At 60.3% G+C, this 457,786-nt stretch carries 412 protein-coding genes, 1 other RNA gene, 8 pseudogenes and 1 riboswitch (2 of these 422 only partly in view); of the genes and pseudogenes, 230 read left to right on the top strand and 191 right to left on the bottom strand.

Annotated features, from left to right (window positions below; all coding sequences use genetic code 11):
- The 4 genes from ptsP to ACLH0J_RS29680 form a co-directional block, all read left to right on the top strand.
- A protein-coding gene (ptsP, locus tag ACLH0J_RS29695; protein ID WP_411390231.1) for a phosphoenolpyruvate--protein phosphotransferase crosses the window boundary here: on the top strand, positions 1–1,554 show its 3' portion. 1,305 nt of this gene lie to the left of the window's left edge; 1,554 of the gene's 2,859 nt are visible here — the last part of the coding sequence; its start codon lies beyond the left edge, outside the window; the stop codon is at positions 1,552–1,554.
- Complete coding sequence (pfkB, locus tag ACLH0J_RS29690; protein WP_411390230.1) at positions 1,555–2,496, top strand: 1-phosphofructokinase; 942 nt, start codon at positions 1,555–1,557, stop codon at positions 2,494–2,496.
- Positions 2,497–2,507: 11 nt separating this feature from the next.
- Positions 2,508–4,220, top strand: a complete 1,713-nt coding sequence (locus tag ACLH0J_RS29685; RefSeq protein WP_411390229.1) for a PTS fructose-like transporter subunit IIB — start codon at positions 2,508–2,510, stop codon at positions 4,218–4,220.
- Positions 4,221–4,443: 223 nt separating this feature from the next.
- Positions 4,444–4,716: a hypothetical protein gene (locus tag ACLH0J_RS29680; protein ID WP_411390228.1), complete on the top strand. Its 273-nt coding sequence runs from the start codon at positions 4,444–4,446 to the stop codon at positions 4,714–4,716.
- A 3-nt stretch (positions 4,717–4,719) separates the two neighbouring features.
- Here the strand turns inward: ACLH0J_RS29680 and ACLH0J_RS29675 are convergent, their stop codons facing one another.
- From ACLH0J_RS29675 to ACLH0J_RS29665, 3 genes are all read right to left on the bottom strand, one after another.
- The gene (locus ACLH0J_RS29675; protein ID WP_411390227.1) at positions 4,720–5,094 is read right to left on the bottom strand and encodes an endonuclease domain-containing protein; all 375 of its coding nucleotides are present in this window, start codon (positions 5,092–5,094) and stop codon (positions 4,720–4,722) included.
- Positions 5,095–5,324: 230 nt separating this feature from the next.
- A complete protein-coding gene (locus ACLH0J_RS29670; protein WP_411390226.1) occupies positions 5,325–7,850 on the bottom strand; it encodes a PepSY domain-containing protein in 2,526 nt (841 codons plus the stop codon).
- 136 nt (positions 7,851–7,986) lie between these two features.
- Positions 7,987–10,272, bottom strand: coding sequence for a TonB-dependent receptor (locus ACLH0J_RS29665; protein ID WP_411390225.1), 2,286 nt, complete (start codon positions 10,270–10,272; stop codon positions 7,987–7,989).
- A gap of 205 nt (positions 10,273–10,477) precedes the next feature.
- Between ACLH0J_RS29665 and ACLH0J_RS29660 the strand changes: the two genes are divergently transcribed.
- Positions 10,478–11,158, top strand: a complete 681-nt coding sequence (locus ACLH0J_RS29660; protein ID WP_411390224.1) for a Fe2+-dependent dioxygenase — start codon at positions 10,478–10,480, stop codon at positions 11,156–11,158.
- Between the two features lie 2 nt (positions 11,159–11,160).
- Entirely contained in the window at positions 11,161–11,913 is a 753-nt protein-coding gene (locus ACLH0J_RS29655) for a tetratricopeptide repeat protein (protein ID WP_411390223.1), read from the top strand.
- A 31-nt stretch (positions 11,914–11,944) separates the two neighbouring features.
- Here the strand turns inward: ACLH0J_RS29655 and ACLH0J_RS29650 are convergent, their stop codons facing one another.
- The 5 genes from ACLH0J_RS29650 to ACLH0J_RS29630 all read right to left on the bottom strand — a co-directional run bounded on the left by ACLH0J_RS29650 (position 11,945) and on the right by ACLH0J_RS29630 (position 16,974).
- Entirely contained in the window at positions 11,945–13,108 is a 1,164-nt protein-coding gene (locus tag ACLH0J_RS29650) for a type III PLP-dependent enzyme (RefSeq protein WP_010565552.1), read from the bottom strand.
- Between the two features lie 416 nt (positions 13,109–13,524).
- Positions 13,525–14,682, bottom strand: a complete 1,158-nt coding sequence (locus ACLH0J_RS29645; RefSeq protein ID WP_411390222.1) for a betaine/proline/choline family ABC transporter ATP-binding protein — start codon at positions 14,680–14,682, stop codon at positions 13,525–13,527.
- Positions 14,679–15,332 (bottom strand): ABC transporter permease, encoded by a 654-nt coding sequence (locus tag ACLH0J_RS29640; RefSeq protein WP_411390221.1) that lies wholly within the window; start codon positions 15,330–15,332, stop codon positions 14,679–14,681. Before ACLH0J_RS29640 ends, ACLH0J_RS29645 begins: the two co-directional genes overlap by 4 nt.
- Positions 15,333–15,343: 11 nt before the next feature.
- The gene (locus tag ACLH0J_RS29635) at positions 15,344–16,237 is read right to left on the bottom strand and encodes a glycine betaine ABC transporter substrate-binding protein (RefSeq protein ID WP_411390220.1); all 894 of its coding nucleotides are present in this window, start codon (positions 16,235–16,237) and stop codon (positions 15,344–15,346) included.
- Positions 16,238–16,257: 20 nt separating this feature from the next.
- Positions 16,258–16,974 (bottom strand): ABC transporter permease, encoded by a 717-nt coding sequence (locus tag ACLH0J_RS29630; protein ID WP_411390219.1) that lies wholly within the window; start codon positions 16,972–16,974, stop codon positions 16,258–16,260.
- Positions 16,975–17,304: 330 nt separating this feature from the next.
- Between ACLH0J_RS29630 and ACLH0J_RS29625 the strand changes: the two genes are divergently transcribed.
- The gene (locus tag ACLH0J_RS29625; RefSeq protein ID WP_411390218.1) at positions 17,305–18,888 is read left to right on the top strand and encodes a peptide chain release factor 3; all 1,584 of its coding nucleotides are present in this window, start codon (positions 17,305–17,307) and stop codon (positions 18,886–18,888) included.
- A gap of 227 nt (positions 18,889–19,115) precedes the next feature.
- Entirely contained in the window at positions 19,116–19,544 is a 429-nt protein-coding gene (locus ACLH0J_RS29620) for a hypothetical protein (RefSeq protein WP_411390217.1), read from the top strand.
- 96 nt (positions 19,545–19,640) lie between these two features.
- On the opposite strand, the gene ACLH0J_RS29615 is transcribed toward ACLH0J_RS29620, so the two are convergent.
- The 13 genes from ACLH0J_RS29615 to ACLH0J_RS29555 form a co-directional block, all read right to left on the bottom strand.
- The gene (locus ACLH0J_RS29615) at positions 19,641–19,934 is read right to left on the bottom strand and encodes a hypothetical protein (protein ID WP_411392921.1); all 294 of its coding nucleotides are present in this window, start codon (positions 19,932–19,934) and stop codon (positions 19,641–19,643) included.
- 19 nt (positions 19,935–19,953) lie between these two features.
- Complete coding sequence (locus ACLH0J_RS29610) at positions 19,954–20,925, bottom strand: peptide ABC transporter ATP-binding protein (protein WP_010565544.1); 972 nt, start codon at positions 20,923–20,925, stop codon at positions 19,954–19,956.
- Complete coding sequence (locus tag ACLH0J_RS29605) at positions 20,925–21,893, bottom strand: ABC transporter ATP-binding protein (protein ID WP_411390216.1); 969 nt, start codon at positions 21,891–21,893, stop codon at positions 20,925–20,927. Before ACLH0J_RS29605 ends, ACLH0J_RS29610 begins: the two co-directional genes overlap by 1 nt.
- A gap of 10 nt (positions 21,894–21,903) precedes the next feature.
- Positions 21,904–22,815: an ABC transporter permease subunit gene (locus ACLH0J_RS29600; protein WP_026139829.1), complete on the bottom strand. Its 912-nt coding sequence runs from the start codon at positions 22,813–22,815 to the stop codon at positions 21,904–21,906.
- A 10-nt stretch (positions 22,816–22,825) separates the two neighbouring features.
- Complete coding sequence (locus tag ACLH0J_RS29595) at positions 22,826–23,836, bottom strand: ABC transporter permease subunit (protein ID WP_010565541.1); 1,011 nt, start codon at positions 23,834–23,836, stop codon at positions 22,826–22,828.
- A gap of 77 nt (positions 23,837–23,913) precedes the next feature.
- The gene (locus ACLH0J_RS29590) at positions 23,914–25,512 is read right to left on the bottom strand and encodes an ABC transporter substrate-binding protein (RefSeq protein ID WP_411390215.1); all 1,599 of its coding nucleotides are present in this window, start codon (positions 25,510–25,512) and stop codon (positions 23,914–23,916) included.
- Positions 25,513–25,592: 80 nt separating this feature from the next.
- Entirely contained in the window at positions 25,593–26,987 is a 1,395-nt protein-coding gene (locus tag ACLH0J_RS29585; protein WP_411390214.1) for an OprD family outer membrane porin, read from the bottom strand.
- 172 nt (positions 26,988–27,159) lie between these two features.
- Positions 27,160–28,764 (bottom strand): ABC transporter substrate-binding protein, encoded by a 1,605-nt coding sequence (locus ACLH0J_RS29580; protein WP_411390213.1) that lies wholly within the window; start codon positions 28,762–28,764, stop codon positions 27,160–27,162.
- Positions 28,765–29,068: 304 nt separating this feature from the next.
- Positions 29,069–30,697, bottom strand: a complete 1,629-nt coding sequence (locus ACLH0J_RS29575) for an ABC transporter substrate-binding protein (protein WP_411390212.1) — start codon at positions 30,695–30,697, stop codon at positions 29,069–29,071.
- A 258-nt stretch (positions 30,698–30,955) separates the two neighbouring features.
- Positions 30,956–32,557, bottom strand: coding sequence for an ABC transporter substrate-binding protein (locus ACLH0J_RS29570; RefSeq protein ID WP_411390211.1), 1,602 nt, complete (start codon positions 32,555–32,557; stop codon positions 30,956–30,958).
- On the bottom strand, positions 32,539–32,775 hold the full coding sequence (locus ACLH0J_RS29565) for a hypothetical protein (protein WP_411390210.1): 237 nt from the start codon (positions 32,773–32,775) through the stop codon (positions 32,539–32,541). Before ACLH0J_RS29565 ends, ACLH0J_RS29570 begins: the two co-directional genes overlap by 19 nt.
- 119 nt (positions 32,776–32,894) lie before the next feature.
- Complete coding sequence (locus tag ACLH0J_RS29560) at positions 32,895–36,191, bottom strand: dermonecrotic toxin domain-containing protein (RefSeq protein WP_411390209.1); 3,297 nt, start codon at positions 36,189–36,191, stop codon at positions 32,895–32,897.
- 194 nt (positions 36,192–36,385) lie between these two features.
- A complete protein-coding gene (locus tag ACLH0J_RS29555) occupies positions 36,386–37,096 on the bottom strand; it encodes an SIMPL domain-containing protein (RefSeq protein ID WP_411390208.1) in 711 nt (236 codons plus the stop codon).
- 204 nt (positions 37,097–37,300) lie between these two features.
- Between ACLH0J_RS29555 and ACLH0J_RS29550 the strand changes: the two genes are divergently transcribed.
- The 3 genes from ACLH0J_RS29550 (at position 37,301) to ACLH0J_RS29540 (ending at position 40,937) form a co-directional block, all read left to right on the top strand.
- Positions 37,301–38,563 carry an ATP-binding protein gene (locus ACLH0J_RS29550; RefSeq protein WP_411390207.1) on the top strand — a complete coding sequence of 421 codons (1,263 nt, stop codon included), beginning with the start codon at positions 37,301–37,303 and terminating at the stop codon, positions 38,561–38,563.
- Positions 38,556–39,116, top strand: a complete 561-nt coding sequence (locus ACLH0J_RS29545; protein WP_411390206.1) for a response regulator transcription factor — start codon at positions 38,556–38,558, stop codon at positions 39,114–39,116. Before ACLH0J_RS29550 ends, ACLH0J_RS29545 begins: the two co-directional genes overlap by 8 nt.
- A 99-nt stretch (positions 39,117–39,215) precedes the next feature.
- Positions 39,216–40,937, top strand: a complete 1,722-nt coding sequence (locus ACLH0J_RS29540; protein WP_411390205.1) for an ABC transporter ATP-binding protein/permease — start codon at positions 39,216–39,218, stop codon at positions 40,935–40,937.
- Between the two features lie 92 nt (positions 40,938–41,029).
- Here ACLH0J_RS29540 and ACLH0J_RS29535 read toward each other — a convergent pair whose 3' ends face one another.
- Positions 41,030–41,467, bottom strand: a complete 438-nt coding sequence (locus ACLH0J_RS29535; RefSeq protein WP_411390204.1) for a YhcB family protein — start codon at positions 41,465–41,467, stop codon at positions 41,030–41,032.
- A 147-nt stretch (positions 41,468–41,614) separates the two neighbouring features.
- Between ACLH0J_RS29535 and ACLH0J_RS29530 the strand changes: the two genes are divergently transcribed.
- The 3 genes from ACLH0J_RS29530 to zapE all read left to right on the top strand — a co-directional run bounded on the left by ACLH0J_RS29530 (position 41,615) and on the right by zapE (position 44,798).
- The gene (locus tag ACLH0J_RS29530; protein ID WP_411390203.1) at positions 41,615–42,244 is read left to right on the top strand and encodes an alpha/beta hydrolase; all 630 of its coding nucleotides are present in this window, start codon (positions 41,615–41,617) and stop codon (positions 42,242–42,244) included.
- Between the two features lie 24 nt (positions 42,245–42,268).
- Positions 42,269–43,624 carry a tryptophan--tRNA ligase gene (locus tag ACLH0J_RS29525; RefSeq protein ID WP_411390202.1) on the top strand — a complete coding sequence of 452 codons (1,356 nt, stop codon included), beginning with the start codon at positions 42,269–42,271 and terminating at the stop codon, positions 43,622–43,624.
- Positions 43,625–43,703: 79 nt separating this feature from the next.
- Positions 43,704–44,798: a cell division protein ZapE gene (zapE, locus tag ACLH0J_RS29520; RefSeq protein WP_411390201.1), complete on the top strand. Its 1,095-nt coding sequence runs from the start codon at positions 43,704–43,706 to the stop codon at positions 44,796–44,798.
- A 47-nt stretch (positions 44,799–44,845) separates the two neighbouring features.
- Here the strand turns inward: zapE and ACLH0J_RS29515 are convergent, their stop codons facing one another.
- On the bottom strand, positions 44,846–45,766 hold the full coding sequence (locus ACLH0J_RS29515; RefSeq protein ID WP_411392910.1) for a GlxA family transcriptional regulator: 921 nt from the start codon (positions 45,764–45,766) through the stop codon (positions 44,846–44,848).
- Between the two features lie 220 nt (positions 45,767–45,986).
- Here ACLH0J_RS29515 and ACLH0J_RS29510 point away from each other — a divergent pair, with 220 nt between their 5' ends.
- Positions 45,987–47,123, top strand: a complete 1,137-nt coding sequence (locus ACLH0J_RS29510) for an acyl-CoA dehydrogenase family protein (RefSeq protein WP_411390200.1) — start codon at positions 45,987–45,989, stop codon at positions 47,121–47,123.
- Positions 47,124–47,236: 113 nt separating this feature from the next.
- Here the strand turns inward: ACLH0J_RS29510 and ACLH0J_RS29505 are convergent, their stop codons facing one another.
- Entirely contained in the window at positions 47,237–48,277 is a 1,041-nt protein-coding gene (locus ACLH0J_RS29505) for an NADP(H)-dependent aldo-keto reductase (protein WP_411390199.1), read from the bottom strand.
- 248 nt (positions 48,278–48,525) lie between these two features.
- On the opposite strand from ACLH0J_RS29505, the gene rplM reads away from it, so the two are divergent.
- From rplM to ACLH0J_RS29465, 8 genes are all read left to right on the top strand, one after another.
- Positions 48,526–48,954, top strand: coding sequence for a 50S ribosomal protein L13 (rplM, locus tag ACLH0J_RS29500; protein WP_010568039.1), 429 nt, complete (start codon positions 48,526–48,528; stop codon positions 48,952–48,954).
- A 14-nt stretch (positions 48,955–48,968) separates the two neighbouring features.
- On the top strand, positions 48,969–49,361 hold the full coding sequence (gene rpsI, locus ACLH0J_RS29495) for a 30S ribosomal protein S9 (protein WP_003171743.1): 393 nt from the start codon (positions 48,969–48,971) through the stop codon (positions 49,359–49,361).
- Between the two features lie 266 nt (positions 49,362–49,627).
- Positions 49,628–50,221, top strand: coding sequence for a ubiquinol-cytochrome c reductase iron-sulfur subunit (gene petA, locus ACLH0J_RS29490; protein ID WP_024073429.1), 594 nt, complete (start codon positions 49,628–49,630; stop codon positions 50,219–50,221).
- The gene (locus ACLH0J_RS29485; protein WP_003171746.1) at positions 50,221–51,432 is read left to right on the top strand and encodes a cytochrome b; all 1,212 of its coding nucleotides are present in this window, start codon (positions 50,221–50,223) and stop codon (positions 51,430–51,432) included. Before petA ends, ACLH0J_RS29485 begins: the two co-directional genes overlap by 1 nt.
- Positions 51,432–52,211, top strand: a complete 780-nt coding sequence (locus ACLH0J_RS29480; protein ID WP_411390198.1) for a cytochrome c1 — start codon at positions 51,432–51,434, stop codon at positions 52,209–52,211. The genes ACLH0J_RS29485 and ACLH0J_RS29480 overlap by 1 nt, the downstream gene beginning before the upstream one ends.
- Positions 52,212–52,360: 149 nt before the next feature.
- Complete coding sequence (locus ACLH0J_RS29475) at positions 52,361–52,978, top strand: glutathione S-transferase N-terminal domain-containing protein (RefSeq protein WP_276196512.1); 618 nt, start codon at positions 52,361–52,363, stop codon at positions 52,976–52,978.
- A 17-nt stretch (positions 52,979–52,995) separates the two neighbouring features.
- The gene (locus ACLH0J_RS29470) at positions 52,996–53,415 is read left to right on the top strand and encodes a ClpXP protease specificity-enhancing factor (protein WP_411390197.1); all 420 of its coding nucleotides are present in this window, start codon (positions 52,996–52,998) and stop codon (positions 53,413–53,415) included.
- A 157-nt stretch (positions 53,416–53,572) separates the two neighbouring features.
- Complete coding sequence (locus ACLH0J_RS29465; RefSeq protein WP_411388398.1) at positions 53,573–54,778, top strand: ISL3 family transposase; 1,206 nt, start codon at positions 53,573–53,575, stop codon at positions 54,776–54,778.
- Positions 54,779–54,793: 15 nt separating this feature from the next.
- Here ACLH0J_RS29465 and ACLH0J_RS29460 read toward each other — a convergent pair whose 3' ends face one another.
- Positions 54,794–56,383 carry a glucan 1,4-alpha-maltotetraohydrolase domain-containing protein gene (locus ACLH0J_RS29460; RefSeq protein ID WP_411390196.1) on the bottom strand — a complete coding sequence of 530 codons (1,590 nt, stop codon included), beginning with the start codon at positions 56,381–56,383 and terminating at the stop codon, positions 54,794–54,796.
- A 264-nt stretch (positions 56,384–56,647) separates the two neighbouring features.
- Here ACLH0J_RS29460 and ACLH0J_RS29455 point away from each other — a divergent pair, with 264 nt between their 5' ends.
- Positions 56,648–57,397, top strand: a complete 750-nt coding sequence (locus ACLH0J_RS29455) for a FadR/GntR family transcriptional regulator (protein ID WP_411390195.1) — start codon at positions 56,648–56,650, stop codon at positions 57,395–57,397.
- A gap of 7 nt (positions 57,398–57,404) precedes the next feature.
- Here the strand turns inward: ACLH0J_RS29455 and ACLH0J_RS29450 are convergent, their stop codons facing one another.
- Positions 57,405–57,767, bottom strand: coding sequence for a hypothetical protein (locus ACLH0J_RS29450; protein ID WP_411390194.1), 363 nt, complete (start codon positions 57,765–57,767; stop codon positions 57,405–57,407).
- A gap of 314 nt (positions 57,768–58,081) precedes the next feature.
- Here ACLH0J_RS29450 and kdgD point away from each other — a divergent pair, with 314 nt between their 5' ends.
- The 5 genes from kdgD to ACLH0J_RS29425 all read left to right on the top strand — a co-directional run bounded on the left by kdgD (position 58,082) and on the right by ACLH0J_RS29425 (position 64,642).
- Positions 58,082–58,993 (top strand): 5-dehydro-4-deoxyglucarate dehydratase, encoded by a 912-nt coding sequence (gene kdgD / locus ACLH0J_RS29445; protein WP_411390193.1) that lies wholly within the window; start codon positions 58,082–58,084, stop codon positions 58,991–58,993.
- Positions 58,994–59,047: 54 nt separating this feature from the next.
- Positions 59,048–60,493 (top strand): aldehyde dehydrogenase family protein, encoded by a 1,446-nt coding sequence (locus ACLH0J_RS29440; protein WP_411390192.1) that lies wholly within the window; start codon positions 59,048–59,050, stop codon positions 60,491–60,493.
- Between the two features lie 127 nt (positions 60,494–60,620).
- Complete coding sequence (locus ACLH0J_RS29435; RefSeq protein WP_411390191.1) at positions 60,621–61,985, top strand: MFS transporter; 1,365 nt, start codon at positions 60,621–60,623, stop codon at positions 61,983–61,985.
- Positions 61,986–61,996: 11 nt separating this feature from the next.
- The gene (gene garD, locus ACLH0J_RS29430) at positions 61,997–63,550 is read left to right on the top strand and encodes a galactarate dehydratase (protein WP_411390190.1); all 1,554 of its coding nucleotides are present in this window, start codon (positions 61,997–61,999) and stop codon (positions 63,548–63,550) included.
- A 150-nt stretch (positions 63,551–63,700) separates the two neighbouring features.
- A complete protein-coding gene (locus tag ACLH0J_RS29425; RefSeq protein WP_411390189.1) occupies positions 63,701–64,642 on the top strand; it encodes an AEC family transporter in 942 nt (313 codons plus the stop codon).
- Here the strand turns inward: ACLH0J_RS29425 and ACLH0J_RS29420 are convergent.
- The 6 genes from ACLH0J_RS29420 to gatC form a co-directional block, all read right to left on the bottom strand.
- Positions 64,639–65,019 carry a carboxymuconolactone decarboxylase family protein gene (locus ACLH0J_RS29420; RefSeq protein WP_010567672.1) on the bottom strand — a complete coding sequence of 127 codons (381 nt, stop codon included), beginning with the start codon at positions 65,017–65,019 and terminating at the stop codon, positions 64,639–64,641. The two genes, ACLH0J_RS29425 and ACLH0J_RS29420, sit on opposite strands and share 4 nt — an antisense overlap.
- Positions 65,016–66,062 (bottom strand): calcium/sodium antiporter, encoded by a 1,047-nt coding sequence (locus ACLH0J_RS29415; RefSeq protein ID WP_411392909.1) that lies wholly within the window; start codon positions 66,060–66,062, stop codon positions 65,016–65,018. The genes ACLH0J_RS29420 and ACLH0J_RS29415 overlap by 4 nt, the downstream gene beginning before the upstream one ends.
- 70 nt (positions 66,063–66,132) lie before the next feature.
- Positions 66,133–66,504 carry a septal ring lytic transglycosylase RlpA family protein gene (locus ACLH0J_RS29410; protein ID WP_411390188.1) on the bottom strand — a complete coding sequence of 124 codons (372 nt, stop codon included), beginning with the start codon at positions 66,502–66,504 and terminating at the stop codon, positions 66,133–66,135.
- 157 nt (positions 66,505–66,661) lie between these two features.
- Positions 66,662–68,107 carry an Asp-tRNA(Asn)/Glu-tRNA(Gln) amidotransferase subunit GatB gene (gene gatB, locus ACLH0J_RS29405; protein ID WP_411390187.1) on the bottom strand — a complete coding sequence of 482 codons (1,446 nt, stop codon included), beginning with the start codon at positions 68,105–68,107 and terminating at the stop codon, positions 66,662–66,664.
- A 10-nt stretch (positions 68,108–68,117) separates the two neighbouring features.
- Complete coding sequence (gene gatA / locus ACLH0J_RS29400) at positions 68,118–69,569, bottom strand: Asp-tRNA(Asn)/Glu-tRNA(Gln) amidotransferase subunit GatA (protein ID WP_411390186.1); 1,452 nt, start codon at positions 69,567–69,569, stop codon at positions 68,118–68,120.
- A 17-nt stretch (positions 69,570–69,586) separates the two neighbouring features.
- Positions 69,587–69,874, bottom strand: coding sequence for an Asp-tRNA(Asn)/Glu-tRNA(Gln) amidotransferase subunit GatC (gatC, locus tag ACLH0J_RS29395; protein ID WP_010567677.1), 288 nt, complete (start codon positions 69,872–69,874; stop codon positions 69,587–69,589).
- 210 nt (positions 69,875–70,084) lie between these two features.
- Between gatC and mreB the strand changes: the two genes are divergently transcribed.
- From mreB to tldD, 8 genes are all read left to right on the top strand, one after another.
- A complete protein-coding gene (gene mreB / locus ACLH0J_RS29390) occupies positions 70,085–71,122 on the top strand; it encodes a rod shape-determining protein MreB (RefSeq protein WP_002555108.1) in 1,038 nt (345 codons plus the stop codon).
- A gap of 140 nt (positions 71,123–71,262) precedes the next feature.
- Positions 71,263–72,360, top strand: coding sequence for a rod shape-determining protein MreC (gene mreC, locus ACLH0J_RS29385; protein ID WP_411392908.1), 1,098 nt, complete (start codon positions 71,263–71,265; stop codon positions 72,358–72,360).
- Positions 72,360–72,848 (top strand): rod shape-determining protein MreD, encoded by a 489-nt coding sequence (mreD, locus tag ACLH0J_RS29380; RefSeq protein WP_411390185.1) that lies wholly within the window; start codon positions 72,360–72,362, stop codon positions 72,846–72,848. The genes mreC and mreD overlap by 1 nt, the downstream gene beginning before the upstream one ends.
- A gap of 51 nt (positions 72,849–72,899) precedes the next feature.
- On the top strand, positions 72,900–73,496 hold the full coding sequence (locus ACLH0J_RS29375) for a Maf family protein (RefSeq protein ID WP_411390184.1): 597 nt from the start codon (positions 72,900–72,902) through the stop codon (positions 73,494–73,496).
- A gap of 70 nt (positions 73,497–73,566) precedes the next feature.
- Positions 73,567–75,024: a ribonuclease G gene (rng, locus tag ACLH0J_RS29370; protein WP_010213134.1), complete on the top strand. Its 1,458-nt coding sequence runs from the start codon at positions 73,567–73,569 to the stop codon at positions 75,022–75,024.
- Positions 75,025–75,099: 75 nt separating this feature from the next.
- Positions 75,100–78,915 (top strand): YhdP family protein, encoded by a 3,816-nt coding sequence (locus ACLH0J_RS29365; RefSeq protein ID WP_411390183.1) that lies wholly within the window; start codon positions 75,100–75,102, stop codon positions 78,913–78,915.
- 48 nt (positions 78,916–78,963) lie between these two features.
- Positions 78,964–79,812 (top strand): carbon-nitrogen hydrolase family protein, encoded by an 849-nt coding sequence (locus ACLH0J_RS29360; RefSeq protein WP_411390182.1) that lies wholly within the window; start codon positions 78,964–78,966, stop codon positions 79,810–79,812.
- Between the two features lie 16 nt (positions 79,813–79,828).
- Positions 79,829–81,271 carry a metalloprotease TldD gene (gene tldD / locus ACLH0J_RS29355; RefSeq protein ID WP_321142639.1) on the top strand — a complete coding sequence of 481 codons (1,443 nt, stop codon included), beginning with the start codon at positions 79,829–79,831 and terminating at the stop codon, positions 81,269–81,271.
- Between the two features lie 45 nt (positions 81,272–81,316).
- Here tldD and yjgA read toward each other — a convergent pair whose 3' ends face one another.
- Entirely contained in the window at positions 81,317–81,838 is a 522-nt protein-coding gene (gene yjgA / locus ACLH0J_RS29350; RefSeq protein ID WP_010567685.1) for a ribosome biogenesis factor YjgA, read from the bottom strand.
- 108 nt (positions 81,839–81,946) lie between these two features.
- Here yjgA and pmbA point away from each other — a divergent pair, with 108 nt between their 5' ends.
- The 6 genes from pmbA to ACLH0J_RS29320 all read left to right on the top strand — a co-directional run bounded on the left by pmbA (position 81,947) and on the right by ACLH0J_RS29320 (position 87,202).
- Positions 81,947–83,293: a metalloprotease PmbA gene (pmbA, locus tag ACLH0J_RS29345; protein ID WP_411390181.1), complete on the top strand. Its 1,347-nt coding sequence runs from the start codon at positions 81,947–81,949 to the stop codon at positions 83,291–83,293.
- 148 nt (positions 83,294–83,441) lie between these two features.
- A complete protein-coding gene (locus ACLH0J_RS29340; RefSeq protein ID WP_411390180.1) occupies positions 83,442–83,837 on the top strand; it encodes a FagA protein in 396 nt (131 codons plus the stop codon).
- Positions 83,830–85,206 (top strand): class II fumarate hydratase, encoded by a 1,377-nt coding sequence (locus tag ACLH0J_RS29335; RefSeq protein WP_411390179.1) that lies wholly within the window; start codon positions 83,830–83,832, stop codon positions 85,204–85,206. Before ACLH0J_RS29340 ends, ACLH0J_RS29335 begins: the two co-directional genes overlap by 8 nt.
- Before the next feature lie 27 nt (positions 85,207–85,233).
- Positions 85,234–85,662: a hypothetical protein gene (locus ACLH0J_RS29330; RefSeq protein ID WP_411390178.1), complete on the top strand. Its 429-nt coding sequence runs from the start codon at positions 85,234–85,236 to the stop codon at positions 85,660–85,662.
- A gap of 1 nt (position 85,663) precedes the next feature.
- Positions 85,664–86,275 carry a superoxide dismutase gene (locus tag ACLH0J_RS29325; RefSeq protein ID WP_411390177.1) on the top strand — a complete coding sequence of 204 codons (612 nt, stop codon included), beginning with the start codon at positions 85,664–85,666 and terminating at the stop codon, positions 86,273–86,275.
- 33 nt (positions 86,276–86,308) lie between these two features.
- Positions 86,309–87,202 carry a ZIP family metal transporter gene (locus tag ACLH0J_RS29320; RefSeq protein ID WP_411390176.1) on the top strand — a complete coding sequence of 298 codons (894 nt, stop codon included), beginning with the start codon at positions 86,309–86,311 and terminating at the stop codon, positions 87,200–87,202.
- Positions 87,203–87,236: 34 nt separating this feature from the next.
- Here the strand turns inward: ACLH0J_RS29320 and ACLH0J_RS29315 are convergent, their stop codons facing one another.
- The 10 genes from ACLH0J_RS29315 to ACLH0J_RS29270 form a co-directional block, all read right to left on the bottom strand.
- A complete protein-coding gene (locus ACLH0J_RS29315; protein WP_411390175.1) occupies positions 87,237–87,509 on the bottom strand; it encodes an HPr family phosphocarrier protein in 273 nt (90 codons plus the stop codon).
- A 15-nt stretch (positions 87,510–87,524) separates the two neighbouring features.
- Complete coding sequence (rapZ, locus tag ACLH0J_RS29310) at positions 87,525–88,382, bottom strand: RNase adapter RapZ (protein WP_411390174.1); 858 nt, start codon at positions 88,380–88,382, stop codon at positions 87,525–87,527.
- Between the two features lie 2 nt (positions 88,383–88,384).
- A complete protein-coding gene (ptsN, locus tag ACLH0J_RS29305) occupies positions 88,385–88,849 on the bottom strand; it encodes a PTS IIA-like nitrogen regulatory protein PtsN (RefSeq protein WP_411390173.1) in 465 nt (154 codons plus the stop codon).
- A gap of 10 nt (positions 88,850–88,859) precedes the next feature.
- Positions 88,860–89,165, bottom strand: coding sequence for a ribosome hibernation-promoting factor, HPF/YfiA family (gene hpf, locus ACLH0J_RS29300; protein ID WP_003171804.1), 306 nt, complete (start codon positions 89,163–89,165; stop codon positions 88,860–88,862).
- 75 nt (positions 89,166–89,240) lie between these two features.
- Complete coding sequence (locus ACLH0J_RS29295) at positions 89,241–90,734, bottom strand: RNA polymerase factor sigma-54 (RefSeq protein WP_078835131.1); 1,494 nt, start codon at positions 90,732–90,734, stop codon at positions 89,241–89,243.
- Between the two features lie 185 nt (positions 90,735–90,919).
- Positions 90,920–91,645 carry an LPS export ABC transporter ATP-binding protein gene (lptB, locus tag ACLH0J_RS29290; RefSeq protein ID WP_049709979.1) on the bottom strand — a complete coding sequence of 242 codons (726 nt, stop codon included), beginning with the start codon at positions 91,643–91,645 and terminating at the stop codon, positions 90,920–90,922.
- A complete protein-coding gene (lptA, locus tag ACLH0J_RS29285) occupies positions 91,645–92,178 on the bottom strand; it encodes a lipopolysaccharide transport periplasmic protein LptA (protein WP_411390172.1) in 534 nt (177 codons plus the stop codon). The genes lptB and lptA overlap by 1 nt, the downstream gene beginning before the upstream one ends.
- On the bottom strand, positions 92,165–92,737 hold the full coding sequence (gene lptC / locus ACLH0J_RS29280; RefSeq protein ID WP_411390171.1) for an LPS export ABC transporter periplasmic protein LptC: 573 nt from the start codon (positions 92,735–92,737) through the stop codon (positions 92,165–92,167). The genes lptA and lptC overlap by 14 nt, the downstream gene beginning before the upstream one ends.
- Before the next feature lie 8 nt (positions 92,738–92,745).
- Positions 92,746–93,270, bottom strand: coding sequence for a KdsC family phosphatase (locus ACLH0J_RS29275; RefSeq protein WP_124403096.1), 525 nt, complete (start codon positions 93,268–93,270; stop codon positions 92,746–92,748).
- On the bottom strand, positions 93,271–94,245 hold the full coding sequence (locus ACLH0J_RS29270) for a KpsF/GutQ family sugar-phosphate isomerase (protein ID WP_411390170.1): 975 nt from the start codon (positions 94,243–94,245) through the stop codon (positions 93,271–93,273).
- A 310-nt stretch (positions 94,246–94,555) separates the two neighbouring features.
- On the opposite strand from ACLH0J_RS29270, the gene ACLH0J_RS29265 reads away from it, so the two are divergent.
- From ACLH0J_RS29265 to hisC, 10 genes are all read left to right on the top strand, one after another.
- A complete protein-coding gene (locus ACLH0J_RS29265) occupies positions 94,556–95,365 on the top strand; it encodes an ATP-binding cassette domain-containing protein (protein WP_010567697.1) in 810 nt (269 codons plus the stop codon).
- Positions 95,365–96,162 carry a lipid asymmetry maintenance ABC transporter permease subunit MlaE gene (mlaE, locus tag ACLH0J_RS29260; protein ID WP_411390169.1) on the top strand — a complete coding sequence of 266 codons (798 nt, stop codon included), beginning with the start codon at positions 95,365–95,367 and terminating at the stop codon, positions 96,160–96,162. The genes ACLH0J_RS29265 and mlaE overlap by 1 nt, the downstream gene beginning before the upstream one ends.
- Positions 96,162–96,629, top strand: coding sequence for an outer membrane lipid asymmetry maintenance protein MlaD (gene mlaD / locus ACLH0J_RS29255; protein ID WP_017845975.1), 468 nt, complete (start codon positions 96,162–96,164; stop codon positions 96,627–96,629). Before mlaE ends, mlaD begins: the two co-directional genes overlap by 1 nt.
- 11 nt (positions 96,630–96,640) lie before the next feature.
- Positions 96,641–97,288: a phospholipid-binding protein MlaC gene (locus tag ACLH0J_RS29250; RefSeq protein WP_411390168.1), complete on the top strand. Its 648-nt coding sequence runs from the start codon at positions 96,641–96,643 to the stop codon at positions 97,286–97,288.
- Positions 97,285–97,590 carry a lipid asymmetry maintenance protein MlaB gene (locus tag ACLH0J_RS29245; RefSeq protein ID WP_411390167.1) on the top strand — a complete coding sequence of 102 codons (306 nt, stop codon included), beginning with the start codon at positions 97,285–97,287 and terminating at the stop codon, positions 97,588–97,590. Before ACLH0J_RS29250 ends, ACLH0J_RS29245 begins: the two co-directional genes overlap by 4 nt.
- A 114-nt stretch (positions 97,591–97,704) precedes the next feature.
- Positions 97,705–97,944: a BolA family protein gene (locus ACLH0J_RS29240; protein WP_010567702.1), complete on the top strand. Its 240-nt coding sequence runs from the start codon at positions 97,705–97,707 to the stop codon at positions 97,942–97,944.
- A gap of 23 nt (positions 97,945–97,967) precedes the next feature.
- Positions 97,968–99,233: a UDP-N-acetylglucosamine 1-carboxyvinyltransferase gene (murA, locus tag ACLH0J_RS29235; protein ID WP_411390166.1), complete on the top strand. Its 1,266-nt coding sequence runs from the start codon at positions 97,968–97,970 to the stop codon at positions 99,231–99,233.
- Between the two features lie 172 nt (positions 99,234–99,405).
- Entirely contained in the window at positions 99,406–100,041 is a 636-nt protein-coding gene (gene hisG / locus ACLH0J_RS29230; RefSeq protein ID WP_003171824.1) for an ATP phosphoribosyltransferase, read from the top strand.
- Between the two features lie 127 nt (positions 100,042–100,168).
- Entirely contained in the window at positions 100,169–101,494 is a 1,326-nt protein-coding gene (hisD, locus tag ACLH0J_RS29225; protein WP_411390165.1) for a histidinol dehydrogenase, read from the top strand.
- A gap of 1 nt (position 101,495) precedes the next feature.
- Positions 101,496–102,548: a histidinol-phosphate transaminase gene (hisC, locus tag ACLH0J_RS29220; protein ID WP_411390164.1), complete on the top strand. Its 1,053-nt coding sequence runs from the start codon at positions 101,496–101,498 to the stop codon at positions 102,546–102,548.
- Between the two features lie 47 nt (positions 102,549–102,595).
- On the opposite strand, the gene ACLH0J_RS29215 is transcribed toward hisC, so the two are convergent.
- A complete protein-coding gene (locus ACLH0J_RS29215) occupies positions 102,596–103,870 on the bottom strand; it encodes a uracil-xanthine permease family protein (RefSeq protein ID WP_411390163.1) in 1,275 nt (424 codons plus the stop codon).
- A gap of 2 nt (positions 103,871–103,872) precedes the next feature.
- On the bottom strand, positions 103,873–104,511 hold the full coding sequence (upp, locus tag ACLH0J_RS29210; protein ID WP_411390162.1) for a uracil phosphoribosyltransferase: 639 nt from the start codon (positions 104,509–104,511) through the stop codon (positions 103,873–103,875).
- A gap of 163 nt (positions 104,512–104,674) precedes the next feature.
- Here upp and ACLH0J_RS29205 point away from each other — a divergent pair, with 163 nt between their 5' ends.
- From ACLH0J_RS29205 to ACLH0J_RS29190, 4 genes are all read left to right on the top strand, one after another.
- Entirely contained in the window at positions 104,675–105,232 is a 558-nt protein-coding gene (locus tag ACLH0J_RS29205; protein ID WP_411390161.1) for a hypoxanthine-guanine phosphoribosyltransferase, read from the top strand.
- 3 nt (positions 105,233–105,235) lie between these two features.
- Complete coding sequence (locus tag ACLH0J_RS29200; protein ID WP_411390160.1) at positions 105,236–105,703, top strand: WbuC family cupin fold metalloprotein; 468 nt, start codon at positions 105,236–105,238, stop codon at positions 105,701–105,703.
- Positions 105,704–105,738: 35 nt separating this feature from the next.
- Complete coding sequence (locus ACLH0J_RS29195) at positions 105,739–106,224, top strand: hypothetical protein (protein ID WP_411390159.1); 486 nt, start codon at positions 105,739–105,741, stop codon at positions 106,222–106,224.
- A 107-nt stretch (positions 106,225–106,331) separates the two neighbouring features.
- Entirely contained in the window at positions 106,332–106,619 is a 288-nt protein-coding gene (locus ACLH0J_RS29190) for a PA4642 family protein (RefSeq protein ID WP_411390158.1), read from the top strand.
- 78 nt (positions 106,620–106,697) lie between these two features.
- Here the strand turns inward: ACLH0J_RS29190 and mqo are convergent, their stop codons facing one another.
- Both mqo and ACLH0J_RS29180 read right to left on the bottom strand, forming a co-directional pair.
- Entirely contained in the window at positions 106,698–108,206 is a 1,509-nt protein-coding gene (gene mqo / locus ACLH0J_RS29185; protein WP_411390157.1) for a malate dehydrogenase (quinone), read from the bottom strand.
- Positions 108,207–108,933: 727 nt separating this feature from the next.
- Complete coding sequence (locus ACLH0J_RS29180; protein WP_411390156.1) at positions 108,934–109,167, bottom strand: hypothetical protein; 234 nt, start codon at positions 109,165–109,167, stop codon at positions 108,934–108,936.
- Between the two features lie 194 nt (positions 109,168–109,361).
- On the opposite strand from ACLH0J_RS29180, the gene ACLH0J_RS29175 reads away from it, so the two are divergent.
- Positions 109,362–109,946 carry a YajG family lipoprotein gene (locus ACLH0J_RS29175; protein WP_411390155.1) on the top strand — a complete coding sequence of 195 codons (585 nt, stop codon included), beginning with the start codon at positions 109,362–109,364 and terminating at the stop codon, positions 109,944–109,946.
- A 56-nt stretch (positions 109,947–110,002) separates the two neighbouring features.
- On the opposite strand, the gene ACLH0J_RS29170 is transcribed toward ACLH0J_RS29175, so the two are convergent.
- Positions 110,003–110,212: a hypothetical protein gene (locus ACLH0J_RS29170; protein WP_010565721.1), complete on the bottom strand. Its 210-nt coding sequence runs from the start codon at positions 110,210–110,212 to the stop codon at positions 110,003–110,005.
- Between the two features lie 183 nt (positions 110,213–110,395).
- Between ACLH0J_RS29170 and ACLH0J_RS29165 the strand changes: the two genes are divergently transcribed.
- The gene (locus tag ACLH0J_RS29165; protein WP_411390154.1) at positions 110,396–110,653 is read left to right on the top strand and encodes a hypothetical protein; all 258 of its coding nucleotides are present in this window, start codon (positions 110,396–110,398) and stop codon (positions 110,651–110,653) included.
- A gap of 3 nt (positions 110,654–110,656) precedes the next feature.
- Here the strand turns inward: ACLH0J_RS29165 and ACLH0J_RS29160 are convergent, their stop codons facing one another.
- Positions 110,657–111,820 carry a 1-acyl-sn-glycerol-3-phosphate acyltransferase gene (locus ACLH0J_RS29160; protein ID WP_411390153.1) on the bottom strand — a complete coding sequence of 388 codons (1,164 nt, stop codon included), beginning with the start codon at positions 111,818–111,820 and terminating at the stop codon, positions 110,657–110,659.
- Between the two features lie 133 nt (positions 111,821–111,953).
- Here ACLH0J_RS29160 and ACLH0J_RS29155 point away from each other — a divergent pair, with 133 nt between their 5' ends.
- From ACLH0J_RS29155 to ACLH0J_RS29145, 3 genes are read left to right on the top strand one after another with little or no spacing between them, the layout of a single operon-like run.
- A complete protein-coding gene (locus ACLH0J_RS29155; protein WP_411390152.1) occupies positions 111,954–112,136 on the top strand; it encodes a CPXCG motif-containing cysteine-rich protein in 183 nt (60 codons plus the stop codon).
- A gap of 11 nt (positions 112,137–112,147) precedes the next feature.
- A complete protein-coding gene (locus ACLH0J_RS29150) occupies positions 112,148–112,408 on the top strand; it encodes a putative signal transducing protein (RefSeq protein ID WP_411390151.1) in 261 nt (86 codons plus the stop codon).
- 36 nt (positions 112,409–112,444) lie between these two features.
- Entirely contained in the window at positions 112,445–113,065 is a 621-nt protein-coding gene (locus tag ACLH0J_RS29145) for an SOS response-associated peptidase (RefSeq protein ID WP_411390150.1), read from the top strand.
- On the opposite strand, the gene ACLH0J_RS29140 is transcribed toward ACLH0J_RS29145, so the two are convergent.
- Together ACLH0J_RS29140 and ACLH0J_RS29135 are read right to left on the bottom strand one after the other, a co-directional pair.
- Positions 113,062–113,805 (bottom strand): methyl-accepting chemotaxis protein, encoded by a 744-nt coding sequence (locus tag ACLH0J_RS29140; RefSeq protein ID WP_411392907.1) that lies wholly within the window; start codon positions 113,803–113,805, stop codon positions 113,062–113,064. The two genes, ACLH0J_RS29145 and ACLH0J_RS29140, sit on opposite strands and share 4 nt — an antisense overlap.
- Positions 113,806–113,919: 114 nt before the next feature.
- Positions 113,920–114,120: pseudogene (locus ACLH0J_RS29135) on the bottom strand (HAMP domain-containing protein); the annotation flags it as partial.
- 1,311 nt (positions 114,121–115,431) lie between these two features.
- Between ACLH0J_RS29135 and ACLH0J_RS29130 the strand changes: the two are divergent.
- Positions 115,432–116,250 carry a M48 family metalloprotease gene (locus ACLH0J_RS29130; RefSeq protein ID WP_411390149.1) on the top strand — a complete coding sequence of 273 codons (819 nt, stop codon included), beginning with the start codon at positions 115,432–115,434 and terminating at the stop codon, positions 116,248–116,250.
- A gap of 70 nt (positions 116,251–116,320) precedes the next feature.
- Here ACLH0J_RS29130 and ACLH0J_RS29125 read toward each other — a convergent pair whose 3' ends face one another.
- From ACLH0J_RS29125 to ACLH0J_RS29115, 3 genes are all read right to left on the bottom strand, one after another.
- A complete protein-coding gene (locus tag ACLH0J_RS29125; RefSeq protein ID WP_010565713.1) occupies positions 116,321–116,905 on the bottom strand; it encodes a TMEM165/GDT1 family protein in 585 nt (194 codons plus the stop codon).
- A gap of 89 nt (positions 116,906–116,994) precedes the next feature.
- Positions 116,995–117,114, bottom strand: a riboswitch (yybP-ykoY riboswitch).
- A 51-nt stretch (positions 117,115–117,165) separates the two neighbouring features.
- Positions 117,166–118,164: a methyltransferase gene (locus ACLH0J_RS29120; protein ID WP_411390148.1), complete on the bottom strand. Its 999-nt coding sequence runs from the start codon at positions 118,162–118,164 to the stop codon at positions 117,166–117,168.
- A gap of 30 nt (positions 118,165–118,194) precedes the next feature.
- Positions 118,195–119,160 (bottom strand): 2-hydroxyacid dehydrogenase, encoded by a 966-nt coding sequence (locus ACLH0J_RS29115; RefSeq protein WP_411390147.1) that lies wholly within the window; start codon positions 119,158–119,160, stop codon positions 118,195–118,197.
- Between the two features lie 84 nt (positions 119,161–119,244).
- Here ACLH0J_RS29115 and ACLH0J_RS29110 point away from each other — a divergent pair, with 84 nt between their 5' ends.
- On the top strand, positions 119,245–119,877 hold the full coding sequence (locus tag ACLH0J_RS29110; protein WP_411390146.1) for a LysE family translocator: 633 nt from the start codon (positions 119,245–119,247) through the stop codon (positions 119,875–119,877).
- Between the two features lie 144 nt (positions 119,878–120,021).
- Here ACLH0J_RS29110 and ACLH0J_RS29105 read toward each other — a convergent pair whose 3' ends face one another.
- Together ACLH0J_RS29105 and ACLH0J_RS29100 are read right to left on the bottom strand one after the other, a co-directional pair.
- On the bottom strand, positions 120,022–120,651 hold the full coding sequence (locus ACLH0J_RS29105) for a hypothetical protein (protein WP_411390145.1): 630 nt from the start codon (positions 120,649–120,651) through the stop codon (positions 120,022–120,024).
- Positions 120,651–121,805 carry a DUF2515 family protein gene (locus ACLH0J_RS29100; protein WP_411390144.1) on the bottom strand — a complete coding sequence of 385 codons (1,155 nt, stop codon included), beginning with the start codon at positions 121,803–121,805 and terminating at the stop codon, positions 120,651–120,653. The genes ACLH0J_RS29105 and ACLH0J_RS29100 overlap by 1 nt, the downstream gene beginning before the upstream one ends.
- A gap of 366 nt (positions 121,806–122,171) precedes the next feature.
- Between ACLH0J_RS29100 and ACLH0J_RS29095 the strand changes: the two genes are divergently transcribed.
- From ACLH0J_RS29095 to ACLH0J_RS29070, 6 genes are all read left to right on the top strand, one after another.
- The gene (locus ACLH0J_RS29095) at positions 122,172–123,854 is read left to right on the top strand and encodes a fatty acid--CoA ligase (protein WP_411390143.1); all 1,683 of its coding nucleotides are present in this window, start codon (positions 122,172–122,174) and stop codon (positions 123,852–123,854) included.
- Positions 123,855–124,184: 330 nt separating this feature from the next.
- Positions 124,185–126,047 carry a DUF1302 domain-containing protein gene (locus ACLH0J_RS29090; RefSeq protein ID WP_411390142.1) on the top strand — a complete coding sequence of 621 codons (1,863 nt, stop codon included), beginning with the start codon at positions 124,185–124,187 and terminating at the stop codon, positions 126,045–126,047.
- A gap of 29 nt (positions 126,048–126,076) precedes the next feature.
- Positions 126,077–127,441, top strand: a complete 1,365-nt coding sequence (locus ACLH0J_RS29085) for a DUF1329 domain-containing protein (RefSeq protein WP_411390141.1) — start codon at positions 126,077–126,079, stop codon at positions 127,439–127,441.
- A 225-nt stretch (positions 127,442–127,666) separates the two neighbouring features.
- Positions 127,667–130,396, top strand: coding sequence for a LuxR C-terminal-related transcriptional regulator (locus ACLH0J_RS29080; RefSeq protein ID WP_411390140.1), 2,730 nt, complete (start codon positions 127,667–127,669; stop codon positions 130,394–130,396).
- 114 nt (positions 130,397–130,510) lie between these two features.
- Entirely contained in the window at positions 130,511–131,155 is a 645-nt protein-coding gene (locus ACLH0J_RS29075) for an MBL fold metallo-hydrolase (RefSeq protein ID WP_411390139.1), read from the top strand.
- Between the two features lie 215 nt (positions 131,156–131,370).
- Entirely contained in the window at positions 131,371–132,144 is a 774-nt protein-coding gene (locus ACLH0J_RS29070; protein ID WP_042947014.1) for an OmpA family protein, read from the top strand.
- 68 nt (positions 132,145–132,212) lie between these two features.
- On the opposite strand, the gene ACLH0J_RS29065 is transcribed toward ACLH0J_RS29070, so the two are convergent.
- The 4 genes from ACLH0J_RS29065 to ACLH0J_RS29050 all read right to left on the bottom strand — a co-directional run bounded on the left by ACLH0J_RS29065 (position 132,213) and on the right by ACLH0J_RS29050 (position 135,659).
- Positions 132,213–132,794: a BON domain-containing protein gene (locus ACLH0J_RS29065; RefSeq protein ID WP_411390138.1), complete on the bottom strand. Its 582-nt coding sequence runs from the start codon at positions 132,792–132,794 to the stop codon at positions 132,213–132,215.
- The gene (locus tag ACLH0J_RS29060; RefSeq protein WP_007904374.1) at positions 132,791–133,384 is read right to left on the bottom strand and encodes a phosphoheptose isomerase; all 594 of its coding nucleotides are present in this window, start codon (positions 133,382–133,384) and stop codon (positions 132,791–132,793) included. Before ACLH0J_RS29060 ends, ACLH0J_RS29065 begins: the two co-directional genes overlap by 4 nt.
- Before the next feature lie 92 nt (positions 133,385–133,476).
- Positions 133,477–133,848 carry a YraN family protein gene (locus tag ACLH0J_RS29055; RefSeq protein ID WP_411390137.1) on the bottom strand — a complete coding sequence of 124 codons (372 nt, stop codon included), beginning with the start codon at positions 133,846–133,848 and terminating at the stop codon, positions 133,477–133,479.
- Positions 133,848–135,659: a penicillin-binding protein activator gene (locus ACLH0J_RS29050; protein ID WP_411390136.1), complete on the bottom strand. Its 1,812-nt coding sequence runs from the start codon at positions 135,657–135,659 to the stop codon at positions 133,848–133,850. Before ACLH0J_RS29050 ends, ACLH0J_RS29055 begins: the two co-directional genes overlap by 1 nt.
- A 176-nt stretch (positions 135,660–135,835) precedes the next feature.
- Here ACLH0J_RS29050 and rsmI point away from each other — a divergent pair, with 176 nt between their 5' ends.
- The 18 genes from rsmI to lpxC all read left to right on the top strand — a co-directional run bounded on the left by rsmI (position 135,836) and on the right by lpxC (position 155,373).
- Complete coding sequence (gene rsmI / locus ACLH0J_RS29045) at positions 135,836–136,741, top strand: 16S rRNA (cytidine(1402)-2'-O)-methyltransferase (protein WP_411390135.1); 906 nt, start codon at positions 135,836–135,838, stop codon at positions 136,739–136,741.
- 96 nt (positions 136,742–136,837) lie between these two features.
- Positions 136,838–137,191: RNase P RNA component class A (gene rnpB / locus ACLH0J_RS29040), an RNA gene on the top strand.
- Positions 137,192–137,545: 354 nt separating this feature from the next.
- A complete protein-coding gene (mraZ, locus tag ACLH0J_RS29035) occupies positions 137,546–138,001 on the top strand; it encodes a division/cell wall cluster transcriptional repressor MraZ (RefSeq protein WP_411390134.1) in 456 nt (151 codons plus the stop codon).
- The gene (gene rsmH / locus ACLH0J_RS29030; protein ID WP_065900808.1) at positions 137,998–138,945 is read left to right on the top strand and encodes a 16S rRNA (cytosine(1402)-N(4))-methyltransferase RsmH; all 948 of its coding nucleotides are present in this window, start codon (positions 137,998–138,000) and stop codon (positions 138,943–138,945) included. Before mraZ ends, rsmH begins: the two co-directional genes overlap by 4 nt.
- Positions 138,942–139,235, top strand: a complete 294-nt coding sequence (gene ftsL / locus ACLH0J_RS29025; protein WP_411390133.1) for a cell division protein FtsL — start codon at positions 138,942–138,944, stop codon at positions 139,233–139,235. Before rsmH ends, ftsL begins: the two co-directional genes overlap by 4 nt.
- Entirely contained in the window at positions 139,235–140,977 is a 1,743-nt protein-coding gene (locus ACLH0J_RS29020) for a peptidoglycan D,D-transpeptidase FtsI family protein (RefSeq protein ID WP_411392906.1), read from the top strand. The genes ftsL and ACLH0J_RS29020 overlap by 1 nt, the downstream gene beginning before the upstream one ends.
- Positions 140,977–142,440: a UDP-N-acetylmuramoyl-L-alanyl-D-glutamate--2,6-diaminopimelate ligase gene (locus ACLH0J_RS29015; RefSeq protein WP_411390132.1), complete on the top strand. Its 1,464-nt coding sequence runs from the start codon at positions 140,977–140,979 to the stop codon at positions 142,438–142,440. The genes ACLH0J_RS29020 and ACLH0J_RS29015 overlap by 1 nt, the downstream gene beginning before the upstream one ends.
- Positions 142,433–143,803: a UDP-N-acetylmuramoyl-tripeptide--D-alanyl-D-alanine ligase gene (locus ACLH0J_RS29010; RefSeq protein WP_411390131.1), complete on the top strand. Its 1,371-nt coding sequence runs from the start codon at positions 142,433–142,435 to the stop codon at positions 143,801–143,803. The genes ACLH0J_RS29015 and ACLH0J_RS29010 overlap by 8 nt, the downstream gene beginning before the upstream one ends.
- Positions 143,803–144,885: a phospho-N-acetylmuramoyl-pentapeptide-transferase gene (gene mraY, locus ACLH0J_RS29005; protein ID WP_411390130.1), complete on the top strand. Its 1,083-nt coding sequence runs from the start codon at positions 143,803–143,805 to the stop codon at positions 144,883–144,885. Before ACLH0J_RS29010 ends, mraY begins: the two co-directional genes overlap by 1 nt.
- Positions 144,886–144,891: 6 nt before the next feature.
- Positions 144,892–146,238, top strand: a complete 1,347-nt coding sequence (gene murD / locus ACLH0J_RS29000) for a UDP-N-acetylmuramoyl-L-alanine--D-glutamate ligase (protein WP_411390129.1) — start codon at positions 144,892–144,894, stop codon at positions 146,236–146,238.
- Entirely contained in the window at positions 146,235–147,458 is a 1,224-nt protein-coding gene (gene ftsW, locus ACLH0J_RS28995; RefSeq protein ID WP_411390128.1) for a putative lipid II flippase FtsW, read from the top strand. Before murD ends, ftsW begins: the two co-directional genes overlap by 4 nt.
- Complete coding sequence (murG, locus tag ACLH0J_RS28990; RefSeq protein WP_411390127.1) at positions 147,448–148,518, top strand: undecaprenyldiphospho-muramoylpentapeptide beta-N-acetylglucosaminyltransferase; 1,071 nt, start codon at positions 147,448–147,450, stop codon at positions 148,516–148,518. The genes ftsW and murG overlap by 11 nt, the downstream gene beginning before the upstream one ends.
- Positions 148,511–149,971: a UDP-N-acetylmuramate--L-alanine ligase gene (gene murC, locus ACLH0J_RS28985; RefSeq protein ID WP_411390126.1), complete on the top strand. Its 1,461-nt coding sequence runs from the start codon at positions 148,511–148,513 to the stop codon at positions 149,969–149,971. The genes murG and murC overlap by 8 nt, the downstream gene beginning before the upstream one ends.
- On the top strand, positions 149,968–150,924 hold the full coding sequence (locus ACLH0J_RS28980; RefSeq protein ID WP_411390125.1) for a D-alanine--D-alanine ligase: 957 nt from the start codon (positions 149,968–149,970) through the stop codon (positions 150,922–150,924). The genes murC and ACLH0J_RS28980 overlap by 4 nt, the downstream gene beginning before the upstream one ends.
- A gap of 4 nt (positions 150,925–150,928) precedes the next feature.
- Complete coding sequence (locus ACLH0J_RS28975) at positions 150,929–151,798, top strand: cell division protein FtsQ/DivIB (protein ID WP_411390124.1); 870 nt, start codon at positions 150,929–150,931, stop codon at positions 151,796–151,798.
- Between the two features lie 15 nt (positions 151,799–151,813).
- Positions 151,814–153,076, top strand: coding sequence for a cell division protein FtsA (gene ftsA, locus ACLH0J_RS28970; RefSeq protein WP_411390123.1), 1,263 nt, complete (start codon positions 151,814–151,816; stop codon positions 153,074–153,076).
- Positions 153,077–153,155: 79 nt separating this feature from the next.
- Positions 153,156–154,349, top strand: a complete 1,194-nt coding sequence (gene ftsZ, locus ACLH0J_RS28965) for a cell division protein FtsZ (protein ID WP_411390122.1) — start codon at positions 153,156–153,158, stop codon at positions 154,347–154,349.
- Positions 154,350–154,461: 112 nt separating this feature from the next.
- Complete coding sequence (gene lpxC, locus ACLH0J_RS28960) at positions 154,462–155,373, top strand: UDP-3-O-acyl-N-acetylglucosamine deacetylase (protein WP_010565673.1); 912 nt, start codon at positions 154,462–154,464, stop codon at positions 155,371–155,373.
- 1 nt (position 155,374) lies between these two features.
- Here the strand turns inward: lpxC and ACLH0J_RS28955 are convergent, their stop codons facing one another.
- The 7 genes from ACLH0J_RS28955 to ACLH0J_RS28925 all read right to left on the bottom strand — a co-directional run bounded on the left by ACLH0J_RS28955 (position 155,375) and on the right by ACLH0J_RS28925 (position 165,047).
- The gene (locus tag ACLH0J_RS28955; protein WP_411390121.1) at positions 155,375–155,506 is read right to left on the bottom strand and encodes a hypothetical protein; all 132 of its coding nucleotides are present in this window, start codon (positions 155,504–155,506) and stop codon (positions 155,375–155,377) included.
- Positions 155,507–155,540: 34 nt separating this feature from the next.
- A complete protein-coding gene (locus tag ACLH0J_RS28950; RefSeq protein ID WP_411390120.1) occupies positions 155,541–157,037 on the bottom strand; it encodes a sensor domain-containing diguanylate cyclase in 1,497 nt (498 codons plus the stop codon).
- A gap of 86 nt (positions 157,038–157,123) precedes the next feature.
- Entirely contained in the window at positions 157,124–158,446 is a 1,323-nt protein-coding gene (locus ACLH0J_RS28945; RefSeq protein WP_411390119.1) for an OprD family porin, read from the bottom strand.
- A gap of 301 nt (positions 158,447–158,747) precedes the next feature.
- Complete coding sequence (locus tag ACLH0J_RS28940) at positions 158,748–160,112, bottom strand: heavy metal sensor histidine kinase (RefSeq protein ID WP_411390118.1); 1,365 nt, start codon at positions 160,110–160,112, stop codon at positions 158,748–158,750.
- On the bottom strand, positions 160,102–160,779 hold the full coding sequence (locus ACLH0J_RS28935; RefSeq protein ID WP_411390117.1) for a heavy metal response regulator transcription factor: 678 nt from the start codon (positions 160,777–160,779) through the stop codon (positions 160,102–160,104). Before ACLH0J_RS28935 ends, ACLH0J_RS28940 begins: the two co-directional genes overlap by 11 nt.
- A gap of 9 nt (positions 160,780–160,788) precedes the next feature.
- A complete protein-coding gene (locus ACLH0J_RS28930) occupies positions 160,789–163,884 on the bottom strand; it encodes a multidrug efflux RND transporter permease subunit (RefSeq protein ID WP_411390116.1) in 3,096 nt (1,031 codons plus the stop codon).
- The gene (locus tag ACLH0J_RS28925; RefSeq protein WP_411390115.1) at positions 163,881–165,047 is read right to left on the bottom strand and encodes an efflux RND transporter periplasmic adaptor subunit; all 1,167 of its coding nucleotides are present in this window, start codon (positions 165,045–165,047) and stop codon (positions 163,881–163,883) included. Before ACLH0J_RS28925 ends, ACLH0J_RS28930 begins: the two co-directional genes overlap by 4 nt.
- A gap of 214 nt (positions 165,048–165,261) precedes the next feature.
- On the opposite strand from ACLH0J_RS28925, the gene ACLH0J_RS28920 reads away from it, so the two are divergent.
- Together ACLH0J_RS28920 and ACLH0J_RS28915 are read left to right on the top strand one after the other, a co-directional pair.
- On the top strand, positions 165,262–165,495 hold the full coding sequence (locus tag ACLH0J_RS28920; protein WP_010565667.1) for a hypothetical protein: 234 nt from the start codon (positions 165,262–165,264) through the stop codon (positions 165,493–165,495).
- 170 nt (positions 165,496–165,665) lie between these two features.
- Positions 165,666–166,436, top strand: coding sequence for a transporter substrate-binding domain-containing protein (locus ACLH0J_RS28915; RefSeq protein ID WP_411390114.1), 771 nt, complete (start codon positions 165,666–165,668; stop codon positions 166,434–166,436).
- A gap of 44 nt (positions 166,437–166,480) precedes the next feature.
- Here the strand turns inward: ACLH0J_RS28915 and ACLH0J_RS28910 are convergent, their stop codons facing one another.
- The 4 genes from ACLH0J_RS28910 to ACLH0J_RS28895 all read right to left on the bottom strand — a co-directional run bounded on the left by ACLH0J_RS28910 (position 166,481) and on the right by ACLH0J_RS28895 (position 170,096).
- Positions 166,481–166,963: a GNAT family N-acetyltransferase gene (locus ACLH0J_RS28910; RefSeq protein WP_411390113.1), complete on the bottom strand. Its 483-nt coding sequence runs from the start codon at positions 166,961–166,963 to the stop codon at positions 166,481–166,483.
- A gap of 3 nt (positions 166,964–166,966) precedes the next feature.
- Positions 166,967–167,869, bottom strand: coding sequence for a chemotaxis protein CheV (locus ACLH0J_RS28905; protein WP_411390112.1), 903 nt, complete (start codon positions 167,867–167,869; stop codon positions 166,967–166,969).
- A 132-nt stretch (positions 167,870–168,001) separates the two neighbouring features.
- Complete coding sequence (locus tag ACLH0J_RS28900) at positions 168,002–168,976, bottom strand: 2-hydroxyacid dehydrogenase (RefSeq protein ID WP_411390111.1); 975 nt, start codon at positions 168,974–168,976, stop codon at positions 168,002–168,004.
- Between the two features lie 151 nt (positions 168,977–169,127).
- On the bottom strand, positions 169,128–170,096 hold the full coding sequence (locus ACLH0J_RS28895) for a LysR family transcriptional regulator (RefSeq protein ID WP_411390110.1): 969 nt from the start codon (positions 170,094–170,096) through the stop codon (positions 169,128–169,130).
- Positions 170,097–170,277: 181 nt separating this feature from the next.
- On the opposite strand from ACLH0J_RS28895, the gene ACLH0J_RS28890 reads away from it, so the two are divergent.
- The 4 genes and pseudogenes from ACLH0J_RS28890 to ACLH0J_RS28875 all read left to right on the top strand — a co-directional run bounded on the left by ACLH0J_RS28890 (position 170,278) and on the right by ACLH0J_RS28875 (position 175,037).
- Positions 170,278–171,789 (top strand): efflux transporter outer membrane subunit, encoded by a 1,512-nt coding sequence (locus ACLH0J_RS28890; protein WP_411390109.1) that lies wholly within the window; start codon positions 170,278–170,280, stop codon positions 171,787–171,789.
- Between the two features lie 10 nt (positions 171,790–171,799).
- A pseudogene (locus tag ACLH0J_RS28885) lies at positions 171,800–173,976 on the top strand (FUSC family protein).
- A complete protein-coding gene (locus ACLH0J_RS28880; RefSeq protein ID WP_010565658.1) occupies positions 173,966–174,166 on the top strand; it encodes a DUF1656 domain-containing protein in 201 nt (66 codons plus the stop codon). Before ACLH0J_RS28885 ends, ACLH0J_RS28880 begins: the two are co-directional and overlap by 11 nt.
- 10 nt (positions 174,167–174,176) lie before the next feature.
- Complete coding sequence (locus ACLH0J_RS28875; RefSeq protein ID WP_411390108.1) at positions 174,177–175,037, top strand: efflux RND transporter periplasmic adaptor subunit; 861 nt, start codon at positions 174,177–174,179, stop codon at positions 175,035–175,037.
- Between the two features lie 110 nt (positions 175,038–175,147).
- On the opposite strand, the gene ACLH0J_RS28870 is transcribed toward ACLH0J_RS28875, so the two are convergent.
- From ACLH0J_RS28870 to yaaA, 15 genes are all read right to left on the bottom strand, one after another.
- The gene (locus ACLH0J_RS28870) at positions 175,148–175,960 is read right to left on the bottom strand and encodes an SDR family oxidoreductase (RefSeq protein WP_411390107.1); all 813 of its coding nucleotides are present in this window, start codon (positions 175,958–175,960) and stop codon (positions 175,148–175,150) included.
- A 14-nt stretch (positions 175,961–175,974) separates the two neighbouring features.
- Positions 175,975–176,439, bottom strand: a complete 465-nt coding sequence (locus ACLH0J_RS28865) for a multidrug transporter (protein WP_411390106.1) — start codon at positions 176,437–176,439, stop codon at positions 175,975–175,977.
- Positions 176,440–176,701: 262 nt separating this feature from the next.
- The gene (locus ACLH0J_RS28860; protein WP_411390105.1) at positions 176,702–178,153 is read right to left on the bottom strand and encodes a mannose-1-phosphate guanylyltransferase/mannose-6-phosphate isomerase; all 1,452 of its coding nucleotides are present in this window, start codon (positions 178,151–178,153) and stop codon (positions 176,702–176,704) included.
- 122 nt (positions 178,154–178,275) lie between these two features.
- A complete protein-coding gene (locus ACLH0J_RS28855; protein ID WP_411390104.1) occupies positions 178,276–178,929 on the bottom strand; it encodes an alginate O-acetyltransferase AlgF in 654 nt (217 codons plus the stop codon).
- Between the two features lie 16 nt (positions 178,930–178,945).
- The gene (locus ACLH0J_RS28850; protein WP_411390103.1) at positions 178,946–180,121 is read right to left on the bottom strand and encodes an alginate O-acetyltransferase; all 1,176 of its coding nucleotides are present in this window, start codon (positions 180,119–180,121) and stop codon (positions 178,946–178,948) included.
- A gap of 11 nt (positions 180,122–180,132) precedes the next feature.
- Positions 180,133–181,665 (bottom strand): MBOAT family O-acyltransferase, encoded by a 1,533-nt coding sequence (locus ACLH0J_RS28845; protein WP_411390102.1) that lies wholly within the window; start codon positions 181,663–181,665, stop codon positions 180,133–180,135.
- A 214-nt stretch (positions 181,666–181,879) separates the two neighbouring features.
- Positions 181,880–182,989, bottom strand: coding sequence for a mannuronate-specific alginate lyase (locus ACLH0J_RS28840; RefSeq protein WP_411390101.1), 1,110 nt, complete (start codon positions 182,987–182,989; stop codon positions 181,880–181,882).
- Positions 182,990–182,997: 8 nt separating this feature from the next.
- Positions 182,998–184,446, bottom strand: a complete 1,449-nt coding sequence (locus ACLH0J_RS28835; protein WP_411390100.1) for an alginate O-acetyltransferase — start codon at positions 184,444–184,446, stop codon at positions 182,998–183,000.
- Between the two features lie 11 nt (positions 184,447–184,457).
- Positions 184,458–186,026, bottom strand: a complete 1,569-nt coding sequence (gene algG / locus ACLH0J_RS28830) for a mannuronan 5-epimerase AlgG (protein WP_411390099.1) — start codon at positions 186,024–186,026, stop codon at positions 184,458–184,460.
- Positions 186,026–187,513 carry an alginate export family protein gene (locus ACLH0J_RS28825; protein WP_411390098.1) on the bottom strand — a complete coding sequence of 496 codons (1,488 nt, stop codon included), beginning with the start codon at positions 187,511–187,513 and terminating at the stop codon, positions 186,026–186,028. Before ACLH0J_RS28825 ends, algG begins: the two co-directional genes overlap by 1 nt.
- On the bottom strand, positions 187,510–188,889 hold the full coding sequence (gene algK / locus ACLH0J_RS28820) for an alginate biosynthesis TPR repeat lipoprotein AlgK (RefSeq protein WP_411390097.1): 1,380 nt from the start codon (positions 188,887–188,889) through the stop codon (positions 187,510–187,512). The genes ACLH0J_RS28825 and algK overlap by 4 nt, the downstream gene beginning before the upstream one ends.
- Positions 188,890–189,088: 199 nt before the next feature.
- Positions 189,089–190,255 (bottom strand): PilZ domain-containing protein, encoded by a 1,167-nt coding sequence (locus ACLH0J_RS28815; protein WP_411390096.1) that lies wholly within the window; start codon positions 190,253–190,255, stop codon positions 189,089–189,091.
- A gap of 36 nt (positions 190,256–190,291) precedes the next feature.
- Positions 190,292–191,773, bottom strand: a complete 1,482-nt coding sequence (gene alg8 / locus ACLH0J_RS28810; RefSeq protein WP_411390095.1) for a mannuronan synthase — start codon at positions 191,771–191,773, stop codon at positions 190,292–190,294.
- An 83-nt stretch (positions 191,774–191,856) separates the two neighbouring features.
- Positions 191,857–193,173: a nucleotide sugar dehydrogenase gene (locus tag ACLH0J_RS28805; protein WP_411390094.1), complete on the bottom strand. Its 1,317-nt coding sequence runs from the start codon at positions 193,171–193,173 to the stop codon at positions 191,857–191,859.
- Positions 193,174–194,073: 900 nt separating this feature from the next.
- Complete coding sequence (yaaA, locus tag ACLH0J_RS28800) at positions 194,074–194,853, bottom strand: peroxide stress protein YaaA (protein WP_411390093.1); 780 nt, start codon at positions 194,851–194,853, stop codon at positions 194,074–194,076.
- Between the two features lie 330 nt (positions 194,854–195,183).
- On the opposite strand from yaaA, the gene tssI reads away from it, so the two are divergent.
- From tssI to moaE, 10 genes are all read left to right on the top strand, one after another.
- Positions 195,184–197,523 carry a type VI secretion system tip protein TssI/VgrG gene (gene tssI / locus ACLH0J_RS28795; RefSeq protein ID WP_411390092.1) on the top strand — a complete coding sequence of 780 codons (2,340 nt, stop codon included), beginning with the start codon at positions 195,184–195,186 and terminating at the stop codon, positions 197,521–197,523.
- On the top strand, positions 197,520–199,334 hold the full coding sequence (locus ACLH0J_RS28790) for a hypothetical protein (RefSeq protein ID WP_411390091.1): 1,815 nt from the start codon (positions 197,520–197,522) through the stop codon (positions 199,332–199,334). Before tssI ends, ACLH0J_RS28790 begins: the two co-directional genes overlap by 4 nt.
- Positions 199,335–199,373: 39 nt before the next feature.
- Entirely contained in the window at positions 199,374–200,285 is a 912-nt protein-coding gene (locus ACLH0J_RS28785) for a tetratricopeptide repeat protein (protein WP_411390090.1), read from the top strand.
- Between the two features lie 107 nt (positions 200,286–200,392).
- The gene (locus tag ACLH0J_RS28780; protein WP_411392905.1) at positions 200,393–201,229 is read left to right on the top strand and encodes a tetratricopeptide repeat protein; all 837 of its coding nucleotides are present in this window, start codon (positions 200,393–200,395) and stop codon (positions 201,227–201,229) included.
- Positions 201,226–201,606 carry a hypothetical protein gene (locus tag ACLH0J_RS28775; RefSeq protein WP_411390089.1) on the top strand — a complete coding sequence of 127 codons (381 nt, stop codon included), beginning with the start codon at positions 201,226–201,228 and terminating at the stop codon, positions 201,604–201,606. The genes ACLH0J_RS28780 and ACLH0J_RS28775 overlap by 4 nt, the downstream gene beginning before the upstream one ends.
- Positions 201,607–201,647: 41 nt before the next feature.
- Positions 201,648–202,772 carry a polysaccharide deacetylase family protein gene (locus ACLH0J_RS28770; protein ID WP_411390088.1) on the top strand — a complete coding sequence of 375 codons (1,125 nt, stop codon included), beginning with the start codon at positions 201,648–201,650 and terminating at the stop codon, positions 202,770–202,772.
- 348 nt (positions 202,773–203,120) lie between these two features.
- Complete coding sequence (locus tag ACLH0J_RS28765) at positions 203,121–204,515, top strand: PhoH family protein (RefSeq protein ID WP_010564012.1); 1,395 nt, start codon at positions 203,121–203,123, stop codon at positions 204,513–204,515.
- A gap of 147 nt (positions 204,516–204,662) precedes the next feature.
- Complete coding sequence (gene moaC, locus ACLH0J_RS28760) at positions 204,663–205,136, top strand: cyclic pyranopterin monophosphate synthase MoaC (RefSeq protein WP_411390087.1); 474 nt, start codon at positions 204,663–204,665, stop codon at positions 205,134–205,136.
- Complete coding sequence (gene moaD, locus ACLH0J_RS28755; RefSeq protein ID WP_411390086.1) at positions 205,133–205,375, top strand: molybdopterin converting factor subunit 1; 243 nt, start codon at positions 205,133–205,135, stop codon at positions 205,373–205,375. The genes moaC and moaD overlap by 4 nt, the downstream gene beginning before the upstream one ends.
- Before the next feature lie 2 nt (positions 205,376–205,377).
- A complete protein-coding gene (gene moaE, locus ACLH0J_RS28750) occupies positions 205,378–205,827 on the top strand; it encodes a molybdopterin synthase catalytic subunit MoaE (RefSeq protein WP_411390085.1) in 450 nt (149 codons plus the stop codon).
- A 110-nt stretch (positions 205,828–205,937) separates the two neighbouring features.
- Here moaE and rhlB read toward each other — a convergent pair whose 3' ends face one another.
- Both rhlB and ACLH0J_RS28740 read right to left on the bottom strand, forming a co-directional pair.
- Complete coding sequence (gene rhlB, locus ACLH0J_RS28745; RefSeq protein ID WP_411390084.1) at positions 205,938–207,413, bottom strand: ATP-dependent RNA helicase RhlB; 1,476 nt, start codon at positions 207,411–207,413, stop codon at positions 205,938–205,940.
- Positions 207,414–207,509: 96 nt separating this feature from the next.
- On the bottom strand, positions 207,510–208,166 hold the full coding sequence (locus ACLH0J_RS28740) for an alpha/beta hydrolase (RefSeq protein ID WP_411390083.1): 657 nt from the start codon (positions 208,164–208,166) through the stop codon (positions 207,510–207,512).
- A 345-nt stretch (positions 208,167–208,511) separates the two neighbouring features.
- Between ACLH0J_RS28740 and ACLH0J_RS28735 the strand changes: the two genes are divergently transcribed.
- The 6 genes from ACLH0J_RS28735 (at position 208,512) to ACLH0J_RS28710 (ending at position 214,759) form a co-directional block, all read left to right on the top strand.
- The gene (locus ACLH0J_RS28735; RefSeq protein ID WP_253393484.1) at positions 208,512–209,543 is read left to right on the top strand and encodes an amino acid ABC transporter substrate-binding protein; all 1,032 of its coding nucleotides are present in this window, start codon (positions 208,512–208,514) and stop codon (positions 209,541–209,543) included.
- 72 nt (positions 209,544–209,615) lie between these two features.
- Positions 209,616–210,797 carry an amino acid ABC transporter permease gene (locus ACLH0J_RS28730; protein WP_411390082.1) on the top strand — a complete coding sequence of 394 codons (1,182 nt, stop codon included), beginning with the start codon at positions 209,616–209,618 and terminating at the stop codon, positions 210,795–210,797.
- A 10-nt stretch (positions 210,798–210,807) separates the two neighbouring features.
- Positions 210,808–211,905 carry an amino acid ABC transporter permease gene (locus tag ACLH0J_RS28725; RefSeq protein ID WP_411390081.1) on the top strand — a complete coding sequence of 366 codons (1,098 nt, stop codon included), beginning with the start codon at positions 210,808–210,810 and terminating at the stop codon, positions 211,903–211,905.
- 11 nt (positions 211,906–211,916) lie between these two features.
- Entirely contained in the window at positions 211,917–212,681 is a 765-nt protein-coding gene (locus ACLH0J_RS28720; RefSeq protein ID WP_003171943.1) for an amino acid ABC transporter ATP-binding protein, read from the top strand.
- A gap of 163 nt (positions 212,682–212,844) precedes the next feature.
- Complete coding sequence (locus ACLH0J_RS28715) at positions 212,845–213,504, top strand: FadR/GntR family transcriptional regulator (RefSeq protein WP_411390080.1); 660 nt, start codon at positions 212,845–212,847, stop codon at positions 213,502–213,504.
- Positions 213,494–214,759: a CynX/NimT family MFS transporter gene (locus ACLH0J_RS28710; protein WP_411390079.1), complete on the top strand. Its 1,266-nt coding sequence runs from the start codon at positions 213,494–213,496 to the stop codon at positions 214,757–214,759. The genes ACLH0J_RS28715 and ACLH0J_RS28710 overlap by 11 nt, the downstream gene beginning before the upstream one ends.
- Here ACLH0J_RS28710 and ACLH0J_RS28705 read toward each other — a convergent pair.
- From ACLH0J_RS28705 to ACLH0J_RS28670, 8 genes are all read right to left on the bottom strand, one after another.
- The gene (locus ACLH0J_RS28705; protein ID WP_411390078.1) at positions 214,756–215,406 is read right to left on the bottom strand and encodes a DUF1120 domain-containing protein; all 651 of its coding nucleotides are present in this window, start codon (positions 215,404–215,406) and stop codon (positions 214,756–214,758) included. The two genes, ACLH0J_RS28710 and ACLH0J_RS28705, sit on opposite strands and share 4 nt — an antisense overlap.
- 16 nt (positions 215,407–215,422) lie before the next feature.
- Positions 215,423–216,568 carry a DUF1120 domain-containing protein gene (locus tag ACLH0J_RS28700; RefSeq protein WP_411390077.1) on the bottom strand — a complete coding sequence of 382 codons (1,146 nt, stop codon included), beginning with the start codon at positions 216,566–216,568 and terminating at the stop codon, positions 215,423–215,425.
- Between the two features lie 3 nt (positions 216,569–216,571).
- On the bottom strand, positions 216,572–219,010 hold the full coding sequence (locus ACLH0J_RS28695) for a fimbria/pilus outer membrane usher protein (protein ID WP_411390076.1): 2,439 nt from the start codon (positions 219,008–219,010) through the stop codon (positions 216,572–216,574).
- Positions 219,011–219,098: 88 nt separating this feature from the next.
- Positions 219,099–219,797 (bottom strand): fimbria/pilus chaperone family protein, encoded by a 699-nt coding sequence (locus ACLH0J_RS28690; RefSeq protein WP_411390075.1) that lies wholly within the window; start codon positions 219,795–219,797, stop codon positions 219,099–219,101.
- Positions 219,798–219,826: 29 nt separating this feature from the next.
- Positions 219,827–220,450, bottom strand: coding sequence for a DUF1120 domain-containing protein (locus tag ACLH0J_RS28685; protein WP_411390074.1), 624 nt, complete (start codon positions 220,448–220,450; stop codon positions 219,827–219,829).
- 71 nt (positions 220,451–220,521) lie between these two features.
- Positions 220,522–221,142 (bottom strand): DUF1120 domain-containing protein, encoded by a 621-nt coding sequence (locus tag ACLH0J_RS28680; protein ID WP_411390073.1) that lies wholly within the window; start codon positions 221,140–221,142, stop codon positions 220,522–220,524.
- A 30-nt stretch (positions 221,143–221,172) separates the two neighbouring features.
- Positions 221,173–221,787, bottom strand: coding sequence for a DUF1120 domain-containing protein (locus ACLH0J_RS28675; protein WP_411390072.1), 615 nt, complete (start codon positions 221,785–221,787; stop codon positions 221,173–221,175).
- 37 nt (positions 221,788–221,824) lie between these two features.
- Positions 221,825–222,442: a DUF1120 domain-containing protein gene (locus ACLH0J_RS28670; RefSeq protein ID WP_411390071.1), complete on the bottom strand. Its 618-nt coding sequence runs from the start codon at positions 222,440–222,442 to the stop codon at positions 221,825–221,827.
- A gap of 404 nt (positions 222,443–222,846) precedes the next feature.
- Between ACLH0J_RS28670 and ACLH0J_RS28665 the strand changes: the two genes are divergently transcribed.
- From ACLH0J_RS28665 to dacB, 6 genes are all read left to right on the top strand, one after another.
- Complete coding sequence (locus ACLH0J_RS28665) at positions 222,847–223,272, top strand: Hpt domain-containing protein (protein ID WP_411390070.1); 426 nt, start codon at positions 222,847–222,849, stop codon at positions 223,270–223,272.
- A 196-nt stretch (positions 223,273–223,468) separates the two neighbouring features.
- A complete protein-coding gene (locus ACLH0J_RS28660; RefSeq protein ID WP_411390069.1) occupies positions 223,469–224,104 on the top strand; it encodes a response regulator in 636 nt (211 codons plus the stop codon).
- Positions 224,105–224,201: 97 nt separating this feature from the next.
- Complete coding sequence (locus tag ACLH0J_RS28655) at positions 224,202–224,672, top strand: nuclear transport factor 2 family protein (RefSeq protein ID WP_411390068.1); 471 nt, start codon at positions 224,202–224,204, stop codon at positions 224,670–224,672.
- A gap of 37 nt (positions 224,673–224,709) precedes the next feature.
- The gene (locus ACLH0J_RS28650) at positions 224,710–224,985 is read left to right on the top strand and encodes a GIY-YIG nuclease family protein (protein WP_411390067.1); all 276 of its coding nucleotides are present in this window, start codon (positions 224,710–224,712) and stop codon (positions 224,983–224,985) included.
- Between the two features lie 75 nt (positions 224,986–225,060).
- Complete coding sequence (locus ACLH0J_RS28645; RefSeq protein WP_411390066.1) at positions 225,061–225,996, top strand: glutathione S-transferase family protein; 936 nt, start codon at positions 225,061–225,063, stop codon at positions 225,994–225,996.
- Positions 225,997–226,151: 155 nt separating this feature from the next.
- Complete coding sequence (gene dacB, locus ACLH0J_RS28640; protein WP_411390065.1) at positions 226,152–227,609, top strand: D-alanyl-D-alanine carboxypeptidase/D-alanyl-D-alanine-endopeptidase; 1,458 nt, start codon at positions 226,152–226,154, stop codon at positions 227,607–227,609.
- A 1-nt stretch (position 227,610) separates the two neighbouring features.
- On the opposite strand, the gene ACLH0J_RS28635 is transcribed toward dacB, so the two are convergent.
- A complete protein-coding gene (locus ACLH0J_RS28635) occupies positions 227,611–228,390 on the bottom strand; it encodes an IclR family transcriptional regulator (RefSeq protein ID WP_411390064.1) in 780 nt (259 codons plus the stop codon).
- Between the two features lie 120 nt (positions 228,391–228,510).
- On the opposite strand from ACLH0J_RS28635, the gene hmgA reads away from it, so the two are divergent.
- Genes hmgA through maiA form a run of 3 tightly spaced genes read left to right on the top strand, consistent with a single transcriptional unit; the run spans position 228,511 to position 231,750 of the window.
- Positions 228,511–229,794, top strand: a complete 1,284-nt coding sequence (gene hmgA, locus ACLH0J_RS28630) for a homogentisate 1,2-dioxygenase (protein WP_411390063.1) — start codon at positions 228,511–228,513, stop codon at positions 229,792–229,794.
- Positions 229,795–229,797: 3 nt separating this feature from the next.
- Positions 229,798–231,084, top strand: a complete 1,287-nt coding sequence (gene fahA / locus ACLH0J_RS28625) for a fumarylacetoacetase (RefSeq protein WP_411390062.1) — start codon at positions 229,798–229,800, stop codon at positions 231,082–231,084.
- Positions 231,085–231,096: 12 nt separating this feature from the next.
- Complete coding sequence (gene maiA / locus ACLH0J_RS28620; protein ID WP_411390061.1) at positions 231,097–231,750, top strand: maleylacetoacetate isomerase; 654 nt, start codon at positions 231,097–231,099, stop codon at positions 231,748–231,750.
- Positions 231,751–231,756: 6 nt separating this feature from the next.
- On the opposite strand, the gene ACLH0J_RS28615 is transcribed toward maiA, so the two are convergent.
- Positions 231,757–232,560 carry a SirB1 family protein gene (locus ACLH0J_RS28615; protein WP_411390060.1) on the bottom strand — a complete coding sequence of 268 codons (804 nt, stop codon included), beginning with the start codon at positions 232,558–232,560 and terminating at the stop codon, positions 231,757–231,759.
- Between the two features lie 186 nt (positions 232,561–232,746).
- On the opposite strand from ACLH0J_RS28615, the gene ACLH0J_RS28610 reads away from it, so the two are divergent.
- Positions 232,747–233,766, top strand: coding sequence for a Leu/Phe/Val dehydrogenase (locus ACLH0J_RS28610; RefSeq protein ID WP_411390059.1), 1,020 nt, complete (start codon positions 232,747–232,749; stop codon positions 233,764–233,766).
- A gap of 53 nt (positions 233,767–233,819) precedes the next feature.
- Here ACLH0J_RS28610 and ACLH0J_RS28605 read toward each other — a convergent pair whose 3' ends face one another.
- Positions 233,820–234,029, bottom strand: coding sequence for a YebG family protein (locus ACLH0J_RS28605; RefSeq protein WP_017734297.1), 210 nt, complete (start codon positions 234,027–234,029; stop codon positions 233,820–233,822).
- 439 nt (positions 234,030–234,468) lie between these two features.
- On the opposite strand from ACLH0J_RS28605, the gene ACLH0J_RS28600 reads away from it, so the two are divergent.
- From ACLH0J_RS28600 to ACLH0J_RS28585, 4 genes are read left to right on the top strand one after another with little or no spacing between them, the layout of a single operon-like run.
- On the top strand, positions 234,469–235,707 hold the full coding sequence (locus ACLH0J_RS28600) for a site-specific integrase (RefSeq protein WP_069553525.1): 1,239 nt from the start codon (positions 234,469–234,471) through the stop codon (positions 235,705–235,707).
- A gap of 3 nt (positions 235,708–235,710) precedes the next feature.
- A complete protein-coding gene (locus ACLH0J_RS28595; protein WP_080761392.1) occupies positions 235,711–237,183 on the top strand; it encodes a site-specific integrase in 1,473 nt (490 codons plus the stop codon).
- Complete coding sequence (locus ACLH0J_RS28590) at positions 237,180–239,342, top strand: hypothetical protein (protein ID WP_115147434.1); 2,163 nt, start codon at positions 237,180–237,182, stop codon at positions 239,340–239,342. Before ACLH0J_RS28595 ends, ACLH0J_RS28590 begins: the two co-directional genes overlap by 4 nt.
- 15 nt (positions 239,343–239,357) lie before the next feature.
- Complete coding sequence (locus ACLH0J_RS28585; protein ID WP_125923840.1) at positions 239,358–239,804, top strand: hypothetical protein; 447 nt, start codon at positions 239,358–239,360, stop codon at positions 239,802–239,804.
- Positions 239,805–240,092: 288 nt separating this feature from the next.
- On the opposite strand, the gene ACLH0J_RS28580 is transcribed toward ACLH0J_RS28585, so the two are convergent.
- Together ACLH0J_RS28580 and ACLH0J_RS28575 are read right to left on the bottom strand one after the other, a co-directional pair.
- Positions 240,093–240,767, bottom strand: coding sequence for a heavy metal response regulator transcription factor (locus ACLH0J_RS28580; RefSeq protein WP_034137066.1), 675 nt, complete (start codon positions 240,765–240,767; stop codon positions 240,093–240,095).
- Between the two features lie 488 nt (positions 240,768–241,255).
- Positions 241,256–242,599, bottom strand: a complete 1,344-nt coding sequence (locus ACLH0J_RS28575; protein WP_034137067.1) for an OprD family porin — start codon at positions 242,597–242,599, stop codon at positions 241,256–241,258.
- 405 nt (positions 242,600–243,004) lie between these two features.
- On the opposite strand from ACLH0J_RS28575, the gene ACLH0J_RS28570 reads away from it, so the two are divergent.
- The 5 genes from ACLH0J_RS28570 (at position 243,005) to ACLH0J_RS28550 (ending at position 251,431) form a co-directional block, all read left to right on the top strand.
- Positions 243,005–244,276 carry a TolC family protein gene (locus tag ACLH0J_RS28570; RefSeq protein ID WP_411390058.1) on the top strand — a complete coding sequence of 424 codons (1,272 nt, stop codon included), beginning with the start codon at positions 243,005–243,007 and terminating at the stop codon, positions 244,274–244,276.
- 66 nt (positions 244,277–244,342) lie between these two features.
- Positions 244,343–245,593, top strand: a complete 1,251-nt coding sequence (locus ACLH0J_RS28565) for an efflux RND transporter periplasmic adaptor subunit (protein ID WP_034137069.1) — start codon at positions 244,343–244,345, stop codon at positions 245,591–245,593.
- 24 nt (positions 245,594–245,617) lie between these two features.
- Complete coding sequence (locus ACLH0J_RS28560) at positions 245,618–248,779, top strand: CusA/CzcA family heavy metal efflux RND transporter (protein WP_034137070.1); 3,162 nt, start codon at positions 245,618–245,620, stop codon at positions 248,777–248,779.
- Positions 248,780–248,938: 159 nt separating this feature from the next.
- Positions 248,939–249,262: a DUF2790 domain-containing protein gene (locus ACLH0J_RS28555; protein WP_034137071.1), complete on the top strand. Its 324-nt coding sequence runs from the start codon at positions 248,939–248,941 to the stop codon at positions 249,260–249,262.
- A 171-nt stretch (positions 249,263–249,433) separates the two neighbouring features.
- Positions 249,434–251,431 (top strand): heavy metal translocating P-type ATPase, encoded by a 1,998-nt coding sequence (locus tag ACLH0J_RS28550; RefSeq protein ID WP_034137072.1) that lies wholly within the window; start codon positions 249,434–249,436, stop codon positions 251,429–251,431.
- Between the two features lie 76 nt (positions 251,432–251,507).
- On the opposite strand, the gene ACLH0J_RS28545 is transcribed toward ACLH0J_RS28550, so the two are convergent.
- The 3 genes from ACLH0J_RS28545 to ACLH0J_RS28535 form a co-directional block, all read right to left on the bottom strand.
- The gene (locus tag ACLH0J_RS28545) at positions 251,508–252,815 is read right to left on the bottom strand and encodes an OprO/OprP family phosphate-selective porin (protein ID WP_034137073.1); all 1,308 of its coding nucleotides are present in this window, start codon (positions 252,813–252,815) and stop codon (positions 251,508–251,510) included.
- 209 nt (positions 252,816–253,024) lie between these two features.
- Positions 253,025–253,933, bottom strand: coding sequence for a LysR substrate-binding domain-containing protein (locus ACLH0J_RS28540; protein ID WP_411392904.1), 909 nt, complete (start codon positions 253,931–253,933; stop codon positions 253,025–253,027).
- Between the two features lie 121 nt (positions 253,934–254,054).
- Positions 254,055–255,035, bottom strand: a complete 981-nt coding sequence (locus ACLH0J_RS28535; protein ID WP_014819555.1) for an IS5-like element ISPst5 family transposase — start codon at positions 255,033–255,035, stop codon at positions 254,055–254,057.
- A 412-nt stretch (positions 255,036–255,447) separates the two neighbouring features.
- Between ACLH0J_RS28535 and ACLH0J_RS28530 the strand changes: the two genes are divergently transcribed.
- From ACLH0J_RS28530 to ACLH0J_RS28520, 3 genes are read left to right on the top strand one after another with little or no spacing between them, the layout of a single operon-like run.
- Positions 255,448–255,867, top strand: a complete 420-nt coding sequence (locus tag ACLH0J_RS28530) for a GtrA family protein (RefSeq protein ID WP_080889212.1) — start codon at positions 255,448–255,450, stop codon at positions 255,865–255,867.
- Entirely contained in the window at positions 255,833–256,816 is a 984-nt protein-coding gene (locus tag ACLH0J_RS28525) for a glycosyltransferase family 2 protein (RefSeq protein WP_059395180.1), read from the top strand. The genes ACLH0J_RS28530 and ACLH0J_RS28525 overlap by 35 nt, the downstream gene beginning before the upstream one ends.
- The gene (locus tag ACLH0J_RS28520) at positions 256,810–258,264 is read left to right on the top strand and encodes an ArnT family glycosyltransferase (RefSeq protein ID WP_059395179.1); all 1,455 of its coding nucleotides are present in this window, start codon (positions 256,810–256,812) and stop codon (positions 258,262–258,264) included. The genes ACLH0J_RS28525 and ACLH0J_RS28520 overlap by 7 nt, the downstream gene beginning before the upstream one ends.
- A gap of 82 nt (positions 258,265–258,346) precedes the next feature.
- On the opposite strand, the gene ACLH0J_RS28515 is transcribed toward ACLH0J_RS28520, so the two are convergent.
- The gene (locus ACLH0J_RS28515; protein WP_115147432.1) at positions 258,347–258,568 is read right to left on the bottom strand and encodes a hypothetical protein; all 222 of its coding nucleotides are present in this window, start codon (positions 258,566–258,568) and stop codon (positions 258,347–258,349) included.
- A 263-nt stretch (positions 258,569–258,831) separates the two neighbouring features.
- Here ACLH0J_RS28515 and ACLH0J_RS28510 point away from each other — a divergent pair, with 263 nt between their 5' ends.
- Positions 258,832–259,419, top strand: coding sequence for a hypothetical protein (locus ACLH0J_RS28510; RefSeq protein WP_059395177.1), 588 nt, complete (start codon positions 258,832–258,834; stop codon positions 259,417–259,419).
- Positions 259,420–259,473: 54 nt separating this feature from the next.
- On the opposite strand, the gene ACLH0J_RS28505 is transcribed toward ACLH0J_RS28510, so the two are convergent.
- Both ACLH0J_RS28505 and ACLH0J_RS28500 read right to left on the bottom strand, forming a co-directional pair.
- On the bottom strand, positions 259,474–260,892 hold the full coding sequence (locus ACLH0J_RS28505) for a heavy metal sensor histidine kinase (RefSeq protein WP_034138162.1): 1,419 nt from the start codon (positions 260,890–260,892) through the stop codon (positions 259,474–259,476).
- Positions 260,889–261,563, bottom strand: a complete 675-nt coding sequence (locus ACLH0J_RS28500; protein WP_034138161.1) for a heavy metal response regulator transcription factor — start codon at positions 261,561–261,563, stop codon at positions 260,889–260,891. Before ACLH0J_RS28500 ends, ACLH0J_RS28505 begins: the two co-directional genes overlap by 4 nt.
- A gap of 689 nt (positions 261,564–262,252) precedes the next feature.
- On the opposite strand from ACLH0J_RS28500, the gene ACLH0J_RS28495 reads away from it, so the two are divergent.
- On the top strand, positions 262,253–262,579 hold the full coding sequence (locus tag ACLH0J_RS28495) for a DUF2790 domain-containing protein (RefSeq protein WP_034138160.1): 327 nt from the start codon (positions 262,253–262,255) through the stop codon (positions 262,577–262,579).
- Positions 262,580–262,612: 33 nt separating this feature from the next.
- On the opposite strand, the gene ACLH0J_RS28490 is transcribed toward ACLH0J_RS28495, so the two are convergent.
- From ACLH0J_RS28490 to ACLH0J_RS28480, 3 genes are all read right to left on the bottom strand, one after another.
- Positions 262,613–262,963, bottom strand: coding sequence for a DUF3147 family protein (locus ACLH0J_RS28490; protein WP_034138159.1), 351 nt, complete (start codon positions 262,961–262,963; stop codon positions 262,613–262,615).
- A 162-nt stretch (positions 262,964–263,125) separates the two neighbouring features.
- Positions 263,126–264,031 carry a cation diffusion facilitator family transporter gene (locus ACLH0J_RS28485; RefSeq protein ID WP_034138158.1) on the bottom strand — a complete coding sequence of 302 codons (906 nt, stop codon included), beginning with the start codon at positions 264,029–264,031 and terminating at the stop codon, positions 263,126–263,128.
- Positions 264,032–264,086: 55 nt separating this feature from the next.
- Positions 264,087–264,425, bottom strand: a complete 339-nt coding sequence (locus tag ACLH0J_RS28480) for a zinc ribbon domain-containing protein (RefSeq protein ID WP_080761431.1) — start codon at positions 264,423–264,425, stop codon at positions 264,087–264,089.
- A 490-nt stretch (positions 264,426–264,915) separates the two neighbouring features.
- Here ACLH0J_RS28480 and ACLH0J_RS28475 point away from each other — a divergent pair, with 490 nt between their 5' ends.
- Positions 264,916–266,613: a phosphoethanolamine transferase gene (locus ACLH0J_RS28475; protein WP_034138157.1), complete on the top strand. Its 1,698-nt coding sequence runs from the start codon at positions 264,916–264,918 to the stop codon at positions 266,611–266,613.
- 507 nt (positions 266,614–267,120) lie between these two features.
- Here the strand turns inward: ACLH0J_RS28475 and ACLH0J_RS28470 are convergent.
- Positions 267,121–268,557, bottom strand: a complete 1,437-nt coding sequence (locus ACLH0J_RS28470) for an IS1182 family transposase (protein WP_411390057.1) — start codon at positions 268,555–268,557, stop codon at positions 267,121–267,123.
- 80 nt (positions 268,558–268,637) lie between these two features.
- Complete coding sequence (locus ACLH0J_RS28465; protein WP_411390056.1) at positions 268,638–268,811, bottom strand: AbrB/MazE/SpoVT family DNA-binding domain-containing protein; 174 nt, start codon at positions 268,809–268,811, stop codon at positions 268,638–268,640.
- 37 nt (positions 268,812–268,848) lie between these two features.
- Here ACLH0J_RS28465 and ACLH0J_RS28460 point away from each other — a divergent pair.
- A protein-coding gene (locus tag ACLH0J_RS28460; protein WP_411390055.1) for an IS3 family transposase occupies positions 268,849–269,999 on the top strand; the annotation gives its coding sequence in 2 pieces (ribosomal slippage) (positions 268,849–269,083 and positions 269,083–269,999; 1,152 coding nt in all).
- Positions 270,000–270,503: 504 nt separating this feature from the next.
- Here the strand turns inward: ACLH0J_RS28460 and ACLH0J_RS28455 are convergent.
- A complete protein-coding gene (locus tag ACLH0J_RS28455) occupies positions 270,504–270,770 on the bottom strand; it encodes an antitoxin Xre/MbcA/ParS toxin-binding domain-containing protein (RefSeq protein WP_080761430.1) in 267 nt (88 codons plus the stop codon).
- A gap of 322 nt (positions 270,771–271,092) precedes the next feature.
- On the bottom strand, positions 271,093–271,380 hold the full coding sequence (locus ACLH0J_RS28450; protein ID WP_059395176.1) for a helix-turn-helix domain-containing protein: 288 nt from the start codon (positions 271,378–271,380) through the stop codon (positions 271,093–271,095).
- A gap of 85 nt (positions 271,381–271,465) precedes the next feature.
- On the opposite strand from ACLH0J_RS28450, the gene ACLH0J_RS28445 reads away from it, so the two are divergent.
- Positions 271,466–271,918: a hypothetical protein gene (locus ACLH0J_RS28445; protein WP_115146305.1), complete on the top strand. Its 453-nt coding sequence runs from the start codon at positions 271,466–271,468 to the stop codon at positions 271,916–271,918.
- Between the two features lie 334 nt (positions 271,919–272,252).
- On the opposite strand, the gene ACLH0J_RS28440 is transcribed toward ACLH0J_RS28445, so the two are convergent.
- Entirely contained in the window at positions 272,253–273,029 is a 777-nt protein-coding gene (locus tag ACLH0J_RS28440) for a hypothetical protein (protein WP_092233637.1), read from the bottom strand.
- 48 nt (positions 273,030–273,077) lie between these two features.
- On the opposite strand from ACLH0J_RS28440, the gene ACLH0J_RS28435 reads away from it, so the two are divergent.
- A complete protein-coding gene (locus tag ACLH0J_RS28435; protein ID WP_411390054.1) occupies positions 273,078–273,995 on the top strand; it encodes a hypothetical protein in 918 nt (305 codons plus the stop codon).
- 133 nt (positions 273,996–274,128) lie between these two features.
- Here the strand turns inward: ACLH0J_RS28435 and ACLH0J_RS28430 are convergent, their stop codons facing one another.
- The gene (locus ACLH0J_RS28430; protein WP_034137100.1) at positions 274,129–274,395 is read right to left on the bottom strand and encodes a YebG family protein; all 267 of its coding nucleotides are present in this window, start codon (positions 274,393–274,395) and stop codon (positions 274,129–274,131) included.
- Positions 274,396–275,000: 605 nt separating this feature from the next.
- Between ACLH0J_RS28430 and ACLH0J_RS28425 the strand changes: the two genes are divergently transcribed.
- Positions 275,001–275,489, top strand: a complete 489-nt coding sequence (locus ACLH0J_RS28425) for a phosphate-starvation-inducible protein PsiE (RefSeq protein WP_411390053.1) — start codon at positions 275,001–275,003, stop codon at positions 275,487–275,489.
- Here the strand turns inward: ACLH0J_RS28425 and ACLH0J_RS28420 are convergent.
- Positions 275,486–275,803, bottom strand: coding sequence for a DUF3509 domain-containing protein (locus ACLH0J_RS28420; protein WP_411390052.1), 318 nt, complete (start codon positions 275,801–275,803; stop codon positions 275,486–275,488). The two genes, ACLH0J_RS28425 and ACLH0J_RS28420, sit on opposite strands and share 4 nt — an antisense overlap.
- Before the next feature lie 568 nt (positions 275,804–276,371).
- Between ACLH0J_RS28420 and ACLH0J_RS28415 the strand changes: the two genes are divergently transcribed.
- The 3 genes and pseudogenes from ACLH0J_RS28415 to ACLH0J_RS28405 all read left to right on the top strand — a co-directional run bounded on the left by ACLH0J_RS28415 (position 276,372) and on the right by ACLH0J_RS28405 (position 278,297).
- Entirely contained in the window at positions 276,372–276,782 is a 411-nt protein-coding gene (locus ACLH0J_RS28415) for an HPF/RaiA family ribosome-associated protein (RefSeq protein ID WP_411390051.1), read from the top strand.
- Between the two features lie 348 nt (positions 276,783–277,130).
- Positions 277,131–277,521, top strand: a pseudogene (locus tag ACLH0J_RS28410) (hypothetical protein); the annotation flags it as partial.
- 2 nt (positions 277,522–277,523) lie between these two features.
- Positions 277,524–278,297, top strand: coding sequence for a hypothetical protein (locus ACLH0J_RS28405; RefSeq protein ID WP_411392920.1), 774 nt, complete (start codon positions 277,524–277,526; stop codon positions 278,295–278,297).
- A gap of 228 nt (positions 278,298–278,525) precedes the next feature.
- On the opposite strand, the gene ACLH0J_RS28400 is transcribed toward ACLH0J_RS28405, so the two are convergent.
- The gene (locus ACLH0J_RS28400; RefSeq protein ID WP_411390050.1) at positions 278,526–280,046 is read right to left on the bottom strand and encodes an MFS transporter; all 1,521 of its coding nucleotides are present in this window, start codon (positions 280,044–280,046) and stop codon (positions 278,526–278,528) included.
- A 106-nt stretch (positions 280,047–280,152) separates the two neighbouring features.
- Between ACLH0J_RS28400 and ACLH0J_RS28395 the strand changes: the two genes are divergently transcribed.
- From ACLH0J_RS28395 to ACLH0J_RS28380, 4 genes are all read left to right on the top strand, one after another.
- A complete protein-coding gene (locus tag ACLH0J_RS28395; protein ID WP_411392903.1) occupies positions 280,153–281,064 on the top strand; it encodes a LysR family transcriptional regulator in 912 nt (303 codons plus the stop codon).
- Positions 281,065–281,158: 94 nt separating this feature from the next.
- Positions 281,159–281,461 (top strand): DUF3649 domain-containing protein, encoded by a 303-nt coding sequence (locus ACLH0J_RS28390; RefSeq protein ID WP_411390049.1) that lies wholly within the window; start codon positions 281,159–281,161, stop codon positions 281,459–281,461.
- Positions 281,458–283,026, top strand: coding sequence for a PepSY-associated TM helix domain-containing protein (locus ACLH0J_RS28385; protein WP_411390048.1), 1,569 nt, complete (start codon positions 281,458–281,460; stop codon positions 283,024–283,026). Before ACLH0J_RS28390 ends, ACLH0J_RS28385 begins: the two co-directional genes overlap by 4 nt.
- A complete protein-coding gene (locus ACLH0J_RS28380) occupies positions 283,027–283,353 on the top strand; it encodes a DUF3325 domain-containing protein (RefSeq protein WP_411390047.1) in 327 nt (108 codons plus the stop codon).
- A gap of 21 nt (positions 283,354–283,374) precedes the next feature.
- On the opposite strand, the gene ACLH0J_RS28375 is transcribed toward ACLH0J_RS28380, so the two are convergent.
- Together ACLH0J_RS28375 and yejK are read right to left on the bottom strand one after the other, a co-directional pair.
- The gene (locus ACLH0J_RS28375; protein WP_411390046.1) at positions 283,375–283,725 is read right to left on the bottom strand and encodes a glutaredoxin family protein; all 351 of its coding nucleotides are present in this window, start codon (positions 283,723–283,725) and stop codon (positions 283,375–283,377) included.
- Positions 283,725–284,729, bottom strand: a complete 1,005-nt coding sequence (yejK, locus tag ACLH0J_RS28370; protein ID WP_411390045.1) for a nucleoid-associated protein YejK — start codon at positions 284,727–284,729, stop codon at positions 283,725–283,727. The genes ACLH0J_RS28375 and yejK overlap by 1 nt, the downstream gene beginning before the upstream one ends.
- Before the next feature lie 397 nt (positions 284,730–285,126).
- Between yejK and ACLH0J_RS28365 the strand changes: the two genes are divergently transcribed.
- On the top strand, positions 285,127–285,408 hold the full coding sequence (locus tag ACLH0J_RS28365; RefSeq protein WP_003188840.1) for an HU family DNA-binding protein: 282 nt from the start codon (positions 285,127–285,129) through the stop codon (positions 285,406–285,408).
- Positions 285,409–285,504: 96 nt separating this feature from the next.
- Here the strand turns inward: ACLH0J_RS28365 and rlmF are convergent, their stop codons facing one another.
- A complete protein-coding gene (rlmF, locus tag ACLH0J_RS28360) occupies positions 285,505–286,527 on the bottom strand; it encodes a 23S rRNA (adenine(1618)-N(6))-methyltransferase RlmF (protein WP_411390044.1) in 1,023 nt (340 codons plus the stop codon).
- A 112-nt stretch (positions 286,528–286,639) separates the two neighbouring features.
- Positions 286,640–289,486 carry a valine--tRNA ligase gene (locus ACLH0J_RS28355; protein ID WP_411390043.1) on the bottom strand — a complete coding sequence of 949 codons (2,847 nt, stop codon included), beginning with the start codon at positions 289,484–289,486 and terminating at the stop codon, positions 286,640–286,642.
- A 293-nt stretch (positions 289,487–289,779) separates the two neighbouring features.
- Here ACLH0J_RS28355 and ACLH0J_RS28350 point away from each other — a divergent pair.
- Positions 289,780–290,007, top strand: a pseudogene (locus tag ACLH0J_RS28350) (protease modulator HflK); the annotation flags it as partial.
- 21 nt (positions 290,008–290,028) lie between these two features.
- Here ACLH0J_RS28350 and ACLH0J_RS28345 read toward each other — a convergent pair.
- The 3 genes from ACLH0J_RS28345 to ACLH0J_RS28335 all read right to left on the bottom strand — a co-directional run bounded on the left by ACLH0J_RS28345 (position 290,029) and on the right by ACLH0J_RS28335 (position 292,495).
- Positions 290,029–290,409, bottom strand: a complete 381-nt coding sequence (locus tag ACLH0J_RS28345; RefSeq protein WP_411390042.1) for a DNA polymerase III subunit chi — start codon at positions 290,407–290,409, stop codon at positions 290,029–290,031.
- Between the two features lie 7 nt (positions 290,410–290,416).
- Complete coding sequence (locus ACLH0J_RS28340) at positions 290,417–290,845, bottom strand: DNA polymerase III subunit chi (protein ID WP_411390041.1); 429 nt, start codon at positions 290,843–290,845, stop codon at positions 290,417–290,419.
- A gap of 159 nt (positions 290,846–291,004) precedes the next feature.
- Positions 291,005–292,495, bottom strand: coding sequence for a leucyl aminopeptidase (locus tag ACLH0J_RS28335; protein ID WP_411390040.1), 1,491 nt, complete (start codon positions 292,493–292,495; stop codon positions 291,005–291,007).
- Positions 292,496–292,779: 284 nt separating this feature from the next.
- Between ACLH0J_RS28335 and lptF the strand changes: the two genes are divergently transcribed.
- The 10 genes from lptF (at position 292,780) to tadA (ending at position 303,157) form a co-directional block, all read left to right on the top strand.
- Entirely contained in the window at positions 292,780–293,898 is a 1,119-nt protein-coding gene (lptF, locus tag ACLH0J_RS28330; protein WP_411390039.1) for an LPS export ABC transporter permease LptF, read from the top strand.
- Complete coding sequence (gene lptG / locus ACLH0J_RS28325; protein ID WP_411390038.1) at positions 293,891–294,970, top strand: LPS export ABC transporter permease LptG; 1,080 nt, start codon at positions 293,891–293,893, stop codon at positions 294,968–294,970. Before lptF ends, lptG begins: the two co-directional genes overlap by 8 nt.
- A 151-nt stretch (positions 294,971–295,121) precedes the next feature.
- Positions 295,122–296,921, top strand: a complete 1,800-nt coding sequence (gene lepA / locus ACLH0J_RS28320) for a translation elongation factor 4 (RefSeq protein WP_411390037.1) — start codon at positions 295,122–295,124, stop codon at positions 296,919–296,921.
- Between the two features lie 5 nt (positions 296,922–296,926).
- The gene (gene lepB / locus ACLH0J_RS28315) at positions 296,927–297,781 is read left to right on the top strand and encodes a signal peptidase I (protein ID WP_078835500.1); all 855 of its coding nucleotides are present in this window, start codon (positions 296,927–296,929) and stop codon (positions 297,779–297,781) included.
- Positions 297,782–297,931: 150 nt separating this feature from the next.
- A complete protein-coding gene (gene rnc / locus ACLH0J_RS28310; RefSeq protein WP_046384585.1) occupies positions 297,932–298,621 on the top strand; it encodes a ribonuclease III in 690 nt (229 codons plus the stop codon).
- A complete protein-coding gene (gene era, locus ACLH0J_RS28305) occupies positions 298,614–299,516 on the top strand; it encodes a GTPase Era (RefSeq protein WP_029297473.1) in 903 nt (300 codons plus the stop codon). Before rnc ends, era begins: the two co-directional genes overlap by 8 nt.
- A 143-nt stretch (positions 299,517–299,659) precedes the next feature.
- Positions 299,660–300,349, top strand: coding sequence for a DNA repair protein RecO (recO, locus tag ACLH0J_RS28300; RefSeq protein WP_048720312.1), 690 nt, complete (start codon positions 299,660–299,662; stop codon positions 300,347–300,349).
- A gap of 51 nt (positions 300,350–300,400) precedes the next feature.
- Positions 300,401–301,144 (top strand): pyridoxine 5'-phosphate synthase, encoded by a 744-nt coding sequence (pdxJ, locus tag ACLH0J_RS28295; protein ID WP_411390036.1) that lies wholly within the window; start codon positions 300,401–300,403, stop codon positions 301,142–301,144.
- A 133-nt stretch (positions 301,145–301,277) separates the two neighbouring features.
- Positions 301,278–302,660, top strand: a complete 1,383-nt coding sequence (locus ACLH0J_RS28290) for a multicopper oxidase family protein (protein ID WP_411390035.1) — start codon at positions 301,278–301,280, stop codon at positions 302,658–302,660.
- Positions 302,660–303,157 carry a tRNA adenosine(34) deaminase TadA gene (tadA, locus tag ACLH0J_RS28285; RefSeq protein ID WP_411390034.1) on the top strand — a complete coding sequence of 166 codons (498 nt, stop codon included), beginning with the start codon at positions 302,660–302,662 and terminating at the stop codon, positions 303,155–303,157. The genes ACLH0J_RS28290 and tadA overlap by 1 nt, the downstream gene beginning before the upstream one ends.
- Before the next feature lie 145 nt (positions 303,158–303,302).
- On the opposite strand, the gene cmoB is transcribed toward tadA, so the two are convergent.
- From cmoB to lon, 5 genes are all read right to left on the bottom strand, one after another.
- Positions 303,303–304,259, bottom strand: a complete 957-nt coding sequence (cmoB, locus tag ACLH0J_RS28280) for a tRNA 5-methoxyuridine(34)/uridine 5-oxyacetic acid(34) synthase CmoB (RefSeq protein WP_411390033.1) — start codon at positions 304,257–304,259, stop codon at positions 303,303–303,305.
- A complete protein-coding gene (gene cmoA / locus ACLH0J_RS28275; protein WP_411390032.1) occupies positions 304,256–304,999 on the bottom strand; it encodes a carboxy-S-adenosyl-L-methionine synthase CmoA in 744 nt (247 codons plus the stop codon). The genes cmoB and cmoA overlap by 4 nt, the downstream gene beginning before the upstream one ends.
- Positions 305,000–305,035: 36 nt before the next feature.
- Positions 305,036–305,692, bottom strand: coding sequence for a lysoplasmalogenase (locus tag ACLH0J_RS28270; protein WP_411390031.1), 657 nt, complete (start codon positions 305,690–305,692; stop codon positions 305,036–305,038).
- A gap of 1 nt (position 305,693) precedes the next feature.
- Entirely contained in the window at positions 305,694–306,083 is a 390-nt protein-coding gene (locus tag ACLH0J_RS28265) for a protease inhibitor I42 family protein (protein ID WP_411390030.1), read from the bottom strand.
- A 189-nt stretch (positions 306,084–306,272) separates the two neighbouring features.
- Positions 306,273–308,693, bottom strand: coding sequence for an endopeptidase La (gene lon, locus ACLH0J_RS28260; RefSeq protein WP_411390029.1), 2,421 nt, complete (start codon positions 308,691–308,693; stop codon positions 306,273–306,275).
- A 500-nt stretch (positions 308,694–309,193) separates the two neighbouring features.
- On the opposite strand from lon, the gene ACLH0J_RS28255 reads away from it, so the two are divergent.
- The gene (locus ACLH0J_RS28255) at positions 309,194–311,530 is read left to right on the top strand and encodes an EAL domain-containing protein (protein WP_411390028.1); all 2,337 of its coding nucleotides are present in this window, start codon (positions 309,194–309,196) and stop codon (positions 311,528–311,530) included.
- Positions 311,531–311,608: 78 nt separating this feature from the next.
- On the opposite strand, the gene ACLH0J_RS28250 is transcribed toward ACLH0J_RS28255, so the two are convergent.
- Both ACLH0J_RS28250 and ACLH0J_RS28245 read right to left on the bottom strand, forming a co-directional pair.
- Positions 311,609–314,020 carry a glucose/quinate/shikimate family membrane-bound PQQ-dependent dehydrogenase gene (locus ACLH0J_RS28250; protein WP_411390027.1) on the bottom strand — a complete coding sequence of 804 codons (2,412 nt, stop codon included), beginning with the start codon at positions 314,018–314,020 and terminating at the stop codon, positions 311,609–311,611.
- Between the two features lie 417 nt (positions 314,021–314,437).
- Complete coding sequence (locus tag ACLH0J_RS28245; RefSeq protein ID WP_411390026.1) at positions 314,438–316,456, bottom strand: TonB-dependent receptor; 2,019 nt, start codon at positions 316,454–316,456, stop codon at positions 314,438–314,440.
- A 150-nt stretch (positions 316,457–316,606) separates the two neighbouring features.
- Here ACLH0J_RS28245 and ACLH0J_RS28240 point away from each other — a divergent pair, with 150 nt between their 5' ends.
- Positions 316,607–316,840, top strand: a complete 234-nt coding sequence (locus ACLH0J_RS28240) for a VF530 family DNA-binding protein (protein WP_012722427.1) — start codon at positions 316,607–316,609, stop codon at positions 316,838–316,840.
- Positions 316,841–316,845: 5 nt separating this feature from the next.
- A complete protein-coding gene (locus tag ACLH0J_RS28235) occupies positions 316,846–317,472 on the top strand; it encodes a Pr6Pr family membrane protein (protein WP_411390025.1) in 627 nt (208 codons plus the stop codon).
- 31 nt (positions 317,473–317,503) lie between these two features.
- On the opposite strand, the gene ACLH0J_RS28230 is transcribed toward ACLH0J_RS28235, so the two are convergent.
- Both ACLH0J_RS28230 and ACLH0J_RS28225 read right to left on the bottom strand, forming a co-directional pair.
- Positions 317,504–318,271: a siderophore-interacting protein gene (locus ACLH0J_RS28230; protein ID WP_411390024.1), complete on the bottom strand. Its 768-nt coding sequence runs from the start codon at positions 318,269–318,271 to the stop codon at positions 317,504–317,506.
- Complete coding sequence (locus tag ACLH0J_RS28225; RefSeq protein WP_411390023.1) at positions 318,268–318,816, bottom strand: PadR family transcriptional regulator; 549 nt, start codon at positions 318,814–318,816, stop codon at positions 318,268–318,270. Before ACLH0J_RS28225 ends, ACLH0J_RS28230 begins: the two co-directional genes overlap by 4 nt.
- Positions 318,817–319,314: 498 nt before the next feature.
- Between ACLH0J_RS28225 and ACLH0J_RS28220 the strand changes: the two genes are divergently transcribed.
- The 5 genes from ACLH0J_RS28220 to ACLH0J_RS28200 all read left to right on the top strand — a co-directional run bounded on the left by ACLH0J_RS28220 (position 319,315) and on the right by ACLH0J_RS28200 (position 325,015).
- Positions 319,315–319,815 (top strand): CS1 type fimbrial major subunit, encoded by a 501-nt coding sequence (locus ACLH0J_RS28220; protein WP_411390022.1) that lies wholly within the window; start codon positions 319,315–319,317, stop codon positions 319,813–319,815.
- 119 nt (positions 319,816–319,934) lie between these two features.
- Positions 319,935–322,454, top strand: a complete 2,520-nt coding sequence (locus ACLH0J_RS28215) for a TcfC E-set like domain-containing protein (protein WP_411390021.1) — start codon at positions 319,935–319,937, stop codon at positions 322,452–322,454.
- A gap of 23 nt (positions 322,455–322,477) precedes the next feature.
- Entirely contained in the window at positions 322,478–323,704 is a 1,227-nt protein-coding gene (locus ACLH0J_RS28210) for a hypothetical protein (RefSeq protein WP_411390020.1), read from the top strand.
- Between the two features lie 61 nt (positions 323,705–323,765).
- Positions 323,766–324,527 carry a molecular chaperone gene (locus tag ACLH0J_RS28205; RefSeq protein ID WP_411390019.1) on the top strand — a complete coding sequence of 254 codons (762 nt, stop codon included), beginning with the start codon at positions 323,766–323,768 and terminating at the stop codon, positions 324,525–324,527.
- Positions 324,528–324,532: 5 nt separating this feature from the next.
- Positions 324,533–325,015, top strand: coding sequence for a CS1 type fimbrial major subunit (locus tag ACLH0J_RS28200; protein ID WP_411390018.1), 483 nt, complete (start codon positions 324,533–324,535; stop codon positions 325,013–325,015).
- A 7-nt stretch (positions 325,016–325,022) separates the two neighbouring features.
- Here ACLH0J_RS28200 and ACLH0J_RS28195 read toward each other — a convergent pair whose 3' ends face one another.
- Positions 325,023–330,008, bottom strand: coding sequence for an NEL-type E3 ubiquitin ligase domain-containing protein (locus ACLH0J_RS28195; RefSeq protein WP_411390017.1), 4,986 nt, complete (start codon positions 330,006–330,008; stop codon positions 325,023–325,025).
- Between the two features lie 98 nt (positions 330,009–330,106).
- Complete coding sequence (locus tag ACLH0J_RS28190; RefSeq protein WP_411390016.1) at positions 330,107–333,229, bottom strand: transglycosylase domain-containing protein; 3,123 nt, start codon at positions 333,227–333,229, stop codon at positions 330,107–330,109.
- A 401-nt stretch (positions 333,230–333,630) separates the two neighbouring features.
- Here ACLH0J_RS28190 and ACLH0J_RS28185 point away from each other — a divergent pair, with 401 nt between their 5' ends.
- Positions 333,631–335,046 (top strand): amino acid permease, encoded by a 1,416-nt coding sequence (locus ACLH0J_RS28185; protein ID WP_411390015.1) that lies wholly within the window; start codon positions 333,631–333,633, stop codon positions 335,044–335,046.
- A gap of 43 nt (positions 335,047–335,089) precedes the next feature.
- Here the strand turns inward: ACLH0J_RS28185 and ACLH0J_RS28180 are convergent, their stop codons facing one another.
- A complete protein-coding gene (locus ACLH0J_RS28180) occupies positions 335,090–341,587 on the bottom strand; it encodes an NEL-type E3 ubiquitin ligase domain-containing protein (protein ID WP_411390014.1) in 6,498 nt (2,165 codons plus the stop codon).
- 70 nt (positions 341,588–341,657) lie between these two features.
- A complete protein-coding gene (locus tag ACLH0J_RS28175) occupies positions 341,658–342,791 on the bottom strand; it encodes an OpgC domain-containing protein (protein WP_411390013.1) in 1,134 nt (377 codons plus the stop codon).
- 223 nt (positions 342,792–343,014) lie between these two features.
- Here ACLH0J_RS28175 and ACLH0J_RS28170 point away from each other — a divergent pair, with 223 nt between their 5' ends.
- The 5 genes from ACLH0J_RS28170 (at position 343,015) to ACLH0J_RS28150 (ending at position 347,551) form a co-directional block, all read left to right on the top strand.
- Positions 343,015–343,389 carry a GtrA family protein gene (locus ACLH0J_RS28170; RefSeq protein ID WP_411390012.1) on the top strand — a complete coding sequence of 125 codons (375 nt, stop codon included), beginning with the start codon at positions 343,015–343,017 and terminating at the stop codon, positions 343,387–343,389.
- On the top strand, positions 343,386–344,354 hold the full coding sequence (locus ACLH0J_RS28165) for a glycosyltransferase family 2 protein (protein WP_411390011.1): 969 nt from the start codon (positions 343,386–343,388) through the stop codon (positions 344,352–344,354). Before ACLH0J_RS28170 ends, ACLH0J_RS28165 begins: the two co-directional genes overlap by 4 nt.
- Entirely contained in the window at positions 344,326–345,030 is a 705-nt protein-coding gene (locus ACLH0J_RS28160; RefSeq protein WP_411390010.1) for a glucosyltransferase domain-containing protein, read from the top strand. The genes ACLH0J_RS28165 and ACLH0J_RS28160 overlap by 29 nt, the downstream gene beginning before the upstream one ends.
- Positions 344,964–345,863: a hypothetical protein gene (locus tag ACLH0J_RS28155; RefSeq protein ID WP_411390009.1), complete on the top strand. Its 900-nt coding sequence runs from the start codon at positions 344,964–344,966 to the stop codon at positions 345,861–345,863. The genes ACLH0J_RS28160 and ACLH0J_RS28155 overlap by 67 nt, the downstream gene beginning before the upstream one ends.
- Positions 345,864–345,955: 92 nt before the next feature.
- The gene (locus ACLH0J_RS28150) at positions 345,956–347,551 is read left to right on the top strand and encodes a glycosyltransferase family 39 protein (RefSeq protein WP_411390008.1); all 1,596 of its coding nucleotides are present in this window, start codon (positions 345,956–345,958) and stop codon (positions 347,549–347,551) included.
- A gap of 47 nt (positions 347,552–347,598) precedes the next feature.
- Here the strand turns inward: ACLH0J_RS28150 and ACLH0J_RS28145 are convergent, their stop codons facing one another.
- The 5 genes from ACLH0J_RS28145 to ACLH0J_RS28125 form a co-directional block, all read right to left on the bottom strand.
- On the bottom strand, positions 347,599–349,218 hold the full coding sequence (locus ACLH0J_RS28145) for an FMN-binding glutamate synthase family protein (protein ID WP_411390007.1): 1,620 nt from the start codon (positions 349,216–349,218) through the stop codon (positions 347,599–347,601).
- 186 nt (positions 349,219–349,404) lie between these two features.
- On the bottom strand, positions 349,405–350,808 hold the full coding sequence (locus ACLH0J_RS28140; protein WP_411390006.1) for an ATP-binding protein: 1,404 nt from the start codon (positions 350,806–350,808) through the stop codon (positions 349,405–349,407).
- Positions 350,805–352,619, bottom strand: a complete 1,815-nt coding sequence (locus tag ACLH0J_RS28135) for a DAHL domain-containing protein (RefSeq protein ID WP_411390005.1) — start codon at positions 352,617–352,619, stop codon at positions 350,805–350,807. The genes ACLH0J_RS28140 and ACLH0J_RS28135 overlap by 4 nt, the downstream gene beginning before the upstream one ends.
- A 10-nt stretch (positions 352,620–352,629) precedes the next feature.
- Entirely contained in the window at positions 352,630–353,616 is a 987-nt protein-coding gene (locus tag ACLH0J_RS28130; RefSeq protein WP_411390004.1) for a cytochrome-c peroxidase, read from the bottom strand.
- Positions 353,617–353,638: 22 nt separating this feature from the next.
- Positions 353,639–355,513, bottom strand: a complete 1,875-nt coding sequence (locus ACLH0J_RS28125) for a putative bifunctional diguanylate cyclase/phosphodiesterase (RefSeq protein ID WP_411392902.1) — start codon at positions 355,511–355,513, stop codon at positions 353,639–353,641.
- A gap of 255 nt (positions 355,514–355,768) precedes the next feature.
- On the opposite strand from ACLH0J_RS28125, the gene ACLH0J_RS28120 reads away from it, so the two are divergent.
- The 3 genes from ACLH0J_RS28120 to ACLH0J_RS28110 are packed head-to-tail and all read left to right on the top strand — an operon-like array spanning position 355,769 to position 358,089.
- Positions 355,769–357,115 (top strand): HD domain-containing phosphohydrolase, encoded by a 1,347-nt coding sequence (locus ACLH0J_RS28120; RefSeq protein WP_411390003.1) that lies wholly within the window; start codon positions 355,769–355,771, stop codon positions 357,113–357,115.
- Between the two features lie 48 nt (positions 357,116–357,163).
- The gene (locus ACLH0J_RS28115; protein WP_411390002.1) at positions 357,164–357,577 is read left to right on the top strand and encodes an NUDIX hydrolase; all 414 of its coding nucleotides are present in this window, start codon (positions 357,164–357,166) and stop codon (positions 357,575–357,577) included.
- Positions 357,578–357,582: 5 nt separating this feature from the next.
- Complete coding sequence (locus ACLH0J_RS28110; RefSeq protein ID WP_411390001.1) at positions 357,583–358,089, top strand: N-acetyltransferase family protein; 507 nt, start codon at positions 357,583–357,585, stop codon at positions 358,087–358,089.
- A gap of 45 nt (positions 358,090–358,134) precedes the next feature.
- Here the strand turns inward: ACLH0J_RS28110 and metR are convergent, their stop codons facing one another.
- Positions 358,135–359,052 carry a transcriptional regulator MetR gene (gene metR, locus ACLH0J_RS28105; RefSeq protein ID WP_010564106.1) on the bottom strand — a complete coding sequence of 306 codons (918 nt, stop codon included), beginning with the start codon at positions 359,050–359,052 and terminating at the stop codon, positions 358,135–358,137.
- 182 nt (positions 359,053–359,234) lie between these two features.
- Between metR and ACLH0J_RS28100 the strand changes: the two genes are divergently transcribed.
- From ACLH0J_RS28100 to ACLH0J_RS28080, 5 genes are all read left to right on the top strand, one after another.
- Positions 359,235–360,254: an alpha/beta fold hydrolase gene (locus ACLH0J_RS28100; protein ID WP_411390000.1), complete on the top strand. Its 1,020-nt coding sequence runs from the start codon at positions 359,235–359,237 to the stop codon at positions 360,252–360,254.
- A gap of 54 nt (positions 360,255–360,308) precedes the next feature.
- A complete protein-coding gene (locus tag ACLH0J_RS28095; RefSeq protein ID WP_411389999.1) occupies positions 360,309–360,962 on the top strand; it encodes a DsbA family oxidoreductase in 654 nt (217 codons plus the stop codon).
- Positions 360,963–361,171: 209 nt separating this feature from the next.
- Entirely contained in the window at positions 361,172–362,092 is a 921-nt protein-coding gene (locus ACLH0J_RS28090; RefSeq protein WP_411389998.1) for an arginase, read from the top strand.
- Positions 362,089–362,469, top strand: a complete 381-nt coding sequence (locus ACLH0J_RS28085) for a transporter (RefSeq protein ID WP_411389997.1) — start codon at positions 362,089–362,091, stop codon at positions 362,467–362,469. The genes ACLH0J_RS28090 and ACLH0J_RS28085 overlap by 4 nt, the downstream gene beginning before the upstream one ends.
- Positions 362,466–362,870 carry an EamA family transporter gene (locus ACLH0J_RS28080; protein WP_411389996.1) on the top strand — a complete coding sequence of 135 codons (405 nt, stop codon included), beginning with the start codon at positions 362,466–362,468 and terminating at the stop codon, positions 362,868–362,870. Before ACLH0J_RS28085 ends, ACLH0J_RS28080 begins: the two co-directional genes overlap by 4 nt.
- Before the next feature lie 26 nt (positions 362,871–362,896).
- On the opposite strand, the gene ACLH0J_RS28075 is transcribed toward ACLH0J_RS28080, so the two are convergent.
- Both ACLH0J_RS28075 and ACLH0J_RS28070 read right to left on the bottom strand, forming a co-directional pair.
- Positions 362,897–363,763, bottom strand: a complete 867-nt coding sequence (locus ACLH0J_RS28075) for a fatty acid desaturase (protein WP_411389995.1) — start codon at positions 363,761–363,763, stop codon at positions 362,897–362,899.
- 55 nt (positions 363,764–363,818) lie between these two features.
- A complete protein-coding gene (locus ACLH0J_RS28070; RefSeq protein ID WP_411389994.1) occupies positions 363,819–364,589 on the bottom strand; it encodes a MipA/OmpV family protein in 771 nt (256 codons plus the stop codon).
- A gap of 226 nt (positions 364,590–364,815) precedes the next feature.
- Here ACLH0J_RS28070 and ACLH0J_RS28065 point away from each other — a divergent pair, with 226 nt between their 5' ends.
- The 6 genes from ACLH0J_RS28065 (at position 364,816) to ACLH0J_RS28040 (ending at position 372,157) form a co-directional block, all read left to right on the top strand.
- Positions 364,816–365,517, top strand: a complete 702-nt coding sequence (locus ACLH0J_RS28065; RefSeq protein ID WP_411389993.1) for an HAD-IB family phosphatase — start codon at positions 364,816–364,818, stop codon at positions 365,515–365,517.
- Entirely contained in the window at positions 365,510–366,904 is a 1,395-nt protein-coding gene (locus ACLH0J_RS28060) for an aspartate aminotransferase family protein (protein WP_010564115.1), read from the top strand. The genes ACLH0J_RS28065 and ACLH0J_RS28060 overlap by 8 nt, the downstream gene beginning before the upstream one ends.
- On the top strand, positions 366,901–367,776 hold the full coding sequence (locus ACLH0J_RS28055) for an alpha/beta hydrolase (protein WP_411389992.1): 876 nt from the start codon (positions 366,901–366,903) through the stop codon (positions 367,774–367,776). The genes ACLH0J_RS28060 and ACLH0J_RS28055 overlap by 4 nt, the downstream gene beginning before the upstream one ends.
- Positions 367,777–367,876: 100 nt before the next feature.
- On the top strand, positions 367,877–369,004 hold the full coding sequence (locus ACLH0J_RS28050; protein WP_411389991.1) for a GNAT family N-acetyltransferase: 1,128 nt from the start codon (positions 367,877–367,879) through the stop codon (positions 369,002–369,004).
- Complete coding sequence (locus ACLH0J_RS28045; RefSeq protein ID WP_411389990.1) at positions 369,001–370,770, top strand: ATP-binding protein; 1,770 nt, start codon at positions 369,001–369,003, stop codon at positions 370,768–370,770. Before ACLH0J_RS28050 ends, ACLH0J_RS28045 begins: the two co-directional genes overlap by 4 nt.
- Positions 370,760–372,157 (top strand): sigma-54-dependent transcriptional regulator, encoded by a 1,398-nt coding sequence (locus ACLH0J_RS28040; RefSeq protein ID WP_411389989.1) that lies wholly within the window; start codon positions 370,760–370,762, stop codon positions 372,155–372,157. The genes ACLH0J_RS28045 and ACLH0J_RS28040 overlap by 11 nt, the downstream gene beginning before the upstream one ends.
- A 34-nt stretch (positions 372,158–372,191) precedes the next feature.
- Here the strand turns inward: ACLH0J_RS28040 and ACLH0J_RS28035 are convergent, their stop codons facing one another.
- The 13 genes and pseudogenes from ACLH0J_RS28035 to ACLH0J_RS27975 form a co-directional block, all read right to left on the bottom strand.
- Positions 372,192–372,530 carry a GlpM family protein gene (locus ACLH0J_RS28035; protein WP_411389988.1) on the bottom strand — a complete coding sequence of 113 codons (339 nt, stop codon included), beginning with the start codon at positions 372,528–372,530 and terminating at the stop codon, positions 372,192–372,194.
- 10 nt (positions 372,531–372,540) lie between these two features.
- Complete coding sequence (locus tag ACLH0J_RS28030; RefSeq protein ID WP_411389987.1) at positions 372,541–373,881, bottom strand: sigma-54-dependent transcriptional regulator; 1,341 nt, start codon at positions 373,879–373,881, stop codon at positions 372,541–372,543.
- Positions 373,878–375,779, bottom strand: a complete 1,902-nt coding sequence (locus tag ACLH0J_RS28025; protein ID WP_411389986.1) for an ATP-binding protein — start codon at positions 375,777–375,779, stop codon at positions 373,878–373,880. Before ACLH0J_RS28025 ends, ACLH0J_RS28030 begins: the two co-directional genes overlap by 4 nt.
- 159 nt (positions 375,780–375,938) lie before the next feature.
- Positions 375,939–376,673, bottom strand: coding sequence for an amino acid ABC transporter ATP-binding protein (locus ACLH0J_RS28020; RefSeq protein ID WP_411389985.1), 735 nt, complete (start codon positions 376,671–376,673; stop codon positions 375,939–375,941).
- Complete coding sequence (locus ACLH0J_RS28015; protein ID WP_411389984.1) at positions 376,670–377,341, bottom strand: amino acid ABC transporter permease; 672 nt, start codon at positions 377,339–377,341, stop codon at positions 376,670–376,672. The genes ACLH0J_RS28020 and ACLH0J_RS28015 overlap by 4 nt, the downstream gene beginning before the upstream one ends.
- Complete coding sequence (locus tag ACLH0J_RS28010) at positions 377,341–378,087, bottom strand: amino acid ABC transporter permease (RefSeq protein WP_411389983.1); 747 nt, start codon at positions 378,085–378,087, stop codon at positions 377,341–377,343. The genes ACLH0J_RS28015 and ACLH0J_RS28010 overlap by 1 nt, the downstream gene beginning before the upstream one ends.
- A gap of 194 nt (positions 378,088–378,281) precedes the next feature.
- Complete coding sequence (locus tag ACLH0J_RS28005; RefSeq protein WP_411389982.1) at positions 378,282–379,208, bottom strand: glutamate/aspartate ABC transporter substrate-binding protein; 927 nt, start codon at positions 379,206–379,208, stop codon at positions 378,282–378,284.
- A 312-nt stretch (positions 379,209–379,520) separates the two neighbouring features.
- Positions 379,521–381,059 (bottom strand): glycerol-3-phosphate dehydrogenase, encoded by a 1,539-nt coding sequence (gene glpD, locus ACLH0J_RS28000; RefSeq protein WP_411389981.1) that lies wholly within the window; start codon positions 381,057–381,059, stop codon positions 379,521–379,523.
- A gap of 188 nt (positions 381,060–381,247) precedes the next feature.
- Positions 381,248–382,003 (bottom strand): DeoR/GlpR family transcriptional regulator, encoded by a 756-nt coding sequence (locus ACLH0J_RS27995; RefSeq protein ID WP_411389980.1) that lies wholly within the window; start codon positions 382,001–382,003, stop codon positions 381,248–381,250.
- 95 nt (positions 382,004–382,098) lie between these two features.
- A complete protein-coding gene (glpK, locus tag ACLH0J_RS27990; RefSeq protein ID WP_411389979.1) occupies positions 382,099–383,604 on the bottom strand; it encodes a glycerol kinase GlpK in 1,506 nt (501 codons plus the stop codon).
- Between the two features lie 76 nt (positions 383,605–383,680).
- Positions 383,681–384,130: pseudogene (locus ACLH0J_RS27985) on the bottom strand (MIP/aquaporin family protein); the annotation flags it as partial.
- Between the two features lie 24 nt (positions 384,131–384,154).
- A protein-coding gene (locus ACLH0J_RS27980; protein WP_411389081.1) for an IS3 family transposase occupies positions 384,155–385,377 on the bottom strand; the annotation gives its coding sequence in 2 pieces (ribosomal slippage) (positions 384,155–385,026 and positions 385,026–385,377; 1,224 coding nt in all).
- A 42-nt stretch (positions 385,378–385,419) separates the two neighbouring features.
- Positions 385,420–385,851 (bottom strand): annotated as a pseudogene (locus ACLH0J_RS27975) (MIP/aquaporin family protein); the annotation flags it as partial.
- Positions 385,852–386,177: 326 nt separating this feature from the next.
- Here ACLH0J_RS27975 and ybaK point away from each other — a divergent pair.
- Positions 386,178–386,648, top strand: coding sequence for a Cys-tRNA(Pro) deacylase (ybaK, locus tag ACLH0J_RS27970; protein WP_411389978.1), 471 nt, complete (start codon positions 386,178–386,180; stop codon positions 386,646–386,648).
- A 7-nt stretch (positions 386,649–386,655) separates the two neighbouring features.
- Here the strand turns inward: ybaK and ACLH0J_RS27965 are convergent, their stop codons facing one another.
- Both ACLH0J_RS27965 and argF read right to left on the bottom strand, forming a co-directional pair.
- A complete protein-coding gene (locus tag ACLH0J_RS27965) occupies positions 386,656–387,762 on the bottom strand; it encodes an ABC transporter ATP-binding protein (protein ID WP_411389977.1) in 1,107 nt (368 codons plus the stop codon).
- Positions 387,759–388,679 carry an ornithine carbamoyltransferase gene (gene argF, locus ACLH0J_RS27960; RefSeq protein WP_411389976.1) on the bottom strand — a complete coding sequence of 307 codons (921 nt, stop codon included), beginning with the start codon at positions 388,677–388,679 and terminating at the stop codon, positions 387,759–387,761. The genes ACLH0J_RS27965 and argF overlap by 4 nt, the downstream gene beginning before the upstream one ends.
- A gap of 433 nt (positions 388,680–389,112) precedes the next feature.
- Here argF and ACLH0J_RS27955 point away from each other — a divergent pair, with 433 nt between their 5' ends.
- Together ACLH0J_RS27955 and grxD are read left to right on the top strand one after the other, a co-directional pair.
- Positions 389,113–391,221 carry a molybdopterin oxidoreductase family protein gene (locus ACLH0J_RS27955; protein ID WP_411389975.1) on the top strand — a complete coding sequence of 703 codons (2,109 nt, stop codon included), beginning with the start codon at positions 389,113–389,115 and terminating at the stop codon, positions 391,219–391,221.
- A gap of 86 nt (positions 391,222–391,307) precedes the next feature.
- Positions 391,308–391,646, top strand: coding sequence for a Grx4 family monothiol glutaredoxin (gene grxD, locus ACLH0J_RS27950; protein ID WP_010564135.1), 339 nt, complete (start codon positions 391,308–391,310; stop codon positions 391,644–391,646).
- Positions 391,647–391,739: 93 nt separating this feature from the next.
- On the opposite strand, the gene bfr is transcribed toward grxD, so the two are convergent.
- Positions 391,740–392,210 (bottom strand): bacterioferritin, encoded by a 471-nt coding sequence (gene bfr / locus ACLH0J_RS27945; protein ID WP_010564136.1) that lies wholly within the window; start codon positions 392,208–392,210, stop codon positions 391,740–391,742.
- Between the two features lie 200 nt (positions 392,211–392,410).
- Positions 392,411–392,629 (bottom strand): bacterioferritin-associated ferredoxin, encoded by a 219-nt coding sequence (locus ACLH0J_RS27940; RefSeq protein ID WP_411389974.1) that lies wholly within the window; start codon positions 392,627–392,629, stop codon positions 392,411–392,413.
- Between the two features lie 244 nt (positions 392,630–392,873).
- Between ACLH0J_RS27940 and ACLH0J_RS27935 the strand changes: the two genes are divergently transcribed.
- Together ACLH0J_RS27935 and ACLH0J_RS27930 are read left to right on the top strand one after the other, a co-directional pair.
- Complete coding sequence (locus tag ACLH0J_RS27935) at positions 392,874–393,476, top strand: peroxiredoxin (protein ID WP_411389973.1); 603 nt, start codon at positions 392,874–392,876, stop codon at positions 393,474–393,476.
- Between the two features lie 119 nt (positions 393,477–393,595).
- A pseudogene (locus tag ACLH0J_RS27930) lies at positions 393,596–394,624 on the top strand (IS110 family transposase).
- 279 nt (positions 394,625–394,903) lie between these two features.
- On the opposite strand, the gene rnt reads toward ACLH0J_RS27930, so the two are convergent.
- Together rnt and pyrC are read right to left on the bottom strand one after the other, a co-directional pair.
- Complete coding sequence (gene rnt / locus ACLH0J_RS27925) at positions 394,904–395,575, bottom strand: ribonuclease T (RefSeq protein ID WP_010564138.1); 672 nt, start codon at positions 395,573–395,575, stop codon at positions 394,904–394,906.
- On the bottom strand, positions 395,572–396,618 hold the full coding sequence (gene pyrC, locus ACLH0J_RS27920; RefSeq protein ID WP_411389972.1) for a dihydroorotase: 1,047 nt from the start codon (positions 396,616–396,618) through the stop codon (positions 395,572–395,574). The genes rnt and pyrC overlap by 4 nt, the downstream gene beginning before the upstream one ends.
- A 156-nt stretch (positions 396,619–396,774) precedes the next feature.
- On the opposite strand from pyrC, the gene ACLH0J_RS27915 reads away from it, so the two are divergent.
- The 3 genes from ACLH0J_RS27915 (at position 396,775) to ACLH0J_RS27905 (ending at position 400,276) form a co-directional block, all read left to right on the top strand.
- On the top strand, positions 396,775–397,683 hold the full coding sequence (locus ACLH0J_RS27915; protein WP_411389971.1) for a flagellar protein MotY: 909 nt from the start codon (positions 396,775–396,777) through the stop codon (positions 397,681–397,683).
- A gap of 129 nt (positions 397,684–397,812) precedes the next feature.
- On the top strand, positions 397,813–399,030 hold the full coding sequence (locus ACLH0J_RS27910; protein WP_411389970.1) for an argininosuccinate synthase: 1,218 nt from the start codon (positions 397,813–397,815) through the stop codon (positions 399,028–399,030).
- A gap of 613 nt (positions 399,031–399,643) precedes the next feature.
- On the top strand, positions 399,644–400,276 hold the full coding sequence (locus ACLH0J_RS27905; protein ID WP_010564142.1) for a response regulator transcription factor: 633 nt from the start codon (positions 399,644–399,646) through the stop codon (positions 400,274–400,276).
- A gap of 85 nt (positions 400,277–400,361) precedes the next feature.
- On the opposite strand, the gene ACLH0J_RS27900 is transcribed toward ACLH0J_RS27905, so the two are convergent.
- The 8 genes and pseudogenes from ACLH0J_RS27900 to metG form a co-directional block, all read right to left on the bottom strand.
- Positions 400,362–400,544 (bottom strand): PA3496 family putative envelope integrity protein, encoded by a 183-nt coding sequence (locus ACLH0J_RS27900; RefSeq protein ID WP_411389969.1) that lies wholly within the window; start codon positions 400,542–400,544, stop codon positions 400,362–400,364.
- Between the two features lie 107 nt (positions 400,545–400,651).
- Positions 400,652–401,290, bottom strand: a complete 639-nt coding sequence (nth, locus tag ACLH0J_RS27895; protein WP_411389968.1) for an endonuclease III — start codon at positions 401,288–401,290, stop codon at positions 400,652–400,654.
- Positions 401,291–401,315: 25 nt separating this feature from the next.
- Entirely contained in the window at positions 401,316–401,810 is a 495-nt protein-coding gene (locus ACLH0J_RS27890; RefSeq protein ID WP_411389967.1) for an Rnf-Nqr domain containing protein, read from the bottom strand.
- Positions 401,803–402,372 (bottom strand): RnfABCDGE type electron transport complex subunit G, encoded by a 570-nt coding sequence (locus tag ACLH0J_RS27885; RefSeq protein ID WP_411389966.1) that lies wholly within the window; start codon positions 402,370–402,372, stop codon positions 401,803–401,805. Before ACLH0J_RS27885 ends, ACLH0J_RS27890 begins: the two co-directional genes overlap by 8 nt.
- Positions 402,369–403,328, bottom strand: a complete 960-nt coding sequence (locus tag ACLH0J_RS27880) for an RnfABCDGE type electron transport complex subunit D (protein WP_411389965.1) — start codon at positions 403,326–403,328, stop codon at positions 402,369–402,371. The genes ACLH0J_RS27885 and ACLH0J_RS27880 overlap by 4 nt, the downstream gene beginning before the upstream one ends.
- Positions 403,329–404,085: 757 nt before the next feature.
- Positions 404,086–404,457, bottom strand: a pseudogene (rsxB, locus tag ACLH0J_RS27875) (electron transport complex subunit RsxB); the annotation flags it as partial.
- Positions 404,458–404,474: 17 nt separating this feature from the next.
- Positions 404,475–405,047, bottom strand: coding sequence for an Rnf-Nqr domain containing protein (locus ACLH0J_RS27870; protein ID WP_411389964.1), 573 nt, complete (start codon positions 405,045–405,047; stop codon positions 404,475–404,477).
- Between the two features lie 103 nt (positions 405,048–405,150).
- Positions 405,151–407,202: a methionine--tRNA ligase gene (metG, locus tag ACLH0J_RS27865; protein WP_411389963.1), complete on the bottom strand. Its 2,052-nt coding sequence runs from the start codon at positions 407,200–407,202 to the stop codon at positions 405,151–405,153.
- Between the two features lie 172 nt (positions 407,203–407,374).
- Between metG and apbC the strand changes: the two genes are divergently transcribed.
- Positions 407,375–408,469: an iron-sulfur cluster carrier protein ApbC gene (apbC, locus tag ACLH0J_RS27860; RefSeq protein ID WP_411389962.1), complete on the top strand. Its 1,095-nt coding sequence runs from the start codon at positions 407,375–407,377 to the stop codon at positions 408,467–408,469.
- A gap of 497 nt (positions 408,470–408,966) precedes the next feature.
- Here apbC and fdxA read toward each other — a convergent pair whose 3' ends face one another.
- Positions 408,967–409,290: a ferredoxin FdxA gene (fdxA, locus tag ACLH0J_RS27855; protein WP_411389961.1), complete on the bottom strand. Its 324-nt coding sequence runs from the start codon at positions 409,288–409,290 to the stop codon at positions 408,967–408,969.
- Between the two features lie 142 nt (positions 409,291–409,432).
- Positions 409,433–412,024: a DNA mismatch repair protein MutS gene (gene mutS / locus ACLH0J_RS27850; protein ID WP_411389960.1), complete on the bottom strand. Its 2,592-nt coding sequence runs from the start codon at positions 412,022–412,024 to the stop codon at positions 409,433–409,435.
- A gap of 199 nt (positions 412,025–412,223) precedes the next feature.
- On the opposite strand from mutS, the gene ACLH0J_RS27845 reads away from it, so the two are divergent.
- From ACLH0J_RS27845 to recX, 22 genes are all read left to right on the top strand, one after another.
- Positions 412,224–412,958, top strand: a complete 735-nt coding sequence (locus ACLH0J_RS27845) for a helix-turn-helix transcriptional regulator (protein WP_411389959.1) — start codon at positions 412,224–412,226, stop codon at positions 412,956–412,958.
- A 597-nt stretch (positions 412,959–413,555) separates the two neighbouring features.
- Positions 413,556–413,900 (top strand): phage holin family protein, encoded by a 345-nt coding sequence (locus tag ACLH0J_RS27840; RefSeq protein WP_411389958.1) that lies wholly within the window; start codon positions 413,556–413,558, stop codon positions 413,898–413,900.
- Positions 413,901–413,921: 21 nt separating this feature from the next.
- A complete protein-coding gene (locus ACLH0J_RS27835) occupies positions 413,922–414,437 on the top strand; it encodes a hypothetical protein (protein WP_411389957.1) in 516 nt (171 codons plus the stop codon).
- A gap of 3 nt (positions 414,438–414,440) precedes the next feature.
- The gene (locus tag ACLH0J_RS27830; protein ID WP_411389956.1) at positions 414,441–415,052 is read left to right on the top strand and encodes a phage baseplate assembly protein V; all 612 of its coding nucleotides are present in this window, start codon (positions 414,441–414,443) and stop codon (positions 415,050–415,052) included.
- Between the two features lie 9 nt (positions 415,053–415,061).
- Positions 415,062–415,394 carry a phage baseplate protein gene (locus tag ACLH0J_RS27825; RefSeq protein ID WP_321142776.1) on the top strand — a complete coding sequence of 111 codons (333 nt, stop codon included), beginning with the start codon at positions 415,062–415,064 and terminating at the stop codon, positions 415,392–415,394.
- On the top strand, positions 415,391–416,386 hold the full coding sequence (locus tag ACLH0J_RS27820) for a baseplate J/gp47 family protein (protein WP_411389955.1): 996 nt from the start codon (positions 415,391–415,393) through the stop codon (positions 416,384–416,386). The genes ACLH0J_RS27825 and ACLH0J_RS27820 overlap by 4 nt, the downstream gene beginning before the upstream one ends.
- Complete coding sequence (locus ACLH0J_RS27815; protein WP_411389954.1) at positions 416,383–417,012, top strand: phage tail protein I; 630 nt, start codon at positions 416,383–416,385, stop codon at positions 417,010–417,012. Before ACLH0J_RS27820 ends, ACLH0J_RS27815 begins: the two co-directional genes overlap by 4 nt.
- Positions 417,013–418,443 (top strand): phage tail protein, encoded by a 1,431-nt coding sequence (locus ACLH0J_RS27810; RefSeq protein ID WP_411389953.1) that lies wholly within the window; start codon positions 417,013–417,015, stop codon positions 418,441–418,443. It begins immediately after the preceding gene.
- An 11-nt stretch (positions 418,444–418,454) separates the two neighbouring features.
- A complete protein-coding gene (locus ACLH0J_RS27805) occupies positions 418,455–418,880 on the top strand; it encodes a phage tail assembly chaperone (RefSeq protein ID WP_411389952.1) in 426 nt (141 codons plus the stop codon).
- Positions 418,881–418,972: 92 nt separating this feature from the next.
- Positions 418,973–419,164 (top strand): hypothetical protein, encoded by a 192-nt coding sequence (locus ACLH0J_RS27800; protein WP_078833459.1) that lies wholly within the window; start codon positions 418,973–418,975, stop codon positions 419,162–419,164.
- A gap of 2 nt (positions 419,165–419,166) precedes the next feature.
- On the top strand, positions 419,167–420,333 hold the full coding sequence (locus tag ACLH0J_RS27795; RefSeq protein ID WP_411389951.1) for a phage tail protein: 1,167 nt from the start codon (positions 419,167–419,169) through the stop codon (positions 420,331–420,333).
- On the top strand, positions 420,333–420,839 hold the full coding sequence (locus ACLH0J_RS27790) for a phage major tail tube protein (RefSeq protein ID WP_411389950.1): 507 nt from the start codon (positions 420,333–420,335) through the stop codon (positions 420,837–420,839). The genes ACLH0J_RS27795 and ACLH0J_RS27790 overlap by 1 nt, the downstream gene beginning before the upstream one ends.
- A 50-nt stretch (positions 420,840–420,889) precedes the next feature.
- Positions 420,890–421,462: a phage tail assembly protein gene (locus ACLH0J_RS27785; protein ID WP_411389949.1), complete on the top strand. Its 573-nt coding sequence runs from the start codon at positions 420,890–420,892 to the stop codon at positions 421,460–421,462.
- Positions 421,459–421,584, top strand: a complete 126-nt coding sequence (locus ACLH0J_RS27780; protein WP_010212704.1) for a hypothetical protein — start codon at positions 421,459–421,461, stop codon at positions 421,582–421,584. Before ACLH0J_RS27785 ends, ACLH0J_RS27780 begins: the two co-directional genes overlap by 4 nt.
- A gap of 6 nt (positions 421,585–421,590) precedes the next feature.
- Positions 421,591–422,667, top strand: coding sequence for a hypothetical protein (locus tag ACLH0J_RS27775; RefSeq protein WP_411389948.1), 1,077 nt, complete (start codon positions 421,591–421,593; stop codon positions 422,665–422,667).
- A complete protein-coding gene (locus ACLH0J_RS27770; protein WP_411389947.1) occupies positions 422,667–423,050 on the top strand; it encodes a phage tail protein in 384 nt (127 codons plus the stop codon). The genes ACLH0J_RS27775 and ACLH0J_RS27770 overlap by 1 nt, the downstream gene beginning before the upstream one ends.
- Positions 423,043–423,255, top strand: coding sequence for a tail protein X (locus ACLH0J_RS27765; protein ID WP_411389946.1), 213 nt, complete (start codon positions 423,043–423,045; stop codon positions 423,253–423,255). Before ACLH0J_RS27770 ends, ACLH0J_RS27765 begins: the two co-directional genes overlap by 8 nt.
- Before the next feature lie 9 nt (positions 423,256–423,264).
- Positions 423,265–424,275, top strand: coding sequence for a phage late control D family protein (locus tag ACLH0J_RS27760; protein WP_411389945.1), 1,011 nt, complete (start codon positions 423,265–423,267; stop codon positions 424,273–424,275).
- A 23-nt stretch (positions 424,276–424,298) separates the two neighbouring features.
- Entirely contained in the window at positions 424,299–424,856 is a 558-nt protein-coding gene (locus tag ACLH0J_RS27755; protein WP_411389944.1) for a glycoside hydrolase family 19 protein, read from the top strand.
- A 142-nt stretch (positions 424,857–424,998) separates the two neighbouring features.
- Positions 424,999–425,499 (top strand): CinA family protein, encoded by a 501-nt coding sequence (locus tag ACLH0J_RS27750; protein WP_411389943.1) that lies wholly within the window; start codon positions 424,999–425,001, stop codon positions 425,497–425,499.
- An 83-nt stretch (positions 425,500–425,582) separates the two neighbouring features.
- The gene (recA, locus tag ACLH0J_RS27745) at positions 425,583–426,641 is read left to right on the top strand and encodes a recombinase RecA (protein ID WP_003172169.1); all 1,059 of its coding nucleotides are present in this window, start codon (positions 425,583–425,585) and stop codon (positions 426,639–426,641) included.
- Between the two features lie 8 nt (positions 426,642–426,649).
- Positions 426,650–427,117 (top strand): recombination regulator RecX, encoded by a 468-nt coding sequence (gene recX / locus ACLH0J_RS27740; protein ID WP_411389942.1) that lies wholly within the window; start codon positions 426,650–426,652, stop codon positions 427,115–427,117.
- Positions 427,118–427,181: 64 nt separating this feature from the next.
- Here the strand turns inward: recX and ACLH0J_RS27735 are convergent, their stop codons facing one another.
- Both ACLH0J_RS27735 and ACLH0J_RS27730 read right to left on the bottom strand, forming a co-directional pair.
- Positions 427,182–428,294: a TIGR00730 family Rossman fold protein gene (locus ACLH0J_RS27735; RefSeq protein ID WP_411389941.1), complete on the bottom strand. Its 1,113-nt coding sequence runs from the start codon at positions 428,292–428,294 to the stop codon at positions 427,182–427,184.
- 377 nt (positions 428,295–428,671) lie between these two features.
- Complete coding sequence (locus ACLH0J_RS27730; RefSeq protein ID WP_308583034.1) at positions 428,672–429,112, bottom strand: PA3611 family quorum-sensing-regulated virulence factor; 441 nt, start codon at positions 429,110–429,112, stop codon at positions 428,672–428,674.
- Between the two features lie 177 nt (positions 429,113–429,289).
- Between ACLH0J_RS27730 and ACLH0J_RS27725 the strand changes: the two genes are divergently transcribed.
- The 3 genes from ACLH0J_RS27725 to ACLH0J_RS27715 all read left to right on the top strand — a co-directional run bounded on the left by ACLH0J_RS27725 (position 429,290) and on the right by ACLH0J_RS27715 (position 431,352).
- Positions 429,290–430,009 carry a tRNA-uridine aminocarboxypropyltransferase gene (locus ACLH0J_RS27725; protein WP_411389940.1) on the top strand — a complete coding sequence of 240 codons (720 nt, stop codon included), beginning with the start codon at positions 429,290–429,292 and terminating at the stop codon, positions 430,007–430,009.
- Positions 430,010–430,263: 254 nt separating this feature from the next.
- Entirely contained in the window at positions 430,264–430,914 is a 651-nt protein-coding gene (gene erdR, locus ACLH0J_RS27720; RefSeq protein WP_411389939.1) for a response regulator transcription factor ErdR, read from the top strand.
- Between the two features lie 75 nt (positions 430,915–430,989).
- Positions 430,990–431,352 carry a diacylglycerol kinase gene (locus tag ACLH0J_RS27715; protein ID WP_247402908.1) on the top strand — a complete coding sequence of 121 codons (363 nt, stop codon included), beginning with the start codon at positions 430,990–430,992 and terminating at the stop codon, positions 431,350–431,352.
- 3 nt (positions 431,353–431,355) lie between these two features.
- Here ACLH0J_RS27715 and ACLH0J_RS27710 read toward each other — a convergent pair whose 3' ends face one another.
- Positions 431,356–432,282: a LysR family transcriptional regulator gene (locus ACLH0J_RS27710; RefSeq protein ID WP_411389938.1), complete on the bottom strand. Its 927-nt coding sequence runs from the start codon at positions 432,280–432,282 to the stop codon at positions 431,356–431,358.
- 124 nt (positions 432,283–432,406) lie between these two features.
- On the opposite strand from ACLH0J_RS27710, the gene fpr reads away from it, so the two are divergent.
- Positions 432,407–433,186 carry a ferredoxin-NADP reductase gene (gene fpr / locus ACLH0J_RS27705; RefSeq protein WP_411389937.1) on the top strand — a complete coding sequence of 260 codons (780 nt, stop codon included), beginning with the start codon at positions 432,407–432,409 and terminating at the stop codon, positions 433,184–433,186.
- A 117-nt stretch (positions 433,187–433,303) separates the two neighbouring features.
- Here fpr and tsaA read toward each other — a convergent pair whose 3' ends face one another.
- The 5 genes from tsaA to rimO all read right to left on the bottom strand — a co-directional run bounded on the left by tsaA (position 433,304) and on the right by rimO (position 437,240).
- The gene (gene tsaA, locus ACLH0J_RS27700) at positions 433,304–433,999 is read right to left on the bottom strand and encodes a tRNA (N6-threonylcarbamoyladenosine(37)-N6)-methyltransferase TrmO (protein ID WP_411389936.1); all 696 of its coding nucleotides are present in this window, start codon (positions 433,997–433,999) and stop codon (positions 433,304–433,306) included.
- Between the two features lie 3 nt (positions 434,000–434,002).
- Entirely contained in the window at positions 434,003–434,464 is a 462-nt protein-coding gene (locus ACLH0J_RS27695) for a DUF1456 family protein (protein WP_010563458.1), read from the bottom strand.
- Between the two features lie 68 nt (positions 434,465–434,532).
- Positions 434,533–435,243 carry an rRNA pseudouridine synthase gene (locus tag ACLH0J_RS27690; protein WP_411389935.1) on the bottom strand — a complete coding sequence of 237 codons (711 nt, stop codon included), beginning with the start codon at positions 435,241–435,243 and terminating at the stop codon, positions 434,533–434,535.
- 71 nt (positions 435,244–435,314) lie between these two features.
- Entirely contained in the window at positions 435,315–435,788 is a 474-nt protein-coding gene (locus ACLH0J_RS27685) for a GNAT family N-acetyltransferase (protein WP_411389934.1), read from the bottom strand.
- Positions 435,789–435,899: 111 nt separating this feature from the next.
- Positions 435,900–437,240 (bottom strand): 30S ribosomal protein S12 methylthiotransferase RimO, encoded by a 1,341-nt coding sequence (gene rimO, locus ACLH0J_RS27680; protein ID WP_411389933.1) that lies wholly within the window; start codon positions 437,238–437,240, stop codon positions 435,900–435,902.
- Between the two features lie 291 nt (positions 437,241–437,531).
- Between rimO and ACLH0J_RS27675 the strand changes: the two genes are divergently transcribed.
- From ACLH0J_RS27675 to ACLH0J_RS27665, 3 genes are all read left to right on the top strand, one after another.
- Complete coding sequence (locus tag ACLH0J_RS27675) at positions 437,532–439,433, top strand: potassium transporter Kup (RefSeq protein ID WP_411389932.1); 1,902 nt, start codon at positions 437,532–437,534, stop codon at positions 439,431–439,433.
- Positions 439,434–439,657: 224 nt separating this feature from the next.
- Positions 439,658–440,764 (top strand): NADH:flavin oxidoreductase/NADH oxidase, encoded by a 1,107-nt coding sequence (locus ACLH0J_RS27670; RefSeq protein ID WP_411389931.1) that lies wholly within the window; start codon positions 439,658–439,660, stop codon positions 440,762–440,764.
- 270 nt (positions 440,765–441,034) lie between these two features.
- The gene (locus tag ACLH0J_RS27665; protein WP_411389930.1) at positions 441,035–441,220 is read left to right on the top strand and encodes a hypothetical protein; all 186 of its coding nucleotides are present in this window, start codon (positions 441,035–441,037) and stop codon (positions 441,218–441,220) included.
- Positions 441,221–441,302: 82 nt separating this feature from the next.
- Here the strand turns inward: ACLH0J_RS27665 and ACLH0J_RS27660 are convergent, their stop codons facing one another.
- The 8 genes from ACLH0J_RS27660 to ACLH0J_RS27625 all read right to left on the bottom strand — a co-directional run bounded on the left by ACLH0J_RS27660 (position 441,303) and on the right by ACLH0J_RS27625 (position 451,389).
- Positions 441,303–442,928 (bottom strand): glucan biosynthesis protein D, encoded by a 1,626-nt coding sequence (locus ACLH0J_RS27660; RefSeq protein ID WP_411389929.1) that lies wholly within the window; start codon positions 442,926–442,928, stop codon positions 441,303–441,305.
- 358 nt (positions 442,929–443,286) lie between these two features.
- Positions 443,287–444,711, bottom strand: a complete 1,425-nt coding sequence (locus ACLH0J_RS27655) for a gamma-aminobutyraldehyde dehydrogenase (protein WP_411389928.1) — start codon at positions 444,709–444,711, stop codon at positions 443,287–443,289.
- Between the two features lie 59 nt (positions 444,712–444,770).
- Positions 444,771–445,580, bottom strand: coding sequence for an ABC transporter permease (locus ACLH0J_RS27650; RefSeq protein ID WP_010563467.1), 810 nt, complete (start codon positions 445,578–445,580; stop codon positions 444,771–444,773).
- On the bottom strand, positions 445,570–446,499 hold the full coding sequence (locus ACLH0J_RS27645) for an ABC transporter permease (RefSeq protein ID WP_090408657.1): 930 nt from the start codon (positions 446,497–446,499) through the stop codon (positions 445,570–445,572). The genes ACLH0J_RS27650 and ACLH0J_RS27645 overlap by 11 nt, the downstream gene beginning before the upstream one ends.
- Position 446,500: 1 nt before the next feature.
- On the bottom strand, positions 446,501–447,535 hold the full coding sequence (locus ACLH0J_RS27640) for an ABC transporter ATP-binding protein (RefSeq protein ID WP_411389927.1): 1,035 nt from the start codon (positions 447,533–447,535) through the stop codon (positions 446,501–446,503).
- Positions 447,536–447,663: 128 nt separating this feature from the next.
- Positions 447,664–448,815 (bottom strand): putative ABC transporter substrate-binding protein YdcS, encoded by a 1,152-nt coding sequence (ydcS, locus tag ACLH0J_RS27635; RefSeq protein ID WP_411389926.1) that lies wholly within the window; start codon positions 448,813–448,815, stop codon positions 447,664–447,666.
- Between the two features lie 71 nt (positions 448,816–448,886).
- Complete coding sequence (locus ACLH0J_RS27630) at positions 448,887–450,344, bottom strand: gamma-aminobutyraldehyde dehydrogenase (RefSeq protein ID WP_411389925.1); 1,458 nt, start codon at positions 450,342–450,344, stop codon at positions 448,887–448,889.
- Between the two features lie 133 nt (positions 450,345–450,477).
- Entirely contained in the window at positions 450,478–451,389 is a 912-nt protein-coding gene (locus ACLH0J_RS27625; RefSeq protein WP_411389924.1) for a LysR family transcriptional regulator, read from the bottom strand.
- A 168-nt stretch (positions 451,390–451,557) separates the two neighbouring features.
- On the opposite strand from ACLH0J_RS27625, the gene ACLH0J_RS27620 reads away from it, so the two are divergent.
- The 6 genes from ACLH0J_RS27620 to ACLH0J_RS27595 all read left to right on the top strand — a co-directional run.
- The gene (locus tag ACLH0J_RS27620; protein ID WP_411389923.1) at positions 451,558–452,265 is read left to right on the top strand and encodes a tellurite resistance TerB family protein; all 708 of its coding nucleotides are present in this window, start codon (positions 451,558–451,560) and stop codon (positions 452,263–452,265) included.
- A gap of 214 nt (positions 452,266–452,479) precedes the next feature.
- Positions 452,480–454,102, top strand: a complete 1,623-nt coding sequence (locus tag ACLH0J_RS27615; protein ID WP_411389922.1) for a methyl-accepting chemotaxis protein — start codon at positions 452,480–452,482, stop codon at positions 454,100–454,102.
- Positions 454,102–454,614, top strand: a complete 513-nt coding sequence (locus ACLH0J_RS27610; RefSeq protein WP_411389921.1) for a chemotaxis protein CheW — start codon at positions 454,102–454,104, stop codon at positions 454,612–454,614. The genes ACLH0J_RS27615 and ACLH0J_RS27610 overlap by 1 nt, the downstream gene beginning before the upstream one ends.
- Positions 454,611–455,870, top strand: coding sequence for a CheR family methyltransferase (locus ACLH0J_RS27605; RefSeq protein WP_411389920.1), 1,260 nt, complete (start codon positions 454,611–454,613; stop codon positions 455,868–455,870). Before ACLH0J_RS27610 ends, ACLH0J_RS27605 begins: the two co-directional genes overlap by 4 nt.
- Entirely contained in the window at positions 455,867–456,565 is a 699-nt protein-coding gene (locus tag ACLH0J_RS27600; RefSeq protein WP_411389919.1) for a chemotaxis protein CheW, read from the top strand. The genes ACLH0J_RS27605 and ACLH0J_RS27600 overlap by 4 nt, the downstream gene beginning before the upstream one ends.
- Positions 456,562–457,786: the 5' portion of a hybrid sensor histidine kinase/response regulator gene (locus ACLH0J_RS27595; protein ID WP_411389918.1), read on the top strand. Its footprint extends 1,049 nt past the window's final position; only the first 1,225 of its 2,274 coding nucleotides appear in the window; the start codon lies at positions 456,562–456,564; the stop codon falls past the right edge of the window. The genes ACLH0J_RS27600 and ACLH0J_RS27595 overlap by 4 nt, the downstream gene beginning before the upstream one ends.

The following is a 457,786-nucleotide window of genomic DNA, read 5'->3' as shown; positions in this document are numbered from 1 at the left end:
CGCCAGCGCCTGCAGGACGCCTTGGCGGATGTGCGTCGCGACATCCAGGGCCTGATCGAACGCAGCCAGGCCAAGGCGATCCGCGAGATTTTCATCACCCACCAGGAAATGCTCGACGACCCGGAACTCAGCGACGAAGTCGACACGCGCCTCAAGCAGGGCGAAAGCGCGCAAGCGGCGTGGATGAGCGTGATCGAAGCCGCCGCCAAGCAGCAGGAGTCGCTGCAGGACGCCTTGCTCGCCGAGCGCGCCGCGGACCTGCGTGACGTCGGCCGTCGGGTGCTGGCGCAACTGTGCGGCATCGAAACCGCTGCGGAGCCCAGCGAGCCCTACATTCTGGTGATGGACGAAGTCGGCCCGTCGGACGTCGCGCGCCTGGACCCGGCGCGTGTCGCCGGCATCCTCACCGCCCGTGGCGGCGCCACGGCCCACAGCGCCATCGTCGCCCGTGCCCTCGGCATTCCCGCGCTGGTCGGCGCCGGTGCGTCAGTGTTGCTGCTGGCCGCCGGCACGCCGCTGTTGCTCGATGGCCAACGCGGCCGCCTGCATGTGGACGCCGACGCCGCCACGCTGCAACGCGCTACCGTCGAGCGCGATACCCGTGAACAGCGCCTGCAAGTCGCCTCGGCCCAGCGCCATCAGCCCGCAGTGACCCGTGACGGTCACGCTGTGGAAGTGTTCGCCAACATCGGCGAAAGCGCCGGTGTGGCCAGCGCGGTGGAGCAGGGCGCCGAAGGCATCGGTTTGCTGCGTACCGAGCTGATTTTCATGGCCCATCCGCAAGCGCCGGACGAAGCCACCCAGGAAGCCGAATACCGGCGCGTGCTCGACGGCCTCGACGGTCGCCCGCTGGTGGTGCGCACCCTCGATGTGGGCGGCGATAAACCGCTGCCGTATTGGCCGATCGCCAAGGAGGAAAACCCCTTCCTCGGCGTGCGCGGCATTCGTCTGACCTTGCAACGCCCGCAGATCATGGAGGCGCAATTGCGCGCGCTGCTGCGCTCGGCGGACAACCGCCCGCTGCGCATCATGTTCCCGATGGTTGGCAGCGTCGACGAGTGGCGCGCGGCCCGCGATATGACCGAGCGCCTGCGCCTGGAAATCCCGGTGGCGGACCTGCAACTGGGGATCATGATCGAAGTGCCCTCCGCCGCGTTGCTCGCGCCGGTGCTGGCCAAGGAAGTCGATTTCTTCAGTGTCGGCACCAACGATTTGACCCAGTACACCCTGGCCATCGACCGTGGCCACCCGACGCTGTCGGCCCAGGCCGATGGCCTGCACCCGGCGGTCCTGCAACTGATCGACATCACCGTGCGCGCCGCCCATGCCCATGGCAAATGGGTCGGCGTGTGCGGCGAACTGGCGGCCGATCCGCTGGCGGTGCCGGTGCTGATCGGCCTGGGGGTGGACGAGTTGAGTGTGTCGGCCCGCAGCATTCCTGAAGTCAAGGCGCGGGTACGTGAATTCAGTCTGAGCGAGGCCCAGGGCCTGGCGCAAAAAGCACTGGCGGTGGGCTCGCCCGCCGAAGTGCGTGCCCTCGTGGAGGCCGTGTAGATGGCAAGGATTCTGACCCTGACGCTGAACCCGGCGTTGGACCTGACGGTACGCCTGGCCCACTTGGAGCCGGGTGAAGTCAATCGCAGCGAAGCCCTGCTCAGCCATGCTGCCGGCAAGGGCGTGAACGTGGCGCAGGTGCTCGCCGACCTGGGCCACCAACTGACCGTGAGCGGCTTTCTCGGGGAAGACAATCCCCAGGCCTTCGAGGCGTTGTTCGCACAACGGGGCTTCACCGACGCGTTCATCCGCGTGCCCGGCGAAACCCGCAGCAACATCAAGATCGCTGAGCAGGACGGCCGGGTCACCGACATCAATGCGCCGGGCCCGATGGTCAGTGCACAGGCGCAGCAAGCGCTGCTCGACCGGTTGGCGTCGATTGCGCCCGGCCATGACGCGGTCGTCGTCGCCGGCAGCTTGCCCCGTGGCGTCAGCCCGCAGTGGTTGCAGGGCCTGCTGGAACACTTGAAAAGCCTCGGTCTGAAAATCGCCCTGGACACCAGCGGCGAGGCCCTGCGCGCCGGTCTGAACGCCGGCCCGTGGCTGATCAAACCCAACACCGAAGAACTCGCCGAGGTCCTCGATTGCGCGGTGGATTCGCCCGCGCAACAGGCCCGGGCGGCCGAGCGTTTGCACGCCCAGGGCGTGGAGCATGTGGTGGTCTCCCAGGGGGCCGAAGGCGTGAACTGGTTCAGTCCGGGCACGGCGCTGCATGCGACGCCGCCGAAGGTCCGCGTGGCCAGCACCGTGGGCGCCGGCGACTCGTTGCTGGCCGGCATGCTGCACGGTCTGCTGCGCTTCGATGTCCCCGCCACCACCTTGCGCCGTGCCACGGCGATTGCGGCGATGGCGGTGACCCAGATCGGATTCGGCATCAGCGATGACGCGCAGCTTGAGTCTTTGCAGAGCGGCGTCCACGTGCGCCCGCTGACAGAACAATAAGAGGGATTGTGATGAAGTTAGCCATTGTTACTGCCTGCCCGAACGGCATGGTCACCAGTGTGCTGTGCGCCCGCTTGTTGGACGCCGCCGCGCAACGCCAGGGCTGGAGCACCAGCGTCGAAGTGGTCGACGTGCAGCGCCCGGAGCGCCAGTTGTCCCAGGCGACCCTCGATGACGCCGAATGGGTGTTGCTGGTCAGCAGCACCGCTGTGGATATGCAGCGGTTTGTCGGCAAGCGCGTGTTCCAGAGCACCCCGGCCCAGGCGCTGGCGGACGTCGAAGCGGTATTGCGCCGTGGTGCCCAGGAGGCCGAAGTCTACGTGGCGACCGAAGCGGCGGCCAAACAGGCACCACGGATTGTCGCAATCACCGCCTGCCCCACCGGCGTGGCCCACACCTTCATGGCCGCCGAAGCCTTGCAGCAGACGGCCAAGCGCCTGGGCTATGACTTGCAGGTCGAGACCCAAGGCTCGGTCGGCGCGCGCACGCCATTGAGTCCGCAGGCGATTGCCGATGCCGACGTGGTGCTGCTGGCGGCCGACATCGAAGTCGCCACCGAGCGATTCGCCGGCAAGAAGATCTACCGCTGCGGCACCGGCATTGCCCTCAAGCAATCCGAAGCGACCCTCAACAAAGCCTTGGCCGAAGGCGCGATAGAAAGCGCGGCCAGCGGTGCGGTGGCGAAAAAAGAAAAAACCGGCGTCTACAAACACTTGCTCACCGGCGTGTCGTTCATGTTGCCGATGGTGGTGGCAGGCGGGCTGTTGATCGCCTTGTCCTTCGTGTTCGGCATTCATGCGTTCGAGCAGGAAGGCACCCTGGCGGCGGCGCTGAAAACCGTCGGCGACCGCGCCTTCATGCTGATGGTGCCGTTGCTGGCGGGCTATATCGCTTACTCGATTGCCGACCGTCCCGGCATTGCCCCGGGCATGATCGGCGGGCTGTTGGCGGGCACGTTGGGCGCGGGGTTTATCGGCGGCATCTTCGCCGGTTTCCTCGCCGGCTACTGCGTCAAGCTGATCACCCGCGCGGTGAAGTTGCCGCAAAGCCTGGAGGCGCTCAAGCCGATTCTGATTATTCCGTTGCTGGCGAGCCTGTTCACGGGCCTGGCGATGATCTACCTGGTGGGCCCGCCGGTGGCGCGCATGCTCACCGGGTTGACCGACTTCCTCAGCACCATGGGCACCACCAATGCGGTGCTGCTGGGCATCCTGCTGGGCGGCATGATGTGCGTCGATCTCGGCGGGCCGATCAACAAGGCAGCGTATGCGTTTTCCGTCGGCCTGCTGGCGGCGCAGAGCGGTGCACCGATGGCCGCGACCATGGCCGCCGGCATGGTGCCGCCGATCGGGATGGGCATCGCCACGTTCCTGGCGCGGCGCAAGTTCGCCCAGACCGAACGCGAGGCCGGCAAGGCGGCGATGATCCTGGGGCTGTGCTTTATCTCCGAAGGCGCGATCCCGTTCGCCGCCAAGGACCCGCTGCGGGTGATCCCGGCGAGCATTGCCGGCGGCGCGTTGACCGGTGCCTTGTCGATGTACTTCGGTTGCAAACTCGCGGCGCCCCACGGCGGCCTGTTCGTGCTGGTGATCCCCAATGCGATGAACCATGCGCTGCTGTACTTGCTGGCGATTGTCGCCGGTAGCGTGCTGACGGGCGTGGTGTATGCGCTGATCAAACGTCCGGAGACGATCGAACTGGCGGTCAGCCCGGCGACCGCCTGATCCGTGGCTGTGGTTTTTCGTCGGATTGGAACAACCGAGCGGTGAATGCCGCAGAAATGGAGTGACGGTTCTTTAGCCTGGTATTCCCGCTCGGCAAATACGCAAAAAAGCACCCCTGGCGTCTGCCTACCATAAGGCCTGCGATACCCATCGCACCACGACGCCAGGAGCCTGCCATGCCCAATCCCCTCAAACACTCACTCTTGCATTCGCGACCGACCGCGTGCTTGAGGCCGGCCACCGGCATTCCAAAGCCGTGGGGATCTTTGCGACCTCTGTCGAACAGGCCTGCCATTTCCGTGAACAGGGCGTGAGCTTTATCGCACTGCACTCCGATACCGGCTGGCTGGCCAAGGGCACCGTCGCCACTGACATGCCGGCCTTCAGTGAGTTTGCCAGGCCGCATATCAATGGCTTTCCGGGGGTAAAGGACGTGTACACGGCGTTTGTCGTCAACGAGGTCAAGGCGGTCAACATGATGGCTGGGTTGAGCTGATGCTCATCCTGCGGGATCGGGATGGGGTGTCACCGCACGCAGGATTTGTTCGAGCACGGCGTCCATCTGCGCCAGGACGTCCAGGTTGCTGAAGCGCAGTACCCGTATGCCTTGTTGGTTCAGGTACTGGGTTCTGCGCTGATCATGGGCGATGTGTCGAGGGTCGTAGTGTTGGCCGCCGTCGAGCTCGATCGCGAGTGATTGCTCGACGCAGTAGAAGTCGAGGATGTAAGGCGCAAATGGGAACTGACGGCGAAACTTGAGGCCGGCGATTTGCCGGGCGCGCAGTTTTTGCCAGAGGCGTTGTTCGCAGTCGGTCTGGTTGGTGCGCAGGTACCTGGCGAATTGGCGTTGGTGGTGGGTGGGGCGGGTGGGCATGCTTCACGGTCCTTGTGAAGTGGGGGGAGAGTGGAGTGTAGTTGGGGATTGGGGCCTGGGGTGAGGTGTATTGAGGTATTCAGCGACTTGAAATACCGAGTCGATTTTGGATTCCCGGCAGAACGATCAGGTCGATGCCTCTCCCGAACATCCCCCAATCGGCCCCCTCTCCCCTCTGGGGAGAGGGCTGGGGTGAGGGGCCGATTTAAAGCCGAACCCCAACCCCACGGTCAATACACATCCCGACGATAACGACCCTGTTCAATCAACCGTTCCACCGCTGCATTCCCCAGAATATCCACCAGCGCCTGATCCACCCCCGCTGCCATCCCCTGCAAACTCCCGCACACATAAATCGCTGCACCGTCCGCCAGCCATTTACGCAACACGTCCGCCGATTCGCGCAGGCGATCCTGTACGTAGATCTTCTCCTCCTGGTCCCGGGAAAACGCCAGGTCCAGCAGCGCCAGGTCACCACTGGCCAACCAGCCTTGCAGCTCGTCCTGGCACAGGTAGTCGTGGGCGATCGTGCGTTCGCCGAACAACAACCAATTGCGCTGCAGGCCATCGGCGATGCGTGCTTTGAGCAGGCTGCGCAAACCAGCGAGGCCGGTGCCGTTGCCCAGTAGGATCAGCGGCACCGGCGCGTCCGGCAGGTGGAAGCCGCTGTTGCGGCGCAGGCGCAGGCTGATTGCCGAGCCGATGGTGGCGTGTTCGGTGAGCCAGCCCGAGCCCAGGCCCAGGCCGCCGTCCGGGTGGCGTTCCTGGCGCACGATCAGTTCGAGCATGCCGTCGCTGGTGATCGAGGCGATGGAGTATTCGCGCATGCCCACGGGCGCCAGTGCGTTCACCAACGCCTGGGCGTGCAGGCCCACCAGGTGAGCGCGATTGGCCGGCAGTTGGCGCGTCGCCAGGGCTTGGTTGAGGGTTTGAGCCAAGCCGTCGATGTGCACGTCTTCGTTGCCGGCCAGGCCCAGGCCAGCGAGGAACTGTTCGATGGCCCAGGGGCTGTTGCGCGGCAGGATTTCCACCAGGTCGCCGGCTTGCCAGCGCTGTGGCGATGCCGACGTGAGACCCAGCAGATACACAGCCGAGCCGCTGCTGCCACGGTTGAGCAGGGTGCGCTGGCTCAGTGTCCAGTTTTCATACTGGGCGGTCGGCCAGGCCGCCGCCGGTGCGTGGCCGGTCAGTTGCCCCAGCTGTTGTTGCCAGTGCAGCAGGGCGGCGGTGTCGCCGCTGTCCACTTCCACCGGCGCGAACAATGGGTTGCCGCCCTGGTTGGTCAGCCAGAAATGCAGGCGACGGGCAAACCCGCAGAAGTGTTCGTACTGACGATCACCCAGGGCCAGTACCGAGTAGTTCAAGCCCTTGAGGGACACGTTCTGGCCCAGTACACCGCGCTCAAAACCCCGGGCGCTGTCAGGGGCTTCGCCGTCGCCGAAGGTGCTGACGACAAACAATGCATTTTCCGACTGGCGCAGGTCGTCCTGACTGACGCTGCCCAAGGGCTGCACCTTCACCGGCAGGCCGGCCGCCTGCAGTTGCCCGGCGGTCTGCCAGGCCAGTTGTTCGGCAAAACCGCTCTGGCTGGCAAAACCGATCAGCCAGGCCGGCGCGTCACTGTGGTGGGCGCTGAGACTCTTGCGGGCATCGCGGATCTGACGTTTTTTGCGGCGACGGTCGAGGTACAGCAGCCAGCCAGTGATGAAGAACAGCGGCATGAGCAGCGAGCTGACGGTGAGGATAATGCGCCCCGCCAGGCCGAAGTAACTGCCGGTGTGCAGCGCATAAATGCTGGTCAGTAACTGCGAGCCAAGGCGCTTGTCGGCATATCGGTCATGGGATTTGACCGCGCCGGTGGCCGGGTCCAGGTCGATCTGGTTCAGCGCGCGGTCGTGGGGCGAGTCTTTGAGCAGGTAGTAGACGGTTGCCGGTTGGCCGGCCACGGCCGGCATGCGGATGTTGTAGGCACTCAAGCCCGCGCCGGCGTTGCTGTAGATGCTGCTCCAGATCGCGTCATAGTTGGCCACCGGCGCCGGGCCTGCGGGCGGCGGGCCGCGTTTGCGCATCCGTTCATTTTGTGGTGCGTCGGACAGCAGTTTGGTCAGGCCCTGGCTGTACCAGTCGTAGGACCAGGACAACCCGGTCAGCGCCGCCAGCAGATAGGCCAACAGGCACCAGGTGCCGAACACCGAGTGCAGGTCCCAGTTGAAGCTGCGGCCCTTTTTGCGCCAGTCCAGCGTCAGCCAGGCACGCCAGCTCGCCACTTGGCGCGGCCAGCGCAGGTACAACCCGGAGAGGCAGAAAAACACCAGGATCAGCGTGCAGGCACCGGTGATGTTGCGCCCGGTTTCGCCGATGGCCAGGAAGCGGTGCAGTTGCAGGAGAAACCCGAACACGTCCTGACCGACGGCATCGCCCATGTAGTCGCCGGTGTAGGGATCGAAGTAGCGCATCTGGCCACGTCGCTCGCCCGGTGGCGGGGTGAAGAACACGCGCGCGGCGTTGCCGCTGTCGCTTTCCACCCACAGCATCGACACGCCCTTGCCTTCGGTGGCTTCGAGTTTTTTCACCAGTTCGGCGGGAGGCAACACACCGGCTTCGCGTTTTTCCACGCTGAGCACTGTCGGGTTGAGGGCCCGCAGGATTTCGTCCTGAAACGACACCGCCGCCCCGGTGATCCCCATCAAGGCCAGCACCAGCCCGGCAGTGATGCCGAAGAACCAGTGCAACTGGAACAGGGTTTTCTTCAACACGTCTGACCGCCTCGTCTATCTGAATATGTAGGGCACGGCGCGCATTATGCCGTGGCTTGTCGAGAAACATTCTGTTTTACACGCAAAAGCCCCACGCATTTGATGCGTGGGGCTTTTGGCTGCCAGGAGCCGCTGTTTAGAAGTGGAAACTGGTGGTCAACAATGCCGTGCGCCCGGCCGCCTGGTTGGCGAAGTGCGTCGAGAAGGCCTTGTCGTAGTAAGTCTTGTCCGTCAGGTTCTGCACGTTCAATTGCAGGTCGACGTTCTTGGTCAGCTTGTAGCTGGCCATGGCGTCGTAGCGGGTGTAGGACGGCACGTAAACCAGATTGCCGGCATCGCCGTAAACGTCGTCGACGTAGAACGCACCGCCACCGATGGTGAGCTTGGGGGTGATGGCGTAGGTGGTCCACAGGCTGAAGGTATTCTTCGGCGTGTTCGGCATCTGGTTGCCCTTGTTTGAACCTGCGCTGACGACACCGTTACGACCATTGAGACCGGCGCTGACCAGTTCGCTGTCGAGGTAGCTGTAGCCGGCGAATACTTGCCATTGCTCGGTGATCTTGCCGCTGGCGGACAATTCCAGACCGTCGACCCGGGATTCGCCGGCGTTCTCGTAGGTCAGGGCGTCCACCAGGATGCGGGTGTTTTTCTTTTCGGTACGGAATACCGCGGCCGTCAGGGACAGGCGGTCGTGGAACAGGTCCCACTTGGTGCCCAGTTCGTAGTTGACGGTTTCTTCCGGTTGCAGGTCGCTGGTGGCGGCACCGGCGGACAGTGGGTTGCCGTCCGAGCCTTCGCCGACCAGGCCGCCGGCAGGTGTTGCCGAGGTGGCGTAAGAGGCATAGATGCTGCCGTTTTCCACAGGCTTCCAGACCAGGCCGGCCTGCCAGTTGAAGAACTGGCTGTCTTCCTTGATCTTGGTGCGCCCGGTGGTGGCGTTGGTGTTGGCCACGGTGTCGAAGGTGTCGTAGCGCAGGCCGACGTTCAGCAGCCATTTCGGATCCAGTTCGATGGTGTCGAACACATACGCCGCGCGGCTAGTGGCCTTGGTGTTGGTGCCGTTGTAGTTGCGCGCGATGCTGCCGGTCCAGGCGTCGTCCGGGTTCGGGTTGCTCAGCGAGGTGCACTGGCCGCCCAGGCTGCCTTTGGCCACGGTGCACGTCGGGTTGGTGTTGGGGCTGATGGTATAGCTGCTCACACGGGTTTCTTCGCCGGTGAATTCCAGGCCGGTGGAGTAGGTATTCTTGAAGCCCAGCGCATGGAAGCTGCCAAACAGATCGGTCTGGTTGGTGGTGGTCGTGGTGGTGGACACCCGGCTGTTGGCGCGGCGCCATACGGTGCCGTATTTGTTGACGTTGAGTTTGCTGTCGTCCGGCTGGGTCAGGATGTAGTCCTGGCCGGTGCTGCCATGACGCAGGGTGTTTTTCAGCGTCATGGTGTCGCTCAGGTCGTGCTCGATGGACATCGTGCTGATGTCGGCGCGGGTCTTGCGGAAGTCGCGGTCCTTCAAACCGTAGAAGTTAGTGCTGTCGCCGCCGTCGTTGGGTTTGTCATGCACGTGGGCGGCGGCGGTCGATGAACCGTAGCCATAGGGAATCCCCGAGTCCGGCAGGTCGTCGCTTTCCAGGTGGTAGTAGCTGAGATTGACGCGGGTCGGCGTGCCCAGGCCGAAGGTCAGCGACGGCGCCACGCCCCAACGGTCGTAGTTGACCGCGTCGCGGCCGGCGACGTTTTGTTCGTGGCTCATCAGGTTAAGGCGGAACGCGGCGCTGTCGTCGAGGAACTGACGGTTGACGTCGAGCACGTAGCGACGGGTCTGGTCGGAGCCATAGGTGAAGCCGCCGTTGGTGAAGTCCCGTGCTTGCGGGGTCTTGCTCACCAGGTTGAGGCTGCCGCCGGCCGAGCCGCGACCGCCGAACGAGGAGTTCGGGCCCTTGCTGACTTCGATCGACTCAATGTCAAAGATCTCACGGCTCTGGCCGCCGGTGTCGCGCACGCCGTCCAGGTAGGTGTCGCCCTGGGCGTCAAAGCCACGGATGAACGGGCGGTCGCCCTGGGGGTTGCCGCCTTCACCGGCGCCGAAGGTAATGCCCGGTACGGTGCGCAAGGCATCCTGCAGCGACGTGGCGGCGGTATCTTTGAGCACTTGTTGCGGCACTACGGTGACTGAGCGCGGGGTGTCCACCAGCGGTGCGGTGTATTTCTGCGAGGAGGCTTTTTCCACCTGGTAGGACGTGCTGTCCTGTTCTTCCCCGGTGATGTTGGTGGCGCCCAGGGAGATGCTGTTGCGCTGGCCTTTCTGCTCGGTGTCTTCGGCCGCTTGCGCCAGATGGGCGACAGAGCTGGCGCCGAGGGCAACGCCAATGGCTGACGCCAGCAGGCGTGGTGAACTGGCAGGTATTTTTGCAGTGGTGCGCGACATGACGTGTCCTTTCCCCAAGGATGTGAGGCCGCGGAATATAGGGCGAACAAGACTTTCTATCAATTGCGATACATTGCTATTCGTACTTAATTTACATTCTTTACACTTTTCGTTTACGGTTTTTACGCGCTCGTTCGTCCTTACGTTTTACAGAGTGGATAAGAATCAATACCATTGACGTCTTTCTGACCTCAGGTATCGCCCCATGTTGCTGCACATTCCCGGCCTGTTCTCTCGTGAGGAAGTGCAGCGCATCCGCCAAGCCCTGGAACACGCCGATTGGGCCGACGGAAAAATCACCGCCGGCCACCAGTCCGCCAAGGCCAAACACAACCTGCAACTGCCCGAAGGCCATCCGCTGGCCAAGGAAATCGGTGCGGCGATGCTTGAGCGCTTGTGGCAACACCCGCTGTTTATGTCAGCGGCGTTACCGCACAAAGTCTTTCCACCGCTGCTCAACTGCTACACCGCCGGTGGCAGCTTCGACTTTCATATCGACAACGCCGTGCGCCAGCCCAAAGGCAGCCACGAGCGTGTGCGCACCGATCTATCCTCCACCCTGTTCTTCAGCGACCCGGAGGACTACGACGGCGGCGAACTGGAAATCCAGGACACCTTCGGCCTGCAGCGCGTCAAGTTGCCCGCCGGCGACATGGTGCTGTACCCCGGTTCGAGCCTGCACAAAGTCAACGCCGTGACCCGTGGCGCGCGTTATGCCTCGTTCTTCTGGATTCAAAGCCTGGTGCGCGAAGACAGTCAGCGCACCCTGCTGTTCGAGATGGACGGCGCGATCCGACAATTGACGGCGGATGTCCCCGACCACCCGGCGCTGATCCAGCTCACCGGCACCTATCACAACCTGTTGCGGCGCTGGGTCGAGGTCTGAGCATGGGCTTTTTATTGCGCCGCGAAGAAGTGCTCAACGTCGAGCAGCTACAGAGCATGCTCGATGACTCACCGGTGCGCGCGGCCCAGGCGATCCTGATGGCGGCCAAGGCGGGCATGGTGGACGCCCAGGCCTTGCTCGGGCAGATCCTGCTGGACGGGCGCGGCATCCAGCGCGATGAGGCGCTGGCCTTGCGCTGGTTCCAGATCGCGGTGCAGGGCGGGCACTTGATGGCGCGCAATATGCTCGGGCGTTGTCGGGAACATGGCTGGGGCTGCGTCGCCGATGAAGCGGCGGCGGCGCGGGAATACCGTATGGCCGCCGAAGCCGGGTTGGATTGGGGGCAATACAACTACGCCAACCTGCTGGCCACCGGTCGCGGTGTGGTTGAGGACCAAGCGCACGCGCTGAGGTGTTATCGCCAGGCGGCGGAGCAGGGCCACGCCAAGTCGATGAATCTGTTGGGGCGCTATCTGGAAGAGGGCAGGTATTGCCCGAAGGATCCGGACGCTGCCGTGGCGTGGTATCGACGCTCAGCCGAAGCCGGGGATTTTCGCGGGCAGTTCAGTTACGCGGCGGTGCTGGCCGATAGCGGTCAGATCGAGGCGGCGCTGGCGTGGTTGCGCAAGGCGCTGGCAGGCGGGAATCTGAAGTTTTTGCGGGTGGCGCACAAGGCGTTGGCGGCGGCGAATGATCCGCAGATTCGAGCGATGGCCGAGGCCTACCAGCAGCGTGCCGCGCAACTGAACCCATAGGAGCCGGTAAGCCGGCTCCTATGGGGGACGATCAGATGTAGTACGACTTCAACGGCGGAAAGCCATTGAACTCAACCGCGCTGTAGCTGGTGGTGTAGGCACCGGTCGACAACCAGTACAACCGATCACCGATGGCCAGGTTCAGCGGCAGGCCGTACTTGTAGTTTTCGTACATGATGTCGGCGCTGTCGCAGGTAGGACCGGCGATGACCACTTCTTCCATCTCGCCTTTCTTCTCGGTCCAGATCGGGAACTTGATGGCTTCGTCCATGGTTTCGATCAGACCGGAGAACTTACCCACATCCGTGTACACCCAACGCTCGACGGCGGTACGGGATTTACGTGCCACCAGCACCACTTCGCTGACCAGGATGCCGGCGTTGGCGATCAGCGAACGGCCTGGCTCCAGGATGATTTCCGGCAGGTCGTCGCCGAAATCTTCCTTGAGGAAGCGGATGATTTCCTGGGCATAGGTTTCCAGGCTGTTGGTGCGGGTGATGTAGTTGGCCGGGAAGCCGCCGCCCATGTTGATCAGCTTGAGGTGGATGCCGTCTTCTTCCTTCAGGCGTTCGAAGATCACTTTGACCTTGGCGATCGCAGCGTCCCACACGCTGATGTCGCGCTGTTGCGAGCCGACGTGGAACGAGATGCCGTACGGCACCAGGCCCAGGTCACGGGCGAGGATCAGCAGGTCCATGGCCATGTCGGTCTGGCAGCCGAATTTGCGCGACAGAGGCCAGTCAGCCGTGGTCGAGCCTTCGGTGAGGATACGCACGTAGATTTTCGAACCCGGCGCGGCCTTGGCGATGTTGCGCAGGTCGGCTTCGGAGTCGGTGGAGAACAGGCGCACGCCCTTCTCGTAGAAGTAGCGGATGTCCCTGGATTTCTTGATGGTGTTGCCGTAGCTGATACGGTCGGCGCTGACGCCGCGGGCCATGACCTTGTCCAGCTCGTAGATCGAGGCGATGTCGAAGCTCGAACCCTTGTCTTTCAACAGGTCGATGATCTCGACGGCGGGGTTGGCCTTGACCGCGTAATACACCTTGGCGAATTCGAAACCGGCGCGCAGGTCATCGTAGGCCTGGCTGATCATCGCGGTGTCGATCACCACGAACGGGGTTTCCTGTTTGTCGGCGAACGCCTTCATTTTGTCAAAAGTGGCGCGCGCGAAATAATCTTCGACGTTGATCGACATGCTGGGAACTCCTAAGGGCAAACTGATTTGATCAATGGGTGCAAATGAACGTCCTCCGTATCCCCACTTTGGTTCGCCTACTTCCCAAGGCATGTCGCCGAAAGCAAAAAGGCCATGGGCGCTATCGCTACCCTTGGCCTTGCTGTCTCGTCGTCAGTACTTGAGCCGGATGGATCGTTTCCAGCATGGACGTTCGGCGCGAACTTTAGGACGTGAGGGGCCATAGATCAACTAAAAATGTCGCGTTTTTGCACGCGTTCGTCGCGGGACCCATTCCAGCTACTTATGTAACCGACCGGTGTGACGGATTGATGTTCCCCGCAGCGGGAAAATTGCAGGTATTTCCCTGACCCGCCAGAGGCCAAATGTGGGAGGGAGCAAGCCCCCTCCCACATTTCTGCCCGTTTTGTGTCAGGTCAGGCCAACGCGGTCTCGGCAGGCGAAACGATGCTGGTCTTGCCCCCACGGGATTTACCGGAACTCAGGTACTCGGCAATCGACTCCTGGGTCACTTCCCCGAGGAAAACCCGCTCGGCATCCATCACCGGCAACCAGGAGCGGTTGAACTCGTACATGCGCGACAGCAGGATGCGCAAGTGCTCGTCATACGCCGCCGTGGCGTTGAACTCGCGCAGGTACTGGCCGCACGTACCGGTCTGACGGTGCAGGTCGCGACGGCGTACATAACCCAGCGCCTTGTTCTCGGCGCAGGTGACCACCACATAGCGGCGGTCCAGTTCGTCCATCAGTTCCAGGGCATCGGCCACCGGGGTTTCCGGGCTCACCGACGGGGCGTTGTCCGCCGCGTCTTCGGCCTTCACCAACAGCAGGCGCTTGAGGGTGCTGTCCTGGCCCACGAAGTTGCTGACGAACTCGTCGGCCGGGTGCGCCAGCAGGGTGTCCGGGTGGTCGATCTGCAGCAGCTTGCCGGCGCGGAAGATAGCGATCTTGTCGCCCAGCTTGATGGCTTCGTCGATGTCGTGGCTGACCATGATCACGGTCTTGTTCAGCGCGCGTTGCATCTCGAAGAACTCGTTCTGGATCATCTCGCGGTTGATCGGGTCGACGGCGCCGAACGGCTCATCCATCAGCAGCAACGGCGCATCCGCCGCCAGCGCTCGGATCACGCCGATGCGCTGTTGCTGGCCACCGGACAATTCACGCGGGTAGCGATGCAGGTACTGCTTGGGCTCGAGCTTGATCATGCTCATCAACTCGCGGGCGCGGTCGTGGCATTTCTGCTTGTCCCAGCCCAGCAACTTGGGCACCACCACGATGTTTTCCTCGATGGTCATGTTCGGGAACAGGCCGATCTGCTGGATCACGTAGCCGATGTTGCGACGCAGGGTCACTTCGTCGAGGTCGGTGGTGTCTTCGCCGTTGATGAGGATCTTGCCCGAGGTGGGCTTGATCAGGCGGTTGATCATTTTCAGCGTGGTGCTCTTGCCGCAACCCGAGGGGCCGAGGAATACGCAAATCTCGCCTTCATTGACGGTCAGGCTTACATCGTTGACGGCGGTCACAGTCTTGCCGTTGCTTTGGAAGGTCTTGGACAGGTGTTGAAGTTCGATCATTTGAGCAATCCTTTTGGAGTCAGCGAGCGTTGCAGCCATTGCAGAAGCAGGTCGGCGAAGATGGCCAGGAGACTGACCAGTACGGCGCCGACGATCAGCATCGACATGTCGCTGCGGCTGATGGAAGCCAGAATCAGTACACCCAGGCCGCCGGCGCCGATGGTGGCGGCGATGGTCATCACGCCGATATTCATCACCACGGCGGTGCGCACCCCGGCGAGGATCACCGGTACGGCAATCGGCAGTTCGACCATGCGCAGGCGCTGGCCGAAGGTCATGCCGATGCCTTTGGCGGCCTCGCGAATGCCCGGTTCGACGCCGGTCAGGGCCAGGTAGGTGTTACGCATGATCGGCAGCAGGGAGTAGAGAAACACGGCGGTGATCGCCGGCATCGGCCCCAAGCCCTGGCCGAACTTGGAGTAGAACGGCAGCAGCAGGCCGAACAGGGCGATGGACGGCACGGTCAGCAGCACCGTGGCGCTGGCTTGCAGCGGGCCGGCCAGGCTCGGGAAACGGGTCATCAGCACGCCGAGGGGCACGCCGACGACAATCGCGAGGATCACGGCGATGCCGACCAGGGTGATGTGCTGCCCGGTCAGGTGCAGGACTTGGGCCCAATCAAGATGGGAAAAGGCGTTTAAAAATTCCATGTCTTCTCCTCTTAGTTGAGTGGATGTTGGCGCAGGAAATCGGCGGCAACAGCAGACGGGCTTTCATGGTCGACGTCGACCCGCGCGTTCAACTGGCGCATGGTTGCGTCATCGAACAGGGCGGCCAGCGGCTTCAGATCGGCGGCCAGTTCAGGATGGGCGTCGAGATAAACCTGACGCACCACCGGCGCGGCGGTGTAGTCCGGGAAGTAGTGCTTGTCGTCTTCGAGTAGCTTCAATTTGAAGGCATTCAGGCGCCCGTCGGTGGTGTACACCAGACCGGCAAACACCTGGCCGTTACGCAGCGCGGTGTAGACCAGGCCGGCGTCCATCTGCCGGGTGTTTTTGCGGGTCAGGTTCATGTCGTAGAGCTTGACCATGCCGCCCATGCCATCGGAACGGTTGGCAAATTCGGTGTCCAGGGCCACCAGGCGCGTGGCCTTGGTTTTTTCCGCGAGGGCTTGGGTCAGATCGCTGATCGTGTTGATCTGCGGGAATTCCTGGGCCACGTTCTCAGGCAATGCCAGCGCGTAGGTGTTGCTGAATTTCGACGGCGACAGCCAGACCAGGCCTTTTTTCGCGTCGAGTTCTTTCACCCGGGCGTAGGACTGTTCGCTGTCGAGCTTCTCGTCCACGTGGTTGTAGGCCACCAGCGACACGCCGGTGTATTCCCAGATCAGGTCCAGTTGCCCGCTTTCCTGGGCACTGCGCGCCAGGTTGCTGCCCAGGCCGCCGGTCACGCGGGTGTCGTAACCCTTGGTGCGCAGGTACTGGGAGGTGATTTCGGCGAGCAGGGTCTGTTCGGTGAACACCCGGGCGCCGATGCGGATCACCGGTTTTTCAGCGGCTTGCGCAATCCCTGCACACAGCAGGATGCAGCTCAATATCAATGTCAGTTTTTTCATGTGAATTCCTTTGCCGAGCCTTAAGACGCACGCACTCCGCGTTCCAGCCAGAGGCGGCTGCCCATGGTCACCAGACCGTCGAGCAGCAGGGCCAGCAACGCGGTACACGCGGCGCCGAGCAGCAATTGCGGCTGATTGTTCAGGGCGATGCCGGGGAAGATCAGGCTGCCCAGGCTGTTGGCACCGATCAGGAACGCCAGCGGTGCGGTGCCGACGTTGATCGCCAGGGCCACGCGCACACCGCCGATGATGATCGGCACGGCGTTCGGCAACTCGACGCGAAACAGCACCTGGCGCGGGGTCATGCCGATGCCGGTGGCGGCTTCTTTCAGCGAGCCCTGGACGTTTTTCAGGCCTTCGTAGGTGTTGCGCACGATGGGCAGCAATGACGCGAGGAACAGCGCGAAGATCGCCGGACCGCTGCCGATACCCAGCACGCCGAGGGCGATGGCCAGTACGGCCAGGGGAGGGACGGTGTTGCCGATGTTGAAAATCTGCATGAAGCGTTCGGCGCGCCCGACCATGTTCGGTCGGCTGAGCAGGATGCCGGCGGGAAGGCCCACAATCAGGGCGGCCAGCATGGAGACGAGGACGAGAATCAGGTGAGCTTGCAGGTAAAACAACAAATCGTCGCGGTACAGTTCGATCGTGTTGATGCCAATCCAGTGGACCAGCAGGGCCAGGAGAGCGACGACAACCGCTCCTCCTATCAGCCCTTTGCCATAGCGAATAGCCACAGGCGGACTCCTTTATTTCAGTCGGCGGGCACATTCCCGAGCGGCAATGCCATTCCTGGCTGTCGGCGAATGTGGTCGCGAAAAGCAGCTTGCCAATGCCGGCAAAAGCGGCATGAGGTCAAGCCATGAGCGCAGCCTCGTCAGGCTAACTTGCTGATTTTTCAGCCCCTGTTACGAGTGCGGTAGCAGGGGAGTGGACGTCTCGACCTTTTAAAAGGTTCCATACTTGGCAGCATTTAGCCACCCCCAATGGGGTGAACGGTGGTCCGCCACGCCCGGTTTGCGCTATACTCGCCGCCCTTTTTTGACTCACCTGCCAGGCGATTTCCCATGACCCACCAGGCCGCCGAAGTCGCGAAACGCCGCACTTTCGCCATTATTTCCCACCCCGATGCCGGTAAAACCACCATCACCGAGAAGCTCTTGCTGATGGGCAAGGCAATCGCAGTGGCCGGCACGGTGAAATCCCGCAAATCCGACCGCCATGCCACCTCCGACTGGATGGAAATGGAAAAACAACGGGGTATTTCCATTACCACGTCGGTCATGCAGTTCCCGTATCGCGATCACATGATCAACCTGCTCGACACCCCGGGCCACGAAGACTTCTCCGAAGACACCTACCGCACCCTCACCGCAGTGGACTCGGCCTTGATGGTCCTCGACGGCGGTAAGGGCGTCGAGCCGCGCACCATCGCGTTGATGGACGTCTGCCGTCTGCGCGACACACCGATCGTCAGCTTTATCAACAAACTCGACCGCGACATCCGCGACCCGATCGAACTGCTCGATGAAATCGAAGCGGTGCTGAAGATCAAGGCTGCGCCGATCACCTGGCCGATCGGCTGCTACCGCGACTTCAAGGGCGTGTACCACCTGGCCGACGACTACATCATTGTCTACACCGCCGGCCACGGTCACGAACGCACCGATGTGAAAATCATCGAGAAGCTCGACTCCGACGAAGCCCGCGCCCACCTGGGCGACGAGTACGACCGCTTCGTCGACCAACTGGAACTGGTGCAGGGCGCCTGCCACGAGTTCAACCAGCAGGAATTCCTCGACGGCCAACTGACCCCGGTGTTCTTCGGTACCGCGCTGGGCAACTTCGGTGTCGACCACGTGCTTGACGCCGTGGTGAACTGGGCGCCGCCGCCCCTGGCCCGCGTGGCCAACGAGCGCACCGTGGAGCCGGTGGAAGAGAAATTCTCGGGCTTCGTGTTCAAGATCCAGGCGAACATGGACCCCAAACACCGCGACCGTATCGCCTTCATGCGCATCTGCTCCGGCCGCTACGAAAAAGGCATGAAGATGCGCCACGTGCGCACCGGCAAGGACGTACGCATCGGCGACGCCCTCACGTTCTTCTCCTCCGAGCGTGAACAACTCGAAGAAGCCTACGCCGGCGACATCATCGGCCTGCACAACCACGGCACCATCCAGATCGGCGACACCTTCACCGAAGGCGAAACCCTGGGCTTCACCGGCATCCCGCACTTCGCCCCGGAACTGTTCCGCCGCGTACGCCTGCGCGACCCGCTCAAATCCAAGCAATTACGCCAAGGCCTGCAACAACTGGCGGAAGAGGGCGCCACCCAGGTGTTCTTCCCCGAGCGCAGCAACGACATCATCCTCGGCGCCGTCGGTGTGCTGCAGTTCGATGTGGTCGCCAGCCGCTTGAAAGAGGAATACAAGGTCGAATGCTCCTACGAGCCGATCACCGTGTACTCCGCGCGTTGGATCGATTGCAGCGATAAGAAGAAGTTGGAAGAGTTCTCCAACAAAGCCGTGGAAAACCTTGCGATCGACGGCGGCGGTCACCTGACCTACCTGGCGCCGACCCGGGTCAATCTGGCGCTGATGGAAGAGCGCTGGCCGGATGTGAAATTCCGGGCGACGCGTGAGCACCACTGATAAAGAGAGTGTTTGGCGCGCTATCTACGGCTTATACCCTTTAACCCCCGCAGGTTTAAACATCTGCGGGGGTTTGCTATATCTGGTATTTGAAATAGTTCTGACAGGCCGGTAATTCAACAGCGTTACTGTCAGGTTTGACAGTAGACGCTCTATGGCAATCCTCCTATTTTCCTCAGGGTGAGGGTTCGCCCTCGTGAATGAATCATGAGCGGGAGGACGGGATCATGTCGGATAAGTCGAGCTTGGGCGTTGGTCAGTTGATATTTACGGATAATGGACAGCGTTTTGAAACGGGTGGCGGCAATATGTATAACGCTGAAAACTACATTATATTGGTTGGGGGAGCGGGTAGTGTAAGTGACGGTGGGAGTATTCAGTTGTGGTTTTATAATGCTCCGGAGTTGTGGAAGCTCAACATGCCTTTGGATTCAAGTTGGAAGGCCGAATTTATTCCGCGGTCAGATCCGGGTCATACATGGACAGCCAATGCGGGAACTATTAGTGCGGTGGTGAGCCAGAGTGGTGCACTTGCAATCGTCTCATTCAAGTTCACTGCGCGATATTCTGGTTTGCCTTTTACTCACGAAATAGAAGGCTTTTGGCATTGCAAAGGGTTTAACGCTCTGACAAAGGACTCTGTATTCAAGGAGTGAGACACAGGCTGCGTAGAGTGGGTACTGATTGAACAAGACTGAAGAAAGGGCGAAACCTCAAGGTTTCGCCCTTTCTTGTCATACGGTGACTGACGACTAGAGTGTATTTGGCCCCACTCGCAGCTGTTTCAAGGAAAGCTCGGCACCCACCCGTACGGTTTCAACCTGTGCAATAACGGCATCTTTCACACTCGCTTCACCAACGTCAGTCAGTTCTTGATTCTTGATATCTGGGTCGTAGCTTTGAGGGCGCAGCGAACCTGGGTCGTTCATCGACTCATAGAGGTATTCGCTGCCCAGGGTCAGTACTTGCTCAGTGCCGAAGTTCAGGGGGGGATTGCCAACTGAGCAGGCCGTTGACGTCCTTGTTGCGCACGCCTTCGCGGGCAAGCCCGCTCCTACACAGGCTTCAGGCCACGAATTGCTCCGCGTAGTGACAAGCCACCTGGCGATTATCCAGCGCCCGCAACAGCGGCTCTTCAGTGCTGCACCGCTCGGTGGCATACGGACAACGCTTGTGGAACGCACAACCCGGCGGCGGGTTCAGCGGGTTGGGCAGTTCGCCGACGATCTTGATCTTCGGCTTGGACGGGTCCGGGTGAATGGTCGGAGTGGCCGACAGCAGCGCCTGGGTATACGGGTGCAGCGGGCGCGCGTAGATGTCGGCCTTGGGGCCCATTTCCACCGGGCGACCGAGGTACATCACCATCACGTCATCGGCAACGTGTTGCACCACCGCCAGGTTGTGGGAAATGAACACGTAGGCGGTGTTGAATTCCTGCTGCAAATCCATGAACAGGTTGAGCACCTGGGCCTGTATCGACACGTCCAGCGCCGAGGTCGGTTCATCCGCCACCAGCACTTTGGGTTGCAGCATCATCGCCCGGGCCAAGGCGATGCGCTGGCGCTGGCCGCCGGAGAACATGTGCGGGTAGCGCTGATAATGCTCAGGGCGCAGGCCCACCTGTTTCATCATCGCCTGGACCTTTTCGCGGCGTTCGGCGGCGGACAGGTTGGTGTTGATCAGCAGCGGTTCGCCGAGTTGATCGCCGACTTTCTGCCGCGGGTTCAACGACGCATACGGGCTCTGGAACACCATCTGCACGTCTTTGCGCAATTGCTTGCGCTGGGCCTTGTCGGCGCCGGCGACTTCCTGACCGGCGATTTTCAACGAGCCCGACGACGGCTCTTCAATCAGCGTCAGCGCACGGGCCAGGGTGGATTTGCCACAGCCTGACTCGCCCACGACGGCGAGGGTCTTGCCGGCTTCCAGCTCGAAGGACACGCCATTGAGGGCGCGTACGGTGGCGTTGCCTTTGAACAGGCCACGGGACACTTCGTAGTGACGGGTCAGGTCGCGGGCGGTAAGAACGACGGCCATTACGCCACCTCCTGGTTCAAAGGGTAGAAGCAGCGCGCGAGGCTGTTGGATTTGGGATCAAGACCCGGGCGGGTCTGGCGGCAGCTGTCCTGCACATAGGGGCAACGCGGCGACAACAGGCAACCCTGCGGGCGGTCGTAACGGCCGGGTACGATGCCGGGCAGCGTGGCCAGGCGCGCGGCACCGAGGCTGTGCTCGGGGATCGCCTTGAGCAGCGCTTCGCTGTAGGGGTGGGCCGGGATATCGAACAGTTGTGGCACCTGGCCGACCTCCACGGCCTGTCCGGCGTACATCACGCACACGCGCTGGGCGGTTTCCGCGACGACGGCGAGGTCGTGGGTGATCAGCACCAGGCCCATGTTCTGCTCTTTCTGCAGGGCCAGCAGCAGGTCCATGATCTGCGCCTGGATGGTCACGTCCAATGCGGTGGTCGGCTCATCCGCGATCAGCAGCTTCGGCTCGCCGGCAATCGCCATGGCGATGGCCACGCGCTGGCTCATGCCGCCGGACAGTTGGTGCGGGTAGGCCGTCATTCGGCTGGCAGCGCCGGGGATCTCGACTTTTTCCAACAGTTCGATCGCGCGTTTACGTGCTTGCTTGCCGGACATCTTCAGGTGCAGGCGCAGCACTTCTTCGATCTGGAAACCCACGGTGTAGCTGGGGTTCAGCGCGGTCATCGGGTCCTGGAACACCATCGCCAGGTCTTTGCCGACGATCTGCCGACGCTGGCGATTGCTCAGCTTGAGCATGTCCTTGCCGTCGAAGTTCAGGGCGTCGGCGGTGACGATGCCGGGGTGCTCGATCAGGCCCATCAGCGCCATCATGGTCACGGATTTACCCGAGCCCGACTCGCCCACGATCGCCAGGACTTCGCCTTTGTCGACGCTAATGTCGAGGCCATCGACCACCGGCACGGCGGTCTTGTCGCCGAAGCGCACGTTGAGATTCTTGATTTCTAACAGTGACATGGGAATCTCCTCAGGCGGCGTTCTTGAGTTTCGGGTCCAGCGCATCGCGCAGGCCGTCACCCATCAAGTTGATTGCCAGCACGCTGAGCAAAATGGTCAGACCCGGTAGGCTCACGACCCACCAGGCGCGTTCGATGTAGTCACGGGCCGATGCCAGCATGGTGCCCCACTCCGGCGTCGGCGGTTGTACGCCCAGGCCGAGGAAGCCCAGGGCGGCGGCATCGAGGATCGCCGAAGAGAAACTCAAGGTGGCCTGGACGATCAGCGGTGCCATGCAGTTGGGCAGCACGGTGATGAACATCAGGCGCGGCAAGCCGGCACCGGCCAGGCGCGCGGCAGTCACGTAGTCACGGTTCAGTTCGCCCATCACCGCAGCGCGGGTCAGGCGCACGTAGGACGGCAGCGACACGATGGCGATGGCAATCACGGTGTTGATCAGGCCAGGGCCGAGGATTGCGACAATGGCAACCGCCAGCAGCAGCGAGGGCAGGGCCAGCATGATGTCCATCAGACGCATGATGGTCGGGCCGAGCAGGCGCGGGAAGAAGCCGGCGAACAGACCGAGCAGGATGCCCGGAATCAGTGACATCACCACCGACGACAAACCGATCAGCAGCGACAGGCGCGAGCCCTGGATCAAACGCGAGAGCAAGTCACGACCGAGTTCGTCGGTGCCGAGCAGGAACTGGATCTGCCCGCCTTCCAGCCATGACGGCGGGGTCAGCAGGAAGTCGCGGTATTGCTCGCTGGGGTTATGCGGCGCCACCCAGGGGGCGAAGAGCGCGCAGAACACGATCAGCAACATGAACAGCAGGCCGGCGACCGCGCCTTTGTTCTTGGAGAAGGCTTGCCAGAATTCTTTGTACGGAGACGGGTACAGCAGGCTTTGATCGACTGCTGACACTGGAGTAGGTGTGGTCATGGTCATGATCTCAGCGCTGGTGACGGATGCGTGGGTTGGCGAAGCCGTAGAGGATATCCACCACGAAGTTCACCAGGATCACCAGGCAGGCGATCAGCAAAATGCCGTTTTGCACCACCGGGTAATCCCGTGCGCCAATGGCTTCGATCAGCCATTTGCCGATGCCGGGCCACGAGAAGATGGTTTCGGTCAATACCGCACCGGCGAGCAAGGTGCCGACTTGCAGGCCGACCACGGTGAGGACCGGGATCAGCGCATTGCGCAGGCCGTGGACGAAGACTACGCGCGCCGGCGACAGGCCTTTGGCCTTGGCGGTGCGGATGTAGTCCTCGCGCAGCACTTCGAGCATCGACGAACGGGTCATCCGCGCAATCACCGCCAGCGGGATGGTGCCGAGCACGATGGCCGGCAGGATCAGGTGATGCAGGGCGTCGAAGAATGCATCCGGCTCGTCGGCCAGCAGCGTGTCGATCAGCATGAAGCCGGTGCGCGGCTCGATGTCGTAGAGCAGGTCGATCCGCCCGGACACCGGGGTCCAGCCCAGGCTCACCGAGAAGAACATGATCAGGATCAGGCCCCACCAGAAGATCGGCATCGAATAGCCCGCGAGGGAGATGCCCATGACCCCGTGGTCGAACAGCGATCCTCGCTTCAAGGCCGCGATCACCCCCGCCAACAGGCCCAGGATCCCGGCGAACAACAGGGCGGCCATGGACAGCTCCAATGTCGCCGGGAAGAGCGCGGTGAACTCGGTCCACACGCTGGTGCGCGTACGCAGGGATTCGCCAAGATCGCCGTGGGCGAGCTTGCCCACATAGTCCAGGTATTGGGCGTACAGCGGCTTGTTAAGGCCAAGGCGTTCCATTGCCTGTGCATGCATCTCGGGGTCGACGCGCCGTTCGCCCATCATGACTTCGACGGGGTCGCCGGGAATCATGCGAATCAACGCAAACGTCAGCAACGTGATGCCGAAGAAGGTGGGGATCAATAACCCCAATCGGCGGGCAATAAAACTAAACATCTTGTGGTGTACCTCAATCAGCCGGTTAGGCAGGTCCGGTGCCGTCAATGTCGACGGCGCCGAGCGTTTTTTCTTATTTACTTCACCTGGGTGGTGGCGAAGTTATTGGTCGTCAGCGGGCTTTGGGTATAACCCTCGACGTTTTTGCGCATGGCGGTGAACATTTTCGGGTATGCCATGGGAATCCACGGTTGATCCTCGGCGAAAACGTCCTGTGCTTGTTCATAGAGTGCAGCGCGCTGGGTGGGTTCAGCGATGGCGCGTGCCTTGTCGATCAAATCCTGAAATGCCTTGTTGCACCAGCGGGCGTAGTTTTCGCCGTTTTTCGCCGCGTCGCAACTCAGGTTCGGCGTGAGGAAGTTATCCGGGTCGCCGTTATCGCCGGCCCAGCCCGCCGACACCATATCGTGCTCGCCGGCTTTGGCGCGCTTGAGCATCTCGCCCCATTCCATGACCTTGATATTCACCTTCAGGCCGATCTGCGCCAGATCCGCCTGCAGGCGCTGGGCGCCGAGCATCGGGTTGGGGTTGGTCTGGCCGCCGCCGTTGCGAGTGAACAGGGTGAACTCAGTGCCTTCCGGTACGCCGGCTTCCTTGAGCAGGGCGCGGGCTTTGTCCAGGTCACGCGGCGGGTTGGTCAGCTTGTGGTTGAAACCCAGCAACGTCGGTGGATACGGGCCGGTGCCGACCACGGCATTGCCTTTGCCGTACAGGGCCTCAGTGTAGCCGGCCTTGTCGAACGCGATGTTGATCGCGTGACGCACCCGCGCGTCGCTCATGTACTTGCGGGTGGTGTTCATGGCGGTGTAGCTGGTGATCATGGCCGCCAGTTCATCGACTTTCAGGTTCGGGTCTTTCTTGATGCTCGGGATGTCGTCCGGCTTGGGGTACAGCGCGATCTGGCACTCATTGGCCTTGAGCTTCTGCAGGCGCACGTTGTTGTCGGTGGTGATCGCCAGGATCAGCGGGTCGGCCGGCGGCTTGCCACGGAAGTAGTCCGGGTTGGCCTTGAAACGCACCTGGGCGTCCTTGGCGTAGCGGGTGAAGATGAACGGGCCGGTGCCGATGGGCTTGGCGTTGAGGTCATCGGTCTTGCCGGACTTGAGCAACTGGTCGGCGTATTCGGCTGAGTGAATCGACGAAAACGCCATGGCCAGGTCGGCCAGGAACGGTGCTTCCGGACGGGTCAGGGTGAAGACCACGGTGTGCTCGTCGGTCTTTTCGACGCTCTTGAGCAGTTCCTTGAAGCCCATGCTTTCAAAGTATGGGTAGCCCACGTTGGACTTGGCGTGCCACGGGTGTTTCGGGTCCAACTGGCGCTGGAAGCTCCACAACACGTCGTCGGCATTCAGGTTGCGCGTGGGTTTGAAGTAGTCGGTGGTGTGGAACTTGATGTCGTCACGCAGGTGGAAGGCGTAGGTCAGGCCGTCGGCGCTGATTTCCGGCAGGGCCTTGGCCAGTGCAGGCACCACTTCGGTGGTGCCGGGCTTGAAGTCCACCAGGCGGTTGAACAGGGTTTCTGCGGCGGCGTCGGCGGTGACGGCGGTGGTGTACAGCACCGGGTCGAAACCCTCCGGGCTGGCTTCGGTGCAGACCACCAGCGGTTTGGCCGAAATGCCGACGGCTACGCTCAGCAGCGTGGCAGCTATGGCGGCTTGTAGCGGGAGCATTTTCATTCGGAGCCCTCTGCAATCGATGCAGCCAGACAAGCGTAGACGGCGGGCTCGCCCCGAGCCCGCCGTCTACCTGGCGCTGGTTAAAGAATGTTGAACGGAATGGTGGTGACCAGGCGGAACTCTTTGATGCTGCCATCGGCCTGGAACTGGCTGGCGCGGTGCTCAACATAGGTTGCACGAATGGCGGTGGCCTTGAGTGGGCCGCTCTGGATCGCGTAAGAGGCGCCTACACCGTATTCCTGGTGTTTTTCGCCATCTTGTTTCTGGATGCCGTCGTAGGCGAACTTGGCCCGACCCCCGTTGCCGGTGTAGTGGGTGCCGTCGATGCCCCAGCCGCGCGCCGAGTACACGTTGAACTTCAGGCCTGGCACGCCGTATTCGGCCATGTTGATGCCGTAGGCGATCTGGAAGGACTTCTCGTTCGGGCCGTTGAAGTCCGAGGTCAGGGAGTTGGCCAGGTAGATGCCGTTGGTTTCGTGCAGGTAGTCGAAGTACTCGTTACCGTTCACTTGCTGGTACGCGAACGTCAGGCTATGCGCCTGGTGAGCCAGGCCCAGGGACAGGGAGTAGGTATCGTTGTCGATTTTCCCCATCTCTTTTTTGCCTTCATCCACGGTTTTGTAATAGTTGAAACCGGTGGTCAGGGCCAGTTGCTGGCTGTCGCCCAATTCGTGGGTCGCGCCGAAGTAGTACTGGTTCCAGAAGTCTTTGACGTTGGCGGCAAAAAGGCTGGTTTTCAGGCTTTTGAGCGGCTGGTAGTTCAAGCCCAGGGTGGACACTTTGTCGGTCTCTGCGCCATTGCCGTATTCGCTACGGAATTTCGACAGGCTCTGTTCGGTACGTGGCGAAACACGGTCAAAAATACCGCCCTGGAACGACAGGTTGCTGAACTCTTCGCTGTTGAAACTCACCCCTTCAAAGCTCGAAGGCAACGCACGGTTGCCAATGGTATCGACGATGCCGCTGCTGAAGTTCTGGCGGCCGGCGGTCAGGGTCGTGTTGGCCACGCGGAACTGCACGTTGGCCAGGCCCAGTTTGCTCCACTGGTCGACGGCATCCCCGTTGGAGTCGGCCAGGGTACGGTTGGAACCGCCTTTGATATCACGCTTGCTGCGGTCCAGGACCAGTGCGTTGTAGACCGCCAATTCGGTCTTGACGCCCACGGTGCCCTGGGTGAAGCCCGAGCTGGCATTGATGATGGTGCCCTGTACCCAGTTGGTGCGGTTGCGGTCGGTACGGGTTTCACCATGCTTCTGGTATTCGAAGGTACCCCCACGGTACTTGCTTTCATGGGAGTACCAGTTACGTGTGGTGCCGCCCAGGCTGAAATCTTCGATAAAGCCCTTGGCCTCGCTTTGGGCGCTGGTGCCGGCCAATGTGGTGGGGACGAAGTCCTGGCTGGCGGGTTCAGCGTAGGCGGTGGCCGTGATGCTGCTGATGGCCAGGGCCAGTAGCGCTTTGCTGCTCAGTTTCATGAGTGAAGCTCCTTTGGTTCTCTTTTTTTTATGCCGGTCTTTTTAGGTGAACCGGCTATTGGGGTGTAACTCATTCAAGGCATTGCAAACGTTTGCTGTAGGAAAAATCCCAATAAAAGGCTGCGCGTTTGCAGCAAGGTGGCGAGCCACCCTGCGCAATCCGGTTATTTTCTTATGGGTTGATACTGACGCCCGAGAACACGTTGCGGCCGAAGGGGCTGACTTTGAAGCCTTCGACTTTGGCGCTTAACGGCTGGTTGACCGTCGAGTGGGCGACGGGCGTGATCGGCACTTGCTGCTTGAGCAATTGCTGCGCCTGTCGGTATAGAACCGTCCTTTGTTCACGGTCGGTGACGACCTTGGCTTGCTTGATCAGCTTGTCGTACGCGGGGTCACACCACATGGAGTAGTTGTTCCCGCCGATGGCATCGCAGCTATAGAGGGTGCCCAGCCAGTTGTCCGGGTCACCGTTGTCGCCGGTCCAGCCGATCAGGCTGATATCGTGCTCACCGTTCTTGGTTCGCTTGATGTATTCGCCCCACTCGTAGCTGACGATCTTGACTTTGAGGCCGATCTTGGCCCAATCGCTTTGCAGCATCTCGGCCATCAGCTTGGCGTTAGGGTTGTACGGCCGTTGCACCGGCATCGCCCACAGGGTGATTTCGGTGCCTTCCTTCACGCCGGCGGCCTTGAGCAGGGCCTTGGCTTTTTCCGGGTCGTAGGCGGCGTCTTTGATGCTGTCGTCGTAGGACCACTGCGTCGGCGGCATGGCGTTGACCGCCAGTTGCCCGGCGCCCTGGTACACGGCATTGAGGATGCTCTGCTTGTTCACCGCCATGTCCAGCGCCTGGCGCACTTCGAGCTGGTCGAACGGCTTGTGGCGCACGTTGTAGGCGATATAGCCGAGGTTGAAACCGGGCTTGGTCAGCAGTTGCAGGTTCGGGTCGGCCTTGAGGGCGTCGACGTCCGCCGGGCGTGGATGCAGGGTCACCTGGCATTCGCCGGCCTTGAGTTTTTGCACGCGCACCGACGCGTCGGTGTTGATGGCGAAAATCAACTGGTCCAGCTGGACCTTGCTCGGGTCCCAGTACTGTTTGTTCGCCACATAACGGATCTGCGAGTCTTTCTGGTAGCGCTGGAACACAAAGGGACCAGTGCCGATCGGCTTCTGGTTGATGTCGCTGGGCTTGCCGGCCTTGAGCAACTGCTCGGCGTACTCGGCCGAGAGGATCGAGGCGAAGCTCATGGCGATGTTTTGCACGAACGCGGCGTCGACTGCGTTCAGGGTCATCACCACGGTGTACGCATCGGTTTTGGCGACCTTGGCAATGTTCTTGTTCAGGCTCATCCCGTTGAAGTACGGAAACTCGGTGGGGTAGGCCTTACGAAACGGGTGGTCGGGGTCAAGCATGCGGTTGAAGGTGAACAGCACGTCGTCGGCGTTGAAGTCCCGCGTCGGCTTGAATTCCTTGTTGCTGTGGAATTTCACCCCTTCCCGCAGGTGGAAGGTGTAGGTCAGGCCGTCATCGGAAATATCCCACTTAGTGGCCAGCCCCGGTACCACGTTGGTCTCGCCTTTTTCAAACTCAACCAGGCGGTTGTACAGCGGCTCGGCCGCGTCGTTGTCGGTGGCGGTGGTGTATTGCGCGGTGTCAAAGCCTGCCGGGCTGCCTTCGGAGCAGAACACCAGGCTCTTCTTTTCGGCGGCCTGGCCCATCGTGGCCAGAGCCAGCAGGCTGGTACCAAAAATGGCGGATAGAACGGTGGTATGGCGCATGACGATCCCGATCCTTGTTTGTAATTGTTATCAGCAAGCAATCAGCCTGGCGTTCAGCCAGGCAGACATCACTGATCCCACACACAGCAAGTGACTTTCCCCGATAGGAGCTTCTGCTGTCCTACGACGGTATGGGCCGTGGACTTCACAGTAAAGGCGTCAAATCGGACTGACCTTGTAGGCAAAGGAGCTACGTTTCGCAGTTCATTGCTGTAGGAAGCAGCGACAGCGAGCGTGGTCTATTTCCTACGGTTCAGACGGATGCAATAACGGCGACGTGATGACACGTCGCAGTCAGTGATCCTTACTTGCCGCTTACGCTCACGCCGTAGAAGGAGTTCAAGCCAAATGGGCTGATCTTGAAGTCCTGTACGGTGTTGCGCATGGGTTGATACACCGTCGAGTGCGCGATAGGTGTCATCGGGACTGCATCTTTGAGGATATGTTGCGCCTGCTTGTACAGCTCGGTGCGTTTGGCGACATCCGAGGTGGCCTTGGCTTCTTTCACGATGCCGTCGAATTTCTTGTCGCACCACTTGGAGAAGTTGTTACCCGACAGCGAGTCGCAGCCGAACAGCACGTTCAGCCAGTTGTCCGGGTCACCATTGTCGCCGCTCCAGCCAATGATCATGGCCTGGTTCTCGCCGCCCTTGGAGCGCTTGATGTACTCGCCCCATTCGTAGCTGGTGATTTTTACGTTGAGACCGATCTTCTTCCAGTCGTTTTGCAGCATCTCAGCCATCAGCTTGGCGTTCGGGTTGTACGGACGCTGAACCGGCATGGCCCACAGCACGATCTCGGTGCCTTCCTTGACGCCCGCTTCCTTGAGCAGCGCCTTGGCCTTCTCGGGATCGAACTTGGCGTCCTTGATGGTGGTGTCATACGACCATTGGGTCGGCGGCATGGCGTTGACGGCCAGTTGGCCGGCGCCCTGGTACACGGAGTCGATGATCTGCTGCTTGTTCACCGACATGTCCAGTGCCTGACGCACGCGCAGGTCAGCCAATGGGTTTGGCTGGTCGCTGCCCTTGACCTTGTCCATGACGTTGTAGGCGATGTAGCCCAGGTTGAATCCGGCCTGGTTCGGCAGTTTCAGATCCTTGTCGGCTTCCAGCGCCTTGAGGTCGGCCGGACGCGGGAACAGGGTGATCTGGCATTCGTTTTTCTTGAGCTTCTGGATACGCACCGACGGGTCGGTGGTGATGGCGAAGATCAGGTTGTCGATCTTCACGTCGGCCGGGTTCCAGTAGTCCTTGTTGCCGGTGTAACGAATGTTCGAGTCTTTCTGGTAGCTCTTGAACACGAACGGGCCGGTGCCGATCGGCTTCTGGTTGATGTCTTGCGGCATGCCGTTTTTCAGCAGTTGGGCGGCGTATTCGGCGGACTGGATCGACGCGAAGCTCATGGCCAGGTTCTGGATGAAGGCCGCGTCCACGGTGCCAAGGGTGAACTTGACGGTGTGGTCATCGACTTTCTCGATGTGCTTGATGTTGGTGTCCATCCCCATGTCCGTGAAGTACGGGAACTCGGTGGGGTAGGCTTTGCGGAATGGGTCGTCCTTGTTGATCATGCGGTTGAACGTGAACAGCACGTCATCGGCATTGAAGGTACGGGTCGGCTTGAAGTACGGGGTGGTGTGGAACTTGACGCCATCGCGCAGGTGGAAGGTATACGTCAGGCCATCCGCGGACACGTCCCAACGAGTAGCCAGCCCAGGAACAACGGCAGTGCCGCCACGTTCGAACTGGGTCAGACGATTGAACATGGTTTCGGCCGAAGCATCGAAGTCTGTTCCGGTGGTGTACTGGCCGGGATCGAAGCCCGCGGGGCTCCCTTCGGAGCAGAACACCAGGTTAGTCGCCGCTTGGGCGAATGGGGCGGCGGCCAAAAGGCCAGCGCTCACTAATAGCGGAAGGACTGCGTGTTTAAGCATGTGGGCCTCATGATTTGTTGTCATTTTTGGTAGTGAGGGCGACCTCGTGAGTCGGCCTGCGGATACTTATGCAGGCGCCATACCCATTGCAAGATGCTGAACCGTTGCAAGGCTTAAAGAGTGGTACGAACGTACAAGAATGTCGCAATTATGAAACTTTCGACACAAATGTGCCTGTTTAGAGGGTTTTTCCGGTGCGCCGGGCGCACTTAAAAGGCCCAACCAAGGCATTTTGTGCGCTTGGTTGGGGCGTTTTTGTTACTTATCTAGACTCACACCGTAGAACGGCGTCAGCCCGAAGGGGCTGATTTTGAAGTTCTGCACTTCTTTGCGCAGGGGCTGGAAAACCGTCGAATTCGCAATAGGCGTTATAGGTACTTGTTCCTTAAGGATTTTTTGTGCCTGTTGATACCACTTGATGCGCTGTTCGCGGTCGTTGCTGACCTTGGCCTGCTGCACCAGCTTGTCGTAGGCCGGGTTACACCATTTGGCGTAGTTGCTGCCCTTGACCGCAGCACAACTGTAGAGCACGCCCAGCCAGTTATCCGGGTCGCCGTTGTCGCCGGTCCAGCCATAAATCATTGCGTCGTGCTCGCCGTTTTTAGCGCGCTTGATGTATTCGCCCCATTCATAGCTGACGATGTTGGCCTTGATGCCGACCTTTTCCCAATCCTGCTGGATCATTTGCGCTGACATGCGCGCATTCGGGTTGGAGGCACGCTGGACGGTCATGGCCCACAGGTTGATGGTCGTACCCGGTGCAACCCCTGCTTCTTTTAGTAGCGCCCGCGCCTTGGCCGGGTCATGGGGGGCGTCCTTGATGCTTGGGTCATAAGACCACTGCGCCGGTGGCAGGGCGTTCTGCGCCAATTGTCCGGCGCTTTGGTACACGGCCTTGATGATCGCCGGCTTGTCGATGGCCATGTCCAGGGCCTGGCGTACCTTGAGTTGGTCCAGCGGCGGATGGGTCACGTTGTAGGCGAGAAAGCCCAGGTTGAAACCGGCTTGTTGCAGCACGTGCAGGTTGGGGTCCTGTTTCATCACCTCGATATCCGCCGGGCGCGGATAGCCGCTGACCTGGCATTCGCCGGCCTTGAGTTTCTGCAGGCGCGCCGCGGCGTCCGGGGTGATCGCGAACACCAGGTTGTCGAGCTTCACATCCTCGGGCTTCCAATACTGTTTATTGGCGACGTAGCGAATCTGCGCGTCTTTCTGGTAGCGCTTGAACACGAACGGCCCGGTGCCGATCGGCTTCTGGTTGATGTCCGAGGCAGTGCCCTGCTTCAACAGTTGCGCGGCGTACTCGGCGGACTGTATCGAAGCGAAGCTCATGGCCAGGTTTTGCACGAATGCCGAATCGATGTTGTTCAGGTTGAAACGCACCGTGTGTTCGTCGAGCTTGTCCAGGCCCTTGATCGTGGTGTTCAAGCCCATGTCGGTGAAGTACGGCGACTCGGACGGGTAGGCCTTGCGGAACGGGCTGTCGGCATCCAGCAGGCGATTGAAGGTGAACAGCACATCATCGGCATTGAAGTCGCGGGTCGGGGTGAAGAAATCGGTGGTGTGGAACTTGACGCCATCGCGCAGGTGGAAGGTATACGTCAGGCCATCCGGGGACACCTCCCAGCTTGTCGCCAGCCCCGGTTCGACCTCGGTGCCGCCGCGCTTGAACTGGGTCAGGCGGTTGAACACGGTTTCGGCGGAGGCATCGAAATCGGTGCCGCTGGTGTACTGGCTGGGATCGAAGCCGGCGGGGCTGGCTTCGGAGCAGTAGACCAGGGTGCTGGCGGCGTGAGCCATCGGCATAAAGGCCAACAGACCGGCGACGAGGAGCAGCGGTTTTAAGGCGATTCTTTCCATGGAGACCCCTGAAGTGGCAGGCAATAGCGCGGCTCGAACAAAAAACGATGATAACCGAGGTTATCGCTGCTGCCGATGCGCGGCATGACAACCCGATTTTCCTGCGCACCGAGGACCACCATAACGCTGCCTTTGGCGGCGTTTTGTCTTGATTGAGTCAGTTCGAGACGGCAGTTGCTGATCCAGACCTGCGTGCCCGAATCTCCGAAGTGGCCCATCAAGGCTCCATAGCCCCGCCACCATTGACCTGAACGGCGGTCACCTCGGTGACTGCCGTTTCCATTTGGTTTGTGGGGGATCAGATAGGGTCAATCAGCGTCTGCGCCGGTTCAGGCGCTTACACCGCGGAGGGCGTCGACACCTCTATCTTGGTTGGGGCAGAGGGGTCGATGCTGTAGCCGCCACTGTCCAGTTCGTTGCTCTGACGAATGGTGAAGGTCCGGCTGCTGACAATATCCAGGTCCCTGACGTTGATCAGGCCGTCATCCGTGATCTGGCGCAGTTGCCATTGGGTCGTGGCCTTGACCGTATGGACGCCAGCGTCGGGGTCATATGTGATGACGAAGTTCTTCTCCCCGGCGTTCACGGCATACCCATCCTTGAGGGCCGGTGGCGACAACTCCACGAGCGCCGGGAACGAACTGCCCTGGTGAGCGACTTCGGAGATACGCGCTCGCAGTGCTGGATCGGGAATGGCTTTTTCGAGGGCGCCGACCCTGTGCTTGACGGTGTCCTCGAACGTGTCACCGCGATAGTCGAGCTTGGTGCGCACCTCTTCACCGGCTTGTTTGGTGACCACGCTGTAGCGTTCGCGATTGAGGTCAGGTGCAAAGCTGGAGGAGTAGTCATCGGTGGAAAAGGTGGTCGGTTGGGCCTTTTCCCCCTCGGAGACACTGAACGCGCCGTCATCGACTTGCCACGACGTGACGAGTTTGCGCCGCACGGTCGGGCCATCCTGATAAAGGGTGTTGTTGAAGACATAGTCGGTGCCTTCCTTGAGGTTCAGGTAGTCGTCGAACTTCTCCGCGCCCTCGGTGCGCGACCCGTCGGCGTGGAGAAAGCGTTGCGAGATCCGGCGTGAACCGTGTGGTTCGCTTTCGGGCGTCGGTGACTCGGAGCGTTGCCAGGGCCACTTCAACCCGCCATCGGCCGTGGCGCGCACCCATTCACCCTTGCCGTCGGCGTGTACCGTCATCACTGGCTTGCCGGTGTCGCGGTCGATGATCTGCACATAATTGTTGCTCAGTTTGAAATCGCCCTTGATCTCATACACCTGGCGAACCCCGGTGGCGTCGGTGTAGCGGATAAACCACTTATCCATGTTGGTGGCAGCATCTTTCACCTGGTACATGCCCTTCGCATTGCGGGTGGCATTTTCGATGAGTTGCTCACCGTTCGGCACTGCGTATTGGCTGATAGTGCTCGCCTGGCTGGGCTGCAGGCGGTTGATGACGCGCCCCGTGCGCGGGCTTTCGATGCGAGGCGCCTCGGCGGGGTTGGGGGCCACCGAGGTTTCTCCTGGCGGGGCGAACGGGTCTTCGACCGCGCCGCTGGCGCCAGCCGAAAACAAGGTGTTCATCAATCCGTCGAAGGCCTTGGAGGCACCGTCGTTACGTTCGGCGAGCGTATCGCCGGATGCCTGTTTTTCCGCTCCCAGCGCCAGTTCGGTCAGGCCGGTGACGGCGGCGGCGGCGGCAACGGGCGCGGCAATCGGTGCCAGTTTGGTCAGCAGGCCTGCCGCGACGGTGATGTCGTTCAGCCAGGTGTCGCGCGTCACCTCGCTGTTGGACTTAATCATGACGTCGGCGTCGCTGGTCATGCGCTCTTTGCTGGCGGAGGTCATGGCCGAGAAAACATCCCCCTTGATATGCGAATCCCTGCCATCGAACGTCGGATCTTTGAGTTTTCCCGAGGCAAGTTTGTCGGCAATCGTGTCCAGGCCTTCCGTTTTGGTGCCCACATTCGAAAACCACAGAATGGGCATGAACACTTTGGTCAAGCGCTCGAGGGTACCCGGCTCATGGTCCTGACGGCTGATCAGCGGGAAGTGCGCGAGCAGCGCCTCGCGCTTCTTGGGGTCTTTGGTTTGCTCGATCACCCATTGGTCGAGCTTTTCCAGGGAATCGAACCGTAGAAATGCCGGCTCCGCGCCCGGCATGTAGAGCACCTGCTGGCCACCGTCAGCCGCACTGAAACGCACCATGTCGTTGGACAGGAACCCCTTGATATTGAACGCGTGCGCCTGGACGTTGCCCTCTGGCGGGGCGCTGGCCTTGAGCTGTTCGACGCTGAGCGGTGCATTTTCATTCAGTGGAAGATTGGCCGCCGCGCCCATGACCAGACGGTAGTCTTCACGGCTGAAGCGATGCTCGGGGGCTTGCAGGGCCCTTTCGGCAGGGGACGCGGCTTGCGCGGCCTGCATTTGCTTGCGTGCCTGATAGACGAACTCACCTTTGACCGCTGTCTGGTAGTTATCACCGCGGTCCTTCCAAAAGCTGTCGATTTGTTGGGTCATGTGCGCCTGGAAATCGGTTTTCCAGCTGGCATGCATCAGCGCGGAGGGCGCCAGGGGGAATTGGTTACGGGCGCCGTACCCTCCCGTTTTACTCTGCCCTGGGCCGTCCCTATAGATGCCGGCTTCGGAGTCGAGGTTGCCCGGGACCCAATCGTTTTCGGAGAAGTTCTTCAGCAGCGCATCGGGCAGGCGCAGGGATGAGGTCGGCTCTTCGTTCCGATGTTCCCAGCCGGTGGCGGTCGAAGCACTTTGCGAGCCATTGAAGCGGTTCAGGTAAAGGGTATCGGCGTCCACCTGCTTGCCGGTCAATTTGAAGATGAGGGACTGCGCCCACAGTTTCGCTTGTGCGCGTACGTTCGGCAGGTTGTCGGCCACATCCACCGCCAGGTGTTTGTAGGCCAAGGCCTGGGGCGCCTGGGTGTAGAACCGCTCGGCGTCGAGGTTCAGTTGTTGCAGGGCCTGGGCCGAGCGACTGCTGGCCGGGCGCGCGCGATCGTCCGCTGGGATCGCGTCGAAGGCTTTTTGGCTGTCCAGGCGCCGGATTTGCGCGCGGGCTTCGGCCAGCGACGATGGCAGCGCTTCACCGTGAAAGTTGGCGACTACGCGCGCGCTGACGTAGTTGTCTTTGTCATTGAAGTGCACTTGCAAGCGGTCAAGATTGCCCGGCGCAATCACTTTGGCTGCCGCCAGCAGGGGCTTGCTGATTTGCCCCCAGCCCGAGCGGTCCGACAGGGTGAGGGTTTTTTTCTTACCCTGGACATCGGCGGTCAGGTTGCCTGTCCGTGGGTCGAGTGTCAGCGTGGCCTGGTCGATGCGCTGTTCGTGCATCCAGGCTTGAACGACCGGTTGGCTCAATTGGATGCGATACAGGTCAAGCCATTGGCCCAAGGTGCTCTGGGCGGGGACCTTGACCAGCCCGGGGTTTTTGCCCAAGGCTTTGTGTTGCACCGCTGCCACGTAAGCATTAAGCAACTCGGTTTCATGGGGCGAAGTCGTTACATCGGCTGCGGTTTTTGGCACCTGTGCGTTGGGCGATTCGGTGCGCGTGACCGGCGGGGTTGGGCGGTCGCTGGGAGGTTGAATCAGGGGAGAAGGGGCTTTACTGAGAGATACGGACATGATTTCAGTTCTCGTGGGGTAAATAGATACCGCCACAGCACTCCCTGTTAGCTGCAGCTCTATTTGTGTATCGAAAACTGGTGTGTTGATTCCAACGAATATGCTGCTGGATATGAAGCGATCGGCTCATCAGACACACAAAAAAAAGGCGCAAACCCCTTGGGCGTGCGCCTTGTCGACGTCGAGCAGGTGGGTTACTGCAGGACTTCGATCACCCCGTCGGCACTCATGCTCACCTGGCTGGTGCCGGCTTCCACTTCCGGTGTCGGCGCTGAATCCATCATGGCAGCCTTCATCATCATTGCGCCACGTGCATACGGTTGTGGGTAGCCATTGGTGTTGAAGTTCAAGTTGACGATCTTGTAACCCTTGCCGCCCAGCGCCTCGGTGGCCAGTTGGGCGCGGGCCTTGAACGCGGCGACCGCGTCCTTGAGCAGCGCATCTTCGCTGGCCTTGCGCGTGGTGTCGGCGATGGCGAAGTCCATGTTTTCCATTTTCAGGGTAGTAAGCAGCTCGCCGGTGAGTTTGGACAGCGCCGGGAAGTCCGCACTTTCCAGGCGCAGTTCGGCGCGTTCGCGCCAGCCGGTGATCTTCTGGTTCTTGGTGTCGTAGATCGGGTAGCTGTTGCGGCTGCCCTGGCGCAGGGTCACGCCCTGGGCTTCGCGGGCCTGGGCCAGGGCCTGGTTCATCGTGGTGGTGATTTCGGCGGCGAGCTTGGCCGGGTCGGCATTCTGCGACTCGGTGTAGAGCGTCACGATCATCTTGTCGCGGGCCACTTCCTGGCTGGCCTCGGCGCGCAGGGAAATCTGGTTGTAATGCAGCTCATCGGCCGCCAGTGCCGGAAGGCTGGCCAGGGTGCTGGCGCTGAGGGTGAGAAAGGTTGCAGTGCGAATGAAACGAGACATGGGAGCTCCTTGAGGTGTTCGTATCGGTATGACTGTAGACGGTGGCTTCGGGTTCTTCGGGTTTACACATTCTCTACACATTGACCGGCTGCCGACGAGCGGTGGTTTTTCCGGCCTGCGTCAAAGAGCCACACGCCCAATGCCCGAGGCGTCGCTTCGTTTATACTCCTGCCGATCCGCCTGCAGCGCTCACCGGGAGAGCTCATGCTCGCCGCCGTAAAACTGACTTCCGCCACCCGCCAGAACCTCTGGCGCCTGACGTTCATCCGCACCCTGGTACTGGCCGCCCAGGCTGGCTCCGTCGGGCTCGCCTATTGGTTCGACCTGTTGCCGCTGCCCTGGCTGCAACTGTCCGTGACCCTCGGCTTTTCCATCGTGCTGTGTGTGTTCACCGCGATCCGGTTGCGCACCACGTGGCCGGTGACCGAGCTGGAATACGCCCTGCAATTGGCCTGTGACCTGATTATCCACAGTGTGTTGCTGTATTTTTCCGGCGGCTCCACGAACCCGTTCGTCTCGTATTACCTGGTGCCGCTGACCATCGCCGCAGTGACCTTGCCCTGGCGCTATTCGGTGGTGCTGTCGGGCATCGCCCTGACCCTCTACACCTTGCTGCTCGCGCAGTTCTACCCGTTGCAAACGTTCCCGATCGCCCGGGAAAACCTGCAGATCTACGGGATGTGGCTGAGTTTTGCCTTGTCCGCCGCCGTGATCACCTTTTTTGCCGCGCGCATGGCCGAAGAACTGCGCCGCCAAGAAGAACTGCGCGCCATCCGCCGCGAAGAAGGCCTGCGTGACCAGCAACTGCTGGCCGTCGCCACCCAGGCCGCCGGTGCGGCCCACGAGTTGGGCACGCCGCTGGCGACCATGAGCGTCCTGCTCAACGAAATGACCCAGGACCATCACGACCCGGCGCTGCAAGAAGATCTCGGCGTGCTGCGCGAACAGGTCAAGCAGTGCAAGCAAACCCTGCAGCAACTGGTGCGTGCCGCCGAAGCCAATCGCCGCCTGGCGGTGGAGATGCAGGATGTGACCCAGTGGCTCGACGAAGCCCTGAACCGCTGGCACCTGATGCGCCCCGAAGTCAGTTACCGCTTCCACCTCTTGGGTCAGGGCAGCGTGCCGCGCATGGCGCCGCCGCCGGACTTGACCCAGGCCTTGCTCAACCTGCTGAACAACGCTGCCGACGCCTGCCCTGAAGGCCTGGAAGTGCGGTTGGACTGGGATGTGGAAAACCTGACCATCAGCATTCGCGACCACGGCGCAGGTGTGCCACTGGCTATTGCCGAGCAGATCGGTAAACCTTTCTTTACCACCAAGGGCAAAGGCTTCGGCCTCGGCCTGTTTTTGAGCAAGGCCAGCGTGACCCGCGCGGGCGGCTCAGTGAAGCTCTATAGTCATGAGGAAGGCGGCACGCTCACCGAGCTGCGCCTGCCCCGTGTCGCACGAGGAGATATCGATGAGTGACGAGATCCAAGTCGAAGGCGAAGAACTGCCGCACCTGCTGCTGGTAGATGACGACGCTACCTTTACCCGCGTGATGGCACGCGCCATGAGCCGTCGCGGTTTTCGCGTCAGCACCGCAGGTTCCGCCGAGGAAGGCCTGGCCATCGCCCAGGACGACCTGCCGGACTACGCCGCGCTCGACCTGAAAATGGACGGCGACTCCGGCCTGGTGCTGCTGCCCAAACTGCTGGAACTCGACCCGGAAATGCGCGTGGTGATCCTCACCGGTTACTCCAGCATCGCCACGGCCGTCGAGGCCATCAAGCGCGGCGCCTGCAACTACCTGTGCAAGCCGGCAGACGCCGACGACGTGCTGGCGGCCTTGCTCTCCGAGCACGCCGACCTCGACACCCTGGTGCCGGAAAACCCGATGTCGGTGGACCGTCTGCAGTGGGAACACATCCAGCGTGTACTCACCGAACACGAAGGCAATATCTCCGCCACTGCCCGCGCGCTCGGCATGCACCGCCGCACCTTGCAACGCAAGCTGCAGAAGCGCCCTGTACGCCGCTGAACGAAGTCTGAACAATCCGCTTCAGGCCATACGGAGTCCTGAACCGATCGACTATGATCGGTTCAAACGCCTGTCATTTTTTCCTACCGAGCCTGAACGATGAATCAGAACGCTGAGTATTCCGCGGTCAACGACGCGGTGCGTGGGCAATTTTTCCGCCGAACATGGGCGATGATCACGCCATATTGGCACAGTGAAGAGAAGGGCAAGGCCTGGGTGTTGCTGGCCGCAGTGATCGGGCTTTCGCTGTTCAGCGTGGCGATTTCGGTGTGGATCAACCACTGGTACAAAGACTTCTACAACGCCCTGGAGAAAAAGGACACGGCCGCCTTCTGGCAACTGATCGGCTATTTCGGCGGTATCGCCACGGTGGCCATTCTCGGCGCGGTGTACCGTTTGTATCTGACCCAGATGCTGACCATCCGCTGGCGGGCCTGGCTCACCGAGAAGCACTTCGCGCGCTGGCTGGCCGACAAGAACTACTACCAACTGGAGCAGGGCGGTTACACCGATAACCCGGACCAGCGGATCTCCGAAGACCTCAACAACTTCACCACCAGCACCTTGAGCCTCGGGCTTGGGCTGTTGCGCAACGTGGTCAGTCTGGTGTCGTTCTCGATCATTCTGTGGGGCGTGTCGGGCAGTATCGAAGTGTTCGGCATCACCATCCCCGGCTACATGTTCTGGTGCGCGCTGCTGTATGCCGCCGTGGGCAGTTGGCTGACGCACCTGATCGGCCGGCGCCTGATCGGCTTGAACAACCAGCAGCAACGCTTCGAGGCAGACCTGCGTTTCTCCATGGTGCGCGTGCGCGAGAATGCCGAGAGCATCGCCCTGTACAACGGCGAACCGAATGAGAACCAGCGCTTGAGCGCACGATTCGGCAAGGTCTGGCACAACTTCTGGGACATCATGAAAGTGTCCAAGCGCCTGACCTTCTTCACCGCCGGCTACAGCCAGATCGCGATCATCTTCCCGTTCATCGTCGCCGCGCCGCGCTACTTCACCGGCAAGATCCAACTGGGCGAGCTGATGCAAATCAACTCGGCGTTCGGCAATGTGCAAGAGAACTTCAGCTGGTTTATCAACGCGTATTCGGAGCTGGCCAGTTGGCGCGCCACCAGCGATCGTTTGCTGAGCTTCCACCAGGCGATGAGTGAAAACGAGCAGCGCTCGCCGGCCATCGATGTGCGCCCCGAAGGTGAGCGTCTGGCGGTGCAGAACCTGGGCATGGACCTGGCTGACGGTCGCCACCTGTTGACCGGCGCCAACATGACCGTAGAACCGGGCCAGCGCCTGATGCTCAGCGGCCGCTCCGGCAGCGGTAAAAGCACCTTGCTGCGCGCCATGGGCCACTTGTGGCCGGCGGGGCATGGCAGCATTCGTCTGCCGGCGGCGCGTTACCTGTTCCTGCCGCAGAAGCCTTACCTGCCGATCGGGACACTGAAAGACGTGTTGAGTTATCCACAGGACGACAGCGTTTATCCGGCGCAACGTTATGCACAGGTCCTGGAAACGTGCCGCTTGCCCCATCTGGTCGCGCGCCTGGACGAAGCCAATCACTGGCAACGCATGCTCTCGCCAGGTGAGCAACAGCGGCTGGCCTTTGCCCGTGCGTTGTTGTTCGCGCCGCAATGGCTGTACATGGACGAAGCCACTTCGGCCATGGATGAAGAAGATGAGGCGACGCTGTACCAGGCGTTGATTGATGAATTGCCGGGCCTGAGCATCGTCAGCGTCGGCCATCGCAGCAGCCTCAAGCGCTTCCATGGACGACATGTGCGGATCGAAGGCGGCCAGCTACTGGAGCAGGCTGTTTAACCGCTGTGGCAAGCCCGCTCGCCACCTCATGCGCATAAAAAAGCCCGGCTGATCGATGATCAGCCGGGCTTTTTTAGTGCTTTTGGAAGGATTTACTTCTTCAAGCCGTAATGCTCGTCCAGCATGCCTGGGGCGTTCGGCGTCTTTGGCGCGTAGTCCCGTGGCGGCTCCTGGTTTTCCCGTGGCGGGGTCAAGCGCTCCCGTGGGGTTTGCGGAGCATCGGAATGCAGCGCGGCCAGCAGGCGCTGGCGGGTTATGTCGTCGAGGGCCAGGCGGTTGGCGCCATCGGCGAGGTGATCCTGTACTTCCTGGTAGCTCTGGGTGAGCTTCTTGACCAGGGTCGCGGTGCTGTTGAAGTGGGTAACAACCTCGTTCTGATAATTGTCAAAACGTTCCTGAATGTCATCCAACTGACGCTGCGTGCGGTTAGGCGCGGCATTTGGCAGCAGGCGGGCAACCAGGAATCCAATGGCGACACCGGCAACCAGGGCGAGAGTCGGCAACAACCAAACTAAGAGCGAGTGTTCCACGAGTCCTTCCTCTATAAACGGCTTTGCTTTACGTTAACGGCTCGGACCTGCGCTGTATACCGCGATTAAGCTCGCAATGATGCCATGCACAGACTTTTAGCTAGACGAGTCGACCCTTTGAGAGGTCACGGAGTTCATTCCTTGCTCATGCGTGAAACCCCCGTTTTGATCGATGGCCCCGTGGGCCAATTGGAAGCCCTGTACCTGGGGCAGCCCGAGCCACGTGGCCTGGCGCTGATCTGCCATCCCAACCCGGTACAGGGTGGGACCATGCTCAATAAAGTTGTTTCGACCCTGCAACGCACCGCCCGCGATGCCGGTTTGATTACGTTGCGATTCAATTACCGTGGCGTCGGCGCCAGCGCCGGTACCCACGACATGGCCAGCGGCGAAGTGGACGATGCCGAAGCAGCCGCCACCTGGCTGCGGGAAAAACACCCGGACTTGCCGATCACCTTGTTCGGTTTTTCCTTCGGTGGCTTTGTCGCTGCCAGCCTCGGCGGCCGTCTGGAAGCCAAGGGTGAAAAGCTTGCGCACCTGTTCATGGTCGCCCCGGCGGTCATGCGCCTGCGCGATACGGACGCGCTGCCCCAGGGCTGCCCGTTGACCCTGATCCAGCCGGAAACCGACGAAGTGGTCGACCCCCAAGCCGTCTACAACTGGTCCGCCGCCCTGAAACGCCCCCATGAGCTGCTGAAAGTGGCAGAATGCGGACACTTTTTTCATGGCAAGCTGACCGATCTGAAGGATCTGGTACTGCCGCGCCTCTCGAATTGACAGCAGTCTGACAAGCGATTACCCATGACGACTCGTACCCGTATCCTCACCGGCATCACCACCACCGGCACGCCGCACCTGGGCAACTACGCCGGTGCGATCCGCCCGGCGATCCTCGCCAGTCAGGACGCCAATGCCGACTCTTTCTACTTCCTGGCCGACTACCACGCCCTGATCAAATGCGATGACCCGCAGCGCATCCAGCGCTCGCGTATGGAAATCGCCGCGACCTGGCTGGCCGGTGGCCTGGATGTGAACCGCGTGACGTTCTATCGCCAGTCGGACATCCCGGAGATCCCCGAGCTGACCTGGCTGCTGACATGCGTCGCCGCCAAGGGCCTGCTCAACCGCGCCCACGCCTACAAAGCGTCGGTGGACAAGAACGTGGAAAACGGCGAAGACCCGGATGCGGGCATCACCATGGGCCTGTACAGCTATCCGGTGCTGATGGCGGCGGACATCCTGATGTTCAACGCGCACAAGGTGCCGGTGGGGCGCGATCAGATCCAGCACGTGGAAATGGCCCGCGACATCGGCCAGCGCTTCAACCACCTGTTCGGCAACGGTAAAGAATTCTTCACCATGCCCGAGGCGCTGATCGAAGAAAGCGTCGCCACCTTGCCGGGCCTGGACGGCCGCAAGATGTCCAAGAGCTACGACAACACCATCCCGTTGTTCACTAGCGCCAAGGACATGAAAGACGCGATCTCGCGCATCGTCACCGACTCCCGCGCCCCCGGCGAAGCCAAGGACCCGGACAACTCGCACCTGTTCACCCTGTACCAGGCGTTTGCCAGCAAGGCCCAGGAAGCGGAGTTCCGCGCCGAGTTGCTGCAAGGCTTGGGCTGGGGCGAGGCGAAGAACCGTCTGTTCCAGCTATTGGACGGCCAGTTGGGTGAGGCGCGCGAGCGTTATCACCAATTGATGTCGCGCCCGGCGGACATGGAAGACCTGCTGCTGATCGGCGCCCAAAAAGCCCGCGCCGTGGCCGCACCGTTCCTCTCCGAGTTGCGTGAGGCAGTGGGCCTGCGTTCGTTCGTCAACCAGGCTACGGCGCCGGTCAGCGCCAAGAAAAAGACCGCGAAAGCTGCGCGTTTTGTGAGCTTTCGCGAAGACGACGGCAGCTTCCGCTTCCGCCTGCTGGCGGCCGATGGCGAGCAACTGCTGCTGTCGCGCAACTTTGCCGATGGCAAAGCGGCGGGCGCCGTGACCAAGCGATTGCAAAGCGGTGACGCGTTGGACGTGCGCACTGAGGCCCTGAGCTTCAGCGTATGGCTGGACGACGCCGCAGTGGCCGACAGTGCCGAGTTCGCCGACAGCGCGTCGCGTGATGCCGCCATTGAGGCTCTGCGCGTTGCGCTGACCCCCCTCGAGGATTAACCCGACCAAGGGTTGATTGCCATTATCCAGGGCCGTCGTTACAGTGACGGCCCGTTTTTGTTGCCTTGCTAACGAAATTATGACGCCCCTAGAACGATATCAAGCTGATCTGAAACGCCCTGAATTCTTCCATGATGCGGCCCAGGAAACGGCGGTGCGTCATTTGCAGCGCCTGTACGAAGACTTGGTTGCGGCCTCGCAAAGCAAGCCAGGGATGCTCGGCAAGCTGTTTGGCAAGAAAGACCGCACATCGGTCAAAGGCCTGTACTTCTGGGGCGGCGTCGGCCGCGGTAAAACCTATCTGGTCGACACCTTCTTCGAAGCGCTGCCGTTCAAGGAAAAGGTCCGCACGCACTTCCACCGCTTCATGAAGCGTGTGCACGAAGAAATGAAGACCTTGCCGGGCGAGAAAAACCCGCTGACCATCATTGCCAAGCGCTTCGCCGCAGAAGCGCGGGTGATCTGCTTCGATGAGTTCTTCGTTTCCGACATCACCGACGCCATGATCCTCGGCACTCTGATGGAAGAGCTGTTCAAGAACGGCGTGACCCTGGTCGCCACTTCGAACATCGTGCCCGACGGCTTGTACAAGGACGGCCTGCAACGCGCGCGTTTCCTGCCCGCCATTGCGCTGATCAAGCAGAACACCGAAATCGTCAACGTCGACAGCGGCGTCGATTACCGGCTGCGTCACCTGGAGCAGGCGGAGTTGTTCCACTATCCGCTCAACGACGTGGCGCAAGAAAGCCTGCGCAAGAGCTTTCGCGCGCTCACGCCGGAATGCACCCAGGCGGTGGAAAACGACAAGTTGATCATCGAAAACCGCGAAATCATCGCGCTGCGTACCTGCGATGACGTGGCCTGGTTCGACTTCCGCGAACTGTGCGACGGCCCGCGCAGCCAGAACGACTACATCGAACTGGGCAAGATCTTCCACGCGGTGATCTTGAGCGGCGTGGAGCAGATGAGCGTTTCCACCGACGACATCGCGCGCCGTTTCATCAACATGGTCGACGAATTCTACGACCGTAACGTCAAGTTGATCATTTCGGCGGAAGTCGAACTCAAGGACCTCTACACCGGCGGGCGCCTGAACTTCGAATTCCAGCGCACCCTGAGCCGCTTGCTGGAAATGCAATCCCACGAGTTCCTGTCGCGGGCGCACAAGCCTTAAGCACGACGCAGTAAAAAGTGTGGGAGGGGGCTTGCTCCCACATTTGCTTATGCGGCTTGCTGGAATTGCTGGCGGTACTGGTTCGGTGACAGCTCGGTGTGTTGCCTGAACAACCGCGCAAAGAAGCTCGCGTCGTCGTAACCCACCTCATAACTGATGGTCTTGATGCTCTTGCGGCTGCCCGAGAGCAGGCCTTTTGCCGTCTCGATGCGCAAGCGCTGCAGGTAATGCAGCGGCTTGTCGCCGGTGGCGGTCTGGAAGCGGCGCATGAAGTTGCGGATGCTCATGCCGTGCTCCCGGGCCACGTCTTCGAAGCGGAACTTGTCGGCAAAGTGTTCTTCGAGCCAGTGCTGGATCTGCAGGATGATCACATCCTGGTGCAGCTTCTGGCCGCCAAAACCGATGCGTCCGGGTGAATAATTGCGCTGCACTTCGTAGAGAATATCGCGGGCCACTGCCTGGGCGATGTTGGCGCCGCAGAAGCGTTCGATCAGATAGATGTAGAGGTCGCACGCCGAAGTGGTGCCGCCGGCGCAATACAGGTTGTCGGCGTCGGTGAGGTGCTTGTCCTGGTTGAGCTGAACCTTGGGGAAGCGCTCGCTGAAGGTATTGAAGAAGCGCCAGTAGGTGGTCGCCTCCTTGCCATCGAGCAAGCCGGCCTCGGCCAGCCAGAACACACCGGTGGCTTCGCCGCAGAGTACGGCGCCACGCGCGTGTTGTTCGCGCAGCCATGGCAGTACCTGCGGGTAGCGCGTGCACAGGGCGTCGAAGTCATCCCAGAAGGCCGGTAGCACGATGATGTCGGCGTCTTCCAGGCCGCCGTCCACCGGCATGATCACATCACTGAAGCTGCGCACCGATTGCCCGTCGGGGCTGACCAGGCGCGTTTCGAACGCCGGGGTCAGGCCCAGGCCTTGCTGTTTGCCGTAACGCAGGCTGGCGAGGTGAAAGAAATCCTTGGCTTGCATGAGGGTGGAAGCGAATACCCGATCAATGGCCAAAATGCTGACGCGCCGCAAGGGCGTGGAGATTTGGTTAGACATAATTTCATTTATTCTTATAGGGGAAAGTGGTCACCAGACGGCTGGATCGTCTTATTTTTTGTCGCATGTGTCCAGTGTCCCGTGACGCCTTCGCGGCATAGGCTCTGTGGTTTGTCTTTGTCCGACAATCCACGCAGGTGACGCCATGATTCCCAGAACCTTGTTCAGCCCGGAGCACGAGCTCTTCCGCGAGAGCGTGCGCACTTTCCTTGAAAAAGACGCCGTCCCGTTCCATGGGCAATGGGAGAAGCAGGGCTATATCGACCGTGGGTTGTGGAACAAGGCGGGCGAGGCGGGGATGCTGTGCTCCCATCTGCCGGAGGAATACGGCGGCCTGGGCGCGGACTTTCTCTACAGTGCGGTGGTGATCGAGGAAATCAGCCGCCTGGGATTGACCGGCATCGGCTTCTCACTGCATTCGGACATTGTCGCGCCGTACATCCTGCATTACGGCAGTGAAGCGCTGAAACACAAGTACTTGCCCCAGTTGATCTCCGGCGAACGTGTCACGGCCATCGCGATGACCGAGCCGGGTGCCGGGTCCGACCTGCAAGGGGTCAAGACCACAGCGGTGCTGGACGGCGATGAGTATGTGATCAACGGCTCCAAGACCTTCATCACCAATGGCTTTCTCGCCGACCTGGTGATCGTGGTGGCCAAGACCGACCCCAAGGCCGGCGCGAAGGGCACCAGCCTGTTTCTGGTGGAGGCCGACACACCGGGCTTCGACAAGGGCAAGCGCCTGGAGAAGGTCGGCATGAAGGCCCAGGACACCTCGGAGCTGTTCTTCCAGGACGTGCGGGTACCCAAGGAAAACCTATTAGGCCAGGCGGGCATGGGCTTTGCCTACTTGATGCAGGAGCTGCCCCAGGAACGCTTGACCGTGGCGATTGGCGCGCTGGCGTCAGCCGAAGCCGCACTGCAATGGACCCTCGACTACACCCGCGAACGCAAAGCCTTTGGCAAGGCGATCGCCGACTTCCAGAACACCCGCTTCAAGCTGGCGGAGATGGCCACCGAGATTCAGATCGGGCGTGTGTTCGTCGATAAATGCATGGCGCTGCACCTGGAGGGCAAGCTCGATGTGCCCACGGCGGCGATGGCCAAATACTGGGCCACGGACCTGCAATGCAAGGTGCTCGATGAGTGCGTGCAGTTGCACGGCGGCTACGGTTTCATGTGGGAATACCCGATCGCCCGCGCCTGGGCGGATGCGCGGGTGCAGCGGATTTATGCGGGGACCAATGAGATCATGAAGGAGATTATTGCGCGGGCGCTTTGAGGGTGTGGTGTCGCTGAGGGCCCCATCGGCAGCAAGCTCCCTCCCACATTTTGATTTGTGAATACATTCAAATGTGGGGGGGGGCTTGCTCCCGATGGCGGGCTAAAGGTTAATCACGGCGCTGGATTCGGATGATCCTTCTGAATAGCCTCAATCCCTTCCAACACCTCTTTGGACAGTTTCAGCGTGGCGCTGGCAATGTTGCTGTCCAGTTGCTCCAGCGTCGTTGCCCCAATGATATTGCTGGTCACGAACGGTTGTTGCGTCACGAACGCCAGGGCCATTTGTGCCGGATCCAGGCCATGCTCCCGCGCCAGGGCCACGTAACGGCTGCATGCCGCTTCCGACTGCGGGTTGAAGTAACGACTGAAACGGCTGTACAGGCTCAGGCGACCTTTGGCAGGACGCGCGCCGTTTTCGTATTTGCCGCTGAGCATGCCAAACGCCAGGGGCGAGTAGGCCAGCAGGCCGCATTGCTCGCGGATGGCGACTTCTGCCAGTCCCACTTCGAAGCTGCGGTTGAGCAGGTTGTAGGGGTTCTGGATCGACACCGCACGCGGCCAGCCACGGGCTTCGGCCAGGGCCAGGAACTTCATGGCGCCCCATGGGGTTTCGTTGGACAGGCCGATATGGCGGATCTTGCCGGCCTTGACCTGTTCGTCCAGGACTTCGAGGGTTTCCTCGAACGGGGTGAGGTTGTCTTCGTCCTTGTGCTTGTAGCTCAGTTGGCCGAAGAAGTTGGTGCTGCGCTCTGGCCAGTGCAGTTGATAGAGGTCGATCCAGTCGGTCTGCAGGCGCTTGAGGCTGGCATCCAGCGCTTCGACGATGTGCTTGCGGTTGTGGCGCAGGTGACCGTCGCGGATATAGTCAATGGTGTTGCCGGGGCCGGCGATCTTGCTGGCGAGCACCCAGTCGGCCCGATCGCCGCGGCTCTTGAAGTAATGACCGATGTAACGCTCGGTGGTGGCGTAGGTATCGGCCTTGGGCGGTACCGGGTACATTTCCGCCGTGTCGAGGAAGTTGATCCCCGCGGCCTTGGCCCGTTCGATCTGGGCGAAGGCCTCTGCCTCGCTGTTCTGCTCACCCCAGGTCATGGTGCCCAAGGCTATCGCGCTCACGTTCAGATCGGTGCGGCCCAGCTGTCGATAATCCATCGGGTACTCCTTCGGGGAAAACAATCATAAAAGCAGGTTGAATTTTTTTTCGCAATCTGCATAATTGCCCACCTCTTTCTGCAGTGGAAGTGATGCGCCGCCTGCCGAAGAATCTTGCCGTTGAACGGACGCGCTGACCCGAGCCCCCGATAGCGTCTGTATCCGGCTGCCTTTGACTTGTCAAAGTACGCACTATTCAGTAAGATCCGCCGTCTAATTTACAGGGCGGCCCCTGAGGCTATTAAAGAATGACAACTTTTACTGCAAAACCGGAAACAGTTCAGCGCGACTGGTTTGTCGTCGACGCCGCTGGTCAGACTCTGGGTCGTCTGGCCACTGAAGTCGCCAGCCGTCTGCGTGGCAAGCACAAGCCTGAATACACCCCTCACGTTGACACCGGTGACTACATCGTGATCATCAACGCTGAGCAGGTACGTGTTACCGGCAACAAAGCGCAAGACAAAATGTACTACCGTCACTCCGGTTTCCCAGGCGGCATCAAGTCTTCCAATTTCGAAGGTCTGATCGCCAAGAAGCCTGAGGCCCCGATTGAAATCGCGGTTAAAGGCATGCTGCCGAAGGGCCCACTGGGTCGCGATATGTTTCGCAAGCTGAAAGTCTATGCGGGCGCTGCTCACCCTCATGCTGCTCAGCAGCCCCAAGAACTGAAGTTTTAACGGAATAGTTCATTATGTCGGCGACTCAAAATTACGGCACTGGCCGTCGCAAAACCGCAACCGCACGCGTTTTCCTGCGTCCGGGTACTGGTAACATCTCGATCAACAATCGCACCCTGGACAATTTCTTCGGCCGCGAAACTGCCCGCATGGTAGTTCGTCAGCCGCTGGAACTGACCGAGACTGTTGAAAAGTTCGACATCTACGTCACTGTTATCGGTGGCGGTGTAAGTGGTCAAGCTGGCGCAATCCGCCACGGTATCACTCGCGCTCTGATGCAGTACGACGAAACCCTGCGTGGCGCTCTGCGCAAAGCTGGCTTCGTGACTCGCGATGCCCGTGAAGTTGAACGTAAGAAAGTCGGTCTGCGTAAAGCGCGTAAGCGTCCGCAGTACTCGAAGCGTTAATTCGCTTTACGTTCCACAAAAACGCCCAGCCTCCTCACGGAGCTGGGCGTTTTTTATTGCCTGCAATTTATGCATTAATTTGAGCGTGACAACTTGCCACATCCGTAGACCCCCTATACTACAGGGCCTGGAGGCGGAGGCCCGGGCAATTCCCTTGTCATACGTGGGGCTTTTCATTACCATTCGGCAAAATTTTTATAAGTTCAGATTTAATACTTAGTAGACGCCTGATTTAACAGGCCAAAAAGCTGATGGGAGAGGACTGAATGAGCAATGACGGCGTGAATGCAGGCCGGCGTCGCTTCTTGGTAGCAGCCACATCCGTTGTGGGTGCTGCAGGAGCGGTGGGGGCTGCGGTCCCGTTCGTGGGGTCATGGTTTCCCAGTGCCAAGGCGAAAGCCGCAGGTGCACCGGTGAAGGTGAATATCAGCAAGATCGAGCCAGGCCAGCAGATGATTGCTGAGTGGCGCGGGCAGCCGGTGTTCATTGTTCGTCGTACAGAGGAAATCCTGGGAAATCTGAAAAAGATCGAAGGCCAGTTGTCTGACCCCAAATCTGAGAAATCCGACCAACCCGCTTACGCCAAGAATGAAGTGCGCTCGATCAAGCCAGAGATTCTGCTGCTGGTCGGGCTGTGTACCCACCTGGGATGCTCACCTACTTTCCGCCCTGAAGTGGCGCCGGTCGACTTGGGCAAAGATTGGGTCGGCGGCTATTTCTGCCCCTGTCACGGTTCGCACTACGACCTGGCCGGACGCGTCTACAAGTCGCAACCTGCTCCACTGAACCTACCCGTGCCTCCGCATAACTACGAATCTAACGACATCATTGTCATTGGCCTCGACAAGGAGAACGCGTAATGAGTAAGTTCATGGATTGGGTAGATGCGCGCTTCCCCGCCACCAAAATGTGGGAAGACCATCTCAGCAAGTATTACGCGCCAAAAAACTTCAACTTCTTCTACTTCTTCGGCTCCCTGGCACTGCTGGTGCTGGTCAACCAGATCGTCACCGGCGTCTGGCTGACCATGAGCTACACCCCTTCGGCGGAGGAGGCATTCGCTTCCGTCGAATACATCATGCGTGACGTCGAGTACGGCTCGATCCTGCGTCTGCTGCACTCCACCGGCGCTTCGGCGTTCTTCATCGTGGTTTATCTGCACATGTTCCGTGGTCTGCTCTACGGTTCGTACCAGAAGCCCCGTGAGCTGGTGTGGGTCTTCGGCATGCTGATCTACCTGGCGCTGATGGCCGAAGCCTTCATGGGTTACCTGCTGCCGTGGGGCCAGATGTCGTACTGGGGGGCGCAGGTGATCATCTCGCTGTTCGGCGCGATCCCAGTGATCGGCAACGACCTGACCCAGTGGATCCGTGGTGACTACCTGATCTCCGGTATCACCCTGAACCGCTTCTTCGCCCTGCACGTAGTGGCCCTGCCCATCGTGATCCTCGGTCTGGTGGTGCTGCACATCCTGGCGCTGCACGAAGTGGGTTCCAACAACCCCGATGGCGTGGACATCAAGAAGCACAAGGACGAGAACGGCATCCCGCTGGATGGCATTCCGTTCCACCCGTACTACACCGTGAAAGACATTGTCGGTGTCGTCGTGTTCCTGTTCGTGTTCTGCTCGATCGTGTTCTTTTTCCCGGAGATGGGTGGCTATTTCCTGGAGAAGCCTAACTTCGAACAGGCCAACGCCTTCAAGACACCTGAGCACATCGCACCGGTCTGGTACTTCACACCGTTCTACGCGATCTTGCGGGCGATCCCCGACAAGCTCATGGGCGTCATCGCCATGGGCGCGGCCATCGCGGTACTGTTCGTGTTGCCTTGGCTCGATCGAAGCCCGGTCAAGTCCATGCGCTACAAGGGCTGGCTGAGCAAAATCTGGTTGTGGGTGTTCTGCATTGCATTCGTGATCCTGGGCGTTCTGGGCGTATTGGCGCCGACTCCTGAGCGTACGCTGCTGTCGCAGGTCTGCACCTTCCTGTACTTCGCCTACTTCATTCTGATGCCGTTCTACACCCGGCTAGAGAAGACCAAACCGGTTCCGGAAAGGGTGACTGGCTGATGAAAAAATTATTTGTTGCATTGATGCTTGCGGCGCTGCCGCTCCTGTCCTTCGCTGCCGAACACGGCGGTCCGGAGTTGGAAAAAGTCGATATCGACGTATCGGACAAGGCTGCCCTGCAAGATGGCGCACGTACGTTCGTCAACTACTGCATGGGTTGCCACAGTGCCAAGTTCCAGCGTTATGAACGCGTGGCCGATGACCTTGGCATTCCGCATGAAGTGATGCTCGACAAGCTGGTGTTCACCGGCGCCAAGATTGGCGACCACATGAGCATCGGCATGCAACCGGCCGACGCCAAGGTTTGGTTCGGCGCCGCACCGCCCGACCTGACCCTGGTGGCGCGTGTTCGCGGTACCGACTGGCTCTACGGCTACCTGAAGTCTTTCTACGCCGATCCGACACGCCCATGGGGTGTGAACAACCGAGTGTTCCCGAACGTCGGTATGCCTAACGTTCTGGCCGGACTGCAAGGCAAGCAAGTGGTAGGATGCAAGCAGATTCAGGTCGTTGAAGACGGCAAGAAGCAATACGATCCGTTGACCGGCACGCCTCTGACTCATGAAGCATGCGATCAACTGAAGATAGACACCCCCGGTGCGCTGACTGGCGAGCAGTTTGACGAGAAGGTCAAGAATCTCGTGACCTTCCTGGCCTACTCGGCCAACCCGGTCAAACTCCAGCACCAGCGCATTGGTACATATGTGTTGCTGTACCTGGCCTTCTTCTTCGTATTCGCTTATCTGCTCAAACGCGAATACTGGAAGGATGTGCATTGATCCAACCGTAAGCAATTGCTGTTAATCTTGCGCGCCCAGCGGCATCTCTGAATACGTAGCGACCGGGTAGAACCTGCCGTTACAGAGATGCTCACTGGGCGCGCTCGTTTTTGAGCTTTCCATAATTTCAACAAGCGAGGAGGACCGCCATGGGCGTGACCAATCGGTTGGCCTGTTACTCCGACCCCGCCGACCACTATTCCCACCGAGTACGCATCGTGCTCGCAGAGAAGGGTGTCAGCGCCGAGATCATCAGTGTGGAGGTGGGTCGTCACCCGCCGAAGCTGATCGAAGTGAACCCTTACGGCAGCTTGCCCACCCTGGTCGATCGTGACCTGGCGTTGTGGGAGTCAACCGTGGTGATGGAATATCTGGATGAGCGTTACCCGCATCCGCCTTTACTGCCGGTATACCCGGTGGCGCGTGCCAACAGCCGCCTGCTGATCCATCGGATTCAGCGCGACTGGTGCGGGCTGGTGGATTTGATTCTGGATTCGCGCAGCAAAGAGGCGGCCCGTGTCGTGGCGCGCAAGGAATTGCGCGAGAGCCTGACGGGTGTTTCGCCACTGTTCGCCGATAAGCCTTTTTTCCTCAGCGAGGAACAAAGCCTGGTGGATTGCTGCCTATTGCCCATACTCTGGCGCTTGCCGATTATGGGCATTGAACTGCCGCGGCCGGCCAAGCCGCTGCTTGATTACATGGAGCGCCAGTTTGCGCGTGAGGCTTTCCAGACGAGTCTGTCCGGTGTCGAACGCGATATGCGCTAAGGCTTAAGGAGCCGCTGATGAACTCCAGTCGACCCTACCTGGTCCGTGCGCTCTATGAGTGGATTGTGGACAACGATTGCACCCCGCACATGCTGGTCAATTCCGAGTTTCCTGCGGTTCAGGTACCGCAGGGTTTTGCCAGTGACGGACAGATTGTGCTGAACGTATCACCCAGCGCCGTGCGCCACCTGCACATGGACAACGAAGCTGTCAGCTTCGAAGGGCGTTTCGGCGGTGTGCCGCATACGCTGTACGTGCCGATTGGTGCCATCCTCGGGATCTATGCCCGGGAAAATGGCCAAGGCATGGTGTTCGATCTGGAGTCGCCTTTCGAGGATGACGAAGCGATCGAGGGTGAAGACGGCGATGATGTGCCACCACCGGATTCCGAGCCGCCTCGCCCAAGCGGTCGGCCGAGTTTGAAAGTGGTGAAGTGACACTATGTAGGTCCTCGGACATACATTGAAAAATGCCTCGGTCTCGCCGGGGCATTTTTTTGGTTCTTCACGGAATCCCGGGAAACACAGAAACAAGAACGCCGATTTGATTAATGATGTTCGTGCGAGCAAACACATCTAACAAACCGGCGTTCTTATGCGCGATATTAATACTTTCCTTCCTTTTTGGGAGGGCTTTTCTGTCGTCACGATCAAGCCTGATGGTGACGCCCTCCAGATCGATCTGACACCCCACGCCACCCGATTCCCTTCCTGTGGCGGGTGCCAAAAACCCTGTTCAACCACGCATGAGTATTGCGAGCGAGTCATTCGTGATTTGCCCATTCTCGGTCGTGCGGTGCGCCTGAGCGTTTTGCTCCGACGCGTTGGTTGCCGCGACTGCGGTAAACGCATGGAGGCCGTCAGTTGGCTGGATCGCTATGCCCGTATGACGCGGCGTCTGGCAGAGGCGGTCATTCAAGCCTGTGAACGCCTTCCCACGCTGCATGTGGCGCAGATGTTTGGGCTGCATTGGGACACCGTTCGGTTGCTGGAGCGTCGTGCCTTGCAAGCGGCATTGAGCGATCTGCCGAAGGCGCAACCACGGCGTCTGGTGATGGACGAGTTCGCCCTGTTCAAGGGCCATCGTTACGCCAGTGTGGTGCTGGATGCGGATACACGACGAGTGCTGTGGGTCGGCGAAGGCCGCAGCCGGGCGGCGGTCAGGCCGTTTTTCGAAGAGCTGGGGCCAGAGGGATGCGCCCGAATCGAAGCGGTGGCAATGGACATGAACACTGCTTTTGACCTGGAGGTTCGTCAGCACTGTCCCAACGCGCGAGTGGTCTACGACCTCTTCCATGTGGTGGCCAAGTATGGCCGAGAGGTGATTGATCGGGTTCGCGTCGACGAAGCCAATCGACTGCGTCATGACAAGCCGGCCCGACAGGTCATCAAGCAGGCGCGTTGGCTGCTCCTGCGCAACCCGCAGAACCTGAAAACACCGGAGCAACAGGTCCGCCTGGAGGATCTGCTGGCGGCCAACCACGCGTTGATGAAGGTCTATTTGATGAAGACTGAACTCAAAACGCTTTGGACGCCTAGCACCGCTTGGGGTTGGCGATCGGCCTGGAAGCAATGGCTGCGCCATGCGCATGAAAGCGAAATACCGGCACTGATCCAGTTCGCCAAACGGCTAAAGAGTTACTGGCGGGGCATCGTCAGCCGGGTTCGCTGGCCGATGCACACCGGTCAGTTGGAAGGAATAAATAATCGAATAAAGGTCATCAAACGGATGGCGTACGGTTACCGGGATAGCGAATTCTTTTTCATGAAAATCAAGAGCGTCTTTCCCGGTAATCCGTGAAGAACCATTTTTTTGTCAAAAACGGCCCACGGATTCGCTGGCTGCCCCCGTAACGAAGCGGTTGTTGGGATCAGCCTGCCAATAGACCTCGTTGATGTTGCTGAGGTTGCGAATCAGGCATTTCCACTCGACGCTCTGCTGCGTGGGCCAGACAACGGAGCCGCTCCAGCGATTCGATGTGCCGGGTTGCAGGGCGATGGCGTGGGCGGGGTCCCAGGCGCCCAGTTCCAGGGGCGAACCCACCGCATACACGGCTTGCCCAGGACTTGGTTGCGCATTGTCGCAGTGCAGCGTGGTGGTCGTGTCGGCTAGGGCCTGGCTGGCTTGCCAGACGCGGATGCGCTGGCCGTCCGCGAGCAGAACGGGGGTAAAGCCATCTGGCGCCTTGTTGAGGTCAGAGTCCAGGGCGAGCAACAAACGCTTGCGACTGCCATTGGTGGCGGCCACCAAGCCGGAATAGTGACCCTGGAAGCTGATGGGCGAGTCGGCGCGGATGCCGGCGTCCTTGCGTAGGCTGATCAGCGTGCGGATCAGGTCGCCACGGCCCCAGTCATACATGTCAGGCCAATAGACGGTCGGCGTACCGGGGCTGAGCAAAATATAGGTGTAGGCGATATCGCGCATCGGATCGGACAACGGCCAGTGGTGTTGTCCGCCGTATTGCCCGGGCGAATAGCCGGTGTCGTGATTGTCGACAAATGTCACGGCCACCTGTCGCCATGCCGCGTCGGGATTGCCATTCAGGCCATGACGCCATTCGGCCACGTTGCCGTTTTGCAGGCGTTCCTTGAGGGCGAAATCGAACACTGCGCAGTGGGAGCGGTCCGACCAGTCCTTGAGGGCATCCTGCCAACTGGCCTTATTGCGCCAGTCGGTGGCGGGATATTCGTTGGGGCTCTTCCACAGTTCACCGACGCAGAACGCCTGGTCGCCAAAGTTTTTCATCCAGATATCGACACGTTCCGGCGCGTAGCCGCGCACAAAATCGAAGCGCAAGCCTTTGGTGCCATAGTTGTCCCGCAGATTCCTGAACTCTTGCATGAAGCGCGACGAGACTTCGGCATTGCCTGTATTAAGGTCGGCTGAACCGCTCATGAATGCGTCACCGTGATCACAGTCGGAGGGGGTTGTGCAGTCATCTCGCCACAGCTTGAGGCTCCTGGGGAAACGGACCTGTTTGCCCGCGAGCTTGTCGTTCATATGATTGGGTACCACGTCGTAAACGGCCTGCACCCCAGCATTTGTCAGGGCGGTAACCGCCTGTTTGAGCTGGCCGTCGCTGCCATACTGGCTATTTTTATCGAAATCATTCCAGAAATAGCCTTCGCCACCGCCGGACGTTCCCGTGGTCGGATCGCTCCAACTGGATTGATCGGTCCAGGCCGGTGGCAGCCAGATTTTGGTGAAGCCATCCTTGCCGATGGTAGGGGCCATCTGCGTTAGCACCTCGTACCACTTTTGCGGGGTGTTGCGGCTGGAGTTCCAGTGGAAACCCTGCAACAAGATGTCTTCGCCACCACCATTGCGCACGCTTGGCGGTGCTGCGGGTACGGTGCTTGCCAGGAGCCACGCTGCGGCTGCGCACATCAGAATTGGGATTTTCATGTTCGTCACCTGTGTGCCGGTACAGGTGTCACTGTGAAAGCTATCCAACGGGCTGTCTGCTGTGAAAAGTAACAGCTCAAAGAGACTGTTTAGGCGCAATCCTCGTTGTGGAAATAGCCAAGGGTTATGTGCGAGGTGTCACTGGCAATCCTGACGATCCGGGTGAAATTCATCGGGATGCAGATGAAAGTGCTTCCGAACGGTGATCGTACAACCGCCATGAGCTATGATGCCCCCTCAGTTCACCGAGAAAGATGACCCCACATGGAAAACGCCAACACCGCCCCTCGTCTTCCCCGCAAGCGTCGCAGTCTTGCCCAGGAATTGGTCACGGTGTTGTCCGAGCAGATCCGCGATGGCCAGCTCAAGCGTGGCGATAAGCTGCCTACCGAATCGGCGATCATGGACGCCCATGGCGTCAGCCGCACGGTGGTGCGCGAGGCCATCTCGCGCCTGCAGGCGGCGGGGCAGGTGGAAACCCGTCACGGTATCGGCACCTTTGTGCTGGACACCCCAAGCCCCAGTGGCTTCCGCATCGACCCGGCCACGGTCGTGACCTTGCGCGATGTGCTGGCAATCCTTGAGTTGCGGATCAGCCTTGAAGTGGAATCCGCTGGTCTGGCTGCGTTACGCCGTAGCGATGCGCAACTGGCGGCCATGCGCGCGGCGCTCGATGCGTTGAATGAAAGCGCGGCGCACGCCGGCGATGCGGTGGCGTCGGATTTCGCGTTCCACCTGGAAATCGCGCTGTCCACCGGCAACCGCTACTTCACCGACATCATGACTCACCTGGGCACCAGCATCATTCCTCGCACCCGCCTGAATTCGGCGCGCCTGGCCCATGACGACCAACATCACTACATGAGTCGCCTGAGTCGCGAGCACGAAGAGATTTATGAGGCGATCGCCCGCCAGGATTCCGATGCGGCGCGGGCGGCCATGCGCCTGCACCTGACCAACAGTCGCGAACGGCTGCGCCATGCCCATGAAGAGGCAGAGGCGCAGCGCGGTTGAGTCCGTTTCACGGCAGGACTTTTATCTCTAATGGCGCCGAGTACGAGTCTCCCGATTCGGAGCGTACGAGGTAGCGGATGGATATCGCCCTGTTGGCGTAGTCCTTGAGGTCGTCCGAGGTCAGGGCGAGCGTGAGATTGGATAATTTCACAACGTCGTCCTGGTCTTCGTCAAACCTGCCTGCCAGCACTTTGTGCCCCTTGAGGTCCGGCGATTCCGGATCCGATCCGACAATGAGGCTTACCTCGGCGCTGGCCGGAATGTCATTTGGGTCAGGGATAGAAAACTCGAATCGTGTGTTTCCCTTGAGGCTCACCTCGGCAGCGCTCGAAGAGGCGGAGCCGACAAGGCGCGGGGCTTCATAAGACATGATCATGTGCTCCTCTGCGTCGAAGTCAGGGCGTCTGGCTTCTACGCGGCGTTATCCCCCTCCTTGACGTCTGACGTAACTGTCAGAAATCACAGTTGCGACGAATGGCCTTCAGACCATCTGTTTTATAGACCGTCAAATCGAGCGTAGAAGAGCGACGTCCTTCGTCCCAGGCACATCTTTCAACCGAGACGAACAGGACGGACGATGAATTGCAGTTGACGAATCTTTTTATAGTTGTACGATGACGTATGACATCAGCAAAACCAACAACAACCTCTCCATAGAAAGTCTTCGCCCAGGGTGTTCGAATAATGAATCCACAAGAACTGAAGTCCATCCTCTCCCACGGTCTGCTGTCTTTCCCGGTGACCGATTTCAACGCCCAGGGTGACTTCCACCAGGCGGGCTATATCAAGCGCCTGGAATGGCTCGCCCCTTACGGCGCCACTGCGTTGTTCGCCGCCGGCGGTACCGGTGAGTTTTTCTCCCTCGCCGCGAGCGAATATTCCCAGGTGGTGAAGACCGCCGTTGATACCTGCGCCAACAGCGTGCCGATCCTCGCCGGCGTTGGCGGTTCGACCCGCCAGGCTATTGAGTACGCCCAGGAAGCCGAGCGCCTCGGTGCCAAAGGCTTGCTGCTGCTGCCGCACTACCTCACCGAAGCCAGCCAGGACGGGGTTGCCGCCCACGTTGAGGCGGTGTGCAAATCGGTGAAAATCGGTGTGGTGGTCTACAACCGCAACGTCTGCCGCCTGACGGCGCCCCTGCTGGAACGCCTGGCCGAACGCTGCCCGAACCTGATCGGCTACAAAGATGGCCTGGGCGATATCGAGTTGATGGTGTCGATCCGCCGTCGTCTCGGTGATCGTTTCAGCTACCTCGGCGGCCTGCCGACGGCAGAGGTTTACGCCGCTGCCTACAAGGCCCTGGGCGTGCCGGTGTACTCCTCGGCGGTGTTCAACTTCATCCCGAAGACGGCGATGGATTTCTACCACGCCATTGCCAGGGACGATCACGCCACCGTCGGCAAGATCATCGACGATTTCTTCCTGCCGTACCTGGACATCCGTAACCGCAAGGCCGGCTATGCCGTGAGCATCGTCAAGGCGGGTGCAAAAATCGTCGGCCACGACGCAGGCCCAGTGCGCACCCCGCTGACCGACCTGCTGCCGGAAGAATACGAAGCCCTGGCCGCGCTGATCGACAAGCAAGGCGCGCAATAACTTATCTACAAGGCCGCTGAGCAATCAGCGGCCTTTTGCGTCAGGAGAAGATTCGTGTCCCAAGCCCCGCGTTATGAAAACTACATCAACGGCCAATGGGTGGCCGGTGCTGACTACTGCGTTAACCTCAACCCGTCGGAGTTGTCTGACGTCATTGGCGAATATGCCAAGGCTGATGTCGCCCAAGTCAATGCCGCCATCGACGCCGCCCGTGCCGCGTTCCCGGCCTGGTCCACCTCCGGGATTCAGGCGCGCCACGATGCCTTGGATAAAGTCGGCAGCGAAATCCTCGCGCGCCATGAAGAACTCGGCACGCTGCTGGCCCGGGAGGAGGGCAAGACCCTGCCCGAAGCCATCGGCGAAGTGACCCGCGCCGGTAATATCTTCAAGTTCTTCGCCGGTGAATGCCTGCGTCTGTCCGGCGACTACGTGCCGTCGGTGCGCCCGGGTGTCAACGTTGAAGTCACCCGCGAAGCGCTGGGTGTGGTCGGCTTGATCACGCCGTGGAACTTCCCGATTGCCATCCCGGCCTGGAAAATCGCGCCGGCCCTGGCCTACGGCAACTGCGTGGTAATCAAGCCGGCAGAACTGGTGCCGGGCTGTGCCTGGGCCCTGGCGGAAATCATCTCCCGCGCCGGTTTCCCCGCCGGAGTGTTCAACCTGGTGATGGGTAGCGGCCGTGTGGTGGGCGATGTGCTGGTCAACAGCGCGAAAGTCGACGGCATCAGCTTCACCGGTTCCGTGGGTGTGGGCCGTCAGATCGCTATCAGTTGCGTGTCGCGCCAGGCAAAAGTGCAGTTGGAAATGGGCGGCAAAAACCCGCAGATCATTCTCGACGACGCCGACCTCAAGCAGGCCGTCGAGTTGTCGGTGCAGAGCGCGTTCTACTCCACCGGCCAGCGTTGCACTGCATCGAGCCGCCTGATTGTCACCGCCGGTATTCACGACCGGTTCGTCGCGGCGATGGCCGAGCGCATGAAGTCGATCAAGGTTGGCCACGCATTGAAGAGCGGCACCGACATCGGCCCGGTCGTTTCCCAGGCCCAGTTGGATCAGGACTTGAAATACATCGACATCGGCCAGAGCGAAGGCGCGCGGCTGGTGAGCGGCGGTGGCCTGGTGACCTGCGACACCGAGGGCTACTACCTGGCGCCGACATTGTTCGCCGACAGCGAAGCCGCCATGCGCATCAGCCGTGAAGAGATCTTCGGCCCGGTGGCCAACGTGGTACGCGTGGCGGACTACGAGGCGGCGCTGGCCATGGCCAACGACACCGAGTTCGGTTTGTCGGCGGGCATCGCCACCACCTCGTTGAAGTACGCCAACCACTTCAAGCGTCATTCCCAGGCCGGGATGGTGATGGTCAACCTGCCGACCGCCGGCGTGGACTATCACGTTCCGTTCGGTGGCCGTAAGGGCTCATCCTATGGTTCGCGTGAGCAAGGTCGCTATGCGCAAGAGTTCTACACCGTGGTGAAAACCAGCTACATCGGTTCGTAACACCCGGCCCCCTGTTAAGGGGGCCTGTCTTTCTGTAGGAGCGAGCAAGCTCGCTCCTACAGGGGGGGGCATCTGGTAACACATAAACATCACCCGCAAAAAAAATAATTAGTGGGAGTACTTTTACATGCAAGCGACCAAGCCGACCCATGTCCGCTATTTGATCCTGCTCATGCTGTTCCTGGTGACCACGATCAACTACGCCGACCGGGCCACCATCGCTATCGCAGGCTCCAGCCTGCAAAAAGACCTCGGGATCGACGCGGTCACCCTCGGTTATATCTTCTCTGCATTCGGTTGGGCCTACGTGGCCGGGCAAATCCCCGGCGGCTGGTTGCTCGATCGGTTCGGCTCGAAAAAAGTCTATGCCCTGAGCATTTTCACCTGGTCGCTGTTCACGGTGCTGCAAGGCTATGTGGGCGAGTTCGGGGTTTCCACCGCAGTAGTTGCGCTGTTCATGCTGCGCTTCATGGTGGGCCTGGCGGAAGCGCCGTCCTTTCCCGGCAACGCGCGCATTGTGGCGGCCTGGTTTCCTACCGCCGAGCGCGGTACGGCCTCGGCGATCTTCAACTCCGCGCAATACTTCGCCACGGTGCTGTTCGCGCCGCTGATGGGCTGGATCGTCTACAGCTTCGGCTGGCAGCACGTGTTTATCGTGATGGGCGTGATCGGCATGCTGTTCTCGCTGATCTGGCTGAAAGTTATCCACAGCCCGCGCCAGCACCCGATGATCAACGAAGCGGAGTTCAACCACATTGCCGCCAACGGCGCGATGGTCGATATGGATCAGGACAAAGGCAAGGGTAAGAAAACCGACGGTCCGAAGTGGGATTACATCCGCCAGTTGCTGACCAACCGCATGATGCTCGGCGTGTACCTGGGTCAGTACTGCATCAACGGGATCACCTACTTCTTCCTCACCTGGTTCCCGGTTTACCTGGTGCAGGATCGCGGCATGACCATCCTCAAGGCCGGTTTCATTGCATCGCTTCCAGCGATCTGCGGCTTTATCGGCGGTGTATTGGGCGGGGTGATTTCCGACTACCTGCTGCGCAAGGGCCATTCCCTGACCTTCGCGCGCAAGGCGCCGATCATTGGCGGCCTGCTGATCTCCAGCAGCATCGTGGCGTGCAACTACGTGGATATCGAGTGGATGGTGGTGGGCTTCATGGCCTTGGCCTTCTTCGGTAAAGGCGTTGGCGCACTGGGCTGGGCGGTGGTGTCCGACACCTCGCCGAAACAAATCGCCGGCCTCAGTGGCGGCCTGTTCAACACCTTCGGTAACTTGGCCTCGATCACCACGCCGATCGTCATCGGCTACATCATCAGCACCACCGGGTCGTTCAAGTGGGCCCTGGTGTTCGTCGGCGCCAACGCGCTGGTGGCGGTGTTCAGTTACCTGGTAATTGTCGGCCCGATCAAGCGTGTGGTGCTCAAAGAGCCGCCAAGCCAAGGGCCTGAGCTGACCAACCTTACCCACGTGCATTCCTGAGGGGCGATGTAATGCAGTTGATTGAACATGCCGACTCGCCGCGCTCCATTCGTTTGCATGAGCGCGACAATGTGGTGATCGTGGTCAATGACCAGGGCGTTCCGGCCGGGACCGAGTTCCCGGACGGCCTGGTGACCGTGGAATTCATCCCCCAAAGCCATAAGGTGACCCTGGAAGATATCCCCGAAGGCGGCCGGATCATTCGCTACGGCCAGACCATCGGTTACGCCCTGGGGCCGATTCCGCGCGGCAGTTGGGTGCAGGAAGATCAGTTGCGCATGCCCACCGCGCCGCCGCTGGACAGCTTGCCGCTGTCTACCGAGGTGCCCGAGGCCCAGGCGCCGCTGGAAGGGTTTACCTTCGAGGGCTATCGCAATGCCGACGGCACGGTCGGTACGCGCAATATCCTTGGTATCACTACCACGGTGCAGTGCGTCACCGGTGTGCTGGACCATGCGGTCAAGCGCATCAAGGACGAACTGCTGCCCAAGTACCCGCATGTCGATGACGTGGTGGCGCTGACCCACAGCTACGGCTGCGGGGTGGCGATCACTGCGACGGATGCCTACATCCCGATCCGCACCGTGCGTAATCTGGCGCGTAACCCGAACCTGGGGGGCGAGGCCCTGGTGATCAGCCTGGGCTGCGAGAAATTGCAGGCCGGGCAGGTGATGCACGATAACGACAGCTCCGTCGACCTGAGCGAGCCGTGGCTGTATCGGCTACAGGATTCCAGCCACGGGTTTACCGAGATGATCGAGCAGATCATGGCGCTGGCCGAGGTACGTCTGAAGAAACTCGACCAGCGTCGCCGGGAAACGGTGCCGGCGTCGGAGCTGATCCTGGGCATGCAGTGCGGCGGCAGCGATGCGTTTTCCGGCATCACCGCCAACCCGGCGCTGGGGTTCGCCTCGGATTTGTTGCTGCGGGCGGGGGCGACGGTGATGTTTTCTGAAGTCACTGAGGTCCGCGATGCCATCTACCTGCTGACTTCTCGCGCGCAGACGAAGGAAGTGGCCGAGGAGTTGGTCAGGGAAATGGACTGGTACGACCGTTACCTGGCCAAAGGCGAGGCGGATCGCAGTGCCAACACCACGCCAGGGAACAAGAAGGGTGGCTTGTCGAACATTGTCGAGAAGTCCCTGGGCTCCATCGTCAAGTCCGGCAGCAGCGCGATCAACGGCGTGCTCGGTCCGGGTGAGCGCTTCAAGGGCAAGGGCCTGATTTTCTGCGCCACGCCGGCCAGCGACTTCGTGTGCGGCACCTTGCAACTGGCGGCGGGGATGAACCTGCATGTGTTCACTACCGGGCGCGGCACGCCTTACGGGCTGGCGATGGCGCCGGTGGTGAAGGTGTCGACGCGTACGGAGCTGGCGCAGCGCTGGCCGGACCTCATTGATATCGACGCCGGGCGCATTGCCACCGGGCGCGCGACCATCGAGGAACTGGGCTGGGAGTTGTTCCACTACTACCTGGATGTGGCCAGCGGCAAGAAGCAGACCTGGGCCGAGCAACACAAGCTGCATAACGACATCACCTTGTTCAACCCGGCGCCGATTACCTGAGATCGAGTCGCCTGTATCGGGAGCAAGCCCCCACACTTTGAAATGCGGTCAAGTGTGGGAGGGGGCTCCCGATAGTGGTAGACCAGACGAAGCGGTCCGTACTGGCTTATCATTCGCCTCCTGACGACGCCCACCAAGGTTCTCCCCGGCATGCTGGCAATTTTCCTCACGACCCTCACCATCACCGCGCCGGTGTTTGCCATGCTGTTCCTCGGTGTGCTGCTCAAGCGCATCAACTGGATCAACGACAACTTTATCCACACGGCTTCGTCCCTGGTGTTCAACGTCACCATGCCGGCGCTGCTGTTTCTCGGCATCCTGCATGCCGACCTGCACGCGGCGCTCAAACCGGGTTTGCTGATCTACTTTTCCATCGCCACGCTGCTGAGCTTTGCCATTGCGTGGGGCTGGGCGATCTTTCGCTGCAAGCGTGAGGACCGCGGCATCTACACCCAGGGCGCGTTTCGCGGCAACAACGGGGTGATCGGCCTGGCGCTGGCGGCGAGCATGTACGGTGATTACGGCATCTCCCTCGGCGCAATTCTCGCGGCGCTGGTGATCCTGCTCTACAACACGCTGTCGACCATTGTGCTGGCGGTCTACAGCCCGGTGATCAAGTCGGACCCGTGGAGCATTTTAAAAAGTGTGGTGGCCAACCCACTGATCATCAGCGTGATCGTTGCCGCGCCGTTCGCCTACTTCCAGATCGGGTTGCCGGGCTGGCTGGAAAAGTCCGCGCAGTACCTGGCGGACACGACATTGCCGCTGGCACTGATCTGCATCGGTGGCACGTTGTCATTGGCGGCGTTACGCAAGAGCGGCGATATGGCGTTGAGCGCAAGCTTGATGAAGATGGTGTGGCTGCCGGTGGTCGCCACGCTGGGCGCTTGGCTGCTGGGGTTCCGGGGGCCTGAATTGGGGATTCTGTTCCTGTACTTCGGCGCACCGACTGCGGCCGCGAGCTTTGTGATGGCCAGGGCCGCCGAGGGCAATCACGAATTGGCCGCCGCGATTATCGTGATCACCACCCTGATAGCGGCGGTGACCACGAATATCGGAATCTTCGTATTGCAGGCGGGCGGCTGGATCTAGCCGGCTGGCTGGTAGCTGTCGATCACTTCCTGGGCTGCCCGGAACGCATCGATTGCGGCCGGCACGCCTGCATACACCGCGCAATGCAGTAGCGCTTCACGAATCTCTTCGACGGTACAACCATTGTTCAGCGCGCCGCGTACATGGCCCTTGAGTTCCTGCGGGCACTTGAGTGCGGTCAGGGCGGCGAGGGTGATCAGGCTGCGCGTCTTCAACGGCAGACCTTCGCGATTCCACACGCTGCCCCAGGCATGTTCGTTGACGAAGTCTTGCAGCGGCTGAGTGAACTCAGTGGCGTTGCCCAGGGCGCGGTCGACGAATGCATCGCCCATCACCTGACGACGCATTTCAACCCCTGGTTTTTTCTGATCGGTCATTGCGATTCCCTCTTGTGTTGGCGGCGCCAGGCTCGCAGCGTGCTGAACAACAGGAAAGCCACCAGCACTGGCAGGACGTAATACAGCATCAATTGTTCAAGCTTGTTGGCCAGAGGCATGCCGGTGGTGAACGCCATCACGTGCAGCCCATACGCCAGGTACAGGCCCAGCAGCACCAGGCCTTCGGCGCGGGTGACGCGGTAGCCGCTATAAAACACCGGCAGGCACAACACCACCACGCCGAGCATCACCGGCAGGTCGAAGTCCAGGGCGTTGGGCGACACCGACAGCGGTGACGGCGCCAGCAGCGCAGTCAGCCCCAGTACGCCCAGCAGGTTGAACAGGTTGCTGCCGATCACGTTGCCCACGGCAATTTCGCGTTGACCGCGCAGGGCGGCAATCAGCGAGGTGGCCAGGCACGGCAATGAGGTGCCGACGCCGATCAGTGTGAGGCCGATGATGCGTTCGGACAGGCCCAGGTCGCTTGCCACATCCACCGCCGCGCTCAGCAGCAGGTGCCCGGCCAACACCAGGATCAACAGCCCGCCCAGCATCAGCAGCACGCTGCTCAGCCAGGGCGCACGGGCCACGGTGTCCAGGGTACGCGGGCGACGGGAGTGGCGGGTCTGGTAGTGCAGCACCCCGAGGTAGACGAGCAGGGCCACGAGTAAGAGCAGGCCGTCGACGGGGGTGAGTTCTTCGTTGGCGGCCAGGGTAAATACCAGCAGGCCGGCCAGGATCATCACCGGGATATCCAGGCGTACCAATTGCCGTGAGACGCGCAGCGGGATAATCAGCGCCGACAGGCCCAGGGTTACCAGGATGTTGAAAATGCTGCTGCCGATCACGCTGCCCACGGCAATGTCGGTGTTGCCGGCCAGGGTCGCCTGCAGACTGACGGTCATCTGCGGCGCGCTGCTGCCGAAGGCGACGACCGTCAGGCCGATGATCAAAGGGCGCACCTTGAGGCTGGCGGCCAGGCGCACGGCGGCGCGTACCAGGATTTCGGCACCGACAATCAGCAACACCAGGCCGCTGATCAGTTCGAGCAGGCTCCAGGGCGAGAGGGCGGTTAATCCGAAAATGGCAGGACTCCTTTGGTTTTTGGCGGGCTCAGTTGCCCATGGCTTGCACGCGAACCCGCGCGGTGCCGCTGCTGAGCATTCCCAGTTGCTCAGCCGCCTTGCGCGAAAGATCAATCAGGCGCCCACGGGTATGCGGGCCGCGATCATTGATGCGGACCACGACGGATTTGTCGTTGTCGAGATTGGTCACTTTGACCTGGGTGCCGAAGGGCAACTGCCGATGGGCGGCGGTCAGGGCGTGTTGGTTGAAGGGTTCACCGCTGGCAGTCTTGTTGCCATGGTGCTTGGCGCCGTAATAGGACGCGGTGCCGGTTTCGTCGTAGCCATTGGGGTTGATGAGGCCGCTGGCGCAACCGGCCAGCAAAGAGAACACGGCTAAAAGGCCAAGTAAGCGCTTCATTCAAGGTATCCCCTTATCAAATGTGGGAGGGGGCTTGCTCCCGATAGTGGAGTGTCAGTCATTGATGTTTTGACTGAATCACCGCTATCGGGAGCAAGCCCCCTCCCACAGGAGGTCCGAGTCGAGCATGAAATCTCACTCGGGCCTTTCATCGCGATCAGCCTTCGAGCTTGCTTTTCAGCAGTTCGTTCACCTGTTGCGGGTTGGCCTTGCCTTTGGAGGCTTTCATGGCCTGGCCGACAAAGAAGCCGAACATCTTGCCGCGCTTGGCTTCGTCTGCCGCACGGTACTGTTCGACCTGTTCGGCGTTGGCCGCGAGCATTTCATCCAGCACGGCCGAGATCGCGCCGCTGTCGGTGACTTGCTTGAGGCCGCGCTTCTCGATGATCTCATCGCTGCTGCCTTCACCGCTGGCCATGGCTTCGAACACGGTCTTGGCGATTTTGCCGGAGATGGTGTTGTCCTTGATGCGCAGCAGCATGCCGCCCAACTGCTCGGCCGATACTGGCGCTTCGTCGATCTCCAGGCCTTGCTTGTTCAACAGGCTGCCCAGTTCAACCATCACCCAGTTGGCCGCCAGCTTGGCGTCGCCGGCGATGCTCACGACTTTTTCAAAGTAGTTGGCTTGTTCACGGCTGGAAGCCAGCACGCTGGCATCGTAGACCGACAGGCCGAACTGCGCCTGGAAGCGCTCGCGTTTCTGCTGTGGCAATTCCGGCAGGGTGGCGCGGATGTCACTGAGGAACGAGTCCTCCAGCACCACCGGCAACAGGTCCGGGTCGGGGAAGTAACGGTAGTCGTTGGCTTCCTCTTTACTGCGCATGGCGCGGGTTTCGTCTTTGTTCGGGTCGTACAGGCGGGTTTGCTGGATCACCTTGCCGCCGTCTTCGATCAGTTCGATCTGGCGACGCACTTCGGTGTTGATCGCCTTTTCGATGAAACGGAACGAGTTGACGTTCTTGATCTCGCAACGGGTGCCGTACTCGGCCTGGCCTTTTGGGCGCACCGACACGTTACAGTCGCAACGCAGCGAGCCTTCGGCCATGTTGCCGTCGCAGATGCCCAGGTAGCGCACCAGCGCATGGATGGTCTTGACGTAGGCCACGGCTTCCTTGGCGCTGCGCATGTCCGGCTCGGAGACGATCTCCAGCAACGGCGTACCGGCGCGGTTCAGGTCGATACCGGTGGCGCCGGGGAATTCTTCGTGGAGGCTTTTGCCGGCGTCTTCTTCAAGGTGCGCGCGGGTCACGCCGACACGTTTGATAGTGCCGTCTTCCAGCGGGATGTCCAGGTGGCCCTTGCCGACGATCGGCAATTCCATCTGGCTGATCTGGTAGCCCTTGGGCAGGTCCGGGTAGAAGTAGTTCTTGCGCGCGAACACGTTGTGCTGGCCGATCTCGGCGTCGATCGCCAAGCCGAACATCACTGCCATGCGCACCGCTTCCTGGTTCAGCACCGGCAGTACGCCGGGCATGCCCAGGTCGACCAGGCTGGCCTGGGTGTTGGGCTCTGCGCCGAACGTGGTGGCGCTACCGGAGAAAATCTTCGATTGGGTGGCGAGCTGGGTATGAATCTCCAGCCCGATCACAACTTCCCATTGCATAGTGTTCTCCTCAGAAGCCGGTAGGGGTGCGAGTGTGCCAGTCGGTGTGCAACTGGTACTGGTGCGCCACATTGAGCAGGCGGCCTTCCTGGAAATACGGGGCGAGCAATTGCACGCCCACCGGCAGGCCATCGACGAAACCGGCAGGCATGGACAAGCCCGGCAGGCCCGCGAGGTTGGCGGTGATGGTGTACAGGTCTTCCAGGTACTCGGCGATCGGGTCGCCGGTCTTGGCGCCGATCTTCCAGGCCGGGTTCGGCGTGGTCGGACCGAGGATGACGTCGACTTCTTCAAAGGCCGCCATGAAGTCGTTCTTGATCAGGCGACGGATTTTCTGCGCCTTGAGGTAATACGCGTCGTAATAGCCGGCCGACAGGGCGTACGCACCGACCATGATCCGGCGCTGTACTTCGGCACCGAAGCCTTCGCCACGGGAGCGTTTGTACAGGTCGTTCAGGTCTTTCGGGTTTTCGCAGCGATAGCCGAAGCGCACGCCGTCGAAACGCGACAGGTTGGAGGAGGCTTCAGCCGGGGCGATCACATAGTAGGCAGGAATCGCGTGCTGGTTGTTCGGCAGGCTGATTTCCTTGATCACGGCACCGAGGCCTTCCAGCGTCTTGACGCTGTTGTGCACCAATTCGGCGATACGCGGGTCGAGGCCGGCGCTGAAGTATTCCTTCGGCACGCCGATGCGTAGGCCCTTGAGCGAGGTAGCGAGGCTGGCGCTGTAGTCCGGCACCGGTTCGTCGATACTGGTGGAATCCTGCGGATCGAAACCGGCCATGCCTTGTAACAGAATTGCGCAGTCTTCGGCCGTACGCGCCAGCGTGCCGCCCTGATCGAGGCTGGAGGCATAGGCGATCATGCCCCAGCGGGATACGCGACCGTACGTCGGCTTCAAACCGGTGAGGTTGGTGAAGGCCGCCGGTTGGCGGATCGAGCCGCCGGTGTCGGTGGCAGTGGCGGCCGGCAGGAAGCGCGCGGCTACCGCAGCAGCCGAGCCACCTGACGAACCGCCGGGCACGTGCTCAAGGTTCCAAGGGTTTTTCACCGCGCCGTAATAGCTCGACTCGTTGGCCGACCCCATGGCGAATTCGTCCATGTTGGTCTTGCCCAGGGTCACGGCCCCGGCGGCAGCCAGCTTGGACACCACGGTGGCGTCGTAGGGTGCCTTGAAGTTGTCGAGCATCTTCGAGCCGCAACTGGTCCGGATGCCCTGGGTGCAGAACAGGTCCTTGTGGGCGATCGGCGCGCCCAGCAGTGCGCCCTGTTCACCGTTGGCGCGACGTGCGTCGGCGGCCTTGGCCTGGCTCAAGGCCAGCTCTTCGGTGAGGCTGATGAAGCTGTTGACCTTGGGGTCGAGCTCGGCGATGCGCGCCAGCAAGGTCTTGGTCAGCTCTTCGGAGGAAAACTTTTTATCGGCGAGACCGCGGGCGATCTCGGCCAGAGTCATGTGATGCATTGCAGGCTCTTTCCCTATTAGTCGATGACTTTCGGAACCAGGTACAGGCCGTTTTCGACCGCTGGCGCGATGGACTGGTAGGCCTCGCGATTATTAACCTCGGTCACGACGTCTGCGCGCAGGCGCTGGCTGGCTTCCAGCGGGTGAGCCAGGGGCTCGATGCCGTCGGTATTGACGGCCTGCATTTGGTCAACCAGCCCGAGAATGCTGTTCAGGGCTGCAGTGGTCTGTGGAAGATCGGCTTCATTCAGGCCAAGCGAGGCCAGATGAGCGATTTTTTCCACGTCGGAGCGTTCAAGCGCCATGGGAATCTCCAGTGGAAAACAGAACGGAAGCTGTCCGTGTGTTAGATTGTAGGAACACTACCGCATTTCTACGGTCTTACGGCCGCGATTGTGGGGGTTGGTGCACAGAAAGTCGGCCAATTTAGCACATTGGCGCCTTGCCCAAAATCCCTGTCGTTGTTAGAGTTTGCCGCACTTTTTTACCCACGCGTTGCCTAGGGTCCCTTTCCCATGTTCAAGAAACTGCGTGGCATGTTTTCCAGCGATCTTTCCATTGACCTGGGCACTGCCAACACCCTTATTTACGTGCGCGAGCGCGGTATCGTTCTGAATGAGCCATCGGTTGTGGCCATTCGGACCCATGGTAATCAGAAAAGTGTCGTTGCCGTTGGCACCGAGGCCAAGCGCATGCTCGGCCGTACACCAGGCAATATTGCCGCCATTCGTCCGATGAAAGACGGCGTGATCGCCGACTTCAGTGTCTGCGAGAAGATGCTGCAGTACTTCATCAACAAGGTTCACGAAAACAGTTTCCTGCAGCCCAGCCCGCGGGTGCTGATCTGCGTTCCATGCAAGTCCACCCAGGTGGAGCGTCGTGCCATCCGTGAATCGGCCCTTGGTGCCGGTGCCCGCGAAGTGTTCCTGATCGAAGAGCCAATGGCTGCTGCGATCGGCGCCGGCCTGCCGGTTGAAGAAGCGCGCGGTTCGATGGTGGTGGATATCGGTGGTGGTACCACTGAAATCGCCCTGATTTCCCTGAACGGTGTGGTGTATGCCGAATCCGTACGTGTGGGCGGCGACCGCTTCGACGAAGCGATCATCACTTATGTACGTCGTAACTACGGCAGCCTGATCGGCGAATCCACCGCCGAGCGCATCAAGCAGGAAATCGGCACGGCCTACCCGGGCGGCGAAGTTCGCGAAGTCGATGTTCGCGGTCGCAACCTGGCCGAAGGTGTTCCACGTGCCTTCACCCTGAACTCCAACGAAGTGCTGGAAGCTCTGCAAGAGTCCCTGGCTACCATCGTTCAGGCTGTGAAGAGCGCTCTGGAGCAATCGCCGCCGGAGCTGGCTTCCGATATCGCCGAGCGCGGCCTGGTGCTGACCGGTGGTGGCGCCCTGCTGCGCGACCTCGACAAGCTGCTGGCCCAGGAAACCGGCCTGCCGGTGATCGTTGCCGAAGACCCGCTGACCTGCGTCGCCCGTGGTGGTGGCCGTGCATTGGAAATGATGGATAAACACACCATGGACCTGCTCTCCAGCGAATAAGTGCTTGCTGGTAAGCCCATGTTTCGCCCGCAGGCAGCACTTTGCAGTGCTGCCTGTTGGCGTTTATCTTCTTCAATCTGCATCCAGGCCGGTTAGATGCCGTATGAATAAAGAAAACATTTGCCTGGGAGGAGCGGCCTATTAAACCGCTTTTCGCCAAAGGCCCCTCATTGGGCGTGCGCTTATTGGTGCTGGTCGTGCTTTCGGTCGCGCTGATGGTGGTCGATGCCCGCTTCGCAGTGCTCAAGCCTGTGCGCAGCCAGATGTCGCTGGTGTTGATGCAGACCTACTGGATCACCGACCTGCCGCAACGTCTCTACCAGGGCGTGGCCAGCCAATTCGGCAGCCGCACCGAACTGGTCGCCGAAAACGAAAAACTCAAGACCGAAAACCTGCTGCTGCAGGGGCGCATGCAAAAGCTGGCGGCCCTCACCGAGCAGAACGTCCGGCTGCGCGAGTTGCTCAACTCTTCGGCGCTGGTCAACGAGAAGGTCGAAGTCGCCGAGCTGATCGGCATGGACCCCAACCCGTTTACCCATCGCATCATCATCAACAAAGGTGAGCGCGACGGCGTGGTCCTCGGGCAACCGGTACTCGATGCCCGCGGCTTGATGGGCCAGGTGGTCGAGCTGATGCCCTACACTTCGCGAGTGCTGCTGTTGACGGACACGACCCACAGCATTCCCGTGCAGGTCAACCGTAACGGCTTGCGCGCAATTGCCAGCGGTACCGGGAATCCGGAGCGCCTGGAATTGCGCCACGTAGCTGACACTGCCGACATCAAGGAAGGTGATCTGCTGGTCAGCTCCGGCCTGGGCCAGCGGTTCCCGGCGGGGTATCCGGTGGCGACGGTCAAGGAAGTGATTCATGACTCCGGCCAGCCATTCGCCATTGTGCGCGCGGTGCCCACTGCGGCCTTGAACCGCAGCCGCTACCTGCTGCTGGTCTTCAGCGACAACCGCACCCCGGAAGAGCGCGCCAACGACGCCGCCCAGGCCCAGGAAGCGGAAGACAAGAAGAACGGCACTGTGCCCGTTGTGCCGGCGACGGTGCCCAAACCCGCTGCGGCAACCCCGGCTGCACCGGCGACCCCGGTCACGCCTGCGGCAACACCAGCCAAGCCTGCGGCACACAGCGCAGCCCCGGTCAAACCAACCGCCACTAAACCGCCGGCTATCGCGCCCGCTACCAAGCCACCGGCCGCCGCCCCGGCAACCACGCGGCATAGGGAGGAATAATGGCCGGTACTCATTCGGGCAATGGCTGGATCGTCTGGCTGACCTTCGCCGTCGGCTTGCTGCTCAGCGTTTCGCCCCTGCCACAGTTCATGGAAATCCTGCGCCCGCTCTGGTTGGCGTTGCTGCTGGCCTTCTGGTCGCTGAACCTGCCGCACAAAGTGGGCATGGTCACCGCAATGTTCCTGGGCTTGGCGGAAGATGTGCTCTATGGCACCTTGCTGGGCCAGAACGCGTTGATCCTGACCTTGATCACCTTCCTGGTGCTGTCGTTGCAGCAACGTCTGCGCATGTTCCCGATGTGGCAGCAGTGCCTGGTGATCCTGGTGATCTTCGGCCTCGCACAACTGGTGCAGTTGTGGCTCAGCGCCTTGACCGGCAACCGTCAGCCAACCCTGGCGCTGGTGCTGCCGGCGCTGGTCAGTGCGCTGCTGTGGCCATGGATCAGTTTCGGTCTGCGTGGATTGCGTCGTCGTTATAAGATCAATTGAATGGATTGCGAGGCTCTGCCTGGTTATCGAACGCAACAGGGAGAGTCTGCAATGAATTCGCTATACCTGGCCTCGGGCTCCCCACGGCGGCGTGAACTGCTGACCCAGATCGGTGTGCCTTTCACCGTGGTCAGCGCCGCTATCGATGAAACCCCTCTTACAAACGAAATTCCTTTTTCCTACGTCGAGCGTCTTGCTCGTGGTAAGGCAGCGGCGGGTTTTGCCGCGCTTGGGCAGACCGCTGGCGCGTGTGTGCTCGGGGCTGATACCGCAGTGATTGTGGATGGCATGATTTTAGGCAAACCGGTGGATCAGGCCGACGCCCTGGCTATGTTGATGGCCCTGGCGGGGCGAGAGCATGAAGTGCTGACCGCCATCGCACTTACCGACGGTCAGCGCTGCGAAACCCGATGTGTAAGCAGTCTTGTACGTTTTCGCGGCATTTCTGTCGAGGAAGCTACCACCTACTGGCACAGTGGCGAACCGCAGGACAAAGCCGGCGGCTATGCTATTCAAGGACTTGGCTCGGTATTCGTGGCAGGGCTCAATGGCAGTTATTCCGCCGTGGTAGGCCTGCCAGTATGCGAAACCGCGCAACTGCTCGCTCAATTCGGCATACCCTGTTGGCAACACCTTACCGCGCGCTGAACGCCTGACTTGCGCGCCCAGCCTTAAGCGATCGGCCACTATTGTGAAAACGCCTGAACGAGACCCAGCCATGAGTGAAGAGATTCTGATCAATATCACGCCGATGGAATCGCGCGTGGCGGTGGTAGAGAACGGTGTTCTGCAGGAAGTGCACGTCGAACGTACCCAGAAGCGCGGGATCGTCGGCAATATCTATAAAGGCAAGGTGGTGCGCGTCTTACCGGGGATGCAAGCTGCATTCGTCGACATCGGCCTGGACCGTGCGGCGTTCATCCATGCTTCGGAAATTTCCCTGCGCGAAGGTCCGGCGGTGGAAAGCATCAGCGCTTTGGTGCATGAAGGGCAGAGTCTGGTGGTGCAAGTCACCAAGGACCCCATCGGCTCCAAGGGCGCTCGCCTGACGACCCAGCTATCGATTCCGTCGCGCTACCTGGTGTACATGCCGCGCACCGCCCATGTCGGTATTTCCCTGAAAATCGAAGACGAAGCCGAGCGCGAGCGCCTGAAAAAAGTGGTCAGCGACTGCGTGGCCGCCGAAGGCATCAAGGAAGCCGGCGGTTTTATCCTGCGCACCGCCGCCGAAGGTGCCGGCGCTGATGAAATCCTCATGGACATCCGCTACCTGCGGCGCCTGTGGGACCAGATCGGCGCGCAGATCAAGACCATCGGCGCCCCCAGTGTCATCTACGAAGACCTCGGCCTGGCCTTGCGCACCCTGCGCGACCTGGTCAGCCCGAAGATAGAGAAAATTCGCATCGACTCGCGTGAAACCTTCCAGCGCACCACGCAATTTGTCGCCGAGCTGATGCCGGAAATTGCCGACCGCCTGGAACATTACCCTGGCGAGCGGCCGATTTTCGACCTGTATGGCGTCGAGGACGAAATCCAGAAAGCCCTGGAGCGCAAGGTTCCGCTCAAGTCCGGCGGCTATCTTGTTGTCGACCCGGCGGAAGCCATGACCACCATTGACGTCAACACCGGAGCGTTTGTCGGTCATCGCAACCTCGAAGAAACCATCTTCAAGACCAACCTCGAAGCGGCCACGGCCATTGCCCGCCAACTGCGCCTGCGCAACCTGGGCGGCATCATCATCATCGACTTCATCGACATGGAAGACGAAGAGCACCAGCGCCAGGTACTGCGGACCCTGGAGAAACAGCTGGAACGCGATCACGCCAAGACCAATATCATCGGCATTACCGAGCTGGGCCTGGTGCAGATGACCCGCAAGCGCACCCGTGAAAGCCTGGAGCAGGTGCTGTGCGAGCCCTGCAGCAGTTGTCAGGGGCGCGGTAAGTTGAAAACCCCGGAAACGGTTTGCTACGAGATTTTCCGGGAAATCTTACGGGAGGCGCGGGCCTACCAGGCTGAAGGTTATAGAGTATTGGCCAACCAGAAAGTGGTCGACCGGCTGCTGGACGAAGAGTCGGGTAACGTCGCTGAGCTTGAGGGTTTTATCGGGCGCACGATTCGCTTCCAGGTCGAAACCATGTATTCCCAGGAACAATACGACGTGGTGCTGCTCTGATCCTCATTCGTTTATTCCTACGTGACCGGCGGACCTTGATCTGCCGTCCGACTACTGCTTTGAGGGTCGCCTGACATGGAGCGTCTGATACGCTTTTTTGCCGCTTTGACCCGCTGGGGCCTGGGGCTGTGTGCCTTGCTGCTGGTATTGGCGGCGCTCTACGTGAGCCTGGGGCGTGAATTGACCCCTCTGGTGGCCGAGTACCGTGCGCAAATCCAGGCCAAGGCTCAGGCTGCGGTGGATATGCCCTTGCAAATCGGTAGCCTGGAAGGCCGTTGGAGCGGTTTCGCTCCCGTACTGCTGGCCCACGACGTCATGGTCGGCCAGGGTAACAGTGCCTTGCGCCTGGACCAGGTCGAAGTGGTGCCCGACATCTGGGCCAGCCTGATGGCCCGCGAGGTCCGGCTTGCGCACCTTGAAGTCAGCGGACTGCAACTGAGCGTCAAGGAAGACAAGGACGGCCATTGGGCACTGCAAGGCCTGCCGGTACCGGACGACCAGCCGCTGGAGCCGGAGCAACTGCTCAAGCGCATGCAGATGATCAAGCGCGTCTCGTTGCTCGACAGCCAGGTGACTTTGCAACCATTCGACCAGGCGCCGCTGACCCTGACGTACGTGGGCCTGAGCCTGCAAACCGGCGCCACTCGCCAGCTTCTGGATGCCCGCCTGACCTTGCCCGACGGCCAGCCCCTGGCCCTGAACCTGCGCAGCCGCATCCGAGCCAGTCAGTGGAAGGACGGTGAAGTCGAGGCCTACCTGAGCCTGCCCCAGAGTGACTGGGCCAAGTGGGTCCCGGCCAAGCTGACGCAGCAGTGGAAACTCACCCAGTTCAAGGCGGGTGGCGAATTCTGGCTGACCTGGGCCAAGGGCGCCGTGCAAAGCGCGGTGGTACGCCTCAATTCGCCACAGGTGAAGGGTAGCTATGCCGACCGCCAGCCCGTGCATATCGAAAACCTGGCCCTGACCGCCTACCTGCAACGCAGCGATACCGGCCTCAAGGTGCTGTTCGATTCGCTGGCGATGAACCTCGGCGAGACCCGCTGGGAATCACGCCTGCAATTGCAGCAGACGCTGGCCACTGACAAAGACCAGGAAACCTGGAAGTTGCAGGCCGATCGTCTGGACCTGACACCGATTACCCCGCTGTTGAATGGCTTGGCTCCGTTGCCTGAAGGCTTCGCCAAAACCATCGAACACCTCAAGGCCACCGGCCTGTTGCGTAATGTGTTGGTGGATTTCCGTCCCCAGGACACGACCGACCAGAAAGTCAGCTTTGCAGCCAACCTTGATCGGGTGGGTTTTGATGCGTATTTCGGTGCACCGGCCGCGCGTAATGTCTCCGGCAGTATCAGCGGCGACCTGGGCCATGGCGAATTGCGCATGGACAGCAAGGACTTCTCCCTGCACCTGGATCCGATCTTCGCCAAGCCCTGGCAGTACATCCAGGCTAATGCACGCCTGACCTGGAAGCTGGATAAAGAAGGCTTCACCCTGATTGCTCCCTACATCAAGGTACTGGGGGAAGAGGGCAAGGTGGCGGCCGATTTCCTGATCCGCCTGCATTTCGACCCCAACCAGGAAGACTACATGGACCTGCGGGTCGGCATGGTCGATGGCGATGGGCGCTTTACCCCCAAATACCTGCCGGCGGTGCTGAGCCCGGCGCTGGACGAATGGCTGCGCACGGCGATTCTCAAAGGTGCGGTCGATCAGGGTTTCTTCCAGTACCAGGGCTCGTTGAACCACGACGCACTGCCGGCCGCGCGCAATATCAGCCTGTTTTTCAAGGTGCATGACGCCGAACTGGCGTTTCAGCCGGGCTGGCCCCATGTGGGCAAGGTCAGTGGCGAAGTGTTTGTCGAGGAGAGCGGTGTGCGCATCCTGGCCAGCAAGGGCCAGTTGCTCGACACTCAGGTCAACGACGTCTACGTCAATATTCCTCACGCGCCTGCGGGCAAGGACACTCACCTGCTGCTCACGGGCAGGTTTGCCGGTGGGCTGGGTGATGGCCTGAAGATTCTCCAGGAGGCGCCCATCGGGACGGCTTCGACCTTTGCCGGCTGGAAAGGCGAGGGCGACCTGCAAGGCAAGCTGGATCTGGATATCCCACTGGCCAAGGGCACTGAGCCGAAGATCGTAGTCGACTTCCAGACCGACAAGGCGCGCCTGCAATTGGCTGAGCCGGCCCTGGACCTGACCCAGCTCAAGGGTGATTTCCGCTTTGACAGCGCCAAGGGCCTGAGCGGGCAGAACATCACGGCCCAGGCGTTCGACCGGCCAATCTCCGCGCAGATTTTTGCCGATGGCAAACCGGGCACTATGAGCACCCGTGTCATCGCCAAGGGCCAGGTTACGGTCAAGCGGCTTACCGATTGGCTGAAAATCAGCCAGCCGCTGCCGGTTTCCGGCGATATTCCGTACCAATTGCAGGTCAATCTCGACGGTGCCGATAGCCAGTTGATGGTCAACTCCAACCTCAAAGGGGTGGCGATCGACCTGCCGGCACCCTTCGGCATGCCGACCAGCCAAGGGCGTGACAGTACATTCCGCATGACCCTGCAGGGCGCCGAGCGGCGTTACTGGTTCGATTATGGCGAACTGGCGAACTTCACCTTTGCCGCGCCGCCGGACAAATTCAATGAGGGCCGCGGCGAGCTGTTCCTCGGTGACGGCGATGCTGTGCTGCCCGGCGGCAAGGGCCTGCGTATCCGGGGTGTACTGTCGGAACTGGACATCGACCCATGGAAAAAACTGGTAGACCGCTACGCCGGCAACGATCCGGGAGGGAGTGCCAAGCAGTTGCTCAGTGGCGCGGATTTCAAGGTGGGCAAGCTGACCGGTTTCGGCACCCAATTCGATCAGGTCAGCCTGCAACTGGAACGTAAGCCGACCGCCTGGGGCTTGCAGCTCGCCAGCCAACAAGCCAAAGGCTCGGCGAACCTGCCGGACGCCAAGGGCGCGCCGATTGCGATCAACCTGCAATACGTGAAATTGCCGGCGGTCGATCCGACGGTGCAGGCTGACGAAAACGCGCCGGACCCGTTGGCCGCTGTCGATCCCAAGGACATTCCGGCAATGGATATCGCCATCGACCAACTGTTCCAGGGGCCTGACCTGATAGGCGCCTGGTCGTTGAAAATCCGCCCCACCGCCAAGGGCCTGGTCTTCAATAACCTGGACCTGGGGCTCAAGGGCATGCAGCTCAAGGGCGCCGGTGGGTGGGAGGGCGCGCCGGGAGACGGCTCCAGTTGGTACAAAGGGCGTCTGGATGGCAAGAATATCGGCGACGTGCTCAAGGGCTGGGGGTATGCGCCCACCGTTACCAGCGAGGATTTCCATCTGGATGTGGACGGTCGTTGGCCGGGGTCGCCGGCTTATGTCGGGCCCAAGCGCTTCTCCGGTAGCCTGGACGCGGCATTCCGTAACGGCCAGTTCGTTGAAGTGGAAGGTGGTGCCCAGGCCCTGCGGGTGTTCGGTCTGCTTAACTTCAACTCCATCGGTCGCCGTCTGCGCCTGGACTTCTCTGACTTGCTCGGTAAAGGCCTGAGTTATGACCGGGTCAAAGGCTTGCTCGCGGCCAGCAACGGTGTGTTCGTGACCCGTGAGCCCATCACCATGACCGGGCCTTCGACCAATCTGGAGCTCAATGGCACCCTGGACCTCGTCGCGGACCGTGTCGACGCCAAGCTGCTGGTGACCCTGCCGGTGACCAATAACCTGCCGATTGCGGCGTTGATCGTCGGGGCGCCGGCCATCGGTGGCGCGTTGTTCCTGATCGACAAGCTGATCGGTGACCGTGTGGCGCGCTTCGCCAGCGTGCAATACAAGGTCGAAGGCCCCTGGAAGGACCCGAAAATCACCTTCGACAAGCCATTTGAAAAGCCAAACTGAGAGCCTGTGGAGTAGCATGGCCGCATGCCTTTTATGGAGTGTCGGTCCATGTCCTTTGCGGTAATTCAACTGGTCAGCCAGAGCGATGTGCTGGCCAACCTGGCCCAGGCCCGGCGCCTGCTGGAGCAAGCAGCGGCCGGTGGTGCGAAGCTGGCGGTACTGCCGGAGAACTTCGCCGCCATGGGCCGCCGTGACATGGCCGATCTCGGTCGCGCCGAGGCGTTGGGCGAAGGCCCGATCCTGCCATGGTTGAAACAGGCCGCTCGCGACCTCACCTTATGGATAGTGGCTGGCACATTGCCGTTGCCCCCCAAGGACCATCCGAACGCCAAACCCAACGCGTGCTCGCTGTTGATCGATGATCGGGGCGAGATCGTCGCCCGTTATGACAAGCTGCACCTGTTCGATGTCGACGTGGCGGATGCCCGTGGTCGTTATCGTGAATCCGACGACTATGCTTTCGGAAGCGACGTGGTGGTGGCGGATACGCCGGTCGGCCGGTTGGGCCTGACGGTCTGTTACGACCTGCGCTTCCCCGAGCTGTACAGCGAGTTACGCGCTGCGGGGGCTGAATTGATCAGCGCGCCCTCGGCCTTTACCGCAGTCACCGGCGCCGCACATTGGGACGTGCTGATTCGCGCGCGCGCCATCGAGACCCAGTGCTACCTGCTGGCGGCTGCCCAGGGTGGTGTGCACCCCGGGCCACGGGAAACCTTCGGTCATGCGGCAATTGTCGACCCATGGGGGCGCATACTGGCGCAACAGAATCAAGGCGAAGCGGTGTTGCTGGCCGAACGCGACAGCAGTGAACAGGCGTCGATACGGGCGCGCATGCCGGTGGTCAACCATCGGCGCTTTTTCTCGCAGGGCGCACAGCGACCTGCATCAGAACGATGAATTTAAGGCCAAACCTATGAGCGAGTTGTTGTCCTCAGTCAGTGAACACCTCCTGGCACCCGGTGGCGTGACCATCGAAAGCTTGCAAACCGTGCTCGGCGATCTGGCCGGGCCGGGTATCGACGCGGCCGACCTGTATTTCCAGGGGCAGATTTCCGAGTCCTGGGCCCTCGAAGACGGCATCGTCAAGGAAGGCAGTTTCAACCTCGACCAAGGGGTGGGCGTGCGGGCGCAATCCGGTGAAAAAACCGGCTTTGCCTACAGCAACGCGATCACCCTGGAAGCCCTGGGCCTGGCGGCCCGTGCCGCCCGTTCGATTTCCCGCGCCGGCCAGAACGGCACGGTGCAGGCGTTCAGCACCCAGGACGTTGCCCAGTTGTACGCACCGGATAACCCCCTGGAAGTGATCAGCCGTGCGGAAAAGGTCGATCTGCTCAAGCGTATCGACGCGGCTACCCGTGCCCTTGACCCGCGTATCCAGCAGGTCACCGTGAGCATGGCCGGCGTATGGGAGCGGATTTTGGTGGCGTCCACCGATGGCAGCCTGGCAGCGGATGTGCGGCCGTTGGTGCGGTTCAATGTCAGTGTGATCGTCGAGCAGAACGGACGCCGCGAGCGCGGTGGCCATGGCGGCGGCGGGCGTACCGATTACCGTTATTTCCTCGCCGAGGACCGCGCCATGGGCTATGCCCGTGAAGCGTTGCGTCAGGCGCTGGTCAACCTGGAAGCCGTTCCCGCGCCTGCCGGCACCTTTCCGGTGGTATTGGGCTCCGGCTGGTCCGGCGTATTGCTTCACGAAGCCGTGGGCCATGGCCTGGAAGGCGACTTCAACCGCAAGGGCAGTTCGGCCTACAGCGGGCGCATGGGCGAAATGGTTGCGTCCAAGCTGTGCACTATTGTCGACGATGGCACCCTGGCCGGTCGCCGTGGTTCGCTGAGCATTGACGACGAAGGCACTCCAACCGAGTGCACCACGTTGATCGAAAACGGCGTGCTCAAGGGCTACATGCAAGACAAGCTCAATGCTCGCCTGATGGGAGTGGCCCGCACGGGTAACGGTCGTCGCGAATCCTACGCGCACCTGCCAATGCCGCGCATGACCAACACCTACATGCTCGCGGGCGAAAGCGACCCGGAGGAAATCATCGCCTCGGTGAAACGCGGGATCTACTGCGCCAACCTCGGTGGCGGCCAGGTGGATATCACCAGTGGTAAATTCGTGTTCTCCACCAGCGAGGCGTATCTGATCGAAGACGGCAAGATTACCGCGCCGGTCAAAGGCGCGACGCTGATCGGTAATGGGCCGGAAGCCATGAGCAAGGTGTCGATGGTTGGTAACGACCTGTCGCTGGACAGCGGCGTGGGCACGTGCGGTAAGGATGGGCAGTCGGTGCCGGTGGGCGTTGGTCAGCCAACCTTGAAGATTGATGCGATCACCGTGGGTGGCACGGGGTCGTAAGAGCGGGAGCTTCGGGTGGCGAAGACCGCCACCCGGGGAAGAGAATCAACGCAGGCCGCGTTGAGTCTCGTCCAGCTCACGGATGTACTTGAAGATTTTACGGCTGGTGGCCGGCGCCTTGTTTTGCGCCAGTTCGTGCTGGGCCTGACGGATCAGGGAGCGCAGTTGCTGGCGGTCCGCGTCCGGGTAGTCCAGTACGAATTTCTCCAGCACCGCGTCATCGCCCGAGATCAGGCGATCACGCCAACGTTCCAGGTTGTGGAAGCGTTCGTTGTACTGGCGAGTGGAGGCATCGAGTTGATCGAGCAAGGTCAGAATGGCGTCAGTGTCCTGGTCGCGCATCAGCTTGCCGATGAACATGATGTGCCGTTTACGCGCGATATTCGCGGTGTGCTTGGGCGCATCCGCCAGGGCCCGGCGCATTTCGTCGGTCAGTGGCAGTTTTGCAATCAAGTCAGGCTTGAGCGTTGTAAGGCGCTCGCCGAGGTCAACCAGCGCATGCAGCTCGCGTTTGACCTGGGTTTTGCTTTTCTCCCCATCGAGGGAGTCGTCGTAAGAATCAACCATGGTGGCAGTCCGCAAAGAAACGCCGCCATGATAACCAGTCGGGGGCCGCTTGTCCGGCCCGGTCGCTCGATGGCCTTAACCGAAAGCAGAATTTGAGTGGAGAAAACCATGAGTGCAGCCCAAAGCGTCGGTCCGCAAGCGTTACCGGCACTGCAGGAACAAGTCGAGCAGATTCTTGCCGAGGCCAAGCGCCAGGGGGCCAGTGCCTGCGAGGTGGCTGTGTCGCTGGAGCAGGGGCTGTCGACTTCGGTGCGTCAGCGAGAAGTTGAAACCGTCGAATTCAACCGTGACCAGGGGTTTGGCATCACCTTGTATGTCGGCCAGCGCAAAGGCTCGGCCAGCACGTCGGCCAGTGGGTCGGAGGCGATTCGCGAGACGGTGGCAGCAGCATTGGCGATCGCCAAGCACACCTCCGAGGATGAAAGCTCGGGCCTGGCCGATAAGGCGTTGATGGCCAAGGACCTGCAGGATTTTGACCTGTTCCATGCCTGGGACATCACGCCTGAGCAAGCCATCGAGCAGGCATTGATCTGCGAAGCAGCGGCGTTCGATGCCGATGCCCGCATCAAGAACGCTGATGGAACTACGTTGAATACCCATCAGGGATGTCGCGTGTATGGCAACAGCCATGGGTTCATCGGCGGGTATGCGTCCACGCGCCACAGTTTGAGCTGCGTGATGATCGCCGAGGCCGATGGCCAGATGCAGCGTGATTACTGGTACGACGTCAACCGTCAGGGCGACTTGCTGGCCGATCCGGTCAGCATCGGCCGGCGTGCTGCGCAACGTGCCGCCAGCCGTCTTGGCGCGCGCCCGGTGCCGACCTGTGAAGTGCCAGTGCTGTTTTCGGCTGAGCTGGCCGGTGGCTTGTTCGGCAGCTTCCTGGGGGCGATATCCGGCGGCAACTTGTATCGCAAGTCATCGTTCCTGGAAGGCGCGTTGGGGCAGAAGCTGTTTCCTGAATGGCTGACCATCGATGAGCGTCCGCACCTGATGCGCGCCATGGGCAGCTCGGCGTTCGATGGCGATGGACTGGCCACCTATGCCAAGCCGTTCGTCGAGAAGGGCGAGCTGGTGTCTTACGTACTCGGCACGTACTCCGGTCGCAAGCTCGGCCTGCCAAGCACCGCCAACTCCGGTGGCGTGCACAACCTATTCGTGACCCATGGCGATGAAGACCAGGCCGCGCTGTTGCGTCGTATGGGGCGTGGCTTGCTGGTGACCGAGTTGATGGGCCATGGCCTGAACATGGTCACGGGCGATTATTCCCGTGGTGCAGCGGGTTTCTGGGTCGAGAACGGTGAGATTCAGTTCGCGGTCCAGGAAGTCACCATCGCCGGCAATATGCGCGATATGTTCAAACAGATTGTGGCCGTGGGCAATGACCTGGAACTGCGTAGCAACATTCGCACAGGTTCGGTATTGATCGAGCGGATGACTGTCGCGGGCAGTTAATCCTTCTCCCGCTTCACAAAAAAAGCGCGCCATCTTACCGATGGCGCGCTTTTTTTATGCTGCTTATTCAGGTGGATTATTGGTCAGTGCTTGTTTTGATTCTCAATATCATTTAATAATAAATATCATTACCGAATGAGTGTGGATCATGAGTTCTGTCCTGCATGAGGATCCTTACCTGGAGAGCTGGCGCTGGATGAGTCGTCAGATTCGCTGCGGCCTCGATCCCAACGAGCCTCGCCTGATCGAACATTACCTCAACGAGGGTCGATACCTGGCGTGCTGTACTGCGACCCATCCGTGGACGATTGCTGAAACGTCATTCCGCCTGCTGATCGACACCGCCAGCGACATCGCATTGCCATGGCATTGGCGTTCACTGTGTCTGGACCAGGCCTGGCGACCGCTGCGCGACATGGAAACACTCTCCCACTGTGCCTGCCGCCTCAAGCGCTGGCAGACCTTTGCCTGGCAATTGGCGACGTGCGAATTACTGCCTTCCCTTTCCGTTTCCGACTTGGTTCAAGGATCTTCCGATGAGTAACACCCGTATCGAACGCGACAGCATGGGCGAACTGCAAGTACCGGCCGAAGCCTTGTACGGCGCACAAACGCAACGTGCGGTGAATAACTTCCCGATCAGTGGCCAACGTATGCCCGCACAATTCATTCGTGCGCTGATCCTGGCCAAGATTGCAGCCGCCAAGGTCAATGTCGACCTCAAGCAGATCGGCGAAGGGCAGGGCAAAGCCATTGTCGATGCTGCACAAGGCTTGCTGGAGGGCGATTTCATGCAGCACTTCCCGGTGGACATCTTCCAGACCGGCTCCGGCACCAGCTCCAACATGAACGCCAACGAAGTGATAGCGAGCCTGGCCAGCCGTTTGCTGGGCGAGCCGGTCAACCCTAACGACCACGTGAACTGTGGCCAAAGCAGCAATGACATCATCCCGACCACCATTCACGTCAGCGCTGCGCTGGTGCTGCATAAGCAAACGTTGCCAGCGCTGCTGCACCTGGTTCAGGTGATCGAGCAGAAGGCCACAGAGGTGCACCCGTTCATCAAGACCGGCCGCACGCACCTGATGGACGCCATGCCCGTGCGCATGAGCCAGGTGCTCAATGGTTGGGCGCAGCAGCTCAAAGCCAACATCGGACATCTGCAGGACTTGCTGCCAAGCTTGCAGGCTCTCGCCCAGGGCGGTACGGCCGTCGGTACCGGGATCAACGCGCATCCGGAGTTCGCTGTGCGCTTCAGCCAGCAACTGAGCCGCCTGACCGGTGTGGCATTCGCGCCGGGCAAGAACCTGTTTGCGCTGATAGGGTCCCAGGACACAGCTGTCGCCGTTTCCGGTCAATTGAAGGCTACCGCTGTGTCGCTGATGAAAATCGCCAATGACTTGCGCTGGATGAATTCCGGCCCCCTGGCCGGTCTTGGCGAAATCGAGCTGGAAGGCCTGCAGCCCGGATCTTCGATCATGCCGGGCAAGGTCAACCCGGTGATCCCGGAAGCGACTGCCATGGTCGCTGCGCAAGTCATCGGTAATGACACGGTGATCACCGTCGCTGGTCAGTCGGGCAATTTCGAGCTGAACGTGATGCTGCCGATCATTGCCCAGAACCTGCTTAGCAGTCTGGAACTGCTGGCCAATTCCAGCCGCCTGCTGGCGGACAAGGCCATTGCCAGCTTCAAGGTCAACGAAGCCAAGCTCAAGGAAGCGCTGTCGCGAAATCCGATCCTGGTCACCGCGCTCAACCCGATCATTGGCTACCAAAAGGCCGCTGAAATCGCCAAAAAGGCCTATCAGCAAGGCCGGCCAGTGATCGATGTTGCCCTCGAACACACCGACTTGCCTCGCAGCCAACTGGAAATCCTACTGGACCCGGAAAAGCTCACGGCTGGCGGCGTGTAATCCCCGACTCTGCTTTGGAGGTCCATCATGGAGCATTGGAAACGCACGATCGAACGGGCTAATCGCTGCTTTATGCAGGGCGAGCTGGTTGACGCTCGCGAGGCCTATTTGCAAGCCCTGGCCCTGGCCCAAGTGTTGTTCGAACGCTGGGCGAATGCCGACGAAGCCGTGGCGGCCTGTGTCATTTCCCATCACAACCTGGCGGATCTGCACCTGCGTCTGAACCAGCCGGAAGAGAGCGCCGAATACCTCTGCGCCATCCATCAGCGTCTGCTGCAGACCCTGCAGGACCCACGCTTGAGTCCGTCATTGCGAGAAGCGGCCTTGCGCCAGAGCAGCAAGACCTACGTCGAACTGTTGAATTTCATCAGCGATCACGGTGAATACCCGCGGACCCAACGCTTGCTGGGCGGTACTGCGCCGCAACCGGCTACTCCTCAATACGGAGCACACTGATATGAGCTACACCTTGCCTGCCTTGCCTTACGCCTACGATGCCCTTGAACCGCATATCGATGCGCAAACCATGGAAATTCACTACACCAAGCACCACCAGACCTACATCAATAACCTCAATGCGGCGGTCGAGGGCACGGAGTTTGCCGGTTGGCCGGTGGAAAAACTGGTGTCCAGCGTCCAGCAGTTACCAGAAACACTGCGTGCGGCGGTGATCAACCAGGGTGGTGGCCACGCCAACCACTCTTTGTTCTGGGCGGTGATGTCGCCTAACGGCGGCGGCAAGCCCGAGGGGGCGCTGGGCAAAGCCATCGACGAGCAATTGGGCGGTTTCGATCATTTCAAAGAGGCATTCACCAAAGCCGCCTTGACCCGGTTCGGCAGCGGCTGGGCCTGGCTGAGTGTGACCCCGCAGAAGACGCTGGTGGTGGAAAGCAGCGGCAATCAGGACAGCCCATTGATGAGCGGTAATACGCCGATCCTGGGCCTGGACGTTTGGGAGCACGCTTATTACCTGCGGTATCAGAACCGTCGCCCGGAATACATCAATGCTTTCTACAATGTTATTCACTGGCCGGAAGTCGCCGCGCGCTACCAGGCTGCATTGGCCTGATATTTACCTCCATAACAAGATCTAAGGCCGACTATGGGCACGGAAATACTGGCGATCAGCAGCGGGCGAATGTTTCGATATGCGCTTGGCTCGTTGCTGCTGTTGGCAGGTACTGCATTGCTGGTGGCCCACGGGTTGGCCTGGCTGGACCTGCAACCGCGTATTCTGCGGGCATTGCAGGGCGGCGCCATCTGTGCGCTCGGCACGGCGCTCGGCGCGGTGCCGGTGTTGGTGATCCGGCGGATGCCGGTGGCGTTGAGCGATACCTTGCTTGGCTTCGGCGCCGGGGTGATGCTGGCGGCGACTGCGTTTTCGTTGATTGTGCCGGGCATTGCCGCCGCTGAAGGCCTGGGGCTTTCGCCCTGGGGCGCCAGCGGCTTGATCAGCTTCGGCATCATGCTGGGCGCATTCGGGCTGTATCTGGTTGACCGCAAGGTCTCTGGTGCGAGTCCCGAAATGCTGGTGGGGACGCCGGAAAAACCGTTGATCCCGCCGCGCATCTGGCTGTTCGTGTTTGCCATCATTGCTCACAACATCCCTGAAGGTATGGCCGTGGGCGTTTCTGCCGGCGGTGGTATGCCGGATGCCGACAGTCTGGCGATGGGCATTGCCTTGCAGGACGTACCCGAAGGCCTGGTGATTGCGTTGGTATTGGCGGGGGTTGGGATGTCGCGGATCAGGGCCTTTTTGATCGGTGCGGCGTCAGGCCTGGTCGAGCCGGTATTTGCCGTGCTCTGCGCCTGGCTGGTGAGCCTGGCTGAGGTGCTGTTGCCTTTGGGGTTGGCATTGGCTGCGGGGGCGATGCTGTTGGTGGTGACTCATGAAGTCATCCCCGAATCGCGACGCAACGGTCACGAAAAGCTCGCCAGCCTGGGGCTGTGCATTGGGTTCTGTTTGATGATGGTGATGGATACCGCACTGGGGTGAAGCCTTCGGGGTTTCACGCCTGTCTCACGAGGGGTTATTCGCCCTCGTCGAAGTGGTTGTTGATCAGCTCCACCAGAGCATCCATCGCTTCCTGTTCTTGCTCGCCTTCCGTGCTCAAGTGGATCTTGGTGCCCTTGCCAGCGGCCAGCATCATCATAGCCATGATGCTCTTGCCATCGACCATGGATTCCGGCGTGCGCCCGGCGCGGATCTGGCAGGGAAACCGCCCGGCAACACCGACGAATTTGGCCGAGGCGCGGGCGTGCAGGCCCAGCTTGTTGATGATTTCAATTACCTGAGCGGGCATCGCGGGGTGTTCCTTTCAGCTAAGGTCGCGGTGGCGAACCTGGACGTTCTTGAGGGTTTTTTGCAGCATCTGGCCCAGGCGTTCGGTCAGGTAGACGGAGCGGTGGTGGCCGCCGGTACAGCCGATTGCGATGGTGACATAGGCCCGGTTACTCGCGGCAAAGCGCGGTAGCCATTTAAGCAGGTAGCTGGAGATGTCCTGGAACATCTCCTCCACATCCGGTTGTGCTGCCAGGTAATCCGCCACAGGCTGGTCCAGCCCGGACTGTTCACGCAGTTCAGGTTTCCAGTACGGATTGGGCAGGCAGCGCACATCGAACACCAGGTCGGCGTCCACCGGCATGCCGCGCTTGAAGCCAAAGGACTCCACCAGAAACGCCGTGCCGGGCTCCGGCTGGTTCAGCAGGCGCAGCTTGATGGCGTCGCGCAGTTGGTACAGGTTAAGGCTGGTGGTGTTGATCTTGAGGTCGGCGAGATCAATGATCGGACCGAGCAGCTTGCTTTCGTCTTCGATGGCTTCGGCCAGAGAGCGATGCGGGCTGCTGAGGGGGTGTCGTCGACGGGTCTCGGAGAACCGCTTGAGCAGGGTCTCTTCGTCGGCATCCAGGTACAGCACGTCGCAATGAATGTGCTTGGCTCGCACTTCTTCGAGCAACTGCGGGAATCGCTCGAGATGGCTGGGCAAGTTGCGGGCATCAATCGAGACGGCGACCAGCGGCTGCGCCAGTTCGGTATGGATCAATGCGCGTTCCGCCAGTTCCGGCAACAGGCCGGCGGGCAGGTTGTCGATGCAGTAGAAACCGTTGTCCTCAAGAACATTGAGGGCGGTGCTTTTACCCGACCCGGAGCGGCCGCTGACGATGATCAAACGCATGATTACCGCCCGTTCTGTTCATCCAGTACAACCTGGTACAGCGCCTCATTGCTGCTGGCGCTGCGCAGTTTGTCGCGTACTTCCTTGCGGTCGAGCATGCTGGCGATCTGCCGGAGCAGTTCCAGGTGCGCATCGGTGGCAGCCTGTGGGACCAGCAGTACAAACAGCAGGTCGACCGGGGCGCCGTCGATGGCGTCGAAATCAATGGGCGCTTCCAGGTGCAGCAGGGCGCTTACAGGTGTCTCGCAGCCCTTCAGGCGGCAGTGGGGAATGGCGATGCCGTTACCAAAACCGGTGGAGCCGAGTTTTTCACGGGCAATAAGCGCCTCATACACATCTTGCATCTCCAGATCAGGCACTTCGCGGCTGATCAGGTTGGCAATTTGTTCGAGGGCGTTTTTCTTGCTGCCGCCCGGCGCGTTCACAAGGGAACGGCCGGGGGTCAGGATGGTTTCAAGTCGGATCATGGGGGGAGAGTTAACGACCTGTACCTTGCATCAGGTGCAGATTCTTTTCCTTATGCTTTATGAGTTGGCGGTCCAGCTTGTCGTAGAGCGAGTCGATCGCCGCATACATGTCCTCGTGCTCAGCATTGGCGACGAGCTTGGCATTCGGTACGTGCAGGGTGGCCTCGATTTTCTGTTTGAGCTTATCGACCTCCATGATGACCTGCACGTTGGTGATCTTGTCAAAATGCCCCGCAAGCTTGTTCAGCTTGCTCTCGGTGTACTCACGCAGGGGCTTGGTGACTTCCAGCTGGTGTCCACTGATGTTGACTTGCATACAGCTTCTCCTTCGTTGCCAGTGCATAAAGCGGCAGGCAAAAACGCCTGCCACTGGAACGCTGTGGCCCGCCCGTCACATCAAACGCTTTCGCTCGCTGGAAGGCGCGATCCCTAGGGACTCGCGGTACTTGGCGACGGTTCGACGGGCGACCTGAATGCCTTGTGCCTCCAGTAAACCAGCGATCTTGCTGTCACTCAACGGCTTTTTCTGATTTTCCGCGGCAACCAGTTTTTTGATGATCGCGCGGATCGCCGTGGACGAGCATTCGCCGCCTTCGGAGGTGCTGACGTGGCTGGAGAAAAAGTATTTCAGCTCATATATACCCCGTGGGGTATGCATGAATTTTTGCGTGGTTACCCGGGAAATCGTCGATTCATGCATGCCCACCGCTTCGGCGATGTCATGCAGAACCAGCGGTTTCATCGCTTCGTCGCCGTATTCCAGGAAGCCGCGTTGGTGCTCGACGATCTGGGTGGCCACTTTCATCAGGGTTTCGTTGCGGCTTTGCAGGCTCTTGATGAACCAGCGCGCTTCCTGCAACTGGTTGCGCATGAAGGTGTTATCGGCGCTGGTGTCGGCGCGGCGCACAAAGCCGGCGTATTGTGGGTTGACCCGCAGGCGTGGCACTGACTCCTGGTTCAGCTCCACCAGCCAACGCTCGTTATGCTTGCGCACGATCACGTCGGGTACGACGTATTCGGCTTCAGTGGACTCGATCTGCGAGCCTGGGCGTGGGTTGAGGCTTTGCACCAGCTCGATGACCTGGCGCAGGTCGTCTTCCTTGAGCTTCATGCGGCGCATCAACTGGCTGTAGTCGCGACTGCCCAGCAGGTCGATGTAGTCGGTGACCAGGCGCTGGGCCTCAACGAGCCAAGGGGTTTTGGCGGGCAGTTGGCGCAATTGCAGCAACAGGCACTCGCTGAGGTTGCGTGCGCCAATGCCGGCGGGCTCGAACTGCTGGATGCGGTGCAGGACGGCTTCGATTTCGTCCAGCTCGATGTCCAGTTCCGGGTCGAAGGCTTCAAGGATCTCTTCGAGCGTCTCGTCCAGATAGCCCTGGTTATTGATGCAGTCGATCAGGGTTACGGCGATCAGACGATCGGTGTCGGACATCGGCGCCAGGTTCAATTGCCATAGCAAGTGGCTCTGAAGGCTCTCGCCAGCGGAGGTGCGGGTGGTGAAATCCCACTCGTCGTCATCGTTACTGGGCAGGCTGCTGGCGCTGGTCTGGTAGACGTCTTCCCAGGCGGTGTCTACGGGAAGTTCGTTGGGAATGCGTTCGTTCCAGTCGCCTTCCTCAAGGTTGTCCACCGTCGGGGCGGTTTCCTGGTAGGAGGGTTCCTGTACGTCGGAATTGGGTTTTTGCTCGATGTTGTCGGCCAGTGGGTCTGCATTATCGAAGTCGTCGCCTTCTTCCTGGCGTTCGAGCATCGGATTGGACTCCAGGGCCTCCTGGATTTCCTGTTGCAGGTCCAGGGTCGACAATTGGAGCAGGCGGATGGCCTGTTGCAGCTGCGGTGTCATCGTCAGCTGCTGGCCCATTCTCAGGACTAGCGATGGTTTCATGGCAGGGGCTTAACACCTTATTCGCCGGCGCAATGCGCCATCCACGACAGGGCGCGTGAGCGCCAAACATAAGCAAATTATATGCCTGATATCGGGGGCTTTGCCTAGAGCGCGGTAACAATAAAAATCCGGAGGTTTTCATTGACTCCCGCGCGCCTTGGCGAACGGCCGTGACACCACGGTACTTATAGGCGGAACTCGTGACCCAGGTACACTTCCTTGACCAGTTCGTTGGCGAGGATGGTGGCGGAATCGCCTTCGGCAATCAGCTGTCCATCGTTGACGATATACGCGGTTTCGCAGATATCGAGGGTCTCACGGACGTTGTGGTCGGTGATCAGCACGCCAATGCCTTTGGCCTTGAGGTGGTGGATGATCTGCTTGATGTCGCCTACCGAGATCGGGTCGACGCCTGCAAACGGTTCGTCCAGCAGGATGAACTTGGGGGCGGTGGCCAGGGCTCGGGCGATTTCCACGCGGCGACGCTCGCCACCGGACAGGCTCATGCCGAGGTTGTCGCGAATATGGTTGATATGGAACTCCTGGAGCAGGCTTTCCAATTCCTTGCGACGGCCATCACGGTCGAGTTCCTTGCGGGTCTCGAGGATCGCCATGATGTTGTCGGCGACCGACAGTTTGCGAAAGATCGATGCTTCTTGCGGAAGATAGCCGATGCCGGCGCGGGCACGACCGTGCATCGGCTGGTGGCTGACATCCAGGTCGTCGATCAGAACACGACCCTGGTCCGCCTGGACCAGGCCGACGATCATATAGAAGCAAGTAGTCTTGCCGGCACCGTTGGGACCGAGCAAGCCGACGATCTGACCACTGTCGATCGACAGGCTGACGTCGCGCACGACCTGACGGCCTTTATAGGCCTTGGCCAGATGCTGGGCTTTCAGGGTTGCCATTACTCGGCCTTCTTCTTCGGCTGGATAACCATGTCGATACGTGGACGCGGCGCGGTGACCTTGTTGCCATTGGCGCGACCGGCGTTAGCGATCTGTTTCACGGTGTCATAGGTGATCTTCTCACCTTCCGTGGAGTTGCCATCGGGGCTGAGCACTTTGGCCTGGTCGATCAGGACGATGCGGTTTTGCTGGGCATGGTACTGGATGGTCTTGCCGTAGCCTTTCATCGGACCGCTATCGCTGGCGGACTGCTTCTGTTCAAAATAAGCCAGGTTGCCGACCGAAGTGACCACGTCAATGTCACCGGATGGAGTGCGAGTCAGTGTCACCGTGTTGCCGGTGATCTTCATCGAGCCCTGGGTGATGATCACGCCACCGGTATAAGTGGCGACGCCTTGCTTGTCATCCAGTTGCGCATCGTCAGCCGAGATGTGGATCGGTTGCTGGCTATCGTTCGGCAGAGCCCAGGCGCTCACGCTTCCCAGTGCTGCGCCCAGACTGAGCAAAATAGGGAGAGTTTTAACGAGCCTCATACTGTCCTCTTACGTTCGATAGCAGGTGTATCCTGCTTTCTTTCAAATACGCTTTCATTCCCTTGCCAGTTGATACACCGCCAGCGCCGTCGATTCTAACGTCTTGCTCGGTCTGGGCATATTGCTTCTGCGGGAATACGGTCATGCGGCTGGTGGTAATCACCGTGTCGCGGTTCTTGGCGTCGGTGCGCGCAACGCGCACTGAGTCAATCAGTTCCACCTCGGTACCGTCCGGGTTGACCTCGCCACGCTTACTGGTGACGTGCCATGGAAACTCGGTACCGCGATAAATGTTCATGTCCGGGTTGGTCAGCAGGGTGACTTCAGTCGCCTTCATATGTTCGACCTTGTCCGAGGTCATCTCGTACTGCAACTTGCCATCAGGCAGGAACTGCACACTTTTAGCATGCGTGGCGTAGTAGTCGATTGCACCTTCGTCGACCTGCGCTGCAGGCTGGTCGAGAAAGCGCTCCGGGCTGATATTCCAGTAGCCCACCGCCAGGAATAACGCGGCGATGACTGCGAACAGCAGGAAGTTGCGAATCTTTTTGCTCAGCATAAAACGCTCTATAGGTAGGCGGCGTGGGCCGCTTCAAGGCTGCCCTGGGCACGTAGGATCAGCTCGCAGAACTCGCGGGCTGCACCTTCGCCACCGCGCGCGGCGGTGATGCCATGGGCGTGCTCGCGAACAAACGCCGCGGCATTGGCAACGGCCATGCCCAGGCCCACGCGACGGATCACCGGCAGGTCTGGCAGGTCATCGCCCAAGTAGGCGACCTGCTCGTAGCTTAGGTTGAGTTGGCCAAGAAGCTCGTCCAGAACCACCAGTTTATCCTCACGGCCCTGATACAGGTGAGGAATCCCCAGGTTTTGTGCGCGGCGTTCCACAACGGGAGTTTTTCTGCCGCTGATAATCGCCGTTTGCACGCCCGCAGCCATCAACATCTTGATGCCCTGGCCGTCGAGGGTGTTGAACGTCTTGAATTCGCTGCCGTCTTCGAGAAAGTACAGGCGGCCATCGGTCAGTACGCCGTCAACGTCGAAAATCGCCAGCTTGATGTGTTTGCCGCGTTGCAAAAGGTCGCTGGTCATTTACATCACTCCCGCACGTAGCAAGTCGTGCATGTTCAGGGCGCCAATCGGGCGGTCGTCGCTATCGACCACCACCAGTGCGCCGATCTTGTGGTCTTCCATGATCTTCAGCGCTTCGGCCGCCAGCATTTCGGCGCGGGCTGTCTTGCCGTGGGGCGTCATCACGGTGTCGATGGTGGCGGTGTGGATATCGATGGTGCGGTCCAGGGTGCGACGCAAGTCACCATCGGTGAACACCCCGGCCAGGCGTCCGTCGGCTTCCAGGATGACAGTCATGCCCAGGCCTTTGCGCGTCATCTCCATCAGCGCTTCCTTCAACAAGGTGCCGCGCTGGACGTGCGGCAATTCATCGCCCGAATGCATGACGTTTTCCACTTTAAGCAACAGGCGACGGCCGAGGGCGCCACCGGGGTGGGAAAACGCGAAGTCTTCAGCGGTAAAACCGCGGGCTTCCAGCAATGCCACGGCCAGGGCGTCGCCCATGACCAGGGCTGCGGTTGTGGAGGAGGTGGGCGCGAGGTTCAGCGGGCAGGCTTCGTGGGTCACGTGAACATTCAGGTTGACCTCGGCGGCCTTGGCCATGGTCGATTCCGGATTGCCGGTGATGCTGATCATCTTGATGCCCAGGCGCTTGATCAGCGGCAGCAGGGTCACGATTTCGTTGGTGGTGCCGGAGTTGGACAGCGCCAGGATGATGTCATCCTTGGTGATCATGCCCATGTCGCCGTGACTGGCCTCGGCCGGGTGCACGAAAAATGCTGTGGTCCCGGTGCTCGCCAAGGTGGCGGCGATTTTGTTGCCGATATGGCCTGACTTGCCCATGCCCACTACGACAACGCGGCCTTTGCTGGCCAGAATCATCTCGCACGCGCGTACGAAATCCGCGTCGATATGGGCCAGCAAGCCCTCTACGGCTTCAAGCTCTAGGCGGATGGTGCGTTGTGCGGATTGAATAAGGTCGCTGGATTGGCTCATGTCTGAAATCGTATAGCCTGACGAAAAGGCGGCGATTATAGCGGTAATGATCAATTCCCTCACGCAAGTTCGTCAGGCTTTCGTCGTCAGGCGCCTGAGGTTCCCTCTTTGGTAACATGCCTCGCAACGTTTTTCCCTGTCTCGGATCTGAACAAGCGCTGTTCCGGTCTTGGGGGGCTTGGACCTGCGGTGATATAGTTCGCCGCCAGTTCGGTCCGCCCAGACTATGTGGCTATCTGTTGCGCTACCGGTGCAAACGTTTGTCGCAGGCGTGGTGTCTGAGTGAGAGGCTGAATCCCAAGGAGTTTAGATGAGTGCCGATAACGCCTACGCGGTCGAGCTGAAGGGACTGACCTTCAAGCGCGGGACGCGCAGCATCTTCAATAACGTCGATATTCGCATTCCCCGCGGCAAGGTCACGGGCATCATGGGGCCTTCCGGTTGCGGCAAGACCACCCTGTTACGCCTGATGGGCATGCAATTGCGTCCCAACGCAGGCGAAGTGTGGGTCAATGGTCAGAACCTGCCGACGTTATCGCGCAGCGAGCTGTTCGATGCGCGCAAGCACATGGGCGTGCTGTTCCAGAGCGGCGCGCTGTTCACTGATCTCGATGTTTTCGAGAACGTGGCGTTTCCGCTGCGGGTGCATACCCAGCTGTCCGATGAAATGATTCGTGACATTGTGTTGCTGAAACTGCAGGCCGTGGGCCTTCGCGGCGCCCTCGACCTGATGCCTGACGAGTTGTCCGGCGGCATGAAGCGCCGGGTCGCCCTGGCGCGGGCCATCGCACTCGATCCACAGATTCTCATGTACGACGAACCCTTCGTCGGCCAGGACCCTATCGCCATGGGCGTACTGGTGCGCCTGATCCGCCTGCTCAACGACGCGTTGGGGATCACCAGTATTGTGGTCTCCCATGATCTTGCAGAAACCGCGAGCATTGCCGACTACCTGTATGTAGTGGGTGATGGCCAGGTGCTGGGCCAGGGCACGCCTGAAGAATTGATGAATGCAGACAACCCGCGTATTCGCCAATTCATGACCGGCGACCCTGATGGCCCTGTGCCTTTTCACTTTCCGGCAGCGGATTACCGCTTAGATCTTCTGGGGAAGCGCTGATGCGCAAGACATCTCTTATCGAGAAGGTTCGCCTTTTCGGTCGTTCCGGCATCGACATCATCGAGGTGCTGGGCCGTTCGACGATTTTCCTGTTCCACGCCCTGCTCGGTCGCGGCGGCATTGGTGGCGGTTTCGGCCTGCTGATCAAGCAACTGCATTCGGTGGGCGTGATGTCCCTGGTGATCATTGTGGTCTCCGGGGTGTTCATCGGCATGGTGTTGGCGTTGCAGGGCTTCAATATCCTTTCCAGCTACGGTTCGGAGCAGGCGGTGGGGCAGATGGTTGCCCTGACGCTGTTGCGTGAGCTCGGGCCTGTAGTGACTGCATTGCTGTTCGCCGGGCGCGCAGGTTCTGCACTGACCGCCGAAATCGGCAACATGAAGTCGACCGAGCAATTGTCCAGCCTGGAAATGATCGGTGTGGACCCGCTCAAGTACATCGTTGCCCCACGCCTGTGGGCCGGCTTCATTTCCCTGCCGCTGCTGGCGATGATTTTCAGCGTTGTGGGGATCTGGGGCGGTTCGTGGGTGGCGGTTGACTGGTTGGGTGTCTACGACGGCTCCTACTGGGCCAACATGCAAAACAGCGTGGCCTTCCGTGGAGACGTGGTCAACGGCATCATAAAAAGCATCGCCTTCGCCTTTGTAGTGACCTGGATCGCCGTATTCCAAGGCTATGACTGTGAGCCCACTTCAGAAGGGATCAGTCGCGCCACCACCAAGACCGTTGTGTACGCCTCGCTGGCGGTACTGGGCCTTGACTTCATTTTGACCGCCTTGATGTTTGGAGATTTCTGATGCAAAACCGCACTGTGGAAATCGGTGTCGGCCTTTTCTTGCTGGCTGGCATCCTGGCTTTACTGTTGCTGGCCCTGCGGGTCAGTGGCCTATCGGCCAGCCCCACTGCCGATACTTATAAACTTTACGCGTACTTCGACAATATCGCCGGTTTGACTGTCAGAGCTAAAGTGACCATGGCCGGTGTCACCATCGGCAAGGTCACCGCAATCGATCTGGATCGCGACAGCTTCACCGGGCGAGTGACGATGCAACTGGACAAGAAGGTCGATAACCTGCCGACCGACTCCACTGCATCCATCCTGACCGCGGGTCTGTTGGGCGAAAAGTACATCGGTATCAGCGTGGGCGGGGAAACAGCCCTGCTCAAGGATGGCTCGACCATCCACGACACGCAGTCGTCACTTGTGCTTGAAGACCTGATCGGTAAATTCCTGCTCAATACGGTCAATAAAGACGCCAAATGAGGAATCTGTACATGATCTCTACCTTGCGACGCGGCCTTCTTGTGCTGCTTGCAGTGCTGCCGTTGATGGCAAACGCGGCAGGTTCTGCGCACGATCTGGTAAAGGGGACGACCGACAAGATGTTGGCTGACCTGACTGCCAATAAAGAGCAGTACAAGCAAGATCCGACTAAGTTTTACGACGCACTGAACACCATCGTTGGTCCGGTGGTCGATGCCGAAGGTATTTCCCGCAGCATCATGACGGTCAAGTATTCGCGCAAGGCCACCCCTGCGCAGATGCAGACGTTCCAGGAAAACTTCAAGAAGGGCCTGTTCCAGTTTTATGGCAACGCCCTGCTGGAGTACAACAACCAGGGGATCACCGTCGATTCTGCCAAGGATGAGTCGGGCGATCGCACCAGCGTTGGCATGACCGTCAAAGGCAACAATGGCGCCGTCTACCCTGTGCAGTACACGCTGGAGAAGGTCAACGGCGAGTGGAAACTGCGTAACGTCATCATCAACGGTATCAATATTGGCAAGCTGTTCCGCGATCAGTTCGCCGACGCGATGCAGCGCAATGGCAACAATCTGGACAAGACCATCAATGGTTGGGCCGGTGAAGTCGCCAAGGCCAAGGAAGAGACCGATAAAGCTGCCGGGAAGCCTGTGCAATGAGTGAGTCGGCCGTTCGTCTTGGCGATGCCGGCGAGCTGTTCCTCAGCGGCGTGCTGGATTACCGCACCGGGCCTGACCTGCGCAAGCAGGGCCAGGCCTTGATCGAGTCCTGCACCGCGCCTGCGCTGGTGCTCGATTGCTCGGCGGTCACCAAGTCCAGCAGTGTGGGCCTGTCGTTGTTACTGTGTTTCATACGTGATGCCGAGGCCGCCAAAAAGCCAGTCAGCATCCGTGCTTTGCCCGACGACATGCGTGAAATTGCCGAGGTTTCCGGTCTGACGGAGCTGTTGGCGCATCCTTAATACACATTATTGAAAAGGCCCCCCGTCAGAGTCCTGCTATGCGGGGTTCGCAGGCGCGGGGCTTTTTTGTATGATGTGCGACCCGCGCGCACTGGGCGCCGATAGAGGTTGAGCATGCAGGCCCTAGAAGTTAAGAGCTTCCTTGAAGGAAAGCTGCCGAATACTGAGGTTGCGGTTGAAGGCGAAGGCTGCAATTTCCAGCTGAATGTGATTAGCGATGAACTGGCGGCATTGAGCCCGGTCAAGCGTCAACAGCAGATCTATGCCCATTTGAACCCGTGGATCACCGATGGCAGCATCCATGCGGTCACTATGAAATTTTTCAGCCGCGCGGCCTGGGCCGAGCGCACCTGAGCCCCCAAGGCGTCGAGATTCTTATGGATAAATTGATTATTACCGGTGGTGCCCGCCTTGATGGCGAGATCCGCATCTCCGGTGCGAAAAACTCCGCCTTGCCGATCCTGGCGGCGACCCTGCTGTGCGATGGCCCGGTGACTGTGGCTAACCTGCCGCACCTGCACGACATTACCACCATGATCGAGCTGTTCGGTCGCATGGGCATTGAGCCGGTGATCGACGAAAAACTCTCCGTCGAAATCGATCCGCGCACCATCAAGACCCTGATCGCCCCGTACGAGCTGGTGAAAACCATGCGTGCATCGATCCTGGTGCTGGGCCCTATGGTTGCCCGTTTTGGTGAGGCTGAAGTGGCCCTGCCTGGCGGTTGCGCCATTGGCTCACGTCCAGTGGACCTGCATATCCGTGGTCTGGAAGCCATGGGCGCGACCATCGACGTCGAAGGCGGCTACATCAAGGCCAAGGCGCCGGAAGGCGGCCTGCGTGGCGCCAACTTCTTCTTCGATACCGTCAGCGTGACCGGTACCGAGAACATCATGATGGCCGCAGCCCTGGCCAACGGCCGCAGCGTGTTGCAAAACGCCGCGCGCGAGCCGGAAGTGGTCGACCTGGCCAACTTCCTGATCGCCATGGGTGCCAACATCACCGGTGCCGGCACCGACACCATCACTGTCGAAGGTGTGAAGCGCCTGCATTCGGCCACCTACAAGGTGATGCCGGACCGCATCGAGACCGGGACCTATCTGGTTGCCGCTGCCGTCACCGGTGGCCGCGTCAAGGTTAAGGACACCGATCCGACCATCCTTGAGTCCGTACTGGAAAAACTCAAGGAAGCCGGAGCTGAAATCACCACCGGTGAAGACTGGATCGAGCTGAACATGCACGGCAAGCGGCCAAAAGCCGTCAATGTGCGGACAGCCCCGTACCCAGCGTTCCCGACCGACATGCAGGCGCAGTTCATCTCCCTGAACGCGATTGCCGAAGGCACCGGTGCCGTGATCGAGACCATCTTCGAAAACCGCTTCATGCACGTGTACGAACTGCACCGCATGGGCGCGAAGATCCAGGTCGAAGGCAATACGGCCATCGTGACCGGCATTGAGAAACTCAAGGGCGCGCCAGTCATGGCCACCGATCTGCGGGCCTCGGCCAGCCTGGTGATCTCCGCGCTGTGCGCTGACGGCGACACCCTGATCGACCGCATCTACCACATTGACCGTGGCTATGAGTGCATCGAAGAAAAACTGCAGATGCTCGGCGCGAAAATCCGCCGCGTACCGGGCTAGTCCCAGGGGCTGCAATGGTGGCGAGGGCGCTCGCTCCCGCTGGGGGCAAGTGCCCTCGCCACGGTTTGCTGTTGATTGATTGGTTTCAAATCGAGGCTGTAATGGCCTCGATCTGTGTCTGGCGCCGTTTGCGACCAGAGCGCAATAGCCTGATGAAGGACTGACGTTTCCCATGTTGACCATCGCACTGTCCAAGGGCCGCATCCTTGACGATACTTTGCCGCTTCTGGCTGAAGCAGGCATCGTGCCGACCGAGAATCCGGACAAGAGCCGCAAGCTGATCATCCCCACGACCCAGGACGACGTTCGCCTGTTGATCGTGCGGGCTACTGACGTGCCGACCTACGTTGAACATGGCGCGGCCGATCTGGGCGTTGCCGGTAAAGACGTGTTGATGGAGTACGGTGGCCAGGGTCTGTACGAGCCGCTGGACCTGCGCATTGCCCTGTGCAAGCTGATGACTGCCGGTCGGGTCGGTGATGTCGAGCCTAAAGGTCGCCTGCGGGTGGCCACTAAGTTCGTCAACGTTGCCAAGCGCTACTACGCCGAACAAGGCCGTCAGGTCGATATCATCAAGCTCTACGGCTCGATGGAGCTGGCGCCGCTGATCGGCCTGGCCGACAAGATCATCGACGTGGTCGACACCGGCAACACCCTGCGTGCCAACGGTCTCGAACCCCAGGATTTCATTGCCGACATCAGCTCCCGGCTGATCGTCAACAAAGCTTCGATGAAGATGCAGCACGCCCGTATCCAGGCGTTGATCGACACCCTGCGCACGGCAGTGGAGTCTCGACACCGCGGTTGACTTACCCGCGTAGCCTGAAGGCTGCGCCCGTCTATCCGCCTCATAGCCAGAATTCTCAGGTGCCCAAGCGGAAACGACTGCTAGTTTAGGGCGCCTGAGTTTTTGCCAATCCTATGAGGCCCTCGCTATGACCACGTCCACTGCAATTGCCCGACTCAACGCTGCCGACCCGGATTTCGCCCGCCATCTGGATCATCTGTTGAGCTGGGAAAGCGTGTCCGACGACTCGGTCAACCAGCGGGTGCTCGACATCATCAAGGCTGTGCGCGAGCGCGGCGACGCGGCGCTGGTGGACTTCACCCGCCAGTTCGACGGCCTGGACGTCAAGTCCATGGCGGATCTGATCCTGCCGCGCGAGCGTCTGGAGCTTGCCCTGACGCGCATCACTGTACCTCAGCGCGAAGCCCTGGAATTGGCGGCGGCGCGGGTGCGCAGCTACCACGAAAAACAGAAACAGGATTCCTGGAGCTACACCGAGGCCGATGGCACCGTGCTGGGCCAGAAGGTCACGCCGCTGGACCGCGCCGGTCTTTACGTGCCGGGCGGTAAAGCTTCGTACCCGTCGTCGGTGCTGATGAATGCGATTCCCGCCAAGGTCGCCGGCGTGACTGAAGTGGTCATGGTGGTGCCGACCCCGCGCGGTGAAATCAACGAGCTGGTGCTGGCCGCCGCCTGCATCGCCGGGGTCGACCGTGTGTTCACCATCGGTGGCGCCCAGGCTGTCGCCGCGTTGGCCTATGGCACCGAAAGCGTGCCGATGGTCGACAAGGTCGTCGGCCCCGGTAACATCTATGTCGCCACCGCCAAGCGCCATGTATTCGGCCAGGTCGGTATTGACATGATCGCGGGACCCTCGGAAATCCTCGTGGTATGCGATGGCCAGACCGACCCGGACTGGATCGCCATGGACCTGTTCTCCCAGGCCGAGCACGACGAAGATGCCCAAGCAATCCTGGTCAGCCCGGATGCCGAGTTCCTCGACAAGGTCGCCGCCAGCATCAATAAATTGCTGCCGACCATGGATCGCGCCGAGATCATCGAGAAGTCGATCAACGCTCGCGGTGCGCTGATTCTGGTGCGTGATATGGAACAGGCCATCGAAGTGGCCAACCGCATTGCGCCGGAGCACTTGGAGCTGTCCGTGGCCGACCCTCAGGCCTGGCTGCCGTCGATTCGCCACGCCGGCGCGATCTTCATGGGCCGCCACACCAGCGAAGCCCTGGGCGACTACTGCGCCGGCCCCAACCACGTGTTGCCGACGTCCGGCACTGCGCGCTTCTCGTCGCCGCTGGGGGTGTATGACTTCCAGAAGCGTTCGTCGATCATCTTCTGCTCGCCACAAGGCGCCTCCGAACTGGGCAAGACCGCCTCGGTGCTGGCCCGTGGTGAATCCCTGAGCGCCCACGCCCGTAGTGCTGAATACCGCATCCTTGACGACAAGAAAGGTAATTGAGATGAGCAAATTCTGGAGCCCCTTCGTCAAGGACCTGGTGCCTTACGTGCCTGGGGAGCAACCGAAGCTGACCAAGCTGGTCAAGCTCAACACCAATGAAAACCCCTACGGCCCATCGCCCAAGGCGCTGGCCGCGATGCAGGCCGAGTTGAACGATAACCTGCGCTTGTACCCAGACCCGAACAGTGACCTGCTCAAGCAGGCCGTGGCCAAGTATTACGGCGTCGATACAAGCACAGTGTTCCTGGGCAACGGTTCCGATGAAGTCCTGGCACACATCTTCCACGCTTTGTTCCAACACGACTTGCCGCTGCTGTTCCCGGATATCAGCTACAGCTTCTATCCGGTGTACTGCGGCCTCTACGGCATTACGTCCGACCCGGTGCCGCTGGATGAGCAGTTCCAGATCCGTGTGGCGGACTACGCCAGGCCGAACGGCGGGATCATCTTCCCCAACCCGAACGCGCCGACCGGTTGCGTATTGGCGCTGGAGGCGGTGGAGCAGATACTCAAGGCCAGCCCGGATTCGGTGGTGGTGGTCGATGAAGCCTATATCGACTTCGGCGGCGAAACCGCGATCAGCCTGGTGGATCGTTACCCGAACCTGCTGGTAACCCAGACCCTGTCCAAATCCCGCTCGCTGGCCGGTTTGCGCGTGGGCCTGGCGGTGGGCCACCCGGATTTGATCGAGGCACTGGAGCGGGTCAAGAACAGCTTCAACTCCTATCCGCTGGATCGCCTGGCGATTGTCGGCGCTGCGGCGGCATTCGAGGACCGTGAGTATTTCGAGAAGACCTGCCAGTGGGTGATCGACAGTCGCAACACGCTGGTCGCGCAGTTGGAAGGCAAGGGGTTTGAAGTGTTGCCATCGGCTGCGAACTTCATCTTCGCCCGCCACCCACGGCACGATGCGGCCGGCCTGGCCGCCAAGTTGCGTGAGCAAGGGGTGATTGTGCGGCACTTCAAGCAGGAGCGGATTGCCCAGTTCCTGCGGATCAGTATCGGCACGCCTGAGCAGAACCAGGCGTTGGTCGATGGCCTGGGCTACCTGTAAACACTCTCTGTAGGAGCCGGCAAGCTGGCTCCTACAGAGGCTCGGTGTTACAGCAACGGCTCATCCGATTTCTTGTTCTTCCAGCCATCATTGCCCGGCAGCAGCAGGTTCAAACCAATCGCTACCACCGCACACAGGGCGATGCCCTTGAGGCCGAAATCATCCGGGCCGGTGCCGGTACCCACCAGTACACCGCCAATGCCGAACACCAGGGTCACCGACACAATCACCAGGTTGCGCGCTTCGCCCAGGTCGATCCGGTGGCGGATCAACGTGTTCATCCCCACCGCGGCAATCGAGCCGAACAGCAGGCACAGAATCCCGCCCATCACTGGTACGGGAATGCTTTGCAGCAGTGCGCCGAATTTGCCGATAAACGCCAGGCTGATGGCAAACACCGCTGCCCAGGTCATGATTTTCGGGTTGTAGTTCTTGGTCAGCATCACGGCGCCGGTCACTTCGGCGTAGGTGGTGTTCGGTGGGCCGCCAAACAGGCCGGCGGCCGTGGTGGCAATGCCGTCACCGAGCAAGGTGCGGTGCAGGCCAGGCTTCTTCAGGTAATCGCGACCGGTTACGCTGCCTACTGCGATCACACCGCCGATATGTTCGATCGCCGGGGCCAGGGCCACCGGGACGATAAACAGAATCGCCTGCCAGTTGAACTCCGGCGCGGTGAAGTGGGGCAGGGCGAACCATGGGGCCGCAGCGATCTTGGCCGTGTCGACCACGCCGAAGTAGAACGCCATGGCAAAGCCCACCAGCACGCCGGAGATGATCGGCACCAGGCGAAAAATGCCCTTGCCGAATACCGCCACGATCAGCGTGGTCAGCAGCGCCGGCATCGAGATCAGCATCGCCGTCTGGTAATGGATCAGCTCGGCACCGTCACCGGATTTACCCATCGCCATATTCGCGGCGATCGGCGCCATGGCCAGGCCGATGGAGATGATCACCGGCCCGATGACGATCGGCGGCAGCAAGCGGTCGATAAAACCGGTGCCCTTGATCTTCACCGCCAGGCCGAGAAACGTATAAACGAAGCCGGCTGCCATCACCCCGCCCATGGTCGCCGCGAGGCCGAACTGACCCTTGGCGAGAATGATCGGAGTGATGAAGGCAAAGCTCGAGGCCAGGAATACCGGCACCTGCCGCCCTGTCACCACCTGGAACAACAGCGTGCCCAGGCCTGCGGTGAACAGGGCGACGTTTGGATCCAGACCTGTGATCAGCGGCATCAACACCAGCGCGCCAAATGCTACGAAGAGCATTTGTGCGCCAGACAGGATCTGGCGCCAAAGCGGGTCGTTGAATTCATCCTGCATGCTCACGCGTCCTTCTGCTTGGTACCGAAAATCTTGTCACCGGCATCGCCCAGGCCCGGGATGATGTAGCCGTTTTCATTCAGGCGCTCGTCGATGGACGCAGTGTAGATCTGCACATCCGGGTGAGCTTTCTCGACGGCGGCGATGCCTTCGGGCGCGGCGACCAGCACCATGGCGCGAATGTCCTTGCAACCGGCTTTTTTCAGCAGGGTGATGGTGGCGACCATGGAGCTGCCGGTGGCGAGCATCGGGTCGATGATCATTGCCAGACGCTCGTTGATTTCCGGTACGAGTTTTTCCAGGTAGGTGTGGGCCTGCAACGTTTCTTCATTGCGGGCTACGCCCACGGCGCTGACCTTGGCGCCCGGGATCAGGCTGAGGACGCCTTCGAGCATGCCGATACCGGCGCGCAGGATCGGCACCACGGTGATTTTCTTACCGGCGATCTTCTCGACCTGGACGGGACCGGCCCAGCCTGGGATCTCGTAGGTTTCCAGGGGTAAGTCTTTGGTGGCTTCGTAAGTGAGCAGCGCTCCGACTTCCTGAGCAAGCTCGCGGAAGTTCTTCGTGCTAATGTCGGCGCGGCGCATAAGGCCGAGTTTGTGTCGGATCAGCGGGTGGCGGATCTCGCGAGTGGGCATGGGAAAGGCTCCGGCGGCGGGCAAAAAAACCGGCCTAGATTAATCTATCCGAGGGTGTTGTCCTATAGACATCTAGCACGTTAGTCCATTAAGGCTTGAACGTTGCGTCTCATATGCGTACCTTTGCCCGCTTTTCTTGCCACCGCACCCCTTGGAGAGCGCCATGTCCGTTGATCTCGAGCATATCCGTCAAATCATGCGCGAGGCTGACTGCCTGTATACCGAAGCGCAAGTCGAAGAGGCGATCGCCAAGGTGGGGGCACAGATCACTCGCGAAATGGCCGACACCAACCCGGTAGTATTCTGCGTGATGAACGGTGGCCTGATCTTCGCCGGCAAATTGCTCACCCATCTGCACTTCCCGCTGGAAGCGTCCTACCTGCACGCCACCCGCTATCGTAACGAAACCAGCGGCGGCGACCTGTTCTGGAAAGCCAAGCCGGAAGTCTCGTTCATCGACCGCGACGTGCTGATCATCGACGACATCCTTGACGAAGGTCACACCCTGGGCGCGATCATCGACTTCTGCAAACACGCCGGCGCGCGCAAAGTCCACACCGCCGTGCTGATCGATAAGGATCACGACCGCAAGGCGCGCCCGGAAATGAAGGCTGATTTCGTCGGCCTGCCGTGCATCGACCGCTATATCTTCGGCTACGGCATGGACTACAAAGGCTACTGGCGCAACGCGAATGGGATTTACGCCGTCAAAGGGATGTAAGCCATGACCCGCTTTCTTGATCAGACGCTGTTTGCCGAATTGGCCGAGAAGGCGGCCGCCAGCCCGCGCGGTCGGCACCATCACAACTTCCACCAGATGGAAGAACCCTGCCATCGGCTGGCCGTGGGCCTGCAACCCAGCACCTACGTGCCGCCCCATCGACATCTGAGCGCGGACAAGGCGGAAACCCTGTTGGTGCTCCAGGGGCGCCTGGGTGTGCTGGTGTTCAGCGACAGCGGTGAAGTGATCGCCAAGCGCGTGATGCAGGCGGGCGGCGAGTGCTCGGGCGTCGATCTGCCGCCAGGGGTATTCCATGGCCTGGTGGTGCTGGCGCCCGACACGGTGATGTTCGAGTGCAAGGCCGGGCCGTATCGACCGGTCGGCGAGGGCGAATTGGCGGACTGGGCGCCCCGCGAAGGCGATGCCGGTGTGGCCGAGTATCAACGCTGGATGCTTGCCCAGTTCGATTGAGCTACAGTGCTGGGCTATCTCGCACGGAGCGGCCCATGAGCCTGTTGATACGTACCTGCGCCGCCTTGGCGCTGACCCTCAGTTTGCCTCTGGCAGCGGCGCCCGCGCCGATGCATGGCCAATTCCTGCCGCCGGATGATCTCACCCTGCGTGCTGAAAAGCCTGACCAGCAGCAGTTGCTGCAAGTCACCGAGTTCGCGGTGGTGGTGGGCAACCAGCGCCAATCCAGCCAGCAACCGATCCCGGTCACCTCGCCGCTGATGATCCGCCTCAAGGGCAAGCCCCTGAACAAAGGTGCGAGCATCGCCCAAGTGGTGCTCAACTTCGATGCCGAAAGCAAAAGCCTGAAAAAACCGGCCTTTGATGACACGACCAAGACACTGACCCTGTCTTACCCCGTGGCCCAATACCGTGTGATCGTCGACTTGCTGCGCAATGACACGGTGTATGTGCAGTTCCTCAGTTATGCCAACGGGCATATCTGGGCGGATCTGCATACCGGCGCTGTGCGCGCCAAGTAGCGAGAACGCTGAGACCCCCTCCCACAGTGGTTCTCAGCGCTTCCGCAGTCCGTCCCTCGCAGGTAGACTTCAAGCCCCGTGTAAATGTCTGCAGGCTGGAGTCGGTAATGCGTAAAGATAAGAAACAGGTGATTGGTGACGAGATCGGCGACGACCAGATCAAGTTGTTCCTGGCGTTTGAGCCGGTCGACAAGACTTCACCGTCCCTGCACAAACTGATCAAGGCCTACCGTGGCCTGCGTATCGACGACTTCGAGCGGTTCCTGGGTTTTTTCAAGGAAGCCGGCCTGGACCTCGACGGCAAGGACGAGCAGGGTCAGACCTTTGTCGACCTGATCAAAGACCAGCGCAACGCCGCCGAGTACATCGAGTTGATCGAAAACGCCCGCGGCTGATTATCCGAGACATACAAAAACGCCCCGCTCTCATCACGAGAGCGGGGCGTTTTTTATGTCTTCGTGTAGGCGCAGGCCTTACGCGAAACTTTCGGCCTCGCTGCTTTGCTCAACGAGTTCCAGGCTGATGTTGTTCTGCGCGTTGATCTTGCGGTACAGCTCGGCGTCGGTCTCCAGGACCTTCTCGCGGGCCGGGAAGATCTCGTGCAGCTTGGCTGCCCATTCACCGGCCGCCTTGGTCGGGAAGCAGCGCTCGATCAGTTCCAGCATGATCGACACGGTCACCGAAGCGCCTGGGGAAGCGCCCAGCAGTGCGGCCAGCGAACCATCTTTGGCCGCGACCAGCTCGGTGCCGAATTGCAGCACGCCACCTTTCTTCGGGTCTTTCTTGATGATCTGCACCCGTTGGCCGGCCACTTCCAGGCGCCAGTCTTCGGCTTTGGCTTGCGGGTAGAAACGGCGCAGGGATTCCAGACGCTGTTCCATGGACTGCATCACTTCGCTGACCAGGTACTTGGTCAGGTCCATGTTGTCGCGGGCCACGGCCAGCATCGGGCCGATGTTGCCGGCACGCACCGACAGCGGCAGGTCGAGGAACGAACCGTGCTTGAGGAACTTGGTGGTGAAACCGGCGTAAGGTCCGAACAGCAGGGACTTCTTGCCGTCGACCACGCGGGTGTCCAGGTGCGGCACGGACATCGGCGGCGAACCCACGGCGGCCTGGCTGTAGACCTTGGCCTGGTGGTGCTTGACCACTTCCGGGTTGTCGCAACGCAGCCACTGGCCGCTGACCGGGAAGCCGCCGAAGCCTTTGCTTTCTTCGATGCCCGAGGCCTGCAGCAACGGCAGGGCCGCGCCGCCGGCGCCGAGGAACACGAACTTGGCGTCCACTTCACGGCTGTTGCCGCTGTTGACGTCCTTGATGCTCACGGTCCAGCCGGTACCGTTACGCTTGAGGCCGGTGACGCGCTTGCTGTACTTGACGTGGGCGTCCGCCGAGCTGGTCAGATGGCTGAGCAACTGGTTGGTCAGGGCGCCGAAGTTGACGTCGGTGCCGTTCTGCACGCGGGTGGCGGCGATTTTTTCGTCGAGCGGGCGGCCCGGCATCATCAGCGGCATCCACTCGGCCATCTGGTTGCGGTCTTCGGTGTAGCGCATGTCCGAGAACGCATGGTGCTTGCTGAGGGTTTCAAAGCGCTTGCGCAGGTAGGACACGCCTTTTTCGCCCTGCACGAAGCTCAGGTGCGGTACCGGGCTGATAAAGGATTTTGACGAGCCAAACGTGCCTTTTTTGGTCAGGTACGCCCAGAACTGCTTCGACACCTCGAACTGGGTGTTGATGTGCACGGCTTTCTTGATGTCGATGGAGCCATCGGCGGCCTGCGGTGTGTAGTTCAGCTCACACAGTCCGGCGTGGCCGGTACCGGCGTTGTTCCACGGGTTAGAACTTTCCGCGGCACCCGAATCCATCAGCTCAACGACTTCCAGCTTGAGACCGGGGTCGAGCTCTTTGAGCAGCACGGCCAGGGTGGCACTCATGATGCCGGCCCCTACCAGTACTACGTCGACTGCTTCGTTATGCGCCATTTAACGCGTCTCCAAAATCTGCAGCACCAAATTGACGGCATGGCTGCCAGGAGTGACGGGGCGGTTCACGTGTTGCCCCAGGTTACCCATGGCCAGGATCGCCATGTCCGATTCGCAATTCTTTGCAACTTCAGCACACGCTTCCTGCCGGGCTAATCTGCCTATGAACGCATTCATAGGCGGCTGTGGCAATTCGACTTATGGTCAAAGCGTGCGATGCGTGCAACCAATCCGTAGCGGACAGGCTCAAGCTCCGGTTTTTAAGGCGTGCTCGGTCCTGTGTGATTGGGCTGTTCCAGACATTGATCGTGCTTGTACAAACGCCAAACTATTCATTTGCTCGCCACACTCTTGTGAAGTTGTGAAAACCCGTTTTTTCACGCTCTTTTGAAGACGTGAACCTCAAAAAAGGGCTGCCCCAGCCTGGCACCTGGCCCGGACAACCTTGCCGACAGGCGGCAATACGGGCAAACAACTCAAGTGGCCGAGCGAAATGGCAGCTCTGGCAGATTCGGTAAAGACGGTTTGTTTGCAAAGGAAACAGCAAGCGCACCCGCTTCACTCGATCTGTGTGGGCGGCTCTCTGTGGGCGATCTGGGGGGGTTGATGCCGAGGCATTAACGATGTTGCGAGGCCCGATCAGGAGACGTCCTTATAATCGGGGGGAGATTGTAGCGAAGAACGTCAAGGAAATGGGCGTGTTTTGTGACTTTTATTAGGTGTTCGGTCAGGCGGTCAATGGTTGGTGACGGGGCGACCGTGCTGGGCGTGGGCTGACACGGGCATGGGCCGGCAGTGGATGATGCATCCAGCTCAGGCGAATTTCGTCGATTTCCACCCAGCCCTCACCGACGGGAGGCTGGCAGCATTCTTTGAACGCCTGGCAGCGGCCTTGCGCATCCAGCAGGGCGAACTGGCGAATGGCGGGTTTGCTTGCAAACAGGGACCAGAGAAAATGCATGGCGATAGACCTCCTGAGATTGAGGTCAAGCATGCCTGCCCCGGATGACGAGACCATGTATCGGCTGTGACATATCGGTGACATCGAACCGCTACCGCCGGCGCGGGTCATAGGTTTTAACTGGCGCTGGTTCCCCGCCGCGGCGCCCCGCTATACTGCCGGGCTGTCGGTACCCGATTTATGGAGAGAAGAGCATGTTGCAACGCCTGTTGTTCGGTTTGATCACTGTGACCAGCTTGACCCTGGTTGGCTGCGCCAACAGCCCGCAACAACTGAGCCCTGAGCCGAAACTCACCACGCAATTGGCCCCGGTAGGCCATGGTCAGCCGGTGTCGGTGCGTGTGGTGGACGGCCGTCCATCGCCGACCTTGGGTTCCCGCGGCGGGCTGTACCCGGAAACCGCCCTCGTGTCGGTGACCGGCCAGGACGTGCTGCCCAAGCTGCAAGCCCAGGCAGAAGCCGCCGTGCGTCTGTTGGGGTTCACTCCGGCCAACTCGCCCGGCGCGCCTCAGTTGACCATTACCCTGGCCGAGCTGAAGTACCAGTCGCCGAAAGAAGGCCTGTACGTGACCGAAGCTTCCATTGGTGCGACGTTCAAGTCTGACGTCACCGCCGGTACCCGTCGCTACAGCGGCCGCTACGGTGCATCGCTCAATCAGCGCTTCGGCATGGCGCCGAACCAGGAAACCAACACCAAGCTGGTCAGCGACGTGCTGAGTGATGCATTGACCCGTCTGTTCAAAGACCCAAGCATCGGTCAATTGCTCAGTTCGCAATAACCGCTAGCTGGAAAACCGGGCTCACCCATGGGCCCGGTTTTTTTTCGTCTTCAGTTTCATGCTGCCGTGTCAATACAGAAGTCCAGCAGGCTCACCCCGGTCAACAGATCGGCCTCCGGCAAGTCCGCATGCTGGTGTCCGCCAAGGGCGCAATACACCAGCCAGTGGCGATCCTGGACGTTGAACGCCAGGCAGCCGACCAGCGCCTCTTGTTCCTCGCTGGGGGCAATCAGATACAGCCGATCCTGGTTGTGCGCGTGCAGCATGACAAGCTCCTGAACGTTCGAAGGGCCACAGAGTGGACTGTTAAGGTGACGTTCAGGTGACGCCATAAATTACCGGATACATTAACCCGCAATGGGGGAGGGAGCGTTTCAGGCGTCGGAGGCCACGATCGTTCAGGTTTTCATCCGAATCGATACCAAGACACTGCTTTACAGAGGTTTACCATGGCGCTGCGCTCACTATTGTTCAACGTTGTCGCGCTAGCGGTGGCCTGCCCCGGTGCGGCACTGCTGCTCATCACCCGTCTGCGCGAACAGCGCGCGATGGCCGACCTGACCGCGCAAAGCGAAGACCGCGCGATCGACCAGCCGATGTTGTTCCTGGATGTGCGCACCGAACGGGCGCACCGTGTGGCTTACCGCATCGGGTTCGCCTGCCTTGTGCTGGCGCTGGCCACTTCCTGGCTCAGCACCCGCCTGTAAGTCCTACAGTGCAATCCCGGCTTTGACGCGGTACTGATTACGCACCGGTGTTGCATATTGCACCACCAGGAACGGACGGTGCTCAGCCGGGCATTCGTTCAAGCGTCGCTCCCACTCCGCCTTTGCCTTGGCCAGCTCGTCGGCCGCGAATAGCTCGGCAGCCTTGGGTACCTGCAATTGCGGGTCGGACTCACTCCATTGGGCATACGCCAGGTAGTGCACTGGAAACAATCGATAACCGCCGAGAATCTGCCGGTCCATTTCGGCGGCCAGCAGCTTGGTGTCTTCAAAACGCTCGGTGATCGGCGGCGCGAAGTTCACGTGCACCCGGCCTTTGTAGCCGGTGATGCCCAAGGCAATGCTGACGTCATCTTCCCCCGGCGCCTTGGTGTAGGTGCCGGTGGTGGCGCGGATATACAGTTCGCGTGCCTTGGCGGCGTCGCAGGGGTCGTACTCGTAGCTGATGGACACCGGCGTCAGGTTCAGCGACTGGATCACCTCGGCGAACGGCTCGTCCTTGCGGCTGACGTGAAACATCTTGAGGATCGCCGACTCGGTGCGATCGTCCCCATCCTTGGCACGCCCTTCAGCCTGGGCGATCCAGATCGACTGGCAGTCATTGCGGATCGAATGGTTGATGTAGGCCGATAGCAGGTTATAGGCCGCCATTTTCTCCTTTCGCCCGGTGATCGAGCGGTGCACGATGAAGCTCTTGTTCAGGCGCATCAGGTCGCTGACAAACGGTTTTTGCAGCAGGTTGTCGCCGATGGCGATACGCGGCGTCGGCAGGCCGGCGTGGTACACGGCGTAGTTGACGAAGGCCGGGTCCATCACGATGTCGCGGTGGTTGGCCAGAAACAGGTAGGCAGTGCCGGACTTGAGCTGCTCGACACCGGTGTAGGTCACGCCGTCGGTCGCCCGGTCAATGGTGTGGTCGACGTAGTACTCGACTTTATCCTGCAGCGTGGCCACGGTGGTGACACTGGCGAACTCACGGCGCAGTTTGCGGGCGATCATTGGCTTGAGCAGCCAGCCCAGGGCGCCGGCAAAGCGCGGGAAGCGAAAGTGGGTCAGGATGTCCAGAAAGGCCTTGTCACTGAACAGCCGTGCCAGCACTGCCGGGACTTCGCTGTCGTTGTAAGGTCGGATGGTATCGAATTCGCCCATCATGCTCTCTTGTTAGAAACGGCTAGGGTAGGTAGAGGAAATGTCAGGGCGCGGCCTGAGTAATGGGCTCGGCCGAACGATAACCCTGTAAATAGACCGGCGATTATACGCACAAGTCACCGTGGAGGCTGCGATGCTGGAAACCGAGTCGTACGATTGTCCTTATTGTGGTGAACCGGTCGAGGCGGTGCTGGATCTTTCCGGCGGCGATCAGTCCTACATCGAGGATTGCCCGGTGTGTTGCCGACCGATCCATTTCACCCTGCAAACGGATGGTCATGAATGGATGCTTGAAGTTCATGCCGAGAATGAATGACAGGTACGCCCATGCAGCGAATCTATGAACCGGAAAACCTGATGGAAGGCGAGTTGCTGCAGCAGATGCTCGCCAGCGAGGGGATCGAGGCGCACCTGGTAGGCCATCATCTGCTTGGTGGCACTGGCGAACTGCCGATATTCGGCCTGCTGGGGCTGGAGGTGGACAATGATCACGCCGCTGACGCCCGCGCGCTGATTACCGCTTACATGGGCGCACAGCCGATGCCCGGCGATGAACCCGACAGCTTCCCGGACGTACTGGTCTGTTAGGCTGTCGGTCGGTTTACCCAAGAGTCGTGTTGCCCCATGTGTGGACGTTATGCCCTGTTTCGCTGGAACCCCACTTTTGCTGCGCTGCCGGGCTTTCCGGCCGACCAACAGGCTCAGTGGAATATCTCCCCGAATGATTCGGTGCTGATCCAGCGCCTGAGCGACGGCCATCGCACCCTGGCGCGGGCGCGCTGGGGCCTTACGCCGCCGTGGCTGACCGACCTTTCCCGTACCCCCGCCCATGCCCGCGCCGAAACCCTGGCTGAGCAGCCGATGTTCCGCGAGGCGTTTCGCCAGCGCCGCTGCCTGCTGCCCGCCAACGGTTTCTACGAATGGCGCGGCACCCAGCGCAAGCGCCCGTACTGGCTGACGCCGGGGGAGGGCTCCACGTTGTTTTTCGCCGCGATCTGGGAGGCGTACCCGGTGCAGGAGCAGGTATGGCTGAGCACGGCGGTGGTGACCCAGGCCGCACAGAGTCAGCGCCGTCCGCTGATTCTGGATGCGGCGGGGCAGGAAGCCTGGCTCAATCCCGAAACGCCATTGCACGTGTTGCAGGGGTTGCTGGCCAGTGAGCCGGTCGCGTTGCGCGAGCGGGTCCTGGCCAATATGGTCAACGATCCCAAGCTCAATGGGCCGGAGTGCCTGACCCCGGCTTAAACCTTGAACTGATTGATCAACCGCCGCTGTTGCTCCGCCAGCTTGGTCAGGTCCGCACTGGCCGCGCTGGACTCATCTGCACCGCCCGCCACTTCATTGGCCACCTGGCCGATATTGATCACGTTGCGATTGATGTCCTCGGCGACCGCGCTCTGCTCCTCGGCTGCGCTGGCGATCTGGGTGTTCATGTCGTTGATGACCGACACCGCCTGGCTGATGGTCTCCAGCGCTTCGGCCGCCTTGGCCGCGTGTTGCACGCTTTCATCGGTGCGGTGCTGACTGTCCTCCATCACCCGCACCACATCCCGCGTGCCTTGCTGCAACTGCTGGATCATGGTCTGGATTTCTTCGGTGGCCTTTTGGGTTTTCTGCGCCAGGTTGCGCACCTCGTCCGCCACCACGGCAAAGCCACGGCCCTGCTCACCCGCCCGCGCGGCCTCGATGGCGGCATTGAGTGCCAGCAGGTTGGTCTGTTCGGCAATGGCGCGAATCGCGGTCAGGATGGCATTGATGTTCTCGCTGTCCTTGGCCAGGGTCTGTACCACACCGACGGCTTTGCCGATTTCCTCGGCCAGCGCCCCGATTGACGTGGAGGTGTCGCGCACGATGCGCATGCCCTGGCTGGCCGCCTGGTCGGCATGGCTGGCGGCTTGTGCGGCTTGGGTGGCGTTGCGCGCGACGTCTTGCGCGGTGGCGGTCATCTCATGCACGGCGGTGGCCACTTGGTCGATCTCGACCATCTGTTTATGCACGCCCTGATTGGTGCGAATCGCGATGTCGGCGGTGTGCTCCGACGAGTCGCTGACCTTCTGCACCGAACTGACCACTTGAGTGATCATCCCCTGCAACTTGATCAGGAAGGTGTTGAACCCGGTGGCGATCGCGCCCAGTTCGTCGGCGCGGTCACTGCTCAGGCGCCGTGTGAGGTCGCCTTCGCCCTCGGCGATGTCATTGAGCATGGCCACCATTTGCTTGAGCGGTCGGGCGATGCCATGGCCCACTAGCCAGATCACCAGCAAGCCGATCCCGGCAACCAGCAGGCCGGCGACGATCATGCCGAAAATGTCGGTCTTGCGTTGAGCTTGCAGGTCGCTTTGCAGTTTTTGCGAATCGGCCATCACCGCGTCCAGAGGCAATTGCATCATCAAGGTCCAGCGCGCATCGGTCTGGCCGATGCTGAACGGCAGGTACAGCTCGATATGCCCGTGTTCCCTGTCGATGTCGTAGCGCACTTGGCCGACCTTCAATTGGGCGAGGTTGGCTATTTCATTGCTGTCGAGCAGGTCGCTGGCTTTTTCGCCGAGCTTGCCCGGATCCTTGGTGTAGGCCACCAGACGCCCGTTGCTGGAGATCAGCGCCAGTTCTCCGGCACCGTTGTAGAGTTTTTGATCGGCGCTGGTGAGCATGTCCTGGATGAAATTCACCGACAGGTCAGCACCGACGATGCCCTGGAAGGTGCCGTCGATCATGATCGGTTCGATAAACGACGCGAGCATCACCATGGCGCTGCCCACCTGATAAGGCGCGGGATCGATGACGCAGGGCTTTTGGCTTTCCTTGGAACACAGGTAGTACTCGCTGGCGCGCACGCCGGTGGAGAGCATTTTCTGGTCGGTCACGTCGACGAGTTTATCCAGGCCCAGGCTTCCATCCGCGTTGCGATACCACCAGGGGATGAAGCGGCCATCGGCATCCAGGCCGACGACGGAGCTGTTTACATAGGCAGCGTCGTTGTGATCGATAGCGTTGGGCTCCCAGCCGATATAGGCGCCGAGGATTTTCGGGTTGCGCACCAGGGTTTCGTGCAACAGGTTGATCAGTTGCTCGCGGCCGATCTGCAGGGCCGGTGCGCCCTTGCTGTCTTTCATGTCGAGCAGGGCGTTGGCGGTGGCCAGGCTTTTGGCGGTCACCAGAGGCGCTTCCAGTTCCCGCTGAATCAGGGTGGCCTGGGTTTGCGCCAGCGAGGTCAGGCGCTGCTCGATGATTTGTTCAAATTGCAGTTGAGTGCGTTCCTGCACCATCTGCTGGGTCCGCGCGCCGGTAAACAAGGCGTAGAGCACCAGCACCGCAACCACACTCAGGACAATGGCCCCGGCCAGTGCTGCGACAGAAAACTGAATCGACTTGAATTTCATGAAAGCTCCGGACGCAGAAAGAGAGGGGCCACCTTGTGGTATCGGCTACGGGCGCGCCGGGCATTAGGGATCACCGCGAAAAATACGATGAGGTGTCGCAAATGTAATGCTCGCTGTCGTTGCTGGAGCGTGTGGGATGTGTCTGAAAATCAACGGTTACACGTCTGTTGTATCTGGCGTCGATACATATGAGCGCCTAGGATACGGGCCAGGTTTTCAGGGAGAGGGTTTATGAAGAAATCATTGGCAGTGAGCGTGTTGGCGGCAGCGGTATTGCTGGCCGGGTGTCAGTCGGTCAACACCACCAGCGGCGGCGCCGTTGGCGTGGAGCGCAAGCAATACATGTTCAGCATGCTGTCGAGTCAGGAAGTCGACCAGATGTACGCCCAGTCCTACCAGCAGACCCTGGGCGAAGCCAGTGGCAAAGGCCTGGTGGACAAGACCAGCGCCAACGCCAAGCGCGTGCAGGCGATCGCCAATCGTCTGATCGCCCAGGCGCCTACCTTCCGCCCCGATGCGGCGCAGTGGAAGTGGGAAGTGAACTTGATCAAAAGCGATGAGATCAACGCCAACTGCGGGCCAGGCGGCAAGATCTTCGTCTACAGCGCGTTGATCGACAACCTCAAGCTCACCGATGACGAACTGGCCGCGGTCATGGGCCATGAAATCGCCCACGCCTTGCGTGAGCACGGCCGTGAAGCCATGTCCAAGGCCTACGGCATCGAGATGGCCAAGCAGGGGGCTGGTGCGTTGTTCGGTCTGGGCCAGGACAGTCTGGCACTGGCCGATACGGTGGCCAACTACGGCATGACCTTGCCCAACAGCCGCAGCAATGAAAACGAAGCGGACCTGATCGGCCTGGAGCTGGCGGCCCGCGCCGGCTACAACCCGAACGCGGCGATCACGCTGTGGAACAAGATGGCCAAGGCTTCGGAAGGCGCACCGCCGGAGTTCATGAGCACTCACCCGGCTTCCGACAGCCGGATCGCCTCGTTGCAGGCGGCGATTCCGAAAGTAATGCCGTTGTACCAGCAGGCCAAGAAGTCCTGATATCCCAGGCGGTATGAAGCTCCAAATGTGGGAGGGAACAAGCCTCCTCCCACATTCGGGGTTTACGGGCTTAGATCCAACCGCTGCTTTGCATGGCCTTGTACACCGCGACAATCGCCAGGATGAAGAACGCCGAAGCCGCCAGTCGACGAATCAAGGTCAACGGCAGTTTCTCCGCCGCGAAATTCCCCGCCAGAACCACCGGTACGTTGGCAATCAACATGCCCAGGGTGGTGCCGATGACCACCAGCCATAGCTCTGGATATTGCGCCGCCAGCATCACCGTGGCGATCTGCGTCTTGTCACCGATTTCCGCGAGGAAGAACGCAATCAGCGTGGTCAGGAACGGCCCGAACTTGCGTGAGGTGCTGGCTTCGTCATCGTCGAGTTTGTCCGGCACCAGCGTCCACAACGCCGTGGCACAGAAGCTTGCTGCAAGGATCCAGTGCAACACCGCATCCGAGAAGAAACTGCCAAACCAGGCCCCCACGGCACCGGCGGCCGCATGGTTGGCCAGGGTCGCGGCGATAATGCCGGCGATGATCGGCCAGGGCTTGCGAAAGCGGGCAGCGAGAATGAGTGCGAGCAGTTGCGTCTTGTCGCCTATTTCGGCCAGGGCAACGATTGCGGTAGGAACGAGTAATGAATCCAGCATCAGGTAGGTTTCCAGGGGCGGGTCGACACGGCTATGACACGTACAGCCTTCCCGCCCCGGGTAAGGTGTGCGTGTCATAGGTCTTGTCAAACCCCGGTCCGTCTATGCGGACTCCTGGGTCGCATACGCCATGGTCTGTTGACCAAGTATGTTGACGTATGCCGGACGAGCGTGGCGCTCGTGGGAGACTACTCCCCTAGGACGGAGCGGATTCTGCCTAGGCAAAATCCATTCGGCAAGCCTTCTTTTTCAAACGTCCGTCAGCCGCGCTTGGCGCGGTAGATGCGAAAGCCATTGCCTTCGGCCTTGACCGCACACACGCCCAGATGCTCTTCGATCAACGGCTGGTACTTGAGGAAACTGTTGGCGACCAGCCGCAGTTCGCCGCCTTTTGCCAGGTGTTTCGCCGCTTTTCGCAGCAGGTTTTCCGTGGCGAAGTAATCGGTATGCACCCCTACGTGGAATGGCGGGTTGCTCAAGATCGCATTCAACCCCATTGGCGCGGCATCAATGCCATCACCGGTCAGCACCTCGGCTTCCAGGCCATTGGCGGCCAGGGTCAGGCGGCTGCTGGCGGCGGCAAAGGCATCCACATCCAGCATCGTCACGGTGTTGTGCGGATAGCGACGTTTGACTGCGGCCCCCAGCACGCCCGCGCCACAACCGAAGTCCAGCAGATGGCCGCTGGGCAGTTTGTCCAGGTGCTCCAGCAACAGCTCGGTCCCGCGATCCAGGCGCCCATGGCTGAACACGCCGGGCAGGCTCACTACCTTGAGCGGCCCTTCGGCCAGCGGTACGTCAAAGACTTGCGCCAGGCTCTCCAGCGCCACCGCCTGCGGGGCGTTGGCCACGGTGACTTGCCACAGTTGGCAATGGCGGGCGTTGTCGAGCTTGCGCGGTTTGCCCAAGGGAATCATCTGCTTGGCGGCGCTTTCGATACCGCCTTTTTTCTCTCCCACCAGAAACAGCTCGGCGCCGGGCAGGCGCGCAGCCACGGCATTGAGCAGATAGTTGGTCAGGTCCTTGGATTTGGGCAGGAAGATCACCGCCGCATCAAACGAGCGTTCGGGCACGTTCACGCCGAACTGGCTGCGCTCGGGGAAGCGTGCGTCGAGTGCCGCCTGATCGCCGGCATGCCAGCTCCAGCCGTGGGCGTTGGGCAGGCGACCGAGCAGGTCGTCGGCGGGCAAACCGACCAACAGCAGGTTGCCTTGAAAAAGTTCGGCCTGACGAAGCAGTACTTCACTGCGCGGATCCATGGTCTGCTCCTTGAAAAGGGGCGCAGTTTATCAACTGACGACGCGCAGCGGGGCACCGCTGAAAAAGCCTCGGGCGTTTTCCGCCAATTGGCCGACGATACGCTGGCGCGCTTCGCGGCTGCCCCAGGCATTGTGGGGCGTGACGATCAGTCGAGGGATGTCGCCGGCCAGCAGCGGGTTGCCGTTGACCGGTGGCTCCACGCTCAAGACATCGGTCGCCGCGCCGCCCAGGTGGCCACTGCGCAGCGCGTCGGCCAGCGCCTGTTCATTGATCAAGCCACCGCGCGCGGTGTTGACCACAAACGCGCCGGGCTTGAGCAGCGCCAGTTCGCGGGCGCCGATAAAATCGCGGGTATGTTCGTTGAGCGGGCAGTGCAAGGTGAGCGCGTCCACTTGCGCCAGCAGCTCATCCAGGGGTACACGGTCGGCGCGGGCAGGGCGGCCCGGAATCGCGCCGAGTACCACGCGCATGCCGAAGGCTTCGGCCAGGCGCGCGACGGCGCTGCCCAATTCACCATGGCCCAGCAGGCCGAGGGTTTTGCCTTCCAGCTCGACGATGGGGTGGTCCAACAGACAGAACTGCTTGGCCTCTTGCCATTTGCCGGCGGCCACGTCCTGTTGATAGTCCTTCAAGCGCGTCGCCAGGTTGAGCAGCAGCATGATCGTGTGCTGCGCCACCGACGGCGTGCCGTAGCCCTGGCAGTTGCTCACGGTGATGCCGTGGGCGCGGGCGGCTTCAAGGTCGACGTTGTTGGTGCCGGTGGCCGACACCAGGATCAGCTTGAGCTGCGGGCAGGCCGCCAGGGTTTCGGTGTTGAGGGTGATCTTGTTACTGATCGCGACCTGCGCGCCCTGCAGGCGTTCGACCACATTCTGTGGCGTGGTCTGCGCGAATAGCTGCAAGTCGCTGAAGCTGTCTCGCAGCTCGCTGAGGTCTAGGTCCCCCAGGTCCAGGGACGGGTGATCAAGGAAGACGGCGCGGCGATTGTTCGTCATCAACTGTACCTTTTGCGACAGGGTTCGAAGGCGTAATCTGCCGAGCCTATCAGATGAAATAATCCGTTACTTAATGGAGTGCGTATGTACCTCGCCGAGTTTTTGACCGTGGCCTTGATTCATTTACTGGCCGTTGCCAGCCCAGGCCCGGATTTCGCGGTGGTGGTACGCGAAAGCGTGACCCACGGCCGTCGCGCCGGAACCTGGACCGCACTGGGGGTGGGCTCGGCGATTTTCCTGCACGTGGGCTATTCGTTGCTGGGGATCGGCTTGATCGTGTCCCAGTCCATCGTGCTGTTCAACGCACTGAAATGGGCGGCCGCGGCGTACCTGCTGTACATCGGCTTCAAGGCCCTGCGTGCTCAGCCAGCCAAACCTGCCGCCGAGGGCGAGTTGCATCGCGAAGTGGGCGAGCGCACTGTGCGTGGGGCGTTTACCGCAGGCTTCGTCACCAACGGCTTGAATCCCAAGGCCACGCTGTTCTTCCTCTCGTTGTTCACCGTGGTGATCAACCCGCAGACGCCGCTGGCGATCCAGGCCGGTTATGGGGTGTACTTGGCGGTGGCCACGGCGTTGTGGTTCTGCCTGGTGGCGATGTTGTTCAGCCAGCAACGTGTACGCGCCGGGTTTGCGCGGATGGGGCATTGGTTCGATCGGACCATGGGGGCGGTGCTGATCGCGATTGGGGTGAAGTTGGCGTTTACCAGCATGAAGTAACCTGTCTTCAAGCACCGGTTTCAGGGGGGGGGGGGGCTGCGGCGGGGCGCGCGCCGCCTAGGGGCGATGCTGTCTTCGGTTTTTTGAAACCTGTGTCATAGATACTGCGGGCCAGCACGGGTATTTGGATGTCTGAGCTAATGTTCATCTGTTGCTGTAATCCTTTCCAACACTAACATCGATTAGATATTTCGCTGTGTTTGGATCACGCTCATTGCAGCGCACGTAGCATTTGACGCTGAGGGACATACCGTATTTGTGAGGTATCAGAAGTACCACTGTTTCAGCTTGATCGAAGAGTAAACGCTGTAATGCGCCTCTCTCAAGTTTGCTATCTAACTTGAGCCAGCTGTTACGGTCAGTGTTGCGTGGTAACCATCCGGACTTTTTTAGAACTCCCTGTAAGTGGTTAAATAATGGTATCAATTCGTCAAAAGGTAGTGCCTCCAGCATCGGCGAGGTAGTGAGGGTTGTGACCCTTCCGCTGTTATAGCCTATCGCTCCAAACTTTGTTGGGGGTAAGGTGAAACCGTGTTGAGGGTCATCAAACTTTACAATAACTGGGCTGGTAATCCAGGTTGAATCCTCTACTAGGGGGATAGTTTGGCGCATTGCGGTGTTGGATTTTACTGGGAATGTTGAGTCTCGAAGTACATCTTCGTAGGGTTTTCCTATGTGTAAAGAAATAGCGTTATTTTTTTCAGGGGGGCGATTGAAATAAAATATCAATATGGTCAATGTTGCGAATGAGATGCTCAGGCATAATTTGAGCATTATTCTACTCCTCCGCCATTTGCAATTTTTATAATGGAATCTTTTAATTGGCTGCGAGTAGTTTGGTTGTTAAGCAGTCTGTCAAATTGTTCGGCGGCTCGTGATACAAACTCCATGCGTTGGTCTTTGTTCGCCAAGTCGGCAATAGGGTTTTGGCTGAAAGTGATTTTAGTGTCCGGTGCTTTGCACTGACTGGCTAGCGTTAGTTGTATTTCTTCGGGTAGCCCGGAAAATAGACCCGTCACTACTGAAATGACATCACCCACCTGGGTACCTCTCATTAGCCGTGCAAAGCGTTGCACGTCATAGATTGCGGGTTGGAGAATATTTAGTTGCTCATGCCGTGCCATCTCGTAAACGCTATTGCTAATTTTGCCTTGATCGATATAGGCAAAGGTTTCAAGGATTTCTCGCTGGGCGACGCCAAATTCAACTTTTTCTGTAATGGGCCAAATCACCTCGTTCTTCAGTTTTCTGCGGTCCGGCAAACACTCCTCCATTTCTTTAAACCCCCGCACCATAAAAAACCGATGCAACGGATAAACATCCAGAAACAGCGCTGTATTCCCCAGCGCCAGCATTTCATGAACGTATTTCAGTTCCTCCTGAACTCTGGTAATCAACCCACCCAAAAGCGGGTCACTCGTCAGTGGAGCCGGGTTCTGCTGCTTGGCCTTGTCCCACGCCTTCCAAAGCTCAATGTTGGGACGCAATTTGTGGGTCACGATGCGCTCATACAGGTCTTGGGAATGACTGTCTTGCAGCTCCCGATAGGCTTTTTTCTCCGCTTCGATTCGCTCATCCAACGTGACGGCATGCAACAACCCACACCCCACCTGCTTCGACGCAAACGCCGCCAATCCTGCCCACTGAAACCGGTTATCCGCCAGCCACAACTGTGCATACGCCGCGTTGATCCTGCGGTTGCGGGCGAGTGGATCGGCGATGAGTATGCCGCCGGGGGCGATCCAGTCTTCCGCTTCTTTTTGAAACCTGTGCCAGAGGCAACTGCAGGTCAGTATCGGCACTTCGATAGTGGTCTTCGGGTTTCTGCCGTCGTGGCTGGTGGTGCGTTTGCAGGCGGACAGTTCGCAGGTACTGTCCCAGAGTTTCTTGAGATCCAGTTCGTGTGGGGCGATACATTGGTCGGTCATGTGCATTCCCTCGTCGTTGTCAGTGTTGGCGAGGAACCTAAGCCCGCAAAATGTGCAGGGGCAACCGTTAAAAGCCGAATCTGCGGAAAATACGAAGTTGCTGTCGGAGGCAGTCGGAACGGGGGTGGGAAGTGGCTGATATGGGCGTCAGTCAAGGTAAGAATGGTGCAAATACGGCTTCATCAATGAGCGTGGTCGATATCAAAAAGCTCTCCAGATCAGGTCGCTACCAGGCTTTGATGCTGACGCAAAGCTAGCATTCTCCAGACCCTGCAAATCATTCCTTTGGCTGATTTGGCCGACACATAACGTCTCTACAGTGCAGGTCTTCAAGCCAAGACCGTGCAGTCATAAAAAGGGATTCGTATGTTGCAGACCCGTGTTATCCCGCCCGCCGAAGGTGCGTACCAATACCCGCTGTTGATCAAACGCCTGTTGATGTCAGGCGCCCGTTACGAAAAAACCCGGGAAATCATCTATCGCGACAAGCTGCGCTACACCTATCCGACCCTGATCGAACGGGTCGCGCGACTGGCCAATGTGCTCACCGAAGCCGGGGTCAAGGCGGGTGATACCGTCGCCGTAATGGACTGGGACAGCCACCGTTACCTGGAATGCATGTTCGCCATCCCGATGATCGGCGCAGTGATCCACACCATCAACGTGCGCCTGTCGCCGGAACAGATTCTCTACACCATGAACCACGCCGAGGACCGCTTTGTGCTGGTCAATAGCGAGTTCGTGGGGCTTTACCAGGCCATCGCGGGGCAGCTCACCACTGTCGACAAGACCTTGCTGCTGACGGACGGCGAGTCCAAGACCGCCGAGCTGCCCAACCTGGTCGGCGAGTACGAAACCCTGCTGGCCGCTGCCAGCCCGAAGTATGACTTCCAGGACTTCGACGAACACTCCGTCGCCACTACCTTCTACACCACCGGCACCACCGGCAATCCCAAGGGGGTGTACTTCACCCATCGCCAACTGGTGCTGCACACCATTGGCGTGGCGACCATCATGGGCAGCGTCGACAGCGTGCGCCTGCTGGGCACCAACGACGTGTACATGCCGATCACGCCGATGTTCCACGTGCATGCCTGGGGCCTGCCGTATGTGGCGACCATGCTTGGCCTGAAACAGGTCTATCCCGGCCGTTACGACCCGGAATACCTGGTGGAGCTGTGGCGCAAGGAGAAGGTCACGTTCTCCCACTGTGTGCCGACCATCCTGCAAATGGTGCTCAACGCCAAGGCGGCCCAGGGCGTGGACTTTGGCGGCTGGAAAATCGTCATCGGCGGCAGCGCTCTCAATCGCACGCTGTACGAGGCGGCCAAAGCCCGTGGGATCCAACTGACCGCCGCGTACGGTATGTCCGAGACCGGGCCGCTGGTGTCCTGTGCCCACCTCAACGAAGAACTGATCGCCGGCACCGAGGACGAGCGCACCACTTACCGCATCAAGGCCGGCGTGCCTGGGCCGTTGGTGGAAGCGGCGATCATCGACGCCGAGGGCAACTTCCTGCCCGCCGACGGTGAATCCCAGGGCGAGTTGGTACTGCGTGCGCCGTGGCTGACCGAGGGCTATTACAACGAGCCGCAAAAAGGCGCGGAGCTGTGGGAAGGTGGCTGGATGCACACCGGCGATGTGGCGACCCTCGATGCGTTCGGGGTGATCGATATCCGCGACCGCATCAAGGACGTGATCAAGACCGGCGGCGAGTGGGTCTCATCCCTGGCCCTCGAAGACCTGGTCAGCCGCCACCCGGCGGTACGCGAAGTAGCGGTGGTGGGCATCGCCGACCCGCAGTGGGGCGAGCGCCCGTTTGCCCTGTTGGTGCTGCGTGATGGCCATGTGATTGGGGCCCGTGAGCTCAAGGAACACCTCAAGCCGTTCGTGGAATTGGGCCATTTGAGCAAGTGGGCGATTCCGAGCCAGATCGCTATTGTTACGGAAATTCCCAAGACCAGTGTCGGCAAGCTCGACAAAAAGCGTATCCGCGTTGACATCATCGAATGGCAGGCCAACAACAGCACGTTCCTTTCGACCCTCTGAGTTGATTTGCCGTGCCCTCGTGGCACGGCAAAGCTCTATCTCGCGCCTTCACTTGTGATTTGCCAATTTTCAGCCATCCTTGCCGCGTCGGCCTTCGCCGACGTGGCGAAAGGGTTGTGGCAGACGGGTTGCTGATGCAAATCACACTTTAGAGGGATCAAGCGCTACCCCCTGCTGGCTATAGTCCCTTCCAGAGTTTTTCACGGATGTTTCGCTTCGGGCCATGGGGGCTCGGTTGCCGAGCGGCATTGGAATCGTTGTATTCCGGCCGTTACATGCATCACAGAAAGAACTCACTGCCATAACAATAATGCACATGGAGTAGCGTCGATGACCTCAGTAAACCAGTTCTGGCGCCGGGCAAGATTGCCCCTGGCCGTCAGTCTCGCCTCTACGCTCGCCGGGCCCGCATTCGGCGTCAGTTTCAATATCGGTGAAATCGAAGGGAGTTTTGACTCGTCTCTTTCCGTGGGGGCCAGTTGGTCGACAGCCAAGGCCAACCGCGACCTGATCGGCGTCAACAATGGCGGCAAGGGCTTGTCCCAGACCTCGGATGACGGCCACTTGAACTTCAAGCGCGGCGAAACGTTCTCGAAGATCTTCAAGGGCATTCATGATCTGGAACTGAAGTACGGCGACACCGGTGTGTTTGTGCGTGGCAAGTACTGGTATGACTTTGAGCTCAAGGATGAAAGCCGGGAGTTCAAGGACATCAGCGATAAAGGTCGCCCAATGGGTGCACGCTCTTCCGGCGGGGAAATCCTCGACGCATTCATCTATCACAACTACTCGATTGCCGACGAGCCAGGTTCCGTGCGTTTCGGTAAGCAGGTCGTGAGCTGGGGCGAGAGTACCTTTATCGGTGGCGGCATCAACTCCGTCAACCCGATTGACGTGGCTGCGTTCCGTCGCCCTGGCGCCGAAATCAAGGAAGGCCTGATTCCGGTCAACATGTTCTATGTGTCCCAGACACTGACCGATAACCTGTCGGCGGAAGCCTTTTATCAGTTGGATTGGGAAAAAACGGTGACCGACAACTGCGGGACGTTCTTCTCGCAAGCTGACGTGATTACCGGCGGCTGCGATGACAACCTGAGGTTGCTCAGTAAGCGTTCGACGCTCGCCTCGGCCGGCGCACTGCCATTTTTGTCCCCGTATGGCCTCGATATCAATGAAGAGGGCGTCCTGGTCAGGCGCGATGGTGACCGGGATGCACGCGATGGTGGCCAGTTTGGTGTGGCCATGCATTACAACTTCGAGCCGCTGGATACCGAGTTCGGTGCCTTCTTCATGAACTACCACAGCCGGGCACCGATCTTCAGTGCCAAAGGGGCCTCGGCAGCGACTTATGCTGCGGCGAATGCGTTCCCACTGGCCACCTTGCGCCCGCTTATTGTCGCCGGTAACTCCAGTTATTTTGTCGAGTACCCTGAGGACATCCGCCTTTACGGCTTGAGTTTCTCCACAACCTTGCCTACCGGTACCGCCTGGAGCGGGGAGATCAGTTATCGCCCCAATGCGCCGGTGCAGCTCAATACCACTGATATTCTCTACGCGGGTGTGACCCCTCTGGCTGGCTATCAGAACGCTTCGCCGCTCAAGGGTGTGGCAGGGCAGGATCTGAATGGTTACAGGCGCAAGGAAATTACTCAGATCCAGACAACCTTCACTCACTTTTTCGATCAGGTCATGGGCGCCAGTCGTCTGACGCTGGTGGGTGAAATCGGTTTGACCCATGTCGGCGGTCTGGAAAGCAGCGACAAAGCCCGCTACGGACGCGATCCAGTGTTCGGCCCTGGCGAAGGATCCATGTGTACAGCGCTGAACAACAGTACCTTCAACGGTGCGGGTGCCGGTACTGACCGCAGCAACTTGACCACGAACTGCAATAACGATGGCTTCACCACCGCCAACTCCTGGGGCTATCGCGGCCGGGCAATCTGGGAATACCCTGATGTGTTCGCGGGTGTGAACCTCAAGCCTAACGTGGCCTGGTCCCATGACGTCAGCGGTTACTCCCCGGGCCCTGGCGGCAACTTTGAAGAAGGCCGTAAAGCCATCAGTCTTGGGCTGGATGCCGAATACCAGAATACCTACACCGCAAGCTTGGCCTACACCAACTTCTTCGGCGGTAAGTATTCCACCGTGGATGACCGTGATTTCATCGCACTCAGTGTCGGCGCCAACTTCTAAGCGAACGTATTTCTAGGAAGAACCAGAACATGAAAATAACCAAAAGTCTGTTGCACATCGGTGTGCTGGGGCTGTCGATCCTGGCGAGCAACGTCATGGCGGCAGTCTCGGCGGATGAGGCATCCAAACTCGGCACGACCCTGACCCCGATGGGCGCCGAAATGGCCGGTAACGCGTCGGGCACCATCCCGAAATGGTCGCCATTGCCCACCAACGCCGGTGCCGTCGATGCCCGTGGATTCCTGGCCAACCCTTACGCCAATGAACAACCGCAATTCACCATCACCGCGCAGAACGTCGAGCAGTACAAAGACAAGCTGGCGCCGGGGCAGTACGCGATGTTCAAGCGCTACCCGGAAACCTTCAAGATGCCGGTCTATCCGACCCATCGCGGCGCTACCGTGCCGGCCGATGTGTTCGCCGCCATCAAGAAGAACGCCACCCATACCAACCTGGTGTCGGGCGGCAACGGCCTGGAAAACTTTGAAACCGCCGTACCGTTTCCGATTCCCAAAAGTGGCGTGGAAGTGATCTGGAACCACATCACCCGCTATCGCGGCGGCAGCGTGACTCGCCTGGTAACCCAGGCCACGCCGCAAACCAATGGCTCGTTCAGCCTGGTGTACTTCAAAGACCAGTTCGTGTTCCGCGACAAGATGAAGGACTTCGACCCGAAAAATCCGGGTAACGTATTGTTCTACTTCAAGCAGCAAGTGACCGCGCCGGCGCGCCTGGCCGGTGGTGTGCTGCTGGTCCACGAAACCCTGGACCAGGTGAAGGAACCGCGTTCGGCGTGGGTCTACAACGCTGGCCAGCGCCGTGTGCGCCGGGCGCCGCAAGTGTCCTATGACGGACCGGGCACCGCCGCCGATGGCCTGCGTACCTCCGACAACCTCGACATGTACAACGGCGCACCGGACCGCTACGACTGGAAACTGGAAGGCAAGAAGGAAATCTACATCGCCTCCAACAGCTACAAGATCGACGATCCGAAACTCAAGTACGTCGACATCATCAAGGCCGGCCACATCAACCAGGACCTGGCACGCTACGAGCTGCGCCGCGTCTGGCACGTGGTCGCTACCCTGAAGGAAGGCCAGCGCCACATCTACGCCAAACGTGACTTCTTCATCGACGAAGACACCTGGCAAGCGGCTGTGATCGACCACTACGACGGTCGCGGCCAACTGTGGCGCGTCGCCGAAGCCCATGCCGAGAACTACTACGACAAACAAGTGCCGTGGTACGCCCTGGAAACCCTCTACGACCTGCAGTCCGGCCGCTACCTGGCCCTGGGCATGAAGAACGAAGAGAAGCAGGCCTATGACTTCGGCTTCACTGCCACCACCAGCGACTTCACCCCTGCGGCCCTGCGCCAGGACGGTGTTCGCTAAGCTGCACACATAGCCAAATGTGGGAGGGGGCTTGCTCCCGATAGCGGTCTGACAGCCAATAAATCCATTGGCTGACCCAGCGCAGTCGGGAGCAAGCCCCTTTTCACATTTCTTGTCGTAGTTCTTTTTCAGGCAAATGTTGCAAAGCTCTACAAACCTGCCGCTTTTACCGCTAGTCTGCGGACATCTGCAATGCCGACAACAGCCTTCTACAAGAGCCCGGCGATGACTGATCTGTCCCGAATCCAAAGGCCTGCCAGCGCGGTCATTCCGACCCTGGAAGGGCGTTTCTACCGACCTCCGCTGCCTGATGGCTACGTGCTGCGACCTCGCTTGTGCGAGCGACTGAGCACCGGACTGGAAGGACGCCTGCTGCTCGTCAGCGCACCGGCGGGGTTCGGCAAGAGTTCGTTGGCGGTGGAGTTCTGCCAAAGCCTGCCGGCCCACTGGCAAAGCCTGTGGCTGGGCCTGAGCCCGCGGGACAACGATCCCGGACGTTTCCTCGAGCGCCTGCTCGACGGTTTGCAGCAATATTTCCCGCAACTCGGCGCCCAATCCCTGGGCCTGCTGAAAATGCGCCAGCGTCACCAACCCTTTGCCTTTGAAGAATGGCTCGATGGCCTGCTCGATGAGCTGACCGTACACCTGTCCACCCGCGCGCCGCTGTTGCTGGTGCTGGATGACTACCATTTGGCCCAGGGGCCGGTGCTTGACCGTTGCCTGCAATTTTTCCTCAACCATTTGCCCGATGGCCTGGTGGTGCTGGTCACCAGCCGCCAGCGTCCGGATTGGCACCTGGCGCGGCTGCGCCTGTCGCGGCATTTGCTGGAGCTGCATGAGCAGGACCTGCGCCTGACCCATGCCGAATCCCTGGCTGTGCTGGATCACCACAGCAGTTCATTGCGTGGCGAGGCCCTCGACAATCTGATCCGCCGCAGTGAGGGCTGGGTGGCTGGCCTGCGTTTCTGGTTGCTGGCTGCGTCCGAAGCCGGCAGCGAAGGCGCGTTGCCGCAAAGCCTGCACGGTGGCGAAGGGCTGATCCGCGATTACCTGCTGGAAGAGGTGATCGATTGTTTGCCGGCCGAGGTGCAGGCGTTTTTGTTCGACACCGCGTCCCAGGAGCGCTTTTGCAGCGAGTTGTGCGACGCCGTGCGTGAAGCCCACGACAGTGCCGAGATCCTGCGTTACCTGCATTCCCACCAGGTGTTTTTGGTGCCATTGGACGATCAGGGCCACTGGTACCGTTATCACCATTTATTCTCTGACCTGCTGCGGACCCGCCGCGCGAGCAGCAACGTGTTACCCGCCGCCAGCCTGCACCTGCGCGCATGCCGCTGGTTCAATGCCCAGGGCTTGATCGACGAAGCGGTGGAGCAGGCGTTACGGGCGGGTCACCTGGATGTGGCGGCCAACCTGGTGCAGAACCTCTCCGAGGAGCAACTGCTGGCCGAGCAGAATGTCGGCATGCTGCTGCGCTGGAAAATGGACTTGCCCGACAGCCTGCTGATCAGCACGCCGCGCTTGATCGTGCTCTATAGCTGGGCGTTGGGCCTGGCCTGTCAGTTGGATGCGGCCGAGGAATTGTCCGGCTACCTCAGCCGCTTCCTGCCGGCGCCGTCGGCCACCGCGCAAAAGTCGATGCTGGCGCAGTGGCTGGCGCTGAGCGGGATCGTCGCCCGGGGGCGAGGTGATCGCGAACTGACCCAACGCTATTGCAGCGAAGCCTTGGACAGCCTGCCGCAGCGACGTTACGGCCAGCGGCTGATGTGCCTGTCGACCCTGTCCAACCTGGCGATCGTCGACGGCGATCTATGGCGCGCCCGTGGCCTGAATCGTGAATCCCTGGAGCTGGCGCAGCGCGTCGGCAACCCGCTGTTCGAGGCCTTGGCCCATTACGACCGCGCGCGGGTGTTGCAGGCGCGGGGCGAAACTCTGCGGTCGCTGGATGAAGTGCGCCAGGGCCTGCAACGCCTGCATGGCCTGGCGCCCCAGCGGCTGTATGCCGTGCGTGCACGGTTGTCGCTTTACGAAGGGTATCTGCTGCTGGTGCGCTTCCAGCCCGAGGCGGGGCTTGCCTGCCTGCGCGCCGGTCTCGTCGAAGCCCGCGCATGCCGCGACATCAGCGTACTGATCGGGCATTGCGTGATCGCCAGCTTCGAAGGGCGCCGCAACGATTTTGCCAAAGCCTTCGCCGAGCTCGCCGAGGCCGAGCGCTTGATGCATATCTGGGATGTGCCGCCGATCTACTACCTGGCGATGATCACCCTGATCAAGTGTGAGCTTTGGCTGGCCCAGGGCCGCACCGACCTGGCCGACGCCTGGCTGACCCGCCTGGGGCAAACCTACAACGGCGACCACGCCGCCGCCGCGCCGGAGTTTCATCCGCACTTGCCGCAACATATCGGGTTGCAACAGGCGGCACTGGATGCCATTCGCCATCAACCCGAAGCGGCGCTGCAACGACTCGAAGCACTGGCGCAACAGGCTCACAACAGCGGGCGTCAGATGATTGCCCTGATGGCCTTGACCCAACAGACGCAGTTGTTGCTGGAAAGTGGCCACGAAGCCAAGGCGCGCCCGCTGCTGGCCCAGGCCCTAGAGGCGGGCGCGGGCGGGGCGTTGCAACCGTTCCAGAGGCTGCTGGAAAAACACCCGGACTGGATGCGCGAGCAACTCGGCAAGGATTCCCAGGGTTTGCTCAATCAGAGTCTCTTGGCACTTCTGCCTGCCGGTATCGTCGTGGACGCATTCCCCAGCCATGAAACCTTGAGTGCTCGCGAGATGGCCGTGCTGCAGTTGATCGCTCAGGGCTGCTCGAATCAGGAAATCAGCAACCGGCTGTTCATTTCTCTGCACACGGTCAAGACCCATGCGAGCCATATCAACAGTAAGCTGGGGGTGGAGCGGCGCACCCAGGCAGTGGCGAGGGCACAGGAATTGAAGTTGATCGGTTAGCGATCGCGCTTGCTGTGGCGAGTGAGCTTGCTCGCGCTGGGCTGCGCAGTAGCCTCAATCTGTTTTAATAGTGCAATCAGAAAACCACACTGCACCTGCACGAAAGGACCGTTCATGAACACCGCAAAGCCGACCCTCATTCGCGAAACCTTCCCCGTCGGCCCGTTGCAGTGCAACTGCACCATCATCGGCGACCCCATCACCAAAAAAGCCATTGTGGTCGACCCCGGCGGCAACCACGAATTGATCCTGGCGCGCCTCGATGCACTGGGCCTGAAAGTGGTGAGCATCATTCACACCCATGCCCATCTCGATCACTTCCTCGCGTCGGGCCTGTTGAAAGAGAAAACCGGCGCGACCTTGCATCTGCATAAGGAAGACCAGTTTCTCTGGGATAACCTGGAGATGCAGTGCCAGATGTTTGGTGTGCCCTACACCCCGGTGCCCTCGCCGGACCGTTGGCTGACCGATGATGAGGCGCTGGCCTGCGGCTGCGGCGTGGCCTTGCATACGCCAGGGCATACACCGGGGTCGATGAGCTTCTGGTTTGCCGATGCCAAGCTGTTGATTGCCGGCGACACCCTGTTTCGGCGTGGGGTGGGGCGTACCGATCTGTGGGGTGGGGATCAGGCGACCCTTGTCAGGTCGATCAAGCAGCGGCTGTATACGCTGGATGAGGGCGCGACGGTGGTGACCGGTCACGGGCCGGATACGCGTCTGGGGGATGAGATGCGTGAGAACCCGTTTGTGCGGGCGTAACATGGAACGTTCTCGCGGACAATTGCTGTAGCAAGTACTCAGGTCGCGTTCAGCCTGGGTCTGCTAGGGTTTATGGAGCGGAAATCGTGGCCAATCTTTTGTTACGGCTCAGGAGGCGGCCACGGAATTTTTACCGTTTGTCGCGTTCCAAACTCGGCACAGGTCCATTGCCAATGTCCCTTGCATCACAGAATGCAAAAGTAGGAGCTTCCTTCATGTTCACTTCGCGTCGTCTGCTTGTTGTCGCTACCGTCGTAGCCTTGTTGTCCGGCTGTGCTTCACCTAATCCTTATGACGGCAGCAGCCAGGGACAGGCGAGTAATGAATCCGGCGGTATGAGCAAGACCGCCAAGTACGGTGGCCTGGGTGCCCTGGCGGGTGCTTTGGCGGGTGCGGCCATCGACCATAACAACCGTGGCAAGGGGGCACTGATCGGTGCCGTGGTTGCGGGCGCGGGCGCAGCGGGTTACGGCTACTACGCCGACCAGCAGGAAAAGAAACTGCGCGAAAGCATGGCCAATACCGGTGTTGAAGTTCAGCGCCAGGGTGACCAGATCAAGCTGATCATGCCGGGTAACATCACCTTTGCAACCAACTCGGATGCGATCTCCAGCAGCTTCTACACGCCGCTGAACAACCTGGCCAACTCCCTCAAGCAGTTCAGCCAAAACACCATCCAGATCGTCGGCTATACCGACAGCACCGGCAGTCGCCAACTGAACATGGACCTGTCCCAGCGTCGCGCACAGAGCGTGGCCAACTACCTGACCTCCCAGGGCGTCAGCGCGGCCAACCTGAGCGCGCGTGGTGCCGGTCCGGATAATCCGATTGCCAGCAATGCTGACGTCAACGGTCGCGCCCAGAACCGTCGCGTAGAAGTGAACCTTGGCCCGATCCCAGGCCAGCAGTACGGCCAGCCCGGTGCGCAGCAACAGGCGCCGCAGCAGAACAACCAGTTCCAGGGCAACCCGTACTCGCAATACCAGTAATCCACTGCCAATAAAAAGGGCGCCGTGCAATCAATGCACGGCGCCCTTTTTTGTGGCCGTCGGTTACATCAGTCGATGTACTCGAACACCTTCACGATTTTCTGTACGCCGGACACACCTTGCACCAAGTTCGCCGCACGGGTCGCTTCCGCCTGGGTCAGCAGGCCCATCAGGTAAACGATACCGTTGTCGGTGACGACTTTGATGCGCGAACCGGGAATCGCGTTATCGGTCAGCATCTGCGCCTTGATCTTGGTGGTCAGCAGGGCGTCGTTGCTGATCGCCAGCAGGGTGATCGGGTCCATCACTTGCAGTTCGTTGTGGACCTTCTTGACCCGCTGCACGGCCGAGGCGGCTTGTTCTGCCTGGGCCTTGAGCTCGGCCCGCGGCGTTTGGCCGGCGAGCAGCACCACGCCATTGAAGCTGGTCACCACGATGCGCGAGGCACCATTGCCCAGGTCCGTGGCGGCCTTGGCGATGTTCACCTCGACCTTGGTTTCGATCAACGAGTCGTCAATCTTGCTGCCGAAGGTGCGGGTACCCTTATCGTCCTGGATGGGGGTGTCTCGTGTCGCGGTGATGGCCGTGCTGCAGCCGCTGATGCCAAGGCACAGCGCAATAGCCAATAGGCTGAGACGTTTAACGATCATTCTTCACTCCCGAACAGTTGGCTGTCGATCAGATCGCACAGGCAATGGATCGCCAGCAGGTGGACTTCCTGAATACGTGCGGTGACATTGGCCGGAACGCGAATCTCCACATCTTCGGGCAGCAGCAGCGAAGCCATGCCGCCGCCGTCGCGTCCGGTCAATGCTACGACAATCATTTCGCGATCATGTGCGGCCTGGATCGCTTGAATAATATTCGCCGAGTTGCCGCTGGTGGAAATCGCCAGCAGCACATCGCCCGGTTGGCCCAGCGCGCGGATCTGCTTGGAGAAGATTTCGTTGTAGCTGTAATCGTTGGCGATCGAAGTGATCGTGGACGAATCGGTGGTCAAGGCGATGGCCGGCAGGCTCGGACGCTCACGTTCGAAGCGGTTGAGCAGCTCGGACGAGAAATGCTGGGCGTCGCCGGCCGAACCGCCGTTGCCACACGAAAGCATTTTGCCTTCGTTGAGCAAGGCATTGACCATGACCTGACTGGCTTGCTCGATGTGCGGTGCAAGTACGTCCATCGCCTGTTGCTTGGTGTCGATGCTGGCCTGGAAAAGCTGGCGAATTCGGGATTGCATGTCCATCTGTGTGACCTTAAGTAGCGCGGCTGTTTGGCACAGGAATGTGCAGCCCGCAAAGCAAAGAGCAAAAGTGTGGGGTGAAAATGTCCGGCGAATCAGCTGTCGAAGGCATCTTTGAGCCAGTTGAGATCAACAAGGCCTGCCGGTGTGCTTTCCATGGCAACCACATCGAAACGGCAGGGGGCGTCGGCCCAGTGATGCTCTTTTTGCAGGAAAAACTGCGCGGCGAGTATCAGCTTCTGACGCTTGCGCCCGTCGATACTGGCGAGGGCGCCACCCCATTGTGCGTGTTTTCTGTAGCGGACTTCGACGAATACTACTGTATCGCCGTCAAGCATGACCAGATCAAGCTCGCCGCGCTTACACAACCAGTTCTGCGCCAGCAGGCGCAGGCCCTGTTGTTGCAAGTACTCTAAAGCTTGAAGTTCGGCATCCTTGCCGCTTTGTGCGCTGGACCGCTCGGGCATCAGCGCGGGGTGTCCGGCAGACGCTGGATCTCGCCGCCGACGAACTTGGCCCACGGCATCTGGCGATCAACGCGCTGGTTGGCGCTGATGCCCAGGTTGCCCGAGAGGCCGTCGACGCGGGTATCCGGCAATGCCTTGAGCTGGCCCAGGCGCGGTGCCAGGCGATAGGCATCGACGCCCATCGCATACAGGCGGCCGAGGCTGCCGTTGGCTTGCGGCCATTGCGCGGCAACCTGGTTGCGCAACGGGTCAGTGGTATTCAGAAGCCAAGGGGTTTCGCAGAACATCACGTTGGTCATGTCCAGGTACTGGTTCTTGTCGCCGCTGGCGCTGAATACGTGGGACGTTGCGTACACCGGCACATCACCGGCGTACTGGAAGTTCAGGGTCGGCTTGATCTGTTGGGCCAGTTGCGGGGTAACGGCCAGGAAGATGAACTCGATGTCCTGGCGGCGCGACGGTTGTGCCGCTACGTCAGTTCCGACAGTGTTTTGCAGGCTCTTGGCGCGGCCTTCGCTTTTACGCAGTTGGAACAGGTCGGCGATTTGCTGGGCCAGGGCGACAGGCTGGTCGACGTACTCGACACCCACCACGGTGCCGCCGTTGGCTTCCCAATCCTGGCGGAACGCTTTGTAGACACGCTCGCCCCATTCGCCACGCGGCACCATGGCCGCGGCGCGATGCAGGCCGTCGGCACGCGCGCGGCGTGACACTTCGCGGGCTTCGTCTTCAGCAGCGAGGCCGAATTGGAACAGCTGCGGTGGGCCTTGGTCGGTTTCGCTGTAGTTCAGCGCCAGGGTGGTGATCGGCAGTTGCGGGCGCGCGCTGAGTTGTTTGACCAGTGGTTTCTCCAGCGGGCCGACGACCAGTTGCACGCCAGCGGCCTTGGCCTTGGCGTAGAAGTCGTCGAGGGAGGCCATGCGCGAGCTGTCATAGAACTCGATGGCCGGCGGATGCTGCCCGGCCTGTTCGGCCTGGTAGTGCGCAGCCATGAAGCCTTCGCGCAATGCTTTGCTGACCGACGCCAGCGCGCCTTCCTGCGGGAGCAACAGGGCGATTTTGTTCAGCGGCTGGCTGGCCAGTTCCTTGAGCTTGGTCAGCGGCATTGGCAGTTGCACAGCGGCTGGATGGCCGGGGTTCTGTGCGCGCCAGGTGTCGATGGCAGCTTGTTGTTGCTCAAGCGTACCGGCACCTTTGACCGATTGGGCCAGGGTGATCCAGCCGTCAAGCACCGGGTTGCCGCTGGCTTGCAACTGCTCTGCCGGCAGGGCGGCAATCAGCGCCCAGATGGCTTCATGGTTGCTGTGGGCTGCGTCGCCACTGAGCAGAGGGGCCATGGCCACGCGTTCACGCGCGGCGGCCATCGTCTGGCCATCGGCTTCGTAAGCGCGGGCATGCACGGTGCCGGTGCGGATCTGCTGTTCAGTCGGCAGGTCCTTCAAGCTTTGCAGGCTCGGGTGGCTCAAGGCGGTCAAGGCGGCCTTGGGCTGGTTGCGCGTCATGGCCAGTTCGGCGGCCAGCGTGCTGGCGAATACTTGCGCGGCCGGCTTGAGGGCATCCAGGGGCACTTGGGCAAGAATCTGCGACGAGCGGCCAGGGTTCTTCTGGTTATAGGCCATGTCAGCCGCACTCAGGCGCAGCAATGCGGCCTTTTCTGGCGTCTTGGCCGTAGTGGCCTGTTCGAGCAACTGCTCGATACTGGCGTCCGGGGTCCGTGGAAGGTCGCCAAGGCTGGACGAGGGCGAGCTGGCGCAAGCGGCCAGCAAGGCAGCGAGGCAGAGGGCGGAGAGCAGCCGCAGGCAAGCGATCATGTAAGTGTTCCTGATACCGATCAAATTAGCGTGGAATTGTACCCAAGCACTGGCTCAGGCGCGATGTTACTGGCGTGAAACCGTCAATTTAGGTCGTGTAAATGTTGCTGTTTACCATGGACGGCTGAAAAGGCATCGGCCTCGATGGCATATTTTCAAGGCGCCTACGCGCTACAATGTGGCTTTTGCCAATCATCGAGGTGTGCGTTTTGACTGCTCCAGGTCCTTTGAATTCCACTGCAGGCTCGCTTTTTGTCGTGGCGACGCCCATTGGCAACCTGGACGACATCAGTGCACGGGCGCTGAAAGTGTTGCGCGAGGTTAAATTGATCGCGGCCGAAGATACGCGGCACTCCCAACGGCTGATGCAGCATTTCGGTATCAGCACGCCATTGGCAGCCTGCCACGAGCACAACGAGCGCGAAGAAGGCAGTCGTTTCATCGTCCGTTTGCTGGCCGGCGACGATGTGGCGCTGATCTCCGACGCGGGTACGCCGCTGATCTCCGACCCAGGCTACCATCTGGTGCGCCAGGCGCGGGCTGCGGGTATCAATGTGGTGCCAGTCCCGGGGGCATGTGCGCTGATCGCCGCGTTGTCGGCGGCCGGCCTGCCGTCGGACCGTTTCATTTTCGAAGGTTTCCTGCCCGCCAAGGCAGTGGGGCGCCGCGCTCGTCTTCAGGCGCTGAAGGAAGAGCCGCGCACCCTGATCTTTTACGAAGCTCCCCATCGTATTCTTGAATGCCTGCAGGACATGGAGCTGGTGTTCGGCGGTGAGCGCCTGGCGCTGTTGGCGCGGGAAATCACCAAAACCTTCGAAACCCTCAAGGGCCTGCCCTTGGAAGAGCTGCGTGCCTTTGTCGAAGGCGACAGTAATCAGCAACGAGGCGAATGCGTGGTGCTGGTGGCGGGCTGGACGGCGCCAGAGGCTGAAGACGCGGTGGGCAGCGAAGCCATGCGCATCCTGGACCTGCTGCTCAAGGAAATGCCCCTTAAGCGCGCGGCGGCCCTGGCGGCGGAAATTACCGGTGTGCGCAAGAATGTGTTGTATCAAGTTGCGCTGGATAAACAAAAAGCCGAATAGTTCCGGGGTTAAACCGGTATTGCGTCTGAACGTGATGGCACTGCTGTACTTTTAATACTTGTCCTAAACCCGTCGTGCCGTTAACCTGCGCGACGGAGAGTCGATTGGACAGTCGCTGCCCTCTATGAAAATTAGGGGGGGGAGGAAAGTCCGGGCTCCATAGGGCGAAGTGCCAGGTAATGCCTGGGAGGCGTGAGCCTACGGAAAGTGCCACAGAAAATAACCGCCTAAGCACTTCGGTGCCGGTAAGGGTGAAAAGGTGCGGTAAGAGCGCACCGCACGACTGGCAACAGTTCGTGGCTAGGTAAACCCCACTTGGAGCAAGACCAAATAGGGTCCCAAGGCGTGGCCCGCGCTGGGACCGGGTAGGTTGCTAAAGATGTCCAGTGATGGCCATCGTAGACGAATGACTGTTCAAGACAGAACCCGGCTTACAGATCGACTCTCCACCTTTTTCCTTTTGTCCGAATCTCGGGCAGAAAACCGGTAATAACGCAAGAATCCCTCCCTGCCAAATCATTGGCGGATGCGTCTTCGTAATACCAAAAAAATCTTACTCTTAATAAATCACTTTAACTTTAAGCCATAGCTCTTTGAGCTATTTGTGCTTGTTGGGCCTAAAACATCACCGAACTCGGGTTTCTCCTCCTTTTGCGCTCCTAAATCTCCGTTCTGTAAGGCTTTTCCTTGAATCCGCGCCTTGACGGTGTGGTGGGCGCATTCCTATAGTGTGCGCAAGTGGCGAAAAGTGGTGCAAAGTGGGTTTTTTGAACGTAGAACGCTAAAATTTGGAGAAACGCATCTGTGTTTCGCGGAGCTAACGCTATCAGTCTCGATGCAAAAGGCCGTCTCGCTATGCCGAGCCGGTATCGTGACGAGCTGATTTCGCGAAGTTCCGGGCAGTTAATCATCACCATCGATGCCGTTGACCCTTGTTTATGTGTTTACCCCCTCGACGAGTGGGAGTTGATTGAAACCAAGTTGCGCGCTCTGCCTTCATTGCGTGAAGAAAACCGCCGGCTGCAGCGTTTGCTGATCGGTAATGCCGTCGACCTCCAGCTCGATGGCAGTGGTCGTTTCCTGGTGCCGCCGCGTTTGCGCGAGTACGCCAAGCTGGATAAGCGCGCAATGCTGGTGGGCCAACTGAACAAGTTCCAATTGTGGGACGAAGATGCCTGGGATGCTGTTTCTGCAGCTGACCTGGCTGCTATTCAACAACCGGGCGCCATGCCTGATGAACTGCGTGATTTGATCTTGTGACTATTGATAGCGGCTTTAACCACATCACCGTACTGCTTGACGAAGCCGTTGAGGCTCTCGCCGTACGCGCGGATGGCTGCTATCTGGATGGCACGTTCGGCAGGGGCGGGCATAGCCGGTTGATACTCAGCCAGCTCGGGTCCGACGGCAAGCTCCTCGGGTTCGACAAAGACCCCCAAGCGATTGCCACCGGGCAAGCGCTAGCGGCCGAAGACGGCCGCTTTGTCGTTGTACAGCGCAGCTTTGCCGAGCTGGGCGCCGAAGTCGCCGAGCGCGGCATGGCGGGCAAGGTGGCCGGGGTTTTGCTCGACCTGGGCGTGTCGTCGCCACAGCTCGACGACCCCGAGCGCGGCTTCAGTTTCATGAACGATGGCCCGCTCGACATGCGCATGGACCCGACCCGTGGCGTCAGTGCCGCGCAGTTCATCGCCACTGCGCCGGTGGAAGAAATTGCTCGCGTGTTCAAGGAATACGGTGAAGAACGCTTCGCCGGGCGCATGGCCCGTGCTGTGGTCGAGCGCCGTGAAATCCAGCCGTTCGAGCGCACCGCCGACCTGGCCGAAGTGCTGAAAGTCGCCAACCCGGCATGGGAAAAAGGCAAAAACCCAGCCACTCGTGCGTTTCAGGGCCTGCGTATTCACGTCAATAACGAATTGGGCGACCTGGAGGCCGGTCTCGAGGCCGCCCTCGAGGCGCTGGAAGTGGGTGGTCGCCTGGTGGTGATCAGCTTCCACTCCCTGGAAGACCGTATCGTCAAATTGTTCATGCGTCGCCTGGTCAAGGGCGAGTCCGATAACCTGCCGCGCAACCTGCCGGTCCGTTTCGAAGCCTTTGTGCCGAAAATCAAAATCCATGGCAAAGCGCAGTTCGCTTCCGAAGCCGAACTCAAGGCCAACCCGCGTGCCCGCAGTGCTGTCATGCGTGTTGCGGAGAAGCTGCGGTGAGCAGGCTTTTCGCCAAGCCGCTCCCGAGCGGCAGCTTCTTTATGCTGCTGCTGTTTATCGCTGTGCTGGTGTCCGCGATTGCGGTGTCTTACAGCGCCCACTACAACCGTCAACTGCTCAATACCCTGTACGGGGAATTGAGTGTGCGCGATAAAGCGCAGGCGGAATGGGGCCGGTTGATCCTGGAGCAGAGCACTTGGACTGCCCACAGCCGTATCGAAGTGCTGGCCACCGAACAGTTGAAGATGCACATTCCTAGCGCGGCCGAAGTTCGCATGGTGGCGCCATGATGAAACTCGAAGGCGCACTCTACCCGTGGCGCTTCCGCCTGATGCTTGGCTTGCTGGCATTGATGGTGGGGGCGATCGCCTGGCGCATCGTTGACCTGCAAGTGGTCGACCGCGACTTTCTGATCGGCCAGGGCGATGCCCGTAGCCTGCGTCATATTCCTATTCCTGCGCACCGCGGCCTGATTACCGACCGTAACGGCGAGCCTTTGGCCGTCAGTACTCCGGTGACTACCTTGTGGGCCAACGCCAAGGAACTGCAGGTGGCCAAGGATCGCTGGCCGTCACTCGCTGCCGCTCTGGGCCAGGATCCGAAAGCCCTGTCCGAACGCTTGGAAGCCCAGTCCAACAAAGAATTCATCTATCTGGTCCGTGGCCTCACCCCTGAGCAAGGCCAGCAGGTGCTCGATCTTAAAGTCCCCGGTGTCTATGGCATCGAGGAGTTCCGTCGTTTCTACCCGGCCGGTGAAACCACCGCCCATATGGTGGGCTTTACCGACATCGACGACCACGGTCGCGAAGGCGTGGAGTTGGCCTACGATGAATGGCTGGCCGGGGTTCCCGGCAAACGACAAGTCATCAAGGATCGGCGCGGCAGGCTGATCAAGGATGTCCAAGTCACCAAAAACGCCAAGGCCGGTAAGCCCTTGGCGTTGTCGATTGACCTGCGCCTGCAGTACCTGGCCAATCGCGAGCTGCGTAACGCGATCATCGAGAACGGCGCCAAGGCCGGCAGCCTGGTGATCATGGACGTGAAGACCGGCGAGATCCTCGCCATGGTCAACCAGCCGACCTACAACCCGAACAACCGTCGCAACCTGCAACCGGCGATGATGCGCAACCGCGCCATGATCGACGTGTTCGAGCCGGGTTCGACCATGAAAGCCATCTCCATGAGCGCTGCCCTCGAAACCGGGCGCTGGAAACCCAGCGACAAGGTCGAGGTGTATCCAGGCACCTTGCAGTTGGGCAAATACACCATTCGTGACGTGTCCCGCACTGAAGGTCCGGTGCTGGATTTGACAGGTATCCTGATCAACTCCAGTAACGTCGGCATGAGCAAGGTCGCCTTCGATATCGGCGGCGAAACCATCTATCACCTGGCGCAGAAAATCGGCTTGGGCCAACCCACCGGCCTCGACTTCCCCGGTGAGCGCGTGGGCAACCTGCCCAACTACCGCGACTGGAAAAAGGCCGAGACCGCCACGCTTTCCTACGGCTACGGCCTGTCGGTGACCGCGATCCAACTGGCCCACGCTTTCTCTGTTTTGGCCAATAACGGTCGCATGGTTCCTTTGAGTCTGATCCACGTCGACGAGGCGCCGAAAGCGACCCAGGTGATCCCGGAAAACGTCGCCAAGACCATGCAAGGCATGTTGCAACAAGTGATCGAAGCACCCCGTGGCGTGTTCCGTGCCCAGGTGCCGGCGTATCACGTGGCTGGCAAGTCGGGTACTGCACGTAAAACGTCGGTGGGTACCAAGGGCTACGCCGAAAATTCCTACCGTTCGCTGTTCGCCGGCTTCGGCCCGATGAGCGATCCACGCTACGCCATCGTCGTTGTGATCGATGAGCCGAGCAAAGCCGGTTACTTCGGTGGCCTGGTATCGGCGCCGGTGTTCAGCAAAGTGATGTCCGGCACCCTGCGCCTGATGAACATCACGCCGGACAACCTGCCGCCGACCCAACAAGCGAACGCCGGACCGCCGGCCGCCGCTGTAAAAGCCAATGGAGGGCGCGGCTGATGTCTCTTAGCCTGAACAAGATTTTCGCCCACGCCGGTCGCGATCTGTTGATTCGCGAGTTGAGCCTGGACAGCCGTAAGGTACGCGCCGGCGACCTGTTCCTCGCGGTACCTGGCGGCAAGTTCGATGGCCGTGCGCACATTGCCGATGCCCTGCAACGCGGTGCGGCGGCGGTGGCCTATGAAGTGGAAGGCGCCACGGTGCTGCCGATCACCGATGTGCCGTTGATTCCCGTCAAAGGCCTGGCCGCGCAGTTGTCGGACATCGCCGGGCGTTTCTATGGCGACCCAAGCCGCCACTTGAACCTGATTGGCGTGACCGGCACCAACGGCAAGACCAGCGTGACCCAACTGGTCGCCCAGGCCCTCGACCTGCTGGGCCAGCACTGCGGCATCGTCGGCACCCTCGGGACCGGTTTCTATGGCGCGCTGCAAAGCGGCCTGCACACCACGCCGAACCCGATCGCCGTGCAAGCGACCCTGGCCGACCTGAAAAAGGCCGGTGCCAAGGCGGTTGCCATGGAAGTGTCGTCCCACGGCCTGGACCAGGGGCGTGTCACCGCGCTGGCATTCGACGTGGCGGTGATGACCAACCTGTCCCGCGATCACCTTGACTACCACGGCACCATGGAGGCTTACGCGGCAGCCAAGGCCAAGCTGTTTGCCTGGAATGACCTCAAGTGCCGGGTGGTGAACCTGGATGACGCCTTTGGTCGCCAACTGGCTGCCGAAAACAGTGAAGCGCGCCTGATCAGCTACAGCCTGGAAGACGCCAGCGCTTACCTGTATTGCCGCGAAGCCCAATTCAATGACGAGGGCGTGCGCGCCACGCTGGTCACGCCCCAGGGCGAGCACCATCTGCGCAGCACGTTGCTCGGTCGTTTCAACCTCAGCAACGTACTCGCCGCCATCGGCGCGTTGCTTGGCCTGGATTACGCCCTCGACGAGATCCTGCGTGTGCTGCCGAAGCTGGAAGGCCCGGCCGGTCGCATGCAGCGTTTGGGTGGTGGTTCGCAGCCACTGGTGGTGGTCGATTACGCCCATACACCGGACGCGCTGGAAAAAGTCCTGTTGGCCCTGCGCCCGCACGCCAAGGGCAAATTGCTCTGCCTGTTCGGCTGCGGTGGTGATCGCGATCGCGGCAAGCGTCCGTTGATGGCCGAGATTGTCGAGCGTCTGGCCGATGGTGTGCTCGTTACCGACGACAACCCGCGTAGCGAAGACCCGAGCCAGATTTTCAACGACATCCGTGCAGGCTTCAAAGACGTGTCCAAGGTCGCCTTCGTGGCGGGTCGAGGCGCGGCCATTGCCCAGTTGATTGCCGGCGCCAGCGCTGACGACGTGGTGGTACTGGCCGGTAAAGGCCACGAGGACTACCAGGAAATCAACGGCGAACGGCATGCCTTCTCTGATCTGGTCGAGGCCGATCGCGCCTTGACCGCCTGGGAGGTCGCCCATGCTTAAGCCTATGAAATTCAGCGAACTGACCCAGGCCTTGTCGGCCCGCGTACTGTCGAGTGATTGCAGCTTCGATGGCGTCAGTATCGACAGTCGCAACATCAAGCCAGGGCAGCTCTTTGTCGCGTTGGCCGGCCCGCGTTTCGACGGCCACGACTACCTGAATGAAGTGGCCGCCAAAGGCGCCGTGGGTGCCCTGGTGCAGCGCGAAGTGGCGGACTCCACCTTGCCGCAGTTGCTGGTCGCCGATACGCGCCTGGCCCTGGGGCAGTTGGGCGCGCTGAACCGTGCCGCGTTCACCAAGCCCGTTGCGGCCATCACCGGCTCCAGCGGCAAGACCACGGTCAAGGAACTGCTCGCCGGTGTCCTGCGCACACGTGGGCCGGTGCTCGCGACCCGTGGCAACCTCAACAATGATTTCGGCGCACCGCTGACCCTGCTCGAGCTGGCCCCGGAACACACGGCGGCGGTGATCGAACTGGGCGCTTCGCGCATCGGCGAGATCGCGTACACCGTGGCGCTGACCAAGCCCCACGTGGCAATTATCAACAACGCCGGGACCGCCCACGTCGGTGAGTTCGGCGGTCCGGAGAAAATCGTCGAAGCCAAGGGCGAAATCCTCGAAGGCCTCGATGCTTCGGGTACTGCGGTATTGAATCTTGACGACAAGGCCTTCGAGACCTGGCGTGTACGTGCTGCCGGTCGCAAGGTGCTGACGTTTGCCGTGCTGAATGCAGCGGCGGATTTCCACGCATCCGACATCGCTGTCGATGCCCGTGGTTGCCCATCCTTCACCTTGCACACCCCGCAAGGTAGCGAGCACGTGCAGTTGAATCTGCTGGGCAACCATAACGTCGCCAATGCCCTGGCCGCCGCCGCCGCCGCTTACGCCCTGGGCGTGTCGCTGTTCGGTATCGCTACCGGGCTGGGTGCGGTGCAGCCGGTCAAGGGACGCACCGTCGTGCAACTGGCGAGCAACGGCATGCGCGTGATCGATGACACCTACAACGCCAACCCGTCCTCCATCAACGCCGCCGTTGACCTGCTCACCGGCTTTGCCGGGCGCAAGGTACTGGTGTTGGGGGATATCGGCGAGTTGGGCGGCTGGGCCGAACAAGGACACCGTGAAGTCGGCGCCTATGCGGCCGGCAAAGTCGATGCCCTCTACGCCGTCGGCACCAACATGGCCCATGCCGTTGACGCTTTCGGCCCCGGTGCGCGGCATTTCGCCACCCAGGCCGAGTTGATCCAGGCGCTGCGTGCGGGCGAACAAGACAAACACACAACCATTTTGATCAAGGGATCGCGCAGCGCGGTGATGGAAAACGTCGTCGTGGCCTTGTGTGGCTCAAGTACGGAGAAACATTAATGCTGCTGCTGCTGGCTGAGTATCTGCAACAGTTCCACAAAGGCTTCGCGGTCTTTCAGTACCTGACCCTGCGCGGGATTCTGGGTGTGCTGACCGCGTTGTCTTTGTCGCTGTTCCTGGGGCCGTGGATGATCCGCACCCTGCAGAACCTGCAAATTGGTCAATCGGTTCGTAATGACGGCCCGCAGTCGCACCTGTCCAAATCCGGTACGCCGACCATGGGCGGCGCGCTGATCCTGTCGTCCATCGGTATCAGTACCTTGCTCTGGGCCGACCTGCATAACCGCTACGTCTGGGTGGTGCTGCTGGTGACCTTTCTGTTCGGCGCTATCGGCTGGGTCGACGATTACCGCAAAGTGATCGAGAAAAACTCCAAGGGGCTGCCAAGCCGCTGGAAGTATTTCTGGCAGTCGGTGTTCGGCCTGGCGGCCGCGATCTTCCTCTACACGACCGCACCAAGCGCCGTCGAGACCACCTTGATCATCCCGATGCTCAAGGATGCGAGCATTCCGCTGGGCATCGGCTTCGTAGTGCTGACTTACTTCGTCATCGTCGGCTCCAGCAACGCGGTGAACCTGACCGACGGCCTCGACGGCCTGGCGATCATGCCGACGGTGATGGTGGGCGGCGCGCTCGGCATCTTCTGCTATCTGTCGGGTAACGTGAAATTTGCCGAATACTTGCTGATCCCTTACGTGCCGGGCGCCGGTGAGCTGATTGTGTTCTGCGGCGCATTGATCGGTGCCGGCCTGGGCTTCCTGTGGTTCAACACCTATCCCGCGCAAGTGTTCATGGGCGACGTCGGCGCACTCGCGCTGGGCGCGGCCCTGGGCACCATCGCCGTGATCGTTCGCCAGGAAATCGTGCTGTTCATCATGGGCGGCGTGTTCGTGATGGAAACCCTGTCGGTGGTCATCCAGGTGGCTTCCTTCAAGTTGACCGGGCGCCGCGTGTTCCGCATGGCGCCGATCCACCACCACTTTGAACTCAAGGGCTGGCCTGAGCCGCGTGTGATCGTCCGATTCTGGATCATCACCGTGATTCTCGTCCTGGTCGGCCTTGCCACCCTGAAACTGAGGTAGAAACGAGTGTCCCTGATCGCTTCAGACCACTTCCGCATCGTTGTCGGCCTCGGCAAGAGCGGCATGTCCCTGGTTCGCTTCCTGGCGAACCGGGGCGTGTCGTTTGCCGTGGCCGATACGCGGGAAAATCCACCGGAGCTGGTCACGCTGCGCCGTGACTACCCGCACGTGGAAGTGCGTTGTGGCGAGTTGGATGTCGAGTTTCTGTGCCGCGCCGACGAGCTCTACGTGAGCCCCGGCCTGGCCCTGGCGACACCGGCCCTGCAAGCTGCAGCGGCGCGTGGTGTGAAGCTGTCGGGCGATATCGACCTGTTCGCACGTAACGCGAAGGCGCCGATCGTGGCCATCAGCGGTTCCAACGCGAAAAGCACCGTGACCACCCTGGTCGGCGAGATGGCGGCTGCGGCCGGCAAGCGCGTGGCCGTGGGCGGCAACCTCGGCACGCCAGCGCTGGACCTGCTCAGCGACGACATCGAGCTGTACGTGATGGAACTGTCGAGCTTCCAGCTGGAAACCACCCACGACCTGGGCGCTGAAGTGGCCACCGTGCTGAACGTCAGCGAAGACCATATGGACCGTTACAGCGGCCTGCCGGCGTACCACCTGGCCAAGCACCGGATTTTCCGCGGCGCCAAGCAAGTGGTGGTCAACCGCCAGGATGCCCTGAGCCGTCCGCTGATGGGCGAAGGCCTGCCATGCTGGACCTTCGGCCTGGGCAAACCCGATTTCAAGGCCTTCGGTATCCGTGAAGAAAACGGCGAGAAATACCTGGCCTTCGAATTCCAGAACCTGATGCCGGTGCGCGATCTGAAAATCCGTGGCGCCCACAACCAGTCCAACGCCCTGGCGGCGCTGGCGCTGGGGCACGCCGTGGGCTTGCCGTTCGACGCCATGCTCTCTAGCCTGCGCACCTTCGGCGGGCTTGAGCATCGCTGCCAGTGGGTACGCGACCTCGATGGCGTCAGCTATTACAACGACTCCAAGGCCACCAACGTCGGTGCGGCCCTGGCCGCCATCGAAGGCCTGGGTACCGATATCGACGGCAAGCTGCTGCTGATCGCCGGTGGCGACGGCAAGGGGGCCGACTTCAAGGACCTCAAGGGGCCGGTGGCCCAGCATTGCCGCGCCGTGGTGCTGATCGGCCGCGATGCCGACTTGATCGCCGCTGCCTTGGGCGACGCCGTGCCGCAAGTGCACGCCAGTTCCCTCGATGACGCGATTGCCCAGTGCAAAGCCCTGGCCCAGCCGGGTGATGCGGTGCTGCTGTCGCCGGCGTGCGCCAGTTTCGACATGTTCAAGAACTACGAAGAGCGCGGCCAGTTGTTCGCCCGTGCCGTGGAGGCCTTGGCATGAATATCAACTTTCGTAACATCATCAAGCCTTATCCTTCGCCGATCATCACCGGGCGCGGTATCGACCTGGATTTCCCGATGCTCGCCGGCTGCCTGGCGCTGTTGGGCCTGGGCCTGGTGATGATCACGTCGGCATCCTCCGAAGTGGCCGCCGTGCAGTCGGGCAACACCCTGTACATGATGATCCGTCACCTGGTGTACCTGGTGATCGGCCTCGGCGCGTGCATCGTGACCATGATGATCCCCATCGCCACCTGGCAACGCCTGGGCTGGCTGATGCTGATCGGCGCGTTCGGTTTGCTGGTCATGGTGATCCTGCCGGGTATCGGTCGCGAGGTGAACGGTTCGATGCGCTGGATCGGCTTCGGTGCGTTTAACGTGCAGCCGTCGGAAATCGCCAAGGTGTTCGTGGTGATCTACCTCGCTGGCTACCTGGTGCGGCGTCAGAAGGAAGTCCGCGAAAGCTGGATGGGCTTCTTCAAGCCGTTCATCGTGCTGCTGCCGATGGCCGGCCTGCTGCTGATGGAACCCGACTTCGGGGCCACTGTGGTGATGATGGGCGCAGCGGCGGCGATGCTGTTCCTCGGCGGCGTGGGCCTGTTCCGTTTCACCTTGATGGTGGTGCTCGCGGTGGCTGCGGTGACCGTTCTGGTACAGGCCCAACCCTACCGGATGGCGCGTCTGATCACCTTCACCGACCCCTGGTCCGATCAGTTCGGTTCCGGCTACCAGTTGACCCAGGCGCTGATCGCCTTCGGTCGCGGCGAGTGGTTGGGCGTGGGCCTGGGCAACAGCGTGCAGAAACAGTTCTACCTGCCGGAAGCGCACACCGACTTCGTGTTCTCGGTACTGGCCGAAGAGCTCGGCGTGGTCGGTTCGCTGTGCACCGTCGCGCTGTTCGTGTTCGTGTGTGTGCGCGGCATGTACATCGGCTTGTGGGCCGAGAAGGCCAAACAGTATTTCGCCGCCTATGTGGCGTACGGCTTGTCGTTTCTGTGGATCGGCCAGTTCCTGATCAATATCGGTGTGAACGTCGGCCTGCTGCCGACCAAGGGCCTGACCTTGCCGTTCCTCAGTTACGGCGGCAGTTCGTTGGTGATCTGCTGTGCGTGCCTGGGCTTGTTGCTGCGCATCGAGTGGGAGAGTCGAACCCACCTGGGCAGCGAAGAGATGGAGTTCAGCGAAAGCGACTTCGCCGAGGAGCCGACCCATGGGCGCTAACGTGCTGATCATGGCGGGCGGCACCGGGGGCCATGTGTTCCCGGCCCTGGCTTGCGCGCGGGAATTCCAGAGCCGTGGCTACAGCGTGCACTGGTTGGGAACGCCGCGTGGCATCGAAAACGAACTGGTGCCGAGCGCCGGCTTGCCGCTGCATTTGATCAACGTCACGGGCCTGCGCGGCAAGAGCAAGTTGTCCCTGCTCAAGGCGCCGTTCGTGTTGCTCAAGGCCGTGTGGCAGGCACGCAAGGTCATACGTGAAGTGAAACCGGTGTGTGTGCTCGGCTTCGGCGGTTATGTGACCGGCCCTGGCGGTGTCGCGGCCAGGCTCGCGGGCGTGCCGGTGATCGTGCACGAGCAGAACGCCGTTGCCGGTACCGCCAATCGCCTGCTGGTGCCCCTGGCGGCGCGGGTGTGTGAAGCGTTCCCCAACACTTTCAGTGCGTCGGGTAAGCGTCGCACCACCGGCAATCCGGTGCGTACCGAGCTGTTCATGGACATTGCCCGTGAAGCGCTGGCCGGGCGCAAGGCGCATCTGCTGATCCTGGGCGGAAGCCTGGGCGCCGAACCATTGAATAAATTGCTGCCCGAAGCGGTAGCGCAACTGCCTGTGGAATTGCGCCCGGAGATCTTCCACCAGGCCGGCAAGAACCACGATGAAGTGACCGCCACGCGTTATCGCGAGGTCGGTGTGGAAGCCACTGTGCAGCCCTTTATCAAAGACATGGCCCATGCCTATGGCTGGGCCGACCTGGTGGTCTGTCGCGCTGGTGCGCTGACCGTCAGTGAACTGGCTGCCGCCGGTCTGCCGTCCTTGCTGGTGCCTTTGCCCCATGCGATCGACGATCACCAGACCCGCAACGCCGAATATTTGGCCGGGGAGGGCGCTGCCTTCCTGCTGCCGCAAAGAACGACTGGCGCCGCCGATTTGGCCGCACGCCTGACCGAGGTTTTGATGCAACCGGAACGACTCAACAGCATGGCGAGCACCGCAAGCCGCCTGGCCAAACCTGATGCCACCCGCACCGTGGTCGATATCTGCCTGGAGGTGGCCCATGGTTGAGAATCAGAAAGCCATGCCACAACCGGAAATGCGCCGCATCCGTCGCATCCACTTCGTCGGTATCGGCGGCGTGGGCATGTGCGGCATTGCCGAAGTGTTGCTGAACCTGGGTTATCAGGTGTCCGGCTCCGACTTGAAAGAATCGCCGGTGACCGAGCGCCTGAAGTCGTTCGGCGCGCAGATCTTTATCGGCCACCGCGCCGAGAACGCCGTCGATTCCGACGTGCTGGTGGTATCGAGTGCCGTGAACACCTCCAACCCGGAAGTGGCCACCGCCCTTGAACGCCGCATTCCCGTGGTGCCCCGCGCCGAGATGCTGGCCGAGCTGATGCGCTATCGCCACGGCATTGCCGTCGCCGGTACTCACGGTAAAACCACCACCACCAGCCTGATCGCTTCGGTGTTCGCCGCCGGTGGCCTGGACCCGACCTTCGTGATCGGTGGGCGTCTGAATGCCGCGGGCACCAATGCCCAGCTCGGCACCAGCCGTTACCTGATCGCCGAAGCTGATGAAAGCGATGCCAGCTTCCTGCACCTGCAACCGCTGGTCGCTGTGGTCACCAACATCGACGAAGACCACATGGCGACCTACGACGGTGACTTCAACAAGTTGAAGAAAACCTTCGTCGAGTTCCTGCACAACCTGCCGTTCTACGGTTTGGCCGTGGTGTGCCTGGATGATCCGGTGGTGCGTGAAATCCTGCCGCTGGTCAAGCGTCCGACCGTGACCTACGGCTTCAGCGAAGACGCCGACGTGCGCGCGATCAATGTGCGCCAGGAAGGCATGCAAACCTTCTTCACCGTGCTGCGTCCCGACCGTGAGCCGCTGGACGTCTCGGTGAACATGCCGGGCAACCACAACGTGCTCAATTCCCTGGCGACCATCTGCATCGCTTCCGATGAGGGCGTCAGCGATGAAGCCATCGTCGAAGGTCTGTCGCGCTTTGCCGGCGTGGGCCGTCGCTTCCAGGTCTACGGCCAGTTGCCGGTAGAAGGCGGCGACGTGATGCTGGTGGACGACTACGGTCACCACCCGACCGAAGTCGCGGCCGTGATCAAGGCCGTGCGCGGTGGCTGGCCGGAGCGCCGCCTGGTGATGGTCTACCAGCCGCACCGCTATAGCCGCACCCGTGATCTGTACGACGATTTCGTCAATGTACTGGCCGATGCCAATGTGTTGCTGTTGATGGAAGTCTACCCGGCCGGTGAAGAGCCGATCCCGGGTGCCGACAGCCGCAAGCTGTGCAACAGCATCCGCCAGCGCGGCCAACTGGACCCGATCTACATCGAGCGTGGTGTGGACCTGGCGCCGATCGTCAAGCCGCTGCTGCGTGCCGGCGACATCCTGCTGTGCCAGGGCGCCGGTGACATCGGCGGCCTTGCCCCTAAATTGCTCGCGAGCCCCTTGTTCGTAAAAGAAGCGTTCGCCGCAGAAAAGGGGAAGTCGAAATGACCACGAACTACGGCTCGCTGTTCTCGACCATCCCACCTGCCGACTTTGGCCGCGTGGCCGTGCTGTTCGGCGGCAAGAGCGCCGAGCGCGAAGTGTCGCTCAAGTCCGGCAACGCCGTGCTTGAAGCCCTGCAAAGCGCCGGCGTGAACGCGTTCGGTATCGACGTGGGCGATGATTTCCTCGCCCGCTTGCAGGCCGAGAAGATCGACCGCGCGTTCATCATCCTGCACGGCCGTGGCGGTGAAGACGGCAGCATGCAAGGCCTGCTGGAGTGCGCCGGCATCCCCTACACCGGCAGCGGCATCCTCGCGTCGGCGCTGGCCATGGACAAGCTGCGCACCAAGCAGGTGTGGCACAGCCTGGGCATTCCTACTCCGCGTCACAGTGTTCTGTGCAGCGAAGACGATTGTATTTCTGCCGCCAAGGAACTGGGCCTGCCTTTGATCGTCAAACCAGCCCATGAAGGCTCCAGTATCGGCATGGCCAAAGTGAACTCGGCCGCCGAATTGATCGACGCATGGAAAGCGGCCAGTACCTACGATTCACAAGTGTTGGTGGAACAGTGGATCCAGGGTCCCGAGTACACCATCGCCACCCTGCGTGGCCAGGTATTGCCGCCCATCGCATTGGGCACGCCCCACACTTTTTACGATTACGACGCCAAGTACCTGGCTTCCGATACCCAGTACCGGATTCCGTGCGGCCTTGACGCAACCAAAGAACAGGAATTGATGGACCTCACGGCAAAAGCCTGTGAGGCGCTGGGTATCGCCGGTTGGGCGCGGGCAGACGTGATGCAGGATGACCAAGGGAATTTCTGGTTCCTGGAAGTCAACACCGCACCCGGGATGACCGACCACAGCCTGGTACCTATGGCCGCTCGCGCAGCCGGATTGGATTTCCAGCAGTTGGTGCTGGCGATTCTTGCCGCCAGCATCGAGCCACGAGGCTAAGGACATGAAAGGCGCATCGCTTCGTCATCACCCCCCCCAAGCACCCGGCCGCAAGCCGGTGCCACGGGGTGCCAGTCGAATGGTGGCTAAAGAGCCGATGTCGGCGCGCCTGCCGAAAGCCAATTTTGGTTTCCTCAAGGCGCTGTTCTGGCCGGTGCTGCTGGTGGTGTTGGGTTTTGGCACTTACGAAGGCGCCCAGCGTCTATTGCCATATGCCGATCGCCCGATCACCAAGATCAGCGTGCAGGGTGACTTGAGCTACATCAGCCAGCAGGCGGTGCAGCAGCGTATCGGTCCGTTCCTGGCCGCGAGCTTCTTCACCATCGACCTGGCCGGCATGCGCCGGGAGTTGGAGCAGATGCCGTGGATCGCCCACGCCGAAGTCCGTCGTGTATGGCCGGATCAGGTGACGATCCGCCTGGAAGAGCAACTGCCCGTGGCCCGCTGGGGCGACGAGGCGCTGTTGAACAACCAGGGCCAGGCGTTCACGCCGCGTGAGCTGGCCAACTACGAGCACCTGCCGCAGTTGTTCGGGCCGCAGCGGGCGCAGCAGCAAGTGATGCAGCAGTACCAGGCCTTGAGCCAGATGCTGCGGCCACTGGGCTTCTCCATTGCACGCCTGGAATTGCGTGAACGGGGTAGCTGGTTTTTGACGACCGGGGCCGGCAGTTCCGGCCCGGGCATCGAGTTGTTGCTGGGACGCGACCGCTTGGTGGAAAAGATGCGCCGTTTCATTGCCATCTACGACAAGACCTTGAAAGAACAGATTACGAACATTGCGAGCGTCGACCTGCGTTACGCCAACGGCCTTGCCGTCGGCTGGCGTGAACCGGCTGCGCCCACGGCAGCGCAACCCGCTGTCGCGAAGAATTAAGAAGAGGCAGGACCCATGGCAAACGTGCAAAGCGGCAAAATGATCGTCGGTCTCGATATCGGTACCTCCAAGGTGGTGGCGCTGGTGGGCGAGGTCGGGGAAGACGGCACGATCGAAATCGTCGGTATTGGCACGCATCCGTCCCGGGGCCTGAAGAAAGGCGTGGTGGTGAACATCGAGTCCACCGTGCAATCGATCCAGCGCGCCATCGAAGAAGCGCAGCTGATGGCCGGTTGCCGGATTCACTCGGCATTCGTCGGCGTCGCCGGCAACCATATCCGCAGCCTGAACTCCCACGGCATCGTGGCGATCCGCGACCGCGAAGTCAGCGCGGCCGACCTCGAGCGCGTGCTCGACGCTGCCCAGGCCGTGGCGATCCCGGCAGACCAGCGCGTGCTGCACACCTTGCCGCAGGATTACGTGATCGATAACCAGGAAGGCGTTCGCGAGCCCCTGGGCATGTCGGGCGTGCGTCTGGAGGCCAAGGTCCACGTGGTCACCTGCGCCGTCAATGCGGCACAGAACATTGAAAAATGCGTGCGCCGCTGCGGCCTGGAAATCGACGACATCATTCTTGAGCAACTGGCGTCGGCCTACTCGGTGCTGACCGACGATGAGAAAGAACTGGGCGTGTGCCTGGTGGACATCGGCGGCGGCACCACCGACATCGCGATCTTCACCGAGGGTGCGATCCGTCACACCGCCGTGATCCCGATCGCCGGCGACCAGGTCACCAACGACATCGCCATGGCGCTGCGTACACCGACCCAGTACGCCGAAGAAATCAAGATCCGCTACGCCTGTGCCCTGGCCAAGCTGGCCGGTGCCGGTGAAACCATCAAGGTGCCAAGCGTGGGCGACCGTCCACCGCGCGAACTGTCGCGCCAGGCCCTGGCCGAAGTGGTCGAGCCGCGCTACGACGAACTGTTCACCCTGATCCAGGCTGAACTGCGCCGCAGCGGCTACGAAGATTTGATCCCGGCCGGCATCGTGTTGACCGGCGGCACCTCGAAGATGGAAGGCGCGGTCGAATTGGCCGAAGAGATCTTCCACATGCCTGTGCGCCTGGGCGTGCCCCATGGCGTGAAAGGCCTGGGCGACGTGGTGCGCAACCCGATTTATTCCACCGGTGTGGGCTTGCTGTTGTACGGGCTGCAGAAGCAGACCGACGGCATTTCCCTGTCGGGCCCGAGCAACCGCGACAGCTACCGCAGCGACGACGAAGCCAAAGCGCCGTTGTTCGAGCGGTTGCAGAATTGGGTCAAAGGCAATTTCTAACGCTTTACCGCAATACCGTTCCACGGTTGTAGACGCATGCAGTAGGCGAAAAAACTAGAGAAATGAAAGGAGAGGGAACATGTTCGAACTCGTAGACAACATCCCCGCCAGTCCGGTCATCAAAGTGATCGGTGTCGGCGGTGGCGGCGGCAACGCTGTCAACCATATGGTCAAGAGCAACATTGAAGGCGTTGAATTCATCTGCGCCAACACGGATGCCCAGGCCCTGAAAAGCATCGGCGCGCGCACCATTCTGCAATTGGGCACAGCCGTGACCAAAGGCCTCGGTGCTGGCGCCAATCCGGAAGTCGGCCGTCAAGCCGCCCTGGAAGACCGCGAGCGCATTGCTGAAGTGCTGCAAGGCACCAACATGGTGTTCATCACCACCGGCATGGGCGGCGGTACCGGTACCGGTGCTGCGCCGATCATCGCTGAAGTGGCCAAGGAAATGGGGATTCTGACGGTTGCCGTCGTGACTCGTCCGTTCCCGTTCGAAGGCCGCAAGCGCATGCAGATCGCCGACGAAGGCATCCGTCTGCTGTCTGAAAGCGTCGACTCGTTGATCACCATCCCCAACGAGAAGCTGCTGACCATCCTGGGCAAGGACGCGAGCCTGCTGTCCGCGTTCGCCAAGGCTGACGATGTACTGGCCGGTGCCGTTCGCGGTATCTCCGACATCATCAAGCGCCCGGGCATGATCAACGTCGACTTTGCCGACGTACGGACCGTGATGAGCGAAATGGGCATGGCGATGATGGGCACTGGCTGCGCCAGCGGTCCGAACCGTGCACGCGAAGCCACCGAAGCGGCCATCCGCAACCCGTTGCTCGAAGACGTGAACCTGCAAGGCGCACGCGGCATCCTGGTGAACATCACCGCCGGTCCTGACCTGTCCCTGGGTGAGTACTCCGACGTGGGTAGCATCATCGAAGCCTTCGCTTCCGAGCACGCCATGGTCAAGGTCGGTACCGTTATCGATCCGGACATGCGCGACGAGCTGCACGTGACTGTGGTTGCCACCGGCCTGGGTGCCAAGATCGAGAAGCCTGTAAAGGTCATCGACAACACCCTGCATACCGGCCAGGCCAGCCAAGCTGCCGCTCCAGCGCCTGCGCGCCAGGAACTGCCGTCGGTCAACTATCGTGATCTGGACCGTCCGACCGTGATGCGCAACCAGGCTCAGGCCGGTGCTGCGGCGTCCCGTAGCCCGAATCCGCAAGATGATCTGGACTACCTGGACATCCCGGCATTCCTGCGTCGTCAGGCCGATTAATGGAATGTATCAGGGCTATGAAGGTGATTGGTGTTCAGCAAAGGTCTGGTCTGCTATCATCGCCAGCCTTTGTTGATACCAGTTCGCAATTTGCGCTGAAGCGGTCCAAGCCATGATTAAACAACGCACCCTGAAGAATATTATTCGTGCCACAGGTGTAGGTCTGCACTCCGGGGAGAAGGTATACCTGACCCTCAAGCCTGCACCTGTCGACACCGGCATCGTGTTTGTGCGTGCCGACCTGGACCCTGTGGTGCAGATTCCTGCTCGCGCGGAAAACGTTGGCGAAACCACGATGTCGACCACACTGGTCAACGGTGACGTCAAAGTGGACACGGTGGAGCACTTGCTCTCGGCCATGGCCGGCCTGGGCATCGATAACGCCTACGTCGAGCTCTCCGCGTCCGAAGTCCCGATCATGGATGGCAGCGCTGGTCCCTTCGTATTCTTGATTCAATCTGCCGGCCTGGAAGAACAGGACGCAGCCAAGAAGTTCATTCGCATTCTGCGGGAAGTGACAGTAGAAGACGGCGACAAGCGCGCCACCTTCGTCCCGTTCGAAGGCTTTAAAGTGAGCTTTGAGATCGATTTCGATCACCCGGTATTCCGTGACCGCATCCAAAGTGCAAGCGTGGATTTTTCCAGCACTTCGTTCGTAAAAGAAGTCAGCCGCGCCCGTACCTTTGGTTTCATGAGTGACATCGAGTACCTGCGCAAGCACAACCTCGCACTCGGCGGCAGCGTTGAAAACGCCATTGTGGTCGACGCGGATGGTGTACTGAACGAAGACGGCCTTCGCTACGAAGACGAATTCGTGAAGCACAAGATCCTCGATGCAATCGGTGACCTCTACCTGCTGGGCAATAGCCTGATAGGCGAGTTCAAAGGCTTCAAGTCGGGCCACGCCCTTAACAACCAGCTGCTGCGCAAGTTGATTGAGCAGACAGACGCTTGGGAAGTCGTGACCTTCGAAGATGCCAGCACCGCACCGATCTCTTACATGCGTCCCGTTGCGGCGGTGTAAGTCACAACTCTCTTTCTTTAGTTTTTAAGGCTGCCTTCGGGTGGCCTTTTTTATGCGCGTGCGATTCCGGAGGAGCGAGCTTGCTCGCGAAAAAACCATCGGCGCCGTGGTTTTCCTGATTGCGCTGCGTCATCGTTAACGATCTTCGCGAGCAAGCTCGAGGCACATCAGGACGGATTTTCAGCCTCCACGATTCGATTACGCCCGGTGTGCTTGGCCTCATACAACGCCTGGTCGGCATTGAGCAGCAGGGCCTCCAGCGACAGGCAGCTGCGTTTATCCCAGGTACACATGCCGATACTGACGGTGATCGCTCGCTCGGCGTCTGGCACCTGTGGCAAGTGCTCGACGCCACTGCGGATATGTTCAGCAATCAGCCATGCGCCTCTGGAGTCGGTGGCCGGCAACACCACGGCGAACTCCTCGCCGCCATAACGTGCGGCCAGGTCGGCCGGGCGACGGATATGGCTGCCGATCACCTGGGCAACGTTGCGCAACGCTTCATCGCCGCCGTGATGGCCATGGCGGTCGTTGAAGGCCTTGAAGTGGTCGACGTCGATCATCAACAGCGTCAGCGGTTCGGCGGAGCGCTGCGCGCGGTCCCATTCCAGGCGCAGACGTTGGTCCAGAATGCGTCGGTTGGCCAGGCCGGTGAGTGCGTCGGTAGCTGCCAGTTCTGACAGCACCTTCTCCGCGCGATAACGGCGTCGCAGTTCCCGGCGCAGCATCCAGGTCAGCCATAACAGACCAATACACAGGATGCCGGTGGCGCCACCAGTCAGCATCGCTGCACGTTCCCAGGGCGCGAATACATCCTCACTGGACAGCACCACCGCCACAATCAGGGGCAGTTCGCCGACGTTGGTAAAGGTATACAAGCGTTCCTTGCCGGTGATACCTGAGACGGCGCGAAAGCTGCCGCTGCCATCGCGCACGATGCGTTTGAAGTTGGGGAAGTCACTCAGGTCCTTGTTGATCATGTCGCGCTCCAGCAGCGGTTGCTGGGCCAGCAGAATGCCTTGGTCGTTCAACAGGTTGACCGAGCTGCTATTGCCGATGGTCAGGCTGTTGAACAACTGATCGAAGTACGCCAGACGCATGGTGGCCACCGCAACCCCGGCGAACTCGCCGTCGGCACCGGTGACGCGGCGACTGAATGCAATGCGCCAGACCTGCTCGCAACTGCACTGGATCTTGAACGGCCGGCTGATGAACAGGCCGGCCTGGGTGGCGTTTTTGTGCGCGAGGAAGAAGTCGCGATCGGCAAAACTACGTGGAGTCGGCTTGAGCGTCGAAGAGTCGGCGACGACGGTGCCATTGGCGTCCAGCAACAGCACTTCGCCTTTGAAAGGCGCCGCCGCCGACCGCTCAAACTGCACCAGGTGTCGGATGTCCGCTGATAGCCGGGACAAGTCCGTGCGCTGCGTGGCCGCAATCAGCCCTTGCAGTGCCAGGTCATAGAGCTCGACGTTACGCAGCACATCCGCATTGATCAGTTGGGCGATGTTGGTGGTTGAGCGTTTGGCTGCCTGCAGGGCGCTGGTGTGCTCGCGGATCAATAGCGCCGAGACCATGATCACGATCAACGCGACGGTGAGGCCACTGCCCAGCATCAGCAACAGCTCTGGGCGTTCAGGTGGGGTACGAACAGGGCGTTGACTCATCGGGCAGACTTTAGTGGTGAAGATGCTGGCAGTTTAGTTCTACCTGCTGAAAATTGATTGTTTGGGTGAAAAGAAAGCGCTGCGCCCTAGAACACGTTGATCGGATAGTCGACGATCACCCGGTATTCATCCACATCCCGATCCACCGCCGAGTAGCCGTTGCTGCCGCGGTTGGTCGCCCATTGCAGGCGCACGGCGAGGTCCTTGGCCGTGCCGTCCTGCACCACATATTTCACGTCGATATCCCGTTCCCAGTGCCTGGCGTCCTTACCGTCGGCGCTGTACCAGGCACTGTAGCCCCGGCTTTGTGGGTCGACTCGGGTCAGGTCGGTCTTGCCGCTGCTGTAGGACACCGCCGAACTCAGGCCGGGCACGCCGAGGCCGCCGAAGTCATAGGCGTATTTGAGCTTCCACGAGCGCTCGTTGGGACCGTTGAAATCGGAGTATTGCTGGGAGTTGTCCAAGTACACGCTGTCGCCCTGGGTAATGTAGTCGAACGGGGTGTTGCCGTTGACCCGCTGGTAGGCGGCGGTGACGCTGTGATGGCCGACAGCCACGCTCAAGTGCAGGCTGTAGGTGTTGTTGTCGATATTCCCTAGCAGCGACTGGCCGGTGTCTTCGGTGTGGTAGTAGTGCAGGCCCGGGTTGAGGCTGATCAGCTCATTGAGCGCGTAGGTGTAGTCGAGGTCGTAGTAGTACTGGTGCCACACGTCCTTGAGTTCGGCGGCGTACAGGTTGCTGGTCACGCCGGGGATGCCGCTGAACGCTATGCCGGCCCAGTTCATGTGCTGGCTGTCGGTGTGGCTGGGCAAGGTGCCGTAGCTGGTGGCGATGCGCTGGTGGCCGCTCTGGTTGTAGAGCTTGGTGAAGCTGGCCTGGCCGCCTTCGAGCATCCAGCCGTCGACGCTGTGATTGGTCAGGCTAACGCCCCGGAAAGTCTGCGGCAGCATGCGGGTCATGCCGCCGGCGATCACCGGGTTGTTGAGGAACAGGTCGCCGGCCTTCAATTCGGTGTCGAAGGCGCGCATTTTCAGGGTGCCGCCCGCCGTGGAGAACGCGCCGGGGGCTTTGCCGTTGCCACTGCCGTACGGCAGGATGCTGGAGCCGTCGGTGCCGCCGCCGCCGTCGAGCTTGAGGCCGAGCATGGCGTGGACGTCCAGGCCGAAACCGACGATGCCCTGGGTGTAGCCGGATTCGAAGGTGCCGATAAAGCCCTGGCCCCATTCTTTGTTGTCGTCGGTGTGGATGTCGTGCCGGTCGCGGTTCATGTAGTAGTTGCGGGTGATGATGTTGAGGTGGGAGCCCTCGACGAAACCGTCGGTGGGGGTGGTGTCTGCCGCGTGGGCGAGTGGGGTGATCGTTGCAGCAATTGCGAGGAATAACGGGGTGACCGTCAGCGAGTTCTTCACCGGTGAAGCTCCTTGTGTCTATCGAAAACGGCCAATGTCGTGGGGATGTGCCTGGCCTTTTTTACGGCAAAAAAAAAGCCGCTGAAGCTCAGCGGCTTAAGACGGATTCCCAGTGTAGAGCCCTGGAAATAAGTCGAGGGAAGTGTGGGTGAGCGGGTTAGCTGTCTTTGCCGTTGCGCTCAACGATGCGTCAAATTAACGCAGGTGAGCGGTGGGATACAGAGTGTAACAAGATAATGACTGTTGCCCAAATCGCAACAGTAGGCGCTGGCAAGCCAGCTCCTACGGTGGAGCGCAGTCTTTAGACGGGCAGGGTGATGCCAAACGTATTGCCGCCCGCCTCGCTGCGCACGAACACATCGCCGCCATGCATCAACGCAATCGCCTTGACGATTGCCAGGCCCAAGCCGTGATTCGCCCCGCTGTTACTGCGCGAAGCGTCCACCCGATAGAACCGTTCGAACAGCCGGGGCAGATGCTCGCTGGCAATGGTGTCGCCGGGGTTGGTCACGCCGATCTCGACCTGATGTTCCTGTACGTCGATGTTCACTTCGATCACCTGCCCCGGCGCGGTGTGTTGCACGGCGTTGCTCAACAGGTTGATCAGGGCGCGACGCAAGTGGGCTTTTTCGATCTGCACCACGGCGTCGCCGCTTACCCGTACCTGGACCTGGGCGTCTTCGAGGATGAAATCCAGGTAGTCGAGGGTGGTCGCCACTTCGTCGGCCAGGGAGCTTTCGATCAGTTTGGTGGCCTTGCTGCCCTGGTCGGCGCTGGCCAGGAACAGCATGTCGTTGATGATCGAGCGCAGGCGCTCCAGTTCTTCCAGGTTCGATTGCAGCACCTCGAAGTAGTGCTCCGCCGAACGCCCACGCGTTAATGCCACCTGGGTCTGGCCGATCAGGTTGGTCAGCGGTGAGCGCAGTTCGTGGGCCACGTCGGCGTTGAACGACTCCAGGCGTGAATAGGCTTGCTCGACGCGGTCGAGGGTGGCGTTGAACGAGTTGACGAACTGGCGCAGTTCCGGCGGCAATGGCGACAACTGCAGGCGCCCCGAGAGCTTCGGCGGCGCGAGTTTTTGTGCTTCGTCCGAGAGTCTGCCCAAGGGCTTGAGGCCGATGCGCGAGACCCAGAACCCCAGTAGCGCGGCCAGGACCACGCCAACAAATGCCAGGCTGACCAGCGCCAGCAGTAAATGGTGCTGGGTGGCGCGGAAGTTTTCGGTGTCGATGGCAATCATGAAGCGCAACGGCGGACGCTGGTCCTGGGCGGGGAACTGGCTCACCAGCACCTTGAACGGGTCGTCATAGCCGGCCAGGCGTAAGTCGCGCTTGCCGGTCGGGCCGGCGGCGAAGGCGCGGATCTGTGCGTCGGGGTTGCCATACTCGTAGTTCGGATCGCTGCTCACCACCCAGAAACGGATGCGCTTGTCTTCCTCCGCCAGCAACTTGAGCTTGGCCTTGATCTTGATCCAATGTTCCGGCGTGCCGAAACGCGTCACCGACGACTCCAGCACGCTGTAGCGCGCATCCAATTCGGCCTCCGGTAACAGGCCCAGGCTGCGGTCCACCTGCTGATAGAGCGCGCCGCCGATCAACAGGAAGATCAGCAGCGCCACCAGGGTGAACATGCCGCTCAGGCGCAGGGCGATGGAGTTAGTTGTCACTGCGGCTCTCCAGCACATAGCCCATGCCACGGATGGTGTGCAGCAGTTTGGTGTCGAACGGCCCGTCGAGCTTGGCGCGCAGGCGCTTGATCGCCACTTCCACCACGTTGGCGTCGCTGTCGAAATTGATGTCCCAGACCATTTCCGCAATCGCCGTCTTGGACAGGATCTCACCCTGGCGCCGCGCCAACACGCTGAGCAGCGAGAACTCCTTGGCGGTCAGGTCCAGGCGCACGCCGTTGCGGCTGGCCTTGCGGCTGATCAGGTCGATCCACAGGTCGGCGACCGTCACCTGCACCGGTTCATGGCCACCGCTGCGGCGGGTCAAGGCTTGCAGGCGCGCCACCAGTTCCAGGAACGAAAACGGCTTGCCCAGGTAATCGTCGGCGCCTTCGCGCAGGCCGCGAACGCGGTCTTCCACGCGCTCGCGGGCGGTGAGCATGATCACCGGCGTCTGCTTGCGCGCACGCAAGGCGCGCAACACACCGAAGCCGTCGAGGCCGGGCAGCATCACGTCGAGCACGATCACTGCGTAATCGTTCTCCAGCGCCAGGTGCAGCCCTTCGACGCCTTCACGCGCCACATCGACGGTGTAGCCTTGTTCCGTCAGGCCGCGATGCAGGTAGTCTGCGGTTTTTTCTTCATCTTCAACGATCAGGACGCGCATGACCCCGCCTTAATGTGTGGTCGCCAACGCGGGCGTTGGTCTGGGCCTGTGGAAAAACTTCTCAAGGTACAAGTATATGACCGGCGTGGTGAACAAGGTCAGCGCCTGGCTCACCAGCAAACCGCCGACTACCGCGATCCCCAACGGTTGGCGCAGTTCGGCGCCAGGGCCTGCGCCGAGCATCAGCGGCACCGCGCCGAGCAGGGCGGCGAGGGTGGTCATGATGATCGGCCGGAACCGCGTGACGCAGGCTTCGTAGATCGCTTCCTCCGGCGGCAGGCCTCTGACGCGCTGCGCTTCCAGGGCGAAGTCGATCATCAGGATGCCGTTCTTCTTGACGATGCCGATCAGCAGCACCAGGCCGATCAGGGCCATGATCGAAAAGTCCTGGCCCAGCAGCCACAACATGATCAACGCGCCCAGTCCCGCCGACGGCAAGGTGGAAATGATCGTCAGTGGGTGCACGAAGCTTTCGTACAGCACGCCGAGAATGATGTACACCGCCACCAGCGCCGCCAGGATCAGCCACGGCTGACTGGCCAGGGAGCTCTGGAACGCCTGGGCCGCGCCCTGGAAGTTGCCGATGATGGTGGTCGGCATGCCGATTTCGTTCTTGGCCTGGTCGAGCATGATCACCGCATCGCCCAACGCCACGCCGGGCGCTAGGTTGAACGATAGGTTGGCGGCCGGGAACATGCCGTCATGGCTGATGGACAAGGGGCCGATGGTCGGCGGATCGACCCTGGCCAGCGCCGACAGCGGCACCATTTCATTGGTCAGCGGTGAGCGCAGATAGAAGTAATTCAGGCTTTCGGCCTTGCCGCGTTGCTGGGTGTCCAGCTCCAGCACCACCTGGTACTGGTTGATCTCGGTCTGGAACTCATTGATCTGGCGCTGGCCGAAGGCATCGTACAGCGCCTGGTCGACATCGGTGGCGGTCAGGCCGAAGCGCGCGGCGGCCTGGCGGTCGATGCTGATGTGGGTGATGCTGCCGCCCAGTTGCAGGTCGTTGGACAGGTCGCGGAATGCCGGGTTGGCGCGCAGTTTTTCGGTGAGGCGCTGGGTCCAGGTATTCAGCGTCGGGCCGTCGTTGCTCTTGAGCACGTATTGATACTGGGCGCGGCTGGGGCCGGAGCTGAGGTTGATGTCCTGGCCGGCGCGCAGGTACAGGACGATGCCCGGCACTTTCGCCAGTTTCGGGCGGATGCGGTCGATGAACTGGCTGGCGGACACATCGCGGTCGCCACGGTCTTTCAAGGCGATCCAGAAGCGGCCATTGGCGATGGTCTGGTTGCTGCCGGTGACCCCCACCGAATGTGAAAACGCCTGCACCGCCGGGTCGTCCTTGACGATCTCGGCCAGGGCCTTGTGCTTGGCGACCATGTCCGGGTACGACACATCGGCCGCTGCTTCGCTGGTGCCGAGCACGAAGCCGGTGTCCTGCACCGGAAAGAACCCCTTGGGGATAAACACGTAGCCGAGCACCGCCAGCGCCAGGGTGACCACGAAGATCGCCAGCATGCTGCGTTGATGGGCCAGGGCGCGGCGCAGGTTGCGTGCATAACCGGCCAGCAGGCGTTCGCTGAAACCGGGTTTGTCGTGGGCCGGGTGGGTCGGGGCGCGCATGAACAGCGCGGCCAGGGTCGGCGCCAGCGTCAGCGAGACCACCACCGAAATCAGGATGGTCGAGGTCGCCGTCAGCGCGAACTCCTTGAACAAGCGCCCGACCACGCCGCCCATGAACAGCAGCGGAATAAACGCCGCCACCAGCGAGAAGCTGATGGACACCACGGTAAAGCCAATCTCGCCGGCGCCCTTGATCGCCGCTTCGCGCTGGCCGAGCCCCGCTTCGAGGTGGCGGTGAATGTTTTCCACCACCACGATCGCATCGTCCACCACAAAGCCCACGGCGATCACGATCGCCACCAGGGTCAGGTTGTTCAGGCTGAAGCCCATCAGGTACATCAAGGCGAAACTGGCGATCAGCGACACCCCGAGCACGCTGGACACAATCAACGTCGCCGACAACTGGCGCAGGAACAACGCCATCACCGCCACCACCAGCAAGACGGCGATCAGCAGGGTCACTTCGACTTCATGCAGGGACGCGCGGATGGTCTTGGTGCGGTCGCTCAACACACTGACCTGCACCGAGGCCGGCAGCATGGCTTGCAGGCGCGGCAGTTCCGATTGGATGCGGTCGACGGTCTCGACGATGTTCGCGCCGGGCTGGCGTGAGATCACCAGGTTGACCCCCGGCGTGTCGCCGGACCAGGCCTGGACGTAGGCGTTTTCCGAACCGTTGACGACTTTGGCGATATCCCGCAGTTGAACCGGTGCGCCATCCTTGTAGGACACAATCAGTTGGGCATAGTCGTCCGGCTGAAACAGCTGGTCGTTGCTCGACAGGGTCGACACGCTGTTCTCCCCGTAGATCGCGCCTTTGGCCAGGTTCAGGCTCGACTGCTGGATCGCCACGCGGATGTCGGCCAGGGTCAGGCCGATGGCCGCGAGTTTGTCGGGCGAGGCCTGTACGCGAATCGCCGGGCGTTGCTGGCCGGTGATGTTGATCTGGCCGACGCCGTCGATCTGGCTGATTTGCCGCGCCAGCAGGGTTTCCACGTAGTCGCTCAGTTCGGTACTGGGCATGCTGTCGGAACTGACGCTGAGGATCAGTACCGGGCTGTCCGCCGGGTTGACCTTTTTCCAGGTCGGCAGGCTTGGCATATCGCTGGGCAGCTTGCCGGAGGCGGTGTTGATTGCCGCCTGGACTTCCTGGGCAGCGGTGTCGATGCTCTTGTTCAGGGTGAATTGCAGGGTCAGGAGGCTGGAGCCCAAGGCACTGCTGGAGGTCATCTGGGTCATGCCGGGGATGGCGCTGAATTGCACCTCCAAGGGCGTGGCCACTGACGAGGCCATGGTGTCCGGGCTGGCGCCGGGCAATTGCGCGGTGACCTGGATCGTCGGAAATTCCGCTTCCGGCAGTGGCGCGATAGCCAACTGCGGGAAGGCAATCAGCCCGAGCAACACCAGGGCAAACGTCAGCAGCAGGGTGGCGACCGGGTGGTCGACGCACCAGGCCGACGGCGAACGGCTGCCGCTCATGGTTGCACCTTGGCGTCGACGGTCTGGATCACTTGCGGCGGCTCCTTGAGCACCTCCACCTGAGCACCCGCCTTGAGCCGCGACTGGCCATCACTGACCAGCACATCGCCGGCCTGGACGCCCTTGATGATGCTCACGTCGCTGTTCTGGTACGTCACCTGCACCGGCACCACCTCTACCTTGTCGCCGTTGACGCGGTACACGAAGTGCGAGTCCAGGCCGCGTTGCACCACGGTCGGCGGCACTACCAGGGCGTTCTTGTCGAGGGCGGTCTGGATCTTGATCGTCACCAGTTGCCCCGGCCACAGGCGCTGCGTGGCGTTGTTGAACTCGGCCTTGGCGCGCAGGGTGCCGGTGGTGGAACTGATCTGGTTGTCGATCAGGCTCAAGTGGCCTTCACCGAGCAAGTCGCCGGTCTGGCCGTCGGTGTCGGCGCCCAGGTAGGCGTCGACGCTGGCAGGGGTGGGCGCTGCGATCAGGCCTTGCAGGGTCGGCAGCATCTGTTGCGGCAGGGAGAACTCGACGGTGATCGGGTCGATCTGAGTCACGGAGAACAGGCCCTGGGTATCGCTGGTGCGCAGGAAGTTGCCTTCATCAACGGTGCGAATCCCCACGCGGCCCGTCACCGGTGAGCGAATTTGTGTGTAGGAAAGCTGCACCTTGGCCGAGTCGATGGACGCCTGGTTGCCTTGGGCGGTGGCTTTGAGCTGGTTGACCAGCGCCTGCTGCTGGTCGTAGGTCTGCTTGGACACGCCGTCGTCGATGCTCAGTTCCTTGTAACGCTTGAGGTTGACCAGGGCCACTTGCAGCTGTGCCTGGCTCTCACCCAGTTGCGCCTTGGCCTGGTCGAGGCTGGCGCGGATCGAGCGGTCATCGATGGTCGCCAGCAGGTCGCCGGCCTTGACCCATTGGCCTTCCTTGACCAGCAATCGGGTGAGAATGCCGTCGACCTGGGGGCGAATCACCACACTGTGCATCGACAACACCGAACCGATGCCGCTGACAAAACGCGGGATATCCTGTTGCGCCACGCTGACCACCCGTACCGGGATCGCGGTGGGCGCCGCCAGCCTGGACTTGGCCGGGCGGGTCAAGGCCCAGGCGGCAATGGCCAGCACGACGAGGACACCCACGATCAGGGCGGTTTTTCGTTGTATTTGCATGGAGTGGGGCGCCAGGGCAAAGGGTTGGAAGAATGTAGGGTCTTTATAGCCCGTCAACCCGGTCAGCAAGGTGACTGCTAACTGACAGCGCTGTCAGTAAAGGCCGACCATTCGTACAGGCAGTGGTTAAAGATCTGAGGGGCGCAGGTATACTGCCCGCCGATGTGGCCCGCAAGCTGGGCCCGCATCATTTTTTGCACGCTCCGGAGCTTCCATGACTTCCCCGACACAACCCCCTGTTGAAACGGCCGACCTCGTCGATCCGGCCAGCGCTGAAAGCGTGGAAAAAGCCGAGATCCCGGCGTTCAAGTTTCCGTTCAAGCCAGGTGAGCTGGCCGGGGCCAAGCATGCCGCCCAGCCGTGGTACAAGAATGGCGCCAAGAATGGCCACACCAAGTCGCCGGGCATGGCGCCGCCGGGCACTCGTCGCTCGATGGGTAAACGTTGAGATTAATCAGCTGAAAACTGTGCCGGACATTGCCTACGGCTCGCGCTGATATTTCTGCTTGTAGGCCCACGTCCCTTTCTTGAAAGCTTGCACAGCCTCTGCCCCATCCCGATTGTTCTGACCGGGGAAGGGGACAGTGAGGCTGGTCTTTCCGGAAAAGGACATTCCCCGTGGCCCTGATACCTATCGGTGTAGCGCTTGCCCTGTCGCTCTCGGTCAATACCGTTGCGGCGCTTGAGTCACCGCGGCGCGAAATCCGTTTCGCCGTTGCCGCGCAATTTCCGCCCTTCCAGAGCCGCAACCCGCAAGGGCAGTTGGTCGGCCTGAATATCGAACTGGGCAATGCCCTGTGCCAGCAACTGAATGTGCGCTGCACCTGGGTCGACCAGGTGGTCGTGGAAAACTTCCCGGCCCTGGAGGCCCGCCAATTCGACGCGATCATGGGCATGGCCCCCACCTCCGAGCGGCGGCGCTGGGCCAATTTCACCGATAACCTCTACCCGTTCACCACCCGTCTGGTCGCCCGCCGAACCTCGGGCCTGACGCCGAGCATCAAGTCGCTCAAGGGCAAGCGAGTGGGTGTCTTGCTGGGCAGCAACCGCGAGGCCTTCGCGCGCTCCAAATGGGCGCCCGGCGGCGTGATCGTCAAAAGTTTCTGGCTCAATGACGAACTGGTCCGCAGCCTGGTGGCCGGCGATATCGATGCGACCCTGCAAGGTACCGTGGAGATTCGGCAAGCGTTGCTCGACACCGCCGCCGGCCAGGATTTCGCCTTTCTGGGGCCCGCCGTTTCGGCCGAACTGTTGGGCGACGGCGTGGCGATCGCGGTGCGCAAGCCCGACACGGCGCTGCGCTATGAGCTCAACCGTGCCTTGGAAGAGCTGATGCAAAACGGCGAATACCAGCGAATCCTTGCATCCTATCCTCTGGACGCATCGTGAGTTCCGGTCAGGGCCGGCGACGTCCATGGAGGCGCCAGTAACTGTCAGTCGTCGCTGACCCTATCGCGCAAGACGAACACCATGCCAGCGCTTTCATACAATTGCCGCGCGCGCAGGTTGCTCTCCAGTACCTTGAGGTCCACATAGGGTTCGCCGCGTTGCTTGAACACCTGGAAGCTGTGCAGCAGCAACGCGCGGCCCAGCCCCTGGCCCTGGTTGCAGGGGTGTACGGCGAGGTGCTTGATAAAGGCGCTGGTCCAGCATTGGGCCACGCCGAGTATGCCTTGGTCGTTGCTGACCACCAGGCACAGCGTGGGATCGAACTCGGCATCGCGGACGAATTGCCGTTGCCAGGTCTGCAGATCGGGAAGCCGGTCGCCGCCCTGGTCCTGGGTCATGCGCAATACGGCATGAATCGACGGGGCCAGTGCTTCGCGGTAGTGATCCAGTTGCGTATGCGCCGGCCACTGCGGGGCGGGCAGGCTGCCCCTCAGGTCGCGGCGCAGCAGTTGGTAATACCCGCTCACCGGCTACAGGCCTTTTTGCGCCACGGTCTGGGCGGCCACCACCAGGCATTTGGTCAGTTCGGGCGACGAGAATTTGGTCAGTACCGCGTCGGCACCCGCCAGGCGCGCCTTTTCACTGTTCATCGCGCTGTCCAGGGAGGTGTGCAACAGCACGTAAAGGTCCTTGAAGTCCGGGGTTTCGCGCAGCGTGCGGGTCAGGGCATAGCCGTCCATTTCCGACATTTCGATGTCGGACACCACCACATTGATCTGCTCGGCCGTGCCTTGCAGTTCCAGCAGCACGTCGATGGCCTCCTTGGCACTGCGCGCGGTGTGGCAGTGCAGGCCGAGGTTGCGCAGGGTATGCACCGACTGCTGCAGGGCCACCTGGCTGTCGTCGACCACCAGGATGCGGGCGTTGCCCAGTACCTCGGCCTCTTCCATGGTCAAGTCGGTGGGCGCCACTTCAACCGGTGCCGGTGCGATGCCGTGGATGACTTTTTCGATGTCCAGCACTTGCACCAAGACGCCTTCCACCTGGGTGACGCCGGTGATGAACGCGCGGTTACCGCCGGAGCCGTAGGGCGGCGGGCGGATGTCGGTGGTCAGGCAGTGCACGATCTTGCTCACCGCCTGCACATGCAGGCCCTGCTTGGAGCGGCTCACGTCGGTGACGATCAGGCAGCCGCCATCCGGGTCCTCCAGAGGCATTTCCCCCAGGGCGCGGCTCAGGTCGATCACCGCCAGCGAGTTACCGCGCAAGGTGGCGATGCCTTTGACGTGAGGGTGCGACTCCGGCAGCTTGGTCAGCGGTGGGCAGGGGATGATTTCGCTGACTTTCAGCAGGTTGATGGCCATCAGCTTGCCGCTACGCAAGGTAAAGAGCAGAAGCGAGAGTGAGTCTGCGCGGGCTTTAGTGGTGGACATAAGAACCTTCTGTGAATCAGGGATGACGATCTTCTATGGAAGGTTATCGACTTGGGAGAGCCTGGCTTTAACCGGATTTTGTGTCAGGTTGCACCCGTGCGGGAGGTAGCTCGCTCCCACACGGGTTATGGATCAGCCCTTCCACACCTGTGGATTCACCAGGTCCTGCGGACGCTGGCCGAGCAGGGCGCTGCGCAGGTTGTCCAGCGCGCGGTTGGCCATGGCTTCACGGGTTTCAGTGGTGGCCGAGCCGATGTGCGGCAGGGTCACCGCATTGCTCAGTTGGAACAGCGGCGACTCAGACAGCGGTTCCTGCTCATACACATCCAGGCCCGCACCGCGGATACGCTGGGTTTGCAGCGCCTGGATCAGCGCCGGTTCGTCCACCACCGGGCCACGGGAAATATTGATCAGGATCGCGCTGGACTTCATCAGGCCCAACTCGCGGGTGCTGATCAGGTGATGGGTCTTGTCGCTCAACGGCACCACCAGGCAGACGAAGTCCGCCTCGGCCAGCAACTGGTCCAGGCTGCGGAACTGCGCGCCCAGTTCCTGTTCGAGCGCCACTTTGCGGCTGTTGCCGCTGTACAGGATCGGCATATTGAAGCCCAGGCGTCCACGCCGGGCCACGGCCGCGCCGATATTGCCCATGCCGACGATGCCCAGGGTCTTGCCGTGCACATCGCAACCGAACAACGGCGCGCCGACGCTGGCTTTCCATTGGCCGGCCTTGGTCCATGCGTCCAGCTCGGCCACGCGGCGCGCGCTGCTCATCAGCAGGGCGAACGCCAGGTCGGCGGTGCTTTCGGTCAGCACATCGGGGGTGTTGGTGAGCATGATCCCGCGCTCGTTGAAGTACGGCACGTCATAGTTGTCGTAGCCCACCGACACACTCGACACCACCTCCAGTTGGCTCGCGCCCTGCAATTGCTCGCGGCCCAGCTTGCGACCCACGCCGATCAGGCCGTGGGCGTGGGGCAGGGCTTCATTGAATTGCGCATTGATATCGCCCAGCTTCGGGTTCGGCACGATCACCTCGAACTCCTGTTGCAGGCGTTCGATCATCGGCGCGGTGATGCGGCTGAAGGCGAGGACAGTCTTTTTCATGGCAGGCGGGCTCATCGACTACGGAAGAATGCCAAGCACGCTAACATTCCTGCCGACAATTGTCAGGACACCGCAGATCCAAAGCGGTCAGGGTCTAAATGTGGGAGGGAGCAAGCCCTCTCCCACATTTGAGGCGGTTGTCTGAAAGAAATCAGTTCGCCAGGCGCACACCGCCCAGGCTGCCGCTCAACTCATACGCCGCCAGTTCCGCCTGATGCGCCGCGAGAATCTCCGGCAACGAACCGCGCAGGTATTCCACCCAGGTCTTGATCTTCGCATCCAGGTATTGGCGCGACGGGTAGATGGCGTACAGGTTCAGCTCCTGGGAGCGGTAGGTGGGCATGACCCGCACCAGGGTCCCGTTGCGCAGGCCTTCGATGGCGGCATACACCGGCAACAGGCCTACGCCCATGCCGCTGGTGATCGCGGTTTTCATCGCGTCGGCCGAGTTCACCAGGAACGGCGAGGTGTTGATCGCTACGCTTTCCTGCCCCTCGGGACCGTTGAAGGTCCACTTGTCCAGCAAGACCACCGGGCTGACCAGGCGCAGGCACGAATGATTGAGCAAGTCATGGGGACGTTGCGCGCAGCCCTTGGCTTTGACGTAGTCCGGCGACGCGCAGGCGATGCTGTAGGTAATGCCCAGGCGCTGGGACACGAAGCCCGAATCCGGCAGTTCGCTGGCGAGCACGATGGACACGTCGTAGCCTTCGTCGAGCAGGTCCGGCACGCGGTTGGCCAGGGTCAGGTCGAAGGTCACGTCTGGATGGGTACGGCGGTAGCGGGCAATCGCATCAATGACGAAATGCTGACCGATGCCGGTCATGGTGTGCACTTTCAACTGGCCGGCTGGACGTGCGTGGGCATCGCTGGCTTCGGCCTCGGCTTCTTCGACATAGGCAAGGATCTGTTCACAACGCAACAAGTAGCGTTTACCGGCCTCTGTGAGCGCAATGCGACGGGTGGTGCGGTTGAGCAAGCGTGTTTGCAGATGGGCCTCAAGGTTGGAGACCGCGCGCGAGACGTTGGCGGTAGTGGTATCCAGTTGCACGGCGGCGGCAGTGAAGCTGCCGGCTTCTGCCACACAACTGAAGGCGCGCATGCTTTGCAGAGTGTCCATGGAGTGTTCTCAGGGGAGATAACAAATTGTGACAGAAAGTTACGCCGTACAGTGATCCCTACCAACGGATTATCGCGTGAACGGTAACAAAGATTCACAGGAATACCAGCTTATCGTCCTCCACCCCGCACCCTAGAATTGCGTCACTCTCCCCGCTACACCACCTCAGGAATTCGCAGCAGTGCCGCGTCGCATCAGCAGAGAGCTGAAGACTCTCAGTGTTTGGGCCTTATCGTTAGCAATCAGCGGCTGCATCGGAACCGGAGGGATTGCCCCCCAAGACCAGGCCCTCAATGCCAATACCCTGGCCACCGACGAGGCGATTCAGAGCGCCGCCAGGGATGCCCATTGGCCCACCGCGCAGTGGTGGCAAGCCTACGGCGACCCGCAACTGAACCGCTGGGTCGACCTCGCCACCCGCGATAGCCCGAGCATGGCCATGGCCGCTGCGCGGGTGCGTGAAGCGCGGGCCATGGCCGGGATTGTCGAGTCGGCCGAGTCGCTGCAGATCAACAGCGACACCACCCTCAAACGCCACAACTGGCCGAACGATCAGTTCTACGGCCCGGGTGCGTTGAGCGGTTCCAACACCTGGGACAACAACACCTCCCTGGGCTTCAGCTACGCCCTCGACCTGTGGGGCCGCGAAAGCAACGCCAGCGAGCGTGCCGTCGACCTGGCGCACATGAGCGCCGCCGAAGCGCGCCAGGCCCAGCTCGAACTGCAGAACAACGTGGTGCGCGCCTATATCCAGCTGTCGTTGCACTACGCCTCGCGCGATATCGTCGCCGCGACCCTGGCCCAGCAACAGCAGATCCTCGACCTGGCCAACAAACGCCTGAACGCCGGGATCGGCACCCATTTCGACGTGAGCCAGGCCGAAACCCCGCTGCCGGAAACCCATCGTCAATTGGACGCGCTGGACGAAGAAATCGCCCTGAGCCGCAACCAACTGGCGGCATTGGCCGGCAAGGGACCGGGGGCGGGCGCGCAATTGCAACGCCCGAGCCTGTCCCTCGCCGCGCCGTTGAAACTGCCGTCGAGCCTGCCCGCGCAATTGCTCGGCCAGCGCCCCGACGTGGTCGCCAGCCGCTGGCAAGTGGCGGCCCAGGCCCGTGGCATCGATGTGGCCCACGCCGGTTTCTACCCTAACGTCGACCTGGTTGGCAGCCTCGGCTATGTGGCCACTGGCGGCGGCATGCTGGAGTTTCTGGCGGGCAAGAAATTCAACTACAACGTCGGGCCGGCCATTACGTTGCCGATCTTCGACGGCGGCCGCCTGCGCTCGGAGTTGGGCGAAGCCAGCGCGGGCTATGACATTGCCGTGGCGCACTACAACCAGACCCTGGTCAATGCGCTCAAGGGCATCAGCGACCAGTTGATCCGCCGCGAGTCCATGGACAAACAGGCGTTATTCGCTGCGCAATCGGTGGCTTCGGCGCAGAAAACCTATGACATCGCCATGATCGCCTACCAGCGCGGTCTGACCGATTACCTCAATGTGCTGAACGCCCAGACCCTGCTGTTCCGCCAGCAGCAAATCGAGCAACAGGTGCAGGCCGCGCGGCTGAGTGCCCACGCCGAACTGGTAACCGCCCTGGGCGGTGGCCTGGGGGCCGGCAACGATGTGCCAAAAGACACCAAGACCGTCCCGAGCAAGACCCCGGCAGCGCTTGCCGTGTTCGATCACTGAGTAGGACTGAATGACTCCCTTGCCCGCACCGTTGCGCTGGTTGCACTCCCTTGAATGGCGCCGTGGTTTTTTCGACTGGGCACGCAGCGATGGCGTGACCTGGGTATACATCTTCAAGGTGCTGATCGCGGCGTTTGCGACGCTGTGGCTGGCCATGCGCCTGGAACTGCCGCAGCCGCGCACGGCGATGATCACCGTCTTTATCGTGATGCAACCCCAGAGCGGCCAGGTGTTCGCCAAGAGTTTCTATCGTTTCCTCGGCACCCTGACGGGGTCGGCGGTGATGGTGCTGTTGATCTCGTTGTTTGCCCAGAACACCGAGTTGTTCCTTGGCTCGCTGGCGATCTGGGTGGGTATCTGTACCGCTGGCGCCACGCGCAACCGCAACTTTCGCGCGTATGGGTTTGTGTTGGCCGGTTATACGGCGGCGATGGTTGGCCTGCCGGCGCTGGCCCATCCTGACGGTGCGTTTATGGCGGCCGTGTGGCGGGTGCTGGAAATTTCCCTGGGGATCATCGTCTCCACGCTGGTCAGCGCCGCGATCCTGCCGCAGACCTCCAGTGCGGCCATGCGCAACGCGCTGTACCAGCGCTTTGGTGTGTTCGCGCTGTTCGTCACCGATGGCCTGCGGGGGCGCAGTCAGCGCGAAGCCTTTGAACGCACCAACGTGCGCTTTATCGCCGAAGCCGTGGGCCTGGAAGGGCTGCGCAGCCTCACCGTGTTCGAAGACCCGCACATGCGCCGACGCAACGGCCGGCTCAGTCGCCTCAACAGCGAATTCATGAGCATCACCACGCGCTTCAACGCCTTGCACCAATTGCTCGAACGCTTGCGCACCGATGCCGCCGACCATGTGGTCGCTGCGATCAAACCCGGCCTGCAGGATCTGGCCGAACTGCTCGACGGGTTCTCCGGCCGCGCCCTCACCAGCCCCGACGCGGTGCGGTTGGTCAACCAGCTCAGCGTCTACAAGGACGGCTTGCCCGCCAAGGTCCGCGCCCTGCGAGCGATCTTCCAGCAAGAAAATCCGAGTGAAGACGAGCAACTGGACTTTCATACCGCCTACGAGCTGCTCTACCGCTTCGTCGACGACCTGCACAACTACGCGCAGACCCACGCCTCCCTGGCCGATCACACTCACGCGCGGGAAAAGTGGGACGAAACCTTCATCCCGAAAACCAACTGGCTGGCCTGCGTGGCCTCGGGCGTGCGGGCGTCGTTCATCCTGATCGTGCTCGGCAGCTACTGGGTGGCCACCGCCTGGCCCAGCGGCGCGACCATGACCCTGATCGCGGCGGCCACCGTCGGCCTGTCCGCTGCCACGCCCAACCCCAAACGCATGGCATTCCAGATGGCCTGCGGTACGTTTATCGGGGCGTTGGTGGGCTTCGTCGAAATGTTCTTCGTGTTCCCCTGGATCGACGGCTTCCCGCTGCTGTGCGTAATGCTCGCCCCGGTGATCATTTTCGGTGCCTTCCTCAACTCACGTCCGCAATACGCCGGCGTCGGCGTGGGCCTGCTGATCTTTTTCAGTACCGGCTCGGTGCCGGACAACCTGACGGTGTACAACCCCTACAGCTTTATCAACGACTACATCGCCATGGTCATTGGCATGCTGGTGTGCGCGGCGGCGGGGCGATCATCCTGCCGCCCAACAGTCGCTGGTTGTGGCGCCGTCTGGAGCAGGACCTGCGCGAGCAAGTGGTGTACGCGATCAGCGGCAAGCTCAAGGGCCTGGCGTCGAGTTTCGAAAGCCGTACCCGCGACCTGCTGCACCAGGCCTACGGCCTCGCGGTCGGCCAGCCGCAGGTGCAGCGCGACCTGCTGCGCTGGATGTTCGTGGTGCTGGAAGTCGGCCACGCGATCATCGAGCTGCGCAAGGAGCAGGCGGTTCTGCCGGTGCACCCGGCGTACGCCGAATCCCAGCCGTGGCGCCAGGCGATCCGGGTGATGGGGCGCTCGCTGGTGCGGCTGTTCCTGCAACCCAGCGCGAGTAACCTGGAGCGTGGGCTGATCGCCGTCGACCATGCGATCAGCCGCGTGCAGGCCACCGACGAACCCTTCGCGCCGCACTTCGACACCTCGGCCCTGCGCCGGGTCAAAAGCTACCTGCACTTTATCCGCACCTCGCTGCTGGACCCGCAATCGCCACTCGCGGCCTTCAAAGGAGCTCCGCATGCCTCGTGAAATCGCCTTTCATGGCGTCTATATGCCGACCATGACCCTGATGTTCCTGATCGCGGCGGGGCTCGCCTGGGCGCTGGACCGCTTCCTGGCCGGGTTCGACCTGTACCGTTTTTTCTGGCACCCGGCGTTGCTGCGCCTGAGCCTGTTCGTTTGCCTGTTCGGCGCCCTGGCGCTGACCGTCTACCGTTGAGAATGCCCCGATGAAAAAGTTTTTCAGCCTGCTCGCCACCCTGCTGGTACTGGCTTTGGCAATCTGGATTGGCCGCACGTTGTGGGTGCATTACATGGAAACGCCGTGGACCCGCGACGGTCGGGTGCGGGCGGACATCATCAACGTCGCCGCCGACGTCACCGGCGAAGTGGTCGACGTGCCAGTGCGTGACAACCAATTGGTGAAAAAGGGCGACCTGCTGATGCAGATCGACCCCGAGCACTACCGCCTCGCCGTCAAACAGGCCCAAGCCCTTGTGGCCTCGCGCAAAGCCACCTGGGAAATGCGCAAGGACAACGCCCACCGCCGCGCCGACCTCGACGCCCTGGTGATCTCCAGGGAAAATCGCGACGACGCCGGCAACATCGCCGACTCGGCCCTGGCTGACTACCAGCACGCCCAGGCGCAACTGGAAGCGGCGGAACTCAACCTCAAGCGCACCCAGGTCTTGGCGGCAGTGGACGGCTACGTCACCAACCTCAACGTGCACCGTGGCGACTACGCGCGCATCGGCGAAGCCAAGATGGCCGTGGTGGATATGAACTCGTTCTGGGTCTATGGCTTCTTCGAAGAAACCAAACTGCCCCATGTGAAAGTCGGCGACAAAGCCGATATGCAATTGATGAGCGGCGAGACGCTGAAAGGCCACGTGGAAAGCATCTCCCGCGGCATCTACGACCGCGACAACCCCGAGAGCCGCGAGCTGATCGCCGACGTGAACCCGACCTTCAACTGGGTGCGCCTGGCCCAGCGCGTGCCGGTGCGGATTCACATTGATGAAGTGCCGGAAGGCGTGTTGCTGGCGGCCGGTATCACCTGCACCGTGATCGTCAAGCAAACGTCGGAGTGACAGGTGGGAGGGGGCTTGCTCCCGATGGCGGTGAATCAGTCAAAGTATCAGGTGACTGACACGCCGCTATCGGGAGCAAGCCCCCTCCCACAGTTGACTGAGTCGATCATTTATAGACGGCCCTTCAAACCAAAGCGTTTCTTCAACACGGTTTCCAACAATCCCTTGGGCAACAACGCCGCCATCAACGGCAATGCGCGGCTGCCGTTGCCCGAGCGCAGCAGGCGCGGTGGTTGCTGCTGTTGCACGGCTTTAAGCACATCCGCCGCAAACACGCTGGCGGGTGTCGGCTTGTCCTGGGACGCCTGGCTGCGTGCACGAATGCCTTCGCGCAACGGCCACCACGGCGATTGTTCGTTGATCAACAGTTCGGCCTGGGCGCCGGCGTTTTTCGCAAAGCGTGTGTCGATGGCGCCGGGCTGCACTTCCATGACGCGAATCCCGAAGGGCGCCAGCTCCATGCGCAATGCATCACTCAGCGCATGCACTGCCGCCTTGGAGGCGCAGTAGGCGCCGGCAAACGGCGTGACCAATACGCCGGACACGCTGCCGATATTCACCACCAGGCCTTTGCTGCGGCGTAGTGCGGGGAACAGCGCCTGGGTCACGCCGACGATGGAAAACACGTTGGTCTCGAACTGGCGCTGCATCGCGTTGGTGCCGCCGTCGAGCAGCGGGCCCATGGCGCCGTAGCCGGCGTTGTTGATCAGCACGTCCAGTTCGTCCAGGTTCGCGGCCAGGGTCTGCAGGGCGGTCGCGTCATTCACATCCAACAGCACGGCATGAAAGCCCGCGTCATTGAGCGCGATCACGTCGTCTTCGCGGCGGGCGCTGGTGAGCACGTCGAAGCCTGCCGCCTTGAATGCGTCGGCCAGGGCGCGGCCGATGCCGCTGGAGCAACCGGTGATGAGTACGTTGGGCATGGATCAGTCCTTTGTCAGTCCGAGAAACTGCCTTGCAAATGCTCGGCGCGAAATTCCAGGGTTTGCGGGCGATAGCCGGGGCGCAGCGGTGGGGTGGGCAGGCAATCGTCCCAGGTGGCGCCGGCCTGCAGTTCGCCGGGGCCACGATAGCGTGGTGCAGCATAGACGTTGTCGGCCAGGTTGACCGTGTCGCCCGGTGCATAGGCGGCCACGCGCCAGCGCAGTTCGGTCAGCGGCACATCGTTGCCGTTGTTCAGGGTCAGTTTCAGTGGACGGTCGGCGGGGCATTCCTGCGGCGCGTAGGTGATACGCAGCTCCAGACGCGCCAGTTGCGAGGCTTCACGATTGTCCAGCCACACCACCCACACCGCGACCAACCCCAGGCCGGCAGCGGCGGCGAGTGAAACCGGCAAGGCTTTGGCCGGGTAGCGCAGCAGCAGGATCAGCCAAGTGATGATCAGGAGAACGCCGAAGAACATGGAGACCACCTCGAATAGGGAGCGAGCATCCTAACTTAAGCGTAGGTGGGATTGGCTACCTTGAGTGCTGCGGTGGCCGGGCGGGCCTCATCGGGGGCAAGCCCCCTCCCACCTCTGATCTGTGAATACATTCAAATGTGGGAGGGGGCTTGCCCCCGATGAGGCCCTCACAGCCAGCGCAAATCCCAAACAAAAAGCCCCCACCCAAACCACTGCGGATGGGGACGCAGTGGCCGGGGCGAGGGCTTTTTGTACGGCTGTTTTACTGCGCGATGGTTTTCACCGACACGCCACGCTCAATCGGCGTCGAGCGACCGTAGATATCTTCGAACCGCTCGATATCGTCTTCGCCCAAATAGCTGCCCGATTGCACTTCGATGATCTCCAACGGGATTTTGCCCGGGTTGCGCAGGCGGTGCACCGAGGCGATCGGAATGTAGGTGGACTGGTTCTCGCAGAGCAGGAACACGTTGTCGTCACAGGTGACTTCGGCGGTACCGCTGACCACGATCCAGTGTTCGGCGCGGTGGTGGTGCATTTGCAGCGACAGGCACGCGCCCGGCTTGACCGAGATGTGCTTGACCTGGAAGCGCCCGCCCATGTCCACCGAGTCGTAGGAACCCCACGGACGATAGACCTCGCAGTGGTTCTGGGTTTCGCTGCGCCCCTGTTCGTTGAGGGTCGCGACCATCTGCTTGACGCCCTGGACCTTGTCCTTGTGGGCAATCATCATCGCGTCCTTGGTTTCCACCACCACGATGTTTTCCAGGCCGATCACCGACACCAGCTTGCCGTTGCCGTGGATCATGCAGTTCTTGCTGTCCTGGATCACCACGTCGCCCTTGGTGACGTTGCCGTTGATGTCCTTATCGTTGACCGCCCACAGCGACGCCCAGCAACCCACGTCGCTCCAGCCCGCGCTGAGTGGCACCACGCAGGCGCGCTGGGTTTTTTCCATCACGGCGTAGTCGATGGAATTGTCCGGGCAGCAGGCGAAGGTGGCTTCGTCGAAGGTCACGGTGTCGGCGTCTTGCACGCTGCGTTCCAGGGTCAGCACGCAGGTGTCGTAGATGTCCGGGTCGTGCTTTTTCAGCTCTTCGAGGAAGCGGCTGGCGCGGAACAGGAACATGCCGCTGTTCCAGAAATAACCGCCGCTTTTGACGAACTCGACGGCGCGTTTTTCATCGGGTTTTTCCACGAACTGCTGCACGCGGCTCACGCCTTCGGGCAGCAGCGAATCGTTGCCGGACTTGATGTAGCCGTAGCCGGTTTCCGGGCGGGTCGCCGGCACGCCGAACAGCACCATCTCGCCACGCTCGGCGGCCACGGTGGCCAGGGCTAGGGCGCGTTGCAGGGCTTTCTGGTCGTCGATCACGTGGTCGGCGGGCAGCACCAGCATCAGCTCGTCGCGGCCTTCGTTGACCAGCATCATCGCGGTCAGGGCCACGGCCGGCGCGGTGTTGCGGCCGAAGGGTTCCATCAGGATGCGCTGGCATTCGAGCTTACGGGTGCTCAGTTGCTCGTTGACGATGAAGCGGTGGTCTTTGTTGCAGACCACGATCGGCGTGTCCATGCCGTCGAACACCAGGCGTTCCAGGGTCTGCTGGAACAGCGTGTGCTCGCCGGTCAGGGCCAGGAATTGTTTGGGGAACTGTTTGCGGGAAAGCGGCCAAAGACGTGAGCCGCTACCACCGGAAAGGATTACTGGGATCATGTGTTTCTCCTTGAATCAATTTGGGTCAGAGCTACGAAGGTTTGTCGTTTCACTCTTGTTTTTGTCTCGCATCCGAACTGACGCCTCGCTCCTACAGGGGGAGGGTCAACCCGGAAAATTAATCAGCGGGTCGACACGGGGCGCTTGACCCACACTGGCGACAGGCTGCTACCAGAACCGGTGACGTACAGCACCGCCGCTTCACCGCGTTCCAGGGCGACGGGTTTCACATCGCCGACTTTCTTGTCACCGTCATACAGCGCCAGGCTGACTTTCACCGGGTTGATCTCACGCTCGCCACGGCCTTTGGCGGCCACGGACTTGACCACGTCGGTCTTGCCGTCAGCGGTTTTCAGGGTCAGGGCCTTGTCGCTGAGGTTCTGCACGCGCACCAGGGATTTCTGCTTGTTCTTGAACGGCGGTTCTTCGATCAACTGCGGCTGGCCACTGCTGTTGTTGACCAGGGTGTAGTAATGGTCTGGCGCGAGTTTGACCGGCACGGTCTGGCTGCCGACCTTGGCGCTGTAGTCGCCGCCCGGCATGAAGCTGAAGTCGCTGCTGGCCAGCGGGGCCACTTCGTTGAGGTGGGTGCTGCCCACTGTCGCGCTGACTTCCTGGTTGGAAGCGTTGTAGACACGCACGAAGCTTGAGCCTTTCGGTGCGATTGGGCCGTACAAGGCTGCGTCACCGGCGAAGGCAGACAGGGATACCAAGCTCATACCGGCAGCCAGGGCCAGAGTCTTAGCGAGACGACGCGGAGTAGTAGTGAAAGTCATGTGAGTTACCTCTCTTTCAGTTTTGCGCCCGGTCGGGCGTCTCGGATTTTTTAAGGGTGTTCTGTGCCATGTTCTGTTGGCGCGAACCGGCTTGTTTAAGTTGCGCAACCCACTGTGGGTCGGCATCACCGATTTCGTTATTGATCGGCAGATAGCGTTCAGGGAATTCCCAGATCAGCACCTGTGGCGGGCTGTTCTTGAAGTCGTCACTTTTCAGGTAGCCGAGCATCGGCAGGATCGGGCCGTGGCCGTCTTCGGCGTAGCTGATTACGTCGCTGCCCAGGGCTTGCTTGAGCGCGCCGACGAAGTTCCAGTTGGGGTTGGCGCTGTAGCTGGTGCCCACCAGGGCCACCGGGGTTTCGCTGTTGCTGAACAGGGCGTCGTCGCCTTGGGTTTGTGCCAGGTGCGTGACGCGTTTTTCCAGCGGCTCCTTGGGCGGCATCAGGTTTTCGAACAGCGGGTCCAGGGGCAGGAACAGACGCAGGTCGCCTTTGTGCGGTTCGGTCTTCTCGGCCTCGGTGACAAAGCGCTGCGGCTCGCCGTGGAGCGGGGTCTTGTCGGCGATGGTTTTAGCCAACTGCTTGGCAGCGATTTCGGCACCGTCCGGGGTCCAGTGGGTGTCGGTGCGCAGGAACACTTGCTTACCGGCGAGCTTGGCCTGTTGCAGCGGGCCCAGCAGGTCGGGGGCGATGATCCTGTCGGCGGCGACACGGGCGTGGAAGTCCCGGTAGAGGTCGGCGTGGATGCTCGCCGGTTTCACGTCACCCAGGTGTTCCGGGTACAGGCGCACCTTGGCCGGCACGATCGCGAGCACCAGTTGAATACCCTGGGCCTTGAGCTGCTGGCGCACGCCTTCGACCAGCGCGTAGTTGCCTTGCAGGTTCTGGTCTTCGTTGACGGCGGGGTTGAACTCCTCGTCGCTGTACAGCCAGTGATCGCGGCCCAGCACCACGCCGGGACGGCCTTCGTTGAACAGCTTGTAGTCCAGCGCGGCCCAGAGGTTGGTGCCCAGGCGCTTGATCGGGAACGCGTCGTCGTAGTGGGTCTCGACGGCTTTGGTCCAGCGACCGTTGAGCACGGTGGCGTCGGCATTGGTGCTGAAGCCCAGGAAACTGCGCAACGACCAGGCGCCCAGGGCCAGCAGCAGCACCATAAACAGGCTGATATAGAGCACGCGGAATGATCGGGTCATGGTCGGCTCCCTCAGAATTGGAAGTAAAGGAACGGCGAGAAACTCTGCGCCGACAGTTTCAGAATCGACGCCACGAACAGCAGCAGCACCGCCGCGCGCATGGCGTAGCGTGGCCAGTCAGCGGTCCAGTAGGCCGGTTGCACGGCAGCGTCACGGCCCACGGTGAAGCCCGGCTCGTGGATGCTGCCCGGGTTGTCGCCCGGTACGGCCTTGATCAGGCTCGGGTCGGCCGCCTGGGTTTTCTCGCCAGGGCGGTTGCTGTAGAAGTCGCGCAGGCCAAAGAACGCCAGGGTTGCGTAGGCCACCACCAGGGTCGCCACTTGCAGGCCGGTGAGGTTGGCGCGGTTGAGTTCCGACAGCGACCACTCGCCAAAGCTGAACATCGCGCCGTACATACGGCCGGCGACGTGCAGGTTTTCGGCGCGGAAGATCACCCAGCCCATCACCACCAGCAGGAACGTCAAGGCCCAGCGGATCGGATTGAAACTGCGCGGCGAGGTGTTCAGGCCGATGGCTTTCTCGATCGCCAGCCACATGCCGTGCCAGGCGCCCCACACGATGTAAGTGATGTTCGCGCCGTGCCACAGGCCACCGAGCAGCATGGTCAGGAACAGGTTGCGGTAGGTGGTCAGCGTGCCTTTGCGGTTGCCGCCCAACGTGATGTAGAGGTAGTCACGCAGCCAGGTCGACAGGCTGATGTGCCAGCGCCGCCAGAACTCGGTGATCGACTGGCTGATGTACGGCTGTTTGAAGTTTTCCATGAAGCGGAAACCCATCATCAAGCCCAGGCCGATGGCCATGTCGCTGTAGCCGGAGAAGTCGAAGTACAACTGCGCGGTGTAGGCCAGTGCACCGAGCCAGGCATCGCCGGTGGTGGGGTTTTGCAGGGCGAAGCAATGGTCGGCCACCACCGCCAGGGTGTCGGCGATGAAAACCTTCTTGATGAAACCCTGCATGAACCGCGTACAGCCCTCGGAGAACTTGTCGAGGGTGTGGGTGCGGTTGTTGAACTGGTCGGCCAGGTCGCGAAAACGCAACACGGGGCCGGCGATCAGGTGCGGGAAGATCGCCACGAATGCGGCAAAGTCGATGAGGTTGCGCGTGGCTGGAGTGTCGCCGCGGTACACGTCGATGATGTAGCTGATGGACTCGAAGATGTAGAACGAGATCCCGATCGGCAACAGCACGTGGGTGAGGATGAACGGCTCCAGACCCGCCGACTTCATCATCACGTTGATGCTGTCGACGCCGAAGTTGGCGTACTTGAAGTAGCCGAGGATGCACAGGTCGACCACCACGCCGAGCAGCAGCCAGCGTTGGGCCGGCTTGGTGCGCACGCCGGCGGCACCGACCTTGAGGCCGATCCAGTAGTTCCACAGCGTGACGGCCGCGAACAGTGTCAGGAAGTCCACTCGCCACCAGGCGTAGAACACGTAGCTGGCCAGTAGCAGCAGCAGGTTGCGATAGCGTTGCCCGCTCAGGTAGTACAAGCCGAGAAAGATCGGCAAGAACAGAAACAGGAACACATTGGACGAGAAAACCATCCCGATCTCTCCATGTTTAACCAACAGTCAAGGGCCGCAGCCCCCCCAAACCCCCCCACGAATTCGGGGGGGCTGTATTGCAATCTCACTGTCGAAACCGGCTTTAAATGTGGGAGGGGGCTTGCTCCCGATTGCGGTATACCAGTGGCCATCTGTGTTGAATGACACACTGCTATCGGGAGCAAGCCCCTCCCACATTTTTTACCGAGTTCGCCTAGGAACCTTTGTTGCCTTTTTCGTGCGTCGGGTCGTAGACCTTGGTCAAGTCGCCGCCGAGGCGGAAGGTCTTGAACGGCTGCATCCCGTGCTTGCGCTCAAGCACATCCGGCGTGCAGGTGTAGAGGGTGCAGAAGGGTTCGAGCCAGGCGAATTTCATGTCCTCTTTGAGGTCCTTCATGTCCTGCTCTTTGCCGTTCTTCTGCTCGAAGATCTGCGGGTCCTTGACCCCGGCCAGTACCTTGTCGCCCAGGCGCTTGAGGGCGCCGTTGTTTTCCTGGCGCAGATCCACACCGTTGACCAGGGCGAAGCTGGCGATCATCGACAGCGGCGGCAGGGCGTAGTTGTGGTACGACAGCGCGCGTTGCTGGCGCTTCAATTCGTTGGGCAGGAAGCCCTGGTCATCGACCTGATTGGCGCCGACCTTGTATTCCTTCACCGCCCAATCGAACAGGTCGCGACGGTTGGTGGCGATGGACGTCGCCATCACCGACCAGGCGGCCCAGTAAGAGTGGTTGTTGGTTTTTTCCAGCGGCAGGTTGTCCCAGTCGCTCACCACTTGGTCCGCCAGTTTGTTGAACCAGGCTTCGATCAGTTGCGATTCCTGCTGATGGTTGGCCAGCGGGTGCGAGTCGGAGAACTTCAGGCGCACATAGGCCGACGCCATGCTGCCCAACGCCCATTTGCGCATGGATTTGCCGGTGTGGTTGAAGTCCTTGGACATCAACGCATCGGCCTTGGCCCACGACACCAGCCAGTTCAGCGTGCATTCGAGCTGCTCCGGGCGACCGTCGCGCATGAACTGCATCACGCGCTTGCTGGTGTCTTTTTCCAGCTTGGTGATGTCGGCGGTGCTGTCGCGAAAGGCTTTTTCCGACTGCACGTTCAGCGTGGAGCGGGCCTTGTCGGAGCCTTCGTACTTGCTGCGAAACTGCAGCGAGCCGGTGTACGGCGTCGGCATGGCATCGCAGTCATTCTTGAAGTCGCCGGTCTTGAACGCCTCGATCGGTGCGAAGTAGCCCTGGGGCGGACGCAGTGGCGCGGCGGCGTTGACTGAACCGGCGAAGATCGCCAGGCCCAGCAACGATGGAATCCATAACTTCTGCATAGGTAACCTCATTGCCCGAGTGAAGCGGTCTTCTGACCGCCGCTTGGGAACACGTTGCGTGTGCAAATTTTCGCTTCGACTTTCTGCGCCGCAGCACCCGCTTCGGGGCCCTGCACTTCCACGGCCAGCAGGTTCTGCGAGGCCCAGTCTTCGTCGGTGCGCAGTTCAAAGGCGAAACGCCCGTCTGTATCGGATGTCTCGGGTTTCTCGATCTTGATGTCCTCGTGGCGCCCGTTCATGTACCAGAGGGTGGCTTGCAAGGTTTTCACCGACGGGTCGGCGAAGCGGATGTCGACCTGATGGTTGACGTTGCGCAGGTCTTTGTTCGAACTGTTGACCAGCAATTCGTTCTTGCCGGGTTTCAGGGTGGCGCTGGCGCTCATCTGCGCGGTCTTGCCTTCGCAGCCGTTGTCCAGCAGCGCCATCATCTGGCGGTAGATGGTTTCCTGGTCGAGACGGTACAGCGGCGAGAATTCCCAGATGAGGATCTTCGGCGGGCTCTTCTGGAATTCTTCGCTGCCCAGGTACTGGATCATCGAGCCTTCCAGGCCACCACCGGGGAAGGCGACGTTGAGGATGTCGGCACCGATCTCCTCTTCGAGGAAGCCGGCGAAGTTGTAGTTCTTGCCGCTGTGGCTGGTGCCGACCAGGGTGATCTGCGGGTTGCCCGAATCGCTGAACAGGTCGCCGTCGCCGGCTTCGCCCTTGGGCTCGGTGGTGAACTGGTCCATGTACTGGATCGCGTAGCTGGTGCCGCACAATTGCCCGGCCATGTTGTGCAGGGTGCCGGTCTTGCCCATGCGCCCGGAGCGTTTGGTCTCGAATTCACGCTTGGGAATATCGGCGAACTCAGGCATCGCGCGCACTTTGGCACCGACGATTTTCGCCGTGCGCTGGGCGCCGTAAGGGGTCCAGTGTTGGTCGCCGCGAAAGTAGAAATCGTGGGCCGGCAATTCGTCCGGCAGTTGCTCGTTGGTCAATGGCGACAGGTCCGGTACCACGTAGCCCATCTTGGCGAAACGGCCGAGCATGCTCTTGTAGTTGCCCAGGGCCTTGTCGAAATCGAACTTGGCTTTCTCTTCGGGGTTGAGCTTGTTGCGGTTCACCAGGCCACGGGTCGGTTGGTAGACCACCACCAGCTCCACGCCTTTGGCCTTGAACGCATCGTGCAGCTGTTGCATGCGTTTGTAGCCGGCGGGGCTGGTGTCGAATTCGGTGCGCAGGTCTTCCTGGGTGCGGAACAGCCAGTCGCCCTGGGCTTGCACCAGGGTGGTGAAGTTCTGCTGGTAGCGCGTGGTGTAGTTCTTCGCGTCGTGGGCGGCCGGGCACAGGCTGCAGCACGGTTCGGCGGTGAAGGTCGGCGCTTTGACGTCGTCGGCGCGTACGCCCTGGCTGGCCGCGAGCAGGCCGAGGGTCAGACCCGAGAGGCTCAGCAGTTTGATCATGTGTGGGTGCATAAGGGTCATCCTCAGTCCTGCATTTCGGTCTGGCGTTCGACAGGGTCGATCAGCACGGCTTTCTGCTGGCGCACCAGCAGGTCGAGAATTTCTTCCTGACGATCGCCCAGCACGCCGTTGAAGCTGATGCCGCTGGATTTGGTCGGCGCCAGCATCGACACGCGGTACAGCTCGACGCTCAATGGCGAGTCGATGGACAGCGGCCCGCTGCCGTTGCCCGCCAGTTCACCGCCGACCACGATCAGCGAGACCTTGGCGTCGAACGGGTCGAGGGCGATGTCGCGGTCGGTGTCGGTCAAGTCCTTGATGTGGCCGTAGACGCCGGTCAGGCCGTTGGCCATCGAGGTGTTTTCGTACAGCTTGATGTTCACGCTGTTGCGCACCCGGATTCCGTGGCGACGGTTGGCAATCACCTTGTTGCCCCACAGCAGGTTGTCGCCGCTCTCATAGAGGGTGATGCCGTCGGTGTGGTTGCGGTAGAACTCGTTGTCGGCCACGAAGTTGTTGACGCTGTTACGGTCGAGCACCAGGCCCGAGAGTTTGTTGTCGTAGCTGCGGTTGTTGAAGATGAAGCTGTCGTTCACTTCCCGGGAAATGATGATGCCGTGCTTCTTCTTGGTGCCGTAGACGCTGTTGTCCGCGATGATCAGGCCGTGGGAACGGTCGTGAGGGTCAATGCCGTAGACGATGTTGTCTTTGTAGGTGTTGCTCTTGATCACGAAGCCCGTGGTCTCGTAGCAGTAGAAGCCGTACCACATGTCCGAGAACTCGGAGTCGATGATCCAGCCGGTCGGCTCAGGACGCTTGAGCACCTTGGCCATGTTCGGCGTGTACTGGGAAATACTCACCCCGTACGACTTGCTGTTGGCGTAGCCGAAACTGGCCATCTTGGTGTTGGAGATGTAGGTCTCGGTGCCGCCCCAGGCCAGCAGGAACGGGCGGAATTCCTTGGGCGACTTGAACAGTGCCGGGCCATTGGCCTTCTCGTTCCAGCCGGTGACTTTGGTATCACGCACAAACAACTGGCCGTCGTTGATCAGGAACGCGCCGGCTTCCTGGGACAGCCGCAGTTCCCGGGTGTTTTTGTCGATGTCCAGAATGCCCTTGCGCCCGACCACGATCGGCAACTTGGCCAGGAACACCCCCGGCGACGTTTCGCTCAGGTACTGCTTGGGCACTTTGCCGAGCAGGTCCTTGAGGTTCATGTAGCCGTCGTCGACAAAGATCGCCTGGGGAATGCCGTGCTGGCGCACCACCCATTCGGCCATCTTGTTGTCGCCGCCGATGAAGTCCTTGAGGGCGTCTTCCTGCATCATGCGGCGGATGCTGATTTTGCCCGGTTTGCTGCGCACGATTTTTTTCTCGATGGCGGCGGCGGTGTAACCCGACAGATCCGGCAGGGCCGGCTTGGGCATTTCCAGCGGCGCGGTGGGCGGGCTGGAAATGGTGTAGGTCTTGGCCTGTTGCAGTTCTTTGGCGATGGTCGGCGCCTTGGCCGCCGTATCGGCGAACGCTGTGGCGCTGGCCACCAGCATTGCCGCGACGAGTAGGCTTTGAGCATTCATTGCACAGGCTCCCATCAGAATTTCCAGATCACGTCGACAAACGCGCGATGCATGTACGAGTCGACCTGGCTGCCATAGGCATCGCCCGGTTTGAACACACCGGCACGAAAGCGCACCAGGGCCGACGGTTCGTCGATCGACTGGCTCAGCGCGGCCGGCAGCAGGCCTTTCTTGAAGTACTTGGTGACGACCAGGTCCATCTCCTGGCCCAGATCTTTCTTGCCGTCTTCAAGGGGCAGGGACGTGCTGGACAGGATCGCGCCGGTCACGTCGTCGGTGTTGTTCTGCACCGCGTCGATGCCGTTGCTGCCCACCGGCTTGTTGCCGTCGACGCGCCAGAACTTGTGATACACCAGGCTGGCGTCGTAGTCCTCGCGCAACTGCCAGGAACCGAACAGGCTCATGGACTGCATGTTGTTCATCTCGCCGCGGAACGCTTCGCCGAAGCGATGCACGCGGGACTGGGTGCCGGTCCAGTTCGAGCGGTTGCTTTGCAGGCCGTTCTGCTCGTACTCGGCACTGGCGCGCGAATACGCCGCGCCCACTTGCCACTGCGGGTCGAGACGCAGGCGGATCCCCAGATCGGTGGCCCAGCCATTCACGTCATCGCTGCGCTTGGCGGTGGTCGGGCGGCTGCCGTCGGCGTTCAACGCGTTGACGGTGTCGCGGTCGCCCTGCATGCCGGTGAGGCTCGCCCAGTAGTTGACGGTGTTGGTGTTGCGCCAGTTGTAGGCGTCGCTGTTGGCTTCGATGCCGAGCCAGGTCAGGTCGCCGTTTTCGCGCTTGTCCAGCGAGTCGGTGGCCACGCCCGGTTCGGGGTAGTCGAGCTTGCCGTTGTCGTGGGTGTGGTGACCGCGCAGGCCGATCCACTGGCCTGGCATCCACTGGTAGGACGCGTCGGCATAGAGGTGCTGACGGTCCTTGTCCTTGGGCGACAGTTCCTTGAGGTCGGTGCGGTATTCGCTGAAGCGTTCGGCGACGCCGACATTGGCCTTGAGCAGGGTGGTGTCGAAGGTCCAGTTCAGCGCTTCGATGTTGGTGTCGCGCCATTGGCCGTCGTCATTGCGCAGGCGTTGGCGACCGAGCTTGAGGATCTCGCCGGGGTAGGGCGTAAAACCGCTGTAGCCGACCCAGAACTCGCGCATCGCCAGGTAGTTTTTCTTAGTCTTGCGGTCGTTGTTGCTCGACTGCTCGGTGGTGTCATCCGAGGACTGCTGCAGGGTGTCGGTCTCGATGATGTCGCTCGACGCCACCGCCTGGCCCATGGCGTAGGCGCTCCAGTTGCCGCTTTCGCCATAGATCCATGGGCGCAGGTCGAGGCCGATGCCGTTGACGTCGCCGCCCTTTTGCGTGCCCAGGTCGCGGTCGTCCTCGGACTGGCCGGTGACTTTGACTTCCAGGCCGAAGTTCTTGGTTTCGGTCAGCGCGGCCAGGGTCGGGCACGACCACAGCAGGGCGAAGGTCAGGCCGATGCCGGCCTGCACGAATGGATTGAGCTTCATAGGGATTCCTCGCCGTCTTCTTCTTGCAGGGCGTGCAGTTGCAGCGTGCTCTGGGCCAGGGTGCCGCGCGCGGCCAGTTCCTGTTGCACCAGGCGTTGGCCTTCGGCGCGTTGTTCGGGCGTCAGCGGGGCTTCGAGCTGCGTGGCCAGGTCAATGGCCTCTGGCGTGTCCTGGGCTTTAGCCAATTGGCTGAAAACATAGGCGTTCAATGGGTCGGGCTTGGTGCCCTTGCCTTGGGAAAACAGTTGGGCGATGGCGAAGTCGGCGCTGTTCTGGCCGTTGCGCGCAGCGGTCAGCAGGTGGTCCAGGGCTTTTTGCGAGTAGACCTTGCCCAGGTAGCCACGGCGGTAGATCTGGCCGAGGTAGTAATCGGCGGCCACTTCCTTGCCCACGGCTTTTTCAAAATGCGCTTCGGCCGCTTTGGCGTCCGCTGGCACCCACTTGCCTTCGTAGTAGAGCTTGCCCAGCAACAGCTCGGCGCGCGGTTGGTCGGCGGCGCGGCCGTTGTCCAGGTACTTCATCATCTGGTCGACGTCGCCCAGTTCCGGGAAGTCGTAGAGCAATTGCGCCAGGCTGACCCAGGACGCGGGGTAGCCAGGGGCGATTTTTTCCAGCAGCGCCTGGGCAGTTTTTTCGTCCGGCGTGCCGAGGGTGGCATCGCCGAGTACACGGGCGACGCTGTCGACGCGCTGCGCCGTGACCGTGCCACGGCTGTAACCGGCTTCCATTTGCTTGAGCAACTCGGCCTGTTTTTCCGGCTCGGCTTTTTTCTGGTAGACCGTGGCCAACTCGACGTAGCAGATGTCGGTGGTGTTCAGCGCGGCCTTGCAGATGCGTTCGACGTCATCCAGATGCTGGTCGTAGGTGTCCTGGGTGCGATACAGCAGCACCTGGGCCAGACCGGCTTCCGGGTAACCGGCGGCCTGCCATTTATTGATCTGCTGCTGGGCGTTCACGTTGGGGAAGCTGTGGGGGTATTGCAGGTACAGCATCGCCAGCGGGATCAGGGTGTTGCCTTCGCCATTGGCAAAGGCTTTTTTCAGCAGGCCTTCGGCTTCATGGTGTTCGGCTTCGGTGGAACCGGGCTTGGCCACCAGCAGGCGACCGAGGCGGGCCTGGGCGCGCGGCGAGGTATCCGCTGCGGCCCGATAAGTGGCCTCGGCCTGTTTGATTTGCGCCGGGTCGCGGGTGCCCACCTGGATATCAGCCAGGCCCACTTGGGCCTCGCTGTAACCCAGGTCTGCCAGTTGCTGGTAATTCTGCTGCGCGGTGACCGTGTCGCCGCGCTTGAGCGCTTCATTGGCCAGGCGTTGGTCGGGCAGGCCGGCGCAACCGGCGAGGCTCACCGCGATAGCCAGCAACGCCACCGGACCCATGTGGGAGGGGGGAGCAAGCCCCCACACTTGACTGTATTCACAGATAGAAATGTGTAAACCCAATCACCTGTGGAGGGGGCTTGCTCCCGATACAGGCGACTCGGTCCGTCAGGCAAACCGCGCTGATCCCATCGCGAGCAAGCCCGCTCCCACAGGGATTGCGGTGTTTTTAGGCGCATCATCACAGGCATTTCCTCGCTTACAGTCCGGCAGCCATGGCTTTATCGATCAGCCAGTTCAGCGATGGGCCACGGTCGCTGGTGACTTCCACCGGGCGGCCGGCGTAGGTGCTGTCCAGCGGCGCATCCGGCTTGATCTGCACGCGGATGTCGGAGGACAGGTCGGCGCTGTTCAGGCTGGTGCTGCTGACGATGGTGCCGGTGCGGATCTGTTCTTCGTCGGCCACCTGGAAGCTCACCGGGGTGCCTGGGCGAACGTTGGCGAACTGGCGATAGGTGAAGCGTGCTTCCACATTGGCCAGGCTACCGCGCGGTACCAGTTGGAAGATCACATCGCCCTTGCTGGCGTACTGACCGTCGGCCACCAGTTGCTGGGCCACCACGCAATCGCAAGGGGAGGTCAGGGTGCCGGTCATTTGCTTGCCGAACAGTTCTTCGACCTTGGCCGGTTGCAACTGCTCCTCGTCCAGATGGCCCTTGAGCACATCGAGCATGCTGGTGCTGAAGGTCGCCAGTGGCGCGCCTTTGGCCGCGACCGCATCGCCTTTGAGCAGGCTTTGCACGGTGCCGTCGCGCGGCATGGTCACGTTCATGCCGGGCACGCTCACCAGGCCGGCCTGGGCGTGAGTGACGAAGTACATGCCATACACCGACTTGAAGACAAAACCGAACGCCGCCAGGCCCACCAGGAAGATCGCCAGGCTGAACGTCACGGCGCGCAGGCGGCCGAAGGCGCTCATGTTGCTGCCGCCGTCCTTGACCTTGCGCGCCTTGGTGAAGTTGTCGCGTTGCAGGGTGGCGAGCACGTCGCCCATGGTCACGATGTCGCCCGACAGGTGCGAAGTGATCAGGTGGCGCAGGGTGGAAATATCCTGGGCGTCGAGGTTCTGGAATTGGCAACCGGTGCGCCCGCTCTGGCGGTCGTAGGAGCGGATCTGCAACTCCACATCCATGGCCAGGCCGAGGTTATCGATGACGAATTGCAGGCGACCCTTGTGCACTTCGCCAACGGTCAGCGGCTGGGTCGCGGTGAACGCCAGGCCGCCGGCGGACAGGTCGATGACCCGTGCTTCGGTCTGCGTGCGGTCAGTGTTGAAGAAGCGCAGCTTGGCCGGAATTTTCACCCGGGCATGTTGGCGCTGGGCTTCGGATTCGTGGACAACGTTGGCGTTTACTTGGCTATTCATGGTGTGTAGTTCCTAGTTAATTCAGGCTTGGCAGGGTCAGACCATCATCAGCAACACGGCAACGAAGATGCTGCCGGCGGAGAAGGTCATGGTCCGAGACGACCAGGTGTTGAACCAACGTTGAAAGCTGGCCAAATCGCGGGTCAGTTTGGTGTCCTGGCGGGTCCAGGACTGTTGATCGAGGCGGAAGAACACGTAGATCTTCACCAGCGCGCCCATGATCTGGTTGTAATACAGAATCACCGGGTAGGCCGGGCCGATGGTGTGGCCGGAGCACGACAGCAGCAGGGTCAGGATCAGGCGGGTGATGCCGATCCACAGCAAGTACGCGAGGATGAACGCGCCGCCGTACTTGAAGGTGGCGATGATCGCCACGGTCAGGCCGAGCAGGGAGGTCCACATCGACACGCGCTGGTCGAACAGCACCACGCTGGTGAACAGGCCGAGGCGGCGAACACCCAGGCCCAGGGCGCGGGAGTTCTGGCGCAGGTTGTTGCCGTACCAGCGGAACATCAGCTTGCGGCTGGCCTTGATGAAGCTCTTTTCCGGCGGGTGTTCCACGGTGTTGATCGCGGCGTCCGGCACGTAGAAGGTGTCGTAGCCCAGGCGCATCAGGCTGAACCAACTGGACTTGTCGTCGCCGGTCAAAAACTTGAAGCGGCCCAGGCGCCAGTGTTGCAGCGAGTCGCTTTCCACGTCGGCGATAAAGCCGGGGTCGGTGACCACGCTGGCACGGAACACCGACATGCGCCCGGTCATGGTCAGCACGCGCTTGGACAGGGCCATGGAGCACATGTTGATGTGACGCTGGGCGAAGCGCAGTTTGTGCCACTCGCTCATGATGTAGCCGCCGCGCACTTCGCAGAACTCGTTGGTGGTCAGGCCGCCGACATTGCCGAACAGCTGGAACCACGGCACGGTTTTGCGCACCACGCCTTCGGCGAGCACGGTGTCGCCATCGATCACGGCCACCACCGCACGGTCGTCCGGCAGGTGGCGCGAGATGGCGCGGAAACCGAAGGCCAGGCCGTCGCGCTTGCCGGTACCGGCGATGCGCACGAAGTCGAGCTTGACGTGGTCCGGCGGGTTCATCTTCTCCCAGAGGCTCTTGACCAGCAGCTCATCGGACATTTCCACTAGCGAGCAGACCACGGTGGTGGGAAAGCCGCATTCGATCGCTTCGCGAATCACCGAGCTGTAGACCTGTGCGGTGGTCAGCGCATCGATGCGGAAACTGGTAACCATCAGGAACACATGGGAGGGGTCCGCTGATTTGCCCAGCTTGCGCACTTTGCGGCGCAGGTGCGGGTAGACCACGTACAGGAACAGCATGCCGCGAAAGAAATGCGTCGCACCCATCGAGTAGCGCCAGATACCGACGGCGCCAATCAGGAAAATAAAATTCTTCGACTCGGAGTCGAACGTACTCGCCGGCAACAGCAGGGCGAGTCCCATCAGCAGGCTCAAGAAGAACAGCCAGCCGGCGGATTGGAGCAGTACGTGTTTTAACTTGGACATAGGCGTCATCCGCAGGTGAAGAAGGCTTCGTGCTGCAAGCGCTGGGGATCAGGACGCTTGCAGCGCGAAGCTTGCCGTTGCTGTTACCAGCAAATGCCTTCGGTACGGCCGGTCGCACAGGTGGCCTTGGACATGAAGCCCACCAGGTCGATCACTTGCTTGCCGTGCGGTGCGTTCTGCGCCAGGGCACGGAATTTCTCGTCACGGTTGCCGAGGATGATCACGTCGGAGTTGTTGATCACGTCGTCGAAGTCCGAGTTGAGCAGGGACGACACGTGGGGGATCTTGCCTTCGATGTAGTCTTTGTTCGCGCCGTGCACACGGGCGTACTCGACGTTGCTGTCGTAGATGCTTAGGTCGTAACCCTTGCCGATCAGCATTTCCGCCAGTTCCACCAGTGGGCTTTCGCGCAGGTCATCGGTACCGGCCTTGAAGCTCAGGCCCAGCAGGGCGACGCGGCGTTTGTCGTGGCCGGCGACGATGTCGAAGGCGTTCTGCACCTGGGACTCGTTGCTGCGCATCAGCGAGTTGAGCAGCGGTGCTTCCACGTCCAGGGAGCTGGCGCGGTAGGTCAGGGCACGCACGTCCTTGGGCAGGCACGAACCGCCGAACGCGAAGCCTGGGCGCATGTAGTACTGGGACAGGTTGAGGGTCTTGTCCTGGCAGACCACTTCCATCACTTCACGACCGTCGACGCCGACGGCCTTGGCGATGTTGCCGATCTCGTTGGCGAAGGTGACCTTGGTGGCGTGCCACACGTTGCAGGTGTACTTGATCATTTCGGCGACGGCGATGTCCTTGCGGATGATCGGCGCGTCGAGTTCTTCGTACAGCGACTGCAGGACATCGCCGGACGCGGTGTCGAATTCGCCGATAACGGTCATCGGCGGCTGGTCGTAGTCGGCGATGGCGGTGGATTCGCGCAGGAATTCCGGGTTGACCGCAACGCCGAAGTCGACGCCGGCTTTCTTGCCGGAGCAGTCTTCGAGGATCGGGATCACCACGTTGGCCACGGTGCCCGGCAATACGGTGCTGCGGACCACGATGGTGTGGCGGGTAGTCTTGTCGCGCAGGACAAAACCGATCTCGCGGCAGACCGATTCGATGTAGTTGAGTTCCAGGTCGCCGTTTTTCTTGCTCGGCGTGCCGACGCAGATCATCGACAGGTCGGTATCGCGAATCGCTTCGGCGAAGTTGGTCGTACCGCGCAGCCGACCGTTTGCGATGCCTTGGCTCAACAGTTCGCCCAGACCGGGTTCAACGATGGGCGATTTGCCTGCGTTGATCAGGTCGATCTTTTCCTTGGAGATATCTACGCCGACCACTTCGTGGCCACGGGCAGACAGGCAACCGGCACACACTGCGCCGACGTAACCCAAACCAAATATGCTGATGCGCATCGCATTTACCTCTTTGTCATTGAAGACGGTGTTATTCATGCCAATAAATGGCCGGAGTTCATGTTTGCAAACGTCACTGATACCGCGAAAGTTGGGCGAACAGACGCCGACTTACCGCGGACAGGCATGTTAAATAGCGAGTGACTAACGATTGCACTCAAGTTGTGCGCAACTTGGCCTTGTTATTGGGGCCTGCCCTCAAATGCAGCCAGCCTTCCTGGGAGAAGGGTCTGGCGCCAGTGCCGCAGGGCCTTGATAGAGGCTTTAAGCCTTAATTATCAATGCCTTGGGTTGTCTCACTGACCCATTGGGGTAAGCACAGCCTTGGCCTTATAGTTCGTGGCAATACATCCTTATCGCCGCTCTCAACTAATCGGTTGGTGATATGACCACTGAGTCAAAGTTGAATGTGACAACTTTGCTACTTCCGTTGGCCTGTCATGTAAGTCATCTCCTACAGAAACAGAGAATTTCGTTACCGGTGGTATGAGCGGCGCTTCTGGGCGAAGTTCCTGGCCACTCATCCTGTTTCCTGAAATTTCTTGAAATATGAGCAAAGATGGCACTAGTACTATATTGATAGCACTTGCTATTTGGGCCAGTAGTTATAGGGAGTTGGCGCGAAGGGATAGTTTTATGCCACTAGTGTTTTAAAAAAGTGGTGCCACTACGAAAAAAAACGACGAATGTCGAGTGAAAGAATTGTTAGAGATGCGTCAAGATATTTTTTGACGCCAGATAATTGACGATTTTCGGTGTGGAATGCAGACAAAACGGTGGGAGGGGGCTTGCTCCCGATAGTGATAGGTCAGTCGATAGAGAGGTGACTGAAATACCGCTATCGGGAGCAAGCCCCCTCCCACATTTACCTTTCAGCGTCTGGGGTGGCCAGTAAAGGCTTTATTCCGGTGCGTGGTCGCGCAGGAACACCAGATTGTCCGGCTTGGACTGCTCGGCATTGAAGCGATAGCCCTGCACATCGAACTGCTTGAGCTGGGCCGGGTCGTTGATGCGTTCTTCGATCACGAAGCGGCTCATCATGCCCCGGGCCTTTTTCGCGTAGAAGCTGATGATCTTGTACTGGCCGTTCTTCAGGTCCTTGAACTCGGTGTTGATGATCCGTGCGTTCAGGGCCGGGCGCTTGACCGCCGAGAAGTACTCGTTGGACGCCAGGTTCAGCAGCACGTCATCACCTTGCGCGGCCAGCGCTTCATTGAGCCATTCGCTGATGCGCGTGCCCCAGAAGGCGTACAGGTCCTTGCCACGGGCGTTGGCCAGTTTGGTGCCCATCTCCAGGCGGTACGGCATCATCAGGTCCAGGGGGCGCAGCAGGCCGTACAGGCCCGAGAGCATGCGCAGGTGGTCCTGGGCGTAGCTGAAGTCAGCGTCGTTGAAGGTCTCGGCATTCAGGCCGGTGTACACGTCGCCCTTGAACGCCAGCAAGGCCTGCTTGGCGTTGTCGGGAGTAAAGGCCGGTGTCCAGCTACCGAAGCGCGCGGCGTTGAGACCGCCGATCTTGTCGGAGACGTGCATCAATTCGCTGATTTGCGCCGGGCTCAGCTCACGCAGTTGCTCGATCAGTTCCTGGGAATGGTCCAGGTACTGCGGCTGGGTAAAACGCGGGGTCGCAGGCCGGGACTCGAAGTCGAGGGTCTTGGCGGGGGAAATCACCATCAGCATGAAGTTGGCTCCTGTAATCGTGCTTGTAGCGTGGGCCGGATTCTAGGGGGTTGGGCACTTTGACTCCACCTATGATGCCGATAGCGGGGTCGGTGGTCGGTCGTGATCCGCGCGAGGCAATCCCCGCGCGAGGCGATGAAATATCCAGTTTCAGTTTTTTTCAGCCCTTGCGCAGCGGCGTTCTGCGGGGATGTGTGCAACTTCTTGCACAGTTTTGGCGCGTTATGATTTTTTTCCTTCATAACACAGTGGCTCTACTGAACGGTCCGGGTGAGTTTCACGGGGGCTGAATTGTCAGGCGGGGCTGCGCAGCGTCCAAGGAACGACAGCATGTTCAACCCGGCCTTGCGAACTCGATTCAGCCTGACCCTTGATGAATGCGACAACGACTTCCAAGTGCTGTCGTTTACCGGCACCGAGGCAATCAACACGCCGTATGCGTTCGAGGTGGAACTGGTCAGTGAAAGGCCTCACCTGGACCTGGAAACCCTCCTGCACAAACCGGGGTTCCTGGCCTTCGACCCCCAGGGTGGCGGTATTCACGGGCAGGTCTACCGGATCGCCCAGGGCGACTCGGGTAAACGCCTGACCCGCTACACCCTGACATTGGTGCCGCACCTGGCCTACCTGCGCCATCGCATCAACCAACGGATCTACCAGCAGTTGTCGGTGCGGAGAATCATCGCACTGATCCTCGAAGAGCACGGCATCCAGAGCAACGCCTACCAGTTTCAGCTCGTCACCCCCTACCCGGACCGCGAGTATTGCGTGCAGTACGACGAGTCCGATCTGCACTTCATTCAGCGCTTGTGTGAGGAGGAGGGGATTCACTTTCACTTCCGGCACCGCACTGAAGGCCACATCCTGGTGTTTGGTGATGACCCGATCGTGTTCCCGAAGCTGCGCCGACCGACGGCCTATGTGCAGGACAGCGGCCTGGTCGCGGATGAGCCGGTGATCAAGGGGTTTGGCGTGCGTCTGGCGGCGCGCACCCGTCGTACTGCACGTGCCGACTATGACTTCGAGAAGCCGCGCCTGGTGCTGCAGGCCAACTGGCGCGACGACGCGGAGCACGAAGAGCCGGACCTCGAAGACTATGACTATCCCGGCCGTTTCACCGACCGCAGCCGTGGCACCTTGCTCAGCCGGCGCGCGCTTGAGCGCCATCGCGCCGATTATCGCCAGGCGTGGGGGCAGGGTGATCAGCCCGCCCTCGTCAGCGGCCACCTCCTGACGCTTTCCGGGCACCCGCGCAGCGAGTGCAATGCCCCGTGGCTGCTGACGCAAGTCGTTCATGAAGGCAAGCAGCCGCAAGTCCTCGAAGAGTCGCTGAGCAGCGACACCTCCGACGCCAAGGATGACTTTCACCAGGGCTATCGCAACCGCTTTGTCGCGACGCCCGCGGAGGTTTCCTACCGCCCTCCGCTAAAACACCCCAAGCCCCGCGTACTCGGCAGCCAGACCGCACAGGTCACCGGTCCCCAGGGCGAAGAGATTCATTGCGACCCGTACGGTCGGGTGAAGCTGCAGTTCCATTGGGACCGTGAAGGGCAGGGCGACGACAAGAGCAGCTGTTGGGTGCGCGTCTCGTCCAGTTGGGCCGGCGAGCGCTATGGCGGCATCAGTATTCCCCGCGTCGGCATGGAAGTGCTGGTGACGTTCCTCGAAGGCGACCCCGACCAGCCGCTGGTGACCGGTTGCCTGTACCACAAGGAACATGTCGTGCCTTACCCGCTGCCGGCGCACAAGACCCGCAGCGTCTTCAAGACCCTCAGCTCACCCGGCGGCGCCGGCTTCAACGAACTGCGCATCGAAGACAAGCAAGGCGCCGAACAGATCTTTGTGCATGCCGAGCGCGATTGGGACGAACACATCGAGCGCGACCAGACGATCCGCGTCGGTCACGAACGCCACGACACCGTGGAAAAGAACAGCCACACCGAACTCAAGGGCGAAGAACATCGCACCGTGCATGCCGACCGCAAAGTCGAGGTCAAGGCCGACGACCACCTGGTGGTTGGCCAGAACCAGCACCTCAAGCTGGGCGGTGCCCACCTGAGCCATGCCGGTGGCGAGCTGCATTTCAAGGCGGGTCAGAAGATCGTCATCGAGGCTGGCGTCAGCCTTTCGCTGCGGGCCGGCGGCAGTTTTATCACCCTGGATGCCAGTGGCATCAACGTGTCCGGCCCTGTGGTCAAGGCCAACGGCGGTGGTTTTCCGGGCGCCGGTACCGGAAGCGCGGTGCTGTTGCCCGTTATTCCATTGCCCGTGGACACCGCCAAGGCGGGTGGACTGCTGGCGCGTGCGGTTTCGCGCGCGGCGGCGGAGGTTATCCACACGCTCACTTCGGTCGTGAGCCCGATACCCGGTCGACCCGGCTACAGCAATGAGCCCTACACGCTGTTTGCCGATGGCGTCGCCATCCAGCAGGGCCTGACGGGGGCCGACGGTGTGATCCGCTTTGAACACGTCCCTGGCACGCAGGCGTATGAGGTGGAGTTGGTGAGTGGTCATCGCTTTGAGATCAAGCCCACGGCCGACCGCGTCGACGCGGTGTCCGCCAGCCAGCAGTTGGCGCGCAGCGGGCGGCGCGACTACGGGGCAGAGGCCGAACAACTCAAACCGTTGGGATCGCCCGATGATTACCGCGCGCAGGGAGCCACCGAATGAAGCCGGATTACCGTAAAGAAGTGATTCAGTTCATACCGGGCGAACACTCATCGTTCGAACTGACCAAGCAGGCCTTCGGCGCGGTCCACGATGCCATCGGGGCCGCGACCCGCAGCGTCGACATCATCAGTTGGGGGTTCGACCCGGCGATACGCTTCAAGCCCGGCAGCGACCGTATCGGCGAGCTGCCGTATTACGGCGCCAGTGGCTACCGCTATCAGCAGCGCGAAAAGGAACTGCAGGCCATTCTGATTGATCTGGAGAACCAGTTGAACGGCAACGGTGGCTACAACCAGTTCGCAGGCTCGGGTGCGCCCGACTATTCGCCTCAGGATCAGGAATACACCCGGGAGTGGTTCCGCCGTATCCATGATGGGCAGATGCGGAATGTGGAGTTTCGCACGCGGGATTTTTCCACTGAACTGCCCTTGAACGCGCTTCTGCGCGGGCCGCAGATGCTCACTGAAAAAGGTCGCCTGTCGACCCTGTATCGCTTGATCAGAGGCGAAGCCCCCGATACGAACTTTGCGCATATGTTGCTGTTGACCCTGTTCGCCAGCCACCACCAGAAAATGGTGCTGGTGGACTACGAAGACATCGCGAACGCCGTAGGCTTCGTCATGGGCCACAACATGCATCGCAACTACTGGGACACCAGCGCACACCTCTACCACGACAAAGCCGCCGGGCGCAGCCCAGGCTTCGGCCCGTGGCAGGACCTGTCCATGCAAGTGCAAGGCTCCGTCCTGCACGACTTGAACCACAACTTCAGCAGCGCCTGGGACCGGGAAACCGTCTGGATCAAAAAATGGTTTACCGACGGCCTGAGCGAACAACGCAACACCATCAACCCGGAGCACTTCAAAAGCGCCGGCCCGACCATGGCCCAGATCTGCCGCACCCAACCCCAGGAAGGCGCAGAAACGTCGATCCTGGAGCTGTACCACAAGGCGTTGGGCAACGTGCGTAACTACGCCTATTTTGAAAATCAGTATTTTCGCTATCCGGCGTTTGCCCGGCAGTTGCGCGAGTTGGCGGCGGCCTATATCGCAAAGGGCAGAGAACAAGACCTGTACTTGTTCGTGGTCACCAACCATCCGAACGACAAGAGCTTTGCCAGTACCACCTATGCCATGTTGCAGGAGCTGGGGCAGGAACAACTGATGCCCCAGGCCCAACGCACCCTGGCCGAGGACATGCTGCGAAAGCGCAGCCAACTGGCGTACCTGGAGGCCAATCCACACCGTGATCCCTACGTACAACGGGCCCAACTCAACCGCGCCGACGTACTCAAACGCGAGATTGCAGAACTGGAAGCAAAGGGCATCACCCCCGAAGTCGAGCAACGCCTGGGCGGGCTTAAACCCGAAGACATCCCTGAACTCGGCAAGCCCAAAGACGGTGAAAACGACGATGAAAAACCCTACACCCTCAAGGACATCCCGGGACTGAAAGTAGTGATCGGCACCCTGACGACCTGCACGCCAGAACCCAGCAGTCCGTTGTTTGAAGGCGAAACAGCCCAGTTCCGCGATATCTATGTGCACTCCAAGTTATTGGTGGTGGACGATGTTTTCAGTTTGCTGAGTTCCGCCAATATCAATACCCGCAGTATGCATACGGACTCGGAGTTGGGACTGGCCGCACCGGATTATGAGTTGGCGAAGCGGTGGCGGGAGGAGTTGTGGGGGTTGCATGCAGGCAAGTCATTTGACGATAGCAAGGGGGGCTGTGATGCGGCTAAGAATTTTAAAAGATGGAATGAGGTTATGAATAAAAACTGGGAAAAAAATTCAGAAAAAAGCCACTAATTGCCCATTTGACGCGTTTTTGGGATGTGGAGACACCTTATGCCAAAGCCATTGATTAAAGGTTTTTCCGTTGGCGTCCTTATTCTTTCATTTTTTCTGAGTGGGGATCCAGCGATGGCCTATCCAACCTTTACCTGTGCCTATGAAAAAGACCATAACCCACCACTGGATGCTGAAGCTGAACTCTGGTTTCAAGAGGCCCGTGCTTTGGAGAAAGTACGCGGGGTTAAAAATTGGCGAAAAATTGTTTGGCTTTACGAAAATGCTATCGCCAAAGATCACTGGAAAGCGATGCACAATCTAGCGGGTCTCTATCGCACGGGCTGGCCTGGACAGCCCGGTGTTAAACAAAACACCAGCAATATGCTCGACCTCTATGAACGCATGGTGAAACTCAAAGTTCCGCTGGGCTATTACAACTGGGCTGTGATTGCTGAAAATGGGCGTGGAGTATTGAAATCTGACCGAATGGCCAGTTCTTATATGTTTCAGGCAGCGCAGTTAGGAAGTCCGTTAGCACAGGTTCGAATCGGCCAATATTTTGCTTATGAACTTCCAAGGCATAAACAGGATGATGATATGGCCGAACGTTATTACCGATGTGCGGGTGCTCAGGATAATCCTGACGCCATAGAGAAAACCGCAAGCTTCTATGATACTGCCAAGGAAAACAAACCAAGGTCACTATTTTATTATCAGCGCGCGGCATCTATGGGCAGTTCCACGGGGTTTGGTTATCTCAGTGGGGTATTTGAGGTGAAACCTGAGCCCATATATAATTTCGGGTATCGGCCAAACCGAGAGCTTTATGAGTTATATGCTGAGCTGTCAGCGAAATTGGATGCTGATCCTAAATTACGGTTTCCTACCTTGATGAAAGATCACCCACTCCCTGCCCACCCCACACAAGGCTTCGATGCCGAACATCCAGACCGTAGACCAGAGCTATGAAAACTTTGGCAAATAAAAATAATTGCATTTATCGGTCTAAATCATTGGCGGGAATTTTCTTGCTTTGTGCTCTTGCACTTTCGCTGTTGTTGATCGGAGGGCCTGCCATGGCCTATCCAACTTTCATCTGCGCCTACGAAAAAGACCACAACCCTCCGCTGGATGCCGAGGCCGAACTCTGGTTTCAAGAGGCCCGCGCTTTGGAGAAAGTGCGTGGGGTTAAAAATTGGCGGAAAATTGTTTGGCTTTACGAAAAGGCCATTGCCAAAGATCACTGGAAAGCAATGCACAATCTAGCGGGTCTCTATCGCACTGGCTGGCCAGGGCAACCGGGGGTTGAACAAGACACCAGCAAAATGCTCGACCTCTATGAACGTATGGTGAAACTCAAAGTCCCGTTGGGTTATTACAACTGGGCTGTCATTGCTGAAAATGGGGTAGGTGTACTGAGGTCAGATCGAATGGCCAGTTCTTATATGTTTCAGGCGGCGAAGTTAGGGAGTCCGCTGGCTCAGGTACGTATTGGGAATTATTTTGCATTCCAACTGTCTCGAGACAAACAGGACGAACGAATGGCGGAGCCTTATTTTCAATGTGCTGGTGCTCAAGAATCACAAGAGGCAATTATAGAAACAGCCGCATTTTATGAGATATCTAAAGATAATAAACCTAAAGCGCTATTTTACTATCAGCGTGCCGCGTCACTAGGTAGTACTACGGGTTTCCGAAATCTAATAGGTGCTTTCGATTCTAAATCTCGAGCAATATATGATTTCGGATATAAGCCAGACGAAGAGCTTCACGTGTTTTATTCTGACTTATGGGAACGGCTCAGAACCGATCCTAATCTACGCTTCCCCACTTTAATGAAAGACTACCCCCTTCCCGCCCACCCGACACAAGGCTTCGACGCCGAACATCCACACCGTAGGCCAGAACTATGAGCCCTCTGACAAATAAGAAAACGCGCACTTACCAATCAACGGTATTGGCTGGAATCCTCCTGCTTGGTGCCCTTGCACTATCCCTGTCATTCGGCGGAGCGTCTGCGTCGGATGCTGTTCGCTCGATCAGTCTGGTCGTAAGGCCGCTACCCGGGCTGCCAGGCTATGTAGATGAGCCCTACACGCTGTTTGCCGATGGCGTGGTGATCCGGGAGGACCTGACGGACGCCGACGGTGTGATCCTGTTTGATCACATCCCCGGCACGCAGGTCTATGCGGTGGAGCTGGTGAATGGTCGGCGCTTTGAGATCAGGCCCACTGACAGCACCAAGGCGGTGGGCAGGGAGCCCAACCCCGTTCATCCATCAGTACCCTGATCGGCTATAGTGCCCGACGACTCTGGAGAGGGAGACCCGTTGTGCGAATTGCGTTTTTACTGTCAGCCTGGCTTATCTGCATGGGCGCCCAAGCCGCCCCCGTGGATGTGGCCAGCCTGGACCGCGGTACCTGGCCGGAGAAGCTCGGCACCCCGGCGCTGTTCGACGTGGCTTCGCGCGCCGAAATCCTGATGTTCGCCCACAGCCTCATCGCCAGTGAGGCTCTGGACGAAGCCGCGCTCAAGCAACGCCTGGGCTTGAAGATTATCAACCTGGCCGCCATCGACGACCTGCGCCGCCAGCTCTGGCAGCGTCTGTTGGAGAACTACACCTTCGCCCAGCACAGCTGCGAGGAGGATGCGTCGTTCTGCTACCTGGTGGAAAGCATGGATGATCTGCGCGAGCAGGCCGGTAAGTTCGAGGTCAGCGACAATTCCTTTTATGTAGGCTGGGCCGGTCCCAGCCACCATTTCCACGAACGTTACCTGGATGAGTTGCTGCGCAAGGCCGCGCTGTTCCCGCAGATCAGCAGCGAGATCGCGCGTTTCGGCGACCATGAGCGCAATGGCGATGAGTTCAATGACCGCCTGTTCCTGCTGACCTTCGACGGCGGCCCGGCGCCGGTCAGCGGCAATACCGACTGGCTCACCGATTACCTGCGCAAGCAGAAGATGAACGCCACGTTCTTCGTCCTCGGCAGCAGCCTGCAAAACCGCGTGGAGCGCAGTTCCGCCAGCGACGTCGAGGCGCTTTACCAAGGCCAGTGCGTGGGTACTCAAGGTTGGCAATACCGTTCCCACAGTCACTGGGTCGATTGGCAAAGCTCCATCACTCGCAGCGCCACGCTGGCGCAGAACCTGATGCCGGAAAACTACGTGCCGCTGTTCCGTCCGCCCTATGGCCAGCGCCGCGCCGACAGCCAGGGCTTCTTCCAGGCCCAGGGTCTGCAAGTGGCGTTGTGGGACATCGATTCCCAGGACGAGCCGGGCAAACTCAAGGCTGACGAGTCGGCGCAACGGGTGCTGACGCTGATGCTGTTGTGGCGCAAAGGGGTGATTGTGTTTCACGACACCCAGGACAAGGCGCGTGTGGCATTGCCGATCCTGCTGCAGGCGACGGCGCAAAGCGGGTTGGGGTGGCAGGACTGCCGGGAGGCGTTTCGCTGAAAACACCGAAGTGCCCGGCCCTGTTGGGGCTGGGGCATTTCTGGGGGGATTTTGTGCGACATTTCGATGCAGGCGGACTTCCGACTTTAACGGCGTACCTGGCACGCGGCTAGTGCTATTCGTCATCCTGAAAAATAAACTTCAAAAAAGCGTCAAAGTGCTTTTTCCTGTCATGGGTTTTGCGGTATTACGAAGTCAGATCGCCGAAACCTGCAACACAGGTGGCGTCTTCCAAGACTCCTCATGTGGGCAATGCACTTGACGTCCCTCAGGTGCATTCGGTGGTCGAATCGAGGCGCAGCACTGTTGTGGTATTGCGTCGACTGGCTCCCACAAAGGTGACCGAGTATGGATGATCATGGACGTAACTCTTCTTCCGACCAGCCAATCCTTTATGTGCTTGATACCAACGTACTGATCCACGATCCGAACGCACTGCTTAACTTCGAAGAACACCACGTCGCCATCCCGATGATCGTGCTGGAGGAGCTGGACAAACTCAAAAGCGGGCACCACAGCGTGGCTGCCGAATGCCGCCAGGCCATCCGCCTGATCGACAAGACCCTGGGCGAAGCGTCACCCGATGACGTTGAAGTCGGCGTGCCGATCCAGCGCGGCAAGAGCGGGCCCAAGGGCTTGCTGTCAATTCTGATGAGCAAGCGCAGCGAGCCCAACAGCCTGCTGCCGGAAAACCTGAACGACAACAAAATCATCAACCAATTGATCGACCTGCACGCCCGCGACAAGGACTTGCGTGTGGTGCTGGTGACCAAAGACATCAATATGCGCCTCAAGGCACGAGCGTGTGGGATCGCTGCCGAGGACTACAGTACCGACCAACTGGTCGACGACGTGTCGATGCTGTCCCGTGGGTATCACACCATGACCGGCTCGTTCTGGGACCGCGTCAGCAAGGTTGAAACCCGTCAGGACCACGGCCGCACCTGGCATCAGGTGCAACTGATCGACAACCTGCCAGCCGTGCACATCAACGAGTTCATCATCGACGAACAGGGCTTCGTGGGCTGGATCAAAGAGATCCAGGTCGACAAGCTGCTGATCCTCGACCTGCATCAGGAGCCCTTGTTGCACCAGGAGGCCTGGGGCCTGAAACCGCGTGACGTGTACCAGAGCCTGGCGCTGTATGCGCTGCTCGATCCGGACATCCATCTGGTCAACCTGACCGGTGCCGCAGGCTCGGGGAAAACCATCCTCGCCCTGGCGGCCGCCATCGAGCAGACCATGGTGACCAAGCGCTATCGCCGCATCATCGCCACCCGCAGCGTGCAGGGCCTGGACCAGGAGATCGGTTTCCTGCCCGGCACCGAAGCGGAAAAAATGGAGCCGTGGCTGGGGGCGATCACCGACAACCTCGAAGCCTTGCACATGGATGACGAAAACACCCATGGCAGCGTCGACTACATCCTCAGCAAAGTGCCGTTGCAGTTCAAATCCCTCAACTACATCCGGGGTCGCAGCTTCCAGCAAAGCCTGATTTTGATCGATGAATGCCAGAACCTTACGCCGCACCAGATGAAAACCATCATCACCCGTGCCGGTGCCGGTTCCAAAGTGGTGTGCCTGGGCAACCTGGCACAGATCGACACCCCTTACCTGTCCGCGACCAGCTCCGGGCTGACTTACCTGACGGAACGCTTCAAGGATTTCCCCAACGGCGTGCACATTGCGCTGCAGGGTGTTCCACGTTCGATCCTGGCCGAATACGCCGAGTCCCACTTGTAAACGCGGTCCATGCAGGAGCGAGCTTGCTCGCGAAGAGTGTCTACGATAACGCGGGGTCTCTGGAGCCCCGCGTTGTTCTTTGGTTTTTCGCGAGCAAGCTCGCTCCCACAGGGTTTACAATCGGCGCTCCTGATCAGGAGTATCCCTGTGCTGACTCATCTCGATTCCCAAGGTCGCGCCCATATGGTCGACGTCACCGACAAGTCTGTGACCTTCCGTGAGGCGGTGGCCGAAGCGCGGGTGCGCATGTTGCCCGAAACCCTGCAAATGATTGTCGATGGTGCCCACCCCAAAGGTGACGTGTTCGCCGTGGCCCGTATCGCCGGGATTCAGGCGGCGAAAAAAACCAGTGATCTGATCCCCCTGTGCCATCCGCTGATGCTCACCGGCGTCAAGGTCGAGCTCAGCGCCGAGGGCGTGGACGCGGTGCATATCGTCGCGCGCTGCAAGCTGTCCGGCCAGACCGGCGTAGAGATGGAAGCGCTGACGGCCGCCAGCGTCGCCGCGTTGACCATCTATGACATGTGCAAGGCCGTGGACCGCGGTATGACCATTGAAAGCATTCGCCTGCTGGAAAAACTCGGCGGCAAAAGCGGGCACTTCAAGGCGGACCAGGCATGAGCATCAACGTCCTGTTTTTTGCGCGCTACAGCGAAACGATCGGCCTGGATTCCCTGGAGATGGAAGGCGACTTCGCCACCGTCGACGCCGTGCGCCAGGCATTGGCCGTCGATCCGGACTTCGCAGTGCTCAACGAAACCAGTCTGATGTGCGCCCGCAACCAGGAATTGTGCGACCTCGACGAGCCCCTGCAAGCCGGCGATGAAGTCGCGTTTTTCCCACCCGTGACCGGAGGCTGAGCATGGCCATCCGTGTGCAGGCCGGGCCGTTCGATCCGGGCACCGAAGTCAACGCGATGCATGCGGCCAATGTGGGCGTGGGCGCGGTGGTGAGTTTTGTCGGCTACGTGCGTGACTTCAATGACGGCCTGGATGTGGCGGGGATGTTCCTCGAGCATTACCCCGGCATGACCGAAAAAGCCCTGGCCAAGATCGCGGTGGAAGCCGAACAGCGCTGGCCGCTGCTCAAGCTGGAAGTGCTGCACCGTATCGGCGCCCTGGCGCCGGGCGAGCCGATCGTGTTCGTCGCGGCAGCCAGTGCCCATCGCCAGGCAGCGTTCGACGCCTGTGCGTTTGTGATGGACTACCTGAAGACCCGTGCGCCGTTCTGGAAGAAAGAAAGCACCCCCGAAGGCGCACGCTGGGTGGACGGGCGTGACAGCGACCACGCGGCGGCGGATCGCTGGAAGTAAATGTGGGAGGGGGCTTGCTCCCGATAGCAGTGGCACATTCAACAGCTCTGTTGACTGACCCACCGCTATCGGGAGCAAGCCCCCTCCCACAATTTTGACCGCATTCCAGTTTAAGGACGCTTGCGCTCCACGGGACGCAACAGGTGCGTCGGCGGCGTCTCGCAACTGATCTTGCGACCCAGCAGCGTCTCGATCGACGGCAACTGGTACGAGTCGTCCTCGCCGGCAAAGCTGATCGATACACCCGCCGCGCCTGCACGACCGGTACGACCGATGCGGTGCACATAGTCGTCCGGCACTTCCGGCAGGGTGAAGTTGATCACGTGGCTGATGCCGTCGATGTGAATCCCGCGCCCGGCCACGTCGGTGGCCACCAGCACGCGGATCTTGCCTTCGCGAAAGCCTTCCAGGGTCTTGATGCGCTTGTGCTGCGGCACATCGCCGGACAGTTGCGCGGCGTTGACGCCATCGCGCACCAGGCGCTCTTCGATGCGGCGCACTTCGTCCTTGCGGTTGGCGAAGACCATCACACGCTCCCAACCGTTGTCGTTGATCAGGTTGTAGAGCAGCTTGTACTTGTCGGCACCGGCCACGGCGTAGATGTGTTGCTCGACGTTTTCGCTGGCGACGTTCAGGGCTTCGATTTCGACGATGGACGGGTCGGTGGTCCATTGCTTGGCGAGGTTCATCACGTCTTCGGTGAAGGTCGCGGAGAACAGCAGGGTCTGACGTTCGTTTTTCGGCGGGGTCTGGCGAATGATCTGGCGCACTTGTGGGATGAAACCCATGTCGAGCATGCGGTCGGCTTCGTCCAGTACCATCACTTCGACCATGTCCAGGTGCACGTCGCCGCGCTGGTTGAAGTCGAGCAGGCGGCCCGGAGTGGCGACCAGGATGTCGCAGTGACGGGCTTCGAGGTGCTTGAGCTGCTTGTCGAAGTCCATGCCACCGACAAACGTCATGACGTTCAGGCCGGTGTACTTGGTCAGGTCGGCGGCATCCTTGGCAATCTGCACCACCAGCTCGCGGGTGGGGGCGATGATCAGCGCGCGGGGCTCGCCCATGTAGCGTTCTTTCGGCGGCGGCGTCTGCAGAAGCTGGGTGATGATCGAGATCAGGAACGCGGCGGTCTTGCCGGTGCCGGTCTGGGCGCGGCCGATGGCGTCTTTGCCGGCCAGGGTGAAACCCAGCACCTGGGCCTGGATCGGTGTGCAGTACGGGAAGCCCAGGTCCTGGATGGCATGCATCAGTTCTGGCGCCAGGTTGAAATCATGGAAGCGGGTCTTGCCTTCCTGGGGTTCGACGACGAAGTCTTCGAGTTTCCATGGGATGACGACCGGCTTGGGTGCGCGTTCGCGACGCGGTGCCTTGGGCGCGGGAGCAGGCGCGGCTTGAGCCTCAGGAGGTTTTGCCGGTTCGGGCGGTGTCACCTTTGGCGCCTTGGGCTGGGCGACCGGTGCGGTCCGGTCGAGCTGTTTACCGTCGTCGCGGCTGCCGGCAGTCGGGACAGGAGCACTGGGAACAGGCGCGAGCGGCTCAGCCTCGCTTTTGCCGAACATCTTCTTGAGTGCTTTGAGCACGGTCATCTCATTAATTGGTTAAGGAATATACGCCGGCCAGTGTAATGCAAGAATCGGACGCGGCGTAGTGCGTCCGTCATATGGCTATATAAACAGTCAAGTTCAACCCAGACGAGTGGTCAACCAGGCCCCGATATCCTGTATCTCCTGCGGTAACACTTCGTGACCCATTGGGTATTCTTGCCATGTCACGGTGACACCACGGGTTTTCAGATGTTCGTAGGCGCTGCGGCCCATGGCGTTCTGTACTACGTCATCGTATTGGCCGTGCAGGCACAGGACCGGAATGCGCTGCTGGCTGGCCGACAATTCCAGCTCGTCACTGAATGTGGGGGCGTAGGTGGAGAGGGCGATCACGCCACCCAAGGCCCCTTGCCATTTTGTAAACGCCGTGTGGAACACCACGGCTCCACCTTGGGAAAAACCCGCGAGGAAAATCCGTGAAGCGTCTATTCCGTGGCTTTTTTGCTCCTTGATCAAATCCGTGACCATTTTCGACGAGGCTTCCAGCTCTTCCAGGCTGATCGAACGGGCCGGGCTCATGGCCTTGATGTCATACCAACTGGGCATCTCGTAGCCGCCATTGATAGTCACTGCACGCGTCGGTGCCTGAGGCAAAACGAAGCGGGTAGACAACAGGTTTTTCTGCAGCGCTTTGGCCACCGGCTCGAAGTCGTAGCGATCGGCACCCAGGCCATGCAACCAGATAACGCAGGCGTCTGCGAGCTTGGCGGGCTGAAGAATCAAGGGTTCGGTCATGTCTGCTCCATAAATGTGCGTTCGCTCCGATTAAGTGCGACGGAACGGTGCGCAATAGTTTGATCTGTTACGAGAATGTCGCAAGGTTGAATCTTTTCCCATTGACCTACGGCTGAATCGACTCAGCAGCCACTCTGGTACGGGCTTTGCTAAGTGTAGGTCGATGTCAGAACTATCCTAAGACGGTAACACTATCAGTGACTGCCGTTCGTGGGATAGCCACTGGAATTACCGCGACCGCCTCATGCCGCTTGACCCTAATAAAAGCCAACACGGGTCGATATCGCCTCATAAGGGTGCGCTGAGGTTCTAGCTCCGACACAACAAGAGCAACTGGAGGTTTGAATGAAGGTATTGAAATCCACCCTGGCCATCGTTTCCGCGGCCGCAGTCCTGGGTGTCAGTGGTTTCGCCCACGCCGGCGCCACCCTGGACGCCGTGCAGAAGAAAGGCTTTGTGCAATGTGGCGTAAGTGACGGCTTGCCGGGTTTCTCGGTACCGGACGCCAGCGGCAAGATCCTCGGGATCGATGCTGATTATTGCCGCGCCGTGGCCGCTGCCGTGTTCGGCGACGCCACCAAGGTCAAATTCAGCCAGTTGAACGCCAAGGAACGTTTCACCGCGCTGCAGTCCGGTGAAGTCGACATCTTGTCGCGTAACACCACCATGACCAGCTCTCGCGATGCGGGCATGGGCCTGAAATTCCCAGGCTTCATCACGTACTACGACGGCATTGGCTTCCTGGTGAACAACAAGCTGGGCGTTAAAAGTGCCAAGGAACTGGACGGTGCAACCATCTGCATCCAGGCCGGTACCACCACCGAGTTGAACGTTTCCGACTACTTCCGTGGCAACGGTCTGAAATACACCCCGATCACCTTCGACACCTCCGACGAAAGCGCCAAGTCGCTGGAATCCGGGCGTTGCGACGTGCTGACCTCCGACAAGTCCCAACTGTTCGCCCAGCGCAGCAAGTTGGCGTCGCCGAAGGACTACGTGGTGCTGCCGGAAACCATTTCCAAGGAACCACTGGGCCCGGTCGTGCGTAATGGCGACGACGAGTGGCTGGCCATCGTGCGCTGGGTTGGCTACGCCATGCTCAACGCGGAAGAAGCCGGCATCACTTCCAAAAACGTCGAAGCTGAAGCCAAGTCCACCAAGAACCCGGACGTCGCGCGTCTGCTCGGTGCTGACGGCGAATACGGCAAAGACCTGAAAGTGAAGAAAGACTGGGTCGTACAGATCGTCAAGCAGGTCGGCAACTACGGTGAAGTGTTCGAGAAAAACCTCGGCAAAAGCACGCCACTGGAAATCGACCGTGGCCTGAACGCGCTGTGGAATAACGGCGGCATTCAATACGCACCCCCTGTGCGCTGATCGCTGATGGTTCTGTCACCCGGTGGGCCAACCGCCGGGTGATGTTCTGTTCCATTCTTTCCGGGGCACTTCATGCAAACTCAAATCGGCGCACCAAAGCAGAAGCTCAGCTTCAGCGATCCCAAAGTGCGTGCGTGGCTCTTCCAGATCATCACGATTGTGGCGGTGGTCTCGCTGGGCTGGTACCTCTTCAACAATACCCAGACCAACCTTCAACACCGGGGCATTACCTCGGGTTTCGACTTTCTCGAGCGCAGTGCCGGCTTCGGCATCGCGCAGCACCTGATCGACTACACCGAATCGGACAGTTACGCCCGGGTGTTCGTGATCGGCTTGCTCAACACCTTGCTGGTGACCGTCATCGGCGTGGTCCTGGCGACCCTGCTCGGTTTCGTCATCGGCGTGGCGCGGCTGTCGCCGAACTGGATGATCAACAAGCTGGCGACCGTGTATGTGGAAGTGTTCCGCAACATTCCGCCGTTGCTGCAAATCCTGTTCTGGTACTTCGCGGTGTTCCTGACCATGCCGGGGCCGCGCAACAGCCATAACTTCGGCGACACCTTCTTCGTCAGCAGCCGTGGCCTGAACATGCCGGCAGCGCTCGCCGCCGATGGGTTCTGGCCGTTTGTGGCCAGTGTGGTGGTGGCCATTGTGGCGATCGTGCTGATGGCGCGTTGGGCCAACAAGCGTTTTGAAGCGACTGGCGTACCGTTCCACAAGTTCTGGGTGGGCCTGGCGCTGTTCATCGTGATCCCGGCGTTGTGTGCGTTGATCTTCGGCGCGCCGTTGCACTGGGAAATGCCCAAGCTGCAGGGGTTCAACTTCGTCGGCGGCTGGGTGTTGATCCCTGAACTGCTGGCGCTGACCCTGGCGCTGACGGTGTACACGGCCGCGTTCATCGCCGAGATCGTGCGTTCGGGCATCAAGTCCGTCAGTCACGGCCAGACCGAAGCCGCGCGTTCCCTGGGCCTGCGTCCCGGGCCCACGCTGCGTAAGGTCATCATCCCGCAAGCCCTGCGGGTGATCATTCCGCCGCTGACCAGCCAGTACCTGAACCTGGCGAAAAACTCGTCGTTGGCCGCCGGTATCGGTTACCCGGAAATGGTTTCGCTGTTTGCCGGCACGGTGCTCAACCAGACCGGCCAGGCCATCGAAGTCATTGCCATCACCATGAGCGTGTACCTGGCGATCAGCATCAGCATTTCCCTGCTGATGAACTGGTACAACAAGCGCATTGCGCTGATCGAGCGGTGAGGAAACGCCCATGAGTTCTCATACTTTCAAACCTGATATGCCGCCGCCGAGCAAAGTCTTCGGCCCGGTGGCATGGATGCGCGCCAACCTGTTTTCCAGTTGGCTCAACACCCTGCTGACATTGCTGGCGTTCTACCTGATCTACCTGGTGGTGCCGCCGATCCTGCATTGGGCGATCCTCGACGCGAACTGGGTGGGCACCACCCGCGCCGACTGCACCAAGGAAGGCGCCTGCTGGGTGTTCATCCAACAGCGCTTCGGGCAGTTCATGTACGGCTACTACCCCGGCGACCTGCGCTGGCGCGTGGACCTGACCGTGTGGCTGGCCATCGTGGGCGTGGCGCCGTTGTTCATCTCGCGTTTTCCACGCAAGGCGATCTACGGCCTGAGCTTCCTGGTGCTGTATCCGATCATTGCCTACTTCCTGTTGCATGGCGGGATCCTCGGCCTGACCAACGTGGCGACCAGCCAATGGGGCGGCCTGATGCTGACCCTGGTGATCGCCACCGTGGGCATCGCTGGCGCCTTGCCGCTGGGGATTGTGCTGGCTTTGGGGCGGCGTTCGAACATGCCGGCTATTCGGGTGGTCTGCGTGACCTTCATCGAGTTCTGGCGCGGCGTGCCGTTGATCACCGTGCTGTTCATGTCCTCGGTGATGCTGCCGTTGTTCCTGCCTGAAGGCATGGGCATCGACAAGCTGCTGCGGGCATTGATCGGCGTGATCCTGTTCCAGTCGGCCTATGTGGCGGAAGTGGTGCGCGGTGGCTTGCAGGCGATTCCCAAGGGCCAGTACGAAGCGGCTGCGGCGATGGGCCTGGGTTACTGGCGCAGCATGGGCCTGGTGATTCTGCCGCAAGCCCTGAAGCTGGTGATCCCCGGCATCGTCAATACCTTCATCGCACTGTTCAAAGACACCAGCCTGGTGATCATCATCGGTTTGTTCGACCTGCTCAACAGCGTCAAGCAAGCCGCCGCCGACCCGAAATGGTTGGGCATGGCCACTGAAGGCTACGTGTTCGCCGCCCTGGTGTTCTGGATTTTCTGTTTTGGTATGTCGCGCTATTCCATTCATTTGGAACATAAGCTCGACACAGGCCACAAGCGTTAGGAGTTGTTGTTATGAGCGAAGCGATCAAACAGCCTGTGAGCCCTGAAGGCATTATCCAGATGCAGGGCGTGAACAAGTGGTACGGCCAGTTCCACGTGTTGAAAGACATCAACCTCAACGTCAAGCAGGGCGAGCGTATCGTGCTGTGCGGCCCGTCGGGTTCGGGCAAGTCCACCACCATTCGCTGCCTCAACCGCCTGGAAGAACACCAGCAGGGCCGCATCGTGGTCGACGGCGTGGAGCTGACCAACGACCTCAAGCAGATCGAAGCGATCCGCCGCGAAGTCGGCATGGTGTTCCAGCACTTCAACCTGTTCCCGCACCTGACCATCCTGCAGAACTGCACGCTGGCACCGATGTGGGTGCGCAAGATGCCCAAGCGCAAGGCCGAGGAAATCGCCATGCACTATCTTGAGCGCGTGCGCATTCCTGAGCAGGCCCACAAGTTTCCGGGGCAACTGTCCGGCGGCCAGCAACAGCGTGTGGCGATTGCCCGCGCGCTGTGCATGAAACCGAAAATCATGCTGTTCGACGAACCGACCTCGGCCCTCGACCCGGAAATGGTGAAAGAAGTGCTGGACACCATGATCGGCCTGGCCGAAGACGGCATGACCATGTTGTGCGTGACCCACGAAATGGGCTTTGCCCGTACCGTGGCCAACCGCGTGATCTTCATGGACAAGGGCGAGATCGTCGAACAGGCGGCGCCGAATGACTTCTTCGACAACCCGCAGAATGACCGGACCAAGTTGTTCCTGAGCCAGATTCTGCATTGATCGATGGCTGACAAAATAAACCCGGCCTGGTGCCGGGTTTATTTTTGGCGGCTATTCAGGTTGTCAGCTTGTTGCCTGAAAACCCTCGTGCGTTGCCTTTGTAGGCAAGTCCGAATAGGCTGTAGGAAAATTCATCCTATGATTGGACGAAAGCACATAACCCATGACCGACATCGCCCCCTTGATCAAACGCTCCCTGGTCGACCAGGCCCTGGAGCAGTTGCGCCAGCGCATTACCCAGGGCAAATGGGCCATCGGCGAGCGCCTGCCCACCGAGCCTGAGTTGTCCGCCGAGCTGGGGATCAGCCGCAATACCGTGCGCGAGGCCATGCGCGTGTTGGCGTTCTCCGGCTTGATCGAGATCCGCCAGGGCGATGGCAGTTATCTGCGTTCGATGACCGATCCGCTGGGGGCGATGCGTGCGCTGTCCCACTGCACCCTCGAGCAGGCCCAGGAAACCCGGCAGATTCTGGAAGTGGAAGCGGTCGGCCTGGCCGCGTTGCGCCGTACCGAAGCCGACCTTGAAGTGTTGCAGCAGGCGCTCAACGCCAGTGCCGCGCTGTACCACGGGGAGCTGGAGGCCTATATCAGCGCCGACCTGGTGTTTCACAAGCGCCTGGTGGACGCGGCGCACAACCCGGCGTTGAGTGAGCTGTACCAGTATTTCTCCGCCATCGTCGGCGCGCAGTTGCGCCAGACATTGAACATTTCGCCGCGTCGCCAGTCGGTGTTCGATCTGCATATCGACCTGCTCGACGCCGTGGCACAGCAAGACCCTGAACGCGCCAAATCCCTCTGCCGGCAGTTGATCCATGAACCCTGAAACCCAACGCATGACCGAGCTCGAAGAGCTGTTGATCGACGCCGAAGCCGACGACGACACGGTGCAACAGGCGCACCCGCAGGTGCGTCGTCCGTGGCTGTTGCTGCTGGGGCTGGTGCTGGTGGCGCTGAACCTGCGCCCGGCGCTGTCGAGTCTGTCGCCGTTGCTGGCCGCTGTGTCGAGCAGCCTCGGCCTGTCGGCGGCCAAGGCTGGTTTGCTGACCACCTTGCCGGTGTTGTGCCTGGGCCTGTTTGCCCCTACGGCGCCGATCCTGGCCCGACGTTTTGGCGCCGAGCGCGTGGTGCTGGGGATTTTGCTGACCCTGGCCGCCGGCATCGTCCTGCGCAGTTCGCTGGGCGAAGTGGGGTTGTTCGTCGGCAGCCTGATCGCCGGCGCGAGCATTGGCATCATCGGCGTGCTGTTGCCGGGCATCGTCAAGCGTGATTTCGCCAAGCAGGCCGGTGCCATGACCGGGGTCTACACCATGGCCCTGTGCCTGGGCGCGGCGCTGGCGGCGGGTTCCACGGTGCCGCTGAGTCATGCTTTCGGCGATAGCTGGCCCATCGGCCTCGGTTTCTGGATGCTGCCGGCACTGGTGGCGGCGCTGTTCTGGTGGCCCCAGGTCGGCGAGAAACACGGCGCCCACCAAGTGGCGTATCGGGTGAAGGGTCTGCTGCGTGACCCGCTGGCCTGGCAGGTGACGTTGTACATGGGCCTGCAATCGTCCCTGGCGTACATCGTGTTCGGCTGGCTGCCGTCGATCCTTATCGGCCGGGGCCTGAGTGCCACTGAGGCGGGGTTGGCGCTGTCCGGCTCGATCATCGTGCAGTTGTTCAGCTCCCTGGCCGCGCCGTGGCTGGCTACCCGGGGCAAGGACCAGCGCCTGGCCATTGTGGTGGTGATGCTGCTGACCCTCGGCGGCCTGTTCGGTTGCCTGTATGCACCGCTCGATGGCCTGTGGGGTTGGGCCATCGTGCTCGGCCTGGGGCAGGGCGGCGCCTTCAGCCTGGCGCTGACCCTGATCGTGCTGCGCTCGCGCGACTCACACGTGGCGGCCAACCTGTCGAGCATGGCCCAGGGCATCGGTTACACCCTGGCGTCCCTTGGCCCGTTCGCGGTGGGCCTGGTGCACGACTGGACCGGCGGCTGGTCGGCCATCGGCTGGATTTTCGCGCTGATCGGCCTGGGCGCGATCAGCGCCGGGCTGGGCGCTGGGCGCACGCTGTATGTGCAGGTCAGCAGCGAGAAAGTCTAGAGATACACCACCTCCAGCGTGGCGAGGCCGTCGAGCGGGGTATCGCGGTTCAGGTCGAGGTTTTGCCTGGCGTTGATCACGGTCTCGACCTGCACGGTACTGATCAGTTCGCGGATCGCCGAGGGGCCGGCGGTGCTGCCGGCGGTGTCGGTGAACCCCAGGTAGCTGTTGGCGCCGATGTTGATCGGATTGAGGTTGGCGGTGCGCCAGGCCAGGCCGCCGGTGGTGGATTCGGTGCCATATGCCTGCGTGGTGCTGTTGACTTTGGTCTGCCGAGGGTCGAAGGCCATGGAGTACAGGCCCAGGCGATTACCGCTGTGGTCGAACCCCAGGCCATAGTAAATCTCGCTGTTGACCATGGCCGAGCCTTCCCGGTTGTCGTGCATGCGCAAGGCAAAGCGGTTCGAGTCATTGCAGGTGATGCTGACCTGCAGTTGCTTGAGCGGCAGGCGCGTGCTTTTGTCCAGGTTCAGGTCTTGTTGGGAAATCTTGCCGTAGTCGATCACCGCGCTGTTGGACAGCAGCGGTGTGCAGGCGAGAGGCGTGATGCGCCCCTTGACGCTCAGGTCCACGATCGAGGCGGCCTGTGCGCCGGGCGTGCCACTGAGCAGCAGTAAGGAAAATAGAGCGATGTCGGGCGTTTTCATGAGCGGATCCCAAGGGTTACAGGTAGATGATTTCGAGTGTGCCGGAGCCGTTGATGTGCACCACGCTGCGCAAGTCCAGGCTCTGCATCGGCGCCAGGTAGGCCTTGACGCGTATCGTCCCGGACAGTTGCTGGATCGGCACCGGCCCAAGGGTGCTGGCGGCGCGGTCGGTAAAGCCCATGAGGCTGTTGGCGGCAATGGGGATTTGTCGGGCGCTGGAACTGCTCCAGGCCGCCCCGCCACTGGTGGAGTCGGTGCGATACAGCGTGCCAAGGGCGTCGGCGCTGAATTCCGCCGGATCGATGTTCACGTAGTAGCGGCCAATCTTGTTGTGGCTGTTGTCCAGGTCCAGGCCGTAGGCGGTTTCGTCGGTGCCGCCGGTGGCCGAACCATTGCGGTTGTCATGCATCTTCAGGGCGAAGGGCGTGGCGGCGTCGCAGCTCACGGAAAACTGCAAGGTGCGGGTAGGCAGAGGCGTTTCATTGCTGGCGCTCAGGTCCTTGGCCAGCAGCGTGCCGTAATCCACCAGCCCGCCATTGGACAACTGCGGCACGCAGGCCACGGGGGCGAAGTGGGCCTGCAGCGTCAACTCGCGCTCGCTTTGGGGATGGGAGACGGTGCCGGTGACTTCCCAGGTGGTCGCGTCCCTGACGCGGGTGGCGGCGGCATCGGCCCAGGCGCTGACACTCAATTGCAGCGAGAAGTGCTTGCCGGTCAGCAGCACACCGTTCTGCACCGGTGCAATCCCGTGGCCCGGTCGCCAGCCCAGCGCAGCGCCGATGGCCACGGGTGGCTGACCGTTGGCGGGCAGCAAGCCCAGGCTGACCGCCTGGCCATCCACCACGCCATCGCTGACCTGCATGGCGTAGCTGCCGTGGCCGGTGAATTGCAGGCGCTCGGCGCTGGCCGCCAGGGCGCGATAAAACAGGCTCAGGTCGGTGGGATGCGGACAATTGAGCGTCAGGTTCAGGCGCCGCTCGCCGAGCAGGCGCTGCGCTGCGCTGTCGCTCTGGGCGGCGCGGTTCATCGAGCCGAAATCCAGCCGCGATTCGCTGAGGTTCAATTGGCACTCGTCTGCGCCCAGGGCACTGTTGAACGCCACCAGCAGCACACCGGCGGCGATCAGCCGGTGCGGGCGACAGGCAAGCAATAGGGCAATCATCGGTCATTCTCCAGGGGTATGGCAGCGGGCGGGGGCGGTTTCGAAATACACCGTCGGGTCGGGCTTGGCCGGCAATTCAAAACGCAGTTCACAACGCTGTTTGTCGGCTGTGCTGACCCACAGCGTGGTGTGTTCCAACACATTGGGCAGGAACACCTGGCTGCCATCCTGGACCAGGGTGACGAACTCACCCTGGGCGGTGCTGACCATGGCGCCACGGGGCAGCGGCTGGTCCTGGTCGGTGCGTACCGTCAACAGCAGCCGACGGGTCAGCGCCACGCCGAACTCGACGCGATCCACCGCGCCGCGCCCGGCGGAGATCATCGCCAGGCCGTTGTTGATATCGGCATTGCGCGGCAGCGAACGGGTCTGCACCTCGACCGGGCTGCGCCCGTAGGCGTTGACCTGGGACACCACTGCCTGACCCTGCCAGTCTGTCCAGACCGGGCCGCTGGGGGTGCTGAGCTTGATGCCGCTCATGTCGCCCACCGAGACCAGCGCAAAGGTGTCGCGTACCGGGTAAGGCGAGAAGGTCACACCGCTGTCATGCACCACCACCGCGCCGCGAGCCCCGCCCTGGTAACTCGAACGTTCGGCATCGCTGCGGCTGTAGCTCAGGTCCAACTGACTGTAGCGGGGCAGTGCGGAGACGCCCACGGTGGTCTCCACTTGCCGGTCGCGGGTGTCGTATTCGGCGCTGACCCGGTAGCTCAGTTGATCGTCGATCTGCTCGTTCAGCCCCACCCCCGAACGATGTTCTCCGCCCGAATTGCGTACCCAGGCGCGGCCCCGACGGCTCTCGCCCAGGGGCAGGCTCAGGTTCAGGTACACCGCGTTGTCCTGCTGCTGGCGCCCGCCCATCTGCCATTCGGCACTGGCCGACAACGACACCCCGTTGACACTGGTGCCCCAGGACGCCAGCGCGCGGCTGCTGTTGTCGCCGTCAAAATTGCTCGAACGCGATACTCCGGCGCTGAACGCCCCGAGCCATGGGTGCGACCAGCCCAGCATGGCGCTTTGCTGATCGCGATAGCGGGAGCGGCGATGACGGTCGGGTTGCGCGTCGTAGGTGGCTTCCTCCAGCTCGCGATAGCCCGGTGTACGCCAGGAGTTGGCGGCACTGAATGACCATTGCTCATTCAGGCGTTGGGACCATGAGAGATCGGTTTGCACACCTTGGGCCTTGTCCCGGGCCTGGGCATTGGACACCTGGCTGGCCAGTTGCACCTGGCTGTCCAGCCCTGGCAACCAGGCCAGGCTCGCACCCACGCCCTGGTATTGGCTGGCGGCCAACACGCCGCCGCCCACTGACACCTGCGGATGGAGGACGCCGTTCCAGCCGGCACTGACCACCCAAGGGTCATCCCCCTTGGCATCGCCGATATTGCGCACGCGGCCTGCGGCCACGGAATAACCGGCTGCCGGCAACCCCAGGCCGAGCATCGCCGCCGGCACGGTAAACCGTCGCTCGTCGCCGGTGCTTTCCTTGACCGTGACTTCGACGTCCGAGCGTGTGTTCAAGCGCCGTACATCGTTCAGGGCGAACGGGCCGGCGGGAACCACCGTGGAGTGGATCAACGCGCCGTTCTGGCGCACCTCGACCTGCGCGGGGCTGTTGGCGATACCTTCGATGGTCGCGCCTTGCTCCTGGTCCTGCAGGGCTTGCTCGGTGAACACCTGGACCCCGTTGATCTGCGCGCCCGACAACACCGGGTTGTAAAGGCTGATCTGCCCGGCCTGCAGCACCGCCTGATGCTGGGCAAAGGTGCGCTGGGCGTAGGCTTCCAGGTGTGTGCTGCGCGACAGGCCGTCCTGCCAGGTCTGTACCTGGCGGCTGCGCACGATCCAGTCGCCGGCGTTGAAGCCGACTTCGGTATTGGCCGAGCCAAAGCGGCTGGCATCATCGCCAAAGCGGTTGTAAAACCCGCTGAGATCGTAGTTGAGTAAGCCCGCGACGCCACCGGCCTGATACCCCGAGACATCCTGCCGCAGCGGGCGCAACGCCTCGGTCGGAACCACCAGCGACACCGTGAGGGTGGCCGGGTCGGGTTCAACCAGGCTTTGCGGGAATTGGCCGAGAAAATCATGGCAGTGCCCGCTGTCCCCGGGGATCAACAGGTTGGCCGCATCCAGCAAGGCGTGGTCGAAACACAGGGCGCCGGATGAATCGAAACTCGCTTGCAGGCGCCCACGGTTCTGGCCGTTGACCCGCAGGCTCACGGCGTGTTTACCGGCGGTAAAGCGTGGGGCGTCGAGCAGCACGCTGGCCAGTTGCGGGTCAATGCCGCGCTGGTTCAGGGTCTTGGCGTCGAAGCCGGAAAACGCCTCGGCCCAGGCCGTGTCAGGGAGCAGGGCACAACTGAGTAACCACGCCGGCCAGGCACGGTGGAATGAAGCGGCGGGCACGGCGTTGCCGTCACGGTATTTCACGACTGTTTTCACCCAAGGCATTCGAATGTTGGACGGCTGTGCGTCCTGGTAACGGTCGTCAAGCCGTCACTTCGTCGTTGAGGCGCAAGCGCCTGTGTGTTTATTCAGAGGGCGTGATAGGGGCGTCGTAGGCCGCCACGGCGAAGCCATACAGGGTTGCCGGTTGCAGCCGCACCTGGCTGGCGCCCGTGGCGGTTGTCGGTACGCGCAGGCGTTCGCCCGGCAACACATAGGTGCGCGGCAGCATCGCTCTGCCGTCACCGGGCAGCAGGCGCAGTTCCTGGGCCAGGCGCACCACATACGGCGTGTCATTGCGCACCTGCAGCGCGTTGTTTTCCAGGGTCCAGGTCAAACCGGTCCACGGCGTGCGATTGGTCGCCAGCCCCTTGGGATGAATGATCACCGGCAAGTTCTGGCGCACGGTCACGCCGACGCGGGCATGCCCGGCTTCGGTGGCGGGACGGCCCTTGGGCATGCCTTCGAATATCACCCGCTTGAGGCGCTGGCTCTTGAGCGGCTGTTGATCCTGCAAAATAAAGCGCACCAGTTGCGATTTGCCCGGTTCCACGCGTGACAACGGCGGCGTGACCACCAGTAACGGCACAGGGTCTTCGGGGATGTCTTCCAGGGTGACGTGCAGCAGGGCCAGTTGGCTGTCGGTGTTGGTCACCGAAACACTGGCTTCGCCCTCGCTTTCATAAACGATCACTACGGAGGTGTCGGGGACCATGCCGTCGGCCTGGGCATTCAAGCTGAACAGGAGTGTCAGGGCCGCGATATTGAAAAGTAACGTCGTCATGACGGGAATTCCATTGAGCATGAGAGAAGTCAGAGGTAGCGCAGATCCAAGACAATGGAACCGTCCAGCGGGACCTCTTGATCCAGGGTCAGGTAGTTCGAAAAGTTGATGGCCGTTTCGATGTGCAGTTGGGCGGTCAGTTGGCGAATGAAGTCCGGTTGACGATCACCCGGCGGTGCAAAACCGGCATAGGCTTTGGGCTCGGCGTTGGACTGCGCGGACCAGGTCTCACCGTTGTCGGTGGAGATCAGCACTTGCATGGGCTGCGCATCGCCCAGTGGGTTTCGATAAGACAGCGCCACACTGCCCAGGCGTTCTTCGGGGGCGTGGATATTTCTGCCAAGCCCGAAGACACCGGGCCTCAACGCCGACTCCGCGCGGTTATCGATGCCCACCAGCGCAAACAGCATGGGCCTGGCGCATTGCACGGACAGTTCCAGGACCAGGCCTGGCAGTAAGGTGAAATCATCGCCATTGAGGACGTGGGAGGGAATCTTGCCGTGGTCGACAACGCCCTCTTCGGACAATTCGACATGACAGGCGTCCGGGGTGAGCCGGCCGGTTACCGTGATATCGACCATGGAAGCCGCCCAGGCAGGGATGGCGCTGGTCGATGACAGCAGGGCGGCGAATAGAATGGGCTGCAGGTTCATGAGGATCACTGGCTGGAGTAAGGTGGCCGGTCCGTCGGGGAGGCCATGCTTGAGCATGGCCTCCCGGGGGGTTACAGGTACTTCACTTCCAGGGTGGCCGACCCATCCAGGGTCACCTCGTTGCTCAGGTCCAGGCCGTCGGTGCGGGCGATCAGGGTGCTGACCACCATCTGCGCGACCAGCTCCTTGACCGGAATCGGCTGGGTGCCGTCGTCGGTGGCTGCGACCGACATATACAGGCTTGGGTCCCACCATTTTTCGTCATACCAGGTATTGCCACCGTCGCCGGAGGCGATGGTTTTCACTTGCACACCGTCAGCGACGGCGTTTTGCAGCATCAACTGAAACCAGCCCAGTTTTTGCGTGCCGTTGATGAAGCCCAGGCCGAAGACCTCCCGCATCAATGCCGAGTCGGCACGGTTATCGATCGAGTTCAAGGCAAACGGGATCGCGCCGTCACAGATCACCGCGATCGTCATGGTGTGGGTACCGATGAGGGTGGGGTTGTCCGGGCGCAGGTCTTTGGCGGAAATCTTGCCGTGATCGATGATCCCGCCGCTGGACAGGCTGGGGGTGCAGGCGCTGGGAACGATCAACCCCTTGACCGCCAGGTCTACGGTGGAGGCAGCGAAGGTGGCGGCGCTGGTGAGTAGCATCACGCTGGCGGCAAGGGTACTGAGCAGGGTTTTCATGGCGAACGAACTCCTTTCGATAATGGGCGGTTAGAGGTATTTGAGTTGGACGGTGGCGTGACCGTCGACAGGGACTTCATCCACCAGGGTCAAGTTGTCGGCCGGGGCGATGTGGGTAAACAGGCGGATCTCGGCGTCAAAGTCCTGGACGGCGATGGGGTCCAGTTGATTGATTCGTGCGAAGGCTGTGAGCCACAGGTGATTGAGTTCGTTGGCGGGCTCCCAGCTCACGCCGCCATCGTCTGAAACAATGACGCGCACCGCAGCGCCGTCGGCTACCGAGTTGTAAAGGTGAAAGGCCGAGCCACCGAGCTTTTCGTCGTTGGGCGTCATGCCCAGGCCATGCCAACGATCGTGGTTGGCCGAACTGCCGGAGCGGTTGTCGATGGTATTGAGGGTGAAGAACGTCGGCGCTTCACAGCGCACACTCAACTGCATGCTTTGGTTGGGCAGCGCGGTGTGCTGGTCGGCATTGAGCGAGTTGACCGACATTTTTCCAAAGTCGACCACGCCGCCACCGGAAATCAGCGGGGCGCAGGCGCTGGGCGTGATACTGCCCCTGACGCTGAGGTCGGTGGTGCTGGCGGCGAATGCCTGGGGAGCGAGCAACAGTGTCAGCATGAGGCGAGAGGCGATAGCGTTCATGGGCAAAGGGCCTTTGGTCACAGTGATCAGGTGGGCGTCAGAGGTATTTCACTTCAATCGTGGCCGAGCCATCGATCGCAACTTCCTCCCTCAAGTCCATCGCCGCGGTGGCGTAAATACCGCTTGCGACTTCCAGTTCCACGGCCAGGTTGCTGGCCGCAATGGGGGTGCTGGTATCCGAGAGGGCGCTCATGGCGGACAGTAAGCCGGGTTCCAGTGCATCTTCCGGTCGCCAGGTGCTGCCGTTGTCGTAGGACACGATGGCGCGTGCGGGCGCGCCGTCCATCATCGGGTTGTTGAAGTACAGGTAATACCACCCGAGTTTTTTGTCGCCGTTGACAAAGCCCACGCCGAACTTGCTGCCGGAGCCGCTGGCGGCGCGGTTATCCACAGCCTTGAGGCCGAAGAGGGTTTGTGCCTCGCAACTCACGCTCATCTGCAGGCTACGAGTTGGCAGGGGCGTGGGGTTGTTCTTATTGAGGTCGCCGGCCGAGATCTTTCCATGGTCGATCACGCCACCACCGGTGAGTGTCGGTGCGCAGGCACTGGGCGTAATCAGGCCCTTTACGCTCAGGTCGATCGAGCTGGCGGCGTGAACGGGGGAGAACATGTTGAGTAACAGAACGGTGCTCAACAGGGTCAGGGACTTGCTCATTTCAATTCATTCCACTACAGGGCTGGCTGATAAAGGCGCGCGCAGGGCATCGTCCGATCCTTCTGGGAAGACGGTGATCAGGGCGGCTGGTTATGTTTGATTGGGGTCGCCGATAACAGCGAGTCCATTCCCTCTTGCGGGGTGACGGCAATTTAGCTGCCGGGTGGGGCGGGGGAAATACAACTTTTACGACAATCGAGAAGGCAGGTTTTTACGCGTGGGCTCGTGGGAATTGATGAGCTAATTTGTAGGAAAGTTGGATTTTTCGTAGTTGTTGTATCGTCACTTTCATGCTCAACAGGATATTCATTGCGACTTATAACAGTCATGTGAGTGCTACCCACTCAAGTGGGTGTTGATGAACTCATGGGCTGAACAATAAATGTAAGCGCAATGAGGTAAGCATGGTGACAAGGGCATTTTCCAATCGGGTACCTGTCCTGAAGTTGGCTCCCTCACCCTCGCCACCGTTGTTGGCGGGGCCGGCTTATTGTCCGGCGGGTATTACATGGCCGACACGTACCAGCCTGATCGAAATTTTCGGCAGCGATGAAGTGGTGGACCGGGTACTGGTCAGCCTGATGGATGAAGCGCGCGAAGACCATGCCCTGCTCGATCAGGCGCGAACCTGTGCCGATGCGCCGTGGGTGGTGGAGCGGCTGCATCGACTGGTGGGCAGCCTGGCATTTGTAGGTGCCGCTGACCTGGAGTGCCGTGGCGAGTGGCTGATTGCTCGGGTGCAAGCCCAGGGTGTCGTGGCGAATACGCCGCAACTGCGCGCCTTTCAGTGTGACTTGCGGGCGTATATCCACTATTTGAGTCAGTTATGAAGCAAGGTTTGTAGGAAGTTGTTCCTATGTATTGGAGGTTTTGGATGTAGGTTATTTCTTTTTGTTTTGTAGGTGTGAAGTTGTCAGCTATCAAATGCTGGGCGCGGTGCGGACCGTGCTGCAACCGGTGGTTGTTGAGCGGCGTGGACAGAGGTATTTTTGCGCGAATTCAATTTGCCATCATTCGTGGGTATTTATGCTTCGTGTAATTATTGCCGACGACCATCCCATTGTGCGTATCGGACAGCGGGTGGTGATTGAGGCGGGCGGTAAGTGCAAAGTGGTCGGCGAGGCCGATGGTCCCGATGAGTTGCTCAGGGTGTTGGGGACCGTGGCCTGTGACGTGCTAGTGACCGACTTCGCCATGCCTGGCGGTCAGCAGGCGGATGGTTATGGGTTGCTGGGGCTGCTGCGGCGTCAGTACCCCGCACTGCCGGTGATCCTGGTCACCATGTTTGCCAACGTGGCCACGCTACGCGCTTCGTTTGCCCACGGGGCGCGGGCGATCGTCGCCAAGAGCGCTTCGGCCAGGGAGCTGCCCATCGCGATCAACGCGGTGATCAAGGGTGAGACCTTTGCCAGTGAGTCCTTGCGGGTCCAGTTGGTGGAAGCGGGCCCCGGCGACCAGTTGCAACAGCCGCAGTTATCCAGCAAGGAGCGGGAAGTGGTGCGCATGCTCGCCAGCGGCATGACCGTCAGCCAGATCGCGGCGCGGGTCAACCGCAGTATTTCCACGATCAGCAAACAGAAAAGCACGGCCATGAGCCGGCTGTGCATTTCCACCGACGTTGACCTGTTCGCCTATGCGCGCAGTTGCGGCATGGTGCCATAGCTTTTGGCGGGGCATTGCCGGCGTAAATGCCGATAGAGTTTTATCGGTGCCCGGACTATCTTGATCCGCTCACACCCCCCTGGTTTGGAACCTGCCCATGAGCGACGCCCACAACGCCCTGATCACCGAGTTCTACAGCGCTTTCCAGCGGCTGGATGCCGAGGCCATGGCGGCCTGCTACACCGAGGATGTGCTGTTCAGCGACCCGGCCTTCGGCGAACTGCGCGGCCGCGACGCCGGCGATATGTGGCGCATGCTCACCACGCGCGCCAAGGACTTTTCCCTGACCTTCGACCATGTGCGCAGCGACGACACCACCGGCAGCGCGCATTGGGTGGCGACCTATCTGTTCAGCGCCACCGGCAATACCGTGGTCAACGATATCGGCGCGCGGTTCGTGTTTCGCGATGGCAAGATTTGCGAGCACCACGACCATTTCGACCTGTGGCGCTGGTCCCGCCAGGCCTTGGGCTTCAAGGGCCTGGTGCTGGGTTGGTCGCCGGCCCTGAAAAACGCCGTGCGTGCCCAGGCGCTCAAAGGCCTGAGGGCATTTCAGGGCGGTCGTTGATAAGCTTGGCGCTTCCCCGGTCTGCAGAACTCGACACGTGACTGAGCTTTCCGAACCCAAACCCTGGTTCGTCTACCTGGTACGCGCCGCCAATGGCGCGTTGTATTGCGGAATCAGCAATGACCCGCTGCGCCGTTTTGCCTCTCACCAGAGCGGCAAGGGCGCGCGGTTTTTCCTCTCCAGCCCGGCGGTGGCGCTGGTGTACACCGAACAGTGTGCGAGCAAGGGCGATGCGCTGCGCCAGGAACGACTGATCAAAAAGTTGAAGAAGAGCGCCAAGGAATGCCTGGCGGCCAGTGGCTCATTGATTTGACTGATAGGCTGCCATCGCCCCCGCGCGCGGTGTTGCAGGCTAAGCTAGGGGTTCACTTCTCCAGCGGAGCCTGGCATGTCCGAGTTGATCCTCCACCACTACCCGCAGTCCCCGTTCGCTGAAAAAGCCCGTCTGATGTTGGGCTTCAAGGGCTTGTCCTGGCATTCGGTGCACATCCCGCCGGTCATGCCCAAGCCAGACCTGACCGCCCTGACCGGCGGCTATCGCAAGACCCCGGTGCTGCAAGTGGGCGCCGATATCTACTGCGACACCGCCTTGATCGCCCGACATCTTGAGCAGGAAAAAGCCGGCCCGGCGCTGTTTCCCCAGGGCCTTGAGCTGGTCGCCCAGGGCTTCGCCGCCTGGGCGGATTCGGTGGTGTTTTCCCAGGCCGTCGCCCTGGTGTTCCAGCCCGAATCCCTGGCGGTCAAATTCGCCAAGGTGCCGGCGCAAATGCTCCAGGTCCTGGTGGCCGACCGTAGCCAACTGTTCAGCGGCGGCACGGCAGCCCGTGTGCAATTGGACCAAGCCCTGCACCAATGGCCGGCGATCGTCGGCCGTATCAATCAGCAACTGCAGCACCAGCAGGGGGATTTCCTCTTCGGTGAGCCGTCGATTGCTGACTTTGCCCTGGCCCATCCGTTGTGGTTCCTCAAAGGCTCGTCCGTGACCGCGCCCCTGGTGGACGCCTATCCCGCCGTCGCCACCTGGCTGGAACGGGTGCTGAGTTTCGGCCATGGCACGGCTACCCAGATGAGCGCCGAGCAGGCCCTGGACGTAGCGCGTAACGCGACCCCAGCCGTGCTGCCGGAGGAACGCTTCGAGGACTTGAACGGCTTCAAGGCCGGTCAGCAGGTCAGCATTGCGGCCACTGACTACGGCACCGACGCCGTGGCCGGTGAACTGCTGTTTGTCGGGCGCGAAGAACTGATCCTGCGCCGTACCGACGAACGTGCCGGCACGGTGCATGTGCATTTCCCCCGCATGGGGTTCCGCCTTCAAGCGCAATAATCCTCTCCCCTGTAGGCGCGAGCTTGCTCGCGAAAAACCTCAACGCTCACGCGGACTTCCTGCACCAACGCGCTACCGTTGACGGCTTCGCAAGCAAGCTCGCCCCGACAATGGTAGCGTTGCCGCCATTAATGGTTTTGCGGAACACAATGCCGATGCACGTTGGAAAATGGTTACACACCGGCACGTTGCTGCTCGGTCTAGGCTTTTTGCTCGGCGGCTGCGCCAGCGTTTCATCGATGTCCACCCCGGCCACCCTCGACCGCCTGATGGCCGACCCAGCCTTGAACGGCGCCACGGTTTCGCTGATGGTGCGCGACGCCCGCAGCGGCAGCACCCTCTATCAACACAACCCCCGCACCCGTTTGATTCCGGCTTCCAACCTCAAATTGTTGACCACCGCCGCAGCGATGGATGTGTTGGGGCCGCAGTATCGGTTTTCCACACAACTGCTGAGCAACGGCACACGCCAAGGCGAGCGCCTGAGCGGCAATCTCTACCTGCGCGGCCTGGGCGACCCCACGACGCAGTTCGCCGACTACCAGGCCTTGGCCGCCCAATTGGCGAGCCAGGGCGTACGCCAGGTGCAGGGCGACCTGGTGTTCGACGACACCTGGTTCGACGCCGAACGCCTCGGTGTGGACTGGGCCCAGGATGACGAAAGCACCTACTACGGCGCGCAGATTTCGGCGCTGACCGTGTCGCCCAATTCCGATTTTGATGCAGGCACTTTACTGGTCACCGCCCAGGCGCCGGTGACGATCGGTCAGCCGGTGAATGTGGTGGTGAGTCCGGCCACCCACTACGTGCAACTGAATAACCGCGCCGTCAGCGGTCCCGCCAACAACTACGCGATCACCCGCCAGCACGGCACCAACCTGTTGCAACTGACGGGCGCGTTGGCGCCGGGCAAACGCAGCCGACAGTGGGTGAGTGTGTGGGAGCCGACGCAACTGGTGGCCAATCTGTTTGAGCAAGCGCTGGCGCAGCAGGGCATCACCGTGCTTGGTCGGCGAATCATGGGGGCGGCAACGCCTGCGACTGCCACGGTAGTGGCCGAGCATCAATCGGCGCCGTTGCAGGAACTGATCACGCCGCTGCTCAAGCTCTCGAACAACAACATGTCCGAAGCCTTGCTCAAGGCCATGGGGCGCAAGACGGCGAATGCCGGCACGGCAGAAGCGGGCGTGGCCGCGGTGGCGGGCTTTATGCGGCGCCAGGGCCTGGACCCGGCGACGCTGAGCCAGGTGGACGGTTCGGGCCTGTCGCGGCGTAACCTGGTGTCGTCGCAGAACCTCACCGACCTGTTGTTGGCCACGGCCAGACAACCCTGGTTCGAGGTCTGGTACAACGCCTTGCCGATTGCCGGAAACAGTGACCGAATGACCGGCGGCAGCCTGCGCTACCGGCTGCGCGGGACTGCGGCTGAGAACAACCTGCACGCCAAGACCGGTTCCATGGCCGGAGTGTCATCGTTGAGCGGCTACCTCACCGATGGCGATGGTCGGCGCCTGGTCTTTTCGATGATCAGCAATCATTACGTCAGCGACGCTGCGCCCATCCGCGCCCTGGAGAACCGCATGGCGCTGGCCCTGACCCAATGGCACGACTAGCTCAAGGCTGATAGCCCATTCGCCAGCTCACGGCCTGCGTCGCCGCCAGTAAACGTTGGGCCGCCGGGCCGTCTTCATCGGCATGGAACAGCGAAGTGGGCCCGACCACGGTCATCACCGCCGCCACTTGGCCGACCGCGTTGAACACCGGCGCCGACAACGCATCCACCCCCGGCATCAGCAAGCCATGCACAAAGTGCAGGCCACGGCGGCGGATCTGTTCGCACAGGGTGGCGTAGGCCTGATCGTCCACCAACGCATGGGCGATACCGGCCTGGATCTCGCGCTCACGCAGTTCGACGGTTTCCCGCAATGGCAGGAACGCGCTGAACACCAGCCCGGTGGACGAACTGAGCAGCGGCAAGACCGAACCCAACTGCGTCACCACCGTCACCGCGCGCACTGCCGGTTCGATCTGCACCACGGTCGCACCCTGGTTGCCCCAGACCGCCAGGAAGCAGGTTTCATTCAGTTCGTCGCGCAGTTGCGCCAGGGGCATCGCGCCGACCTTCAGCACATCCATGCTGCCCAGCGCGGCCAGGCCCACGCGCAAGGCTTCGCGGCCCAGGCCGTAATGGTTGGTGGCGCTGTTCTGTTCGGCAAACCCCGAGGCGATCAACGCCTGCAGGTAACGGTGGACCTTGCTCGCCGGCATCTGCACATGCTCGGCCAGGCGCGACAGCGACGTGGCGGGGGACAGCTCGGCCAGGGCCTTGAGGATATCGGTGCCCACTTCGGCCGAGCGGACTTTCTGTTTACCGGTGTCGCGGGACTTTTCCATGGAGGGGCGAGAATCCGAGAGATGAATGGGCGTCTTTATAGCTTGACGGTCGATAGTGATCAAATTACGTTATGCGTAACTAGATTACGATAAAAACAACTTCCGCTCAGAGGATGATCCATGAACCTCGAATACCTTTCGGGTTTTGGCAATGAATTCGCCAGCGAAGCCTTGCCCGGCGCGCTGCCGGTCGGCCAGAACTCCCCGCAAAAAGCGCCCTATGGGCTGTACACCGAACTGTTCTCCGGCACCGCCTTCACCATGGCCCGCAGTGAAGCACGCCGCACCTGGCTGTATCGCATCCAGCCATCGGCCAACCACCCGGCGTTCGTCAAGCTGGCACGGCAATTGGCCGGTGGGCCGTTGGGCGCGGTGACGCCGAACCGGTTGCGCTGGAACCCGTTGGATATTCCCGCTGAACCGACGGATTTCATTGATGGGCTTGTCGGCATGGTCGCCAATTCGGCATCGCAAACGCCCTCGGGTATCAGCCTCCACACCTACCGCGCCAACTGCTCGATGCAGCGGGTGTTCTTCAACGCCGATGGCGAACTGTTGATCGTGCCGGAGCAGGGCCGCCTGCGTATTGCCACCGAACTGGGCGTGCTGGACGTCGAGCCGCTGGAAATCGTGGTACTGCCGCGGGGCCTCAAGTTCCGCGTCGAACTGCTGGATGCGCAAGCGCGCGGCTACGTCGCTGAAAACCACGGCGCCCCGCTGCGCCTGCCGGACCTTGGCCCCATCGGCAGCAACGGCCTGGCCAACCCGCGCGACTTCCTCACCCCGGTGGCCCACTACGAAGACCTTAGGCAACCGACGACGCTGGTACAGAAATTCCTCGGTGAACTGTGGGCCTGCGAACTCGACCATTCGCCGTTGAACGTGGTCGCCTGGCACGGCAATAACGTGCCGTACAAATACGACCTGCGCCGCTTCAACACGATCGGCACCGTGAGTTTTGATCACCCGGACCCGTCGATCTTCACCGTATTGACCTCGCCCACCAGCGTGCACGGCCTGGCCAACCTCGACTTCGTGATCTTCCCGCCGCGCTGGATGGTGGCCGAGAACACCTTCCGGCCACCGTGGTTCCACCGCAACCTGATGAACGAATACATGGGCCTGATCCAGGGCGCCTACGATGCCAAGGCCGAAGGCTTCCTGCCTGGCGGCGCGTCGCTGCACAGTTGCATGAGCGCCCACGGCCCGGATGGCGAGACCTGCACCAAGGCCATCAACGTGGACCTGGCGCCGCACAAGATCGACAACACCATGGCCTTCATGTTCGAGACCAGCCAAGTGCTGCGTCCGACCCAGTTCGCCCTGGAGTGCCCGCAACTGCAACCTGCTTACGACGCGTGCTGGGCCTCGCTGCCCGTCACCTTCAACCCGAACCGGAGATAACCCATGACTGAACCCACCCCTACCCGCAGCTGGGTGACATCCGCCAACGGTCACCGCGATTTTCCCCTGCAGAACCTGCCGCTGGGCGTGTTCAGCATCAACGGCTCGGCACCGCGCAGTGGCGTGGCGATTGGCGACTGCATCCTCGACCTGCTGGCCGCCCGCGATGCATTTGACGGTGAAGCCCTGCGCGCCGTCGACGCCACCGCTGGCGGGCAGTTGAATGCCTTCTTCGAACTGGGCCGCGGCCCGCGCGTGGCCCTGCGCGAGCGCCTGCTGGCATTGTTGGCGGAGGGCAGTGCGCTGCAAGCCCGCGAGGCTGAGGTGCTGCACCGCGCCGTCGATTGCCAGATGCACCTGCCGGCCAAAATCAATGACTACACCGACTTCTACGTCGGCATTGAACACGCACAAAACGTCGGCAAACTGTTCCGCCCCGACAACCCGCTGCTGCCCAACTACAAGTACGTGCCGATCGGTTATCACGGCCGCGCCTCGACCATCCGCCCGTCGGGCACCGAGGTACGCCGCCCCAAGGGCCAGACCCTGCCGGCCGGCCAGACCGAGCCGAGCTTCGGCCCGTGCGCGCGGCTGGACTATGAGCTGGAGTTGGGCATCTGGATCGGCCAGGGCAATGCCATGGGCGACGCGATTGCCATCGGCGACGCGGCTGAGCACATCGCCGGTTTCTGCCTGCTCAACGACTGGTCGGCGCGGGATATCCAGGCCTGGGAATACCAGCCGCTGGGGCCGTTTTTGTCCAAGAGTTTCATCACTACCCTTTCACCGTGGGTCGTGACAGCCGAAGCGCTGGCGCCGTTCCGCAAGGCCCAACCAGCGCGGCCGGAAGGTGATCCGCAACCGCTGCCGTACTTGCTGGACGCGCGCGATCAGGCGGCTGGCGCCTTGGATATCGAACTGGAAGTGCTGCTCACCACCGCGTCGATGCGCGAGCAAAAACTGCCGGCCCATCGTCTGGCCCTGAGCAACAGCCTGTATATGTACTGGACCGTCGCCCAATTGGTCGCGCATCACAGCGTCAACGGCTGCCAGTTGCAGGCCGGCGATCTGTTCGGTTCCGGCACCTTGTCCGGGCCCGAAGCGGGGCAGTTCGGCAGCCTGCTGGAGATGACCGAAGGCGGTAAGAAGGTGGTCGAACTGCCTTCCGGTGAAGTGCGTAGATTCCTCGAAGACGGCGACGAAATCATCCTGCGCGCCCGTTGCAGCCGCGAAGGTTTCGCCTCCATCGGCTTCGGCGAATGCCGCGGCACCGTGGTCGCGGCGCGCTGAGAGGGGCGGGCGATGGAACTCTACACTTACTACCGGTCGACCGCGTCGTACCGGGTACGTATCGCACTGGCGCTCAAGGGCCTGGATTACAGCGCCGTGCCGATCAACTTGCTGGTGCCTCCGGGCGGCGCCAATCGCCAGCCGGAGTACCTGGCCATCAACCCGCAAGGTCGCGTCCCGGCGCTGCGCACCGATGACGGCGAGCTGTTGATCCAGTCGTCGGCGATCATCGAGTACCTGGAGGAACGTTATCCACAGGTGCCGCTGCTCTCCCAGGACGTGGCGATGCGCGCCCATGCGCGTGCGGTGGCGTCGATCATCAGTTGTGACATTCACCCGCTGCACAACTCCAGCACCCAGAACCTGTTGCGGCAGTGGGGGCATGATGATGCGCAAGTGCTGGCCTGGATCGCTCATTGGATCAGCCAGGGCTTGGGTGCGGTCGAGCAGTTGATTGGCGATGACGGGTTTTGTTTTGGCGAGCGGCCGGGGCTGGCGGATGCGTTTCTGATTCCGCAGTTGTATGCGGCCGAGCGCTTCAAGGTGTCATTGGCGGCGTATCCGCGCATCGGCCGGGTGGCGGCATTGGCGGCGACACATCCGGCCTTCATCACGGCCCATCCGGCCAACCAGCCCGACACCCCGGCGCCCACTGGTTGTCTGTAGGAGCGCCTAGTGCACCACTGAATTGGGCGGCAGATGCCCCAGCCGCTCGGTCAGGCGCAGGCGCTGGATCGGGTCTTCGCTGAGCAGCAGCGCGTGTTCCAGATCGAAGCGCTCGGCGTTCGGACAGTCCAGGCGTTGATACAGGCTGGCGCGGGCGAGGTAATCGGCGGCGTTGGCATTGCCCAGTTCCAGCACGCGTTCGGCGTCGACCAGGGCGGCCAAGGGGTTGTCATTGGCGAGGTGCAACTGGCGCAGGTTACGCGACAGCCGTTGCAGGATCGCCCGTGGCGTGGCGGTGTGCAGGTGGTCGGCCTGCAACTTGAGATTGGGGCCGTATTGGCGTTGTAGCAGTTCGCGGCAATCCTTGGGGTACAGGCGCCGTCCACCGCAGGGGTCCAGCAGGTGGTCGGTACCGGGCACGCGCAGCAGGAAATGCCCAGGGAAGTTGACCCCGACCATGGGAATATTCAAGCGTCGCGCCAGTTCCATGGCGATCAACCCCATCGCCAGGGGTTGCCCGCGTTGGCGATCGAGGACTTTGTCCAGCAGGGCGGCGGCGGGGCGCAAGGGCGTGAAGTCGTCCTGGGCAAACCCCAGGTCATTCAGGCGCCGCAACAGTGGCTGGCCGAGTTCGTCCGCCGGCAGCATGGGTATGCCCATGCTCACCTGTTGCGCCAGCGTGGTCAGCGCCTGCAGGATCGCCAGCGGCTGCACCGCCGAGTCGTGCTCGGCGGCGATCCACAGCGCCGCTTCGAACAGCGCAGGCGGTGAGCGTTCCAGGCAGGCGAAAAAGGCTTTGCGGGGATTCATTGCATTCTCCGGCGGATGCTCTCGTTTTAGCCTTGCTGGGAATTTTCGTCCAGTAGCTTGAGAAATATCCCACCTGCTTATTTCCCGGAGCCCGCAAAACCGAGGGGCTTATTCCAGCGCACTTCGGCAGTTTTCTACCGCAAGCCTATACTTGGCGACTACAAGAAGTGATTCGGGAGCTTGACGATGTTTGCTCTCATGCACAGCACCCGCCTTGAATCGCTGCACCTGAGCATCGACCCGGTGACGGGGTTGAAGGCGGTCATAGCCATCCACAACAGCCGTCTGGGTCCTGCCTTGGGTGGCTGTCGCTACCTCGCCTACCCCGACGACGAAAGTGCTGTGGCCGATGCCGCGCGCCTGGCCCAGGGCATGAGCTACAAGGCCGCCCTGGCCGGTTTGCCGGTGGGCGGCGGTAGCGCGGTGATCCTGCGTCCCGCCCATGTGGAAAGCCGTGCGGCGTTGTTTGAAGCCTTTGGTCGGTGTGTCGAGCAACTCAACGGACGTTATATCACCGCCATCGACAGTGGCACCTCGGTGGCCGACATGGACTGCATCGCCCAGCACACCCGCTACGTCACCAGCACCACCGCCGCTGGCGACCCGTCGCCCCACGCCGCCATGGGCGTATTCGCCGGTATCCGCACCACCGCCATGGCGCGCCTGGGCAGCGACAACCTCGAAGGCCTGCGCGTAGCGATCCAGGGCCTGGGCAACGTCGGTTATGCGTTGGCCGAACAACTGCACGCCGCCGGTGCCGAACTGCTGGTCAGCGACATCGACCACGGCAAAGTGCAACTGGCCATGGAGCAGCTCGGTGCGCACCCCATCGCCAACGACGCGCTGCTCAGCACCCCGTGCGACATCCTCGCGCCCTGCGGCGTGGGTGCCGTGTTCAATCGCCAGAGCGTCGGCCAACTGCGCTGCGCCGCCGTCGCCGGTTCAGCCAGTACACAACTGACCAACCTGCCAGTGGCCGACCAACTGGAGGGCCGCGGCATCCTCTACGCCCCGGACTACGTGATCAATTCCGGCGGCCTGATCTACGTCGCGCTTAAACACAGCGGTGCCGAACTGCCGACCATCACCGCGCACCTGTCCAACATCGGCACGCGCCTGACCGAAATCTTCGCCCACGCCCAAGCCGAAAAGCGTTCCCCCGCACGGGTGGCGGACGAACTGGCCGAGCGACTGCTCTACCAATAAACGCGCATTAAAAAGGCCCTGAATCGTTGATTCAGGGCCTGTTCAATTCGGGCTTATTCCGCGGGCGGGTTCAGCAACTCGGACAGCGCATCCGGTTGGCTCTTGAACGCCTTGGCAAATACATCGCGATTCTTCGCCATGTAGATCCCGGCTTCTTCCACCTGCTGCTCGCTCAACGACGGCACGGCTTTTTGCAACACTTCTGCCAGCAACTCAGCGAGTTCAAGCATCTTGTCATGACGGTCAGCTTCGGCTTTATCCATGATTTATCTGACCTCAAAGTGCCTAGATAGCGGGGGGATGAGAGCTCCGCAGCCCCGCGTCCCGTCAGACCTGCGACGTAAGGTCTTGATTAGTCCAGTCAACTGGTTTACGTTAAAAATGTGCCAATGTAGCACCGTAGGTTGTTAGATAGTTGGCAGACGACGGAGTTATCCGCGGCCCAGCATCTGTACCTTTAAGACATAAACTAATGTCAAGGTGCGGATATATGGGCGGCAAAAATATATTTATACGTTTTTTGTTTGAAATTCTCACCGGTTATCAATTGCTGTCCGTGCTAGTTGATTATAAGTCAACTAGCTGTCTTAAGTTAAGATCAAACTACTCGATTGGGGATGGCTTATTAAAGTCGCTTTGGTCGCAGGCTGATAAAATTCATTCGAAGACAACTTCTGCAACTGATGCTGAAGGAGATGTCTCATGCCTGGACTAACTAGAAGAACTAAATCAGTTAGGACTGTAGGGTTAGAGTACAAGGTTCTTAAGTTTTCACATCAACACGTAGCTAGGTACCAGTTGGTGGCAGTAGAAACGTTTGTACCTTGTCTTAGCGCTAGTCTGTACGAAGTAGCGTATTCAATGGGTAATCGTCGCTATAAGGCGAGTATTCGTACAGTGCTCTACCACGTTGCCTTTTTATTCACATGGGGAAACATAACTGGGCTCGATATCGAGCGCATGCTGCTTGAGGGGAAAGGACTAGATTTTAGATGTGTAAGAAAATTTGCCAATTGGCTTGAGAAGATTATATCGCCGCCGGTTGATGGGACCCAGATAAACAAATATGTTTGTAAGATCTTACAAAGCTGCAGCACTTTCTCAATTTGGTTTGTTGAGAACTATACACCTTTGTTTGCTACCGGTATTGACGTCAATGTTAGCTATATTCGTTTAATTGAAAGCCATAAGAAAGTTTGGTCTAGTGTAATGGTGAGCGGCAGAAAAGAGCTAATCGCGCATGACCTGACGGACGATGAATTGAAAAAAATAGAGGGGTTTTTAGTAGGGCAGCTTTCAAGTGCGAACGTGACTCGCGGCTTGAATCTAAGAAACTACATCATGTGGCGCTTAGTTAGAAGGTTTGGATTAAGGCTAGGCGAGTTGTTAGCATTACGCCTAGTGGATATTGATCTGACTGGTTTATATCCTTTTTTGGAAATTATCCGCATAGAGGATAGAGGGGCAGATTATTCTGATCCGCGAGCTCCCAATAATCCACTTGTTAAAACTTTTGGTAGGCGGCTTTATTTTAGTCCTGGTGATGAGGGGATGATTAGAGCCATTGAGGAGTATGTAGATACATATAGAGTTAAAAGAAAAATAAAAGGAGGGTTTACAGCTTATCTAGACCACGAATTCCTGTTGATCTCTCACGGTAACGCCTCGCTGGGTAATCCACTATCCTGTTCAGCGGCAAATAAAGTCGCTTGCATGATTAGCAATGAGTGTGTCAAAGCTTTTCATTGGCATCTCGTACGCCACGCTGTGTTCAATAGGCTTTACGAAGCTGCAAGTTTGCTAGAGAACAATTCTACGGAAATAGATCACGTAGTTTACATGGGAGGATGGAGTAGTCCTGACTCATTAAAAGGTTATGCTCGGCGCGCGATTCGGGATAAGGCAAGAAGGGAGTTGATGAGGTTAAATTTTGAGGGGTAAGCAATGGGTATTGAAGTCAATGATTCTGGTGAATTTGAAGATGAAGTCGGGCGGCTATATGTAAGATGTAATGCTGATCCGAGTAGTCCATTTTTCATTGATGTGACGACAGATTATGTTGAAGCGGTGTGGAGAAGGGCTAGATATTCTATTGATCTAAGCAGATACCAGCTCCCAGTAGTAATTATTGAGGTGGTCAAAAAGTACCTAGTGCACAAGCTTGAGTCGGTTTGCCCTAGAATCCTGAGCTCAGTGCACGCGGGGATCTCTTGCTTGGAAAGGCACTGGCAACCTTCATGGAAGGACTTTTCAGATATGTCTCTCGGGAAATTGTTGAGCGTTATGACATCATCCCATGCGGAGGCGACCGAGTTTCGAAGGTTCTACATTTACGCTGCTTTTCAGGGGTTGGCAGGTGCGGACGAGATTCATGCATTGGAGTTAGAGGCTATAAGGCTTAAAAAGCCTCACCCAACTTTAAGGATACTGGAATGGCACGAGACGCGCGGGGCGCTAACAAGCTCCGAAATTGAAGTGGTTCGAAAAGCAATGATCATTTCTGCAGAGGGGGAATCCACGGCGGATTTCACCTCAAGGCTGTTTACTTGGATCTCGTTCGAAACATTAAAGAGACCTATCCAGTTGCATGAAATGTTCCGTGATGCATTGTGGGTACCCGATTCGATGGCAGAAGGGGGCCAATATTTCCTTAGAATGCCTAAGGCAAAATATCAAACAGGACAGGCGTCAGAGCTTTGGCCCATAACTACTCAACTTGCTAATGCCATTCTCGAGTACTCCTCATCTCCTAAGGTTAAGGCGTTACAGGAAAGGACTGGGAGGTTGTTAGTGAGTTCAAGGGAGGGAGAATCATCAAATTTTGGACGGGCGATAACTGGCTGGTGTAGCAGATTAAAGCTGATCAGTCCGCGTACGAATAGGCCTCTAATCTTGACACCCTATAGAATCCGACATAGCGGAGCTACACAGATGGCCGCCCAAGGCGCGTCTAGGGACGAGATACAATATGTACTTGAGCATGACTCCGTGCATGCAGCTGATGCTTACATTGACTGTTTGGCTTCTGAGTTTTGCCCGTTGTTGGAGCGAGCAAACAGAAAATTAGGTGGGATATTCTCAGAGTTAAATGGTTTATTTTTCGCCGGTCAGCTTGGGCATAAGAGTTCGGGGATGCCTATATTGATACCGGTCGTAAATCAGCCAGCTATAGTAGGGGAATGTGGCAAGTCCGGATCTTGTGGGCATCATCCATTTTTTAATTGTTACAATGGTTGTAGGTATTTCATTGCCTGGCGCAACGCAGACCATAAAAAATCTTTAGATTACCTAGAGTCTGAATTAGAAAGATGGGGTAGAGCTGAGGGTGGAAAGGAAAGGAGTAAGATACTGAAAGAGCTGGAGCGCGTATACCAAGCGGTTAACGATGTTATGGCTAGGATCAATAGTGGGGAATGACGAAGATGGATATTCACTCAAAGTTGCGTGGTCATGGCCTCCCAGAGCCTTTGATAAATTTGGCAGCATCACTTGTTGAGGGGTTAAAGCCTTCAGTCGATTTTTTTTGTGATGAATGGAATATTCTCGACTGGGTTGAACGCCCTGGAAATCTGTCGCAATACAATTTGAGATTTTGCCGTATTAGAAATGACGAGCTTAGATTAGTTGCTAAAGTGTATATAGCAGCAAAGCGAGTCCAAGCGGGTGTAACCGCTGATGGTGCATTCGCCTCCATCGAGGCATTAGTTAGGCTTGATTTGGAAATGGGTAGTAAAGAAATCTCACGATTGAATCTATTGGATTTTAAAGCGGTTGAAAGGACCTACGCAGAGCGCGGGGTGACCGGGAAGATTTCAACTTTAACAACACTTCAGGGCTTTGCTAAATGGATGCAGAAGCGAATTGGTTTAAGGGTAATCTATGATGCTCCAAAAGGCAGATGTAAGTATGGCCGGCATGGAAGTGAAGAGGGAAGAGAGCGAAAGTTCCTACCTACAGAGGTGATTAGAGATTTATTCGGATTGGCCACTCATCCAGAACTTTCTTTTCGGGATAGATTTTATATTAGTGCGCTAGTGATTAACGCAGCTGTGGGCGGTAGAATCAATGAGCTGGCATGTCTTCCTGTAGATTGCTTGATACAGCAAGAGGGGAAATGGGTTATAAAAATATTTCCCGAAAAGGGAGGGCGATTGTACTTCCGACCATTTCCGCAAGATTTATACCCAGCAGTACGCGCAGCGGTAGAATTTATCACTGAACATACTGCGGAAGGGCGTCGTATTGTTAAGAAAATGAGATTGAATCCAGGGGTGAATTGGAAGGAAGTAAAAAAAACGCCTATTAGTTTGAAATATTATGCGCGTAAGTTTGTCGCGAAATGGGTGAGCGAATTCGATTTGTATACGCCGCGAGGGGTTTATTATCAATCTACAGGGCAATTTGTAGATGTAATTCAGTTGGTTGGACGCCTCGGGCGTGTGTCTGAGGTCGCGGCATTTCTGGGTGCCTCTACACGAACAGTTGTCAAGTTGCTTCAATGTCAGAAAGCTATGAATTCTAAGATATTTATGTATGAGAAAGCTTGGAATGAATATTTGCCTTTGACTTCAAATGTATATAAGTGGCGAAGCAGGTTGAGGCGCCACCCTCATGCTATATCGTTGCAGCGTCTTGAGGCATTTTGTGAAGTTACCTTCAATCCATCATGGATGCGTGAGATTGTTGACGATATCCTTGATGAGGCTTTGTTGTGTCAGCTTGAGAATAAAACTTTTCCATTTCAGCCTGATTTTGAGTTCGAATTAAACTTTGCTCGAAAAATTCTGCCTACGATCCAAAAGAATGGTGTGGCAATTCTAGAGCCGGAAAATTCATTATTCATTATCCCGCGGAATTTGTTGACATTTTCTAATGCTAAGAGTGATAGGGAATTTAGGAAGGTTTCGGTTGGTATGTTTCAAGGGTGGCTTGATGGTACATCAAGAACTGAAGAGTCATTATTTAAGAAATTTAATGTCCTCGATCCTCGTACCGGTGAAGTGGCTGAGTTTTACTGGCATGATATTAGGCATTGGCTCAATACTGTCTATAAGCAGGGAGGTTTATCTGATGTTCAGGTGAACCTGATCCTAGGACGTTCAGACCTCACGCAGGCTCAGGTTTATGATCATACACCAGCTTTAAGCAGATCATTGATTCTGCAGGATATGATTGAAAGTGTTAGGCAAGATAGAGCTGTGGGGGTTATTCAAACAACTTTCAATAAACTTAGAATTGAAAATCGTCAAGCCGCAGAGGAATATCTTTCAGCAGCCATTCGTGTGGTTAATCCAATGCCACATGGAGCGTGCGCTCACAACCTTGCGTTGAAACCATGCCAGCACAGTCTGTCATGTTTGGCGAAGGGGACAAATGGCAAGCCTTGCGAGGATTTAATAGTGAACGTTCAAGATGATGCGCAGCGTCTGGAAATTGAAAGATTGAGCCGAGACGCTAACTTAATAAAGAATCATATCTTAACTGCTGGAGGGGAGTTGAGTCCGCAATACCAACATTTCAAAAATATTGAACTGTCGGCTGATTTTCTGTTGAATGAGATTTTTAAAAAGAATTAATATATCGGGGGGCTTATGCAGCTCAGAGGTGAGCGTCTAAAGGGGTATCTCAATTCTAAGATTTTGGAATTGATAAGTGTTCGCCAAAAAGAAATTGGAGGATATGTTTATAGCCAAAAAGAATTTTCTAAATACGCAGGAGTTTCTAGAGAGACAATCAGGAAATATCAATCTGAAATTGACGCTTGCTTGCGGTCTTGTCTAGTTTCAAAGATTAATCATGATGGCGATGCTAAATACAGGAATCTTCAAGAAAAGAATCATAAGCTTCAGCGTGAAGTTGTTATGGTGCGGACTATGTATGAAGCGATTCGAGTTCAATACATTGACCTTATCGAGGCAATGCTAAGTCACTCGATTGATATTAGTATCTTGATGGTAAAACCTGTTGGCCCCGGAGAGCTAGATCGTACTGGTGGGAATTGCGTTTTATGTGGTGGATCTCTAGATTCCACTGTCTGATTGGTAGTTTTCCAATCGGCAACCCAGAGCGATTTTTGCGATTAATGGCTGGATTGTTGGCTTTCGTTGCCCCGTTCCGCCACGACCGTCCTATCAGTACTCTGAGTGGATTGCGTATCACTAAATTTCTCGTGGTCTGGTCTCCTTGACTCCGGGTCAATGGGTGGTGCTTGTTGGTTTGACATGCTTATTGCGAAGATAAGTGCTGTTGGAATTAAAATTTAACTGTCAATGTAGTAGGCGCTGGATAATCAGTCGAGCTGTTTCCAAGGCTAGGCGGTTGGTCGCTTACCGCTTCTCAAGAACATAGCCCACGCCTCGGAGCGTGTGGATAAGCTTCGTCTCGAAAGGATCATCGATCTTGGCTCTGAGCCTTCGAATCGACACCTCTACAACGTTTGTATCGCAGTCAAAGTTCATGTCCCAAACCTGTGAGATGATCTGCGTACGGCTCAGTACCACCCCCGTGTTGCGCATCAGGTAGTGCAACAGTGCAAACTCTTTTGTAGTCAAATCGATGCGCTGGCCATCCCTGAAGGCTCTGTGACGGCTCTGGTCGAGTTCGAGGTCAGCTACACGAATTATCTCGACGGATGCAGGGTGGTCAGACCTGCGCATCAAGGCGCGGACCCGGGCCAGCAGTTCTGGGAACTCAAATGGCTTGATTAGGTAGTCATCTGCACCGTTCTCCAGGCCCCGAACCTTATCTGCTAGGCGACTTCTAGCCGTCAGCATCATGATACGAGAAGGGCAGTTTTTACGTCGCAACAGTTCAAGCACCTGCCACCCATCCATCTCCGGCAGATTGATATCAAGGATGATCAACTCATATTCGTGCTGCTTGGCCAGGAATAATCCATCTGAACCGGTATGGACGCAATCTACAACATAACCGCATTCAGTAAGGCCTTGACGCACATACTCCGCAGTTTTTACTTCATCCTCAATTACCAGAATTCGCATGGGATTTTGTCTCGACATCACTGAGCAATTAACCGCGCACGCGCGCCGGCGTTATTGAAATGAATGGTAAATCAAAAAGAGTTGTCTGGGGGGCTAAATTACGGATTTGTAATTTCTAGGTAATATATTTGATAGTCTGGCGTTATATCTTGTCGCGGTTTGGGTTTGACAGATGCGAGCCCTCTCTCCAATAGGTGATTTGACCTTATGAAGTACTGGGTTATTCTATTCTTTGTTCTGGTTTCATTCCGTTCAGATGACGGCGAAGTTCCCCTCATTGAGGAGGCTGGACATTGGTGTAGCCATGAGCTGCATCGACATGCGATGCATGAACTCGAACAACTGCTCGAATTTTAGATAAAAAAAGGCGCCCAAAGGGCGCCAAATATTCACCTTTTACCAAAGGAGCACTTAAGCCACTCAAGGTGAATGCGTAATGCACGTTTTTCTGAGGGGCCAGTTCATGGAAAACTGATCCGATCAGAGAATTACAGAATAGAAAGCGGATATTCAATGATCACGCGAGTTTCATCAAGGTCCGATTCGAAAGCAGTGGCACGCGTGGTAGCTTGGCGCAACCGGAAGGACAAGTCTTTAGCCGGGCCGGTTTGAACGACATATTTCACCTCGACGTCACGCTCCCAACGTTTTTGATCGGTGAGCGGATTGCCGTTGTCGTCGGTACGCATGTAGAACTGGTTGGCGTTCGAGTAGTCTGCGCCCGAACCCCTTGCGTAGCGGGTCATGAACGTCAGACCAGGAATACCGTAGCTGGTGAAGTTAAGGTCATAACGCATCATCCAGGAGCGTTCTTTCGGCGAGTTGAAGTCGCTGTACTGGATCGAGTTGTCTACGAAGATTGAGTCCGACTGACGCAGGTAATCAAAATCGTCATCGCCATTGTTGCGCTGGTGTGACAGGGCCAAGGTGTGGGCGCCGTAGCGAACACCGACCTTGGCACTCCAGATATTGTTGTCGAACTCGCCCAGTCGGCGTTTACCTTCATCCACGGCTTTGTAGTAGTTGAACCCACCAATCAGCGCGAGGTCATCGCTCAGTGGGTAGGCGAAGCTGGTACCGGCGTAGTACTGGTTCCAGACATCTTTCAACTGGCTGCCGTAGACACTCACGGTCCAATTGTCGTTGATCGAGTAGTCACCGCCGCCGTAGCCGATCCAAGGCGAGTTGACCGGGCCGCCATAGAAGGTAACGAAATTGTCGTTCAGGTTACTGGAAACCGGTTGGCTCATTGCATGCAGTCGACCACCTTGCAGGGTGAGGCCCTGGATGCTGCTGTTCTCAACGGTCACGCCGCGGAAGCTTTCTGGCAGGAGGCGCGAGTCGCCCGCTGCGACGACCGGCGTCGATGGGAATACATCACCCACTTTCACCACGGTATCGAACAAGCGGATTTTGGCCGCTCCGCCAACCTTGGTGTATTCATCACGCGCCTCACCCTTGTTATCAACGGGCAGCACGTCGAAGGAGCTACGGCCGCCGTTGCGACCGTCGCCGGTATCAAGCTTGAGGCCGATCATTGCAAAGGCATCAACACCAAAACCGACGGTACCCTGGGTAAAACCAGAGTTGAATTTGGAAATGAGCGCGTGCGCCCAGGCTTCGGAGTAGCCGTTGGTGTTGCCCTTACCACTGTTGTAAGTGGGAGCCGAACTGTCGCGATTATCACGATTGAAGTAGAAGTTGCGGTTGAGCACTGTAAGGCTGCTGCCCTCAATGAAACCTTCTGGTTTGTCTTCAGCTTGAGCAGAAATTGCATAGCTTCCAGACAGCGCAGAAACTGCCGCCAAATACAGTGGTACTTTGATTTTCATCTGATGCTCCTTTGATTTACGGCAGTTTTTATTATGTGTACCGACGCGGGTGTCTTTATATGTTCTGACCCGGCGGCGCGCCTATGAAGAGCGCCGAGCTCATATTTGCAGGCCGAAGATAACGGGAGGGTGATAGGATAATTACAATTTCGTCATCTACAGGTTATCCGGGTGCCTAGCACCGTGTGTTAGCCATCTCTCTCGGTTGTAATCAAATCCTGGGTTCGACTGAATTTCTCAGTGTTTACGGGCATTACCCACTTTTCTTACGAAATTGTAATTTTCTAGCCACCCCTCTGATAGCTACCGCTCTTTAGAGTGCCATCACCTAATCCAGTGGGGCTTGGCAGCTGTTTCGGCGTTCTCGCCAAGCTTTATCGAAGTTTGTGCACGAGGACCATTAAAGTGCCCCGGTATATCCGCAATGTCTTTCCTAAGACCTCAATCTCACCCTGGAAGATAGCCGCACTCTGTACGGTCATCTCCGGGCTGATGGCACCTGCTGCATTTGCCCAAAGCATCAGCTTGCCTCAAGCGCTTTCGACGGCGATGGATGCCAACCCTGACATGGCCGCCGCCCGTCAGGAGATTGGGATCGCAGATGGGGCACGCAAGCAGGCAGGGCTTATCCCCAACCCAACAATCTCGTACGACGTAGAAGACACCCGTCGCAGCACTAGCCAGACAACTGTGACGCTCAGCCAGACCCTGGAGCTGGGCGGAAAGCGGGGCGCACGTGTTGACGTCGCCACCTATGGCCAGACTGCTGCACAGCTGGAGTTGGACCGTCGAGTGAACGCTCTGCGCGCCGAGGTCGTTCAAGCCTTCTACGCAGCATTGCGAGCGCAGACTGGCCTAGATCTAGCCAAGCAATCTCTGGAGCTGACTGAGCGTGGTCTGCGCATTGTCGACGGCCGCGTTCGCGCAGGTAAATCCTCCCCAGTAGAGGCTACTCGTGCTCAAGTACAGTTGGCCGAAGCCAAGCTGCAGGTCAGACGCGCCGAAACGGAGAAAGCGACCGCTTACCAGCAGCTAGCTCAAATTACGGGGAGCTCGGTCACAGTATTCGATCGCCTGGATTCGCCGACCCTCTCCCCAGGTTTGCCTCCGGACGCTGAAGAGCTGTTGTCGAGGCTCGATCAAACTGCGGAAATGCGTCAGGCCGTGGTGCAGATCGACAAAAGCGATGCGTCCCTCGGCTCAGAGAAAGCTCAGCGAATCCCAGACCTCACTGTAAGCGTGGGTAGCCAGTACGACCGCTCCGTACGTGAACGGGTCAACACTGTAGGACTGTCCATGCCATTGCCGCTGTTTGATCGTAATCAGGGCAACATTCTTTCCGCTTCTCGACGCGCAGATCAAGCCCGAGACCAGCGCAACGCAGTTGAGCTGAGGCTGCGTAGCGAAACCCAAACCGCAGTAAACCAGTGGGCGACCGCCATGCAGGAGGTCGAGTCCTACGACAAGACCATTCTGCCGTCCGCACAGCAGGCTGTGGAGACCGCAACTCGCGGTTTCGAGATGGGCAAATTCGGCTTCATCGAAGTGCTGGATGCCCAGCGCACCTTGATCGTCGCTCGTGGCCAATACCTCGATTCGTTGGCAACAGCGACCAATGCGCGTGCGCAGGTGGAAAGGGTTTATGGCGATGTCGGTTCGACTGCCGGCGTTCGTTGAACGGGCCAGAAATTTTCTTCGGCGCTCGGCATAACACGTCGGTGCCTATGATCAGCAGGAGTAGCAATGGATAACAAACGCAAGATCGCCCTCGCGGTCGCCGCTGTGGCAGCCCTTGGATTTGGCAGCCTTGCCTGGAACAACAGTTCCGGAGAGCAGGCCGCCAGTACCGTCGAGCACGGCGCTAACGATGGCCATGGCGATGAGAAGACGACCGCATCAGCCGCCAAAGAGGAGGGTGATGAGGGTCATGGTGCAGAAGGCCATAGCGAAGAGGGTGGTGAGGAAGAGGGCAAGCTGACCCTGAGCGCTGAACAGATCAAGGCAGCTGGGGTAGTCCTGGAGTCTGCGGCCCCCCGTGACCTCGGCACCGTTGTGACTTTCCCGGGGGAGATTCGTTTCGACGAAGACCGGACTGCACATGTTGTCCCTCGGGTCCCTGGCGTTGTTGAAAGTGTCCAGGCCGACTTGGGCGAAGCCGTTAAGAAAGGCCAAGTCCTCGCAGTGATTGCCAGCCAACAGATTTCTGACCTGCGCAGCGAACAACAAGCCGCACAGCGACGCGTAGAGCTGGCCCGCGTTACCTTCGACCGTGAGAAGCAACTGTGGCAGGACAAGATCTCCGCCGAGCAGGATTACCTGCAGGCACGCCAAGCGCTGCAAGAAGCAGAGATATCTCTGGCCAATGCCAAGCAGAAGGTCGGTGCCATCGGCGCTTCGGTCAATTCCGTAGGCGGCAATCGTTACGAGCTTCGGGCACCCTTTGACGCCGTGGTGGTAGAGAAGCACCTGACCATGGGTGAAGTCGTCAGCGAGGCGACTAACGCTTTCATCTTGTCCGACCTGAATCAGGTGTGGGCCACCTTCGCTGTCCCTCCCACTGAACTGGGCAAGGTGGTGACGGGCCGTGCGGTAAAAGTTTCATCGCCCGACATGAACGTCGAGGTCGACGGCAAGGTGGGTTATGTAGGCAGCCTGCTGGGTGAGCAAAACCGTGCAGCGACCGTTCGCGTTACCTTGACCAACCCTGACGGCGCCTGGCGTCCAGGTCTGTTCGTGAACATCGCCGTCACTTCTCAGACCGATCGAGTGGCTGTGGCCGTTCCTGAAGGCGCCGTGCAGACCGTTGAAGACAAACCCTCGGTATTTGTGCGCACCAGGGAAGGCTTTGACACTCGGCCGGTAAAAACGGGCCGCCGTGACAATGGATACGTGGAAATCATCGACGGCATCCAAGCCGGCGCCCAAGTAGCAGCCAGTGGCAGCTTTACACTCAAGTCTGAGCTCGGCAAAGCGTCTGCCGAACACGGTCACTGATGCGAACTGACAGGATGATTTCTCATGTTTGAACGTATCATCAGATTCGCCATTGAGCAGCGCATCGTTGTAATGATCGCTGTTCTGATCATGGCCGGCATCGGTATCTACAGCTATCAGAAGCTGCCCATCGATGCGGTACCCGACATCACTAACGTCCAGGTGCAGATCAACGCTGCTGCGCCTGGCTATTCGCCATTGGAAACTGAACAGCGGATCACGTTTCCAGTTGAAACGGCCATGGCCGGTCTCCCGGGCCTTCAACAGACCCGTTCCTTGTCTCGCTCTGGCCTGTCTCAGGTCACCGTGATCTTCAAGGATGGCACTGACATCTTCTTTGCCCGCCAGTTGATCAACGAGCGGCTGCAAGTTGCGAAGGAGCAGTTGCCAGAGGGCGTTGAGGCTGTCATGGGTCCGGTATCCACTGGGCTTGGTGAAATTTTCTTGTGGACCGTTGAAGCTGAGGATGGTGCGGTCAAGGAAGACGGTACACCGTACACCCCAACCGACCTGCGTGTGATCCAGGACTGGATCATCAAGCCGCAGCTGCGGAACGTCCCAGGTGTGGCCGAGATCAACACCATCGGTGGTTACGCCAAGCAGTTCCTGGTCGCGCCGGATCCGAAGCGCCTAGCTACATACAAACTGACCCTCAATGATCTGGTCGCAGCGTTGGAAAGCAACAACGCCAACGTCGGCGCCGGTTACATCGAGCGTAATGGTGAGCAGCTCCTCATCCGTGCGCCAGGGCAGGTCGGTAACATCGAAGACATCGCCAACATTGTGATCACCAGTGTCGATGGCGCACCGATTCGAATCAGCAACGTCGCTGACGTTAGCATTGGCAAAGAGCTCCGGACGGGGGCTGCCACCGAGAACGGTCGCGAAGTCGTACTCGGCACCGTGTTCATGCTGATCGGTGAAAATAGCCGTACCGTGTCTCAGGCTGTTGCCGCCAAACTGGCTGACATCAACCGTACCCTTCCAGAAGGTGTGGTTGCCGTGACGGTCTACGACCGCACCAACCTGGTTGAAAAAGCTATTGCAACTGTGAAGAAGAACTTGGTGGAAGGCGCGATTCTAGTAATCGCCATTTTGTTCCTGTTCCTCGGTAACATCCGTGCTGCACTCATCACCGCGATGGTGATCCCGTTGTCCATGCTGTTCACCTTCACCGGTATGTTCAACAACAAGGTCAGCGCCAACCTAATGAGCTTAGGCGCACTCGACTTCGGAATCATCGTCGACGGTGCCGTGGTAATTGTAGAAAACGCGATCCGTCGACTGGCTCATGCGCAACACAAGCATGGCCGTATGCTCACCAAAGCTGAGCGCTTCCATGAGGTCTTCGCTGCTGCGGGTGAAGCTCGCCGGCCACTGATCTTCGGTCAGTTGATCATCATGGTGGTGTACCTGCCGATCTTCGCCCTGACCGGCGTCGAGGGCAAAATGTTCCACCCCATGGCCTTCACCGTTGTGATGGCGCTGCTGGGTGCAATGATCCTCTCCGTCACCTTCGTTCCGGCAGCCATCGCCATGTTCGTCACTGGCAAGGTCAAGGAAGAGGAAGGCGTGGTGATGCGCACTGCGCGGCTGCGTTATGAGCCGATTTTGAAGTGGGTCCTTGGGCATCGGAACATCGCGTTCTCGGCCGCTGTAGTCCTGGTCGTGCTCAGTGGTGTGCTTGCAAGTCGTATGGGTAGCGAGTTCATTCCAAGCCTCAGTGAAGGTGACTTTGCGATGCAGGCCATGCGCGTGCCAGGTACGAGCCTGACCCAATCCGTAGAAATGCAGCAACGCCTTGAAAAGGCTGTGATTGAGCAGGTCCCGGAAGTAGAGCGGATGTTTGCGCGCTCGGGTACAGCCGAAATCGCATCCGACCCGATGCCGCCTAACGCCTCCGACGCCTACATCATGCTCAAGCCTCAGGATCAGTGGCCCGACCCTAAGAAGCCTCGCGATGAGCTGATTGCTGAAGTGCAGAAAGCCGCAGCCGGTGTCCCAGGCAGCAACTATGAGCTGTCCCAGCCCATCCAGTTGCGTTTCAACGAGCTGATCTCGGGCGTACGGAGTGACGTCGCAGTGAAGGTGTTCGGCGATGACATGGACGTGCTCAACAACACGGCCAACAAGATCGCTGCAGCGCTCAAAGCGGTACCGGGCTCTTCGGAGGTCAAGGTTGAACAGACCACCGGCCTGCCGGTGCTGACCATCAACATCGACCGCGAGAAAGCCGCACGCTACGGCCTGAACATCGCGGATGTACAGAACTCGATCGCCATCGCTGTCGGCGGTCGTACGGCCGGCACGTTGTATGAAGGCGACCGTCGCTTCGACATGGTGGTGCGCCTGCCTGAGACCGTACGTACCGACGTAGCAGGTATGTCCAGCCTTCTGATCCCTGTACCGGCCAATGCATCTCAAGGTGCCAATCAGATCGGCTTCATCCCGCTGTCGCAGGTCGCTAACCTGGACCTGCAGCTGGGTCCGAACCAGATCAGCCGCGAGAACGGCAAGCGTCTGGTGATCGTCAGCGCCAACGTCCGGGGCCGCGACCTGGGGTCGTTCGTTCAAGAGGCAACCGCTTCGCTGGATGCCAAGGTGCAGATTCCTGCTGGTTACTGGACCACCTGGGGTGGCCAGTTCGAGCAGCTCCAATCGGCGGCCAAGCGTCTGCAGATCGTGGTTCCGGTGGCCTTGCTGCTGGTCATGACCCTGCTGTTCCTGATGTTCAACAACCTGAAAGACGGCATGCTGGTGTTCACCGGTATTCCATTCGCACTCACCGGTGGCGTCGTGGCGCTGTGGCTGCGGGACATCCCGCTGTCGATCTCGGCTGGGGTTGGCTTCATTGCACTGTCCGGCGTCGCGGTACTGAACGGCCTGGTGATGATTGCCTTCATCCGCGGATTGCGAGAGGAGGGACGAACGCTTAGGCAGGCCGTCGACGAAGGCGCGTTGACCCGACTGCGACCTGTGCTGATGACAGCCCTGGTGGCGTCCCTGGGCTTCATCCCGATGGCCTTGGCAACCGGTACCGGTGCAGAGGTTCAGCGGCCACTGGCGACAGTGGTGATTGGCGGGATCCTGTCCTCCACCGCGCTGACTTTGTTGGTGCTCCCTGCCCTGTATCAATGGGCACACCGCAAGGATGAAGACGGTGATGAGGCCGAAGTGGTTAGCTGATAGCCACTAAAGAGAAGCCCACAACACACGTTGTGGGCTTTTTTGTTTTATATGAGCCAGATGCACTTACCTTTCAAAATTGTAAGTTTCTCGTCATGCCAGTGATGCCTATGCGTTGCTAAAGTTACGCCCGAGAAGATTTGAATTTGAGAGGTTATTATGAAAAAGCTAATTATTGCTGCTGCACTTGTTGTTTTCTCGATGGCTTCGCAGGCCAACACTTTCTCAGAAAGCAAGCAGCTGCAATATATCAACGACCACCAGACCGCTGTGGCGAAGTATGCCGAGAAAAATGGCAAGCCGATGCCGGAAATTCAAGATTACAAATACGGCATGAAAATCGATGTGGCGAAATTCGTGCGCCAATCTCAAGACCCCCGCACCTGCCAGGTCTACCCACGGTTGATGAGCTTCGAGGACTCCCAGGGTACGCTCAAAACGGTTCGCTACTCCATGTACTCGCAATGCATCAACAATAAGTAGTGAGCGCTTTGAATAGAATAATTAATGAATTCATAAATGCCAGGCAGAGCCTGGCATTTTTTATTTCCCCTGCGTGCCTTGTTAAGAGCGTCACTCTTAATGATCAGCCCTCGGGCAAGCCGTGAAATAGATTTCAGCTAATCAATAGCGATACCCCAGAAGGTACGAGTTATGAAAAGTTTGCTTGAACGCCCCGACGACCAAGCGGGGCACGAAGGCCACAGCCATGAGCATGGGGGCATCTTCGGCATGAACACCGAGTTGGTCTTCGCACTGATCTGTGGTGCGCTGCTCGGTGCCGGAGTTCTGGCCGGAAAGCTCGGGCTGATCGACAGGCTGCCGCTAGTTCTGTACGTATCTGCCTACGTGTTCGGTGGATGGTTCACCACCAAGGAGGCGATCAGCAATATCCGCCAGAAGCGCTTCGAAATCGACACGCTGATGCTGCTCGCCGCAGCGGGGGCCGCGAGCATTGGCGCCTGGGCAGAAGGTGCACTGCTGTTGTTCCTGTTCAGCCTGGGGCATTCACTGGAAAGCTATGCGATGGGCAGAGCCAAGAAAGCCATCGAGGCACTTTCCAAGCTCGCCCCTGCCACCGCCATCGTGCGGAGCACAAACGGCACGAAGGAGTTGCCTGTAGAACTCCTCGTGCCTGGCGACATTGTCATCGTACGCCCCAATGACCGTTTGCCGGCCGATGGCTTTGTGGTCGTAGGCTCTTCAAGCATCAACCAGGCTCCCGTGACTGGTGAGAGCGTCCCGGTGGACAAGCAACCAGTCGCTGATGCCGCTCTTGCCCGCAGCAAGCCGGATGCCGTGGATGCTGTGTCGAAAGTCTTCGCCGGCACCATCAATGGCGAAACCCTGATTGAGGTCGAAGTAACGCGTCGCTCCACGGAAAGCACCCTGGCGCGGGTCATCAAAATGGTCAGTGAAGCCGAGGTCAGAAAGTCGCCGACTCAACGCTTCACAGACCGTTTCCAAAGGGTGTTCGTCCCCTTGGTCCTGCTTCTGGTGGTAGGGCTGATGTGTGCTGGCATTTTCATCGATGAGCCATTCCGTGATTCGTTCTACCGTGCCATGGCGGTCTTGGTCGCAGCCAGCCCGTGTGCGCTTGCGATTGCTACACCCAGCGCCATTCTTTCCGGCATCGCCAGGGCTGCCAGAGGCGGGGTACTGATCAAGGGCGGTGCTCCGCTCGAAGAACTCGGTTCTTTGAATGCCATGGCCTTCGACAAAACCGGCACCCTGACCGAGGGGCGTCCCCGCATCACCGATGTGATACCGCTAGCCGGTACCCAGGTTCCGGACCTGCTGGCCGTCGCTATCGCAGTGGAGTCTATGAGCGACCACCCACTCGCCGCAGCTATCGTGCGCGACGGCGAGGAGATGATTGGTAGCAGGGGCAAATACCAGGCCAGGAACCTGAAAAACCTGGTTGGCCGCGGCGTACGCGCTGAGCTGGATGATCAGTTCGTCTGGATTGGCAAAGTCGAGATGTTCGGTGCCGACGCCATTCCGGCCCTTAGCAAAGCCGCCCTAGAGGCAGCAGAGCGCCTGCGCCAGTCGGGCCGCACTACCATGGTGGTGCGCCGTGCTGACAAGGATCTGGGGGTGATCGGCTTGTTGGACACCCCCCGAGAAGGAGCGAAAGAGGCACTCCAGAAACTCAGGGAAATGGGCATCGACCGCATGATCATGATTTCCGGGGACCACAACCGCGTCGCCGAAGCAGTGGGCAGGCAAGTCGGCCTGGACGAAGCGTGGGGAGATCTGATGCCAGACGACAAGGTACAGGCGATCAAGAACCTTCGCCTCAGCTCCCAAGTCGCCATGGTGGGCGACGGCGTGAATGATGCGCCTGCCATGGCCCATTCGAGCGTAGGCATCGCAATGGGGGCGGCAGGCTCCGATGTCGCCTTGGAAACGGCCGATATCGCGCTGATGGCAGACGACATCCGGCAGCTTCCCTTTGCGGTCGGCCTCAGTCGTCACACCCGCTCGATCATTCGCCAGAACCTGTTCGTCAGCCTCGGAATCGTGGCCATCCTGGTTCCCTCCACCATCATGGGCTTGAGCATCGGCGCTGCCGTTGCCATTCATGAGGGTTCCACGCTCCTTGTCGTGTTCAATGCCCTTCGCCTGTTGGCTTATCGTAAAGACGCCTGATCATTGAACGAAGCGCACAAAAAAGCCGGGAGTGCACTGAGCGCTCCCGGCTTTTTTGTGTCACCTGATTGGGGAATCAGAACACGTATTGTAGGCGAGTGATGAAGGCGTTGCCTTTGTCGTCGCCGACAGTGTTTTCGTTGTTGTCTGTGCGCACGTTGATGTAGTTGGCACTGACTTTCACCGCCTCGTTGACGTACCAGTTCACGCCGACCGTGTGGCTCTTGGCCTTGCGTTCATCGGATTGGTCCGCGGTGGCAACCAGATTGCCATCCTCGACCTTGATATCGTCGAAGCGGTAGAAAACTTCCCAGGCGCCCAGATCTTTGTTCTGTGGCTTGATGGTGTCGAATTTCGCGCCGTCGAGCTTATAAATTCGCGGTTCGCCGGTCAGCGTGTACGCCATCTGTGCGTAGTAACCCGAAGCCTTCATGTCATTGGCGGACTGATCAGCCTTCAGCTTGCGGCGAAGGTACTCAGCTTGAACGGAGAATGGACCCGTGGCCCAGGCGCCTTCAACGCCCCAGACCGAATCGTTGTCCCAAAGGCCTTCTTGCGCAGCAGCACCACCGAACAGCATGCGATTGCCGTTGGTTCCCGCATCGCCGCCGCCGTTGGTGTCTACACCGCGAACGCCCAGGCGCGAGCGTATACGGGTGTCGACGGCGCTGTCCTTGAGGTCGCGATAGGCATACTGGGCACCGACATGCAGGACATTACCGTCAGAGTGCAGCGGTGCGAAAACACCACGCACGTTGTAGCGCTTGGTGCTGTCACCGTCGGAGTCGTTGTTGGTTTCGCTGAAAACGCTACCCGACAGGTAGGCCATGTCAGCGATGGTGCTGGTCGCCTGAACACCCATGCCGGCGTTGTCGTTGATCCAGTCGGCTACGTCGTAGGAGAGGTTTCGCTCCATGGCAGTTGTCCACTTCGAGCTGGTTGCCTTCTCAAGACCGAAATCGGTGTAGAAGCGGCCGAAACGCAGCTGGACTGGGGCGAAGCCGGTGTACGTCAGGCTGGCCTCATCAAAGTAGCCATCGGAGTCGTTACCAGTGTTGCGGGACAGGTCATAGTTGACCTGGTATTTCCAGTCTCGGTACAGAGTGCCGCCGAACTCGATGTAGGCGCGACGGAAGTAGGCCGCATCTGCGGTATCGCCGTTCTTGGTGAAGACACCGTCGAATCGGCCATAGTCGGCCTGAACGCGACCGCCCAATTTGAAGCTGAATTCCTTGTCGGTGGTAGAAAGTTCAAGACCGCCCTTGGTTTTTAGAACTAGGTCAGCTCCGTCGGTAGTGACTGTTCCGGAAAATGCTTGCGAGGAAAATGTGCCTACTATTGCAGCGACCAACAGCTTTTCCCGCATGTTCGAAGAACGGATCATTGCTTGCCTCTCGTGTGTTAAGTGCTAGCAGCCGACAGATTGTTTCGCCCTGTGCCGGCCGTTATAGATCTTGAAGATAGGAGCAGGTCACGTTCGTCACCCGCTGTAACAAGATGCCTTTGTTCTAAGCACTCTGACTAGTTTGCAAGCAAAAATGACAGTTGTGTTGCTGGAGTGTTAAGGGGAGATTTTGTAACCTAACAAAATTGTCACCGAACAAGCCAATCCTTCTTATCAAAAAAGCTCTTTTTTATCAATCTGCGGATCTCCAATACCTGTGGGTTACGAATGCATGTCGATTTGATAACAAGATAGATATCTTTCTCCACTAGGTCATCCAGGAAACCCGGTATAGGAATGATGTTCCTTTCCATTTTTCTACTGTAGTCCGGCAGCACACCGATGCAAGCGCCTCCGACGACGAGGCCGCGTGACAAGTTATAGTTTTTTACCCGTGTTGTGCCTCCCTGATGCTCGGCCATTATCGAAGCCCATTTTTGTGAGTCTGCCAAGATCTCATCATCCCAAGGGACAACGAGCATGAAGTTATGCAGATCCACGTTCTCAACTGGCAGCGTGACGCTTCGTGAGTAGCGACTGGAAATAAACAGCGAATGCCCAATTCGACCAAGCCTTTCAAACCTATAGGTAGGGTTTCGATCGAGCTCGCCGTCATCATCCGGGGTGACGAAAATTATGCCTACATCAACTTCACACTCAGAGAGCATTCTCGCTGTGCACTCAGAGTGGATTTCTAGTTGCATTTCGGCATGATCCCGCACATATGCGACCAGATCGCGGTTCACGATGTCGCTGAGCACCGGCTCCGTGATCGCGATGGTAAGCCTGGGCACTTCCTTCTCGCCGGCCTTGCCGAGGCCGTCTGGGCCGAAGAGCTGGCTCAGGTAATGACTGACCCTTTCGCCTGTGCGCGTCAGAGCAAGCTTGTTGTGCTTATAGACAAATACTGGAGCACCGATGTGCTCCTCAAGCTTTTCTAGGCGTTTCCGCAAGCCTACCACCGGTACATTGAGCCCTCGGGCAGCCTGTTTGAAACTCGCACAACGTGCTGTTGCGAAAAATTCTAGCGCTAGGGATGGTCTGAAGTAGTCAGGTATTTCTGGCTGACTCCAGCCCTTGCCGATTTCAAAACGGTGATTCGGCTAAAAAACGATCAAATCATCCCCTCTTTCCGGATTTATAGCCGGCGCGAGCACCTCGCGCCGGCCATTTCCCGCATTACAGACGCACCTCTCCTGCATTCGTCAGCAAATGTCGGCGCGCCATCCACAGGTTCGACAGCGCGAACAGTGTCACCAACTGCGCGGTGTTCTTCGCCAGGCCACGGAAGCGTGTCTTCACATAACCGAACTGGCGCTTGATCACCCGGAACGGGTGCTCGACCTTGGCGCGCACCTGGGCCTTGGCCTTCTCGATCTTGCGCTTGGCTTTGTACAGCGCGCTGCGCTTACTCAGCTTCTTGTACGTACTGCGGCGGGCCGCGATCTGCCAGATCACCTCCCGGCCTTCATGTTCCGGGCGCTTCTCGACGCCGGTGTAACCCGCGTCGGCACCCACCATGTTTTCCTCACCGTGCAGCAGCTTGTCGACCTGGGTAACGTCTGCAACGTTGGCTGCCGTCCCTACCACGCTGTGCACCAGGCCGGACTCGGCATCGGCGCCGATGTGGGCCTTCATGCCGAAGTAATACTGATTGCCCTTCTTGGTCTGGTGCATTTCCGGGTCACGCTTACCGTCCTTGTTCTTGGTCGAACTCGGCGCATGGATCAGCGTGGCATCGACGATGGTGCCCTGGCGCAGCGACAGGCCCCGATCGCCCAGGTAACCATTGATCACCGCCAGAATCCCGGCCGCCAACTCGTGCTTCTCCAGCAGGCGACGGAAATTGAGGATGGTGGTTTCGTCGGGAATACGCTCTAGGTTCAGCCCGGCAAACTGGCGCAAGATTGTGGTCTCGTACAGCGCCTCCTCCATCGCCGGATCGCTGTAGCCGAACCAGTTCTGCATCAAATGTACGCGCAGCATCGCCATCAGCTGATACGCCGGACGACCACCTTCACCCTTGGGGTAGTGCGGCTCGATCAGGGCAATCAAACCCTTCCACGGCACCACCTGATCCATCTCGATCAGGAACAACTCTTTGCGGGTCTGCTTGCGCTTGCCGGCGTACTCGGCGTCGGCGAAGGTCATTTGCTTCATCGGGAAACTCGGGCAACGGGATCGGCGTATTTCACCAGATTCGGGAAGTCTTTTTCAGACCATCCCTAGCTGATCATCAATTGGCAGATCATCCAATATGTCAGGACTGTAAGAAACAGAGCCGCTTGTATATGTTTCATTTTGTGTAACCATTAGGTCCCCCTTGATGCGGGGAATTTATCTCAACGCCGCCCGGCATTCCTTATATTGTCAACATTGTAATGTGTAGGTCATGCGTGCGTTATTGGAGGCCCTTCATTGCCAAAGCGTAATTTTCAAGCAATCCTGCTGATATTATAGCCTGCTAGCCTAGCATCCCGTTTTTTTGTTCCTCGAAACATGTGTGTTTAGGTAGCGGTGCTTTTACATTTGATTCACCATTTTTTCACCTTTGCCTCCATAGGCTTCGGACATGGAAAATAAAAGCCCACCTCTTTATAGGTTACTGATTCGTTATCTAGGGATCGGATTCATAGCCACTGCAATCCATTATTTTGTGTTCCTGTTGCTGGTAGCTACAGAGATGTCTACGCCATTTCTAGCCAGTATTTTCGGCGGCCTGGTAGGCGCTATTGCAAGCTTCATAGGTAATAGGGCGTACTGTTTTAAGGCGGATGGCTTTCGGAAATTTCAGCCTCTTCGGTTTGCACTGGTCGCGCTAGCAACAAACATCGGCAACGGCGTGGGTATGTGGTTGCTCATCAAGTCGAATCTGTCACCGCTCATCTCCCAGGTCCTAGTGACTGTGACGCTCACTGCACTTGGATTCATTGCACACCGTTTCTGGACATTCAATCATGCAGACATTACATCGCTTTCCCGAGCGCCCTGATCCCTTATTAACCATAGTCGTTCCATGCTTTCAGGAAGAGGAGAGCATTCCAGAGTTCCATCAGCGCATCACCCGCGTCGTAAAGCGCCTACCTGTCTCTTGTGAGATTCTCTACATTGATGATGGAAGCAACGATCGAACTGCAAATTTGCTACGCGATTATCAGGATGGATCGGCTGTTCGTAGTCTGTTCCTCAGCCGCAACTTCGGCAAAGAGGCAGCACTGAGCGCCGGGATAGATCATGCCCGTGGCAGCGCATTAATCTTCATTGACGTCGACCTGCAGGACCCACCTGAGCTCATCCCGGCCATGGTGGATTTCTGGCAGCGTGGCTACGATGTAGTAAACATGCAGCGCAACCTTAGAACCGGTGATTCATGGTTCAAGCGTGTGAGTGCCCGGGCTTACTACTGGGTCATGCAGCGCCTGGTTGAAAAGGTTGATCTGCCCGCCGATGTCAGCGATTTCCGCCTGATCGGACCTGCTCCACTGGCGGCACTTCGAGCGCTGGATGAGCGTTCCAGAATACTCAAGGGGATGATCGGCTGGGTAGGTTTTCGCACCGTCGAGCTGCCTTACGATCGTACTGTGCGCCATGCCGGTAGCACCAAGTGGAACGCCGCTGGCCTCTTCAATTTGGCCATTGAGAGCATCGTCAGTTTCTCTCGCAAACCGCTACGCATATTCAGTCTAATCAGCTTCGGTCTATTCGTCTCCAGCATCTGCTACATGCTTGCATCGCTCGTAGCAGGCAGCTTCGACGTCCATCACCTGCTCGTCGGAATGGCTTCATTTCTGTGCATCGGAGTTGCCATGGTGGGGGAGTACCTAGGCGTGGCACTCGCAGAAGTCAAACGCCGGCCTCGCTATTTCCTGAAGAGCAACAGCAAGGCAGATCCCGTGTCGCTCCATGCTTCGGTGCCTTTGATCGAGGGTAAGAAATGCTGAATCTGAGAAAAGAGCGGCCCCTGTGGTGGATCCTGGGTTCAATTCTGGTATTGCGCTTGTTGGGTTTGGGCGTCTACCCACTGATGGACACATCGGAGGCACGCTATGCCGAAATGGCACGCAAGATGGTCGAGTTAAACGATTGGATCACGCCGATGTTCGACTACGGGGTACCGTTCTGGGGTAAGCCGCCGCTATCCTTCTGGACCCAGGCTGCGAGCATGACGGTTTTCGGGGTGAATGAGTTCGCTGCTCGATTCCCGGCCTGGCTGCTGCATCTGGGCAGCTGTTTCATCATCATCAAGCTCGGTACTCAGCAGATCTCGCGTAATGCTGGAATCTGGGCCGCCATCATCTTCTCTAGTACGACACTTGGCCTAGTCTCCAGCGGAGTCGTGCTGACTGACCCTGTTCTGTCGTTCTCGATTTTGCTCTCCAGCTATGGATTCTGGCGTTGGATGAAGTGCTCCAGCAACGCGGATGCCTACCTGATGTTCGCCGGGCTGGGCCTGGGCCTACTGGCTAAAGGTCCGCTCATTTTGGTGCTTATGGGCACGCCAGCATTCGTGTGGGTGGTTCTCTATAAAGAGTGGGGGCGAGTGCTGATACTTCCCTGGATCGGCGGCCTTGTCCTAATGCTCGGTATATCCTTGCCCTGGTATATCGCGGCCGAAATGAAAACGCCGGGGTTCATGCAATACTTTTTCGTTGGTGAACACTGGAGTCGTTACGTCGTCAGCAACTGGGCTGGAGACCTCTATGGCAGCGCTCATGCCAAGCCATACGGCACCATCTGGATTCAGCTCGGTTTGTCGCTATTGCCATGGGCTTTCTTTCTTCCTCTGCTGATTCGCAAGCGCGGATCAATGCAGCGATTCGAGGCCTACCTCTGGCTCTGGGCGCTGGCAACTCCCATATTCTTTACATTCGCCGGTAACATTCTGTGGACCTACCTGCTTCCATCTCTACCAGCCTGGGCCATGTTGTTGTCTGGACGGATCTGCGATGCAGGCCCGAAGACCACTTGGGCTGCCGCTACGAGCGCTGTAGTACTCCCAATCGTAGGTGCGGGGATCATCATTGCAGGGGTAATGGAGCAGCGACCTCAGAACCAGCGAGATGTGGTTGAAGCCTGGAGTGATTTGCAGTCAGCTCAGTCGGCTCCGCTGATCTACCCTGGCCGTCGCTCGTATTCGTCGGAGTTCTACAGCAGCGGGAAGTCAGAGAACATTCAGGATCCTGCTAAGTGGCCACGTGATAGCTCGTTCTACCTATCCAGGCGCCTGCGTGACAGCAACGCTGAACTGCCTGTCAACCTGAGCTGCGTCAAGATCACCGAAGTAAACGCCAGCCAGCTAATGCTGTGTCGTTGGAAGGACGCTCAGCAAAGTAACAACGGATTGGCTGGAGAAATTGATGCGGGAGCGTCTCGTACGGACGAAGGCTAAATTCCAGACGCAAAAAAGCCAGGTTGTACCCTGGCTTTTTTGTAAATTGCTTTCGTCATTTAGAGTCCTGTTTAACCGCCGATTAATTATCGGCTTGTTCCTTACCATCCTTGCTTTCTTTCTTTTGCTCTAGAGCGACTTGCTGTTTGTTCTGATCCGAAGAGTCATCGCTCCATAGGCGAGCCTGTTCAGTTCGAAAGTTTTCATTGAACTGTTTCGCTCTCTCGTAGCCGCCTTCGGCATAAGCGACACCCGTGAGACCAAGCAGCAGGCTGCCAATAGCGATCGATTTGACAAATTTCATTGTGAGCCTCGGTTTTTACTAGGTCCGCCTGATTAGCGGCCTTTGTTGGTTTGTAGTTTAGGAACGCGAAGCTAACGACAAGGTGAGTCAATAATTACAATTCCGTAATTTTGGCGGCCGGGATGATGCGTTAAATCTGCAAATCTGGAAGGATCATGTCTATCTCGGCATTGCTGAGGGCGATGTTAAATTTTCCCTAAAATTACAATTTTGATATCTACTTAAATAATCAGTGCGGCTTTCGGCCGCTCTCGGAGATAGCCATGAATGACATAGAGCCCTGGGCGGTTGCGATCGGTGATTTTCGTCGAAGCACTGAAAAGCTCACTGTCCAAATTGATGAGCTGACCGCTCAGACACGTACCTGCAGCGCCGTGCTGGAGAAGTCGAACGACCTTGTGGAGCAGGTCGATACTGTCGGCCGGCAGATACAAGATGAGGTGCGGAAGGCCGAGAAAGCTTGGTCGAATGCCGAAGAGGTCGCTTTGCGAGCTGCGGCAGAGGCATATTCCGCCGCGTGTCGGGGAGTCGACACGGCCATTAAACCGCTAATCGCGGAGCTTTCTACAGCGACTAAGGCTGCCAATATCTCCATTCTGGAGCTCAAGCGTGCCCCGGTTTTGGCCAAACGTTATGTGATGGTCGTGGCAACAGCGTTCTTCATCCTGGGGTTGATCAGTGTCTACACGACGATGCGTTTTATAGACACTGCTGCCAGCGTAAGCGCTCAGGAAAGGGTGAACGCGCAGTATTTCACCCAACTGTGGAGGAATGCCAATCCAGAGGAGCAGAGGATCATAAAGTCGGTGATTTTGCGATCGCCCATGGAGCCTGTGGTCCTCAGGCACTGATGCTTGCACACAAAAAAGCCCGTCAATTGACGGGCTTATGCATGTCTGCGCTGGTTAAGCAGCAGCCATTACAGGTTCTTTAAACTGGGCTTCGGGAAAGTGAAGGTGGAACCACGTGAAGTTCTCTTCGGTTACTTCCACGCTCGCCGAGCCCTGATGCAAGCTCATAATCGACTGAACGATGGCTAAGCCTAGACCGGTACCGCCCTCACTCCGTGCTCGGCTCTTGTCCACTCGATAGAAACGTTCAAACAAATGCGCATGGTGTTCCCTCGCGATCCCCCGGCCCGGGTTGCCGACACTCAATGTCGTACCGCTCGTACCGTGTTGCACCTTCACGTAGACCGTGCGGCCGCGTGGGCAGTAGCGAATAGCATTTGACACCAGGTTCGAGACGGCCCGTTGAATCATGAGACGATTACCGCGCACTACGTCCTCATTGCCAGAGATTTGCAGCTGGATCTCGCCTTCTTCTGCCGAAATGCTGAAGAGATCGCATACACGCTCAACCTCGTCGACCAGCGACACGGGTTCAAACTCCACCATGGATGCTGGGTGACTGACCTGAGCCAGGAACAGCATGTCGGAAACCATCCGGCTCATGCGGTCCAGCTCTTCTGTGCACGATTCCAGCACTTCCCGGTACTCTTGAAGCGATCGTTCTCTGGTCAAGGCAACCTGGGCCTTACCCATCAGGTTGGAAAGCGGTGCACGCAACTCGTGAGCAAGATCGTCAGAGAATTGAGAAAGCTGCTGCACACCGTCATCTAGGCGAGCCAGCATGATGTTAATGCCGTCAGCGAGCTCTTTAAGCTCTGAGGGCATTCCATCCGTTGGCAGGCGATGGTCCAGGCTCTCGGTGGAGATTTTCGAGGCAACTTTCAAGAACTTGGTCAGAGGTAGCAGTCCGCGGCGCACGGTCCACCAAGCGATGGCCAAGATCAATGCGAGGATGACGGGCGACATCATCAGGGCCCAGGTCAGCAATGCATCGAGCAGGGCCTCACTGGATGACTGGTCCATGGTCATGTAGACGCTGACTTCGGTTCCATCGGCTAAGCGCATGATACGAGAAGCGCTCAACAGTGGGCGGTCCTGGGTATCACGCCATTCATGCTCTTTAGGCTGCGCAGCCGGCTGGAACTTGTGCACCTCCAGATTGACCTGCTTTGAGCCTATCGAGAGCAAAGGTACCTGCTTTGTTGATGTATCGAATATGCTCACGTACAGGTTGTTATGGCCCATGACCAAATCAACTAGCTGGTGCGCATCCGCGTTGACGCCGGAGATATCGTTGATAGTGGACAGGTTGTGAGCCATGCCTGCCATCTTCACTTCTAGGTCTGCTCTGGCATTTCTTTCCAGCGCTTGACCCACCATCAAGTAGCCAAAGGTCGCGAACAGAAGCAGTAATGCTGCGCTCATCAACCCGACTTTGAACCCTAGCTTTGCAGCCAGGCTGAACGGACTCATGCGCGTTCCTCGAAAACGTACCCAACGCCACGAAGCGTATGAATGAGCTTGGTTTCAAACGGGTCATCGATCTTTGAGCGCAATCGCCGGATCGCAACATCGATGACGTTGGTGTCGCAGTCAAAATTCATGTCCCAGACCAGAGAGATGATCTGGGAACGAGTCAGCGCTTCACCCGTCCTGCTCATGAGCAGGTGCAGGAGCGCAAATTCTTTTGTGGTGAGATCGATGCGTGTGCCACCACGGAAAACTCGATGGCGCACGGAGTCGAGTTCCAGATCGGCAATCTTCAGCGAGCTCTTCTCGACGAGTTCATCGCCACGTCTCTGGAGAGAACGGATGCGAGCAAGCAGCTCGGGAAACTCGAAGGGCTTCACCAAGTAGTCATCCGCGCCGCCATCCAATCCCTTGAGCTTGTCGTTGATGCGACCACGGGCTGTGAGCATGATGATGCGGACCCGGCTGGATTTCCTGATGGTTTCCAGCAGATCCCATCCGTCGATACCTGGGAGGTTCACATCGAGGAGAACCAACGAATAGACATTGACGTTGAATAGGTGAAGGGCATCAACACCGTTGTGCACAATGTCTACGACATACCCGCTTTCGGATAGGCCCTGCTGAAGATATTCCGCAGTTTTAATTTCGTCTTCGACAACTAGAACGCGCATGACTTATCTCAAGGTGTGAAGAAGGAATTGGCCAATCCGCCAAGAGGTTTGCAGGCTGTTTAAAGGTTCGGCTGAGTGCATGGCATGCGGTAGTCGCTACCTCTGTCCATACGCCGTGGTCACCTGAGGACGCTTGAATCTTAACGCGAAGAAGCTGGCCGTGGCGAAATCCTACAAATTTGTAATGTAGCCGTAAGATTGCTGACAGTCATACCGGCATACCCTTTGAGCTTAGCGGATTCAGCGGCCTTCAGCCGGTTGAGCACTCAGTAGCTGGCATGTGAATTCGGTCGTAAAAGGCGGCATTTCTGCCAAGCCGTTCTGTTTTGCCAGGAAAATTCCTTGGGGAGCTACCAAGAGCTCGTTGCCAACCACCGATCAGTGGCATCGCAGGATGCGCTGCGCTGCGCGCGGCTATGATTTCTTGATCCGTCGAAAGTGCAGATAATTACTTTACAATCTATTACATGTCCAAATTGTAATTTCACAATCATCTTGTCGTTAGCCGCCTTTGCTAGTTTTAGTACAGCACACAGGCAGCGCTGCTTTGGAGTCGTCTCATCCGGAGCAGCATGGCGGGAGTAACGAAACCCTGCTCACGCCAATGCATTCACCTTGGAACCATACGCTCCTTTGGTAAGGTGAATTTTAGCGCCCGCCGTGGGCGCTTTTTTATTAATGGACTTCTCATGAAAACCACTAGATCTGCAATTGCCGTATTCATGCTCTTCTCTGTGCTGTCGACAGATGCTCTAAGTAGCGTGCAGATCAATGAGGATCTTGAGCAGTCTGCTCGGCAGGCTACAGAGCGCTATGCACAGAGCGTGAAGAAGCCCATGCCAGAGCTTGAAGACTACACCTATGGCATGAATCTGGACGTTGGGAAGTTGGTGTACGTGTCGCCCAACGTGCGGTACTGCGGCAACGTGAAAAGCATGATGGCCTACGAGGACTCGAAGGGCGAATTGCACATGGTTCGCTACCTGGTGAAAGGCGAGTGCGTTAATAGTCGGTGAGCGGCCACCCACTTGCTGCCCCCGGCGCTTAGCTCACAGCAACTCGATGCCAAAACGACGTAGCAGCAGAGCAAAGCCCCCAAAACTTACCATGGTGATGATGATGCTGATGATAAGCGTCGGCCAAAAGTCCAGTTTGGGCAGCAGCACCGGAAAAGTGATAAACATTGGCAGGGTTGGAAGGACGTACCAGAACGTATACCAGGCATGATTAGCTATCTTTTCCATACTCTGGTTTTCCAAGTACAGCCAGATCAGCGTCATGACCGTGACCAGAGGCAGAGCGGCAACTAGGCCACCCAGCTTGTCGCTACGTTTTGCCAGCTCTGATACTAGAATCACTATTCCGGCAGTGACTAAGTACTTCGTGATGATCCAAGCCATTGCTGAACCTCCTAGGGGCACTCGAGAGAGTCTGTCGGAATCTTCCCAAGGCGCTCACGAAGTGCTCCTGCCGTTTTGACGCCTATCATTCCCGATCTTTCCTTTACGACACCACTCTCTCTGTTTGAAGAGTGGTGCGTTGACCAGGTGGTTACCAACCGATCAGTGCGACGGTAACGGCATGCTCTGGTGGAAAGCTGCGCGCTCGATCTGAATGGTGCAGTGGTGGATTTCGAACGCATCGCTGACCGCTTCCACGACGCCCGCCAGCACGGCATCTCCATCTGCTGTGTCACCCACTACTACGTGCGAAGTCATCACGTTGCTGCCGCTACTGACGGCCCAAACGTGCAAATCGTGTACATCAGTGACGCCATCAACGTTGCGGATGGTGGTCTCGATTGCCGCGACGTCAAGCCCCCTTGGGACACCCTCCATGAGGATGCCCAGGCTCTCGCGAAGCAGCTGCCATGTCCGCGGCAGTACCCAGAGGCCGATTGCAACAGCGACAATCGTGTCGACCCAGGTCCAGCCAGTGAAGCGGATAATGAGAGCCGCGATGATTACGCCCAACGATCCGAGCATGTCGCTCCAAACTTCGAGGTAAGCCCCTTTGACATTGAGGCTCTCGTTGCTGGCAGATGCCAGAAGACGCATCGAAATAAGGTTGATGATCAGGCCAGCGATCGCGATCCACATCATCGCGCCAGTGGCGATCTCCGTCGGCATGAAGAAGCGTTGGTAGGCTTCGTACAAGATGTACATTGCCACCAGGAAGAGCAGGACTGCGTTGAGCGTGGAGGCCAGGATCTCCAACCGCGCATAGCCAAAGGTTCGTTTTTGATCCGCCGGCCGCTTGGCTATCTGGAGCGCAATCAGCGATATCGCCAAGGCGGCGGTGTCAGTGAACATGTGAGATGCATCCGACAGCAGCGCCAAGCTGCCGGTTATCCATGCACCGATTACTTCAGCAATCATAAAGCTGCCAGTCAGGGCCAATGCCATGACTAGCTTCTTCTGATGTCCCTCACGTACTGCTGCACTGCCATGATCATGATTCGATCCCACGTATTTCTCCTTGCGCAGGGGGGTGGTCGCGTTGGCTTACCAGGGTGGCCAGGCGCTAAGGCGTGGCTTGGCCGCACTGGCTGCAGAATTTCGCTCCTGACGTCAGCGAGGAGCCGCAGGCCTTGCAGCCACTCGATAGTGGTGTTCCGCAGTTTAGACAAAAGCGCGCAGATGGGGCGTTAGCGGTCCGGCACTGCCTGCAAGGCTGCAGATCAGTGATTGGGGCTTGGGATATTGCCCGCCCACTGTCAATTACCCGGTCATTGCCGTCGCAGCTCTGCTGCTGGTCATAGCGGTCATGCCGATCGCTCCCGTGCCCACCACTGTGGTGCTTACCACCGCCGTGGTTTCCCCGGCCGTGGTGGCCGCCCAAGATGTTCTTGAAAAAGCTCATGGTGTTCGTCCCTCATTGATAAGTGACATAAGCACGGGCAAAAGTTAAGGAAGTGTTCTGCTCGCGAGAAAGACTTCTAAATTGAAGTAAAAGTTCAAAATGAGCGTACGACAAAACAAGCCCATTTTGTTTATGAAATTTAATTTAATTCGCTGGGTGGCACTAACCACACAGCAGTCGAACGTGTCCGATTTTTTATCATAGCCTGGTCGATCACAATCAAAAAAGCCATTGCTGCGATTCTGACAGCATTGTAATCACGAGGTCATCGTGTCGTTATCGTGTTCCGGAAATAATGCGCCTAGCGAGAGTTTACTTCTCATTCAATTCTTTTGCCTCAAACATCCTAAGCGCCCTTAAGCCATAGGGCTCGGGGTCTCTGGCGCTCCGCACGCCCACCTTCGCACAGTATCTGTCGATGGTTTGCCTGGTAGCTACCGAGGATTCCATAGCCATGCGTCATGGATCAGCAGCCTCCTAGAGTTTGATAATGACACCTTCGAAATCCATTGTTCACACCCTGTTCAGTAGATTGATCTTTGCTATTCGCAGTACTCGACAAAAAGGCATCAGCACCAATCTGCTCATCGGGCTGGTAACTCTTTGGTTGTTGCTATTTACGAACGCTGAGCTTTGGCGTGTTCTTACGCGGCTGATTTTCAATGCCGATGAAGTTAATTGGCTGCTCGCGAGTAGCCTGCCAGTTGTTGTGTTTGCTTGGGTGTTTACCATACTCAGTCTGCTGTCATGGGCACGGCTCGCCAAACCGCTACTGTGCCTGATCCTGATCAGTGCGGCTTTCGCCAGCTACTTCATGAATGCTTACGGCATCGTCATTGATTACACCATGTTCACCAACGTCGTGGAGACCGACGTCAGTGAGGTCTCCGAGCTACTGAACTGGAAGCTCGGCCTCTGGGTGGCAATGGTAGGGGGATTGCCCGTTTACCTGATCAGTCAGGTGCCGCTCCGACGTAAGCCCTGGATCAAAGCGTTGGCCAGTAGACTCATTGTCCTTTCGCTTGCCCTAGTCACCCTTGCCGGCATTGTGCTGAGCCAATACCAGTCTTATGCGTCCTTGCTGCGCAACAACCGGGAGATTCGGCTCATTCTGGTTCCCACCAACCTGTTTGCGGCCAGTCATGGCTACCTGAAACGTCAGTTGGCCACGCCGAAAGAACTGACCACCATCGGTACCGATGCAGTAGTGAAAAGGCAGGGAGCAGCTCGCAAACCCAAGCTGCTGGTGCTGGCAGTGGGGGAGACAGCACGCTCTGCCAACTTCTCCCTCAATGGCTACTCCCGTGATACGAATCCGGAACTGAAAAAACGCAATGTCATAAGCTTCTCAAATGTGAGTTCCTGCGGCACCGCCACCGCGGTATCACTGCCGTGCATGTTCCTGGACGTCGGCAAGGATGAGTACAAGGACGGCTTGGCCAAGAGCCGAGAAGGGCTACTCGATGTGCTTCAGCGCGCAGGCATCAGCGTAATGTGGACTGACAACAATTCGGGCTGTAAAGGGGTCTGTGACCGGGTGCCTAACCACAAGGCTACCCAACATGCGGATGCTCAGCTGTGCACCAGCGACGAGTGCAAGGACGGGGTGCTGCTCTCGGAAATGGAGGACTTCATCAACCGTCAGGAAGGCGATGCTGTCCTGGTGCTCCACTACAAAGGCAGCCACGGCCCAGCCTACTACAAGCGATATCCCTCGCAGTTCAAGAAATTCGAGCCGGTCTGCGAGACCAATGAGCTCGACAAATGTAAGCAGCAGGAGGTGATCAATGCCTACGACAACTCGATCCTCTACACCGACTACGTAACGGCCGGGCTGATCGACATCCTGGCTGCGAACACCAAATTCGACACTGCGCTCATGTACGTCTCGGATCATGGGGAGTCACTGGGAGAGGGTGGCCTCTACCTACATGGGCTGCCCTATGCGATGGCCCCGGACGAGCAAACCAAGGTGCCAATGGTGCTCTGGATGTCTGACTCTATCGCGAAGAGCGAACGGCTGAATATGGGCTGCTTGAAAGCCCAGACAAACTCGCCATTGAGCCATGACAACCTGTTCCACACGGTGCTCGGGATGATGAGCGTCCAGACATCCTCGTATCGCTCAGCCCTAGACTTCACTGCCCCTTGCAAGCCCTTGGCCGGAAGCACGTACTCCGGCCTCTGAATGCTCGAAGTGCGATTGAAATACTCGCTCGTATCAGCTGCAATATTCAATTGGAGAGCAGAAAAGTCAGTTGAATCTGGTTGCCCAGGTTTTGCTCGCTGTGAATGTCGACCTTGCCACCGCAGTGTTCCACGATCCGTTTGTACCGCGAGCGATGCGCCTGCAGTGTACGTTCAAGCAATTCGGGCCAATCAAGCGCATTGACCAGTGTTGAGACCTAGGCTGGCATCTCGGTTGCTGCCGTTCTAGTCATGGGTAACCTGGGTCGCAGCAGGTGGCGACTGAGCGTAATCGACCTATGAAGCGGCCGGTCGACAACGACCGCTGTGGGTCCAGGCTGTGTGAAAACGCAGTAAATACATCGAAAACTCAGAGTCGAGCTGACTGCCTGTGGAATCAGCACGCGAGAGCGCGAATAGCCTCACCCAGCGAAAAAGACGTTTGCAGCGCTATATGGGCCGCGTCAGCGGCCCATATAGCTGTTTGCGGGCCAGCAAACAGCGGGGTTTACGCCCTGATCGCCTCAAGTAACCCTGCGATGCCGAAGATGCTCATCATTCGTTTGAGGTTGTAGGCGAGCACGTGAAGGCTCATTTCGGTGCTTACCCTCGGCAGGGTTTTGGTCAGGAAGTGGGTACTTCCCATCCAGAATTTGAGCGTGCCAAAGGGATGCTCCACCGTCTGCCGGCGAACCTTCATCTTCCCCGGATCATGCTCCAATCGAATCTGCACTCCTTCGACTACGGCTTCATGCTCCCAGCGCTTTAATCGCCGCTCTTTACCGGTCGTACACTGCTTCTGCATCGAGCAGCTCTGGCATCCTGAAAACCAGTAGCAGTGCAGTAGCATGCCGTCTTCCACTGAGGAATGCCGGCGCGTCAGCAACTGACCCGCAGGGCATCGATATTCGTCCGAAGCAGCCATGTAGATGAAGTCCTGCTTGCCGAATCGGCCTTCCGCTTTGCTGCTCGATGTCAGTGGTTTAGGTACAAAGGTGGTGATGCCAGCTTGCTCGCAAGCAAGGATTTCCGGGCCTTTGTAATAGCCTCTATCAGCAACCACCGTCAGCGCCTCAACACCGATTTCTTCCCGTGCCTGGTTAGCCATATTGCTCAGTTGCCCGCGATCATTACCAACGTTGGTCACCTCATGGGCAATGATCAGATGGTGTTTGTCGTCGACTGCTGTTTGTACGTTGTACCCAACTGTGCCGGAGCCTCGGCCGCTTGTGGCCATTGAACGGGCATCTGGATCGGTAAGCGAGATTTGCTGATCGGGACTGGCTTGAAGCTGCGCCTCGATGTCCTTGAGTTTTTGCATCTGCTGTTTCAGTTTTTCGACTTTGTCTTTCAACCGCTCAGTCTTGGCCTCGGCCACTTCCGGCGCTGCCCGATCCGCTGAATCCATTGCCGCTAGATAGCGGTCGATGCTCTGCTCGATCTGCTGCATGCGCGCCTTCACTTTGCCTTGAGTGAAATTGCGGTCGCGGTTATTCACGGCTTTGAATTTGCTGCCGTCGATGGCGATGATCGATTGGGAGAAGAGATTGAGGTTGCGGCAAAGTACAACGAACTGCCGGCAGACACTGCGAATGGCTTTACCATTGTCTCGGCGAAAGTCGGCAATCGTTTTGAAGTCAGGCGCCAATCGGCCTGTCAGCCACATCAGCTCGACATTACGCTCGGCCTCACGCTCAAGCCGGCGGCTGGACTGAATTCGGTTGAGATAGCCGTAGATGTAGATTTTTAGCAGCACTGCTGGATGGTAAGCCGGACGACCCGTTGCCGCAGGATCGACACCCTCGAACCCGAGTGTTCCAAGGTCGAGTTCATCGACAAAAACGTCGACTACCCGAACTGGGTTTTCTTCGGTGATGTAGTCGTCCAGGCACTCCGGCAGCAACGTGACTTGCGTCCGAGACTCACCTTCAATGAATCGCTTCATGATCGTCCCCGCCGCGATCTCGACGATCAGAAGGTTAGACAATCGCAGGCGTTTTCACACAGCCTGGGTCGAAAGCTGCCTTAGGGCTGGGCGTCTGCATCACTAATTGGCTTTAGCACTATGCTCCCGCCTATCAGCTGTATGCTCAGGGAATCACCGATTTTGAGACCCATGCGTTCGAGGATATCGTCCGGGAGGTCAGTGATGACATCCCCAGTACCATCACCTTGAATCGCCCCTGGTTTCGTAGACACCTCCAAGCCTCATAATGAGGCCCAAATAGGAGGTGCCATGAGTCGTCAGCGTTACCCCGAAGAGTTCAAGATCGAAGCGGTCAAGCAAGTGACCGAGAAAGGCAAACCCGTCGCCGATGTCGCCCAGCGCCTGGGCATGTCCGTACATAGCCTTTACGCCTGGATCAAGGTCTACACCAAGCCCCAAGAGCAGCGTCAGCAAGACGACGATCAGCAGGCCGAATTGCGCAAGCTACGCGCTGAACTCAAGCGCGTGACTGAAGAGCGAGACATCTTAAAAAAGGCCGCCGCGTACTTTGCCAAGGAGTGCGGCTGAAGTACGCCTTCATCAAGAAGCACTCGACTGATTACCCGGTGCGGCGCCTTTGCCGAACCCTCAAGGTGCACCCCAGCGGCTACTACGCCTGGCTGGCCGAGCCTCAATCTGCCCGAGCAAAAGAAGATCAACGTCTGCTTGGCTTGATCAAGCACGCTTGGCTAGAAAGCGGAGGTGTATACGGCTACCGCAAAATTCACGATGACCTACGTGAGCTGGGAGAGGAATGCGGACGAAATCGAGTCGGGCGCTTGATGCAGGCGGAGGGGCTGCGTTCGCAAACGGGCTATCGGCGGCGTCCAGGGTTTTACGGTGGAAAACCAACAGTGGCCTCGCCCAACCACCTCGCGCGGCAGTTCAAGGTCAGTGAGCCGAACAAGGTCTGGGTGACAGATATCACTTACATCCGCACCTATGAAGGATGGCTCTATCTGGCGGTAGTGCTGGATCTGTTCTCACGCCAAGTAATTGGTTGGTCAATGAAGCCAAGGATGTGCAGCGACCTGGCTATCGACGCAATGTTGATGGCTGTGTGGCGACGCAAGCCACAGCAGCAAGTGATGATTCACTCAGATCAAGGTAGTCAGTTCAGTAGCTCAGATTGGCAAAGCTTCTTGAAGGCTAACAATGTAATCAGCAGCATGAGTCGGCGGGGAAACTGCCACGACAATGCCGTAGCCGAGAGCTTTTTCCAACTTTTGAAGCGGGAGCGCATCCGACGAAAGATCTACACAACCCGTGAAGAAGCCCGAAGTGATATTTTCGATTACATCGAAATGTTCTATAACCCTAAACGCCGACACAGCAGTGCTATGCAGCTGTCTCCAATAGAGTATGAGAAACGCTATTTCCTGAGCTTGGAGAGTGTCTAGGAAACCAAGGGCGATTCACCTGGTTCTTGGCATTTCAAGGTTGTCCGCACGGATTCATTCATAAGGGGCGGCTCCTTATGAGCTGATGGGGAAGCCTCCATCCTACGCCCACTTGCCCCCTACTGGCAGCATTCGACCCACTGCGAAGGCTGGATGTTGGAGCCAGCACCGGCAAGCTCTGCTTTCGCAAGTATGAAGGAGTTTAGTGATAATCCTGCTTCCGGCTGGCGGCGATGGCGCTGACAACTCAGCTTAGGGCCGTGTCTGCTTGAGGTCGCAAGCAGCCAGTCGCTAATGACCGCGCTATCGAACCACTGAGCACCATCCGAGACAGAGCTTTGTTTACCGCGGAGCGTGAGCCCGTTCGCTCGAATACCTTCCTAACAAAGGGGCTTCCCCTTAGGCATACGCTTGATGCGGTTCGAGTTAGATCCTGCGATAGACACAGCTAATCCTATGTCAGACGAGATGTAGACAGGTCCTCTGGCATGGAACCCAACGGCGTTAAGTGTAGACACCGTGTTCAATTCGTCCTAGGAGTGTCACAACTTGCTGGTAGCCCGATCGAGTCACCAAGGTGCTGCAAGGTGACTGATGCCTTAGCCCGATTGCTGGCTTGTACAGCCATTGCGCGGCAAGCACTCGACTGCCAAGCACCAGCGTTGCCAGATGCACGATTTCTTCGCACCTGCCCTTGAAGCTTCGGTGGTCGATGCTCCAGCACCCCTGCGGCGAGCATGGGCACAGCGCTAATATCTGAGGATCCTTCATTTGCAAACCTCAAAGGTGAAAGCCTATCTCTCAACCGGCAATTCGGCCAACAGGTTCCATTCCTTTGCCGGCATGTGCTGCTATGTCGAGAAACCTTCCTTGCGTCTGTACCCGCCTTCGCAAAAGCCTTCGGGCGTCGTCTTCATTTTCCGACTTTATACGCCACTTATCAGTCTTTACCTTCCGTCGGCCCTTCATTGCCTCTCCTCTTCCACGTAGGTAGCGCCCAAGATCAAACCAGCCGCAGGGTCAGATCGCGCAGACTTTGGTTGCATCCGATCGGACATCTCAGTCCATGCTGAAGGGGGACAGGCGCCCCTCCTCATCGGTCCGATGGCGTCACGCTTAGCTCCTCACGAACGCGCTCAATGATTGAATCCAGAGTGGCATCCTTGTCCATAAAAAGGTAGCACTGGGTCAAGATCGTCAAAGGATGAACATTCATGACAGAGGCGAGCCCATGCACCATTTCGAGGGTAGGGCCCTTTCCTCCGGCTTCCAGTTGACTAAGGTAGGTTTGGCTACTGTGGCCGCCGAACTCTTCTTGGCTGAGGCTACGAGATTTCCTCAGCAACCTCATGGCCTTACCAAATGCCTGTTTCAGCTCCATTTTTTCATTCCTACAAAAGGAATGATGAAGCCGTCTTGAACGCCATACATCCATTAACTATTGTTAATATTTTGAGGGTTTTTCGATGTTCAAGACCTATAGCCATGCCGAACTCAGCCCAGCCGGTATTTTCGGCGAGCCCGCCAGCCGTCACTGGAAATTTATTGAGCTGGAGCTGCACCACCCATGGTTTTACGTGGAGCTTGTGCGCGATTACGGTGACGACATCGTGGGCAGCATGCTGATGATCCCCACGGTACCGATCCTACAGCAGATGCTTTCGGAGCTTGATGGCCGCTCATGGCTCGCGCAAGCACATCTGATGTCACCTGGTCACATGAGAGGCGGTAACGACTGGGTGATGGAACCGCTTCAGGAAGTGAGCATTGCTGAAGACGCGTCAGGAACAGAAGAGGGCTATATCTATAAGGTAGTAGGCGGGGCTTGTTACAGCATTCATCACTCAACTCAGCGAGATAACCTCAAGGTCACTGAAATTATTTTTTTGGCTGAGCGCGATCTACGCGTGAGTGGATGATTAAAGTAGCTTACGCATTTAATTTATCGTTACGGCTTTTAGAAGGCAAATAGACTATTCTAGAGTAATTATCTTGGTTTTTACTATTGAATTAGCTGCAATCAGTGCTATCTTTATGGAGGCGAGTTTCAGATGTTGTCATCCTAAACTGTTTAATCTCCTGCCAGTAAGCTTAGGACTTTCTCCACCCAGCGATCAACTGGTTGTCAGTGAGCCTAGGCTGGCCCAGGTGTATTTTGGGGAGAGGCTTGCGCTACCCAGTGCAGTATGAGCATAGGCCTTCAGGTTATGAATTTTTCAAGACTAACGAACGGCTCATCAACAGTAACTGGCTTCAATAGAAAATATTTTTAGTTACTCTGCGACGATTGATCCTATGGATTTTTTCAGGTGTACGAGGAGTCTTGTTAGGCCAAGTGACGGCTTCATGCTGTGGTGTCATCCGAATCACCGCCTCGTAGGTACCGACCCTACCACCGTTCTTCCGATAGACTGTCAATGCTTCTTTTGTCAGCAGAGCTTGCAGGGACCACCAGTGATCGGACGCCTTAATGTAATTAGTAATTTCGGGATCTATCCAGCCTGCTAGCCAAGATATTTGGTTTGCGAGCAAACGGAGGCTGTTTACCGTTTGGCGTGGCCGGCGAGGTATAAAGCCCAGATTGCCATAGGAGTCAAACTCCGGCGTTCTCCAGATCTGATCGTGATGGCCAATCCTATTTCGAACATCTCGTACTTGGCTAAGTAGGTTGGCCAGTCTATCGACAAACGCCGCATCATCGTATGGCGTCGTAGCAAGGTCAGGGGCGTTTGGAAATGCTATTGATAAAACGCTAGCCTGCATGCCAGCAGGGTGCGATTTATGCTTCAAGCCTTTGATAATCGTTTCCCAGAATCCAAAGGGGACCTTCGCGACAATGTCGTCAACAGTTGCATTCCCTTTTCCTTTCTTCTTTGCGATCTTCCCTACCGCGCCGAGTACATCCTCGTGGGTGTATCGTGTGGATCTGGGGTTGTTGCCCCTTGCTCGGTCATTATTGGCCAAGCCCTGACTGCATGGCCAGCTGATGCGCTTAACATCCGTTGTGCTTAGCCTGTAGGTGACTTCCATCCCCGCTCTGAGCAATGATGCGGAATGGTCGTAGACGAGAGGAAGAACATGGACGAAAGGATCTTGCAGCTAATCGGTGATGCTCAGTTCGAGCGTTGCCTTTATGAAGCTGCGATGTTTAATCTCGAAGACCGCAGGAACAGGCTTCGCTTTCATAACTTCGCCTTTGCTATGCGCGAGCTGGTGGGTCACACGCTGAAGCGCCTGGCTCCAGACGCCGAGGTGAAAAAGTGCATATGGTGGCAGCAGAAGGCAGAAGGCGTTGTCCCGGAGGTAACGCGAGTCGAGCGGTGTGTGTATGCAACGCAGGGCGGGCTTTCCAACCACTACGTGCGAACAAAGCTCCGGTTGGACTTCGCTCAGGAGTTTGAGGAGCTTCGAGATGCCGTAGTCCGTTTGAACGGGTACGTCCACATCACACCAGAAGTTTTCCTCATGGAGGAGGACGACATCGAGCACCTCGCAGTAGAAACAATCGAAGCCGTGGCCGGACTGATGGCCTGCATCCAAGAGTGCAGAGCCGCCGTCGGGGATCGTTTATCGCATGCGATCAATGATGCGACGGTCCAGCAGATTGTTGGGGAAAGTTTGGACGCTGTAGATGAGCTAGCCTCGCACTATTCCCTTGAAGAAATCTATGTGGAATCGCATGAGGTTACCAGTATTACCTCAGAGACTGTACACATCAGGGTAACCGGTAGCATAGGGGTAACACTGCAGTGGGGATCTAACTCTGATCTCAGAAGAGGCGATGGAGCCGAATTGGATGAGTCGTTCGATTACACCTGCGAATTGACCTGCGAAGCGGCAAATCCAAATCCTGAGGCGCTAGAGTTCGTCGAAGACTCTTTGATGGTAGACACGGGCGACTGGCACGATCAAGAGGAGGATTGGATCGACTCTGCGGCGAGTACATCCGAAGACCATGAAACTCTCGATGCATCGGGCATTCGATCGGACTTCTAGGCTCAGTAGTTTAAGCACCGTCCCGTCCATAGCTATCCATTATCAAGGGCGATTATGGAGCCGAAAGCGGGACGTTCAAGCATGCTGATTCCGCCATGCATCAAATGGGTTGGCTATGTGTTGTGACACCATCTCAGTTGGCGCTATCGTCTTTCCCTGTCAACTGATCCAACGCATTAGCACCACTCTTAAACGCCGACGCAAAGATTGCTCTATTTTTCGCCATAAAAATGCTTGCGTCCTCCGCTTGTTTTTCGTCAAGACCTGGTACATTTTTAATGAGAACGGAAGTTAAAATTTCTGCCAATTCAAGCATTTGATCATGTGCATCGGCTAGTTTTCGATCCAAAAAAACCTTCTCCAAATCTCGAGTGCTTCGGTAAAGTACTTCTACTGCCATGATGGCCTCTCAAAAATTAAAGGGCTGCCTACCTGGGGCAATGCCCTGAAAAAAATTCTATCCGATGGATGTTATCTCTACGATCCGTGCTTGTCTTCATATGAACATTGATAACTAGGCATAGGTCCTTTCGAAAATCTATGCACCGCCTTCCTGTATCTGATTTGTCAGTTGGCGTCTAACGCGCTGATTTAAAACAATAAAACAAAGCATTTTGACACTAACTGGACAGGCATTAGGTGTAGAAAACGATAAACAAACGCTCCAGATCTCGGCTGCTGCGGTATACCACTTCGACGGCCATTCACCACCTCACATGCCTTCACGATAGTTGTCTTTTGCTACTACTGTATTTATATACAGCGAAAAGAGTAAGCCAAACCGTGGGGTTTGGGTAGCAGTTTTTTAATGTAGTTGCCAAATAGGCACGGGAGGGGCCGCAACGAAAATTTCTCACCATGGGCCAGGCGCTCGTCTTCATCCCTCTGTGCCTCATGTCATCCCGCTATCATCTTATCCCTGCCTCTGGCCTTTTTTCTGCATGCAGAACAACCGTCACCTCCAACCTGCATTATCCGGTCGAGTCGACCTAAGGAAGCATCATCGTGAAAATCAACTGGGCCGAAAAGCTGCGCCAGAACGTGCATGGGCTCGCTGAGTCGCTGGGTAATCTGTTTGTCGAGACGTTCCACTACCTGGCGTTGTTCGCCATCGGTGCGGTGACCGCCTGGGCGGCAGTGATGGAATTTCTGGGGATGCTGGAGAACGGGCACATCAAGATCGACGACATCTTGCTGTTGTTCATCTACCTGGAATTGGGCGCCATGGTCGGGATTTACTTCAAGACCAACCACATGCCGGTGCGCTTCCTGATTTACGTGGCGATCACGGCATTGACGCGTTTGCTGATCTCCAACGTGTCCCACCACAACCCGCCCGACCTCGGCATCATCTACCTGTGTGGCGGGATTCTGCTGCTGGCGTTCTCGATTCTGGTGGTGCGCTATGCGTCGTCGGCGTTCCCTTCGGTGAAGGTTGAGGGCCCGCGTCGCAAGGGCGAGGCGAGCCAGGAAACCGAGAAGGGTGAGCTTTAAAGCCCGGCGCTGAAGGGCAGGGGACGGCTGGGCGGGCGCTGCAGTACTTTGTGGCTGTCGCCATCCGTCATGACCGCCAGGATCTCCATGGCGCTGTGGCCCTGCTCGATGGCAATGCCGAACTGGATGCTTTGCACCAAACGCTTGAGGCGCTGCGGATCTTTGCGTTGTTCGGCGCTGATCATGCGTTTGGCCACCACGCCACTCTCGTTCGAGAGGGTGAGCATGATGCTGCCGTCCAACCGCTGGATGCTTAAATTGACCCGGTATTTTGGGGTGAAGGTATCGGTGATGATCTGAAAAGGATTGTCCATGGTGCGTTACCGCCTGATAAGAACATGCAGTCATTGACGACCGGCATCTGGATTAGTTCGCGTTGCCTGACCACCGGCCACTCCGTCGCTGAGGGTTCACAAAATCCGTTTGCCCCGTGAGCACTACAGCAAGGGGCGTGCCGTACAGCGACTTATCTGACGCTGGAACACGCATGTGGGAGGGGCTAACCCGCGATTGCGGTCGATCGGCCAAGGATTCATTCGCTGATCCGCCGCAATCGCGGGCGAGCCGTCTCCCACGTGGGTTGGCATCGTGCTTTGTTTCAGGGCAATAGCGAGAAAGCGGTGCATGATTGGCTGGTGCAGGAAGCAGGCGCGCAGAGGCAATGATGAAACGTGCGGGGGCGTAAGAAGATGTAACTAACTCCCCACCCTAACAGCGTTTTTGCTCGTAGTCAGACTTAATTTGTAATGTAGGATTTATCTTTGCAAAGGGCTTGAATTGTTCTTCGGACTGCTCAATTGTGTAACCAAGAGGTCATGGTTTCACCACCCTGGTGTTGCAGTTTGTGATCTCTCGCGAGCTAGCTGAAATAAGGGAAGAACTATGCAAATCCAAGTCAATAGCGATAACCATATTGAAAGCAGCGTCCGACTGGAGGAGTGGGTACGTAATACCATTGAAAGCACGCTCGAACGTTATGAAGAGGACCTGACCCGCGTTGAGGTCTACCTGCGGGATGAGAACGGCGACAAGCCCGGCCCCCACGATTTGAGCTGCCGCCTGGAAGCACGGCCAAAGGGCCATCAACCCGTTTCGGTTCTGCATAAGGCCGATACCCTGGAACTGGCGATCGACGGTGCGGCGACCAAGCTGGACCATGCGTTGGAACACCTGTTCGGCAAACTGCAAGGCAAGCCACGCGCTGCCGCGAAAAACGTGCCCGCCAACAAAGTGAACGATGACGCGCTTGAAGAGGAATTCCTGGAAAACGAAAACGCTGCAATTAATAGCTGACAGTTTTTCATTTGCTGACAATACCCCTCTTTCGAGGGGTATTTTTTATTCTGTTGTTGCGAAAGCTATACCTTGACCTAGAAGAATGTGACCTACATGTAGGCTGCCACGGAGAAATCCTGAGCGGACAAATGCTGCAAAAGTCATTTCCTTGCTAGGCCGAGGCTCCCTCACAAGAATCACCTTCTCACATGCTCCCCAGCACACTCAGGCCTTAGGCCGGGATTTCCCATGGATAAAAAGCAAGCCCAAGGTGAGCGCATACGCCAAAAAGCTCCCGAAGATCGCCGTACCCCATTGAAGTTCTGACCGTCCTTCTAGCACTCTTGATGCCCGGAATAGTCACCCATGATGAACGTCCACTATCCGATCAGAAAACCTGACGGAACGCCGTTCACTGACGCCTCCGAACTTTTTCGAACCCTCGAAAAGGAAACGTATGGGCATTACCTGATGGGCAGTAACAGGTTTTGGCATGGCGGTATTCACATCACCGACCAGAGTGCACCGCAATGCGTCTCGGACGATGCGCTGCATGGCCGATGGGGAAGTTGTGGCATATCGGCTCAATGACGACTATCGGCAAACGACCTTCGGTGACGCGGGCCAGAAACTCAAATACTCCAACTCGTTCTGCCTGGTGCGTCATGAGTACGCCTCAGAGCCCAATCCAGAAGAAGGGCCCAACCACGGCAAACGCAACACCCTGACGTTTTACAGCCTGTATATGCACTTAGTGTCGTGCCTATCGTTCAGGAGGGCGGTGAGGATTGCTACGACGTCAGTGTTGTGGAGCGTGATAAGCCGGTCTCCGGGCTGCTCAAGAAAACCGATGCCGACATTATCTCCGAGCACGACTGGGACAAACTCGGTTTCCAGATTATCGAGGAAAGCAACGCCATGGCCGATGGCTTTGTCGATCCTGACGACATGCCGCGGTTCTTCAGGGACCTCTGTGCCAAAATCGATACTGATGGCGATAGCATCGTGGAACCGGACGAGCTCAAGGCGGCCTTGATGGACCCGGCCACGCGGGATCAGTCGACGCGATTGGTCGCGCACCATCCGACTGAGTGGAAAGAAAAAGCCGATTCGCCCAAGTGGAGCCGACTGGACCAGTTGTTCCCGAGAATCCCGAAAACGCTGAAGCACGAAAAGCAAAGGATCGATAATTACGTGTTTTGGGATGAGTTATCCGGTAGTGCGCAGATGGCCTCCGGCCTGATTTATCATTTTCATCCGATTGCGTTTATTGGCAGCATGCTCTCTCCTACAGGCTTGGCCGCTCCGAACACATGCTCTCATCCGGACATGATGGAAGAGTTGGCCAACTACATCGCGGATGAGGTGAATCGCAATATTCATCACCCGTCCGTAATCAAGATGAAAGAGCTACTTAGCTATGACGTAGCCGAAGAGACCCGCAAGCAAATGGAGTTGCCTTGGTATGTTCAAGCGCGACAAATGACTCTTGCGCCTCTTTGGGAGCCCGCCGAACTCGGAAAAAATCCTTAGCGTACGATTTCTTCCGAATTCTGCGGGCTCGCGAATGCGAAGTGGTGCAGTGCAAGGAGTTATGGATCCGATAATAACGCCGACGTTAGTGCGGCGCTCGGGAGCAGCGATGCATTACGATGTACGCATACGTCGTAAACCCGGGATGCTCAAAGTTCTGATTTTAATAGATCTCCTAAAAATCTATGGACCGTTTAGGTATAAGTCGTTACGCATGTCCGTTTTCGTTTACCTGCCGCGTCGGAAAAAACACCTGCTCAACAACGCCAACCCGCACGCCCCTATGCCCGCGAACAGCATCGCCCAGCCGGCGCCGTGGCGTAGCGCGGCCTGGGCATCCGGGCGCGTTAGGCCCATTGATGCCAGCCCCTCCAACTTGCCTGCTGCAATGTGCTGACTGATGGCGGGCCAATCCGGCGCGGTGGTAGCTGGCAACACGGCGGCCAGTTGATGGCTGATCCCCAGCAAGAGCACCAGGCCCATCAGTGCGATATTGACCGCCAGGGTGATCAGCCGCGCACTGAGGTCGATACCCGAGGCCATGCCCGCGCGATCCGCCGACACCGCGCCGGTGGTGGTATTGGTGGTCGGTGAATTGGTCAGCGCCAAGCCCACGCCCGCCATTGCGCAACTGAACAGCACCAGCACGATGCTGGGATGCGCGGCGGCGTTGGCGGCGGCCATGGCCATAAAACCCGTGCCCATCAACCCCAGGCCCAGCGGGATGATGCGTTCGGCGCCATAGCGCAGGGCCAGGCGTTCGGCCAGCGGCGGCACCAGCAAGGTCGGCAGGGTATAGGCGAGCAGGGCACCGCCGGTGGTCAGGGTGTCGTAGCCCAGACCCGCCTGGAAGTACAAAGGCAGGTAGATCATGAACGGCCAGAAACTGAAATTCATGCCGATCGACCCCATCAACGCGCCGTTGAAACGATGGATGCGAAACACCGAGAAATCGAACATCGGATGGGCGCTGCGCCGCTCAATCAAGCTGAACAGCAGCAGCGCGGCCAGCGATAGGCCAGCCCAAGCCAGCATGGCCGGTGCGCCAAAGCCGTTCTCGGTGCCTTGGGTGATGAAGTAGACCAGCGCAAACACCGACAGCGTCAAGGTGAACATGCCGGCGATATCCAGGCGATGGCTCGCCGGATCGCGCGATTCCTGCACGCTGACATGCAGCAGCACCAGGGTCAGCAAGGTCAGCGGCACGTGTACGAGAAACACCCAGCGCCAGTCCGCTACCGCCAGGATCAACGCCCCGACCATCGGCCCGAAGCCCAGGCCCAGGCCCGCGATCACGCCCCACACCGCGAACGCCCGGGCCCGTGCCGCCGGCTCACGGAACTGGTGCGACAAAATCGCGAACTGGCAGATCATCATCGCCCCGGCGCCCACACCCTGGACGAAACGCGCCGAGATCAGCCAGGACGCATCTTCAGCCAACCCGCAGGCCAGCGAGGCCAGGCCAAACAGGCACAGGCACAGCACCAGCATGCGTCGCCGGCCAAAGCGGTCGGCCAGCGTACCGGCTGCCATCAGCACGCTGGTGCAGGCCAGGGTGTAAGCGTTCATGATCCATTGGGCGTCCTGGAAACCGGTGCCCAGTTGTTGTTCCAGCGTGGGTAGGATCACTGGCACGCTGGAGATTTCCAGGCCGAACATCAGCGCTACCAGGCACACGGCGGTGAGGGCGAGCGCGTTTGTGGCGGTGCTTGTCGGGTTGACAGCCGATACGGCGACGGCGGGAGGCATGGGGTCTTCCTTTCGAGAGGTGGAGCGTGCCATTCTCGCGGGAAGCGAATTCTTTATTCGTGACAAGTTTTCCTTCAATCAGGGAATCAAGGGCGACAATTGCACCATGGCCACCCCACGTTTTGATGGCGTTGAACTCTTTCTGCAGATCGTCGAGAGCGGCAACCTGACCGAAGCCGCTGAACGCCTGAACCTCACCCGTTCGGCCGTGGGCAAAGGCTTGGCGCGACTGGAGGCACGCCTGGGCACGTGCCTGTTGCAGCGCTCCACCCGCCGCCAGCGGTTGACCGAGGATGGGCAGGCCTATTACGAGCATTGCCTGCGCGCGCTGGCCGAGCTGGAAGCGGCCGAATCCGTGTTGGAAAACGGCCGGCAGCAGCCACGGGGGCGCTTGAGGGCGAGCTTGCCGCTGGCCTTCGGGCATCACTATGCGGCACCGGCGTTGTGGGGCCTGCTGGATCGTTTTGCGCAGTTGGAGATTGATATTTCATTTTCCGACCGACTGATCGACGTGGCCCAGGAAGGCTTCGACCTGGCGGTGCGCATCGGCGCGTTACCCGACACCGACCGCTTGAGCGCGCGGCGCCTGGGTGAACAGGCCATCGGGCTGGCGGCGGCACCGGCGTATTTGCAGCGCGTCGGTCGAGTCGAGTGTCTCGAGGATTTGTCCGGGCACCGCGGTATTGCCTACCGCTGCAATGCGCCGCGCCTGGAGTGGGAACTCAATGACGCTCAAGGTCGTCCGCACCGCGCGCGGGTCGCCTCGCCGCTGATGATGGACGACCTCCAGGCCGTGGCCGATGCCGCTATCGCCGGCGCGGGACTGGCCTGGTTGCCGAGTTGGCTGATCGCACACTATGTGTTGCGCGGACAACTGGTCGCGGTATTGCCGAGTTACCGTGAGCAACCTGCGCCGATCCATGTGATCTGGCCCACGGCGGCGCACATGCCGGCCAAGACGCGCTACGCCATCGACGCCTTGGTCGCGGGCACCCCCAGTTGCCTGGCGGGCAGTTAGATGACGCCTTCGTGCCGGTGATTCATCCGTTCTGTTTTGCTTGTGAGAATATTTATCATTAGTATTGCGCGCTGATGAACCTGGCGCTCCCCGCATGAAAAGCAAAACCGCGTTGCCCGTCTCCTATCGTCTTGGCGTGACCTCCCGCGTGCTGGCTGCCGTGGTGGGCGGTTATCTGCTGGCGTCCCTGGCCAGTATCTGCCTGGCGTTGTGGATGCCCACGGCCCGCGCCGATGCGGTGATCACCGGGATGATGAGTTCCTTTGTGTTCTACCTGTTGGCCGTGCTCTGGTGCTTCGCCTGTCGCAGTGCGGCGCGTGCCTGGTTGGGCGTGATGGTGCCGAGTGTGGCGCTCGCCGCCCTGGCGGGCGTGGGTCTGTGGATGGTGCGCACATGAAAGAGGGCTTTCGCCAGGCCATGGCCTGGTTGCACACCTGGGCCGGATTGATATTTGGCTGGTTGCTGTTCGCGATTTTTCTGACGGGTACCCTGTCGTATTTCAAGGACGAAATCAGCCACTGGATGCAGCCTGAAGTGCAGGCCCATCCCCTGGACGACACGCGCAGCCTGAGCGTCGCCCAAACGTATCTGCAGCAAGTGGCCCCGAGCGCCGCGCGCTGGTTCATCAGCCTGCCGGACAGCCGTGACCCCGGCCTGTCAGTGATGTGGCAGGACAAGGTCGACCCCGGCAAGCGCGGTAATTTCATCCAGAAAACCCTCGACCCGGTCAGCGGCCAGGCAGTACAGGCCCGTGACAGCATGGGCGGCGAGTTCTTCTATCGTTTCCACTTCCAGTTGCAGATGCCTCATCCATGGGGCCGCTGGTTGTCGATCATTGCCGCGATGGTGATGTTTGTCGCGTTGATCACCGGCATCATCACCCACAAGAAAATCTTCAAGGACTTCTTCACCTTCCGCCCCCGCAAAGGCCAGCGTTCCTGGCTCGACGGGCACAACGCCGTGGGGGTGCTGGTGCTGCCGTTCCACTTGATGATCACCTACAGCAGCCTGGTGATCTTCATGAGCATGGTGATGCCGGCGCCGATCCTGGCCTCCTATGGCAATGACACCCGCGCGTTTTTCAACGAAGTGTTCCCGGCCACCGACAATGCCCCGGCCCTCGGTCAGCCGGGGCAGTTGAAGTCGCTGGTGCCGATGTACGAACAGGCGCGCGCGCAGTGGGCGGGCGGCCATGTCGGACGCGTGGCGGTGAATAACCCAGGCGATGTGAGTGCGTCGGTGAATGTGTTCCGCGCCGGGTCTGACCGCGTTGTGCACGATTTCGGCAGCACCGTGTCGTTCAACGGCGTTACCGGCGAGCTGCTGCGGGTCAGTGGCGAGCAGTCGCTGCCGGCGGTGATCGGCGGCAGTTTCTATGGCCTGCACATGGGCCATTTCGCCGGCCCGGTGTTGCGCTGGCTGTACTTTATCTGCGGGCTGGCGGGCACGGCGATGATCGGCACGGGGCTGGTGATCTGGCTCGGCAAGCGTCAGTTCAAACATGCGAAAACCGGCGTGATGCCGTTTGAGCTGCGGCTGGTGGAAGTGCTGAACATCGCCAGCATGTCCGGCCTGATGATCGCAATTGCGGCGTTTTTCTGCGCCAACCGATTGTTGCCGGCAAGCTTTGCCGAGCGCTCCGGCTGGGAAGTGCAAAGCTTCTTTATCGCCTGGGGTTTGAGCCTGCTGCACGCGATCCTGCGTCGCGGCCGCCGGGGTTGGGTCGAGCAATTGAGTATTGGCGCGCTGCTGTTTGTGGCGATTCCACTGCTCAATGCATTGACCACTTCCCACGGGCTGGGGGGGTCGCTGGCGACGGGCGATTGGGCCATGGCCGGCTTCGACCTGACGTGCCTGGCCAGCGGCATATTCCTCGCCTGGGCTGCCTGGAAGATGCACCGCCGTGCGGCGCCTGTGCCCAGGGCCGCCCGTTCGCTCAACCTCAAGTCGCAGGTGCTCTGAATGCTGCTCGCGCTATTGATGTGCTACGCCGGGTTTACCGCGCTGTGCCTGTCCACCGACCGGCATCACGGCGAACTGCTGCACAGCAAGCCGTCGCCGCGTCGCCGCCTGGGTTTGCGCATAGCCGGTTGGTTAGGGCTGACAGTGTCGATCTGGCCGGCGGTGGCGATCGCCGGTTGGGGCTTAGGCCTGGTGCAGTGGTGCGCCGTCCTGATGCTCAGCGCACTGTTGCTGGTGCTGTTGTTGCCGTATCGGCCAAGGCTGGCCTTGATCCTCGCGGGTCTTGGCGTTCTCGCCAGTCCCGTTGCGGCTTTCGCCACCCTCTGAGCCTCGTCAGGTTCCTGCTGCTTATTCCAGCGCCGCCATGATTTTCTCGGGGCTGTACTCGCGAATCAGCGTGCCGTTGACCTCCACGAACGGAATCCCGCCTCCGCCCAACGCCTCGTACGCCTTGCGCGCCTGGGCGTCCTTCTCGATATCCACGGCCTGGTACGGAATGCCTTTCTGGTCCAGAAAGCGGCGGATCTGCTTGCAGTAGCCGCACCACTCGGTGGCGTAGAGCACCACCCTCGCTGACGCGCGCGTCTGCTCCGAAACCTCCTGGGACGGGTTGAACACCCGCTCGATCTTGCCCCAGTTCTGGATCACCACCACGACCAGTAGCACCAGCAGGACTTTTTTAAAGACCCCGCCAAGCATCAGTTACGGCGCTTGAGCTGGTCAGTCAGTTGGGTCGGCAGGCCCTTGATGATCAGGGTGCCGGCGGCCTCGTCGTACTCGATCTTGTCGCCCAGCAGGTGCGCTTCAAAGCTGATGGACAGGCCCTCGGCGCGCCCGGTGAAGCGGCGGAACTGGTTGAGGGTGCGTTTGTCGGCGGGGATTTCCGGCGACAGGCCGTAGTCCTTGTTGCGGATATGGTCGTAGAACGCTTTAGGCCGATCTTCATCGATCAAACCCGACAATTCTTCCAGGCCCATGGGTTCGCCGAGCTTGGCCTGGCTGCTGGCGTAATCCACCAGGGTCTTGGTCTTTTCGCGGGCGGATTCGTCCGGCAGGTCTTCGCTTTCGACGAAGTCGCTGAAAGCCTTGAGCAGCGTGCGGGTTTCGCCGGGGCCGTCGATGCCTTCCTGGCAGCCGATAAAGTCGCGGAAGTATTCCGAGACCTTCTTGCCGTTCTTGCCCTTGATGAACGAGATGTACTGCTTGGACTGCTTGTTGTTCTGCCACTCGGACACGTTGATGCGTGCCGCCAGATGCAGTTGGCCGAGGTCGAGGTGGCGCGACGGGGTCACGTCCAGCTCTTCGGTCACTGCCACGCCTTCACTGTGGTGCAGCAGGGCGATGGCCAGGTAGTCGGTCATGCCTTGCTGGTAGTGGGCAAACAGTACGTGGCCGCCGGTGGAGAGGTTGGACTCTTCCATCAGCTTTTGCAGGTGCTCGACGGCGGTGCGGCTGAAGGTGGTGAAATCCTGGCCACCGTCGAAATACTCCTTCAACCAGCCGCTGAACGGGTGCGCGCCCGACTCGGCATGGAAGAACCCCCAGGCCTTGCCTTGTTTGGCGTTGTAGCTCTCGTTGAGGTCGGCAAGCATGTTCTCGATGGCGGCCGACTCGGCGAGCTCGGAATCGCGGGCATGGAGAACTGCGGGTGTGCCGTCGGGTTTTTTGTCGATCAGGTGGACGATGCAATGACGGATCGGCATAGGCTTCTCGGCTGGTTGATAGGGGAGCGGTTGGCCTCCCCGAAAAGTCGCCCAGTGTACCGCACCCATTGGCCAAGACACCCGTCGAAGGCGGTTTTGGCTGCCGTCCCACGGGCCATATGCCTTTTTTTCACGGTTTAGAGCGATAAAGCTGACCAAATGGGTATGTTGAGGCGGATATTTCCCCGTCTCTGTGCTAGTTTTGCCCGGTCTTACGCCAAGACTCGGCGTTAAGCGTGCATTCAGCATCTGTCAGGTCGAACCAATCCCCGTTTCAAGCATCTATAACCCCGATCTCCGTGGTTATAGCCGGGGGGGCCAGGCCGTGACGGTCGGGCTCGACGGCTGACACTGCACTCTGCAATCCATATGAATTTGATAGGGAAGGAACACCACAATGGCTATTACTAAAGACCAACTGATCGCTGACCTGGCTGAAGCAGTAGACGCACCGAAAACCACCGTGCGCGCTCTGCTGGACCAACTGAGCCAAGTTGTTGCTGACCAGCTGGAAAACGGCGGCGAAATCACTCTGCCAGGCGTTGGCAAACTGAAAGTGACCGAGCGTCCTGCCCGTACTGGCCGTAACCCTTCGACTGGCGCTGCCATCGAAATCGCTGCCAAGAAAGTTATCAAGCTGGTTGTGGCCAAAGGCCTGACCGACGCTGTTAACAAGTAAGACGCAGCAAAAAAAACCGTGCTTCGGAGCGATCCGGTCACGGTTTTTTGTTGCCTGCGATTTGTGTCGGGGGAGCCAGCTCCCTCGCCACCCTGTTCAGTCTTTGCGTGCCCAGCGTTGGCGCCACACCTGTTGCTCGCTTTTGGTCTGGAAGGTCCAGGCCACGAAACGGCTCTGCTTCTGGCCCTGGGACATTTCCACCACCTGGCTTTCCAGCACACCGGCTTTTTTCAGCGCGATCTCGATGGCGGGCAGGTTCGACGCTTTCGACACCAGGGTGCTGAACCACAACACCTTATGGGCAAAATGCGCGCTCTCGGCGATCAGTTGCGTCACAAAGCGTGCTTCGCCGCCTTCACACCACAACTCAGCCGACTGGCCACCGAAGTTCAGCACCGGCAATTTGCGCTTGGGATCCGCCTTGCCCAGGGCGCGCCATTTACGCTCGCTGCCTTTGGTGGCTTCATCCATGGACGCGTGGAACGGCGGATTGCACAGGGTCAGGTCAAAACGCTCGGCCGGCTCCAGCAGGCCCAGCAGGATGTGCTTGGGGTTGGTCTGCAGGCGCAACTGGATCGCCTTGTTCAGTCCGTTGGACTGCACGATGGCCTTGGCGGCCGCGACGGCTGTCGGATCGATTTCCGAGCCGAGAAAGTGCCAGCGATAGTCGCTGTAGCCGATCAGCGGGTAGACGCAGTTGGCGCCCATGCCGATATCCAGCACCTTGACCGGTGCGCCACGGGGAATCTCACCATCGTTGACGCTGGCCAGCAGGTCGGCGAGGAAGTGCACGTAGTCCGCACGCCCTGGCACCGGTGGGCAGAGGTAGTCCGCCGGGATATCCCAATGCTGGATGCCATAGAAGGCTTTCAACAGCGCCCGGTTGAACACCCGCACCGCATCCGGGCTGGCGAAGTCGATACTTTCCTTGCCATAGGGGTTGATGATCACGAATTGCGCCAGTTCCGGCGTGGTCTTGATCAGCGCCGGGAAGTCGTAACGGCCCTGGTGGCGGTTGCGTGGGTGCAGGGTGGCTTCTTTGCGCGGCACCACGGGTTTGGCCGGGGTGGCGGTTTTAGGCTTCTTGCGCGCAGGTTTGGGTGTGCTGGGGGCGGTCATGTTGATTCTGGTGTTGGCTCAAAGTGGCGGGCATTGTCCCACATTCCCCGGCTTGTTATGGCGGGCAAAAAAAAAGAGACCCGAAGGTCTCTCTTTTTAGACGGATTGGCCCTTACAGGCTGGAAATCCGCGCATGTTGCTCGGCCAACTTGCCCAAGGCCTGTTCAGCCTCGGCCAGCTTGGCGCGTTCTTTGTCGATCACTTCAGCCGGCGCCTTGTCGACGAACGCGGCGTTGGACAGCTTGCCGCCGACCCGCTGCACTTCGCCTTGCAGGCGTGCAATTTCCTTGTCGAGACGGGCGAGTTCCGCGCCCTTGTCGATCAGGCCGGCCATTGGCACCAGCACTTCCATGTCGCCGACCAGAGCGGTGGCGGACAGCGGGGCTTCGGCGTCATCCGCCAATACGGTGATCGATTCGAGTTTCGCCAGCTTCTTGAGCAGCGCATCGTTCTCGGTGAGACGACGCTGGTCTTCGGTGCTGGCGTTCTTCACGAACACCGCCAGTGGCTTTCCGGGCCCGATGTTCATCTCGGCGCGGATGTTGCGCGTGCCGAGCATCAGGGTCTTGAGCCATTCGATATCGCTTTCGGCGGCCTCATCGATGCGGGCTTCGTTGGCCACCGGCCAAGGTTGCAGCATGATGGTCTTGCCTTGGATACCGGCCAGCGGCGCGAGGCGCTGCCAGATTTCTTCGGTGATGAACGGCATGAACGGGTGGGCCAGACGCAGAGCCACTTCCAACACGCGTACCAGGGTGCGACGGGTGCCGCGCTGGCGTTCGATCGGCGCGTTCTCGTCCCACAGCACCGGCTTGGACAGTTCCAGGTACCAGTCGCAATACTGGTTCCAGATGAACTCGTACAAGGCCTGTGCGGCCAGGTCGAAACGGAACTGGTCGAGCTGGCGGGTCACTTCGGCTTCGGTGCGTTGCAGTTGCGAGATGATCCAGCGATCGGCCAGGGTCAGTTCGACTTCTTCGCCGTTTTGCCCGCAGTCTTCGCCTTTATCCAGCACGTAGCGCGCCGCGTTCCAGATCTTGTTGCAGAAGTTGCGATAGCCTTCGACGCGGCCCATGTCGAACTTGATGTCGCGACCGGTGGAGGCCAGCGAGCAGAAGGTAAAGCGCAGGGCGTCGGTGCCGTAGCTGGCGATGCCGTCGGCGAATTCGTCGCGGGTCTGCTTCTCGATCTTCTTCGCCAGTTTCGGCTGCATCAGGCCCGAGGTGCGTTTCTGCACCAGGGTTTCCAGGTCGATGCCGTCGATGATGTCCAGCGGGTCGAGGACGTTGCCCTTGGACTTGGACATCTTCTGGCCCTGGCCATCACGCACCAGGCCGTGCACGTAGACGGTCTTGAACGGTACTTGCGGCGTGCCGTCCTCATTCTTCACCAGGTGCATGGTCAGCATGATCATCCGGGCAACCCAGAAGAAAATGATGTCGAAGCCGGTGACCAGCACGTCGGTGGAGTGGAATTTCTTCAGGAATTCGGTCTGCTGCGGCCAGCCCAGGGTGGAGAAGGTCCACAGGCCCGAGCTGAACCAGGTGTCCAGTACGTCGTTGTCCTGTTGCAGCGCCACGTCCGGGCCGAGGTTGTGCTTGGCACGCACTTCGGCTTCGTCGCGGCCGACATAGACCTTGCCCGACTCGTCGTACCAGGCCGGAATGCGGTGGCCCCACCACAGCTGACGGCTGATGCACCAGTCCTGGATGTCGCGCATCCACGAGAAGTACATGTTTTCGTACTGTTTAGGCACGAACTGGATGCGGCCATCTTCCACGGCGGCAATCGCAGGCTCTGCCAGCGGTTTGGTGGACACGTACCACTGGTCGGTCAGCCACGGTTCGATGATGGTGCCGGAGCGGTCGCCTTTGGGTACTTTCAGGTTGTGATCGTCGACGCTGACCAGCAGGCCGGCGGCGTCGAAGGCGGCAACGATCTGCTTGCGCGCTTCGAAACGGTCGAGGCCGACGTATTCGGCCGGGATCGTGCCGTCGATGCTGGTGTTCAGCGTGCCGTCGAGGTTGAAGACCTGGCAGGCCGGCAGTACGGCAGCATTTTTGTCGAAGATGTTCAGCAGCGGCAGGTTGTGGCGCTTGCCGACTTCGTAGTCGTTGAAGTCGTGGGCCGGGGTGATTTTCACGCAGCCGGTGCCGAATTCGGGGTCGCAGTAATCGTCGGCGATGATCGGGATACGGCGACCGACCAGCGGCAGTTCGACGAACTTGCCGATCAGGGCCTGGTAGCGCTCGTCGTTCGGGTTCACGGCTACGGCGGCGTCGCCGAGCATGGTTTCCGGACGGGTGGTGGCGACGATCAGGTAGTCGTGGCCTTCAGCGGTCTTGGCGCCGTCGGCGAGCGGGTACTTGAGGTTCCACAGGAAGCCTTTTTCGTCGTGGTTTTCCACTTCGAGGTCGGAAATCGCTGTGTGCAGCTTGGTGTCCCAGTTGACCAGGCGCTTGCCGCGGTAGATCAGGCCGTCTTCGTGCAGGCGCACGAAGGCTTCTTTCACGGCTTCCGACAGGCCATCGTCCATGGTGAAGCGCTCGCGGCTCCAGTCGACGGACGAACCCAGGCGACGGATCTGGCGGCTGATGTTACCGCCGGACTGGTCCTTCCACTCCCAGACTTTCTCCAGGAACTTCTCGCGGCCCAGGTCGTGACGGTTCTGGCCGGTGGCTTCGAGTTGGCGTTCGACCAGCATCTGGGTGGCGATACCGGCATGGTCGGTACCCGGTTGCCACAGGGTGTTGCGGCCCTGCATGCGGCGGAAACGGATCAGTGCATCCATGATCGCATTGTTGAAGCCATGGCCCATGTGCAGGCTGCCAGTGACGTTCGGTGGCGGAATCATGATGGTGTAGGAATCGCCCGCGCCTTGCGGAGCGAAATAATTCTCGGACTCCCAGGTCTGGTACCAGGAAGTTTCAATAGCGTGCGGCTGGTAGGTCTTATCCATGCGCGGCGGGACCCTAGTTGGCATTAATTCAGGAAAGCCGGCAAGTATAACGGGGGATAGGGCGCAGGGCGAGGTGAAGACAGGCTTAAGGTGCATGCGATCGAGTGTGGGAGGGGGGCTTGCTCCCGATGAGGGCGTGTCAGTCTCCGTCGCCATAAACTGACCCACCGCCATCGGGAGCAAGCCCCCTCCCACAGAGGGGCGGTGTTGTCGGTAAATACGGTATTCAACGAACAAAAATTTCACGGGACGTGTTATATCGTAACGAATTGTGTACAAGCGGGCGTAAGTGGATGCAACTGGATCTAGAAGCGGAGGGCGCCTCGGTGGAAGGCCTGCCGCGTTTTCAGCAAGGGCTGTTTCATGCCCGTCGATTGCGTCAAGCCGGGATCAGCCTGAGCGTTCTGGCCATTGGCGGTTGGGTGCTGGCGTTGTTTGTCGCGCTGTTTGCGCCGTTGTCGATCTGGCCGGTGGTGCTGATCAACTGCGCGTCGGCGTTGTTGCTGCTGGTAAGCCCCCTCCCACAGAGGGATGTGGGTGGCTCAGGACTGGTATTGGCTGAGCAGCCGCTCCATCCGCGCGTCCATGCGCCGCTTGATCTCGGTTTCGATATGCGGGGCAAAGTCGTCGATCACGTCTTGCATGATCAGTTGGGCGGCGGCACGCAATTCGTTGTCCAGGTGCAGCAGCAGGGCGTCGGCGCTTTTTTCGGCGGCGACCGGGGCGACGGGGGCTTCGACAGGCGGTGGCGGCGCGTCCGGCGTGCTGCCGACCATGTCGAACAACAGCGGAATCTGTACATCACCATTGACCGCTTCGGTCAGCAGTGGCGGTTGCAAGCCATCATCACCCAGCAACTGACGGATCGACTCAAGGTCGTCCAGCAGGTGGCCGTCTTTTTTTATAGGGTTGGGAGTGTCCATCATGTGCTCAAAGTCGTTGTAGCCGGTGATCTTGCAAAGGATAGCCCTGTTCGCGGTAGAAACGGAAACTCTCCCGCGCGGCCTGACGAATAGCCGGATCCTCCACCACCACTTCCGCCACACGGGCGAAGGCCTTAGCGAACGGCGGTACTTTCAGGTCCAGATTGATCAGCAGGTCATGGTGATCGCCGCAACTGTCGCCCAAGCCCAATACAACCTGGCCTTCGGGTTCTGCTTCGGCGGTGCCGTGGGGCACGAAGCTTTCACCTTTGAAGCGCCACAGGCGGGCGTCGAGATCGTCGCGCTGGGCAGCATCGTTGCAATGCAGGTAGATGCGATGGCCCATGCGCCAGGCTTTTTCGGTGAGTTTGCAGGCAAAGTCCAGACGCGCGAGCGGGTCGGCGCTGGGCAATATATAGAAGTCGACTTGGGTCATTACATGTCCTGGAGCTGCCGTGGCGACGGCTTACGGCAGGAGCGAACGTGCTCGCGAAAAACCTGAGGACGATGCGTTCATTCAGCATGAACGCGTCATCGTTGATGCGCTTCGCGAGCACGTTCGCTCCTACAGCCAGCCGTGGCCGGTCAGTGATGCTTAGGCCTTGGCGCGATCCAGCAGGTACTGGGTCAGCAATGGCACGGGACGGCCAGTGGCGCCCTTGTCCTTGCCGCCGCTGGTCCAGGCGGTGCCGGCGATGTCCAGGTGCGCCCAGTTGAAGTTCTTGGCGAAGCGCGACAGGAAGCATGCTGCGGTGATGGTGCCGGCTTTCGGGCCGCCGATGTTGGCGATGTCGGCGAACGGGCTGTCCAGTTGCTCCTGGTACTCATCGAACAGCGGCAGTTGCCAGGCGCGGTCGTCGGCGGACTTGCCGGCGCTGAGCAGTTGCTCGATCAGTTCATCGTTGTTGCCCAACAGGCCCGAGGTGTGGGAGCCCAGGGCGACGATGCAGGCGCCGGTGAGGGTGGCGATGTCGATCACGGCTTGCGGCTTGAAGCGCTCGGCGTAGGTCAGGGCATCGCACAGCACCAGGCGGCCTTCGGCGTCGGTGTTGAGGATTTCCACGGTCTGGCCGCTCAGGGTGGTGACGATGTCGCCCGGACGGGCCGCGCCGCCGCTCGGCATGTTCTCGGCGCAGGCCAGGATGCACACGAGGTTGATCGGCAGTTTGAGTTCCAGCACGGCGCGCAGGGTGCCGAACACGCTGGCAGCGCCGCCCATGTCGTACTTCATTTCGTCCATGCCCAGGCCCGGCTTGAGGCTGATGCCGCCGGTGTCGAAGGTGATGCCTTTACCGACCAGGGCGTAAGGCTTCTCGGACTTCTTGCCACCGTTGTATTGCATGACGATCAGGCGCGGTGGCTGGTCGCTGCCCTGGCCCACGGCATAGAACGAGCCCATGCCCAGTTCCTTGATCTTTTTCTCGTCCAGCACTTCGACTTTCAAACCCTTGAACTCTTTGCCCAGTGCCTTGGCCTGTTCGCCCAGGTAGGTCGGGTGGCAGATGTTCGGCGGCAGGTTGCCCAGGTCGCGGGTGAACGACATGCCGTTGGCGATGGCCTGGGCGTGGGTCACGGCGCGTTCGACTTCAGCCTGGGCGGCCTTGATGGTCAGCAGGGTGATTTTCTTCAGGGCGCGCGGTTCGGCTTTCTGGCTCTTGAACTGATCGAACATGTAGCTGCCATCCACCAGGCTTTCGGCCAGCAGGCGCGTCTTGCCATAGCTGTCGCGGCCTTTGACGACGATTTCATCGAGGGCCAGCGCTGCATCGCTGCCGCCCAGGCCTTTGAGGGTGTTGAGGATGCCGCTGATGATCTTGCGGAACGGGCGGTCGCCGAGTTCGGCGTCCTTGCCCACGCCCACCAGCAATACGCGTTCGGCTTTCAGGTTGGGCAGGCTTTGCAGCAGCAGGCTCTGGCCGACTTTGCCGGCCAGGTCGCCGCGCTTGAGTACGGCACTGATCGCGCCGCCGCTGAGTTCGTCGAGTTGCTTGGCGGCGACGCCGAGCTTGCGGCCTTCGCCGATGGAGACCACGAGGGTGGCAGTTTTCAACGTTTCGGGGCTAACGCTTTTTACAACCAGTTCCATTTTCGGGTCCCTTATAAATGTCTGAGAGCCTGGCGTTTGTACCCAGGCTTTAAAGCTTGGCCGTTGTGTAAACCGCCAGCGACAAAGGCCGCAGTTTGAACCTCGCCGGCCGAGCCTGACAACCCTTGGTGCGTGCTTTGTGCCTGCGCGTGAGCAAGCTCCGTGACAGGCGCGGTCAATCACAGGATAATGCGCCATCTTTTTAGCCGGCCCCTTTAAAACGGGCTGACTCGGTATGCTTGCTTGTTTGGCCGCCTTAGCCTGACAACCCTGGAGTGTCTGGTTTGATCGTCTTCCGTTATCTGTCCCGCGAAGTCCTGTTGACCCTGAGTGCCGTGAGTGCGGTGTTGTTGGTCATCATCATGAGTGGTCGTTTCGTCAAATACCTGGCCCAGGCTGCCTCTGGCGCTCTGGACCCTGGCTCGCTGTTCCTGATCATGGGCTTTCGCCTGCCGGGCTTCCTGCAACTGATCCTGCCCTTGGGCCTGTTCCTCGGGATTCTGCTGGCTTATGGCCGTCTGTACCTTGAAAGCGAAATGACCGTGCTCTCGGCCACCGGCATGAGCCAGCAGCGCCTGCTGGGCATGACCATGATTCCGGCCGCCGGCGTCGCGCTGATCGTGGCCTGGCTGAGCCTGGGCCTGGCTCCGCAGGGCGCCATGCAGTTCCAACTGGTATTGAACAAACAGGATGCGATGACCGAGTTCGATACCCTTGAACCGGGCCGTTTCCAGGCCCTCAGTGACGGCACGCGGGTGACCTACACCGAAACCCTGACCGAAGACCGCGCCAACCTGGGCGGGGTGTTCATCTCCGAGAAGCGCCTGGGGCAGGACAAGAAAGACCGCGGTATCTCCGTTCTGGTGGCCGACTCGGGCCGCCAGGAAGTGCGTCCCGATGGCAGCCGCTACCTGATCCTGGAAAACGGCTATCGCTATGACGGCAGCCCGGGCCAGGCCGATTACCGCGCCATCCAGTACGACACCTACGGCGTGATGCTGGCCCGCCCGGACGTCAGTGACGAAGTCACCGACCGCGACGCTCTCCCCACGAGCGCCCTGCTGGGCAGCAAGGAGCTGCGCTCCATCGCCGAGCTGCAATGGCGTATTTCCCTGCCGCTGCTGGTGTTTATCGTGACCCTGATGGCCGTGCCGCTGTCGCGCGTCAACCCGCGCCAGGGCCGATTCCTCAAGCTGTTGCCGGCGATCCTGCTCTATATGGCTTACCTGACCATCCTGATTTCCGCCCGCGGCTCCCTGGAGAAGGGCAAGCTGTCGCCGCTCCTCGGCCTGTGGTGGGTACACGGGATCTTCCTGATGATCGGCCTGGGGCTGCTTTATTGGGAACCTCTACGCTTGAAAATGATGAGCCGTCGTGGCCAGAAGGAGTTGGCTCGTGGCTAAGCTCGATCGCTACATTGGTAGCAGCGTACTGATCGCCATCCTGGCGGTATTGGGCATCATCCTGGGCCTGGCCTCGTTGTTCGCCTTTATTGATGAAGTGGGCAACGTCAGCGACACCTACACCGTGTGGGATGTGCTGAGCTACGTGGCGCTCACCGCGCCGCGTCGTCTTTACGACATGATGCCGATGGCTGCGCTGATCGGCTGCCTGATCGGCCTGGGCAGCCTGGCCAGCAACAGCGAACTGACCATCATGCGCGCTGCCGGCGTGTCCATCGGTCGTATCGTCTGGGCGGTGATGAAGCCCATGTTGCTGCTGATGCTGTGCAGCGTGCTGATCGGCGAATACGTCGCGCCACCGGCCGAAACCACCGCCCAGGCCAACCGTGCCCTGGCCCAGGGTTCGGGCGATGCGCAAAGCTCCCGGCATGGGTTGTGGCATCGTCAGGGTGACGAATTCATCCACATCAACGCCGTGCAGCCCGGCGGCCTGTTGCTTGGGGTGACGCGCTACACGTTCGACAAAGAGCGCCACATGTTGTCGTCCAGCTTCGCCAAACGTGCGCAGTACAGTGCCGAGCAGTGGCAGTTGACCGATGTCACCACCACCTACTTCCGCAATATCGGCCAAGGCACCAAGGCCAGCACCGAAGTCATCAATGTGCCGACCGAGCAGTGGGATATCGCGCTGAAGCCGGAATTGCTCAATACGGTGGTGATGATCCCTGAAAGCCTGCCGATCTCCGGGTTGTGGGGCTATATCCATTACCTCAAGGAGCAGGGCCTGAATAACGGTCGTTACTGGCTGGCGTTTTGGGTCAAGGTGTTGCAGCCGGTGGTGACCGCTGCGCTGGTGCTGATGGCGATTTCATTCATCTTCGGCCCTTTGCGCTCCGTGACCCTGGGTCAGCGTGTGTTCACCGGCGTGCTGGTGGGCTTCACCTTCCGTATCGCCCAGGACCTGCTGGGCCCGTCGAGCCTGGTGTTCGGTTTCTCGCCGCTGTTCGCGGTGCTGGTACCCACTGCCATCTGCGCCCTGGCGGGGTTGTGGCTGTTGCGTCGCGCCGGTTGATGCTGCGCTTATGAACAAAAAATGCCCCGGTCGACTGATCGGGGCATTTTTGTTCTGGTCAGCAAAGATGACGTCTGGCCTGAGCTTCAGGTACAATTCCCGGCTATTTTTCAGCGGGCAATCTGCCTGCAGCCTTTTTGAGTGTTGATCCGTGAGTGATTTGAGTCATATCCGCAATTTCTCCATCATCGCCCACATTGACCATGGCAAGTCGACGCTGGCCGATCGCTTCATCCAGATGTGCGGCGGCCTTGCCGAGCGTGAAATGGAAGCCCAGGTACTGGACTCCATGGACCTCGAGCGCGAGCGCGGGATCACCATCAAGGCCCACAGCGTCACCCTGTACTACACCGCCCAAGACGGTATCAAGTACCAACTGAACTTCATTGACACCCCCGGCCACGTCGACTTCACCTATGAAGTCAGCCGCTCCCTGGCGGCCTGTGAAGGTGCGCTGCTGGTGGTGGACGCGGGGCAGGGTGTTGAAGCCCAGTCCGTGGCCAACTGCTACACCGCCATCGAGCAAGGCCTGGAAGTCATGCCGGTGCTGAACAAAATCGACCTGCCGCAGGCCGATCCAGACCGCGTGAAGGAAGAAATCGAAAAAATCATCGGCATTGACGCCACCGACGCCGTCGAGTGCAGCGCCAAGACCGGCCTGGGCGTCGACGAAGTGCTCGAGCGCCTGGTCAAGACCATCCCCGCGCCGACCGGCAACATCGAAGATCCGCTGCAGGCGTTGATCATCGACTCGTGGTTCGACAACTACCTGGGGGTTGTCTCCCTGGTCCGCGTGCGCCACGGCCGTGTGAAGAAGGGCGACAAGATCCTGGTCAAATCCACCGGCAAGATCCACCTCGTGGACAGCGTCGGTGTGTTCAACCCGAAACATACTGCCACCGTTGATCTGAAAGCCGGCGAAGTCGGTTTCATCATCGCCGGCATCAAGGACATTCACGGTGCACCGGTAGGTGACACCCTGACCTTGAGCACCACCCCTGACGTCGACGTGCTGCCGGGCTTCAAACGCATCCAGCCGCAGGTATACGCCGGCCTGTTCCCGGTCAGCTCCGACGACTTCGAAGATTTCCGCGAAGCCCTGCAAAAGCTGACCCTCAACGACTCGTCGTTGCAATACACCCCGGAAAGCTCCGACGCCCTGGGCTTCGGCTTCCGTTGCGGCTTCCTGGGCATGCTGCACATGGAGATCATCCAGGAGCGCCTCGAGCGCGAATACGACCTGGACCTGATCACCACCGCGCCAACCGTTATTTTTGAGCTGTTGCTGAAAAACGGTGAAACGATTTACGTCGACAACCCGTCCAAGCTCCCAGACCTGTCGTCCATCGAAGACATGCGCGAACCGATCGTGCGCGCCAATATCCTGGTGCCGCAGGAACACCTGGGCAACGTCATTACCCTGTGTATCGAGAAGCGTGGCATCCAGCACGACATGCTGTTCCTCGGGACCCAGGTGCAAGTGACCTACGATTTGCCGATGAACGAAGTGGTCCTGGACTTCTTCGACCGTCTCAAATCCACCAGTCGCGGCTATGCTTCCCTGGACTACCATTTCGATCGTTACCAATCGGCTAATCTGGTGAAACTGGATGTGTTGATCAACGGCGACAAGGTCGATGCCCTGGCACTGATCGTGCACAAGGACAACGCGCACTACAAAGGTCGCCAGTTGACCGAGAAAATGAAAGAACTGATTCCGCGCCAGATGTTCGACGTCGCGATCCAGGCCGCCATCGGCGGGCAGATCATTGCGCGGACCTCTGTCAAGGCTCTCAGAAAGAACGTACTGGCCAAATGCTACGGCGGTGACGTAAGCCGTAAGCGCAAGCTGCTTGAGAAGCAAAAGGCCGGTAAAAAACGCATGAAGCAAGTGGGCAACGTGGAAATTCCACAAGAAGCCTTCCTTGCGGTGCTCAGGTTGGATAGTTAGGTCCTATGTCGCTAAATTTTCCGCTGTTGCTGGTCATCGCCGTTGCCGTTTGCGGACTCCTGGCGTTGCTCGATCTGGTGTTCTTCGCCCCGCGTCGGCGGGCGGCTATCGCGTCCTATCAGGGCAGCGTCAGCCAGCCCGATGGCGTGGTGATCGAGAAGCTGAACAAAGAGCCTTTGCTGGTTGAATACGGCAAGTCGTTCTTCCCGGTGTTGTTCATCGTGCTGGTGCTGCGTTCGTTCCTGGTGGAACCGTTTCAGATCCCTTCGGGGTCGATGAAACCTACCCTGGACGTGGGCGACTTCATCCTGGTGAACAAGTTTTCCTACGGGATTCGCCTGCCGGTGATCGACAAGAAGGTCATCGAAGTCGGCGATCCGCAGCGCGGCGACGTGATGGTGTTCCGCTACCCGAGCGACCCGAACGTCAACTACATCAAGCGTGTGGTTGGCCTGCCGGGCGACGTGATTCGCTACACCAGCGACAAGCGCCTGTTCATCAACGGCGAGTCGGTGGCCGAAAAGCTGCTGGGTACCGAGCCGAACACCCTGGGCAGCGCCGAGCTGTACCAGGAAAAACTCGGGACGGTCGAGCACCAGATCCGCAAGGAAATGACCCGCTACCGTGCACAGCCCGATGGCGAATGGAAAGTGCCGGCCGGGCACTATTTCATGATGGGCGACAACCGCGACAACTCCAACGACAGCCGCTACTGGGATGACCCCACCATTCCCAAGGACCTGCTGGGCATGGTTCCCGACGAGAATATCGTCGGCAAGGCCTTCGCGGTCTGGATGAGCTGGCCGGAACCCAAGCTCAGCCACCTGCCGAATTTCTCGCGGGTCGGGCTGATCAAGTAATACAGGCGGCGCTGTGAACACAGCGCCGAATGCTTTTCTGGGGCTGGGACAAATCGGTCCTGCCTCATGCGGCACCAACCAGGATTTGAATTTGAACACTGCGTCAATCGTCGATGGCCGCCGGTGCCACCAACTAGATATGGGTAAACCGTGAGCGTTTCTTTAAGTCGTCTCGAGCACCTGCTCGGCTACACCTTCAAGGATCAGGAATTGATGGTCCTTGCCCTCACACACCGCAGCTTTGCAGGGCGCAATAACGAGCGCCTGGAATTCCTCGGTGACGCCATCCTCAACTTCGTCGCCGGTGAAGCGCTGTTCGAGCGTTTCCCCCAAGCCCGTGAAGGCCAGCTGTCGCGCTTGCGTGCACGGTTGGTGAAGGGCGAGACCCTGGCCGTGCTGGCCCGTGGCTTTGGCCTGGGCGAGTACCTGCGCCTGGGTTCCGGTGAGTTGAAGAGCGGCGGTTTCCGTCGCGAGTCGATCCTGGCCGATGCCCTTGAAGCGTTGATCGGTGCGATCTACCTCGATGCAGGCATGGAAGCGGCCAAGGCGCGCGTCACTGCCTGGCTGACGTCCGAGATCGAAAGCCTCACGCTGGTCGACACCAACAAAGATCCCAAGACCCGCCTGCAGGAATTCCTGCAGTCGCGCGGGTGCGAACTGCCACGCTACGAAGTGGTGGATATCCAGGGTGAGCCCCATTGCCGCGTGTTCTTCGTGGAATGTGAAATCACCTTACTGAACGAAAAAAGCCGAGGTCAGGGTGTGAGCCGTCGTATTGCCGAACAGGTAGCGGCCGCTGCAGCACTGATTGCCCTGGGCGTGGAGAATGGCCATGACTGATTCAACCGCAACACGCTGTGGCTATGTTGCCATCGTCGGCCGTCCGAACGTGGGCAAGTCCACGTTGCTCAACCACATCCTCGGCCAGAAGCTCGCGATCACCTCGCGCAAGCCGCAGACCACCCGCCACAACATGCTGGGCATCAAGACCGAAGGCAACGTGCAAGCGGTCTACGTCGATACCCCGGGCATGCACAAAGGCGGCGAGAAAGCCCTGAACCGCTACATGAACAAGACCGCTTCGGCGGCGTTGAAAGACGTCGACGTGGTGATCTTCGTGGTCGACCGCACCAAGTGGACCGACGAAGACCAGATGGTCCTCGAACGTGTGCAGTACGTCACCGGCCCGCTGATCGTCGCGCTGAACAAGACCGACCGCATCGAAGACAAAGCCGAGCTGATGCCGCACCTGAGCTGGCTGCAGGAACAACTGCCGAACGCCCAGATCATGCCGATCTCGGCCCAGCACGGTCACAATCTCGAGGCCCTGGAACGCGTGATCGCCGGCTACCTGCCGGAGAACGAGCACTTCTTCCCGGAAGACCAGATCACCGACCGCAGCAGCCGTTTCCTTGCCGCCGAACTGGTACGCGAGAAAATCATGCGCCAGATGGGCGCCGAACTGCCGTACCAGATCACCGTCGAAATCGAAGAGTTCAAGCAGCAGGGCAAGACCTTGCATATCCATGCGCTGATCCTCGTCGAACGTGACGGCCAGAAGAAAATCATCATTGGCGACAAGGGCGAGCGCATCAAGCGCATCGGCACCGAAGCACGCAAGGACATGGAATTGCTGTTCGATTCCAAGATCATGCTCAACCTGTGGGTGAAGGTTAAAGGCGGCTGGTCCGACGATGAGCGTGCACTGCGCTCCCTGGGCTACGGCGACCTGTAAGCACGCCGCAGGGCAAAAAATGTGGGAGGGGGCTTGCTCCCGATAGCAGTGGGTCAGTTGATGGATAAGTGACTGAACCACCGCCATCGGGAGCAAGCCCCCTCCCACATTAGGTTTATGTTGTTTTCAGGATCGAGAACCCCATGTCCCAATCCCCACCTCCCAGCCAACTCGCCTACGTCCTGCACAGCCGCGCCTACCGTGAGACCAGTGCGCTGGTGGACTTCCTCACGCCTCAAGGACGACTGCGCGCGGTATTGCGCAGTGCGCGGGGCAAGGCGGGGACGTTGGCGCGGCCGTTCGTGGCCCTGGATGTGGAGTTTCGCGGCAAGGGCGAACTGAAGAACGTTGGGCGCATGGAAAGTGTCGGCACCTCGGCCTGGCTCAATGGTGAGGCGCTGTTCAGCGGCCTCTACCTCAATGAGCTGCTGATCCGCCTGCTGCCCGCCGAAGACCCACACCCGGCGGTCTTCGATCACTACGCTGCAACCCTGCTGGCCCTGGCCGAAGGTCGTCCCCTGGAACCGCTGCTGCGCGCGTTCGAATGGCGCCTGCTCGACGACCTGGGCTACGGCTTCGAACTGAGCAACGACGTGCACGGCGATCCCATCGCCGCCGACGGCATGTACCGCCTGCAAGTGGACGCTGGCCTCGAACGTGTCTACCTGCTGCAACCGGGCCTGTTCCAGGGCACCGAGCTGTTGGCCATGAGCGAAGCCGACTGGACCGCTCCCGGCGCCCTGTCCGCCGCCAAGCGCCTGATGCGTCAGGCGCTCGCCGTGCATTTGGGCGGACGGCCGTTGGTCAGTCGTGAGTTGTTTCGAAAGCCCTGACTTCCCCGTGTATGCTGTGCGGCGTTTCTTTCCCTTTTCAGGAGCGCTTCCGTGACCACCAGCAATCGCATTCTTCTTGGCGTCAACATCGACCACGTCGCCACCCTGCGCCAGGCCCGGGGCACCCGTTACCCGGATCCGGTCAAGGCCGCGCTGGACGCCGAAGAAGCGGGCGCCGACGGCATCACCGTGCACCTGCGCGAAGATCGTCGCCACATCCAGGAGCGTGACGTGCTGCTGCTCAAGGATGTGCTGCAAACCCGCATGAACTTCGAGATGGGCGTCACCGAAGAAATGATGGCCTTTGCCGAGCGCATCCGCCCGGCGCACATCTGCCTGGTCCCGGAAACCCGCCAGGAACTGACCACCGAAGGCGGCCTCGACGTGGCCGGCCAGGAAGCGCGGATCAAGGCGGCGGTAGAGCGTTTGTCGAAGATCGGCAGCGAAGTGTCATTGTTCATTGATGCCGACGAGCGCCAGATCGAAGCCTCCCGCCGGGTCGGCGCGCCGGCCATCGAGTTGCACACTGGCCGTTATGCCGACGCGACCACGCCGACTGAAGTGGCCGACGAACTGCAACGCATCATCGACGGCGTGAACGTCGGCCTTAACGAGGGCCTGATCGTCAACGCCGGCCATGGCCTGCACTACCACAACGTCGAAGCCGTGGCGGCGATCAAGGGCATCAACGAGCTGAACATCGGCCATGCGCTGGTGGCACACGCGCTGTTTGTCGGGTTCAAAGGTGCGGTGGCTGAGATGAAGGCGTTGATCCTGGCCGCTGCCAAGGCCTGACCGCAAATCAACCTGTAGAAGCGAGCCATCTTTCTGCCATGTGGCAATGCGAACCCTTACTGTTTAGCGGTTGCAGGTGTATCGTATCTGCCCTTTGCAGGCCCTTGGCCTGCGGCAGATACGTGAGGTTGTTGTGTCCCGATCCTTTTCCCGTCGACAAATTCTGGGTGGTCTTGCCGGCCTGGCCGTAGTCGGCGTCGGTGCCGGTGGCGCCTATCGCTACTGGCTGGGCAAGGTCGCCGAGGCCGAGGCGGGGCACGATTACGAGCTGATCGCCGCGCCCCTCGACGTCGAGTTGGTGCCGGGGCACAAGACCCCAGCCTGGGCGTTCGGCCCTTCGGCGCCGGGCACCGAGTTGCGCGTGCGCCAGGGCGAATGGCTGCGGGTGCGCTTTATCAACCACCTGCCGGTCGCCACCACCATCCACTGGCACGGCATCCGCCTGCCGCTGGAAATGGACGGCGTGCCCTACGTCTCGCAATTGCCGGTCCTGCCTGGCGAATACTTCGACTACAAATTCCGCGTGCCCGACGCCGGCAGCTACTGGTATCACCCCCACGTGAGCAGCAGCGAAGAACTCGGCCGTGGCCTGGTCGGCCCGCTGATCGTTGAGGAGCGCGAGCCCACCGGCTTCAAGTACGAACGCACCCTGAGCCTGAAAAGCTGGCACGTGGACGAAGAGGGCGCTTTCGTCCCCTTCAGCATCCCCCGTGAAGCCGCGCGGGGCGGCACAGCCGGGCGCTTGTCGACGATCAATGGCGTGTCCCAGGCGGTGATCGACTTGCCCGCCGGGCAGATCACCCGCGTGCGCCTGCTCAACCTCGACAACACCCTGACCTATCGCATCAACATCCCCGACGCCGAAGCGCAGATCTACGCGCTGGACGGCAACCCCGTCGAGCCGCGCCCGCTGGGCAAGGAATACTGGCTGGGCCCGGGCATGCGTATCTGCCTGGCGATCAAGGCACCACCGGCGGGCGAAGAGCTGTCGATCCGCAATGGCCCGGTGCGCCTCGGCACCTTCCGCTCCGTGGCCAACACCGATGCGCCGAGCGAATGGCCACCGGCATTGCCCGCCAACCCGATCGCCGAGCCGGACCTGGCCAATGCGGAGAAACTCAACTTCAATTTCGAGTGGGTCGGCTCGGTATCGGTCAACGTCGACAACGGCAAGCCGCCGAGCCTGTGGCAGATCAACGGCCAGGCCTGGGACATCACCGACAAGACCTGCGCCGACCGCCCGATTGCCAAGCTGGAAAAGGGCAAGAGCTACATTCTCGAATTGAAAAACATGACCCAGTACCAGCACCCGATCCACCTGCACGGCATGAGTTTCAAGGTGATCGCCTCGAACCGCCACACGGTGATCCCGTACTTCACCGACACCTACCTGCTGGGCAAGAACGAACGCGCTCGCGTGGCGCTGGTGGCGGATAACCCGGGGGTGTGGATGTTCCACTGCCATGTGATCGACCACATGGAAACCGGCCTGATGGCCGCCATCGAGGTGGCGTGATGCGCCAGATTCGTCCCACGGCGATCATCGACCGCAGCCGCGACCAGGACTTCATGCGCGAAGCCCTGGCCCTCGCCGCCCAAGGTGCCGCGCTGGGCGAGGTGCCCGTCGGCGCGGTGCTGGTGCAGGACGGTGAAATCATCGGTCGCGGCTTCAACTGCCCGATCAGCGCCAACGACCCCAGCGCCCATGCCGAAATGGTCGCCATCCGCGCCGCTGCGCAGGCGCTCAGCAACTATCGTCTGCCCGGCAGCACGCTGTATGTGACGCTGGAACCGTGCAGCATGTGCGCCGGCCTGATCGTGCATTCGCGCATCGCGCGGGTGGTGTATGGCGCGTTGGAGCCCAAGGCGGGGATTGTGCAAAGCCAGGGGCAGTTCTTTACCCAGGGTTTCCTGAACCATCGAGTGCTGTTCGAAGGCGGTGTGCTGGCCGAGGAATGCGGGACTGTCCTGAGCGAGTTCTTCAAGGCCCGCCGGGCCAAGCCTCAGATCTAACCAACACTGAGTCTCAAATGTGGGAGCAAGCCCCCTCCACAGGTGATTGGGTTTACACATTTCTATCTGTGAATACAGTCAAGTGTGGGGGCTTGCTCCCCCCTCCCACATTTTGGACCTTCATTTTTTTCAGCGGAATTTACGCTTACTTGCGCGCGATGATCACGGCGCGCATCGGTGCCGGCAGCCCTTCAATCGTCTTGCTGTGATCGTGCGGGTCGAGGAAGTCACTCAGCGACTGATACTTCATCCACTCTGTGCCGCGCTGTTCTTCCACCGTGGTTACGCTTACATCCACACAACGCACATCGCTGAAGCCGGCACGGCGCAGCCATAGCATCAGTGCCGGTACCGAGGGCAGGAACCACACGTTGCGCATCTGTGCGTAGCGGTCTTCCGGGACCAGCACCTGTTGCTGATCGCCTTCGATCACCAGGGTTTCCAGGACCAGCTCGCCGCCTTTGACCAGGGTTTCCTTCAACGCCAGCAGGTGCTCGATCGGCGAGCGACGGTGATAGAACACGCCCATCGAAAACACGGTATCGAAACCTTCCAGGTTCGGCGGCAGGTCCTCGAACGGGAACGGCAAGTGCCAGGCCCTGGGCTCGGACAGGTAACGCTGCACCGCCTGGAATTGGCAGAAGAACAACCAGTTGGGGTCCACGCCGATCACACTGTCGGCCCCGGCGCCGAGCATGCGCCACATGTAGTAGCCGTTGCCGCAGCCCACATCGAGGATGCGCTTGCCTTTCAGGTCCAGGTGCGGTGCCACGCGCGACCACTTCCAGTCCGAGCGCCATTCGGTGTCCACATGCACCCCGAACAGGTGGAACGGGCCCTTGCGCCATGGGCACAGGCCCATCAATGCACTGTGCATCTGCGCGCGGGTGGCGTCGTCGCAATCGGTGTCGAGGCTCAGGCCATTGAGCAAATCGACGTCGCTGGGCTGGATCTTCGGCAACGCATCCAGCGCGCTCTGCCAGCGCTCCAGGTCGCCGTGACCTTTCTCCATCTTGCTATCGAGTTGCGCTTGCAGGCCCTGGGCCCACACGGCCAGGGGAGTGCCGACCAGATGGCGGGCGAGGGGGGACAGATCAATCATGGCAAGGCAATCAACGAGGCAAAGTTAAGACACTGGAACCACGGCACGACTTTCGAGAACCCGGCCGCCAGCAGGCGTTCGCGGTGTTCTTCGAGGCTGTCGGGCTTCATGACGTTTTCGATGGCGCTGCGCTTCTGGGCGATTTCCAGTTCGCTGTAGCCGTTGGCGCGTTTGAACGCGATGTGCAGGTCGGTGAGCAGCGCGTGTTCTTCAAGGTCATTGAAGCGCAGCTTTTCCGAGAGGATCAGCGCACCGCCCGGCAGCAGCGCCTGGCGGATGCGCCCGAGCAACGCCAGGCGCTGCTCGGGGGCGATGAATTGCAGGGTGAAGTTCAGCGCTACCACCGAGGCCGGCTGGAAGTGCAGCGCGAGGATATCGCCCTCGATCACGTCCACCGGCAGCAGCTCCTGGAACATCGAGTCCTGGCCATTGAGGTATTCGCGGCAGCGCTCGACCATGGCCGCCGAGTTATCCACCGCGATGACGCGGCAGCCATCGGTGCGCACATGCCGGCGCAGGGCCTGGGTCACCGCGCCGAGGGACGATCCGAGGTCGTAGAGCACGCTATTGGGTTGGGCAAACTGCGCCGCGAGGACGCCGAGGTTTTCGACGATGGTCGGGTAACCGGGTACCGAGCGCTTGATCATGTCCGGGAACACCCGCACCACGTCCTCGTTAAAGGCGAAGTCCGGCACCTGGGGCAGGGGCTGGGCGAATAGGCGATCGGGTTCTTTGCTCACGGTTGTTCCGGCGACGAAGGGGGAAAGGCGGGCATTTTAGCCAAGTTGCTCCTCCGATGCGCGGGTTGTCTGATGGAACGCCGAGGCGGTGATGCCCCATTGGCCGAGCCAGTAAGTGGCGATCAGCAGATACGGTGCCGCGTCGAAGCTCAGCACAAAGCGATTGATACCGATCAGCGTGTCGGAAACCACAAACGATACGGCCCCCGCCGCCGCCAGTAGCGCCGAGCGCTTGGGCACCGCGCTGCCCAGTCGCGCCAGCGCCCGCCAGAGCATGGCGCTGATTACCAATGCGTAGACCACCACCGGAATCAGCAACTCACCGAGGCCGTGGGCGATCAGGATGCTCAGCAGCATCGCCCCGACGCCCAGCGCCAGTAACAACGGCAGCAGCGCCAAACGGCGGCAGTCACTGAAATAGGCTTTGAGGTAGGCCAGGTGGGCAAAGAGGAAGGCGCCGAGGCCAAAGATAAACAGGTCGCCCGGCCAGGCGAGCAATACATCGCCGACCAGGGAGAAAATCAGCCCCAGGCTGATCCAGCGTCGATAGTCGGTCGGCGGCGCGTCATGCAGCCAACCCAGTAGCGCCAGCACTGGCAACGGTTTGACCAACAGGCACAGTAACGCCGCGTGGACGGTCAGCCCGTAGATAAAGGTGCCGGCGCCCATCAACGCAAGAATCAGCCAGGGCATATCAGTTCACCGTAATGGCGCAGTCGAACACCTCGGCGGGTTCGGCTTCCGGCTCCCAGGGTTGCTGGGAGGTCAGGCGCAAACGGCCCTGGCCGGCCGCGAAGGCCTGGAAGCGCCAGGTGGACTGGCCGCCGCCGCCGATCACACCGGATTCGGTGCTGCTGTAGACCTCGGGACCGAGCCCACGCAGCACGCCGCCAGCGGAATCCTGGATCGCCCAGCGGTAGCCGGTGGTGGGGTTGCTGGGCAGGGTTAGGGTCAGGTTTTGGCCGGTTTTCAGCTGGAGCGGGCAGGCACTCTGGTTGTCCACGCTGACGTTTTGCTTCGGCGCACTGGCGCACGCGGCCAGCAGGGCAAGGCTCAAGGGGAGAAGCAGACGAGCAGCGGTCATGGAGGCTCCGTTGTTGGGCGACGAAGGGCGAGCATAACCGAAGATGAGACAAGGTGTGACAAGGGGGGCGATGGACGTCATCGCGAGCAAGCCCGCTCCCCCATTTTGGCCGCACTCCAAAGGATGTACTCGGTCACGTGTGGGAGCGGGCTTGCTCGCGATGACGCCCGCCCAGGCGCTAAAGGACGATCAGAACAGCACCTTCGCTACATCCGCAAAGCGCTTGGCGAAGTGCACGGTCATCCCTTCCTTCAGATACTCCGGCAATTCTTCAAAGCTGCCGCGATTCGGCTCCGGCAGGATCAACTCGTGAATCTTCTGGCGCCGCGCCGCGATGACCTTCTCGCGCACCCCGCCAATCGGCAGCACGTGCCCGGTCAGCGTCAGTTCACCGGTCATGGCCACGCCTTTTTTCGGTGGCTGGTTGCGTGCCAGGGACAGCAGCGCGCTGGCCATGGTCACGCCGGCACTCGGGCCGTCCTTCGGTGTGGCGCCTTCGGGAACGTGCAAGTGCACGAAGGCTTCGTCGAAGAACTTCGGATCGCCGCCAAACGACTTCAGGTTGGAGCTGATGTAGCTGTAGGCGATTTCAGCGGATTCCTTCATTACGTCACCCAACTGCCCGGTGAGCTTGAAGCCGCGATTGAGCGTGTGGATGCGCGTCGCCTCGATCGGCAAGGTGGCGCCGCCCATGCTGGTCCACGCCAGGCCGGTGATGACACCGGTGCCGGACAGCACTTGCTCGTTGCGAAACACCGGTATGCCCAGGGAGCTTTCCAGATCCTTGGTGCCGATCTTGATCACCGAGTCCGGCGCATCCAGCAGCTTGACCACGGCTTTGCGCACCAGTTTGCCCAGCTGTTTCTCCAACTGGCGCACCCCGGCCTCACGGGCGTAGCCGTCGATCAAGGCGCGCAGGGCGCCGTCGCTGATGGTCAGGCTGGTTTTCGACACGCCGGCTTTTTCCAGCTGTTTTGGCCACAGGTGACGCTTGGCGATGGCGACTTTTTCTTCGGTGATGTAGCCCGAGAGGCGAATCACTTCCATGCGGTCCAGCAAGGGACCGGGGATCGAGTCCAGGGTGTTGGCGGTGCACACGAACAGCACTTTGGACAGGTCCAGGCGCAGGTCCAGGTAGTGGTCGAGGAATTCGACGTTCTGTTCCGGGTCGAGGGTTTCCAGCAGCGCCGAGGCCGGGTCGCCCTGGAAGCTCTGGCCCATCTTGTCGATCTCGTCGAGCATGATCACCGGGTTCATCACTTCCACGTCTTTCAACGCCTGCACCAGTTTGCCCGGCAGGGCGCCGATGTAGGTGCGGCGATGGCCTTTGATTTCGGCCTCGTCGCGCATGCCGCCGACGCTGAAACGGTAGAACGGTCGGCCCAGGGATTCGGCGATGGATTTGCCCACACTGGTCTTGCCCACGCCCGGCGGACCCACCAGCAGCACGATGGAGCCGGCGACTTCGCCTTTATAAGCACCCACGGCGAGGAATTCGAGGATGCGACTCTTGATGTCGTCCAGGCCCGCGTGGTGTTTATCGAGCACTTTGCGCGCGTGTTTCAGGTCCAGTTTGTCTTCGCCGTAGACGCCCCATGGCACTGCGGTGGCCCAGTCCAGGTAGTTGCGGGTCACCGCGTATTCCGGTGAGCCGGTCTCGAGGATCGACAGTTTGTTCAGTTCTTCATCGATGCGTTTTTTCGCCTGGGCCGGCAGCACCTTGCCTTCCAGGCGCTGCTCGAACTGCTCGACGTCGGCGCTGCGATCGTCCTTGGTCAGGCCCAGTTCCTGCTGGATGACCTTGAGTTGTTCCTTGAGGAAGAACTCGCGCTGGTGCTCGCCGATCTTGCGGTTGACCTCGGCGGAGAGTTCTTTTTGCAGGCGCGCGACTTCGACTTCCTTGCGCAGCATCGGCAGGACTTTTTCCATGCGCTTGAGCATGGGCACGCAGTCCAGCACTTCCTGCAACTCGTTGCCGGTGGCCGAGGTGAGGGCGGCGGCGAAGTCGGTCAGTGGCGACGGGTCGTTGGGGCTGAAGCGGTTGAGGTAGTTCTTCAGCTCTTCGCTATACAGCGGGTTGAGCGGCAGCAGTTCCTTGATCGCATTGATCAGCGCCATGCCGTAGGCCTTGACCTCGTCGGTCGGCTCGGTGGGCTGGTGCGGGTATTCGACTTCCACCAGGTACGGTGGGCGGTGGTGCTTGAGCCAGGTGCGAATCCGCACGCGGGTCAGGCCCTGGGCGACGAATTGCAGTTTGCCGTTTTCGCGGCTGGCGTGGTGCACCTTCACCAGCGTGCCGTACAGCGGCAGGGCGGAGGTGTCGAAGTGGCGCGGGTCTTCGGGCGGCGTGTCCATGAAGAACAGGGCCAGGGAGTGGTGGGGGGATTTGCTCACCAGCTCCAGGGTTTCGGCCCACGGCTCTTCATTGACGATCACCGGCAACACTTGCGCCGGGAAGAATGGCCGATTGTGGATCGGGATGATGTAGACCTTGTCCGGCAGGTTTTGCCCAGGCAGGGCCAGGCCGGTGTTGGACGAGTGGGTTTCAGCGTTTTCGGGGTCTGCGTAATCGTTGAGTTCGTAATCAGGAGAATCTTGCTGGTCGCTCATGGGGCACCTGCACAGTGAAGTATGCAAGTTAGATGGGGCAGGGCAGCGGCGGTTTCAATGGCGCGGTGTGGTTAGCAACAAATTGCATGATATTTTCAGAACGGCACCCCTCCCCTGTGGGAGGGCACTGACACGCCGCTATCGGGAGCAACCCTGCGAAAACGTATAGGCGACGTGGGGCACCTGAAAGCGCGGCGTCAACGATGACGCGGGAAACCGGGAAAAACGCGGCGTTCTCAGGTTTTTCGCGGGCAAGCCCGCTCCTACAGGTGGCCGGATAGGGACTCCCTTCAATCAGTCAGCCCTCTGTCGCCAATAAAATGACAGTAAAATCCCCAGTTTTATTGGGTGCACTTATGCTTTGTCCCGGCTAATCTGCTCGAACAAAATTTCCAGTCATAAAAGATGTTTTTTTGACGCGGGGTCGGCAGTTGCCAGGAAAGCATATGACAAAGGGACGCAGTGGCAGAGAGAGGCGAGCGCTGCCCCAGGGCGCTGCGATGCGGTGGCGCCATACGTTTCAAACCCGTATTGCCGGGGTGCTGGCATTGTTGCTGTTGGTGGTGGTCGCCGCCACCTACGTGGCCGTCAAGACCGCCACCTCCCACGCTGTGGAAAACCAGGCGCGTATCCAACTGAAAAACGGTAGCCAGGTGTTTGAACGCCTGTTGGACCTGCGCGGCCGCCGTTTGCAATACGGTCTGGATTGGCTGATCGTCGACGGCCCGTTCAAACAGGCCGTGGCCGCCGACAATCCCGAGGCGATCCTCGCCGCCCTGCGCCGCCACGGCTCCGGCATCCGTTCCAGCGAAGTGGTGGTGCTGGGCCTGGATGGCAAGGTCATGGTCAGCACCTTGCCGGCTCTTTCCCGCGGCCAGCCGTTCCCCTATGACGACGGCCTGCGCCGGGCGCGGCGCTCGGGCCTGCAAATGTTGATCGTGCCCATGGATGGCCGGCCTTACCTGCTGGTGCAGGACGAAGTGATCGACGCGCAGCCCATTGCGCGGGTGGTCATGGGCTTTCCCATGGACCAGTTGTTTGCCAATGAATTGCGCTCCATGAGCGGCCTGGACGTGTCGTTCCTCAGTCTGCAAAACGACCGGCCCGGCACGCTGTTCAGCACCCAGCCCGACGCCCATCAGGCCGCTGCCCTCAGCCTGCTGCGCGCGGCACACCTGGACCCGGCGCCGCAGATTCAGCAGTTTTACGGCCAGCGCGTGCTCAGCCAGGTAGTGCCGCTGGCCAACAGCGGCGGCGCCGATCAAGTGCGGGTGCTGCTGCAAAGCCCGCTCGACCATGCCGTGGAATCCTTTGCGCCGCTGGACCGGCAGTTCCTCGGGATTGCCCTGGGGGTGCTGCTGGTGTCGCTGGCCGGCGCGTTGTTCTTGGCGCGCCGTGTGTCGCGTCCGCTCAATGCCTTGGTGGATGCGGCGGGGCGCATCGGCGCCGGTGATTACCGCACGCCGGTACGGGTGCGCAGCCACGATGAGTTCGGCCTGCTGGCCCGCGCCTTCAATGCCATGCAAAGCGGTATCGCTGTGCGTGAACGGCAACTGGCCCACAACGCGTTGCATGATTCCCTCACCGGCCTGCCCAATCGCGCCCTGGCCATGGAGCGCCTGGGCAGTGCGATCAGCGCGCGGCGGCCGGTGGTGTTGCTGTACCTGGGCATCGAGAATTACCGGGTGATCAACGAAGGCTTCGGTCCCCAAGGCGTCGAGGAAATGCTGCGCGAAGCCAGCCGTTGTCTGTCCATGAGCCTGCAGGCCAGCGACACGGCGGCGCGCATCACCGGCAGCGAATTCCTGCTGTTGCTGGAAAACACCGAGATCGACCGCGCCGTGGCCCGCGCCGACCGCCTCTACGCGCTGCTCACCGAACCCCAGCGCATCGGCAACGATGAACTGCGCCATGAAGTCAGCATCGGCATTGCCGCGTACCCCACCGACGGCCAGCACGTCGAAGAACTGATCGGCCGCGCCGCGATCGCCCGCCACGACGCCGCGGCGCTGCCGGGCTATTTGCAGATCTATGAGCGCGACCGTGACTTGGCCCACCAACGCCAGATCACCCTGATCCGCGACCTGCGCCGCGCCGCCGTCGAAGGTGAGCTGTACCTGTGTTACCAGCCCAAGCTCGACCTCAAGCACGGCCATGTCCTCCAGGCCGAGGCGTTGCTGCGCTGGCAGCACCCGAGCCTGGGGCTGGTGTCGCCGGCTGAATTCATCCCCCTGGCCGAACGCACCGGCAGCATGGGCGGCCTGACGCAATGGGTGATCGAAGAAGCCATTCGCCAGATCGGTGAATGGGGGCAGCGCGGCATGCACATTCAGCTATCGGTGAATATCTCGGTGGATGACCTGGCCGATGACGACCTGGCGATTCGCGTCACCACCTTGCTGGCGCATTACGGCGTGTCGGCCCAGCAACTGATTTTCGAGATCACCGAAAGCGCGATCATGCACAACCCGCAGCAAGCCCTCAGCGTGCTGGAGCAACTGCGCGGTTGCGGCATCAGCCTGTCGGTGGATGACTTCGGCACTGGTTATTCGTCGCTGGCGCAATTGCAGCGCTTGCCGGTGCAGGAGTTGAAGATCGACCAGTCCTTTGTGCGCAACCTCGACAGCACCAGCGGCGACGCGGTGATCGTGCGCTCGACCATCGAAATGAGCCACAACCTGGGGCTCAAGGTAGTGGCCGAAGGCGTGGAGTTCGCGCCCAGCTTGACGCTGCTCACGCTGTGGAATTGCGACACGGCCCAGGGCTACCTGATCAGCCGCCCATTGAACGCCATGGCCTTCGAGATGTGGATGCGCCGCGAGCGTACGCGGACCTGATGGGAAAGGGGCGTACAGCGCGCATGAAAAAGGCGGCTACCTGATGGGTAGCCGCCTTTTTCTGACTGCGGGTAAAGCTTAATCCGGCAGTTTGAATGCCATCACATAGTCACCCTGCTTGGTGCCCAGGGAACCGTGACCGCCGGCCATGACCAGCACGTACTGCTTGCCGTCCTTGCCGGTGTAGGTCATCGGCGTGGTTTGCGCACCGGCGGGCAGGCGACCTTCCCACAGTTGCTTGCCGTTTTTCACGTCGTAGGCACGCAGGTACTGGTCGAGGGTGCCGCTGAGGAACGCCACGCCACCGGCGGTGGTGAACGTGCCGCCCAGGCTAGGTACGCCCATGGTCAGTGGCACCGGAACCGGCGAGCTGTCGCGCACAGTGCCGTTCTTGTGCATCCAGATGGTTTTGTGGGTGGTCAGGTCGACCGCCGCTACATAACCCCACGCTGGCGCCTGGCACGGCAGGCCCATTGGCGAGAGCATGGCTTCGAGGATCACGCCGTACGGCGCGCCTTTGTTTGGCTGCACGCCTTGGGTTTCGCTGATGCGCGGGCCTTGTTTGGCAATGTCGGCGGCCGGGATCAGCTTGGATTTGAACGCCATGTAGCTGGGGTTCACGAAGGCGATCTGGCGTACCGGGTCGACGGAAATGCCACCCCAGTCGAACACGCCGAAGTTACCTGGGTAGACGATCGAACCTTGCAGCGACGGTGGGGTGAAGGCCCCGTCGTAGCGCAGGGATTTGAAGTCGATGCGGCACAGCAGTTGGTCGAACGGCGTCACGCCCCACATGTCACGCTCTTTGAGCGGCGGCGGCATGAAGTTCAGCTCGGACTTCGGTTGCGTCGGCGAGGTGTGATCGCCGGCGACGGCGCCTTGCGGCACGGCCACTTCGTGGACCGGCACGACCGGTTGGCCGGTGGCGCGGTCCAGCACGTAGATGCTGCCTTGCTTGGTCGACGCCATTACCGCCTGCTTCACGCCGGCGTCGGTCTTGATGTCGATCAGCGACGGTTGGCCGCCCACGTCCATGTCCCACAGGTCATGGTGGGTGAACTGGAAGGTCCACTTCACGTGGCCGCTGTCGATGTCCAGGGCAGTCAGGCCGGCGCTGTATTTTTCCGAATCTTCGGTACGGTCGCCGCCGTATTGGTCGGGCATCTGGTTGCCCATCGGCAGGTAGAGCAGGCCGAGTTTTTCATCCACGGCGAACATGGACCACATGTTCGGCGAGTTGCGGGTGTAGGTCTTGCCCTCGGCCAACGGGGTGGTGTCGTCCGGGTTGCCGCTGTCCCAGTTCCACACCAGCTTGCCGGTGTGCACGTCGAACGCGCGGATCACGCCGCTCGGCTCGTCGGTGGAGACGTTATCGGTGACGTGACCGCCGATCACCACCAGGTTCTTGGTCACGGCCGGTGGCGAGGTGGAGTAGTAACCGCCTGGGGCGAAGCTGCCGATATTGGCACGCAGATCGACCTGGCCTTTGTCGCCGAAGTCTTCGCACATCTTGCCGGTGTCGGCGTTGAGGGCGATCAGACGGGTATCGGCGGTCGGTACGAAGATGCGTTTCGGGCAGGCGTTCGGGGCGGCCGCCGGGCTGGCGCTGCCCGTCGGGCTCTGCTCGGACGCGTAGGCGGCGTCATCGTGATACGACACGCCGCGGCAGGTCATGTGCGCCCAACCCTTGAAGTTCTCGGCACCCTGGGTGGTGATCTTCGGATCGAAACGCCAGATCTCCTTGCCGGTGTCCGGGTCCAGCGCGATCACCTGGCTGTGCGGCGTGCACACGTAGAGCATGCCGTTGACTTTCAGCGGGGTGTTTTCCGCGGTGGTTTCGCCAGGGTCGCCGGCGCCGGGAATATCGCCGGTACGGAAGGTCCAGGCCGGCACCAGCTTGTGGGCGTTTTCCGGGGTGATCTGCGCCAGAGGCGAGTAGCGATCGCCATAGGCCGAGCGGCCGTAGGAATTCCAGTCGCCATCGGCCTGGGACGGTGCAGTGCTGGCCATGCCCGGTACCGCGTCGCGGTCCAGTTGGCCTTTGATCTCACCGGGCTGGGTGAATTGGCTGGCAACGGCGGCAGCGCCGGCCAGGACCACGGCGACGCTCAGCGCGCCGGTGCCCAATGGGGCCGGTTGACCACGCAGCAACGGACGACGAAACCATGGGAGCAGCATGACGATGCCGAGGGCGAACAGCAGCGCCAGGCGCGGCACCAACTGCCACCAATCCAGGCCGACTTCCCACAGTGCCCACACGGTACTGGCGAACAGCACCAGTGCGTACAGCCCCAGCGCGGCGCGGCGGCTGGCCAGCAAGAGCAGGCCGGTCAAGGTGATGCCGATACCGGCCAGCAGGTAGTACAGCGACCCGCCGAGCAGGCTCAGCTTGATACCCCCGGCCAGCAAGGCCAGGCCCATGATCAGCAGCAAGACGCCAAGCAGCCTGGGCAGCAGGCGGCTTGGACTTGAGGCACCGTCAGTGCTCATAGTCGTTTTTCTCCGTTACGTTGGAATTATGTGTCCGTGTGTTTCTTCACTGTAGATGACGATTCCACACAGGCTTGGTTCAGCGTTGATGCGGGTTTTCTGCGGATAGCGGCGTTATCCACAGGCGGGCGACTTATCCCCAGGCGCGGATCGGTTTAAGACAGCGCTGTCTTTTGAAGGAAGGAAATTCGGCAAGATCGGGTCGACCGTGGGGATTAAACGTTTCAGTTTGTGTCGGCAAGGATAAAGGGAGTGCGCGCCGAGAGAAAGCGCAAATCGCAAGATGCATTATTTCTGATTGGGTAACAGTGACTAAATGTCGCTGTGTCATGGGCGGCTTGTTTGGGGGTGTGGAGGTGTTGTGGTAAGGGGACAAGCGCCCTCGACCCAACACCTCCGTCGGCCATAAAGGCCGGTCTAGAAGGTGGTACGTACCCCGAACTGCACACTCCGGCCCGGCGCCGGGGCGATGTCGCGCAGGATCGAGCTGGCGTAACGCACGGTCTGGTTGGTGAGGTTTTCACCGTTCACGAACGCCAGCCACTGGCTGCCGCCCATGTTGAAGCGATACCCGGCGCTGGCACCCAGGGTGGTGTAGCCGTCGGTGCCGCTTTCGTTGTCCGGCACGCGGCCCTGGCCGGCGGCATGTTCCACGTCGATCCGCGCCTGCCAGCGATCCAGCTCCCACAATAAACCGCTGTTCAAACGCAGCGGTGCAATGCGCGGCAAGGCTTCGCCGGTATCCAGGTTGGTGGCGCGGGTGTAATCCCCCGATAGCTCCAGCGCGAACTTGCCGTAGGCACTTTCTCCAAGCTTCCAGTGATCCTGGGCTTCAAAGCCGGCGAAACGTGCGCGCACCCCGGAATATTCGTACTCAGGGATGCCGGCGGCGTCTTCTTCACCTTCGTCGTTCAATGTACGACCGGTGCCCAACAAGCCGATGTAATTGGAGAAGTGGCTGTAGAACACGCCGAAGCTGCCCTTGTGGGTGCCAGTGTCAAAGCGCAGGGCCAGGTCGCTGGACACGGCTTTTTCTTTCTTCAGGTGGGCGTCGCCCAACTCGTAGGTGCCGGTGGCGACGTGGGCGCCGTTGGCGTACAGCTCGTAGAAGGTCGGCGCGCGTTCGGTGTAGCCCAGGGTCGCGGCCAGGGACCAGATCGGCGTGAGGGTATACACCGCCCCACTCGACAGGCTGCCGGCGGTGAAGTCATTGCTGTTGTCGGCCCCGGCAAACCGCGCGTTGCCCTTGGCGTCCGGGTCGATGCTGGTGTGTTCCAGGCGCCCGCCGAGGCTGAGTTTCAGGCGTTCGGTGGCTTGCATTTCTTCGAGGATAAACAGCGCGCCGGCGTTGGTGTCGGTCTGCGGCACGAAGGCTTCTTCGCCCAGGGCCGAGAACTCGTTGCGGGTCACTTGTGCGCCGACCACGCCATCGAACGGGCCGATGCGCTGGTGGCGCGCTTCAACCCGCGCCTCGTAGCCCTTGTTCTTGAAGATCGTGCCGGTTTCGCCGCCTTCGATTTCGCGGTGCTCGTAATCGGTGTAGCCCGCGTCGACTTTCACCGAGGTAAACGGGCCTTGCAGGTTGCGGATTTCGGAGGCGAACGCGTAGTGGTCCTGCTTCATGCGGATGCGCACATCCTGTTCGGCGGGGGAGCCGTAGTTGGCGTCGTAGCTGCTGTAGGACAGCCCGGCGTAACCGTCGTCCCACGTGTAGGAACCGCCCACCGCGCCGCCGTCCTGGCGTCCGTCGCTGTTGCCCAGGCGCCCGTTTTTACCGGGGGCGTCATCGGTTGCCGACGCGTGACGACTGCGCGCCTGGCCAGGGATTTTCAGGTCGTTGAATGACCGCGCATTGGCGTCCAGGTGCAAGGCGAACGTGCCGTTGCCGGCTTCCAGTTTGCCCGCGCTGCTGCGCGTGGTGTCGGCGCCGCCGTAGCGCAGCTCGCCCGCGCCGTGGATACCTTCGATGGCTTCGGTGGGGATGCGGTTGTCGAAGGTGTTGACCACGCCGCCGATGGCGCTGCCGCCGTACAGCAGGGCCGCCGGGCCGCGCACGATTTCGATGCGGTCGACGTTGACCGGGTCCAGCGGCACCGCGTGGTCGTAGGACAGCGACGACGCATCCAGCGCGCCGACGCCATTGCGCAGCAGGCGAATGCGGTCGCCATCCTGGCCGCGAATGATCGGCCGGCTGGCGCCCGGGCCGAAGTACGAGGACGACACGCCCGGTTGCTTGTTGAGGGTTTCGCCCAGGCTGCCTTTTTGTTGCAGGGTCAGTTCATCACCGTCCAGTACGGTGGTCGGCGACGCGAGTTGCTCGCTGCCCAGCGGGTTGGCGGTGATGACTTGGGCGGGCAGTTCCAGGGCCTGGGCTTCGGAGCCGATCAGCAGGGCGGCGGCAAGTGGGGTCAAGCGCCAGAGGGGGGAGAGGGACATCGGACATTCCTTGGAAAAACGGCGAAAAGATTTGAGATTTACTGTTACAATATAACATCTCTTTTTTACCGCAAGCGGGAACTTTTTTTACCTGAAGGGGCGGGGTGGTAAGGTGTGCGCCTTCGTGAGCATTTTTTTCATAGGCCCGGCATGACCGCGACAAGCAACGACCCACTCCACGGCGTGACCCTGCAGCACGTCCTCACCACCCTGGTGGAACACTACGAATGGGAAGGCCTCGCCGAACGCATTGATATCCGCTGTTTCAAGAGCGATCCGAGTATCAAATCGAGCCTGACGTTCCTGCGCAAAACCCCCTGGGCGCGGGAGAAAGTCGAAGGGTTGTACGTGAAACTGATGCGCACCAAACGCCCGTTGGATTGACCCCCATGAAGCGGTATGTGGGAGCAGCGGCGCTGGCCGGTTGGGCGGGGTTGGCGATTCAGCAATACCTGATTTTCTATTCGCGCTGGGACACCGGCGCCAGCCTGCTGGGCGGGCTGATCAACTTCTTCAGTTTTTTCACCGTGCTGACCAATACCCTGGTGGCGACGGTGCTCAGCTATGCGTGGGTGCCGCGCGACTCGGCGACCAAGCGGTTTTTTCTGGCGCCCGCGGTCAGCAGTGGCATTGCGGTGAGCATCGTGGTCGTGGGCCTGGCCTACAGCCTGTTGCTGCGGCATTTATGGCAGCCCGAAGGCTTTCAATTCATTGCCGACGAACTGCTGCATGACGTGATGCCGGTGGTGTTTGTCGTGTACTGGTGGCGATGTGTGCCCAAGGGCCATCTGCGCCTCAAACACATCGGCCTGTGGGTGATTTACCCGCTGGTGTATTTCGCCTATGTGCTGCTGCGGGGGGATTTGCTCGGGCAGTATCAGTACCCGTTCATCGACGTCGGCACCCTGGGTTATCCACAGGTGTTTGTGAATGCCGTGGGGATTCTGGCGGGGTTTGTCGCGATTGCGTTGGCGGTGGTGGGGCTGGATAAGTATTTGAAGCCGCCATCCTTCTAATGGGGGAGGGAGCAAGCCCCTCCCACCGGTTTCAGTCTTCTTCGCTGCCCTCGGCACGCCAGTAACCCACGGCCTTGAGGAACGCCTCATCGACCTGATGGGTGTCCAGCAACACGCGTCGTACCTGGCGCGACAGTTTGGTTTCGGTCGCGACAAAGCTGTACAGCGAGCCGCTTGGCAGCGTCAGGTGCCTGACCGTTTCAAGCAGGTCGTCCCGACCCCGCACCACCCAGATCACCTCGACCTCGGCCGCGCTGCGCAAAGCCTGGCGTTCCGCTGGATTGTCGATCTCGATCACCGCCACGACCTTGCGGCCCGCCGGCAGTTCTTCCAGGCGCCGGCCGATGGCGGGCAGGGCGGTTTCGTCGCCGATCAGCAGGTAGCTGTCGAACATGTCCGGCACGATCATCGAGCCGCGTGGGCCGCCGATGTACAGGTGCTGGCCGGGCGCCGCCTGTGCGGCCCAGGTGGAGGCGGGGCCATCGCCGTGCAGCACGAAGTCGATGTCCAGCTCGCCGGTGGCCAGGTCGTAGCGGCGGGGCGTGTAGTCGCGCATCGCCGGCTGCGGGCCGTCGCCTTTGAGGGTGAAGCCCGGGCTTTCCAATGCCGCTTGTTCGGCGGCGTTCTGCGGGAACATCAACTTGACGTGGTCGTCACTGCCCAGGCTGATAAAGCCCGCCAGTTCCGGGCCGCCCAAGGTGATGCGGCGCATCCGCGGGGTGATGTCGACCACGCGCAGCACGTTCAGGCGGCGGCGTTTGATTTCGTGACTGACGCGATGGATGGCTTGACTATTCATTGGGTTTTTCCGTCGGCAATGGCTTGGGCGGCGCCGTTGAGCAGGGCGGCGACCCGCGTGATTTCTTCCGGGCTCCAGCGCCCGTGGTGCGAATGCAAGGCATGGCGCAGGTTGTGTACCGCCTCGTGGATTTGCGCTGGGCGATCATGACCGCGCAGCGAGCGTTTGCTCACGTCCATGCGCATGCGAATGCCCTCGAGGGCCACCGCCTGTTCGCTCAATAAGAGACGACCGGCGTCGGTGATGGTGTAGCGTTTTTTCCCGCCTTCGGCGTCGCCGACGATCAATTCGCTTTCTTCGAGGAAGGTCAGCGTGGGGTAGATCACCCCGGGGCTTGGGCTGTAGGCGCCCTCGAACAGGGCTTCGATCTTGCGGATCAGGTCGTAGCCGTGGCACGGCTGTTCGGCGATCAACGCCGGCAGCAGCAATTTCAAATCGCCGGGGGCGAATACCCGTGGGCCGCGCCCGCCGCGTTCGCGGCCAGGACGTCTCTCGAAGCCGTCGCGGTCTTCACCGGGTTCACGGTGGGAATGATGGTCTCTCATTTTCGTACGCTCGTTGTGTGTGTAAGACATAACGTAAGATATATCTTAAGGCGCGGATAGAGCCATACGACCAACGGTCGTGCGCGGCGCCAGAGCCTTTTGGCGAGGTTGAATTAAATCTGGCACATGACAGTTGCAGAACTATTATTAGAGTCAAAGCTCAAACTTTTATCGGCCGGTGTGGCGCTTGAATTATTAAATTTGTGGTACCGTTCTGACGGCTATTTCATTCTTTGGTCGCATATTTTATTCATGTAGTCCATATCTTACGGACAGAATTAAAGTTTTGGCAAAATGCCATAATTTTCCGTCAAGTCCAGTATCCATTGGCTACGAAGGCATAGGAACGAGCCTGCATACCTGTTTTTGAAGTTGGTGGATTATGTGTCCCGCGTTGCGCTCACTCTAAGTTTCATTGCAACGGATCCCATTGCGCGTTGAGCCATTAGTTCAACTTTCAATGGGGCACTTACTTGTCCGAAAAAACAGGAAATCACCATGTTCAAGAAGTTCGCAATTGCTGCTCCCCTGGCCCTCCTGGCGCTGAATTCGTCGATGGCCCTCGCTGCCGGCGAAGCCAACCACACCGTCAACATCAAGGCCAACATCCCGACCACGGTGTTCCACGCGCAGCCACGTGACCCGAACTTCGGTCGCGATGAAACCCTGAACTACAACATCGTGAGCGGCGAGCTGGCGCCGTTGAGCGCCATCTACGACCTGAAGAACACCAACGGTTCGGTCCACGCCTACATCGAAGGCGGCCCGGCAGTACTGTTCAACGGTAATACCGCGCAAAACATCCCGCTGACCACCACCCTGCACGGCGTTGAGCTCGATGGCACGCCCAAAGAAGTGGTGAACGAAGCGGACTCCACCCCAGGCGTCGGTGCCGAGCTGCGTATTTCGGCGGCCAAGCCGTCGGCGACCCAACGCGGTGCCTACACCTCCGCTGTGGCGCTGGTGTTCGATGCGGTGCTGCCAACGCCTGCACCTTAATGGTGTAAGTGCCCGTTGGGCCGTAAGGCCCGCGGGCGTCCGCGTCCAGGTCGGCTGAACTTCCCCGTCGGTCGGCCTGGTTTTTCACCCTGTCTCCTGGCCCTCAGAGTATTCCTTTCATGTTCCCGATGACGCCCATCGCGGTTGCGCTTGCGCTAGTGATTTGTACGAGTGCCTTGGCCGCACCCACGCCAGGCACCGTCACGCCTGCCAGTCTGTTGACCCAGGCCCAGGGTTTGCCTGCCGGTTTCAGCGATCATTTCTTCGATGTGCCCCTGGCGGTGCAGGTCGAACTGGATCGGCAGCCTCTGGGTGAGGCGCTGATTGTGTTGTCCCAGGACGAGCGCGTGACGCTGCTGGAGTTCACCGACGCCGGTGACAGCAAGGTCCCCGCCACCACCCGCGACACCTGGAAGTCGGTGCTGGAGAACGGCGTTGCCCTTGGCGCCTGTACCCAGTCCTGCCCGCAGCAACTGGTGTCGATGCACTACAACCTGGAAAACTCGCTGCTGTCGATCATCACTCAGAACGTCGAACACAGCAGCGATGCCCCACGCTTTTATCAACAGCCCGAAGGCGGCAGCCGTGGCTTGATCATCAACAACCAGCTCAACCTCAACGGCGGCCAGGACGAAGACCTGGGCGGGCGTTATGGCTTGCAGGCCAGTGCCAGCCTGGGCAACTGGACCCAGGTGTTCAATTTGCAACTGGCGCGCCAGAGTGGCGACGAAGAGCAACTGCGCCATGCGATCCACGAGCTGTACACCCAGCGTGAACTGGAAGGCCGGTTTTTGCGCCTCGGCCATTTCACCCCCAACTCCGATGGCCTGACCCGTCAGTTGCGCAGCTTTGGCGCCAGCCCCGATACGGCGCTGGGCGTCATGTACGGCAGCTCCGACAGCCTGGCCATCAACAACGCCAAGGCCAGCGTCTACCCCATCTACGTCACCGCCAATCGCCAGGCCGCCGTGGAGATCTACCGCAATGGCCTGCTGATCAACACCCAGGCGGTTGCGGCCGGTTTGCAGACGCTGGACACGCGGTCCTTGCCCGGCGGCATCTACGAAGTGGAAGTGCGCCTGGTGGAAGATGGCCTGACCGTCAGCACCACCCAGGAGCTGGTGTACAAACCCAGTAACTGGCGCAATGTCGATGACCGCTGGCGCTACAACGTGTTTGCCGGGCGCGAAACCAAGTTGTTCAGTAATTGGGATGAACAGTCTTCGGGCTCGATCACCGCCGGTGCTTCGGTCAACTACCTGCTGCACCCTCGGGTGATTCTCGGCCTGTCGGCGCGGGAAGTGCGCGATCAACTGCAATACGGCGGTTCGGTGGACTGGACGGTGGCCAACAACACCAGCCTCTACACCAACGTCTACCAGACCCGCGAGCACGGCACCGGCTTGGACGTGCAGGGCCTCTACACCTTTGGCGCCACCAACCTGGTGCTCAGCCATAACCGCAGTTGGCTCGACACCCGCGACACCTACGAAACCCTGCCCGACGGTACCCGCCTGCGGCGCAATACCTTCGTCGGCCAGACCAGCAACTCGGCGCTCTCGGTGAACCACCGGGTCGACGCGCGCAATTCCTGGAACATGCGCCTGTCCCACAGCGAGGGCAATGCCGAAGGCGCCGGCCTCGACCTGGGCTGGAGCCGCCGCGACATCTTGTGGGGCAGCGACGCCAACTGGCGGTTCTCGGTGTTCGACCGACCGGGCACGTCCGGTACCAACGACCAGCGCAACCGTGGCGTGGACCTGTCCGTGAGCCTGGCCCTGGGCGGCGATGGCCGGCAGATCTCCGGCAGCATCGGCACCCGCACCGCGCGGGACGGCGGCCGCGATAATAATGCCTCGGTCACCTACCGCCAGGACCTCACCGACCACCTGCTGCAAAGTGTCTCGGCCACGGCGATCACCGACACCTACGGCGTCGGCCTGTCCGGCATGGCCAGTTTCGACAGCGACGTGGTCAGCGGCGACGGCTTCCTCCAGCGCAGCTCGTTCAACGGCGACCTCAGCGGCGGCCTGAACCTGCACAGCACCTTCGTCGCCGGTGGTGACCAGATGCTGCTGACCAGCCAGTACCAGACCAACGGCGCGGGCATGATCGTCGACGTCGAGACCGACCTGGACGACCTCACCTTGCGTGCCGACGACTTCAGCGGTGGCGGCGCCATCCTGCGTCCGGGGCGCAACTTCGTGCCGCTGGCGGCCTATAAGAGCAGCACGGTGAACTTCGACTTCGACGGCAACCACCCGCCGGCGGCCAACATCCAGCCGGGGCGGACCACCTACCACCTGAACCGGGGCGGGGTGGACTACCGCAAAGTCACGGTGATGAAAACCGTGTCGGTGCTCGGTCGCCTGCTCGATGCCCAGGGCCAGCCGCTCAAGGGCCATCACGTGATCAACCACGCCAGCCGTGGGGTCAGCGAAGTCGACGGGTTCTTCTCCATGGAAATGAGCGCCAGCGCGCCGACCCTGGAAGTCCGCTACCAGAACCAACTGCTGTGCCAGTTCCGCCTGGACCCGGCCACCACCGCCAACGCAAACGACGTGTTGATGATCGGTGACCTGCGCTGCACACCGGACACCCTGGCCGAAAACACCTCCAGCACTCAGACCGCCGGTTGAGTGCCATGACGAGAATGCTAACGATGAAATCCCTCAACACCTTGATCCTGACCATGGGGGCTGCGCTGTGGTTCGGCGCCTCTCCATTGCAGGCGGACGAGCAGATCACTGCGCGGTTCCGGCCCGATCCCGCCAACCCGATGAAGAACGTTTTCGAAAACACCACGCCGATCAGTTCGATCTGTGCCGCGCATATTCCGAACCAGTGCCGGGCGATGGGGATCTTCAGCCTGCGGGACAACGATTTCAGCGCGCTGTCCAACCAGACGATCCTGGCCAATCACGAAGACGAGCGTAAAGGCTTCATGGTCAAGGTGCCGTCGGACTGGCGTGACCTGCAAGTGACTCACACCGCTACCGGGGAAACCGAAACGGTGCAACTGCGTATCGCCGGCATCGGCTCGTTATGGTTTATTCCCCGGCCGCCAGGCGTTTCTACCTGGGCGAAACCGGGATTCAGTTGGCAGAGTCAATGGACAAATGCGCCGGCTCCTTGTCAGCGCACCGGCCACCTTGCTGCGGGGGCCGAGTTTGCTTCGTATTTCTGGCTGACCCCTGAAGGCGCCGGGCCTTGCAGTCGGCAACCGTCCCACGACCTCACAGCCATGCGGTTCAGGACGATGGAATACGCCTACGAACTGAGGACGCCCAACCCGCTGACCATGTCCGGTGGCCAATACCACGGCAGCATCACCTACACCATGGGCCCTGGCGGCGATTACGACTTTGGCGACGTCATGGTCCCAAATAAAAACGCCATCACCTTCAACTTCATCCTGAGTGTGGAACACGACCTCAAGGTCGATATTCCACCCGGCGGCAACCGCATCGAGTTGATTCCCGACGGCGGCTGGCAAGCCTGGCTCAACCGTGGGCGCGCGCCAGCGCGGCTGTACCGCGACCAGACGTTCCGCATCGCCGCCAGTTCGCGTTTCAAGATGCAGCTGGAGTGTTCGGTCGTGATGGGCAACACCTGCGGTTTGCGCAACGCCAGCGGCGACGAAGTACCGTTGCAGGTCGCTGTGACGCTGCCCAGCGGCATCGACGGGCGCGGTAACCAAGCCGTGCAAAAGCGCCCGTTGCGCCTGGATGGCGACGGCACCGAGCTGTTCCAGCCGCTGTTCTACGTCAACGACCGCCCCGGCACCCTGCACTTTGAAGTCCTGCGCGACGACATGGCCGGGATGCTCAACCAGCCCGGCAGCACCTATTCGGGCGTGGCCACCGTGATCTGGGACTCGCAGATTTAATCCGGCCCCGCACCCTCGGCGGGCCTGGCCCGCCGTCTTCAATCAATGAGGCGTAGTAAGCATGAAACAAGCAGTGTTATGGATCGGGTTGTGCCTGATGTCCCTCACGGCCCACGCCGGGCCGCTGATCAATGTCGGGGTGGTGTATGACTACCTGGAAGGCGATCGCAGTTCCTACCTCAAGCGCGTGTTCAACGGCGGCACCAGCACCGCGTTCATCAAGGTCAACGTGCTGGAGATCGTCTACAACCCAGACGGCACCACCCGCGAAATACCGGTGCCGTCGATCACCGACGACAAAGGCGTGACCACCAGCCGCGACGGCCTGATGGCCAGCCCGTCGCGCCTGATCGTGCCGGTCAACGGTCGCCAGGGCACGCGCCTGTTGTACATGGGGCCACGCGACAAGGAGCGGTATTTCCGCCTGCGTTTCATCCCTGTGGTCCCGGAAAAAGACGACAACTTCGGCATCAGCGACGAAGAACGTGCCGACTACAAAGACCATCTGGCCGCCGGGATCAACGTGATGGCCGGTTACGGCACGGTGTTTTTCGTGCGTCCCAAGGACACGCGTTTCGAGACCCAGATCAATGAGACCGCCGACAGCTACCAACTGCGCAACGCCGGCAACAGCACCGTGGTGCTCGACGAGTTCCATGACTGCTCGATGACCAATCCCACCGACTGCGTGCCCACCACCAAGCACCACATCCTGCCCGAGCGTCAACTGACGTTCGAGAAAAAACCGGGCCGGCGCTACAGCTTCGTGCTGGTGGAAGGGCTGGCTAAAAAACCGATGAAGGTCGAGAAAAGTAACGGGTGATCATGATGTTCAAGCAGTTGACAAGACTCGGTGTACTGGCGGCCTGCATGCTGGCGGGCGCCCCCTCTTCGGCGATCCAGGAGCGTCACTCGTTCGACGTCTCGGTGACCATCCCGGTGCATGAGGCCTATGTGCTGCCGTCCGAACCGGACTGGATGGGCCAGGACCAACTGCTGGCCTGGAACCTGGTGACTTCGCAACTGAGCCGCCTGCGCAAGAACTTCGACGTGAAGAACCTCAACGGCGGCGTCGCGGCCCGCCTGGGGGCCGAGCCCTATCTGTACAACGGGCGCAACCGTATCGACTTGCAAGTGCTGTTCAACCACGTGGCGCTGACCTTGGACCCGGTCGAAGTGGTCAACGCCGCCGACGCCAGTGTGGGCCGGCGCGCCGAACTGGACATCGCCGCCATAGAGCCCGAGGGCGGCTATCGCGGCGGCGAGTATTACGGCACGGTGCACCTGGTGTTTGACTTCCTCGCGCCGTGACGTGCCGTCAGGCGCTGGCGCGCAGCAGCGCCTCGCGGGTCAAGCGCCGCGCCAGTTCGGTGTAGTCGCGCTGGATATGGGTGTAGAAGCCCAGCACGGCCGTGTCTGAAAACGCCTGCTCGGCGAGCACCACGTTGTGCGGGATCACCAGCGCGTCGGCCAGGTGGGTTAACTGCCGGCGCAACTCGTCGCTCGGCTCACCGATCCATTGCTCGTGCAGTTCCAGCAGGTCCTGCAGTTGGCTACCGGCCTTCTGGCGCTGTTCGGCCTGGGCATTGAAGGCGTCCAGGTGGGCGTCGTGCAGGTAATCGTTCCAGAACGGCTGTTCCAGCAGGCCATCGACCAGGCCGTCGCCCTGTTGCAAGCGACGGACCGCGCGGGCGGCCCTGTCGAGATGGGCAGGGGTGACCTTGGCGGTGTTGCGGTACACCATGTGTTCGGACAGCCACGGCAGGTCCAGGCGTGTCTTCAGCCCGGTCTGGTAAGCGAGGTACACCTGCACGTCGTCCACCTGGCCGTCGCCGCTGCCGAAGGTTTGCCCCAGGCCGCCGTCGTGCAGCGGCGTGATGCGGTGCAGCACCTCTTCGCGGGCCAGCCGGTTGACTTGGTCCAGGCGCCAGGCTTGCCGGGCCAGGTTTACCAGCCGGCTTTCGCGCTGTTGCAGTGCCCTGGGGGTGTTGTCCTTGAGGATCTGTTCGAGCAGGGTCTCGACCCCCATGCGGTTGAAGATATGCGCGCCGGCATCCGCGCAATTGGCCGGCGTCGCGGCCAGGCTGAAAATCCGCTCGCGAAACTTTGGGTTTTCGTCCACCGCGAACAGCAACTGCCAGACCCGTATGGCCAGGTCCTCGCGTCCCTGCCGGAACAGTTGCGCATCGGTCTCGGTCTGGAATTCTTCCGGCGGGCGCAGCAGCCTGAGCAGGTCGAACAGGCCCTGGGAACCATGCTCTTTTTCGACGTCCTCCCACACCTGGATGGCCTCGGCGCGGGAGTCGCCGCTCAGGCCGGCCAACCAGTGCTGCCGGTCGGCGGCCCCGCCACGTGGCTCGGTGCGGTAAGGGTCGAAGCCGAAGGCACGGCGATAACTGACGAAGCGCGCTTCATCGGCTGCTTCGAGGCGGCTGCGGTCGAGCCAACTGCCCGCCACGATGCGTGCGCCCACCGAGTCCTCGGCGAACTGCGGCACGCTGCTCACGGCGGTATGGGTCATGTCCAGTTCGGGGATGGCCAGCCGTGGACTGTCGAGGCCAGGTGGCCATTGGCTGATGCCGCTCCTGCGCATGGCCAGCCGCCGCAGTTCGGGCATCTGGCTGATATCCGGCGGCACTTTGAGCAGCGTGTGTCCGTCCAGGCTCAATGAGCGCAGCAGCGGCAGGCGCTTGAGCACCTCGTAGTCGTAGCGCCCCCATCTGATCGGGTTGTGGCTCAGGTTCAACGCGGTCAGGTCGCGCAGATCGGTCAGTTGCGGCGGCACGCCGGTCAGTTCGTTGCCGGACAGGTCCACGGCGCGCACGTTGGGGAAGTTGTCGAGAAAGCCCATCTCCTGATCCTGCAGGCGCGTGCCGCTCAGGTTCAGGCGGGTCACGTGGCTGAAGTCGGCCCGCAGCGGTTCCATGTGCTGTACGTAGCGCCCCAGCACCAGTTCGCTCAGGTCCAGCAGGGTGCCACGCACGCGCGGTTGTGGGGGCAACATGCGCTGGTAGGCACCGGCTTCCCAGCAGGTGCGCAGCTCCTTGACGATCAGTTTGCGCATGAGCCGTTCGTTTTCCGCGAGCACGCTGCCGGCCGGCGCGAGCGTGCGCCGCTTGCGGATGTAGCGCAGGTCTTCGCGCAGCAGCAGGTGGTCGGCTTGCAGTTTGCCCAGCAGTTGCTTGCCCGGCGGGGTGTTGAGAAAGGGCATGACGCTGGCGATCTCTTCCTCGTTCAGCAACGGGCATAACTGTGCCAGGGTCTCCTTGAGCGTCGGCGCTTGCACCGGCTGGCGTCGAAACAGACGAGAGAAGGCTTCGAAGCCGGGTTTTTGCAGCAGACGCTGGGTCGTGCGGTCATCGGCCTGGCGCCGCGCGGGCAGCTCCAGCACGGTACGGCGTGCGGCCAGCGGTTGCAGTTGTTCGCGCAGCCAGGCCCTGAAGATTTCACCCTGTCCGGGACGATAGTCGAGGGCCCCGGCCGGAAACACGCGCAACAAAGCTTCGAAAAAACCGTAGTGCGCCGGCGTGGCCGAACCCTGTGCAGCGTCGATCTGGTAGCGACCCTGGCCTTTGTACACCAGGCTCTTTTGCGTGCCGGCCGCGACCGGGCCCACCTGGCAACGCAGGGCGCCGTCGGCGGACTGTTCACGGATCGCGATGCTCAGGTCGCCCAGGGCGTCGGTATTCAGGCGCACGATATTGAGGACCATGCGCTCGGTATCCGGGGTGAGCAAGGCGTCGTCGTACAAACCCTCGCTGGCGTGGCTGGCGCGCACTTCGTTGGCCAGTTCCCTTGCGAGGTTTTTCAGGCGCAGGGGGATGCGCTGTTCGCGGCTTATCACGTCCAGCTCCTGGGGTGAGCTGCGCAGCAGCAGGCGGGTCACCAGTTCGCCGGGCAGTTGCGGGAACTGCTGTTGAAACCGTTGGCCATGGGGCGTGTCGAGCACTTCGCGGGCGCTGTAGAGATGGTTGAAGATCGCGATCCTGTGCGGCGCCAGGCGCTCGGCCAGTTGCCCGCGCAAGGCCTCTATCCGCCCGGCTTTCGTCTCGGGCAGGGGCGGGGGCAGCAGGGCCTGGAGTTCCATTTCGCTCATGAACGCGGTGATCAGCTCGGGCAGCTTGCCGGCCTGCACCTGCGCCAGACTGATGTTCAACGTGTTGGCGGGCAAGGCATCAGCCGCGCCGTAGCGCATGGCGTACCCGCTCATGTCCGGGTTGATGAACACGTCGATGGCTTTGTGCGCTGGCCAGCCGGGCAATTCGCTGGTGGTTTGCACCGCCCAGTTGGTCGGCAGCTCGACCGTCGCGCCAGTGCGGATACGCTGCGCCGCCTGCTCAACCTGGCGGCGCAGTTGCAGGCGCTGGAGGCTGTCGGCCAGCAAGGGCGGCGGCGGTTCGCGGTGGGCATACATCATGCGCAAAGCGCCGTCGTGGGTGCCGCTGGTGGCCAAGGCCTGTTCCCGTTGCGCCGGGCTGAGGCCGTCCACCAGCGGGCCCAGGCGGTCGCGCAGGACCGTGCTGTCCCAGGTGCGCGGGTCTTCGCCTTCATGCAGCCAGGCGCCGCTGTCGTTGTGGTCGAGCCTTGGGGCGTAGGCGTCGGGCCGGTTGGGGTGCTGGACGCGGAAGGTGTCGCTGGCGGGGTCGTGCTTGACCACGTAATGCCGGTCTTCCAGACGCAGGATGCGTTGCGCCCGATGCGTGTGCAGGCCGAGGGCATCGGGGCGCACCTCGGCCGGCAACTGCAGATCGTGGCGGGCGTAGGGCACCAGGTCCGGGTTCCACAAGCGTGGTTGCCCGTTGACATCGACCACGCGCAGATTATCGACAAACAGCGAGCGCCTGAGCTCCGCACCCACGGCGGTGCCCGCGGCAAAGGTCGTCAGTTGCACCACGTCGCGGGTTACGCCCACCAAGTGTTCGGCGGCCTCCTTGAATTGCCCTTCGGCCAGGTCGACGACCCCTTCGATGAGCTCGCTGCTCAATTGATAAGCGGTGTAGGCCAGCATCAATTCGCCGAGAAACGGCACGAACGGTGTGACCACTGTCAGCGCGACATTGAAGATATCCGCGATGATTTTTGTGACGTTGTCCCACCAGGCCCAGCGCGCGGCACTGTCTGCGTCGGCGGTGGCCACCGCGAGACTGCGCCCGTCATTGAGGATCTTGTTGAGGGCCTGCTGATAGGCGTGTTCCCACAGGTCACCGTCGATCCTGAACGCGGAGAACGGCACCCGGTCCGGCAGTTGATCCAGCCCGGCAAAGAAATGCCCGCGCTGGCCATGCCCGACGAATTGGCTGAAGAACTGCCGATACGTCTGTTGCCCCCGCGAAGGGATCGGCGCGTTGGCGTGCAGCTTGTGCGTCAGGTCCGCCATGAACGCCACGCTGGAAGGGTATTCCTTGACCGGGCTTTCGGGGTCGTGGGGGATGTAGGCGATCAGTTTCGACACGCTGGACACCCGGTCCAGGTCGGCGGCGATCAGCAGGATGCCGCTCAGTGGCGTATCCAGGATGTTCAAGCGGTAGAACTGCAACACGCCGCGTTCGCCGCGCAGCGTACGCAACAGCACCGCGTAGGCCGCCGGCGTCAGATCCGCTTTCAGCACCGCCAATTGCGCGGCGGCTTTGAGCGCGGCCTTTTGGCTGGCGATGATGTTGTGTTTGAGTGCGGCGCGGCGGTCAAGGTCGGCCGGCAGCAGATGCTGGTTCAGGTGCTGTTGATAGCGGGCGCCGAGGTCCAGTTCGCGGCACAGGGCCTTGAACTGCTGGATGGGCATCCGATCCGTCAGCGGCTTGATTGCGAAGTGGCCACGGGCATCGGGTTGGGTGATGTAGCTGGAGTCGCGTTCAAAGGTTTCTGCGGCGGCAAAGTTATGCAGCGCCGCGTCCAGCAATGAGACTTTGCGGCTGGTCGCGCCCTTGGCAATATTCAGCGCGTGCCAGGGCAGTTGCTTGGGAATGTAGAGGTTGAGAAAGGTGGCGCTGACGTCGAGGTCCAGGCGGAATTTGTCGCCGATGGCCTGCTTGAGCAGCGGCTCGGCGAATCCGTACAGGTCCTGCACGTCGCGCAGTTGATGGTCCACTGTGTTTTGCGCGCGCCAGCCCTCGGCATTCGCCCGTTGCAGGGTGTCATGTTGTTGGGGCGAGGCGCGGGTGTACCAGGCCGGGCGCGACAGTTCGGTGTTGCTCAGCGCAGCGATCCGGTGTGGGACGGCTGTGGTCAACCAGTCGGGAATCTGCTGTTTGATCAGCGCGTAATGAGGCCCCTTCCAGGGCAGGGCAAGTGAGGATGAATCGGGCATGCAATGGCGCTCGCTAAAGGGTTTCAGCCATTAGCCTATCCATTGAAGTTCAGAACAAAAGTTCAAAATCCTGGGGCGTTTGGCGCGTTGCAAACCCGTTATTCGAATGCAACGCCTGCATAGCTACCACCCTGTTTCAGTGGCTGGCACCGGGTATGTTCGCCGGGTTGCAGGTACGGCGTGAGGATCGGCGCCATGCCCTTGAGCACCTGCACCGGCAAGGCCGAGGTGAAAGTGAACTGCTGCGCCGTACTGCCCGGTACAAACGCGGTGAGCGTGCCGAAGTGCTGCGCGCCGATATAGAACACGAAGGTCGCGGTGCGGTTGATGGACTTGGAGCTGAGGATGCGCCCACCGGCGCCGATGGCTTCGATGCGGTTGTCGCCGGTGCCGGTCTTGCCGCCCATGGTCAGCGGCGTGCCATCGGCCAGCTTGAAACTGCCGGCCACACGTTTGGCGGTGCCGGCATCCACCACTTGCGACAGCGCCCCGCGCAGGGCCGTGGCGACTTCGCTGGGCATGACCCGTTTACCGCGATCCGGGTTGTTGACCAGGCGGGTTTCGTAGGGCGTGTCGGCGGCAAAGTGCAGGCTGTCGATGCGCAGGGTCGGTTCGCGCACGCCGTCGTTGAGGATGATCCCCACCAGTTCCGCCAGCGCTGCCGGGCGGTCGCCGGAGCTGCCGATGGCCGTGGCCAGGGACGGCACCAGGTGGTCGAACGGGTAGCCGACCGCCTGCCAGCGTTGATGAATGTCCAGGAACGCTTCGATCTCCAGCATGGTGCGGATGCGGCTGTCGCGGGCGCTCTTGTGACGGCTCTTGAACAGCCAGCCATAGACTTCCTGGCGCTCGTGCTCGCTGGCGGCCACGGCCTGGGTGAAGGTAGCGTCGGGGTGTTCCAGCAGGTAACCGAGCAGCCACAACTCCAGCGGGTGGACCTTGGCGATATAGCCCTGGTCGGGCAGGTCGTAGGCGCCGGGGCCGTAATCCTTGTAGAGCTTGGCCAGGCGTTCGTCGGTGAGTTTTTCCGGGTTTTTGCTCGTCAGGTGTGCGCGCACGAAGCGGTTGAAGCTGTCTTGGTTGGCCTGGGGCAGCAGGTAACGGTGCACGGCGGCCAGGCGCATGGCCGTGGGGTGCATGCCGTCGAGGAAGGTGTCGAGCCGCGCCTGGGTGTCTTTGTTGCGGTAGCGCTTCCAGAAGCGCAGCAGGAAGGTGGTGCCCTCGCGGTCGGCGAACTGGGCCAGGTATTCCTGGCGGCGCGGGTTGTTGTCGTCCTTGAGCAGTTCGGCGCTGTTGTTGGCGCCCTGATAGGTGCTGTAGCGCACCAGGTCGCGCATCAGGCGGATGAACGGCAGGTTGATCGATTCGCGCAGGGCATCGCGCAGGCTCGGGCTGCGACCGTTGTCTTCGTTGCGAAAATTGTGGAAGTGATGCAGGCCGCCACCGGTGAAAAAGCTTTCGCCGGGGCTGGCGGAATACGGCCGGTCGAGCGCCGCCTCAAGCATCTTCGGCAGGCTCTGGTCGGTGTTTTGCGCCAGGTAATCCACGGCCCAGCGCGACAGGCGATCCTGTTCATCGACCGCAACCTTTTTCAACGCGACGGGTGTTTGCCCGGCATAGCGGTCGTGCAGTTCGCTGATGATCTGCAGGTAGGTGGTCAGCACCCGCAGCTTGGCGGTGGAGCCCAACTCCAGCTTGCTGCTCTCGTTGATGTCGAACGGTTGGTCGGTGTTGTCGGTCTGTACCCGCACCCGTGCGCCGTCGGCGGTCATCTCGTACAGGGTAAAGCTGTAGCGCACTTGCGCGGTGCTGGCGGCGGTCAACAGGCGCGGGCCGAGCAGGCCCAGTTGCCCGGCGAACGCGGGATCGGCCAGGCGCTTGAGGTAGGCAGTGGCCTGGGTTTGTAGGTCGTTCTGCAAGGTGCTGGTGGCGGACAGGTCGAGACGGTCGAGGTCGTACAGCGGGCGGTTGAGCAGCGCAGCCAGGCGACTGCGGGCGACGCTGATGCCCTTGTTGGTTTCAATCGGTTGAAGCGTCGGTTGTTGCTGCCAGTCGCGGTACGTCACCTTGCTCGCCAGGGCGGCGTCGGCCAGGGCCGGTTCGACGATGCCATTGTGCTGGAGCAGGCGGATGTGGCTGTCGGTCAGTTGCGCCAAGTCCAGGCGACCTTTGGACAGGTAATGGGAAGGCCGGCGTTGGGCAATCATCAACGAGAGGACCTCGCGCAGCGCCAGGCCTTTTTGCCCGAGGTCGTGTGCGCTGTTGTCGGCCAGCAGCGCATTGGTGCGGTTGAAGTCGGCGCCGTACCACACCCGCAAACCTTCGGCCATGCCATGCACTTCACCGTGGCCGGGCACGGCGGACAGCGGCACGCTGTTGAGGTAGTCGCGCACGATGTTCTGGCGCGCCTGCAGGGTCTGCGGGCCGCCTTGGTAGGCGCGCACGCTGGCGGAAACCATCTGGCGCAGTTTCTCGCCGCCGGACAGGGTCAGGCCGTCGGGCGAGTGGCGGTATTTTTCCAGCTGGGTCGCCAGGGTGCTGCCGCCGGCGCTCTGCCCGGGCAAGTGCAGCAAGCGTGCGACTTGCGACCAGGCCGCCTTGGCGAAGCGCGGCCAGTCCACCGCCGGGTTGGCCTGGGGCTGGGCCGGGTCGAGCAGGTCGCGGTTCTCGATGAACAGTAGGCTGTTGACCACCACTGGCGGGATCGCGGTGAAGTGCTGGTACGACTGCTGGGGATAGGTGAACTGATACAGCGGCGCGGCGCGGCAGTCGCTGATCGACAACCCGGCCTGGATTTTTTCGGCGTAGGGCACGAACAGGCCATGCTCGGTGTAGGCCATCAGGGGCGCGGAAAAACGCGCCTGGCGCTGGATCAGGTAATTGCGCTTGAGCAGGCGCGGCAGGAATTCATCAAGGGCGCTGTAGCCCAGGCGTTTGTCGAAGGGCCCGTCACCGGGGTACACGATGGCCGTGCTGGCGCCAGGTTCAACGGTGTAGCTCAGCGTCGCGGCCAGGCGGCTCAGTTCGCGGGCCTGCCAGTGGGCGCTGCGCATTTCGCGCTGGGCGGCGACACCCGCGGCGATCAGCGCGATCACCAGCAGCAGCCACACCACTCGCCACCGGTACGACTGCTTGCGGGGGCGTGGTGGCAATGGCTGTTCATCCATGCTGCCGGTGGGAGCCGCAGCCTGGGTTGAATCGGTTTGCCATGAAGCGCCCATAGTCGATTGATCCCATGCCGGCAGATTGATCGGACTTGAACTGAAGCTTAGACGCTGGTTGGCGTTGGGGGCGCAATTGTTGTGGTTGGAGGTGAGGGCACAAGCCGCCTCACCACAGACAACCGCCCTCAACCATGCCTGAAGGCAATTCCTACAGACTCCAGGTGATCCCTCTCTATGAAGTGGGTTGTTGCCGGGACTTATCGCTGAATCTTGCTGTTTATTGAGTGAAAAGCCCTGCCTTCGGCTTTTTATACTGCACCGCCGCCGAGCTGGCCGGTTTCACCTGGCCAGGCGGGCTTGTCCACAAGGCGAGCCTGTGACGACGCGCTCATGACGACCCGTTGTGAGCGTGGACGCTGGGTGGTTCCTATCCAATAACAAGATGAGGTTGTACCCCTATGCCTGTTGGCAATTCCCTGCCCCATGACGAGACCGCTCCGGGCGGCCCGCTCAAACGCGAACTGGGCGAACGGCATATTCGCCTGATGGCCCTCGGCGCCTGTATCGGCGTCGGCCTGTTCCTCGGTTCGGCCAAGGCCATCGAAATGGCCGGCCCGGCCATCATGCTCTCCTACATCATCGGCGGCCTGGCGATCCTGGTGATCATGCGCGCCCTGGGCGAAATGGCCGTACACAATCCCGTGGCCGGCTCGTTCAGTCGCTATGCCCAGGATTACCTCGGCCCGTTGGCGGGCTTTCTGACCGGCTGGAACTACTGGTTCCTGTGGCTGGTGACCTGCGTGGCGGAAATCACCGCCGTGGCCGTGTACATGGGCGTGTGGTTCCCCGACACGCCGCGTTGGGCCTGGGCCCTGGCCGCCCTGCTCAGCATGGGCACCATCAACCTGATCGCGGTGAAGGCCTTCGGTGAGTTCGAATTCTGGTTCGCGCTGATCAAGATCGTCACCATCATTGCCATGGTGATCGGCGGCGTGGGCATCATCGCGTTCGGCTTTGGCAACGATGGCGTGGCACTCGGGATTTCCAACCTGTGGGCCCACAGCGGCTTTATGCCCAATGGCGTGCAGGGGGTGTTGATGTCCCTGCAAATGGTGATGTTCGCGTACCTGGGCGTGGAAATGATCGGCCTCACCGCCGGTGAAGCGAAGAACCCGCAAAAGACCATCCCCAGTGCGATCGGCTCGGTGTTCTGGCGCATCCTACTGTTCTACGTGGGGGCGTTGTTCGTGATCCTGTCGATCTACCCCTGGAATGAAATCGGCACCCAGGGCAGCCCGTTCGTGATGACCTTCGAGCGCCTGGGCATCAAGACGGCGGCGGGCATCATTAACTTCGTGGTGATCACGGCGGCGCTGTCGTCGTGCAACGGCGGTATCTTCAGCACCGGGCGCATGCTCTACAGCCTCGCGCAGAACGGCCAGGCGCCGGCCATGTTCGCCAAGACCGCGAGCAACGGCGTGCCGCGCAAAGCGTTGCTGCTGTCGATCCTGGCCTTGTTGCTCGGTGTATTGCTCAACTACCTGGTGCCAGAGAAGGTCTTCATCTGGGTGACCTCCATCGCCACCTTCGGTGCGATCTGGACGTGGGTGATGATCCTGCTGGCCCAGCTCAAGTTCCGTAAAAGCCTGAGTGCGGTCGAGCAGAACGCCTTGAAATACCGCATGTGGCTGTACCCGGTCAGCTCCTACCTGGCACTGGCCTTCCTGGTGCTGGTGGTGGGCCTGATGGCGTACTTCCCGGACACCCGCATCGCGCTGTATGTCGGCCCGGTATTCCTGGTGCTGCTGACCGTGCTGTTCTATGTGTTCAAGCTGCAACCGACACTCGCGCCGGTTGCGCCCCGTACGGCCTGACGCATCGAGGCCCCGGCGCCGGTCATCGGCGCCGGGGCATGGCTTACGCGTGCAGCAGCGCCGCCTGGGTGGCGACGGTCAGTTGCCGCACCAGGCGATTGTGTTCCGCCTGCTCCAGGTCAACCAGTGACTGACGCCGTTCCAGATACGTGTCGGAATACTTGTCCGGCACTTCCTGGTCCAACTGGCCGACCCTGTAGCGGATGGTGTCCTTGACGGTCGCAAAGGGCTCCGGGTGGCTGCGCGCCAGGTAGTCGATCCAGAATCCCTCCATCAACAACCACTCCTGCAGAGCCGGGCTCTGGCCGAGCCTGCGCAGTTGCTCGCGTGCGTCGTTGATGATGGCATCGGTCACGTAGTCCTCGACGGTGTACAGCAGTTCCAGTGGATGGAACGGCAGATTGAACTCCCGCGCCAGTTTGGCGCGCAGGTAAATCGTGACCTCGGCCGGGTCGACCTCCAGGCCGGCCACTTCCCGATCGTGAATGAACTTGTCGCTGATATGGTCCAGTTGGTTGAGGTAGAACCGCCCGCTGGACAAGGCAATCAGCGCGCGATCACTGTCGTAGCTGCGGCTCTGTACCTTGGCCTGGTGGATCTGGTGTTCCAGCTCCATGTTGGTAAAGGCCAGCAGCACACTGTCGCCACAGTCACCCGAGCCATAGGTGTTGAGAAACACGTTATTGCGCAGCTCGGTCGATTTGCCCATGGCCAACAGCAAGGTCCATACCCGTTGGGTCAATGCCTCCCGCCGCGCGGTGCTTGCCTTGTACGCATAGGTTTGAGTCAGGTCGGTGAGCACCCTGAAGACATCCTCGGGATTGGCGCCTTCATGGTGCTTGAGTTGCTCCCACAGGGCTTTGCGCGCCGCAACATCCTCCGCGGGCACACCGCTCAGCCAGAGCGAAACGCCGTCCGCCACCGGTGGCTGGTGCCGTGGCCCAAGGGCGCCGCCGACCCTGACCCCGGTGGTGCGGCGGTGCTGCTCTATGCGCTCAAGGGTGGTCGCCGACAGCGGGTTTTCATGCAGCAGAATGTTGCGCCCGCGCAGGCCATCGCGCGATGCGGTGAATACCGTTTCGGGGATCTCGGTAATGGCGTTTTCCTGCAGGTACAGCTCGGTCAGATGGGGGAGGGTTTCTGCGCCGACGGGCCATTGGGTCGAACCGGTATTGGCCAGGTTCAAGTGTTGCAACTGCGTCATGGCGCTGACGTTCAGGGTCACGCCCAGGTTCGGGTTATCCCCCAGGTCCAGGCGCTTGAGGTTGACCATCGACGCCAGGCGCTGGGCCGAGGTGTCGGTCAGGCGGATGTCGTTGTCACTGAGGGTCAGGTGCGTGAGTTGCCGCATGTCGGTGATGGCGCTGGGTAACTCGGTCAACCGGCAATCCAGGTGCACGCCGCTCAACCCGCTGAATTTGCTCAGGAAGTCATTTCCGGTGGGCGGAAAGTGGTTGCCCGAGATTTTCAGGAAGTCGATGTGGGCAAAGCCCTGGGTGCCGCTGATGAAATGCACGGGCGGCAGGTTGCCCTCGTCCAGTTGCAGCTCCAGGAACTGAGCGTGAAAAACCCCGGCCAGGTAGGTGATCGAGCGGGTTTCCTGGCGCCAGGCTTCGCGCAGTTGCTGGGCAATGTAGCGGCGGTTGGCCAGGCTCATTCCCAGCGGGTCACGCTGGTGCTCATCGGCGTTCTGGGGGGTATCGGCCCAGCGTGCCAGCTCGACATCCATGTGCTGGTACTCGGTGCGCCGACGTTCGATTTCAATCAGCGCAGCGGGCTCGCTCATGTTCAGCGAGCGAATGAAATCGCGGGCATCGCTGCTTTGCATGCGTGGGTAAATTTCCTGGACTTTGCTGATCAGGTCCGGTGTACGGTTGCCGCCGAATGGCCACAGCCGGCTCCAGAACGGGTACACCAGAAAGCTGCGCTCGACGTTCATCGGCGGCACCATCCAGGGTTGCAGGTGAGGGAGGTCCAGCAGGCTCTTGATCTCGACCCGTTGCGCCAGCGCCAGGGTGAGAATTTGCTGGCGCAGCGCCGTGATTCCTGCCTCATCGGTGGCCTGCAACATGCTTTTTTCCTGATTGGACAAGGCCGACAGTATCACCCGCAGCAACCGGTTCGACGGCTGGCCGAGCGGGTTGCCCGCCGCGTCGTAAGCCTGGTAGCCGCGTGCCGTCTTGGCGAGCGAGCGGCGTTGGATGCCGGTGATCGGGCCAGCGCTCTGCAACAGCGGGCCGTTGTTGTCCCCTTCGTGGATGTCGATGCGCAGGTCCGCGGGCCAGGTGGGCAATTGCTTGAGCAGGTGCAGGGTGATCTTGTCGCTGTCGGCGTTGATACAGGCGTCGCTGTACAGGCCCTCGTAGGCACGGTTCAGGCGCAGGTCGGCGGTAGACAGGCGCGCCTGTTCCGCGAGGCGCAGACCGGGAACCTTCTGTGCTTGCAGTTGCTTGAGTTCCTTGGGCGTGGCGTGGCCAAGGATCGCCTGGACGCTGCTGTTGGGCAATTGCGGATGATGGGCCTTGAATTGGCGGACCAGCGCCGAGCCCTCTTGTTCGCTGCGTTGATAGATCGACTTGAGCAACTGCGGTTTTTCGCGCTCGGTGAACTCGACGATCTGCTTGACCAATTGGAACAGGCGGTCATCGCTGGAGTCCGGCAGTTCACCGAGCAACGCCTGGGTCACCTCATCGTTGGTGATGACCGTGTCCAGCAGCCTGGCGTTTTCGTAGTCACGCTGCTTGACCTGCAAGGCCTTGTCGCCGGGGCGATTGCGCTCGGGGTATTGCTGGATGACCCGGTTGTCGGTGTCGACCACGCGGATCACATGGCTTTCGGGCCAGTTCGGCAGGCTCGACAGCACCAGCAACTGCAAGTCGGGGCGGGCGAAGCGCGACGTGGGGGTGTTGCCCAGCGCTTCAATGAACTGCTGGATTTGCTCCTCGATTTTCAGGCGCTTGCAGGTGTCGGCCAGCAACGGTGGGGCGGCATGCCCGGCATGGTGGACGTGGCGCAAGAGCCTGGCCGGGGTGTCGGTCAGGGCGAGGATGTGTGCGGACTCCGCCTGGGTAAACGAATAGGTGTGGTTACCCAGGCGGTAGAGCAGTTCGTGGTCGTTCCAGGTCATCGGGTTTTCGCCGGCCAGACGCCAGGCGCCGTGGTCGTTGTGGGTCAGCAGCGGCGTGTCGACACCGATTTTCTGGGGGTGGCTCAGGCGCCATTTGTGCACGCGTTTGTCGAATACGATCCGATACAGCGAACCGTACAGCGGCAGGTAATGCCGATCATTCCATTCGTACAGGCCCAGGGCGTTCGTCGTCAGCTCGGCGGGCAGCTTCAGTGTCTGTTCGTACTGCATCAGCGAACCGTTGACCAGGCTGACAAAACCGGCCGCGCTGCGTTGGCTGCTCATGTAGTCGCCCAGTCGGGTGCGCAGGCCTTGGGCGTCTGTGGCGCTGGTCATGCCGAGCAATTGGCGCTCGTGGGGTTGCAGCACCGAGCCGATGGCCAGGTAGAAACTGTCCACGCTGGCGGGCACCGGGATCGTGCCGCCGTTGAGCATGTCGTACGCCTCATACACGCCGTCGCCGTAATGACGCAGTTCCACGGTGGGGTCCTGCGGGCCTTTGGACACGTAGGGTTTGGCGATGTGCCCGGCGATCACTTCGGTGATCACGAACGGGCGCTTGAGGGTGTTTTTCACCAGTGCCGACGCGAACTCCCGGGCCCATTGGTCCGTGTCATCGCTGTAGGCGCGGGCGTGGTACAAGCCGTCGATCGCCGCGTCGATACGCAGCGCGGTACGGTGGTTGTCCAGCAGCTCGTGGAACGCGCCCGGCAGCGTGCCGTGCTGCAAGTACGCCTGTTGCTGGCGGGGCGTGAGGGGGTGTTGTCCAAGCAAGCGTTCGAGATTGGCCGGCGACAAGGGGCGGTTGAGGTCACGCAGTTTTTTCAGCAAGGGCGTGACAGCGACCAGCGGCGGCGAGGCTTTGGCGGGCAGGAAGCGGCGCACATTCGCCGGCACCAGCCGCTCGCCCTTTTCGTAACCGGCATAGTTCACCAGCGCGCTGAACACGCTTATGCGTTCCTGGCCGGTCAGCTCGGTGACCTGGCGCCGGACCACCGTGATGCGTTGCGCAACCGTGTGCGAGGCATGACCTTCCAGGCCCAGGCGCGAAGGGCTCGGTTGCAACGCGATGACCAGGCTCAACAGCGGCTCGTCGGGATTGACCGGCAGGTGCGCGACATCCGGCGCGCTGTAGGTGCCATCCTCGCCCCTGATGATCTCGATGGCGTGGGTGGGAGCCGGCGGGGTTTCGGTTTTGCTGTAGCGCTCGATCACCACCTGCTGTGGGTCGCTGATGCTCAAGGTGGTATTGGCGGGCCAGTCGGGCAATTGCGTCAGCACGCACAACACTGCGCTGTCCCCCTGGGGCGGCAGGTAGCCGGGCTCGTTGAAACGGTCGATGATCAGTTGGATCACCCGGTCGGCTTGCAGGCGCCTGACCCCTTCGATCAGGTTCAAGGGCGCCGGCTCCGACCGCCATACCTTGTCCAGGGTGAGACGGGGGGTGGCGGTGCTGCGCAGCATGGTTTCCAGGTCCGCTGCGGGGGCCAGCGCCGAACCGTCGGGCAGCATGCGTTGTAGCAACTCGATGTCCGAGAGGGTGTGGGTATTGTGCAGGTCGAACACCCACGCCTGTTTCGCCGGGTCGAAGATGATCGGCGGGGTATAGCCATCGGTGCGTTGGTGCGTGAGCACGTAGCGCATCTGTTGGTCATCGTGCTTGACCTTGGCCACCAGGAATTGCTCATCCTGGTTCAGCTTGACGTAGTGCTCGCCGTCGACGTTGTAGAGGCCCAGTGCGTCGGGGCTTCGGCCGTCCAGCAGCGATTGGCGGTCATGGGCATATGGCTGCGCATCGGGTTTCCAGAGGTGTGGGTGGTTGCTGGGGAGGGCGACCTTACGTGGGTTGCCGATGCGCCTCATCAACGCTTGCATGCGCTGCCGCTGCAGGCGGCTGGCAAGGGTGCTGAGTTGGCCGCTGACGATCAGGTCGGCCACGTCCGTCAAGCTGCTGGCAAAGGCGCTGGCATCGCCCTTGGCCGCCTGGTCCACACCCTGGATCACGCTGTAGGTCAGGCTGCCGAGCATCAGCAACTGGAGCGTGCGCATCATGCCGGTCAATCCACCGGGAACCGGGGTGAGGAGCATGTCGAGGACTTCCGACGCGATCGCCTGCGCCGCGTCCTTCAGGGCTTCCCAATCGGCTTCGGAGCGATCGACGGCGAGTATGTCCAGGTCCGCCTGGCAGCGTTGCAGTTGCCGGAACGTCAGGGCTTGCACCAACCCGACCGGCCGCCCGGCCTTGGCGTCGGGCGTGAAGCGGATGTCCTCGATCGTGCGCGGCGGGAAGGCTTTGTGGAACCCGTCGTACAGGCCGCCCGCGAGCCAGCTCATGCATTCCGGTCGTGGTTTGTTGCTCAGCAGCCGGGAAAAGACTGACATGCCCACCAGGGGTAATTGCCGGGAAAACCAGCCCAGGTCGTTCTTTTGATGGCTGTCCAGCAGTTGCTGGCGGAACGCTTGTTCTGCGGCGCGGGTATCGGCGTGATAGCGCAGCGCGCCGCCGGGACGGAAGGGAAAGTACGACAGCACGCCCAGGGCCCCGACGCGAATAATCAGCAGCGGCACTGGCACCGTGTTGTCCCAGGGCACGAAGAGCACGACCGTCACCAGAGTGATGCCCGATGTCAGGCCCATCGAGTCGATTTCCGGTTGCGGCCCGGTTTCATCGATGGCGGCGTTGAGCATGTCGAACATCGCGCGGGTCAGCCCGCTCTCGGTCCGGTTGCGCCAGGCGTCCAGCACGTCGAATTGCAGCAGCGTCTTGGCCGCAACCCCGATCAGGCGACGCAGTGTGCCGTGCTCACCCAAGGTGGCGTTGATGCGTTTTTTCAGTTGGCCGCCGAGGTCGAGTTCACGTGCCACGTCGATAAATGCCTGCGCCGAGAGGCTGCGGTCGTCGCCGGGGCCAATCACCTTGCTGGCTTGTACCAGGCTGTAGCCGGACTCGGTGATCCGTCCAGAGGTGAAGCCAAAGTTCAGGCAAGCCGCCTCCCACAGCGACAGGCTTTTGACATGGTCGATGTAGTGCCAGTCCTCGGTGTAGGAACGGCGGCGAAAGCGCGTGCGTTCGCTGCGTTGAGGCTCCCAGGGGAAGGGCTTGTCGATTTTTTCCCGGTACGTGGTGTTGAAGCGGAAGGCTTCGGGGTCGCGACCGCCGATACGGCTGCGCAACTGGGCCAGGCCTTCAGTCTTGAACGTCTGGACTTCGCGCTCTTTTTCGGTTTCCACCGCGGTCAAGGCTGCCAGGGCATCGCGCTGCAGCTGGATATAGCGCTTTTGTTCAGCGAGCGTGAGGCCGCTCAAAGCGTGCGTGAGGTTTTGCCGGATCTGCTCCAGCGCCTCCTGTTGGGCCCAGGAGGTGCTCGATTGCAGGTTGCCGGACAAACCGTTGAGTAGATCAGAGGTCGGCATGGGTCATTGGCCTTTCACAAATTAAGTGGAAGGCCGATGTAATCACCGCCGGTGCGTCATCAAGGGTTAACTATTTACCCGTGACCGGTTGCGGGTGCCGGGACGCATCCAGGTGTTTGTTGAATTCCAGCCAGGTCGCCAGGGCCGCCATCAGCAGCAGGCCCAGCACGGCACTGAATAGCTGCATCGGCCACGCGTCGTTGGCCTGGGCGTTGAGCATGTCCGCCAGCGGCGCCAGCAACACCCCCAGGCAGAACACTTCCAGGGAATAACGGCCCATGCGGCAGCACTGTTGCGCCGGCCAGTTCTGCGTCCAGCCACGCCCCGGCAGCAGCTTGGCGGTGACATACGCCAGGGCCAGGAAATGCAGGAGCCGCAACGGTGAAAGATCGGTCTTGCTGATGGGGTAGATCAACTCACTGAGCCACGCTGGCATCAGCGTGTCGTGCACCTCGGGCCAGCGCCATGACAAGGTCAGCACCGCCGCCGCCAGCGTGTAGAGCGCCGCCGCCACGAACAACGGCTGGCGCACCAGCGCGCGCTGCTCGGCTGGGCGTTCACGTCCGGCATGGATCGCAGCCGCCCCGCCGAGGATGAACAGGAACTGCCAGGTCACCGGGTTGAAATACCACACGCCATCGGCAATCGCCCGCAGGTTCCAGCCCATCCAGGGCGCCAGCAGGTACACCGTCATGGACGCGCCCACCACCCACCAGGTCTTGCGCAGCAGCCACGGCAACACCAGCGGCAAACCGGCGAGCAGCACGATATACAGCGGCAACGGGTCCATCAGGTTGGGCTTGAAGCGCAGCAACAGTTCATCGGTGAGGGCCTGTTGCGGGTGGGTGACGAAGTGCGTCAGGCCCATCTCTGCGACCAGGTCGCGGGTTTCCACATGACTGTTGGCGAAGAACACGATGCCCATCAGCATCGCCAGCAGGAAGATATGCACCACGTACAACACCCAGGTGCGGCGCAGGATTTTCAGCGAAGTGAACCAATAGCCGTCGCGCTGCAGGATCTTGCCGTAGGCCAGCACGGCGGCGTAGCCGGCGAGGAATACAAAGACCTCTGCGGCGTCGCTGAAACCGACGTTGCGCAGGGTGATCTGGCCGAGGGGATTGTGGGGGACGTGATCCCAGAAAATGAAGATCAACGCCAGGCCCCGAAAAAAATCGATGCGTGGGTCGCGTCCGTTCAGCATGGCAGCGGGCTCTTGAACAATAGGTTTAGTAATGACCGGTGTCGGCACGCATTGTCGTACGCCGCACGTCGGGCGGGCGCAGGTTGGCGTTATTTATAAGCAATTGCAAAGGCTGGGTATTACTGAATGTCTCAACTGCGCGCGCCGGGTACCTGTTAATTCTGACAGTAGACGCATGGGGGTTCGTGTGGCTTGCTGGAGATGGCCACGACAGGACCTGCGCATGACCAGACTGTGGAAGGGATTCAGCCGCTATACGGTGATTGGCATCGCTAATACGGTGATCCATTGGCAGTTGTTTTTTGTGTTGCGCACCGCCTTTGAACTGAGCCAGGCGTTCAGCAACTTGCTGGCTTTCTGCGTGGCGGCGAGCTTTTCCTTCTATGTGAATGCGATCTACACCTTTGCCATGCCGGCCTCGTGGCCGCGCTACGGCCTGTTCATGTTGTGCATGGGCGGCCTGAGCCTGGGTGTGGGTGGGCTGGCGGATCGCTGGCGCCTGCCGGGGCTGGTCACGGTGGTGGTGTTCTCGCTGCTGAGCCTGGTCTGCGGTTTCCTGCTGTCCCGGTGGGTGGTATTTCGCGAGCGTGGGTCATGAGGGTCTCGCTGGTGGTGCCGCTGTTCAACGAGGAGCAGACGGTCGGCGCATTCTACGACGCGGTCCGGCGCGAGCCCGGCTTGCGCGGGCACGCGGTCGACATCGTGTTCGTCAACGATGGCAGCAGCGACCGCACCGCCGAGGTCGCCCGCGCGATTGCCCTGGCCGACAGCGATGTGGCGCTGATCAATTTATCGCGCAACTTCGGCAAGGAAGCGGCGCTGTTCGCCGGGCTGGAACACGCCACGGGCGAGGCGGTGGTGCCAATGGATGTGGACCTGCAAGACCCGATCGAGGTGGTGCCGCAACTGCTGGCCAAATGGCAAGGCGGTGCCGACGTGGTGCTGGCCAAACGGCGCGATCGCTCCAGCGATGGCTACCTCAAACGCCGCAGCGCGTCACTGTTCTATCACCTGCTCAATCGCATTTCCTACACCCATATCGAAGAAAACGTCGGCGACTTCCGGTTGATGGACCGCAAGGTGGTGGCCGTGATCAAGGCCCTGCCCGAGCAGCAACTGTTTATGAAAGGCGTGCTGTCCTGGGCCGGCTTCAACGTGGCCATCGTCGAATACGACCGCGTACCGCGCACCCTCGGGCAAAGCAAGTTCAACGCCTGGAAACTGTGGAACCTGGCGCTGGACGGCATCACCTCCTTCAGCACCGTGCCGCTGCGCTTGTGGAGTTACATCGGCGGCTGCATTTCGCTGCTGGCGCTGGTGTACGCCGGGTACCTGGTGGTGGACAAAGTGCTGTTTGGCAATGCGGTACCGGGGTATCCGTCGTTGATGACGGCGATCTTGTTTTTGGGTGGGGTGCAACTGATTGGGATCGGGATATTGGGGGAATATGTAGGGCGGATTTATATGGAGGCCAAGCATCGGCCTAAGTATGTGGTGAAGGAAATCGTGAGGCTTACAGTTCAGAAAAGTGAACGTGAGGGCGTTGAAAATGTGGGCCGATAGGGTTTTGACTGGAAGGGAAGTTTTTTACTTTTTTTTAGCCGCTTCGATGCTTTATGTGTTTCCTATTATTCATGCTGACTTCAGGTATATCGACGACAACTGGCGTTCGCTGTTGTTGGATTATGATCAGTGGCGAGATCAGGGAAGGCTGCTGCTGGAGTATACGCTGACGGGACTTTCGTTCGTTCCAGCCAAGGTGAATATGTTTCCTTTGCCCTTGTTTGTTTCCATATGGGTAATGGCTGCGGCGATGGCCAGTGTGACGGTGTACTTTTTTCCTGCTCCCTCCGTGTTCACCTGTCTGGTGTTCTTGCCCCTGTTATGCAATCCATTTTTCCTGGGCAATCTGACGTATCAATATGACGGGCCAGGAATGGTTCTGGCAGTGTCAGCCGCCCTCTATGCGATCACGAATAATGCGACATCTGCAGCGTTGCGCTGTTTGGTCTCGGCGATATTGGTTGCGGTGGTATTGGCGCTTTATCAACTGACGGTGAGCGTATTTTTCGGGCTCTGCGTGGTTGAATTTGTATGGAATGTCAGGAATAAGAAGCCCGTCAAAGACGTGTTGTCGGTGATCGTTACCAGGGCCGGGCAGTTGATGGCGGGATGCCTGATTTATTTTTTACGGCTTTCCAGTTGGCGAACAATGAGCGCGGACGATTGCTGCCCCTGAACATGGATGGGTGGGAGAGTGTCGCCACCAAATTGTTATTGACGATGGACAAGGTGATGTTGTTGTTCAACCCTGCGCTGTGGGGGGGCGCGAGTATAGTGTTGGTCGCCGCGGGGTTGAGCTATTTGAGGTGGATGAGGCATTTTAAGGCGATGACGGGGGGCGCGATGGGCAGAACCGTGGTCGTCGGCGTTTATCTTTTGGCTGTTCCAATACTGCTGCTTTGTGTTCCCGGTGCCATGTTGTTTGTGGTGGAGAAGAATTTGGACGCAAGAAACTATGTTGGGTTTTCGGTGCTGTTGGTGTTTCTATTCTTATTGAGTTATGAGCTGTTTTCGACAGTGTGGAAGAAAATGGTCTGTTTTTTAGTTGTGCCCACGATGATAATGTTTTCGTTGTCCTATACCTATGGTCAGGTGCTGGTTGCCAAGAAAGAACTTGAAATTGCGATGGCGACTTATATGGCTTATGACTTGATTTCGCGAAGCGAGCTTAATACGAAAAGGGTGTTTTATTATAGGTCTCATGGTGTTTCCACTAATTGGATTCCCAGTGCCCACGGTGCGATGACTCACATGCCGGTGCAGCGTTATATTTTAAGCGGTTCAAATGCGATGCTGTTTCCGGAATTTTTCCCGAGGTTGGGTATTACGAATGTGGTTAATGGCTATTTTTACGGGTTTCAGAGTGAGGTGGCTGCGCTGAAAAAAGCGGTGTGCGAACCCGTGGTGGATAATCCGTTTTATTCGATCTGTGTGGTCGGTGACAGTGGTTTTATCGCGATCAAAAATAGAGCCGACTCTGAGGACTACACGGAGCGATTCAAACCCTAGTTATTATGCTTTTTACCAGACGCCTTCATTCACGCAAACCTCGGCCGAGGTGGTGGTGAAGGAGGTCGTCAATGTGAAGAAGGGGCGCACACATGGTGAGTGCATCGAAACCGGCGTGGATATTTTTTGGTGGGGTATTTGTCATTCTGGCGCTCGCCACGTCGATGCGTTTTTATGGGTTGCGCGAGCCTTATTTATGGTATGACGAGGCATTTAGTATTCTTTTAAGTCGACATACCCCCGCGCAGATTTCTTCTATCACCGCGCGGGATATTCACCCGCCTCTTTATTATATTTTTTTGCACTACTGGATCGAATGGTGGGGTGATAGCAAATTTGCCGTGCGCTCGATGAGTGTGGTGTTTGGCGTGGGGAACGTCGCGCTGATCATTTGGCTGACCCGGTTGGCCGCCCATCGAAACGCGGCACTTCTGGCCGGAAGTCTCGTGGCACTATTGCCGCTGGCACTGCGCTACAGCCAGGAAGCACGGATGTATGCGTTGGTTGCATTTTTCTTATTGGGTGCAACCCTCGCTCTGTTTTATTGGGTGAGAACGCCTAATCGGCTCAGGTATTTGGTGATCTATACGCTGTTAATGAGCGCGAGCTTTTATACCCATTACATTTCGTTTACCTGTGTGTTGTCTCATTGGCTTTATCTGCTGTTGCTCGGGCAGCGTCAGGAGGGCAAGCCACATTACTTGATGCGCCCGTCTTGGTGGCTGGCCAATGTATTCGTTGTTGTTCTTTATACGCCGTGGTTGTACTCCATTCTGGATTTGGTCTCCCATTTCGACACCTTCGTCGGTGAAGGCGGTCTGGCCTGGATTACACCTACCAGCCTGAATAGCCTGCCATCGGCCTTCTGGATGACACTGACAGCCCGTACCGGTAAAGATGAGTATTGGCTATTTTATCGGCTGCTTCCGTGGGTGTTTTTTCTGATGGCGCTTCGCGTGGCCTACCTTGATCAACGTCCAGGCCTTTTTAAAATGGGCTTGGTGATTTATACAATGCTGCCTTTATTCGTATTGTTTTTGATCTCGTTGATCAAACCGATATTTGTCGAGCGTTATTTGTTTTTTGCGCTGACCTGCCTGCCCATCCTCGTTGCGTTGATCGTGGATAGCCTTCGACGGCGAGTCTGGCAATTTTTCGTTGTTTTAAGCGTGATCGCACTGCAGCTAAATGGCGCTGTCGCGATTTATGGGCGAGAAGAAGAGTACGACGGTAATCGCCAGAACTCCCGATTTGCAATTGAGCCGCTGTCCGATGAAATAGCCGGGCGTTCGAGGCCAGGCGATTACATTGTGGTAGAGGACTCCTATTGGTTCCTTGCCCTTGTTTACTACAATCAAACGACCACTCAGCCACAAGTCTATTACCCGGGAGCGCCGACCTATCACGCATCGGGTTATGGCTCATCGGCACTGTTTTCACCTTATACGGATCAGGTGTATCTACAGGCTCTGAGCGCCTTGCCGGACGGCGGCTGCCGGATCTGGTGGGTCGTTTCGACAGATACCAAAACGATCATTCCTACGCACTGGAAAGAACTGTTTCAGCGTCCGTTTGGGATCGTCTCATTGCATCTACTGGTCACGCCGCCGAGTGCCGACGGCGCCCCCTGTCCTCCTGCGCCACAGATCCGTGATCCAGCTTTGGGGAAGCGAGCTGCACGTCAGTAACCACCAACGTGCAGTGACTTCTCTCCGGCACAGTGCTTGTCGATGTCTCAAGCCGCCGCGACTTCATGCGCCTCAAAACTATCCGCCCGCGCCATCTGCCACATGCGCGAATAAAACTCGCCGTTCACTTCCCTGGTCAGCAATTCCCCGGGCTTGAGGAACACATGCAACTGCGAGAACAGTTTGATTTCGGTCGCCGACATGCGGCGCACCAAATGCTTGGCCGACAGTTGCGATGGATGCTCCAGGCCCGCTGCCGCGAGCATTTCGGCCAGGGCCTTGAGGGTGTTGCGGTGGAAGTTGAACACGCGCTCGGCCTTGTCCGGTACCACCAGGGCGCGCTGGCGCAGCGGGTCCTGGGTGGCGACGCCGGTCGGGCATTTGTTGGTGTGGCAGCTTTGCGACTGGATGCAGCCGATGGCGAACATGAAGCCGCGCGCCGAGTTGGCCCAGTCGGCGCCGATGGCCAGGACGCTGGCGATGTCGAAGGCGCTGACGATCTTGCCGCTGGCGCCGAGCTTGATCTTGTCGCGCAGGTTCAGGCCCACCAGGGTGTTGTGCACGAACAGCAGGCCTTCACGCAGCGGCACGCCGATATGGTCGGTGAACTCCACGGGCGCCGCGCCGGTGCCGCCTTCCTTGCCGTCGACCACGATAAAGTCCGGGAGGATGCCGGTTTCGAGCATGGCCTTGGCGATGCCCATGAATTCCCACGGGTGACCCAGGCAGAACTTGAAGCCCACCGGTTTACCACCGGACAGCTCGCGCAACTGGGCGATGAAGTGCATCAGTTCGATGGGGGTGGAAAACGCACTGTGGCGTGACGGCGAGATGCAGTCTTCGCCCATCAGAATGCCGCGGGTATCGGCGATTTCCTGAGTGACCTTGTGCTTGGGCAGGATGCCGCCATGGCCAGGCTTGGCGCCCTGGCTCATCTTGATTTCGATCATGCGCACTTGCGGGTTCTGCGCCTGTTCGGCGAAGCGTTCCGGGTCGAAACGGCCGTCGCGGGTGCGGCAGCCGAAGTAGCCGCTGCCCAGTTCCCAGGTCAGGTCGCCGCCGTTTTCGCGGTGGTAGGGGCTGATGCTGCCTTCGCCGGTGTCATGGGCGAAGTTGCCCAGCTTAGCGCCCTGGTTGAGGGCACGGATTGCGTTGGCGCTCAGGGAGCCGAAGCTCATGGCCGAGATATTGAACACCGAGGCCGAGTACGGCCGCTTGCATTGCGGGCCGCCGACCATCACGCGAAACGAGCTCGGGTCGCTCAGCGGCGCGGGGCGCATGGAGTGGCCGATGAACTCGAAGCCCGACTGGTACACGTCGATCAGCGTGCCGAACGGTTGGTCGGAGGTCTGGTTCTTGGCGCGCGAATACACCAGCGAGCGTTGGGCCCGGGAGAAGGGCAGGGCGTCGCTGTCGGACTCCAGCAGGTACTGGCGGATTTCCGGGCGGATGCCTTCCATCAGGTAGCGGATATTGCCCAGGATCGGGTAGTTGCGGCGTATCGCGTGGCGGCTTTGCAGCAGGTCGAAGAGGCCGAGCAGGCTGAGGAGGCCGGTGACCAGGGTGATGGGCCATAACCATTCGTGTTCGATGAAAGGCAGGCTGACGAGGGTGAAAATGACGCACACGGCAAACACCGCATAACGGCTTAGCAAGGACAGGCTCATACGGTTACCTTGGGTTCGGACTCTTCTGGTCGGTCGCGCATTCTGCGCCAGTAAGGAAAACCTAAACAACCTATAGGTGTATTCGCTTGGGTCGCATAGACACGGCGGACTGGGCCGATATAGACAGTTGGCGGCGAGCCATGAGGTGAAAAAAAACGCGGGCGCGCAGGTCGAATCTGCCTCGCGCTATGTCGGGGGGGCGTCGCTGAATGTCTGGCGAATAGGCAGCACTACTCGGAACGTGGTGCCTTTGCCCAGCTCGCTGCTGACGGAGATTTCGCCATGGTGTTTCTTGACGATGCCGTACGAAAGTGACAACCCCAACCCCGTGCCTTCGCCCACCGGCTTGGTGGTGAAGAACGGATCGAAGATCTTCTGCTGGGCCTCCGGGGCAATCCCGCAGCCGTTGTCGGCGATTTCCAGCCAGACGTTCTCGCCGTCCACGCCGTTGCTGAGCGTGATGGTGCCGCGCTGCGGTCCGATGGCTTGCGCGGCGTTGATCACCAGGTTCATCACCACCTGGTTGAGCTGCGAGGCCAGGCATTCGATGTCCGGCAAGGGCGTGTAGTGCTTGATCACATCGGCCTTGTACTTGAGCTCGCTGGCGACGATGTTGAGGGTCGAGTCGATGCCTTGTTGCAGGCTGGCCCACTGCCAGGTCTGGTCGTTGTCCACCCGGGAAAAGTCTTTCAAGTCCTTGACGATTTGCGCCACCCGGCCAATGCCTTCCTTGGATTCGCGAATCAGCGTCGGAATATCTTCCCTGAGAAAGTCCAGGTCCAGGCGTTGGCGCAGGGCTTCGAGCTGGCCGTCGTCGATGGCAGCTTCGGCCTCGCGGTAGGCATCGAGCATCTGCTGCAACTGTTTGAAATAGCCGTCGAGGGTGCCGAGGTTGGAGGAGATGAACCCCACCGGGTTGTTGATCTCGTGCGCCACGCCCGCAGCCAGTTGCCCCAGGGACGCGAGTTTTTCCGATTGCACCAGTTGGCTTTCCAACTGTTTGCGCTCGTCGATTTCCTGTTGCAGGGCCTGGCTGGCGTGGGTCAGCGCTTGGGTGCGTTGTTCCACCAACAGTTCCAGGTGGCTGGTTTGCAACGAGGCACGCCGGGCCATGTCCCATTTGGCGGCCAGGGTGTTGGCCATTTGTTGGACTTCGATGTTGTCGAACGGCTTTTTCAGGATCAGCAGGCGGTCATGGGCGCGCAGGCGAAACAGCAGCTCCTCCCAGGAATAATCCGAGTACGCCGTACACACCACGACCTGCAGGTTCGGGTCGACCTTCCACAGTTCTTCGATGGTTTGCGCGCCGTCCCACCCCTGGGGCATGCGCATGTCGACAAAGGCCAGGGCGTAGGGCAGCTGCTCGGCCATGGCCGCCTCAAGCAGCTGTAAACCTTCCTGGCCACCGTAGGCCGAGTCCAGCTCGAACACCTGGCTTTGGGGTTTGTCGCTGGCGCCGAACAGCGTGGCTTCCATCTCGTCCAGGGCCTGGTTCTGTTCCAGGGGCGGCTTGAGGATCTTGCGAAAGTCCTCGTGAATCGACGGTGTGTCATCGATCAGCAGAATGCGCCGGTTCGGGGGTTGGTTCATGTGGGGCCTGCTGCATCGTTGAGGGGGATTTGCAAGGTGAACAGCGCGCCCGTGCCCGGGCCGTCGCTGTGGGCGGTCAGCCGGCCATTCATTTCAATCGCCGCCAGGGCGCAGCTGTGCAGGCCGAAGCCGTGGCCTTCCTTGCGGGTGGTGAAACCGTGGGTGAAGATCCGCGCCATGTTCTCGGCGGGAATGCCTTCACCTTCGTCTTTGACGCTGATTTGCAAGAGGTTGTCCTCAACCGTCTGGATCGACAACGTAATCTTCCGAGGCCGGTCGCTCAGGCTGGACATGGCGTACTTGGCGTTGCTGATCAGGTTGACCATGATCAGCAGCAGCCGGTGTTTGTCGGCCATTATCTGTGGCACCTGGGCGTACTCCTTGACCACCGTCACATGGTGGCGATTGAGCGCGCCGGAATTCATGCGCAGCGCGTCTTCCATCAGGGCGCTGATCTGCACCGGCTCCAGCACGCTGGAAACGCCGGCGTAGGATTGCTGGGTGGAGACGATGTCCTTGATGTGGTCGACGCTTTTGCTCAATTGCGCCAACTCGTCGGTCAGGCCCTGTTGCTCGATGGCGATGGCTTCCACCAATTGGTTGAGGTAGCCGGGCAGCAGTTTGCCTTTTTCGTCTTCGCGCAGGTAAGTGCCCAGGTCGTCAGGGTGCGCGTTGATCAACTGCATGGCCTTGCCCAATCCCTGGGCCTTGCTGGTGCGTAGCTTGCGCGCGACCAGGTCGGCGGAGATGTTCACACTGTTGAGCACGTTACCCACGTTGTGCAGCACATTGGTCGCGATTTCCGCCATGCCGGCCTGGCGGGCGCTGTCGAGCAGTTCGCTTTGCGCGTCCTTGAGCTGACGGGTGCGTTCTTCGACCCGCTGTTCCAGGCTGGCGTTGGCGCTGTGCAGGGCGCGGTTGACCTGGTTGATTTCGGCGAAACTGCGCAACAGCCGGATGGCCAGGTACAGCAGCAACGCCACCAACAGGGTGGAGAACACCAGCAAGTAGTGGTGGTACTTCTGGTCGACCAGGTCGGAGGCCTGCTGATCCTCGTTCAGGTGCGTGGTCAGTTCGTCCAGGCGCTCGGCCACGGGAACCGCGGCGATGTGTTCCAGCAAGGTGTTGACCAGCGGCTGTTCGCGCAGGATCAACGCGATGTGCTTGCTGAGAATATCCACCGGCAGATGGAAGTCAGCCGGCAAGCGTTCTTTGTTCACGGCCAGCAGGTTCAAGCCCAACAGGATCTCGGCCGCGCGTTCGGCGCTGGCGACCTGGGCGAATTCCATGCTGCTGAGCAACACGTCATAGGTGTCGGTGGCCACGCTCTGCAGCGACAGCCGCTGCTCGTCATCGAGCCGGGAGAACGCGGCCTGGATATCGTCTTCGGCGGTCGGCAGGAACGCCAGGGAGTTGCGCAGCACCGCGTTATGGGACTTGAACTGGTCGATCAGCCGCGCTTTGTCCTGGATCGCCGCCTGACCGGCGTCCAGGCTGGCTTGCCACTTGGGCAGGTCTTTCGGCGGGTGATACGACTCGTGCTGGCGCAGTTGCTCCCAGAGTCGGGTGATCTGCGTCAGCGGCGTGACCAGGGGATCGTAGTTGTGGGTCAGGGCGATTCTGGCCTTGAGCACTTCACTGTCCCACTGCGCGTTGAGCTGCTGCATCTGGCGGATCAGGTCGCGGGATTCGGTGTAGCGGCTGGTCTGGTCGGTGCTCGATTTGATGTACAGGAACAACAGGATCGAGGCCAACAGCAGGGTCATGGTGCCCAGCATCAGTTGGACGAGGTTGTGGCGCGAGAGTCTCATGACCGTCTGCTCATAAAGGGTGGCCCGCCCATTGGCCGGTCAGGGTCTTGAGAAATTTGATGATCCGGTCCTTGTCTTCCGTTGAGGGAACCCGGCCCAGCTGGATTCTGAACATCACTTCCACGGCGTCTTCCAGGGTCTTGGCCGAGGCGTCGTGAAAATACGGCGCGGTAACGGCGACGTTGCGCAGGCTGGGCACCTTGAACACGTTACGGTCTTCTTCGTCGTGGGTCACCAGGTAGCGGCCCAGGTCGGTCTCGGCGGGTGGGCGGCCCTTGAAATAGTCATCCATCACGCCGAATTTCTGGAACATGTTGCCGCCGATATTCAGGCCTTGATGGCAGGCGATGCAGCCATAGTCCTTGAAGCGTTGGTAGCCGTATTTTTCCTCGAGGGTGAGGATCTCGGTATTGCCTTGCAGGTATTGGTCGAAACGCGAGTTGGGCGTGAGCAAGGTGCGTTCGTACGTCGCCAGGGCATTTTGCACATTGGCCGCCGTCACGCCGTCGGGGTACACCTGGGTGAACGCGGCCTGGTACTGCGCGCTGGCCGTGAGGTTGGCGACTACGGTTTTCCAGTCGCTGCCCATTTCCGCCGGGCTGATGACCACCTGTTCGATCTGGGCCTCGAGGGTGTCCACGCGACCGTTCCAGAACTGTTTGAAATTCAGGCTGGCGTTGAACACCGTGGGCGTATTGAGCTTGACCGGCTGGCCGTCGAAGCCCAGGGAAAACGGCTTGTCGTCGGCCCCGCCCGTCGCCAGTCGGTGACAACTGGCACAGGACAGGCTGCCATTGACCGACAGGCGTTTCTCGTTGAACAACTGGCGACCCAGTTCCACCGTTGCCGCATCCAACTGGGGCACCGGCGGCAGCGGTTTGAGCGGTTCGTCCAGCGGCGCAGCCAGCAGGGGCAGGGCGGCGCCAATCGCCAGGGCGACGGCGAGGCCGAGCGCCCATGGAGACAGGCGCAGGGAGCGTGAGGGGGGACGGCTCAAGCGTTCGTTCCTTGGGTCACGGTTATCGGTCGGGCATCAGGCTGCGTTGCCCGGCCTGGATCAATCGGGCGAAGTCATCGGCCGCCACGGCTTTGCTGAACAGGAAACCCTGACCCTCCTCACAGTTGTGGGCTTTGAGGAATGCCAGTTGCTCGAGGGTTTCGACGCCTTCGGCAATGATGTTCAAGTCCAGGCTCTTGCCCAGGCTGATGATGGCACTGATCAGTCGCGCATCCTGGCTGTTTTCGCCCAGGCCACGCACGAACGATTGATCGATCTTCAGCACATCGATGGGAAACCGTCGCAAGTAACTGAGGCTGGAATATCCGGTGCCGAAATCGTCGATGGACAGCCGCACGCCCAGGTCTTTGATGGCGCGCAGGGTGACGAGCGTGTCCTCGACGTTTTGCATCAGCATGCTCTCGGTGATCTCCAGCTCGAGCAAGCCGGGCGCCAGGCCTGTGTGCGTCAGAATCGCCGCCAGGTTGGCGACAAAATTGCGCTGGCGAAAATCAATCGCGCAAATATTCACCGAGATACGCAGCGCCGGCAGGCCGGCGGCGCGCCAGGCTTGCGCTTGCTCGCAGGCGTGGCGCAACACCCATTGGCTCAAGGGCACGATCAGGCCGCTGTCTTCGGCCACCGGAATGAAGTCTGATGGGTAGATCCAGCCGCGTTCGGGCTGGTGCCAGCGAATCAGGGCTTCGGCGCCGACGATCCGCCCGCTGGTCAAATCCAGTTTCGGCTGGTAGTGCAAAATGAATTCATCGCGCTGCAAGCCCTGCCGGATCGCGCTTTCCAGGCTCTGCTGGGCCTGGGCGCGCAGGTTCATCTCGTTGATAAAGAAACTGAAGTCGTTGGGGCCATGGGCCTTGCTGCTGTGCATGGCGGTTTCGGCGTTCTTGATCAACTCCACCGCGTTGAAACTGTCGTTGGGGTAAATGCTGATGCCCAGGCTGGCGGTGACGCTCAAGTCATGCCCGGCCACATAGCGTGTCGCGCTGATGGCGGTGAGCAGTTTTTCGGCGATGTACTGGGTTTGCTGGGGGTGCTTGATGTCGTTGAGGATCAGCACGAATGCGTCGGAGCCGTAGCGAAACACCGAATCCGACGCGCGCACCGCGGCCACCAGGCTTTGGCTGACCTGCTTGAGCATTTCATCGCCGACCGGGTAGCCCAGGGCATTGTTGATGCGCTTGAAGCGGTCCAGGCCGATAAACATCACCGCCAACTGGGTGTCATGGCGCCTGCAGACGGCGATGGCCTGCGTCAGCCGATCGCCCAGCAGGGTGCTGTTGGGCAGTTCGGTCAGGGCGTCGTATTGCAGCAGGTGCGAGACCTTGAGCAATTCCTGCACGCGTTCTTCAACCGTGCGCTCCAACCCCATCAATTTGAGCGCCGCGTCCTGGGCCAGTTGCCATTTCCAGGTCAGCGCGCTGGCCATCTGGCGGATTTCCAGGTTGTCGAACGGCTTTTTCAGGATCAGCAACTGGTCGCTGTATTGGATGCGCGCTTCGATGGCTTCGAAGGAATAGTCCGAATAGGCCGTGCACAGGGCGATCTGCAGGTTCGGGTCGACGTTCCACAGTTGCTCGATGGTTTCCAGGCCATCCCAGCCCGGCGGCATGCGCATATCAATGAACACCAGGGCGTAGGGCGCGTTGTCGGCCAGGGCTTTGTTGACCAGGGCGAGGGCTTCCTGGCCCTGGTAGGCGGAGTCCAGCACGAAGGTCTGGCGCACGCTGGGGGCGGTGCCGAACAGGGTTTCCTCGATGCTGTCCAGGGACTGGCTGCCCTCGGCATCGGCACACAGGATCTTGCGGAAGTCCTCATGGATGGAAGCCGTGTCATCGACGATCAGAATCCGTCGATTGGCGCGTCTTGAGCGCGAGTTCATGGCTGACACCGGGACGCCGGCAACTGAAGAGTCTTGCGCATCGGGCTTCCTTACCTTGAATGCTTCGATAAACAGGGTTGGGTAGTGGCTCCATGCCATAAGCATAGCCGGGTCCCTTGAATAAGTACGCCAGTTGGCGTCAAATCAACCCCGTTTACCCCTGCGTGCATCTAGCGCTCATTGCCTGTGCAAGTACAGCGATGGATCGAGGGGTCGCAATGAAACCACTGAGTACCATCGCCAGGAGATGTCGCCATGGATGAACACACTGCTACGACGTCTCCCTATAAGCCCACTATTTTGCTGGTCGACGATGAAGAGTCGATCCTCAACAGCCTGCGCCGCCTGCTGCGCGGCCAGCCTTACGATGTGCTGCTGGCCGGCAGCGGTGCCCAGGCCCTGGACATCATGGCCGCCCAGCCCATCGACCTGATCATGACCGACGCGCGCATGCCGGGGATGGACGGGGCGATGCTGTTGGCCGAGACCCGCCGTCTATACCCGGCCACCACGCGCATCCTGCTGACCGGCTATGCCGACATGACCATGATGATCAAGGCGGTCAACGAAGGTCAGATCCACCGCTACATCAGCAAGCCCTGGAACGACGAGGAAATACTCCTGACCTTGCGTCAGTCCCTGGAACTCCAGCACTCCGAGCGCGAACGCCTGCGTCTGGAGCGTTTGACCCGCGATCAGAACGAGCAATTGAAGGCCCTCAACACCACCCTGGAAAAACGCGTCGAAGCCCGCACCAGCGAATTGCAGCAAACCGCCGACATGCTCGACCTGGCCTACGAGGAGCTCAAGCGCAGCTATGTGACCGGCACCGAGGTGTTTTCCCTGCTGGCCAACCTGCGCCTGCCCCGGCACAAGCAGACCAACCGCCAGTTGATCGAGCTGATCCGCGTGTACTGCAAAGCCCAGGCGCTGGACGAAGCCAGCGCTCGCGACCTGACCATGGCCGCCGCGCTCTACAACATCGGCAAGTTGAGCTGGAGCGACGGCATGATGGCCGCTCCGTCGGACATGCTGCACAGCAACGACCGCGAACGCTATCGCGCCTACCCGACCCAGAGCGAGTCGTTACTGATGACCCTGGAACCGATGAAGGACGCCGCACGGCTGATCCGTCATCACCAGGAGCGCTGGGACGGCAGCGGGTTTCCCGATCACCTCAAGGGCGACGCGATTCCCGAAGGCGCGCGGTTGCTCAAACTGGCGGTGGACTTCATCGAACTGCAGAAGGGCCTGATCCTGGAACGGCAGATGAACAGCGATGAAGCCCTGCTGTACATCCGCAAGTACGCGGGGCGTCTCTATGATCCGGACATGGTCGAAGACTTCGTCCAGGCTTGCGCCGCGTTCCTCAGCGACGTGACCCTGGGCGACCCCAACGTCAAAGTGCTGACCACCCGCGAGCTGGCTGCCGGCATGGTCCTGGCGCGTAACCTCAACGCTGATAACGGCATGTTGCTGCTCAATGCCGGCAAGGTGCTCAACCTGCCGCTGGTGGACAAGCTGATCGCGTTTGAAGCGATGGAGGGCGCCAAGTACAGCGTGTTTATCAAGGAACCGGAAGAGCCGCAGCTATTGGGCTGAGGCGCTTCGTGGGATTATTGGGCCCTTTCATTCAAGGTGATGTTTTCCATGCCAACCACTATCCGTATCGCCGCCGCCCTCCTGATCGGCGGCGACGGCCAGACGTTGCTGGTGCGCAAGCGCGGCACCCAGGCGTTCATGCAACCGGGCGGCAAGATCGATGCCGGTGAACAGCCGGTCGAAGCGCTGGCCCGCGAGCTGCACGAAGAGCTGAACCTGCGTATCGAGCCGAGCCAGACGGTCTACCTCGGGCGTTTCTCGGCCCCGGCCGCCAACGAACCCGGCTTCACGGTACAAGCCGAACTGTTCCAGGTGCGGATCGACGTGCCGGTGGCCCCGGCGGCCGAGATCGAAGAAGTGCGCTGGATCGACCCGGCCGGCGACGGCGGGTTGCTGCTGGCGCCGTTGACGCGTGACCAGATCCTGCCGTTCTATCGCGCCTCGCTGACCACGTCGGCCTGACGCCGATGCTGATCCGCGCGCTCGGCCCCTGCGATGCCGACGCTTATCGGGCCTTGATGCTGGAAGCCTATGGCGCCTATCCCCAAGCGTTTACTTCCAGCGTGGCCGAGCGCGCAGCGATGCCATTGAGCTGGTGGGAGAGGCGCCTGGAAAGCCCGCTGGACCGGGTGCTCGGCGCCTATGTCGACGCTGAACTGGCCGGCATCGTCGGCCTGGCCTTCGAGCCTCGGGAGAAGGCGCGACACAAAGTCACCCTGTTCGGCATGTACGTCACGGCGGCCCACCAACAACAAGGCCTGGGCCGGCGGTTGGTGGAAGCGGCACTTGATGAGGCGCGCAAATACCCGCGCCTCAAGGTGATCCAACTGACCGTCACCGCCGGCAACGCGCCCGCCTTTGCGCTGTACCGGCGCTGCGGGTTCATCCAGTACGGCCTGGAACCGCTGGCGGTGCGGGTGGGCGTCGAGTATTTCGACAAGCTCCACCTGTGGCGCGAAGTGCAGGCCCAGTGAGCGCCCGGTGGCAGTGGGCTTGCTCGCGCTGACGATCGGTGGCGTTCAACGCACCGCGCTGACCCCGTCCAATGTCGAAAACGAGGTGTCCTTGGCCGTCAGCAGAAAATCGCGCATGTACGGTGCGTCGAGCATGTCTGCACGAATCCCCGCATACAGCGTCGCAAACAAGCCTTTCTCGCCCAGGCGCTTGGCCTTCACATACCCGCGCGAGCTGTATTCGTGCAGCGCCCAATGGGGCATGCCGCACACGCCACGGCCGCTGGCCACCAGTTGCATCATCATCACCGTCAGCTCCGAGGTGCGCACCTGGGCCGGTTCCACGTCGGCCGGTTCCAGGAAGCGGGTGAAGATGTCCAGGCGGTCGCGCTCCACCGGGTAGGTGATCAGGGTTTCGGTGAGCAGGTCTTCGGGGACGATGTAGGACTTGTTCGCCAACGGGTGCTGGTTGGCCACGGCCAGCATGGCTTCGTAGGTGAACAGCGGCACGTAGGTGATGCCCGGCAGCTCCAGCGGGTCGGAGGTCACCACCAGGTCGAGGTCGCCACGGGCCAGGGCCGGCAGCGGCGCGAAGGCGAAACCGGAGGCCAGGTCCAGCTCGACTTCCGGCCAGGCATCGCGGAACTGGTCGATGGTCGGCATCAGCCACTGGAAGCAACTGTGGCACTCGATCGCCATGTGCAGGCGCCCGGCGGTGCCGCCGGCCAAACGCGCGATATCACGCTCGGCGCCGCGCAGCAGGGGCAGGGTCGCGTCGGCCAGTTGCAGCAGGCGCAGGCCGGCGCTGGTGAAGCGCAGCGGCTTGGTCTTGCGCACGAACAGCGGCAGGCCCAGGCGCTCTTCCAGCTCCTTGAACTGGTGGGACAGCGCCGATTGCGTCAGGTGCAGGCGTTCGGCGGCTTCCACCAGGCTGTCGGCTTCGCGCAGGGCGTGCAGGGTCTTGAGGTGACGGATCTCGAGCACGGGCTCTCCATGAATACAATTTGTGACAAAATCGAATGACGTGAGTTTGTCTCATGTTGTCGTCTGTGTCGACCATGACCGTCGGGCATTCTTCATCAAACTGTCATGCAAGTGTGGCAGCGCGCTTGAACGAACTTCATCAGACTCGCGCTCTACTGGGGTTCTGCGTTTCGGTGTTTTTCATGCGTGTGTTCTTTTTACTGGCCGCTCTACTGTTCGGCCTGCCGTCTTTTGCGGCTTCTCGATGTGACGTCAATGTCCCGACCCAAACGGTCGACCTGGCTCAAGTCAGCATCGCCTACCAAAGTATCGGCCGTGCGTCCGACCCGGCCTTGCTGCTGGTGATGGGCCTGGGCGGGCAGTTGATCCATTGGCCCGACGAAGTCGTCGTCGCGCTGTGCCAGCAGGGTTTCCGGGTGATCCGCTACGACAACCGCGACGTCGGCCTGTCCACCTGGCGCCAGGCTCCGGCCAGCGCCAACCTGACCTTCGAGGTGCTGCGCTACAAACTCGGCCTGCCGGTGGCGGCGCCGTATACCCTGACGGACATGGCCGATGACGCCCTGGGCCTGATGGACGCGTTGCAGGTCCAGCAATTCCACGTCCTGGGCGCGAGCATGGGCGGCATGATCGCCCAGCACCTGGCGGCCATGGCGCCGCAGCGCGTGGAAAGCCTCACGCTGGTCATGACCAGCTCCGGTGCCGAAGGCCTGCCGGCGCCGAATGCGGCGCTGGTGCAGTTGCTGTCGCGGCGCAGCGCGCCCAACCGGGAAGTGGCCCTGGAACAACAGGCTGATCTGCTCGCGGCGCTGGGCAGCCCGAACGTGAAGGATGATCGCCAGGCATTGTTGCACCAGGCGGCGCTGTCCTATGACCGCGCCTTCAACCCGGAGGGCGTGAAGCGTCAGATCATGGCGATCCTCGCCGAGCCGAGCCGCGTGCCGTTGCTCAACCAATTGCGCGTGCCGACCCTGGTGGTGCACGGCACCGCCGACCCGTTGCTGCCGGTGATGCACGGTGTGCACCTGGCCGCGCATATCCAGGGCAGCCAGTTGAAGCTGATTCCCGGTATGGCCCATCGTTTCCAGGAAGCCTTCAAGGCGCCGTTGCTGACGGCGGTGTTGCCGTACCTGCAAGCCCACCGCACGGACGCCGCCCATTGGGCGCAGATCGATACGGTGGCGCCTGCGAAGGTGTTGTGAGGTGGTGTATCGTGCAGCCTTTGTGGCGCATGAATGCCAGCGAGGTTGCCTACCATGAGTACTCCCCTGAAAATCGATTTCGTCAGCGACGTGTCCTGCCCCTGGTGCGTCATCGGCCTGCGCGGCCTGACCGAAGCCCTCGACCAGCTTGGCGACGAGGTGCAGGCCGAGATCCACTTCCAGCCGTTCGAACTGAACCCGGATATGCCCGCCGAGGGGCAGAACATCGTCGAACACATCACTGAAAAATACGGTTCCAGCGCCGAAGAGTCCCAGGCCAACCGCGCGCGCATCCGCGACATGGGCGCCGAGTTGGGCTTCGCCTTTCGCACCGATGGCCAGAGCCGCATCTACAACACCTTCGACGCCCATCGCCTGCTGCATTGGGCCGGGTTGGAAGGCCTGCAGTTCAACCTCAAGGAAGCACTGTTCAAAGCGTATTTCACCGACGGCCAGGACCCCTCCGATCACGCCACCCTGGCGATCATCGCCGAGAGCGTCGGCCTGGACATCAAGCGTGCGGCCGAGATTCTGGCCACTGATGAATACGCCGCCGATGTGCGCGAGCAGGAACAGCTGTGGGTGTCCCGTGGCGTAAGCTCGGTGCCGACCATCGTGTTCAACGACCAGTACGCCGTCAGCGGTGGCCAGCCGGTTGAAACCTTTGTCGGCGCGATTCGCCAGATCATCCGCGAATCCCGATCCTGACGCGGGTCCAATGTGGGAGAGGGCTTGCTCCCGATAGCGGTCTGTCAGTCAACGACGATGTTGAATGTGCCATTGTCATCGGGAGCGAGCCCCCTCCCACATGGAGTGCTCACTGGCTTCAATAGATCCCCTGGCCCGTCCCTTGCATTGACCCCCTAAAGCCCATCCGGTATCCGGTTGGGCGCTGCCATTAGGGGTGAAACATTACCTTGAATATTCTTGACCTCGACCACAGCCTCACCGGTCAGGCCCCGATTGCCCGGCGTTTGGCCAGTGGCCGTGCCACACGCATCGACCTGCTGGACCTGGGGCCGAAGCTGCGCCTGTGGTCCAGCGAAAAAACCTGGAAGCGCTTCGCCGAACGCCTGGCCCATCGGCCCCGGCCCACAGACGCGCGGCCGGAAATCCTGTTTGTCGGCTCCGGCGATTATCACCACCTCACGCCGGCGTTTCTCGCCGACCTCAAAGAACCCGTCAGCCTGATCCACTTCGACAACCACCCCGACTGGGTGCGCTTTGCGCCCAAGCGTCACTGTGGCTCGTGGGTTAACCGCGCGCTGAAAATGCCGGCGATCAAACGCATCGTCACCCTCGGCCCCTGCAGCGATGACCTGCATAACCCGCAACTGCGCGGCGGCAACCTCGGCGCCCTCAAGCGCGGGCAGTTGCAGTTGTTTCCCTGGCAGCACGCACCGTCGAAAGTCTGGGGCCGGATCGGCGATGGCGCCGGGCATCAGCAGCAGGAAAACCACCTGCACTGGCGCAACCTGGCGGAGCTGGATTGGGCCGCGTTTCTCGAGCAGATGATCGCCGGCCTGCCCACCGAAGCGATCTGGATCACCATCGACAAAGACGTGCTCGCCAGCGAAGACGCGGCCACCAACTGGGACCAGGGCGGCATGCGCCTGAGCCATTTGCTCCAAGCCCTGCGGGCGTTGGCGGCACGTAAGCGCATCATCGGCATCGACGTGTGCGGCGAGTTCGCCCAGCCGGCGTTCAGCAATGCGTTCAAACGTTGGGAAGCCAAGTCCGACCAGCCGCCACCGGAGCGTTGGAGCGCTGAAGATTTGCAGCGCAACGCGGCGACCAATGCCGCCCTGATCGACCTGTTCGAGGAGCTGTTCCCGTGAGCCTGACCGTGGTGTTACTGGTGGCGTTTTCCATCGTGCTCGATGTGATCGGCCAGTTGTGTTTCAAGATCGGCCTGGACCGTTTACCGGAGCTGGAGGGCGAGTTTCGCCTGAATGCGTTCTGGGGCCAGGTGTTCAATGCGCCGTTGCTGTGGGCGGGCATCGGTGCCTATGCGGTGGAGTTTTTCGTCTGGCTCGAAGCCTTGTCCCGCGCGCCGCTGAGTCTGTTGTTTCCGTCTGCGGCGCTGGCGTATTGCGGCGTGGTGCTGGCGGGCAAAGTGGTGCTGGGGGAAACCGTCAGCCGTCGCCGTTGGCTGGGCACGCTGGTGATCACCTGTGGCGTGATGTTGGTGGCTATTTCCGGGAGTCAGGCATGAGTACGCGCACGATCAATAGCGGTTGGTTGCATGGGCGCGTGGGCACGGCGGTGCTGTGGGCCTTGCTGATCTGCACCGAGAGCGCCGGCCAGTTGTTTACCAAGGTCGCCGGGGATCAACTGGGGCAGATGGCGTTCAACTGGCAGTGGCTGGCCGAGGTGGCGCGCAACCCTGGGATTCTGGCGGCGATCGCCTGTTACATCGGCGCGTTTTTCGTGTGGATGCTGATCCTGCGGCGCAGCAGCCTGTCCCTGGCGTTTCCCCTGAGTTCGCTGGTGTTTGTGGGGGTGCTGCTCGGTTCGTGGCTGGGGCTGGGGGAACATATCAGCCCGCTGCACTGGGTGGGGGTGGCGGTGATTATCGTCGGTATCGCGTTGTTGGCCGACGGCGAAGAAAACTGAAGCCCCCCCACTGTAGAACCGGCTTGTCAGGGTTTGCGGTTTGCCGGCAAAAAGCCCAGGCCATGGGACACCGCAATTACCTTGACCCCCGCCGCGCGTTGCTGCTCGGCGATCTCCCGATGAAACGCCGTCATCTTGGTCCAGTGCATTTTCGGCCGGTAGTGATGCTCGGCGTGGTAGCCGTTGTTCATCCAGATCAGGTTGTACAGCACGCTGTAGGAACTCACGCCCCAGGCGATTGGCAAGTCGGGGTTGGCGCCGAAGTGTTCGTAGTAACCATTGAGCGAGGACAGGCACTGGCCCAAATACCAGAACGGCAGCAGCCACAGCACCGCCTGCCAGTGATAGAAGGCCAGGGCGATATAGAAGGCCACGGTCACTGCGATCTCAACCTTGACCCAGCGCGCGTCCGCCGGGCGCTTGCGTTTCATTTCGTCGTAGAACGGCTTGGGGTCGTCGCGGAAAAAACTCAGGAAGGTGTAGGCCCACGGGTTTTCCGGTTGGCCATTCTTGCCGCGCTGGTAGATCGACAGCGGGTCGATGGTGCGCCCATCCAGCCCCGGCAGATCGCTGTTGCCACGGTGATGGCGGTTGTGGATGTCGCGGTAGAGCGTCTGGGAGAACCCGATGGTCACCGACAGCAACAGGTCGAAGGCGCGGTTCATTGCGTGATGACTGAAGTAGGCGTTGTGGATCTGGTTGTGGGAGATGCTGTTGATGCTCCACGACAGGCTCACGGCGTAGACCAGCGACAAGGGCACCAGAGCCCAGCCGCTCAGGCTTTGGAAGGCCGTGACCAGCCAGATGACAAAGGCGAAATGCGCCAGGCCCAGGGCGATGGGCACCAGGTCCCAGAGCGAATGTTGCAGCAGACGGTAAACGGGGCGAGCCATGAAAAATGTCCTGGAAAAATGGATTCCGGGGCGTTATTGCAAAGCTCAGACCAACCTAATCGAACTTATAGCTAATGGCCGTCTGGACCTGGCCCTGGTTCACGTCGCCGGTCTGCTTGACGATGCTGCTGTTCGACGCCGAACCCACCAGGTGGACCCAACTGGCGCTGGTCAGCAGTGACCAGTGGGTTGCCAGCGGGAACTCGAAACTCTGGGTCAGGGTGAGGTTCTGGAACCCGCCGCTGGCGTTGTAGGCCTTGAAACCCGTGGCTGCGGCTTCGTTAGTGTCGACCCCGAAAAACGTCTGGGTCTGGCGCGCATCGGCGAAGTGCGCGACCAGGCCGCTGCTGCCGATGATCCCGCCGCCCAGCGGGTAGCCCAGCTCACCGCCGATCTTGCCCAGCGCGCCGCTCTGCGCGTGGCCGCCGCCGACGGCCTGGCCCAGTTGGGCGTACACGCGCCAGAAGTCGACCGGGGCGTATTGGATGAAACCGCCCACTTCAGCCATGTCCGACACATTGCGCAGCCGCTGCAACGAGCCGTTGGACGTGCGCCCCTGCAGGTAATTGATGTACGGGCCGGCGGTCAAACCCTGGATCTTCAGGGCGCTCCAGGTCAGGCCGTCGTCGGTGCTCAGGCTGACGTCGCCCCAGTCCAGGTCCAAATACGGGACCGGGCGTGTTTCGTAGCGGCTGGCGGTGGGGTCGTGGGGTTGATAGCTGATGCCTGCGCCGGCCTCACCGGTGATTGCATCCGCCTGGACGGTGCTGGAAAAGCCCCACAGCCCCAGTAAACCGGCGAATACAGCAGAAGTAACCTTGAACATGAAGCTTTTCCTTATCTGGGCATGCGCGCATGAACGCGCGAAGGGCAGCCCTGATGCAAGCACTCATCTTGTTTGTAGCAAGCTACAAAAAATGTAGCTTGTGCGACACGAATTACCCGAAGCACCCGGCAAAGCCCCAGCCCCGCTGGGTAATGGCCAGTTGGCACAGTCTCTGCTCTAGCCCAGTTGCAAGCGCATACAGCGCGCTCCTCTTAGGTAAACGCAGATGATCCACTGGCATATCGTGTGTGACTTCGACGGGACCATTACCCCCACCGATGTCATCGACAACGTCCTCCAACGCTTCGCCGGCCCCGAGTGGGAAACCATCGAACAGCAATGGCTGGATGGGCACATCGGTTCACGCGAATGCCTGAGCCGCCAACTGGCGCTGATCAAAGCCACCCCGGCGCAACTGCTGGCGTATTTCGACAGTGTCGAGATCGACCCGGACTTCCCCGACTTCGTCGATCACGTCATGGGCCTGGGCGCGACCATCGAAGTGGTCAGCGACGGCATCGAACAAGGCATCGCACGCATCCTGTCGCGCAACTACGTGACCTTGCTGCCGATCATCGCCAACCGCCTGCGCCAGGTCGACCAGGACAGCTGGCGCATCGACTTCCCCTACGCCAGCGACGCCTGCCGTGCCGCCTCCGGCAACTGCAAGTGCAAATCCACGCCGCGCAACAAGCGCGTGCTGGTGATCGGCGACGGCAAGTCCGACATGTGCGTGGCCTCCACCGCCGATTTCGTGTTCGCCAAGGGCAGCCTCGCCGATTACTGCGTGGCCCATGACATTCCTCACGCACGCTTCGACACCTTCGCCGAAGTGACCGCACTGCTGGCCCAACTGCCCCAGGGCATCGCCGCCAACGCCACCTCCTTTACCGCTGCCGACAACCAGGAACTCTTCCACCATGTCTGATATCCGCATCGCGAGCGCCGAAGACCAGATTCTTCTGGATAAAGAAGCCAAGTACTGCTCCTACGGCGACACCGTCCACTACATCGAGCCACCGCGTATTTTCAGCCGTTGCGAAGGCTCCTACGTGTGGGACACCGAAGACCAGGCCTACCTCGACCTGCAAATGTGGTACTCGGCGGTCAACTTCGGCTACGCCAACCCGCGCCTGAACAACGCGCTGAAACAGCAGATCGACACCCTGCCGCAAATCGCCAGCCAGTACCTGCACAAAGGCAAGATCGAGCTGTCGGAAATGATCGCGGTCGACGCCAAGAAAAAATTCGGCCTCGACGGTCGCGTGCATTTCAACGTCGGCGGTTCGCAGTCCATCGAAGACTCGCTGAAAGTGGTGCGTAACGCCACCAACGGCAAGAGCCTGATGTTCGCCTTCGAAGGCGGCTACCACGGGCGCACCCTCGGCGCTTCGTCGATCACCTCCAGCTACCGCTACCGTCGCCGCTACGGCCACTTCGGCGAGCGCGCGCAGTTCATCCCGTTCCCGTACCACTTCCGCGGCCCTAAAGGCATGACCAAGGAAGAATACGGCAGCCACTGCGTGCAGCAATTCGCCCGTCTGTTCGAGACCGAATACAACGGCGTGTGGGACCCGAAAGTCGGCCAGAGCGAATACGCCGCGTTTTACGTCGAGCCGATCCAGGGCACCGGCGGCTACGTGATCCCGCCGATGAACTTCTACCGCGAACTCAAGCAGGTGCTGGACCAGCACGGCATCCTGATGGTGTCCGACGAAATCCAGATGGGCTTCTACCGCACCGGCAAACTGTGGTCGATCGAGCACTTCGACGTACAACCGGACGTGATCGTGTTCGGCAAGGCGCTGACCAACGGCCTCAACCCACTGGGCGGCATCTGGGCCCGTGAAGAGTTGATCAACCCGAAAATCTTCCCGCCAGGTTCGACCCACTCCACCTTCGCCTCCAACCCGTTGGGCACGGCGGTGGGCCTGGAAATGTTCAAGATGACCAACGAAGTCGACTACGGCGCGATGGTCATGGCCAAGGGCAAGTTCTTCCTCGAAGGCCTGCAGGACCTGCAAAAACGCTTCCCGATCATCGGCGATGTCGACGGCCTGGGCCTGGCCCTGCGCTGCGAAATCTGCGGCCCGGACGGCTTCACACCGGACAAGGCGACCCTGGACTACATGGTTGAGGAAGGCATGAAAGGCGACATGGTGGTGGACGGCCAGAAACTCGGGCTGATCCTCGACGTGGGCGGTTACTACAAGAACGTGATCACCCTGGCACCGTCCCTGGAAATCAGCTACCCGGAAATCGAGCTGGGCCTGAAGCTGCTCGAGCAACTGCTGGTGCGGGCGACCAATCGGTGAATAACCTCGAGATCGACCTCGGTGACGGTGATGCCGGCTTCGTTCTCGGTGAAGGTCCGGTCGGGATTCTGTTGATCCACGGCCTGACCGGCACCCCGACGGAAATGCGCCAGGTTGCCAAAGGCCTGGCCAAAGCGGGCAATTGCACGGTGTACGTGCCCACCCTGGCCGGGCACTGCGGCGATAACAGCGACCTGCAGGCCACCGGCTGGCGTGACTGGTACGAAGGCGTGCGCAAGACCTTCGTGCAAGTCCGTCGGCGGCATGCGCAGGTGTTTGTCGGTGGCTTGTCCATGGGCGCGGTGATGTCGATGTACGTGGCCGCCGAGCACCCCGGGCAAGTCGCCGGGCTGCTGATGTATTCCACCACCTTGAAGTACGACGGCTGGAGCATCAACAAACTGGCGTTCCTCACGCCGTTGCTGATGAAAATCCCGTTCGGCGTGCACATCTGCAGCTTCGAAGAGAAACCGCCCTACGGCATCAAGAATGAACGCCTGCGGGCCATCGTCGAACGGCAGATGAAGGAAGGGGAGAGCAGCGAGGCGGGTTTGCTGACCATGGAGGGCATCACCGTGCGCGAGTTGCACCGGATGAACGCCGTGGTCAAAAAACGCATGCCCCAGGTCAAGGTGCCGGCGTTGGTGCTGCATTCGATCGAGGATGACATCACCAGCCGCTGGAACGCCGACTACGTGGAACGCCACCTCGGCGGGCCGGTGACCAAGATCCTGCTGGACAACTGCTACCACATGATCACCGTCGACCTGCAGTACCGCCGGGTGATCGAGTTGAGCGCAACGTTCGTCGAGCAACACAGCTCGGCTGTGGATGTTGGCTATCTGGAGGGCCAGGCGGCTCTTTGTGGCTAGCGGGTTTTCTGTGGCGAGCGGGACAAGGCCGCTCGCCACAACCGCCACAAGCTCACTTTTCACCACAAGCCCGACGGATCCAGAAGAAAAAGGGAAACACGTGATAACCACCCAAGCCTTCCCAACTATCCGGGCTCTCCAGCGCAGCGCCTGGAACGACTGCTTTCCCGGTGCCCTGGAGGACTGGGACTACTACGTCGCTGTGGAAAACGCCGCCATCGCTGATTTCCAATGGCGTTACCTGGCGGTTTACGAAGATGGAACGCTGGTGGCTGTGGCCGCCGCGTTCATCACCCATTATCGGCTCGACACCACGGTGTCGGGTGCCGGCAAACGCTTGACCGAGCGTCTGGCGCGGCTGTGGCCCGGTCTCATGCAATTGAGCCTGTACGCCATCGGCTCGCCGGTGGCCGAGCGCTGCGACGCCGGGGTGGCCAGCCACGTCCCGGCGTCGCGTCGCGCGCTGCTGCTCAGGCACTTGCTCGAGGCCGCACGCCAGGATGCCGATGATTTCGGGATCGGCCTGGTCGCGGTCAAGGACGCGCCCAGCCAGGACCCGCACTGGCTCGACAGCTGCCGCGCCGCCGGTTTTCAAAGCATGCCGAGCCTGCCCACGGGGGTGTTGCCGTTGCCCTACGGCTCGGTGGACGCCTACCTCGGCTCCCTGGGCAAATCCACACGCAAGGACCTGCGCCGCAAACTGCGCGCATCGGGCCCGCGGGTGGAGTGGCGGCACAACATCGACGATGTGCTGTCCGACGTCATGCGCCTGTACGAAGCCACCCTGACACGCGCCGAGTTGCAGTTCGAGCGCCTGCCCGCCGACTACTTCACCGGCGTGCTCGAACGGCTTGGGGACCGCGCGGTGTGTGCTCTTTACTGGGTCGACGCGCAGTTGGTGGCGTTCAACCTGATCCTGGTCGACGAGCACCGGCTGGTGGACAAGTTTTTCGGGCACGACGTGGCGTTCACCCGCGATTACAACCTGTACTTTCGCAGTTGGCTGACCAATGTCGACTACTGTATTCAACACAATATTGCGCTGTACGAGTGCGGCCAGGCCGGGTATGCCAGTAAGCTGCGCCTGGGCTGCGAGTTCCTGGGCAACAGTGTGTTTTTCCGGCATCGCAACCGGCTGGTCAACGGCCTGCTCAAGCTTGTAAAACTGTTTATTCGACCGGATCGTTCCGACCCTGCCATGGCTGCTGCGATAAGCGAAACCCGATGATCAACAAGACCCGCCAGAAAGCCCGCCCCTTTGCCATTTCGCGTTGGAGCGTCCAGCGCAAGCTGGTGCTGGCGTTCTGGTTGGTCAGTGTGATTCCCACCATGATCGCGGCGGAACTGGCCGCCACTACGCTGTCGCAGATCTTCGACAGCAACGTGCGTATCTGGCTGCAGGAGTCGACCAAGATCGTCAAGGACGAGATCGGTGACATCCTTCACGACAACGCGCGCATGGCCAAACTGTTCCTGCGCTACATCGGCCCGCCCTCCAGCCGCCAGGCGGCCAAACACGACAGGCTCACCGCCGACATTGCCGATGCCAGCGATATCGACGTGGTCGCGCTGATCCGCGCCAGCGATCACAAAGTGATGTTCAGCACCGCCGCCGATGACATCGTCAAACAGATCAACGTGACCAATAACACGGTGTTGCAGACCGTGCAGGTGGCCGGGGTCACCACCGGCATCGTGGTCTCGACCTTCGAGAGCACCCAGGACGGCGTCGATTACCAGTTGCTGGTCGGGACGTACCTGGACAGCAGCTTCCTCACCAGCGTGGCCGATGTGCACTCCCTCGACCTGCGCCTGTACCTGGCCAAGCCCGAGGGTTTTTCGGAGATTTTCTCGACCCAGCGCTTCGAGGATCACCCTTCGCGCATCCCTAAAACTGTCGAAGCCGCGATGCGCAGCACCCGGCAGCCCAGTGAGCAGTTCACCAATAACTACAGCGGCCTGTACTGGCCGATCTTCAATGATGCCGGCGAGCTGCAAGGCGTGATCTTCAGCGGCCTGCTGCGTCATACCAGCCTGGTGGGGCTGGTGAACCAGAGCAATCTGTTCGTGCTGATTTTCCTGCTCAGTTCGGCGCTGTCGCTGGCGGCGGGGGTGCTGGTGTCGCGGCGCCTGACCCGGCCGCTGCGGGATCTGTCCCAAGGCGTGAGCGCGGTGATTTCCGGCAATTACACCCACCGTGTCGCCGTCAGCGGTGGCGATGAGCTGGCGCAACTGAGCAGCACCTTCAACCACATGACCGAGCGCCTGGGCGAGTTGCATCACCTCGAAGCCCAACTGCGCCGCCGCGATCGCCTGCACGCCCTGGGCGAAGTCGCCATGGGCCTGGCCCACGAGATCCGCAACCCGCTGGGCATCATCAAGACCGCCACCCAGTTGCTGCACCGCCGCGCCGACCTGGCGGAAACCGACAAGCGCCACCTGGAATACGTGATCAGCGAAGTCAGCCGCATCAACGACCTGATCACGGAGTTTCTCGACTTCGCCAAGCCCAACCCGCCGTTGCGCGTGGTGCAGTCGGCCCGTGCGCTGGTGGAAGAGATCCTGGGCTTCTGCGCGCCGGAACTGGCCACCCATAACATCGACGCGCAGATCGATGACCAGGCGCCGGGCGCGACGATCTACGCGGATGCCCGGCAGCTCAAGCAGGCCTGCCTCAATCTGATTCTCAACGCCGTCGACGCCATGCCCGAAGGCGGGCGCCTGACCCTGGGCCTTCGCAGCGTGGACGACAACACCGTGATCAGCATCGCCGACACCGGACAGGGGATTGCCGCCGAGATGATCGAGCGCATCTTCACGCCGTTCGTCACCACCAAGGCCTCGGGCACGGGCCTGGGCCTGGCCAAAGTCTATTCGATCATGGAGAGTCACGACGGCAGCATCGAATGCGTCAGCGAGAAAGATGCCGGCGCCACCTTCAGCCTGTACATTCCGGCGATGGGCGAAGACGACGAGGACAGTCATGACGCATAACATTCTGGTAGTCGACGATGAACCCAAGCTCTGCGACCTGCTGGCCTCGGCCCTGGGCCAGAACGACGTGCAAGTGTTCATTGCCGGCAACGGCCTGCATGCACTCAAGGTGCTGGAGCAGGAAGACATCGACCTGGTGATCAGCGACTGGCGCATGCCGGGCATGGACGGGCCGGCGCTGCTGGCCGAGATCAAGGTGCGCTACCCCCAGGTGCCGGTGATCGTGATGACGGCCTACAGCACGGTGAAAAACGCCGTACAGTCGATCCGCAACGGCGCCTACGACTACATCGCCAAGCCCTTCGATATCGACGAGCTGGACATCACCGTGGCCAAGGCCCTGCAGTTTCGCGACATCCTGCGCGACAACGCACGCCTGCGCGCCGAGCTGGACGAACATGCACAATTCGACAGCCTGGTGGGCGACAGCCCGGCGTTTCGCAAAGTGCTGCAGGCGGTGGACTCGGTGCGCGACAGCAGCGCCACCATCCTGCTCACCGGCGAAAGCGGCACCGGCAAGGAAATGGTCGCCCGCGCCATCCACAAGCATGGCAGCCGTGCCGACAAGCCCTTCGTGGCGGTCAACTGCGCGGCCATCCCGGAAGGGCTGCTGGAAAGCGAAATGTTCGGCCACCGCAAGGGCGCCTTTACCGGCGCCGTGGCCGACCGGATAGGGCGCTTCCAGCAGGCCGACCAGGGCACGCTGTTCCTCGATGAAGTGGGTGATATGCCCTTGGCGTTGCAGGCCAAGATTCTGCGCGCGTTGCAGGAACGGGTGATCGAACCGGTGGGCGATCCCCGCGAGCGCAAGGTGGATGTGCGGGTCATCGCCGCCACCAACAAGAATTTGCTGGAGGCGGTGGCCAACAAGGAATTTCGCGAAGACCTGTATTACCGCCTCAACGTATTCCCGATTCCGCTGCCGCCGTTGCGCGAGCGGGTGGAAGACATCGCGCCCCTGGCCCGGCACTTTGCCCAGGCCCTCAGCGCCACCGCCGGCAAACGCATCACCGGCTTCAGCCCCGAGGCGTTGCAGGCCATGGCGGCGTATCACTGGCCGGGCAATATCCGCGAACTGCAGAACTGCGTGGAACGCGCAACCATCGTGGCGGCATCTGCGGAGATCGAGGACATCGACTTGCCCGGTTATCTGTTTGCGTCCAAACCCGGTGAAGGTGACGTGACGGCGATCCTCAGCGACGGGCCGGGTATTCCCCGCGACCTCGATGCGGCGCTGGCAGAGGTGGAAAAAGCCTACATATTGGCGGCGTTGCAGGAGAGCAATGGCGTACAGGCAACTGCGGCGGCGAAGATCGGGATTTCCGAGCGCAGCTTCTGGTATCGCTTGAAGAAGCTGGGGATTCAAGTGGGCAAGATCGTCCGCTGATCCACCGCGATTAAACCTGTGGGCGTGGGGTGTGTCAGGTGTGCAGGCGTACCCACACGCTGACCAGCACGGTGGCTGCCATCAGCCACGCCACCGCCGCCACGGCGAGCGACGCTTCCAGGCGCATCCGATCGACCATCACGTAAAGCGTCGCCAGGTACACAAAGTACGGAATGATCGACCACATCCCGAACACGATGGTGGTTTTCAGATCCTCCACCGAACGGCCCTTGCCGACGATGTAATGGGCGATCAGGGCAAAGGTCGGAAACAGCGGCACCAAGCCTGCGATGTAATAGTTTTTGGTCTTGGCCAGCGCGGCCAATATCAACACTACCGCCGCGCCCAGGGCGGCCTTGATTAGCAGATCCACACTGTGCTCCTTAGTGGCTCAAACCGTATTTCTTGACCTTGTCGAACAGGGTGGTCTTGGCCATCCCCAGTTCCTGGCTGGCCTGGGTCAGATTGCCGCCGCTGCGTTGCAATGCATCCACGAGCAGGTTGCGTTCGAAGGCTTCCACCGCCTCGGTGAACGCCAGGCCTTGGCTGCCGCTGCTGACGCCACTTTTTTTGAAGGCGGGCAGGCCAAGGGCGAAGCGTTCGGCGACGTTGCGCAGTTCGCGCACGTTGCCGGGCCAATCGTGGCTCATCAGGCTGGACAGCGTCTGGTTGTCCAGTTCCGGGGCCGTGCGGTCAAAGCGCAGCGACGACTGCTGCAGGAAATGTTCGAACAGTTGCAGGATGTCTTCGCGGCGCTCGCGCAGAGGCGGCAGTTCCAGGGTCACCACGTTGAGGCGGTAGTAGAGGTCGCTGCGGAACTGGTTGGCGCGGCTCAATTCGTCGAGATCGGACTTGGTGGCGGCGATCACCCGGCAATCCACTGCCACGCTCTGGTTCGACCCCAGGCGTTCCAGGGTGCGCTCCTGCAAGACCCGCAGCAATTTGATCTGCAGGTTGATCGGCATGCTCTCCACTTCATCGAGGAACAACGTGCCTTCGTGGGCGTGTTCGATCTTGCCGATACGGCGCTTGCCGGCCCCGGTGAAGGCGTTGGCTTCGTGGCCGAAGATCTCGCTTTCGAAGAGGTTCTCCGGCAAACCGCCGCAGTTCAGCGCGACGAACTGGTGGGCATGGCGGCGGCTGAAATCATGCAGGCAGCGTGCAACCAGCTCCTTGCCGGTGCCGGTCTCGCCTTCGATCAGCACGTTGGCGGACGTATCGGCAACGTTGGCGATCAGTTCTCGCAGGTTCTGCATGGCGGGCGAGCGGCCGATGATGCGGCCCTCCAATGAGTCGCGCTCGGCCAACTGACGACGCAACGACCAGACTTCCCGCGCCAGAGCGCGCTGTTCCAGGGCGCGGCGAGCCACGTCCACCAGGCGTTCGGGGGAGAAGGGTTTTTCCATGAAATCGTAGGCGCCATTACGCATGGCGCCGACCGCCATGGAAATATCGCCATGTCCGGTGATCAACACCACCGGCAGGCTTTTATCCAGGGCCTTGAGACGGGTGAGCAACTCCAGGCCGTCGATGCCCGGCAGGCGGATATCGCTGATGACAATGCCCGCGAAGTTCTCGCCGATACGCTTCAACGCTTCTTCGGCACTGCCCACGCCGACGCTGGTGATGTCTTCCAGCGCCAGGGCTTGCTGGCAGCCGAGCAGCACATGGGGATCGTCCTCGACGATCAGCACGGTCAGGTCAGTGTTTTTTTCTACGTTCATGTCGACTCAGCTTTTTGAGCGCCCACCAGCGGCAGGCACAGGACAAAGGCCGTACCACCACCGGCCGGGTGCTCCACGGCGAGGTTGCCGCCGGTGGCCGCCGCGAGGCTGGCAGACAAGGTCAGGCCCAGGCCCAGGCCTTGCTCACCGGGTTTGGTGGTGAAGAACGGTTCGAACAAATGTTTGCGCGCCTCGGGGTCGATGCCGTGGCCGTTGTCGCGTACGAGCAGGCGGTATTTGCCGTCGGCGGCGCTGCCTTCCAGCCACAGTTCGGGGGCCGGTTGTGCCTGCATGGCGTCGAGGGCATTGCCGATCAGGTTGACGAGGATCTGTTCCAGGCGGGTCTGGTCGATCTGCAAGTGGGCCGGGGCGAAGTCACGGTGCAGGGTCAGCGGCAGGCTGTCCAGGCGTGCGCCCAGAACCTGGAACGCGGCGTCCACCGCTTTGCCCAGGCTGGCTTCGCCCTGGTCATCGCCGCGTCGGGCAAACGAGCGCAGGCTGGCGGTGATGCGGCCCATGCGGTCGATCAGTTCGTTGATGGTCTTGAGGTTGGCGCTGGCAGTGTCCAGGGCGCCGCGTTCGAGGAAGCGCACGGTGTTGCCGGACAAGGTACGCAGCGCGGCCAGTGGCTGGTTCAATTCATGGGCGATGCTGGTGGACATCTGCCCGATGGCCGCCAGCTTGCCGGCCTGCACCAGTTCATCCTGGGCGCGGCGCAGGGTTTCTTCGGCCTGGCGCCGTTCGCGGATCTGGCCCTTGAGCCGTTCGTTGCTGGCACGCAGGTCGGCGGTGCGTTCGGCAATCCGCCGCTCCAACTGGCTGTTGGCTTCCTGCAGGGCTTCCCGCGCGGCGAGGCGCGTGGCGATGACCTTGCGCCGCTCGTTCCAGGCAATCAGCAGAAGGGCCACCAGGCCAAAGGCGACGGCCACCAGGATGCCCTGGTTGATCGCCGCGCGGCGCAGGTCGTTGAGCGGGGTGAGCAGGGTGAAATTCCACGGCGTGTCGTTGAGCGGGCGGGTCTGGGCGAGGTAGCTGACCTCGTGCTCGTCGTTCACCACTTCGCTGTTGGCCGGAAAGGTCAGTTTCTCGGTGCCCGCGTTCAGGCGCTCACGGGCCAGGGGTTCCAGCTCGTTCAGCGTGGCCCAGTAATATTGCAGGCTGTGGGCCAGGCGTTCCTTGGTTTCATCGCTCAGCGAGCGCACGGCCTTGAGGCGGCGGGCCGGGTCGCTGGAGAGGATGATGATGCCGTTCTCATCGCTGACAAAGGCTTCGAGGCGGGCGCGCTGCCAGCGTTCTTCCAAGGCTTCGAGACGCACCTTGACCACGGCGACGCCAATGATCTTGCCGTGTTCCTCCAGGCCGTGGGCCAGGTAATAACCGGGTTCGCCGTTGGTGCTGCCGATGCCGTAGAAGCGTCCGGGCTGGCCGCGTACGGCATTCTGGAAATAGGCGCGGAAGGACAGGTCTTCACCCTGGTAACTGTCGGCGTCGCGCCAGTTACTGGTGGCCAGCACACGGCCGGTGGTGTCCATCACGTAGATGGCCCGGCTGCGACTGCGTCGGTTCAGGCCTTCTAGGTAATCGTTGACGGTTTTGCGGGTTTCCTGATTCGGATCGGCCAGCAGCTTGGAGACGCTGGACTCCAGCTCCAGCAGGCTGGGCAGGTAGGTGTATTTGCTGATTTCACTTTCGACGGTGCGGGCATGCAGCTCCAGCTGGCGTTCGCCGGTATCGCTGAGGGTGCGGATGCCATAGTACTCGCTGACCCAAAAGCCGATATAACCCAGGCCGATCATCAGGGCGACGATCAACGGCGGCAGGAACAGTTGGCGGATCAGACGAGGCTTCACGGCAAGTGATGGCGGTGCGGCGCGATAGAGGTTGGGGTCGCATTTCATCACAGATGCCTTGGGTCAGCTACCGCTCACCCCTTCCTGTAGGAGCGAGCTTGTTCGCGAAAAAGCCAAGGGCACCGCGTTCATCCAGGATGTGCGCGTCATCGTTGTCGTTTTTCGCGAGCAAGCTCGCTCCTACAGGAGGAGCGAGCTGTGGCTTTTTTAGTGCTGCAGGATTTTCTCAAGGAAGTGCTGCGCGCGCTCGGAGCGGGCGCTGACGTCGCCGAAGAACTCTTCTTTCGGGCAGTCTTCGATGATCTGGCCTTTGTCCATGAAGATCACGCGGTCGGCCACTTTGCGGGCGAAGCCCATTTCGTGGGTCACGCACATCATGGTCATGCCTTCCTGGGCCAATTGCACCATCACGTCCAGTACTTCGTTGACCATTTCCGGGTCCAGCGCCGAGGTCGGTTCGTCGAACAGCATGACGATCGGGTCCATGGCCAGGGCGCGGGCAATCGCCACACGTTGCTGCTGACCACCGGAAAGCTGGCCAGGATGCTTGTGGGCGTGTTCCGACAGGCCGACGCGCTCAAGCAGTTGCAGACCTTTCTTGGTGGCTTCTTCCTTGCTGCGGCCGAGCACCTTGATCTGCGCGATGGTCAGGTTTTCGGTGATGGTCAGGTGCGGGAACAGCTCGAAGTGCTGGAACACCATGCCCACGCGCGAACGCAATTTCGGCAGGTCCGTCTTCGGGTCGGCGATGGACGTACCGTCGACGATCACGTCGCCTTTCTGGAACGGTTCCAGCGCGTTGACGCACTTGATCAGGGTGGATTTGCCCGAGCCGGACGGTCCGCACACCACGATCACTTCGCCTTTTTTAACCTCGGTGCTGCAATCGGTCAGCACCTGGAAGTCGCCATACCACTTGTTGATGTTCTTGATAGAGATCATACGGCAAACCTTTTTTGCAGACGCTTGACCAGCAGCGAGGCGGAAAAGCTGATGATGAAGTAGACGACACCGGCGAAGACCAGGAACTCATTGGAGCGGCCGATAATGTCGCCGTTGGAGCGGGCGGAGTTGAGGAAATCCACCAGGCCCACGGTGTAGACCAGCGAGGTGTCCTGGAACAGGATGATGCTCTGTTGCAGCAGCAACGGGGTCATCTTGCGGAACGCCTGGGGCAGGATGATCAGGCGCATGGTCTGGCCGTAGGTCATGCCCATCGCTTGTGCGGCGGCCATCTGGCCCTTGGGAATCGACTGCACGCCGGCCCGCACGATTTCACAGAAGTATGCGGCCTCGAACATCATGAAGGCCACGACACAGGAAGTGAACGCACCGATCGGGGTGTCTTCGCCGGTGATCCAGCGCAGCACGAACGGCACCGCCAGGTAGAACCAGGTGATCACCAGCAGCAGCGGGATCGAGCGGAAGTAGTTCACATAGGCGCCGGCCAGGCGCGACAACAGCTTGTTGGAGGACAGGCGCATCAACGCCAGGACCGTGCCGAGGGCTATACCGCCGATCACGCCCATGACCATCAACTGCAAGGTCATGACCATGCCGTTCCACAGGCCGGGGATGGCGGGGATGATGCCGCTGAAATCGAATTCCATTATTTACCCCCCACGGAGATCAGGCCGGGCACGGCGACTTTCTTCTCGATCACGCGCATCAGCAGCATCAGGCTCATGTTCAGGGTGAAGTAGATCAGTGTGGCCAGGGTGAAGGCTTCGAACAGGTTGGCCGAGAATTCGGCGGTCTGTTTGGTTTGCGCCAGCAGTTCCATCAGGCCGATCAAGGACGCCACGGAGGAGTTCTTGAACACGTTGAGGAATTCCGAGGTAAGCGGCGGAATGATGATCCGATACGCCTGGGGCAGCAGCACGTTCCAGTAGATCTGCGGCAGCTTGAAGCCCATGGCGCGTGCGGCGGCTTCCTGGCCACGCGGCAGCGCCTGGATACCGGTGCGCACTTGCTCGCATACACGGGCGGCGGTGAACAGGCCCAGGCACACGACGACGCTCAGGTAGGCCGAGGTGGTTGGGTTCAGGTCTTGCTTGTACCAGTCCTGCAGGTTTTGCGGCAGCAGGTCGGGTATCAGGAAATACCAGATGAACAGCTGAACCAGCAGCGGCACGTTACGAAACAGTTCCACGTAGCAGGTCGCGATGCCCGATACGATGCGGTTTGGCACGGTGCGCATGACCCCCAGAATGGAGCCCAGCAGCAAGGCGATGATCCATGCCACGACGGCGATGGCGATGGTCCAGCCCAGGCCGGTGATGTACCAGTCGAGATAAGTCTCGCTGCCAACGCCGGTGGACTTGAAGAACACGCCCCAGTCCCAGTTGTAATTCATTAGGGTCTCCCCTCGAAATCGATCGATGTACAAGCACCTACTTGGGGAAAATCCATTCCCACCTGACGGTGAACGCCAGGCACACGCGATCGGCTCGAAAACCGCCAGTCGAGTGTTCCAGAAAATAAAGCCAGCAGGTAGTAACAGACGCCTGAGGAAGCAGGGCTCCCTCAGGAGATAAGGTTAGTCAGGATTTAGATCTTTACTTCTGGAGCCGGTTTGTCGGTCGGGTTCTTGATCAGTTCCTTGACCTTGTCGCTCATCGGGAAGTTGAGGTTCAGTTTTTTCGGTGGAATCGGGCTTTCGAACCACTTGCTGTAGATCTTGTTGATTTCGCCGGATTTGTACAGGCCGACGATGGCGTCATCCACGGCTTTTTTGAAGGCTGGGTCGTCTTTACGAACCATGCACGCGTAGGCTTCAAAGGACTGTGGCGTGCCGGTGATGACCCAATTTTCCGGCTTCTTGGCCTTGGCTTCTTCACCGGCCAGCAGGGCGTCGTCCATCATGAACGCTACGGCGCGGCCGCTTTCCAGCATCTGGAAGGACTCGCCGTGGTCTTTGGCGGAGATGACGTTCATGCCCATCTGCTTGTCGGCGTTCATCGCCTTGATGATGCGCTCGGAGGTGGTACCGGCGGTGGTCACGACGTTCTTGCCTTTCAGATCGGCGAAATCGCTGTAGGACGGCTTGCCATCCTTGTCTTTCTTGACCAGCAGGCGGGTGCCGATTTCGAAGATGTTGGTGGTGAACGCGACTTGCTGGGCGCGTTCGGCATTGTTGGTGGTGGAACCGCACTCGATGTCGACGGTGCCGTTCTGGACCAGCGGAATACGGGTCTGCGACGTGACCAGGTTGTACTTGGCCTTCAGGTCGGGTTTGTTCAGGTCTTTTTTCAGGGCTTCAACGATGGCCAACTGAATGTCGTGGGAGTAGCCCATGGGTTTACCCGAACCATCCGCGATGTAGGAAAACGGAATGGAACTGTCGCGGTGCCCGAGGGTGATGGTGCCGGAGTCGTTGATTTTCTTCAGCGTGCCGGTGAGTTCGGCGGCGAATACTGGAGTGCTGATCAGAGCAGCAGCGATAGCTGCGCCCAAGATATGGGGAACGATGCGCATCAATACTTCCTCGACATTTGTTTTTTTTATGAAGCCGCTGAACGGCTCTCTTGTACAGCGAATGCCCGTGACGGCTCCTGAGACGTCCAAGGCATCGTCTAGCAGTGTAGAGCATGAGTCGTGCCAGACCCGATCTAAAAGGCTAAGTCTTTGATTTATATTGATATTAATTTCGCATGATGACGAATTTTCAGCCGTTGGGTACGGCAAACCGAATAGGCTGCAGTATCGCGTTCGGAAAACCGAATGAAAACCTGGGCATAAAAAAGCCCCCGGACCTCGCGGCCCAGGGGCTTTTGTGCGAAAGGTCTGTCAGGCCGCTTCGATCTTGCTGCGGTTTTGCTCAACCTTGCACAGATAACGCTGTAGGTTGTCCTGTTCTTGCGGGGTGGTGAACAGGCCAAGTTTGGTGCGGCGCCACAGGATGTCCTGCGGTTGGGTGGCCCATTCTTCGGTACACAGGTAGTCGACCTCGCGGGTGTACAGGCCACCGCCCAGGTGGTCGCCCAGATCAGCCAGCGATTGCACGCCTTCCAGCAAGCGCCAGGTACGGCTGCCGTAAGTGGTGGACCAGCGACGCGCAATGTCCTTGGGCACCCAGTCGAATTTGCTGCGAATCGCTTCGGCCAGGGCTTCTGGCGTGGTCATGTCTTCGCCGCCCGGCAGGCTGGCGCTGGCGGTCCAGCTTGGGCGCATCTGGGTGAAGTAGGGCGCCAATTGCGCCATCGCCGACTCGGCGAGCTTGCGGTAAGTGGTCAGCTTGCCGCCGAACACCGACAGGATCGGCGCCTCGCCCGTGCCGCCGGAGAGCGATAAGGTGTAGTCGCGGGTGATGGCCGACGGATTATCCGACTCGTCGTTGCACAGTGGGCGCACACCGGAATAGGTGTGGACGATGTCATCGCGGCTCAACTGCTTCTTGAAGTGCGCGTTGACCACCTTGAGCATGTAGTCGGTCTCGCCTTCGGTAATCGTCACTTTCGCCGGATCGCCGGTGTATTCGCGGTCGGTGGTGCCGATGATGGTCAGGTCGTTCAGGTACGGGATCGTGAAAACGATGCGTTGATCTTCGTTCTGCAGGATGTGCGCATGAGCGCCTTCGTACAGTTTGGGCACGATCAGGTGGCTGCCCTGGATCAGACGGATGCCGTAGGGCGAATCCAGCTTCAAGTCTTCCTTGATGAATTTGGCGACCCACGGCCCGGCGGCATTCACCAGCGCCTTGGCGCGGATCGAGAACAGGCTGCCATCGGCGCGCTCCATGTTCATTTCCCACAAACCCTTGCTGCGGTGTGCGCTTATGCAACGGGTCTGGGTATGGATGTGCGCGCCTTTTTCGCGGGCGGCCATGGCGTTGAGTACCACCAGGCGGGCATCGTCGACCCAGCAGTCGGAATATTCGAAGCCTTTGGTGATTTCGCTCTTCAGCGGGCTGTCGGGGCCGAACTTGAGGCTTTTGGAACCGGCCAGTTTTTCGCGTTTGCCCAGGTGGTCATACAGGAACAGGCCTGCACGGATCATCCACGCCGGGCGCAGGTGCGGTTGGTGCGGCAGCACAAAACGCATCTGTTTGACGATGTGCGGGGCCTTGGCCAATAGCACTTCGCGTTCGGCGAGGGCCTCGCGCACCAGGCGGAATTCGTAATGTTCGAGGTAACGCAGGCCACCGTGGATCAGCTTGCTGCTGGCCGAAGAGGTGTGGCTGGCCAGGTCGTCCTTTTCGCAAAGGAATACCGACAAACCGCGCCCGGCTGCGTCTGCTGCAATGCCGACGCCATTGATCCCGCCGCCGATAACGGCGACGTCATAGACTTCGGCAAGCGGTGGAGCAGGCAAGGTAGAAGGGTTCATCGGCTGGCCTCGCGATCTTTTTCGTATTGGAATTCGAACATTAATGTTCATTTGCGAAAATGGTAGCTGATAAACGCGGGCACAGCCACCCGCATTCGATTGAAAAAACTCATCGAAGGGCGAGAAAAGGAAAATTAATGAACATAAGACCCGTAGGAGTCGGCTTGTCGGCTCCTACGGTGCGGGGGTTAGACGACTTCCAGGCGAACCTTATGCTGGTTCAACAACTGCACCAGCGCCGGTACCGGCTCCTGATCAGTCACCAGGCAGTCCACCAGGCTGATCGGCCCCAGGCGAATCATGGCATTACGCCCGAACTTGCTCGAGTCGGCCGCCAGGATCACCTTGCGCGCATTGGCGATGATCGCCTGGGAAACCCGCACTTCCTGGTAATCGAAGTCGAGCAGGCTGCCGTCTTCGTCGATGCCGCTGATGCCCACCAGGGCGAAGTCGACCTTGAACTGGTTGATGAAATCGACGCTGGCCTGGCCCACCACGCCGCCGTCACGGCGCACGTTACCGCCGGTCAGCAACACATCGAAGTCGTCCTTGGCGCTGAGCATGGTGGCGACGTTGAGGTTGTTGGTGATGATTTTCAGATGGCTGTGATTGAGCAGCGCCCGCGCGATGGACTCGGTGGTGGTGCCGATATTGATGAACAGCGAGGCGTTATCGGGAATTTGCGCGGCGATGGCTTCGCCGATGCGCTGTTTCTCGTCGCGCATCTGGTCGGCACGCATGGCGTACGCGGTGTTTTCGACACTGGAGTCATAGGCCGCGCCGCCGTGGTAGCGACGCAGCAGGTTGGCGTCCGCGAGCTGATTGATATCGCGGCGGATGGTTTGCGGGGTGACAACGAACAACTGCGCCATTTCCTCGATACTGACGTAGCCGCGTTCGCGGACCAGTTCGAGGATTTGTTGCTGGCGGGGAGGCAGATTCATGGGGCGTCCTTTGGGCTGCCATACAAAAGTGGCCCATGATGACGCAGGAATCTGCTCCCTGCCAGTTACAACCCTATATGGGTTCGGCGCTGGGCTTATTCAGCGCCTTCGTGGGGTTCCCAGTCACGGGTGCGGCTCACTGCCTTTTGCCAGCCGGCGTAGAGTTTCTCCTTGGCGGCTTCTTCCAGTTGAGGTTCAAAGAAGCGCTCGATCACTGCCTTGCCGCGCAATTCCTCCAGGCTGCCCCAGAAGCCGCACGCCAGGCCCGCCAGGTAGGCCGCGCCGAGTGCCGTGGTTTCGCGCATTTGCGGGCGCTCGACCTGGGTGCCGAGGATGTCGGCCTGGAACTGCATCAGGAAGTTGTTGGCCACCGCGCCGCCGTCCACGCGCAGGGACTTGAGGCGCTCGCCGGAATCCTGCTGCATGGCGTCCAGTACGTCGCGTGTCTGGTAGGCAATCGACTCCAGGGCTGCACGAATGATGTGATCCACGCGTACGCCACGGGTCAGGCCGAACAGCGCGCCACGGGCGTAGGGGTCCCAGTACGGAGCGCCCAGGCCGGTGAAGGCCGGGACCAGGTACACGCCGTTGCTGTCCTTGACCTTGCCGGCGAAGTATTCGGTGTCGTGGGCGTCGTTGATGATTTTCAGCTCATCGCGCAACCACTGCACGGTGGAACCGCCGTTGAAGACCGCGCCTTCGAGGGCGTAAGCCACTTCGCCACGCGGGCCGCAGGCGATGGTGGTGAGCATGCCGTGCTTGGATTTCACCGCCTTGTCGCCGGTGTTCATCAGCAGGAAGCAGCCGGTACCGTAGGTGTTTTTGGCCTGGCCGGCTTCCACGCACATCTGGCCGAACAGCGCCGCTTGCTGGTCACCGGCGATACCGCCGATGGCAATGCCGCTCTTGGTGCGGCCATAGATTTCCGAGGAGGATTTGACTTGCGGCAGCATTTCCCGCGGTACGTCGAGGATCTCCAGCATCTTCGCGTCCCACTCCAGGGTGTGGATGTTGAAGAGCATGGTGCGCGAGGCGTTGGTGTAGTCGGTGACGTGGGTCTTGCCGCCGGTAAATTTCCAGATCAGCCAGCTATCGATGGTGCCGAACAGCAGCTCGCCGTTGCGCGCTCGCTCGCGGCTGCCTTCGACGTTATCGAGAATCCACTTGAGCTTGGTACCGGAGAAGTAGGGGTCGGTGACCAGGCCGGTGGTGTCGCTGATGTATTGCTCGTGGCCATCGCGCTTGAGCTGCTGGCAGATCTCGGTGCTGCGGCGGCACTGCCAGACAATCGCGTTGTAGATCGGGCGGCCGGTGACCTTGTCCCAGACCACGGTGGTTTCACGCTGGTTGGTGATGCCGATGGCGGCGACCTGATCATGGTGCAGGCCGGCCTGGGCCAGGGCCTCGACCATCACCGCGCTCTGAGTGGCGAAGATCTCCATCGGGTCATGCTCGACCCAGCCGGCCTGTGGGTAATGCTGGGCGAATTCACGCTGGGCCGTGCAGACCACGTTGGCGTCACGATCAAAGATGATCGCCCGGGAACTGGTGGTGCCCTGATCGAGGGCAATGATGTAGTTCTTATTCTGAATATCGGTCATGTCAATTGCCTTGGACGAAATAAGGAAGTCGGAAATCAGCCCGGGCCGCAAAGGGCAGGGGACCGGGCTGGCGCTTTCAGGAGATACGAGTCTTGCCGTTGACAGCCGTGTCAGTTGTTTCAGCTATAGCAGGTGCGGCGCTTGGCAGATGGCGGGCAATCAGCCCGCGATAGGCCGCAGCACCGAGGCAGGCGCCAACGATCGGCGCGAAAATCGGAACCAGGAAGTAAGGAATATCACGGCCACCGGTAAAGGCTATTTCACCCCAGCCGGCGAAAAAGGTCATCAGCTTGGGCCCGAAGTCCCGCGCCGGGTTCATCGCAAAACCGGTCAATGGGCCCATGGCGCTGCCAATCACCGCGATCAGCAGGCCGATCAGCAGGGGCGCCAGCGGGCCACGGGGCAGGCCGTTGTTGTCGTCGGTCAGGGCCATGATCACGCCCATGAGAATGGCCGTGATGACCACTTCCACTAGGAACGCCTGGGCCGTGCTCAGCAGGGCATGGGGGTAGGTGTCTAGTCCTGAAATAGGTTTACACCTATTTCAGTCTCAAAACGCCCGGTGCACTGCATCGGGCGTTTTGTATTTCAGGGATAAGTGCGGCCGCTCCCGATTGTAGATTTGCACCGACTCATCCACCATTTTCACTGCATCCGCCAGGTCTTTGGGACGATGCAGCAAAAACTCAGTCTTCAAAATCCCATTTATCCTCTCCGCCATCGCGTTCTGATAGCAATCATAGCCGTCAGTCATTGAGCACCTGATTCCATGCCGGGTATGCATCCGTTGGTATAAATCGGAGCAATACTGGGCTCCGCGATCTGAATGATGGATGAGCGGTTGATTGGATTTTCGCTGACTAACAGCCTTCTGCAGTGCCCTGACCACCGACTCCGTATGCAGGCTGCCGTGCACATGATGACCCACGATTTTGCGTGAGTACGCGTCTGTTATCAGGCTGACGTAAGCGACACTTTCCCGCGTTGGGAGATAGGTAATGTCTGCGACCCAAACCTGCTCAGGTCTGCTGGCTACAACTTGTTCCGGGCCAGCTTTGAGTAGGTTGGGGTGACGGCGGAAGCGATGATGGCTATGCGTGGTTTTATGATAAGCACGTTTGCGAGGGACTAGCTCTCGCGCCTCTCGCAAGATGGAAAACAGGCGGTCTCGACCGACACGTAGCGTCGCTGCGGCTTCAGTTACCATCAGGTGGTGCAGTTTGCGCGTCCCAAGCCTCGGCTGGCGGCGACGCTTTTCCAGAACGAATTCCACTACCTGCTGGTCTTGGCAAACTCTCGCGTCAAAGGCTCGGTTGCGCTTGTAATACGCTTGGCGCGAAATGCCCATAAACAGGCAAGCCCTGGTAATGCTCAGGTCTTGGATTTGCCCTTGCGAGAGGACTTGCCGGGTCGCTTTTTTACGATGGACACACCGTAATCATTTTTCAAGACGTTCACGACAGCTTCAAAGAACTGGGCCTTCTGATTGCTCAGCGCCAACTGTTCTTCAAGCTCTTTGATCCGCTGTTCGGGTGTCAGCGGGAGGTTGGGGTCGGTCATCGGCCTGCTCCGCAGCGCTCGGATTGAGGCGCCTTGGCTCCAGTCCTGTCGGCCATGCTTGCGTAACCAAACCAGTACCGTGGACCGGCCTTGAATGCCAAAGCGCCGTTGAGCCTCTTTATAACTCAACTCGCCTTTTTCGACTTGATCTACGACTGACAATTTAAAAGCTAGCGTGTAATCGCGCTGGCTCCGCCTTTTTCCCGTATCCATTGAATCCTCCTGAAGATCGGTCAGAAGGTGTAAACCTTATTCAGGACGGGACAAGGTGGAGAACACCGAGGCCAATTCCAGGCTGGCTTGAGTGCCGCGCACCATATGGTGGGTTTGTTCGTAATCGAAAAACAGGTTGCTGTAGAGGGTGTACACCAAGGCCGCCGAACAGAAGGCGCCGGCGACTTGGGCGAGGATATAGAAGGGCAGTTTGCGCTTGTCGAAGTCGGCGAAGATACACAGGGCGATACTCACCGCTGGATTGAGGTGAGCCCCGGAAATCCCGGCGCTCAGGTAGATCGCCATGCTCACGCCGACCCCCCAGATGACACTGATTTCCCACAAACCAAAGCTGGCACCCGCGACCTTGAGTGCTGCGACACAACCTGTACCGAAGAAGATCAGAAGCGCAGTCCCCAGGAATTCGGCCATGCATTGGCTCGAAAGTGAAGGCTGTTGAAGAGCAGTTGTCATGGAAAACCTCGATTGTTGTTCTTGTCTGGCGTTTGGCCTCGTTGGGCCATGCGCGATTTTCACCGTGAAGGGGATCCCCATCTCCGCCACGGCTTACTGCTCGAATCCCGTTGGTCTATTCCTACAGGATTCGGAAACGAAAAAATATAGACAAGAATCACGGCTGTCAAAGGTCGAAAGTGAACTGTCGGTCACTTTCAAACTATTAGCCTGATGAATGATCACGCTCATCCCACCCAAGGCATGGCCCAGGCAGCGGCGCGCTAGAGCGTTTTGCGCGCGCTTGGCCTAGAATTGGCCACCTGTTTGCCACGCCTGGAGACGCCATGACCCCCGCATTGGATTTGTTGAAAAAAGTTCGCGCCGAACATCGTATCCACAGTTATGAACATGATCCCAAGGCCGCTTCGTATGGCCTGGAGGCCGCGGAAAAGTTGGGGCTGGACCCGGCGCAGGTATTCAAGACCTTGCTGGCCAGCAGTGAAAAGGGCGAATTATTGGTGGCCGTGGTGCCGGTCGTCGGAAGTCTGGACTTAAAGGCGCTGGCCCATGCGGCTGGGGTGAAGAAAGTCGAGATGGCCGATCCGGCGGCGGCGCAGCGTTCAACCGGTTACCTGTTGGGCGGCATCAGCCCGCTGGGGCAAAAGAAGCGTTTGCGCACCTTTATCGACGTCAGCGCGCAGCCGTTCGCGACGATTTTTGTCAGTGCCGGCAGGCGAGGGTTGGAAGTCGAGCTGTCGGCTGCGGTGCTGGCAGAGCATACCCAGGCCAAATTCGCGGAAATTGGCCGGGTATGAGCGGGTATCAGGCCGGGCTGTAGCGTCGCACGCTGGAGTCGGACTGAGGTATCTGCGCCGCAACGCTGCCCGAAGCCTGGAACAGCACCAGGTGTTCGGCGGCGACACGAATGCCCACCAGCGCACCCACCTGATGATCGGCATGGCTGGGGAAAATTGATTCCAGCTGTGCGCCGGTTGGCAGTTGCAGGCGGTACAAGGTCGAAGCCCCGAGGAATGTCTTGCCGACAATCCGCGCTTTCAACGGGCTGTCGGGCGCATAGACGATGTCATCCGGACGCAGCAGTACATCCACCGCGCCGCCGGTCGGCCAGCTGTACGCGCGATTGCCGCGCAGATCGCCCAGCTCGGTGCTCACGGACTCCGGCGAGCTCAATTGGCCGCGGATGAAATAACCCTGGCCGATAAAGCTGGCGACGTAGGGTGTCTGCGGTTCGTGATAGAGGTTGTAGGGCGTGTCCCACTGCTCAAGACGACCTTCCTTGAACACCCCGACATGGTCACTGACGGCAAACGCTTCTTCCTGGTCATGGGTCACCAGGATTGCGCTGGTGCCCCGTGCCTTGAGGATGTCGCGCACCTCGTGGCTGAGCTTGCGCCGCAGTTCGCCGTCAAGGTTGGAGAAGGGTTCGTCCAGCAGCAACAGTTGCGGCTCCGGTGCCAGGGCACGGGCGAGGGCGACACGTTGTTGCTGCCCACCGGAAAGCTCATGGGGGAAACGCTTGCCCAGGCTTTTCAGGTTGACCATTTCCAGCAGTTCGGCGACCACTCGATCTTTTTGCGGGTGTTTGCGGATACCGAAGGCAATGTTGTCGGCCACGCTGAGGTGGGGAAACAGTGCGTAGTCCTGGAACACCATGCCGATGCGACGTTTCTCCGGCGCCAGGGTAAATCCGGCACTGGAGATGACTTCACCGGCCAGACTGATCTCGCCTTCGTGCACCGGCTCGAATCCGGCAATGGCACGCAAGGTCGTGGTTTTACCGCAGCCCGATGAGCCGAGCAGGCAGCCGATGTCACCGGCGTTGAGGTGCAGATTGAGGTGCTGCACCACCCGTTGATCCTGATAGCCGCATGCCAGATTACGCAGGCTCAGCAGTAATGGCTGGCTCATGCGTGGTGGTACGACGGCGGGACGAGGAATTCGAGCAGGGCCTTTTGTGCATGCAGACGGTTTTCCGCCTGGTCCCAGGCTACCGAACGCGGGTCGTCGAGCAGGTCGAGGCTGATTTCTTCGCCGCGGTGGGCGGGCAGGCAGTGCATGAACAGTACGTCAGGCGCGGCCAGGTCGAGCAGGTCGCGGGTGACCTGGAACGGCGCAAACAGCTTCAGGCGCTTGGCGGTTTCGTCTTCCTGGCCCATGGAGGTCCAGACGTCGGTGCTGACCAGGTGCGCGCCGACCACTGCATCGTTTGGATCACGCAGGATCTGCACGCGGCCATCGGCTTTGGCCAGGAATTCGGCGGACGGTTCGAAGCCTTCCGGGCAGGCGATGCGCAGGTGGAAGTCGAACTGGATCGCCGCTTCTATATAGCTGTTGCACATGTTGTTGCCGTCGCCGATCCAGGCCACGGTCTTGCCCTGGATCGAGCCGCGGTGCTCGAGGAAGGTCTGCATGTCGGCCAGCAACTGGCACGGGTGCAGGTCATCGGACAGGCCGTTGATCACCGGCACGCGCGAGTTGGCGGCGAATTCGGTCAGGGTGCTGTGGGCGAAGGTGCGGATCATCACCGCATCGAGCATGCGCGACATGACGATCGCGCAATCGCTGATCGGCTCGCCACGGCCCAGTTGGGTGTCGCGGGGCGACAGGAAAATCGCCTGGCCGCCCAGCTGGATCATGCCGGCCTCGAAGGACAAGCGGGTGCGGGTCGACGACTTCTCGAAAATCATTCCGAGTACGCGGTTTTTCAACGGCTCGAACAGTACGCCGCGGTTACGCAGGTCTTTAAGCTCAATGCCTCGACGGATCACGCTGACCAGCTCTTCGGGCGTGCAATCCATCAGGGAGAGAAAGTGCCTTGCGCTCATCATTAACTACCTTTTTGCAACAGACCGCAGATACTCAAAGCCTTGTTTATTGTGAAAACGGGCGAGACCTGCGGCGAAAGCCGCACGGGGCGACGAAATAGGGGAAGGCGCGATCTTATAATTAAATGTCGCGTCTTACCAATAGGGCTACGGTTTCAGGGACGTTCAAGAAGGGCGCGAGAGCGCTTTTGAAGACGATTTCCAGACAGCAGCGGGTCATTTGTACACTGGCGTCGCAACCTTTTGCAATGTGCGGAGACGGGCCCAGGCTTTGCCGTGTCGGTTTAATGACGGGGGCAGGGGCTTTTGAAACATTTGCTAACCCTTGCCCATGGCCCGGCCTGATGCCCATGGATTCACGCGACGAACCTTACTGGCGCCCTTGCCAGTCGCGGGCCATAGTTGGGCCAAAGCCCCTATAAAGAGACTGGCCATGACCAAGACTCTCCACCACCGTGCCTGCCATCTGTGTGAAGCCATCTGCGGCCTGACCCTGGAAACCACCCAAGCCGACGACGGCAGCCTGGCGATCACCTCGATCAAGGGCGACGCGCTGGACACGTTCAGCCGTGGGCATATCTGCCCCAAGGCCGTGGCGCTGCAGGACATCCAGAATGATCCCGACCGCCTGCACCAACCCATGTTGCGGGTGGGCAGCGAGTGGCGGCCAATCCCGTGGGGTGAGGCCTTTGCGTTGGTCGCCGAACGGCTGGCGGGCATTCAGGCACGGCACGGGCAGAATGCGGTGGCGGTGTATCAGGGCAACCCCAGTGTGCACAACTACGGGCTGATGACCCACAGCAACTACTTCCTGGGCCTGCTCAAGACACGTAACCGGTTTTCCGCGACGTCGGTCGACCAGTTACCCCATCACCTCACCAGTCACCTGATGTACGGTCATGGCCTGTTGTTGCCGATCCCGGATATCGACTACACCGACTTCATGCTGATCCTGGGGGGCAACCCGCTGGCGTCCAACGGCAGCATCATGACCGTGCCCGACGTGGAGAAGCGCCTCAAGGCCATTCAGGCCCGCGGCGGCAAAGTGGTGGTGGTCGACCCTCGACGCAGCGAGACGGCGGCGATTGCCGACCAGCATCTGTTTGTGCGGCCCGGTGGTGACGCCGCGTTGCTGTTTGGACTGCTCAACACCCTGTTTGCCGAAAACCTGACCCGTGACAGTCACTTGTCGGTCGACGGCCTGGACGACGTGCGCCGCGCAATCGCGGGGTTTACCGCCGAGGCCATGAGCCACCAGTGCGCGGTGCCTGCCGAACAGATCCGCCAATTGGCGCGGGATTTTGCCGCCGCGGACAGCGCCGTGTGTTACGGGCGCATGGGCGTTTCGACGCAGGCATTCGGCACGCTGTGCCATTGGCTGGTGCAATTGATCAATCTGGTCACGGGTAACCTGGATCGTCCAGGCGGCGCCTTGTGTACCACGCCTGCGGTGGACTTGGTGGCCTCCACCTCCGGCGGCCATTTCAATCGTTGGCAGAGCCGTGTGTCGGGGCGTCCGGAATACGGTGGCGAGTTGCCGGTGTCAGCATTGGCGGAAGAAATGCTCACCGACGGTGAAGGACAGATCCGCGCCCTGATCACCGTGGCTGGCAATCCGGTGCTGTCGACGCCGAATGGTCGCCAGTTGGAGCAGGCCCTGGACGGGCTGGAATTCATGGTCAGCGTCGACCTCTATATCAACGAAACGACGCGTTATGCCGACCTGATCCTGCCGTCGACTTCGGCGCTGGAAAACGATCACTACGACACCACCTTCAATATGTTCGCGGTGCGCAATGTCACCCGTTTCAATCGTGCGATTCTGCCCAAGCCAGCGGGCGCGTTGCATGACTGGGAGATCTTCGTCGGCTTGGCCAAGGCATTTGCCGCGCACACAGGGATTGCGCTCAAGCCTACCCTGCCACCGGCGCAAATGATCGACTTGGGCCTGCGCGCTGGCGTGTATGGCGATGCGTCCAGCCACAAATTGTCGGTGGCGATGCTCGCCGAATACCCCCACGGCGTGGACCTGGGCCCACTCAAGCCCAATCTCGCGGCGCGCCTGAAAACCGCGAATGGCCGGGTGCAGGCCGCGCCGGCGGTGATCCTGGCGGACCTCGCACGCTTCGCAGCACAACCGCTGCCACTGGCCGACGAACTGCTGTTGATCGGTCGGCGGCATGTGCGCAGCAATAATTCCTGGATGCATAACTATCACCGGCTGGTGAAGGGCAAGCCTCGGCACCAGTTGCACATGCACCCCGAAGATCTGGCCCGTCGGCAGTTGAGTGATGGTCAACGAGTGCGCGTGAGTTCGCGCATCGGCATGATCGAGGTGGAAGTCGTGGCCAGCCTGGACATGATGCCCGGCGTGGTCAGCCTGCCCCACGGCTGGGGCCACGGTCGCCCGGGGGTGCAGATGACCATCGCCAGCGGGCAGCCGGGGGCGAGCGCCAATGACTTGACCGACGAGCGGCAATTGGACGAATTGTCGGGCAACGCGGCGCTCAATGGCGTGCCGGTACAGGTAGCGGCCGCTTAAGGCGCCTGAGCACCGCGCTGAGATTTTGCGTTACAATGCGCCACCGTGCCGACCTGTGAGTCGCAAAGTTCCAGCCGAGGTGTTCCATGGATATCATCGAAACGATCAAAGAGCAGATTGCCAACAACACCATTCTGCTTTACATGAAGGGCTCTCCCAACGCCCCGCAGTGCGGTTTCTCCGCGAAGGCGTCCCAAGCCATCATGAAATGTGGCGAGAAATTCGCTTATGTGGATATCCTGCAAAACCCGGAAATTCGTGCCAACCTGCCGAAGTACGCCAACTGGCCGACGTTCCCACAACTGTGGGTAGCCGGTGAGCTGGTCGGCGGCAGCGACATCATCACTGAAATGTTCGAGAACGGTGAGTTGCAGACGTTGGTCAAAGACGCAGCGGCAAAAGCGGCAGCCAAGACTGAAGCTTGATTGCAATAAAAAGCCCCGCTTCTCGTACGAGAGTGGGGCTTTTTTGTGCGTCATCTGTAGGAGCGAGCAAGCTCGCTCCTACAGGGAATGGGGTTATTCACCCATCTGCGATTGCAGGTAGTTTTCCAGGCTGACTTTGTCGATCAGGCCCAGTTGGGTTTCCAGCCAGTCGATATGTTCTTCCTGGTCTTCGAGGATATCTTCCAGCAGTTCGCGGCTGCCGAAGTCGGCCTTGGTTTCGCAATGCGCAATGGCGGCCTTGATGTCGCTGTGGCTCTTGCGCTCAAAACCCAGGTCGCTGCTGATCATTTCCTGGGTGTGCTCGCCGATGTTCAGCTTGCCCAGGTCCTGCACGTTCGGCAGGCCTTCCAGGAACAGGATGCGCTTGATCAGCGCGTCGGCGTCCTTCATGGCCTTGATGGATTCTTTGTATTCACGTTTGCCGAGCTTTTCCAGGCCCCAGTCGTCATACATGCGTGCATGCAGGAAGTACTGATTGATCGCGACCAGTTCATTGGCAAGGATTTTGTTGAGTTGCTGGATGACTGAGATGTCGCCTTTCATGACTGGGGTCCTGCCCTGTAATAGCTGTATATAAGCCGGAGTTTGAGCGGCGCAAACTCTAGTGTCAAACCTAAGTTATTGAATAGTAAATGAAAATTAATCGGAATAAGAATGTTTGTGTTCCGCGTCTTGGGGCTAACTAGTTGAATTAACGGCATAAAAAAGCCGGACATAAGTCCGGCTCTTCAAAATACGTCTATTTAAGCGTGTGTAAACTCTGCTGAGTAAGGGAGCGCGGCATGAGCTGTTTGCAGCTGCGTCAGGGTTTCCCGTACCACTTGCTTGGCGATGCAAGCACATTTGCCGCACTGGCTGGCAACGCCGGTGGTTTCACGCACTTCCTTGTAGCTGCAGCAACCTTCGTAGATTGCTTCGCGGATTTGTCCGTCGGTGACGCCAGTACACAGGCACACATACATAAGGGAGAACCGTCGCGGGTTTAAGGCTTAAGTGCGGTGGATCTTAATGTTAACGAGAATGATTGTCAAAGTAGAATCGTAGGGAATTGTCGGGCACTGCCCGTGCGCTGACGAACGGTTTTTTCCGTGTATGATGGTCGGTCTTCATGAAGCGTGACTGCGTCACAGGCCTGTCGTTTGAATGCGGCAGACTCAAGGCCGGTCCTTTTACTTCAATCGTCACCCTTACATCAGGAGATACCCCATGAGCGTACTCGTCGGCAAACAAGCCCCGGATTTCGACGTCCCGGCCGTCCTCGGCAATGGCGAAATCGTTGACAGCTTCAAACTGTCCGAAGCCATCAAAGGCAAATACGGCCTGGTGTTCTTCTACCCGCTGGACTTCACTTTCGTCTGCCCGTCGGAACTGATCGCCCTGGACCACCGCATGGACGATTTCAAGGCGCGTAACGTTGAAGTGGTCGCCGTTTCCATCGACTCTCATTTCACCCACAACGCCTGGCGCAACACGGCCATCAACGATGGCGGCATCGGCAAAGTCAAATACACCATGGCTGCCGACATGAAGCACGACATCGCCAAGGCCTACGACGTTGAGTCCGAAGGCGGCGTGGCGTTCCGTGGCGCGTTCCTGATCGACGACAAGGGTGTTGTACGCTCCCAGATCATCAACGACCTGCCGCTGGGCCGTAACATGGAAGAGCTGATCCGCCTGGTCGACGCCCTGCAATTCCACGAAGAGCACGGCGAAGTCTGCCCTGCCAACTGGAAAAAAGGCGACAAGGGCATGAACGCTTCGCCAGAAGGCGTTGCGGCTTACCTGACCGAGAACGCCGCCAAGCTGTAAGCGCCTGTTTCGCGGTACAAAAAAACCGGCCTGAGAAGGCCGGTTAATGAGATGGTCCCCCCCAACACCCTGTGAGGGCTACGCTTTCACGGGGTGTTTTGTTTTCGGAGGCCATCATCATGAGCGAGTCAGCACTGATCGGTATCGATCTCGGCAAACATACTTTCCACCTGCACGGCCAGGATAAGTCGGGCCGCGAGGTGTTTCGCAAAAATGCTCACGGGCGCAGATGATGCAGTTTTTCGGCAATGTGCCGAGCTGTGTTGTGGTGATGGAGGCCTGTGCGGGAGGGGGCGCACTACGTTGCTCGCCAGTTGGCGGCAATGGGACACACGGCCAAGCTGATTTCCCCGCAGTTCGTTAAGCCCTTCGTCAAGGGCAACAAAAATGACTTCGTCGACGCTGAGGCAATCTGCGAAGCCGTTTTCCGCCCATCCATGCGCTTCGTTACGCCTAAAACCGAATCCCCGCAAACCCTGTCTGTGCTGCATCGGATGCGCGAATCATGGGTGCATGACCGCACCAAAACGGCTAATCAGATGCACGGTTTTCTGCTGGAGTTTGGGGTCAGCCTGCCCAAGGGATTGGCCATCATGAAGCGTTTGGCGAGCGTTTGGGCCGAGCACGAATTACCCGTTCGTCTGACGGTCTTATTGCAGCGCCTGCACGATTACTTCGTCTATCTGGATGAGCAAATCAAAGCGCTGGATAAAGAACTGGCGGGCCAACTGGCCGACGATGATCTGGGTAGTCGTTTGCTGAGCATGCCGTGTGTCGGCCCGATCACCGCCAGCCTGCTGGCTGTGGAGATGGGCGATGGCAAGCAGTACCGATGCAGTCGGGACTTTGCTGTCTCCGTTGGCTTAGTGCCCAGGCAGTACAGCACGGGCGGCAAGGCCAATCTGCTGGGGATCAGCAAGCGGGGGAACAAGCACCTGCGACAACTGTTGGTGCAATGTTCCAGGGTCTATATGCAGAGGCTGGATCATCAGAAAGGCGCTCTGGCTGGCTGGGTTAAAACCTTGCTCAGTCGACGACATTCAAATGTCGTGGCCTGTGCCTTGGCTAACAAACTGGCGCGTATCGCTTGGGCGATAGCCGCTCGCCATACGCAGTATGAAGCAGGGCCAGACGCTTTGAACGCCTGACCCTGCAGTTGTTGCAGTACCACGATTCACCCTTCAGGTTTTGCGATAGCTGAACAACAGATGATGTGAACGGCACACCGGCCTGGCGAAGATCCTGACATGAAAATCGGCTTCAGAAGCCGACCGGTTTTTAAGGATCGTCAGGCGCGACTCTCATCGTGGCGCTGGGGCATTCCCCAAACAGACGCCGGATAGATTTAAGCAAGCCAACCACACCACCCGTTAATCAGTATTGCAAAAATGGGGGTGACCATAGATTTTTATGCGCGGGGTTCGACCTCAGTCGTTGAAGTCTTCCCAGCCGCCCATCTGTTTCCAGCGGTTGACGATGCCGCAGAACAGCTCGGCAGTCTTCTCGGTGTCGTAGCGCGCCGAGTGGGCCTCGCGGCCGTCAAAGTCGATACCGGCGGCCTGGCAGGCTTTGGCCAGCACGGTCTGGCCATAAGCCAGGCCGGCGAGGGTGGCGGTGTCGAAGCTGGAGAACGGGTGGAACGGGTTGCGCTTCATGTCCAACCGCGCAACGGCGGCATTGAGGAAGCCCAGGTCGAAACTGCTGTTGTGGCCCACCAGGATTGCGCGTTTGCAGCCATTGGCCTTCAACGCCTTGCGCACGCCACGGAAGATATCGGTCAGCGCCGCTTCTTCACTGACGGCCATGCGCAGTGGGTGATCAAGCTTGATGCCAGTGAATTCAAGGGCCGCCGCTTCGATGTTTGCGCCTTCGAACGGTTCGACGCGGAAGAAATGGGTGTGTTCCGGGAACACAAAACCCTGCTCATCCATGCCGATGGTCGTCGCGGCGATTTCCAGCAGCGCGTCGGTGGCGCAATTGAAACCACCGGTCTCTACGTCGATGACTACCGGCAGATAGCCGCGAAACCGCTCGGCCATCGGGTGACGGGAACCGCCACCGCTGTGCTCGTGTTCGTCATCGTAATGGTCTTCACTCACTTGCTTTCCTCCAGCAGGCGCCAGCGCAGTGTTTCACCGGCGCGCAGCGGGATAACAGTCAGCTCGCCAAACGGCAGGCTGGCAGGGGCGGTCCAGTCTTCACGGACCAGGGTGATGCGGTCGGTATTCGTCGGCAGGCCATAGAAGCGCGGGCCGTTGAGGCTGGCGAAGCCTTCGAGTTTGTCCAGAGCGTTACGTTGTTCGAACGCTTCGGCATACAACTCGATGGCGGCAAACGCGGTATAGCAACCAGCACAGCCGCAGGCGGCTTCCTTGGCATGCTGGGCGTGGGGGGCCGAGTCGGTGCCGAGGAAGAACTTCGGGTTGCCGCTGGTCGCGGCATCCAGCAAGGCCACCTGGTGGGTGTTGCGCTTGAGGATCGGCAGGCAATAGAAGTGCGGCCGAATCCCGCCTACCAGCATGTGGTTGCGGTTGTACAGCAGATGGTGGACCGTGATGGTCGCACCGACATTGGCCGAGGCCTCCGTGACGAACTGTACGGCGTCGGCGGTGGTGATGTGCTCGAACACCACCTTGAGGGTCGGAAACAGCTCGACCACGCGGCGCATGTGTTCATCGATGAAGATCTTCTCGCGGTCGAACACATCCACATCGCCACGGGTCACTTCGCCGTGGATCAGCAGCGGCATGCCGACTTCAGCCATGGCTTCGATGGCCGGCAGGATCTTGTCGATACTGGTCACACCGGAATCGGAGTTGGTGGTTGCGCCCGCCGGGTACAGCTTGGCGGCATGCACGAAACCGCTGGCCTTCGCCTGGCGAATTTCTTCGGGCTGGGTGCGGTCGGTGAGGTAGAGCACCATCAACGGTTCGAAGCGGCTGCCGGCCGGGCGTACAGCGAGGATACGCTGGCGATAGGCATCGGCTTCTGCGGCATTACGTACCGGAGGTACCAGGTTAGGCATGATGATGGCGCGGCCAAACGTGCGCGCAACATCGGCCACGGTTTGGGGTAACGCAGCACCATCGCGAAGATGAATATGCCAGTCGTCGGGACGCAGCAGGGTCAGGCGGTCGGACATTGGGGATTCCAGGCGGGTCAATCTGGTGGGAATGCTACCGGAAAAGACTCTTGCAGGCACTCGCTATCAAGTTTTGCAGGATGCATCCGATAGCCTTTCGTATGCCTTAACGATGTATGACGCTTTGAAGTGTTGTAGAAACCAGTGGAGCCGCCCGTGCGCCAGCATTATCTAGCCCTGCTCAGTGCGTTCGCCAGCCTGCCTGCGATGGCCCTCACGTTCCAGACACGTCTGGAGAATATTGAGTGGAAGGTGGAAGGCGACCAGTTCGAGTGCCGCCTGACCCAGCCGATCACCGACTTCGGCTCGGGTGAGTTCGTGCGCCGGGCCGGTGAGCAGGCAACGTTTCGTCTGAAAGCCTATGGCGGCGCGCTGGGCGCGGGCTCTGCCACCTTGTTGGCGGCTGCTGCTCCTTGGCAACCGGGCCGGGGTGATATCAACCTCGGGGCCGTGCGCGCCGGCAGTGGTGATGTGCTGTTCAACAGCTCCCAGGCCCAGGCCGGACGCTTGTTCAATGGCTTGCTCGAAGGGCGCAGCCCGACCGTGCGGCATTACGGGCGTGAGGGCGGCTATTCGGAAATTCGCCTGCTACCGGTGAAATTCAACAAGGCGTACAGCGACTATCAACTGTGCACCACCAAGTTGCTGCCGATGAATTACGACCAGGTCAAACAGACCGAAGTCGGCTTCCCGGGGGGAGGCATCGAGCTGGACGCGGCGGCCAAGAAGAAACTGTCCGTCATTCTCGCCTTCATGAAAGCCGATCCTACGGTCAACCATATCGAGCTGAATGGGCATTCGGACAACAGCGGCAACCGCCTGACCAATCGCGATGTCTCGCGCCGACGCGCGCTGGCGGTGATGGACTACTTCAAGGCCAACGGTATCCCAGAGTCGCAGATCACCCTGCGTTTCCATGGCGAAAGCTACCCCTTGGCGCCCAATACCAACGCGGCCAATCGTGCCCGCAACCGCCGTGTGAATGTTCAGCTTGAGCGGCTGGCTGCCCCCGAGAAACCGGCGCCCCAGGCTACGGGCCCGAGCAATCCGGCGCACACGTCGTAAGGTGCCGCCCAGCGTCGCGCATTCTACATAATCTGTCGCTTTATCTTCATTTGCTGTCGCGCCCCTGTAAATTCACGGTTTTGGTCGGTAGAATCGACGCCTTTCCGTACAACCCCGTGGAGTGATGGCATGGCCGACGTAAACAAGGTCGTTCTCGCGTATTCCGGCGGCCTGGACACTTCGGTGATCCTCAAGTGGCTGCAGGATACTTATAACTGTGAAGTGGTGACCTTCACCGCTGACCTGGGTCAGGGCGAAGAGGTCGAACCTGCACGTGCCAAGGCGCAAGCCATGGGCGTGAAAGAGATCTACATTGACGACCTGCGCGAAGAATTCGTCCGCGATTTCGTCTTTCCGATGTTTCGCGCCAACACCGTCTACGAAGGCGAGTACCTCTTGGGTACTTCCATCGCACGTCCGCTGATCGCCAAGCGCCTGATCGAAATTGCCAACGAAACCGGCGCTGACGCCATTTCCCATGGCGCCACCGGCAAGGGCAACGACCAGGTACGTTTCGAACTGGGTGCCTACGCGCTCAAGCCCGGTGTGAAAGTGATTGCTCCTTGGCGTGAATGGGACCTGCTGTCCCGTGAAAAGCTGATGGATTACGCTGAAAAGCATGGCATCCCGATCGAACGTCACGGCAAGAAGAAGTCCCCGTACTCGATGGACGCCAACCTGCTGCACATCTCCTATGAAGGCGGCGTGCTGGAAGACACCTGGACCGAGCACGAAGAAGACATGTGGCGTTGGACCGTCTCCCCGGAGAACGCTCCCGACAAGCCGCAGTACCTGGAACTGACCTACCGCAACGGCGACATCGTCGCGCTGGACGGCGTCGAAATGACCCCGGCTACCGTGCTGGCGACCCTGAACCGTATCGGTGGCGAACACGGTATCGGCCGCCTCGACATCGTCGAGAACCGCTACGTGGGCATGAAGTCCCGTGGCTGCTACGAAACCCCAGGCGGCACCATCATGCTGCGCGCTCACCGCGCCATCGAGTCCATCACCCTGGACCGCGAAGTGGCTCACCTCAAAGACGAGTTGATGCCCAAGTACGCGAGCCTGATCTACACCGGCTACTGGTGGAGCCCTGAGCGTCTGATGCTGCAACAGATGATTGACGCTTCCCAGGCCCACGTGAACGGCGTTGTGCGCCTGAAACTGTACAAGGGCAACGTGATCGTGACCGGTCGCAAATCCGATGACTCGCTGTTCGACGCCAACATCGCCACCTTCGAAGAAGACGGCGGCGCCTACAACCAGGCGGACGCTGCGGGCTTTATCAAGTTGAATGCACTGCGCATGCGCATCGCCGCCAACAAAGGCCGCTCGTTGTTCTAAGTGTTTAGCCGGTTATGAAAAATGGCCCCTTGTACAAGGGGCCATTTTTTTTGCCTGCCTAATTAGTGCGAAGAGGGGATGTTTATTGCTGTTAAACATTTGTTGATATTGATGGGGTAAAACGCTCTGCCATGAGTTGTTATTAAAGCTTTGTAGGGTGAATGAATTTTTTACACCTATGTAGGAACTAGTCTTACAGAAAATTCACTCATGAAAGTACAGCTAAGGCGAAAATCGCTGAATGGTCTGTAGGACTTATGGGTGTAAATAAATATGTTAAATGGAACTAAAACAGTCGATTTTTTTCCCTTGGCTTCTTCGCTGGGGGCCAGCAGGCAAGGGGCATTTCCTGAAAGTAGTGTGCGGTACGTTTACTACCTACCCCTTAGGCTAGGGAAAATTCACTCAAAATATGTAGTCCCCCGGAAAGGTCTGAAAGGTTCCATAAAACTGGATACATCCGAGTTGGCCTGTTTTTGTAGGGCAATTCCTTTATCGTTGTGGGTTGGGTCTCTGCTTGCTGTTGCTTGGGGGGGAATGCTATGCCAACTAGGAAACGACTAGGCTATTGTGCTTGCTCTAAATAATTCGAACAGCGAAATTGGACTTTCTCATGAATAAAGTGCTGATCGTGGATGATCATCCTGTCATTCGTCTTGCTGTGCGTATGCTAATGGAGCGTCATGGTTATGAGGTCGTTGCCGAGACCGATAACGGTGTCGATGCGTTGCAACTTGCGCGCGAGCATATGCCGGACATTGTCATACTGGATATTGGAATCCCCAAACTCGATGGGCTGGAAGTTATTTGCCGGCTGTCATCTACCAAACAACCCGTACCGTTCAAGGTGTTGGTGCTCACGTCCCAGGCACCGGGGCATTTTTCCATGCGCTGCATGCAGGCGGGGGCCGCGGGCTATGTGTGCAAGCAACAGGACCTGACCGAGTTGCTGAGCGCGATCAAGGCAGTCCTGTCGGGCTACAGCTACTTCCCGAACCAGGCCCTCAACTCGGTGCGCTCCACCATGGGCAATGCCAGCGAGGCCGATATGGTCGAGCGTCTGTCGGGACGGGAAATGATGGTGCTGCAGCAATTGGCTCGCGGCAAGACCAACAAGGAGATCGCCGACGGTATGTTCCTCAGCAACAAGACCGTCAGTACCTACAAGACCCGGCTGCTGCTCAAACTCAATGCACGCTCCCTCGTGGACCTCATCGAGCTGGCCCAGCGTAACGGCTTGGTGTAGAGGACGGGCGCAGCATCGCGCATAGCCAAGCTAACCGGCATAAAAAAGCCTCCGTCAGGGAGGCTTCCGGCCGTGGACTGCTCGATCAGAAATCGAAGTCGTAATCGGCCAGTTGTTTCTGCAAGCGTCGTTCTTCCAGGAGATTGTCGATAGTGCGACGTTTGTTCAGATTGGTCTTGGCCACCTCTATGACAGGGACTTCTGCCCCATCGTCATCCGACTCAACGAGGTCGTCTTCCACTTCCAATTGTTCTTTGTCAGTGCTCATAAGGTTAACTCCAGGCTAAGACTGCCGTTGGCGCTCCTTATAACGATATTCCACGGGTGGGTAAAAAAGATTTTTTCAATCGACCAGCCGGAAAAACTGATGATCTCTCAATCGTCAGACGTCTTGTCCTTGTATTCGCACAGATCTTCGATGCGACAGCTCCCACAGCGCGGCTTGCGGGCCTGGCAAACGTAGCGTCCGTGAAGGATCAGCCAGTGGTGCGAGTCAAGCAGATACTCCTTGGGCACGAACTTCATCAGCTGTTTTTCCACCTCCACCACGTTCTTGCCACGGGCAATGCCGGTTCGGTTGCTGACCCGGAAAATGTGAGTGTCCACGGCCATGGTCAGTTGGCGGAATGCGGTGTTGAGCACCACGTTGGCGGTTTTACGGCCGACGCCCGGTAATGCCTCCAGGGCCTCGCGAGTCTGCGGTACTTCGCTGCCATGTCGTTCTATCAGCAGGCGGCAGGTTTCGATCACGTTCTTGGCCTTGCTGTTGTACAGCCCGATGGTCTTGATGTATTCCGACAAGCCTTCCACACCCAGGGCATAGATCGCTTCAGGTGTGTTCGCCACGGGATACAGCTTGGCCGTGGCCTTGTTGACGCCAACATCCGTGGATTGGGCCGACAGGATGACCGCAATCAGCAACTCGAATGGCGAGGAGTAGGCCAGTTCCGTCTTGGGTTCCGGGTTGTCTTCGTGAAGCCTGCGGAAAATTTCCAGGCGTTTTGCGGCATTCATGGGGCGTTGGTTTCCTTGCAGGCAGTCAGCGTGATTTCAAATAATGGGTCCAGGCCTGGCACCCTGCGAGCAATAAGCCGAGGAGGATAAACCCGGCAGGCATCAATGTGATGTCAGTCACGTCGCGTAACAACCCCATGATCAGCATTAACGCACCAAACAGGCCGAACACCTGCAGGCGGGCCTTCTGCTGGCCGGCGTCAAAAAAGCCGGAATATTCCAGCACCACGCATTGCACGCTGATCAGCGCCAGATAGGCTCCCAGTTGCAGGCACAGAGACAGCGCGAAAGCCGTCAGCAGCACCTGTGCGCTGGCGACCAACGTCGCGGCCAGCATCAGGCTGGCGACTAAGCGCATTGGCGCACCGAGGCGCGCACGCACCAGGTGCATGACGCCAGCGTAAAGCGCCACGATCAAGGTCGACAGTCCGAGAAAACTCAAGGCTTTGGGCAGTGTGTCCGTCACGCCGAGCAACGGTACGAGCATCAGCGAGGTGGCCAGGCCAGAAGGTTTACTCATGGGAACCAGGCTCCAGCAGTGACGGCCGATGCTCATCGAAATAGCGCAAGGCATCGTGAACGGCGTTGATCACGGCGCGGGAGGTCACTGTGGCGCCTGCCATTTGATCGAAACGAGGCGGGGCATCACTGGAATAGCCTTTGAACGCGGCCATCCAGGGGTTGCCCGGTTCACCGATATGGCCGCCGAGGCTCGGGGTTTCCGCTTGTTCCAGGGTTTTGAGGCCCAGCAACCGGCCATCGCGGTCGATGGCGATCAGCAACTCGATAGGTCCGGCGTAGCCGCTGGCTTGCACGTGCAGCAGCACAGCACTGGGTTGGCCTGACAGAGTCGCGAGGTAGCCGCCCTGCAATTGGCTGGACGCCAGCGATTGCGCATGGATTGCCAGGGGGTGGTCCATGGGAAGGTTGTCGTAGCGCTCGGCGGGTAGCAGGTCACGCAAGGCTTGGCGTTGCTGCATCTGTGCCTGGCGGGCGGTTTGATCGACGGTCAGGTGTTGAAGTCCCAGGGGCAGGACGATTCCCAGGAGTGCCATCAGCAGCACCAGTGGCCAACCCTTCATGGCGTCACCGCCGCTTGTTTTGGTGCTACCAGGCGCTCCAGCGTGGGCACCGCCAGGTTCATCAGCAGCACCGCAAAGGCTACACCGTCCGGGTAACCGCCCCACGTACGAATCAGATACGTCAGCAAGCCGACCCCTGCGCCGAACAGCAAGCGAGCCCGCGCTGTCCGAGGCCCGGACACCGGCTCGGTGACGATGAAAAAAGCGCCGAGCAGGGTGGCGCCGCTCAGCAGATGAAACAACGGCGAGCCATGTGAGTCGGACCCCGCGCCGTTCCAGCAAAGCAAGCTGACCACAAAGAGACTGCCGAGCATGCCGACGGGCGCATGCCAACTGAACACCCGTTGGCGTAACAGCAAGAGGCCACCTGCCAGATACGCCAGGCTCACCCATTCATTGCCCCAGGCACCGAAATGACCGAACGCGGGGTTGCCGGAAAACAGCTCGTCGATCGTCAGGCTCTTGTTGGTCCGTAATGTATTGAGCACGGTGGCCTGGGCCCAGGCGTCCGGCGCAGTGCCGTGCAGGCCCAGGACGTGTTGCAACCCGGCTAACAGGTCCAGGCCGTGGGCGCTCGGCCACTGGCTCATCGGCTGTGGAAAGGCCACCAGCATCAGGGCATAGCCGACCATGGCCGGATTGAACGGGTTACGGTTGCCGCCATACAGGTGTTTACCCAACAGCAACCCGCCGATGACGGCCGCGACGCTCAGCCACCATGGGCAATACGGTGGCAGCGCCAACGCCAAAAGCACTGCGCTGACCAGACTGCTCAGATCGCTGACGCGCCGGCCTCGAAGGCGATGGACGAGTGCGTCTACCAGCAGTGCGCTTGCTGCTGCCAGCGATAGATTGATCAGCACGCCCCAGCCGTACAGCCAGAACATCGCTACCATTCCTGGTAGCGTTGCCAGCAATACACGGCGCAGCGCCTGTTGGGGATCAGGTGTCGACATGGGCGTCCACCTGGCGCTGGGCTTCTTCGAGCTTGCGCTGTGCGGCGTTCAGTTCATCCGGGCTGACGCCTGGCAGGCGTTGCAGTTTGCTGACATCGGCGCGGGCATATGCCAGCGCGGTTTTGAGCTGGCGAAGTTGGCCGTCAATAGGGCGTTTTTCCACGCGTTGCAGGTTGGGTCGAGGTTGCTCGGACACGGCTTCGGCGTCATGCAGGGCTTGATCGGCGGCGGCCAGCGCGGCACTCAAGGTGGCCAGTTGCTGAGCATCCGCGTTCTGCTCCTGGGCCTTTTTCAACGCGGCGCGGCGCATGGCCAGTTGGATCTTCGCGCGTTTGAGTTCTGGATCTTTGTAGGTCGGCGGTGATGGAGGGGTGTTGACCTCCAGCGTGGCGAGCGTCTGCTCTGCTGCTTCGAACTGTTGTTGCAGCACAATCAGTTGCGACTGCTGTTCAAAGGTCGGGGGGTGACCAAATGCTTTCAGGGATTTGTGCAACTGGGCGCGGCTCATTGCAACGCCGATCTTGGCTTTCTTGATCGCCGCATCCTGAGCCGCCTGGTGGGTATCGACGTGTGGCGCTTGCGTCGGCGCCGAACGCTTGGCCCGCGTCAGGCGTTCGGCGAGTTTGTGTTCTTCCTCCCGTTGCAGGCGCGCATTACGTTGCTCGTAGCGCCGCCGTGCACGGTCACGCTTGAGGCTGCGTTCATGGCGTTCCTGCTCGTTGGTGGCCAGGCCCCCCACAATCGGCAGCACAGTGACCAGCGGACGCATCTCGATACAGTCGACCGGGCAGGGCGCGACGCACAGGTCGCAGCCGGTGCACTCGTCGGCGATCACGGTGTGCATGAGCTTGGCCGCACCGACAATCGCATCCACCGGGCAAGCCTGGATGCATTTGGTGCAACCGATGCACTCGGCCTCGCGGATATACGCAATCTGTGCCGGGGCCTCGCCGCGGCTGGCATCCACCTGCATGACCGGCACGTTCAGCAACCGGGCCAGCCCGACGATGGTTTCCTGTCCTCCCGGCGGGCACTTGTTGATAGCCTCGCCCTGGGCAATGCCCTCGGCGTAAGGCTTGCAGCCAGGATGCCCGCACTTGCCGCATTGGGTCTGCGGCAGCAGCGCGTCGATACGTTGAATCAAGTTCATGCTTTGATCATTGTGTTGAAACCCAGGAAAGCCAGTGCCATCAACCCGGCGCTGATCAGCTCGATCGGCAGGCCGCGAAAGGGCAGGGGGATATCGTTCTCGGCCATGCGCTGGCGTAGGTCACTGAACAGGCTCAGCATCAGCCAGAAACCGAGTCCGGCACCCAGGCTCAGCGCGATCATGTGCATCAGGCCCTGATCGTCCTGAGTGTCCAGCAGCATCACCCCCAGGACGCCCGCGTTGCCCAGCAGCAATAACCACAGACTGTCCCAATGCATGTTCGGCCGCAGACGGGCCAACAGGCTGAGCACCGGGCTGATCAGCAACGCGATGAGCGGTAGAAACACCCACAACCGCAGGGCCGTCAGCTCCAGTGGCCGCAGCACGTAGTGGTCCAGCAAATGGCCCACTATGCCGCTCAAGACCACTGCCACGGTGGTGGCGAATCCCAGGGCATGCAACTGCGGGCGTGACTCAGTGGCCAGCACCGAGCCGATAGCCAGCGGCATCTGCAACACCAGGTTGCTGATAAGGACGGCGCTGAGAACGGTGAAGAGCATATCGGTCATGGGCATGCCGGTTAAGCAAACAGGGCCTGATTATCCGGCAAGCGAGAAGGGGGTACTAGCTGAAAAGCCCTGTCGCCGCGACGACAGGGCTGTCTTGCAGGGCTTACTTGATACGTTGACCTGGCTTGGCGCCGCTGTCAGGGCTCAGCAGGTAGATCTCTTCACCGCCAGGGCCCGCCGCCATCACCATGCCTTCGGAAACACCGAACTTCATTTTCCGCGGCTTGAGGTTGGCGATCATCATGGTCAGGCGGCCATTGAGCTTGGACGGATCCGGATAAGCACTCTTGATCCCGGAGAACACGTTGCGCTGCTCATCGCCAATGTCGAGGGTCAGGCGCAGCAGCTTGTCGGCACCTTCAACGGCTTCGGCCTTGAGGATCAGCGCAACGCGCAGGTCCACGGCGGCAAAGGCGTCGAAGTCGATCTCGGGCGAGAGCGGGTCCTTGGCCAATTCGCCGTTGCCAGCGGGTTGCGATTCGCCGGTGTCGGTCTGGCTGGCGACCAGGTCTTCTTTCGACGCGTCGGTCATGGCCTGGACCTTGACCGGGTCGATACGGGTCATCAGCGGCTTGAACTCGTTCAACTGATGGTTGCTGAGCAAGGTGGCGTGGTCGTTCCAGGTCAGCGGCGCGACGTTGAGGAACGCCTCGGCGTCGGCGGCCAGCAATGGCAGCACTGGCTTGAGGAAGATCACCAACTGGCGGAACAGGTTGACGCCCGTGGCACAGATTGCCTGGACTTCAGCCTGCTTGCCTTCCTGCTTGTTCAGCGACCACGGCGCCTTGTCGGCGATCCAGGCGTTGGCGCGGTCGGCCAGGCCCATGATCTCGCGCATGGCGCGGGCAAAGTCGCGGGCTTCATAGGCGTCGGCGATGCCAGGCGCGGCGGCCAGGAAGGCTTCGGTCAGCTCCGGCGCGGCGTTCTCGGCCACCAGCACACCGGCGTTGCCCTTGTGGATGAAACCGGCGCAACGGCTGGCGATGTTGACGACTTTGCCGACCAGGTCCGAGTTGACCTTCTGTACGAAGTCTTCCAGGTTCAGGTCGAGGTCGTCGACGCCACGGCCCAGCTTGGACGCGTAGTAGTAGCGCAGGTATTCCGGCGACAGGTGATCCAGGTAGGTGCGCGCCTTGATAAAGGTGCCACGGGACTTGGACATCTTCTGGCCGTTGACGGTCAGGTAGCCGTGTACGTTGATGCCGGTCGGCGTGCGGTAGCCCGAACCTTCGAGCATGGCCGGCCAGAACAGGGCGTGGAAGTTGACGATGTCCTTGCCGATGAAGTGGTACAGCTCAGCGGTGGAGTCCTTGCTCCAGAACGCGTCGAAGTCCAGCCCCGGCGTGCGGCTGCACAGGTTCTTGAAGCTGGCCATGTAGCCGATCGGCGCGTCGAGCCACACGTAGAAATACTTGCCCGGTTCGCCCGGGATTTCGAAACCGAAGTACGGCGCATCGCGGGAGATATCCCACTGTTGCAGGCCGGCATCCAGCCATTCGGCGATTTTGTTGGCGACGGCGTCCTGCAGGGTGCCGCTGCGGGTCCAGGTTTGCAGCATTTGCTGGAAATCCGGGAGTTTGAAGAAGAAATGCTGGGAATCCTTGAGCACCGGGGTGGCGCCGGAAATGGCCGACTTCGGGTCTTTCAGGTCGGTCGGTGCGTAAGTGGCACCACATTTCTCGCAATTGTCGCCGTACTGGTCTTCGGTGCCGCATTTCGGGCAGGTGCCCTTGATGAAGCGGTCGGCCAGGAACATTTTCTTTTCCGGGTCGAAATACTGGGTGATCGAGCGCGTGGCGATGTGCCCGGCGTCCTTCAACCGCAGGTAGATCTGGCTCGACAGCTCGCGGTTTTCGTCGGAGTGGGTCGAGTGGAAGTTGTCGAAATCCACCAGGAACTCGGCAAAGTCGGCGCTGTGTTCAGCCTGCACATTGGCGATCAGTTGTTCCGGGGTGATCCCTTCCTTTTCGGCGCGCAACATGATGGCCGAACCGTGGGCGTCGTCCGCGCAGACATAAATGCATTGATTGCCGCGATGCTTCTGGAAGCGCACCCACATATCGGTCTGGATGTACTCAAGCATATGGCCAAGATGGATGGAACCATTGGCATAGGGCAGGGCGCTGGTGACGAGGATCTTGCGTGGCTCGGACATGGGGCTCGGCTACTTGATGAAACGGAGGTCGGCCACTATAAAGCGCCGCGAAATATATTTCACCCCGTGGCGCTGTTTCAGCCTCTTTCTCACCTGCGAAAGCGTGCCGCAATGCTGCCGGAACGGTTAGGATAGCCGCCTGTTTCAGTCAGTCTTTTTTCGGGAGTAGCCCATGAGCGCCGTCAATCGCGCAGCGGTGGAAGCCGTTCTTCGCCAGTACACCGACCCCTATTTGAACCAGGACCCGGTCAGTGCTGGCTGTGTTCGCGCCATCGAGATCCAGGGGGATCAGGTGTCGGTCCAGTTGGAACTGGGTTATGCGGCCGGCCTGTTCAAGCGCGGTTGGGCGCAGATGCTGCAAATGGCCATCGAAGGCATCGACGGCGTGGGTTCCGCCAGGGTCGACATTCAGTGTGTGATCGCACCGCACAAGGCCCAGGCGCAGATCCCTGGCTTGGCCAATGTCAAGAACGTGGTGGCGGTGGCTTCCGGCAAGGGCGGCGTGGGTAAATCCACCACGGCGGCCAACCTGGCTCTGGCCCTGGCCCGTGAAGGCGCGCGGGTGGGCATTCTTGATGCCGATATCTACGGCCCGAGCCAAGGCGTGATGTTTGGCATTGCGCAGGGTACGCGGCCGAAGATCAAGGACCAGAAGTGGTTCGTGCCAATTGAATCCTTGGGTGTTGAAGTCATGTCCATGGCGTTCCTGACCGATGACAACACACCGATGGTCTGGCGTGGGCCTATGGTTTCGGGCGCACTGCTGCAGTTGGTCACCCAGACCGCCTGGGGCGATCTGGACTACCTGGTGATCGACATGCCGCCTGGCACCGGCGATATCCAGCTGACCCTGGCGCAGAAAGTCCCGGTGGCCGGTTCGGTGATCGTGACCACGCCCCAGGACCTGGCGCTGCTGGACGCGAAGAAAGGCGTGGAGATGTTCCGCAAGGTCAATATCCCGGTGTTGGGCGTCGTGGAAAACATGGCGGTACACATCTGCTCCAACTGCGGTCACGCCGAGCATCTGTTTGGTGAGGGCGGCGGTGAGAAGTTGGCCACCCAGTACGGTGTCGAATTGCTGGCCTCGTTGCCGCTGTCGATGGTGATCCGTGAACAGGCCGACGGCGGCAAGCCCACCGTGGCGGCAGAGCCTGATGGTCAGATTGCCATGATCTACCAGGAGCTGGCCCGTCATGTGGGCGCGCGTATCGTCCTGCAAGAAGCGGCGACGCCTGCGATGCCGACTATTACCGTCAGCGACGACTGATCCGTCTGGAAGGAAAGCAGCCTCGACAGTGTCGGGGCTTTTTCTTGCCCGCAGGTCGGTCAACGGTGTCCGGTTACGCTTTTGCGCAATAGTGCGTGTAAGCATTCGCTTACTTTTTCGTAAGCGATTGGTTTTTTTGCCGGGCGTGGACGTCTCGAATGCTCGAGAGTGTTTTCTAAGCTATTGAAAAATAACAATTATTTATCGTGTGTTTAGCGTGTGTTTTTGATGATGCGCCGGTTGCATCCCGTTGAACTTCCCTTCGAACTCTTTAACATCAGCCCCGTGTCCAAGGATTGACACAGCCATCACGGAACGATGGCTTGAAGGAACGTCGCAGGATGCGATTCATCAGGATGATGAAAAGGAACACAGGGACTAGGGAAAAAATGTGGGCGGGTCATACCGCCCCTTTTTTTTGTCTGCAGAAAAGTGAACCCCGCTCTCCACAAATGCAAAAAGGCCCGCAAGGGGCCTTTTAGAGAGCAACGACGCAATCAGCGTTCGAGGTGTGGCAACTTATTTTTTTGGCCATCCCACTCAGCGGCATCCGGCAGCGGATCTTTCTTCTCAGTGATATTCGGCCAGATTTCCGCCAACTCTGCGTTCAATTTGATGAATGAGTCCATCCCTTGGGGGACTTCGTCCTCGGAGAAAATGGCGACGGCCGGGCATTCAGGCTCACACAGGGCGCAGTCAATGCACTCGTCCGGGTGGATGACCAGGAAGTTCGGGCCTTCGTAAAAGCAGTCCACCGGACACACTTCTACGCAGTCGGTGTACTTGCACTTGATGCAGTTGTCGGTGACGACGAAGGTCATTTCTAATTTTCTCCTCAGGCGGCGGCAGCGAAACCCTTTGTAGCAGGGCTCGCGAAGTTTGGGAGCGATAGTCTGCGGGCCAGGCTAAAGGCCAGCAGCATCCCAAACCGCGCGAGATTCTATCAGCTTGCAAGCGTCTGCGTTAGACCCGTGTCTTCAGTGAGTAGAGCAATTCCAGCGCTTTACGCGGTGTCAAGTCATCCAGGTCAAGCTTTGCCAACTCATCCAGCACCGGGTGAGGCAGGCTGGCGAACATATCGCTCTGGTGTGGCGCGCTGGGTTTGTTCTGGGTTTTTTTCGGGCTGACGACCACGTTTTCGTGGGGCAGGGCCGTGGTTTCCAGACGGCTGAGGTGCTCGCGGGCGCGGGCGATGACATCGTTTGGCACGCCGGCCAGTTGCGCCACGGCCAGGCCATAACTCTGGCTGGCCGGCCCCGGCAACACGTGGTGCAGGAACACGATGCGCTCGTTGTGCTCGGTGGCATTGAGGTGCACGTTGGCCACCAGCGGCTCGCTTTCCGGCAGTACGGTCAGCTCGAAATAGTGCGTGGCAAACAGCGTATAGGCACGCAAATGCGCCAGGCGCTCCGCCGCCGCCCACGCCAGGGACAGGCCGTCGAAGGTGCTGGTGCCGCGACCCACTTCGTCCATCAGCACCAGGCTGCGTTCGGTGGCGTTATGCAGGATATTGGCGGTTTCGCTCATCTCCACCATAAAGGTCGAACGGCCACCGGCCAGGTCGTCGCTGGAACCGATCCGGGTGAAGATGCGGTCCACCAGGGACAACTCACAACTGGCCGCCGGCACAAAGCTGCCGATATGCGCCAGCAACACGATCAACGCGGTTTGGCGCATGTAGGTGGATTTACCGCCCATATTCGGGCCGGTGATTACCAACATGCGGGTATCGTCGTCCAGCGACAGGTCGTTGGCGACGAACGGTGTGGTCAACACCTGCTCCACCACCGGGTGGCGGCCCTGCACAATGCGCATGCACGGCTCACTGACGAAACGCGGGCAGTTCAGATCAAGATTGAGTGCTCGTTCGGCAAGGTTGCTCAGCACATCCAGCTCCGCCAGGGCGGCGGCGGTGTCCTGCAGAGGCGCCAACTGGCCGATCAGGTCTTCGAGTAAGGCTTCGTAGAGCATCTTTTCCCGAGCCAGCGCGCGGCTTTTGGCCGACAGCGCCTTGTCTTCGAATTCTTTGAGCTCCGGGGTGATAAAGCGCTCGGCACCCTTGAGGGTCTGGCGGCGCTGGTAATCGATAGGCGCCTGTTCGGCCTGTTTGCTTGGCAGCTCGATAAAGTAGCCGTGCACGCGGTTGTAGCCGACTTTCAGGTTGGCCAGGCCGGTACGCGCTTTTTCGCGGGCTTCCAGATCAATCAGGAACTGCCCGGCGTTCTCGCTCAGGGATTGCAGTTCGTCCAGTTCGCTGTCGTAGCCGGTCTTCAGCACGCCGCCGTCACGGATGATCGCCGGCGGGTTGTCGATGATGGCTTTTTCCAGCAGCGCCGCCAGTTCCGGGTAGGTGCCGGCGGTTTTAGCCAGTTGTTGCAGGTGCGGCGTGTCCAGTTCGGTCATCGCCACCTGCAACTGCGGCAGGGCGCTGAGGGCATCGCGCAGGCGCGCCAGGTCACGAGGCCGCGCGTTACGCAGGCCGATCCGCGCCAGGATGCGCTCGATATCGCCGATTTCCTTGAGCTGTGGCTGCAGCTTTTCAAAACGATAGCCGTCGAGCAGGCAGGTAATGGACGTCTGGCGTGCCTGCAATACGGTCAAATCCCGCAACGGGCGGTTCAGCCAGCGGGTCAGCAAACGGCTGCCCATGGCGGTCTGGCAACGGTCGACCACCGATTGCAGGGTGTTGTCGCGTCCGCCGGACAGGTTGGTGTCCAGCTCCAGGTTGCGGCGGCTGGCCCCGTCGAGCACCACCGTGTCATCCAGGCGCTCATGGCGCAGGCTGCGCAAGTGCGGCAGGGCAGTGCGCTGGGTTTCCTTGGCGTAGCTGAGCAGGCAACCGGCGGCGCCGATGGCCAGGGTCAGAGTTTCACAGCCGAAGCCCTTGAGGTCCTGCACCGAGAATTGCTGGCACAGACTTTTCAACGCCGAGTCACGCTCGAAATCCCACGGGGCGCGACGTTTGGTCCCACGACGCTTTTCCGCCGGTAGGTCTTTTGGCCAATCATCGGGGATCAGCAACTCCACAGGATTGATACGCTCAAGTTCCGCCAGCAGGTTCTCCCAGCCTTTGATCTCCTGCACGCTGAAGTTGCCGCTGGTGATGTCCAGCACGGAAAGCCCGAACAAGCGTTCATCGCCCAGCACAGCAGCGATCAGATTATCGCGACGCTCATCCAGCAGCGCCTCATCGCTCACCGTACCCGGCGTGATGATGCGCACCACCTGACGCTCCACCGGCCCTTTGCTGGTGGCCGGATCGCCGATCTGCTCGCAGATCACCACCGACTCGCCCAGCTTCACCAGCTTGACCAGATAGCCTTCGAGCGAATGGTAAGGAATGCCGCACATCGGAATCGACTGCCCCGCCGACTGCCCGCGCGCGGTCAGGGTGATGTCCAGCAACTTGGCGGCCTTCTTCGCATCTTCATAGAAGATCTCGTAGAAGTCGCCCATGCGATAGAACATCAACTGATCAGGGTGCTGGTTTTTCAGGCGCCAGTACTGCTGCATCATTGGAGTGTGGGAGGACAAGTCGGAAGTGTTTTTACTCATTGGATAGTTAGCAAATTCGTTGAATGGAGTGGGGCAAAGGTGGGGCACTCGGCCGTGCTGATTTTGCAATGGCCGCAAGGTTAGCACGCGAGATCGGCCCTTCGCAGTTCGCAAACGGATAGGTCAACGGCCTGGTAAGTGCATGAAATATGCAAATCAGCATTTGCCAACCTGCAAAACTCCCGTCACTATCCGCGCTATGCAAAAACGCAATGTTTCTATCGTCTTAAGAGAACTGCTGGATCGCGACCGGATCTCCCCCACGGAGCTTCACCGGCGTACCGGCGTGCCTCAATCCACACTGTCCCGGATCCTCAGCGGCAAGATCGTTGATCCGTCGGACAAGCACATCTCCCGCATCGCCGAGTACTTCCGCGTCAACACCGATCAACTGCGCGGGCGCGCAGCGGTGGGCGCTTTGCGCGATGACGGGCGCGACCCGATGCATTCGGAACTCAAGGACATAAGCCTGTGGGACGACGACACCCCCGTAAATGACGACGAGGTGTCGATCCCCTTTCTGCGCGAGGTTGAATTGGCTGCTGGATCAGGAAGATTCGTCATCGAGGAGAGCGAGAAGGCCAGCCTGCGGTTCGGCAAGCGCAGCCTGCGGCATAACGGCGTGCAGTTCGACCAGGCCAAGTGCGTGACGGTGCGCGGCAACAGCATGTTGCCGGTGTTACGTGATGGCGCGACAGTGGGTGTGAATGCGGGCAAGAGTGCGATCGGCGACATCGTCGATGGCGACTTGTACGCCATCAATCACAACGGCCAGCTACGGGTCAAACAGCTCTATCGCCTGCCTTCCGGGATTCGCCTGCGCAGTTTCAACCGCGATGAGCATCCGGACGAGGACTACAGCTTCCAGGATATTCAGGATGAGCAGATCAGCATCCTCGGTCATGTGTTCTGGTGGGGCATGTACGCCCGCTAACCTTCTTCTGTAAGACACAGCCCGCCAATGAGCGGGCTTTTTTTCGCCTGCGGAAAATGGTCAAACCCTTCGCCTGCAAGGCTGAAAATGCACTTGCGCATTAAGCGAGTAAAAATAAATGCATCTGTGCATTGACTGTATATGCATACATGCATATTCTTCGTCTCAAGCCAGCCAACAAGGTCTGGTGGAGGCGGCAAGGAAGCTGCCAAGGAAGACAAGGACGGCACGCGACATCGGCAAGGACGCCATCCGAGCGATGGCAGGGAAGCCAGGCAATACCGGCAAGGATGCCGACGCTCTTTAGTGACACCGCTTCAAGGAACAGGCAGCGATGAACCGGCCTCAACGGTTCAGAGGGTTGGCAACTGACCCGGGTGTGCAGCGTAAAGCACCAGAATCAGTTATCCGGCAGACAGGGATCGTGGTCGGAAAAACATCGAGGAAAGATCCGTACCGCGCCAGTAGCGCCGAAAGATCGAGGACATCATTACTGAAAAGCCCGGGCAACCGGGCTTTTTGGAATGCCTACCTATAAATGGATTTACCCAAGAGCCGGCCCTGTTGTGCCGGTAGTGCTCAGCCAGGAGGCGTGACATGACAAACGAGCAGCAAGCGTTAGCGGAAATGCCTATCTGGCTGGTGATCGTACTGGCCCTGATCGGCGGTGTATCCGGTGAAATGTGGCGCGCCGACAAGGACGGCGCCCGCGGTTGGTCGCTGGTGCGGCGCCTGGCCCTGCGGTCCGGGGCGTGCATGGTCTGCGGGGTTTCGGCCTTGATGCTGTGCTACGCCGCCGGCATGTCGATCTGGACCGCCGGCGCCATTGGTTGCCTGACCGCCATGGCCGGCGCGGATGTCGCCATCGGCCTTTATGAACGCTGGGCGGCCAAGCGCATCGGGGTCAACGAGGCCCCGACCTCTCGCCCGGATCAGCAGTAACCGCTGCAAGGACGCAACGCAATGACACTAATCGAAAAACCATCCCAACTGCCTGTGGCGATTGGGCAGGCGCTGAAGAGCGCCTTCCCACAATTGCGCGTAGGCAATCACCAGGACTTTGTCGGCACCGCAGATAAAACCGGGGTACTGATCAGCGTGGAGCGCAACGGCCCCGGCGTTCGCTCCTTTGAAGGGCGCAAGGCGCATGCCTTGTCCGTTTCACTCAGGGTCACGGTGGCCAGCGGGGCTGCCCCTTTTGACGCCTGCGACCTGGCCAGCCAATTGATGGACCTGGCGCTGGATAACCGCTGGGGCTTGCCGCCCGATCAGTGCGATTTGCCCACGGCGATCGTCGCGGCACCGACCGCACTCACAGGTGCCGAAACGGACTACGACACTTGGACGGTGTCCTTCTCCCAGAACCTCTATTTCGGCCCGTTGCTGCTCGAAGATCCCCTAGGTAAGCCGCTGTTTGCCCGCACATGGGAGGTCTCGGACATCGACGATCCGAATCAATATCGTCCCCTGCAGGAGTAGTCCATGTTCGACGCATTGCTACGCATGCAACTGGGGCCGATCGTCGAGCGCCTGGCGGAAATGGAAGCCCAGCTCGAAGACCTGTATCGACGCGCGGAAAGTTTCTGTCGGATTGGCGTATGCCAGGAGGTCGACGCGGCCAGCAATACCTGCAAGGTCTGCCATGGGGATCTGCTCAGCCCGGCCATCCGGTTTTTCAACCCGAGTGCCGGTGCACAGAGCGAAACCCGCATCCCATCCGTGGGCGAACAATGCCTGTTGCTCAACTACGGCGGCGGGGAAGGGGGCGCGCAGTCCGTGGCCTTGTTCGGCCTCAACAGTAGTCTCTTTCCGCCGGTATCCGGCGTGGCCTCGTTGACCCGACGACGCCATCAGGACGGCACCCAAAGCGACTACGACGATGCCAGCCACATCTTCAACTGGGTTAATGGCCCCACCACGTTCAGTGGGTCCCGTGAGCAGGTCGACGTCAACGTCGGCGCCGCCCGCCTGACGATGAACGCCCAGAGCATCACCCTGCAACTCGGTGCCACCAGCTTATTGCTGGATGCCGCCGGGGTGCATTTGAGCGGTCCGGTAGTGGATCACCAAGGCCGCGTGATCAGCAGCGCATAAGGATTTGCCATGATCGGAATCGATAGGAACACCGGGGCAGCCGTCGACGACTGGCTGCAATTCGTCCAGCGCGCCACCCGAGCGCTGACCACCCCCGTGGGCACGCGCCAGAAGCGCCCCTTGTACGGCTCGATGATCCCGCAACTGCTCGGCCAGAACCTCGGCGACGACCTGTTGATCCTCGCCCAGAGCCACGCCGCGCAAGCTTTCTACAACACCCAGAACGGCATCGCCGACTTCCAGCCCCAAGTCATCGTCGCCACCCGCCAGGGCGCAGGTTTGTTGCTGCGTTTTGCCGGCACCTGGAAAAACCGCCAACAATCCTTCGAGGTCGTGACATGAGCATGTTGATCCCTGGCCAGAACCAACTGGCGGAACCGGCGATTATTGCGGTCGACGCGTTCGAGCCGTTGCTGGCCGAGTTCAAGGCGTTTGTCGTCGACTACGTCGCCACCCGCGCACCGCAAAGCGCGGCCAAACTCAAGGTCAGCCTCGACAATGAAAGCGAACTGCTGACCCTGGCCCTGGAAGCGTTTTGCGTACGCTTGCAAACCCACGAGCGTAAGTACAACGCCCGCATCAAGCAGATGCTGGCGTGGTGGGCCACCGGCAGCAATCTGGATGCGCGCTTGGCCGATATGGGGCTGGAACGCCAGGTGCTCGACCCCGGTGACCCGGCCGCTTTCCCGCCGGTGCCGCCGACCCTGGAAAGCGACGACGATGCACGCCTGCGCTATTACCTGGCGCCCCATGCGCCGGCGGCGGGTTCGCGCATGCAGTATCGGCGCGAAGTGTTCACCCTTGGCGAGCGGCCCTCGGTCAAGGTGCAGAGCGCCACGTCGGGCGTGGTAACCGTCAGCTACACCTTTGACCCGGACGGTTATGCGGCTCGGATCAAGGACGGCAATGGGCGGCGCACTGCCCCCGGCGAAGTGATGGTCACCGTGCTGTCCAGGGATGGCGATGGCAGCGCTTCCGCCGATTTGCTTGACGGCGTACGCCGACATTTCGCACGGCCTGATGTACGACCGGAAACAGATTTCGTCACCGTCCAAGGCGCGCAGATTCAGCGTTACAAAATTCGCGTAATAGCCAGGATCAATGCCGGGCCGGATTCGGGCTTGACCCAAGTGGCCGCGCAGCAACTGCTGCAAACCTACGCCGACTCCTGTCATCGCCTGGAAGGCCGAGTGGACCCGAGCTGGATCGACTACGCCATCCACAGCGCCGGCGCTGCGCAATTGCAGATTCTCGAACCGCTGGAGCCGATCATCAGCACGGCGTTCCAGGCCCCGTATTGCACGGGCGTCGAGGTGGAGGTGCGCACGCTATGAGCGAAGCCAAAACGAGCCTGTTGCCCGCCAACAGCTCACCGCTGGAGAAGGCCCTGGACCTGGGGTTCGGCCACTTGCTGGAACGGGTCACGCCGCCGTTTCCCGAGCTGATGGACCCGGATCACACACCGTCGGCGTTCTTGCCCTACCTGGCGGCAGATCGCGCGGTCAACGAATGGAGCACCACGGCCCCTGAAGTCGAGAAACGCCTGACTGTCAAACTCGCCTGGCCCACCGCCCGCCAGGCCGGCACTCGCCAGGCCCTGGAAAACGCCGCCAAGGGCCTGCAACTCAGCCCCGAAGTGCGCGCCTGGTATGAGCAGAAACCGCCGGGCGTGCCCTACAGCTTTGCCGTACGGGCCTGGACCGAATTGCCCTACAGCGAAGCCATCGACGCCCGACTCGACCGCCGCCTGGCCGACGCCAAAAGCGAGCGCGACATCCTGTCGATCTCCGTGGGCCTGAGCGCATCGGGCCGCCACTTTCTCGGCGCGGCGACACTGTGCGGCGAACTGACCACGATTTATCCCAACGTGCTGGCAGGGGTCGAGGCCTCGGGTCGCGCCTTTATGGCGGCCGGTCTCTACACCGTCGAAACCACCACCCTTTATCCACAGGAGCACTAAATGGCTGACTATTACACCCTGCTCACGAACGCGGGAATCGCCTATGAAACCGCCTGCAAGGCGGCCGGCATCCCCATCAAACTGGCGCAGATCTCCGTCGGCGACGGCAACGGCGCCGTCTACAACCCCGACGCCAGCGCCAAGGCGCTCAAGCGCGAAGTCTGGCGCGGTCCGTTGAACACGCTGTTCCAGGACGAGAAAAACGCCAACTGGCTGATGGCCGAAGTCACCATTCCGTCGGATGTCGGCGGTTGGTATGTACGCGAAGCCGGGCTGTGGACGGATACCGGGATCTTGTATGCCGTCGTTAAATATCCGGAGTCGTACAAGCCGGTGTTGGCGACGTCGGGGTCGGGGAAAGAGTTTTATATCCGCTCGATCTTTGAGACGAGTAATGCTGCGATCGTGACGTTATTGATTGATGACACGGTGGTGAAGGCGACTCGGGCTTGGGTGATGGATTACCTGGCGCAACAGTTGGCGAAGGGGACTTATACCAAGGCTGAGATTGAGGCGATGATTGCCAAGGCTTCGGCGTTGCCGGTGGGTTCTATGGTGGCGTTTCCCGTCGACAAGATCCCGCCGGGTTTTCTCGAAGTTGACGGCAGTGTCAAGAGTGCCGCGGCTTATCCAGACTTGGCGAAGTTTCTGGGCACTGCTTTCAACAAGGGGGATGAAGGCGTTGGGAATTTTCGATTGCCTGAATCGCGTGGGGAGTTTTTGCGCGGGTGGGATCATGGGCGTGGGGTTGATGCCGGACGTATGATCGGCGGCTGGCAAGAGGATTTGTTTAAGTCCCATACCCATCGAATGCAATATGGGAGTTATGCCGGCGGAAGTTTAGGGGCGCCCGGATATCAAACGGTAGGTGTTTTGTCAGCTATCGGGGTGGAAGCTACGGGCGGAAATGAGACCCGTCCGCGCAATTTGGCAGTGATGTGGTGCATCAAAGCTTGGAACGCACCAATCAATCAGGGAAATATTGATGTCGCTGCTTTGGTCACTTTTGCCTCTCAGGCAACCGAGACGAATCAGGGTACGGCCAAGATCGCCTCTGATGCGCAGATGCTCGACAGCGTAAATGACGCGGTAATTGTCACGCCCAAAAAGCTACGGTTTGGATTTTCGATCAGCTTGGCCGCCAACGGCTATATCGCGTTTCCAACCTGGTTGGGTGGGCTGATCGTTCAATGGGGGCTGGCTTCCGCCACGGTGCTCGATGGTCGAGTGACGGTGCCTTTTCCGCTTGCGTTCCCTACGGCCTGTCGTTCTTTGGTTGCTGTACCGATCAACCCGGATGTGGACGGTAACATTGATTCCGGTCCACAAATTGTCAGTATTTCATCGCCCAGCTTTAACGCTTACATCCAGAACTATGTGGGTGGGGTCGGCGTTCCAAAAGGGTTTTATTGGCATGCAATCGGACACTAAGGGGATCTACTGTGCGTCTTTATAGCAAAGCTACCGGCAGCACTTATCTGAAAGGAATGCACACTGATATTCCTGACGATGTGATTGAAATCAACGAGGAGTTGTACCGTTCTGTAATTGGAAATCCCGCATCTGGAAAAGTAAGGAACCATGATGAAAACGGCCTTCCTTACTTAGTCGATGAACCTCAAATAGAACGCGATACAACTGTATTTGAGCGTGAATGGCGTGACGCCGAACTGGCTTCGGTTATGTGGTTGCGTGAGCGTCACCGTGATCAACAGGAAATGGGCATTGATACAACGCTCTCAGGCGAGCAGTTTAAAGAACTGCTGGTTTACATCCAGGCGCTACGGGATTGGCCGCAATCCCTCAAATTTCCGAATATCGAATATCGGCCAGTCAAACCGACATGGGTCAAGGAACAAACCGAATAAACGTCCTGCAATCGCGGAACGTTTTCTTTCCCGCTTACAACTTCATCCCAAACCGCGCCTAGCGGTTTTTTCTCGCCTGGAGATTCTCTCTTATGCCCACCCGCCAAACCTACACCGTCCTCATCCCATTCCCCACCGGCGCCGGACATTGGTCCTCCGTCGGCCAGGAGTTGGACTTGCTGGACGTCGAAGCAACCGCCCTGCGCACCGCTGGACGTCTGGAACTCACCAGCGTCTTCAACGCAACCCCGGCCAAAAAGGCCATTACCAAGAAGGCTGACTAACCATGGCTGAAGTCCTCAACTTCGAGCACAACGGCATCACCGTGAATGCCACCGAATCCCCCGAGGCCATGGGTGGCCTCGGTGACAATGTGATCGGCCTGGTCGGCACTGCGCCGAACGCCCATGGGTCGATTCCGAAAAACGCCCCGTTCCGTATCAACAGCTTCACCACCCAAGCGCTGCTGGACCCGACCGGTGCCGAGACCGGCACGTTGTTCCACGCGGTGTACCAGATCCTCAAGGTGGTGAAGGTGCCGGTCTACGTGGTGATCGTGGAGGAGGGCGCCACCCCCGCTGACACGATCAATAACGTGATCGGCGGCGACGAGCCGGTCACCGGCCGCAAGCTGGGCCTGGCGGCACTGGCCAGCGTCCCCGAAGACCTGACCATCATCGGCGCCCCAGGCTTCACCGGCACCAAGGCCGTGGCCGGCGAGTTCGCGGCCTTCGGCAAGCGCATCAAGGCCCGTGTGGTGCTGGATGGCAAGGACGCATCGGTCGCCGACCAGGTGACCTACAGCGGCGAACTGGGCGGTGCCGACCTCGGTTTTGACCGGTGCCTGCTGGTGCACAACATGCCGTCGGTGTACTCCAGGGCGGCGAAGAAAAACGTGTTCCTCGCGCCGTCGTCCCTGGCTATCGCGGCGTTGGCCAAGGTCAAGCAGTGGGAAAGCCCAGGCAACCAGGTGACGTTCGCCGAGGACGTTTCCCGCGTGGTCGAGTACAACATCCTCGACACCTCCACCGAAGGCGACCTGCTCAACCGCTACGGCGTGAGCTACTACGCCCGCACCATCCTCGGCGGCTTTTCGTTGCTGGGTAACCGTTCCATCACCGGCAAGTTCATCAGTTACGTCGGCCTGGAAGATGCGATCAGCCGCAAGCTGGTCAAGGCCGGCCAGAAAGCCATGGCCAAGAACCTCACCAAGTCCTTTATGGATCAGGAGGTCAAGCGCATCAACGACTGGCTGCAAACCCTGGTCGCCGACGAAACCATCCCCGGCGGCAGCGTGTACCTGCACCCGGAATTGAACAGTGTCGAGAAGTACAAGAACGGCACCTGGTTCATCGTCATTGACTACGGCCGCTACGCGCCGAACGAACACATGGTTTATCAACTCAACGCCCGCGATGAAATCATCGAGCAGTTCCTGGAGGACGTTCTCTAATGTTTACCAATCGAGTCAGACAGGCCATTGCGGCCACCCTTCAAGGCCTGCCGTTGTCCGCGACGGTCAACTCGTTCACACCACCGAAGATCGACTTCGACATGGAGTTGATGACCGGCGGACGTTTCATCGGCGAAGAAATGGCCAAGAGCGCCAAGGTGTTGAACGCGACCCTGGAGCTGCAAGGCGCAGGTCCGGAAATCATGCTTGCCCTGGGCGTAACCATGGGGGAGGACATCCTGCTGAATGTCCGTGAGGCCGGCCAGGACCAGGACGGCAGGACGTATTTCACCTACCACACCGTTGGCGGCAAGCTGAAGTCTCTGAGCGAGACCACGCTGAAGATGGGCGAGAAACCCACCACCACCCTGGAGCTGTCCTGCCGCACCTACAACCGCCTGGAAAACGGCATCTCGGTGATCGACATCGACGTGCGTACCCAGAAGTTCGTGCTCAACGGCGTCGACATCCTCGGCGATGCCCGTCGCGCCGTGCTGATGCCTTAACCCTCGGGGGCGGGCCTGCTCGCCCCTTTATTTCACCAAGGAATTGCCCCATGGCCTGGATGCCACCGCTGCACATTCTGCTGTCCCCGATCACCGCCGACACTGGCGCGGTGATCGAGCAGATTCAACTCAAACCGTTGTTTTACGCCGCGCAAAAAGATGCGCTGGCCCGGGCCGGTGACGACGAGGACGATCAGTTCTTTGAACTGGCGAAACTCGCCACCGGCCTGTCGGAAAAAGAACTCGACCAACTCAAGCGCCCGGACTACGTGACCATCGCCCAATACGTACACGAGATGTCGACGCGTCCTGCATCGTTCTTCCTCGATGAGTCCCACCCATCCCCCCACGACCAGCCCGTGCGACTGCTGCTCCCCGTCGACGCCGCCGGCCGCTCCCTGACTGCGCTGCCCCTGGAAATGCCCGCCCTGCGTGCCACCAAAGTGATGAAAAAACTCGCCACCAACAAAGAGCGCGCCGAGTTCATCACCGCCCACTGCACCGGTCTGATGATCCCCGACCTCGCCGGCCTGACCGTGCCCGACTGGACCGAGCTGCAGGAGCGCATCGACGATTTTTTAAATCAACCGGCGGCCTTCTTTCGCAACGCGACATCGACGTGATCCTCGATGTGGTGCCGCTGGTGTATTCGGTGAATGAAGCGGAGATCCTCGATTGGGATGCCGCAAAAGCGTTGCGCCGCTACGACATTGCGATCACTCGCCTTGGCGTCAAACAGGAGTAGAGCGGGATGCAAGAGACTCAATATGGGATCAAGCTCGTCCAGGAAGACGTGCGCTGGATGTTCGGCGAGGCGGATCTGGGCAATGCGCTGGCCCCGTTTTCCGCAAGTGCTGTGGCGCCTGTAAGCCTGGAGGCTGCATCGGGTCCGCAGGTTACGCTCGGCGCTACGTTGGCCACACTCAGTGTGGATATCAACGCTTTGACGCAGGGGCAAGTGCGCTTGCGGGAAACGTTGGAGACGCTCAACAGTGCGTTGTCCGACCCGAGCCGTTCGATCAAGGCCCCGGCCGCCGAAGCCGATAGTCCACTTGTCCAGGCGCTCAAATGGGCGGGGGAGGGCTTGACAGACTCGGCCAGGACCAAGGTTTCGGACAAGGTCATTGAAGGGACGCTTGGCAAGATTCCCGTGGTCGGTGAACTGTTCAAAAAAGACAGCAAGGGGAATGACGCGTGTTGCACGGGCATCAGCGAAACCTTGCGCGGACGCGAGCGTTTTGCTCCACGAAACACCGCCGCGAAGAAGCGCGCTCGCCCATCGGGGCTTTCAACCTCAAAAAAAACCTCAGGTCCCAGTAACAAAACCACTGGGTTTACCGCGACGGCCCGCAAGCTCGGCCCCCTGAAATATGCCGCTGTCGCCATGGACGTGATCCAGGGCGCACGCAACGGCGACGCAAAAGCCATCGGCACAGGGCTGAGCACGGCGGGCGCTGCGTGGGCCGGCGCTTCGGCTGGAGCCGCCATCGGTACGATGATTTTCCCCGGCGTCGGCACCGCTGTCGGCGGCGCAATCGGCGGCTTGCTCGGTAGCGAGGTGGGCGCATGGCTGGGCGACAAACTGTTCGGCTCAACCGATCGCCTTCCCGCTCCTGGTGCCGTGAGCAAAGAGCTCAACAGCGCCCGGACGGACAACGCTCAAATCACGATTGCTCCGAATATTCAGATTACGGGCGTCAACCCGGCCGATGCCCAGCAGGTCGTCAACCAAGTGATCCAGGCCCTGCAATTTCAATGCATGCCGATGGTCACGGACAGCCTGGGCATCCGGCGCAACGCGGCCCTGGCCGACACTGGAGGTGACTGATGCGACAACAAATGGTGTTGGGCGATTTTATATTCGGTCTGTCCCGGGACTTTGCCTACTCCTCGTTGATCCGCAATAGCGATGGCGGCTGGGCAGACCTGACGATTATCGCCAGCAAGCCCCAGTCGCGGCAGAACGGGCAGAAATCGGAAAAGCTCATTTTCGGCGGCACGGCCATGTACGCGGTAGGTATGCAGCGCCTGGATGACTTGCGCGCCTTGCAGAATCTGCGGGTGCCGTTGCCTCTGGTCGACGGCATCGGCCGTAACTGGGGCCTTTGGCGGATCAACGTGGTGGCGGAAACCCAGAGCCGCGTGATTGATGACGGCACGGCCATGGTGGTGGCCTGGACCCTGGAACTCGAGGAGTTCACCAATGCGTAGAGTACGAAGTATCGCCGGTGATTCGGTGAACCTGCTGCTGTACCGCGAGTTGGATCGTTGCGATGACGCCGCGGAAGAAAACCTTTGGCGCTTGAACCCCGCGCTTGCCGAATACGGCCCGGTGCTTCCGGCCGGCGTATGGGTGATCGTGCCCGAAATGCAATCGCGCCCGGCGGCGGTGCGCCCCGTTCTGGCATGGGATTAAGGAGGCGGCATGGCACAGGGATTTACGCCCATTGTGGAGTTTTACGGCGCCAACGCGGCGTTGCTCAATCAGCGCATCATGCACTGGAGCCACACTGATGCGGCGGGCATCGAGTCTGATCGGCTGGAGCTGACCCTCAATATCGAGGGGCTTGAAGGCTTGCCCAGCATGAGCGGCAAGATCGGTTTGCGTGTCGGTTATAAAGAGTCGGAGCTGGTGGAAAAAGGTGAATTCGCGATTACCCAACGAACCCCGGCCCTGTTTCCCATGCGCTTGATGATTGTGGCGACGGCTGCGCCTTTCAGCAGGGTGGACCCCAGCGGCTACCGCCAACGTCGATCCGCCAGTTACGGGCCGACGACCCTGGGGGCGCTGTTTCGCCAGATGGTCGTGCGCCACGGTTTTTCTCCGCGTGTGGCGCCCGCCCTGGAGGATATTGCGATTGCCCATATCGACCAATCCAACGAGAGCGATATGGCGTTCATCACGCGTCTGGCCAAGCGTTATTGTGCGGTCACCAAGCCGTTCAACGAGCTGTACGTGCTGGCTGAGGCCGGGCAAGTCAAGACGTTGTCCCTCCAGGAACTGCCGGAGGTGAAGTTGTCCGTGACCCAAGACAACCGCCCCGGTGACCAAGCCTTTATCACCGCCACGCTCAACGAAAATACCCGTTCAAACTATCAAGGCTGCCGCGTCACTTGGTGGGATGTGGCGGGGGCGCGCCAGCGTGTGGTTCAGGTTGGCGTTGCACCCTTCAAGACGTTGCGGCAGCGCTGTCAGAACGAGGTGGAAGCCCGCGCCGTCGCCGAAGCTGAATTACGCCGCGTGGGGCGTGAAGGCTTGGAACTGTTGATCGACTGCCCCGGCAACCCGCTGCTGGCTGCCGAAGGGCTATTGCGGCTGGACGAGACGTGGCCTTCCTACATGCAGGGGCGCTGGTCAATTACCAAGGTGGTGAATGTGGGCGATCCGGTGACGGGGTATCGCAGTTCGATCACGGCGGGTGGGTTGTCGACGTAGCGTTTTTTTTCAGGATGAAACCGATGGTGATTACACTGCCTCAACTGACTCAAATCATGCCGGGCGCCCGCCTTAATGCGGGTGTTTTTTTGCCCGCTTTAAATCTGGCGTTTACGCGCTACGAGATTAACAGCGCACGGCGCGCTGCCGCCTTCCTCGCTCAAGCCGGCCACGAATCCAGTGAACTGCGCTACGTGCGCGAACTGGGCAGTGATCAGTACTTGAGCAAATACGACACGGGTCTGTTGGCCGCTCGCTTGGGCAATAGCGTTGAGGCCGATGGCGACGGTCAGAAGTACCGGGGCAGGGGCCTGATCCAGATCACCGGACGCCATAACTACCAGGCGTGCAGTCAGGCGCTGTTCGGTGATGAGCGTTTGTTGCAGCGGCCGGAACTGCTGGAGCAACCACAATGGGCATGTGAGTCGGCCGCCTGGTTCTGGCACAGCAATGGCTTGAATGAGTTGGCCGACAAGGGGCAGTTCACGGTCATCACGCGGCGTATCAATGGTGGGCTGAATGGGCTGGAGGATCGCTTGCGGTTATGGGCGCGGGCGAAGGCGGTGTTGGGCGTTGCCTAGGCGCATTCCGTGTCGTGGGTATTTGTCTGCTGATGGCGGCCATAAGCGGCAGGCCCTGGAGCGACAGCTCGGCGCCGGCGATTTGCATGGCCGATGGGCTCCTGTAGGGTAGGCAAATGCCCGCCCACTCCAGGAGACGACCGTGAAGGAAATCACTCAACTTGCCGCTGAACTGGGTCGCCGTCTACAGGTGCTCAATGCCCATGTCACTACCGCCGAATCCTGTACCGGCGGCGGTATCGCCGAAGCCATCACGCGGATACCGGGCAGTTCGGCCTGGTTCGAGGCGGGATATGTCACCTATTCCAATCGGCAGAAGACTCGCCAATTGAATGTGCCGGAAGCACTGTTCGGCACTGTCGGCGCCGTCAGCCGTGAGGTGGTGGAGGCCATGGTCAGAGGCGCCCAGGAAAAAAGCCTGGCGCGCTTCGCCGTGGCGGTCAGCGGTGTGGCCGGCCCCGATGGCGGTTCGCCGGACAAACCGGTGGGCACGGTGTGGCTCGCATTCGGTGTGGGTGACGAGGTCACGGCCGAGCGCCAGCAGTTCTCCGGCAACCGCGAGGAGGTCCGCCGACAAACGGTAACGGCCGCGCTAGAGGGCTTGTTGCGACGAGCTGCAGCAGAAATAGAAAATCAGGGGTAGGCGATCTCCGATCTTTGTGGAACAATACTGTCTACTTATACAGGTGTTGGCCGCCAGGCCTTATTGATTACGTGAGGACTTTAATGGACGACAACAAGAAGAAAGCCTTGGCTGCGGCCCTGGGTCAGATCGAACGTCAATTCGGCAAAGGTGCCGTAATGCGTATGGGCGATCACGACCGTCAGGCGATCCCGGCTATTTCCACTGGCTCTCTGGGTCTGGACATCGCGCTCGGCATTGGCGGCCTGCCAAAAGGCCGTATCGTTGAAATCTACGGTCCTGAATCTTCCGGTAAAACCACCCTGACGCTGTCGGTGATTGCCCAAGCGCAAAAAATGGGCGCCACCTGTGCGTTCGTCGACGCCGAGCACGCCCTGGACCCTGAATACGCCGGCAAGCTGGGCGTCAACGTTGACGACCTGCTGGTTTCCCAGCCGGACACTGGCGAGCAAGCCCTGGAAATCACCGACATGCTGGTGCGCTCCAACGCCATCGACGTGATCGTGGTCGACTCCGTGGCGGCCCTGGTGCCCAAGGCTGAAATCGAAGGCGAAATGGGCGACATGCACGTGGGCCTGCAAGCCCGTCTGATGTCCCAGGCGCTGCGTAAAATCACCGGTAACATCAAGAACGCCAACTGCCTGGTGATCTTCATCAACCAGATCCGTATGAAGATCGGTGTGATGTTCGGCAGCCCGGAAACCACCACCGGTGGTAACGCCCTGAAGTTCTACGCTTCGGTCCGTCTGGACATCCGCCGTACCGGTGCGGTGAAGGAAGGTGACGAGGTGGTGGGTAGCGAAACCCGCGTTAAAGTCGTGAAGAACAAAGTGGCTCCGCCTTTCCGTCAGGCCGAATTCCAGATTCTTTACGGCAAGGGTATCTACCTGAACGGCGAGATGATCGACCTGGGCGTATTGCACGGTTTTGTCGAGAAATCCGGTGCCTGGTATGCCTACAACGGCAGCAAGATCGGCCAAGGCAAGGCCAACTCGGCCAAGTTCCTGGCGGACAACCCGGATATCGCTGCCACGCTTGAGAAGCAGATTCGCGACAAGCTGCTGACTCCGGCACCTGACGTGAAAGCTACCGCCAACCGTGAGCCGGTTGAAGAAGTGGAAGAAGCCGACACTGATATCTGAAGCAAACGATGACTGTTGTACTGGATACACTCGTCGCCGTTCGGCGCACTGCGATGGACCTGCTCGCTCGCCGTGAGCATGGTCGAGTCGAGCTGACGCGTAAGCTGCGTCAGCGCGGTGCGGAGCCCGAGATGATCGAAACCGCCCTCGACCGTTTGACCGAAGAAGGGCTGTTGTCCGAAGCCCGTTACCTCGAAAGTTTTGTGTCTTACCGTGCGCGCTCCGGCTACGGCCCCGCGCGGATTCGCGATGAGCTGAGCCAGCGTGGCCTGCAACGCGCCGATATCGATCTTGCCCTGCATGAATGCGGTATCAGTTGGCAGGCGCAGTTGGAAGACACTTGGCGTCGAAAGTTCTCTGGTCATCTACCCATTGATGCCAAGGAACGTGCGAAGCAAGGGCGATTTCTGAGTTATCGCGGATTTTCGATGGAGATGATCAGTCGTTTGTTCAGCGGCCGGGATATGGACGACTGAGTTGCAGGACAGCCATACCAAAAAGGCTCGCTATGAAAATAGCGGGCCTTTTTTTGCTTCAAAATCACGCCGGTTCTGGCGCCGCCCGCTGCTGCGTTTTCCCCTCAGCCTGCGCCCAGTTCTCCGGCAAGTTGATGTAATCCACCAACTCCCGCAACCGGCCCTGATCCCGCCCATTGAAGTTGAACACCAGCCGCGTCAAATGGCTGAACCGCGGCTCATCATGCTCTTCACCGGTATAGGCAAGCTGCTGGAACTCACCACTGAGCCGCAGGCTGGCAAACTCGCTTTGCAAATAAGCCAGTGCCCGATCACTGAGCGGGTGATTCATGCGCACCACAAACTCGCGTTTCAACCAGCGCGTGGAGTGGAAGTTGGCATAAAACTGGTTGATCTCCTCCACGGCTTCTTCCGCGCTGTACACCAGCCGCACCAGCTTGAGGTCGGTTGGCAGGATGTAGCGATTGGCTTCCAGCTGATTGCGGATAAAGTCCAGGGCGCCCTGCCAGAAACCGCCACCTGGTGCATCCAGCAGCACCACTGGCACCAAGGGGCTCTTGCCGGTCTGGACCAGGGTCAGGACTTCCAGGGCTTCATCCAGGGTGCCGAAACCGCCTGGGCACAGCACCAGCGCATCGGCTTCCTTGACGAAGAACAGTTTGCGGATAAAGAAGAAGTGGAAGGACAACAGGTTCTCGCTACCGTCAATGGTCGCGTTGGCATGCTGTTCAAATGGCAGGGTAATGTTGAAGCCCAAGCTGTGTTCCAGGCCTGCGCCTTCGTGAGCCGCGGCCATGATGCCGCCGCCGCCGCCGGTGATGACCATCAGGTCCGAGCGCGCCAGTGCGGCACCCACTTCACGGGCCAGGACGTACAGTGGGCTTTCTACCGGGGTGCGGGCCGAGCCGAACACGGTGACCTTGCGCCGACCCTTGAACTGCTCCAGTACGCGAAAGGCGTAATCCAGTTCGCGGATGGCCCGCAAGGTGATTTTGGCGTTCCAACGGTCGCGGTCGTCCTGGGCCATGCGCAGCACGGTGAGGATCATGTCGCGATACAAGGGGATATTCGGGCTATTGGGAGCGATTAGCTGGAGTTGAGTTTCGACCTGCTGCGTGAGGTCGGCCCCATTTTCTTCAAAATACCGGGGCAGGCTGTCATTCGGTTCGTAAGGCATTCAACTTCTCCTTCTTCACAGAGACTGGGCCGGCGGCGAGAGATTCGTCCGGGGCCACGACACTGCATGTGTCGCTGCATGCCCAAGGCATTGCACGTGTTCGCCAGGCGGCGAACGGGCTCTGTATGTTCCTTGTGATTTAAAAACTTTTGCACTGCACGTCGCAGGAGGACAACCCTCTTTTGCCCTGAAAATGTTACAGGACGGCGTGGAAACCATTGTGAACGGGCGGCTGGAATGACTCGATCATGGTCCGAAAACCCCTTGGCTGGCAACCGCTTATCGTTTACTCAAAGAGGCGTTCAATGGTTTGCGGCAGAAGTGACAGCGGAGGAGTGCGCGCCGCTGGACAGCCGCGCGCGAAGGTCAGGCGATGATTACTTTTTCTTCTTCTGTGCAGCCGGCGCCGGGCAGTCCGCTTCGATGAACTTCACCGACGCCACAGGACGGTTGGTTTTGTTCTCGGTGATTTCATAGCGCATCACCGCGCCTTTGGCCATCAGCTCGCGATAGCCGCTGTTCAGGCAGACGGCTTGCCCCAGTTGGAAGTACACCGCCTTGGGGTTGGCGCGCATTTTTTCGGCGCGGTCAGGCATGACGCTCAGGTGATCGATCAGTTGCATACCTTCAACGGTGTAGGCCACTTCCAGGGTTTTTTCGTCGATTTCCCGAGGCAGGTCCTTGTTGCTTTCAGCTGCGACGCTTTGCAGCTTCCTGTTCATTTGGGCCTCCAGCAGCGAGGCCGCCTGGGCGCCCACGGGCAGAAGCAGCGCAAGGGCGACGGACGGGGCGACAAGACGCAACATGGAACGCAGCATTAAATTCTCCTGATTCGGTTTGGTGCATAGACCAGCCACTGCGCTGTGCGTTCAGTGGCGCGCGATTATAGGTGACCCCTTGGCACTACAGCCAGGCGTATCGCTGGTAAACTGCGGCGACTTCCGTCTTCCACGAGTTTTTTCCGTGTCGATTTACCCGTTTCTGCGGCGCATCCAATGAGCCACGCCGTCTCCCGCCTGCGTACCCAGCGCCTGGCAAGGGCCTTGAGGCCCTTCCTCAATCGAGGCTCCCGCGCCGAACGCTGTTCCGGCTGTCGGGTCATCCCTGAATACTGCCTATGCGCCTGGCGGCCCAAAGTCCAGGCTAGGTCCGCCATGTGCCTGCTGATGCACGACGTCGAACCCATGAAGCCCAGCAACACGGGCTGGTTGATCGCCGATGTGATCGACGACACCACGGCCTTCGCCTGGTCGCGCACCGACGTCGACCCTGATTTGCTCACGCTGCTCGCTGACCCGCAGTGGCAGCCCTACATCGTGTTTCCGGGTGAATTCGTGGCCCCCGAGCGTGTCGTCAGTACGGTGATGGTGGATGAGGGTAAGCGCCCTTTGTTTATCCTGTTGGATGGTACTTGGAGCGAGGCGCGCAAGATGTTCCGTAAAAGCCCCTATTTGGAGCATTTGCCGGTATTGAGCCTGGCGCCCGAGCAGCTCTCGCGCTACAAACTGCGCCGCTCCAAGCGTGATGATCATTTTTGCACCGCCGAAGTCGCTGCGTTGTGCCTGGAACTGGCCGGCGACGGCACTGCCAGCGAAGTGTTGGATGCTTACCTTGATGTATTCAGCACCCATTATCTGGCCGCCAAATTCCAACAGCCCCTGCACCCGGAGGATATCGTCCATACTCGTCTGGCACCCTATATACCGGCGGTATAACCAGGCGACGTTTGCATGATGGCACTTTAAATCGGTCGCTCGCTAAAATGCCCGTGGGCGTAGTGCTTGACCCTCCAGGCTGCGCTGGGCATGCTGGGCGCCGATTGGGGTACAACCGTGAATTTTCTGACGTCGTTTAAAGTGCTTTTGACGTTGAACGTACCCTGTCGCGATGGCTGCCTGGCCGTCGTCTTGTGTAATGGCGAGCCCTGAACCCCGTCAGGGCTGCCATAAAAACCAGGATCATTTAATCAATGGCCACATACGAAATCCTGATAGCCGATGACCACCCGTTGTTTCGCAGTGCGCTGCATCAGGCGGTGACCTTGGGCCTTGGCCCGAATGTCCGCTTGGTCGAAGTAGCCAGCATTGCCGAGTTGGAAACCCGCCTCACCGAAAAATCCGATTGGGACTTGGTACTGCTCGACCTGAACATGCCCGGTGCCTACGGTTTCTCGGGGCTGGTGCTGTTGCGCGGGCAGTACCCGCAAATCCCCGTGGTGATGGTCTCGGCCCAGGAAGAAGCCGACGTGGTGGTGCGCTCCAAGGAGTTCGGCGCCAGCGGTTTTATTCCCAAGTCCAGCTCCATGGAGGACATCCAGAACGCCGTGCGCAAAGTGTTGAATGGCGATGTGTCCTGGCCGCCACAGGCGTTTGAAGACATCAACGTGTCCCAAGAGGCCAAGACTGCCCGTGATGGCCTGGCCAGCCTGACACCCCAGCAGTTCCGGGTACTGACCATGGTCTGCGAAGGGTTGTTGAACAAGCAGATCGCTTACGAACTGAGCGTGTCGGAGGCGACTATCAAGGCGCATGTAACGGCCATCTTCCGCAAGCTGGGCGTGCGTACCCGCACCCAGGCGGCGCTGCTCTTGCAACAACTTGAGTCAATTTCGCAGCATTGAGCTGTTAACGATTCACGCTTTTTTGACTTGGCGTGATCTAGTTTCCCCACTTCTTTGGTTCAGTTGCCTACATCTATGTCGCCTTTCAAGGGTCAAACCGGTATCAAACGTATCTTCAATGCAGGGGGTTATTCCCTGGATGGCTTGCGCGCGGCCTTCACGGGCGAGGCGGCGTTCCGCCAGTTGGTGTTGCTCAACGTTATCCTGATCCCGCTGAGTTTTTTCCTGCACGTCAGCCGGGTGGAGCGGGCACTGCTGATTGCCGTGTGCCTGCTGGCCTTGATCGTTGAATTGCTCAATTCGGCGGTAGAGGCGGCGATCGATCGCATTTCCCTGGACCGCCACCCCTTGTCGAAAAACGCCAAGGACATGGGCAGCGCCGCGCAATTCGTGGCACTGACCATGATCGCCCTGGTGTGGGCCGTGATCCTGATCTAAGGCTCAGGCAATACTGGGCAGCACGATTTCATCGCTGCGCTGAACCCCAGCGGTGAAAGCGCGGCACAGCTCCAGGAACTCGCGCATGGCCGAGGTCTGGTACTTCTGTTTATGCCAGATGAAGTAGAACTGCCGGGCCAGGTCCAGCTCCGGGGTTTCCACCGGCACCAGGCTGCCACGCCGAAACGCGTCGCGCAGCGCCAGGCGCGAAATACAGCCAATGCCCAAACCCGACTCCACTGCACGCTTGATCGCCTCGGTGTGTTCCAGCTCGAGGCGGATATTCAGCGCACTGCGGTGATGGCGCATGGCCTGGTCAAACGTCAGGCGCGTCCCCGAGCCTTGTTCGCGCAAGATCCACGCCTCATGAGTCAGCTCCTCCATGCTGGCCACGCCGCGCTTGGCCAGGTGATGCTGCGGCGCGCAAAACACCACCAGCTCATCTTCCACCCAGGTCTGCACCTCGATGTCCGGGTGGCTGCAGTCACCTTCGATTAGACCTAGGTCAATTTCGTAGTGCGCCACCTGGTGCACGATATGCGCAGTGTTCTGCACATGCAGCTTCACTTGGCTTTCGGGGTGTTGCTGCATGAAGCTGCCGATCAGCAGCGTGGCCAGGTAATTGCCGATGGTCAGGGTGGCGCCGACCGCCAGGGAACCAAAGCCGGACTTGCCGTTGAGCAGGTCTTCGATTTCCTTGGCCTGGTCCAGCAGCGCCACGGCCTGGGGCAACAGTTGACGGCCAAGGGCGTTGAGGCTCAGGCGTTTACCGGCGCGGTCGAACAATTGGCAGCTGGATTGACGCTCCAGCTCGGTAATCGATGTGCTGGCGGCGGATTGAGATAAGGCCAGAAGGCCAGCAGCGCGTGAGACGCTTTCCTGCTGGGCGACGGCGACGAAGACTTGCAGTTGACGGAGAGTAAATCGCATATCGATATAACCGATAACCCTTATCTTAATAATCCAGTTAACAGATATTGTCGCCGCCATTAGAATGCTGTGCAATTGCGCGCCTCATCTTTGGCGCAGACCCATCTCCAGGAGTCCCCCGTACATGAGCAACATGAACCACGAGCGTGTCCTCAGTGTTCATCACTGGAACGACACTCTGTTCAGCTTCAAGTGCACCCGCGATCCGGGTTTGCGCTTCGAGAACGGTCAGTTCGTGATGATCGGCCTGCAACAGCCCAATGGCCGCCCGCTCATGCGCGCTTACTCCATTGCCAGCCCGAACTGGGAAGAGCATCTGGAGTTCTTCAGCATCAAGGTGCCGGATGGCCCGCTGACTTCCCAATTGCAGCATTTGAAGGAAGGCGACGAGATCATCATCAGCAAAAAACCGACAGGCACTCTGGTGCTTGACGATTTGAAGCCGGGCAAACACCTGTACCTGCTCAGCACCGGCACTGGTTTGGCGCCGTTCATGAGCGTGATCCAGGACCCGGAAACCTACGAGCGCTTCGAAAAAGTGATCCTGTGCCACGGCGTGCGTTACGTCAACGAAGTCGCTTACCGCGAATTCATCACCGAGCACCTGCCGCAGAACGAATTCTTCGGCGAGGCCCTGCGTGAAAAGTTGATCTACTACCCCACCGTGACCCGTGAGCCGTTCCAAAACCAGGGCCGTCTGACCGACCTGATGCGCAGCGGCAAGCTGTTCCGCGACATCGGCCTGCCGCCGATCAACCCCCAGGATGACCGCGCCATGCTGTGCGGCAGCCCAAGCATGTTGGACGAGACCAGCGAAGTGTTGAACAGCTTCGGCCTGAAAGTTTCGCCACGGATGCGTGAGCCGGGTGATTACTTGATCGAGCGCGCCTTCGTCGAGAAGTAAGCGCGGTCAAAAAAGTGTGGGAGGGGGCTTGCTCCCGATTGCTGAGTGTCAGTCAATGCATCCGTTGACTGACCCGCCGCTATCGGGAGCAAGCGCCCTCCCACATTGGTTTTCGGTTTATTCAGCTGCAATCACTTCAAGCACACAGATGACGCCCGCCTCTGGATAGTGCCAGCGCACATCCACATCCCAGAACTGCGCCCCATATTCGCGCTCAGGCCCGGGCGTCTGGTACGCCGGCCGCGGATCCTGCGCCAGACACTGATCGATCAACGCCACCAATGGCTCGCCAAGACGCTGGGCATGGCCTTGTGCCTGCTGCAGCGCCGTCTTCAGCCACTGCACCGCAATCAGCTGCGGCGCAGCGCTGGCGATGCTGTTGATGGCCGTGTCGATGATGTCGGCATAGGGCACATACGGCTTGATATCCAGCACCGGTGTGCCGTCGAGCAAATCGATCCCGGAAATCCACAATCGGCCCGGCTCCACCTTGTCCAGCTTGACCACTGACTGGCCAATGCCGTTGGGGCGATGAGTCGCGCGGGTAGCGAACACGCCCATGGACGTGTTGCCGCCCAGGCGTGGCGGGCGCACTTTGAGGCGCGGCTTGTCTTCCAGGGCCTGGTGAAACAGAAACAGCAGCCATACATGGCTGACCTGTTCCAGGCCCTGCACCGCCTCACCCTGGTCGAACGGCGCCACCAGTTCCAGCACGCCCCGGGCGGCGGGCGCCAGTTGCGGCTGGCGCGGGATGGCGAACTTCTCCTTGAAGCAGGAGCGCACAAAGCCGACGGGTGAGACCTGATAACTCATGGCTTACGCACGAACCCGCAGGGTCAGGCCCTTGAGGAAATTACGCAGCAACTGGTCGCCACACGTGCGGTAGTTGGTGTGGCCGAACTTGCGGAACAGCGCGCTCAGTTCAGGCTTGGACACCGGGAACTCGGCGGCCTTGAGGATGGCGTGCATGTCGTCTTCCTTCAATTCGAAGGCCACGCGCAGCTTCTTGAGGATGATGTTGTTGGTCACCGGGGTTTCGATCGGCTGCGGCGGACGGCTTTCGTCCTTGCCGCGCTTGAACATCACAAGGCCGTCGAGGAAGTGGGCCATGACCTCGTCCGGGCAAAACACGAAGCCTTCTTCCTCGTCTTTCTTGAGGTAAGTCAGCAGGTCTTCCTTGCTCACGTCCATGCCGCCGAGCTTGATGATCTCGACCATCTTGTTGTCGCTGATGTCGAGCATGTAGCGCACGCTGCGCAGTACGTCATTGTGAATCATGGTGGGCAATCCTGGTTTTCAGCGGTGGGCAGCGCCGAGTGGGGCGATGCCTGGAAAGGGGAAGCGGCTTAGAACTTCTCTTTGCCGGACAAGTAACGCCATTGGCCCACCGGCACCTTGCCGATGGACACGCCGCCGATGCGGATGCGGCGGATGGCGACGACCTTCAGGCCAACGGCTTCGCAGAACAGGGCGATCACACCCGGTTGCGGGTTCTTTATCGCAAAGCGCAGACGGTTTTCGTTCTGCCAGCTGGCTTTCACCGCCGGCAGCTCTTTGCCTTTGTAGGTCAGGCCATGGTTGAGGCGGTTGAGGCCGTGGGCGACCATGTCGCCTTCGACTTCCACCACATATTCCTGTTCGATCTTGGCGGCATCGGCGGTCAACTTGCGCAGAATCTTCCAGTCCTGGGTGAACACCAGCAGGCCGCTGGCCTTGGCTTGCAGGTCGGCGCTGGCGGTCAGGCGCAGGAAGTGGCCCTTGAGCGGACGCTTGCTGAAGCGATGTTCCTCGGACAGCGTCCCGGCGCTGATCGAGGCCATCGCCGTCTCGGCATCCACGCCGGCCGGGGCATGCAGCAGGATGGTCACCGGCTCCGGCGCAGTGGCCTTGGCTTCGGGGTCCAGTTCGACCTTCTGGGTGGTGACCTTGAACTGCGGCTCGTCGATCACTTCACCGTCCACCGAGACCCAGCCGCCTTCGATAAACAGCTCAGCCTCCCGACGGGAGCAACCGACCAGTTCGATAAGGCGTTTGGAGAGGCGTATGGGGTCAGTCATGACAAGGGCCGTAACAAAAGGGGGCGGCTATTGTACCTGTGTGGGCGCGGTTAATCCCGGCCCCATTTCATTTAGCCCCTGCGCGCCTCTTGCTGCACCTGGCGCAACCGCAGGTGCAGTAACGGATACGGCTGCCCGAGGCCATCATGCTCCGTGCGTCCGATCACCTCGAAGCCCTGCTTGAAGTAAAAGCCCAGGGCCTGGGGATTCTGTTCATTGACGTCCAGTTCGTCGGCGTTCATGCGTTCGATCGCATAACGCAGCAATTGCCGGCCCAGGCCCTGGCCCCGGTGCTGCGGGTCGATAAACAACATTTCGACCTTGCCGGCGGCCACCCCGGCGAACCCGGTGATGTGTTGGCGTGAGTCCTTGGTGCAGATCAGCATGACGGCATCCAGGTAACGGGTCAGCACCAGGTTTTTCAGCAGCACGATGTAACTGTCCGGCAAGAAGTCGTGGGTGGCTCGCACCGACGCCTCCCAGATACGGGTCAATTGCGCGTAATCGCTGGTTTTAGGTGTGTGGATAACCGAATGCTGACGCATGCCCGCGGCCCCTTGCAGTGATCTGTGCTCGTGGGCAAAACGATAGACCTAAAAAAGCCCCGCATCTTGTCCAGAGGCAGGGCTTTTCGATTTTTTACGCCGCTGAGGCAATCAGTCGCGTTTTTCGGCCCACAGGTCGTATTCGTCGGCATCGGTCACGGTGCACCAGACCTTGTCGCCCGGCTTCAAACCGCTGGCATCGTCGATAAACACGTTACCGTCGATTTCCGGCGCGTCGAAGAAGCAGCGGCCCACGGCGCCTTGCTCGTCGACTTCGTCGATCAGCACTTCGATTTCCTTGCCGATACGCAGTTGCAGGCGCGCCGAGCTGATGGCCTGCTGGTGCGCCATGAAACGCTCCCAACGGTCCTGCTTGATGTCATCCGGCACCACGGGCAGGTCCAGCAGGTTGGCCGGGGCGCCTTCGACCGGCGAGTACTGGAAGCAGCCGACGCGATCCAACTGCGCTTCGGTCAGCCAGTCCAGCAGGTACTGGAAGTCTTCCTCGGTTTCGCCCGGGAAGCCGACGATGAAGGTCGAACGGATGATCAGCTCGGGGCAGATCTCGCGCCAGTTCTTGATGCGCGCCAGGGTCTTGTCTTCAAAGGCCGGGCGTTTCATGGCCTTGAGGATCTTGGGGCTGGCGTGTTGGAACGGGATGTCCAGGTACGGCAGGATCTTGCCGGCGGCCATCAACGGGATCAGCTCGTCCACGTGCGGGTACGGGTAAACGTAGTGCAGGCGCACCCACACGCCCAGGCTGCTCAAGGCTTCGCACAGTTCGGTCATGCGGGTTTTCACCGGCGCGCCGTTCCAGAAACCGGTGCGGTATTTCACATCCACACCGTAGGCGCTGGTGTCCTGGGAGATCACCAGCAGTTCCTTCACGCCGGATTTGACCAGGCGCTGGGCCTCGTCCAGCACGTCGCCTACCGGGCGGCTGACCAGCTTGCCGCGCATCGACGGGATGATGCAGAAGCTGCAGCTGTGGTTGCAGCCCTCGGAAATCTTCAGGTACGCATAGTGGCGCGGGGTCAGCTTGATGCCTTGGGGCGGCACCAGGTCGATCAGCGGGTTGTGGTCCTGGCGCGGCGGCACCACGTCGTGCACGGCATTGACCACCTGCTCGTACTGCTGCGGGCCGGTCACGGCCAGTACGCTGGGGTGCACGTTGCGGATATTGCCTTCTTCCACACCCATGCAGCCGGTGACGATGACTTTGCCGTTTTCCTTGATCGCTTCGCCGATCACTTCCAGGGACTCCGCCTTGGCCGAGTCGATGAAGCCGCAGGTGTTGACCACCACCACGTCCGCGTCCTGGTAAGTGGACACGACGTCATAACCTTCCATGCGCAGTTGGGTCAGGATGCGTTCGGAGTCGACCAGGGCCTTTGGGCAACCCAGGGAAACAAAGCCGACCTTGGGGTTGGCTTTTGCGATGGTGGTGGACATGTCTAACCTCGGTATTGAATGACGCCGCCCGTCGGGCACGACAAGGCAGTGGATGGGCACTTGGCGTGTGCCTCTGATCAAAAAGTGCGCAATTCTAGCGACGGCCAACACACTTGACCAGCTTTATGCAGGGAAATACGACGAGTGCTGCGCTATGCTTCGCGCCGTTGCACACGGGGGAAGTCCCGGGGTCAATAAAACGTCTGTTTCGAGAAGTAAAACAGCGCATGCTAGGGTCAGCTTAGACGCGTTGTTTATAAAAGACCTCAGGTCAAAGGGCAGGAGTGGTTGATGGGTCAGGCAAGTAGTCAGGCAGCGGGTGGCGAGCATTCCAATGCCAAGCCGATTGGCATGCTGGTGGCAGCGGTCGGGGTGGTTTACGGCGATATCGGGACCAGCCCGCTGTACACCCTTAAAGAGGTGTTCGGCGGAGGGTATGGGGTTCAGGTCAACCATGACGGAGTCTTCGGGATCCTGGCGCTGATCTTCTGGTCGCTGATCTGGGTCGTTTCGATCAAGTACGTGTTGTTTATCCTGCGCGCCGACAACCAGGGCGAGGGCGGCATCATGGCCCTCACCGCGTTGGCGCGGCGGGCGGCGTCGCCGTATCCGAAGCTGCGCTCGGTGCTGGTGATTCTCGGGTTGATCGGCGCGGCGCTGTTTTACGGCGACAGCATGATCACCCCGGCGATCTCGGTGCTCTCGGCGGTAGAAGGCCTGGAACTGGCTTTCGAGGGGCTTGAACGCTGGGTTGTGCCGTTGTCCCTGGTGGTGCTGGTGGGTCTGTTCCTGATCCAGAAACATGGCACCGACCGTATCGGCAAGCTGTTCGGGCCGGTCATGGTGTTGTGGTTCCTGGTGCTGGCGGGCCTGGGCGTGCATGGCATCAGCCAGCATCCTGAGGTGCTCAATGCGCTCAACCCGGCATGGGGCGTGCGTTTCTTTATGGTCCACCCTGGCATGGGTGTGGCGATTCTCGGCGCCGTGGTGCTGGCATTGACCGGTGCCGAAGCGTTGTACGCCGACATGGGCCACTTCGGGCGCAAGCCTATCGCCCGTGCGTGGTTTGCCCTGGTGCTGCCGGCGCTGGTGCTCAACTATTTCGGCCAAGGTGCGCTGCTGCTCGAAAACCCCGAAGCAGCGCGTAACCCGTTCTACCTGCTCGCACCGAGCTGGGCGTTGATTCCGCTGGTGGTGTTGTCCACGCTGGCCACGGTGATCGCCTCTCAGGCGGTGATTTCCGGTGCGTTCTCCCTGACCCGTCAGGCGATCCAGCTGGGCTACATTCCGCGCATGCACATTCAGCACACCTCCAGTGCCGAACAGGGGCAAATCTATATCGGCGCGGTGAACTGGTCGCTGATGGTCGGCGTGATCCTGCTGGTGCTGGGCTTCGAATCGTCCAACGCGCTGGCCTCGGCCTATGGCGTGGCGGTGACCGGCACCATGCTGATCACCAGCATCCTGGTGTCGGCCGTCATGCTGTTGCTGTGGAAATGGCCACCGGTGCTGGCGATTCCGGTGCTGATTGGTTTCCTCTTGGTCGACGGGCTGTTCTTCGCCGCCAACGTGCCGAAAATCGTTCAGGGCGGCGCCTTCCCGGTATTGGCGGGGATTGTCTTGTTCATCCTGATGACCACCTGGAAGCGCGGCAAGGAACTGTTGATGGACCGCCTCGACGAAGGCGGACTGCCGCTGCCGATCTTTATCGGCAGTATCCGCGTGCAGCCACCCCATCGCGTGCAGGGCACTGCCGTGTTCCTTACTGCGCGGCCCGATGCGGTGCCCCATGCGCTGTTGCACAACCTGTTGCACAACCAGGTGCTGCATGAGCAGGTGGTGTTGCTGACGGTGGTCTATGAAGACATTCCACGCGTACCCGCCTCACGACGATTCGAGGTGGATGCCTACGGCGAAGGCTTCTTCCGGGTGATCCTGCACTTTGGTTTTACCGACGAGCCGGACGTGCCCGAAGCGCTGAAACTGTGCCATCTGGACGATCTGGATTTCAGCCCGATGCGCACCACTTACTTCCTAAGCCGCGAAACGGTCATCGCCTCGCGCATCAAGGGCATGGCCCGCTGGCGCGAAGGCTTGTTCGCGTTCATGTTGAAGAATGCCAACGGCAACCTGCGGTTCTTCAAGCTCCCGGTCAACCGGGTGATCGAGCTGGGTACCCAGGTCGAAATGTAAGCGGCTGCATCACGGGAGCCGGCAATCGGCTCCCGTTTTCCTTCTGAACCCTGTGCAATCGATCGTTGTCGACTAGGCTCTAAGCACTGTTGTGTAGGCGCGGGCTTGTCCGCGAAAAACCTTAACGGTAACGCGTCAATCCTGGATAAACGCGGTGCCTGTGAGGCTTTCGCGAGCAAGCTCGCTCCTACAGAAGTGCCCATAGAACCCATAAGAGGTGCGCCATGAGTCAGCTTCTCGAACCCTATACCCTGCGCCAATTGACCCTGCTCAACCGCATTGCGGTATCGCCGATGTGCCAATACTCCAGCGTCGATGGCCTGGCCAACGATTGGCACCTGGTCCACCTCGGCAGCCGCGCTGTCGGCGGTGCCGGGCTGATTTTTACCGAAGCCACCGCCGTCACCGCCGAGGGCCGCATCACCGCCGAAGACCTGGGCCTGTGGAACGACGCACAGATTGCCCCGCTGCAACGCATCACGCGCTTTATCACTGCCCAGGGCGCCGTGGCCGGGATTCAACTGGCCCACGCTGGGCGCAAGGCCAGCACCCATCGGCCGTGGATCGGCAAATCCGGCAGCCTCAAGCCGGAAGATGGCGGTTGGGTACCGGTGGGGCCTTCACCGATTGCCTTTGACCCGAACCACACGCAACCCCGGCCCCTGGACGACGCGCAGATCCAGCAAGTGATCGCCGACTTCGTCGCCGCCGCCAAGCGCGCGTTGACCGCCGGTTTTAAAGTGGTGGAGATCCACGCCGCTCACGGTTACCTGCTGCATCAATTCCTCTCGCCCATCAGCAACCAGCGGCAGGACCAGTACGGTGGTTCGTTCGAAAACCGTATCCGCCTGGCCCTGCAGGTGACCGAAGCCGTGCGTGAAGTCTGGCCCCAGGACTTGCCGCTGTTCGTGCGGGTATCGGCCACCGACTGGGTGGAAGATGGCTGGAACCCCGATGAAACCGTGGAACTGGCGCGCCGCCTCAAAGCCCTGGGCGTGGACCTGATCGACGTATCCTCCGGTGGCACCGCCGCCAACGCCGAGATCCCCATCGGCCCCGGCTACCAGACGCGCTTCGCCGAACGGGTGCGCAAGGAGGCGGGCATCGCCACCGGCACAGTTGGCATGATCACTGAACCGGCCCAGGCCGAGCACATTCTGCGCACCTGCCAGGCCGACATCATCTTCCTGGCCCGTGAGCTGTTGCGCGATCCGTACTGGCCGCTGCATGCCGACGATGATCTGGGCGGGCGCAAGGCGACCTGGCCGGCGCAGTACCAACGGGCGACCCACCGCGATCAACCGATTCATGAGTCTGACCTGAGGGATTGATTCTTCGCGCGCCACCCGAACCCACCCTGATCCGGTGGGTTTTTTATTGCCGGAGGCTGTGGGACGTAGCTGTAGGTATTTGTTACCGAAACAGTTTTTTAAGTGAATACTCTAAAAAAATCCCACACCTGACGGGATTGTTTCTACGCTTAGGGTAAGTCTGATTTCTGGCCCAGGAAGTCAGTCGGTTTGCCCACGAAGGCATTGCGCTTCACGGGAGGTAGGTAATGGGCACCAGGAGTATTTGATCGTTATCAGGAGAAACAGTCCATGGCCAAGTCCTATGGTGTAACGGGTGTGGTGGCGTCTTTTCTGACCCGCAGGGTGTCGTTGCGCGGTCGAAAGTTGAGTTCGGACGAGGCTGAATTGCTGGAGCACTATCGCGGCCTGACCGAGAGCGATCAGGTGGCGATGCGCTATCTGATCGGTGCGATGAAGACTGTGTCGCGGTTCTGAAGCGGCGCTGAATAATGCGTACACGGGCGTGTGGGGGTGAGCAAGCTACCTCGCCACCACGCGCCCGCTCCCACTGGTCGCATCAGCTGTACTTGCGCAGGTCCGGTGCCGGCGGGAAGTATTGGTACAACCAGGTTTCACTCAACGTGCGGTCCTGGGTGCGGATAAACAACCGCAGTTCCACCGGCTCCACGCTGTCGTTGGTCGGGTACCAGTCGAACAGGATGCGATAGCCCTTGATGTTGTCGAGCACCAGCACGCTGAAATCTTTCACTTCGCCATTGGAGCACGTCACCACCGGCTCGATGCCGGTACCCGGTGGCAGACGGTCCAGGCCGCCGCCCTTGAAGTCCACGGCAAACCGCCGTGCCCAGACGTCGGGGTAGTGCTCGCCCGGCGCCCAGCCTTCGGTGAAACCGCCCATGCCGGAACGGGTCGCGTCGACTTGCGCCAGCGGTGTGCTCACCGGTGGCAGCGCGCTCCAGTACAGCTTGTAGCCATAGTTGAGTGAGTCGCCGGCCGCCACAGGGGTTTTCGGGGTCCAGAAGGCCACGATGTTATCCAGGGTCTCGCCGGTGGTTGGGATTTCCAGCAGGTCGATCGAGCCTTCGCCCCACGCGGTGGTGGGCTCGACCCACAGGCTCGGGCGCTTGCTGTACCAGTCCACGGTGTCCTGGTAGCTGGCGAACTCATGGTCGGTCTGCACCAGGCCGAAGCCTTTCGGGTCGGTATCGGCGAACGCATTGAATTGCAGCTTGGCCGGGTTGTTCAGCGGGCGGCAGATCCACTCGCCGTTGCCGCGCCACATTGCCAGGCGGTCCGAATCATGGATTTGCGGGTGAATGGTGTCGCACATACGCCGTTCGTGGGTGCCGCAACTGAACATGCTGGTCATCGGCGCGATGCCCAGTTGTTCGATGGCGGTGCGCGCATTGATATGGGCGTCGACGGCCATCACCACTTGGTTGGCCTGGCAGTCGATATCGAAGCGATAGGCGCCGGTGGCGCTGGGCGAGTCGAGCAGGGCGTAGACCACGAAGCGCGTGGCGTTCTTGTCCGGGGTTTCGAACCAGAACTGCGTGAAGTCGGGGAATTCCTCGCGTTTTTTCGCGTAGGTATCAATCGCCAGGCCGCGTGCGGACAGGCCGTACTGGCCGGTGGAATCCACCGCGCGGAAGTAGCTGGCGCCGAGAAACGACAGCACGTCATGGCGATCCAGTTCCGGCGCCTTGAACAGCTTGAAACCGGAGAAACCCAGGTCGCCGGTCAGTTGCTGGGTGTCGACCGTGGTTTTTTCGTAGTTGAACAGCGAAGGGCGGAAATGCACTTCGCGGGCCTCACGGGTCTTGGGGTCGACGCTGTGCATGCGCACCGGCGTCTTGAAACCCATGCCGACGTGGAAGAACTGCACGTCCAGTTGGCCGTTCAAGTCCTTCCACAGCGAATGCTTGCCGTCGTAGCCGATGGCGTTGAAATTTTGCGGGCTCATGGTCGCCAGGGTGGGCGGCAGCACCTGCTTGGTGTCTTTATATGCCGTGCCGGCGAGCTGCTTGGCCTGGGCCTTCAGTGTTTCAAAGTCGAACGCCACGGCCTTGCCGTCGGCGGCACGGTTGCCGGCCCAGGCCTGCGCAGCCAACAGGCCGCTGGCCGATAAACCGGTGTAGGCCGCAATGGCCATGGACGCTTTGAGCAAATTCCTGCGGTGCATAGAGACAACCTGTCGTGAGCAAATCCCGCGCCGGCCCTGGCACGTGCTGGATCAGAGATAACGGTTCGGACATACCTTCGGCCAAACGCAACGGACATTAAACAGACGCCGGATAGCTTAAGCGGTTCGATGGCGTAGGAAAAATGATTGATGGCGGGATGATGGCTTGGCAAATGCGACAAGACATTTCCGGGCTGTGTGGGAGCACATTACCCAGGAATTATGAAGATCCAATGTGGGAAAGGGGGGCTTGCTCGCGACAGGCGCCTGGACACCGCGTTTAATCGGATGCCGCGCATTATCGTCGACGCTCTTCGCGAGCAAGCTTGCTCCTACCGTTAAGGCATCAGCGTGAGGTTCAGTGCTTGAACATCACATGGCGAACGGTGGTGTAGTCCTCCAGCCCGTACATGGACATGTCCTTGCCATACCCCGACAGTTTCTGACCGCCGTGAGGCATTTCGCTGACGAGCATGAAGTGGGTATTCACCCAGGTGCAGCCATACTGCAAGCGTGCGGCCAAGCGATGGGCGCGTCCTACATCGGCGGTCCATACGGATGACGCCAGGCCGTAGTCCGAATCGTTGGCCCAGCCCAGCACCTGCGCTTCATCGCTGAACTTGGTCACCGACACCACCGGCCCGAACACCTCGCGGCGCACGATCTCGTCGTCCTGCTGCGCATCGGCCAATACGGTCGGTTCAAAGAAGAAGCCATTGCCTTCCACCGCCTTGCCGCCGGTGATCAGGCGGATATGCGGCTGCGCCACGGCGCGTTCGACAAACCCGACCACGCGGTCACGGTGTTGCGCCGTGATCAGGGGGCCCAGCTCGGTGTCGGGGTCATCCTGCAGGCCGTATTTGATGCTCGCCACGGCCGCGCCCAGTTTCTCGACAAACGCATCGTAGATATCCGCCTGGGCGTAGATCCGGCACGCGGCGGTACAGTCCTGGCCAGCGTTATAGAAGCCGAAGGTGCGAATGCCTTCCACGGCCGCGTCGATATCCGCGTCGTTGAAGATGATCACCGGCGCCTTGCCGCCCAGCTCCATGTGCATGCGCTTCACGCTGTCGGCGGTGCTGGAGATGATGTTCGCGCCGGTGGCGATGGAGCCGGTCAGCGACACCATGCGTACTTTCGGATGGGTCACCAGTGGGTTGCCCACGGTGGGCCCACGGCCGAAGACCAGGTTGAGCACACCGGCCGGGAAAATCTGCGACGCCAGTTCGACCAGGCGCAGCGCGGTCAGTGGGGTTTGTTCCGACGGCTTGAGCACCACGGTATTACCGGCGGCCAGGGCGGGGGCGATTTTCCAGGCGACCATCATCAGCGGGTAGTTCCACGGCGCGATGGAGGCGATGACGCCCACCGGATCGCGGCGGATCATCGAGGTGTGGCCGGGCAGATACTCGCCGCCGGCCGAACCGCTCATGCAACGGCTGGCGCCGGCGAAGAAGCGGAACACATCGGCGATCGCCGGGATCTCGTCGTTCAGCGCCGCACTGTAGGGTTTGCCGCAGTTATTCGACTCCAGCCTGGCCAGCTCTTCGCCGTGGGCTTCGATCACGTCCGCCAGTTTCAGCAGCAGCAGCGAGCGATCCTTGGGCGCGGTCTGCGACCAGCTTTCAAACGCCGCGTCGGCGGCACGCACGGCGGCGTCGACCTGGGCTTCGCTGGCTTCGTTGATTTCCACCAGTACGCGGCCCAATGCCGGGTTGAATACGGCCTGCGCCGGGCCTTCGCCTTCGACCAGTTGGCCGTTGATCAAGAGTTTGGTTTGCATGCTTTAGTCCTCCGGAAACTATTGTTATTGCCCTGAAAAAACCGGGTTCAATGGAAACGTTATTTACCGCCACTCCCGGCCACGCTTTCACCGCCACGGGTCAGGTAATAGGCCCCCAGAATCGGGAACATCGTCACGATCATCACCAGCATCGCCACCACGTTGGTCACCGGCACATCCCGTGGCCGGCTCAATTGGTTGAGCAGCCACAGCGGCAAGGTGCGCTCATGCCCGGCGGTGAAGGTGGTGACGATGATTTCGTCGAACGACAGCGCGAACGCCAGCATGCCGCCGGCCAGCAGCGCCGAGCCGAGGTTGGGCATGATGATGTAGCGGAAGGTCTGCCAGCCGTCGGCGCCCAGGTCCATCGAGGCTTCGATCAGACTGTGGGAGGTGCGGCGCAGGCGCGCGATGACGTTGTTGTAGACGATCACCACGCAGAAGGTCGCGTGGCCGACGATGATGGTGAACATCCCCGGTTCAATGCCCAGTGTCTTGAACGTCGCCAGCAGGGCGATACCGGTGATGATCCCCGGCAGCGCAATCGGCAGGATCAGCATCAACGACACGCCTTGCTTGCCAAAGAACTCCCGGCGATACAGCGCCGCCGAGGCCAGTGTGCCGAGCACCATGGCGATCAGGGTGGCGATGGCCGCGATCTGCAGCGACAGCTTGATCGCTTCGAGCACGTCCGGGCGGGCGAAGGCCACGCTGAACCACCTCAACGTAAACCCTTGGGGCGGAAAGCTGAATGCCGCCTCTTCGGTGTTGAAGGCATACAGGAAGATGATCAGGATCGGGAAGTGCAAAAACACCAAGCCGCCCCAGGCCGCGATCTTCAGGCCGATGGATGATTTTTCAGAGTGCATCGAAGGCCCCCAGGCGTTTGACGATGGACAGGTACACCGCGATCAGCACGATCGGCACCAGGGTGAACGCCGCGGCCATGGGCATGTTGCCGATGGCGCCTTGCTGGGCGTACACCATGCCGCCGACGAAGTAGCCCGGCGGGCCGACCAGTTGCGGCACGATGAAATCGCCCAGGGTCAGCGAGAACGTAAAGATCGAACCGGCGGCAATCCCCGGCACCGACAGCGGCAGGATCACCTGCATGAAGGTCTGGCGCGGTTTGGCGCCCAGGTCGGCGGAGGCTTGCAGCAACGACGGTGGCAAACGCTCCAGCGACGCCTGGATCGGCAGGATCATGAACGGCAGCCAGATATAGACGAACACCATGAAGCGCCCCAGGTGCGAGGTGCTCAAGGTGCTGCCGCCGACACCGGGAATCCCCAGCACGAACTGCAACACCGGCTCCAGCCCCAGGTGCTGCACGAACCACTGCGCCACGCCGCCCTTGGCCAGCAGCAAGGTCCAGGCATACGCCTTGACGATGTAGCTGGCCCACATCGGCATCATCACCGCGATATAGAAAAACGCCTTGGTCTTGCCCGTGGTGTAGCGCGCCATGTAGTAGGCAATCGGGAAGGCGACGATGGCACTGGCGATCGACACCACGATCGCCATGCTCAGGGTGCGCAGGATGATGTCGAAGTTCGACGGCTGGAACAGCGCGGCGAAGTTGGCCAGGGTCAGGTCCGGCGTGACCGCCATGGTGAAGTCGTCAAAGGTATAGAAGCCCTGCCACAGCAGGGTCAGCAACGACCCCAGGTAGATCGCGCCGAACCAGATCAGCGGCGGTATCAGCAGCATCGCCAGGTAGAGATTGGGCTTGCGATACAGCAGGTTGGAAAACCTGCGCATCGGCGGTTGGGAAAGGGCCAGGCTCATGTCACACCTCGCCTGCAATGTCGGTCAGCGGTGTCATGGCGGCCCGCGCCCAGCGTGCGGTGATGGGCTGGCCGACCTGATAGCCGTTGCTGATGTCCAGCCACTGGTTGTTGGCCTGGCTGATGTTCAGCGCCTGGCCGTTTTCCAGTTTCAGTTCATAGCGGGTGGCGCTGCCCTGGTACTGGATGTCATGCAGCAGGCCGCTGACTTCCACTTCGTCGGCGTTCAGGGGGCCTTCGGCAAAGCGCACGTGTTCGGGGCGGATCGAGAACGGTTGCGCGCTGCCGCTGAGGCGTTGGGCCAGCTCGCCGCGAATCACGTTGGAGGTGCCGACGAATTCGGCGACGAACGCGGTGGCCGGTTTCATGTAGAGGTTGCGCGGGGTGTCGACCTGTTCGATGCGGCCCTTGTTGAACACGGCCACGCGGTCGGACATCGACAGCGCTTCGGTCTGGTCGTGGGTCACGAAGATAAACGTGATGCCGAGCTGGCGTTGCAGCTTTTTCAGCTCGCTTTGCATCTGTTCGCGCAACTTGAGGTCGAGGGCACCCAGCGGTTCATCCAGCAGCAACACGCGCGGGCGATTGACCAGCGCGCGCGCCAGGGCCACACGCTGACGCTGGCCACCGGAGAGCTGCACCGGCTTGCGCTCGCCGTAGCCGCCGAGGGCGACCATGGCCAGGGCTTCTTCGGCGCGATTAAGGCGTTCGCGCTTGCCCACGCCTTTGACCTTGAGGCCGTAGGCCACGTTGTCGCGCACATTCATATGGGGGAACAGCGCGTAATCCTGGAACACGGTGTTGACGTCGCGCTGGTACGGCGGCAAGCCGGCGGCTTCCTCGCCATGGATACGGATCGAGCCTGCGCTCGGCTGCTCGAACCCGGCGATCAGGCGCAGGCACGTGGTTTTGCCTGAGCCGGAAGGCCCGAGCATGGAAAAGAACTCGCCGTCCTGGATATCGATGGAAACCCGGTCAACGGCCTTCACTTCGCCGAACTGACGGGAAACGTGGGTGAATTGGACTGCAAGCGTCATGGTGCGGTGCTCCCAAAAGGCGCGGGTCGTCGCAGCGGCCCGGCCTGGACTTCTGAAAAAACAAACTATCTGTGAATGCGCTCAACCTTGTGGGAGGGAGCAAGCCCCTCCCACAGGGGGAGGAGTGACTAGCGGCCGCCCATGATCGCGATGTAATCCTGGGTCCAGCGGCTGTACGGCACGAACTTGCCGCCTTCAGCCTGCGGGGTTTTCCAGAAGGCGATCTTCTCGAACTGGTCGAACCCGTTGGTCTTGCAGCCCTCGGCGCCGAGCAGTTCGCTGCCGGTGCACGCCGCCGGCACCGCCGGCAGGGAACCGAACCAGGCTGCTACATCACCCTGGACCTTGGGTTGCAGCGACCAGTCCATCCATTTGTAGGCGCAGTTCGGGTGCTTGGCCTCGCTGTGCAGCATGGTGGTGTCGGCCCAGCCGGTGGCGCCTTCCTTGGGAATGGTCGAGGCGATCGGCTGTTTCTCGTTGACCAGGCCATTGACCTGATACGGCCAGGCGCTGGAGGCGACCACGCCTTCGTTCTTGAAGTCGCTCATTTGCACGGTGGTGTCGTGCCAGTAGCGGTGGATCAACGGTTGCTGGGCGCGCAACAGGTCGAGTACGGCTTTGTACTGGGTTTCGGTCAGCTCGTAGGGGCTTTGGATACCCAACTCCGGTTTGGTCGACTTGAGATAGAGCGCCGCGTCGGCGATGTAGATCGGGCCGTCGTAGGCCTGCACGCGACCTTTGTTCGGCTTGCCGTCCGGCAGGTTCTGCGCCTCGAACAGCACATTCCAACTGGTGGGCGCGGTCTTGAACACGTTGGTGTTGTACATCAACACGTTCGGGCCCCATTGGTACGGCGTGCCGTAGGTTTGCTGGCCGACCACGTACCACGGCGCGTCTTTGAGGCGCGGGTCGATGTTCTTCCAATTGGGGATCAAGGCGGTGTTGATCGGTTGCACACGCTTGCCGCCGATCAACCGCAGCGAGGCATCGCCCGACGCGGTGACCAGGTCATAGCCGCCCTTGGCCATCAGGCTGACCATTTCGTCAGAGGTAGCGGCGGTTTTCACATTGACCTTGCAGCCGGTTTCCTTCTCGAAACCGGTGACCCAGTCGTAAGCCTTGTCGCTTTCGCCCCGTTCGATATAACCGGGCCAGGCGACGATATCCAATTGGCCTTCGCCAGCACCCACCGCCTTGAGCGGTTCGGCGGCCTGAAGGCTGGCGCTGGCCAGCAGCGCGGTGGTCAGGGCACTGAGCAGTGCGGTCTTATGCGCGGACATGGGTAATCCCTCTTCTTTAATTATGGTCGGGGCAGTGTGTGAAGCCGTAACGCATGAGCTTAGTTGTTGTTTTAGAGATGCTGGCCGTGGCGCGCCATGATGTGGCGCACCACGCTGTAGTCCTGTAGCGAATCGCTGGACAGATCTTTACCGTATCCCGAGCGCTTCAAGCCGCCGTGGGGCATTTCGCTGACCAGCATGAAATGGCTGTTGATCCAGGTGCAGCCGTACTGCAGGCGCGCCGCGACCTGCATGGCTTTGTCCAGGTTCTGGGTCCATACCGACGAGGCCAGGCCGTATTCGGAGTCATTGGCCCAGTCCACCGCCTGTTCCAGTTCGTCGAAGCGGGTCACGGTGACCACCGGGCCGAACACTTCGCGCTGGACGATTTCGTCATTCTGTTTGCAACCGGCGAGCAGGGTCGGCTGATAAAAGAAACCCGCGCCGGAATGCACGGCGGCACCGGTGATGCGTTCGATGTGCGGCTGGCCGAGGGCGCGCTCGACAAAGCTGGCGACGCGGTCGCGCTGGCGTGTGCTGATCAGCGGGCCGAGTTCGTTGTCGGCGTCGCGCTTGCCGGCAAAACGCAGGCTGCTGACCGCCGCGCCGAGCTCGGCAACCAATTTGTCGTGGATGCCGGCCTGGGCGTAGATGCGGCAGGCGGCGGTGCAATCCTGGCCGGCGTTGTAGTAACCGTAGGCGCGCACGCCTTCGACCACCGCTTGCAGGTCGGCGTCGTTGCACACGATCACCGGCGCCTTGCCGCCCAGTTCCAGGTGTGTGCGCTTAAGGGTTTTCGACGCGGCCTGCAGGATTTTTTGCCCGGTGACGATATCGCCGGTCAGCGACACCATGCGCACTTTCGGGTGGCTGACCAGATGGCTGCCGACCCCTTCGCCGCCGCCACACAGAATGTTGATCACGCCGCGCGGCAACAGCTCTTTAAGGGCCGGCGCGAGGGCGAGGATCGACAGCGGCGTGTGTTCCGAAGGCTTGAACACCAGCGTATTGCCGGCAGCCAGGGCGGGGGCGATCTTCCACGCGGCCATCATCAACGGGTAGTTCCAGGGCGCAATCGAGGCGACGACGCCAATCGGATCGCGGCGCACCATGCTGGTGTAGCCCGGCAGGTATTCGCCGCTGAGCTGGCCGGTCTGGCAACGCACGGCGCCGGCGAAGAAGCGGAATACATCGACGGTGGCGCTCAAGTCATCCTGGCGCGCCAGGTGCAACGGCTTGCCGCAGTTGAGCGATTCGAGGCGGGCCAGGTAGTCGGCTTGTTGTTCGATGGCGTCGGCGATGCCCAGCAGAATGTTCGAGCGTTGCTGCGGCGTGGTCCGCGACCAGCCGGTAAAGGCGCGGTGGGCGGCGAGAATGGCGGTTTCGACTTGCTCGGTGCTGGCTTCGGCGATCTGGGTCAGCACTTCACCGCTGGCCGGGTTGAGGATCGGCTCGACAAAACCCTGGCCCTGGACCAGTTCGCCGTCGATCAGCAACGCAGTGAGCAGCGGGGTGGGCGCGCCAGACATTTTTCGCGATCTCTTTTCTTGCGTGGACATGGGCGTTCTCTTACAAGGCGCCGGACCTTCTCTTACTAGATGCACAGAGACTAGAGGTCGGGCGCGAGGTCAACAAATACTAAATACTGAATGCGGCATTCGATTAAATAGATGGCTTGCGCGGGTGCGGTTGTTCCCGTGCGACGGTGAGGAACGGATCCACCAGCGCCGGCCGCGCGGTGCCACGGCGCCAGGCCAGGCCCACGTCCAGGGTCTGGCTGAGGTCGGCAATCGGTCTGGCTTCAATAATGTCGCCTTCCAGGGACCAGGGGCGGTAGGTCATGTCCGGCTGGATCGACACGCCCAGGCCGGCGGCCACCAGGCTGCGCACCGCTTCGGTCGAGGCGGTGCGCAGGGTCACGCGCGGTTGCAGGCCGGCAGAGGTCCACATGCGCTGGGCGTTATGGCCCATCTCGTCGACGTTCAACTGAATCAACGGTTCGCGGGTCACATCGGCGAGGTTGATGCTGTCGTGTTCCAGCAGCGGGTGTTGCGCCGGCAGCCACAAACGGTGCGGCGAGTGGGTCAGCACCTCGGTCTGCAGGGCGTGGCGGTCTTCCAGGTTGGACAGGATCAGCACGCCCACATCGATCTCGCCGCTCACCAGCAAATGCTCGATATACGGGCGCTCGTCCTCCATCACGCGGATTTCCACGTTGGGGTAGGCCCGCTGGAAACGGGTCAGCAGGTCGGCCAGGTAATAACCGGCCACCAGGCTGGTCACGCCGACGATCAACTGCCCGGCGACCTGATCGGTGCTCTGCTGCAGGCTGCGCTTGGCGTTGTCGACGGTGGCGAGGATCAAGTGCGCCTGGCGCAAAAACTGATGACCCTGATGCGTGAGGGTCATGCCTTTGGCGTGGCGGTTGAACAGGATGACGCCGATTTCCTGCTCCAGTTGCTGGATCGCCAGGGTCAGGGTGGACTGGGAAATGAACGCTGCCTGCGCGGCGGCGGAGATCGAGCCGGTCTCGGCCACGGCGATAAAGTGCCGGATTTGACGCAAGGTCATCATGCTGGAATTACCGCTGGGGTGTTTTTTTCGATGTGTTCGAGTGTATATCGATTTAACCGAAGGATAGTCGCGTTACATCCAGAAGCACTCTACATCGCGGATTTTTGGCACTTAGTTTTACGCTGGAAGCCTATTGGTCCTATGAACCCTAGTGTCTGGAGGCTACGAATGAATACCCGTGGATTGCTTGATCAGTTGCTCAAGTCTGGTCAGGACATGTTGCAGAACAAGACTGGCGGTCAGCGCAAATCAGAGGACAAGGGCGCCCTCGGCGGGCTGCTGGGTGGTGGGGGGCTTGGCAGTTTGCTCGGCGGCGCCGGCGGTGGCGCCCTGGCGGCCGGGGCCATGGGTCTGCTGCTGGGCAATAAAAAGGCGCGCAAGTTTGGCGGCAAGGCCCTGACCTACGGCGGTTTGGCCGCACTCGGGGTGATTGCCTACAAGGCCTACGGCAATTGGCAGGCCCAACAGGCCAGCGCCCCCCAGGGGGAGCCGCAGACCCTCGACCGCTTGCCGCCGGCCCAGGTCGAGCAGCACAGCCAGGCGATCCTCAAGGCTTTGGTGGCGGCGGCCAAGGCCGACGGGCATGTGGATGAGCGCGAGCGGGCGTTGATCGAAGGGGAGTTCGCCAAGCTGGACAATGACCGCGAGCTGCAAAGCTGGCTGCATGCCGAACTGAACAAACCGCTGGACCCGACCGACGTGGCCCGGGCAGCAGGTACCCCGGAAATGGCCGCCGAAATGTACATCGCCAGTGTGATGCTGGTGGATGAGGAGAACTTTATGGAAAAGGCCTATCTGGACGAGCTGGCGCGCCAGCTTGAATTGGCGCCTGGCTTGAAGGCCGAACTGGAGAAACAGGTGCGGCTTAACCCATAAAGGTGAGCCGTCATATCCACCTGTGGGAAGGGGCTTGCGCCCGATAGCGGTGGGTCAGTTGAAATGTCCGCAACTGATGCACCGTTATCGGGCGCAAGCCGCTTCCCACCGATGTTTTTGCATTCTGTGCGCTTTGTATCAAAACCCACTGATAAACCAGTGCTGCTGCTCGGCTATACTCGCTCGCATTTGAATGGCCCCTCGAGGAGTTACTGTGAAGAATTGGACCTTGCGCCAGCGGATTTTGGCGAGTTTTGCGGTCATTATCGCGATCATGCTGCTGATGGTCGTGGTGTCCTATTCACGGTTGCTGAAGATCGAGACCAGTCAGGAAGCCGTCCGGGACGATGCGGTGCCAGGGGTTTACCTCAGCTCGATGATCCGCAGTGCATGGGTCGACAGCTATCTGCTGACGGTCGATATCATCGGCCTGCGCGAGGACAAGACCCTCACCAGCAGTGACAAGACGGACTACAGAACCTTCGACGCGCGCATTGAACAGCAGATGGCCAATTACGAAAAAACCGTCCATGGTCAGGCCGATCGCATGGAGTTCGACAATTTCAAGGCATCGCACATCAACTACAACAAAGTCCTGGCCCAAGTGCTGGAGCGAATCGAAGCCAAAGACCTGCCGGGGGCGAACGTATTGGTTGAGGAGCAATTGACCCCGATCTGGACCGAAGGGCGCATGAAGCTCAACGACATCATTACCAGCAACAAGGGCGTCTCCGACCAGGCTACGGCGACCATCGACGAAGCGGTGCTGTCGGCCAAGATCAGCATGGTGGTGTCGCTGGCTACTGCCATCCTGGCCGCCGGCCTGTGCGGCTTATTGCTGATGCGCACGATCATGGCGCCCATGCAGCGCATCGTCGAAATCCTTGAAATCATGCGCACCGGTGACCTGAGCAACCGCCTGAACCTGGAACGTCACGATGAGTTCGGCGCCGTCGAAACCGGCTTCAACGACATGATGACCGAGCTGACGGCGCTGGTGGCCCAGGCCCAGCGTTCGTCGGTGCAGGTCACCACGTCGGTCACCGAGATTGCCGCCACCTCCAGGCAGCAACAGGCCACGGCCACCGAGACGGCGGCCACGACCACCGAGATCGGCGCCACTTCCCGCGAGATCGCCGCCACGTCCAAAGACCTGGTGCGCACCATGAGCGAAGTCTCCACCGCTGCCGATCAGGCCTCGGTGGCCGCCGGTTCCGGCCAGCAAGGCCTGGCGCGCATGGAAGAGACCATGCACTCGGTAATGGGCGCGGCCGACCTGGTCAACGCCAAGCTGGCGATCCTCAATGAGAAGGCCGGCAACATCAACCAGGTGGTGGTGACCATCGTCAAGGTCGCCGACCAGACCAACCTGCTGTCGCTCAATGCGGCGATCGAGGCCGAAAAGGCCGGTGAATACGGGCGCGGTTTTGCCGTGGTCGCCACCGAAGTGCGGCGCCTGGCCGACCAGACCGCCGTGGCCACCTACGACATCGAGCAGATGGTGCGTGAAATCCAGTCGGCGGTGTCGGCGGGCGTGATGGGCATGGACAAGTTCTCCGAAGAAGTCCGCCGCGGCATGTTCGAAGTGCAGCAAGTGGGCGAGCAGTTGTCGCAAATCATCCATCAGGTACAGGCCTTGGCGCCGCGGGTGTTGATGGTCAACGAAGGCATGCAGGCCCAGGCCACCGGTGCCGAGCAGATCAACCACGCGCTGGTGCAACTGGGCGATGCCAGCAGCCAGACGGTTGAGTCGTTGCGCCAGGCCAGCTTTGCTATCGATGAACTGAGCCAGGTTGCGGTCGGTTTGCGCAGCGGCGTGTCGCGTTTCAAAGTCTGATGAGCGACCTCGCGACTAAACGCGGCGCCCTCCCGGCAGCGAAAAAAGCGTTGTTTCTGGTGTTCCACATCGGCCACGAACGTTATGCCCTCAAGGCCACCGAAGTGGCCGAGGTGCTGCCGCGCCTGCCACTCAAACCCCTTGCCCATGCGCCGCTGTGGGTCGCCGGGATCTTTGCCCATCGCGGCGCGATGGTGCCGGTGATCGACCTCAGCGCCCTGACCTTCGGCACGCCGGCCCAGGCGCGGACCAGCACCCGGCTGGTGCTGGTCAACTACAAACCCGAGCCCTGGCTCGACGCGCGATGGCTGGGTCTGATTCTGGAGCAGGCCACCGAAACCCTGCGTTGCGACCCGGCAGAGTTCAAGCCCTACGGCCTGGACAATCCCCAGGCGCCGTACCTGGGGCCGGTGCGCGAAGATGCCCTGGGCTTGATGCAATGGATCGGCGTCGCGGACTTGCTCACCGATGAAGTACGCGCCTTGCTGTTTGCTGCCGGGTCGAGCCTATGAGCAACGACCCGCGCTTCTTTGCCTTCTTGAAGGAACGCATCGGCCTGGACGTGGCCTCGGTGGGCGAGGCCATCATCGAACGCGCCGTGCGCCAACGCAGCCAGGCTGTCGCGGCCCAGACGGCGGATGAATACTGGCACCACCTGCAATTTTCCCACGACGAACAGCAAGCATTGATCGAAGCCGTGATCGTGCCCGAGACCTGGTTTTTCCGTTACCCCGAATCCTTTGCGACCCTGGCCCGTCTGGCCAAGGCGCGCCTGGCCGAGATCAATCAACTGCGTGCCCTGCGCATTCTCAGCCTGCCCTGTTCCACCGGCGAAGAACCCTATTCGATCGCCATGGCCTTGCTCGATGCCGGCCTGGCGCCGCACCAGTTCAAGGTGCAGGGCGTGGACGTCAGCCCGCTGTCGGTGGCTCGCGCCCAGCGTGGCGTGTATGGCCGCAACTCGTTCCGTGGTGGCGACCTTGAGTTCCGCGACCGCCACTTCACCGAGCAGGCCGATGGTTACCGCATCGAAGACCGCGTGCGCGAACAGGTGCGGCTGAATGTCGGCAACCTGCTCGACCCCGGATTGCTCGCCAATGAACCGAGCTACGACTTTGTGTTTTGCCGCAACCTGCTGATCTATTTCGACCAGCCGACGCAAAAACAGGTGTTCGAGGTGCTCAAGAAGCTGACCCACGTGGACGGCGTGCTGTTTATCGGCCCGGCCGAAGGCAGCCTGTTGGGGCGCCAGGGCATGCGCTCGATCGGCGTGCCCCAGTCGTTCGCATTCAGCCGGCACACCGAACCGGTCAAGCCTGAGCCGGTCTTCATGCCGATCCCCGCGCCGCCGCCTCGGCGCAACATCTTACCGATCGCGCCCAAGCCGCGACCGTTCAGTACGCTCAGCGCCCAGGTGATGCCGGTCAAGGCGCCGCCGTCGGAGGCGGGCGACCTGCTCAGCCAGATCGCGACCCTGGCCAACGAAGGCAAAAGCGCCGAGGCCCGTGCCGCCTGCGAACGTTATTTAAGTCAACACCCGCCGGCCGCCCAGGTGTTTTACTGGTTGGGGCTGCTCAGCGATGTGGCCGGCAGTGCCCTGGAAGCCCAGGGGTTTTACCGAAAAGCCTTGTACCTGGAACCGCAGCACCCGCAGGCCCTGATGCAACTGGCCGCATTGCTTGAAGCCCAGGGCGACATTGCGGGGGCGCGCCGTTTGCAGGCGCGGGCCGCGCGTAGCGAGCGAGCTGACAGTGAGCAAAAACGATGAGTAGCCCCGACGTGCTCGACACTGCAGGTCTGGACCTGACGTTGGCCGACACCCAGGCCATCGACGATTGCTGGAACCGCATCGGCATTCACGGCGACAAGTCCTGCCCGTTGCTGGCGGACCATATCCACTGCCGCAACTGCTTGGTGTACGCCGCCGCTGCCACCCGCCTGCTGGATCGCTACGCGTTGCAGCAGGACGACCATCGCCCGGTCGCCGCCGAAGCGAGCGAAGACATCGTTACCCGCTCCCTGCTGATGTTCCGCCTCGGCGAAGAATGGCTGGGGATCGCTACCCGGTGCCTGGTGGAAGTGGCGCCGCTGCAACCGATTCACTCCCTGCCGCACCAACGCTCCCGCGCCTTGCTCGGCGTGGCGAACGTGCGCGGCGCGCTGGTGGCGTGCCTGTCGCTGGTGGAACTGCTGGGTCTGGACGCCACCAGCCATGGCGCGAGCACCGGGCGTATCATGCCGCGCATGTTGATCATCGCCGCGCAGGATGGCCCGGTGGTGGTGCCGGTGGACGAGGTGGACGGCATCCACGCCATCGATGAGCGCACCTTGAACGCGGCATCGGCCTCCGGCATTCAGGCCAGCGGCCGATTCACCCAAGGCGTGTTGCAGTGGAAAGGCCGCAGCCTGCGTTGGCTGGACGAGGCGCAATTGTTGTCCGCCGTGACCCGGAGCCTCACATGACCCCCGAGCAGATGCGTGATGCTTCGCTGCTGGAACTGTTCAGCCTGGAAGCCGATGCCCAGACCCAGGTGCTGAACGCGGGCCTGCTGGCCCTGGAACGCAACCCGACCCAGGCCGACCAGCTCGAAGCCTGCATGCGTGCGGCCCATTCGCTCAAGGGCGCGGCGCGCATCGTGGGCGTGGATGCCGGGGTCAGCGTGGCCCACGTCATGGAGGATTGCCTGGTCAGCGCCCAGGAAAGCCGCCTGTACCTGCAACCCGAACATATTGATGCGCTGCTGCAAGGCACCGACCTGCTGATGCGCATCGCCACCCCCGGCAACGACGTGGGGCCGGCGGATATCCAGGCCTATGTGGCGTTGATGGAGCGCCTGCTGGATCCGTCGCAGCCGACCGCCCGCATGGCGCCGCCCCCCGCGCCTGTCCCGGTGCCTATCATCGAGGCGCCGCCGCCGGAACCGGAGCCCGCACCGCCGATTCCGCCCTCGCCGCCGCGCCAGAGCAAGCCCATGACCGAGGGCGGTGAGCGTGTGCTGCGGGTGACCGCCGAACGCTTGAACAGCCTGTTGGACCTGTCCAGCAAGTCCCTGGTCGAAACCCAGCGGCTCAAACCCTACCTGGCCAGCCTGCAACGTCTCAAACGCATCCAAGGCAACGGCGTGCGTGCACTGGACCACCTCGATGGTCACCTCAAGACGCTCGGCTTGAGCCTGGAAGCCCAGGAAGCCCTGGCCGATGCCCGCCGCCTGCTGAGCGAAGCCCAGGCCCTGCTGGTAGAAAGAACCGTCGAGCTGGATGAATTCGGTTGGCAGGCCGGCCAGCGCGCCCAGGTGCTCTACGACACCGCGCTGGCCTGCCGCATGCGCCCGTTTGCCGATGTCCTGGCCGGTCAGGTGCGCATGGTGCGTGACCTGGGGCGCAGCCTGGGCAAGCAAGTGCGCCTGGAGATCGAGGGCGAAAAGACCCAAGTCGACCGCGACGTGCTGGAAAAGCTCGAGGCGCCGCTCACCCATTTATTGCGCAATGCCGTCGACCACGGCATCGAAATGCCCGAACAGCGCATTCTGGCGGGCAAGCCGGCCGAAGGCCTGATCCGCCTGCGCGCGTCCCACCAGGCCGGGTTGCTGGTGCTGGAGTTGAGCGATGACGGTAGCGGCGTCGACCTGGAGCGCCTGCGCGCCACCATCGTTGACCGCCACCTGTCGCCGCCGGAAACCGCTT

Source organism: Pseudomonas sp. MPB23 (assembly GCF_046605395.1).
GTDB lineage: Bacteria > Pseudomonadota > Gammaproteobacteria > Pseudomonadales > Pseudomonadaceae > Aquipseudomonas.
Note: the sequence above shows the minus strand (reverse complement) of the source record. Positions and strands in the feature narration are given on the sequence as shown.

Excerpts from the sequence above, each read along its gene's own strand:
- ACLH0J_RS28165 (WP_411390011.1), top strand. The coding sequence starts at position 343,386 with ATGAGGGTCTCGCTGGTGGTGCCGCTGTTCAACGAGGAGCAGACGGTC.
- ACLH0J_RS27695 (WP_010563458.1), bottom strand. The coding sequence starts at position 434,464 with ATGATTCACAATGACGTACTGCGCAGCGTGCGCTACATGCTCGACATC.
- ACLH0J_RS27880 (WP_411389965.1), bottom strand. The coding sequence starts at position 403,328 with ATGTCGACACCTGATCCCCAACAGGCGCTGCGCCGTGTATTGCTGGCA.
- ftsZ (WP_411390122.1), top strand. The coding sequence starts at position 153,156 with ATGTTCGAACTCGTAGACAACATCCCCGCCAGTCCGGTCATCAAAGTG.
- ACLH0J_RS27775 (WP_411389948.1), top strand. The coding sequence starts at position 421,591 with ATGCAAGAGACTCAATATGGGATCAAGCTCGTCCAGGAAGACGTGCGC.
- erdR (WP_411389939.1), top strand. The coding sequence starts at position 430,264 with ATGGCCACATACGAAATCCTGATAGCCGATGACCACCCGTTGTTTCGC.
- ptsN (WP_411390173.1), bottom strand. The coding sequence starts at position 88,849 with ATGATCCGACTTGAAACCATCCTGACCCCCGGCCGTTCCCTTGTGAAC.
- ACLH0J_RS29110 (WP_411390146.1), top strand. The coding sequence starts at position 119,245 with ATGTACCTCGCCGAGTTTTTGACCGTGGCCTTGATTCATTTACTGGCC.
- ACLH0J_RS28145 (WP_411390007.1), bottom strand. The coding sequence starts at position 349,218 with ATGAGCCTGTCCTTGCTAAGCCGTTATGCGGTGTTTGCCGTGTGCGTC.
- ACLH0J_RS29245 (WP_411390167.1), top strand. The coding sequence starts at position 97,285 with ATGAGTGAGTCGGCCGTTCGTCTTGGCGATGCCGGCGAGCTGTTCCTC.
- ACLH0J_RS29150 (WP_411390151.1), top strand. The coding sequence starts at position 112,148 with ATGCAGCGAATCTATGAACCGGAAAACCTGATGGAAGGCGAGTTGCTG.
- ACLH0J_RS29140 (WP_411392907.1), bottom strand. The coding sequence starts at position 113,805 with ATGGTCGAGATCGACCAAGTGGCCACCGCCGTGCATGAGATGACCGCC.
- ACLH0J_RS29485 (WP_003171746.1), top strand. The coding sequence starts at position 50,221 with ATGAGTAAGTTCATGGATTGGGTAGATGCGCGCTTCCCCGCCACCAAA.
- dacB (WP_411390065.1), top strand. The coding sequence starts at position 226,152 with ATGCACGTTGGAAAATGGTTACACACCGGCACGTTGCTGCTCGGTCTA.
- ACLH0J_RS29425 (WP_411390189.1), top strand. The coding sequence starts at position 63,701 with ATGCTGGCAATTTTCCTCACGACCCTCACCATCACCGCGCCGGTGTTT.
- ACLH0J_RS28685 (WP_411390074.1), bottom strand. The coding sequence starts at position 220,450 with ATGAACCTGCAGCCCATTCTATTCGCCGCCCTGCTGTCATCGACCAGC.
- ACLH0J_RS28905 (WP_411390112.1), bottom strand. The coding sequence starts at position 167,869 with ATGTCCACCACTAAAGCCCGCGCAGACTCACTCTCGCTTCTGCTCTTT.
- rlmF (WP_411390044.1), bottom strand. The coding sequence starts at position 286,527 with ATGACCGCCCCCAGCACACCCAAACCTGCGCGCAAGAAGCCTAAAACC.
- ACLH0J_RS29465 (WP_411388398.1), top strand. The coding sequence starts at position 53,573 with ATGCGCGATATTAATACTTTCCTTCCTTTTTGGGAGGGCTTTTCTGTC.
- ACLH0J_RS29160 (WP_411390153.1), bottom strand. The coding sequence starts at position 111,820 with ATGGGCGAATTCGATACCATCCGACCTTACAACGACAGCGAAGTCCCG.
- ACLH0J_RS27835 (WP_411389957.1), top strand. The coding sequence starts at position 413,922 with ATGACACTAATCGAAAAACCATCCCAACTGCCTGTGGCGATTGGGCAG.
- hisG (WP_003171824.1), top strand. The coding sequence starts at position 99,406 with ATGTTGACCATCGCACTGTCCAAGGGCCGCATCCTTGACGATACTTTG.
- algK (WP_411390097.1), bottom strand. The coding sequence starts at position 188,889 with ATGGGTCCGGTGGCGTTGCTGGCTATCGCGGTGAGCCTCGCCGGTTGC.
- mreB (WP_002555108.1), top strand. The coding sequence starts at position 70,085 with ATGTTCAAGAAACTGCGTGGCATGTTTTCCAGCGATCTTTCCATTGAC.
- ACLH0J_RS28980 (WP_411390125.1), top strand. The coding sequence starts at position 149,968 with ATGACCACGAACTACGGCTCGCTGTTCTCGACCATCCCACCTGCCGAC.
- lptC (WP_411390171.1), bottom strand. The coding sequence starts at position 92,737 with ATGCTGAGCAAAAAGATTCGCAACTTCCTGCTGTTCGCAGTCATCGCC.
- nth (WP_411389968.1), bottom strand. The coding sequence starts at position 401,290 with ATGAATGCCGCAAAACGCCTGGAAATTTTCCGCAGGCTTCACGAAGAC.
- ACLH0J_RS28375 (WP_411390046.1), bottom strand. The coding sequence starts at position 283,725 with ATGCTTGGCGGGGTCTTTAAAAAAGTCCTGCTGGTGCTACTGGTCGTG.
- ACLH0J_RS27940 (WP_411389974.1), bottom strand. The coding sequence starts at position 392,629 with ATGTATGTGTGCCTGTGTACTGGCGTCACCGACGGACAAATCCGCGAA.
- ACLH0J_RS27610 (WP_411389921.1), top strand. The coding sequence starts at position 454,102 with ATGAGCGACCTCGCGACTAAACGCGGCGCCCTCCCGGCAGCGAAAAAA.
- ACLH0J_RS28870 (WP_411390107.1), bottom strand. The coding sequence starts at position 175,960 with ATGCCCAACGTACTCATCACCGGTTGCTCCAGCGGCATCGGCCGCGCC.
- tldD (WP_321142639.1), top strand. The coding sequence starts at position 79,829 with ATGAGCGAGTTGTTGTCCTCAGTCAGTGAACACCTCCTGGCACCCGGT.
- ACLH0J_RS27760 (WP_411389945.1), top strand. The coding sequence starts at position 423,265 with ATGGCACAGGGATTTACGCCCATTGTGGAGTTTTACGGCGCCAACGCG.
- ACLH0J_RS28205 (WP_411390019.1), top strand. The coding sequence starts at position 323,766 with ATGAAACAAGCAGTGTTATGGATCGGGTTGTGCCTGATGTCCCTCACG.
- ACLH0J_RS27890 (WP_411389967.1), bottom strand. The coding sequence starts at position 401,810 with ATGAGTAAACCTTCTGGCCTGGCCACCTCGCTGATGCTCGTACCGTTG.
- ACLH0J_RS28230 (WP_411390024.1), bottom strand. The coding sequence starts at position 318,271 with ATGAATAGTCAAGCCATCCATCGCGTCAGTCACGAAATCAAACGCCGC.
- ACLH0J_RS27685 (WP_411389934.1), bottom strand. The coding sequence starts at position 435,788 with ATGCGTCAGCATTCGGTTATCCACACACCTAAAACCAGCGATTACGCG.
- ACLH0J_RS27650 (WP_010563467.1), bottom strand. The coding sequence starts at position 445,580 with ATGCACTCTGAAAAATCATCCATCGGCCTGAAGATCGCGGCCTGGGGC.
- ACLH0J_RS29635 (WP_411390220.1), bottom strand. The coding sequence starts at position 16,237 with ATGAAAAAACTGACATTGATATTGAGCTGCATCCTGCTGTGTGCAGGG.
- ACLH0J_RS28380 (WP_411390047.1), top strand. The coding sequence starts at position 283,027 with ATGCTGCTCGCGCTATTGATGTGCTACGCCGGGTTTACCGCGCTGTGC.
- ACLH0J_RS29470 (WP_411390197.1), top strand. The coding sequence starts at position 52,996 with ATGAACTCCAGTCGACCCTACCTGGTCCGTGCGCTCTATGAGTGGATT.
- ACLH0J_RS28415 (WP_411390051.1), top strand. The coding sequence starts at position 276,372 with ATGCAAATCCAAGTCAATAGCGATAACCATATTGAAAGCAGCGTCCGA.
- ACLH0J_RS28030 (WP_411389987.1), bottom strand. The coding sequence starts at position 373,881 with ATGAACGTAGAAAAAAACACTGACCTGACCGTGCTGATCGTCGAGGAC.
- ACLH0J_RS27645 (WP_090408657.1), bottom strand. The coding sequence starts at position 446,499 with ATGAGCCTGGCCCTTTCCCAACCGCCGATGCGCAGGTTTTCCAACCTG.
- ACLH0J_RS27670 (WP_411389931.1), top strand. The coding sequence starts at position 439,658 with ATGAGTCAGCTTCTCGAACCCTATACCCTGCGCCAATTGACCCTGCTC.
- zapE (WP_411390201.1), top strand. The coding sequence starts at position 43,704 with ATGACGCCCCTAGAACGATATCAAGCTGATCTGAAACGCCCTGAATTC.
- lptA (WP_411390172.1), bottom strand. The coding sequence starts at position 92,178 with ATGAGGCTCGTTAAAACTCTCCCTATTTTGCTCAGTCTGGGCGCAGCA.
- ACLH0J_RS29600 (WP_026139829.1), bottom strand. The coding sequence starts at position 22,815 with ATGACCACACCTACTCCAGTGTCAGCAGTCGATCAAAGCCTGCTGTAC.
- ACLH0J_RS28445 (WP_115146305.1), top strand. The coding sequence starts at position 271,466 with ATGTTCAAGACCTATAGCCATGCCGAACTCAGCCCAGCCGGTATTTTC.
- ACLH0J_RS27675 (WP_411389932.1), top strand. The coding sequence starts at position 437,532 with ATGGGTCAGGCAAGTAGTCAGGCAGCGGGTGGCGAGCATTCCAATGCC.
- ACLH0J_RS29265 (WP_010567697.1), top strand. The coding sequence starts at position 94,556 with ATGAGTGCCGATAACGCCTACGCGGTCGAGCTGAAGGGACTGACCTTC.
- ACLH0J_RS29570 (WP_411390211.1), bottom strand. The coding sequence starts at position 32,557 with ATGGAAAGAATCGCCTTAAAACCGCTGCTCCTCGTCGCCGGTCTGTTG.
- rapZ (WP_411390174.1), bottom strand. The coding sequence starts at position 88,382 with ATGCGTTTGATCATCGTCAGCGGCCGCTCCGGGTCGGGTAAAAGCACC.
- ACLH0J_RS28875 (WP_411390108.1), top strand. The coding sequence starts at position 174,177 with ATGAAAAAGTTTTTCAGCCTGCTCGCCACCCTGCTGGTACTGGCTTTG.
- ACLH0J_RS28525 (WP_059395180.1), top strand. The coding sequence starts at position 255,833 with ATGCAGACATTACATCGCTTTCCCGAGCGCCCTGATCCCTTATTAACC.
- ACLH0J_RS28975 (WP_411390124.1), top strand. The coding sequence starts at position 150,929 with ATGAAAGGCGCATCGCTTCGTCATCACCCCCCCCAAGCACCCGGCCGC.
- ACLH0J_RS28835 (WP_411390100.1), bottom strand. The coding sequence starts at position 184,446 with ATGCACCCACACATGATCAAACTGCTGAGCCTCTCGGGTCTGACCCTC.
- ACLH0J_RS28785 (WP_411390090.1), top strand. The coding sequence starts at position 199,374 with ATGCCAAAGCCATTGATTAAAGGTTTTTCCGTTGGCGTCCTTATTCTT.
- ACLH0J_RS29580 (WP_411390213.1), bottom strand. The coding sequence starts at position 28,764 with ATGCGCCATACCACCGTTCTATCCGCCATTTTTGGTACCAGCCTGCTG.
- ACLH0J_RS29560 (WP_411390209.1), bottom strand. The coding sequence starts at position 36,191 with ATGTCCGTATCTCTCAGTAAAGCCCCTTCTCCCCTGATTCAACCTCCC.
- ACLH0J_RS29475 (WP_276196512.1), top strand. The coding sequence starts at position 52,361 with ATGGGCGTGACCAATCGGTTGGCCTGTTACTCCGACCCCGCCGACCAC.
- ACLH0J_RS28855 (WP_411390104.1), bottom strand. The coding sequence starts at position 178,929 with ATGACTTTCACTACTACTCCGCGTCGTCTCGCTAAGACTCTGGCCCTG.
- ACLH0J_RS28070 (WP_411389994.1), bottom strand. The coding sequence starts at position 364,589 with ATGTTCAAGGTTACTTCTGCTGTATTCGCCGGTTTACTGGGGCTGTGG.
- ACLH0J_RS27770 (WP_411389947.1), top strand. The coding sequence starts at position 422,667 with ATGCGACAACAAATGGTGTTGGGCGATTTTATATTCGGTCTGTCCCGG.
- ACLH0J_RS28470 (WP_411390057.1), bottom strand. The coding sequence starts at position 268,557 with ATGAAGCGATTCATTGAAGGTGAGTCTCGGACGCAAGTCACGTTGCTG.
- ACLH0J_RS29175 (WP_411390155.1), top strand. The coding sequence starts at position 109,362 with ATGTTGCAACGCCTGTTGTTCGGTTTGATCACTGTGACCAGCTTGACC.
- ACLH0J_RS28195 (WP_411390017.1), bottom strand. The coding sequence starts at position 330,008 with ATGCCCGATTCATCCTCACTTGCCCTGCCCTGGAAGGGGCCTCATTAC.
- ACLH0J_RS29625 (WP_411390218.1), top strand. The coding sequence starts at position 17,305 with ATGACCCACCAGGCCGCCGAAGTCGCGAAACGCCGCACTTTCGCCATT.
- ACLH0J_RS29250 (WP_411390168.1), top strand. The coding sequence starts at position 96,641 with ATGATCTCTACCTTGCGACGCGGCCTTCTTGTGCTGCTTGCAGTGCTG.
- ACLH0J_RS27795 (WP_411389951.1), top strand. The coding sequence starts at position 419,167 with ATGGCTGAAGTCCTCAACTTCGAGCACAACGGCATCACCGTGAATGCC.
- ACLH0J_RS29455 (WP_411390195.1), top strand. The coding sequence starts at position 56,648 with ATGGAAAACGCCAACACCGCCCCTCGTCTTCCCCGCAAGCGTCGCAGT.
- rng (WP_010213134.1), top strand. The coding sequence starts at position 73,567 with ATGAGTGAAGAGATTCTGATCAATATCACGCCGATGGAATCGCGCGTG.
- ACLH0J_RS28135 (WP_411390005.1), bottom strand. The coding sequence starts at position 352,619 with ATGAGACTCTCGCGCCACAACCTCGTCCAACTGATGCTGGGCACCATG.
- ACLH0J_RS28060 (WP_010564115.1), top strand. The coding sequence starts at position 365,510 with ATGTCTGATATCCGCATCGCGAGCGCCGAAGACCAGATTCTTCTGGAT.
- ACLH0J_RS28865 (WP_411390106.1), bottom strand. The coding sequence starts at position 176,439 with ATGTTCTTCGGCGTTCTCCTGATCATCACTTGGCTGATCCTGCTGCTG.
- ACLH0J_RS28660 (WP_411390069.1), top strand. The coding sequence starts at position 223,469 with ATGCTTCGTGTAATTATTGCCGACGACCATCCCATTGTGCGTATCGGA.
- ACLH0J_RS29325 (WP_411390177.1), top strand. The coding sequence starts at position 85,664 with ATGAGCTACACCTTGCCTGCCTTGCCTTACGCCTACGATGCCCTTGAA.
- recX (WP_411389942.1), top strand. The coding sequence starts at position 426,650 with ATGACTGTTGTACTGGATACACTCGTCGCCGTTCGGCGCACTGCGATG.
- ybaK (WP_411389978.1), top strand. The coding sequence starts at position 386,178 with ATGACCCCCGCATTGGATTTGTTGAAAAAAGTTCGCGCCGAACATCGT.
- ACLH0J_RS28580 (WP_034137066.1), bottom strand. The coding sequence starts at position 240,767 with ATGCGAATTCTGGTAATTGAGGATGAAGTAAAAACTGCGGAGTATGTG.
- ACLH0J_RS28845 (WP_411390102.1), bottom strand. The coding sequence starts at position 181,665 with ATGGTTTTCTCGTCCAATGTGTTCCTGTTTCTGTTCTTGCCGATCTTT.
- tsaA (WP_411389936.1), bottom strand. The coding sequence starts at position 433,999 with ATGAGTTATCAGGTCTCACCCGTCGGCTTTGTGCGCTCCTGCTTCAAG.
- ACLH0J_RS28740 (WP_411390083.1), bottom strand. The coding sequence starts at position 208,166 with ATGACCGAACCCTTGATTCTTCAGCCCGCCAAGCTCGCAGACGCCTGC.
- ACLH0J_RS27995 (WP_411389980.1), bottom strand. The coding sequence starts at position 382,003 with ATGAATCTGCCTCCCCGCCAGCAACAAATCCTCGAACTGGTCCGCGAA.
- ACLH0J_RS29085 (WP_411390141.1), top strand. The coding sequence starts at position 126,077 with ATGAAAATAACCAAAAGTCTGTTGCACATCGGTGTGCTGGGGCTGTCG.
- ACLH0J_RS28040 (WP_411389989.1), top strand. The coding sequence starts at position 370,760 with ATGACGCATAACATTCTGGTAGTCGACGATGAACCCAAGCTCTGCGAC.
- ACLH0J_RS29010 (WP_411390131.1), top strand. The coding sequence starts at position 142,433 with ATGCTTAAGCCTATGAAATTCAGCGAACTGACCCAGGCCTTGTCGGCC.
- alg8 (WP_411390095.1), bottom strand. The coding sequence starts at position 191,773 with ATGTCCAAGTTAAAACACGTACTGCTCCAATCCGCCGGCTGGCTGTTC.
- ACLH0J_RS28125 (WP_411392902.1), bottom strand. The coding sequence starts at position 355,513 with ATGAACTCGCGCTCAAGACGCGCCAATCGACGGATTCTGATCGTCGAT.
- ACLH0J_RS29575 (WP_411390212.1), bottom strand. The coding sequence starts at position 30,697 with ATGCTTAAACACGCAGTCCTTCCGCTATTAGTGAGCGCTGGCCTTTTG.
- ACLH0J_RS28565 (WP_034137069.1), top strand. The coding sequence starts at position 244,343 with ATGGATAACAAACGCAAGATCGCCCTCGCGGTCGCCGCTGTGGCAGCC.
- hisC (WP_411390164.1), top strand. The coding sequence starts at position 101,496 with ATGAGCAAATTCTGGAGCCCCTTCGTCAAGGACCTGGTGCCTTACGTG.
- ACLH0J_RS29065 (WP_411390138.1), bottom strand. The coding sequence starts at position 132,794 with ATGATCGTTAAACGTCTCAGCCTATTGGCTATTGCGCTGTGCCTTGGC.
- ACLH0J_RS29525 (WP_411390202.1), top strand. The coding sequence starts at position 42,269 with ATGACGACTCGTACCCGTATCCTCACCGGCATCACCACCACCGGCACG.
- ACLH0J_RS29275 (WP_124403096.1), bottom strand. The coding sequence starts at position 93,270 with ATGACCAGCGACCTTTTGCAACGCGGCAAACACATCAAGCTGGCGATT.
- ACLH0J_RS28455 (WP_080761430.1), bottom strand. The coding sequence starts at position 270,770 with ATGAAGGATCCTCAGATATTAGCGCTGTGCCCATGCTCGCCGCAGGGG.
- ACLH0J_RS28270 (WP_411390031.1), bottom strand. The coding sequence starts at position 305,692 with ATGCCCTGGCTGATTCTTGCGTTGATGGGCGCCGGCACCTTTATCTAC.
- ACLH0J_RS28700 (WP_411390077.1), bottom strand. The coding sequence starts at position 216,568 with ATGATTGCCCTATTGCTTGCCTGTCGCCCGCACCGGCTGATCGCCGCC.
- rhlB (WP_411390084.1), bottom strand. The coding sequence starts at position 207,413 with ATGACCGTGCTCAAAGCACTCAAGAAGATGTTCGGCAAAAGCGAGGCT.
- ACLH0J_RS28430 (WP_034137100.1), bottom strand. The coding sequence starts at position 274,395 with ATGGCAGTAGAAGTACTTTACCGAAGCACTCGAGATTTGGAGAAGGTT.
- ACLH0J_RS29320 (WP_411390176.1), top strand. The coding sequence starts at position 86,309 with ATGGGCACGGAAATACTGGCGATCAGCAGCGGGCGAATGTTTCGATAT.
- bfr (WP_010564136.1), bottom strand. The coding sequence starts at position 392,210 with ATGAAAGGCGACATCTCAGTCATCCAGCAACTCAACAAAATCCTTGCC.
- ACLH0J_RS27665 (WP_411389930.1), top strand. The coding sequence starts at position 441,035 with ATGGCCAAGTCCTATGGTGTAACGGGTGTGGTGGCGTCTTTTCTGACC.
- ACLH0J_RS28955 (WP_411390121.1), bottom strand. The coding sequence starts at position 155,506 with ATGACGCAGCGCAATCAGGAAAACCACGGCGCCGATGGTTTTTTCGCG.
- ACLH0J_RS29075 (WP_411390139.1), top strand. The coding sequence starts at position 130,511 with ATGAACACCGCAAAGCCGACCCTCATTCGCGAAACCTTCCCCGTCGGC.
- ACLH0J_RS29115 (WP_411390147.1), bottom strand. The coding sequence starts at position 119,160 with ATGACGAACAATCGCCGCGCCGTCTTCCTTGATCACCCGTCCCTGGAC.
- ACLH0J_RS29215 (WP_411390163.1), bottom strand. The coding sequence starts at position 103,870 with ATGCAGGATGAATTCAACGACCCGCTTTGGCGCCAGATCCTGTCTGGC.
- ACLH0J_RS29595 (WP_010565541.1), bottom strand. The coding sequence starts at position 23,836 with ATGTTTAGTTTTATTGCCCGCCGATTGGGGTTATTGATCCCCACCTTC.
- ACLH0J_RS27820 (WP_411389955.1), top strand. The coding sequence starts at position 415,391 with ATGAGCATGTTGATCCCTGGCCAGAACCAACTGGCGGAACCGGCGATT.
- ACLH0J_RS29650 (WP_010565552.1), bottom strand. The coding sequence starts at position 13,108 with ATGTCGATCAACGTCGAAGATTATTTCGCGCGCGCCACTTTTGACAAA.
- gatC (WP_010567677.1), bottom strand. The coding sequence starts at position 69,874 with ATGGCGCTTGAACGCTCCGACGTGGAAAAAATCGCTCATCTGGCCTCG.
- ACLH0J_RS28500 (WP_034138161.1), bottom strand. The coding sequence starts at position 261,563 with ATGCGCGTTCTAGTTGTCGAAGACGAAATTAAAACTGCGGAATATCTT.
- ACLH0J_RS28860 (WP_411390105.1), bottom strand. The coding sequence starts at position 178,153 with ATGATCCCAGTAATCCTTTCCGGTGGTAGCGGCTCACGTCTTTGGCCG.
- recA (WP_003172169.1), top strand. The coding sequence starts at position 425,583 with ATGGACGACAACAAGAAGAAAGCCTTGGCTGCGGCCCTGGGTCAGATC.
- ACLH0J_RS29205 (WP_411390161.1), top strand. The coding sequence starts at position 104,675 with ATGTCCGTTGATCTCGAGCATATCCGTCAAATCATGCGCGAGGCTGAC.
- ACLH0J_RS29460 (WP_411390196.1), bottom strand. The coding sequence starts at position 56,383 with ATGAAAATCCCAATTCTGATGTGCGCAGCCGCAGCGTGGCTCCTGGCA.
- petA (WP_024073429.1), top strand. The coding sequence starts at position 49,628 with ATGAGCAATGACGGCGTGAATGCAGGCCGGCGTCGCTTCTTGGTAGCA.
- ACLH0J_RS28495 (WP_034138160.1), top strand. The coding sequence starts at position 262,253 with ATGAAAACCACTAGATCTGCAATTGCCGTATTCATGCTCTTCTCTGTG.
- maiA (WP_411390061.1), top strand. The coding sequence starts at position 231,097 with ATGGAACTCTACACTTACTACCGGTCGACCGCGTCGTACCGGGTACGT.
- gatB (WP_411390187.1), bottom strand. The coding sequence starts at position 68,107 with ATGCAATGGGAAGTTGTGATCGGGCTGGAGATTCATACCCAGCTCGCC.
- ACLH0J_RS28255 (WP_411390028.1), top strand. The coding sequence starts at position 309,194 with ATGCGGTGGCGCCATACGTTTCAAACCCGTATTGCCGGGGTGCTGGCA.
- ACLH0J_RS28215 (WP_411390021.1), top strand. The coding sequence starts at position 319,935 with ATGTTCCCGATGACGCCCATCGCGGTTGCGCTTGCGCTAGTGATTTGT.
- ACLH0J_RS28020 (WP_411389985.1), bottom strand. The coding sequence starts at position 376,673 with ATGATCTCTATCAAGAACATCAACAAGTGGTATGGCGACTTCCAGGTG.
- ACLH0J_RS28395 (WP_411392903.1), top strand. The coding sequence starts at position 280,153 with ATGGCCACCCCACGTTTTGATGGCGTTGAACTCTTTCTGCAGATCGTC.
- ACLH0J_RS28670 (WP_411390071.1), bottom strand. The coding sequence starts at position 222,442 with ATGAGCAAGTCCCTGACCCTGTTGAGCACCGTTCTGTTACTCAACATG.
- ACLH0J_RS29315 (WP_411390175.1), bottom strand. The coding sequence starts at position 87,509 with ATGCCCGCTCAGGTAATTGAAATCATCAACAAGCTGGGCCTGCACGCC.
- ACLH0J_RS28180 (WP_411390014.1), bottom strand. The coding sequence starts at position 341,587 with ATGCCGACCTCTGATCTACTCAACGGTTTGTCCGGCAACCTGCAATCG.
- ACLH0J_RS29270 (WP_411390170.1), bottom strand. The coding sequence starts at position 94,245 with ATGAGCCAATCCAGCGACCTTATTCAATCCGCACAACGCACCATCCGC.
- ACLH0J_RS29090 (WP_411390142.1), top strand. The coding sequence starts at position 124,185 with ATGACCTCAGTAAACCAGTTCTGGCGCCGGGCAAGATTGCCCCTGGCC.
- fpr (WP_411389937.1), top strand. The coding sequence starts at position 432,407 with ATGAGCAACATGAACCACGAGCGTGTCCTCAGTGTTCATCACTGGAAC.
- ACLH0J_RS28065 (WP_411389993.1), top strand. The coding sequence starts at position 364,816 with ATGATCCACTGGCATATCGTGTGTGACTTCGACGGGACCATTACCCCC.
- ACLH0J_RS27690 (WP_411389935.1), bottom strand. The coding sequence starts at position 435,243 with ATGACTGACCCCATACGCCTCTCCAAACGCCTTATCGAACTGGTCGGT.
- ACLH0J_RS28505 (WP_034138162.1), bottom strand. The coding sequence starts at position 260,892 with ATGAGTCCGTTCAGCCTGGCTGCAAAGCTAGGGTTCAAAGTCGGGTTG.
- ACLH0J_RS28515 (WP_115147432.1), bottom strand. The coding sequence starts at position 258,568 with ATGAAATTTGTCAAATCGATCGCTATTGGCAGCCTGCTGCTTGGTCTC.
- rsmI (WP_411390135.1), top strand. The coding sequence starts at position 135,836 with ATGTGGCTTTTGCCAATCATCGAGGTGTGCGTTTTGACTGCTCCAGGT.
- ACLH0J_RS27710 (WP_411389938.1), bottom strand. The coding sequence starts at position 432,282 with ATGCGATTTACTCTCCGTCAACTGCAAGTCTTCGTCGCCGTCGCCCAG.
- moaE (WP_411390085.1), top strand. The coding sequence starts at position 205,378 with ATGGCCATCCGTGTGCAGGCCGGGCCGTTCGATCCGGGCACCGAAGTC.
- lepB (WP_078835500.1), top strand. The coding sequence starts at position 296,927 with ATGTCGCTAAATTTTCCGCTGTTGCTGGTCATCGCCGTTGCCGTTTGC.
- ACLH0J_RS27785 (WP_411389949.1), top strand. The coding sequence starts at position 420,890 with ATGGCCTGGATGCCACCGCTGCACATTCTGCTGTCCCCGATCACCGCC.
- ACLH0J_RS29545 (WP_411390206.1), top strand. The coding sequence starts at position 38,556 with ATGAGTGACGAGATCCAAGTCGAAGGCGAAGAACTGCCGCACCTGCTG.
- ACLH0J_RS27905 (WP_010564142.1), top strand. The coding sequence starts at position 399,644 with ATGAATAAAGTGCTGATCGTGGATGATCATCCTGTCATTCGTCTTGCT.
- ACLH0J_RS29555 (WP_411390208.1), bottom strand. The coding sequence starts at position 37,096 with ATGTCTCGTTTCATTCGCACTGCAACCTTTCTCACCCTCAGCGCCAGC.
- murC (WP_411390126.1), top strand. The coding sequence starts at position 148,511 with ATGGTTGAGAATCAGAAAGCCATGCCACAACCGGAAATGCGCCGCATC.
- ACLH0J_RS28245 (WP_411390026.1), bottom strand. The coding sequence starts at position 316,456 with ATGTCCCTCTCCCCCCTCTGGCGCTTGACCCCACTTGCCGCCGCCCTG.
- ACLH0J_RS28920 (WP_010565667.1), top strand. The coding sequence starts at position 165,262 with ATGACTTCCCCGACACAACCCCCTGTTGAAACGGCCGACCTCGTCGAT.
- hpf (WP_003171804.1), bottom strand. The coding sequence starts at position 89,165 with ATGCAAGTCAACATCAGTGGACACCAGCTGGAAGTCACCAAGCCCCTG.
- ACLH0J_RS28690 (WP_411390075.1), bottom strand. The coding sequence starts at position 219,797 with ATGACGACGTTACTTTTCAATATCGCGGCCCTGACACTCCTGTTCAGC.
- ACLH0J_RS27630 (WP_411389925.1), bottom strand. The coding sequence starts at position 450,344 with ATGTCTGGCGCGCCCACCCCGCTGCTCACTGCGTTGCTGATCGACGGC.
- ACLH0J_RS29530 (WP_411390203.1), top strand. The coding sequence starts at position 41,615 with ATGCGTGAAACCCCCGTTTTGATCGATGGCCCCGTGGGCCAATTGGAA.
- ACLH0J_RS29120 (WP_411390148.1), bottom strand. The coding sequence starts at position 118,164 with ATGGATCCGCGCAGTGAAGTACTGCTTCGTCAGGCCGAACTTTTTCAA.
- ACLH0J_RS28235 (WP_411390025.1), top strand. The coding sequence starts at position 316,846 with ATGAAGCGGTATGTGGGAGCAGCGGCGCTGGCCGGTTGGGCGGGGTTG.
- ACLH0J_RS28520 (WP_059395179.1), top strand. The coding sequence starts at position 256,810 with ATGCTGAATCTGAGAAAAGAGCGGCCCCTGTGGTGGATCCTGGGTTCA.
- murG (WP_411390127.1), top strand. The coding sequence starts at position 147,448 with ATGGGCGCTAACGTGCTGATCATGGCGGGCGGCACCGGGGGCCATGTG.
- ACLH0J_RS28765 (WP_010564012.1), top strand. The coding sequence starts at position 203,121 with ATGGATGATCATGGACGTAACTCTTCTTCCGACCAGCCAATCCTTTAT.
- ACLH0J_RS29070 (WP_042947014.1), top strand. The coding sequence starts at position 131,371 with ATGTTCACTTCGCGTCGTCTGCTTGTTGTCGCTACCGTCGTAGCCTTG.
- ACLH0J_RS28120 (WP_411390003.1), top strand. The coding sequence starts at position 355,769 with ATGGATGAACACACTGCTACGACGTCTCCCTATAAGCCCACTATTTTG.
- ACLH0J_RS28450 (WP_059395176.1), bottom strand. The coding sequence starts at position 271,380 with ATGGAGCTGAAACAGGCATTTGGTAAGGCCATGAGGTTGCTGAGGAAA.
- ACLH0J_RS28895 (WP_411390110.1), bottom strand. The coding sequence starts at position 170,096 with ATGGACACTCTGCAAAGCATGCGCGCCTTCAGTTGTGTGGCAGAAGCC.
- ACLH0J_RS27715 (WP_247402908.1), top strand. The coding sequence starts at position 430,990 with ATGTCGCCTTTCAAGGGTCAAACCGGTATCAAACGTATCTTCAATGCA.
- ACLH0J_RS28510 (WP_059395177.1), top strand. The coding sequence starts at position 258,832 with ATGAATGACATAGAGCCCTGGGCGGTTGCGATCGGTGATTTTCGTCGA.
- ACLH0J_RS28715 (WP_411390080.1), top strand. The coding sequence starts at position 212,845 with ATGACCGACATCGCCCCCTTGATCAAACGCTCCCTGGTCGACCAGGCC.
- ACLH0J_RS29170 (WP_010565721.1), bottom strand. The coding sequence starts at position 110,212 with ATGCTGCACGCGCACAACCAGGATCGGCTGTATCTGATTGCCCCCAGC.
- ACLH0J_RS29640 (WP_411390221.1), bottom strand. The coding sequence starts at position 15,332 with ATGGAATTTTTAAACGCCTTTTCCCATCTTGATTGGGCCCAAGTCCTG.
- ACLH0J_RS29565 (WP_411390210.1), bottom strand. The coding sequence starts at position 32,775 with ATGGGCCACTTCGGAGATTCGGGCACGCAGGTCTGGATCAGCAACTGC.
- ACLH0J_RS28220 (WP_411390022.1), top strand. The coding sequence starts at position 319,315 with ATGTTCAAGAAGTTCGCAATTGCTGCTCCCCTGGCCCTCCTGGCGCTG.
- ACLH0J_RS27655 (WP_411389928.1), bottom strand. The coding sequence starts at position 444,711 with ATGCAAACCAAACTCTTGATCAACGGCCAACTGGTCGAAGGCGAAGGC.
- ACLH0J_RS29360 (WP_411390182.1), top strand. The coding sequence starts at position 78,964 with ATGTCCTTTGCGGTAATTCAACTGGTCAGCCAGAGCGATGTGCTGGCC.
- ACLH0J_RS28790 (WP_411390091.1), top strand. The coding sequence starts at position 197,520 with ATGAAGCCGGATTACCGTAAAGAAGTGATTCAGTTCATACCGGGCGAA.
- moaD (WP_411390086.1), top strand. The coding sequence starts at position 205,133 with ATGAGCATCAACGTCCTGTTTTTTGCGCGCTACAGCGAAACGATCGGC.
- rpsI (WP_003171743.1), top strand. The coding sequence starts at position 48,969 with ATGTCGGCGACTCAAAATTACGGCACTGGCCGTCGCAAAACCGCAACC.
- ACLH0J_RS28155 (WP_411390009.1), top strand. The coding sequence starts at position 344,964 with ATGCCTGATTTATTTTTTACGGCTTTCCAGTTGGCGAACAATGAGCGC.
- ACLH0J_RS29020 (WP_411392906.1), top strand. The coding sequence starts at position 139,235 with ATGAAACTCGAAGGCGCACTCTACCCGTGGCGCTTCCGCCTGATGCTT.
- ACLH0J_RS27935 (WP_411389973.1), top strand. The coding sequence starts at position 392,874 with ATGAGCGTACTCGTCGGCAAACAAGCCCCGGATTTCGACGTCCCGGCC.
- ACLH0J_RS28400 (WP_411390050.1), bottom strand. The coding sequence starts at position 280,046 with ATGCCTCCCGCCGTCGCCGTATCGGCTGTCAACCCGACAAGCACCGCC.
- lon (WP_411390029.1), bottom strand. The coding sequence starts at position 308,693 with ATGAGCGACCAGCAAGATTCTCCTGATTACGAACTCAACGATTACGCA.
- ACLH0J_RS29105 (WP_411390145.1), bottom strand. The coding sequence starts at position 120,651 with ATGCTCAAATTATGCCTGAGCATCTCATTCGCAACATTGACCATATTG.
- hmgA (WP_411390063.1), top strand. The coding sequence starts at position 228,511 with ATGAACCTCGAATACCTTTCGGGTTTTGGCAATGAATTCGCCAGCGAA.
- argF (WP_411389976.1), bottom strand. The coding sequence starts at position 388,679 with ATGAGCGCAAGGCACTTTCTCTCCCTGATGGATTGCACGCCCGAAGAG.
- ACLH0J_RS29130 (WP_411390149.1), top strand. The coding sequence starts at position 115,432 with ATGAAGAAATCATTGGCAGTGAGCGTGTTGGCGGCAGCGGTATTGCTG.
- ACLH0J_RS28645 (WP_411390066.1), top strand. The coding sequence starts at position 225,061 with ATGTCCGAGTTGATCCTCCACCACTACCCGCAGTCCCCGTTCGCTGAA.
- ACLH0J_RS28115 (WP_411390002.1), top strand. The coding sequence starts at position 357,164 with ATGCCAACCACTATCCGTATCGCCGCCGCCCTCCTGATCGGCGGCGAC.
- ACLH0J_RS27900 (WP_411389969.1), bottom strand. The coding sequence starts at position 400,544 with ATGAGCACTGACAAAGAACAATTGGAAGTGGAAGACGACCTCGTTGAG.
- ydcS (WP_411389926.1), bottom strand. The coding sequence starts at position 448,815 with ATGTCCGCGCATAAGACCGCACTGCTCAGTGCCCTGACCACCGCGCTG.
- ACLH0J_RS28585 (WP_125923840.1), top strand. The coding sequence starts at position 239,358 with ATGCAGCTCAGAGGTGAGCGTCTAAAGGGGTATCTCAATTCTAAGATT.
- ACLH0J_RS28185 (WP_411390015.1), top strand. The coding sequence starts at position 333,631 with ATGCCTGTTGGCAATTCCCTGCCCCATGACGAGACCGCTCCGGGCGGC.
- ACLH0J_RS28015 (WP_411389984.1), bottom strand. The coding sequence starts at position 377,341 with ATGGAATTCGATTTCAGCGGCATCATCCCCGCCATCCCCGGCCTGTGG.
- ACLH0J_RS29335 (WP_411390179.1), top strand. The coding sequence starts at position 83,830 with ATGAGTAACACCCGTATCGAACGCGACAGCATGGGCGAACTGCAAGTA.
- ACLH0J_RS28240 (WP_012722427.1), top strand. The coding sequence starts at position 316,607 with ATGACCGCGACAAGCAACGACCCACTCCACGGCGTGACCCTGCAGCAC.
- upp (WP_411390162.1), bottom strand. The coding sequence starts at position 104,511 with ATGCCCACTCGCGAGATCCGCCACCCGCTGATCCGACACAAACTCGGC.
- ACLH0J_RS28005 (WP_411389982.1), bottom strand. The coding sequence starts at position 379,208 with ATGCGCATCGTTCCCCATATCTTGGGCGCAGCTATCGCTGCTGCTCTG.
- mlaE (WP_411390169.1), top strand. The coding sequence starts at position 95,365 with ATGCGCAAGACATCTCTTATCGAGAAGGTTCGCCTTTTCGGTCGTTCC.
- ACLH0J_RS28615 (WP_411390060.1), bottom strand. The coding sequence starts at position 232,560 with ATGAATCCCCGCAAAGCCTTTTTCGCCTGCCTGGAACGCTCACCGCCT.
- ACLH0J_RS28435 (WP_411390054.1), top strand. The coding sequence starts at position 273,078 with ATGGACGAAAGGATCTTGCAGCTAATCGGTGATGCTCAGTTCGAGCGT.
- ACLH0J_RS28550 (WP_034137072.1), top strand. The coding sequence starts at position 249,434 with ATGAAAAGTTTGCTTGAACGCCCCGACGACCAAGCGGGGCACGAAGGC.
- ACLH0J_RS28390 (WP_411390049.1), top strand. The coding sequence starts at position 281,159 with ATGAAAAGCAAAACCGCGTTGCCCGTCTCCTATCGTCTTGGCGTGACC.
- ACLH0J_RS29665 (WP_411390225.1), bottom strand. The coding sequence starts at position 10,272 with ATGTCGCGCACCACTGCAAAAATACCTGCCAGTTCACCACGCCTGCTG.
- ACLH0J_RS29410 (WP_411390188.1), bottom strand. The coding sequence starts at position 66,504 with ATGAAGCGCTTACTTGGCCTTTTAGCCGTGTTCTCTTTGCTGGCCGGT.
- ACLH0J_RS29125 (WP_010565713.1), bottom strand. The coding sequence starts at position 116,905 with ATGCTGGATTCATTACTCGTTCCTACCGCAATCGTTGCCCTGGCCGAA.
- ACLH0J_RS29645 (WP_411390222.1), bottom strand. The coding sequence starts at position 14,682 with ATGATCGAACTTCAACACCTGTCCAAGACCTTCCAAAGCAACGGCAAG.
- ACLH0J_RS28930 (WP_411390116.1), bottom strand. The coding sequence starts at position 163,884 with ATGAGCGGCAGCCGTTCGCCGTCGGCCTGGTGCGTCGACCACCCGGTC.
- ACLH0J_RS28595 (WP_080761392.1), top strand. The coding sequence starts at position 235,711 with ATGGGTATTGAAGTCAATGATTCTGGTGAATTTGAAGATGAAGTCGGG.
- pmbA (WP_411390181.1), top strand. The coding sequence starts at position 81,947 with ATGAGTGCAGCCCAAAGCGTCGGTCCGCAAGCGTTACCGGCACTGCAG.
- ACLH0J_RS28530 (WP_080889212.1), top strand. The coding sequence starts at position 255,448 with ATGGAAAATAAAAGCCCACCTCTTTATAGGTTACTGATTCGTTATCTA.
- ACLH0J_RS28600 (WP_069553525.1), top strand. The coding sequence starts at position 234,469 with ATGCCTGGACTAACTAGAAGAACTAAATCAGTTAGGACTGTAGGGTTA.
- pfkB (WP_411390230.1), top strand. The coding sequence starts at position 1,555 with ATGGCAAGGATTCTGACCCTGACGCTGAACCCGGCGTTGGACCTGACG.
- ACLH0J_RS28950 (WP_411390120.1), bottom strand. The coding sequence starts at position 157,037 with ATGAGTCAACGCCCTGTTCGTACCCCACCTGAACGCCCAGAGCTGTTG.
- glpD (WP_411389981.1), bottom strand. The coding sequence starts at position 381,059 with ATGAACCCTTCTACCTTGCCTGCTCCACCGCTTGCCGAAGTCTATGAC.
- ACLH0J_RS29340 (WP_411390180.1), top strand. The coding sequence starts at position 83,442 with ATGAGTTCTGTCCTGCATGAGGATCCTTACCTGGAGAGCTGGCGCTGG.
- ACLH0J_RS27845 (WP_411389959.1), top strand. The coding sequence starts at position 412,224 with ATGCAAAAACGCAATGTTTCTATCGTCTTAAGAGAACTGCTGGATCGC.
- ACLH0J_RS29515 (WP_411392910.1), bottom strand. The coding sequence starts at position 45,766 with ATGCAAGCCAAGGATTTCTTTCACCTCGCCAGCCTGCGTTACGGCAAA.
- ACLH0J_RS29375 (WP_411390184.1), top strand. The coding sequence starts at position 72,900 with ATGAATTCGCTATACCTGGCCTCGGGCTCCCCACGGCGGCGTGAACTG.
- yjgA (WP_010567685.1), bottom strand. The coding sequence starts at position 81,838 with ATGGTTGATTCTTACGACGACTCCCTCGATGGGGAGAAAAGCAAAACC.
- ACLH0J_RS28775 (WP_411390089.1), top strand. The coding sequence starts at position 201,226 with ATGAGCCCTCTGACAAATAAGAAAACGCGCACTTACCAATCAACGGTA.
- ftsW (WP_411390128.1), top strand. The coding sequence starts at position 146,235 with ATGAATATCAACTTTCGTAACATCATCAAGCCTTATCCTTCGCCGATC.
- ACLH0J_RS29200 (WP_411390160.1), top strand. The coding sequence starts at position 105,236 with ATGACCCGCTTTCTTGATCAGACGCTGTTTGCCGAATTGGCCGAGAAG.
- ACLH0J_RS28335 (WP_411390040.1), bottom strand. The coding sequence starts at position 292,495 with ATGGAACTGGTTGTAAAAAGCGTTAGCCCCGAAACGTTGAAAACTGCC.
- ACLH0J_RS29685 (WP_411390229.1), top strand. The coding sequence starts at position 2,508 with ATGAAGTTAGCCATTGTTACTGCCTGCCCGAACGGCATGGTCACCAGT.
- kdgD (WP_411390193.1), top strand. The coding sequence starts at position 58,082 with ATGAATCCACAAGAACTGAAGTCCATCCTCTCCCACGGTCTGCTGTCT.
- ACLH0J_RS29055 (WP_411390137.1), bottom strand. The coding sequence starts at position 133,848 with ATGCCCGAGCGGTCCAGCGCACAAAGCGGCAAGGATGCCGAACTTCAA.
- ACLH0J_RS29195 (WP_411390159.1), top strand. The coding sequence starts at position 105,739 with ATGAGCCTGTTGATACGTACCTGCGCCGCCTTGGCGCTGACCCTCAGT.
- ACLH0J_RS28210 (WP_411390020.1), top strand. The coding sequence starts at position 322,478 with ATGAAATCCCTCAACACCTTGATCCTGACCATGGGGGCTGCGCTGTGG.
- ACLH0J_RS29295 (WP_078835131.1), bottom strand. The coding sequence starts at position 90,734 with ATGAAACCATCGCTAGTCCTGAGAATGGGCCAGCAGCTGACGATGACA.
- ACLH0J_RS27885 (WP_411389966.1), bottom strand. The coding sequence starts at position 402,372 with ATGAAGGGTTGGCCACTGGTGCTGCTGATGGCACTCCTGGGAATCGTC.
- ACLH0J_RS27910 (WP_411389970.1), top strand. The coding sequence starts at position 397,813 with ATGGCCGACGTAAACAAGGTCGTTCTCGCGTATTCCGGCGGCCTGGAC.
- ACLH0J_RS29660 (WP_411390224.1), top strand. The coding sequence starts at position 10,478 with ATGTTGCTGCACATTCCCGGCCTGTTCTCTCGTGAGGAAGTGCAGCGC.
- era (WP_029297473.1), top strand. The coding sequence starts at position 298,614 with ATGACTGATTCAACCGCAACACGCTGTGGCTATGTTGCCATCGTCGGC.
- ACLH0J_RS28605 (WP_017734297.1), bottom strand. The coding sequence starts at position 234,029 with ATGGATAAAGCCGAAGCTGACCGTCATGACAAGATGCTTGAACTCGCT.
- apbC (WP_411389962.1), top strand. The coding sequence starts at position 407,375 with ATGAGCGCCGTCAATCGCGCAGCGGTGGAAGCCGTTCTTCGCCAGTAC.
- ACLH0J_RS28665 (WP_411390070.1), top strand. The coding sequence starts at position 222,847 with ATGGTGACAAGGGCATTTTCCAATCGGGTACCTGTCCTGAAGTTGGCT.
- ACLH0J_RS28735 (WP_253393484.1), top strand. The coding sequence starts at position 208,512 with ATGAAGGTATTGAAATCCACCCTGGCCATCGTTTCCGCGGCCGCAGTC.
- ACLH0J_RS28345 (WP_411390042.1), bottom strand. The coding sequence starts at position 290,409 with ATGGACACTCCCAACCCTATAAAAAAAGACGGCCACCTGCTGGACGAC.
- ACLH0J_RS27730 (WP_308583034.1), bottom strand. The coding sequence starts at position 429,112 with ATGCTGCGTTCCATGTTGCGTCTTGTCGCCCCGTCCGTCGCCCTTGCG.
- ACLH0J_RS28780 (WP_411392905.1), top strand. The coding sequence starts at position 200,393 with ATGGCCTATCCAACTTTCATCTGCGCCTACGAAAAAGACCACAACCCT.
- glpK (WP_411389979.1), bottom strand. The coding sequence starts at position 383,604 with ATGACCGATATTCAGAATAAGAACTACATCATTGCCCTCGATCAGGGC.
- lpxC (WP_010565673.1), top strand. The coding sequence starts at position 154,462 with ATGATTAAACAACGCACCCTGAAGAATATTATTCGTGCCACAGGTGTA.
- murA (WP_411390166.1), top strand. The coding sequence starts at position 97,968 with ATGGATAAATTGATTATTACCGGTGGTGCCCGCCTTGATGGCGAGATC.
- ACLH0J_RS28635 (WP_411390064.1), bottom strand. The coding sequence starts at position 228,390 with ATGGAAAAGTCCCGCGACACCGGTAAACAGAAAGTCCGCTCGGCCGAA.
- ACLH0J_RS28825 (WP_411390098.1), bottom strand. The coding sequence starts at position 187,513 with ATGAAGCTCAATCCATTCGTGCAGGCCGGCATCGGCCTGACCTTCGCC.
- ACLH0J_RS27830 (WP_411389956.1), top strand. The coding sequence starts at position 414,441 with ATGTTCGACGCATTGCTACGCATGCAACTGGGGCCGATCGTCGAGCGC.
- ACLH0J_RS28935 (WP_411390117.1), bottom strand. The coding sequence starts at position 160,779 with ATGCGCGTCCTGATCGTTGAAGATGAAGAAAAAACCGCAGACTACCTG.
- ACLH0J_RS29675 (WP_411390227.1), bottom strand. The coding sequence starts at position 5,094 with ATGCCCACCCGCCCCACCCACCACCAACGCCAATTCGCCAGGTACCTG.
- ACLH0J_RS28420 (WP_411390052.1), bottom strand. The coding sequence starts at position 275,803 with ATGGACAATCCTTTTCAGATCATCACCGATACCTTCACCCCAAAATAC.
- ACLH0J_RS27605 (WP_411389920.1), top strand. The coding sequence starts at position 454,611 with ATGAGCAACGACCCGCGCTTCTTTGCCTTCTTGAAGGAACGCATCGGC.
- ACLH0J_RS27840 (WP_411389958.1), top strand. The coding sequence starts at position 413,556 with ATGACAAACGAGCAGCAAGCGTTAGCGGAAATGCCTATCTGGCTGGTG.
- ACLH0J_RS29180 (WP_411390156.1), bottom strand. The coding sequence starts at position 109,167 with ATGCATTTTCTCTGGTCCCTGTTTGCAAGCAAACCCGCCATTCGCCAG.
- ACLH0J_RS28045 (WP_411389990.1), top strand. The coding sequence starts at position 369,001 with ATGATCAACAAGACCCGCCAGAAAGCCCGCCCCTTTGCCATTTCGCGT.
- metG (WP_411389963.1), bottom strand. The coding sequence starts at position 407,202 with ATGTCCGAGCCACGCAAGATCCTCGTCACCAGCGCCCTGCCCTATGCC.
- ACLH0J_RS28720 (WP_003171943.1), top strand. The coding sequence starts at position 211,917 with ATGAGCGAAGCGATCAAACAGCCTGTGAGCCCTGAAGGCATTATCCAG.
- ACLH0J_RS27815 (WP_411389954.1), top strand. The coding sequence starts at position 416,383 with ATGAGCGAAGCCAAAACGAGCCTGTTGCCCGCCAACAGCTCACCGCTG.
- ACLH0J_RS28340 (WP_411390041.1), bottom strand. The coding sequence starts at position 290,845 with ATGACCCAAGTCGACTTCTATATATTGCCCAGCGCCGACCCGCTCGCG.
- ACLH0J_RS27870 (WP_411389964.1), bottom strand. The coding sequence starts at position 405,047 with ATGACCGATATGCTCTTCACCGTTCTCAGCGCCGTCCTTATCAGCAAC.
- tssI (WP_411390092.1), top strand. The coding sequence starts at position 195,184 with ATGTTCAACCCGGCCTTGCGAACTCGATTCAGCCTGACCCTTGATGAA.
- ACLH0J_RS28880 (WP_010565658.1), top strand. The coding sequence starts at position 173,966 with ATGCCTCGTGAAATCGCCTTTCATGGCGTCTATATGCCGACCATGACC.
- ACLH0J_RS27725 (WP_411389940.1), top strand. The coding sequence starts at position 429,290 with ATGAGCCACGCCGTCTCCCGCCTGCGTACCCAGCGCCTGGCAAGGGCC.
- ACLH0J_RS28365 (WP_003188840.1), top strand. The coding sequence starts at position 285,127 with ATGGCTATTACTAAAGACCAACTGATCGCTGACCTGGCTGAAGCAGTA.
- ACLH0J_RS27660 (WP_411389929.1), bottom strand. The coding sequence starts at position 442,928 with ATGCACCGCAGGAATTTGCTCAAAGCGTCCATGGCCATTGCGGCCTAC.
- lptB (WP_049709979.1), bottom strand. The coding sequence starts at position 91,645 with ATGGCAACCCTGAAAGCCCAGCATCTGGCCAAGGCCTATAAAGGCCGT.
- mutS (WP_411389960.1), bottom strand. The coding sequence starts at position 412,024 with ATGAGTAAAAACACTTCCGACTTGTCCTCCCACACTCCAATGATGCAG.
- ACLH0J_RS29420 (WP_010567672.1), bottom strand. The coding sequence starts at position 65,019 with ATGACCGATCAGAAAAAACCAGGGGTTGAAATGCGTCGTCAGGTGATG.
- ACLH0J_RS29060 (WP_007904374.1), bottom strand. The coding sequence starts at position 133,384 with ATGGACATGCAATCCCGAATTCGCCAGCTTTTCCAGGCCAGCATCGAC.
- ACLH0J_RS27765 (WP_411389946.1), top strand. The coding sequence starts at position 423,043 with ATGCGTAGAGTACGAAGTATCGCCGGTGATTCGGTGAACCTGCTGCTG.
- cmoB (WP_411390033.1), bottom strand. The coding sequence starts at position 304,259 with ATGATTGATCTGTCCCCCCTCGCCCGCCATCTGGTCGGCACTCCCCTG.
- recO (WP_048720312.1), top strand. The coding sequence starts at position 299,660 with ATGTCCCAATCCCCACCTCCCAGCCAACTCGCCTACGTCCTGCACAGC.
- ACLH0J_RS27955 (WP_411389975.1), top strand. The coding sequence starts at position 389,113 with ATGACCAAGACTCTCCACCACCGTGCCTGCCATCTGTGTGAAGCCATC.
- ACLH0J_RS28475 (WP_034138157.1), top strand. The coding sequence starts at position 264,916 with ATGACACCTTCGAAATCCATTGTTCACACCCTGTTCAGTAGATTGATC.
- ACLH0J_RS29590 (WP_411390215.1), bottom strand. The coding sequence starts at position 25,512 with ATGAAAATGCTCCCGCTACAAGCCGCCATAGCTGCCACGCTGCTGAGC.
- ACLH0J_RS28075 (WP_411389995.1), bottom strand. The coding sequence starts at position 363,763 with ATGGCTCGCCCCGTTTACCGTCTGCTGCAACATTCGCTCTGGGACCTG.
- ACLH0J_RS29015 (WP_411390132.1), top strand. The coding sequence starts at position 140,977 with ATGTCTCTTAGCCTGAACAAGATTTTCGCCCACGCCGGTCGCGATCTG.
- ACLH0J_RS28850 (WP_411390103.1), bottom strand. The coding sequence starts at position 180,121 with ATGACCCGATCATTCCGCGTGCTCTATATCAGCCTGTTTATGGTGCTG.
- ACLH0J_RS28190 (WP_411390016.1), bottom strand. The coding sequence starts at position 333,229 with ATGGGCGCTTCATGGCAAACCGATTCAACCCAGGCTGCGGCTCCCACC.
- fahA (WP_411390062.1), top strand. The coding sequence starts at position 229,798 with ATGACTGAACCCACCCCTACCCGCAGCTGGGTGACATCCGCCAACGGT.
- ACLH0J_RS27625 (WP_411389924.1), bottom strand. The coding sequence starts at position 451,389 with ATGATGACCTTGCGTCAAATCCGGCACTTTATCGCCGTGGCCGAGACC.
- ACLH0J_RS27800 (WP_078833459.1), top strand. The coding sequence starts at position 418,973 with ATGCCCACCCGCCAAACCTACACCGTCCTCATCCCATTCCCCACCGGC.
- ACLH0J_RS29365 (WP_411390183.1), top strand. The coding sequence starts at position 75,100 with ATGGAGCGTCTGATACGCTTTTTTGCCGCTTTGACCCGCTGGGGCCTG.
- ACLH0J_RS28355 (WP_411390043.1), bottom strand. The coding sequence starts at position 289,486 with ATGGATAAGACCTACCAGCCGCACGCTATTGAAACTTCCTGGTACCAG.
- gatA (WP_411390186.1), bottom strand. The coding sequence starts at position 69,569 with ATGCATCACATGACTCTGGCCGAGATCGCCCGCGGTCTCGCCGATAAA.
- ACLH0J_RS29330 (WP_411390178.1), top strand. The coding sequence starts at position 85,234 with ATGGAGCATTGGAAACGCACGATCGAACGGGCTAATCGCTGCTTTATG.
- yejK (WP_411390045.1), bottom strand. The coding sequence starts at position 284,729 with ATGCCGATCCGTCATTGCATCGTCCACCTGATCGACAAAAAACCCGAC.
- mraY (WP_411390130.1), top strand. The coding sequence starts at position 143,803 with ATGCTGCTGCTGCTGGCTGAGTATCTGCAACAGTTCCACAAAGGCTTC.
- ACLH0J_RS28150 (WP_411390008.1), top strand. The coding sequence starts at position 345,956 with ATGGTGAGTGCATCGAAACCGGCGTGGATATTTTTTGGTGGGGTATTT.
- rplM (WP_010568039.1), top strand. The coding sequence starts at position 48,526 with ATGACAACTTTTACTGCAAAACCGGAAACAGTTCAGCGCGACTGGTTT.
- ACLH0J_RS29435 (WP_411390191.1), top strand. The coding sequence starts at position 60,621 with ATGCAAGCGACCAAGCCGACCCATGTCCGCTATTTGATCCTGCTCATG.
- ACLH0J_RS28535 (WP_014819555.1), bottom strand. The coding sequence starts at position 255,035 with ATGAAGCAAATGACCTTCGCCGACGCCGAGTACGCCGGCAAGCGCAAG.
- fdxA (WP_411389961.1), bottom strand. The coding sequence starts at position 409,290 with ATGACCTTCGTCGTCACCGACAACTGCATCAAGTGCAAGTACACCGAC.
- tadA (WP_411390034.1), top strand. The coding sequence starts at position 302,660 with ATGCGCCAGATTCGTCCCACGGCGATCATCGACCGCAGCCGCGACCAG.
- garD (WP_411390190.1), top strand. The coding sequence starts at position 61,997 with ATGCAGTTGATTGAACATGCCGACTCGCCGCGCTCCATTCGTTTGCAT.
- ACLH0J_RS27755 (WP_411389944.1), top strand. The coding sequence starts at position 424,299 with ATGGTGATTACACTGCCTCAACTGACTCAAATCATGCCGGGCGCCCGC.
- ACLH0J_RS28010 (WP_411389983.1), bottom strand. The coding sequence starts at position 378,087 with ATGAATTACAACTGGGACTGGGGCGTGTTCTTCAAGTCCACCGGCGTT.
- ACLH0J_RS28100 (WP_411390000.1), top strand. The coding sequence starts at position 359,235 with ATGCGTGTGTTCTTTTTACTGGCCGCTCTACTGTTCGGCCTGCCGTCT.
- ACLH0J_RS28725 (WP_411390081.1), top strand. The coding sequence starts at position 210,808 with ATGAGTTCTCATACTTTCAAACCTGATATGCCGCCGCCGAGCAAAGTC.
- ACLH0J_RS27600 (WP_411389919.1), top strand. The coding sequence starts at position 455,867 with ATGAGTAGCCCCGACGTGCTCGACACTGCAGGTCTGGACCTGACGTTG.
- ACLH0J_RS29610 (WP_010565544.1), bottom strand. The coding sequence starts at position 20,925 with ATGGCCGTCGTTCTTACCGCCCGCGACCTGACCCGTCACTACGAAGTG.
- ACLH0J_RS29080 (WP_411390140.1), top strand. The coding sequence starts at position 127,667 with ATGACTGATCTGTCCCGAATCCAAAGGCCTGCCAGCGCGGTCATTCCG.
- mqo (WP_411390157.1), bottom strand. The coding sequence starts at position 108,206 with ATGGCGCATAACGAAGCAGTCGACGTAGTACTGGTAGGGGCCGGCATC.
- ACLH0J_RS28680 (WP_411390073.1), bottom strand. The coding sequence starts at position 221,142 with ATGAAAACCCTGCTCAGTACCCTTGCCGCCAGCGTGATGCTACTCACC.
- ACLH0J_RS28250 (WP_411390027.1), bottom strand. The coding sequence starts at position 314,020 with ATGAGCACTGACGGTGCCTCAAGTCCAAGCCGCCTGCTGCCCAGGCTG.
- ACLH0J_RS27965 (WP_411389977.1), bottom strand. The coding sequence starts at position 387,762 with ATGAGCCAGCCATTACTGCTGAGCCTGCGTAATCTGGCATGCGGCTAT.
- ACLH0J_RS28815 (WP_411390096.1), bottom strand. The coding sequence starts at position 190,255 with ATGAATAGCCAAGTAAACGCCAACGTTGTCCACGAATCCGAAGCCCAG.
- ACLH0J_RS28840 (WP_411390101.1), bottom strand. The coding sequence starts at position 182,989 with ATGCAGAAGTTATGGATTCCATCGTTGCTGGGCCTGGCGATCTTCGCC.
- ACLH0J_RS28710 (WP_411390079.1), top strand. The coding sequence starts at position 213,494 with ATGAACCCTGAAACCCAACGCATGACCGAGCTCGAAGAGCTGTTGATC.
- ACLH0J_RS28560 (WP_034137070.1), top strand. The coding sequence starts at position 245,618 with ATGTTTGAACGTATCATCAGATTCGCCATTGAGCAGCGCATCGTTGTA.
- ACLH0J_RS28080 (WP_411389996.1), top strand. The coding sequence starts at position 362,466 with ATGAGTACGCGCACGATCAATAGCGGTTGGTTGCATGGGCGCGTGGGC.
- ftsA (WP_411390123.1), top strand. The coding sequence starts at position 151,814 with ATGGCAAACGTGCAAAGCGGCAAAATGATCGTCGGTCTCGATATCGGT.
- ACLH0J_RS28095 (WP_411389999.1), top strand. The coding sequence starts at position 360,309 with ATGAGTACTCCCCTGAAAATCGATTTCGTCAGCGACGTGTCCTGCCCC.
- ACLH0J_RS28170 (WP_411390012.1), top strand. The coding sequence starts at position 343,015 with ATGACCAGACTGTGGAAGGGATTCAGCCGCTATACGGTGATTGGCATC.
- ACLH0J_RS28900 (WP_411390111.1), bottom strand. The coding sequence starts at position 168,976 with ATGAAAAAGACTGTCCTCGCCTTCAGCCGCATCACCGCGCCGATGATC.
- ACLH0J_RS28200 (WP_411390018.1), top strand. The coding sequence starts at position 324,533 with ATGTTCAAGCAGTTGACAAGACTCGGTGTACTGGCGGCCTGCATGCTG.
- ACLH0J_RS28655 (WP_411390068.1), top strand. The coding sequence starts at position 224,202 with ATGAGCGACGCCCACAACGCCCTGATCACCGAGTTCTACAGCGCTTTC.
- ACLH0J_RS28225 (WP_411390023.1), bottom strand. The coding sequence starts at position 318,816 with ATGAGAGACCATCATTCCCACCGTGAACCCGGTGAAGACCGCGACGGC.
- ACLH0J_RS28140 (WP_411390006.1), bottom strand. The coding sequence starts at position 350,808 with ATGAACCAACCCCCGAACCGGCGCATTCTGCTGATCGATGACACACCG.
- ACLH0J_RS28730 (WP_411390082.1), top strand. The coding sequence starts at position 209,616 with ATGCAAACTCAAATCGGCGCACCAAAGCAGAAGCTCAGCTTCAGCGAT.
- ACLH0J_RS29145 (WP_411390150.1), top strand. The coding sequence starts at position 112,445 with ATGTGTGGACGTTATGCCCTGTTTCGCTGGAACCCCACTTTTGCTGCG.
- ACLH0J_RS28590 (WP_115147434.1), top strand. The coding sequence starts at position 237,180 with ATGACGAAGATGGATATTCACTCAAAGTTGCGTGGTCATGGCCTCCCA.
- ACLH0J_RS29505 (WP_411390199.1), bottom strand. The coding sequence starts at position 48,277 with ATGGATTATCGACAGCTGGGCCGCACCGATCTGAACGTGAGCGCGATA.
- ACLH0J_RS28490 (WP_034138159.1), bottom strand. The coding sequence starts at position 262,963 with ATGGCTTGGATCATCACGAAGTACTTAGTCACTGCCGGAATAGTGATT.
- ACLH0J_RS29240 (WP_010567702.1), top strand. The coding sequence starts at position 97,705 with ATGCAGGCCCTAGAAGTTAAGAGCTTCCTTGAAGGAAAGCTGCCGAAT.
- ACLH0J_RS27790 (WP_411389950.1), top strand. The coding sequence starts at position 420,333 with ATGTTTACCAATCGAGTCAGACAGGCCATTGCGGCCACCCTTCAAGGC.
- ACLH0J_RS29155 (WP_411390152.1), top strand. The coding sequence starts at position 111,954 with ATGCTGGAAACCGAGTCGTACGATTGTCCTTATTGTGGTGAACCGGTC.
- ACLH0J_RS29050 (WP_411390136.1), bottom strand. The coding sequence starts at position 135,659 with ATGATCGCTTGCCTGCGGCTGCTCTCCGCCCTCTGCCTCGCTGCCTTG.
- ACLH0J_RS29095 (WP_411390143.1), top strand. The coding sequence starts at position 122,172 with ATGTTGCAGACCCGTGTTATCCCGCCCGCCGAAGGTGCGTACCAATAC.
- mreD (WP_411390185.1), top strand. The coding sequence starts at position 72,360 with ATGGCCGGTACTCATTCGGGCAATGGCTGGATCGTCTGGCTGACCTTC.
- ACLH0J_RS28385 (WP_411390048.1), top strand. The coding sequence starts at position 281,458 with ATGAAAGAGGGCTTTCGCCAGGCCATGGCCTGGTTGCACACCTGGGCC.
- ACLH0J_RS29655 (WP_411390223.1), top strand. The coding sequence starts at position 11,161 with ATGGGCTTTTTATTGCGCCGCGAAGAAGTGCTCAACGTCGAGCAGCTA.
- grxD (WP_010564135.1), top strand. The coding sequence starts at position 391,308 with ATGGATATCATCGAAACGATCAAAGAGCAGATTGCCAACAACACCATT.
- yaaA (WP_411390093.1), bottom strand. The coding sequence starts at position 194,853 with ATGCTGATGGTGATTTCCCCCGCCAAGACCCTCGACTTCGAGTCCCGG.
- ACLH0J_RS27620 (WP_411389923.1), top strand. The coding sequence starts at position 451,558 with ATGAATACCCGTGGATTGCTTGATCAGTTGCTCAAGTCTGGTCAGGAC.
- ACLH0J_RS27640 (WP_411389927.1), bottom strand. The coding sequence starts at position 447,535 with ATGACGCTTGCAGTCCAATTCACCCACGTTTCCCGTCAGTTCGGCGAA.
- ACLH0J_RS27810 (WP_411389953.1), top strand. The coding sequence starts at position 417,013 with ATGGCTGACTATTACACCCTGCTCACGAACGCGGGAATCGCCTATGAA.
- ACLH0J_RS29190 (WP_411390158.1), top strand. The coding sequence starts at position 106,332 with ATGCGTAAAGATAAGAAACAGGTGATTGGTGACGAGATCGGCGACGAC.
- ACLH0J_RS28545 (WP_034137073.1), bottom strand. The coding sequence starts at position 252,815 with ATGATCCGTTCTTCGAACATGCGGGAAAAGCTGTTGGTCGCTGCAATA.
- ACLH0J_RS28555 (WP_034137071.1), top strand. The coding sequence starts at position 248,939 with ATGAAAAAGCTAATTATTGCTGCTGCACTTGTTGTTTTCTCGATGGCT.
- ACLH0J_RS29540 (WP_411390205.1), top strand. The coding sequence starts at position 39,216 with ATGAATCAGAACGCTGAGTATTCCGCGGTCAACGACGCGGTGCGTGGG.
- ACLH0J_RS27735 (WP_411389941.1), bottom strand. The coding sequence starts at position 428,294 with ATGCCTTACGAACCGAATGACAGCCTGCCCCGGTATTTTGAAGAAAAT.
- algG (WP_411390099.1), bottom strand. The coding sequence starts at position 186,026 with ATGGGAGCCTGTGCAATGAATGCTCAAAGCCTACTCGTCGCGGCAATG.
- pyrC (WP_411389972.1), bottom strand. The coding sequence starts at position 396,618 with ATGTCCGACCGCCTGACCCTGCTGCGTCCCGACGACTGGCATATTCAT.
- hisD (WP_411390165.1), top strand. The coding sequence starts at position 100,169 with ATGACCACGTCCACTGCAATTGCCCGACTCAACGCTGCCGACCCGGAT.
- mlaD (WP_017845975.1), top strand. The coding sequence starts at position 96,162 with ATGCAAAACCGCACTGTGGAAATCGGTGTCGGCCTTTTCTTGCTGGCT.
- ACLH0J_RS28025 (WP_411389986.1), bottom strand. The coding sequence starts at position 375,779 with ATGAAATGCGACCCCAACCTCTATCGCGCCGCACCGCCATCACTTGCC.
- ACLH0J_RS28705 (WP_411390078.1), bottom strand. The coding sequence starts at position 215,406 with ATGAAAACGCCCGACATCGCTCTATTTTCCTTACTGCTGCTCAGTGGC.
- ACLH0J_RS28440 (WP_092233637.1), bottom strand. The coding sequence starts at position 273,029 with ATGGAAGTCACCTACAGGCTAAGCACAACGGATGTTAAGCGCATCAGC.
- ACLH0J_RS27825 (WP_321142776.1), top strand. The coding sequence starts at position 415,062 with ATGATCGGAATCGATAGGAACACCGGGGCAGCCGTCGACGACTGGCTG.
- rimO (WP_411389933.1), bottom strand. The coding sequence starts at position 437,240 with ATGTCCACCACCATCGCAAAAGCCAACCCCAAGGTCGGCTTTGTTTCC.
- ACLH0J_RS28610 (WP_411390059.1), top strand. The coding sequence starts at position 232,747 with ATGTTTGCTCTCATGCACAGCACCCGCCTTGAATCGCTGCACCTGAGC.
- ACLH0J_RS29480 (WP_411390198.1), top strand. The coding sequence starts at position 51,432 with ATGAAAAAATTATTTGTTGCATTGATGCTTGCGGCGCTGCCGCTCCTG.
- ACLH0J_RS29585 (WP_411390214.1), bottom strand. The coding sequence starts at position 26,987 with ATGAAACTGAGCAGCAAAGCGCTACTGGCCCTGGCCATCAGCAGCATC.
- ACLH0J_RS29620 (WP_411390217.1), top strand. The coding sequence starts at position 19,116 with ATGTCGGATAAGTCGAGCTTGGGCGTTGGTCAGTTGATATTTACGGAT.
- ACLH0J_RS29605 (WP_411390216.1), bottom strand. The coding sequence starts at position 21,893 with ATGTCACTGTTAGAAATCAAGAATCTCAACGTGCGCTTCGGCGACAAG.
- ACLH0J_RS28480 (WP_080761431.1), bottom strand. The coding sequence starts at position 264,425 with ATGAGCTTTTTCAAGAACATCTTGGGCGGCCACCACGGCCGGGGAAAC.
- ACLH0J_RS28805 (WP_411390094.1), bottom strand. The coding sequence starts at position 193,173 with ATGCGCATCAGCATATTTGGTTTGGGTTACGTCGGCGCAGTGTGTGCC.
- ACLH0J_RS28175 (WP_411390013.1), bottom strand. The coding sequence starts at position 342,791 with ATGCTGAACGGACGCGACCCACGCATCGATTTTTTTCGGGGCCTGGCG.
- ACLH0J_RS28265 (WP_411390030.1), bottom strand. The coding sequence starts at position 306,083 with ATGACCGCTGCTCGTCTGCTTCTCCCCTTGAGCCTTGCCCTGCTGGCC.
- ACLH0J_RS29510 (WP_411390200.1), top strand. The coding sequence starts at position 45,987 with ATGATTCCCAGAACCTTGTTCAGCCCGGAGCACGAGCTCTTCCGCGAG.
- ACLH0J_RS29100 (WP_411390144.1), bottom strand. The coding sequence starts at position 121,805 with ATGACCGACCAATGTATCGCCCCACACGAACTGGATCTCAAGAAACTC.
- ACLH0J_RS29165 (WP_411390154.1), top strand. The coding sequence starts at position 110,396 with ATGGCGCTGCGCTCACTATTGTTCAACGTTGTCGCGCTAGCGGTGGCC.
- ACLH0J_RS29550 (WP_411390207.1), top strand. The coding sequence starts at position 37,301 with ATGCTCGCCGCCGTAAAACTGACTTCCGCCACCCGCCAGAACCTCTGG.
- ACLH0J_RS28110 (WP_411390001.1), top strand. The coding sequence starts at position 357,583 with ATGCTGATCCGCGCGCTCGGCCCCTGCGATGCCGACGCTTATCGGGCC.
- ACLH0J_RS28575 (WP_034137067.1), bottom strand. The coding sequence starts at position 242,599 with ATGAAAATCAAAGTACCACTGTATTTGGCGGCAGTTTCTGCGCTGTCT.
- ACLH0J_RS28675 (WP_411390072.1), bottom strand. The coding sequence starts at position 221,787 with ATGAACGCTATCGCCTCTCGCCTCATGCTGACACTGTTGCTCGCTCCC.
- ACLH0J_RS29450 (WP_411390194.1), bottom strand. The coding sequence starts at position 57,767 with ATGTCTTATGAAGCCCCGCGCCTTGTCGGCTCCGCCTCTTCGAGCGCT.
- ACLH0J_RS28925 (WP_411390115.1), bottom strand. The coding sequence starts at position 165,047 with ATGCAAATACAACGAAAAACCGCCCTGATCGTGGGTGTCCTCGTCGTG.